The 461,373-nt window shown below is 38.1% G+C and carries 398 protein-coding genes and 2 tRNA genes (2 of these 400 cut by a window edge); 227 read left to right on the forward strand and 173 right to left on the reverse strand.

Features of this window, described 5'->3' with window-relative positions:
• The 8 genes from OQZ33_RS00735 to OQZ33_RS00770 all read left to right on the forward strand — a co-directional run.
• On the forward strand, positions 1–619 hold the final stretch of the coding sequence (locus tag OQZ33_RS00735) for a sensor histidine kinase (protein ID WP_265797139.1). The gene continues 1,334 nt to the left of window position 1, outside the view; the window shows 619 of its 1,953 coding nt (coding positions 1,335–1,953); its start codon lies off the left edge, out of view; its stop codon occupies positions 617–619.
• A gap of 147 nt (positions 620–766) precedes the next feature.
• Positions 767–2,692, forward strand: coding sequence for a WG repeat-containing protein (locus tag OQZ33_RS00740; protein WP_265797140.1), 1,926 nt, complete (start codon positions 767–769; stop codon positions 2,690–2,692).
• A 12-nt stretch (positions 2,693–2,704) separates the two neighbouring features.
• Positions 2,705–3,448: a hypothetical protein gene (locus OQZ33_RS00745; RefSeq protein WP_265797141.1), complete on the forward strand. Its 744-nt coding sequence runs from the start codon at positions 2,705–2,707 to the stop codon at positions 3,446–3,448.
• 31 nt (positions 3,449–3,479) lie between these two features.
• Positions 3,480–4,289, forward strand: coding sequence for a hypothetical protein (locus OQZ33_RS00750; RefSeq protein ID WP_265797142.1), 810 nt, complete (start codon positions 3,480–3,482; stop codon positions 4,287–4,289).
• 307 nt (positions 4,290–4,596) lie between these two features.
• On the forward strand, positions 4,597–5,268 hold the full coding sequence (locus tag OQZ33_RS00755) for a SanA/YdcF family protein (protein ID WP_265797143.1): 672 nt from the start codon (positions 4,597–4,599) through the stop codon (positions 5,266–5,268).
• 437 nt (positions 5,269–5,705) lie between these two features.
• Complete coding sequence (locus OQZ33_RS00760; RefSeq protein ID WP_265797144.1) at positions 5,706–6,077, forward strand: hypothetical protein; 372 nt, start codon at positions 5,706–5,708, stop codon at positions 6,075–6,077.
• Positions 6,078–6,149: 72 nt separating this feature from the next.
• Positions 6,150–6,719 (forward strand): Crp/Fnr family transcriptional regulator, encoded by a 570-nt coding sequence (locus OQZ33_RS00765; protein WP_265797145.1) that lies wholly within the window; start codon positions 6,150–6,152, stop codon positions 6,717–6,719.
• Positions 6,720–6,801: 82 nt separating this feature from the next.
• On the forward strand, positions 6,802–7,482 hold the full coding sequence (locus OQZ33_RS00770; protein ID WP_416338735.1) for a type 1 glutamine amidotransferase domain-containing protein: 681 nt from the start codon (positions 6,802–6,804) through the stop codon (positions 7,480–7,482).
• Positions 7,483–7,541: 59 nt separating this feature from the next.
• On the opposite strand, the gene OQZ33_RS00775 is transcribed toward OQZ33_RS00770, so the two are convergent.
• Positions 7,542–7,799 (reverse strand): hypothetical protein, encoded by a 258-nt coding sequence (locus OQZ33_RS00775; RefSeq protein ID WP_265797147.1) that lies wholly within the window; start codon positions 7,797–7,799, stop codon positions 7,542–7,544.
• A 279-nt stretch (positions 7,800–8,078) separates the two neighbouring features.
• Between OQZ33_RS00775 and OQZ33_RS00780 the strand changes: the two genes are divergently transcribed.
• On the forward strand, positions 8,079–8,426 hold the full coding sequence (locus OQZ33_RS00780; protein ID WP_265797148.1) for a hypothetical protein: 348 nt from the start codon (positions 8,079–8,081) through the stop codon (positions 8,424–8,426).
• A gap of 79 nt (positions 8,427–8,505) precedes the next feature.
• Positions 8,506–9,888 (forward strand): MBL fold metallo-hydrolase, encoded by a 1,383-nt coding sequence (locus tag OQZ33_RS00785; RefSeq protein WP_265797149.1) that lies wholly within the window; start codon positions 8,506–8,508, stop codon positions 9,886–9,888.
• Positions 9,889–9,933: 45 nt separating this feature from the next.
• Here OQZ33_RS00785 and OQZ33_RS00790 read toward each other — a convergent pair whose 3' ends face one another.
• Positions 9,934–11,181, reverse strand: coding sequence for a glutamate-5-semialdehyde dehydrogenase (locus OQZ33_RS00790; RefSeq protein ID WP_265797150.1), 1,248 nt, complete (start codon positions 11,179–11,181; stop codon positions 9,934–9,936).
• A gap of 119 nt (positions 11,182–11,300) precedes the next feature.
• On the reverse strand, positions 11,301–12,380 hold the full coding sequence (proB, locus tag OQZ33_RS00795) for a glutamate 5-kinase (protein WP_265797151.1): 1,080 nt from the start codon (positions 12,378–12,380) through the stop codon (positions 11,301–11,303).
• A gap of 418 nt (positions 12,381–12,798) precedes the next feature.
• On the opposite strand from proB, the gene OQZ33_RS00800 reads away from it, so the two are divergent.
• The 4 genes from OQZ33_RS00800 to def all read left to right on the forward strand — a co-directional run bounded on the left by OQZ33_RS00800 (position 12,799) and on the right by def (position 17,410).
• Positions 12,799–14,877, forward strand: a complete 2,079-nt coding sequence (locus OQZ33_RS00800) for a S9 family peptidase (protein ID WP_265797152.1) — start codon at positions 12,799–12,801, stop codon at positions 14,875–14,877.
• Between the two features lie 103 nt (positions 14,878–14,980).
• On the forward strand, positions 14,981–15,433 hold the full coding sequence (locus tag OQZ33_RS00805; protein ID WP_265797153.1) for a hypothetical protein: 453 nt from the start codon (positions 14,981–14,983) through the stop codon (positions 15,431–15,433).
• Positions 15,434–15,459: 26 nt separating this feature from the next.
• The gene (locus OQZ33_RS00810; RefSeq protein ID WP_265797154.1) at positions 15,460–16,692 is read left to right on the forward strand and encodes a M16 family metallopeptidase; all 1,233 of its coding nucleotides are present in this window, start codon (positions 15,460–15,462) and stop codon (positions 16,690–16,692) included.
• 157 nt (positions 16,693–16,849) lie between these two features.
• Positions 16,850–17,410: a peptide deformylase gene (def, locus tag OQZ33_RS00815; protein ID WP_265797155.1), complete on the forward strand. Its 561-nt coding sequence runs from the start codon at positions 16,850–16,852 to the stop codon at positions 17,408–17,410.
• Positions 17,411–17,512: 102 nt separating this feature from the next.
• Here the strand turns inward: def and OQZ33_RS00820 are convergent, their stop codons facing one another.
• Genes OQZ33_RS00820 through OQZ33_RS00830 form a run of 3 tightly spaced genes read right to left on the reverse strand, consistent with a single transcriptional unit; the run spans position 17,513 to position 19,560 of the window.
• Positions 17,513–18,151: a hypothetical protein gene (locus tag OQZ33_RS00820; protein WP_265797156.1), complete on the reverse strand. Its 639-nt coding sequence runs from the start codon at positions 18,149–18,151 to the stop codon at positions 17,513–17,515.
• Between the two features lie 52 nt (positions 18,152–18,203).
• Positions 18,204–18,449 carry a NifU family protein gene (locus OQZ33_RS00825; protein ID WP_056850550.1) on the reverse strand — a complete coding sequence of 82 codons (246 nt, stop codon included), beginning with the start codon at positions 18,447–18,449 and terminating at the stop codon, positions 18,204–18,206.
• A 34-nt stretch (positions 18,450–18,483) separates the two neighbouring features.
• Positions 18,484–19,560, reverse strand: coding sequence for an Mrp/NBP35 family ATP-binding protein (locus OQZ33_RS00830; protein WP_265797157.1), 1,077 nt, complete (start codon positions 19,558–19,560; stop codon positions 18,484–18,486).
• Positions 19,561–19,691: 131 nt separating this feature from the next.
• Here OQZ33_RS00830 and OQZ33_RS00835 point away from each other — a divergent pair, with 131 nt between their 5' ends.
• From OQZ33_RS00835 to OQZ33_RS00845, 3 genes are all read left to right on the forward strand, one after another.
• Positions 19,692–21,839 carry a transglycosylase domain-containing protein gene (locus OQZ33_RS00835; protein WP_265797158.1) on the forward strand — a complete coding sequence of 716 codons (2,148 nt, stop codon included), beginning with the start codon at positions 19,692–19,694 and terminating at the stop codon, positions 21,837–21,839.
• Between the two features lie 128 nt (positions 21,840–21,967).
• Positions 21,968–22,510, forward strand: a complete 543-nt coding sequence (hpt, locus tag OQZ33_RS00840) for a hypoxanthine phosphoribosyltransferase (protein ID WP_265797159.1) — start codon at positions 21,968–21,970, stop codon at positions 22,508–22,510.
• 54 nt (positions 22,511–22,564) lie between these two features.
• Positions 22,565–23,224: a phosphatidylserine decarboxylase family protein gene (locus OQZ33_RS00845; protein ID WP_265797160.1), complete on the forward strand. Its 660-nt coding sequence runs from the start codon at positions 22,565–22,567 to the stop codon at positions 23,222–23,224.
• Between the two features lie 87 nt (positions 23,225–23,311).
• Here the strand turns inward: OQZ33_RS00845 and OQZ33_RS00850 are convergent, their stop codons facing one another.
• From OQZ33_RS00850 to OQZ33_RS00875, 6 genes are all read right to left on the reverse strand, one after another.
• The gene (locus OQZ33_RS00850) at positions 23,312–24,484 is read right to left on the reverse strand and encodes a mechanosensitive ion channel family protein (protein WP_265797161.1); all 1,173 of its coding nucleotides are present in this window, start codon (positions 24,482–24,484) and stop codon (positions 23,312–23,314) included.
• 72 nt (positions 24,485–24,556) lie between these two features.
• Positions 24,557–24,904, reverse strand: coding sequence for a 50S ribosomal protein L19 (rplS, locus tag OQZ33_RS00855; RefSeq protein WP_056850556.1), 348 nt, complete (start codon positions 24,902–24,904; stop codon positions 24,557–24,559).
• A gap of 137 nt (positions 24,905–25,041) precedes the next feature.
• Positions 25,042–25,716, reverse strand: a complete 675-nt coding sequence (trmD, locus tag OQZ33_RS00860) for a tRNA (guanosine(37)-N1)-methyltransferase TrmD (protein WP_056850557.1) — start codon at positions 25,714–25,716, stop codon at positions 25,042–25,044.
• A 175-nt stretch (positions 25,717–25,891) separates the two neighbouring features.
• Positions 25,892–26,506: a hypothetical protein gene (locus OQZ33_RS00865; RefSeq protein WP_265797162.1), complete on the reverse strand. Its 615-nt coding sequence runs from the start codon at positions 26,504–26,506 to the stop codon at positions 25,892–25,894.
• 42 nt (positions 26,507–26,548) lie between these two features.
• On the reverse strand, positions 26,549–27,076 hold the full coding sequence (gene rimM, locus OQZ33_RS00870) for a ribosome maturation factor RimM (protein WP_265797163.1): 528 nt from the start codon (positions 27,074–27,076) through the stop codon (positions 26,549–26,551).
• Between the two features lie 207 nt (positions 27,077–27,283).
• Positions 27,284–27,838, reverse strand: a complete 555-nt coding sequence (locus tag OQZ33_RS00875) for a 30S ribosomal protein S16 (RefSeq protein ID WP_265797164.1) — start codon at positions 27,836–27,838, stop codon at positions 27,284–27,286.
• Positions 27,839–27,981: 143 nt separating this feature from the next.
• Here OQZ33_RS00875 and OQZ33_RS00880 point away from each other — a divergent pair, with 143 nt between their 5' ends.
• Positions 27,982–28,503: a 5' nucleotidase, NT5C type gene (locus OQZ33_RS00880; protein WP_265797165.1), complete on the forward strand. Its 522-nt coding sequence runs from the start codon at positions 27,982–27,984 to the stop codon at positions 28,501–28,503.
• 203 nt (positions 28,504–28,706) lie between these two features.
• On the opposite strand, the gene OQZ33_RS00885 is transcribed toward OQZ33_RS00880, so the two are convergent.
• Positions 28,707–31,796 (reverse strand): VIT domain-containing protein, encoded by a 3,090-nt coding sequence (locus OQZ33_RS00885; protein ID WP_265797166.1) that lies wholly within the window; start codon positions 31,794–31,796, stop codon positions 28,707–28,709.
• 256 nt (positions 31,797–32,052) lie between these two features.
• On the opposite strand from OQZ33_RS00885, the gene OQZ33_RS00890 reads away from it, so the two are divergent.
• Entirely contained in the window at positions 32,053–32,376 is a 324-nt protein-coding gene (locus tag OQZ33_RS00890) for a heavy metal-binding domain-containing protein (RefSeq protein WP_265797167.1), read from the forward strand.
• 81 nt (positions 32,377–32,457) lie between these two features.
• On the opposite strand, the gene pfkA is transcribed toward OQZ33_RS00890, so the two are convergent.
• From pfkA to OQZ33_RS00910, 4 genes are all read right to left on the reverse strand, one after another.
• On the reverse strand, positions 32,458–33,441 hold the full coding sequence (gene pfkA, locus OQZ33_RS00895) for a 6-phosphofructokinase (protein ID WP_265797168.1): 984 nt from the start codon (positions 33,439–33,441) through the stop codon (positions 32,458–32,460).
• Positions 33,438–35,129: a protein-disulfide reductase DsbD family protein gene (locus OQZ33_RS00900; RefSeq protein WP_265797169.1), complete on the reverse strand. Its 1,692-nt coding sequence runs from the start codon at positions 35,127–35,129 to the stop codon at positions 33,438–33,440. The genes pfkA and OQZ33_RS00900 overlap by 4 nt, the downstream gene beginning before the upstream one ends.
• Positions 35,130–35,271: 142 nt before the next feature.
• Entirely contained in the window at positions 35,272–35,721 is a 450-nt protein-coding gene (locus tag OQZ33_RS00905; protein WP_265797170.1) for a protein-disulfide reductase DsbD domain-containing protein, read from the reverse strand.
• A gap of 7 nt (positions 35,722–35,728) precedes the next feature.
• Positions 35,729–36,505 carry a biotin--[acetyl-CoA-carboxylase] ligase gene (locus tag OQZ33_RS00910; RefSeq protein ID WP_265797171.1) on the reverse strand — a complete coding sequence of 259 codons (777 nt, stop codon included), beginning with the start codon at positions 36,503–36,505 and terminating at the stop codon, positions 35,729–35,731.
• A 44-nt stretch (positions 36,506–36,549) separates the two neighbouring features.
• Here OQZ33_RS00910 and rsfS point away from each other — a divergent pair, with 44 nt between their 5' ends.
• From rsfS to OQZ33_RS00930, 4 genes are all read left to right on the forward strand, one after another.
• Positions 36,550–36,924 carry a ribosome silencing factor gene (rsfS, locus tag OQZ33_RS00915; RefSeq protein ID WP_056850566.1) on the forward strand — a complete coding sequence of 125 codons (375 nt, stop codon included), beginning with the start codon at positions 36,550–36,552 and terminating at the stop codon, positions 36,922–36,924.
• Between the two features lie 27 nt (positions 36,925–36,951).
• Positions 36,952–39,057: an ATP-dependent zinc metalloprotease FtsH gene (ftsH, locus tag OQZ33_RS00920; protein WP_265797172.1), complete on the forward strand. Its 2,106-nt coding sequence runs from the start codon at positions 36,952–36,954 to the stop codon at positions 39,055–39,057.
• A gap of 155 nt (positions 39,058–39,212) precedes the next feature.
• The gene (locus OQZ33_RS00925; RefSeq protein ID WP_265797173.1) at positions 39,213–39,857 is read left to right on the forward strand and encodes a LutC/YkgG family protein; all 645 of its coding nucleotides are present in this window, start codon (positions 39,213–39,215) and stop codon (positions 39,855–39,857) included.
• A 71-nt stretch (positions 39,858–39,928) separates the two neighbouring features.
• Positions 39,929–41,008 (forward strand): 3-oxoacyl-ACP synthase III family protein, encoded by a 1,080-nt coding sequence (locus tag OQZ33_RS00930; RefSeq protein ID WP_265797174.1) that lies wholly within the window; start codon positions 39,929–39,931, stop codon positions 41,006–41,008.
• Here the strand turns inward: OQZ33_RS00930 and OQZ33_RS00935 are convergent.
• The 5 genes from OQZ33_RS00935 to OQZ33_RS00955 form a co-directional block, all read right to left on the reverse strand.
• Positions 41,005–42,489: a tetratricopeptide repeat protein gene (locus OQZ33_RS00935; RefSeq protein WP_265797175.1), complete on the reverse strand. Its 1,485-nt coding sequence runs from the start codon at positions 42,487–42,489 to the stop codon at positions 41,005–41,007. The genes OQZ33_RS00930 and OQZ33_RS00935 overlap by 4 nt on opposite strands.
• A 153-nt stretch (positions 42,490–42,642) precedes the next feature.
• Positions 42,643–43,386 carry a zinc ribbon domain-containing protein gene (locus tag OQZ33_RS00940; protein WP_056850571.1) on the reverse strand — a complete coding sequence of 248 codons (744 nt, stop codon included), beginning with the start codon at positions 43,384–43,386 and terminating at the stop codon, positions 42,643–42,645.
• Positions 43,386–44,483 carry a Nif3-like dinuclear metal center hexameric protein gene (locus tag OQZ33_RS00945; protein ID WP_265797176.1) on the reverse strand — a complete coding sequence of 366 codons (1,098 nt, stop codon included), beginning with the start codon at positions 44,481–44,483 and terminating at the stop codon, positions 43,386–43,388. Before OQZ33_RS00945 ends, OQZ33_RS00940 begins: the two co-directional genes overlap by 1 nt.
• 392 nt (positions 44,484–44,875) lie before the next feature.
• Positions 44,876–45,247 (reverse strand): TM2 domain-containing protein, encoded by a 372-nt coding sequence (locus tag OQZ33_RS00950; protein WP_265797177.1) that lies wholly within the window; start codon positions 45,245–45,247, stop codon positions 44,876–44,878.
• Positions 45,248–45,252: 5 nt separating this feature from the next.
• Positions 45,253–45,555, reverse strand: coding sequence for a DUF2752 domain-containing protein (locus tag OQZ33_RS00955; RefSeq protein ID WP_265797178.1), 303 nt, complete (start codon positions 45,553–45,555; stop codon positions 45,253–45,255).
• Positions 45,556–45,738: 183 nt separating this feature from the next.
• Between OQZ33_RS00955 and mfd the strand changes: the two genes are divergently transcribed.
• Positions 45,739–49,077, forward strand: a complete 3,339-nt coding sequence (gene mfd / locus OQZ33_RS00960; protein WP_265797179.1) for a transcription-repair coupling factor — start codon at positions 45,739–45,741, stop codon at positions 49,075–49,077.
• A 161-nt stretch (positions 49,078–49,238) separates the two neighbouring features.
• Positions 49,239–49,457, forward strand: a complete 219-nt coding sequence (locus OQZ33_RS00965) for a DUF3820 family protein (RefSeq protein ID WP_265797180.1) — start codon at positions 49,239–49,241, stop codon at positions 49,455–49,457.
• A 131-nt stretch (positions 49,458–49,588) separates the two neighbouring features.
• Here the strand turns inward: OQZ33_RS00965 and OQZ33_RS00970 are convergent, their stop codons facing one another.
• Positions 49,589–50,305: a DsbA family oxidoreductase gene (locus OQZ33_RS00970; protein ID WP_265797181.1), complete on the reverse strand. Its 717-nt coding sequence runs from the start codon at positions 50,303–50,305 to the stop codon at positions 49,589–49,591.
• Between the two features lie 340 nt (positions 50,306–50,645).
• Between OQZ33_RS00970 and OQZ33_RS00975 the strand changes: the two genes are divergently transcribed.
• Entirely contained in the window at positions 50,646–50,876 is a 231-nt protein-coding gene (locus OQZ33_RS00975; RefSeq protein WP_265797182.1) for a hypothetical protein, read from the forward strand.
• A gap of 69 nt (positions 50,877–50,945) precedes the next feature.
• On the forward strand, positions 50,946–51,038 hold the full coding sequence (locus tag OQZ33_RS00980; protein WP_416338737.1) for an IS3 family transposase: 93 nt from the start codon (positions 50,946–50,948) through the stop codon (positions 51,036–51,038).
• A 61-nt stretch (positions 51,039–51,099) separates the two neighbouring features.
• Here the strand turns inward: OQZ33_RS00980 and OQZ33_RS00985 are convergent, their stop codons facing one another.
• Positions 51,100–53,790 carry a M14 metallopeptidase family protein gene (locus tag OQZ33_RS00985; RefSeq protein ID WP_265797183.1) on the reverse strand — a complete coding sequence of 897 codons (2,691 nt, stop codon included), beginning with the start codon at positions 53,788–53,790 and terminating at the stop codon, positions 51,100–51,102.
• A gap of 127 nt (positions 53,791–53,917) precedes the next feature.
• Here OQZ33_RS00985 and OQZ33_RS00990 point away from each other — a divergent pair, with 127 nt between their 5' ends.
• Together OQZ33_RS00990 and OQZ33_RS00995 are read left to right on the forward strand one after the other, a co-directional pair.
• Positions 53,918–54,304: an acyl-CoA thioesterase gene (locus OQZ33_RS00990; protein WP_265797184.1), complete on the forward strand. Its 387-nt coding sequence runs from the start codon at positions 53,918–53,920 to the stop codon at positions 54,302–54,304.
• Between the two features lie 43 nt (positions 54,305–54,347).
• Positions 54,348–55,007: a class I SAM-dependent methyltransferase gene (locus OQZ33_RS00995; RefSeq protein WP_265797185.1), complete on the forward strand. Its 660-nt coding sequence runs from the start codon at positions 54,348–54,350 to the stop codon at positions 55,005–55,007.
• Between the two features lie 278 nt (positions 55,008–55,285).
• Here the strand turns inward: OQZ33_RS00995 and OQZ33_RS01000 are convergent, their stop codons facing one another.
• Genes OQZ33_RS01000 through OQZ33_RS01010 form a run of 3 tightly spaced genes read right to left on the reverse strand, consistent with a single transcriptional unit; the run spans position 55,286 to position 57,257 of the window.
• On the reverse strand, positions 55,286–56,095 hold the full coding sequence (locus tag OQZ33_RS01000) for a phosphatidate cytidylyltransferase (protein ID WP_265797186.1): 810 nt from the start codon (positions 56,093–56,095) through the stop codon (positions 55,286–55,288).
• 48 nt (positions 56,096–56,143) lie between these two features.
• Positions 56,144–56,350, reverse strand: coding sequence for a DUF2007 domain-containing protein (locus OQZ33_RS01005; protein ID WP_056850599.1), 207 nt, complete (start codon positions 56,348–56,350; stop codon positions 56,144–56,146).
• Positions 56,331–57,257, reverse strand: a complete 927-nt coding sequence (locus tag OQZ33_RS01010; protein WP_265797187.1) for a CPBP family intramembrane glutamic endopeptidase — start codon at positions 57,255–57,257, stop codon at positions 56,331–56,333. Before OQZ33_RS01010 ends, OQZ33_RS01005 begins: the two co-directional genes overlap by 20 nt.
• Positions 57,258–57,302: 45 nt before the next feature.
• On the opposite strand from OQZ33_RS01010, the gene dusB reads away from it, so the two are divergent.
• On the forward strand, positions 57,303–58,310 hold the full coding sequence (gene dusB / locus OQZ33_RS01015; RefSeq protein ID WP_265797188.1) for a tRNA dihydrouridine synthase DusB: 1,008 nt from the start codon (positions 57,303–57,305) through the stop codon (positions 58,308–58,310).
• A gap of 34 nt (positions 58,311–58,344) precedes the next feature.
• Positions 58,345–58,731 (forward strand): Co2+/Mg2+ efflux protein ApaG, encoded by a 387-nt coding sequence (gene apaG / locus OQZ33_RS01020; RefSeq protein WP_056850602.1) that lies wholly within the window; start codon positions 58,345–58,347, stop codon positions 58,729–58,731.
• Between the two features lie 246 nt (positions 58,732–58,977).
• Here apaG and OQZ33_RS01025 read toward each other — a convergent pair whose 3' ends face one another.
• The gene (locus tag OQZ33_RS01025) at positions 58,978–59,673 is read right to left on the reverse strand and encodes a zinc metallopeptidase (protein WP_056850603.1); all 696 of its coding nucleotides are present in this window, start codon (positions 59,671–59,673) and stop codon (positions 58,978–58,980) included.
• A gap of 85 nt (positions 59,674–59,758) precedes the next feature.
• Between OQZ33_RS01025 and OQZ33_RS01030 the strand changes: the two genes are divergently transcribed.
• Entirely contained in the window at positions 59,759–60,898 is a 1,140-nt protein-coding gene (locus OQZ33_RS01030; protein ID WP_265797189.1) for an NAD(P)/FAD-dependent oxidoreductase, read from the forward strand.
• On the opposite strand, the gene OQZ33_RS01035 is transcribed toward OQZ33_RS01030, so the two are convergent.
• Together OQZ33_RS01035 and purU are read right to left on the reverse strand one after the other, a co-directional pair.
• Positions 60,895–61,734 carry a hypothetical protein gene (locus tag OQZ33_RS01035; protein WP_265797190.1) on the reverse strand — a complete coding sequence of 280 codons (840 nt, stop codon included), beginning with the start codon at positions 61,732–61,734 and terminating at the stop codon, positions 60,895–60,897. The genes OQZ33_RS01030 and OQZ33_RS01035 overlap by 4 nt on opposite strands.
• Before the next feature lie 17 nt (positions 61,735–61,751).
• A complete protein-coding gene (gene purU, locus OQZ33_RS01040) occupies positions 61,752–62,591 on the reverse strand; it encodes a formyltetrahydrofolate deformylase (protein WP_265797191.1) in 840 nt (279 codons plus the stop codon).
• A gap of 222 nt (positions 62,592–62,813) precedes the next feature.
• Between purU and OQZ33_RS01045 the strand changes: the two genes are divergently transcribed.
• Entirely contained in the window at positions 62,814–64,190 is a 1,377-nt protein-coding gene (locus tag OQZ33_RS01045; protein WP_265797563.1) for a DNA recombination protein RmuC, read from the forward strand.
• A gap of 43 nt (positions 64,191–64,233) precedes the next feature.
• On the opposite strand, the gene OQZ33_RS01050 is transcribed toward OQZ33_RS01045, so the two are convergent.
• The 7 genes from OQZ33_RS01050 to nadA form a co-directional block, all read right to left on the reverse strand.
• Complete coding sequence (locus OQZ33_RS01050; RefSeq protein WP_265797192.1) at positions 64,234–64,974, reverse strand: trypsin-like serine protease; 741 nt, start codon at positions 64,972–64,974, stop codon at positions 64,234–64,236.
• A 145-nt stretch (positions 64,975–65,119) separates the two neighbouring features.
• Positions 65,120–65,407, reverse strand: a complete 288-nt coding sequence (locus OQZ33_RS01055; protein ID WP_265797193.1) for a PDDEXK nuclease domain-containing protein — start codon at positions 65,405–65,407, stop codon at positions 65,120–65,122.
• 35 nt (positions 65,408–65,442) lie between these two features.
• Positions 65,443–65,568, reverse strand: coding sequence for a hypothetical protein (locus tag OQZ33_RS01060; RefSeq protein WP_265797194.1), 126 nt, complete (start codon positions 65,566–65,568; stop codon positions 65,443–65,445).
• Between the two features lie 63 nt (positions 65,569–65,631).
• Positions 65,632–65,991, reverse strand: coding sequence for a DUF1016 N-terminal domain-containing protein (locus OQZ33_RS01065; RefSeq protein WP_265797195.1), 360 nt, complete (start codon positions 65,989–65,991; stop codon positions 65,632–65,634).
• A 52-nt stretch (positions 65,992–66,043) separates the two neighbouring features.
• Positions 66,044–67,084, reverse strand: a complete 1,041-nt coding sequence (thiL, locus tag OQZ33_RS01070) for a thiamine-phosphate kinase (RefSeq protein ID WP_265797196.1) — start codon at positions 67,082–67,084, stop codon at positions 66,044–66,046.
• 119 nt (positions 67,085–67,203) lie between these two features.
• On the reverse strand, positions 67,204–68,442 hold the full coding sequence (locus OQZ33_RS01075; RefSeq protein WP_265797197.1) for a dicarboxylate/amino acid:cation symporter: 1,239 nt from the start codon (positions 68,440–68,442) through the stop codon (positions 67,204–67,206).
• An 80-nt stretch (positions 68,443–68,522) separates the two neighbouring features.
• A complete protein-coding gene (nadA, locus tag OQZ33_RS01080; protein ID WP_416338738.1) occupies positions 68,523–69,563 on the reverse strand; it encodes a quinolinate synthase NadA in 1,041 nt (346 codons plus the stop codon).
• 407 nt (positions 69,564–69,970) lie between these two features.
• On the opposite strand from nadA, the gene nadB reads away from it, so the two are divergent.
• Together nadB and OQZ33_RS01090 are read left to right on the forward strand one after the other, a co-directional pair.
• Complete coding sequence (nadB, locus tag OQZ33_RS01085) at positions 69,971–71,557, forward strand: L-aspartate oxidase (RefSeq protein ID WP_265797199.1); 1,587 nt, start codon at positions 69,971–69,973, stop codon at positions 71,555–71,557.
• A 100-nt stretch (positions 71,558–71,657) separates the two neighbouring features.
• Positions 71,658–72,173, forward strand: a complete 516-nt coding sequence (locus OQZ33_RS01090) for a gamma carbonic anhydrase family protein (protein ID WP_265797200.1) — start codon at positions 71,658–71,660, stop codon at positions 72,171–72,173.
• Here OQZ33_RS01090 and OQZ33_RS01095 read toward each other — a convergent pair whose 3' ends face one another.
• The 3 genes from OQZ33_RS01095 to OQZ33_RS01105 form a co-directional block, all read right to left on the reverse strand.
• Positions 72,174–73,817, reverse strand: coding sequence for an Ig-like domain-containing protein (locus OQZ33_RS01095; protein WP_265797201.1), 1,644 nt, complete (start codon positions 73,815–73,817; stop codon positions 72,174–72,176).
• Between the two features lie 122 nt (positions 73,818–73,939).
• Positions 73,940–75,802 (reverse strand): tRNA uridine-5-carboxymethylaminomethyl(34) synthesis enzyme MnmG, encoded by a 1,863-nt coding sequence (mnmG, locus tag OQZ33_RS01100; RefSeq protein ID WP_265797202.1) that lies wholly within the window; start codon positions 75,800–75,802, stop codon positions 73,940–73,942.
• 158 nt (positions 75,803–75,960) lie between these two features.
• Positions 75,961–77,823 carry an ABC-F family ATP-binding cassette domain-containing protein gene (locus tag OQZ33_RS01105; protein ID WP_265797203.1) on the reverse strand — a complete coding sequence of 621 codons (1,863 nt, stop codon included), beginning with the start codon at positions 77,821–77,823 and terminating at the stop codon, positions 75,961–75,963.
• Between the two features lie 672 nt (positions 77,824–78,495).
• Between OQZ33_RS01105 and OQZ33_RS01110 the strand changes: the two genes are divergently transcribed.
• Together OQZ33_RS01110 and OQZ33_RS01115 are read left to right on the forward strand one after the other, a co-directional pair.
• Positions 78,496–78,654, forward strand: coding sequence for a hypothetical protein (locus OQZ33_RS01110; RefSeq protein ID WP_265797204.1), 159 nt, complete (start codon positions 78,496–78,498; stop codon positions 78,652–78,654).
• A gap of 89 nt (positions 78,655–78,743) precedes the next feature.
• Entirely contained in the window at positions 78,744–79,010 is a 267-nt protein-coding gene (locus OQZ33_RS01115; RefSeq protein WP_265797205.1) for a hypothetical protein, read from the forward strand.
• Here the strand turns inward: OQZ33_RS01115 and ybeY are convergent.
• Entirely contained in the window at positions 78,978–79,415 is a 438-nt protein-coding gene (gene ybeY / locus OQZ33_RS01120; protein WP_265797206.1) for an rRNA maturation RNase YbeY, read from the reverse strand. The two genes, OQZ33_RS01115 and ybeY, sit on opposite strands and share 33 nt — an antisense overlap.
• A gap of 144 nt (positions 79,416–79,559) precedes the next feature.
• A complete protein-coding gene (locus OQZ33_RS01125; RefSeq protein WP_265797207.1) occupies positions 79,560–82,928 on the reverse strand; it encodes a DUF4175 family protein in 3,369 nt (1,122 codons plus the stop codon).
• Positions 82,929–83,411: 483 nt separating this feature from the next.
• Here OQZ33_RS01125 and OQZ33_RS01130 point away from each other — a divergent pair, with 483 nt between their 5' ends.
• Positions 83,412–84,914 carry a glycerophosphodiester phosphodiesterase family protein gene (locus OQZ33_RS01130; RefSeq protein WP_265797208.1) on the forward strand — a complete coding sequence of 501 codons (1,503 nt, stop codon included), beginning with the start codon at positions 83,412–83,414 and terminating at the stop codon, positions 84,912–84,914.
• Positions 84,915–85,035: 121 nt separating this feature from the next.
• A complete protein-coding gene (locus OQZ33_RS01135; protein WP_265797209.1) occupies positions 85,036–87,405 on the forward strand; it encodes a phosphocholine-specific phospholipase C in 2,370 nt (789 codons plus the stop codon).
• Between the two features lie 164 nt (positions 87,406–87,569).
• Here the strand turns inward: OQZ33_RS01135 and OQZ33_RS01140 are convergent, their stop codons facing one another.
• The 3 genes from OQZ33_RS01140 to OQZ33_RS01150 form a co-directional block, all read right to left on the reverse strand.
• Positions 87,570–88,133, reverse strand: a complete 564-nt coding sequence (locus OQZ33_RS01140) for a DUF2911 domain-containing protein (RefSeq protein ID WP_265797210.1) — start codon at positions 88,131–88,133, stop codon at positions 87,570–87,572.
• A gap of 56 nt (positions 88,134–88,189) precedes the next feature.
• Positions 88,190–88,375, reverse strand: a complete 186-nt coding sequence (locus tag OQZ33_RS01145; RefSeq protein ID WP_056850620.1) for a hypothetical protein — start codon at positions 88,373–88,375, stop codon at positions 88,190–88,192.
• 74 nt (positions 88,376–88,449) lie between these two features.
• Positions 88,450–90,945: a glycoside hydrolase family 9 protein gene (locus OQZ33_RS01150; protein ID WP_265797211.1), complete on the reverse strand. Its 2,496-nt coding sequence runs from the start codon at positions 90,943–90,945 to the stop codon at positions 88,450–88,452.
• 110 nt (positions 90,946–91,055) lie between these two features.
• On the opposite strand from OQZ33_RS01150, the gene OQZ33_RS01155 reads away from it, so the two are divergent.
• The 5 genes from OQZ33_RS01155 (at position 91,056) to OQZ33_RS01175 (ending at position 98,447) form a co-directional block, all read left to right on the forward strand.
• Positions 91,056–91,682, forward strand: a complete 627-nt coding sequence (locus OQZ33_RS01155) for a TetR/AcrR family transcriptional regulator (protein ID WP_265797212.1) — start codon at positions 91,056–91,058, stop codon at positions 91,680–91,682.
• Entirely contained in the window at positions 91,679–92,998 is a 1,320-nt protein-coding gene (locus OQZ33_RS01160; RefSeq protein ID WP_265797213.1) for a TolC family protein, read from the forward strand. Before OQZ33_RS01155 ends, OQZ33_RS01160 begins: the two co-directional genes overlap by 4 nt.
• 8 nt (positions 92,999–93,006) lie before the next feature.
• Positions 93,007–94,044, forward strand: a complete 1,038-nt coding sequence (locus OQZ33_RS01165) for an HlyD family secretion protein (RefSeq protein ID WP_265797214.1) — start codon at positions 93,007–93,009, stop codon at positions 94,042–94,044.
• Positions 94,045–94,051: 7 nt separating this feature from the next.
• Positions 94,052–95,599 carry a DHA2 family efflux MFS transporter permease subunit gene (locus OQZ33_RS01170; protein WP_265797215.1) on the forward strand — a complete coding sequence of 516 codons (1,548 nt, stop codon included), beginning with the start codon at positions 94,052–94,054 and terminating at the stop codon, positions 95,597–95,599.
• 262 nt (positions 95,600–95,861) lie between these two features.
• A complete protein-coding gene (locus OQZ33_RS01175) occupies positions 95,862–98,447 on the forward strand; it encodes a phosphoenolpyruvate carboxylase (RefSeq protein ID WP_265797216.1) in 2,586 nt (861 codons plus the stop codon).
• A gap of 384 nt (positions 98,448–98,831) precedes the next feature.
• Here OQZ33_RS01175 and OQZ33_RS01180 read toward each other — a convergent pair whose 3' ends face one another.
• The 5 genes from OQZ33_RS01180 to OQZ33_RS01200 form a co-directional block, all read right to left on the reverse strand.
• The gene (locus OQZ33_RS01180) at positions 98,832–99,080 is read right to left on the reverse strand and encodes a DUF6952 family protein (RefSeq protein WP_265797217.1); all 249 of its coding nucleotides are present in this window, start codon (positions 99,078–99,080) and stop codon (positions 98,832–98,834) included.
• On the reverse strand, positions 99,080–99,388 hold the full coding sequence (locus tag OQZ33_RS01185; protein ID WP_265797218.1) for a thioredoxin family protein: 309 nt from the start codon (positions 99,386–99,388) through the stop codon (positions 99,080–99,082). Before OQZ33_RS01185 ends, OQZ33_RS01180 begins: the two co-directional genes overlap by 1 nt.
• Before the next feature lie 14 nt (positions 99,389–99,402).
• Entirely contained in the window at positions 99,403–100,035 is a 633-nt protein-coding gene (locus OQZ33_RS01190) for a peroxiredoxin (protein ID WP_025141704.1), read from the reverse strand.
• A 532-nt stretch (positions 100,036–100,567) separates the two neighbouring features.
• The gene (locus tag OQZ33_RS01195) at positions 100,568–102,955 is read right to left on the reverse strand and encodes a prolyl oligopeptidase family serine peptidase (RefSeq protein WP_265797219.1); all 2,388 of its coding nucleotides are present in this window, start codon (positions 102,953–102,955) and stop codon (positions 100,568–100,570) included.
• Positions 102,956–103,227: 272 nt separating this feature from the next.
• Positions 103,228–104,415 (reverse strand): hypothetical protein, encoded by a 1,188-nt coding sequence (locus OQZ33_RS01200; RefSeq protein ID WP_265797220.1) that lies wholly within the window; start codon positions 104,413–104,415, stop codon positions 103,228–103,230.
• Positions 104,416–104,623: 208 nt separating this feature from the next.
• Between OQZ33_RS01200 and OQZ33_RS01205 the strand changes: the two genes are divergently transcribed.
• Positions 104,624–105,151 (forward strand): YfiT family bacillithiol transferase, encoded by a 528-nt coding sequence (locus OQZ33_RS01205; protein ID WP_265797221.1) that lies wholly within the window; start codon positions 104,624–104,626, stop codon positions 105,149–105,151.
• A gap of 173 nt (positions 105,152–105,324) precedes the next feature.
• Here the strand turns inward: OQZ33_RS01205 and ygiD are convergent, their stop codons facing one another.
• The 5 genes from ygiD to OQZ33_RS01230 form a co-directional block, all read right to left on the reverse strand.
• Complete coding sequence (ygiD, locus tag OQZ33_RS01210; RefSeq protein ID WP_265797222.1) at positions 105,325–106,149, reverse strand: 4,5-DOPA dioxygenase extradiol; 825 nt, start codon at positions 106,147–106,149, stop codon at positions 105,325–105,327.
• 280 nt (positions 106,150–106,429) lie between these two features.
• The gene (locus OQZ33_RS01215) at positions 106,430–106,933 is read right to left on the reverse strand and encodes a DUF3347 domain-containing protein (protein WP_265797223.1); all 504 of its coding nucleotides are present in this window, start codon (positions 106,931–106,933) and stop codon (positions 106,430–106,432) included.
• 84 nt (positions 106,934–107,017) lie between these two features.
• Positions 107,018–107,833 (reverse strand): hypothetical protein, encoded by an 816-nt coding sequence (locus OQZ33_RS01220; RefSeq protein ID WP_265797224.1) that lies wholly within the window; start codon positions 107,831–107,833, stop codon positions 107,018–107,020.
• A gap of 1 nt (position 107,834) precedes the next feature.
• Positions 107,835–108,371, reverse strand: coding sequence for a heavy-metal-associated domain-containing protein (locus OQZ33_RS01225; protein WP_056850635.1), 537 nt, complete (start codon positions 108,369–108,371; stop codon positions 107,835–107,837).
• Positions 108,372–108,501: 130 nt separating this feature from the next.
• A complete protein-coding gene (locus OQZ33_RS01230; RefSeq protein WP_265797225.1) occupies positions 108,502–108,906 on the reverse strand; it encodes an HYC_CC_PP family protein in 405 nt (134 codons plus the stop codon).
• Positions 108,907–108,999: 93 nt separating this feature from the next.
• Here OQZ33_RS01230 and OQZ33_RS01235 point away from each other — a divergent pair, with 93 nt between their 5' ends.
• Complete coding sequence (locus OQZ33_RS01235; RefSeq protein WP_265797226.1) at positions 109,000–109,728, forward strand: peptidylprolyl isomerase; 729 nt, start codon at positions 109,000–109,002, stop codon at positions 109,726–109,728.
• Positions 109,728–110,495: an exodeoxyribonuclease III gene (locus OQZ33_RS01240; RefSeq protein ID WP_265797227.1), complete on the forward strand. Its 768-nt coding sequence runs from the start codon at positions 109,728–109,730 to the stop codon at positions 110,493–110,495. Before OQZ33_RS01235 ends, OQZ33_RS01240 begins: the two co-directional genes overlap by 1 nt.
• A 369-nt stretch (positions 110,496–110,864) precedes the next feature.
• Here the strand turns inward: OQZ33_RS01240 and OQZ33_RS01245 are convergent, their stop codons facing one another.
• From OQZ33_RS01245 to efp (OQZ33_RS01260), 4 genes are all read right to left on the reverse strand, one after another.
• A complete protein-coding gene (locus OQZ33_RS01245; RefSeq protein ID WP_265797228.1) occupies positions 110,865–111,023 on the reverse strand; it encodes a hypothetical protein in 159 nt (52 codons plus the stop codon).
• A gap of 9 nt (positions 111,024–111,032) precedes the next feature.
• Positions 111,033–111,593 carry a 5-formyltetrahydrofolate cyclo-ligase gene (locus OQZ33_RS01250; protein ID WP_265797229.1) on the reverse strand — a complete coding sequence of 187 codons (561 nt, stop codon included), beginning with the start codon at positions 111,591–111,593 and terminating at the stop codon, positions 111,033–111,035.
• A 433-nt stretch (positions 111,594–112,026) separates the two neighbouring features.
• Positions 112,027–112,587: an elongation factor P gene (gene efp / locus OQZ33_RS01255; protein WP_056850640.1), complete on the reverse strand. Its 561-nt coding sequence runs from the start codon at positions 112,585–112,587 to the stop codon at positions 112,027–112,029.
• 128 nt (positions 112,588–112,715) lie between these two features.
• On the reverse strand, positions 112,716–113,276 hold the full coding sequence (gene efp, locus OQZ33_RS01260) for an elongation factor P (protein WP_265797230.1): 561 nt from the start codon (positions 113,274–113,276) through the stop codon (positions 112,716–112,718).
• Between the two features lie 307 nt (positions 113,277–113,583).
• Between efp (OQZ33_RS01260) and OQZ33_RS01265 the strand changes: the two genes are divergently transcribed.
• Positions 113,584–113,751 (forward strand): hypothetical protein, encoded by a 168-nt coding sequence (locus tag OQZ33_RS01265; RefSeq protein WP_265797231.1) that lies wholly within the window; start codon positions 113,584–113,586, stop codon positions 113,749–113,751.
• Positions 113,752–113,804: 53 nt separating this feature from the next.
• Here the strand turns inward: OQZ33_RS01265 and OQZ33_RS01270 are convergent, their stop codons facing one another.
• The 6 genes from OQZ33_RS01270 to OQZ33_RS01295 form a co-directional block, all read right to left on the reverse strand.
• Positions 113,805–114,419 carry an ABC transporter ATP-binding protein gene (locus tag OQZ33_RS01270; protein WP_265797232.1) on the reverse strand — a complete coding sequence of 205 codons (615 nt, stop codon included), beginning with the start codon at positions 114,417–114,419 and terminating at the stop codon, positions 113,805–113,807.
• A gap of 20 nt (positions 114,420–114,439) precedes the next feature.
• Positions 114,440–114,901, reverse strand: a complete 462-nt coding sequence (locus OQZ33_RS01275) for a GNAT family N-acetyltransferase (RefSeq protein ID WP_265797233.1) — start codon at positions 114,899–114,901, stop codon at positions 114,440–114,442.
• 38 nt (positions 114,902–114,939) lie between these two features.
• Entirely contained in the window at positions 114,940–115,725 is a 786-nt protein-coding gene (gene lpxA / locus OQZ33_RS01280; protein WP_029274294.1) for an acyl-ACP--UDP-N-acetylglucosamine O-acyltransferase, read from the reverse strand.
• Positions 115,725–117,137, reverse strand: a complete 1,413-nt coding sequence (locus tag OQZ33_RS01285) for a bifunctional UDP-3-O-[3-hydroxymyristoyl] N-acetylglucosamine deacetylase/3-hydroxyacyl-ACP dehydratase (protein ID WP_265797234.1) — start codon at positions 117,135–117,137, stop codon at positions 115,725–115,727. The genes lpxA and OQZ33_RS01285 overlap by 1 nt, the downstream gene beginning before the upstream one ends.
• Positions 117,127–118,203 (reverse strand): UDP-3-O-(3-hydroxymyristoyl)glucosamine N-acyltransferase, encoded by a 1,077-nt coding sequence (gene lpxD / locus OQZ33_RS01290; RefSeq protein WP_265797235.1) that lies wholly within the window; start codon positions 118,201–118,203, stop codon positions 117,127–117,129. Before lpxD ends, OQZ33_RS01285 begins: the two co-directional genes overlap by 11 nt.
• Before the next feature lie 122 nt (positions 118,204–118,325).
• Positions 118,326–119,549, reverse strand: a complete 1,224-nt coding sequence (locus OQZ33_RS01295; RefSeq protein WP_265797236.1) for an HD domain-containing protein — start codon at positions 119,547–119,549, stop codon at positions 118,326–118,328.
• Between the two features lie 111 nt (positions 119,550–119,660).
• Here OQZ33_RS01295 and OQZ33_RS01300 point away from each other — a divergent pair, with 111 nt between their 5' ends.
• The 4 genes from OQZ33_RS01300 (at position 119,661) to OQZ33_RS01315 (ending at position 123,732) form a co-directional block, all read left to right on the forward strand.
• Positions 119,661–121,214, forward strand: coding sequence for a PglZ domain-containing protein (locus OQZ33_RS01300; RefSeq protein WP_265797237.1), 1,554 nt, complete (start codon positions 119,661–119,663; stop codon positions 121,212–121,214).
• Positions 121,215–121,289: 75 nt separating this feature from the next.
• Entirely contained in the window at positions 121,290–121,706 is a 417-nt protein-coding gene (tsaE, locus tag OQZ33_RS01305) for a tRNA (adenosine(37)-N6)-threonylcarbamoyltransferase complex ATPase subunit type 1 TsaE (RefSeq protein WP_265797238.1), read from the forward strand.
• A 72-nt stretch (positions 121,707–121,778) separates the two neighbouring features.
• The gene (locus tag OQZ33_RS01310) at positions 121,779–123,005 is read left to right on the forward strand and encodes an alanine dehydrogenase (protein WP_265797239.1); all 1,227 of its coding nucleotides are present in this window, start codon (positions 121,779–121,781) and stop codon (positions 123,003–123,005) included.
• Between the two features lie 49 nt (positions 123,006–123,054).
• Positions 123,055–123,732, forward strand: coding sequence for a M15 family metallopeptidase (locus tag OQZ33_RS01315; protein ID WP_265797240.1), 678 nt, complete (start codon positions 123,055–123,057; stop codon positions 123,730–123,732).
• Positions 123,733–123,829: 97 nt separating this feature from the next.
• On the opposite strand, the gene OQZ33_RS01320 is transcribed toward OQZ33_RS01315, so the two are convergent.
• The 4 genes from OQZ33_RS01320 to OQZ33_RS01335 all read right to left on the reverse strand — a co-directional run bounded on the left by OQZ33_RS01320 (position 123,830) and on the right by OQZ33_RS01335 (position 127,856).
• Positions 123,830–124,330, reverse strand: a complete 501-nt coding sequence (locus OQZ33_RS01320) for a phosphoglycerate mutase family protein (protein WP_265797241.1) — start codon at positions 124,328–124,330, stop codon at positions 123,830–123,832.
• A 53-nt stretch (positions 124,331–124,383) separates the two neighbouring features.
• The gene (locus OQZ33_RS01325) at positions 124,384–125,427 is read right to left on the reverse strand and encodes an aminotransferase class I/II-fold pyridoxal phosphate-dependent enzyme (RefSeq protein WP_265797242.1); all 1,044 of its coding nucleotides are present in this window, start codon (positions 125,425–125,427) and stop codon (positions 124,384–124,386) included.
• A 3-nt stretch (positions 125,428–125,430) separates the two neighbouring features.
• Positions 125,431–126,465, reverse strand: a complete 1,035-nt coding sequence (locus OQZ33_RS01330; RefSeq protein WP_265797243.1) for a glycosyl hydrolase family 18 protein — start codon at positions 126,463–126,465, stop codon at positions 125,431–125,433.
• A gap of 62 nt (positions 126,466–126,527) precedes the next feature.
• The gene (locus OQZ33_RS01335; protein ID WP_265797244.1) at positions 126,528–127,856 is read right to left on the reverse strand and encodes a D-alanyl-D-alanine carboxypeptidase/D-alanyl-D-alanine-endopeptidase; all 1,329 of its coding nucleotides are present in this window, start codon (positions 127,854–127,856) and stop codon (positions 126,528–126,530) included.
• A 51-nt stretch (positions 127,857–127,907) separates the two neighbouring features.
• Here OQZ33_RS01335 and OQZ33_RS01340 point away from each other — a divergent pair, with 51 nt between their 5' ends.
• The 6 genes from OQZ33_RS01340 to OQZ33_RS01365 all read left to right on the forward strand — a co-directional run bounded on the left by OQZ33_RS01340 (position 127,908) and on the right by OQZ33_RS01365 (position 134,643).
• The gene (locus tag OQZ33_RS01340; protein ID WP_265797245.1) at positions 127,908–129,155 is read left to right on the forward strand and encodes an aspartyl protease family protein; all 1,248 of its coding nucleotides are present in this window, start codon (positions 127,908–127,910) and stop codon (positions 129,153–129,155) included.
• A gap of 93 nt (positions 129,156–129,248) precedes the next feature.
• The gene (locus OQZ33_RS01345) at positions 129,249–131,759 is read left to right on the forward strand and encodes a zinc-dependent metalloprotease (RefSeq protein ID WP_265797246.1); all 2,511 of its coding nucleotides are present in this window, start codon (positions 129,249–129,251) and stop codon (positions 131,757–131,759) included.
• Between the two features lie 156 nt (positions 131,760–131,915).
• The gene (locus OQZ33_RS01350; protein WP_265797247.1) at positions 131,916–132,782 is read left to right on the forward strand and encodes a phosphodiester glycosidase family protein; all 867 of its coding nucleotides are present in this window, start codon (positions 131,916–131,918) and stop codon (positions 132,780–132,782) included.
• 100 nt (positions 132,783–132,882) lie between these two features.
• On the forward strand, positions 132,883–133,725 hold the full coding sequence (locus OQZ33_RS01355; RefSeq protein WP_265797248.1) for a hypothetical protein: 843 nt from the start codon (positions 132,883–132,885) through the stop codon (positions 133,723–133,725).
• A 104-nt stretch (positions 133,726–133,829) separates the two neighbouring features.
• Positions 133,830–134,021, forward strand: a complete 192-nt coding sequence (locus OQZ33_RS01360) for a cold-shock protein (RefSeq protein ID WP_025141747.1) — start codon at positions 133,830–133,832, stop codon at positions 134,019–134,021.
• Between the two features lie 94 nt (positions 134,022–134,115).
• Positions 134,116–134,643 carry an RBBP9/YdeN family alpha/beta hydrolase gene (locus tag OQZ33_RS01365; RefSeq protein WP_265797249.1) on the forward strand — a complete coding sequence of 176 codons (528 nt, stop codon included), beginning with the start codon at positions 134,116–134,118 and terminating at the stop codon, positions 134,641–134,643.
• 74 nt (positions 134,644–134,717) lie between these two features.
• On the opposite strand, the gene OQZ33_RS01370 is transcribed toward OQZ33_RS01365, so the two are convergent.
• The 4 genes from OQZ33_RS01370 to OQZ33_RS01385 form a co-directional block, all read right to left on the reverse strand.
• Positions 134,718–135,200 (reverse strand): hypothetical protein, encoded by a 483-nt coding sequence (locus OQZ33_RS01370; RefSeq protein WP_265797250.1) that lies wholly within the window; start codon positions 135,198–135,200, stop codon positions 134,718–134,720.
• Positions 135,197–135,778 carry an RNA polymerase sigma factor gene (locus OQZ33_RS01375; protein WP_265797251.1) on the reverse strand — a complete coding sequence of 194 codons (582 nt, stop codon included), beginning with the start codon at positions 135,776–135,778 and terminating at the stop codon, positions 135,197–135,199. The genes OQZ33_RS01370 and OQZ33_RS01375 overlap by 4 nt, the downstream gene beginning before the upstream one ends.
• Positions 135,779–136,104: 326 nt before the next feature.
• Entirely contained in the window at positions 136,105–136,425 is a 321-nt protein-coding gene (locus tag OQZ33_RS01380) for a DMT family transporter (protein WP_056850663.1), read from the reverse strand.
• Between the two features lie 72 nt (positions 136,426–136,497).
• Positions 136,498–137,064 carry a Crp/Fnr family transcriptional regulator gene (locus OQZ33_RS01385; protein WP_265797252.1) on the reverse strand — a complete coding sequence of 189 codons (567 nt, stop codon included), beginning with the start codon at positions 137,062–137,064 and terminating at the stop codon, positions 136,498–136,500.
• 135 nt (positions 137,065–137,199) lie between these two features.
• On the opposite strand from OQZ33_RS01385, the gene OQZ33_RS01390 reads away from it, so the two are divergent.
• Positions 137,200–137,565 carry a DUF6249 domain-containing protein gene (locus OQZ33_RS01390; RefSeq protein WP_265797253.1) on the forward strand — a complete coding sequence of 122 codons (366 nt, stop codon included), beginning with the start codon at positions 137,200–137,202 and terminating at the stop codon, positions 137,563–137,565.
• 259 nt (positions 137,566–137,824) lie between these two features.
• Here the strand turns inward: OQZ33_RS01390 and OQZ33_RS01395 are convergent, their stop codons facing one another.
• The 3 genes from OQZ33_RS01395 to OQZ33_RS01405 are packed head-to-tail and all read right to left on the reverse strand — an operon-like array spanning position 137,825 to position 139,932.
• A complete protein-coding gene (locus OQZ33_RS01395) occupies positions 137,825–138,250 on the reverse strand; it encodes a hotdog fold thioesterase (RefSeq protein ID WP_265797254.1) in 426 nt (141 codons plus the stop codon).
• A complete protein-coding gene (locus tag OQZ33_RS01400) occupies positions 138,237–138,746 on the reverse strand; it encodes a DinB family protein (RefSeq protein WP_265797255.1) in 510 nt (169 codons plus the stop codon). The genes OQZ33_RS01395 and OQZ33_RS01400 overlap by 14 nt, the downstream gene beginning before the upstream one ends.
• Complete coding sequence (locus OQZ33_RS01405) at positions 138,727–139,932, reverse strand: sensor histidine kinase (protein WP_265797256.1); 1,206 nt, start codon at positions 139,930–139,932, stop codon at positions 138,727–138,729. Before OQZ33_RS01405 ends, OQZ33_RS01400 begins: the two co-directional genes overlap by 20 nt.
• A 136-nt stretch (positions 139,933–140,068) precedes the next feature.
• Between OQZ33_RS01405 and gltX the strand changes: the two genes are divergently transcribed.
• From gltX to OQZ33_RS01445, 8 genes are all read left to right on the forward strand, one after another.
• Positions 140,069–141,577: a glutamate--tRNA ligase gene (gene gltX / locus OQZ33_RS01410; RefSeq protein WP_265797257.1), complete on the forward strand. Its 1,509-nt coding sequence runs from the start codon at positions 140,069–140,071 to the stop codon at positions 141,575–141,577.
• 150 nt (positions 141,578–141,727) lie between these two features.
• Complete coding sequence (locus OQZ33_RS01415) at positions 141,728–142,564, forward strand: neutral zinc metallopeptidase (protein WP_265797258.1); 837 nt, start codon at positions 141,728–141,730, stop codon at positions 142,562–142,564.
• 262 nt (positions 142,565–142,826) lie between these two features.
• Positions 142,827–143,960 (forward strand): hybrid sensor histidine kinase/response regulator, encoded by a 1,134-nt coding sequence (locus OQZ33_RS01420; RefSeq protein WP_265797259.1) that lies wholly within the window; start codon positions 142,827–142,829, stop codon positions 143,958–143,960.
• Between the two features lie 18 nt (positions 143,961–143,978).
• Positions 143,979–147,560 (forward strand): response regulator, encoded by a 3,582-nt coding sequence (locus OQZ33_RS01425; RefSeq protein ID WP_265797260.1) that lies wholly within the window; start codon positions 143,979–143,981, stop codon positions 147,558–147,560.
• Positions 147,561–147,577: 17 nt separating this feature from the next.
• Entirely contained in the window at positions 147,578–147,949 is a 372-nt protein-coding gene (locus tag OQZ33_RS01430; RefSeq protein ID WP_265797261.1) for a response regulator, read from the forward strand.
• The gene (locus OQZ33_RS01435; RefSeq protein ID WP_265797262.1) at positions 147,950–148,768 is read left to right on the forward strand and encodes a CheR family methyltransferase; all 819 of its coding nucleotides are present in this window, start codon (positions 147,950–147,952) and stop codon (positions 148,766–148,768) included.
• Complete coding sequence (locus OQZ33_RS01440) at positions 148,753–149,337, forward strand: chemotaxis protein CheB (protein ID WP_265797263.1); 585 nt, start codon at positions 148,753–148,755, stop codon at positions 149,335–149,337. Before OQZ33_RS01435 ends, OQZ33_RS01440 begins: the two co-directional genes overlap by 16 nt.
• A 26-nt stretch (positions 149,338–149,363) precedes the next feature.
• Positions 149,364–149,729: a response regulator gene (locus OQZ33_RS01445; protein WP_265797264.1), complete on the forward strand. Its 366-nt coding sequence runs from the start codon at positions 149,364–149,366 to the stop codon at positions 149,727–149,729.
• Here OQZ33_RS01445 and OQZ33_RS01450 read toward each other — a convergent pair.
• The 4 genes from OQZ33_RS01450 to OQZ33_RS01465 all read right to left on the reverse strand — a co-directional run bounded on the left by OQZ33_RS01450 (position 149,726) and on the right by OQZ33_RS01465 (position 154,984).
• Positions 149,726–150,685, reverse strand: coding sequence for a DUF3137 domain-containing protein (locus tag OQZ33_RS01450; RefSeq protein ID WP_265797265.1), 960 nt, complete (start codon positions 150,683–150,685; stop codon positions 149,726–149,728). The genes OQZ33_RS01445 and OQZ33_RS01450 overlap by 4 nt on opposite strands.
• Complete coding sequence (locus OQZ33_RS01455) at positions 150,685–151,239, reverse strand: LemA family protein (protein WP_265797266.1); 555 nt, start codon at positions 151,237–151,239, stop codon at positions 150,685–150,687. The genes OQZ33_RS01450 and OQZ33_RS01455 overlap by 1 nt, the downstream gene beginning before the upstream one ends.
• A 59-nt stretch (positions 151,240–151,298) precedes the next feature.
• Entirely contained in the window at positions 151,299–153,134 is a 1,836-nt protein-coding gene (locus tag OQZ33_RS01460) for a hypothetical protein (RefSeq protein WP_265797267.1), read from the reverse strand.
• A gap of 62 nt (positions 153,135–153,196) precedes the next feature.
• The gene (locus tag OQZ33_RS01465; RefSeq protein WP_265797268.1) at positions 153,197–154,984 is read right to left on the reverse strand and encodes a hypothetical protein; all 1,788 of its coding nucleotides are present in this window, start codon (positions 154,982–154,984) and stop codon (positions 153,197–153,199) included.
• A gap of 361 nt (positions 154,985–155,345) precedes the next feature.
• Here OQZ33_RS01465 and OQZ33_RS01470 point away from each other — a divergent pair, with 361 nt between their 5' ends.
• Together OQZ33_RS01470 and OQZ33_RS01475 are read left to right on the forward strand one after the other, a co-directional pair.
• Positions 155,346–155,987, forward strand: a complete 642-nt coding sequence (locus tag OQZ33_RS01470) for a DUF47 domain-containing protein (RefSeq protein ID WP_010599217.1) — start codon at positions 155,346–155,348, stop codon at positions 155,985–155,987.
• A gap of 12 nt (positions 155,988–155,999) precedes the next feature.
• Positions 156,000–157,010, forward strand: a complete 1,011-nt coding sequence (locus OQZ33_RS01475) for an inorganic phosphate transporter (protein ID WP_056850681.1) — start codon at positions 156,000–156,002, stop codon at positions 157,008–157,010.
• A gap of 209 nt (positions 157,011–157,219) precedes the next feature.
• On the opposite strand, the gene OQZ33_RS01480 is transcribed toward OQZ33_RS01475, so the two are convergent.
• Both OQZ33_RS01480 and OQZ33_RS01485 read right to left on the reverse strand, forming a co-directional pair.
• The gene (locus tag OQZ33_RS01480; RefSeq protein ID WP_265797269.1) at positions 157,220–158,509 is read right to left on the reverse strand and encodes a carboxypeptidase-like regulatory domain-containing protein; all 1,290 of its coding nucleotides are present in this window, start codon (positions 158,507–158,509) and stop codon (positions 157,220–157,222) included.
• Complete coding sequence (locus OQZ33_RS01485; protein ID WP_265797270.1) at positions 158,502–159,080, reverse strand: RNA polymerase sigma factor; 579 nt, start codon at positions 159,078–159,080, stop codon at positions 158,502–158,504. Before OQZ33_RS01485 ends, OQZ33_RS01480 begins: the two co-directional genes overlap by 8 nt.
• Positions 159,081–159,606: 526 nt before the next feature.
• On the opposite strand from OQZ33_RS01485, the gene OQZ33_RS01490 reads away from it, so the two are divergent.
• Both OQZ33_RS01490 and OQZ33_RS01495 read left to right on the forward strand, forming a co-directional pair.
• Positions 159,607–160,842, forward strand: coding sequence for a DEAD/DEAH box helicase (locus OQZ33_RS01490; RefSeq protein ID WP_265797271.1), 1,236 nt, complete (start codon positions 159,607–159,609; stop codon positions 160,840–160,842).
• A 66-nt stretch (positions 160,843–160,908) separates the two neighbouring features.
• Positions 160,909–161,820 (forward strand): AEC family transporter, encoded by a 912-nt coding sequence (locus OQZ33_RS01495; RefSeq protein ID WP_265797272.1) that lies wholly within the window; start codon positions 160,909–160,911, stop codon positions 161,818–161,820.
• Between the two features lie 200 nt (positions 161,821–162,020).
• On the opposite strand, the gene OQZ33_RS01500 is transcribed toward OQZ33_RS01495, so the two are convergent.
• Positions 162,021–163,448 carry an L-serine ammonia-lyase gene (locus tag OQZ33_RS01500; protein ID WP_265797273.1) on the reverse strand — a complete coding sequence of 476 codons (1,428 nt, stop codon included), beginning with the start codon at positions 163,446–163,448 and terminating at the stop codon, positions 162,021–162,023.
• A gap of 121 nt (positions 163,449–163,569) precedes the next feature.
• On the opposite strand from OQZ33_RS01500, the gene OQZ33_RS01505 reads away from it, so the two are divergent.
• On the forward strand, positions 163,570–164,571 hold the full coding sequence (locus tag OQZ33_RS01505) for an energy transducer TonB (RefSeq protein WP_265797274.1): 1,002 nt from the start codon (positions 163,570–163,572) through the stop codon (positions 164,569–164,571).
• Here the strand turns inward: OQZ33_RS01505 and OQZ33_RS01510 are convergent.
• The 25 genes from OQZ33_RS01510 to OQZ33_RS01630 all read right to left on the reverse strand — a co-directional run bounded on the left by OQZ33_RS01510 (position 164,568) and on the right by OQZ33_RS01630 (position 192,399).
• Positions 164,568–165,227 carry an MgtC/SapB family protein gene (locus OQZ33_RS01510; protein ID WP_265797275.1) on the reverse strand — a complete coding sequence of 220 codons (660 nt, stop codon included), beginning with the start codon at positions 165,225–165,227 and terminating at the stop codon, positions 164,568–164,570. The genes OQZ33_RS01505 and OQZ33_RS01510 overlap by 4 nt on opposite strands.
• Positions 165,228–165,250: 23 nt before the next feature.
• Entirely contained in the window at positions 165,251–166,273 is a 1,023-nt protein-coding gene (locus OQZ33_RS01515) for a PorP/SprF family type IX secretion system membrane protein (RefSeq protein WP_265797276.1), read from the reverse strand.
• Positions 166,270–172,185: a PKD domain-containing protein gene (locus tag OQZ33_RS01520; RefSeq protein ID WP_265797277.1), complete on the reverse strand. Its 5,916-nt coding sequence runs from the start codon at positions 172,183–172,185 to the stop codon at positions 166,270–166,272. The genes OQZ33_RS01515 and OQZ33_RS01520 overlap by 4 nt, the downstream gene beginning before the upstream one ends.
• A 304-nt stretch (positions 172,186–172,489) precedes the next feature.
• Positions 172,490–174,124 (reverse strand): chaperonin GroEL, encoded by a 1,635-nt coding sequence (groL, locus tag OQZ33_RS01525; protein ID WP_265797278.1) that lies wholly within the window; start codon positions 174,122–174,124, stop codon positions 172,490–172,492.
• 91 nt (positions 174,125–174,215) lie between these two features.
• A complete protein-coding gene (locus OQZ33_RS01530; RefSeq protein WP_056850692.1) occupies positions 174,216–174,506 on the reverse strand; it encodes a co-chaperone GroES in 291 nt (96 codons plus the stop codon).
• A gap of 344 nt (positions 174,507–174,850) precedes the next feature.
• Entirely contained in the window at positions 174,851–176,227 is a 1,377-nt protein-coding gene (locus OQZ33_RS01535; protein ID WP_265797279.1) for a phosphatase PAP2 family protein, read from the reverse strand.
• 206 nt (positions 176,228–176,433) lie between these two features.
• Positions 176,434–177,369 carry a TolB family protein gene (locus OQZ33_RS01540; RefSeq protein WP_265797280.1) on the reverse strand — a complete coding sequence of 312 codons (936 nt, stop codon included), beginning with the start codon at positions 177,367–177,369 and terminating at the stop codon, positions 176,434–176,436.
• 86 nt (positions 177,370–177,455) lie between these two features.
• Positions 177,456–178,217 (reverse strand): DUF4197 domain-containing protein, encoded by a 762-nt coding sequence (locus tag OQZ33_RS01545; RefSeq protein ID WP_265797281.1) that lies wholly within the window; start codon positions 178,215–178,217, stop codon positions 177,456–177,458.
• A 176-nt stretch (positions 178,218–178,393) separates the two neighbouring features.
• Positions 178,394–178,831 carry an Hsp20/alpha crystallin family protein gene (locus tag OQZ33_RS01550; protein ID WP_265797282.1) on the reverse strand — a complete coding sequence of 146 codons (438 nt, stop codon included), beginning with the start codon at positions 178,829–178,831 and terminating at the stop codon, positions 178,394–178,396.
• A gap of 20 nt (positions 178,832–178,851) precedes the next feature.
• The gene (locus OQZ33_RS01555; protein ID WP_265797283.1) at positions 178,852–179,235 is read right to left on the reverse strand and encodes a hypothetical protein; all 384 of its coding nucleotides are present in this window, start codon (positions 179,233–179,235) and stop codon (positions 178,852–178,854) included.
• A gap of 4 nt (positions 179,236–179,239) precedes the next feature.
• The gene (locus OQZ33_RS01560; RefSeq protein WP_265797284.1) at positions 179,240–179,464 is read right to left on the reverse strand and encodes a hypothetical protein; all 225 of its coding nucleotides are present in this window, start codon (positions 179,462–179,464) and stop codon (positions 179,240–179,242) included.
• A gap of 3 nt (positions 179,465–179,467) precedes the next feature.
• Entirely contained in the window at positions 179,468–179,734 is a 267-nt protein-coding gene (locus tag OQZ33_RS01565; RefSeq protein WP_265797285.1) for a hypothetical protein, read from the reverse strand.
• A gap of 211 nt (positions 179,735–179,945) precedes the next feature.
• Positions 179,946–180,290 carry a hypothetical protein gene (locus tag OQZ33_RS01570; RefSeq protein ID WP_265797286.1) on the reverse strand — a complete coding sequence of 115 codons (345 nt, stop codon included), beginning with the start codon at positions 180,288–180,290 and terminating at the stop codon, positions 179,946–179,948.
• An 11-nt stretch (positions 180,291–180,301) separates the two neighbouring features.
• Positions 180,302–180,853: an RNA polymerase sigma factor gene (locus OQZ33_RS01575; RefSeq protein WP_265797287.1), complete on the reverse strand. Its 552-nt coding sequence runs from the start codon at positions 180,851–180,853 to the stop codon at positions 180,302–180,304.
• 137 nt (positions 180,854–180,990) lie between these two features.
• Positions 180,991–181,347, reverse strand: a complete 357-nt coding sequence (gene secG, locus OQZ33_RS01580) for a preprotein translocase subunit SecG (protein ID WP_265797288.1) — start codon at positions 181,345–181,347, stop codon at positions 180,991–180,993.
• A 14-nt stretch (positions 181,348–181,361) separates the two neighbouring features.
• Complete coding sequence (locus OQZ33_RS01585) at positions 181,362–182,396, reverse strand: hypothetical protein (protein WP_265797289.1); 1,035 nt, start codon at positions 182,394–182,396, stop codon at positions 181,362–181,364.
• Between the two features lie 71 nt (positions 182,397–182,467).
• Positions 182,468–182,974, reverse strand: a complete 507-nt coding sequence (locus tag OQZ33_RS01590) for an LptE family protein (protein ID WP_265797290.1) — start codon at positions 182,972–182,974, stop codon at positions 182,468–182,470.
• A gap of 31 nt (positions 182,975–183,005) precedes the next feature.
• Positions 183,006–184,259 carry a sigma 54-interacting transcriptional regulator gene (locus OQZ33_RS01595; protein ID WP_265797291.1) on the reverse strand — a complete coding sequence of 418 codons (1,254 nt, stop codon included), beginning with the start codon at positions 184,257–184,259 and terminating at the stop codon, positions 183,006–183,008.
• A gap of 177 nt (positions 184,260–184,436) precedes the next feature.
• Positions 184,437–185,852: a tRNA (N6-isopentenyl adenosine(37)-C2)-methylthiotransferase MiaB gene (miaB, locus tag OQZ33_RS01600; RefSeq protein WP_265797292.1), complete on the reverse strand. Its 1,416-nt coding sequence runs from the start codon at positions 185,850–185,852 to the stop codon at positions 184,437–184,439.
• Positions 185,853–185,991: 139 nt separating this feature from the next.
• On the reverse strand, positions 185,992–187,017 hold the full coding sequence (locus tag OQZ33_RS01605) for a sensor histidine kinase (protein WP_056850708.1): 1,026 nt from the start codon (positions 187,015–187,017) through the stop codon (positions 185,992–185,994).
• A gap of 34 nt (positions 187,018–187,051) precedes the next feature.
• The gene (locus tag OQZ33_RS01610) at positions 187,052–187,816 is read right to left on the reverse strand and encodes a TIGR03915 family putative DNA repair protein (RefSeq protein WP_265797293.1); all 765 of its coding nucleotides are present in this window, start codon (positions 187,814–187,816) and stop codon (positions 187,052–187,054) included.
• On the reverse strand, positions 187,816–189,075 hold the full coding sequence (locus OQZ33_RS01615) for a putative DNA modification/repair radical SAM protein (RefSeq protein ID WP_265797294.1): 1,260 nt from the start codon (positions 189,073–189,075) through the stop codon (positions 187,816–187,818). The genes OQZ33_RS01610 and OQZ33_RS01615 overlap by 1 nt, the downstream gene beginning before the upstream one ends.
• 686 nt (positions 189,076–189,761) lie before the next feature.
• Complete coding sequence (locus OQZ33_RS01620; RefSeq protein WP_265797295.1) at positions 189,762–190,406, reverse strand: HD domain-containing protein; 645 nt, start codon at positions 190,404–190,406, stop codon at positions 189,762–189,764.
• 70 nt (positions 190,407–190,476) lie between these two features.
• Positions 190,477–190,758 (reverse strand): helix-turn-helix domain-containing protein, encoded by a 282-nt coding sequence (locus OQZ33_RS01625; protein ID WP_265797296.1) that lies wholly within the window; start codon positions 190,756–190,758, stop codon positions 190,477–190,479.
• Positions 190,759–191,208: 450 nt separating this feature from the next.
• Positions 191,209–192,399, reverse strand: coding sequence for a THUMP domain-containing class I SAM-dependent RNA methyltransferase (locus OQZ33_RS01630; protein ID WP_265797564.1), 1,191 nt, complete (start codon positions 192,397–192,399; stop codon positions 191,209–191,211).
• A 71-nt stretch (positions 192,400–192,470) separates the two neighbouring features.
• Here OQZ33_RS01630 and OQZ33_RS01635 point away from each other — a divergent pair, with 71 nt between their 5' ends.
• The 3 genes from OQZ33_RS01635 to OQZ33_RS01645 all read left to right on the forward strand — a co-directional run bounded on the left by OQZ33_RS01635 (position 192,471) and on the right by OQZ33_RS01645 (position 195,733).
• A complete protein-coding gene (locus OQZ33_RS01635) occupies positions 192,471–192,839 on the forward strand; it encodes a DUF3127 domain-containing protein (RefSeq protein ID WP_116168680.1) in 369 nt (122 codons plus the stop codon).
• Positions 192,840–193,056: 217 nt separating this feature from the next.
• Entirely contained in the window at positions 193,057–194,886 is a 1,830-nt protein-coding gene (locus OQZ33_RS01640) for a sensor histidine kinase (RefSeq protein WP_265797297.1), read from the forward strand.
• A gap of 151 nt (positions 194,887–195,037) precedes the next feature.
• Positions 195,038–195,733, forward strand: coding sequence for a response regulator transcription factor (locus OQZ33_RS01645; protein ID WP_265797298.1), 696 nt, complete (start codon positions 195,038–195,040; stop codon positions 195,731–195,733).
• A gap of 186 nt (positions 195,734–195,919) precedes the next feature.
• On the opposite strand, the gene OQZ33_RS01650 is transcribed toward OQZ33_RS01645, so the two are convergent.
• The gene (locus tag OQZ33_RS01650; protein ID WP_265797299.1) at positions 195,920–196,765 is read right to left on the reverse strand and encodes a menaquinone biosynthesis family protein; all 846 of its coding nucleotides are present in this window, start codon (positions 196,763–196,765) and stop codon (positions 195,920–195,922) included.
• A gap of 41 nt (positions 196,766–196,806) precedes the next feature.
• A complete protein-coding gene (gene mqnB / locus OQZ33_RS01655) occupies positions 196,807–197,433 on the reverse strand; it encodes a futalosine hydrolase (RefSeq protein WP_265797300.1) in 627 nt (208 codons plus the stop codon).
• A 102-nt stretch (positions 197,434–197,535) separates the two neighbouring features.
• Here mqnB and OQZ33_RS01660 point away from each other — a divergent pair, with 102 nt between their 5' ends.
• From OQZ33_RS01660 to OQZ33_RS01675, 4 genes are all read left to right on the forward strand, one after another.
• On the forward strand, positions 197,536–197,946 hold the full coding sequence (locus OQZ33_RS01660) for a 6-pyruvoyl trahydropterin synthase family protein (RefSeq protein WP_265797301.1): 411 nt from the start codon (positions 197,536–197,538) through the stop codon (positions 197,944–197,946).
• A 14-nt stretch (positions 197,947–197,960) separates the two neighbouring features.
• A complete protein-coding gene (gene folE / locus OQZ33_RS01665) occupies positions 197,961–198,596 on the forward strand; it encodes a GTP cyclohydrolase I FolE (protein WP_265797302.1) in 636 nt (211 codons plus the stop codon).
• An 86-nt stretch (positions 198,597–198,682) separates the two neighbouring features.
• Positions 198,683–199,564 (forward strand): ACP S-malonyltransferase, encoded by an 882-nt coding sequence (fabD, locus tag OQZ33_RS01670; protein ID WP_265797303.1) that lies wholly within the window; start codon positions 198,683–198,685, stop codon positions 199,562–199,564.
• A gap of 90 nt (positions 199,565–199,654) precedes the next feature.
• A complete protein-coding gene (locus OQZ33_RS01675) occupies positions 199,655–203,383 on the forward strand; it encodes a sensor histidine kinase (protein ID WP_265797304.1) in 3,729 nt (1,242 codons plus the stop codon).
• A 13-nt stretch (positions 203,384–203,396) separates the two neighbouring features.
• Here OQZ33_RS01675 and OQZ33_RS01680 read toward each other — a convergent pair whose 3' ends face one another.
• Positions 203,397–204,299, reverse strand: a complete 903-nt coding sequence (locus OQZ33_RS01680) for a hypothetical protein (RefSeq protein WP_265797305.1) — start codon at positions 204,297–204,299, stop codon at positions 203,397–203,399.
• 207 nt (positions 204,300–204,506) lie between these two features.
• On the opposite strand from OQZ33_RS01680, the gene OQZ33_RS01685 reads away from it, so the two are divergent.
• The 7 genes from OQZ33_RS01685 to OQZ33_RS01715 all read left to right on the forward strand — a co-directional run bounded on the left by OQZ33_RS01685 (position 204,507) and on the right by OQZ33_RS01715 (position 215,021).
• Positions 204,507–206,051 (forward strand): glycoside hydrolase family 10 protein, encoded by a 1,545-nt coding sequence (locus OQZ33_RS01685; protein WP_265797306.1) that lies wholly within the window; start codon positions 204,507–204,509, stop codon positions 206,049–206,051.
• 118 nt (positions 206,052–206,169) lie between these two features.
• A complete protein-coding gene (locus tag OQZ33_RS01690; protein ID WP_265797307.1) occupies positions 206,170–207,201 on the forward strand; it encodes a LacI family DNA-binding transcriptional regulator in 1,032 nt (343 codons plus the stop codon).
• Between the two features lie 72 nt (positions 207,202–207,273).
• Positions 207,274–208,398 carry an endo-1,4-beta-xylanase gene (locus OQZ33_RS01695; protein ID WP_265797308.1) on the forward strand — a complete coding sequence of 375 codons (1,125 nt, stop codon included), beginning with the start codon at positions 207,274–207,276 and terminating at the stop codon, positions 208,396–208,398.
• Between the two features lies 1 nt (position 208,399).
• Positions 208,400–211,264 carry a glycosyl hydrolase 115 family protein gene (locus OQZ33_RS01700; protein WP_265797309.1) on the forward strand — a complete coding sequence of 955 codons (2,865 nt, stop codon included), beginning with the start codon at positions 208,400–208,402 and terminating at the stop codon, positions 211,262–211,264.
• 25 nt (positions 211,265–211,289) lie between these two features.
• Complete coding sequence (locus OQZ33_RS01705) at positions 211,290–212,390, forward strand: glycoside hydrolase family 43 protein (protein WP_265797310.1); 1,101 nt, start codon at positions 211,290–211,292, stop codon at positions 212,388–212,390.
• 376 nt (positions 212,391–212,766) lie between these two features.
• Positions 212,767–213,927, forward strand: a complete 1,161-nt coding sequence (locus OQZ33_RS01710; protein WP_265797311.1) for an acyltransferase family protein — start codon at positions 212,767–212,769, stop codon at positions 213,925–213,927.
• 71 nt (positions 213,928–213,998) lie between these two features.
• Complete coding sequence (locus OQZ33_RS01715; protein ID WP_265797312.1) at positions 213,999–215,021, forward strand: LacI family DNA-binding transcriptional regulator; 1,023 nt, start codon at positions 213,999–214,001, stop codon at positions 215,019–215,021.
• A 1-nt stretch (position 215,022) separates the two neighbouring features.
• Here the strand turns inward: OQZ33_RS01715 and uxuA are convergent, their stop codons facing one another.
• Entirely contained in the window at positions 215,023–216,192 is a 1,170-nt protein-coding gene (gene uxuA, locus OQZ33_RS01720; RefSeq protein ID WP_265797313.1) for a mannonate dehydratase, read from the reverse strand.
• A 249-nt stretch (positions 216,193–216,441) separates the two neighbouring features.
• Between uxuA and OQZ33_RS01725 the strand changes: the two genes are divergently transcribed.
• Genes OQZ33_RS01725 through OQZ33_RS01735 form a run of 3 tightly spaced genes read left to right on the forward strand, consistent with a single transcriptional unit; the run spans position 216,442 to position 223,040 of the window.
• Positions 216,442–219,525, forward strand: a complete 3,084-nt coding sequence (locus OQZ33_RS01725; RefSeq protein ID WP_265797314.1) for a SusC/RagA family TonB-linked outer membrane protein — start codon at positions 216,442–216,444, stop codon at positions 219,523–219,525.
• Between the two features lie 27 nt (positions 219,526–219,552).
• The gene (locus tag OQZ33_RS01730) at positions 219,553–221,361 is read left to right on the forward strand and encodes a RagB/SusD family nutrient uptake outer membrane protein (RefSeq protein WP_265797315.1); all 1,809 of its coding nucleotides are present in this window, start codon (positions 219,553–219,555) and stop codon (positions 221,359–221,361) included.
• Between the two features lie 23 nt (positions 221,362–221,384).
• Positions 221,385–223,040: an endo-1,4-beta-xylanase gene (locus tag OQZ33_RS01735; protein WP_265797316.1), complete on the forward strand. Its 1,656-nt coding sequence runs from the start codon at positions 221,385–221,387 to the stop codon at positions 223,038–223,040.
• A gap of 58 nt (positions 223,041–223,098) precedes the next feature.
• Here OQZ33_RS01735 and OQZ33_RS01740 read toward each other — a convergent pair whose 3' ends face one another.
• Positions 223,099–225,018 (reverse strand): sialate O-acetylesterase, encoded by a 1,920-nt coding sequence (locus OQZ33_RS01740; protein WP_265797317.1) that lies wholly within the window; start codon positions 225,016–225,018, stop codon positions 223,099–223,101.
• The gene (locus OQZ33_RS01745; protein ID WP_265797318.1) at positions 225,018–226,634 is read right to left on the reverse strand and encodes a DUF5597 domain-containing protein; all 1,617 of its coding nucleotides are present in this window, start codon (positions 226,632–226,634) and stop codon (positions 225,018–225,020) included. The genes OQZ33_RS01740 and OQZ33_RS01745 overlap by 1 nt, the downstream gene beginning before the upstream one ends.
• Before the next feature lie 135 nt (positions 226,635–226,769).
• Between OQZ33_RS01745 and OQZ33_RS01750 the strand changes: the two genes are divergently transcribed.
• Positions 226,770–228,410 (forward strand): glycoside hydrolase family 43 protein, encoded by a 1,641-nt coding sequence (locus OQZ33_RS01750; RefSeq protein ID WP_265797319.1) that lies wholly within the window; start codon positions 226,770–226,772, stop codon positions 228,408–228,410.
• A gap of 185 nt (positions 228,411–228,595) precedes the next feature.
• On the opposite strand, the gene nagB is transcribed toward OQZ33_RS01750, so the two are convergent.
• The gene (gene nagB, locus OQZ33_RS01755; RefSeq protein ID WP_265797320.1) at positions 228,596–230,521 is read right to left on the reverse strand and encodes a glucosamine-6-phosphate deaminase; all 1,926 of its coding nucleotides are present in this window, start codon (positions 230,519–230,521) and stop codon (positions 228,596–228,598) included.
• Positions 230,522–230,660: 139 nt separating this feature from the next.
• Between nagB and OQZ33_RS01760 the strand changes: the two genes are divergently transcribed.
• The 3 genes from OQZ33_RS01760 (at position 230,661) to OQZ33_RS01770 (ending at position 236,408) form a co-directional block, all read left to right on the forward strand.
• Positions 230,661–231,857, forward strand: coding sequence for an anhydro-N-acetylmuramic acid kinase (locus OQZ33_RS01760; RefSeq protein ID WP_265797321.1), 1,197 nt, complete (start codon positions 230,661–230,663; stop codon positions 231,855–231,857).
• Between the two features lie 85 nt (positions 231,858–231,942).
• Positions 231,943–235,092, forward strand: coding sequence for a SusC/RagA family TonB-linked outer membrane protein (locus OQZ33_RS01765; RefSeq protein WP_265797322.1), 3,150 nt, complete (start codon positions 231,943–231,945; stop codon positions 235,090–235,092).
• Between the two features lie 17 nt (positions 235,093–235,109).
• Complete coding sequence (locus OQZ33_RS01770; RefSeq protein ID WP_265797323.1) at positions 235,110–236,408, forward strand: RagB/SusD family nutrient uptake outer membrane protein; 1,299 nt, start codon at positions 235,110–235,112, stop codon at positions 236,406–236,408.
• A 203-nt stretch (positions 236,409–236,611) separates the two neighbouring features.
• On the opposite strand, the gene OQZ33_RS01775 is transcribed toward OQZ33_RS01770, so the two are convergent.
• Positions 236,612–237,358 carry a DeoR/GlpR family DNA-binding transcription regulator gene (locus OQZ33_RS01775; RefSeq protein ID WP_265797324.1) on the reverse strand — a complete coding sequence of 249 codons (747 nt, stop codon included), beginning with the start codon at positions 237,356–237,358 and terminating at the stop codon, positions 236,612–236,614.
• A 234-nt stretch (positions 237,359–237,592) separates the two neighbouring features.
• Here OQZ33_RS01775 and OQZ33_RS01780 point away from each other — a divergent pair, with 234 nt between their 5' ends.
• The 5 genes from OQZ33_RS01780 to OQZ33_RS01800 all read left to right on the forward strand — a co-directional run bounded on the left by OQZ33_RS01780 (position 237,593) and on the right by OQZ33_RS01800 (position 248,693).
• Positions 237,593–240,676, forward strand: a complete 3,084-nt coding sequence (locus OQZ33_RS01780; protein ID WP_265797325.1) for a SusC/RagA family TonB-linked outer membrane protein — start codon at positions 237,593–237,595, stop codon at positions 240,674–240,676.
• 8 nt (positions 240,677–240,684) lie between these two features.
• Entirely contained in the window at positions 240,685–242,295 is a 1,611-nt protein-coding gene (locus OQZ33_RS01785; protein ID WP_265797326.1) for a SusD/RagB family nutrient-binding outer membrane lipoprotein, read from the forward strand.
• 23 nt (positions 242,296–242,318) lie between these two features.
• Entirely contained in the window at positions 242,319–243,116 is a 798-nt protein-coding gene (locus tag OQZ33_RS01790) for a DUF4397 domain-containing protein (protein ID WP_265797327.1), read from the forward strand.
• Positions 243,117–243,370: 254 nt separating this feature from the next.
• Positions 243,371–246,838, forward strand: coding sequence for a SusC/RagA family TonB-linked outer membrane protein (locus OQZ33_RS01795; protein WP_265797328.1), 3,468 nt, complete (start codon positions 243,371–243,373; stop codon positions 246,836–246,838).
• Positions 246,839–246,848: 10 nt separating this feature from the next.
• On the forward strand, positions 246,849–248,693 hold the full coding sequence (locus OQZ33_RS01800; protein WP_265797329.1) for a RagB/SusD family nutrient uptake outer membrane protein: 1,845 nt from the start codon (positions 246,849–246,851) through the stop codon (positions 248,691–248,693).
• A 77-nt stretch (positions 248,694–248,770) separates the two neighbouring features.
• Here the strand turns inward: OQZ33_RS01800 and OQZ33_RS01805 are convergent, their stop codons facing one another.
• Positions 248,771–250,606 carry a PQQ-binding-like beta-propeller repeat protein gene (locus tag OQZ33_RS01805; RefSeq protein WP_265797330.1) on the reverse strand — a complete coding sequence of 612 codons (1,836 nt, stop codon included), beginning with the start codon at positions 250,604–250,606 and terminating at the stop codon, positions 248,771–248,773.
• Positions 250,607–250,767: 161 nt separating this feature from the next.
• A complete protein-coding gene (locus OQZ33_RS01810; RefSeq protein WP_265797331.1) occupies positions 250,768–251,370 on the reverse strand; it encodes a porin family protein in 603 nt (200 codons plus the stop codon).
• A gap of 105 nt (positions 251,371–251,475) precedes the next feature.
• On the opposite strand from OQZ33_RS01810, the gene OQZ33_RS01815 reads away from it, so the two are divergent.
• The 7 genes from OQZ33_RS01815 to OQZ33_RS01845 all read left to right on the forward strand — a co-directional run bounded on the left by OQZ33_RS01815 (position 251,476) and on the right by OQZ33_RS01845 (position 265,249).
• On the forward strand, positions 251,476–251,757 hold the full coding sequence (locus tag OQZ33_RS01815; RefSeq protein WP_265797332.1) for a hypothetical protein: 282 nt from the start codon (positions 251,476–251,478) through the stop codon (positions 251,755–251,757).
• 137 nt (positions 251,758–251,894) lie between these two features.
• The gene (locus tag OQZ33_RS01820; RefSeq protein ID WP_265797333.1) at positions 251,895–253,586 is read left to right on the forward strand and encodes a S41 family peptidase; all 1,692 of its coding nucleotides are present in this window, start codon (positions 251,895–251,897) and stop codon (positions 253,584–253,586) included.
• Between the two features lie 34 nt (positions 253,587–253,620).
• Positions 253,621–254,946: an alpha-L-fucosidase gene (locus OQZ33_RS01825; RefSeq protein ID WP_265797334.1), complete on the forward strand. Its 1,326-nt coding sequence runs from the start codon at positions 253,621–253,623 to the stop codon at positions 254,944–254,946.
• 161 nt (positions 254,947–255,107) lie between these two features.
• Complete coding sequence (locus OQZ33_RS01830; protein WP_265797335.1) at positions 255,108–257,366, forward strand: GH92 family glycosyl hydrolase; 2,259 nt, start codon at positions 255,108–255,110, stop codon at positions 257,364–257,366.
• Positions 257,367–257,565: 199 nt separating this feature from the next.
• The gene (locus OQZ33_RS01835) at positions 257,566–260,166 is read left to right on the forward strand and encodes a glycoside hydrolase family 2 protein (protein WP_265797336.1); all 2,601 of its coding nucleotides are present in this window, start codon (positions 257,566–257,568) and stop codon (positions 260,164–260,166) included.
• A gap of 391 nt (positions 260,167–260,557) precedes the next feature.
• Complete coding sequence (locus OQZ33_RS01840) at positions 260,558–263,743, forward strand: SusC/RagA family TonB-linked outer membrane protein (protein WP_265797337.1); 3,186 nt, start codon at positions 260,558–260,560, stop codon at positions 263,741–263,743.
• Between the two features lie 18 nt (positions 263,744–263,761).
• A complete protein-coding gene (locus OQZ33_RS01845) occupies positions 263,762–265,249 on the forward strand; it encodes a RagB/SusD family nutrient uptake outer membrane protein (RefSeq protein WP_265797338.1) in 1,488 nt (495 codons plus the stop codon).
• A 168-nt stretch (positions 265,250–265,417) separates the two neighbouring features.
• On the opposite strand, the gene OQZ33_RS01850 is transcribed toward OQZ33_RS01845, so the two are convergent.
• A complete protein-coding gene (locus OQZ33_RS01850; protein WP_265797339.1) occupies positions 265,418–265,744 on the reverse strand; it encodes a 2Fe-2S iron-sulfur cluster-binding protein in 327 nt (108 codons plus the stop codon).
• 69 nt (positions 265,745–265,813) lie between these two features.
• On the reverse strand, positions 265,814–266,824 hold the full coding sequence (locus tag OQZ33_RS01855; RefSeq protein WP_056850743.1) for an NAD(P)/FAD-dependent oxidoreductase: 1,011 nt from the start codon (positions 266,822–266,824) through the stop codon (positions 265,814–265,816).
• Positions 266,825–267,055: 231 nt separating this feature from the next.
• Here OQZ33_RS01855 and OQZ33_RS01860 point away from each other — a divergent pair, with 231 nt between their 5' ends.
• Positions 267,056–267,739 carry a hypothetical protein gene (locus OQZ33_RS01860; RefSeq protein WP_265797340.1) on the forward strand — a complete coding sequence of 228 codons (684 nt, stop codon included), beginning with the start codon at positions 267,056–267,058 and terminating at the stop codon, positions 267,737–267,739.
• Positions 267,740–267,784: 45 nt separating this feature from the next.
• On the opposite strand, the gene OQZ33_RS01865 is transcribed toward OQZ33_RS01860, so the two are convergent.
• A complete protein-coding gene (locus OQZ33_RS01865) occupies positions 267,785–269,824 on the reverse strand; it encodes a prolyl oligopeptidase family serine peptidase (protein WP_265797341.1) in 2,040 nt (679 codons plus the stop codon).
• Positions 269,825–270,072: 248 nt separating this feature from the next.
• Here OQZ33_RS01865 and OQZ33_RS01870 point away from each other — a divergent pair, with 248 nt between their 5' ends.
• From OQZ33_RS01870 to OQZ33_RS01895, 6 genes are all read left to right on the forward strand, one after another.
• Complete coding sequence (locus OQZ33_RS01870; RefSeq protein WP_265797342.1) at positions 270,073–270,813, forward strand: UDP-2,3-diacylglucosamine diphosphatase; 741 nt, start codon at positions 270,073–270,075, stop codon at positions 270,811–270,813.
• A gap of 462 nt (positions 270,814–271,275) precedes the next feature.
• Entirely contained in the window at positions 271,276–272,424 is a 1,149-nt protein-coding gene (locus OQZ33_RS01875; protein WP_265797343.1) for an IS1634 family transposase, read from the forward strand.
• A 6-nt stretch (positions 272,425–272,430) separates the two neighbouring features.
• Complete coding sequence (locus OQZ33_RS01880; protein WP_265797344.1) at positions 272,431–272,823, forward strand: transposase; 393 nt, start codon at positions 272,431–272,433, stop codon at positions 272,821–272,823.
• 325 nt (positions 272,824–273,148) lie between these two features.
• A complete protein-coding gene (gene prfA, locus OQZ33_RS01885) occupies positions 273,149–274,222 on the forward strand; it encodes a peptide chain release factor 1 (protein ID WP_265797345.1) in 1,074 nt (357 codons plus the stop codon).
• A gap of 103 nt (positions 274,223–274,325) precedes the next feature.
• Positions 274,326–274,399, forward strand: a tRNA-Asp gene (locus OQZ33_RS01890).
• 197 nt (positions 274,400–274,596) lie between these two features.
• Positions 274,597–274,670, forward strand: a tRNA-Asp gene (locus tag OQZ33_RS01895).
• Between the two features lie 69 nt (positions 274,671–274,739).
• On the opposite strand, the gene infC is transcribed toward OQZ33_RS01895, so the two are convergent.
• The 4 genes from infC to OQZ33_RS01915 form a co-directional block, all read right to left on the reverse strand.
• Positions 274,740–275,309, reverse strand: a complete 570-nt coding sequence (gene infC, locus OQZ33_RS01900; protein WP_056850750.1) for a translation initiation factor IF-3 — start codon at positions 275,307–275,309, stop codon at positions 274,740–274,742.
• Between the two features lie 124 nt (positions 275,310–275,433).
• Positions 275,434–275,739 (reverse strand): hypothetical protein, encoded by a 306-nt coding sequence (locus tag OQZ33_RS01905; RefSeq protein ID WP_265797346.1) that lies wholly within the window; start codon positions 275,737–275,739, stop codon positions 275,434–275,436.
• A 154-nt stretch (positions 275,740–275,893) separates the two neighbouring features.
• Complete coding sequence (locus OQZ33_RS01910) at positions 275,894–276,748, reverse strand: EamA family transporter (RefSeq protein ID WP_265797347.1); 855 nt, start codon at positions 276,746–276,748, stop codon at positions 275,894–275,896.
• A gap of 128 nt (positions 276,749–276,876) precedes the next feature.
• Positions 276,877–277,224, reverse strand: coding sequence for a hypothetical protein (locus tag OQZ33_RS01915; protein WP_265797348.1), 348 nt, complete (start codon positions 277,222–277,224; stop codon positions 276,877–276,879).
• A gap of 119 nt (positions 277,225–277,343) precedes the next feature.
• Between OQZ33_RS01915 and OQZ33_RS01920 the strand changes: the two genes are divergently transcribed.
• Together OQZ33_RS01920 and OQZ33_RS01925 are read left to right on the forward strand one after the other, a co-directional pair.
• Complete coding sequence (locus tag OQZ33_RS01920; protein ID WP_265797349.1) at positions 277,344–277,874, forward strand: superoxide dismutase family protein; 531 nt, start codon at positions 277,344–277,346, stop codon at positions 277,872–277,874.
• Positions 277,875–277,967: 93 nt separating this feature from the next.
• Positions 277,968–278,498 (forward strand): ExbD/TolR family protein, encoded by a 531-nt coding sequence (locus tag OQZ33_RS01925; protein ID WP_265797350.1) that lies wholly within the window; start codon positions 277,968–277,970, stop codon positions 278,496–278,498.
• A gap of 67 nt (positions 278,499–278,565) precedes the next feature.
• On the opposite strand, the gene metK is transcribed toward OQZ33_RS01925, so the two are convergent.
• Positions 278,566–279,852 carry a methionine adenosyltransferase gene (metK, locus tag OQZ33_RS01930; protein WP_265797351.1) on the reverse strand — a complete coding sequence of 429 codons (1,287 nt, stop codon included), beginning with the start codon at positions 279,850–279,852 and terminating at the stop codon, positions 278,566–278,568.
• A gap of 225 nt (positions 279,853–280,077) precedes the next feature.
• Between metK and OQZ33_RS01935 the strand changes: the two genes are divergently transcribed.
• From OQZ33_RS01935 to OQZ33_RS02080, 30 genes are all read left to right on the forward strand, one after another.
• On the forward strand, positions 280,078–280,959 hold the full coding sequence (locus tag OQZ33_RS01935; protein WP_265797352.1) for a diacylglycerol/lipid kinase family protein: 882 nt from the start codon (positions 280,078–280,080) through the stop codon (positions 280,957–280,959).
• A 37-nt stretch (positions 280,960–280,996) separates the two neighbouring features.
• A complete protein-coding gene (locus OQZ33_RS01940) occupies positions 280,997–281,347 on the forward strand; it encodes a translation initiation factor (protein WP_265797353.1) in 351 nt (116 codons plus the stop codon).
• Positions 281,348–281,648: 301 nt separating this feature from the next.
• On the forward strand, positions 281,649–283,244 hold the full coding sequence (gene pckA, locus OQZ33_RS01945; RefSeq protein WP_265797354.1) for a phosphoenolpyruvate carboxykinase (ATP): 1,596 nt from the start codon (positions 281,649–281,651) through the stop codon (positions 283,242–283,244).
• 297 nt (positions 283,245–283,541) lie between these two features.
• On the forward strand, positions 283,542–284,372 hold the full coding sequence (locus tag OQZ33_RS01950; protein ID WP_265797355.1) for a MotA/TolQ/ExbB proton channel family protein: 831 nt from the start codon (positions 283,542–283,544) through the stop codon (positions 284,370–284,372).
• A gap of 74 nt (positions 284,373–284,446) precedes the next feature.
• The gene (locus OQZ33_RS01955) at positions 284,447–285,061 is read left to right on the forward strand and encodes a biopolymer transporter ExbD (protein ID WP_265797356.1); all 615 of its coding nucleotides are present in this window, start codon (positions 284,447–284,449) and stop codon (positions 285,059–285,061) included.
• A 3-nt stretch (positions 285,062–285,064) separates the two neighbouring features.
• Positions 285,065–285,571, forward strand: coding sequence for an ExbD/TolR family protein (locus OQZ33_RS01960; RefSeq protein ID WP_056850765.1), 507 nt, complete (start codon positions 285,065–285,067; stop codon positions 285,569–285,571).
• An 18-nt stretch (positions 285,572–285,589) separates the two neighbouring features.
• Positions 285,590–286,411: an energy transducer TonB gene (locus OQZ33_RS01965; protein ID WP_265797357.1), complete on the forward strand. Its 822-nt coding sequence runs from the start codon at positions 285,590–285,592 to the stop codon at positions 286,409–286,411.
• A gap of 7 nt (positions 286,412–286,418) precedes the next feature.
• Positions 286,419–286,646, forward strand: a complete 228-nt coding sequence (locus OQZ33_RS01970; protein WP_265797358.1) for a hypothetical protein — start codon at positions 286,419–286,421, stop codon at positions 286,644–286,646.
• Between the two features lie 5 nt (positions 286,647–286,651).
• Positions 286,652–287,554, forward strand: coding sequence for a PstS family phosphate ABC transporter substrate-binding protein (locus OQZ33_RS01975; RefSeq protein WP_265797359.1), 903 nt, complete (start codon positions 286,652–286,654; stop codon positions 287,552–287,554).
• A 115-nt stretch (positions 287,555–287,669) separates the two neighbouring features.
• Positions 287,670–289,391 carry a tetratricopeptide repeat protein gene (locus OQZ33_RS01980; protein ID WP_265797360.1) on the forward strand — a complete coding sequence of 574 codons (1,722 nt, stop codon included), beginning with the start codon at positions 287,670–287,672 and terminating at the stop codon, positions 289,389–289,391.
• An 82-nt stretch (positions 289,392–289,473) separates the two neighbouring features.
• On the forward strand, positions 289,474–289,845 hold the full coding sequence (locus OQZ33_RS01985) for an NADH-quinone oxidoreductase subunit A (RefSeq protein ID WP_265797361.1): 372 nt from the start codon (positions 289,474–289,476) through the stop codon (positions 289,843–289,845).
• 223 nt (positions 289,846–290,068) lie between these two features.
• Positions 290,069–290,611 (forward strand): NADH-quinone oxidoreductase subunit B, encoded by a 543-nt coding sequence (locus tag OQZ33_RS01990; RefSeq protein WP_039472971.1) that lies wholly within the window; start codon positions 290,069–290,071, stop codon positions 290,609–290,611.
• Positions 290,611–291,111: an NADH-quinone oxidoreductase subunit C gene (locus OQZ33_RS01995; protein WP_265797362.1), complete on the forward strand. Its 501-nt coding sequence runs from the start codon at positions 290,611–290,613 to the stop codon at positions 291,109–291,111. The genes OQZ33_RS01990 and OQZ33_RS01995 overlap by 1 nt, the downstream gene beginning before the upstream one ends.
• 5 nt (positions 291,112–291,116) lie before the next feature.
• On the forward strand, positions 291,117–292,331 hold the full coding sequence (locus OQZ33_RS02000; RefSeq protein ID WP_265797363.1) for an NADH-quinone oxidoreductase subunit D: 1,215 nt from the start codon (positions 291,117–291,119) through the stop codon (positions 292,329–292,331).
• Positions 292,324–292,836, forward strand: a complete 513-nt coding sequence (nuoE, locus tag OQZ33_RS02005; RefSeq protein WP_265797364.1) for a complex I 24 kDa subunit family protein — start codon at positions 292,324–292,326, stop codon at positions 292,834–292,836. Before OQZ33_RS02000 ends, nuoE begins: the two co-directional genes overlap by 8 nt.
• A gap of 81 nt (positions 292,837–292,917) precedes the next feature.
• Positions 292,918–294,285: an NADH-quinone oxidoreductase subunit NuoF gene (gene nuoF / locus OQZ33_RS02010; protein WP_265797365.1), complete on the forward strand. Its 1,368-nt coding sequence runs from the start codon at positions 292,918–292,920 to the stop codon at positions 294,283–294,285.
• Positions 294,286–294,452: 167 nt separating this feature from the next.
• Positions 294,453–295,463 (forward strand): 2Fe-2S iron-sulfur cluster-binding protein, encoded by a 1,011-nt coding sequence (locus OQZ33_RS02015; RefSeq protein WP_265797366.1) that lies wholly within the window; start codon positions 294,453–294,455, stop codon positions 295,461–295,463.
• Positions 295,463–296,500 carry an NADH-quinone oxidoreductase subunit NuoH gene (gene nuoH, locus OQZ33_RS02020; RefSeq protein ID WP_265797367.1) on the forward strand — a complete coding sequence of 346 codons (1,038 nt, stop codon included), beginning with the start codon at positions 295,463–295,465 and terminating at the stop codon, positions 296,498–296,500. The genes OQZ33_RS02015 and nuoH overlap by 1 nt, the downstream gene beginning before the upstream one ends.
• Positions 296,501–296,502: 2 nt before the next feature.
• Positions 296,503–297,006 (forward strand): NuoI/complex I 23 kDa subunit family protein, encoded by a 504-nt coding sequence (locus tag OQZ33_RS02025; RefSeq protein WP_010601899.1) that lies wholly within the window; start codon positions 296,503–296,505, stop codon positions 297,004–297,006.
• Positions 297,007–297,116: 110 nt separating this feature from the next.
• Positions 297,117–297,620, forward strand: coding sequence for an NADH-quinone oxidoreductase subunit J (locus tag OQZ33_RS02030; protein WP_056850777.1), 504 nt, complete (start codon positions 297,117–297,119; stop codon positions 297,618–297,620).
• Positions 297,620–297,949, forward strand: coding sequence for an NADH-quinone oxidoreductase subunit NuoK (nuoK, locus tag OQZ33_RS02035; protein ID WP_010601897.1), 330 nt, complete (start codon positions 297,620–297,622; stop codon positions 297,947–297,949). The genes OQZ33_RS02030 and nuoK overlap by 1 nt, the downstream gene beginning before the upstream one ends.
• A 13-nt stretch (positions 297,950–297,962) precedes the next feature.
• Positions 297,963–299,864, forward strand: coding sequence for an NADH-quinone oxidoreductase subunit L (gene nuoL, locus OQZ33_RS02040; RefSeq protein ID WP_322974999.1), 1,902 nt, complete (start codon positions 297,963–297,965; stop codon positions 299,862–299,864).
• A 20-nt stretch (positions 299,865–299,884) separates the two neighbouring features.
• Entirely contained in the window at positions 299,885–301,366 is a 1,482-nt protein-coding gene (locus OQZ33_RS02045; RefSeq protein ID WP_265797368.1) for a complex I subunit 4 family protein, read from the forward strand.
• 3 nt (positions 301,367–301,369) lie between these two features.
• Complete coding sequence (locus OQZ33_RS02050) at positions 301,370–302,743, forward strand: NADH-quinone oxidoreductase subunit N (RefSeq protein WP_265797369.1); 1,374 nt, start codon at positions 301,370–301,372, stop codon at positions 302,741–302,743.
• Between the two features lie 48 nt (positions 302,744–302,791).
• Positions 302,792–303,442 carry a DedA family protein gene (locus OQZ33_RS02055; RefSeq protein WP_265797371.1) on the forward strand — a complete coding sequence of 217 codons (651 nt, stop codon included), beginning with the start codon at positions 302,792–302,794 and terminating at the stop codon, positions 303,440–303,442.
• Between the two features lie 7 nt (positions 303,443–303,449).
• A complete protein-coding gene (locus OQZ33_RS02060; RefSeq protein WP_265797372.1) occupies positions 303,450–304,001 on the forward strand; it encodes an inorganic diphosphatase in 552 nt (183 codons plus the stop codon).
• Positions 304,001–305,425 (forward strand): hemolysin family protein, encoded by a 1,425-nt coding sequence (locus OQZ33_RS02065; RefSeq protein WP_265797373.1) that lies wholly within the window; start codon positions 304,001–304,003, stop codon positions 305,423–305,425. Before OQZ33_RS02060 ends, OQZ33_RS02065 begins: the two co-directional genes overlap by 1 nt.
• 8 nt (positions 305,426–305,433) lie before the next feature.
• Entirely contained in the window at positions 305,434–306,138 is a 705-nt protein-coding gene (locus OQZ33_RS02070) for a 16S rRNA (uracil(1498)-N(3))-methyltransferase (RefSeq protein WP_265797374.1), read from the forward strand.
• Positions 306,135–306,854, forward strand: a complete 720-nt coding sequence (locus tag OQZ33_RS02075; protein WP_265797375.1) for a DUF4159 domain-containing protein — start codon at positions 306,135–306,137, stop codon at positions 306,852–306,854. The genes OQZ33_RS02070 and OQZ33_RS02075 overlap by 4 nt, the downstream gene beginning before the upstream one ends.
• A 4-nt stretch (positions 306,855–306,858) precedes the next feature.
• Positions 306,859–307,359, forward strand: a complete 501-nt coding sequence (locus OQZ33_RS02080; RefSeq protein WP_265797376.1) for an acetyl-CoA carboxylase biotin carboxyl carrier protein subunit — start codon at positions 306,859–306,861, stop codon at positions 307,357–307,359.
• A 57-nt stretch (positions 307,360–307,416) separates the two neighbouring features.
• Here OQZ33_RS02080 and OQZ33_RS02085 read toward each other — a convergent pair whose 3' ends face one another.
• A complete protein-coding gene (locus OQZ33_RS02085) occupies positions 307,417–309,093 on the reverse strand; it encodes an SUMF1/EgtB/PvdO family nonheme iron enzyme (protein ID WP_265797377.1) in 1,677 nt (558 codons plus the stop codon).
• Positions 309,094–309,956: 863 nt separating this feature from the next.
• Between OQZ33_RS02085 and porV the strand changes: the two genes are divergently transcribed.
• Positions 309,957–311,144 (forward strand): type IX secretion system outer membrane channel protein PorV, encoded by a 1,188-nt coding sequence (gene porV / locus OQZ33_RS02090; protein WP_265797378.1) that lies wholly within the window; start codon positions 309,957–309,959, stop codon positions 311,142–311,144.
• A gap of 49 nt (positions 311,145–311,193) precedes the next feature.
• Positions 311,194–311,673, forward strand: a complete 480-nt coding sequence (gene ispF, locus OQZ33_RS02095; protein ID WP_265797379.1) for a 2-C-methyl-D-erythritol 2,4-cyclodiphosphate synthase — start codon at positions 311,194–311,196, stop codon at positions 311,671–311,673.
• Positions 311,674–312,312: 639 nt separating this feature from the next.
• Here ispF and OQZ33_RS02100 read toward each other — a convergent pair.
• From OQZ33_RS02100 to OQZ33_RS02145, 10 genes are all read right to left on the reverse strand, one after another.
• A complete protein-coding gene (locus OQZ33_RS02100) occupies positions 312,313–315,717 on the reverse strand; it encodes a glycosyltransferase (RefSeq protein WP_265797380.1) in 3,405 nt (1,134 codons plus the stop codon).
• A 235-nt stretch (positions 315,718–315,952) separates the two neighbouring features.
• Complete coding sequence (locus OQZ33_RS02105) at positions 315,953–316,822, reverse strand: pirin family protein (RefSeq protein WP_265797381.1); 870 nt, start codon at positions 316,820–316,822, stop codon at positions 315,953–315,955.
• Between the two features lie 67 nt (positions 316,823–316,889).
• Positions 316,890–317,420 carry a YceI family protein gene (locus tag OQZ33_RS02110; protein WP_265797382.1) on the reverse strand — a complete coding sequence of 177 codons (531 nt, stop codon included), beginning with the start codon at positions 317,418–317,420 and terminating at the stop codon, positions 316,890–316,892.
• A gap of 195 nt (positions 317,421–317,615) precedes the next feature.
• Complete coding sequence (locus OQZ33_RS02115; RefSeq protein ID WP_265797383.1) at positions 317,616–318,206, reverse strand: Crp/Fnr family transcriptional regulator; 591 nt, start codon at positions 318,204–318,206, stop codon at positions 317,616–317,618.
• 11 nt (positions 318,207–318,217) lie between these two features.
• Positions 318,218–318,376, reverse strand: coding sequence for a FeoB-associated Cys-rich membrane protein (locus tag OQZ33_RS02120; RefSeq protein ID WP_082455068.1), 159 nt, complete (start codon positions 318,374–318,376; stop codon positions 318,218–318,220).
• 53 nt (positions 318,377–318,429) lie between these two features.
• Positions 318,430–319,617, reverse strand: a complete 1,188-nt coding sequence (locus tag OQZ33_RS02125) for a hypothetical protein (RefSeq protein WP_265797384.1) — start codon at positions 319,615–319,617, stop codon at positions 318,430–318,432.
• A 122-nt stretch (positions 319,618–319,739) separates the two neighbouring features.
• On the reverse strand, positions 319,740–320,567 hold the full coding sequence (locus tag OQZ33_RS02130; RefSeq protein ID WP_265797385.1) for a type 1 glutamine amidotransferase: 828 nt from the start codon (positions 320,565–320,567) through the stop codon (positions 319,740–319,742).
• Between the two features lie 7 nt (positions 320,568–320,574).
• The gene (locus OQZ33_RS02135) at positions 320,575–321,675 is read right to left on the reverse strand and encodes a carboxylate-amine ligase (RefSeq protein WP_056850795.1); all 1,101 of its coding nucleotides are present in this window, start codon (positions 321,673–321,675) and stop codon (positions 320,575–320,577) included.
• Positions 321,676–321,704: 29 nt separating this feature from the next.
• Complete coding sequence (locus OQZ33_RS02140) at positions 321,705–322,808, reverse strand: hypothetical protein (protein WP_265797386.1); 1,104 nt, start codon at positions 322,806–322,808, stop codon at positions 321,705–321,707.
• 78 nt (positions 322,809–322,886) lie between these two features.
• On the reverse strand, positions 322,887–323,594 hold the full coding sequence (locus OQZ33_RS02145; protein ID WP_265797388.1) for an esterase family protein: 708 nt from the start codon (positions 323,592–323,594) through the stop codon (positions 322,887–322,889).
• A 168-nt stretch (positions 323,595–323,762) separates the two neighbouring features.
• Between OQZ33_RS02145 and OQZ33_RS02150 the strand changes: the two genes are divergently transcribed.
• Positions 323,763–324,572, forward strand: coding sequence for an alpha/beta hydrolase (locus OQZ33_RS02150; RefSeq protein ID WP_265797389.1), 810 nt, complete (start codon positions 323,763–323,765; stop codon positions 324,570–324,572).
• Positions 324,573–324,576: 4 nt separating this feature from the next.
• Here the strand turns inward: OQZ33_RS02150 and OQZ33_RS02155 are convergent, their stop codons facing one another.
• Positions 324,577–325,254, reverse strand: coding sequence for a TIGR02117 family protein (locus OQZ33_RS02155; RefSeq protein ID WP_265797390.1), 678 nt, complete (start codon positions 325,252–325,254; stop codon positions 324,577–324,579).
• 117 nt (positions 325,255–325,371) lie between these two features.
• Here OQZ33_RS02155 and OQZ33_RS02160 point away from each other — a divergent pair, with 117 nt between their 5' ends.
• From OQZ33_RS02160 to OQZ33_RS02185, 6 genes are all read left to right on the forward strand, one after another.
• Positions 325,372–325,821: a VOC family protein gene (locus OQZ33_RS02160; protein WP_265797391.1), complete on the forward strand. Its 450-nt coding sequence runs from the start codon at positions 325,372–325,374 to the stop codon at positions 325,819–325,821.
• Between the two features lie 255 nt (positions 325,822–326,076).
• Entirely contained in the window at positions 326,077–327,873 is a 1,797-nt protein-coding gene (gene typA / locus OQZ33_RS02165; RefSeq protein WP_056850801.1) for a translational GTPase TypA, read from the forward strand.
• Positions 327,874–328,183: 310 nt separating this feature from the next.
• Entirely contained in the window at positions 328,184–329,173 is a 990-nt protein-coding gene (locus OQZ33_RS02170) for a lysophospholipid acyltransferase family protein (protein ID WP_265797392.1), read from the forward strand.
• Positions 329,174–329,252: 79 nt separating this feature from the next.
• On the forward strand, positions 329,253–330,170 hold the full coding sequence (locus OQZ33_RS02175) for a lysophospholipid acyltransferase family protein (protein WP_265797393.1): 918 nt from the start codon (positions 329,253–329,255) through the stop codon (positions 330,168–330,170).
• A 31-nt stretch (positions 330,171–330,201) separates the two neighbouring features.
• Complete coding sequence (locus OQZ33_RS02180) at positions 330,202–331,386, forward strand: serine hydrolase domain-containing protein (RefSeq protein ID WP_265797394.1); 1,185 nt, start codon at positions 330,202–330,204, stop codon at positions 331,384–331,386.
• A 126-nt stretch (positions 331,387–331,512) separates the two neighbouring features.
• On the forward strand, positions 331,513–332,556 hold the full coding sequence (locus tag OQZ33_RS02185; protein ID WP_265797395.1) for a hypothetical protein: 1,044 nt from the start codon (positions 331,513–331,515) through the stop codon (positions 332,554–332,556).
• Between the two features lie 63 nt (positions 332,557–332,619).
• Here the strand turns inward: OQZ33_RS02185 and OQZ33_RS02190 are convergent, their stop codons facing one another.
• From OQZ33_RS02190 to OQZ33_RS02210, 5 genes are all read right to left on the reverse strand, one after another.
• The gene (locus OQZ33_RS02190; RefSeq protein WP_265797396.1) at positions 332,620–333,180 is read right to left on the reverse strand and encodes a type 1 glutamine amidotransferase domain-containing protein; all 561 of its coding nucleotides are present in this window, start codon (positions 333,178–333,180) and stop codon (positions 332,620–332,622) included.
• Between the two features lie 71 nt (positions 333,181–333,251).
• Positions 333,252–333,944 carry a hypothetical protein gene (locus OQZ33_RS02195; protein WP_265797397.1) on the reverse strand — a complete coding sequence of 231 codons (693 nt, stop codon included), beginning with the start codon at positions 333,942–333,944 and terminating at the stop codon, positions 333,252–333,254.
• A gap of 3 nt (positions 333,945–333,947) precedes the next feature.
• Positions 333,948–334,694, reverse strand: a complete 747-nt coding sequence (locus tag OQZ33_RS02200) for a glycosyltransferase family 2 protein (RefSeq protein ID WP_265797398.1) — start codon at positions 334,692–334,694, stop codon at positions 333,948–333,950.
• Positions 334,695–334,696: 2 nt separating this feature from the next.
• On the reverse strand, positions 334,697–335,788 hold the full coding sequence (locus tag OQZ33_RS02205; RefSeq protein WP_265797399.1) for a PDDEXK nuclease domain-containing protein: 1,092 nt from the start codon (positions 335,786–335,788) through the stop codon (positions 334,697–334,699).
• A gap of 1 nt (position 335,789) precedes the next feature.
• Positions 335,790–337,070 (reverse strand): glycosyltransferase, encoded by a 1,281-nt coding sequence (locus OQZ33_RS02210; protein ID WP_265797400.1) that lies wholly within the window; start codon positions 337,068–337,070, stop codon positions 335,790–335,792.
• 74 nt (positions 337,071–337,144) lie between these two features.
• Here OQZ33_RS02210 and OQZ33_RS02215 point away from each other — a divergent pair, with 74 nt between their 5' ends.
• Together OQZ33_RS02215 and OQZ33_RS02220 are read left to right on the forward strand one after the other, a co-directional pair.
• A complete protein-coding gene (locus OQZ33_RS02215; RefSeq protein ID WP_265797401.1) occupies positions 337,145–340,333 on the forward strand; it encodes a S41 family peptidase in 3,189 nt (1,062 codons plus the stop codon).
• A gap of 138 nt (positions 340,334–340,471) precedes the next feature.
• Positions 340,472–341,224: a class I SAM-dependent methyltransferase gene (locus tag OQZ33_RS02220; protein WP_265797402.1), complete on the forward strand. Its 753-nt coding sequence runs from the start codon at positions 340,472–340,474 to the stop codon at positions 341,222–341,224.
• Here the strand turns inward: OQZ33_RS02220 and OQZ33_RS02225 are convergent.
• The 10 genes from OQZ33_RS02225 to upp form a co-directional block, all read right to left on the reverse strand.
• On the reverse strand, positions 341,219–342,670 hold the full coding sequence (locus OQZ33_RS02225) for an alpha-L-fucosidase (protein WP_265797403.1): 1,452 nt from the start codon (positions 342,668–342,670) through the stop codon (positions 341,219–341,221). The genes OQZ33_RS02220 and OQZ33_RS02225 overlap by 6 nt on opposite strands.
• 42 nt (positions 342,671–342,712) lie before the next feature.
• Positions 342,713–343,627 (reverse strand): glycosyltransferase, encoded by a 915-nt coding sequence (locus OQZ33_RS02230; protein WP_265797404.1) that lies wholly within the window; start codon positions 343,625–343,627, stop codon positions 342,713–342,715.
• A 110-nt stretch (positions 343,628–343,737) separates the two neighbouring features.
• Positions 343,738–344,499, reverse strand: coding sequence for a class I SAM-dependent methyltransferase (locus OQZ33_RS02235; RefSeq protein ID WP_265797405.1), 762 nt, complete (start codon positions 344,497–344,499; stop codon positions 343,738–343,740).
• 11 nt (positions 344,500–344,510) lie between these two features.
• The gene (locus OQZ33_RS02240; protein ID WP_265797406.1) at positions 344,511–345,158 is read right to left on the reverse strand and encodes an FkbM family methyltransferase; all 648 of its coding nucleotides are present in this window, start codon (positions 345,156–345,158) and stop codon (positions 344,511–344,513) included.
• Positions 345,155–346,474 (reverse strand): flippase, encoded by a 1,320-nt coding sequence (locus tag OQZ33_RS02245; RefSeq protein WP_265797408.1) that lies wholly within the window; start codon positions 346,472–346,474, stop codon positions 345,155–345,157. Before OQZ33_RS02245 ends, OQZ33_RS02240 begins: the two co-directional genes overlap by 4 nt.
• Positions 346,475–346,570: 96 nt before the next feature.
• Positions 346,571–347,203, reverse strand: a complete 633-nt coding sequence (locus OQZ33_RS02250; RefSeq protein ID WP_265797409.1) for a hypothetical protein — start codon at positions 347,201–347,203, stop codon at positions 346,571–346,573.
• A gap of 37 nt (positions 347,204–347,240) precedes the next feature.
• Entirely contained in the window at positions 347,241–347,759 is a 519-nt protein-coding gene (locus tag OQZ33_RS02255) for a DUF1569 domain-containing protein (protein WP_265797410.1), read from the reverse strand.
• 21 nt (positions 347,760–347,780) lie between these two features.
• The gene (locus OQZ33_RS02260) at positions 347,781–348,470 is read right to left on the reverse strand and encodes a YjjG family noncanonical pyrimidine nucleotidase (RefSeq protein WP_265797411.1); all 690 of its coding nucleotides are present in this window, start codon (positions 348,468–348,470) and stop codon (positions 347,781–347,783) included.
• Positions 348,471–348,497: 27 nt separating this feature from the next.
• Positions 348,498–348,824 (reverse strand): low molecular weight protein tyrosine phosphatase family protein, encoded by a 327-nt coding sequence (locus OQZ33_RS02265; protein ID WP_265797412.1) that lies wholly within the window; start codon positions 348,822–348,824, stop codon positions 348,498–348,500.
• 41 nt (positions 348,825–348,865) lie between these two features.
• Positions 348,866–349,513 carry a uracil phosphoribosyltransferase gene (gene upp, locus OQZ33_RS02270; protein ID WP_265797413.1) on the reverse strand — a complete coding sequence of 216 codons (648 nt, stop codon included), beginning with the start codon at positions 349,511–349,513 and terminating at the stop codon, positions 348,866–348,868.
• A gap of 187 nt (positions 349,514–349,700) precedes the next feature.
• On the opposite strand from upp, the gene OQZ33_RS02275 reads away from it, so the two are divergent.
• On the forward strand, positions 349,701–349,961 hold the full coding sequence (locus OQZ33_RS02275; RefSeq protein ID WP_265797414.1) for a hypothetical protein: 261 nt from the start codon (positions 349,701–349,703) through the stop codon (positions 349,959–349,961).
• A complete protein-coding gene (locus OQZ33_RS02280; protein WP_265797415.1) occupies positions 349,873–351,633 on the forward strand; it encodes a glycoside hydrolase family 172 protein in 1,761 nt (586 codons plus the stop codon). The genes OQZ33_RS02275 and OQZ33_RS02280 overlap by 89 nt, the downstream gene beginning before the upstream one ends.
• An 8-nt stretch (positions 351,634–351,641) precedes the next feature.
• On the opposite strand, the gene OQZ33_RS02285 is transcribed toward OQZ33_RS02280, so the two are convergent.
• A complete protein-coding gene (locus OQZ33_RS02285) occupies positions 351,642–352,898 on the reverse strand; it encodes a DUF7033 domain-containing protein (RefSeq protein ID WP_265797416.1) in 1,257 nt (418 codons plus the stop codon).
• Between the two features lie 133 nt (positions 352,899–353,031).
• Positions 353,032–353,538, reverse strand: a complete 507-nt coding sequence (locus OQZ33_RS02290) for a DUF6702 family protein (RefSeq protein ID WP_265797417.1) — start codon at positions 353,536–353,538, stop codon at positions 353,032–353,034.
• A 241-nt stretch (positions 353,539–353,779) separates the two neighbouring features.
• Here OQZ33_RS02290 and OQZ33_RS02295 point away from each other — a divergent pair, with 241 nt between their 5' ends.
• From OQZ33_RS02295 to OQZ33_RS02315, 5 genes are all read left to right on the forward strand, one after another.
• Complete coding sequence (locus OQZ33_RS02295; protein ID WP_265797418.1) at positions 353,780–354,364, forward strand: HupE/UreJ family protein; 585 nt, start codon at positions 353,780–353,782, stop codon at positions 354,362–354,364.
• Positions 354,365–354,378: 14 nt separating this feature from the next.
• Positions 354,379–356,751, forward strand: coding sequence for a M1 family metallopeptidase (locus tag OQZ33_RS02300; protein ID WP_265797420.1), 2,373 nt, complete (start codon positions 354,379–354,381; stop codon positions 356,749–356,751).
• 340 nt (positions 356,752–357,091) lie between these two features.
• Positions 357,092–359,134: an excinuclease ABC subunit UvrB gene (uvrB, locus tag OQZ33_RS02305; protein WP_265797421.1), complete on the forward strand. Its 2,043-nt coding sequence runs from the start codon at positions 357,092–357,094 to the stop codon at positions 359,132–359,134.
• A gap of 54 nt (positions 359,135–359,188) precedes the next feature.
• Positions 359,189–359,386: a YwbE family protein gene (locus OQZ33_RS02310; protein WP_265797422.1), complete on the forward strand. Its 198-nt coding sequence runs from the start codon at positions 359,189–359,191 to the stop codon at positions 359,384–359,386.
• 114 nt (positions 359,387–359,500) lie between these two features.
• Positions 359,501–359,758, forward strand: coding sequence for a DUF4834 family protein (locus tag OQZ33_RS02315; protein WP_056850827.1), 258 nt, complete (start codon positions 359,501–359,503; stop codon positions 359,756–359,758).
• A gap of 111 nt (positions 359,759–359,869) precedes the next feature.
• Here OQZ33_RS02315 and OQZ33_RS02320 read toward each other — a convergent pair whose 3' ends face one another.
• From OQZ33_RS02320 to OQZ33_RS02340, 5 genes are all read right to left on the reverse strand, one after another.
• Positions 359,870–360,307, reverse strand: coding sequence for an SRPBCC family protein (locus OQZ33_RS02320; protein ID WP_265797423.1), 438 nt, complete (start codon positions 360,305–360,307; stop codon positions 359,870–359,872).
• A gap of 107 nt (positions 360,308–360,414) precedes the next feature.
• Positions 360,415–361,341, reverse strand: coding sequence for a TIGR01777 family oxidoreductase (locus OQZ33_RS02325; RefSeq protein WP_265797424.1), 927 nt, complete (start codon positions 361,339–361,341; stop codon positions 360,415–360,417).
• 5 nt (positions 361,342–361,346) lie between these two features.
• Complete coding sequence (locus OQZ33_RS02330) at positions 361,347–362,162, reverse strand: DUF393 domain-containing protein (protein ID WP_265797425.1); 816 nt, start codon at positions 362,160–362,162, stop codon at positions 361,347–361,349.
• Between the two features lie 103 nt (positions 362,163–362,265).
• Positions 362,266–362,772, reverse strand: a complete 507-nt coding sequence (locus OQZ33_RS02335) for a GbsR/MarR family transcriptional regulator (RefSeq protein WP_265797426.1) — start codon at positions 362,770–362,772, stop codon at positions 362,266–362,268.
• 65 nt (positions 362,773–362,837) lie between these two features.
• Positions 362,838–363,920, reverse strand: a complete 1,083-nt coding sequence (locus OQZ33_RS02340) for an alginate lyase family protein (RefSeq protein WP_265797427.1) — start codon at positions 363,918–363,920, stop codon at positions 362,838–362,840.
• Positions 363,921–364,049: 129 nt separating this feature from the next.
• Between OQZ33_RS02340 and OQZ33_RS02345 the strand changes: the two genes are divergently transcribed.
• From OQZ33_RS02345 to OQZ33_RS02520, 36 genes are all read left to right on the forward strand, one after another.
• Positions 364,050–366,560 carry a YfhO family protein gene (locus tag OQZ33_RS02345; protein ID WP_265797428.1) on the forward strand — a complete coding sequence of 837 codons (2,511 nt, stop codon included), beginning with the start codon at positions 364,050–364,052 and terminating at the stop codon, positions 366,558–366,560.
• Between the two features lie 458 nt (positions 366,561–367,018).
• Positions 367,019–367,873: a UDP-2,3-diacylglucosamine diphosphatase gene (locus OQZ33_RS02350; protein WP_265797429.1), complete on the forward strand. Its 855-nt coding sequence runs from the start codon at positions 367,019–367,021 to the stop codon at positions 367,871–367,873.
• Positions 367,874–367,893: 20 nt separating this feature from the next.
• Positions 367,894–368,883 carry a glycosyltransferase family protein gene (locus OQZ33_RS02355; RefSeq protein ID WP_265797430.1) on the forward strand — a complete coding sequence of 330 codons (990 nt, stop codon included), beginning with the start codon at positions 367,894–367,896 and terminating at the stop codon, positions 368,881–368,883.
• Positions 368,884–369,027: 144 nt separating this feature from the next.
• Entirely contained in the window at positions 369,028–370,008 is a 981-nt protein-coding gene (locus OQZ33_RS02360) for a DUF6427 family protein (RefSeq protein WP_265797431.1), read from the forward strand.
• Between the two features lie 144 nt (positions 370,009–370,152).
• Positions 370,153–370,887, forward strand: coding sequence for a type III pantothenate kinase (locus OQZ33_RS02365; protein ID WP_265797432.1), 735 nt, complete (start codon positions 370,153–370,155; stop codon positions 370,885–370,887).
• 1 nt (position 370,888) lies between these two features.
• Positions 370,889–372,181, forward strand: a complete 1,293-nt coding sequence (locus OQZ33_RS02370; RefSeq protein ID WP_265797433.1) for a hypothetical protein — start codon at positions 370,889–370,891, stop codon at positions 372,179–372,181.
• The gene (locus tag OQZ33_RS02375; RefSeq protein WP_265797434.1) at positions 372,181–372,753 is read left to right on the forward strand and encodes a hypothetical protein; all 573 of its coding nucleotides are present in this window, start codon (positions 372,181–372,183) and stop codon (positions 372,751–372,753) included. The genes OQZ33_RS02370 and OQZ33_RS02375 overlap by 1 nt, the downstream gene beginning before the upstream one ends.
• A 245-nt stretch (positions 372,754–372,998) precedes the next feature.
• The gene (locus OQZ33_RS02380; RefSeq protein WP_322975000.1) at positions 372,999–375,077 is read left to right on the forward strand and encodes a peptidylprolyl isomerase; all 2,079 of its coding nucleotides are present in this window, start codon (positions 372,999–373,001) and stop codon (positions 375,075–375,077) included.
• A gap of 66 nt (positions 375,078–375,143) precedes the next feature.
• Complete coding sequence (locus tag OQZ33_RS02385) at positions 375,144–375,659, forward strand: DUF2480 family protein (protein ID WP_265797436.1); 516 nt, start codon at positions 375,144–375,146, stop codon at positions 375,657–375,659.
• A gap of 87 nt (positions 375,660–375,746) precedes the next feature.
• A complete protein-coding gene (locus OQZ33_RS02390; RefSeq protein ID WP_265797437.1) occupies positions 375,747–376,520 on the forward strand; it encodes a DUF3108 domain-containing protein in 774 nt (257 codons plus the stop codon).
• Positions 376,521–376,522: 2 nt separating this feature from the next.
• Positions 376,523–377,086 (forward strand): DUF3109 family protein, encoded by a 564-nt coding sequence (locus tag OQZ33_RS02395; protein WP_265797566.1) that lies wholly within the window; start codon positions 376,523–376,525, stop codon positions 377,084–377,086.
• A 166-nt stretch (positions 377,087–377,252) separates the two neighbouring features.
• Positions 377,253–378,305, forward strand: a complete 1,053-nt coding sequence (gene rfbB, locus OQZ33_RS02400; RefSeq protein WP_265797438.1) for a dTDP-glucose 4,6-dehydratase — start codon at positions 377,253–377,255, stop codon at positions 378,303–378,305.
• Positions 378,305–378,853, forward strand: coding sequence for a dTDP-4-dehydrorhamnose 3,5-epimerase (gene rfbC / locus OQZ33_RS02405; RefSeq protein ID WP_265797439.1), 549 nt, complete (start codon positions 378,305–378,307; stop codon positions 378,851–378,853). The genes rfbB and rfbC overlap by 1 nt, the downstream gene beginning before the upstream one ends.
• Positions 378,846–379,709: a dTDP-4-dehydrorhamnose reductase gene (rfbD, locus tag OQZ33_RS02410; protein ID WP_265797440.1), complete on the forward strand. Its 864-nt coding sequence runs from the start codon at positions 378,846–378,848 to the stop codon at positions 379,707–379,709. Before rfbC ends, rfbD begins: the two co-directional genes overlap by 8 nt.
• A 20-nt stretch (positions 379,710–379,729) precedes the next feature.
• A complete protein-coding gene (rfbA, locus tag OQZ33_RS02415; RefSeq protein WP_265797441.1) occupies positions 379,730–380,596 on the forward strand; it encodes a glucose-1-phosphate thymidylyltransferase RfbA in 867 nt (288 codons plus the stop codon).
• A 211-nt stretch (positions 380,597–380,807) separates the two neighbouring features.
• Positions 380,808–382,088, forward strand: coding sequence for a nucleotide sugar dehydrogenase (locus OQZ33_RS02420; protein ID WP_265797442.1), 1,281 nt, complete (start codon positions 380,808–380,810; stop codon positions 382,086–382,088).
• 428 nt (positions 382,089–382,516) lie between these two features.
• Positions 382,517–384,988, forward strand: a complete 2,472-nt coding sequence (locus OQZ33_RS02425) for an SLBB domain-containing protein (protein WP_265797443.1) — start codon at positions 382,517–382,519, stop codon at positions 384,986–384,988.
• Positions 384,989–385,138: 150 nt separating this feature from the next.
• Positions 385,139–386,254: a Wzz/FepE/Etk N-terminal domain-containing protein gene (locus tag OQZ33_RS02430; protein ID WP_265797444.1), complete on the forward strand. Its 1,116-nt coding sequence runs from the start codon at positions 385,139–385,141 to the stop codon at positions 386,252–386,254.
• An 80-nt stretch (positions 386,255–386,334) separates the two neighbouring features.
• Positions 386,335–387,699 carry a lipopolysaccharide biosynthesis protein gene (locus OQZ33_RS02435; protein WP_265797445.1) on the forward strand — a complete coding sequence of 455 codons (1,365 nt, stop codon included), beginning with the start codon at positions 386,335–386,337 and terminating at the stop codon, positions 387,697–387,699.
• 5 nt (positions 387,700–387,704) lie between these two features.
• Positions 387,705–388,424 (forward strand): hypothetical protein, encoded by a 720-nt coding sequence (locus OQZ33_RS02440; protein WP_265797446.1) that lies wholly within the window; start codon positions 387,705–387,707, stop codon positions 388,422–388,424.
• 5 nt (positions 388,425–388,429) lie between these two features.
• Positions 388,430–389,308 carry a glycosyltransferase family 2 protein gene (locus tag OQZ33_RS02445; protein ID WP_265797447.1) on the forward strand — a complete coding sequence of 293 codons (879 nt, stop codon included), beginning with the start codon at positions 388,430–388,432 and terminating at the stop codon, positions 389,306–389,308.
• Positions 389,309–389,516: 208 nt separating this feature from the next.
• Positions 389,517–389,870 carry an acyltransferase gene (locus tag OQZ33_RS02450; RefSeq protein ID WP_265797448.1) on the forward strand — a complete coding sequence of 118 codons (354 nt, stop codon included), beginning with the start codon at positions 389,517–389,519 and terminating at the stop codon, positions 389,868–389,870.
• Position 389,871: 1 nt separating this feature from the next.
• Positions 389,872–391,080 (forward strand): hypothetical protein, encoded by a 1,209-nt coding sequence (locus tag OQZ33_RS02455; protein WP_265797449.1) that lies wholly within the window; start codon positions 389,872–389,874, stop codon positions 391,078–391,080.
• A gap of 95 nt (positions 391,081–391,175) precedes the next feature.
• Positions 391,176–392,231 (forward strand): EpsG family protein, encoded by a 1,056-nt coding sequence (locus OQZ33_RS02460; protein ID WP_265797450.1) that lies wholly within the window; start codon positions 391,176–391,178, stop codon positions 392,229–392,231.
• On the forward strand, positions 392,231–393,136 hold the full coding sequence (locus tag OQZ33_RS02465; RefSeq protein ID WP_265797451.1) for a glycosyltransferase family 2 protein: 906 nt from the start codon (positions 392,231–392,233) through the stop codon (positions 393,134–393,136). The genes OQZ33_RS02460 and OQZ33_RS02465 overlap by 1 nt, the downstream gene beginning before the upstream one ends.
• A 169-nt stretch (positions 393,137–393,305) precedes the next feature.
• Positions 393,306–394,502 carry a right-handed parallel beta-helix repeat-containing protein gene (locus tag OQZ33_RS02470; protein ID WP_265797452.1) on the forward strand — a complete coding sequence of 399 codons (1,197 nt, stop codon included), beginning with the start codon at positions 393,306–393,308 and terminating at the stop codon, positions 394,500–394,502.
• Between the two features lie 290 nt (positions 394,503–394,792).
• Complete coding sequence (locus OQZ33_RS02475) at positions 394,793–395,887, forward strand: glycosyltransferase (protein WP_265797453.1); 1,095 nt, start codon at positions 394,793–394,795, stop codon at positions 395,885–395,887.
• Positions 395,880–397,046, forward strand: coding sequence for a glycosyltransferase family 4 protein (locus tag OQZ33_RS02480; RefSeq protein ID WP_265797454.1), 1,167 nt, complete (start codon positions 395,880–395,882; stop codon positions 397,044–397,046). The genes OQZ33_RS02475 and OQZ33_RS02480 overlap by 8 nt, the downstream gene beginning before the upstream one ends.
• Positions 397,039–397,644 carry a sugar transferase gene (locus OQZ33_RS02485; protein WP_265797455.1) on the forward strand — a complete coding sequence of 202 codons (606 nt, stop codon included), beginning with the start codon at positions 397,039–397,041 and terminating at the stop codon, positions 397,642–397,644. Before OQZ33_RS02480 ends, OQZ33_RS02485 begins: the two co-directional genes overlap by 8 nt.
• 9 nt (positions 397,645–397,653) lie before the next feature.
• The gene (locus OQZ33_RS02490) at positions 397,654–398,247 is read left to right on the forward strand and encodes an acetyltransferase (RefSeq protein WP_265797456.1); all 594 of its coding nucleotides are present in this window, start codon (positions 397,654–397,656) and stop codon (positions 398,245–398,247) included.
• Positions 398,248–399,384: a DegT/DnrJ/EryC1/StrS family aminotransferase gene (locus OQZ33_RS02495; RefSeq protein WP_265797457.1), complete on the forward strand. Its 1,137-nt coding sequence runs from the start codon at positions 398,248–398,250 to the stop codon at positions 399,382–399,384. It begins immediately after the preceding gene.
• Between the two features lie 112 nt (positions 399,385–399,496).
• A complete protein-coding gene (locus OQZ33_RS02500; protein ID WP_265797458.1) occupies positions 399,497–401,437 on the forward strand; it encodes a polysaccharide biosynthesis protein in 1,941 nt (646 codons plus the stop codon).
• A 6-nt stretch (positions 401,438–401,443) separates the two neighbouring features.
• Positions 401,444–403,057 (forward strand): gliding motility protein RemB, encoded by a 1,614-nt coding sequence (locus tag OQZ33_RS02505; protein ID WP_265797459.1) that lies wholly within the window; start codon positions 401,444–401,446, stop codon positions 403,055–403,057.
• A gap of 729 nt (positions 403,058–403,786) precedes the next feature.
• The gene (locus OQZ33_RS02510; RefSeq protein WP_265797460.1) at positions 403,787–404,170 is read left to right on the forward strand and encodes a response regulator; all 384 of its coding nucleotides are present in this window, start codon (positions 403,787–403,789) and stop codon (positions 404,168–404,170) included.
• Complete coding sequence (locus OQZ33_RS02515) at positions 404,157–405,242, forward strand: sugar transferase (protein ID WP_265797461.1); 1,086 nt, start codon at positions 404,157–404,159, stop codon at positions 405,240–405,242. The genes OQZ33_RS02510 and OQZ33_RS02515 overlap by 14 nt, the downstream gene beginning before the upstream one ends.
• A gap of 521 nt (positions 405,243–405,763) precedes the next feature.
• The gene (locus OQZ33_RS02520; protein WP_265797462.1) at positions 405,764–407,569 is read left to right on the forward strand and encodes a gliding motility-associated C-terminal domain-containing protein; all 1,806 of its coding nucleotides are present in this window, start codon (positions 405,764–405,766) and stop codon (positions 407,567–407,569) included.
• A 346-nt stretch (positions 407,570–407,915) separates the two neighbouring features.
• Here the strand turns inward: OQZ33_RS02520 and OQZ33_RS02525 are convergent, their stop codons facing one another.
• The 4 genes from OQZ33_RS02525 to OQZ33_RS02540 all read right to left on the reverse strand — a co-directional run bounded on the left by OQZ33_RS02525 (position 407,916) and on the right by OQZ33_RS02540 (position 415,521).
• Complete coding sequence (locus tag OQZ33_RS02525; protein ID WP_265797463.1) at positions 407,916–409,868, reverse strand: OmpA family protein; 1,953 nt, start codon at positions 409,866–409,868, stop codon at positions 407,916–407,918.
• Between the two features lie 186 nt (positions 409,869–410,054).
• Positions 410,055–410,975: a type IX secretion system membrane protein PorP/SprF gene (locus tag OQZ33_RS02530; protein WP_265797465.1), complete on the reverse strand. Its 921-nt coding sequence runs from the start codon at positions 410,973–410,975 to the stop codon at positions 410,055–410,057.
• A gap of 1 nt (position 410,976) precedes the next feature.
• Positions 410,977–414,588, reverse strand: a complete 3,612-nt coding sequence (locus OQZ33_RS02535) for an Ig-like domain-containing protein (RefSeq protein WP_265797466.1) — start codon at positions 414,586–414,588, stop codon at positions 410,977–410,979.
• Positions 414,589–414,882: 294 nt separating this feature from the next.
• Complete coding sequence (locus tag OQZ33_RS02540; protein WP_322975002.1) at positions 414,883–415,521, reverse strand: acyltransferase; 639 nt, start codon at positions 415,519–415,521, stop codon at positions 414,883–414,885.
• An 85-nt stretch (positions 415,522–415,606) separates the two neighbouring features.
• On the opposite strand from OQZ33_RS02540, the gene OQZ33_RS02545 reads away from it, so the two are divergent.
• The 6 genes from OQZ33_RS02545 (at position 415,607) to OQZ33_RS02570 (ending at position 423,585) form a co-directional block, all read left to right on the forward strand.
• On the forward strand, positions 415,607–416,308 hold the full coding sequence (locus tag OQZ33_RS02545; RefSeq protein ID WP_265797467.1) for a TolC family protein: 702 nt from the start codon (positions 415,607–415,609) through the stop codon (positions 416,306–416,308).
• Positions 416,308–418,464, forward strand: coding sequence for an exopolysaccharide transport family protein (locus tag OQZ33_RS02550; RefSeq protein WP_265797468.1), 2,157 nt, complete (start codon positions 416,308–416,310; stop codon positions 418,462–418,464). Before OQZ33_RS02545 ends, OQZ33_RS02550 begins: the two co-directional genes overlap by 1 nt.
• Before the next feature lie 7 nt (positions 418,465–418,471).
• Positions 418,472–419,653, forward strand: a complete 1,182-nt coding sequence (locus OQZ33_RS02555) for a glycosyltransferase (protein ID WP_265797469.1) — start codon at positions 418,472–418,474, stop codon at positions 419,651–419,653.
• Between the two features lie 3 nt (positions 419,654–419,656).
• Entirely contained in the window at positions 419,657–421,087 is a 1,431-nt protein-coding gene (locus OQZ33_RS02560; RefSeq protein WP_265797470.1) for an O-antigen ligase family protein, read from the forward strand.
• A gap of 88 nt (positions 421,088–421,175) precedes the next feature.
• Positions 421,176–422,342, forward strand: coding sequence for an acyltransferase family protein (locus OQZ33_RS02565; RefSeq protein ID WP_265797471.1), 1,167 nt, complete (start codon positions 421,176–421,178; stop codon positions 422,340–422,342).
• A gap of 16 nt (positions 422,343–422,358) precedes the next feature.
• Positions 422,359–423,585 carry a glycosyltransferase gene (locus OQZ33_RS02570; RefSeq protein WP_265797472.1) on the forward strand — a complete coding sequence of 409 codons (1,227 nt, stop codon included), beginning with the start codon at positions 422,359–422,361 and terminating at the stop codon, positions 423,583–423,585.
• A gap of 83 nt (positions 423,586–423,668) precedes the next feature.
• Here the strand turns inward: OQZ33_RS02570 and galE are convergent, their stop codons facing one another.
• The 6 genes from galE to OQZ33_RS02600 all read right to left on the reverse strand — a co-directional run bounded on the left by galE (position 423,669) and on the right by OQZ33_RS02600 (position 430,086).
• Entirely contained in the window at positions 423,669–424,691 is a 1,023-nt protein-coding gene (galE, locus tag OQZ33_RS02575) for a UDP-glucose 4-epimerase GalE (protein ID WP_265797473.1), read from the reverse strand.
• Between the two features lies 1 nt (position 424,692).
• A complete protein-coding gene (locus tag OQZ33_RS02580) occupies positions 424,693–425,682 on the reverse strand; it encodes a UDP-glucuronic acid decarboxylase family protein (RefSeq protein WP_265797474.1) in 990 nt (329 codons plus the stop codon).
• Between the two features lie 102 nt (positions 425,683–425,784).
• On the reverse strand, positions 425,785–426,993 hold the full coding sequence (locus tag OQZ33_RS02585; protein WP_265797475.1) for a glycosyltransferase: 1,209 nt from the start codon (positions 426,991–426,993) through the stop codon (positions 425,785–425,787).
• A complete protein-coding gene (locus OQZ33_RS02590) occupies positions 426,990–427,802 on the reverse strand; it encodes an alpha-1,2-fucosyltransferase (protein ID WP_265797476.1) in 813 nt (270 codons plus the stop codon). Before OQZ33_RS02590 ends, OQZ33_RS02585 begins: the two co-directional genes overlap by 4 nt.
• A gap of 1 nt (position 427,803) precedes the next feature.
• Positions 427,804–429,135: a flippase gene (locus OQZ33_RS02595; RefSeq protein WP_265797477.1), complete on the reverse strand. Its 1,332-nt coding sequence runs from the start codon at positions 429,133–429,135 to the stop codon at positions 427,804–427,806.
• 3 nt (positions 429,136–429,138) lie between these two features.
• Complete coding sequence (locus tag OQZ33_RS02600) at positions 429,139–430,086, reverse strand: hypothetical protein (protein WP_265797478.1); 948 nt, start codon at positions 430,084–430,086, stop codon at positions 429,139–429,141.
• 73 nt (positions 430,087–430,159) lie between these two features.
• Between OQZ33_RS02600 and OQZ33_RS02605 the strand changes: the two genes are divergently transcribed.
• Positions 430,160–430,966 carry a glycosyltransferase family 2 protein gene (locus tag OQZ33_RS02605; protein WP_265797479.1) on the forward strand — a complete coding sequence of 269 codons (807 nt, stop codon included), beginning with the start codon at positions 430,160–430,162 and terminating at the stop codon, positions 430,964–430,966.
• A gap of 163 nt (positions 430,967–431,129) precedes the next feature.
• Positions 431,130–431,927 (forward strand): glycosyltransferase family 2 protein, encoded by a 798-nt coding sequence (locus tag OQZ33_RS02610; protein ID WP_265797480.1) that lies wholly within the window; start codon positions 431,130–431,132, stop codon positions 431,925–431,927.
• Here OQZ33_RS02610 and OQZ33_RS02615 read toward each other — a convergent pair.
• The gene (locus tag OQZ33_RS02615) at positions 431,924–432,919 is read right to left on the reverse strand and encodes a hypothetical protein (protein WP_265797481.1); all 996 of its coding nucleotides are present in this window, start codon (positions 432,917–432,919) and stop codon (positions 431,924–431,926) included. The two genes, OQZ33_RS02610 and OQZ33_RS02615, sit on opposite strands and share 4 nt — an antisense overlap.
• A 137-nt stretch (positions 432,920–433,056) precedes the next feature.
• On the opposite strand from OQZ33_RS02615, the gene OQZ33_RS02620 reads away from it, so the two are divergent.
• The 21 genes from OQZ33_RS02620 to OQZ33_RS02720 all read left to right on the forward strand — a co-directional run bounded on the left by OQZ33_RS02620 (position 433,057) and on the right by OQZ33_RS02720 (position 459,072).
• Positions 433,057–433,845, forward strand: coding sequence for a glycosyltransferase (locus OQZ33_RS02620; RefSeq protein WP_265797482.1), 789 nt, complete (start codon positions 433,057–433,059; stop codon positions 433,843–433,845).
• Positions 433,846–434,364: 519 nt separating this feature from the next.
• On the forward strand, positions 434,365–435,309 hold the full coding sequence (locus OQZ33_RS02625; RefSeq protein ID WP_265797483.1) for a glycosyltransferase family 2 protein: 945 nt from the start codon (positions 434,365–434,367) through the stop codon (positions 435,307–435,309).
• 79 nt (positions 435,310–435,388) lie between these two features.
• Entirely contained in the window at positions 435,389–436,480 is a 1,092-nt protein-coding gene (locus tag OQZ33_RS02630) for a glycosyltransferase family 2 protein (protein ID WP_265797484.1), read from the forward strand.
• Between the two features lie 1,096 nt (positions 436,481–437,576).
• Entirely contained in the window at positions 437,577–439,160 is a 1,584-nt protein-coding gene (locus OQZ33_RS02635; protein ID WP_265797485.1) for a capsule assembly Wzi family protein, read from the forward strand.
• A 5-nt stretch (positions 439,161–439,165) separates the two neighbouring features.
• Entirely contained in the window at positions 439,166–440,809 is a 1,644-nt protein-coding gene (locus OQZ33_RS02640) for a capsule assembly Wzi family protein (protein WP_265797486.1), read from the forward strand.
• A gap of 216 nt (positions 440,810–441,025) precedes the next feature.
• On the forward strand, positions 441,026–441,754 hold the full coding sequence (locus OQZ33_RS02645; RefSeq protein ID WP_265797487.1) for a tyrosine-protein phosphatase: 729 nt from the start codon (positions 441,026–441,028) through the stop codon (positions 441,752–441,754).
• 109 nt (positions 441,755–441,863) lie between these two features.
• On the forward strand, positions 441,864–442,649 hold the full coding sequence (locus OQZ33_RS02650) for a polysaccharide biosynthesis/export family protein (RefSeq protein ID WP_265797488.1): 786 nt from the start codon (positions 441,864–441,866) through the stop codon (positions 442,647–442,649).
• Positions 442,650–442,654: 5 nt separating this feature from the next.
• Complete coding sequence (locus OQZ33_RS02655) at positions 442,655–445,015, forward strand: GumC family protein (RefSeq protein ID WP_265797489.1); 2,361 nt, start codon at positions 442,655–442,657, stop codon at positions 445,013–445,015.
• A 36-nt stretch (positions 445,016–445,051) separates the two neighbouring features.
• On the forward strand, positions 445,052–446,572 hold the full coding sequence (locus OQZ33_RS02660) for an oligosaccharide flippase family protein (RefSeq protein WP_265797490.1): 1,521 nt from the start codon (positions 445,052–445,054) through the stop codon (positions 446,570–446,572).
• A complete protein-coding gene (locus OQZ33_RS02665; RefSeq protein ID WP_265797491.1) occupies positions 446,569–447,714 on the forward strand; it encodes a polysaccharide pyruvyl transferase family protein in 1,146 nt (381 codons plus the stop codon). The genes OQZ33_RS02660 and OQZ33_RS02665 overlap by 4 nt, the downstream gene beginning before the upstream one ends.
• Before the next feature lies 1 nt (position 447,715).
• The gene (locus tag OQZ33_RS02670) at positions 447,716–448,858 is read left to right on the forward strand and encodes a hypothetical protein (protein ID WP_265797492.1); all 1,143 of its coding nucleotides are present in this window, start codon (positions 447,716–447,718) and stop codon (positions 448,856–448,858) included.
• Entirely contained in the window at positions 448,855–449,547 is a 693-nt protein-coding gene (locus tag OQZ33_RS02675; RefSeq protein ID WP_265797493.1) for a CatB-related O-acetyltransferase, read from the forward strand. Before OQZ33_RS02670 ends, OQZ33_RS02675 begins: the two co-directional genes overlap by 4 nt.
• Positions 449,538–450,794 carry a hypothetical protein gene (locus OQZ33_RS02680; RefSeq protein ID WP_265797494.1) on the forward strand — a complete coding sequence of 419 codons (1,257 nt, stop codon included), beginning with the start codon at positions 449,538–449,540 and terminating at the stop codon, positions 450,792–450,794. The genes OQZ33_RS02675 and OQZ33_RS02680 overlap by 10 nt, the downstream gene beginning before the upstream one ends.
• Before the next feature lie 5 nt (positions 450,795–450,799).
• A complete protein-coding gene (locus OQZ33_RS02685) occupies positions 450,800–451,573 on the forward strand; it encodes a glycosyltransferase family 2 protein (RefSeq protein WP_265797495.1) in 774 nt (257 codons plus the stop codon).
• Between the two features lie 17 nt (positions 451,574–451,590).
• A complete protein-coding gene (locus tag OQZ33_RS02690; RefSeq protein WP_265797496.1) occupies positions 451,591–452,631 on the forward strand; it encodes a glycosyltransferase in 1,041 nt (346 codons plus the stop codon).
• 95 nt (positions 452,632–452,726) lie between these two features.
• Positions 452,727–453,875: a glycosyltransferase gene (locus OQZ33_RS02695; RefSeq protein ID WP_265797497.1), complete on the forward strand. Its 1,149-nt coding sequence runs from the start codon at positions 452,727–452,729 to the stop codon at positions 453,873–453,875.
• A 14-nt stretch (positions 453,876–453,889) separates the two neighbouring features.
• Positions 453,890–455,032 carry a polysaccharide pyruvyl transferase family protein gene (locus tag OQZ33_RS02700; RefSeq protein ID WP_265797498.1) on the forward strand — a complete coding sequence of 381 codons (1,143 nt, stop codon included), beginning with the start codon at positions 453,890–453,892 and terminating at the stop codon, positions 455,030–455,032.
• A gap of 16 nt (positions 455,033–455,048) precedes the next feature.
• The gene (locus tag OQZ33_RS02705) at positions 455,049–456,449 is read left to right on the forward strand and encodes a Coenzyme F420 hydrogenase/dehydrogenase, beta subunit C-terminal domain (RefSeq protein WP_265797499.1); all 1,401 of its coding nucleotides are present in this window, start codon (positions 455,049–455,051) and stop codon (positions 456,447–456,449) included.
• 18 nt (positions 456,450–456,467) lie between these two features.
• Positions 456,468–457,034: a putative colanic acid biosynthesis acetyltransferase gene (locus tag OQZ33_RS02710; RefSeq protein WP_265797500.1), complete on the forward strand. Its 567-nt coding sequence runs from the start codon at positions 456,468–456,470 to the stop codon at positions 457,032–457,034.
• On the forward strand, positions 457,031–457,858 hold the full coding sequence (locus OQZ33_RS02715; protein WP_265797501.1) for a glycosyltransferase family 2 protein: 828 nt from the start codon (positions 457,031–457,033) through the stop codon (positions 457,856–457,858). The genes OQZ33_RS02710 and OQZ33_RS02715 overlap by 4 nt, the downstream gene beginning before the upstream one ends.
• On the forward strand, positions 457,858–459,072 hold the full coding sequence (locus OQZ33_RS02720; protein ID WP_265797502.1) for a WcaI family glycosyltransferase: 1,215 nt from the start codon (positions 457,858–457,860) through the stop codon (positions 459,070–459,072). The genes OQZ33_RS02715 and OQZ33_RS02720 overlap by 1 nt, the downstream gene beginning before the upstream one ends.
• Before the next feature lie 544 nt (positions 459,073–459,616).
• On the opposite strand, the gene OQZ33_RS02725 is transcribed toward OQZ33_RS02720, so the two are convergent.
• Entirely contained in the window at positions 459,617–460,696 is a 1,080-nt protein-coding gene (locus tag OQZ33_RS02725; RefSeq protein WP_265797503.1) for a mannose-1-phosphate guanylyltransferase, read from the reverse strand.
• Between the two features lie 4 nt (positions 460,697–460,700).
• On the reverse strand, positions 460,701–461,373 hold the 3' portion of the coding sequence (gene fcl / locus OQZ33_RS02730; protein ID WP_265797504.1) for a GDP-L-fucose synthase. It continues 260 nt past the right edge of the window; the window shows 673 of its 933 coding nt (coding positions 261–933); its start codon lies off the right edge, out of view; its stop codon occupies positions 460,701–460,703.

The raw sequence follows: 461,373 nt of genomic DNA on the forward strand, positions 1-461,373 counted from the left end.
GCAGCAACAATTACTAAGGACGCAAATGGAACCTCATTTTATTTTCAATACCTTATCTGCATTGCAAAGTTTTATTCGGTTGGATGAAAAGGATGAAGCGATTAAATACCTCAATCAATTTAGCAGGCTATTGCGAAGTAGCCTTGAGTTGAGTCGTGAGAAGTTAGTTCCTCTTAATCAGGAAATAGAAACACTGGAAAATTATTTGAGTTTACAACGGATGCGCTATAGTAACATTTTCAATTTCGAGATCAATATTCCGGCAAATGAAGATTTGGAAATGATTATGCTTCCGCCAATGCTGATACAACCTTTTGTAGAAAATTCAATTTTACATGGCATTAATTTGAACGATAAAGATGGCTTTGTAAATGTGAATTTTTCCATTGCTGACCAAAATTTAACCGTCACCATCACCGATAGCGGTAAAACTATTAGTGAAAACAAACCTCAGAATCATCAATCACTTTCAGGTATCATTAGCAAAGAAAGATTGCAGCTTTTAGGCAAGGAACGCAATCAAAATGCCGGAATTACTCAAAACAAAACAACCACTGGCGGCACAGTTGTATCCTTAAACATTCCGATTAGCCAAAATGAATCTATGGGTAAATATTAATTCTGCAAAACAGTAATAGCATCCATGTTTGTTAGATAATTTCATATCTACTGCGAATAATAATTCAAACCCTACGAATGATAATCATCTGGATATTTAAAGTAATTCCTGTTTATATTTAAGTGGAATACCGTTTATAACCCTTAGATGAAGATAAATCTCTTACTGTTTTTTGCATTTTTTTTATGCGCCTGTAATGGCCAAAAGGTACCGCAAAGCGAATCGGCAAAAAAGTTCGTTGCCAAATTACATGCCATGAACTTTGATGAGTTAAAACATCAATTAAAAGCAGATACTGCCGAACTTAACCAACTTATCAAAACGGCAACATTCGAAACACAATTAACTTCACATATCTCACCTGGTCAAAAATCAAAAGCAGAAAAACCTGTAGCCGAATTTTCAATAAACACTGATACTGAAAAAGTTGCGCAGCTATTTAATGATTATTGCAAACAACTATTTTTTAATCAAGATTTTAGCGATGATGCCCAAGCGGAATTTGAATTCGAAAGTCGCTACAACTTAACCGAAGATAATCATCTTTTAGAACAAAAAGATAGTCTGTTTAAGCCCTATACTTCAACTATAGCTATAGGAGAAAAAGCATACTATTTTAATGGAAAAAGTATCCCTAAAAAGCAAATTGGCTTGAAACGGGTTGATAGCATCGAAACAGATATCAGCTTAAAAATACCATTGGAATTTGAGAAATTTAAATTTTCAAAATCAGATAAAAATTTCGTTTTTCAAGATGAAAATATTATTGTGGAGCGTGTTAAAAGTAATGTCGCTGAGTTAAAAATTCCATCAATATTGTACAGTAATATTATCGGATATCAAGCCTTCAACGCTCAAAATATTCGGATGAATACCAGTGCCTTTAGTTCCAACCCAATCCTTGAAATAAAGGCTGAGGTAAAAAACGGTTTAAATGATTTGTTGGATATTTTTACCAAGGTACTTAAAGAGGGTAATGAGAGGAAAGCCAAAGAGGTGCTCAATAATATCAATCAAAATCATTTGGATGCAAGAACCGACATGATCGAGTTTAAGAGTTTCATCACCAATCTATCTCAAAACAAAGCAATGGGCGATATTGATTTATATAAAAAGATTGCAAGGATCGGCCGAAAGGTGATTGAGCCTGCATATCAATTTGTGATTCTTGAATTTCCCGATGACATCAAAACCATAGAAATATTTGTGGCGACCAAATACCGTGACCTCAAAAATAAAAAGATGGTAATATTCAATAATCATCGTCGCGACACAAAATTTTTCGATACGGCAAACCCCAATATCGTTTACACGGCTTTTATAGCAGGAGAAGGGCGCAAATACGGCATATCTAATCGAAATGGAGATAAAATAATCGAAGCTCGATATGAACAACTCCAACAGTTAAGCAATACTTATTTCCTAATCGATGAGAAATTATTCTGGCTAAATGTCAACGATAAAAAAATGGTCTCTTTACCGCAGTTTCAGGGTTTTGATCAAACACTAAAACCTGGTTACGATGTTTTTGAAAAAACAATTGGAGATAGAACAGCCTACGGCGTGGTGCTTAATCGAGAGAAGGTAATTTTGCCTTTTGAATATTCACGATTTGATAAGCATGACAGGCTCATCATTGCCCACAAACATACTGGAGAAGATGAACTATATAACCTCAATCTAAAAAAACTGCCAAACAAAGGCATAAAACAAATTACTGCAATTGATGAGTTTATTGCATCTGATCTAAAATATCCTAAACTTTTTGTGGCTGAAGATGGAAATAATAAAAAGGCTTTAGTTAACGAAGATATCCAGATATTAACCCCTTTTAAATACGAATTTATTGATCCTTTTTTTGAAATAAGCGGATATTATGTAGCTGGAATAAGAACTGCAGATGGCAGTAATTACCTCTACGGAATAATAGATAATAATGGTAAAGAAGTGGTGCCATTTATATTTTGCAACATTGATGATGAACCCGATAAAAATGGAAAATTTAGGTTCTGTTTAAAGGATAAATACCAATCGATGGATTTTAAATTATTTTTAAAGAATTATGGATATTAAAGTATGCTAAAGATGAAAGCACTAAGTTTTATCACCTTGTTAGTTTGTTCTTTTGGCAACCTTTTCGCACAAGAAACCCAAGCCGATGATAGTATTTTGCTGCCTAAGGTATTACAGCAATTGGGCCTAAAGACTGAAGATATTAACACGCAATTATATGCAGAGAAAGTTTTACCAAATGCTAAAACACAAGCGGCAGTGGTAGTTGCCAAATACCGAAAAAATGAACCCGACGGCTACGGTAATTTCTATGCAGAATATGATGTTTATGTGTTAATTGTTAACAATACAACGGGCAAAATCTTGTATAAATATTTCGAAGAAGAAGCCCTTATATCTGATGCCATTCGGCTAACGAGCATCAATGTAGATACAGGAATTTTCACTTTGAACAGCGAAACCCGTGCTTTCGGCATTGAGGCACATTATTCGGGCAGCAGCCAACCAAACCCACACCATCATACCGATTTGTCGCTATTTATCAAAAACAATAAGTCGTTAAAAAAAGTGCTTAACAATTTTACTACACAAACATTTGGTGGGGAGTGGGATATGAAGTGTGTAGGAGAATTTGAGGAAGTGAACTCCACAATTATTATCGACAACAAGAATAAAAGCAAAAACTTTAATGGCTTAATCGTTAAGGATAAGATTACCAAAACCATAGGCAAGGTAGTTAATGACGAATGCGAAGAGAAAAAAACCGTTTCAATTAAGACAAGGAAACTGAAATACGATGGAATGGAATATAAATAGGCTATTTAAAACAGAAGGGAAAATTTAAGAAATGAAACGATTTTTTAAAGGATGCCTCATAGCAGTTGGTGTATTGGTATTATTAGCAGCTATATTTGTTGGATTAGTTTGGTGGTCTATGCAGCGTAGTAAGGCAAATGCAGAAAGCGATGCCGAAGCGCTATCAAAAGCTTGTGATACGGCTAAATACATCACCGAAAATCCACAACTAACATTCTTAAAATTTACGCCAAAAGAGCTTCAAACCCTACGGTTTCAAATTTTAAGAGACGGCAAAATAACCAACGATACTTCGGTTAAAACAGCATTTAAAGACAAGGAAAATTTGAAGATCAACTTTCCATACAAAAAGTTCCTAAAAACGGATACCATTATTTTAACGCTGCAAAACCAGCTTAAATACTACGTGTCTGGTTATGGCCATTACGCCTACCTACACTACGGAATGTTTGGCTATGTAGGCTCAAGCGATTGCCGTTTTTCCGAAAATTGTGTGATAAACAATGTGGCATCAACTGGAATAATAGATAAATTTGATGGTTGGGTAGATCCAGAAAAATCAAAGCATATTCGTACGATTCAACCTGTCGCAGCAGAATATGAAGCGTTCGCTGCCAGGTGCAAAATTAAGTTAAAAGAGGCTGAACAGATCTTCATTAACAATCGAAAAAACGAACACCTTTACTCCATGTTTTCATATGGAATTGAAGTTGGGCCAGAAGCTAACTATTATATTTTTGGCGAAGAAAGGGAATCTAAAAGAGATCACATTGATATTGTTAAAATTAACACCGAAACAGGCAAGATTAAGAGATATACAAATTATCCGTTCGATAAATGAAAAATCAAATCTCCAAATATCTTCTCATAAGGTTGCTGTTTTTAGCAGTTGGGCTTTGGCTTGTGTATCATTTCGCTTTTTACTTACTGCCAAAAAATATTCAGGAAGATCAGTTTTCTTTTGTTGGTGAATTAGACTTAATCGTTGGTTTGAGCCTTGCATTTACCTTGTTTTTCAGTGCTTTCATTTTTTTCGAATACCTAAAATTTAACAAAAGCCAAAAGGTAAAATTAAAAAAATCTGCTTTGGTGATGCTATTTATCGGAGTCGTGCTTGTTTTGGTATTACTTTTTTTATCCTTTAAATTATGATGAGGCGGCTCAAAATTAAAATCATTATAAAGTTGATATTAATTGCTATTCTAATCGGAATTGTGTTTGTCTTTGCCTCTAGTTATTTAGTGAAAAATAAAACCGAAAATAAAATTTACTCGGACTTAAATGCTACTCCCAAAACGAAAGTGGCCATTATTTTTGGTGCCGGCGTACGCAATAACAAACCTAGCAAGTATTTAAAAGATAGGCTGGATGCCGGCATTTCTTTATACAAGAATAATAAAGTTGATAAAATTTTGCTCTCAGGTGATAATGGCAGAGATGAATATGATGAACTAACGGTAATGAAATTATATTGCTACGAAAATGGTGTTGATACCAATAAAATTTACATCGATTATGCGGGTTTTGATAGCTACTCAACGATGTATCGAGCCAAGCATATTTTTAAGGTGGATACAGCAGTTTTAGTTACTCAGCAATATCATTTAAATCGTTGCATCTACATCGGGGATGAACTCGGTGTAAAATGTTATGGTTTTAGTGCCAATACAGGGATTTATAGGGGCTATAAATATTATGCCTTCAGAGAAAACCTTTCCATTGCTAAAGCTACATTGGATGTGTTGCGCCACCGAAAACCCAGGTATTTAGGACAAATTGTTGATATTAACGGGAAACCAAATTATACAAAAGATAAATGATGAGGTCCCTAATTTTCGTTTGACTTCTTTGGAACAATTTGGAGACGTAAAATTTAAATGCGAGGATATGAGATACCCAACAACAGTAGAAATTGCTGCCAAAAAATACCTGCACTTACTGAGCGAGCGTTAATATCAAATCCTTTAGATATGCGGAGGCTTATCCTGAAAGATGTATACTATCTTAGATTCTAGATCCTTATGTTTTATTTTCGTGAACACCAACTTTCCCACAAGTTGAATTTCTTTGGAAGAACCAATTAAAACTCTTTTAATCAGCATTTTACAGTTAAAATTTTTTAGATGAAAATTGCTCTTTACGCTGTTTTTTGATTAGCCTTTTAACATTTTGGCACAACCCTTGTAAACCAGCTGTTACATTTTACTAATCGAATTTGTTGTCTACCGCAGCAAATTCAAACTTGAAAAACATAATTATGAAAAAGACAGTTCAAATTTTCAGTATGCTTTTAATAGCATTAACAGTGATGGTTTCGTGTAAAAAGGATACCGATCCGGCAGATAGAGATTTTTTTGTAGGTACCTATAGAGGAACCGTTACTTACAGTAAAGGCGATACACGGATCACCAGCACAGATGGCAAAGTTACCGTTACTAAAGTTGATGATACCTACAGCTTCTTCTTTGGCAACAATATTCCTGATATCACTGGAGTTAAATTCCAGGAGCAGGGCAATACCTACATTAGTGTGGGTACGGGGGTGATAGGTATCACAATAGATGCCAGCACTTTGACCATCGGCGTGGCCAATTCGAATGGCAACTGGACGGCAAACGCGACCAGATAATTGCAGAAAGAATAAAAATCCTGGTTAAGTCCAGGATTTTTTTTGCCCTTTGTTTTTAACTAGCTTTACCAAATGAGTGTTGAGTTAAGAAAACATATTGAAGAGATCGTAACCCTTAACGATCAGGAATTTGAAATCATCAACAGCCATTTTAAATCCAAAAGCTTAAAAAAACACCAGTATTTAATTCAGGAAGACGAGGCTGTTAAAAACATCTATTTTGTTGTAAAAGGACTGCTCAAAGCAACCTACACCGACATCAACGGCAAAGAATATATCATTCAATTTGCTATGGAAAACTGGTGGATTTCTGACTTCCAGGCATTTTATAATAATGTGAAATCAATCACCAACATCAGCTGTTTAGAGAACGTAGAATTACTCTCCGTTACCAAAGAAAACCTTGAACATATTTGCAGCGAAAGCCATAAGATGGAGCATTTTTTCAGGGTAAAAAACAGCTCTGGCTATGTCGCTTTGCAACAACGAATTTTATCACTGCTCACTACCAGTCCAAAAGAAAGATTCGAACAATTTACAAATCAATATCCGCAGCTCTTACAACGAGTTTCTAAAACGATCATCGCCGCTTATCTGGGTATTTCCCGAGAAACGTTAAGCAGACTTTCAGGCAAATTGTGATTTAACGCACATTAAATTTGTGATTCTGGTCCTTTAACGGGCTTAAGCATTCAACTAAATTTGTTATACAATTAAATAATAGATGATGAACAAGAAAGTTTTATTCGTGCTTACGAGTCACGACGAATTAGGAAATACAGGTTTAAAAACAGGTTTTTGGTCGGAAGAATTAGCCGCTCCTTATTACGCTTTAACAGATAAAAATGTTGAGGTAATATTGGCATCTGTAAAAGGAGGTCAACCGCCTATCGATCCTAAAAGCGAAGATCCATCTTTTCAAACCGATACTACCAGAAGAATGGATAAAGACAATGTTCTTTTAGAAAAATTGAAAAATACAAGCTCCTTGGCGGAAGTAAAAATGGAAGATTATGATGCTGTATTTTATCCGGGTGGCCATGGTCCGTTATGGGATTTAGCAGAAAGCGGTGTCTCTCAAAAGTTAATTATTGATTTTTATGACGCCAAAAAACCTATTGCCTTTGTGTGCCACGCACCAGGCGTTTTAAAAGACGTAAAAATAAACGGAGAATATTTGGTGAAAGGGAAAAACGTTACCGGTTTTACCAACACTGAAGAAGAAGCCGTTCAACTTACCTATGTGGTACCTTTTTTAGTAGAAGATGTACTTAAAAGAAATGGTGGGCTTTACACAAAAATCGACGACTGGAACCCCTATGCGGTGGTGGATGGATTGCTTATTACAGGACAAAATCCAGCTTCATCTGAAAAAGTTGCAGAAGAACTGCTGAAACTAATCTAATGAGTTAAACTGCAAGATGCAAGGAGTTTGAATGCCACATGCGTCTTGCAGTTTGCTACTTAAACGATAAAAGCATCATCGTCTTCATCTTCTTCGGGCACATATTTCTCAATAGCCTGCCCAATTGCGTTTACTTCTTCATCTTCCTCAAAAATTGGAAGCTCGGTTTTATAGTCCATTTTTAACCAAATCGATGAAGTATCTTTCTGAATCTGAATGTACTCTTTGCCATCTTTAAAAATGGTATATGAATCATTTCCCTCAGGAAAAACAGAATAATTTGTCGTTCCTATTTCTATATCAAATGGTTCTTGCATTGTTGATGTTTTTTCTGCAAAGATAATGGTTTAAAAGGTTTTTTGTTTAGGATTCGGAAATGAGTGGTCCAGTTTTATAGTAGCTTTCAGCCCCGCTTTTCCTGCCTGACCGGCAGGCGACAGTAACGCCAGCCCCTGATTTCAGCATCCCTCTTTCTTTTTTTACGGTATGCTTGCTTGTTGCACGGGTTTTCTATCATGGCTACAGCGAAAGGCGGGACAGGTTCAACGAAAAGCTACTGCTATTGCTTTCCAAAAAAATTAATATTAACTTAAATTATGAATTTCACTAAAGCGGAAAATAAGGTGGCAAGAGCTCTTTTTGAAGTTGCTCTTCAAAGAGAATTTGCGAAAGGAATGAATGAATTTTCTACCATATTGCAAAAATGGAAGAGCCAGCGGCCAGAAGATAACCGAGAAAGTTATTATGCGATTTTTTCCTCTGTAAAAGATTTTGATAAACATATTGCACGAAGATATGATGGGCTGAAAAATTCAATGTTTTACAATACAATTATCGGCTTGCTAGTTGATGAAGTTATAAATGCTCAAGATTTAATAGGCTTTACTCAAGAGCGTCAGAATGAATTACTTTCCATTTCAAAACAACACATAGGTTTCCGCTAACCAAAAAATTACTTCCTATTGTTTAAAAATCGCATCAATTGTACTACTTTACACCAAACAATTACGGAGAGAATAGAAGATGAAGTTAACGTTTTGGGGCGCTGCACAACAAGTTACAGGAAGCATGCACCTGCTTGAGGTTGGGCATTATAAAATACTGATAGATTGCGGTTTAGATTATGAAAAGGAAACTTATCAGGAAGACAACCAACAATTCCCTTTCGATCCGGCTGATATCAACCTGGTTATTTTAACCCATGCTCACATCGATCATTCCGGCAATTTGCCCACTCTAGTACGCCTTGGTTTTGATGGCCAGGTGCTTTGTACACCACCAACAGCAGATTTAGCTTCCATTTTATTATTCGACTCTGTTGAGCTTTTTTTAAGAAAACAAATTCGGAAGCCCCGCACCAAAAGGGGCAATTTTAGCGGACCAAAACCTTTGTACCTGCATAAACATGTAATGGATACGATTGACCGTTTTGTAACCATTGCATTTAACAAACCATTTAAAGTAAATGGAGATATCAGTTTATCTTTTATTCCCGTTGGCCATTTGTTGGGCGCTGCGGCAGCAGTTTTAACCATAAATGATAACGGGGAAGAGAAAAGAATTGCCTTTTCTGGTGACATCGGTCGAGATAATTATCCCGTTCTGGTAAAGCCCGAGCCCATCCCCGAAGTTGATTATTTTGTTTGCGAATCTACTTATGGCGGTCGTTACCACACGAAAGACCAAACATTGGAAGAGCGATTGGTAAAGGAGATTGAAGAGGCGTGTATTAAAACGCCGGGGCGATTAATTATTCCTGCCTTTAGCATCGGCAGAACGCAATCGCTGGTTTTCGCTTTGAATCAAATATTCACAAAAAAACTGTTACCTCCTGTGCAAATTTTTGTGGATAGCCCAATGGCTATCCAGGCTACGGATGTTTATCGGAAACACCATAATCTAGTTAACAAGGAGGCAAAAGATTTTTATAAAACCATGGGTGATGAATTTGAATTTGAGCATTTGGCTTATGTTCAAAACATGAAAGAAAGCAAGGATGTTTCGAATTATTTCGATCCTTGCATCATCATTTCGTCGGCTGGGATGTTGGAGGGCGGGCGTATTCAAGATCACCTTTACTATAATATTCAGAACTATTATTGTACCATTCTTTTTATTGGCTACTGCGCCAAAGGAACGCTTGGCTATAAACTTTTAAGTGGTGCGCCGATCGTTAGAATTAAAGACCGCGAAATGATGGTTTATGCTACCATCCGCCAAACCGATTTATTGAGCGGCCACGGAGATCACGATGATTTAGTGCGAACGGTAAAGCAAACCGGCCATCCAAAACAGGTTTTTCTGGTACACGGCGAAGATACAAGTTTAAAAACCCTGGCGGCTACTTTGCTGGAAGATGGTTTTAATGTGGTTGCACCGGAAAGGGGAGAAGTTTTTGAAATTTAGAAGCCCTGCCAGATCCTCCCCTCTGGGAGAATTGGGTGGCGCTTTTTATCTCCTCACTTGCCCATCACCACGAACCACCCATTTATAACTCATTAATTCTTCTAAGCCCATTGGTCCACGCGCATGGAGTTTTTGGGTGCTGATGCCAATTTCGGCGCCCAAACCAAATTGCGCACCATCTGTAAACCCTGTTGAAGCGTTGGCATAAACGGCAGCCGCATCTACTTCGTTTAAAAATCTAGTGATGTTTTCGGCATCTTCAGAGATAATCGCTTCGCTGTGTTTTGAACTATTATCGGAAATGTGATTTAAGGCCGCATCAAAATCATCAACCGTTTTAACTGCCATTTTTAAAGACAGAAACTCCGTTCCAAAATGTTCTTCGGTGGCTTGGTTTAGAAGTGCTTCAGGATAGTTAGATTTAAGGATTTTATAGCTTTGCTCATCGGCAAAAATTTCCACTTGCCCATCGGCCAAAGGGGATAAAAGAACGGGTAAATCTGCTAGTCTGTTTTTGTTGATTAACACACAATCTAACGAATTGCAAACGCTAACCCGCCTTGTTTTAGCATTGAAAATGATGGCTTTGCCTTTATCCAAATCGCCCGATTCATCAAAGTAGGTATGCACAATCCCTGCGCCAGTTTCTATAACTGGAATTTTGCTGTTTTCACGAACATAATTAATCAGCGACTGGCTTCCACGAGGAATTAATACATCAACAAAACCTCTGGCGTTAAGCAAAGCTTCGGTTGAGGTTCGTTCAGCGGGCAGTAAGGTTAACACATCAATGCTTATTTCATGCTTAGCTAAAACGCTATGAATTATTTTAACAATGGCTAAATTGGAAAACTCAGCATCACTCCCTCCTTTTAAAACTGCTACGTTACCCGTTTTAAAGCAAAGCGAAAATACATCTGCGGTAACGTTCGGCCGAGCCTCGTAAATTACGCCGACCACGCCAAGTGCAACCCGAACTTTTTGAATTTGAAGCTTATTTTCTAATGTCTTATCTGAAAGAATTTCACCCAAGGGACTTGCCAATGCGACAACATTTCTAATATCATTGGCGATATCTGCGATGCGCTGATCAGTCAACTTAAGTCTGTCGTATTTAGGATCTTCTGCAGGCATTCTCGCCAAATCTTTTGCATTTTCGGCAATTATTTCAACCGTATTTAAGATCAATGCCTCAGCTAAATCCGCCAACACTAGATTAATGATGTCTTTGCTTAAACCCACCATTGTGCGGGTTGCGTGTTTTGCCTTTTCGAAGTGATGTTTATAATCCATTTTTGTAATATCAAGTATCAAGCTACTGTTGCATGCTTTAGTTTTAACACCAGGGATGCAACATTTTTATAGAGAGAAAGAACTTTGCTTTGTGTAATTGCATCAAATTACCCTTCAGCTTAAATAGCTGAATAAAAGTAATCGTAATGCACCAGCGGCTTTTGTTTTTTCTGTCCGATTCTTTCTTTCGCCTTATCCGAACCGTATTCTGCAATCCCTAAACCAATGAGCTGATTTTGTTCATCGATAATTTTAATAATGTCACCCTTTAAAAAATCGGTTTGTATCTCTAGAATCCCAACGGGCAACAAACTTGTAGCCTTGCCTGAGGTTAACACAGTTTTTGCGCCATCATTTAATTTAACCACTCCTTTTGCAGCAGTTTCAGAATGTGCAATCCATTTTTTCTTTCCTGATTTTGTCTTCTCCGGCACAAATCGGGTATGTACAACTTCATTGTTAAGTAGGCCTGTTAAAACATGATCCATTGTTCCGTTTGCAATGTGAACCGCAATACCAAGTTTCGCCACTTTTTGTGCCATGGTCGATTTTGTAACCATTCCGCCCCGGCCAAACTGCGACTTGCCAGTTTGAATAAACGAAGCCAAATTTGAAACAGAACCAGAAATTTCTTCTATCACTTCTGATCCTTCAAGTTTCGGGTCGCCATTATAAATTCCATTTACATTCGAAAGAATAATCAAGGCATCGGCATTTAGCATTGAAGCAATTAAACCTGCCAGTTCATCATTATCAGTAAACATAAGTTCGGTAACCGAAACCACATCGTTCTCATTTACAACAGGAATTACTTCATTTTGCAGCAAAATTTGCAGGCAGTTTTTCATGTTGAGGTAATGTGCCCTATCTCTAAAATCTTCTTTGGTTACTAAAACCTGGGCGCATTTTATTTTATGCGGGCCGAAGAAATTAGCGTAGGTATTGATTAGTTTTACCTGGCCGATTGCCGCTAAAAGTTGGCGAGTAGTAACGGCGTCTTGCTTTTCTGAAACCTTAATTAAACTTCTGCCGGAAGCCACTGCACCCGATGAAACCAGAATAACTTCGATCCCTTGTTGTTTTATCTCGGCCAATTGGTTTACCAAATGCTGAATTCGAGATTCATCAGGTAAGCCATTCGCCTGCGTGATGACATTGGAACCTACTTTAACAATAATTTTTTTGTACCCTAATTTCATTAGTCCCTCCCAACCCTCCCCAGGAGGGAGGGCATTCTAGAAAATTGATGTGGCAATTTAACATCTATTTTTTTTAATTGGAATGAATATTAAGATCAGGTCAGATTTTTGCGAAAATGATAATAGTTGGGTGGATTTTAACCACAGATGCACGCAGATAAACACAGATTTTGGTTTTTAAACTGCTTTTATCTCTGTGTGTCCTTTTTATCTGTGGTTAATTAATCTAACCAAAGAGCGGATGGCGGGACTACATTCCTCCATGAAAAACCAGACCGTTCTTTTCCAGATCAAAATCTAACCTAAAAAATCGTTAAATTGCATCAACCTGAACCAAACCAAAATGATGAAACGTATTTTACCCGGCATGCTTATGTTGAGTACAGTTGTAGCATGCAACAATCCCAAACAAATAGAAATGAAACCTATAAAATGGCCTGATGCCAAACCGCCTATTGCAGAGATTATTCCACATAAAAGAGTTATTCATGGCGATACTGTGGTAGATAATTACTACTGGATGATTGATTATTTTAAAAAAGGACCAGACAGTACAAAGGTTGTTGATTATTTGAAGGCCGAGAATGCTTACCTGGAAACCATGATGAAGGGTTCCGAAAAGTTTCAGGCTGATTTGTTTAAAGAAATGAAGGGTAGGATCAAGGAAAAAGACGAATCAGTTCCGGTTTTTAGGAATGGATATTTCTACTATACGCGGACTGAAGATGGTCAGCAGTATTATAAATATTGCAGGAAAAAGGGAAGTTTAAGCGCAGCAGAAGAGGTTTTACTGGATGTTGATGCATTGGCAAAAGGACACTCATATTATAGCGCAACTGGTTTTAGTGTAAGTCCAGATAATAAACTGCTGGCTTTTGGGGTAGATAAGGTTTCGCGTAGGCAATACACCATTCAGGTTAAAAACCTCGAAACCGGAGAAATTTATAAGGATGCAATTGCAAATACCGAAGGTGGGGTAGCCTGGGCTAATGATAATAAAACATTGTTTTATACTTCGAAAAATGCGGTTACGTTGCTGAGCGAAAAAATTAAAAAACATGTGCTTGGAACGGATGCAAAGGATGATGTGGTGGTTTATGATGAAAAAGACAATACCAATTATATCGGCGTAGGCAAATCGAAAAACGGTCGGTATATTATGATTTCATCTGCAGGAACACTCACCAATGAATTTAGAATGATTGATGCTGATCATCCAGAGGCCGCATTTAAAATTTTCTCGCCACGATCTAAAGACGTTTTATATGACGTTCTGCCTGTTGATGATAAGTTCTACATCATTACCAACTGGAATGCAAAGAATTTTCGCTTGATGGAATGCGATTTAGATAAGACCGAAAAAGAAAACTGGAAAGAAGTGATTCCAAACCGGAAAGATGTTTTGTTGGAATATGGTGATGAATTTAAGGATTTCTTAGTGCTATCTGAACGCAAAAATGGTTTAACCGAAATGCATGTTTTGAAGACAGACGGCAAAGATTATTATATCAAATTTGACGAGCCAGTTTATGCGGCAGGCATTGGATCGAACCCCGAGTATACTGGCAAAACGCTTCGATACAACTACACTTCTTTAACTACGCCGAGTTCTGTTTATGATTACGATTTGCAGAAAAAAAACAAAAAGTTAATGAAGCAACAGGAAGTTATGGGGGGCTACGATCCGAAAAATTATGTTACCGAACGTTTGTTTGCCAAGGCTAAAGACGGAACCAAAATTCCTATTGCCATCGTATACAAGAAAGGCTTTGATAAAAACGGGAAAGCGCCATTGCTACTTTATTCTTATGGCTCTTATGGTTCAAGTACCGAGGCATCGTTTTCTTCCCAGCGTTTAAGTTTGCTTGATCGTGGTTTCGCGTTTGCCATTGCAAATATTCGTGGCGGACAGGAAATGGGGCGCCAATGGTATGAGGATGGCAAATTGATGAAAAAGAAAAATACTTTTACTGATTTTATTGCTGCCGGAGAATACCTGGTAGAACAAAACTATACATCGAAAGCGCATTTGTATGCCAATGGTGGTAGTGCTGGTGGGTTGTTAATGGGGGCAGTTGTGAACCTGGCTCCAGATTTATGGAATGGTGTTATTGCAGATGTTCCTTTTGTTGATGTGGTAAATACCATGCTTGATGAAAGCATTCCATTAACCACAAACGAGTTTGATGAGTGGGGAAATCCAAAGAAAAAGGAAGCTTACGATTACATGAAAAGCTACTCGCCGTATGAAAACGTAGAGAAAAAAGCCTACCCGAATATGCTTGTTACCACGGGTTTACACGATAGCCAGGTACAATATTTTGAGCCTGCGAAATGGGTAGCCAAGCTTCGGGCAAATAAAACGGATAAAAACGTTCTGTTGCTAAAAACCAATATGGAATTTGGCCATGGAGGCGCATCAGGTCGTTTCGATTACTTGAAAGATGTAGCCTTGAGATGGACATTTTTATTTGCGCTGGAGGGTATAACTAAATAATTTCAGTTTCGTTGTCATTCTGAGCTTGTCGAAGAACATTCCTATCGTGTTTCGACAAGCTCAACATGACAATCTATTTAATCCGACATATTATAAATCCATAATGAACACCAAACTAAAAACACTCCAAATTATTCACCTTGCCTTATGCAGCGGCGTTTTGCTTTTCGCTTTAGTAACTATTTTTTTAAATCGCGAAATCATGTTTTTTGATGCCAACCCGGCGACTACCGCACCATTCAACCCGATTTTTCCAATTATGGGGCTGATCACAATTTCGGCGAGCATTTTTTTCTTTAAAAACCTAATTGTTAAAATTGATAAAACGGAAACAGCAGAAACAAAAATCAATTTGTACCAAAGTGCCTTTATCATTAGCGCTGCACTTTTAGAAGGGGGGGCACTTTTTAATGTTGTCGGCTTCTTCATTACGCACAATTCATTTTTCCTCTTGTTCGCCGCTGCAAATTTTATTTTTCTGGCATTAAAGCATCCTACTAGAGATAAATTGATTTCTGCTTTACAATTGCAATATCCAGATACCGAGGCTTTGTAATCAAATAGCCGTATCTTTGCCTGCCAATGGAATACAATGTTCATACTTTACCGAACGGCATCCGCTTGTTGCATGTGCCCTCGGCGTCTACTATATCTCATGCCTGCATCATTATCAATACCGGTTCTCGTGATGAGCCCGAAGGAAAAGCAGGTTTGGCCCATTTTATCGAACATTTAATTTTTAAGCGAACGGAAAAACGTAGTACAAATCAGATCTTAAACCGTTTAGAGAGTGTGGGCGCAGATTTAAATGCCTATACCACAAAAGAATATACCTGCATCCATGCTTCGTTTTTAAATCCTTATTTAGATCGCACCCTTGACCTTTTTAACGATATTATTTTCCATTCTACTTTCCCTGAGGAAGAAATGGACAAAGAAAAAAGCGTAATCCTTGATGAAATTGCTTCTTATCTAGATCAACCCGAAGAAGCCATTAATGATGATTTTGAAGACATGCTTTTTGCTGGAAATGCTTTGGGTAATAACATCCTGGGCACTGTAGAAAGCGTAAGCAATTTTACCCGTGAGGATGTGATCAATTTCCGCAAAGCGAATTATCGAACCAATGAAATTGTAGTAGCTGTTTTGGGAGATTACAGTTTTAATAGCGTAGTAAAAAAGGGCACAAAACATTTTAGTGATGTAGAAGAAAACTCCCCTTCGCTAAACCGAAAAAAACCTGCTGTTTTAAATTCAACTTCGACCGACATTTATAAGCCTATTATGCAATCGCATTGTATTGTCGGCGGGCAAACGTATTCCACTCACCACAAAAATAAGGCAGGTTTAATGTTACTGAATAATTATTTCGGGGGCAACGGAATGAGTTCGGTGTTGAATCTTCAAATCAGAGAAAAATACGGCATTGCCTATACCATCGAATCTAATTTTTCGCCGCTAAGCGATACCGGAATTTTTTCGATCTATTTCGGTACGGATAAAGAAAAACACACGAAGGCATTGACTTTAATTTTTAAAGAGATGAAAAAGTTAAAGGATCACCCTTTGAATGAGTTGCAGTTACAAAAAGCAAAAAATAAGTTTATCGGTCAGATTGCTTTAAGTGAAGAGAACAGGATCGGATTAATTATTTCAATGGCAAAAAGCCTGATTGATCATGACAGAATCGATTCGTTGGCGCAGGTTTTTGAGAGAATTAATAAAGTGAGCACGACAGAAATGGCTCAAATTGTAGATGAGGTTTTCCTACCAGAGCAATTGAATATTTTTACATTCAGTCCGATACTGGAATAATTGCTATTTTTGTAGAAATTAACCGCAACGCTTGTGGTTGACCTGGCAGTTCGTCATTGCGAGGCACGAAGCAGTAGTAAACTATCGCGATTAAGCATGGTGCATTAAGATTGCTTCGTGCCTCGCAATGACGGCCGACAAGAAAATATATTACACAATGAAATTACCAATAGTAGCTTACGGAGATCCTGTTTTAAAAAAAGTGGGAACCGATATTGATGAAAATTACCCTGAATTAAAAGAGTTGATTGCAAACATGTTTGATACCATGTACTTTGCAAATGGCGTTGGTTTGGCGGCACCGCAAATTGGCTTACCCATTCGTTTATTTATAGTCGATACCGGGGAAGAGGAAGATGGAACGCCAGGCTATAAAAGAGTATTTATCAATGCCCGAATTGTAGAAGAAACCGGTGAACCCTGGAGCTTTAATGAAGGTTGTTTAAGCATTCCGGATATTCGGGAAAACATTATGCGCAAACCCAACATCAAAGTGAATTATTTTGATGAAAACTGGGTAGAACATACTGAAGATGTTGATGGCTTACCTGCTCGGGTAATTCAACATGAGTACGACCATATTGAGGGTAAACTCTTCACCGATAAGGTTAGCATTTTGCGTAAAACAATGCTAAAGAGTAAGTTAGATGCCATTTCAAAAGGAAACATCAAAACGGATTATAAAATGAAGTTTCCGAATAAAAGTAAAAAACGATAGGTTTTTACGGGAAGATTTTGGAGGGAAAACGGAAACGTTGTCCCTTTTTTTGTGTCCATGGCTAACTCAGGCATCCAAGACTTCTGACTCAGGACTGAAGACTCAATTCTCATTTCTCTTCTTATCCCCATCGAATATCTGTTGCATCAGCTTACCCCATGCAAAAGGATTTAACAAAGGGTTGGTTTGCACCATGTTCTTGTTAATCATCCTATCAAAATTATAACGATAATTCTGGCTTCCAATTTCCTGTCCATCACGCGGTAGCGTTTGAATTAAGCCATTGATCGATGATCTGGAGAGATTTTTCTTCGCTATCGCCATATCATCATCCGCTAATTTCATTGAAAGGAACTCCCGGGTAAACTCTTCTGTAGTAGCCCATGGGAAAACCCTTACCGAAGGCAAATCGATTACATTGGCTTTCAGCTTAACCATAATGGTGTATTTACTGTCGGGTGTTCCGGTTGGTATAACTGTTGAGAATTTTTTATAACCTATGGCCGTAAAAAGAATGGTATCACCCGGATTTACAATAAAAGTAAAATAACCTCTGTAATCGGCTGCTACACGTTTACCATTTGCAGACAGATTGGTGATGGTAACGTAAGGAATTACGTTTGTACTATCGATATCAGTAATGATCCCAGAAAATTGTATAAGTTTTTCTTCTACTGATCTTTTTTGTGAAAAAGCAGCGGTAGAAAAAAGAAGGCAAATTAGGGCAATACAATATCTCATTAAGACAAAAGTAATTTTAAAAATAAAACTTCCTTGTTAAATATTGTTAAAGCTAAACTTGCTCTGCCATGTTAACGGCCACTACTGAAGTAATTTGAGGTACGGCTTTCATAATTGCCTGTTCAATGCCCGATTTCATAGTCATGAAACTCATCGGACAAGAACCGCAGCTGCCTAAAAGTTTAAGCTTTACCATTCCTTCTGATGTAATTTCTTCAACAGAAACATCCCCTCCATCAGCCTTCAAATAGGGTCTGATAGTTTCTAATGCCTGTTCTACTTGCTCTGTTAAATTCATTATGTGTATTTTAAAATATAAAAATAGTAATTTTTTAGCAATTAGCCATTTGTGCATTATTAATGGATATCTGCTGTGCAATCTTGCTTGCAATATCTCCAAAGATAACATCCAAAAGCGGATTTTGGTTTAGCGCTACCGGCTTACCATTGTCTCCAGCCTCAGCAATGCTCTGTATTATCGGAATTTCACCCAAAAATGGAACATCAAATCGCTCTGCTAAAATAGTTCCCCCGCCTTTTCCAAAAATGTAATATTTGTTGTCAGGCAATTCTGCTGGCGTAAAGTACGACATGTTTTCTACCACACCTAAAATCGGGATATTAATTCCAGGCATACGGAACATGGCCAAACCTTTATGGGTATCGGCCAAGGCTACTTGTTGCGGGGTAGTCACCACCACGGCTCCAGAAATGGGGAAGCTTTGGGTAATGGTGATGTGAATATCGCCTGTGCCCGGTGGAAGATCGACAATTAGATAATCCAGCTCACCCCAATTGGTGTCGTTAAATAATTGCTTCACCGCGTTAGAAGCCATTGGCCCACGCCACGGCACGGGCTGACCAGGATCTGCAAAAAAGCCAAGCGATAACAATTTTATCCCATACTTTTCAATTGGGATAATTTTAGTTTTCCCATCAGCGGTTTCTTCTGCGCCGGGTTTGGCATCAACCAAATCAAACATGGTAGGTACAGAAGGCCCATAAATATCGGCATCTATTAAACCCACTTTTGCACCATCCTTCGCCAAGGTCACAGCTAAATTACTCGATACGGTAGATTTGCCAACACCACCTTTTCCAGATGAAACCAAAATGATGTTCTTAATGTTATCTAGTGAAGATGAGTTTGTTGGTTGAGTTACCCTGGAAGTTACATTGATATTTACTTCAGCATCTGCAGATACAAAGTGCTTGACTGCATTTGTACAGGCATTTTTCAGCATGTCCTTCATCGGGCAAGCAGGCGTAGTAAGCTCTAATGTAAAGTTTACCTGGTTGTTATCTATTTGTAAATCCTTAATCATGTTTAAGGTCACTAAATCTTTCTTAAGATCGGGATCCTCTACATTTTTTAAAGCATCTAAAACTTGTTGCGGGCTAATCGGCATCGTATTAATTTAGATTCAAAATTAACAAAACATAGCCACAAATACTTTTATTTAGGGTATTAAACTGTAATTTTAACACGAAATAAACATTTAATTGTTACGTTTAAGCAATTAACCATTTTAACGACTATATGCGCATACCGAAAATTAAAATCCCTAAAAAATATTTAAAAATTGGAGCGTGGGTTTTAGGTGTTTTTTTAATTGCTTTCCTTGCTATCGGTGCTTACGCTTATAGTAAAAGGGAGGCGCTTCTGAAAAAAATGGTGGCCAAAGCCATTGCAAAAGCCCATAAAGATTATGGTTTAGAGGTGAAAATCGGATCTGCAGGCTTTGCAGGGATGAGCACCGTAAAAATGACCAACATTTCGGTGGTTCCGAAAGATAGAGACACGCTTTCCAATATCGGTGAATTGAGTGTTGGCGTAAAGTTATTTCCATTGATTTTTGGAAACGTTAAGCTTGCTGAAGTAGAACTAAGCGATGGTTTTGTAAATGTGGTATTCAAAGATTCGACCAGCAATATCGATTTCATCCTCAAAAGAAAGAAAAAAGACAGTACCGAGAATAAAGGGAAGGCCAACTTACCCGAAATTGCCAATAATTTATTGAATCAGGTTTTGTATAAAATTCCTGATGATATGGACATGAAAAATATGGTTTTCAAGTTCAATGACCACGATACGGCAAAATTGAGTTTTGCTACCACAGCGACAATAGATGACGGCGATTTAAAATCTACTATTAATGTAAATGAAGGTGAATCTACCTGGCACGTCGACGGACTTGTAAACCCAGGTAGTAAGCGCTTAAAGTTTATAGCTTATGCTGATGGAAAAAAACTGGAATTGCCTTATTTAAATAATAAGCTCCATGCAAAAGTAAGTTTCGATACGCTTGAAACCGAGCTTAAAGATGCAGGATACAGTGGCGATAATTACAAAATATCGGGTGCATGGTCGGTCAAAAATATGTTGCTTAACCAGGCAAGGATAGCGAGTAATGACATTATTGTTCAAAGTGCAAAACTTGATGCCGATGTTTTAGTTGGACCAAATTTTGTTGCTTTGGACAGTTCATCCACTGCTTATCTTAAAAATGCCCAAATTCATCCATACGTTAAATACACGCTGGGTACAAACAAAATTTACGAGCTTAAAATAAATGCCGAAGAACAAGATGCACAGGCGATTTTAGATGGTTTTCCGCAAGGTTTATTTGAATCGTTAGATGGTTTGAAAGTGGAAGGAAAAGTAAAATATAATCTTAATTTCTATCTGGATACCAAAGTGCCAGACAGTGTAAAATTCAGCTCTACCTTAACTCCAGTAAATTTCAAGATATTAAAATGGGGAAAAACCAACCTTCAAAAAATTAATGCTCCATTTATCTATACGCCATATGAGTATGGAAAACCGATGCGAGATATCACCATTGGCCCATCAAACCCAAATTTTACTCCTTTAAGCGCAATTTCTAAGAATTTCATCAACGCGGTTTTAACTGCCGAAGATCCATCATTTTATACCCACAATGGTTTTGTGGAAGAATCAATTAGAAAATCGATAGCAGTAAATTACAAGGAGAAGAAGTTTAAACGGGGCGGCAGCACGATCAGTATGCAGCTGGTTAAAAATATCTACCTAAGTCGCCAGAAAACTTTAGCCCGCAAAGCGGAAGAAATATTAATTGTCTGGCTCATTGAACACAATCGTTTAGTGAGCAAACAGCGAATGCTGGAGGTATATTTTAATATTATGGAGCTTGGTCAAAACATCTATGGCATAGGCGAAGCTTCGAGGTATTATTTCGGAAAGCAGCCAGCAGATTTAACCATTGGTGATGGTTTGTTCCTGGCCAGTATTGTTCCAAAACCTAAAGCATCAATGTACAAGTTTATGGCCGATGGAAGTTTAAAACCTTATATGTTCAACTACTTCAGGTTTATGGGAAACATTATGGCGAGAAGAGGTTTAACTCCCGGAGATACGTCGGGTTATGGTTTTTATAATGTTCGTTTGCGTGAAGGTTTACGCCGTTATCTGGCACCAGACACTGTAGAAATTGACACCAGTGCTTTTGAAGATGACGAAGAGGGAATGCCGCCTGTAATTATGCAGGACAAAAACAAAAATTTATTCGACAGGATTTTTGGAGGCGGAAACAAAAAAGATACCGTAACCGCTAAACCTTCCGATACTACAAAAACTAAAAAACAGCTTAGACAAGAGCGAAGAGAACAACGGCGAAGGGAAAAGGAGCAGGAAGAAGGCGGGTAGTCAGTCGTCAGTTTGAGATTTACAATTCAGGTTTTATCTCTTAAGAAACAATAATTGTATATCGAAGCCTATCAAACACTCAACATTAAAAAAAATCCAACATCTCAACATTTCAACAAACAATATAAATGCACAAAATAAAGGTAGACGATAAAGAATTCGAGATTTTTTTAGAGAACGACAACCTGAATAAAAGGATTCGTCTGCTGGGCATCCAGATTAATTTGGATTATGAAGGAAAATGTCCACTTTTTATTGGCGTACTGAATGGAAGTTTTCTTTTTATGGCTGATCTGATCAAAGAGATTGATGTGCCTTGTGAAGTCGCATTCATGCGTGTGGCTTCGTACGAAGGAACTTCAAGTAGTGGAAAAGTTAAAGAACTTATCGGCTTACCTGATGATATAGAAGGCAGAGACATCATCATTGTAGAAGACATTGTTGATACCGGATTAACCATTAACCACATCATTAAAACGTTAAAAGAGAAAAATCCGGCTTCGGTTAGAGTTAGTTCGCTCCTGGTAAAACCCAGCGCTTTGCAATACGATGTGGAAGAGTTAGCCTACGTTGGCTTTGAAATACCAAATGAATTTGTGGTTGGCTATGGCTTAGATTACAATGGCCTGGGCAGAAACTTAAACGATATTTACAGGGCGACTGAAGGATAATTTTTCGGACTGATTAATTTATTTTTCGCACCTTTGTGCAATAATTTTAACGGAATGACCATACACAAAGAAGGCTATACCACCATAGCAATAACTATTTTACTTATTTTCTTGATCAACGCTGTTGTGGATTATAGATATTACGACATGACCTGGTTGCGTTGGTTCATTTATATCTTCTCGGCCTCGTTATTCATCATTGTACTACAGTTTTTCCGTAATCCCAGCCGCAGTTTTTCTGCTGGAGAAGACATGGTAATTTGCCCAGCAGATGGTAAAGTAGTTGTAATTGAAGAAACAGAAGAAGGTGAATATTTTAAAGACAAGCGCTTACAGGTTTCTATATTTATGTCGCCGGTAAACGTTCACATCAACCGTAATCCAATTTCTGGTGTAGTTAAATTTTTCAAATATCACCCTGGAAAATATTTAGCAGCGTGGAATCCGAAATCATCTACCGAAAATGAGCGTACCACCACTGTAGTTGAACATGCAAATGGAACCCCTGTATTGTTCCGCCAAATTGCAGGTGCTTTAGCCCGTAGAATTGTATGGTATGTTAAAGAAGGAGATCAGGTAAAACAAACCGAACAATTCGGGTTTATTAAATTCGGCTCAAGAGTAGACGTTTTTTTACCTGTTGGAACAAAAGTAAACGTAGAGCTTAATCAGGTTGTAAAAGGAGGAATTACTACTCTGGCAACTTTAAGTTAAGCACCATTATACCGCATTAAAAAGCCGATTTGGGATTTTCCAAATCGGCTTTTCTTTTTACCAGATATTTTAATTGGATTTCAGCCTTTAGTCAGTTGCATCATTTCCAACTTCCTTTTCATGATCATTATTAATCGGTCTGTCGCTAATTAAGCGTTGCGTTGGATAGGCAAAACCAGATTTATTTCGCATGACGATATCCATAATTTCAAGATTTATTTCCTGCCTGATTCTTAAAAATTCATTGAAATCAAGGTTGGTAATGAAATAATTAACTTCAATATTTAAAGCTGAATCACCAAAGCTTTTAAAAGATGCATGTACATCAACCGTTCCTGGCCTTTGGTTGATATATGCCTTGATTTCTGATATAATATTCTTAACAGATTCTGCCGTTGTTTCGTATGTTAATCCAATTATAAAATTCACCTTTCTCGAATCACGTAACGAAAGGTTTTCCAATACCCCATCAATCATACCGCGGTTAGGTATAGTGGCCATCGTTTTTTCGGCCGTACGTATTCTGGTGCTTCTGAAGCCCACTCTCTCTACAGTACCTTCAACACCATCAACCTTAACCAAATCGCCAACCACAAAAGGCTTATCTAAAAAGATGGTAAAAGAACCAATCAAATTTTCCAAACTTTCCTTAGCAGCCAGTGCAATAGCAATACCACCGATACCTAAACCCGTAATCAGCGTTAATACATTCACCTCGAAAACAAAGCCCAGCAAAGTAAAAAAGCCTATAAAAATCACCAACGTTTTAAAAAGTTCCTTAAGAAACGGAACCAGTTGATCATCCGATTTATTATGGGTTAGTGAGGCTTTAAATAATAAAACATGACTGATGAAATCGATAATCCTCAAGATGATCCAGAAGACTGACAGGATAATCATGAAAAGAAAAATTCTGTCTATACAATCGCCTATGCTTACTGGAATGGCTTCTTTCGTTTTGCCCACCAATTTGCTGTAATGGAAAATGGCCAGCTCTAGTGGGTGTTTAAGCTGATTTATGGACAGATACAGTGTAGCGAGCAGGATGAAGGTTTCGATCGGCTTCACCAGCAGGGAAACAAAAGCTGCATCATGCGATTGTTGAGAGAAACTTCTGAACAATCTAAACAAAAGTTTGCTCAACAGTTTGGAAAATATGCGCTTGAAAATCAAACCGAACAAAAGTATTCCCCCGAAAAGGCAATAGGCTTTTACGGTGTTGCCCCAAAAAACCTGTTCGAAAAATGCAGAATCTAACATAATAAATAAAGGTATAAACAAAAAAACCTCCACGAAATTAATCGTGAAGGCTATATCTTATAATAAAGAATATTATTTTCTCAAAGATTTGATACGAGCAGCTTTACCAGTTAAAGCACGTAAGTAGAATAATTTCGCTCTACGAACTTTACCATAGCTATTTACCTCTATCTTCTCGATGTTTGGAGAATTAACAGGGAAAATACGCTCAACACCAATACTGTTACTAATTTTACGAACTGTGAAAGTTTCGTTAGCACCTGCACTGTTGCGTTGAATTACAACACCTTGGTAAATTTGAATACGTTCTTTATTACCTTCGCGAATTTTATAGTGTACGCTCACTGTATCGCCAGACTTGAACGCAGGAAAATCTTTTTTCGCGATGGCCTGCTCTTCAACAAATTTTACTAAATCCATGATTTTAAGCTATTAAATCGATATTTCAACCCGTGAAATTCGGATTGCAATATTAGGGATTTTTTTCCAATTATAAAAACTAATTTTATTTTTTCCACAATCTTTTAGAAATCCACATTGTTGCGTGTTAAATGCTTCTATTCCAAAAGATCAGGCCGGCGGGTTTTAGTACGCTCCAATGCCTGTTCATGCCTCCATTCATTCACTTTTGCTTCATGTCCACTCAATAAAACATCAGGCACTTTATGGCCTCTCCAATCAGCCGGCCGGGTGTAAACAGGTGCATCCAGCAGCTCTCCCTGAAAGCTATCAGAAAGGGCAGAAGTTTCATCATTCAAAACACCGGGAATTAACCGCACCACGGCATCAACTACAATCGCCGCAGGCAATTCTCCGCCACTTAACACATAATCGCCTACGGAGATCTCACGGGTAACAAAAATATCGCGAATACGTTGATCTATTCCCTTATAGTGGCCACAGAGAATAATGATGTTCTTTTTAATGGAAAGCTCATTGGCTGTGCTTTGGTTTAGCGTAACCCCATCCGGACTCATGAAAATGATCTCGTCATATTCCCTTTCTGCTTGAAGCTTTTCGATACAGGCCGCAAAGGGCTCAATACTCATTACCATCCCGCTTCCTCCGCCGTATTGATAGTCATCTACACTCTTTTGTTTGTTAGTCGCATAATCACGAAGATTATGAACCACAATTTCCGCAATACCTTTTTTTTGAGCACGCTGCAAAATGGAATGTGCAAAAGGGCTTTCTAACAAAGCCGGAAGAACCGTTATAATATCAAAACGCATGGAGCAAAGGTAAGAATAGTTTGGCGTTTGGCGATAAGCGTTGTGTTGTCATGGCTTAACAAAAACACATCGCCAGTATCATAATCACCATTTTCTATAAAAATTCTGCTAATCGTAATTTACTAATCCGCTATTCCATAAAACTAATCCAGTTGATATTTTGGAGAAAGAGGAATCAAATCGTCCATTGATCGTGAATTACTGCTACCAGATAATAGGCTTGCTCGTGCTTTTTGAAAACGAAACGAAGGCTATTCCAATCAAGCCCTTTATATTTTTCGCCATTTCCTTTAAAATAGTATTCAGTAAAATGGAGCTGCGGATAACTTTCCTTTAAATTGTTGATCGTATTGCCCTGTCCGATAAACTCATCGTAGCTTTTCCGATCTGCATTTAAATAGTCTTCATTGTAAACAAACCTTTCGATATAGGGCTTAACCTTCATCTTTATTGCCTCGCCACTACCATCAAAGTGACCCCAGGTGAGCGTCCAGTTTTTATCGATGGCTTCCAAAAAATCTTTGGCTAAAACATGTTTGTGTGTAGGATCGATGAACCCATAGGGAGAAAAACGAACGCCATCAATGGGGTGAAAGCAATACGCAAATGCTTGGTAGTTCTTTTCTTTTAAAGCTTTAAGCGCTTTAACAGCAACAGCATTAATAGAATCCTGCTGGGATTTTTGCGTGATAACTTCAGCTCCTGCTGACTTATTTTCAGGCTTTTTGGTTTGATTACAGCTTGCGAAAATTAGCAGCATCAAAAAAAAAATGAATAAACCTTTCATCATTGTTAAACGGAAAATACACGAAAAAGGTTTATCTGAGAGATATTAATTCTCCAGATAAATATCAAGTAAGCCTTCCGGCAAATCCAGGGTCAAAATCTTTTCCTCATCATCTATCTCCACAATGAAATCTTCATTGAGCGGAAAAAGAATTTCAGTTTGCTGGTATAAAACGGTGGCAATAAATTGTTGTGGGTATTCATTTACCTCGAGAATTTCACCAAGTTCGCCAAGGCTTTTGTCAACTGCGGTAAAACCCTTAAGGTCTGTATAGAAGAATTCGTTCTCGTCACGTTCTGGCATTAGGTTTAATGGCAGATAGAGCTTTTTCTTTAACAATGGTTGCGCCTTATCGATATGATCAACGTCATCGAAATTAAAGTAACCCGTTTTATTTGCCTGAAGCTTCGCATCGGCCACGAAGTAGGGCACGAGCTTTCCATTCATATCTGCAAACATCACATCAAATGCGAGCTGCTCGTATTCATCAAATTCAAAAAAGATTTGAACTTCACCTTTTAAACCCCTTGTTTTTGTAACGTAACCTACGTAAAATGCTTCTTCGTGTTTCATAACCACAAACCTAATTTATAATCGTCATTGAGACCCTGTTCTCATCAGAGGAAAACCGCCTACTGCAAGCCGGCAATCTCAGTCACACAATCATCCAAAATGAGATTGCTTCGTTTCTCGCAATGACGATATCGAATAGAAAATCGCTTATATAAAAATAGCGTTCCGAAACTCGAAACGCTATTTCTTTGAACAAAACAATTACAATTATTCTGCTCCTTCTTCTTTAGTAGCTTCTGCTGCAGGAGCTTCTTCAGTTGCCTCAGCAGCTGGAGTTTCTTCTTCAACAACTTCTTCTGCAACTGGTGCATTTTTAGCTGCGATTGCTGCTGCTCTGTCTTCTTTTTTCTTAGCTTCTGCCGCTAATGCTGCTTTACGCACATCTGCTTTAGAAGTAGCTAAACCTTCTGTTTTACCAGAGATTTTACCAGCTTTAGCATCAACCCAAGCAGCGAATTTTTCGTCAGCTTGTTCTTGTGTTAAAGCACCTTTTTTAACACCACCTTCTAAGTGTTTTTTGTATAAAACGCCTTTGTAAGATAGAATAGCACGAGCTGTATCAGTTGGTTGTGCACCACTGTTAACCCAAGCTAAAGTTTTTTCGAAGTTAATTTCGATAGTAGCAGGGTTGGTGTTTGGGTTGTATGAACCTAAACGCTCAATAAATTTACCATCACGTGGAGAGCGAGAATCTGCTACCACAACGTGGAAAAAAGGTTTTCCTTTTTTACCGAATCTTTGCAATCTGATTTTAGTTGCCATTTCTTTTCGTATTTATGTATTCAACATAGTTCCCGGAGCTACATGCTGCGGGGCTGCAAAGATAAAAAAATTCCGCAAATTAAAAACATAGTTTAATTAGTTTATTTTCAGGACATTTGGGCAAAAATATTTGCAGATACAACATGAAAAGGATTGCCATTGATATGGATGAGGTAATTGCCGATCCAATTAAGAAATTTATTCAACTTTACAACCGCGATTATAATGTTCCATTGGATTTAAAAATTGATGCCGGCAATGAGATTTACCACCATGTGCCGAAAGATGTGGAACGAAAATGGTTTGAATACATCAACGAACCGGGTTTTTTCCGCGACCTGGAAGTTATTCCAGACAGCCAAAGGGTACTTAAAGCGCTGCAGGAAAAGTACGATGTATTTATTGTTTCTGCCGCAATGGAATTTCCAAATTGCTTAAAAGATAAATACGATTGGCTCACGGATCATTTCCCTTTTATCGACTGGCAACATATTATTTTCTGCGGACAAAAAATTGTGAGTACCGATATTATGATTGACGATAGGATTAAAAATTTTGTGAATTTTCCTGGCAGGCCGTTGTTATTTACCTCTCCACATAATTTATTAGTTACCGAATATGAACGCGTAAATACCTGGGAAGAAGTTGCGGGCTTATTACTTTAATATTTGAAAGTTAAACGGTCATCACGACAATAGCACAGCGAAGCGGAGAGACCTTTATTCATTCTCTGTCCAAAGATTTCTCCACCGCGTTCGAAATGAAGAAAGCTGAAAAACCATATAAGAAAAATATAAGAAAACATAAGACAATCAGGCTTATATGAATCTTAAATGCCTTATATGATCAATTGTACTGTAATGCTATTTTAAAAATTAAACTCCCCAACAAGGTTGCCATTTCGATTATCGGCGGCCATTGGTAGCACAATTACTTTTCTCTGCTGCTTGCCTGTGGCATAACGGGTGTAAATCTCCGCGGTTACGGTTGTAGGTCCGCTGATGTTGATCTGCCTATCGCCATAATAATTAACTTCTATTTTATATTTCCCTTTTATAGCCTTTTTGATCATAAACTGCTCTGGCCCATATCCTGATGTAAAATCGTTACTAATTCTGCCGCCAATTTTTGTCCGGTTGTTTCCGTAATAACCCTTTTCTCCAGTTGGATCTGTTAGCCACAAATCGATATCGGTATCGTTTTTATTCCAATTTAACACCACCCGAACATCAACTGGCAACGCCGAAATTAAACGCTTGTCTATTTTTCTAATATTTAATTTATCTCCGTGTTTGCTGATCAGGTTATTGATTTCAGAAATGATTATTTCCTCAATGCCCTGGTCGCGATCGGCTATTTGTGAATTATAACTTTGCGTTAAAACTTTATAAAAATTATCCAATGCCATTTGATATTGACCAGCATCGGACAAAGCCAATGCGTAATCCCGGTAGCTTTGTGCATCCATCGGGCGCCATTGCAAAACTTTACTGGTAATAAAAATTTCTTCCTGATAATTGCCGGTTTGCTTCAATTTGTAGGCAAGGGTTTTATACAAATCAGCATTTTCCAGATCCAGATCGGCAATGCTGCTTAAAATTGTTAAAGCCCTAACGCTGTCTTTTTGCTGGTAAAACCAGTTGGCTACATCGAAATAAAACATAGGCGTGGTGATATAATCTGGGCGCATTTTCAAATAAGATTGATAAGCGCTATCTGGATTGCCAATCAATTTTTTCATGTAATCCTTGTCACTTTTAAATTCTGGGATAACGATAGCCGGCTGTGTTTCTACCACCCTAGCCGCACTGTTAGTTACACTTATTCCAGCAATCCGACCGTGTAAAGCTGAGCTCGTATTAATGGCTTGAGATCTGACTATTGTAGTTGCACTCGCCGTTTCCATTCGCTTGTATTGTGGTGCATTGCCCACTATCACAACTTCCCGTAAAGCCTGACGATCAGCTGTCTCGGCTTCCCGTTGTACCGCAACTGGAGGCGGCATTCTTACCGCATCAACCCGTGGTGGCGCTGCTTGACTAGCTTGTGGAGTAGAACGCGGAACTTGGCTTGGAGCAACTGCAACACGCGGGGCGACAACAACATTCCCTCCTGGCGCTCCATGGGCTATTCTGTTCTCAGGCGTGGGATATTGCTCGTTTTGTTTTGCCGGTTCTTTGTCATAGAAATCGGTATTCCACCAAGCCTTTAAATCTTTTGTCATCACTACCGCAGCGTTTAACAAATTTGTTTTGCGTTCCTGAATATCAATTATACGTTGTTTTAAAACGGCATCGTAAGCCTGACGCAATTCTGCAGGTGGTGCAATGTCGTAACGTAAATAATCATCTAAATTTTCTAACACAATTAAGCTGGTATTTCGTGTTACAATACCAAATTGTTTGCTTAATAAGCTAATGTCGTATTTGTTCGCCTCATATTGAATGTCCATTTCGGCAATTTTCTTTTGTGCCCAAACGCGGCTCACATCTATACTACTTAAAGCATGTTCCGTTGCATTTAAACGAACTAGTTGCTCTGCAACCACTGTATTTCCATAGCCAAATTGCAATATAAATTCGGTGTTTAAACCGTTCAAAATCCCGGCTATAGATAAATGCCCGTTTACATTTACATGCATTGATGGATAAGTCTGGCGAATATCGGTTGCATTTCTAATTCCTAAAAACTGCAGATTATCCTGGTTTAATTGTTTAAATGCATCTGTTACAGTTGTTGCGTTTAAATTGATAAATTGCCCACCGGTTTTTAAACTAATGTATTTTAAGGTGCTGTAGTCTGCTTTCAAAGCACTATTGATACTATGAACAGGTCTATTTAATGCAATGGTATTTTTCCCGAAAGTGGATAAACCGTCGGTGAAAAGAAGATATTCCTCCGCAGGAAGCAATCTCGAGTTCACTGCGCTGAAGTTTGTCCCGCCGTCATAAACCAGGCTTTCGAGTTTTGCCTTTAAGGCAAACCAGTTACCATTCACAATGACATATGAGCCTTCCTTTTTAAATTCGCTGTTAAGCAAGCCCAATTGAAGCGTTAAATTTTGCTTTTGGGCGATTATTAAACCTAAAAGCTCAATCTCTTTTTTAGTATCCCGCTGTAATCCGCTCAAAGAAACATCCCAAACCAAACCAATTTGATTTGCCCATTGCTTCGACCTGCTTTCTACCTTTGGAAAAACGTTTACCAAAAAATAATATCCATTTGACGCTTTTTGCATTTGCACTTCAGGCAAATCATTTCGTTTTGGAAGATTAATGGTTAAGCCGCTTTTAGGTTGATAGTTTGTTTTTTTAATTTCGCCCACATAAGTATTGCCATTTGCCTGCATGTCGAAATTGCCATCGGGCTGTTCGCTAAGTTCTGGTTTGAGTACACTTTCAAAAACTGTAGTTTTAAGAGAGAAATCTTCAATCTTTTCATTATAATCGAGAGGTAGATGATATTTGAGTGAGGCTCCTTTTTTAAAACTCAGCTCTTCCTCATAACCTACGATGATTGTTCTACTTCCTTTGGCTGGCAATGGGTAAATTCTGGTTCGGAAGTTATTTCCTTCTACTTTTTCTAATAAACCAGGATCTACACGTGTCCTTTCAATACTCTCGAAAACCTCCGTTGCCTTTGCTTTTTCAACCGGAACGGCTTCACGCATTTTGCCATTAATATCTAATGCGTAGCGGCTAACCGTAACGCCTTCAGGCATTGGAAAGGTAAGTTCTCCTTCTAATATTCTGTTGCTATTGTTATGGAAAGTCATGGTCATTACCGTGGTGGAAATGTTTCCCGTAATCTGTACATCGATATTGAGTTTGCTCATTTTTACAGCAGATTTTTCAGCATCGCTATTGGATTGTTGAACCTTTAAAACAGGCATTTGTGCTTTTACAAAAATGGCAATGAAGAATAGAGGGACGATGAGTAGTTGTTTAGATATTTGCATGACCTTGATTTTTAATAGTGATGCAGAATATTTCGCTATTACATAAATTTATTTTTTGGGCCTCATGCCGGCGCTGCGAAAATAGGAGCAGAAACCCGCGTGAAATAAACCAGATTGAGCATAAATACTTTTAATTTTTCAATTAAAAGATTGAAGTGAAAGTGGGACTGCAGCAACCAAAAGGATGCAGGCCATACTTTTTCAGAAAAATGTAACAATTAAATAAAATTTGCTTCTAATTATAAAAACTGAAACTATGTTATTAACCACAACGCCTTCGGTTGAGGGCAGAAAAATAGTAAAATATGTTGGTCTGGTTACTGGAGAGACCATTATCGGTGCAAATATTTTTAAAGATTTATTTGCCGGGATAACAGATATTGTAGGTGGCAGATCGAGCTCTTACGAACGGGTTTTGAGAGAAGGAAAAGACACGGCTTTGAATGAAATGCAGCAATATGCAGCTGCTTTAGGAGCAAATGCAATAGTTGGAATTGATTTGGATTATGAAACGGTGGGTAGCGGCGGTAGCATGCTTATGGTTAGCGCCAATGGCACTGCGGTTATTTTAGAGGATTAAAATATTGCTTATGGCGAAAACTAAGCAAAAAAAGAAAGTCTTTCCGGTGCGGGAAAGACTTTTCTATTTTATTCAAAATTTTTAGAAAGATAAAATATCAATCAATTTTAGCCATTTAGAGCTTACTTTTTCTGCATCGATATGCTTAATGGCATGATTGAAAGGGGTAAAGGTAATTTCCCGGTTAACCTGACCGGCCATTACGCGGTTTTCACCATTAATTAAACCTTCTACCGCAGCAACCCCCAATTGACTCGCCAATACGCGATCCATACAGGTGGGTTTTCCGCCCCGTTGAATGTGCCCCAAAACAGAAACTTTGGTGTCATAATGCGGATATTTTTCCTGCAAAATTTCACCTACTTTAAATGCGCCTCCGGTATCATCGCCTTCTGCAACAATGATAATTTTCGATGCTTTATCTTTTCTGCTATGTTCTAACTTATGCAAAATGTCGTCTGCGTTCATGTTCGCTTCAGGAATCATAATCGCCTCTGCACCTACACCGATACCGCTTCGTAAAGCAATCAGACCAGAGTCGCGGCCCATTACTTCGACAATAAAAAGTCTGTCGTGAGATTCTGCAGTGTCTCTAATTTTGTCAACCGCATCAATAACGGTGTTAATCGCAGAATCATAACCAATGGTAAAATCGGTACCAGCAAGATCGTTATCTATTGTTCCTGGCAGGCCAATGATCGGAAAATCGAACTCCTGTGCGAAAATATTTGCTCCCGTAAAGGTTCCATCTCCACCAATCACAATCAGGGCATCTATATTTTTTTCTTTTAAATTATTGTAGGCAATCTGTCGGCCTTCTTTGGTTCTAAAAGCCTCACTTCTGGCGGTTTTTAAAATCGTTCCGCCACGCTGAATGATGTTCGCAACAGATTTCCGCTCCATGGCGATGAAATCATTGTTAATTAAACCTTCGTAGCCACGTATGAAGCCAGTTACTTGAATATCATAATAAATTGAGGCCCTAACTACGGCCCTAATGGCAGCGTTCATGCCTGGCGAATCTCCGCCAGAGGTTAAAACGCCAATGTTCTTTATCTTTTTCATTTATTCTTCGCTTTGAAAGCTGCCTTTCCTCTATCTAAAAATTCAATGTAATTTTCAGGATTATAATCTGCCCCTTGGGGTGGTACCAAAACATTTCCGTCTCCATCAACAATTACGTACTGCGGCTGCGAATTGCTATTAAATGTTGCCGCCTGAAAATCGCTCCATTTTTTACCAATGGTATTGATTTTTTTCTTGCTGAAGGTAGAAATGTAATGCTCTTCTACCGGCAGTTCTGTTTTATCATCAACAACGAGTTCTGCCATTACAAAGTCGTTTTTAAGCCTTTTTGCAACTTCTTCGTTCGACCATACATTGTTTTCCATTTTGCGGCAATTTACACAATTCCATCCGGTAAAATCGATTAAAACCGGCTTGCCCAATTCTTTAGAGGCCTGCTTTGCTTGTTCAAAATCGTAATAAGGATCGAAACCCTTGGGCGTTAGGCGATGAAATAACTCGGCCCATTTTTTTTCTTTTATGGATGTTTTTGATACCGATGCAGGCTGTGCTGCTGTTAAATTATTCAAATCAAAATCCTGTGTTGCAGTTGGAGGTAAAAAAGCACTTATTGATTTTAATGGGGCGCCCCACATACCTGGGATTAAATAAACTACCCAAGCAAACACTATAATGGCCAAAAATGTACGTGGTACCGATAAATAAGGTAGGTCGCTATCATGCGAAAATTTGATTTTACCTAAAAGATAAATCCCCATCAAAGCGAATATTGCAATCCAGATGGCTAAAAAAACTTCTCTATCTAATAAATTCCAATGATAAGCCAAATCAACATTTGACAGGAATTTGAAGGCGAAAGCAAGTTCAATAAAACCTAAAACAACTTTTACACTATTTAACCAGCCACCAGATTTTGGTAGCGATTTTAATAATGAAGGAAACAAAGCAAACAAGGCAAACGGAATAGCTAGAGCTAAAGAAAAACCGAACATACCAATGGCAGGGCCTAAGCGATCACCTTTTGAAGCGGCATCAACTAATAAAGTGCCAATTAATGGACCAGTGCAAGAAAATGAAACCAAGGCTAAGCTGAAAGCCATAAAAAATATTCCAACCAAGCCCCCCTTGTCTGATTTCGCATCCATTTTATTCACAAATCCGCTTGGCAATGTAATTTCAAACGCACCCAAAAACGAAGCCCCAAAAGCTACCAACATTAAAAAGAAAAACGCATTAAAGATGCCATTGGTAGAAAGTGCATTTAAAGCATCCGAACCAAAAATAATAGTTACCAGCATGCCTAAAGCAACGTAAATACCAATAATAGAAAGGCCGTAAATTATAGCGTTTGCCACCCCCTTGCCTTTACTGCCAGCTTTTTTTGTAAAAAAACTAACTGTTAACGGAAGCATTGGGAAAATACATGGCATTAAAATGGCAGCAAAACCAAATATTAACCCTTGAATAAAAGTACCCCATAACGTTAATTTTCCAGTATTATCACTTTTAACTGGTGCAGCTACTGAAGTTTTAACCGAATCTTTTTTAACGGTATCCGCAACAATTTTATTTGCTGCGCTATCCTGTGCAGAGCCTACCTCTGTAAAAACGATATCGTCGGGTGGAGCCATGCTCGTAGTATCTTGTGTTACGGCAGCGTAACTTTTAACAGCAGGTAACGCCAGAAACGTTAATGCTATTAATAACAATAAAAAAACCTTTTTCATTTGTGTGTTTTGTGTTTGAGGCGTGAAATTAAGAATAATTTCATAAAGACATCCTGCTAATACCGAATGGACCTCAGATTTTACTTTAAAAAGAAACAGTCCCGAAAAATTCGGGACTGCTAGGTAATGCTTTTAATATCAATTATTTAACCGGGATACTAAACTCAACTTCTTCCGGCGGCAGGCATTGTCTATCGTTACAAACCATAAACTCTACTTTGCCTTTAACAGTTGTTGCGGCTTTATTCAATTTAACTTTTTGCGTGAAGATTACCGATTTCTCAAAGTAACTTACATTCATTTTAAATGTGTCTTCGTATTTCGTAATGGCTTTTGGCTCAGCAGTTTTACCCACTAATGAGAAATCTTTCGAAGGTGAGAAAGCAAAAGTTGTTTTTACCGGACCTCCGTCTTTAACATTTTGAGAGTAGATGTGCCATCTATCATCAATTGTTGCTTTTAAATATAAAACGGCTTCAGTTTTATTAACTTTTTTCGCTGCATAAGACCAGGTAACTGGCTTTTCGATTTGAGCAAATGCCGCAACAACAGTAAACAATACCATTGATAACGCCAGTGTGATTTTTTTCATTGTGTGTTTATTTTGTGTGTGTGAATTCAATTTGTTTAAAGTTAAAAGATTTTTGATAATTATCTACCTTCATTATTAATCGCCCCTCATCTTCAACTCCTATAATCTCACCTTCAAAAACCCGTCCATCTTTTTTATAATATGCCGGTTTATTTATGGCGTATAACTTTTCGAGGTATCGATTTTTAAGGCTTTCAAATTTTCCTGATTTCAAAACTAGGTAGTATTTCTCCATAAAGGCGAATAATTTCTCCATAATTACTTCCAGCTGAAACTCTTTTCGTAAAATCTGAATGACAGAGGTTGCACGCTGCGCTATTTCTTCGGGAAAATCGGTTTGGTTGATATTTAAACCAATGCCAATAACGGATGATTTTATGATTGTTCCTGTCAGTGCGTTTTCTATTAAAACGCCACCTAGTTTCTTATCTAAATAGTACATATCATTGGGCCATTTTATACTTATTCCGCTCGTGATAAAATATGATAAAGTTTCACTAATGGCCAAACTAACCGCCATATTGAGATAAAACTGTTTATCAAGAGGCAAGAATGATGGTTTAAGATAGATACTTAAACTGATGTTTTTACCGGCCTGCGTTTGCCAAACGCTGTTCTGTTGCCCTCTACCAGCGAATTGATTATCTGCCATAATTACAGTTCCTTCGGGTAATGGCTCGGATTTTGACACCAGTTCTTTTAAAAAGTTATTCGTAGAATCAACCTCTTTTAATTTGATTAAATTTTGACCAACAAATAGTGTCGAAAAAGTGTTATTTTGCAAGGGTTGAATTTATAATATTGTAATTCCAAAATTAAAGCATTTTAATGGTAAAAAAGAAAATAGTAGCCCTTTCTACATACCTTTCTGAGTTAGCCGTTCATGGCATTCAAGAGAAAAAAGGAGAAGATATAGTGCGGTTAGATCTAAAAAATATTCATACATCTGTAGCAGATTATTTTATAATAACGAGTGCAAATTCCAGTACTCAGGTGAAAGCAATTGCCGATAGTGTAGAAAAAGAAATCTATAAAGCGACTCAAACCGACCCTAGACATAAGGAAGGTTTCGAATCTGCAGACTGGATTATTCTTGATTATTTTGATGTGGTTGTGCACATTTTTAAAACTGAAAAACGCCATTTTTATGGCATAGAAGAATTGTGGGGAGATGCTGAGAGTACAAATTACAAAAGCGCATAACCTCTGGAACCATTTTGAAAAAGAAAAATGAACGATAATCAAAATACAAACGAAAACAAAAAACTGGGAAAAAGAATTCCAAATATCCCGAAAAAGCCGCAGAAGGGACCAAAGTTTAATATTTTTTGGGTTTATGCTGCAATTATTGTTGCCATCATAGCTGCTCAGGTCTTATTTTCTGGAGATGGCGGTAAGAAAGTTGATTATCCAGAATTCGAAAGCAAAATGCTTTTGACTGGAGACGTTGAAAAATTGGTCGCTTATAAAAGCGAAGATTTAGTTAAAGTGGAGGTTTATATTAAAAAATCTGCTTTAGATAAACCAGAATACGAGAAATACAAGAGTACAAGTAAGTTTTCTACTGCCAATAATGGCCCGATTGTATACTTCAATGCCGGTACAATGGATGGCTTGGATAAGCAGTTGGCAGAGTCGCAAAAAAACCTTCCTGCTGATCAACCCAGAATTTTGGCTGAAAAAGATAGCCGTAGTAATCCATTCTTAGGTTTGTTAGTGAACATTGGTTTGCCATTGCTTTTATTAATCGGCTTCTGGATTTTTATGATGCGTAGAATGGGCGGCGGCGGTGCCGGTGGCGGTCAGATTTTCAGCATCGGTAAATCAAAAGCAACACTTTTTGATAAAGAAAGTCAGGTTAACATTACGTTTAATGATGTTGCGGGCTTAGAAGAAGCAAAACAAGAGGTAATGGAGATTGTAGATTTCCTTAAAAACCCTAAAAAATATACCAACCTGGGAGGTAAAATTCCAAAAGGTGCATTGCTTGTTGGTTCACCAGGTACTGGTAAAACTTTGTTGGCTAAAGCTGTTGCCGGTGAAGCACAAGTTCCATTCTTCTCTTTATCAGGTTCTGATTTCGTGGAGATGTTTGTAGGGGTAGGTGCATCACGTGTGAGGGACTTGTTTAAGCAGGCAAAAGACAAAGCGCCATGTATCATCTTTATTGATGAGGTGGATGCAATTGGCCGTGCCCGTGGAAAAAATAGCGTAATGGGTGGAAACGATGAGCGTGAAAACACATTAAATCAATTATTGGTGGAGATGGATGGTTTCGGAACGGACTCAGGTATTATCATTTTAGCGGCAACAAACCGTCCTGATGTATTGGACTCCGCTTTATTGCGTCCAGGTCGTTTCGATAGACAAATTTCTATTGATAAACCAGATTTAGTAGGACGTGAGCATATTTTTAATGTTCACTTGAAGCCTATTAAAACAGCGCAGGAAGTTGATGCTAAAAAACTATCTGCTCAAACCCCAGGTTTTGCGGGTGCAGAAATTGCCAATGTTTGTAACGAAGCTGCATTAATCGCGGCACGTAGAAACAAAGAGCAGGTTGATATGCAAGATTTCCAAGATGCAATTGACCGTGTAATTGGTGGTTTAGAGAAAAAAAACAAAATCATTTCGCCAGAAGAAAAACGAATCGTTGCTTATCATGAGGCTGGTCACGCTATTGCAGGTTGGTTCCTGGAACACGCAGATCCATTGGTTAAAGTTTCTATTGTTCCTCGTGGGGTTGCAGCATTGGGTTATGCTCAATACCTACCAAAAGAACAGTTTTTATATACAACCGAGCAATTAATCGACGGAATGTGTATGACAATGGGCGGACGTGTTGCCGAAGACATTACTTTCGGTAAAATTTCGACCGGCGCCCAAAACGATTTGGAGCGCATTACCAAACTTTCTTATGCCATGGTGAGTATTTATGGTATGAACGAAGCGGTAGGTAATGTTTCGTTTCACGATCCGCAGAACGAATACAATTTTAACAAACCTTATTCTGAAAAAACATCTGAATTAATCGATGTTGAAGTTCGTAAACTGATTGGCGATGTGTATATCAAAACCAAACAATTGTTGTTGGATAAACAGGATGGTTTAGAAAAATTAGCTCAAAAATTATTGGAAAAAGAAATCTTATTCCAGGCAGATTTGGAAGAAATTTTAGGTAAACGTCCTTTTGATACCAGAACCACATACGATGAATTCGTGAATGGAACAGGAGATCAAACTCCGGCAGCAGAAGGATTGATCCACGATGGCGTTAGCGATACGGATATCAATAAAGAAGTATCTGGCTTAAATCCCGCTTCGGAGAAAGAGTAAGTAGATATGCTGAATTGCATATAAAGACAATTATACATAAGTTTGAAACCTTGAACCTTAAAAGTTCAGGGTTTCATTTGTTTAGATACATTGATTAACAAATCAAATACGACATTCAACTTGTTTCGTATCTTAACAAAAGCAAGTACAAAAAAATGAAGGATAATACCACCGCAAAAGAACAGATACTAAAAAAGATAAGGAAAGCGCTTTTGGAGAAGCGTGAAAATCCCTATCCTAATGCGGAGGAAAGTCCTCTTTACAAAAAAAACACCCAAGAACTTGAGGTACTATTTGCCGAGCAGTTGACTGCTATTTCAGGAAATTTTATCTTTTGTGAAGATGGCATCGATTTTTTTGAAAACATGCTTCAATTGGCAGATAAGTTTAAATGGCGCAAAATTTATTGCTGGGAACCTGAGCTTCAAGAGTTTTTGGCTAAATATGAATTTCCTTTTTACCAGACAGATAAAGATTTTGAACAGGCTGAAGTGGGCATCACATTGTGCGAGGCATTGGTTGCCAGAAACGGCAGCGTAATGGTTACCAATCAAAGTGCAGCCGGCAGAAGGCTAAGCATTTTCCCGCATCATCACATTGTAATTGCCAGAACGAGTCAGCTGGTTTTAGATTTGAAAGATGCCTTCCTGCTCCTTAAAAACAAATACGGAAATCAAATTCCATCGATGATCAGCAACATTACCGGACCAAGCAGGACGGCTGATATTGAGAAAACATTGGTTTTAGGTGCACACGGTCCAAAGGAACTTTTTGTTTTCTTGATTGACGATTTTAGTTAAAAAATTTCTATTTCTTATTTATTAACCATATTTTTATACTACATACCGTTTTAGTATGCGGTATTATAATTATGAGCAAAGTAATAAATACGGTTATCGCCGGCACTGGAAGTTATATTCCTGAAAATATTATATCTGGTAACGAATTCCTAAATTCAACTTTTTTTGAGAATGGGAATCGACTAGAAAAGGAGAATTCCGAAATTATACACAAGTTTTCTGAAATTACCGAAATTGTAGAACGACGATATGCTTGTCCGGACCAATTGAATAATCATATTGGCGCTAAAGCAGCTGAAAAAGCAATCGAAGATGCTGGTATTGATAAAGAAACATTAGATTATATCATCTTCTGTCATAATTTTGGAGACATCCCCTTGGGAAGTAATCGTACAGATGTTTTACCTTCACTGGCAGCAAAAGTTAAGCAACAGTTGGGCATTTTAAATCCCGATTGTGTGGCTTATGATATCATCTTTGGTTGCCCAGGTTGGGTTCAGGGTTCAATCCAGGCAGATTACTACATTAAGAGTGGTGACGCTAAAAGGGTGATGGTGATTGGAGCCGAAACCTTAAGCCGAATTATTGATCCGCATGACCGCGATAGCATGATATTTTCTGATGGAGCAGGAGCAGTAATTTATGAGGCAAAAGAAGAAGACTCGGAGCAGAAAGGGATTTTAGCCCACAAAACTGAAACCCACGCGGTAAATTATGGGAATTTACTCATTATGGGTAAAGGTTCACACCCTGAAGAAACCAATGGCAACTATTATCTTAAAATGAATGGCCGTAAGCTCTATGAGTTTGCCGTGGTACAAGTACCTCAGGTAATTAAAAAAGCACTCGATAAGGCCGAACTAAGTGTAGAAGACGTTAATATCGTATTCGTTCACCAGGCTAATGGTAAAATGGATACGGCCATTATGAAGAGATTATTTAAACTTTACGGTAAAGATACTGTTCCAGAAAACCTGGTACCGATGACGATCTCCTGGCTGGGTAATAGTTCGGTTGCAACAGTACCAACTTTATTAGATCTGGTATTGAAAGAACAAGTTAAAGATTACAAAGTGAAGCCTGGTGATGTAGCCGTTTTTGCTTCGGTTGGCGCTGGAATGCACATCAACGCCTTTGTTTACCGTTTCTAATTAAGCCTTTTCAAACCCGCTTTAGCCTGGCTTTCAATACTGCTTTCATATTCATGATTTTTCATGGAAATAGCATTATTGAAAGCCTCTTTTGCTTTTGCAAAGTTCTTGCGCTTTTCATAAACTTTGCCCATTTGTAAAGCAGCATTTGCAGCAAAATAATATTTTGAATTTTTACCCAGGTTGATTGTGGCCTGATAAGCATTTAAGGCATCTTCGTCTTTTCCTAAATCATCATAAATTCTGCCCAAACGGTAGTTAAATTCTGTTTTATCCTTATCCGAAGAAAAATCCGCAGTTTTTTTGTCGCCTAAAAGTTGTAATGCCTTAGTTAAATAGCCGCCATCAAATAACAACCTTGCTTTTAACAAATCAATGGATGGTTGTGGAGATGACGCTTCATTTTTTGCTTGCTTATCTTTCTCATTATAGGCGTAACCGTTGTTAATAGCTTTAGCCGCAAACCCGGAGTAACCATTTTTATCACCTTTTAATAACGCAATCCAGCCTAAATGCAAGTAAGTATCTTTGATATAATTTACACCCTTATTACTGCTTAAAAAGTGATTGAAATAGGTAGCTGCAGACAGATCTAGCTTATTTAAGTGTGCTAAACCTTCTAAATAATCCAAATAGGGAAAGGGTTGGTAAAGCGAGCCCTCCGGTTTTTTTGCGAGAATGGCAATCGCTTCATCATTGTGTGCGTTCTTGATGCAAACATAGCTTCGTAAATAGCTTTTTAATAGGCTTGTATCCGCTATCCGATCCGTGTATTTCATTGTCTTTGAATAGGCCAAACTGCTATGGGCAACATCAGTTAATACATAAGCATAGTAAAAAACCACTTCTTCATAAAACGGTTCATAAGATGACTTTGGCAAATTATCAGCCAGCTTTTCGAACATACTTAAGCCCGTTTGAAGATTTCCTTTTATTCCAAAAGTTGATAAAGTACTTTTTAGTGCACCATCGGGAAGATTTCCCAGAACAGCATTAATTAAGCCTAAACCTTTCATGTTCAGGTGGAAGTTGGGAAATTTTTTGCTATTATCCTGCAGCAATCCGTTGGCTTTTTTTATTTCCATGGCGGCGTTGAAATACTCCCCAAAGCGACCGCGAATTAAAGCCCATTGTAAATTGATTTCAGCCTGTGCGTATAAATAGTACGGGGAGCTTTTATCATCATCACTTATTTGGTCCAGCCTTGATGATTTATTTCCTTTTAAACGATCGAAATCTGCCTTGCTTTCGGATGTTAAAATAGTAAAATAATCAACATAGTTTTCCAAAAGGGGAGTGATGGAATTATTTGGATGTTGCTTTTTTTCTGTAGAGATATAAGCTCTTGCATTGCCCAGCTTAAGCTCAAATATACTTTTATAGGCATTTAAGCAATTGGCATTAAAATCGAAATTGGCGAAGAGCGAAAGTGGAAAAACCAGTAAAGTTAGTAGGGTAAGTAAGCGCAAAAATTTAATCATTTGGGATAGTCTTGTTATTATTGCACAGCAAAGTAATTTTCAATTGAAAACAAATATTTAAGTTAACGCATAAATATCATTCTTGTTTTGTGTAGAAACAAAAAACGTCCTGATTTTCATCAAGACGTTCTTTAAAATTTTTTTGAGAAAAAATTAAGCTTCTGCTACTTCGTGAGTTAAAGCCTCATCAACCAAAATACGGCCACAGTGTTCGCAAACGATGATTTTTTTACGCTGACGAATATCCAATTGACGTTGAGGTGGAATCTGGTTAAAACAACCTGAACAAGAATCACGATCGATCGTTACAACAGCCAAACCGTTAATAGCGTTTTTGCGCAAACGTTTATAAGCGATTAATAATCTCTCATCAATAGTTGGCTCTGCTTTATCAGCTTTCTTTTGTAAATCTTGCTCTTCCTTTTCAGTTTCAGCAGTAATTACATCTAACTCGCCTTTTTTAATATCCAAATCTTTCTTTCTACCTTCTAATTCAGCTTTAGCAGCTTCATAGATTTCGGTTTTAGAAGTGATTTCGAAACCATGCTCTTTAATTTTCTTTTCAGAAACCTGAATGTCTAATCCCTGAATCTCAATTTCTTTAGTTAAAGCATCGTATTCACGGTTGTTTTTAACTTCTTTTAATTGAGTATCATATCTTTTGATTGCTGCCTGAGCATCTTTGATTGTATTTTTACGGTTTACGATCGAATCCTCAAGATCATCAAGTTCACCTTTGATTTTTGAGATTCTAGTTTCTAATCCTAAAACATCATCTTCTAAATCGGCAACTTCCATTGGCAACTCACCACGTACCTGGCGAATTTTATCAATTTTGGTGTGGATATTTTGTAATTCGTATAAAGCCTTTAGCTTTTGTTCTACGGTTTGTTCCATTAAAACAAGTAATTTATGGGGTTTGTATTTTGCTCCGTTAAACGGATTGCAAAGTTAGTAAATTTTTTCTGAATAATTTCAAGCAATAAATTAGATGTAAATTGTTCAGTTTCAAAGTGTCCGATGTCGGCGATGATGATTTTTTCTTCCGCATCAAAAAACTCATGATACTTAAAATCTGCACTAATAAAAGCATCTGCTCCTGCGGCAATTGCATCTTTAAGCAAAAAACTACCTGAACCTCCACAAACAGCCACTTTTTTTATCCTTTTTGTAATCACACCAGTATGCCTTACCACTTTGGCCTGCATTCTATCTTTTACCAGGTGTAAAAAATCATAAGCATCCATATCGTATTCCAGCCAGCCCATCATCCCCGATCCTACCAGTTGATGTTTATTTTCCAGTTTATAAATATCGTAAGCTACTTCTTCATAAGGATGGTTTTCAAACAAGGCCACCAAAATTTTCCGTTCTGCCTGGGTAGGATAAACCATTTCAATCCGTATTTCAGATTCTCTATGGCGAACACCTTTTTCACCAACAAAAGGATCAGAATCTTCATTGCCTTTGAAAGTGCCAAAACCTTCAGCATTGAAACTGCACTCGCTATAGTTGCCGATATTGCCTGCGCCAGCATAAAATAAAGCCGAACGGAGTTGCTCTGCTTGCGCTTGAGGACAATAGGTAACCAGTTTTTTCAATAAGCCTGGTTTTGGAACCAATACTTTTGTACCCGTTAGACCTAACCGTTCGCAGATTTTGGCATTTACGCCAGTATGAACACTATCCAGATTAGTATGTATGGCGTACAAAGCAATATTGTTTTTTATGGCTTTCAGCACTACGCGTTCTACATAGTTTTTACCATTGAGTTTTTTTAGTCCTTTAAATACGATGGGGTGATGCGTGATAATGAGGTTACAGCCAGTAGAAATGGCTTCATCAACAACTGATTCTATACAATCTAAAGCAACCAATGCCGCCCTGATTTCCATTTTCGGATCGCCAACAATTAAACCGGAATTATCATAGTCTTCCTGATAATGCAATGGCGCAATGCTTTCCAGATAATTCGTTAATTCTGATAATCTCATGGTATAAAGATATATATTTTGAGGTTTTTGTCTGACGAGAATTATCATAAAAACCACTTTTATTAGAAACCATCCGCAACCCCTCCTTGAAAATAAGGAAGGGAGTTGGATAGTGGGAAAAACTTTGAATGGAGGGATATTATAGTTTTACTGGGTTAAAAATACATACAGCAATTTAAATAATCCTTTATACTGTCTAATCCCCTACTTTTTTAGTTGGGACAGGGGTGATAAACCGAACCAAAGCAGTACAAATTTTTTCCACCTAAACCCGATAGCAACGAAAAGCCCGCAAACCCGATTCTTTATCGGGTGCGGGCTTGGAGTGCATAGCGGGACTAACCTAAAAAAAGTTTCTGTCCTTGCTTTTCAAATGATTGATATTTTACTAATTATTGAAATCCACCACCCATTCTTACCATTTGCAAACTTTCAAAAACTGCTTTCTGGTTGTATTCAAAAGCCAAACTTTTGTGGTTGATCACGTCAACTATGGTTCCGATCATACATAACCCGCCAGTGAAAAAGTATAAAATACCCATTCCAATCTGGCCAATTACAAATCGGTGTATTCCGGCGAAGCCAAGGAACCCGATTAAGGCTAGCAATAAAATTTCTGACGGCTGTTTTCTGCGGCTACCATAAATCATTAAGAAATTACGGAGTTGCTGCTCGTTTAAACCTGTTGTTGCTTGTTGTAAGTAAGCATATTCTTCTGGCGTTATACCTGGTAACGACATTAAAGGTGATTGATATATATCCATGGTTTCTATGTATTAGTGGTTTGAATTTTAAATTTGTTTCTATTTTTTATTAATGTATAAACTCTAAAAAGTATAATCAAAAGCGCTGGAAAGCCAAACCAATGTTGGGAAAAGCTTTCGGTAAACTGGCCATGAAAAATATGGCTTATCGACCTTCCTAAACCGCATCCCGGACACCAACCTGTGTAGCCTAAATTAGCCACCGGACAAAGTGTAAAGTGATGCTCATGACCATTAGCTGTTGCCAATAACACTAAAGCTGTCAGCCAGAACACAAGCTCCACTGGAAAGTTTTTAATGTGTTTCATGCTTTCAATTTATATATTTTAGAGGATTTGAGCCGTGCTTTGTTACAGGGATAGCCGTTTATTCGACCAACCGTAAATATATCCCGACGAATTACGATCAACACCCGAAGAATAACGAACAAACTTAAAAAACCTTTAATAAAGTTTGCGGTTAAATATAAAAGATAAGCTTATTTTTGTGCCTTGAACATTCGTGATTTAATAACCCGTTACAAAAACGACGAGAGGGTAACTGAATTTACCAAAGCGTTAAACTCCACTAAAAACCCAAAGATACAATTGAAGGGATTGGTGGGTTCTGCCGATGCTATTGTAGCACTTTCCTCTTATTTTCTACTCCATAAACCTTTACTTTTTGTACTTCCAGATAGGGAAGAAGCAGCCTATTTTCAATCAGATTTGGAAAGTGTTTTAGATAAACAGGTTCTGCTTTTTCCATCTTCCTACCGCAAATCATTTGATTTTACGCAGGTTGATACCGCAAATGTACTGGCCAGGGCAGAAGTTTTAAATGAGCTTAACCACGATTCGGAATATGGTAATATTGTGGTTTCCTACCCCGAAGCGATTGCAGAAAAGGTAATTGATCGCTCTGCGTTGGAAAAAAACACCTTAGAAATTAGCCTCGGCGCTAAACTGGGTATCGATTTTATCAATGAATTTTTAATTGATTATGATTTCGATAGACGGGATTTCGTTTACGAGCCTGGGCAGTTTTCTATTCGTGGCGGTATTGTAGATATATTTTCTTTCTCTTCTGATTTGCCTTACCGCATTGAGTTTTTTGGTGATGAAGTAGAAAGCATCAGAAGTTTTGAAATTGAAAGTCAGCTTTCGGTAGCCGATGTAAAAACGCTTACGATTGTACCCAATGTACAAGCCAAGTTCTTAACCGAAAGTAACATCAGCATTCTCGATTATATTGATCAGGATACGCAGCTTTGGTTTAAAGATGTAGAGTTTACCCTTGATATTGTTAAAGCAGGCTACAAAAAGGCTGTAGAATTGTGGAAAGCACTTTCTCTTGACGATAAGAATAAAAATCCGGATTGGATTGATCCGAAATTTGCTTTCAGCGACGAGAAATTACTAGGTGACCATTTACATGATTTTCCTTTAGTTGAATTTGGAAAGCAATTCTTTTATAAAACCGACGATCGTTTCGAATTTGAAACCAAACCGCAGCCATCGTTCAATAAAGATTTTAATCTCTTAATTCACAATCTAAAAGAAAATGAAAAAGAGGGAATTGTAAATTTTATTTTTACGGATTCGCCGAAACAAATTGAACGTTTATATGCCATTTTGGAAGATATAGATAAGACGGCCAAGTTTACGCCCATCAACAGCATGTTGCGTGAAGGTTTTGTTGATCCAAAAATTCAGACTGCTTTTTATACCGACCACCAGATATTTGATCGTTACTACAAATACAAGCTGAAGAAAGGTTATCAAAAAAGTCAGGCGATTACGCTGAAAGATCTTCGTGAATTAAAATCCGGAGATTATGTCACCCACATTGATCATGGTATTGGGAAATATGCCGGATTGGAAAAGGTAGAAGTAAACGGCAAAACGCAGGAAATGATCCGCCTGATTTATGCCGATAATGATTTGCTTTATGTAAACATCAACTCTCTAAATCGCATTGCGAAATATAGTGGTAAAGAAAGCGGCGTACCGAAAATGAATAAACTGGGTACCGACGCCTGGGATAAACTCAAAAAAACCACAAAAAAAAAAGTTAAAGACATTGCCCGTGATTTGATTAAGCTTTACGCTTTACGCAAAACACAAGCAGGAACGGCGTTTTCTCCTGATGGCTATTTGCAGACCGAACTCGAAGCATCTTTCATTTATGAAGATACTCCAGATCAGCTGAAAGCAACGCAGGATGTGAAAAGAGATATGGAAGCACCACACCCAATGGATCGTTTGGTTTGTGGTGATGTGGGTTTTGGTAAAACGGAAATCGCTGTTCGTGCCGCTTTTAAAGCCGTTGCTGAAGGAAAACAGGCGGCGATTCTGGTTCCAACTACCATTTTAGCTTTACAGCATTTCAAAACATTCTCCTCTCGTTTAAAAGATTTCCCGGTTACGGTAGATTATATCAATCGCTTTAAAACCAACAAGCAGATAAAAGATACTTTGGCTGAAGCAGCTGCCGGAAAAGTTGATATATTAATCGGTACTCACCGTTTGTTGAGTAAAGATGTAAAGTTCAAAGATCTGGGCATCATGATTATTGACGAAGAACAGAAGTTTGGCGTAACGGCAAAAGAAAGGCTCAAAGCTGTTCGTGTAAATGTAGATACGTTAACGCTTACCGCGACACCGATTCCAAGGACGTTGCATTTCTCTTTGATGGGTGCCCGGGATTTATCAATCATCAGTACGCCACCGCCAAATCGCCAACCAGTAAGTACTGAATTGCACGTTTTTAACGATAAACTGATCCAGGAAGCTGTTCAATTTGAATTGGATCGCGGCGGACAGGTTTTCTTCATCCACAACCGTGTGAATGATTTAATGCAATTGGGTGGATTGATTCAGAAATTGGTTCCTAAAGCCCGCATCGGGATTGCGCATGGCCAGTTAGATGGTGATCAGCTAGAGGATGTGATGCTTGATTTTATTAATGGCGAAAAGGATGTTTTGGTGGCTACCACCATTATTGAAGCTGGTTTGGATATTCCGAATGCGAATACAATCATCATCAATCACGCACATATGTTCGGCCTGAGCGATTTACACCAAATGCGTGGTCGAGTAGGGCGGAGCAATAAAAAGGCTTTCTGTTATTTATTGTCGCCACCACTTTCTACCTTAACCTCAGAAGCTAGAAAACGCTTAAGTGCTATCGAAGAATTTTCTGATTTAGGAAGCGGTTTCAATGTGGCGATGCGGGATTTAGACATCCGCGGAAGCGGGAATTTATTGGGAGCAGAGCAAAGTGGTTTTATCGCTGAAATTGGTTTCGAAATGTACCACAAAATTCTAGATGAGGCTATTCAAGAATTGAAAGAAGCAGAATTTAAAGGTTTATTCGAGAATGAACCTGCAAGGGCTTTCGTAGGCTTTACACAGGTTGATACCGATTTGGAACTTTACATTCCAGATGCCTATATCACCAACATCACCGAACGTTATAATTTATATACTGAACTTTCTAAACTGGAAAATGAAACCGAACTGGCTGTTTTTGAGAAACATTTAGCCGATCGCTTCGGTCCAGTTCCGCCACAGGTTAAAACAATGTTAAGTGTGGTCAGATTGCAGTGGTTAGGCAAAAAGTTGGGTTTTGAAAAGATTAGCTTTAAGAAAAATAGTTTACGCGGTTATTTCCTGAGCGATAAACAATCTGCTTATTTCGATTCAAATACTTTTACCAAGATTTTAACTTTCGCTCAAAATCATCCCCGGATGTGCAATTTAAAGGAGGTTAAAAACACCTTGCGCATCGCTTTTGATAATGTGACTACTGTTGAAGAGGCTATTCAAACTTTAACGCTGATTGATTAGCTAAGTACAGATTTGTTTATTACGGTTTGTAAAGACTACAGACCGAGGCGCATAATTATTAAATGCAGCACAGACTTTAGCCGTGGTCTGTGCCCTCACAGACCACCCATTGCTTTTTTCTTGTATCTACAACTTAGATACTTGCTTAAATAATATAATTAATGGACCCAACCTTACTACTCGATTTAGTGAAAATGCAAATGCCTTATGGAAAGTATAAGGGCTATTTGATTTGTAATATCCCTGAAAGCTATTTGCTTTGGTATAAAGATAAAGGTTTCCCGAAGGGTAAATTGGGCGATTTAATGGCTACCATGTTTGAGATCCGCGTTAATGGATTGGAATATTTGTTAACGCCATTGAAAAATCAGCATAGGTAAAAATGCTGAAATTGATTCAGGATTAATAAAAGGTAATTTTTAATATTCGATTTTTCAAAACAGTTCCCGCAGATTAAGATGATTTACGCAGAGAAAAATGTGCGCTCTTAACGTAATCTGCAGGAAACAGCTTAAATTTCACAACCATTTTCATCACAAATGGCATCATCATTTTTATTTAAAGAAGTTAAAGTTGATTTTGGCTGGTTTGCTTTCCACTCTGTAAAGCTTTGCATTAACGCATCAGTAAAAGCTTGTACAGGTTGTGCTCCAGAAACGCCATACTTTCTATCCATTACAAAATAGGGAACACCTCGAATTCCTAGATTCTGACTTTCGTAAATGTCATAACGAACAGCCTCAGCAAACTGATCTCCGCTTAAAACTTCTTCAGCCTCTACTCGATTTAAACCAATTTCTACAGCAAGATCAATCAAAACATCATTGTCACCAATATTGCGGCTGTTTACGAAATGTGCTTCAAAGAGCTTTTCTTCTGCTAAATCTTGTAAATTATGCTCCGCAGCTAAATGAATTAAACGGTGTGCGTTAAAAGTATTTGCTGGTATGTTGGTGTCGAAATCGATTTTTAAACCAGCATTTGAGGCCATATCTACCACTTGTTGCGTCATTTGTTTGGCTTGTTCAATAGGCATGCCCTTGCTTCGGCTCAGGTAATCGTAAATGGTCTCATTATTGGTATTATGGTAATCGGGATTAAGCTGATAGCTTTTCCAATTTACCTCAATTTCCTCTTTAAAAGGCAGTTTTTCAATTGCTTGTTCAAAATGACGCTTACCAATATAGCAAAACGGACACATTACATCCGACCAGATTTCTACTTTCATGATGTAAAAATAAATCCTAAGCAGCTAAGGATCGTTGTTCTAAAGTAAAAAGATCAAACTATATTAACAGTGAAGATTATATAAAATTTTATATGTTTGAGTTACCAAACAAATATTTCACAATGAAAAAATTAATTTTAATGCTCTTGGTTTCGAGCGCCTGCTTTACCGCGAAGGCTCAATTTTAAGGTTGAAAGCAAGTTTTTGAAAGCCCAAAAACTTAACACAGAAAAGGCTAAACACAAACTGGCGGCCATTTTACCTTTTAGTATAAAAATTTCTTACAAGAAACAACCGAAAGGTTTTAGTGCCGAAGCAAATCGCGATCAGGAATGAAACAATGTACAAATCTATCCAATCCAGCATGTACACATTCTTGTTACGAAAATCAACGAATTCTACGGTTGAATTTCAAGACCCGGATAAAACAAATATTCTCCTGGAAAAAGCAGGTGTTGCAGATAAGCTGGATGAAATTGCTAAAGTTTTAGGTGTTGATGCCTTTTTAAGAGGAAAATTTGAAACAGAACAACCAAAAGTGAAGCATTTGCAGTGTTATTTGTTGGCTTAGGGGGCAAACCCGGAACTATTCTATCTTAAGAAGTACAGTGAAATCAATGAACTTAAACAGGATATAAAAATTTACATCGAATACTATAATAACGATCGAATAAAACTCAATCTAAAAGGAATGAGCCCGATAAAATATCGAGCTCATCCCATTAACAATTAATTTCTAATTTCGTCCAACTTTTGGGGTGCACTTCACCTTGAAGTTGGCGCTCTTTTTTGCCTTATTTATACAATTGGTTAAATATCATTTTAAAAGTTCCGTGGGTTTGCGCCCTAAAAGCAATCTCTGGCCCAAAAGCATATAATTTACCTTTGCCAAAATTTGCTTCGAAAGCAGTTACACCATCTTGCAAATAAGCTTGTCCCCAGGCCCAGCCACTGCGTAAAGGCGCAGCAGATTCAAACCACATTAAAGGTTTAATTTTTCCTGCAGTAATTGCATCGCCGGTTAATTTAAAAACAGGACTGTTATCAAAATAGATATCAGCTTGCTTTTCCATTCCCCAAACGGCGGGTTGTTTGGTATCGACAGCAACATTTAAAACACTACCTGGCACATAATATTTTTCTGCAGGTAACCTTTTTTCCTCTCCGTTTACAATTTCCATCATCGCATTGCGTACAGGAAGTTTTAAGTGATAAGCTAAATTTGTACTGCTACCAATCGTTACAATATTTCCCCCATCTTCTAAAAATTTCTTCAGCTGTGGAATGGATTTATCTGTTGATATTCTACCCAATCGGTTTCTAAACCCTTCGGGAATATCTTCGGCTTTTGGTCCAAAGTTTCTTGAGCCAAAACCACCCGCCTGAACGGCAGGAATGGCGCCGCCAACAAAAATAATCACATCATATTTCGACTTCAAATTCCCGGCATCAATATCTTGAGGATAAATAACTGTGGCGTTATAATGATACTGCTCCATAATAAAACGCATCCAACCAGAAGCCATAGAACCACCATAAGTATCCCAAAGAGCAATTCTTGCGGCAGAAACTTTAGATTTATCTTTAGGAACCGTACCCGTTTTTATTTTAACATTGGCTTTTTCTAGTATTGATTTGCCGGCAGAAGCAACATAAAAATCACCATTTTCATTCGATCGGTAAACTTCTACTTTGTTCTTCAATAAATCGTTAACTGCTGTATAAGAATCGTTCTGTGCGGCACTTAAAACATAATTAGAACCTGCAATTTTATTCTCTGGAACCAATAAGTTTCCATAAGGATTTGTCTCAAACGGTCCGTTGAAATCATCCTGAATGCGGTCGAATTTCACGTCCATTAAATAAGCCAAAGTCCAGCCCGCAGCATCATAAGGAGGAATAGGTGCTCCGCCTTCGTATTTAAAGTCATTCGGGTGATCTTGTGGCTCGAACATATCCAGAACGTGTGGCCGGAATGCTTGATCCGTTTTAACCACATAACTTCCTGCCGGATATTTTTTGTTTGCTACCGTAAACGGAGCGGTAGCCTTATGCACCACTATTCCCGTTCTGATCAATGCATTTAAAAACTTGATGGCAGAATTGAAATCCGGTTGATCTGCCGATAAAATATAACCACGGGGATCTCGATTTACCGGTGCATTCATCACCGTATCAAAATACTTTACGTTCATTGCTCTTCTGGCGCCAAACTCACTATCACCCATATCAGCAGCGCCTGAGCCTCCTTTTTTCGCAGCCGCGTTAATGGCTTCAATTTTCTTTGGAGAGAAAGACCAGGTATCTTTTTTACCTCTATCAATAGAGTTTTTTCCCATTTGATAAATGTTAAACAACAACTCATCAGCATGGCGCTGTGCGTAGTTCAAAACCGCATAATTTAAGGATACAGAGTAATCGATCGAATTTTTGAAATACCATTTGCGTGGGGTAACCGGATTTGGTGAATCGCTATTTGGCAACAACCGCGAGGGTACCAACGGAATTTCTGATGGAGTAGGGCTGCCCACAATTTCCGTAAGTAGACCGATCATGTTATGAAAATAGGTGGTTGTTCTTAATCCGCCATTATACCAGGTAGAAAATACCGAACCCCCTCTTTGGGTATATCCTGGCTTTGCCTCAACATTCAATCTGGTGTGCATCGCGGCACCAACAGCATCTAAACTGGTTAATAGTGTGGGGTCGAAAACATAGTTAAACGGATCGCGATAAGGCGGGCCTGCAACCACCGTTCCTGCCGGACCAGCCTGATGGTGGTTGTACATGATTTGAGGAATCCACTCTACAAAAAGCTGGCGACCCATATTTTGGGTTTCTTTCAGGTTCAACATAAAAAAGTCGCGGTTATTATCATGCCCGGCGTACTTTTCATATAAGGTAGGCCAACCCGAAAGCACTCGTTTTTTAGGGTCTTTTTCTCGCATATACCAATTAGCAACCAGCTCTTGCCCATCGGGATTGGCGTGGGTAAATAAAATAATCACATTATCCAAAATCTTCATTGTTTCCGGATCTGTTTTTGAAGCAAATTCATAGGCAGTCTGAATTAACTGGTGTGCGCCTACGGTTTCATTGGCGTGTAAGCCTCCATCAATCCAAACTACTGCTTTACCTTCTTGCGACAAAGCTTTTGCCTGCGCAGTCGAAAGCTCTGCATGAGCCAATTGTTGCGAAATTTCTTTGTATCTGGCTAATCTTTCAAGGTTGGCAGGCGATGAAACAATTAACATGTATTGCGATCTTCCTTCCTCAGTTTTTCCAATATCTACAAGTTTCACCCGCTTGGATGTTTCTGCAAGCTTTTTGAAATAAGCTTCAGTTTGCGTGTAATTGGCCAGTTGATAATCATCGCCGATAGTGAAGCCAAAATGAGATTTTGGTGTAGGAACATCTTGTGCCAAAGCACTACTACTCAATATCAAAAAGGCAAAACAGAACTTTTTAAAGTAAAATTTAGTCATAGTTAAGGTTGTTTGTTGGATGATCAAATATAATGTAGAAACTTATCGGTTTTTTGCATGCTCTAAATTTGTTACAAGCTAGGCTTTTCGAAGATGCTTAACTAAATTTGCCGATAAAATCATCATCATGACCTTAGAAGAAAGAATTCAGAATTCGACAACCAGTATTTTTAAAGCTGTTTTTCCAAATACAACTAACCATTACGATACTTTATTCGGCGGAACCGCCATGCACATGATGGATGAGGTGGCTTTTATTACGGCTACGCGTTTTAGCAGGCAAATTATGGTAACCGTTAGCACCGATAGAATTGATTTTAAAAAACCCATTCCAGCAGGAACTATTGTGGAACTGATTGGCAAAGTAAGCCATGTGGGCAATACCAGTTTAAAGGTTAATGTGGAAATTTACATCGAGCAAATGTATGCCGAAGGCAGAGCGCTTGCAGTTCATGGCGATTTTACTTTTGTTGCCATCGATGAAAATAAAAAGCCAATCCAAGTGATCAAGTAGTTGTTAGCGTTTATTTCGGGTCAATCATTTTAGCTATGATTTTATGTCACATCAACCTTCTGAAGAGGAATTAAGAAATATCGCCAGGCAATTGCGTCAGCCTGAAGGCGATCACGGTATAAGAACCGGAGAAATGATGAATGTGAGCAATATTGGGATGACTAATTCTGCTATTGAGGCTTTAAATCTATGCGACGAAGAAACCGTACTGGAAATTGGCCATGGAAATGGAGGGCACATCGCAAGTTTACTTAGCAAAGCGCTGGATTTAAAATATGTTGGCGCCGACATTTCAGAAACCATCGTTACTGAAGCGAAGAGAATCAATACTGGTTTTATTGGTCAGGTAGATTTTAAATTAACAGATGGCATTAGTTTGCCCTTTTCAGACGCCCAATTCGACAAAATTTTTTCGGTAAACACTATTTATTTTTGGGGAAATCCTGGCGCTTACCTTTTGGAAATAAAGCGTGTATTAAAACCTGGCGGAAGCTTGGTTTTAAGTTTCGCTGATAAAAGTTTCATGGAAAAACTCCCTTTTACTAAATATGGTTTTACCCTTTACGATTTAGATGCGATTATTGATTTGTTGCAAGAAGCTGGATTTAACGATGGCGAATCGATTAGAAAAACAGAGCAAATAAAAAGTAGTGCGGGGTTTATGGTAGAACGAGATTATTATGTGGTTTCGGCAAGTAGATAGAACACGCTACGACTAACTGAGGAGTAAGTTTTCGTTGAATAAGCAGTATTGTGGTATCGGATAGTTTATTATTGACGACACAACATTAAAAAACAGCACCATTTTGGCGAACTAGCCCCTGGTGAAGCGATACCCTGCAGCAAGGAGGGCACCGACGATGCGAAGCGTATTAGCGAACCCGGGAAGTAGTTAAGTGATGTGTACAACCCTTGCGCTACAAAAAAATTGAATTTATTTAGTCGAATTCGATTTTTCGATCGGATAATTACCGAAAATACCTATGACAAAATTAGATACAGGTAAGCGTACACCACAGGAGCCGCCAGTAACAAACCATCAAAACGATCGAGTAGGCCACCATGGCCAGGCAATAAGCCGCCGCTGTCTTTTGTATCCAAACTACGTTTCAACATCGACTCTACCAAATCGCCCAATGTGCCAAAACAGGCAATAAGCACCGCCATTCCTGCCCAAACCCAGGCTTGGTTTTCCTTAAAAATAAACGATAATCCAAATGAAACTAAAACGCTGGTGAACATCCCTCCAAAAAAGCCTTCCCAACTTTTCTTTGGCGAGTGGCGCTCAAAAAGTTTACGCTTGCCATACTTTACGCCAAAAAGATAAGCGCCCGTATCATTAGCCCACAGCATCAATAAAAAAGCAAGCGGTAAATGGAAGTTATATTCATTCCAATCTCTTAAAAAGCCTAGGGCATGGAAAAAGCAAAATGGAATGGTTACATATACAAAGCCGACAAATGTATAGGAAATATTGGCAAAAGGAATTTTGTTTTTCTTATACAATTCGGTAATAAAAACCGAAAAAATCAAAGGGATACAAAGCAGTAAATATTTAACGTCATACTGCAGGTAATGCAAGCCAGCAGCCATCAAAAAGATAAGTGCCCCGGCTACCAAACCTATGTTACGGTGCGGCCGGATGCCTGAATTTTTGATCAATTTGTAAAACTCAAAAAGCGATAAAATGCTTAATACGAGATAAAATATAGTAAAAGCGTAGCTCCCCAAAAAAATGGAGCCCAGCATCACAATGGTAAAAAAGAAAGCGGTTATTGCCCTGGTTTTCATATTGAAAAAGGTAAGTGGGAAAATGAAGTCTGGAAAATCGAAAACCTATTATTCAATTTCATTTTCAACAATGTATTCTATGGCTTTATCGAAATCTGATTTATTAACCAGAACATTTATTTCGCCAATGTTGTAAGCCGATAATTGCTTATTCATAGTAACCGCAGGAATTCCAGCTTCTGTTAAACCCTGCTTTAAAACCTCTGCAGCAAATGGGTTGCTGGTGGTGTATACTTTAATCCAATTTTCGCTCACGATCTGCGCTATCTTTAAAAAATTTAAACAAAGCTATGGTAATTATTGCACTAATTAAATAGCCATACCATGGAAAACCAATTGGCTCATCTGCTTTATTTAAAGGCATGTTATGTTTCTGCATGTAGAATGCCGCACAAACGGCATAGGCATTATTAATAAAATGAGCAAACATGGCGTACCAAAGGCTTCCGCTGTAAAAATATAAGTAACCAAAACCAGCGCCTAAAAGCATACGTGGTATAAAGCCGTAAAACTGAACGTGGATGGCACTGAATATAATTGCAGTAAGCCAAATGGCTAAATGAGGGCTATTGAAGGCTTTCGTTAGCGACCGTTGCACGCCACCACGAAACATAAGCTCTTCGCCAATTGCTGGTAAAATGGCAATCATAATCAAGTTTATAATAAAATCGAAGTTGCTGCGAACCGTAATGAGCTGAATGGTAATTTTCATTGCCGCGTCCTCCTTTTCTTTCATCCATTGCTCTACGGCCTTTAAATAATCTGGCAATACCATTTTCTGGTTAATCAGTACCGTCCACTCCATAAACGGCATGCTCACGATCATAATCATTAAAACCAGAAAAATTAATAAAGTTTGAGGCTTTTTAAAGCTGTAAAACTGGCTAACTTTTCTGCCTTCAGTAAGCGCCAAGGCGATAGGGGGTAAAATAAATGTGCCTATCGAACTCAGAATTTGAATGATTTTAAATTCGGTAATAAATTTTGGATCGCCTGATAAAAGTAGCTCCAAATTGCTAACCATCCCTAAACCATTAATTATTAAAATAATTACGATAGCCAAAAGACCGAACACAAAACCACCGAGCAAAGCGTAAAATAAAAGTAAAAGTAGTTGTAAGAAAGGATTGATTCCCTCCTTGTTAGGTTTTACAAAAATCATTATTTGTACCTTTGTGTGTTTTTATAAATTGTTTGAAGATAAAGAATGTCTGTAAAGATAGGAAATATAGATTTAGGTGAGTTCCCGTTGTTGCTTGCCCCGATGGAAGATGTGAGCGATCCGCCGTTCCGTTACGTTTGTAAACAGAATGGGGCCGATTTAATGTACACCGAGTTTATTTCATCTGAAGGGTTGATTCGCGACGCAGCGAAAAGTCTTCAAAAGCTAGACATTTTTGAATACGAAAGACCGATAGGCATCCAGATTTTTGGGGGCGATATCGAGCATATGCGTGAAGCATCTGAAATTGCATCTGCTGCCGGACCAGATTTGGTCGATATTAACTACGGCTGCCCGGTGAAAAACGTAGTTTGTAAAGGTGCTGGTTCTAGTTTACTTCGTGATATTGATAAAATGGTAAAAATGACAGAAGCAGTTGTTAAAGCTTCACATTTGCCCGTAACAGTAAAAACCCGATTAGGTTGGGATGATGATAGTAAAAACGTTTATGAAGTAGCAGAAAGACTTCAGGATGTTGGCATTCAAGCCTTAACAATTCACGGCAGAACAAGGGCGCAGTTATACAAGGGTGAAGCTGATTGGAGTTTAATCCGAGAAATTAAGCGCAACCCCCGTATTAAAATCCCCATTTTCGGAAATGGCGACGTCGATAGTCCGGAAAAAGCTGCCAACTGGCGCATGGAATATGAGGTTGATGGCATTATGATTGGAAGGGCGGCAATAGGCTACCCTTGGATTTTTAGAGAGGTGAAGCACTTCTTTAAAACCGGTGAACATTTACCCGGACCAACTATTGAAGAGCGCATAAATGTTTGCCGCACCCATTTGGATAAATCGTTGGAATGGAAGGGACCTAAAACTGGTATTTTCGAAATGCGGAGACATTATGCCAACTACTTTAAAGGCCTACCAGATTTTAAGCCATACAGAATGCGTTTAGTGGCAGAGCCAGATATCAATAACATTTATAGCATTTTGGAAGAAGTGGCAGAAAAATTTGCCAGCTACGATGCTACAAAAGTAATGGCTTGATTTTTGAATTGATTTTTATACATTCGTCACGATCATGGTTACTGCAATTACAGATGGGGTTAAAGTTTCAGTTGAAACTGTTTACCAACCAGAATATTCAAATCCGGTTAATGAGCATTTTATGTTTGCTTATCGCGTAGAGATTTCTAATCTTTCTGATTATGCTGTGCAGTTGATGCGCCGTCAATGGTTTATTTTTGATTCTAACAGTAGCCGCAGAGAAGTTGAAGGCGAAGGTGTTGTAGGTTTACAACCCATTATCCAACCTGGTGAAACACATGTGTATGTTTCTGGCTGTAATCTTAAAACTGACATGGGCAGTATGAGAGGTGCCTATTTAATGAAACGGCTAATGGATGAAGCTGAATTTGAGGTTGATATTCCGCAGTTTCAATTGGTGGCACCATATAAATTGAATTAATCGATTAATTTTTTAGGGTGTCAAGAAGGTAATCATTTTCCCCGCTGATCACGCAAATAAATATCGCAGATTTAGGATGATTTTATTTTTTGATTGATACATAATCTCCATAAAAATATCTTCGATTCTTAGCTGTTTTAATCTGCGGGAGATTAATTTTCGATGTGAATCCTCACAATCATTTTAAAAAAAAGCGGTCAGGAAAATCCTGAACCGCTTTCTTATTGTTCTTCGTAGGTAAGTATTTTAATCTCTGCCTCTTCCAAATAGCATCGATGCGTAGTAAAGCAAGTTTGCCAATGCACCAACCGCAGCTACTACATAGGTCATTGCAGCCCACCAAAGTGCATCTTTAGCCTGGCTATTTTCTTCTTGCGTTTGCATTACGCCCGGGTTATTTTTTAACCAGGCCAAGGCTCTGTTGCTGGCATCAAATTCTACTGGTAAAGTGATGATGCTAAAGATGGTAACCAAAGCTAGACCGACTACACCGATAGCCAAAACAATTGGCGTTACGGCAAATACCAATAACATCACTCCAATAAGCAAAACCCATTGCAACAGATTTGACGAAATGCTCACTACAGGCACCATTGTGCTTCGAAGATTAAGCCATGAGTACGACTTTGCATGTTGTACCGCATGCCCACATTCATGCGCAGCAACTGCCGCTGCCGCTACACTTCTACTGTAATATACATCTGTACTTAAATTTACGGTTCTATCTGTTGGATTGTAATGATCTGTTAATTGTCCTTCTGTGCTCATCACTTTCACATCGTATATTCCGTTATCATGTAGCATTCTTTCTGCTACCTCTTTGCCCGATAAACCTGAGCTGAGTTGCATTTCTGCATATCGAGAAAACTTGTTTCTGAAACGCCACTGTACAAACATGCTCAGCAATAATACCGGGATGATTATTACTAAATAAACTCCCATTTCTTTTCTGTATGTTTTTCAATTTGCAGTATATCAAAAAGCGTTCCCATAATATTTGCAATACATTTTATAGTACATTTATGGTATGGCAGATAACTTTTCTTATTGGGAGCAAAGCAGCTTTTTTAACTATGATGCGATTATAATTGGTAGCGGAATCGTTGGCTTAAATGCAGCCATTCACCTAAAAAAATCATCTCCAGATTTGAATATTGCCGTTTTAGACCGGGGATTTTTACCTTCGGGTGCCAGTACTAAAAATGCTGGTTTTGCATGTTTTGGAAGCGTTTCCGAACTGATTGAACAAGAAAAAACAAGTACCACAGAAGGCCTTCAACATATTATAGAAAAACGCTGGAAGGGATTACTGAAAATGCGTTCGTTATTGGGCGATAATGTAATTGATTACAGGCCCTTGGGCGGCTTCGAATTATTTAAAAGCACTGACTATGAGTTGGTCAATAGCTGTGTATCAAAAATTGAACATTTTAACATTTTGATAGGCGACATTGTAGGAAAGAACGCATTTTCGCTAAGTAATAATAAAATCGATGTATTTGGCCTTGAAGGAATAAGTAACCTCATATCAAACCAATATGAAGCGCAAATTGATACCGGCAAGATGATGGTTGGCTTAATAAAATATGCACAGGCTTTGGGTATTATGATTTTTAATAACTGCAGTGTAAATGCTGTTCAACAAGAAAGCAATGGTAATGTTCTTATTACACCTCATGGTAGTTTCCGTTGTAAAAAGCTGATTGTTGCCACTAATGCATTTATCAAATCATTAATACCAACAGTTAATTTGTTACCCGGACGCGGACAGGTTTTAGTAACTAAACCTATTGCAGGCCTTAAAATAAATGGAACTTTTCATTATGATAAAGGATACTATTATTTCAGAAATATTGGCGATCGTGTTTTGCTGGGTGGTGGAAGAAATATAGACTTCAAGAGGGAAGAAACCACGGCATTTGGCGAAACGAAGGTTGTTCAAAACGCTTTGGAAGAATTGCTAAAAACCGTTATTTTACCCCATCAACATTTTGAAGTCGATTTAAGGTGGAGCGGGATAATGGCTTTTGGCGAACAGCTTGAACCGTTAATTAAACAGGAAACCGAAAATATTTTCTATGCAACAAGGTGTAATGGGATGGGCATCGCCATCGGATCGCAAACCGGAGAAGATGTCGCAGAATTGCTGCTTCAATCTGGGACTTAATTTAAGGAGCTAGTCATTTTTTCTACTCTTTCCGTATAACTGTCATTCGGAACAATCCATCTAAAAACTTCATTTTTCCACTGCTGGAGCTTTTCCTTATTTAAAAGTTTATAATATTTAAAAGCAATATTATAGGCCATATCCGCCTTCGCCGTTTCATCTATACATTCCTTTATCGCATAGTAATACATTTCTTCAGCCTGTTTTAATTCGTTTGCATTGGTTTGTTTAAATACCAAAGATTTATATAATTCACAATTGGTTTGTCTGGCTTCAGACACATCTGCAAGGGCTTCGCCTAGATAAAAACTAGCCAGGAGTTCACGTTTTTTGCCATTATAAGCATAGTAGAATTCTCTATCTAAACCTGGGTACTTTTTATCTTTGCTTTTTACCATTTTTAAAAATTTCAAAGCTTTTTCTGCATTGCCCCACTTGTTGTATGTATGTCCCCACCTAAATAAGCGATCTATATTTTGATCATCGGTTCTATAAAACTTCAACCAATCCGGTACCGGTGTAATTGCCAATTCTTTATATCTATCTTTTGGGATTTCTGCTGCCATCACCTTGTTTGGTGCTATCCTAACCTTAAGCTTATCAACATTTATTTTTATGTAATTTGATGCAGAATTAATGGAAAATGCACCATCCAGATTGAATGTTAATCCAGCTGAATTATCCATATAAACATAACCGTAATAATATTGCAAAGAGTCAATTTGGATAGCGATCCATTTGTCTTCACAATCAACCAAAAACTTATCGAATTTGAGATCAGTTTGAGCCTTCGCTCCAAATGAACAGAGCATAAGGAGGCAAAATAATAGTTTCATAATAGGAATTTCGTGTGCTATTTAAAGATAACAGTTTTATTGCCACTTACAAAAACACGATCTTCAAAAATCAACTCAAGGGATTCCAATAGCACCTTTTTCTCTATTTCTTTTCCGGCCCGTACTATTTCTTTTACACCAAAGTTATGGTCGATATGGGTAGTGTGCTGCGTAATAATTGGTCCTTCGTCAAGGTTATCAGTTACGAAATGAGCGGTTGCACCAATAATTTTCACGCCTCGCTCAAAGGCTTGCCGATAGGGATTCGCACCAATAAAAGCGGGTAAAAATGAATGATGTATGTTAATCACTCTGCCGGCATAGTCCTTAACAAAATCGGCAGAAAGAATTCGCATAAATTTGGCTAAAACCAGATAATCTAAATCAAACCGATTTAAAACCTCTTTTATTTCTGCTTCAAATTGTGCCTTCTCCTTTCCAACATGATCAACAAAGAAATATGGAATACCTAGTTTTTCACTAAAATCGCGAAGCGATTCATAGTTGCCAATGACACATTTAACATTAGCTCCCAGTGTTTTAAACTGATTTTTGATCAGGATTTCGGCCAGACAATGGTATTCCTTTGTCACCAAAACAGCAATCTGCTTTTCTTGCTGAGCAATCACATTTACTTCGGCATCGTTGGGCAACGTTTCCAATAGTTTTTGCTCCAGTTGATTCTTGTTATCGATGTTTCCGGTACATGCTATTCGGGTAAAAAAAGCTTTATTGCCTTCATCCACAAATTCCCTCATCGCAACAATATTGAGCTGTTGACTGGCTAAAACACGAGTAATATTGGTAACTAAACCAACTTGATCGGGGCAGGAGATGAGAATTGTTAATTCGTTCATTGAATGTATATAAAGTTCAATGATAAGAAATTTGATTTGCAGATGGGTAGAATAAATTGCAATTGCAGCTATCTTTAATAAAAAGGTGAACCGCAGATTCACAAATTAGATAGTTTACTAATTCTTTCTACACTGTCTGGCCAAAAATTTAGCAGGTACAAAAAGCAAACTATTTTGGTAAATCTCTTTTTAATGCCGATTTTTACTAAAATTTTTATCATGATGGAATACGCTGCAATTGGCCTTCTCGTTATTATTTTACTGGTTTTGGTATTACTTTTCTTTAAAAAACCGCAACAATCTGTTGCACTAATTTCGATAGAAGATTTTGAGAAAACCAAAGGGGAAAACGATTCACTAAAAATTGCACTGGCAAGAGTTGAGGAAAGGGTTGCTAACTTATCTACGGAAAAAGAGCACATCACGATATTGCTGCAACAAGAGCAACAACGTTTAATAGACGAGCTTCAGGCTGAACGCGATCGCCTGGCTGATGCCAATCGTGAATTGGAAAGTACACGCTCGTTTTATCTTGCAGAAAAAGAAAAATTAGCCGAACAGAAATTAAGCTACGAACAATCTCAGGAAAAATTAAATAAAGATTTTGAATTGATTGCAAATAAAATTTTGGAGGAAAAATCTACTCGGTTTGTAGAACAGAACAGAACAAACCTCGATTTGATTTTAAATCCGTTAAAAGAGAATATCAAGGCTTTTGAGGATAAAGTAGAAAAGGTTTACAAGGCAGAATCTGATGAACGGAATATTTTGAAAGGGGTAATTTCTGAATTACAGATCCAAAGTAAAATGATTCAGGAAGATGCTAACAACCTTACAAAAGCGCTAAAAGGCGACAGTAAAAAACAAGGAAATTGGGGAGAAGTTATTTTAGAAAAAGTTTTAGAGCGTTCTGGTTTGGTTCGAGATCAGGAATATCGCATTCAGGCCTCGCTAGTATCCGCCGAAGGCGGTCGATTTCAGCCAGATGTGGTAATTGATTTACCAGACGATAAACATCTTGTGGTCGACGCTAAGGTAAGTTTAGTAGCTTATGAGCGCTCCGTGTCAGCAGAAACAGAAGAAGAACGTGAGGGCTATGTAAAAGCTCATCTGGCCTCCATAAAAAATCATATTCAAGAATTATCTGCAAAAAACTATCAGGATTTATATAAAATCAATTCTCCAGACTTCGTTTTATTGTTTGTGCCGATAGAATCATCATTTAGTATTGCTGTCCAAAAAGATGCAGAGCTGTTTAACTTTGCCTGGGATAGGCGAGTGGTTATCGTAAGTCCATCAACTTTATTGGCCACTTTGCGCACCATTGCCAGCATGTGGAAACAGGAAAGGCAAAATAGAAATGTGTTTGAAATCGCTGAGCAAGCAGGCTTTCTTTATGAAAAATTTGTTGGCTTTCTTAAGGATATGGAAGATATCGGAAGGCATATCGGATCGACACAAAAGGCTTATGATGGCGCTTTCAATAAACTAAAAGAGGGTTCGGGAAATATGATTTCTAAAATTGAAAACCTTAAAAAATTAGGTGCCAAGGTGAAAAATAACAAACAGATTGATAAGAAGTATTTGGACGGAGAGTAGGTTTATCGGTGGTGTGATACTAGCCGATAGGATAATATTCCAATTATTTATTAATCTCCAATTTATCTAAAAACGACTTTAATCCATTGACAGAACTCGGGGAAAAATAAGTCTTTTTAGAATCCGGGTCAGCGGTTCTACCAGATACAATCCCAACAACCTTTGCATTTTCATCAATTACAGGTGCCCCACTTAAACCCCCAAATAGTTCTGGAACAATAACGTCTTTTAATAAAATTCGTTTGCCAACTGTTTTAAAATATTCGAATTCGTAAACTCGCTGCAAACCGCTTTCCATTTTTCTAGTCCAACCCACCACGTAAAGTTTTTCTCCCTCATTAAGTGGTGTATCTCTAATTTCAAGCACTTTAACTCTAGTCTGGTTTTGCTTGATTGAAAAGACTAACCAATCATCTTCATAAGATGCCTTTTCAGCTATTGATTCGTTCTTGTTTTCATTCAACAATTTATCAACCACAACATTTGCTGATGGTTTGTTTAAATTAAATAGCATCCAGTTTTTGATGCCATTATCGAATGAGATGCCTTTCATTTCATCAGACTTTATGAATTTGATTAAATGTTTTGCTGTAACTGCAAAGGTATCTTGATTGAATTTGAGTAAAAATCCGCAACCGAATTTCGTTTGATTGAATTTACTATCGAAGAAATCTATTTTATTGACCAAAGCAATATCTTCGAACTTTTTTGATGAAGTTGCTTCCTGTCCATAGCAGCTTGAAACAATTATAAATATTGCTACAGTTAGGATGATTGATTTCATTATTTTACTTATTAAAGCGTTCCAACATTATGCTTTCAACTCATGAATATTATTGGGTTTTGAAACCATTTACTCTTCAATAAGTTGTTTTAATTTCTCTTTACTCGGTAAAACTGTAGAGTATTTACTTGCAAAAATTTGTTCATTATTTTCTGGCAATGTAAAATTGTACAACGGCCTCGCTCTTATCCTGACAAAGTATTATTCCGATGGTTTTATTTTCTTCAGATAGTTTAACTTCTCTATCATAATAATTTACATACATCTGCATTTGTCCAATATCCTGATGTTTTAACTCCCCAATTTTTAAATCGATGAGTACAAAACATTTCAAAATTCGATTATAAAAAACCAAATCTATTTTAAAGTGCTTCTCTTCAAAAGATATTCTATTCTGCCTGGCAACAAACGTAAAGCCGGTTCCAAGCTCCAAAAGAAAGTGCTCCAGTTTATCAGTTAGCTTTTGTTCTAATTCATTTTAGAATAGCTTTTTTCATCTGGCAAACCTAGAAACTCTAAAATGTATGGATCTTTAATGGCATCTTTTGGCTTTTCTAATATTTGCCCTTTCGTTGATAATTCAAAATATTTCATCTTGATTTCTACTTAATGATAAGCGGGTATATAGGGCTGCATCATACTGTCTTTGTAGTTCTCTTAAACTCCAATTATTTTAGATGATTCTACTATTTCATAAAAATTTATTTCCTTTTCATCATCAATTCTCATGAGCTTCAGATAGTGAGACCAGCTTAATTTGAATTTGTCAGACACTGTCTGACCTTTTGCATACTTGATATAAAAACTCCTCATTTGTTTAATAGTGGTTTCAGAAAAACCTTTACCAAAATCCTGAGTGAGTTTATTTGAAAGAATCACTAATAACTTTTTTCCATAATCTGCCCTATCTTTCCCGTTTTGTTCGTCCTCAACAATCATCCTACCAATTTCATAATACGTTAAAACCATTGTTTGGTTAACTGTATTAACAATTTTATTGCGAGCTTTATTTAGCAAATCTGCAATACGCTCAATAAAATTTAGTGGGATAAATTGCTATTCATAGCATTTATTTATTAAAAGCATTCCAGCCTTGTGCTTTCAATTCATGAACATTATTGGATTTTGAAACCATTTTACATCCGGAATTTTTGTCAGTAACGTGACCAATAACAGTAATATCTACGTCGTGTTTTAGTTTCTTATAATCTTCCTGGCTGATTGTAAACAATAACTCATAATCTTCACCACCACTCAAAGCGCAAACGGTTGGATCAATACCTAATTCACGAGCTGTTTCATAAGTCATTGGATCTAATGGAATTTTCTCCTCATAAATGGTAATTCCCTTATCAGATTGTTCAGCAAGATGAAGAATTTCAGAAGCCAGGCCGTCAGAAACATCGATCATCGATGTGGGTTTAATATCCATATCTTCCAAAAGCGCCACAATATCCATTCGAGCTTCAGGTTTCAACTGTCGTTCGATGATATAATCCTTTCCTTCCAAATCCGGTTGAATTTGTGGATTCTCCAAATAAATCAGCTTCTCTCTCTCTAAAATCTGAAGACCAACATAAGCGCCGCCCAAATCGCCTGAAACACAGAGTAAATCATTTTCCTGAGCGCCATTTCTGTAGGTAACTTTATCTGCATCAGCGTAACCTATACTCGTAATGCTAATCACCAACCCTTGCTTACTGGATGAAGTATCACCACCGATCAAATCGATATTAAACTTGTTGCAAGCCAATTCAATTCCTTTATAAATTTCTTCTACAGCCTCCAGAGGAAATTTGCTCGATAATCCTAATGAAACGGTGATCTGACTTGCCTTACCGTTCATGGCATAAATATCACTCAAATTAACCTGAACGGCTTTGTAACCCAGATGCATCAAAGGCACATAAGCCAAATCGAAATGAATTCCTTCCAAAAGCAAATCGGTAGAAACCAAGATTTGTTTGCCTTTCGCATCCAAAACAGCAGCATCATCACCCACACCTTTAACTGAGTAATCGTTTCTAATTTTAAAATTAGTTGTTAAGTGCTTGATTAAACCAAACTCTCCTAATTCATTAATATCTGTACGCTCTTTATTTTCAAACATATGTTGTAGCAAGGGGCTTTGCCCCCCATTTTTTTTTAAAATTAACTGTCATTCAGAGAAACCAAAGATCAGCTGGTTAAAAGCAAAAGCTTTCATCGTTTGTAGATATCCTCCCTGCGTCATGATGAGAAACCCTTACTTTCCATCCAATTCTTTCCTTCTGTAAACCTGGCAATCAGCATCGCGGCAACATTATCTCCAGTCGCATTTAGAAGTGTCGCCATTGGATCTACCAAAGTTCCTATAATCATCGCTGGAGGTAAAGCTTCTGGTGGCAATTGATAAGCTGAAATCATTAATAACTCTCCAATATAACCCCCATTGGGAATTCCACCTTCTACAATACTCACTAAAACGGTGATGCCCAATGCCAAAATGATGGTATCTACATGAACCAAATCCTTTCCAAAAATAGCAAATACTACTGCGATTTTAATTATAGAACTAATGCTAGAGCCATCCTTATGTAACGTTGAACCCAATGGAATAGTCACATTTGTGATGTAAGCCGGAACACCCATTTTACTTGTTCCTTCTAAGTTCGCCGGGATTGTTGCAATGCTGCTACAGGTTCCAATAGAAGTTAAGGACGGTACAATGTTATTTTTCCAGAATACTTTTATTGCTTTAAAACCACCCGCAATAAAGGCATATAACGTAAAAAATACAATGAAATAGAATGCCCCGACTCCATAGTATAATCCCAATGCTTTAGCATAAGTACCAAAAAGCTGCGGTCCGAACACACCAACCTGATAAGCAAAATAGGCACCCAAACCGATCGGCCCAAGTTTCATAATTAAGATGATGAGTTTTTTCATCACTTCATTACCCGACACCAAAAAGTTTTTAAATCCATCACCTTCTTTTCCCGAGTATAGGGTAGAAAATCCTACTAAAACGGAAAAAATAATCAGCGCCAGCATATTTTTTCTACTGCCAATCTCGTAAAATTCTCCAACGGTTAAGAGCTGTGTCATTTGCTCTCCGAACGATTGAATTTTTTCGGGTTCAGTTGGAATTGGGTTATTTCCCAACGCCTGGTGAATAGGAAAAACCCATGTGGCGGCCAGAGTTAGAATTGCTGCAATAAGAATAGTTGATAAAAAAACCAATACCATAATGGTTAGTAGTTTTCCCAACTTTTTTGTTCGATCTATGTTTGCAATGGCCGAAGAGACTGCAAAAAATACCAATGGAATAACGGCAGTAAATAACAAATTCAAAAATATATCACCCAGGGGTTTTATACTTTCAACCTTTTTTCCAAAAATTAGCCCGATGATGCTTCCAGCAGTAATCCCTGCGAGTAGCCAAAGCAAGCCTGAGTAATTCTTTAAGATATTAGTTGTTTTCATTCTTATCATTTATCTGTCATTGCGAGTTACGAATCAATCTCACTAAATAGAATGCTTCGTACCTGGTAATGACGATTTTTTTAGAGCCCCAGCTCTGCCGAAATATCTAACATTCTTTGAATAGGTCTACGTGCCTGCTCAATAATATGCCCTGGTACAGTCACTTCTGGCGAACTATTTTTAAGACATAAATATAGTTTTTCTAAAGTATTTCTCTTCATGTAAGGACAATCATTGCAAGCGCAACTGTTATTTGGTGGCGCTGGAATAAATGTTTTATCAGGACAAGCTTTTTCCATTTGGTGGATAATTCCACTTTCTGTAGCTACGATAAATTCTGTTGCTGGATTGGATATGGCATACTTCAAAAGCCCAGTGGTAGAACCAATATAATCGGCCATTTGTAAAACGGCTTCTTCGCATTCCGGATGTGCGATAAACTTTGCGTTAGGATGGCGTTCTTTAAGCTTCGTAATTTTTTCTTTCGAAAAAATCTCATGTACCATACAGGCGCCATTCCAAAGCACCAAATCTCTACCGGTCTTTTTGGCAACCCAAGCACCTAAATTCCTATCGGGACCAAAAATTATTTTTTGATCTTTCGGTAAACTTTCTACAATTTGAACAGCGTTTGTAGAGGTACAAACAATATCGCTCAAGGCTTTTAATTCAGCTGTGCAATTCACATAAGTGATGACCAAATGATCAGGATATTTTTCCTTAAATTTTCTAAACAAATGTGGTGGACAGCTATCAGCCAAAGAACAGCCTGCTTTTACATCTGGTAATAGAACTTTTTTTGTGGGAGATAGAATTTTGGCAGTTTCGGCCATAAAGTGTACTCCTGCAAAAACAATTACCTCAGCATCTGTTTTTGCTGCTTCCTGAGATAAGCCTAAACTATCACCAATATAATCTGCAATATCTTGTATATCAGGTTCTTGGTAATAGTGCGCTAGTATAATAGCATTCTTTTCCTTCTTCAGTTTTTCGATTTCAATAAATAGGTCGAGCGTAGGGTCAATTTCTTCTTCTACGTAACCTTTTTTGTTTATTTCTTCTAAGACATCTATGTTCATTTTTAAATTTTCCTTTTTTGAATTTTGACGTTGGTCAAAGATAAAGCTTTCCACGTCTCAATAATTAATAAGTTATTTTAAATAAATAAATCTTGTTTGTTTATTAGTGTGTTGGTAACGTTGGTAAGTTTATTAAAAACGTTCTTCAATGTAAGTTGTTAATCGTTTACTAACATTTAGATTACATTTTTGTAATATGATGAGATTGATTTTCAGCACTATCGAAAAACCGGTTAATTTTTCTCCATAGTGGAATGTTAATTGTTTATAAGTGTGTGAAAAGTTAATTACTTGTACAAAGGTGCTTAAAAATTGAGTAAAAGATTGTGGCAAATTGTCTTTTTAGAGTAGCTTTAAACATTCAAATTTATTTGTTAGTCTTATTTCTACATAAAGCTAACAGTTGTTCTATAGTTATCAACAACGTTGATAAAGTAAATGTTTTTTAGATGAGAAAAGTAGATTTTCTGGTAATTGGTTCAGGGATAGCGGGTTTAAGTTTTGCACTTAAGGCGGCCAAATTTGGTAAGGTTTTAATTGTTACCAAATCAAATGAAGATGAATCAAATACAAAATATGCGCAAGGTGGTGTCGCAGTTGTTGTTGATAAAGATGATTCTTTCGACAAACATATACACGATACCTTGATTGCCGGCGACGGTTTATGCGATGAAAAAATTGTGGAAATCGTTGTAAAAGAGGGGCCTCAACGTATTCAGGAGATTATTGACTATGGTATAAATTTCGATAAGGATAACTCAGGTTTCTATGATTTGGCCAAAGAAGGGGGCCACTCCGAACACCGTGTTCTACACTATAAAGACATCACCGGATATGAAATTGAACGGGTACTCCTAAAAGAAATTCATGAGAATCCGAACATAGAGATATTAACACATTACTTTGCACTAGAGTTGATCACTCAGCATCACCTGGGTGAGTTTGTTGATAAACGTACTGAAGATATTAACTGTTATGGGATATATGCCTTTAACACAGAGCTTAACGATGTGGAAAAGATTGTTGCAAACGTTACAGTTATGGCTTCGGGCGGTGCCGGGCATGTCTATTCTGCCACAACAAACCCTGTAATTGCCACAGGTGATGGTATGGCGATGGTTTACCGAGCAAAGGGAAAAGTAAGGAATATGGAGTTTATTCAGTTCCACCCAACTGCTTTGTACCATCCCGGAGAGTATCCTTCCTTCCTAATTTCTGAAGCCGTTCGTGGTTTTGGAGGTGTTCTCCGCCGTAAAAATGGTGAAGAATTTATGCATGAATATGATGAGCGTAAATCATTAGCACCTCGTGATATTGTTGCTAGGGCAGTTGATAATGAAATGAAAAAATCTGGTGATGAATTTGTTTATCTAGACATCACGATGCGGAAGAAGGCAGATATTTTAAAACACTTTCCCAATATATATGCCAAGTGTTTATCTATTGGTATTGATATGACAAAGGATTATATACCAGTCACGCCGGCATCCCATTATATGTGCGGAGGAATTTTAGTTGATGAATACGGAAGATCTTCTATCAATAACCTTTACGCCTGTGGTGAGGTTTCTTCCACTGGTTTGCATGGTGCTAATCGGTTGGCTTCTAACTCGTTACTGGAGGCAACTGTTTTTGCACATCGAATTTATCAGGATGCCGTTGAAAACTTCAAAAATAATGTAATTCCTGAAAATATTCCAGAATGGGATTCTCAAGGGGTTACACAAAGCAATGAAGACGTTCTAGTGACCCACAATTTAAGAGAGTTGCAGAAAGTAATGGGTGATTATGTTGGTATAGTTCGTTCTGATTTTCGTTTAGAAAGGGCACACCGGAGACTATTTTTAATTTATCAGGAAACCGAAGAGTTCTATAAAAAGAACAAGGTTTCGGTGAAGCTTTGCGAACTGAGGAATGTAATTCAGACAGCTTATTTAGTCATAAAATCAGCCATGAAGCGTAAAGAAAGCAGAGGTTTGCATTTTACAACTGATTACCCTGAGCACGCTAAAGAGTTAATTGATACTGTGTTTTAAACTGATACTGCCTGCTTGCTAATCGACTTCAGCAACAAAAGCGAAAATAAATGATGATTTAAAAGACCCGAAGTAAATTGCGGGTTACCAATATAGAAACATGCCATTAATACTTCCAGTAAAAGATAAATATCCTGAAATAGGAAAAGATAATTTCATCGCTGAAAACGCTACAATTGTGGGCGATGTCACCATAGGGAACAATTGTTCGGTTTGGTTTAATGCGGTGATTAGAGGCGATGTAAACGCTATTACGATTGGAAATGAATCCAATATACAAGATGGCGCTGTAATTCATGCTACGTACTTAAAAGCTTCTACACACATTGGAAATCGCGTATCTGTTGGTCACAATGCAATCGTTCATGGTTGTACAGTTCAAGATCATGTTTTGGTAGGTATGGGTGCAATTGTAATGGATCATGCCATTATTGAAGAGTATTGTATCATCGCTGCTGGATCAGTGGTGTTGGAGAATACGGTCTGTGAAACAGGTTATTTGTACGCTGGCACCCCAGCAAAAAAAATAAAGCCCATTACTGATGAGCAAAGGGCTTTATTAAATAAGTTACCAGATAATTATATCATGTATTCCAGCTGGTTTACAAATCTATAATTAATCTTTCGGTGGGGCTGGGATAGCTAAGGGATCTTCTCTTTCCCAATTCGGTTTAAGATCCAGAAGTGCTTTAAGGTACCACACTTTCTCTGGTTGAGTACCTCCTTTTACATCTCCAGTATCCCAGATTGCGTTTCTATTTTCGTCATAAATTACTCGAATCATGTATTTTCCGGCGGGATAATTTGCGAAACGAAGCTTCGTATTTCCTTTTATCGGAAATGATTTGATCAGATCCTTTTTCTCTGTCAAAAATTGAACGATATAGTTTTTACTTGAATCTGGTACAGTTACATTATATATTAATGTGGTATAATTATCTGTTGGATCTAGCTTAAAGGTTTTATTGATTTCCTTATTTTTTGCATTAAAAATCGCTGTGAAAGCTCCTGCAGCATATTTTATATCATAGGTTCGTTTTTGTTTCCAGGGATATCTGATGTAGTATTTCAAGAAATCGGTACTATCTTTTATCAGTTGAAAAGTTGTTCTTTTAACAGAATCTTCTAATAAAGTAATCTTAGAAGCATCTGCTGCTGTTATTGGGAAAGGAAAAGTTAAGGTGTAAGTTTGGTAGGGATTAAGTTTACCACCACTTGCGTTATCATTAATGTTTACATCGCGAACGTAATTATCCTTTTTTCCTTTGCTAAAATTAAGTGTTTGTAAAACCTTGCCTTCATCTTGAATGGCTACTTTAACAGAGTCGAAGCCCAGGTCAGTAAGCCATACTTTGGCGGTATCATTAGTTTTATTAAAGTGAACAAATTTACCCACATCTACTTTCGGAGGATCCGTAACGGTGATTTTCGGTTCTTTAAGTTGTTTGTTTGTTGTAATGGTGATAATGCCATCGTTAGCAAGTTTACGATCTGTAACACGAAAATCTGTCGCCAGCTCTTTGAACACCTGCAGATTTATATTATCCAGGTTCTTATCAATCGTGATTGGATCTTTCAAGAAGCCAACTTCATCAGATACCTGCTGATATATTTTATCTCCACCACCACTGCCTTCTTTAAGTGCATAAATTTTATACTGACCAGCTCTTAGATTGTTAAGCTTATAATTTCCGGAACTATCAGTCAAGGTATATATTGATGGCCTTTTCTTTCCAAACAGGGTGTCACGTGCTAATGGTAAGATGAAAACAGTAACGTCTTTCTCAAATTCATCGTTTAGCGAGCTTTTCACATTTCCACTCACAGATAAGGAATCAATTTCATTTCCCGTAGAAAACACATAAGATAAATTTTTTACCACATTACTCTCATTGATATCGGCAACTGCCTTTCCAAAATTTAGGGTGTATGTAGTATTTTTCTCTAATGTATCCTGAAGTTCAATTTCCAGCCGCTTGGAACGAATTTTTAAAATAGGCGCTCGTTCCTGCTCTGGTGAAATACTAAATTCTTTCGATTCATCCACAAGCTTAAAATATTCATCAAACTCAATTGTAATTTTTTTTGCGTTAAAATTACGGGTTTGATTTTTCGGCGTCATAGTTAAAATTTTAGGTGGAGTTGAGTCTTTCGGTCCTCCCTGTGGGGTTTGCATACTTGCACAACCCATGAATAGGAGCGAGATAATAACAACTGCTGAAATTTTTTTGTTAAAATACTGAGCTTTTAAATTTGGCATATTTTAAACGTTATGACGAATTTTTGATGTTTTTGGAAATCTGATATTAAAAAAAGTTTTTACGCTCTTATATCGCTTTATTTTAAGTCGATATATTTTTTAAATAAATTATTGATAATCAATTACTTACCAATGTAGACCATTAATACAGAGATATCTGATGGTGATACACCAGAAATTCTTGATGCCTGGCCTAAAGTACGTGGTTTTATTTTGAATAACTTTTCACGGGCTTCTTTTGAGATGGAAACAATTTTATTGTAGTCGAAATCAGGTTTGATTTCCTTATCTTCCATTTTCAACATTTTGGCTACTATCTCATTTTCTTTTTCAAAATAACTCTCATATTTAATTTTGATTTCCGCTTGCTCTATTGTTTCATTATCTAAATCTTTGGTGGCTTCAGCCAATGGTTTACTTACTTTTATAAGATCTTGTAAGCCCACATGTGGACGCCCAGCTAAACTATGAATTTTTACATTTTGATTTAAGATACTCGAACCTAAGCCTTCTAACATAGGATTAGCATCAGCCATTTCTATGCCCTGACTTCTGGTGAATTTGACCAAGGTTTCTGCTGCTTCGACTTTACGTTTAACTTTTTCTAAACGTTCATCAGATATAAGACCTAACTCATGTCCGATAGGAGATAAGCGAATGTCAGCATTATCTTGTCTCAACAATAAACGATGTTCCGCTCTAGAGGTAAACATTCGATAAGGTTCGTCAGTTCCTTTGGTTACTAAATCATCAATTAAAACCCCAATATAACTGTCTGATCTTTTCATAATCAGCTCATGCTTGTCATTAATTTTTTGATGCGCATTGATACCAGCCATGAAGCCCTGGCAAGCTGCTTCTTCATACCCTGTGGTTCCATTAATTTGACCAGCTAGGAATAAATTATTTATTAACTTAGTTTCTAGGGTAAGTGATAATTGGGTAGGAGGGAAGAAATCGTATTCGATAGCATAGCCAGGTCTGAACATTTTTGCATTTTCAAAACCTGGAATTAATCGAAGAGCTCTTTGCTGTACATCTTCTGGAAGAGAAGTTGAAAAACCATTTACGTAAATTTCGCAGGTGTTCCATCCTTCAGGCTCTACAAAAATTTGGTGTCGGTCGCGTTCTGCAAAACGGTTAATTTTGTCTTCAATGGAAGGACAGTACCTTGGGCCTAAACCTTTAATTCTACCCGTAAACATTGGCGATTTTTCGAATCCTTCTTTCAGAGTTTCGTGCACATCCCCATTAGTATAAGTAATCCAGCAGCAACGTTGATCTGTTGAAACTTCAGTATCTGTGAAAGAAAACTTACCGGGATTTTCGTCGCCCCACTGTTCTTCCATTTTGGTATAGTCTAAACTTCGGCCATCCACCCGTGGAGGAGTACCTGTTTTCATTCTACCAGCTTCCATTCCGAGTTCCACTAATTGTTCTGTAATTCCAGTTGATGCTCTTTCTGCTGTTCTGCCTCCACCAAATTTCTTTTCACCGATATGCATCACACCATTTAAGAAAGTGCCGTTAGTAAGTACTACTGCTATACTTTCGATCTCCATTCCCAAAGATGTTTTTACTCCATAGATTGTATTATCTTTAACTAACAAACCAACAACACTGTCTTGCCATAAATCGACGTTGGGAGTTCTTTCTAACGCTAAGCGCCATTCCTCAGCAAAGCGCATTCTGTCAATTTGTGCTCTCGGACTCCACATCGCAGGGCCTTTTGACTTGTTTAACATTCTAAATTGAATGGTTGATTTATCAGATATAATTCCTGAATAGCCACCCATCGCATCTACCTCGCGAACAATCTGTCCTTTCGCTACACCACCCATTGCTGGGTTACAACTCATCTGGGCTATGGTACCCATATTCATTGTGATCAATAGAACTGATGAGCCTAAGTTGGCGGCAGCGGCAGCAGCTTCGCATCCTGCATGTCCAGCACCAACAACAATCAAATCGTATTTTGAAAACATTTTCTCTTTCTATTATGTTCCACGTGGAACAATTGTGTTATTTATTTGGTATGTAACCTATTAAAGCATTCTGAAGATTTGTAAATAAACTTGTATTAGTTGCGGGTTAAATGTTCCACGTGAAACGTATCAATGGAATAACTAACTAATTTCCTTATTTATTCTGATAATTCTAACCATCGCATTGTATAATCATCCTGCTTAATCTTTAACTTTTCAATCTCATCCGAAATTTCTTGAATCTTCACATAATCGGAAGCAGCAACTTTTAGTAAACTTTGAGATAATTTAGCTATCTTTTGTTCGGTATCTGTCATTCCCTTTTCGCATTCATTAAGTTCCTTTTGTTCTTTAAAACTTAATTTTTTTGCGCTTTTTATTGGAGCTTCAGCAGCTATAGGAGTGAAAGTTTTTTTGGCTTCGGCTTTAACTTTCGGTTGTTCTAAACTTAAACGGTACTCAGAATAATTACCATTATATATTTTTACTACTCCTTCACCTTCCATGATAAATAGCTGATCACTCATCTTGTCTAGTAAGTATCTATCATGAGAAACTAGCATTAAAATGCCAGGGAAGTTTTCTAGAAATTCTTCCAGTACATTTAACGTATCAATATCCAGGTCGTTTGTTGGCTCATCCAAAATTAAGAAGTTAGGATTTTGCATTAGAACCTTCATCAAATTCAAGCGCTTCTTCTCGCCACCACTTAATTTTTCCACCATGCCATGTTGTTTCTTAGGCGGGAAAAGAAAAAGTGTTAGTAGGGCAGAAGCAGTAATTACCGATCCATCAGCCATCTTAATATACTCGGCGTCTGATTTCACAATATCAATTACCCTCTCTTTTGGATCGAAAGTTAAACCGCCTTGTTTGTAATAACCAAAAACTGTCGTTTCACCAGTGTCAACTGTTCCTGCGTCTGGTGCTAGTTGGCTAGTAATAATATTTAATAGAGTAGATTTGCCAGTACCGTTTTTACCTGCCAAACCAATTCGATCTCCTTTTTTGAAAGTGTAGCTAAAATCATTAATAATTGGACGACCATCGAAAGACTTTGCTATGTGACCGATCTCAATAATTTTACCACCCTGACGAGACATTTTCATTTGGAGGTTAATAGTCTGATTATCAGACTTCTTCCTGGTTTTTTCCTCCAGATCGTAAAAAGCATTGATCCTGGCGTTAGATTTCGTTGCACGAGCCTGTGGCATGCGCCTCATCCACTCTAATTCTTTCTTTAATAGCTGCTGGTTCTTATGTTGAACAGTGGCATCAAGCGCTTCTCTTTCTGATTTCTTTTCCAGATAGTAAGCATAATTTCCATTATAATTAAAAATCTTTCCTCGATCTAATTCAACTATAGTATTACAAACATTGTCTAAAAAGTATCGATCGTGTGTAACCAGGAGGATGGTTTTTTGCCCTGTTGTTAGCAGTTTTTCTAACCATTCAATCGTATCGATGTCCAAATGATTGGTAGGCTCATCCAATACTAAAATTTCCGGATCTTCAATTAATAGCTTTGCTAAAGCTAAACGTTTCTTTTGTCCTCCAGAAAGTGTAGCTATCTTTTGTTGAAGATGAGTAATCCCCATTCTATTCAAAATGGTTTTTATTTCATGTTCATATTCCCAGGCATTGTGTTCGCTCAGTTCTTCATACAAACGATTAAGCGTTTTCTCATCGGGATTTGGATCCTCAATTAATTCCTCATACTCCTTGATCAGCTGTTGCTGTTTATTCTCCAAAGAAAATATATGGTCACTTATAGAGAAACCTTCAGTAAATTGTGGTTCTTGATCCAAAAAGCCGATTTTAACTGCTTTATTTTTAACAATCTTACCTTCAAGCGGAGGGAATCTTTCAGCTAATAGTTTTAAAAGCGTACTCTTACCAGCGCCGTTAATTCCAACCAACGCTACCCGCTGCCCAGAGTTGATACCAAGTGTTAAATTTTTAAATAGCCATTCATCATGATAACCATGACCTAAGCCTTCTGCCGCAATTAGTGTGCTCAATTTTTTTGTATTTCGGTTTTATAAAGGAAAATTAGTGCAAAAGTAAGGATAAAATATTTGGTAGATTGTATAGATGTTTTAAAGCGGCTAAGTATCGATCAAAAATGGCAAAATATTGATATGTAATTAGCTGGAGAATTGCAAACTAATTAAATCAGAGATCATAACAGGGTATTGCTAAAGGAAATTCAAAAACGAAAACAGCGACTGGAATCGCTCCGCCGCTGCTTCAATCATTAACTAAAACTAAACTTTATCTTTTGAACGGATTAATCCTTATCTTATATTTTGTATTCAACAGCCTGAGCTGTTATTTTAATATAAGACCGTATTATGATTGTATTGTTGCAGCTGAATAGCCAGAAATATACCAGCATGGGTAATTTATCGACCAACACTGTTAACTATCAGACGAACAGAACCAAAATTATTTGAAATGGTTGCTGTCAAGAAAAGGAGAGCATGATCATGGTTCTTTTATGAGCTAACAGTAGGTGTTTATTTTTATTCTAATTTTCGGTAATTGTACAAACCAAAAACTATTATGAACCGATCATCGAAATTTATAAAGCCCGAAGAGCTTTTAAGAGTTTATTTTACATAATAATTAATGAAAGTAACAGCCTTAGAATACTATATTTTGTAAAAAATGGCGCCCAAGTATTTGCCACAATGGATAACATTCAAGGAAGAAAGGCACATCTAGTAAATTTAAAAAATAATACGCTAACTTTCGATGCTGAAGACGGGAATAAAGTTTACAAGTTTGTGCTTAGTAAATCCGTTGTTGGCCAGATTATAAAGCTGAAATCATCGAATATAGAAACCTAAGCCTTGATACGGCATATCTTCAACATGCTCAAGTTGATAAAATTTACACTGCTACAAAGTTTGAAGATAGAGCATACCAAATGATGGACATGGTAGATCTACCCCAACCCACAAAATGTTTGGTATTTAATGGTGTTAAATGGTCGTGGACAATATTTCCGTATCTAACAGAAGATGCAAGTTCGGGCTATTACAAGGTTACATCAAGAGCCTGGAAAGGTAAATCATGGGGCGTGGATTGTATAGGAGTTAGCATCAATAAATATGAAGTAAACCCTGCCAAAATCCTGGTACAAAAAGTGATTCTCCTTTGGTATTTTTATTTACAGAAAATTGAAATCTACTCTGAAACTTAAATATTCATTTTCTTTTTGCGTCATTAGAGTTTTTGCTGCTTTACCCTTGTCTTTGTAGCCCAGTAAGTGCAAAGTTCCATGGATCATGATGCGGCAAACTTCATCAAATTCTGTTATTTTGAAAGTTTTTGCATTTTCTTTTACACGTTCAATGCTGATGAAAATATCACTGACAATCAACTTTTCCTCATCAGAGTTGTCGAAAGTAATAATATCAGTGTAAGTGTCGTGATTTAAATACTGTTGATTAATACCCAGCAAATATTCATCGCTGCAGAAAATGAAATTGAGTTCTTGTAATCTAAAGCCCTCCTTTTCAATCGTTGCTTTAATCCATTTCTTAACCTTAAGTTTTTGAGGAAGATTGTAAGTAACCGATTCTGTAAAAAATGAAATTGCAGGCATGTGGATATGTTTAAAGCCGCAAATTTAAGAAATAAAAATTAGGGATGAGTAGGCGTTATGCATGAGGTCCTCATATGGAATTCATTTCAGGGTCTTTCTACATTTCGATACTGAAATGAATTCAACATGAGGAATTGATTTATCCTACCTCACCATATTCAAAGATTTTAAATATTCGGCGATTTTATTTTTATAATAATAATTCAAACTGGGAGGCAATTTCTGTAACATATCGTTTCCATTTTGTTGTTGCTTTTTAAAGTCATCTATCATTTTTTGGTAAGATGGTGGAAATTCCTTCGCTGCTTTACTCTCTCGTTTTGAATCCTCTTCCTGGTCGCGTTCTGCTTTTTCTGCCTCCAAAAGCTTGGTTAACAACTCTTTCTGTCGATTTAAGGTTTCTTGCTGTAAACGCTTATTCACCAAGTCGCTTTCTGTTTGTTTCATTTCTTTAATGGCCTCATTAAGGTTGCCCATTTTGCCCGAACCGTTTTTATTTTCTTCACGGTTGATTTTTTCCAAAGCCTGGCGAATCATTTGCTGTTGCTGTGCCATTTTTCCAAACTCCTGACTCATTTCTCCTTTGCCCACCTTGCCTTGGTTGCCACCAGATTTCTGCATCTGCTCACGAGCCTTTTGCATACTTTTATTCAGCTGCTCCTGCATTTGTGAGAGCTGCTTCATACCTTGTTTCTGTTTTTTGCCACTTCCAGGCTTAGCGTTTTTTTGCATGTTTTGCAATTGATTCAAAGCCTCACTCAACATCAAACTCAAATTATTAATTGATGTCATGGTAAACTGCTGATAGCGATTGGCCTCTGGCGTTCTTCGCTCGCCAAGACTTTCCAAACTTTTATCGAGATTGAAATTAATCTTATTCATCTCCTCGTTCACCGTTGATTCAATTTGAGGAACACGTTTACTCAGAGCGTACAAACTATCGGCAATCGTTTTAAGGTTATCTTTAATATTGCGTTGCTTTTGAACGTTCCCAATATAGGATGGATCAGCTGAAGTGGTTTTTTTTAACGTTAACATCACCTTTTCCTGCTCAAAAGAAGTATTCAGCAAGTTTTCAAGGAGCTTACGTAACTCTTTCGCATTCAGGTTGTTTTCCATTTCCTCACCTTGCTGCTGCATTTCTCCCATTTTTTTCGAAAGTTTTTCCATCTGCTCACCAGCTTTTTCTTGCTTTTGACTAGCGCCTTTCGAATCTTTTTTATCTAGCGCATCCTTACTATCTTGTTGATCTTTTTCAATATCCTGCAGCTCCTTTTCAGGGTTTTCGAAGGGATTAGGTTTTTCTAACGACTTATTTTTTTCTTCCAGTTTCTTCAAATCATCCTTTAAATCTTTCATTTCCTTATTCAAGGCATCCTGCTTTTGTTTAAGCGATTCGTTATTCTGCTTTTTATCAGCCGTTTCCTTGCTCAGTGCCGTTTGCTCTTTAGCCAATGCATTTAAGCGATCGATGTCGTTTTGCAAGTTTTGCTCAAATTCCAGCTGTTTGTAAAGTTCTAAAATTCTATCGAGTTCATTTTTGAGTGTTTTATTATCCAATTGCATCTTTGAAAGTTCATTTTGCGTTTGGTCTTTATTTTTCTCATTCATCAGGTTTTGAAGCTTCTGTAGAAGTTCCTTTGTTTTTTCATCCAATACATGATCAAACAAATCCTTAATCTGGTTCTGCTTCTCTAAAAGCTCTTGCGTTTGTAATTGGTCTTCCTGCTGCTGAATATTTTTGTCATTTTGCTCCTTTATCTGTTTTACTGCCTCATCCAGTTGTTTTTGTTTATCCAGCAAAGCCTCAATTTGCTTTTTATCCTCAAATGAGATCTGCTTTCTATCGATTAAACTTTCGGCAACTTTTTTACTCTCTTTTTCAATGGTATTGGCTAAACGAATAGCCGATTGTATTTTTTGCTTAAGCGCCTGGCTGTTAGCGCTTACTTGCTCAGCAGTTTCTTTTTTTGTAGGCTGCTTAAATGTTTTAATTTCTGAACGGGTAATTTTTGAGCCATTAACACCATCATTATCAGCGACTTCAAAATAGTATTCTATTTCTTGGCCAGGCTTTGCCAATGCCGCTTTTAAATCCCAGAAGAAGAAAAATCTATTTGCAGTTATGTTGGTTTTGATGGGAATATTTTTGCTGACGGTACTAATTACCTTATTGTTTTCCCTAATGTTATACTTAAAACTCAATCTGCTAAAACCATAGTCATCCGTAATCTGTCCACTGAAATAGATGGCTTTGTTGCTAATTGAATCGGGCTTTTCCTCAACCTGAATAGCTGGAGATTGGTCTTTAATTACTATAATTTGATGCGATAAAGAATCGGTAAGTGTTACAAAATTATTTTTTGGGCTAATTCTATATTTTGAATTATTGCGGATCGTGGCATTATAGGCTGATTCATCATCATCATCAACCTTCAACACAATTTGCTTACCATTTAGTGTAAATAGTAGCGAGTTGCTTTGGCCAGTTTTGAAACTCCAGGTAACACGAGTCCCTTCGGGTAGAAGGATGTCGCCAACGTTAACAATCACTTCCGGTTTTTTGCCTAAGTAAGATGGATAATTTAAAGTTGCCGATGCATTCAATAACTCCGGACGAGGCTTAACGCTCACAGTGAAAACTGAAGAACTAAATCCGCCGCCCTTGAAAATCAGTTTTTTATCACTCTGAATATTTTTGATGCTGTAACTAAACTGGCTGATGGTTTCTTTAACCAATTTATAGGTGTTTTTTCCGTCTTCTACATAAACTTCGGCTGGCAATTCATCACCAGCCAATTTCAAATTTATCGTTACATCATCGCCCTGCGTAACAGTTAGATTTTTGTTAAGAACAGCGAAGCTAAAAGGTGCTTTGGGAGCGATGAATTTATCATATTTAAAGAAACTATTAGTTCCCTCGCGAAGAATGGCAGGTGCAATTAGGGCAATTAATAGAATAATAGAAAGCGGAATGAACAGGTATTTCAAGTATTTCCGATTATCGTTTATCCGAACGGCGGTATAAAATGGCACGGGTTTCAGGTCCAGAATTTTCTGATCGATGCTCGCCATAATTAATTGATTATTTTCTGGCAAATTTTCAGAAAGTTTATGAAGTTGTAAAGTATTTAAAAGCTTATCCTTAATATCGGAAAAGTGGTTTCCAATAATTACCGCAGCTTCATCGAAAGACAGATGTTTGCCTAATTTCAACATCGAGAGCAGAGGTTTTATAATCAGAAAACCTATCAATAGTAAGCCCAATAACAAGTAAGCGAAGAAAATAAAAGTTTTTAAGCCTGCCGTTGGGTTTAGATAATATAGACTTAAGAAAACAAGCAAATATAAGCCGAGTAATATTGCGGCTGCATAAATGGTACCACGTAAAATCTTGTTTAAATAAAATTTACGGATAAACTCATCTATCTTCCTCAACAAATCGTTGTAATTATTGCTTACCATATCAACGTAAATGTAAAAATTGTTCGCATCAATTAAAAGAAACCCCATTAAGGTAACGCGTTTATTTCAAATTGTTTATTTGAAAGATAGAATAAAGGTTTGGAAAACAATGTTTAGTGTTTCATAGAGGTTTTCAGTCCCCCTTTTTGCTGCTCCCGGTGAAAAATCGGGATTCGCGACAATCGGGTTTATTTAACAAAGGTTGGTGCTTTTGGCGTACCAACCACTCAAACCCCTCCTAATTTAGGAGTGGAGTAGTACCGGCGTGGGCAAATTTTGCATCTATCATTGGCTTTATGGGTCAACCCACCAACTTAAATATTGATTTCAATGTGCAACAAGCATAGATCAACTCCCTTCCTTATTTCGAGGAGGGGCAAAGAGTATTTTTCATTGCCGGTTGGCTTCAGCCAACGGCCACAATTAATCTAAAAATATTTATCTTGGATAATTAATACAAAGGTTACATAGATTTTAAACTGCTATTCTAATAAAAATCTACTTTTGATTTTTTGTACAATCACCCCAAATATGAAACGAGCACTTATTTTAACAAGCATGGTATTTATTTTTACCACCTCTTTTGCCCAAAAATTTAACTGGAATAAAAATCAGGTGATCGCACATCGCGGCGCATGGAAAAAAAATAAATTTCCTGAAAACTCCATCGCATCCCTGAATGAAGCGGTAAGGTTAGGTTGTTATGGTTCGGAATTCGATGTATGGATGACCGCCGATAAAGTGCTTGTTGTAAATCACGATGCTGAATTTCAGGGCTTGACCATTGAGAAGGTTAAATACGAAGAATTGTTAACCAAAACCATGAGCAACGGCGAAAAAATTCCAACATTAGAAGCTTACCTTAAAGAAGGCAAGAAACAAAAAACAACCAAATTGATTTTAGAGATAAAACCTTCTCTGATTAGCAAAGAACGTGGTATTGAGCTTACAAATGCCTGCATCGATATGGTTAAAAAAGTTGGGGTTTTAGCGTGGACAGAATATATTAGTTTCGACTATGATTATTGCAAACGGATTCTGGAGGTTCTTCCAAAAGCAAAAGTTGCTTACCTGAGGGGAGAGATTAGCGCTGAACAAATGAAAGCAGACAAACTTACTGGCGTTGATTACCATTATAGCATCTATCAAAAAGATGGCTGGATAGAAAATGCACATAAATTAGGCTTGACAGTAAATGCCTGGACAGTAAACACTGCGCCAGAAATGCAATGGTTATTAGCGCACAATGTTGATTATATAACTACGAACGAGCCAGAATTGACTTTTGAAGAAATAAAAAAAGCACCTGCTACATTGGGGTGGAAGTTAAAATGGGCAGATGAATTTGATGACAAAGGCTTGCCGCTAAGTAATAATTGGGGTTATGATGTTGGTGGAAAGGGCTGGGGAAATAACGAGCTTCAATACTACACTGAAGCTGATACTGCTAACGCCAAAAATGTTAAAGGAAGTTTGAATATCACTGCAGTTAAAGCTGTTAAAGAAAGCAATAAATACACATCTGCCAGGTTGGTGAGTAAAAACAAATTTGATTTCAGATATGGCAGGGTAGAAGTGCGGGCAATGTTGCCAAAAGGAAGGGGTTTGTGGCCGGCGATTTGGGCACTTCCTACAGATTGGAGATACGGCGGTTGGCCGAAAAGCGGTGAAATAGACATTATGGAACATGTAGGTTATGAGCCCGATAGTGTTTATGGAACTGTACACACTGAGAAATTTAATCACGTACTTAAAACCCAGGTAGGCAAAGGCGTAAAGATAAATCCTTACAACACTTACCATATTTATGCTGTAGAATGGTTTAAAGATAGAATTGAATTTTTTGTAGATGATCAGAAATATTTAACCTTCAAAAATACAGGTAAAGGCCCTGCCGATTGGCCATTTGATCAAAACTTTCATGTGATTTTGAATTTAGCTGTAGGTGGAAACTGGGGAGGAAAAAATGGGGTTGATGATGCTATTTTTCCAGCAACCATGAAAGTGGATTATGTGAGGGTTTACCAGAAGTAGAGTTTTAAGTAATAATCACACGCATTCCCCTCACAAGTTTTTTGCAACAATAAAAAGACATTACCAGCAGAACCGCAACTTATTTATAATTTGAAAGGATCAAAATGATATCGTATAATTTATGGACTCCCGTAGAGAATTTTTAAAAAAGGCGGCGCTTTTCACTGGGGCTACGGGTATGGCTAATGCATTTCCCAGCTCGGTATTAAAGGCTATGGCAATAAATGCCGAACCTGGTAGTACTTTTTACGATGCCGAGCACATCGTGTTTTTGATGCAGGAAAACCGTTCCTTCGACCACATGTTTGGTAAAATGAAAGGGGTACGCGGCTTTAATGATCCTCATCCACACATCCAGCCCGATGGTAATAAAGTCTGGCTGCAAAAGGACGGTCAGGGTTATACTTATGCGCCGTTTCATGTAGATATCAATAAAACAAAAATTACCTGGCAAGGCGGTTTACCTCACTCCTGGAACGATCAGGTTGCAGCCCGAAACGGAGGACGTTATGATAAGTGGTTTCCTGTTAAATCGGCGATGACATTATCGTATTACGATAGAGATGATATCCCTTTTTACTATGCTTTGGCTGACGCATTTACCGTTTGCGATCAACATTTTTGTTCATCCTTAACAGGAACAACGCCCAATAGACTATTTTTTTTTACAGGAACAGTTAGGGGAGAAAAGAGTGCCAATCGTGTGGCCATAGTAAATAATGACCAGGCGGAATCGCAGAACAATGTGTTTGTCGATTGGCCAACCTTTCAGGAAACTTTAGAAGATAATGGTGTTGATTGGCGTATCTATCAAAATGAACTTTGGACTTCAAAACTTCCGGAAGGTGAGGTTGATGATTGGTTGGGCAACTATGGCGATAATCCTGTAGAATATATAAAAAGGCACAATGTTAAGCTTTCTGCTTATTTCAGAAAAAATGGCGATAAGACAGTTACACCAGCATTAACTCCCGAAGAAGTACAAGCTAAATATGCTAAATTATCTCAGCGGGATAAAAACCTGATTGATAAGGCTTTCCAAACAAATATTAGCGAGAAAGATTATTTAGCTTTAGCGCCATTCACATTCACTAACGATGAAGGAGAATCTGAAACGATAAATATTCCGAAAGGCGATATTTTTCATCAGTTTAGAAAAGATGTTGATAGCGGAAAACTTCCGGCAGTTTCTTGGTTGGTGGCACCTCAGCGTTTCTCCGACCATACGAGTTCGCCGCTTTATGGCACCTGGTATGTTAGTGAAGCGCTGGATATTTTAACCAAAAACCCTGAAGTGTGGAAGAAAACCATTTTCGTTTTAACCTATGATGAAAATGATGGTTATTTTGATCATCAACCCCCATTCGTTGTGCCGAACCCAGATGACAAGTCAAGCGGAAAGGTATCTGAAGGGATAAATTATGCAACGGATTTTGAGGGAAGAAAAGGCAGTCCGATTGGCTTGGGTTACCGTGTACCCATGGTTATTGCCTCACCCTGGAGCAAAGGCGGGTTTGTAAATTCGCAGGTCTTTGATCATACCTCTTCCTTAATGTTTATGGAGAAGTGGTTAAGTAAAAAGATAGGAAAAAACATCAAAAGTAATAACATTAGCGATTGGAGACGAAACATTTGTGGCGACTTAACGTCGGCTTTTCGGCCATATAATGGAGAGGAAATTAAATCGCCAGAACCATTAAATCGCGAAACCGTAGTCGCAAATATTGGTAATGCAAAAAATAAACCGGCACAGGTTGGCCCAACTGCTTTAAACAATAATGAGGTTGCGAAAATTAACAAGTTCGAATCTTTTTCAAGCCAAACTTCTACACATGCGCCAAAGCAAGAACAGGGAACAAAACCTGCTTGCGCCTTACCTTATCAAATAAATGCAGACGCTTCTTTTGTAAACAGTGAGGTAGAGCTCACTTTCCAATCTGCAAAACCGCTTTTTGGAAATGAAACCGAACCTGTTGGTGTACCTTTTACTATGATTACTACAGAAAGTTTCAAGGGCGTTAAAGGCAAAGTTTGGGCTTACGCCGTTAAAGCTGGAGATAAATTATCAGAAAAAATTAATGTTGAAGACTTTGATAATGGTATTTACGATTTCCGAATTACTGGTCCGAATGGTTTTTACAGGCACTTTAGAGGGAATAAACAAAATCCGCAAATATTCATAACGGCAATGTCTGAACAAATTGGACTGGTGAGCAAAAAGTTAACTGGTAATTTGATTTTTACTATCGAAAACAGAAGTTCAAGCGCCATAAACATTCAAATTCTAGATAACAAATATAAATCTGCCACCAGAACTGTTTTGCTTAAGCCAAAAGCCACCACCAATTTGCTATCAAACGTTTCAAAAAATGGTGATTGGTACGATTTCAGTATCATAAACGCAGGTAATTCAATTTTTAAACATCGTTATGCAGGGAAAATAGAAACCGGGGAAATTACGACAAGTGATCCTTATATGGGTAATGCGTAAAAACTGCGCCCATTTATGATCGATGGTTTTGGAAAGGAATTATATTCATTTTGTTTAGATGTGGGGCAATCTGTTTATCAAAAAGATGAAATGTTTAAAGTTTCGTTCGGATTAAAAATAGCCCCCGATTTTAGTCGGGGCTTTACTATTTATAAATTTTTATTCTAAAACGTTATTGGCAGCTCTGCCTGGGTTTTATCCCAGCCGATAATTAGATTTGCGCCACCATCCTTTGCAACAAAAGTTAACGAAAAGTACTCTATTGGTTTTGCTAATGCTCTAACAGGTACATTTGTCCTCACAACATCCTTGGTTTGATCATAAGAAAAAGCGCCCCATTTATCTGTTTGGCTATTTACAATGATTGTCCAGCTGTCTTTATTTGGAATGGCAAATAAACTATACGTGCCAGCTTTTATTTTTTTTCCTCCAATGGTTACTTTTTTGAAAAACTGAACTTCGGTATTTTCATTAGCACCGAAACGCCAAACCTTTCCATACTGCTCTAAAACACCAAAAATATCACGACCTTTTCGCTGCGGCCGTGAATAAACAATTTTGATGACCGGCTTTGTGGCATCCTTCGCTTTTGGAGCATTTAAAGGAAAGTAAACTATATCTGCCGGACTCGGATCTGCCGCCGGAAACCTAACCTCATTTGAGGAGGTTTCTTGAGCTTTTACTCCGAAGCAGAAAAGAGCGAAAACAACAATGAATATTCTTTTCATTTGCTGTATGAGTTATTAATGTTTAAAAAAGGGATGTTAAACTAATTCGGGATGGATTAGTATTTTCTGCCTTTTACTATCGCATTTAAAAATAAGCCTGCAGTTAACAAACCCAAAACGCCCCCTAATAATGCGAAAATATAATTCTGCGTAATTACAGCTCCAGTTAAAATCCCGAAGAATAAACCTAAAGCATAATATAACCAGTTGAAATTATTGCTGCTGTTTTCTTGTACACTCATGTTTTTTGTTATTTGGAGGCAAAGTTAATATTTATTTTAAAATTTGGTTCTTCAATGATTATCAATATTCATAATTAATTGTCAATTCTACTTAACTGGTAACCATCTTTTTTCAAATAGCGTATTAAGTCGGGCAGGCGGTCGTAAAACTTATCCTTTCTTTTGGTATCAGTGCCAATGTGTAACAACAAATAAAATCCGTTTAAGCCATTGGCCTTTTGTTCTTTGAAGTTGGTAATGGATTTATAGATCTCGTCTGTTGTACGATAACTGGTGCCCATTTCAGGAAAGGTGTAATCTGCATTAGATCGGGTTCCTGGTGTAAAGTTGATAAGCTGCAAGCCTTTTAAATGGGTCCAGCTGGCTATCTTTTCGTTGTACCACTCATATGGAGGCAGAAAGTAGGATGCATCACTTTTCTTAATTCCAAAACTGGTCATCGCTGCGTAATTCGCATCCAAATCTTCATCAAATTGTTTTTGGGTAACAAGCAGGCTATCGCGATTTTTCCAGTCGCAGTAAAGCAAATGTTTGTCCGAATGTGCTCCCAGATAATGCCCGGCCGACTTTAATCTTTTTATAAGTAATTTAAACTTGGGGTTTCTATAAAAATTTCCGGTCAGAAAGAACGATGCTTTTATATTTTCATCCTTCAGCGTTTGGAGTATTTTCTCTCCGCCATCAGCAAATTCATCACCTGTAAACATCAGCGAAATCTTTTTCATAGTCGAATCTCCGCGAATATTGGCACCTAAGCTGTAGGTTTTGTTGCTGGCTGTTTTCGCCTGAGTTTCTTTTGCCGCCATCAGGTAAATTAACGAAGCCGTACCATCCATGGTGGGTTCGTTGGTACTGTAATCACCATAATCATCGTGATAAACAGCTAAGTCGCTTTGAAATTCGGCGTATTCATCAGCCTCTGATAATTTGATGCCAATTAAACTATTGTAGATGTTGGTGTAAACCGGGCCGTCAACTAAACCTCCGTCGGTGGGATAATTTTTTAAATGGGTAAATGCCGAATGTGGGTCGGCAGGGGTATCATCCCAGTTGGGCAAACCATAAACCATGCTTGTTCCCCATGGATTACAACCAAAAATCCAGTCGAAGTTAGCTTGCTCTAATGCGGTAAACTGATTATCTCCCGTTAATTCTTCATACCATTTACATTGCATGGCAAAGGCCACGGTTAAATTATTGCTACACCAGATAAAAGGGACGCCACGATAAAAGGCATTTGTTTTTGCCCGAGCCCAAACTTGCTCGATCCCTTCCTTATAATAGCGTTCAATTTTCTGTCTTTCTGCTCCGGTGAGTTGTTTCGCAAGTTCATAATGACCGAGGTTGATGAATGGGTAATATTGATAATGTGCTGCGGTATCTTTAGCTAACCAGGGTGTTACTTTTTCCTGGTCGGCGTAAGCCATCGCCGACTTAGATGCTTTTAAATCTGTCTCTGCAAAGCCAACTGAAGCCATAGCCAGTTCCATATCGTCAACCCAATTGTCTTCCGCATAAATATAGGGCGATTTAACAGATGCAGTTTGCGTAACGCCCGGTTTCTGCAGTGCGAAACTCAATGCAGAGTTCCCTTTCCTGGCAAGCAGAACCGAGTATTTCTGATCGGTACTATTAAATAATTTTGCACCTAAATTAAAAGCGCTGGCGAACTTTGCTGCGGTAGAACTTGTTCCCGTTGTGGCATTCAAAAATTTGCCACGTTGCTGCGGTTTACCGTTGATGAAATATAGCGGTCGTTCGAAGCCCTTTCCGTATTGGCTATCTTCTTTCGGAATTCTCATCGAAATATGGTCACGGTCATCGGCCAACTGGTTAAACATCACGTTTTCCTTCGGATGCATTTTTAAAAGCCAATCCAATCCCCATTTTGCTTCGTCCAAAACATCGGCCTTGCCGTTTTTTCCGTCTAAACCGTTTGCTTGTTTTTCATCCGTAAAAACAGCAGGAAAATCCCGATAGGCCATCAGTAAATGATAAGTGGCATTGGCCGAAGTGGTGGAATATTGGAGATAATCACTCGCATCATGCCAGCCGCCAGAAGCATCGAAATGGGTACTATCTTTTATTCCAGCTTTAGCGCCGTATAGCGAAAAACCATCATGGGTATGGCAGCTATCTTTTAAATAAGGATTAAAACCACTCCTTTGCTGGCGCATGTAACGAAGACAGAAATCGGCCGCACCTTTGTAAACATCATCGTTAATAATAACCAGCGGCGATAAAACACCATCGGCCTTGATGTAAAATCTCCCTGATTTATTAAAGCCAGAAAAATTAATTCGTGCAGTTTGTTTGAAAGGGCCATAGGCGCCGAATGGTTTAACGTTGAGCGAGGTGTAAACAACCTTTTTAGTTTTTTCCTCGATCAACTCAAACAAGGCAGGAGTTTGATCGGATTTACTAGCCCAAACCGCCACCTTTGATCCATTTACCGGATAACCAAGCAGGTTAATCCTGATCCAGTTTTGCTCCCGATTTTTATCCCGAAAGGAGAATAATGAAAGAATACATAAGAGCACTAACATTAATAGAGAAGCCTTTTTCATCATAGCAAAATTTTTATAGCCTTAAAATTAGGCTTTTATCAAGATAATGTAAAAGAAGTAGTATTTGATTTGGAAGTTAATCAAACGATTGATTAATTTTGTGCCATCAAAAGATGAAGACAGAAAAAGTAGATAAAAAACAAGCCATTTTAGATGCAGCCGAAAAACTGTTTTGCGAAACAGGATATGAGGGCACGTCAACCAGGCAGATTTCAAAGGAATCTGGAGCCAACATGGCAATGATCAATTATTATTTCGGGTCGAAAGAAGGAGTTTTTATAGAAATAATGAATAATCGCATTGAGGGTTTCGCTTCTCAATTAAAGATTATTAATGAAGATAAAATATCGTCCTTAGAAAAATTGCACAAAGTGATTGAAGGTTATGCAAACCGGATATTTTCGAACATTGCATTTCACAAAATGATGCACAGAGAGCTTTCCCTTACTCAACGGCCAGATATGTATGATAAGATTAAAAATGCGATGAGTAGAAATATGTCGCTTCTGGACAGGATTATTATAGATGGAATTGAAGACGGAAGCTTCGGCAATGTTGATGTGAGGATGATTATTGCCACCATTATGGGGACCTTAACAAATGTTGTAATTGCTCCACATAAAATTTCTAACGATAAAGCGATCGACTTATCTAATCCAAAAGAGAACAAAATTATTAAAGAGCGAGTAGTCGCCCATTTGCAAAACCTTGTAACAGTTTATTTAACATCAAAAAAATGATACCCAAATCGATTAGATTAATGCTTGCGGCATCATTAATTCCTGCAGCCTTATTTGCTCAAAGCTCAAAGGAGTTAACCATCAATCAAGCTATTGAACTTGGCATTGCCAATAGTAAAAACCTAAAACTTTCCCAAAACAAAATAGACCAGGCGGTGGCGCAATTGGAAGTGGTAAAAGACAATGTTCTTCCAACGGCCAATGCCAGCTTTATGTATAATCATGCCGAAATACCAACGCATACTTTTAGTTTAGGCGAAGGTGCAACTGCCTTTAATTTACCCCGCAGAGCCGATGCGTTTGTAGGTACTGCAGCCGTACAGGAGCTGGTTTATGGAGGAGGAAAGTTAAAATACGCAAAAGAATCGACCAAATTATTAGCAGATGTTGCCCGTTTGGATGCCGATAAAAGCAAAGAGGAGATTACTTATGCGGTAATTAACACGTACTATAACCTGTACAAAATTGAGCAAAGCAAAAAGGTGGTTCAACAAAATTTAGAATCAATTGCAGCACAAATTAAACAGGCACAACGGTTCTTTGAGCAGGGCATTGTGACTAAAAACGATGTATTGCGATTTCAGTTGCAACAGGCTAACGTAACCCTTACGCAAATGGACATAGAAAGCAATCGCAAAGTAATTAACTATAATCTCGATATTTTGTTAGGCTTGCCCGAAGATACCGAAGTTAAAATTGTAGATCCGTCAGCAGGTTTGAAAACAGCAAGTTCGCTGGCCGATTACATAAATCTGGCCATGGCAAATCGCCAGGAGTTAAAACAACTTGATGTTCAGAATAAAGTTGCTGACTATAACATCAAAACCATTAAAGCCAATACTTTACCAACCGTTGGCGTAGGTGCGAATTTGTATTATATCAATCCGAGTGGCAGTTTTATCCCTCCGGTAAATCAATATTTGTTACCAGTAACAGTGGGCGCAACCGTTTCATGGAATATTGGTAGCCTATGGACAAACAGAAATAAAGTGAGTGAAGCTAAAATTCAACAGAGCGAAATTTCTATCCAGAAAGATATTCTATCGGACAATGTAAAAACCGACATCAATAAAAACTTTCAAAACTATCAGGTAGCAATGAACAAGATCCAGGTGTTGGAAACTTCTATTGCTCAGGCTACTGAGAACGATAAGTTATTGGCTTCGAAATACAAAAACAATGTGGCTTCAGTTACCGATAGAATTGATGCTGAAACTTTACTATATCAGGCAAAAATAAACTTAGAAATAGCAAAAGCCGACGCTGGTTTGGCTTACTACACCTTATTAAAATCAACAGGAAAAATAACGCAATAAATACAGCAATGACAACTGAGAAGAAAAAAAAGAATTTAGTAGTACCTATTATTTTAGGTGTTTTATTAGTTATAGGTATCATATTTGGTATCAAAGAATGGACTTATTTTAGCAAACATGTAGATACCGACGATGCCCAAATTGACGGAGATATCAGTCCTGTTGTTGCCCGTGTAGGGGGTTATGTAAAGGATATCAATTTTGAAGAAAATACTCATGTTACAGAAGGGCAAATTCTGGTGAAACTTGATGATGCCGATTATAAAGTAAAATTAGAACAGGCACAAGCTGGTCAGAAAGGCGCTAACGCTGGGGTAGGTGTAGCTCAATCGCAAATTATCGCGACACAAGCAAATACAAGTACTGCAAAAGCAAATGTTGATGCAGCGAAAGTGAAATTGAACTTAGCAAACAAAGACTTTGCCCGTTACGCAAATTTGGTAAAAGACGGTTCAATTACGCAGCAGGCATTTGATCAGGCTAAAGCGACTCAAGAATCTGCTCAGGCAGCTTATCGTGCGGCTGTAGATCAATATCAGGCTGCGGTTAAACAGGTTGGAACTACTCAATCTCAATTAGCGGTGAGCAGCAATGTAATTAGTCAACGCCAAAGCGATATTGATTTTGCAAAACTACAACTATCATATACTGATATTAAAGCACCCGCAAGCGGCATAGTGTCTAAAAAGAATGTTCAAAAAGGACAACTGATTCAGCCAGGGCAGTCGTTATTTTCTGTCGTAAACGATGGAAGTATTTATGTAACGGCAAACTTTAAGGAAACACAGTTGGAGAAAATTAAAACAGGATCAAAAGTTGAGATTGAGGTGGATGCTTATCCAGATGAGAAAATTGAAGGGGAGGTCTATAATTTTTCACCAATTACTGGCGCAAAAGGTTCGTTATTGCCTCCTGATAATGCTACAGGTAACTTCGTAAAAGTTGTTCAGCGTATTCCGGTAAAAATTAAAATTCATCCATCAAAAGAAATGTTAGCTAAACTACGCCCTGGAATGAGCGTTAAAGCTTCGGTTTCTACTAATTAATATCAAAATGGCCGAAGTAGGTTTAAAAAAATGGATTATCACATTTACAGTGATCACCGCTTCTTTACTGGAGCTGATTGATACAACCATTGTGAATGTGGCCATCCCACAAATACAGGGAAACCTGGGCGCTACCCTGGAGGATATCGCCTGGCTATCTACTGGTTACGCCGTTGCGAATGTAATCATCCTGCCGATGTCGGGTTGGTTGGGAAGTCGTTTCGGGCGTAAAAATTATTTCTTAACCTCGATTATTGTTTTTACACTCGTCTCATTTTTGTGCGGTAATGCCACATCATTAAATGAGCTAATTTTATTTAGGATTTTACAGGGTGTAGCCGGGGGAGGTTTAATCTCAACGGCACAAGCTATTCTGATAGAAACATGGCCTCGCGAAGATGTGGGTATTGCAACCGCCTTGTTTGGTTTAGGAGCTGTTGTTGGCCCAACCGTTGGCCCAACCATTGGGGGTTATATTTTGGAAATTGCCGATTGGCCTTGGATTTTCTACGTTAATATTCCCGTCGGGATACTCGCGGCCTACTGTACCTACACGTTTATTCGAGAAACGCCTAAAGATGGACAGGGTAAACCTGTTGACTGGTGGGGAATTGCCTTACTGGCCATAGCGGTAGGTAGTTTACAAACCGTATTGGAAAAAGGCGAGAGTGAGGATTGGTTTTCTACTCCATACATTACAGCATTAGCGGTAGTATCGGTTTTTGGGTTATTATTATTCATCTGGCGGGAAACTGCCACCGATCACCCCATTGTGAATCTTCGGATTATGAAAAAGCGAAGTTTCTCCATCGGGATGTTCACATCCTTTATTTTAGGATTTGGATTATATGGTTCTGTTTTCGTATTCCCGGTTTTCGCCCAAAACTTGTTAGGGTTTACCCCTTTACAAACCGGAAAGCTTTTCATTGCTGGGGGTATTTGTACCATTGCTATGATGCCTTTTATTGGTATTATGCTCAAAAAGGGTGTGCCAGCACAATTTATGGCAACTGGAGGAATGTTTTTATTCTTCGTTTTCTGTTGGATGTTAAGCAATTCTACACTGGCATCAGGAACAGGAGATTTTTTCTGGCCACTGGTAATCAGAGGATTTGGTATGGCATTGTTATTCGTTCCATTAACTACACTGGCGATGCAGGATTTATCTGGCGCTGAAATTGGACAAGGATCTGGTTTGAATAACATGAGCAGGCAATTGGGAGGATCATTCGGTATTGCGGCATTAACAACATTAATTCACGTTCGTTCAGGTTTTCACAGAAGTAGTTTACTGGCCAACATTAACGAATACAACCCCGCATTTATTCAAAAATTGAATGCCCTAACAAGTGGTTTTATGGCCAAAGGTTCATCCTTTATTGATGCTAAACTTATGGCAATGAAAGCAATTGAAGGAACTGTTATTAAGCAAACCATGTTGCTCACTTATAATGATGCTTATTGGGTGGCAGGATTAATTATGTTGTTCTCGATCCCACTTTTATATCTGCAAAAATTTAAGAAAAACGCAAATATTGTTACTGATGCACACTAAAGTTGGCAAAAAATTAGCGTAAAAAATATCAGAAAACAAAAACAGCCGGTGTATTTTATTACATCGGCTGTTTTAACCCAAAAAATTAACAATCAATGCAATGCCCTTAAACATTGCAAATGTTCTTATGTAGCCACATAGTAGCCAAATAAGATTCTAAAATTAAAAATTATTCTATAATTATCCAAATTGTAAGCCCTAGAATTTTAATACCTTATGCATTTTTTGTAGTATTACCGTATACAAAACTATTGTTTAAGCTATGCCAAAACTTCGTTTAACAACACAACGAGAATCAATTTTTAATAATGAGGTTATCTCAAAATTCGAACTCTTTAATAGTCTGTTTTTAACCCTTCCGTTTTATAAAATAAAGGATACCGGAACATTATTGCCCCTGTTTTTTAAGAGTTGCGAAGAAGGGATTGGAAGCGGCCAAAAACCAGCTCAAATTATCGAAGAATTTTTTGCCAAGTTTACAAGTTATATAGATAGGAAAGACATTATTGATTTACTATTCCGCTTCATTCAATACATAGAGCGCCAGGTTGTGCTTTTTGATGCTGTTGAAGACGCCTCATTTACGAAGTTAAACACTACAGATGAGCAAAGTACACTCGCTTTTATTTTAAAAAAGAATGCAGATAACAAGCCCATGTTGGCTAAAATTGAAAAACTTATCGATGAGTTATCACTACGTTTGGTTTTAACGGCTCACCCCACTCAGTTTTATCCTGGAAATGTTCTGGCAATTATTACTGATTTAACCAAGGCCATTCGCGATAACGATATTACGGCGATGAATTCTTTGCTGCAACAACTCGGTAAGACACCATTTTTTAATAAAAAATCGCCGACTCCGGTTGATGAAGCTTTAAATCTTGCCTGGTTTCTAGAGAATACTTTTTACTTCGCTGCTGCAAATATTCAGGAGGAAATCGATCAAAATTTAGATGAATATAATCTTGAAACAAAGAAGATTTTGGAGCTAGGTTTCTGGCCAGGGGGCGACAGAGATGGTAATCCAAACATCCATGCTGATACTACGCTGGAGGTTTCCAAGATGTTGCGACAAATCCTGTTCCGCTGTTATTATCGTGATTTTAGAGTAATTAAACGCCGCATTACCTTTAGGGGTGTTGAAGAAAATATTTCGAAATTACATGATGTGCTTTATCAGAATGCTTTTGATCAGAGCTGCGAACTGCATGATATTTCTGATGAGTTACGCGAAAACCTAAATAAAATTAAGGATACCCTCTTAAAAGAGCATGAAGGTTTATTTGTTGATTTAGTTAACGATTTAATCCGCAAAATTGATTTGTATGGCAATTATTTTGCTTCATTAGACATTCGCCAGGATAGCAGGGTGTTAAGAAGTGTTCATGCTTATTGTCGTCAAAATAAACCAATATCATCTTTATTCCCTGAAGATTACGATCAATTATCAGAAGCCGAAAAACTGAAGTTAATTTCTTTTAAAGAAGCCAAGCCTGTTTATGCTAGTGAAGGAGATGCTTTGATTGAAGATACCATTCAAACCATCAAAGAAATTAAGGGCATCCAGAGGCGCAATGGCGAAAAGGCTTGCCATCGATTTATTATTAGTAATTGTCAGCAAGCCAGCGACATTTTACAATTGATTGAGCTTTTCCTTTGGAATGGCTGGAGCAAAGATAACTTGACCATTGATTTTGTACCGCTTTTTGAGACTGTAAATGATTTGAAAGGTGCTGCGGTTATTATGGATACGCTGTATAGCAACCCGTTTTACAAAGCGCATTTGGGTAGCCGTGGAAATAAGCAAGACATTATGCTGGGCTATTCAGACAGTACCAAAGATGGTGGTTATCTAATGGCAAATTGGTCAATTTTTAATGGTAAAACCTCACTTTCTGAGGTTTCCAAAAAACATAATATTCAGCTGGCATTCTTCGATGGTCGCGGCGGTCCGCCTTCTCGTGGTGGAGGTAAAACACACCGTTTTTACGCTTCAATGGGGAAAGAAATTGCCAATAAAAACATACAGTTAACCGTTCAAGGCCAAACCATCAGTTCGCAGTATGGTTCAATTGAAAGCGCGGAATTTAATATCGAGCAATTAATTAATGCGGGTATTTCTTCTGGATTAAAAGAGAAACACAACGTTTTGTTAGACTCTGATAATAAAGCCTTACTTGATGAAATGGCCGATGATGGATACAAGGCATTCGTCGATCTACGCGAGCATCCTCTTTTTGTGAGTTATCTCGAAAAACTTTCTCCGTTGAAACTGCTTTCGCAAGCAAATATTAGCAGCCGACCAGTTAAAAGAAACGGTGGCGGGGAAATGAAACTGGAAGATTTAAGGGCAATTAGCTTTGTCACCGCATGGAGTATGCTGAAGCAAAATGTTCCTGGTTTTTACGGAATGGGAACGGCTATGAAAAACCAGGAGAAAGCTGGCAATTGGAGCAAAGTAGTTAAGGTTTACGAAGATTCTGATTATCTAAAGACCATTGTGGATAACTGCATGATGAGCATGAGCAAATCAGACTTTGTGATTACGGCTCATTTAGCTAATGATAAAACTTTTGGCGCTTTCTGGACTCAGCTACATGATGAATTCCAATTAACCAAAGAGATGCTTTTGAAATTATCAGGCCAAGAAACTTTAATGGCAAATTATCCAGTGGATAAAAAATCTATCGCTACCCGCGAAAAGATTATATTACCATTGGTTTTAATTCAACATTTCGCTTTGGAGAAACTGCAGCATGATCAAAATGAAAAGGATCAAACAGCTTTAGAAAAACTAGCGGTTAGAACGGTTTTTGGTATTGTAAATGCAGGTAGGAATTTGGCCTAAGAGATTTTGCCGCAGATTAGCTTAACACATAAGGCATTCAAGGAAATATAAGTTTTAGCTACCGAGGTCTGTGTTTTTCACAGACCTTTTTTTGCACTTGTCATTCTGAACGCAGTGAAGAATCCCCTCCCTAGTTGCAGAAAAGGAACGTTCAGAAATCATCCAAAATATGGTATTTTTTAGGCACAAGATTCTTCGTGTAACTCAGATTGATAATATGAATGGTCGTCACCCTGAATTCATTTCAGTATCTTAATGACAAGGCGGCCTAGCAGAAAAGATGCTGAAATAGATTCAGTATGACTGCTATCAACAAAGAAGATCACAAAAAACCCCTTGCGTTTCGCAAAGGGGTTGATATTTTAAAGCGCCTGATAAAGAAAATTATCTATCAATCGAGCCCATTACTTTCTGCCCGAAAGCGTTAAGTGCATCTTTTTCAGCCGCACCATCGTTTACCATCTGGTGCACCTCAAGTGCACCACAAATATTGGTAATCATTTCGCCAGCAACATCAACTTCATGCTCGCTAACCCCTCTAAACTCACAGAAAGCCTCTAAAACTTCCAAAGTCGTCTCCAATTGAGCAGGAGTGGTATTTTGAAATAATTGTCTTATAACCGGAATTTTCATTACTTAATCTTATTAAAAAGTTCAATTAAACCTTCCGCCTTGTTGGTTTGTACCTGATCTACCAAATTACCGCCTTCGAAAGCTGCAAACGTTGGTAAATTATCAACGTTTGCAAATTTGCGTGAGTTTGGAAGTTTTTCGGCATCAACAATTAAGAAAGCTACATCTTCATTTTCAGCAGCCAGCTTTTTAAACTTCGGTTTCATGATTCTGCAGTTTCCGCACCAAGATGCAGCATACTGAACCATAACTTTCGGGTTATCGGCCAAATACTGTTGAAGATTATCTTCTGTTAATTCTAAAAACATAACGTTTTATTTAATTAGTTAGCAGCTAAATATTCAGCAACGCCAGTTCTGTTTGCGTTCATTGCTTCTTTTCCTTCTTCCCAGTTTGCAGGACAAACTTCGCCGTGTTTTTGAACGTGCGCATAAGCATCAATTAAACGCAAATATTCTTTCACGTTTCTGCCAAGAGGCATATCGTTAACACTTTCGTGGAAAACTTTACCAGTTTCGTCGATTAAGTAAGTTGCTCTGAAAGACACATTTGAACCAGAGAATGATTCATTTCCTTCTTCATCGTAGTTAACTTCTTGATCTAAAATATCTAAAATTCCAGATAATTGTCTGTGTGTATCAGCTAAAATCGGGTATGTAACACCTTCAATACCACCGTTATCTTTCGGTGTATTCAACCATGCGAAGTGAACTTCGTTAGTATCGCAAGATGCACCAATTACAATTGTATTTCTTTTTTCAAACTCAGGTAAAGCAGCTTGGAAAGCATGTAATTCTGTAGGGCAAACAAAAGTAAAATCTTTTGGATACCAGAATAATAACACTTTGCTATTCTTATTTACAGCCTCTTCAAATACATTGATTTTCAAGTCATCACCCATGTCTGACATTGCATCAATACTAACACTCGGAAATTTTTTACCTACTATTGCCATAATTTTTGTCTTTAATTTTATAGCGCAAAGGTACGGCGAAAACAAGTCCAAATCAACCCGGATATAGTAATTGTTGATTGTATTTATTGATGACGATATAGTCAAAAACTATAATGATTAAAATATATATAATTTTTGATATTTGGCTTTGATTTTGTCGTCATTGCGAGGTACGAAGCAATTTTAAAGCACTGGGTTAACCGCGATTGTAGTAGGATTGCTTGGTACCTCAGCATGTAAGCCTATTCGGTTGCTGCTTATTAAAAGAATTTTCGCATCTATCAGGTTGGCTAATAGAAACCCGCAGGTCTTGAGATTAAATTAATGTAGGTTGCCAAGTTTACCATCCTCTTACCCCTCCTAAAAAAGGAGGGAAGTTGTTACTCTTAGGCAGATTTTCCTTAAAATTTTAGTTCAGTAGGTTAAACCTACCGCTAATAACTTAGGCAGCAATTTTTATCATGCAAAATCCAACTCCCCTCCTTATTTTTATTGGGGGGGAATGGGGGTGGTTTATTTAATAGTTCTAACCCTATTCCTTCAATGTATCTTCATACAATTTGAATATCCTTTTATATTCATCCGTCCAGCTGCTTGGCTCTATGAAGCCATGGTCTTCAACTGGATAAACAGCCAGTTCCCAATTATTTTTTCCGAGTTCGATGAAGCGCTGTGTAATCCTAACAATATCCTGGAAATGAACATTCACATCAACCATTCCATGCGCCATTAATAAATTGCCTTTCAATTTATCAGCAAAATAAATCGGCGAGCTTTGTTTGTAGGCAATCGGGTCGTTAAAAGGTTCGTTTAAAATATTGGAAGTGTAACCATGATTGTAATGCGCCCAGTCGGTAACCGAACGCAAAGCAGCGCCGCTGGCAAAAACGTTCGGTTCATTAAACATCGCCATTAGCGTAATAAAGCCGCCGTAAGAACCACCATATAAACCCACATGTTTAGGATTAACACCATAATTTTCTACCAGAAACTTAACACCATCAACCTGGTCTGTTAAATCTTTTCCACCCATGTGGCGGTAAATACCTGTTCTGTGATCGCGACCGTAACCTGAACTTGCAGTGTAATCAATGTCGATTACCGTGTAGCCATTGTCGGCCAGCAAATTGTTGAACATAAACTCCCTGAAATAGGTACTCCAACCAAAGTGCACATTTTGTAAATAACCAGCTCCATGAACGAAAACCACTGCCGGGTGGTTTGGATGCGGATGATCAGATTTATAAACTCTTGCGTAAACCTCAGCACCGTAGCGGTTTTTAAACGAAACCATATCGGGTTCACGCCATTTATATGAGTTAAATTCTTTCGTGGTAGACTCCGTAACTTTTACTGCTTTTGCCCCAATTTTGTTTGGTTGAATATATAGCTCGCCTGGTTTATTTAGATAAGAATAATTGATGGCAAGATACTTTTCATCGGGCGACAGTGTGATATCATTTAAACCTTTCATGGTTGTAATTTGAACCAGCTCACCACCGTTTACACCAATTCTAAAGAAATTTGTAATGCCTGGATGTTCCTTATTTGCTTTAAAATAAAAGCTTCGTTTGTCTTCTGCTAACTGAACCGATTGAACTTCCCATTTACCAGAAGTGAGTTGCTTTTTAGCGCCGGTTGAAATATCTGCAACATATAAGTGTGAATAACCGGTGGCCTCGCTTTGATAATAAAAATGGTTGTTATCTACCCAACCCGTGCTTCCTTGAAAAAAACCGCTAATGCCGGGGCCACCAATCCATGCCTCATCATGCTGACGATCTATTAAATTGAATTTGCCTGTCGAAGCATCTAAGTTTAAAATCCAGCGGTCCTTATTATCTGTAGAAGTTGCTACCATAACTGCAGCACTTCCATTCTCATTCCACAATGGGCCGAAAAAATTCACTACCCTATCATTATTTTTCTTCTTTAAAGAATCCAGTACTTTTGGATAATCCTTATAAAAATCAGGAATATCTTTAATCCCTGGAATGGTAGCGGTTTGAATGGCATATACTGAATCCCTTTGCGTATCGTAAATAAATCCTTGGGATACACTTTCATTTTCGCCAACTTTGGTTCTGCCGGGAATATCTTCCGTATAGCCAGATGCCGTTACATAATTTGGTATTACGGTATTGTGGTTATTTTGAGCCGGAGCCGTTAATTTGTAGGTTACAAAACGACCATTAGGGCTAATGACGACATTGTTTAAAAACCGATCATCAGTGTAAAGCGGTTTTAAAGCTTTTGTATCGCCAGATTGTCCGCTGAAGCGACTTCTGCCTCCACGACCTGTACCACCACGAGTTTCTGCATTTCTTTTTTTAATGATATCGAACAGCTCTGTTTGCTGAGCCTTAAGCCAACCATCTTGTTCGGTAGCAGGCTTGGAACTTATTTTTCCAGAAGCTTTACCCTTAACGAAATTGGTTATTTGCTTAGTCCCAGCTGTATTCAAATCAAGCTGAAATAAATTCTCACCTAATTGGTAAACTACATCTCCGTTGCTTAAAAAAACAGGGCTGCTTTCCCTCTCCAGGGTATTGGTTAACCGATTTTCTTTCTTTGTTTTAAAATTTTGAAGATAAATATCACCGCTCTTTTCTACCAACCCCAACGATTTATCTTTGTTGTAAACATAATTTACGTTGAGTAATTTTTCATCTTCCTGATTAACGGCTTTAATTGGGTTTGAATTCGAAGTTGATATTTTATATAATGCCTCTTTTGCATTGTTTTCAGGATTCCAGTTAAAGTATAAAGTTTTGCTATCTGCCGTCCAGCGGAAATTTGTAGGCGAACTTCCCATCCATTTTGGGTCTCGCATAATTTTTTCTACCGTTAATGGACCTATTTGTTGTGCGAAAGTGTACTCACTTGAGCAGATCAATAAGAAAAGTATATATTTTTTCATGAATTTTTGTTTGGATGCTGCAATTTAGACAATGCCCGAGCTAATGTGCCAAGGAAATGGAAATGTTACAACGCTTCACCGTATTAATTGAGTGTTGATTGCAAAGACTTTTAACCCACTTGTTTTTCCTTAGCGTCCATCAAATCCCTCTCTGAAAAGTGACGGGATAGTATTGTTCTATATTTCATTACTTCCGCTGATAGGGGAGGAAAAAACTGGCTAAATTTTTTGAAATAATTTTGTTTAATAATCTGCGAATCTGCGGCCAGTTTTTATCGCATTACCCGCCCAGTTCTATCCACGTTCACATCATCAAAAGGCTTTAAAAATTCGTTGATGATCACTGAAAATTCTCGTCGTGTTAAAACCTTTTTCAAATCGTATTCGGAAGAAAATTTATAAGTCTTGTTCCACTTCTTCTCAATTTCATTTCTGGTTGCAACAACGGCTTTATTCCCAACATAACAGACCATTGAAATGGTGTTATCTAGATTGATTGGAATGTTTTGATGATCATCAAACCAGATTTGAGCTTTGTAGTAGTAATTTTTTAGAGGTTGCTTTATTTCATTGTAGTTAACTGCCTTTTCGGGTTTAAAATAAACCTTCCCATTTTCTATATCCGCTTTTAAAATTCCGGTAATGCCCACTTTTTGAATCGCCAGCCAATTTGAATCAACGATTTTAACATCCTCAAAAGGCATTAACGACAATTTGTAAGCTAATAATTTCCCTTGAATGCTTTTTAAGTTTGATAAGCTAGTTTTGGTTTTATAAAATGCTGCATACGCTGCGGCGGCACCAGCCGCCTGTCCGATTTCAAAATTATCAGTTTTGATGTATAAAATATTTTCCTGGTTTGGAATCAGCAAATTATAAAGCGAAAGATAATTAGATGTTCCATTTATGCCAGCAATTGTTGTACGATATAAGTTTTCAGCATAATTAATAGTATTTGCTTCTGCTGGTTTTAAAGTTTCTATTTTTAAAGCTGGAAGTATCTTTTCAATCTGATCAGTTACAACCAATACCTTTGCTTTAATACTTTTTTCTTTGGTCAATTTAGCTTCCCAACCATTTCCAGAACGTTTAATATGATAGTATGGCGTATTGTTGATAACATCAAGAAGTTTAGCGCTATCAGCCCAATTTTTAATTACTGCGTTTACAATTTGATTGGTCATTTCGGGTAATGAAACACTATCGGCAAGTTTTAAAGACTTTCTGGCTCTCTTTTCGAACGCCCTCACAACGCCATTTTGAGGTAAACTTTTAAGACCACTTAGTTTGAAACCATCACGCTGTGTTAAAACAATTGCATTTACACCCGATTCGGCAGCTTGAACGCCTGCGGCAAAAGCAGCATTTGAATTACCTAAAACAAGCACGTCTGTTTTAATGGTTTGAGCATGAATAACCAAGGGAACTAAAAATGCGAAGGCAAAAAACAACTTCTTCATTGGTGGTGTCTAAAATTAATTGCAATATGCTTTAAATGAATGAATTTTTAATGAAATGAATTGATTTTAAGTAAATTTAAACACAAAGACAATGCATAAGATATCTATATGCCATATAGTTCAATAACTTACATTTTCTTACCTTCCTAAATGGTAAATTTCTAAACATTTTTACAAAAATTCATTGAAAAAGGCATAATTTGCTTTTATGGATTTAGAACAACTTAAATACCCAATCGGGCAGTTTAATATGCCTGAAGTTTTTGACGATAGGCAGACTAAAATCTGGATAGCTGAGATCGAGGCTTTGCCAGAAAAAATCAAAAATGCAACTGAAAATCTAAGCAAAAAGCAACTAAACCAGGCTTATCGCCCCGAAGGGTGGACATTAAGGCAAGTTGTTCATCACCTTCCGGATAGCCACATGAATGCCTACATTCGTTTCAAACAAACTATCACAGAAGATATGCCAATCATCAGGCCTTATTATGAAGAACGTTGGGCAGAGTGTGAAGAAGCAAAAAATGGCGATATTGAGATGTCCATTATTCTTTTGGAAGGTTTGCATCAGCGCTGGGTGGCTTTTTTAAAAACGCTAAAGTTGGAAGATTATCAACGAAAATACATTCACCCAGAACATGGAAAAGAATTTACCTTGGCCAATATGTTGGGTAATTATGCGTGGCATGGAAAACATCATTTAGCACATATTACAAATACCATATCTCAAACTTAACCTCGTAATCCTCTTCGATAAATGTCCATCAGCATTAGCATCCCATATCGCTATGCATGCGTGTAATAATAGAACTGTATAGAATTTAAAGCAGCATTTTAATTTGCCTTCTGAAGGTGGTGAAGAAGTTTTCAATCTTCCTAAGATGCTTTCAATATCAACATGACAGCAGTTTATCCCACTAAAACAGAGGTCATGGTTAATGAACCACCAACTGCTTTATCGTTAAAGAAAGACACCTCTTCTTTATCATTTTTCAATCCTAAATTATAAATCAAGGGCAAATAATGCTCTGGCGTAGGAATAGCCAACATGGCCTTGGTGCCTAAGTTACTGTAATTGATGAGCGGTTGGTGATCGCCATTTGCTATAAGATTTTTGAATTTGTCATTCATCTCATTTGCCCAATCGTATCCGCCTCCATTAATCATTTCCCAACTTATCATGCGGAGATTATGCACCATGTTTCCGCTGCCGATCACCAAAACGCCCTTCTTGCGTAGCGCATACATTTCTTTAGCGATTTCATAATGTTGCTCTGGAGATTTTGTATAATCGATACTCAATTGAAGAACTGGAATGTTGGCTTCGGGATACATGTGTTTTACAACGGTCCAGGTGCCATGATCCAAACCCCAATCGTGGTCTAAGCCAATAGGTGTAGAATGAACTAAAGTTGGAATTTCAGTGGCCAGTTTAGCATCGCCCGGTGCAGGATATTGAACATCGAAAAGTGCTTGCGGAAATCCCCCAAAATCATGAATGGTTGAAGGAAAATCCATCGCGGTAACAAAAGTACCATGGGTATACCAATGTGCAGAAACCACCACGACCGCTTTTGGTACCGGAATATTTTTTGCAAGGTCTGCCCAGCTTTGGCTAAACTCATTGTTTTCAATGCCGTTCATCGGCGAGCCATGTCCAATAAAAATCGTTGGCATTAAATCGGTTTGTGGCAAACGTTGGGTAAAGCTTCTAAATTGTGATAATGTTGACATGATGTTAAAATTATCTTTAAAGTTACTTTATTCCATCTTCCGACAGCTTGATGTATGTTAGGAAAAAGGGTTAGCTAACTATTTTCATTTTTATCCGTTAAGTTAAATTGTAGACAATCAAAAGCGAGGCGCTTGATAAGCGACTGTGGTTTATGGCGGCCGAACGGTCTAAGCGAGAGATAAAAATTCCTATTTAAAAAGTAAAAGCCGGGCTTTTTGAGCTCGGCTTTTACTTTGATTTTTTAAAGGTTGCACATCATGTTTACGATGTGCAGTTTCACTAATTTGATTTTATCGTTTCAGAAACGTCGCCACATTCAAACATCATGCTTCCATAATACGGGTTTTCAATGTTTTCTTTTTCATTTAACCAGCTTGCTTTCGCCATTGGGCAGTGTTGAACGTAAACCCTAGCATTGTTAAACTTGATGTTACGTACGGTTTTAATCATCGCTGAAGAAATTCCTTCAAAAGATTTTCTTTGTGCTTTGATATCTTTTCCTGCAGCCAATTCAGTTGCTTTTGCTTTAATTATTTTTGCCTGTTCCATCCACAGTGTGTGTTGTGTGGCTGGCAAATCTTTGTGCGGGATAGCCTCAACTTTGGCTGATAATGCTTTCACTTTTTCTGCTGCTACATCTTTCTTATCGGTTGCTAGCGCATTCTTCACATCGTAATAAGCCGTTAACACTTGGTTAAAAGCAGCATCAGTTTTACTTTGTGCGAAAGTTAATTTCGTTGTTGCAATGGCAATAATAGCCATCATGATCATTATTTTTTTCATCTTGAGTATATTGTTTTGTTTGCGCTGAAGCTTGTATAATCAACAAAATTAATTTTAGTTGCTTACTTGACGTTCAACTTTAATTTATTTTAAAGCATTAAAAAAGTTAAATTCTGCTCTCAGCAGATACATGTTTTTGGTATATCTATTGGCCATATTTCCTGTCGCCTGAAAGCGGTAGCCCAAGTCGATCCTGGTTGTGCTATTCAAAATAACCTGAAAGGCAGGGGCCAAATCCAAATACGATTCGCCTGAGTTTGGATCTGTCTTTCCCAATATTTCAAAATACAAATTAAAATTAGGTTGCTTGTAGTCTTTGTACACGAAAGGCAAAACCAGATATCCGGAAGATAAACTATAAGAAAGCATCTGGTCAGGTTGTGGCGTATTCAGTCTTAGCACCTTATCGTTTTTTTCAAAAGCGTTTGAATAACCTAATGTTGCTGAAATTGCCAGTTTATGCAACAGTTGCGTAAATATTAACCCCGCTTGCCATCCACTATTATCCCCTTCTAAATTAATATCCCTGCTAAATCCCGGCCTTTTGCTTGTACTTATTCTACCAAACGCAGCAGCCCTGAAATGACTTTGGCTTTCGTCAATTGATAAAAAACGATATTTGGCATATAAACTTCCACCCTCCACACGAAAACGGCCGTCGAAATCTGACAGAAAACCTTGTGCATGCATCATCAGGTTTTTGTTGAAACCAAACATGACTTCTGGAATAGTTCTGCTCATAAAACCAGGATTGTTAAACATGCCCTCATTGGTAATACGAACACCAATTGATTTGGTGGGCATATTGCTTGCTGGCTCCGTGAAAACGTATAACTCCTGACTAAAAGCCACACCAGCGGCGCCAATCAAAATCAGCGCCGTTAAAAAAATCCTTCTCATTTTAAGAAAGAACCAGATGATAAACACGCATTTTTTTACCATTTACAACAGCAGTTCCGTTTGCATACGCATCAGAATTTACGGTAGCCGACTGTTTTTTAAATGCAGAACCTGAAATGAAATTCTTATCAATAACCGAGGCTTTTACCGTTCCGTTTAAAGTTTTGTTTTTGGCGTTTACAAAACGATAAACATTACCATCAACAATTGCCTGACCTTTATCATCTATTTTTACCTGATTAAAAGTGAAATCCGCGGTTAAACCACCAACTGAAAAGCCCGCATCCTGTACTTTTTTGCGCACCATATCTAAGTTGATATCAGCGCCTTTCTTGAAATTTAAAACGAAGATGTTTTTGTTTAAATCTGGTTTAACAGAGTTGATGAAACCCAAAGTTTCTAAAGATTTTTGAGTGGCGTTGGAACACATTGAACAGGTTAAACCAGTTACCTGTAAATCGGCTGTTGATATTTGTTGTGCCGAAACCTGTGCGGCGAAGATTAGCATAATAATGCTGAATAATTTTATTGTTTTCATGATTTTTGGAATTAGAATGTTTAATTACTCGTCATTTCGAGTGAGTGATCCACGACGGAGAAATCTAATTCATATAGATCTCTCTCAGTCCGTTACACTTCTTTCGAGGTAACAGACATGAAGAATAATCCTAATTCCTAAAAATGCAATTGAAAACATGCAAAGCAACGCCTAAAGAAAGCGGAGGTGCTTTATTGCTGATTTTGCTAAAATATGCGGGGGTGATATTTGAAAGAAATTCTAAAACCGGCGGATGTAGAAACAGTTGAATAGAAAATAACTTTGGCATTTGTGTTTGTGCCTCAGTTTGGTGACTATCCTTAACTTTAACAGTTAACTGCGTGTTTTTGCAACAGCCATCATCCTTAATTTTTTCAGCAGGAATATCTGCACAAAACTTACAAGAAATTTCATTGCTAAACAGCTTAACATTCTCTAGTTTGCCGCCGCAAAAATGCAAACTTAAAGCCAAACCCATAACACTAACCGCATAGAATACGGCCAAAGAAAGTGCTATTTTTTGTTTTAACTTCATTTGTACAAAGATATGGCAAAAAAAATTGAATAATGCCACTCATTATTTATTGAAATTCATTTTTTAGTTTAATTTAGCCTCAAACATAAATAAATGAAGAAATTATTATTATTCGTTTGCGCTTTTTCGATGTTTTCGGCCTTTGCTGCGAAGCCTAAAAATCAATATATCAGAATAAAAACGGAGTTTGGAGAATGCATTGTAAAACTTTATAATGAAACCCCTTTACATCGGGAAAACTTTCTGAAACTTGCAAAAGATGGTTATTACAACGGAACGTTATTTCACAGAGTGATAAAGGATTTCATGATTCAGGGTGGTGACCCGGATTCGAGAAATGCTAAACCGGACTCTTTGCTTGGAGAAGGCGGCCCGAAATATACCATTCCAGCCGAATTCAGCGACAGTTTATTTCATAAGAAAGGCGTTCTGGCTGCGGCAAGAGAAGGCGATATGGTTAATCCTAAAAAAGAATCTAGCGGAAGTCAGTTTTATTTAGTGCAAGGCAAGGTTTTTACTGATGAGCAGTTGAATTCTCTCGAAGAAAAACGATTGAAGTTTAAAATACCAGAATATCAGCGGCAGGTTTATAAAACCATCGGCGGTACACCGCATTTAGATAGAAATTATACCGTTTATGGCGAAATTGTGGTCGGCTTAGATATGGTTGATAAAATCGCTATGCTACAAACTGATAAAAATAATCGCCCTAAACAAGATGTTAAAATGGATATTAGCATTTTGAAAAAGAGGGAAGCGAAGAAATTGGAAAAACAGCTGTTGCAGGATTCTTTGAAAGATAGAATGATAACAAAACATTGATGAAAATCATCTCCTATAACGTTAACGGAATTCGAGCGGCAAGCACCAAAAACTTTTTCGGCTGGTTGCAGGCTACTAATGCTGATATGGTTTGCCTGCAGGAAGTGAAAGCATTGCCTGTACAAATTCCAGAAATTATAGCTTTAATTGAGCAACTCGGTTACCATCACTATTGGTATCCAGCTGAAAAAAAAGGATATAGTGGTGTCGCGATTCTAACTAAAATAAAGCCCAATCATGTTGAATACGGATGTGGAGAAGAATGGATTGATAAAGAAGGTCGAGTTATAAGAGCTGATTTTGATGATTTTTCCCTCATGAGTTTGTACATGCCGTCAGGTTCGAGCGGCGACGAACGGCAAGTAAAAAAATACGAGTTCATGCACTTTTTTGATGGATACATTGGCGAATTGCGGAACGAAATACCTAATTTAATTGTAAGTGGGGATTATAACATTTGCCATACTTCCATTGATATTCATAATCCAAAGTCGAATGCCAATTCATCAGGATTTTTGCCCGAAGAACGTGAATGGATGCAGTTATTTCTCGAAAATGGTTTCATAGATACTTTCCGTCATTTTAATAAAGATCCACACCATTACACCTGGTGGAGCTATCGTGCGGGTTCGAGAGGGAAGAACCTGGGTTGGCGCATCGATTATCACCTGGCCACAAAGTCTCTCGAAAGTAGGCTGAAAAATGTGAGGATTTTGCCTGATGCCATCCACTCTGATCACTGCCCTGTTTTATTGGAATTGGAATAAATCTGTCGGTAACAAGTCAGGATTTTAATTCGCTTAACTCATCACAGCTTGAAGAACAGGTAACCAACTCCTTAAATATCTAGCGGAATCGCTTTTAGAGGGAGAAGATGTTTTTATACTCGGTCAATTTGAAATTTAAGGAACCATGTTTGTCAATTTTCGAGAAATTTGTTTCCGCGAAAATCAGCGTAATATGCAGAAGCCTAAAAGGCAATAAACCATCTGCCTACTATAAATCTATCTTGAGTGGAAATCATTCCCCGCAGATTCGGGGGTTTAAGCAGACTTTATGCTGGTAAGAATAGCTAAGTAAAAGGTTAATCGACCGAAGAGGACAAATGATTGACCAAGATTTAAATAGAAAAATTCCTATAAATGCTCTTCCTCGTATTTCTCGCCAGCTTTCAACATCAGCTCAATTTGCTTTAAATCCTCAGCGGTAAGCTCTTCTTTTTCCTGCAATTCAAATACCGCAATCATGTTCTCTTCATACTGTTTTTCGGTTTTGATAACGATTTCCTGTGCCATGATTAAAGCTTAAAATTTGATAGTTTCTGTTGGTATGATGCAAAAATCTAAAGCGATGTCATGTTCATTCACATCATCGATTTTATCAATCGCAGGCGACAAAGATAGCCCTATTTTTTGAGCATTTATATTTTGGAGAAAACGGTCGTAAAAGCCTTTGCCGTAACCTACGCGATAACCCCGCCTATCAAAAGCCAGCAATGGGATTAAAACCATATCTATTTCACCATTATGGATGATGCCTTTTTGAGGTTCTAAAATATTGTACAAATTTTTCTGTAAATCGTCCACACCCAGGTATTCGTGATTGGTCATTAAAGCAGTTTCAAAATCAGCCTTCGGAACAATGATTTTGATTTGGGGATGTTGTTCTGCCAGCCATTCGATGAGCAAGAAAGTATTTGGTTCTTTTTTTTCGATGATGGGTAAAAATATATGTAGCGTTTTCACTGCGCTAAAATCCAGCTTAATGAATTGATTTAGCAATCCAGTATTTAGCGATTCATATTCCATATCGCGAATCGCTAATCTATCTTTCAAAGCTTGTTTTCTGATTTCGGATTTTAACATGGCTTTACGTTTAGACAAATATAACAATTAGAAATAGCGCTAGTTTCTGCGCTTAGCAACGGAACATAGTTGTGCTGGCTATATTTCTAAACCCTTTGCCTGCGGCAGGCAGGCGATAGTAGTCGAAATACTTTTTTATGGCAGCAACGCTGAATATGCTGTCATGCTTAGGCACGAAGCATCTGCAGCCGATGAAACAGATCCTTTGTGCCTACCATTGACGTTTTTAACTTTTCGTATTTGCGAAATCGATTTTCTCGATTGAAGCAATCTCATTTGTTGTCTGATTTTATTAAAGGAGATTGCTTCGTGCCTCGCAATGACGGCCGTTCTTAATAAAATTCTCAGAGTAAATCTGCGGTTCCGTAACAAAAATTTTTAACAAAAAAGCCCTTGAAAATAAATCCAAGGGCTCGTTTTAAGATTTTATAATCTATTTTACACGTTCTACATACTCACCTGTACGCGTATCAACTTTAATTTTATCGCCTTGGTTTACGAACATAGGCACTTTAACCTCCACGCCATTTTCAAGTGTTGCCGCTTTTAATGCGTTGGTAGAAGTATCGCCTTTAACTGCTGGTTCAGAATAGGTAATTTCAAACTCAGCAAAGTTTGGCAACTGACCCATAATCGCTTCGTCGCTTTCCATTGAAACGATAACACTCATGCCTTCCTTTAAAAATTTGATTGCAGAACCAAAGAGCGTTTTCTCTACATTGTATTGCTCGTAAGTGTTATTGTCCATTACTACCAGATAATCGCCATCTTCGTAAAGATATTGATAATCGCTAGTTTCCACACGGCAAATTTCAACAGCCTCGTCTGTACCCATACGAGCCTCAACAATTCTGCCCGATTTAATATTACGGAATTTACCGGTGTAAAAAGCGCCGCCTTTACCTGGTGTACGGTGATTCCATTCGTCAACAGTAACTAACTCGCCATTTACACGTAAGATGTTACCGTTTTTAATTTCTGATGCTTTAGCCATATGATGTGATCCTAATTGGATTTATATTTCAGTTTTTTGTGTCGGCAAAGGTAAAATTATTTTAGTAAAAACCTATAAAGGATTAAGGGATAAGGCTTAAGGTTTAGGGAAATTTCGAGCTCAAATTTTTACTTCACCCGCTCCATGTAATCGCCTGTTTTGGTGTCTACTTTTACTTTATCACCCTGGTTAATGAACAATGGAACCCTTATTTCGGCGCCAGTTTCTACAGTGGCATATTTCTGAGCACTTGTAGAAGTGTCACCTTTAACGGCCGGCTCTGTGTAGGTGATTTCCAGCTCTACATTGTTCGGTAATTGCGCAACAATCGGCTCGTCACTTTCAAAAGCAATGGTTACATTCATGCCTTCTTTCAAAAATTTAATTGAGCTTCCGAAAAGTAATTTTGGGATGTTATACTGCTCAAAAGTGTTGTTATCCATTACCACAAGATAATCGCCATCTTCATATAAATACTGATAATCATTGGTTTCAACACGGCAGATGGTCACTTCTTCATCGGTACGGAAACGGTATTCAACAATTTTTCCTGTTTTTACATTGCGCATCCTGGCTTGATAGAATGCCCTCAAATTGCCTGGCGTACGATGAATATATTCTTCTACGCTCACTAACTCTCCGTTAAAACGAAGCACGTTTCCGCTTTTTACTTCTGATGCTTTTGACATTTTTGTAATGTGTTATCTTTAAAAATTTTTGAACATCAAAGTTAAAAAAATCAATTTTGATTTGGAAAGTTCCAAGGGAATTCCTTTCGAGCAAAACCTCTGATTACGGGATTGCTTTCCCGCATTTTCTTTAATATTTTTGTGAAAATAGAGGTATTGTCGGGCAATCGGGTTTAGATAAAGCGGGCTTGGGCAAGGAACAAGATCTTTTTTCTATACTTTACGGAAAAAGAAAAACCTTCGTATAAAAGAAATGCCTTTGGGAACCACTCCAAAGGCATAATCAACCTAAACCTCAAACTAAACTATGAAAAAATTTTTTCGCTTTTTAAAGCTGTATATCTTGTTTCCGTATTACGGAGAATATGATCGTTTTCCTGGGAGAGATAAATTAAAATTTCTTTCTCTTTTTGGTGGTGCAAAGGTAAGAAGTATTCATCAATTACAAAATATTTTTATTAAAATTAATTTATAATACAAAGTGATGACAAAAGAAGTGTTTTCTTCTAAATGAGTTTTGGGTGTAAACTATTTAAAATCAGCTATTTGAATCTGTTCTGTACAGAAATCGTATTCTTGAATTTGGTTTGAACCGATTATTGTCAACCTGCGTTTTGTAAAGTTTTCAATTAATTCTCGGTACCAGGTTATCCCCTGAACGTCTAAATTACTCGTGGGTTCATCCAAAAATAATATTGGTGAGTTAGAACAGCAGGCCAAAGCCAGTTTAGTTCTTTGTTTCATTCCCGATGAGAAGTACTTAATTTCTTTGTTAGCCGATTTCTCTAGACCCAAAATGGAAATCAAAGATTTAGCATCAACTCCGGCTGCGAAATTCTTGAACTTGAAATGGAAATCAATTATTTCTTTCAAAGTAAAAGTTTCTACCAGTTCTAAATAAGGAGCAGCTAAACTGATGTGTGTGTAAATATCCTCTATGGCAATTTCTTTATCATCCGAAAACGAGAGTGTTCCCTCCGATGGTGTTAAACTTCCAGTTAAAACACTCAATAAAGTAGATTTCCCTGAACCATTGGGACCTAAAATAGCATAACTGTTGCCAGTGCTGAATTCGGTGCTGAGATTTCTAAAAATCCATTCTTTATTAAACCTTCTGCCAACATGATTTAAAACGATCTTCATTAAAGGTTTTGTGATTAGGATTAAACGTTCAGCAATTTGGCCATGCAAACACTATTGTCTACACCAATATACTGACCATAGTTTGGTGTAACCTCGTAGCCACTTTTCTGGTATAAAGCAATGGCTTCTGGTTGCTTTTTGCCTGTTTCTAAAACCGCTTGACTAAAGCCTAATTCGGCAGCCCAATTTTCCAGTTCAGATAAAACTGTGGCTGCAATACCTTGTTTTCTATAACTAGGATGAACAAACATGCGTTTAACTTCGGCTGCTGCTGTAGAGAAGGGTTTTATTGCGCCACAAGCAATAGGAATTTCTTTTTGATAGGCAACAACAACTTCTTTAATCGCATCTAATTTATTAAATTGAGCATAAAAGGCATGTTCACCACCATCTTTAATGGCTAAATCTTTATCTAACAAAATAACCAGTTCTCGAAAATCAGCGTTGTCTGAATGGGTTCTGATTAGCGTCAAATTGCTCATGAATAATTGCTTTAAGCTTTGGTCTTTCTGCTGTAGCCTTAGCTGCCCATTCCGAAACCTTTCATCACACCACGGTTAGAATTGCGAATGAAATCTACAATTTCATCACGAATTTCCGTTGGTTTGAATTCGGCCTCGATCATGTCTAGAGCCTTGGTTACGTTATTGTGTTTTACAAAAAGAACACGGTAAATTTCCTGAATCTCATCAATCTGTTCGTTGGTAAAACCCCTTCTGCGCAAGCCAACGGAATTAATACCAGCATAAGAAAGTGGCTCACGGGCAGCCTTAACATACGGAGGAACATCTTTACGAACCAAGGATCCGCCAGTCACAAATGCGTAAGAACCAACCTTAACAAATTGGTGAATAGCCACCAAGCCAGCAAGAACAACATTGTTTCCAATGGTAATGTGCCCGGCAAGAGTGGTGCTGTTAGAGAAAATACAATTGTTGCCTACCTCACAATCATGTGCGATGTGGGAATAAGCCTGGATTAAACAGTTGCTGCCAATTGTTGTTTTCCATTTATCTTTTGTTCCCCGGTTTATCGTTACGCACTCACGAATGGTGGTATTATCACCAATTTCGGCAGTAGTAACCTCGCCGGCGAATTTCAAATCCTGAGGCTCTCCAGAAATTACTGCTCCTGGGAAAATTCGGCAGTTTTTGCCAATACGAGCACCGTCCATAATCGTTACGTTCGAGCCAATCCAGGTTCCTTCTCCAATGACAACGTCTTTATGTATCACTACAAAAGGTTCAATTACCACATTTTCGGCAATTTTGGCTTGAGGATGTATGTATGCTAAAGGTTGTATCATTATTGGGTTGGTTCTGCTTGTTTAACTTTTGAAATTTGAGCCATCATCTCGGCTTCTACAACGATTTTTTCCCCAACCATGCCAACACCTTTCATCTGAGCAATACCTCTTCTGATGGGTTCCAGCAAGTCGCAGCGGAAAACTATCGTGTCGCCTGGAAGAACCTGAGCTCTAAAACGAACGTTATCGATTTTTAAAAAATAGGTAAGGTAATTACTTGGATCTGGAACGGTACTTAAAACTAAAATGCCACCCACTTGTGCCATCGCCTCGATTTGAATTACACCAGGAAATACCGGTGCGCCAGGGAAATGCCCTTTAAAAAACTCTTCATTCATGGTTACGTTTTTAACACCCACAACATGGTTTTTAGAAAGCTCCAGAATTTTATCTACAAATAAAAACGGCTGCCGATGAGGCAAAATTTCCATAATCTGTACCACATCATACAACGGCTTAGCACTTGGATCGTACACTTTCTGAATTTTTTTGTTTTTTTCCTTTTTAATAGCGGCTTTTATCTTTTTAGCAAAAGCTACGTTAGCGGCATGGCCCGGACGAGCTGCCATAATATGACCTTTTAAGTGCATACCAACCAAAGCTAAATCGCCAATCATATCCAATAATTTATGACGAGCAGGCTCGTTTTGATAGCGTAACTCCATATTGTTTAAAATACCTTGTGGAGCCACATCAATATCGGCACGGTTAAAAAGTTTAGCTAAATGGCTTAACTCGTCCTTAGTAACTTCTTTGTCAACAATAACTATGGCGTTATTTAAATCTCCTCCCTTAATCAAGTTATGAGAAAGCTGATATTCTAACTCATGTAAGAAACAAAAAGTACGGCAAGAAGCAATTTCTTTTTTAAACTCGGCAATGGTGTTGATGCCAGCATGTTGGCTGCCCAAAACCGGCGAGTTATAGTCAATCATACAAGTAAAGCGGTAGTCATCTAAAGGCATAGCCACGATTTCAACTTTTCTGTCTTCTTCTGTATAAGTGATGTTATGAGGAATGGTAAAATATTCACGATCGGCATTTTGTTCAACTAACCCAACTTGTTCCAATAAATCAATAAACTGGATGGAACTGCCATCCATAATCGGGGTTTCCGGACCATCAAGCTTAATTAGAATGTTGTCTAAGTCCATCCCTACAAGCGAGGCCATTACATGTTCAACTGTACTGACGCTTGCACCATTTTGTGTAATAGTTGTTCCACGAGAAGTATCGGTTACATTATCTGCATCAGCATCAATAATCGGTTGTCCATCTAAATCAATACGTTGAAATTTAAAGCCATGATTTTCAGGCGCAGGGCAAAAAGTAAGGGTAACATTAGCGCCTGTGTGTAAACCGACACCTGCAGCTGATATTTCTTGTTTAATCGTCTTTTGTCTAACGTTCATTGTGTATTGTATTCTTTTCCAATTCGGCGGTGAGCCTTTCCAATTCTTTTTCTAAAGCGTTTATTCTTTTTTCTACATCTGGTAGATGTTTAAAAATTACCGAGGCACGCATCCAGTTACGCAGGGGTTGCGCCGGACTACCATGCCATTGTTTATTTTCTTCAGTGATGTTGAAATTAATCCCGGCCTGTGCACCAATTTGAGTGCCTTTAGCTAAAGTTAAATGCCCTGCAATACCAACCTGGCCGCCAACAACACTGTTAGGACCGATTTTCGTGCTTCCAGATATACCAGATTGCGCTGCCAAAACGGTGTTTTCCCCAATTTCCACATTGTGGGCAATCTGAATCAGGTTGTCGATTTTTGCGCCTTTTTTTACAATAGTCGAACCCATTGTAGCGCGATCTACAGTTGTATTTGCACCGATTTCGACATCATCTTCTATAATAACATTTCCAATTTGAGGAATCTTATTGTACGTTCCATCTTTCTGCGGAGCAAATCCAAAACCATCACTTCCGATTACGGTATTGGAATGAATGATTACCCGATTGCCAACAATGGAGTTGTGATAAATTTTTACACCTGGAAAAAAAATGCTGTTTTCGCCAACTTTGGAATTTGCTCCAACAAATGTTTGTGCATTTAACCTGCTGCCATCGCCTATTACCACATTTTCGGCAACATAGGCAAAGGCATCAATAAAAACATTTTTGCCAATTTTAGCCGATGGATGCACGAAAGCTAACTTATCAATACCAGATTGGGCCGCTTGTGCGTTTACCGCTTCGTTGTATTTATCCAATAAAACAGTAAATGAACTATATGGATTATCAACACGAATTAATGTGCTTGTATAGGGTTGTGTAGGGGCGAAATCCTTTGAAACGATAACTACAGACGCCTGCGTAGAATACAGGAAGTTTTCATACTTCGGGTTAGAAAGAAAAGACAAGGAGCCTTCTTTACCATCTTCTATTTTGGAAAGTTCGGTAACGGCTGCATCGGGGTTACCATCGATGGAACCGTTTAAAAACTCGCTTATCTGCTTTGCAGTAAATTGCATCGTACAAAGGTATATGTTAAATTGATATGAACAAAAAAACCTATCAAGGTTAAACCGTGTATATTTTACACAATAGTAAGACTTAAAACGGCAGTAAAAGTTAAATATTTTGTTAATTAATCTTAAATCCCCCTTGGGTAGCAGAGAATATATTTCTCTACTGTTTTCTGCAAGGATTCCAGGTTCGATAAATCCGAAGCTTTGGCAATATCAACAATATCGTTATTTTTCATTAAAATTTTGATGTTTCCAACCCCGGCATTGTAAGCCCGGTTTTGTATCGCATCGGTAAACACAAAATATCTGGCTTCTTCAGGCTTAATTCCAAGTAAAGCAACGGTAGCGTCTTTTAAGAAATTAACCCGATCTACAGGTGCCCTTTCATTGCTCATTTCTACTTTATATAAATTTCTTGAGGTAAGCATCTGGCAAAGAGTTGATAGTATTTTATCAGGATGTTTTACCCAAACCTTCACTGCGGCGTATATATCCTGATCATCCAGATTGGTGAAGTGCTCCAGATTTTCGTGCTGCGAAAAGAAGTTGTTTTCGCTGATATCATGATCGAAAAAATACTTTAATGAAGGCGCTGCAAATAAATCTTCGCCTGCGGACGATAGTTCCTTTGCCCTTTCCAGTAATTTCACCAGAATCATCTCCCCAGCGATAACCGTTTTGTGCAAATAAACCTGCCAATACATTAAACGGCGGGCGATAAGAAATTTTTCAATTGAATAGATTCCTTTTTCTTCGATCACTAAATCATCATCAAATACATTAAACATTTTGATAATCCGATCGAAACTGATTACCCCTTCACTTACTCCAGTAAAAAAGCTATCGCGGTTTAGGTAATCCATCCTATCTAAATCCAGCTGCCCAGAAATCAATTGATGAAGAAATCTTTTCGGGTAGGTGCCATTAAATACTTCAATTGCATGAGTTAGTTTGCCACTAAAATGATCATTCAAATCATACATCAGCTTTGCTGAAATATCTTCGTGTTTAATGCCTGTAACCAGCGAGTGTTCTAGGGCATGCGAAAATGGACCGTGGCCAATATCGTGTAGTAAAATAGCCAGTATAGCCGCTTCTTCTTCTCCCTCGGTTATAGTATTGCCCTTACTTCTTAAAACTTCGATAGCCAAACCCATGAGGTGCATGGCGCCTAAAGCGTGATGAAAACGGGTATGTAAAGCACCTGGATATACCAAATGCGTCATTCCAAGTTGTTTTATATAACGTAAACGCTGGAAATAGGGATGCGAAATGACATCGTAAACCAGTTCTGAGGGAATGTTGATGAAACCGTAAACCGGATCGTTTATTATTTTCTTCTTATTCAATCGTTAAAAATAGTTAAATAGATAGATACGGTACAAAAATTGCTATTTTTATTTATAGATTGATTTACCCGCCAAAATAAAAAGGCAATACATACCTATTTTTACAAAAACATGCAAGAAACTAAAATATTGTGGGCCGATGACGAAATTGACCTATTAAAACCACATATACTTTTATTAAATGATAAAGGTTACGCAGTAACCACTTTTACCAACGGTAACGATGCCCTCGAAGCTTTCGGAAAAACCCATTTCGACCTTGTTTTTTTAGATGAAAATATGCCTGGAATGAGTGGCATTGAAACCCTGTCTGCCATCAAAAATCTTAATCCGGATGTGCCTGTTGTACTCATCACCAAAAGTGAAGAAGAAAACCTTATGGAGGATGCGATTGGAAGTAAAATCGACGATTATCTAATCAAACCGGTAAACCCGAAACAGGTTTTATTAACGATTAAAAAGTTGATTGATAACAAACGTTTGGTAAGCGAGAAAACATCAATGGCTTACCAACAGGATTTTCGCCGTTTGGGGATGACCCTTGGCGACAGATTGAATTATGAAGAATGGGTAGATGTCTACAAAAAAATAGTTTTCTGGGAACTGGAACTGGAGAAGCTGGACGACCCACAAATGCATGAGATTTTAACCATGCAGAAACAGGAAGCGAATACACAGTTCACCAAATTTATTGAAGAAAATTATCTCAACTGGATTAAGAACAAGGACCAGGCGCCTTTGCTTTCTAACGAATTGTTGAAGAAAAAAGCTTTCCCACATATTAATGATACCACGCCGGTATTTTTTATTCTGATCGATAATTTGCGTTATGATCAATGGAAAATTATTAACCCCTTAATTTCTGAATATTTTAGAATTGACGAGGAAGATATGTACACTAGCATTTTGCCAACAGCAACCCAATATGCCCGTAATTCGATTTTTTCAGGTTTAATGCCTTTGGATATGGAAAAGCGGTTTCCACAGCTTTGGCAAAATGATGATGATGAGGGCGGAAAAAATATGCATGAAGAGGCTTTCCTGGCCGACAACATCAAGCGTAGCTTAAGAAAAGATTGCAAATTCAGTTATAATAAGATTTTAACATTTGAGCAAGGGAAAGATTTGGTTGAGCAAACCAATAACCTGCTTCAGAATGATTTCAATGCAATTGTTTTCAATTTTGTTGATATGCTAAGTCATGCCCGTACCGACATGCAGATGATCCGTGAATTAGCAAACGACGATGCGGCTTACCGTTCGCTAACGTTATCCTGGTTTGAGCATTCTCCGCTTTGGGATTTATTAAAGAAAATTTCGCAGAAACAAGTTAAAGTGATCATCACCACCGATCATGGAACTATTCGTGTTAAAAAACCGGTTAAGGTTATTGGCGACAGGGCGACGAACACAAATTTAAGGTACAAACAAGGCAGAAACCTGAATTTTAATGCTAAAGAGGTTTTTCTGATTAAAAACCCTCATGATGCATTATTGCCAAAAATCAATATCAGCAGTAGTTATATTTTTGCCCGTGAAGATAGCTATTTCGTTTATCCAAATAACTACAACCAGTTTGTAAATTACTACAATGAAACATTTCAGCATGGAGGAATTTCGTTGGAAGAAATGATTATTCCGGTGGTAACCTATTCGCCAAGATAATATCTAAACCCTAAAGCGGAATAAGAAGGCAAAAGCAATGCATTTATGTATTACTTTTGCCTTTATTAATTTAAAATGGAGATAGCAATTAACGGTTTATCAGATTTGCCTCAGGTAGCGCAACAACTTTTAGAATTTTCTAAGGGGGAAAAGATTTTCATTTTCGATGGGGAAATGGGCGCAGGCAAAACCACTTTTATTAAAATTTTTTGCAAAACATTAGGCGTACAGGATGTGGTTTCGAGCCCAACTTATTCTATCGTAAATGAATACGAAAGTCCTAACGGTTCGGTATTTCATTTTGATTTTTACCGCATCAAAGATATTCAGGAAGCATACGATTTAGGCTACGAAGAGTACTTTTATGGTGGAGGCATTTGTTTGATTGAATGGCCTGAAAGAGTAGCCGAGTTATTGCCAGCTCATCTTGTAAAAGTTGAGATAGCTATTGTCGATGAGTATCGGAGAGTATTCAGTTTCAGTAAGGTATAACATTTAGTTTTCCAATAATTAATAGATTTTCCGTACCTTGAACAACCTAAAACTAACATATTTTTAAGCAGCATGGCTACAGGATTACGCGAAGGAATGGCCGATATCGCTCGTCAGGGTTTATTGCAAACACAGGAGGCGACACTAGAAACCAGAAACAGGAAAAATAGCCTGAACATCGGAATACCAAAAGAAATTTCTTTTCAGGAAAATCGAATTGCGCTAACACCACTTTCGGTTGCGCTGTTGGTTAACAATGGCCATAGGGTAATATTAGAAAGTGGCGCAGGAACAGCTGCAAATTTTTCTGATTCAGAATATGCTGAGCAAGGTGCAAAAATCGCTTATGATAAAAAAGAGGTTTTCGATTCGGATATCCTGGTGAAAATTGCACCACCGATGCTGGAAGAAATTGAAATGATGCACAAAGGGCAGACCTTGATTTCTTCACTGCAAACCGGAACTTTAAAGCAAGATTATATGAAAGCATTAATGCAGAAAAAGATCAATGCTTTGTGTTTTGAAAACCTGCGTGATGAAGGGAATGTGTTGAGCGTGGTGCGGGCCATGAGTGAAATTGTAGGCTCTACGTCCATTTTAATTGCTGCGGAATATTTAAGTAATGTTACGGGGGGAAAAGGGTTGATGTTGGGTGGTTTTACAGGGGTTCCGCCGACAGAAATTGTAATTTTAGGCGCTGGAACGGTAGGAGAATATGCCGCAAGAACAGCATTAGCACTTGGTGCTGAAGTAAAGGTTTTTGATAGCTCGATTTATCGGTTGCGCCGTTTACAAAATAATTTAGGGAGTCGTGTTTTCACCTCGGTAATGCAGCCGATTGTTTTAAATAAAGCCATTGTAACTTGCGATGTAGTCATTGGTGCCATCCGTGCCAGTCATGGCAGAAGTCCTTGTGTGGTGATGGAAGAAACGGTTGCTAAAATGAAACCACATTCGGTGGTGATTGATATTAGCATTGATCAGGGCGGTTGTTTTGAAACTTCGGAAGTAACTAACCACACCAATCCAATTTTTAGAAAGTATGATGTGATTCATTATTGCGTTCCGAATATCGCATCCCGTGTTCCGAGAACTGCATCTTACGCATTGACGAATATTTTTGCTCCAATTTTACTGGATATTGGTGAGTTTGGAGGATTGATGAATATGGTTTGGAATAACCCAGGAATTCGCGAAGCACTTTACATTTATCAGGGAAATTGTACCAATAAAGATCTGGCCGATATGTTTAATTTGCCATTTAAAGATTTAGAGTTGCTCGTGGTTTCAAATCAGTAATTATATACTTTTGCCTCGCAATGACGGCCTAAGTGCAATATCCATTAACATGAAAATCAAACTCCTCTTTTTATTTCTGATCTTTTCATTTTCTACTTTCGCTCAAAACAGTTCGCCATCAAAACTGACTGTTGTAAGTTCGTACAACCAATACCTGGCATCTGTAAAAACCAATCCGAATAATGAATTGATAGAAATTAAAAAAGCAATCCCTAACATTAAGTTAGATATTCGTTACGCTACGAAGAATAATTTTATGAAACAGGTGATGTACAAACAGGCGAGGGCCTTTGCCCGAAAACCGGTTGTAGAATCGCTAAAAAAAATCCAGAGGGAATTAAATAAAAAAGGTTACGGAATAAAGATTTTCGACGGTTATCGCCCTTACGACATAACTGTTGAGTTTTATAAAAAGGCCAGCGATAAAAACTTTGTGGCTAACCCTGCGAAAGGTTCAAAACACAACAGAGGTTGTGCTGTAGATTTGACACTAATTAACCTAAAAACAGGAAAGGAATTGGCAATGGCGACCCCTTACGATAGTTTTTCAGCAGCAGCTGCAGCCAACTATGAACCGGTTTCAGCAGAAGTTAAAAAGAACCGCGATTTGTTAATCTCCACAATGAAGAAATATGAATTAAATGTGTTAGATAACGAATGGTGGCATTATGATTTTTCTGGCTGGCAACAATATGATTTGATGGATATTCCGTTTGAGAAACTATAGCAAGGCTCTAGTTCATTAGCCATTTGTGCGATTACCATTCCTAACTTGTTTAGAAAGTTTGTAAACAAGCTCTCAACTCCAAACCGACAACTCCCTACTACAGATGATGCGGTCTTCCGTACTGATCTTTTTTCACCTTGGCTTTGTCATCTTTCACCGTCAATCGAAAAATATAATCGTAATCGTCATCAGTAAGCATTTCCATTGGTCGTTTTCCACCAAAAGCTTCAATAATTCCTAAAACGGTATTCGAGTGGGCGGCAATAATTACCGTTTTACCGCTATAGTTTTTTTTAACGGAGTCTACCAATGATTTCGGATCAGTGTAATTAATAACCTTCGGGATAATTAACGAATCTAATGTTTGATGTGTTCTTTTATATGCTGTGCTGTATCCTACGTCAAACTTCACATTCTTCAAAAAAGTAGCTAAGTCACCGGCTCTAATTCGGCCTTCATCCGAAAGGTTTGGATCTTTGTCTTCAGGGTTCGATTTGTCTTTTTCAGCATGGCGAACTACCCAAACTTCGGTATTTTGCGCTAAAACAGCAGTTGACACTAGCAGACATAGGGAGAAGAAAAAAATCAATCGTTTCATTTTATAAAGATTAGAAAATTTATTGGCTTGTGCCATACTTGTCTTAGTTAGACTTAAACCAGGCCTCTTATTAAAGTTTCGATATCCTCCGGCTCATGCCAGCTACTCAGCACAATCCTGTTTATGGAGTCACTATCTGCGTTTGGATAAGGAAAAGAAGAGATCAGAATTTTTTTTAATAACAAATCATCGCTCAGCGTAGGGTAATTGAGAAAGTAAGCAGGAAAATCCTGCTCAAACTTCCAGGTTGGATTTAATGAATTTCTAAAACGAGAGATGTTATTCTGAAGCTTCTTCCATGCATGACGATAAATTTCTTGGGCATGGATAAATGCATAAATTCCAGCTGCGGCAGGGGGAGAGGCGCCAACAAATATATTGCAGCTTTTAAGTTGCCTGACTATTTTTTTGTCGCCGAGCACTATTCCTGCGTCTACCCCAAGGGCTTTTGCCATAGATGCAACAACCACGCAAGTTAAGTTTTTAAGTTTCGGTAAGTTAGCAAAGGCGCCTGAGCCATTGTTGTTTACCCCAATTCCATGAGAATCATCAACAATCAGTATTATATTTTTATCAGATGAGATTTCTTTCAGGAAGTCGAAATCATAAATTTCAGGGAAAAGATTGTTCATCGAATTGCTAATCAGCACCCAGTTTTGCTGCTCAGCCTTATTAATTAATGCAACAACCTCAGTTTTCCATTCCAAAAAAGACGACGACAACACCTCTGGCGATTCGTTTAACCACAACGCAGGATGAGTTAAAGGCGCATAAACGACATTCCCAAATGTGGCTAAAGTTTTAACGGTAAGTTGTGCTGCCAAATAACCGCTGGATGTAATTAAGGCATCTTCAGCACAAAATCGCCGGGCAGCTTCACATTCCCCTACTTCATAAATGCCCAATTGAATATTATTACTCCGGCTGGTGCCGTTATTCAAACCGAATTTCTTAATGCCTTCGATATATAAATCAATAAAGTCCTGATTTTGTGGAATGCCGAGATAAGCCGTTCCGCCGAAATAAAGATAGGATTCTCCATCAATGGTAATTTTATTAGAGAATGGCCCCTTAACCGATCTGAAATTGGTATTCATTTATTAATTGTAATTTCTGCCCAATTCATCATTGGCTGCTCTAATAATTGATTTGTTGCCGTTGTCATCATGATAGAATTCCCAAAACATTATGCCATTGGCAGTTTCTTTTGCGAGTTTGGCTTTTTTCTTCGTAGTCATTAGGCCATTATAATAATACTGAACATTATCAATTGTAGCATAATCCAAATTAACATCAGCATTGGCAGCTACAAAATCCCGGTAAGCTTTTGAAGCATTTGAGGCATTTTTTCCATAGGCAGGAATTCCTAAAACTGCCTTTTCTTTTGGCATACCACGTGTACCCATCCAATAATTTAAGCTGGCCACCGCCATGTTGTAAGAAGCATGTTGAATGGGTTCATTCTTGTCCCAACCGACGCCATCATAGACCATGATGTTGAAGAAATCAACAGTAGGAAAAACCTCGTTTTTTAATCCATCGCGGATGCTGCCGGCATAAACTCCGGGAGTTATGGCAGCACTTAAAAACTTGTGATATTTGTGCAGCGAATCAGAAAGTTCTTTCATCAATAACACATAATTATCTGCAGATCCATCTGCGGTACTTGGATATTCCCAATCCATATCTACGCCATCAAGGTTATTGGTTCGGGCAAAGGCTAGAACGTTCTTTACAAAAAGCTTTCTCGCTGTTACTGAAGTAGCCATTTCAATGAAAATGCTGCGGGTGCCCGAAACTGAAATGCCTGTTTTAACACCATTTGCTTTTGCTTTCTGCATTACCGCCGAAAATCGTGAGGCTTGTTCCAAAGTGGCTAAAGATCCATCCGTATTTGGATTTAGGAAAGCATAAAATAAATGCGTAATCATTTTATATTTTGCATCAGCAATTCCATTTGGATCGCGATAGCTTGGAAAATAGGCTACAACTTTAAAACTGTTGTCAGCAATATAAGGTGTTGTAGGGACAGTCGGGTCTATCGGTGTAGGCGGTTCAACAACACCCTCACTTTTTTTGCAGGAGCTAATTCCAAGCAACAATGCGACGCCTAGCAATAAGTAGATTTTTCTCATAGGATTAGCGGTTTATTAAGGCTTATATATTCTGCACCAATTTAATTTTCTTAGGCTTTGGATTAAAAGTTTTCATGGATATAAGTCATTATTCTGACCATTTCTGCCCTTACTTCGCTAGTAGGATTAATAAAATTATTATTCATAAAAGAATAGATATACGTTTTACCTTTTTTAGTGAGCACATAACCACTTTGATTGTGAACGCCACCTAATGATCCGGTTTTGCCATAAACAAAAGGCTGATCAGTTTTAGGATAGGCATTTCTGAGTGTTCCGCTTTTTCCTCCAGCCGGGAGCATATCAAAAAGTTTTTCTCTGTTATTTACCAGGTGATAAATGGAATCGAGTAAATAAATATTATCTCGTGGGGTAAATAAATTCTGACGGGACAGGCCAGATCCATCAGCCCATTTTACCTTATCTGGCAAAAAAGATAAATAGTTTTTAGTGATATGCTGAATGGCTTTTGTGGTGCTTAAAGTGTCGCTAATTTGATTGGAGCAAACCAATAATAAATGTTCGGCAATAAAATTATCGCTTGGTAACATCATGTGCTTTAAAACGGAATCGCGTTTGGCGCCTGGAAGTGTTTTTGCATTTGCAGGGATTTTCATTTTTACAACGCCAACACTTTTATGTAGTGTATCCGAAAGTACCTCCACGGTTGTTTGAACGCTGGTTTTGTAAGGGTTTTGCTGATTGTAATTGGGCTTCACCTCAACTAAAGGATAGCGGAAATGGTTGGTTAAAAAATCTCTGGTTACCTGGAAGCCGCCGGTGGTTTTGCTCGAATCTACCTCGAAGCAATGTGCAAAAACCTTTGGCGAAATATTGATTTTACCGGGAGATTGATAGGTGGAAGTAACCATATTATCCATTATAGGCATTTCTGTAATTTCGGGTTGATAATAATAATCGTAGTCATCCCAACTCCAGCCATCGCCAAAAAAAGTCCCGGAATATCTACCAGGTGCAAAAAATAGTTTTTTATTCGATGCTTGAAGGAAATTGTATGCCGATTTATCTTTAACAGCAAATTGCAGAAACGATGGGTCGCCGGTGCCCCAGAAAATTAAGGAGTCGTTACGTTCAATGTATTTCAAAGCCGGCATTTGCTCTGGCAACATTTTTAAACTGGCAAAAAAAGTATAAAGCTTGGTATTAGATGCTGGCGAGAAGTATTTATCTGCGTCTTTCTCATAAATCATCTTTTTATCGTCCATGTTATAAAGCGCAAAGCCCACTTGGTACGGCTTTATCACCGTCGAATTTTTGAATTCTTTAGCTACTTTTTTGGCAACCATTTTATTGGTAGAGCAACTGGAAATTACCAATACACACGCAAGAGAAAGTGTAAGGAGCTGAGAATGGATTTTATAAATAGGCATGCTGAAAGTTTAGAAATGATAATTACCAACTAATTTATTAAATTTAATTTAATGTTAACCAAATATGCTTCTGTTATCTATTTTGATATCCGCAAATTCGCCATTTGTGTTGCATTTATTTTTTTCGGTTTGCATTCAAAGGCGCAAGAATTTACCTTTCCTGGAAATAAGCAAAAGCAATCTATTCAGTTTAAGTGCATCAGAAACTTGATGATCATTCCAGTTTTTGTAAATGAAAAAGGACCCTATAATTTCGTGCTAGATACCGGTGTAGGGCCAATGATCATCACCGACCCATCAATTATTGATACTTTAAATTTTGGTCTAATGCGAAAAATTAAATTATCGGGCTTGGGGTTGGAAACGGTTGACGCCTATGTATCGCAAAATAGCACGGCTAAAATAGGAAGCGCCAAAGTTAATCATATCCCCACAGCTATACTTAAAGAAGATTTGTTCAATCTATCTGGTCATTTAGGGATTAAAATTTACGGTTTAATTGGCTTTAGTTTCTTCAATAGTTTTATTGTTGATATTCGTTATAGCGAGAATAGAATCATATTTAGCGATGTAAGCAGGAAGATAAAATATAGAGGCACCAGGGTGCCGATATTTATTGAGAACTTAAAGCCTTATGTGGATGTTCAACTGGACATTCCTGATAAGGGAAAAGTAAGTACGCGGTTACTGATGGATACCGGGGCCAGTCATGCTTTATCAATGGAAATGTTAAACGGAGGTGCTTTCCCGCTGCCGGAGAAAACTATTAAGGCGAATTTAGGGATGAGCCTGAGCGGACAAATAAAGGGTTATATGGGTAGGATTAGCACTTTTTATTTGGGGGGTCATATTTTTAATGATGTAGTATCGGGTTTCCCGGATTTTGAATCCATTTCAAAAAAGATTGACTTAACTTTTCGCAATGGAAACCTAGGTGCTGAAATGCTACGGAAATTCGATGTACAGCTAAATTACCAGGATAAGTTTATGTACCTGAAACCAAATAGCCTGGCTAGAGTTCCTTTCCAGCATGACATGGTGGGCATGGTAATTTATCTGGATCAGGCAGAGTATAAGAGGGTGATTGTTGGCGAAATTGATGAAGGGTCGCCAGCCGAAAAAGCAGGATTATGCCCGTACGATGAAATTATTGGCGTAAATTTCAAATCCATCAATGCCTATACTTTAAACGATCTGACGGAGATGTTCAAATCTAAAGCCGATAAAACAGTCATATTAGAGGTTTATCGCGACAGCAAAGTTTTCTTTAAAGTGGTCAGGCTTGAAAAAAGGATTTAACCTATTAGTAATTTTATAGTTACACAATATTAATCAGGTAACAAGGCTATAACTTCGGGCTCTTATTATCATAAAGATCTTATAAACATATAAATGAAGAAACAAGTGAAAGTACTGGCATTAGCTGGTATTATGGTGCTTGGTTTAGCTGGTATTGATTCAGCACAAGCACAAAAAAAACCGAAAAAGGGCACAACTAGCCCTGCAACCCCGGCAGCAGCTGCTGCGGCACCCAAAAAAGAAGGAATTAAACCCTACTCAGAGGTCATTACATCAAAAGCCAGAACCACTAACGGATTATTCAAAACACACAAAGTGGATGATAAATGGTATTTCGAAATACCAGATTCAATTATCAACCGTGAAATGCTGGTAGTTACGCGATTGGCAAAAGCGCCTGTGGGTATTAAAGTAGGCAACCAGCAATACGGTGGTGAAGAATTAAACGAGCAGGTTTGGAAATGGGAACGTAGAGGGAAACAGGTTTACATCCGCGTACCAAGTTATGCTACAAAGGCAGATTCGACTAGCGATATGTACGAGTCGGTGCAAAACTCTAATTTGGCGCAGATTCTTGCAAGCTTCGAAATCAAGGCATACAATAAAGATACTACGGGTATCGTAATCGATGTAACTGACTTTTATAACGGCGATATTATGGCGATTGGTGCTACCGATCAAATCCGCAAAGCTTACAAAGTGATTACTTATGATGCCACTCGTTCTTATATCGATACCGTAAAAACCTTTCCGATAAATATCGAAGTTAAAACGGCTAAAACTTATCGTGCTGCAGAATCTCCAACTGATAACAGCAACGGAGCGGTAACTTTCGAATTTAATACTTCGATGTTATTGTTGCCGAAAATCCCTGTGAAAGCTAGAATTATGGATAGTCGGGTGGGCTACTTCGGTCAATCTCAAATTGACTACGGTACCGATGCACAAAAGGCAGAACGTACGGCTTACATTCACCGTTGGAATTTGGTTCCAAAAGATACAGCGGCTTATAAAAGAGGCGAATTGGTGGAGCCTGTTAAACCCATCATCATTTATATCGATCCGGCTACGCCGAAAAAATGGGTTCCATTTTTAATTCAGGGAATTAACGATTGGCAAGTGGCTTTTGAAGCGGCAGGTTTCAAAAACGCTATTTTTGGTAAACAAGCGCCTACACCTCAAGAAGATCCGCAGTTTAGTGTAGAAGACTCGCGGTATTCGGTAGTCCGTTACTTTGCTTCTGATATTCCAAACGCATACGGACCGCATGTAAGCGATCCGCGTACGGGCCAAATTTTAGAAACACACATTGGTTGGTATCACAACGTGATGAGTTTATTACGCAACTGGTACTTCGTTCAAACGGCAGCCATTAACCCTGAAGTTCGTAAAGCTAAGTTTTCTGATGCGCAAATGGGAGAATTAATCCGCTTCGTTTCGTCGCACGAAATTGGCCATACACTAGGTTTGCCACATAACTTCGGTTCTAGTTACGCTTACCCGGTAGATTCGTTACGTTCGAAAGCGTTTACCGATAAACATGGAACAGCACCTTCTATTATGGATTATGCCCGTTTCAATTATATTGCTCAACCTGGAGATGGTGTAACCAAAATGCATCCACAAATTGGTGAATATGATAAATGGTCAATTAAATGGGGTTACTCCTGGATTCCAGGAAACAAAACTGCCCAGCAGGAAAAGGAAATCTTAAACCAATGGACTTTAAAAAATGCGGGTAACCCGCTTTATTTTTATGGTAGACAAGGTACATCGCTAGATCCTCGTTTGCAAAGCGAAGATTTGGGTGATAATGCGATGAAAGCAAGTACTTATGGCATTGCAAACTTAAAACGCATTCTTCCAAACGTAGAAAAATGGACCTACCAAAAAGGTAAAGACTACAGCGATTTGAAAGAAATCTATACTGAAATTGTTGGTCAATATAACCGCTACATGGGCCACGTACTTACCAATGTTGGTGGGATGAGCGAAAACTTTAAAACCTATGATCAAACTGGTCCGGTCTATAGTTACTTATCAAAAGCAAAACAAAAAGAAGCTGTTTCATTTTTTAATCAACAATTGTTTACTACCCCGCTTTGGTTAATTAACAATGATCAATTGAGTAAATTTGATAACGGTACACTTTTAAATAGAATCAAAGCAGTGCAGGCCAACACTTTGGTTAATCTTTTAGCGGCACCACGAATTGCCCGTTTATTAGATAACGAAACTAAAAACGGCACTGCAAAAGCTTACACCTTGCCTGAGTTATTTAAGGATATTAAAACTTCTGTTTTCGCCGCAGGCAGACCAGATGCGTTTAAACGTAATCTACAAAGAGCATATGTAGATCGTTTAGGCTATTTAATGACAACTGAATCGGAATTGCCTGCAGGTTTCCCAGTTGAAGCTGCTGCAAGTTATGGGTTAACGCCAATCAATGTGAGTTTATCAGATATTCGACCTTTAGTGAGAGCAGAATTAAAAGCTTTACAGGCTACAACAAAAGCCCGTTCGGTAGCTGGAGATGCTATTGCAAAGGCGCATTACGATGATCTGACTGTTCGAATTAAAGATATTTTAGATCCGAAGAAATAAATAGATGGGTTGGAGTGTTAAAATGTTTAAAAGTTGGAAGGTTTCAAGCCGATCATCTGAACACTTAATTATTCAAACCATTCCTAAATTTAAAAACGGAGTAAGCCCATTAAGGTTTACTCCCTTTTTTTTAATTTTATAGCAAATCCTAAATCCATGCTTAAAAAATTATTTTCTCTCATCCTGATCACATCGATTGCATTTTTTACTTACGCACAAAATGTAGATTCGGCAACAGTTGTTAAAACCAAATGGCAAAGAACACGTGTTGCCAAACAGGTTCGATTGTTTCGTCATCATTTTGATCAAAAAAACCTCTTTGCAGCAAATGAAAATATTTCATTTCTCGAGATTAAAAATACAGGAAGAAAAGCCGTTTTTGCTTTAGGTGCTGAAGAAAGGGAATTAATTACCACCAGTAATTTTGGTATTCGTGATACCGCGATTGCAGCTGTGAACGGAAATTTTTTCGATGTGAAAAACGGAGGTTCAGTAGATTTTGTTAAAGTGAAGGGTAACATTATCAATACCAATCGTTTGGATAAAGAAGGGAATAGGGCAAGGCATCAGCAAGCAGCTGTGGTGATTGATAACGGGAAAATTTCAATTAAAAAATGGGATGGAACAGCAGACTGGGAAACAAAATTAATGGAACAAAACATCATGCTCAACGGACCGTTATTAACTTACAATGATGTTGATGAGCTTTTAGATACGACCTCGTTTACCCGTCTGCGCCACCCACGTACCTGTTTGGGTGTTAAGCCGAACGGAAGAATAATTTTGTTAACAGTAGATGGGCGTAACGAAAAATCGGCCGGCATGAGTTTGCATGAGTTAGGTAAACTGATGAAATGGTTGGGCTGCGAAAGTGCCATCAATTTTGATGGTGGAGGATCTACAACTTTATGGGTAGCTGGAATGCCTGATAGCGGTGTGATAAATTATCCAACTGATAATAAGAAGTGGGACCATGAAGGCCAGCGTAAGGTAGCCAACGTGGTTTTAGTAAAAAAGAAATAGTTATTTTAGCCTTTACATGATTAAAAATACGATACAAGTCTTTTTTTTAATATTGTTACTCTCTGCTTGTAGCAATAAAAACAAAAAAAATGATGCCAGCTTGAGGGATTTTGAATTTGCGCCCGTAAAGGGAATTCGTTATGAGGAAGTAAAACGCCGTTTTAGTAATGGGTTATCGTTTAATGAGCAAGGATTTATGCAAAAACCTTCCTGGATTATTGAGGTAGTTTCTGAAGATACGATGTCGGCCTGGAGCCCGCAAAAACAGCGTATGCAAAACTTTTACCTGCAATACGATCATGGCAATGTGTACAACTTCGCAGAAGAATTTTTCAAAGTAAAACACATCAGTAAAGATAGTTTGGTATTCCAACGCGTGCAGGTAGATGGAAAGGAAATAGCTGATGATATTCGATCGGATGTAAACATGACTTTTTATGCGCAGAATTACATCAAAAATAAGCTTAAAACCACCCCGGAAATTCTGCAACGACCTACAAAGGCAGATACAATTTATATCGAAAAAAGAGCTGCAGAAGTAAACCGCACCGATACAACTGCATTCGCGGCTACAGAGCCGGTTCAGTTTCTGCCCAAAAGTAAAATCGTTAAAGTAGAAAAGTTTAGCAGCGTGGATAAATTACAAAAGAGGACTTCTGCTTATGATTATATTTTTCCGAGATATCGGATAGAGGTCAATCGGGCTTATAAGGATTTTGCTTATGAGTGTTTGGCAGTGGTGGATTATACCGGAACACTAAAAATTTTGTCGGTAAACGGGGTGCTACCCGAAGCTGCAGAACCTAAGAAAAGAATGATGCAGGGCGTGGCAGATATCTACATCAGAAATCTGTTTGATGTGGCTCCGGGAACAACGCTTGGAATTCCGCACAATAGCGAAATTACGGTGATGATTGTTGGGAAGGCAATTAAAAAGCCTTAGTAATCTGCTGTTTACAAAATTTTAACGTTAAAAAAATGTTAAAATTTATTTTGATTTTAAAAATTAAAACTTACCTTGCAGACTTAATTTTAATATTTAATACAATGCAAGAAGGCACAGTAAAATTCTTCAATGTAACTAAAGGTTTTGGCTTTATCGTACCTGCGAATGGCGATAGCGAAATTTTTGTTCATTCAACAGGTCTTATCGACGAAATCCGTGAAAACGACAAAGTACAGTACGAAGTTGCTAACGGTAAAAAAGGCTTAAATGCCGTTAATGTGAAAGTAATTTAATTAACTATCATATTTACATTGAAGCCCTGATTGCATAAATCGGGGCTTTTTTTTATTTTGAAAATTTAGGATTTCTCTCTGACTAATCTCCATTATGACGAATTACTTCAATATCCCTGGTTTGGGCAATTCTGGCCCTGACCACTGGCAAACACATTTCGAAAATTCGGGCAATAATTTTTGTCGGATTAACCAGGAAGAATGGGATGCGCCGGCTTCAAAAGACTGGATTGAAAAAATTGAATCAACGCTATCAGAATACGATTTATCTACAGTGATTTTGATCGGACATAGCCTCGGTTGTACTGCCATTGCCAATTGGGCCAAGAAATATAAAAAAGTAATTAAAGGAGCTTTGCTGGTTGCGCCGAGCGATCTTGAGGCACCACGCTACAATTTCCCAACGGTAGGTTTCGATCGTGTTCCGGTAGATAAAATAAATTTCAAAACCATTGTGGTGGCCAGTTCAAATGATGAATGGGTAAGCCTGGAAAGGGCTCAGTTTTTTGCGGCGCATTGGGCAAGCGAATTTATCAATATCGGAGAAGCGGGTCATATCAATGCGGTTTCTGGCTTTGGCGAATGGCCCGAAGGACTAGAAATTTTGAAAAGATTAGCCTAACGGAGCTCTCGCAGATTTATACAGATCCAGCCAGCATATTGCTGCGTAGAACATTCGATTTCTGCGAAGCAGATTTATTTATGAGTCATCTTTTTCCTCAACAAATAATCCATAAAAATCAACCCGATAACTAAATCAGCAAAGAGAAAAATATAAAGTACTGTTGGACTGATGTACTTCTCCCAGTTAAAATCAGCATTTAATTTCAAGTCGAAGTCAGTAGTTTTAAAATCTAGGTTAAAAAGGGCATAGCCAAAAAGCGCCACCAAAGATAAAATAAAGAAACCCCCAATGCCGTAAATAATACGGGTGTTCACTTTCGTTTTTAAGGCAACCGGAGCCGGCGCTAAGGATATACTTTCGATCACATTTCTGGTAAACGACATCGAAGGTTCGTCAAGCTCAATTTTACCAAAAGCTATATTCAAACTTAATAATTCTTCATATTGAAGTTTGATTTCGGCACTTGTTCTAATTTTTTCTTCGATCGATTTAGCTTCGGTAGCATCCAAATTCCCATCAATGTAATCCCAAAGCTGTTGTTCTATTGTGTTCATAGTAACTCCTTTACTTCATCATGTAACAAATATTGTAATTTTTCTTTTAGCCTTTGCCTCGCCCGATGCAATTTCACTTTGATTGTATTGGCCTCCATATGTAAAGCTTCGCCAATCTCCTCCAGACTTTGTTCTCCCTGGTAAAACATCGTTATAATTGCCGCGTCATCCGGCAACAGCAACTGTATGGCCTGGTTCAAAAATTTATGACTGTCTTGCTTTTCGTATCCATTTGAATTGAAGCTCGAGATATGGTTTTCCAATTGCAAAAAGGTTTCTTCATCGTTAATCGAAGAAGTGTCCAATCGCTTTTTGCGCAAGAAAGTCATGGCTGTTGTATAAGTAATGGTGTACAGCCAGGTGCTAAATTTTGCCGTTTGTTTAAAGGTTCCTAGTGCTTTATAGGCTTTAATAAAACAATCCTGGGCAATTTCTTCTGCATCTTCCCTGTTTTTTGCAAATCGTAAAGCAAGCGTAAACACAAATCGTTGATGCCGTTTTACCAACAAAGCATATTGAGCGGAATCTCCGTTCAACACATTTTGAATCAGCACCAAATCTGTAAGTGTTTGTTCCATATTTGAATGTAAGACTACATTCATGATGGCGAGGTTACAGAGATTAGAAAAAGTTATGAGTTATCAGTTGCCAGTTACCGGTTATGTGTTACGGGTTGCAAGTTGGGCGCAGTGGCTATCATTTATAAAAGTCTTTTCACACAGCCTTGTAACTTTTAACATTCAAACCTCAACGCATAGCCACCCAACTATGTATCCAGCCCCTTAACATTCAACTCTCAACGCCTAACGACCCAGGTATACACCCAGCCTTTTAACTTTTAACATTCAACTTTGAACGCATAACCACCCAGCCCGGTAACCTTTAACAGGTAACCCGTACCCACTTAGTGCGATGCAAAAAACTTCAACCCTGCGATAGATCCAATTAAGGTACAAATGAAGAATATCCGCCAGAAGGTTGCAGGCTCATTGAAATAAATAATGCCGATAAGTACCGTTCCAACAGCGCCAATTCCGGTCCAAACTGCATACGCCGTACCCATAGGCAGCGTTTGAGTGGCTTTATTAAGTAAAACAAAACTTAAAGTTATACAAACGAAAAAAGCGATACTCCATTTAATATTCGAGAAATTATTCGAGAGCTTTAAGCAGGTAGTAAAGCCAACTTCGAAAAGGCCGGCAATAATTAAAATGATCCAGTTCATAACGTAATGATTGTTTCGGCAAAAGTACAATACCTTGCTTCGTCTACATTTTACAAATGTTAAAAAATAGATTTATTTGCAGGCCGATCTAATTCTGCTTAAGGTAACCTGCGTTACGCCTAAATAAGAAGCAATATGTTTCAAGGCTACTCTTTTAATCAGATTTGGAGATTGAACAATAAAATCCCGATATCTTTCTTTGGCATCTTTAAACGACCGGTCGATTAATCTATTCTCAGTAGCAATTAATTCTCTTTCAGCAATTTTTCTACCCCAATTAGCAAGCGCTAAATGTTGGTTATAAAGCTCAAATAAATCGTGGAGATGAATTTGATATAAAACCGAATCCTCTAAAAGTTCGATATTTTCATAGCCAGGTTTATTGTTAATGTAACTATTATACGAAAGCAACACATCACCAGCTTGCCCAAACCAGAAAGTGATTTGTTGGTTTTCCCCATCAGAATATGCTCTGGCAATTCCAGTTTCTAAAATGTAAAAATAAGGTTCAACTTTTTCTGCGTGGATTAAAATAGTGCCTTTTTTATGATTGACTACCTTGAAATAATTAGCCAGCAAGGATAAAGCATCATCGCCTAGTACACTAAATAATTTGATATTTTTTAATTTCTCTTGCAAATCGTGAAGTAATTAAATAAAGCTATAATTTTTTTTGGGCAAGCCTGTAACCTGATTAAAATTTATGTAGTCATAATGCACAGAACACGGTTCAGTAAAAGATAAATAAATTATTAACATTTAAAATACAACACCATGCTAGGTATATTAGTTCCAATTTCACTTTTTTTAGGCGCATTCGCGATGATATTCGGAATCCGCTATTTATCAAACAAAGAAAAAATGGCCATGATCGAAAGAGGAATCGATCCAGGCGTACAACGGGCCACCCCAAAACCATTTTTGAGTTTAAAATTTGGTTTGCTTTTTATGGGTTTAGGTGTAGGATTATTAGTTGCTTTATTTACCGTTAGAGGCGTTTTCGGCAGCGATATGACAAATGGTGAAATCAGCCAGTCGGTGGCCATTTATTTTGGCTGCATCGGAATCTTCGGCGGCTTAGGTTTAATCATTTCATACGTCATCGAGAAGAAATGGTTAGATCAGGAAGCTTCTAAGTAATTTATTGCTAAAAGTTTTTCTCCCGCAGATACGCTGAATTTTGCAGATTTTGTTCTGCGTGAATCTGTGAGATCAGCGGGAGCTTTTTTTTGGCAGCAATATCTTAAGCCATATTTTTTTCTCCCGCAGATTACACGGGTTTTCGTAGATTTTTCTTGAAATAATCCACGACAAATTATTATCAATCTGTTTATAGCAAACATAAATTGCATCTTTTGCAAACGTTTCGCCTAATAATTACCTACAGGAAACTGATTAACTAAGTCGGTTTATTTATTACCGCAACAGTGAGTCTGCTGATACAGCTCATTTTACCGCGATCGTTAAAAAGCTTAATATCCCAAATATGGGTTTTGGCACCAATATGAATGGGCGTACACATACCTTTAACCAAACCGCTTTTTAAAGGGCGCAAGTGATTTGCATTTACCTCTAACCCCACGGCAACGTACTTTTCAGGATCAATAAGCATGTAAGATGCGATACTTCCTAATGTTTCTGCCAAAACAACCGATGCTCCACCATGTAAAATTCCTGCAGGCTGGTGTGTGCGTTCATCAACAGGCATCGTCCCCTCGATAAAATCATCACCAATTTTGGTAAATTCGATACCCAACAATGCACCAATATGGTTTTTTGGTCGGCCATTCAGTTCCTCAACGGTAAAATCTCTAAACCACTTCATAACGTTCTGCTAAAACTCCAACATGATGAATAATATGACCGGCAGCTATAAATAAGATCGATTTTACACTGATTTCTCTGGTTGAGGCAATTCCCTTTCTGTTCAATTCTGTATCGTTTAAGCTTTTGAAAAAGTAAAGGTTCGCTTTTCTTAAAGCAGAAAACTCTTCGATCATGTCTTCATAGTTGCGTTCATCGAAGCGGGCATTTGCTACGTATTCATCTTCGTCAAAACCCGGTAATTGCTGCGCTTCATTTCTGGCGAAAGCGGTCATCCGGTAAACAAAAATCCTTTCGCAATCTATAATATGGCCAAGCATTTCTTTTACCGTCCACTTGCCATCGGCGTAAGCAAAATTTTCGTTGTTTTTATTTCTTTCGAACAAAGCTGGTATGGTGAAAACCTGTTCTTCTAAAACGTCAATAATATCGCCATTCACTTTGCTGATATAGGTTTCGCCCCAGGCAGGGTATTCGTTAGGTTGTGGTCGGTTCATATCTTAAACTGCTTTTTAAAATAATTCTGAAGGTTGTTCCTTTGCCGAGCTCAGATTCTTTTACAAAAATTTCGCCGCTATGGTAATTCTCAACAATCCTTTTAGTAAGTGATAAACCAAGTCCCCAGCCACGTTTACGAGTGGTATAACCCGGTTGGAAAACGGCATCAAATTTCGACCGTGGAATACCTTTTCCACTATCCGTAACATCGATAAAAACCTGTTCTTTTGCCAGGTTCTCGATTATATTTACCGAAATCGATCCTTCATTTTCAATGGCATTAGCTGCATTTTTCAAGAGGTTTTCAATCACCCAATCAAACAGTGGCACATTCAATAAGGCTCTTACCTGTTCGTCGCCGGTAATACTAAATTTCACTTTATCGGATGTCCTGACTTTGAAATACCTGATAAAGTCGCTGATTACGATGTAAACAGTATGATCCTCCAGTATAGGTTTCGATCCAATCTTAGAGAAACGGTCGGTAATAATTTCCAGTCGTTTGATATCATTTTCCATCTCAGCAATGAGCGGGTCGTCTTCTGCATCAAATTTGGATTTCATTAATTCGACCCATGCCATGAGCGAGGATATGGGGGTGCCGAGCTGGTGAGCAGTTTCCTTTGCTAAGCCTACCCAAACATGATCTTGCTCGTCTTTTCGGGCAGAGCTAAAGGCGGTATAAGCGGTTAACAGGAAAAGAAAAATTACACCCATTTGGATGTAAGGGAAATATCGAAGCTGTGTGAGGATAAATGAATCTTTGTAGTAAACCAACTTTTTGTCTCCAAAAATATTCATGGTCTCTGGCTTATGCTGACGTTTCATTTGAGCCAATTGTCTTACAAAATATAAACTATCGTAAACCAGTTTATCATTACCAGGATAAAAGGTTTTGGTGCTATCAAGTCCGAAATAAGCAGAGATAAAATCAGCAGAATCGGCTACGATCACAGGTAATTTATTATTGTTTCTTACGCTTTCCACAACAACTCTAAAGTCATCATTATCCATGAGTAACATTGACCGCTCAGTAACCTTCACCCAAAGTTGAAACTGATTTGCTTCCTCACGTTCCATTTTTTTCACAAAAGAATCGGTGTAAAACACTGAAGCAATGCCGATTAGAATGGCAAATATGAGGAGGAAAAACTTCCAGCGGCGTTTCTTTTGATAAGGGTTCATGCTTTAGATGGGCAAATTACAATAACAAAACGAAAAATTCGCAAAAACTGTATCTTTGTACCGTCATGCGTTTTGCGTATGGCGATAAGCGTTTGAACCGCTAATCGCTTAACGCCAACCGCTCAACAAGCCAATGATGGATAAGAAAGTTAGAGTTAGATTTGCCCCAAGCCCAACCGGAGGACTGCATTTAGGCGGTGTACGTACGGCGTTGTTTAATTATTTGTTCGCAAAAAAGAATCATGGAACCTTCGTGCTTCGGGTAGAAGATACCGATCAGAATCGTTTTGTAGAAGGTGCAGAACAGTATATCGTTGATTGTTTAAACTGGTGTGGCATTGCTCCAGATGAAAGTCCGCAGAATCCTGGAGTTTATGGACCTTACCGCCAGAGCGAGCGCAAACCAAGCTATAGAAAGTTTGCCGAACAATTAATTAGCGATGGCTATGCCTATTACGCCTTTGATACTCCTGAAGAACTGGAGGCGAAACGGAAAGAGCTTCTAAACTTCCAATATGGGCAGGCTACCCGGATGCAAATGCGCAATTCATTAACCTTAACCATTAGTGAGGTTGAAGATCTATTGGCTTCAAAAACGCCTCATGTGATTAGACTAAAGGTGCCTGAAGATGAAATTGTTCATTTTAATGATTTAATTCGGGGTGATGTAAGTTTTGAAACTTCATTGGTTGATGATAAAGTTTTATTAAAAGCAGATGGTATGCCGACGTATCATTTGGCGGTTGTGGTAGATGATAAAGCGATGGAAATTTCTCACGCTTTTCGTGGCGAAGAATGGTTACCATCGGCACCAATTCATATTTTGCTGTGGAAATATTTAGGTTGGGAAGCTGATATGCCAGCTTGGGCCCATTTACCTTTAATCCTTAAGCCAGATGGACATGGAAAATTAAGCAAACGCGATGGCGACCGTTTAGGTTTCCCGGTGTATGCTATGAACTGGACGGACCCTAAAACTGGCGATGTAACCAAAGGTTTTAAAGAGATGGGTTTCCTGCCAGAGGCTTTCGTTAATATGCTGGCTTTATTAGGCTGGAATGACGGCACAGATCAGGAGCTTTTCTCGTTAAAAGAATTGGAAGAAAAATTTTCGATAGAGAGAATAAGTAAAGCAGGAGCGAAGTTCGATTTCGAAAAGGCCAAATGGTACAATCACGAATGGATCAAGCAGTCGCCTGTGGCCAGTTTACAGTTACCAGTTAAAGCTGAGCTGCAAAAAGCGGGCATTGAAGTTCAGGATGATCATTTTTTAAATACGATTATCGATTTAATTAAAGATCGTTGTACACTGTTGCCTGATTTTGTGGCGCAAAGCGGATATTTTTTTGCTGCCCCGAGCCAATACGATGAGCAAGCAGTTAAACCAAAATGGACTCCAGAAAAAGCTGAATTCTTTAATGCTTTTGCAGAAAAACTGGCTTTAACTGATGCTGCTAGTGAAGAAGTAGCTTTTAAAGCATTGGCTGAAGAAAAAGGTTTTAAGCCTGGCGAACTGATGTTGCCATTCCGTGTAATGTTGGTTGGTGGTAAGTTTGGTCCTGGTGTTTTTGATATTGCTGTACTGTTGGGTGTAGAAGAAACTAAGGCTAGAATTGCAAAAGCAATTGCAGTGTTTAGTAACTAGATTAAAAGATACGATGTGTAAGCCAGGGAGAAATTTCTGGCTTTTTTATTCCATCAAAACCTAAAAGAATAAATCAGGAAAATAATTTCTACTTTAGTCTAACAATTAACTATGGTTTAAGGTTATTCATAAAATCAAAAATTTAAAAATATGCAGTGGTTCGGAAAAGGTAGCAGCAACATGGAAGATGGTAGAAGCGGAGGTGGTGGTAAAACCATTCTTGGCGGAGGTATCGGTATCGTTGTAGTTATACTCGGTTTAATTTTCGGGAAGGACTTAAGTGGTGTAGTGAGCCAGCTTCCAACTTCACAAGGTACAGAAGAAGTTAAGCAAGGCGTTCCGGCAAATGATCCACAGGCGGTTTTCGTTTCTGGCGTGTTAGAATCTACCGAGCAGGTATGGGATAAAGAATTTCAGGCCATGGGAAAACAATACGAATATCCAAAGCTGAGGTTGTTTAGAGATGGTGTGCAAACTGCATGTGGAAATGCAAGTTCGAACGTGGGTCCGTTTTACTGCCCCGGCGATCAGAAAGTGTACATCGATTTATCATTTTATGATGATTTAAAAAACCGTTTTGGTGCTGCTGGCGATTTCGCTCAAGCTTATGTAATTGCACATGAGGTTGGCCATCACGTTCAAAATTTGCTGGGCATTTCTGCAAAGCTTGATGAAGCCCGCGGTCAGGTTAGCGAGAAAGAATATAACCGTTTATCAGTAAAATTAGAATTACAGGCCGATTTCTTTGCTGGATTATGGGCACATCATGCTCAAAACCTTAAAGATTTTAAGCTGGAAGAAGGTGATATTGAAGAAGCCCTTACAGCAGCAAATGCTATCGGCGACGATAAATTACAGAAGCAAGCCACTGGAGATGTTCAGCCAGATTCTTTTACTCATGGTACTTCACAACAACGTATGTTTTGGTTTAAAAAAGGTTTCGAAACAGGCGATTTTAACCAGGGCGATACTTTTAATCAGCTCTAGAGGTTATTGATAAAGGAAAGTTTAATAGCTGAAATTATTGGCCCACCTAAACCTGATCATAATAAAAAGATCCCGGTTTTTTCAACCGGGACTTGAAATGGAGAGCAGGAATAAGTGTTAATTGTAGTAGTTTAAAACCTTTTCGAAAAAAAATTTTAAAAACCCAAAACCTTTTTAAAACTTTGTTGTTTGTCCCTAGTTAAGGAGATGCTGTCTCCAAACCAAACATAATTATCCTAGCTTCCTATTTGTTTTAATAAAGATGATCCTTATAGTTGATGACAGACCAGAAAACCTCATTTCGTTACAGAAAGTACTACAGGCTCATAATTTTGAGGTAGACACGGCATCATCTGGAGAGGAAGCGTTAAAAAAGGTTTTAAAAAATAATTATGTGCTCATCATTCTGGATGTTCAAATGCCAGATATGGACGGTTTTGAAGTCGCCGAAGCCATTTCGGGATTTAGCAAGGCAAAAGACACTGCAATCATTTTTCTATCGGCAGTAAACACCGAACTTAAATTTATAACCAAAGGATATTTAAGTGGGGGATTAGATTATATCATCAAGCCTGTTGATATCAATATCCTTTTACTTAAAATAAAGACTTTTTACCGCATTTATGAGCAAAGTAGAAAGCTCAATGAGGTTCAAGAAGAGTTATTAAAAGAGATAGAATTTAGAAAACAGGCCGAACAGAAAAAGGACGAATTTATCAGTATTGCCAGCCATGAGTTGAAAACCCCACTCACAAGCGTGAAAGGTTATATCCAACTATTGCAACGGAGCTTGAATAAGGACAACAAAGAAATGGCTCAAAACCACTTGGAAAAAGCCAGTGTTCAGCTTGAAAAACTTAACGAATTGATCGTTGATTTATTGGATATTTCGAAGATTGAAAGTGGCAAGATGAAGTTTAATATGCAAACCTTCTGTGCCGATAACATGGTTAACAATGCCATTGAAATGTTGCAACAATCTAATCCTGATTTTAAAATTACCAAGCTTGGCCAAACCAGCGAAAATATTTTTGGCGATGAAATGCGGTTGGAACAGGTAGTCATCAATTTTATAACCAACGCCATTAAATACGCGCCAGGTACTAACCAGGTAAACGTAACTATCAATATTAGCGACGGGAAGCTTTACCTGGCAGTTAAAGATTTTGGAATAGGCATTTCCAGTGAGCAGCAGGACAAAATATTTGATAAATTTTACCGGGTTGAAGAAAATAGCCATCGGTTTAACGGCTTAGGTATTGGTCTGTACATTTGTGCAGAAATAATTAAACGTCATGGCGGTACTATTGGGGTAAATAGCGTGCCAGATGAAGGCTCCGAGTTCTATTTCATTATTCCAATAACAGAAGAAGAAATTCTGCAAAATCAAATCTAATCATCTCCAAATTATAGAATGAAAACTACCCTTAAAAATAATTTACGTTTAGGTCTGGGCTTATCGCTTATTATTCTTTTTATCAGTTCTTTGGCTTCCTATGTAAGCATCAGCAACCTGATAAAAAGTACGGAGTTGGTGAAACATAGCGATCAGGTAATATTGGATGCTGAAAACATTATCTCTTACCTAAAAGATGCTGAAACTGGGCAAAGAGGATATTTACTTACAGGGAATAAGGTTTTTTTAACACCTTATTATGGTGCCAGCGATTCTGCAGCGGCGATACTGAAAAAGGTAGAGAAAGCAACTGAAGATAACCCTTTACAGCAGAAAAATGTTGCCGGACTTCGCAATATTTTAACTAAAAGAATGGGGATTATTAAATCCACTATTGAGATTAAGGAGCTTGGTGGAGCGGTAGATCCAACGGTATTGTTTCAAGGAAAAGTATACATGGATGAGGCACGGGAAACTGTGAACGCCATGGTTAAAGAAGAACGCAGATTACTAGAGGAACGCACTGTAGAACTCAATAAACTCACTTCTTACACTCCTATTTTAATTTTGATAGCCGCTGCCTTGGCCATTTTAATTACTTTATTTTTCTATAGAAAAGTATCAGTTGATTTTGATGAGCGAGTAAAGTTGCAGGAAGAAATTGAAAGCAAAAAGTACGAAATGGAGAAACGTATTGCAGCTATCAAAGAAATTGCATCCCAAATATCAAACGGCAATTATGGTGTTAAGCTTGATAGCCAAAGCCAGGATGATATTGGAGAACTCTCCGAATCGCTAAATACCATGTCCTCATCGCTGAAAAAATCGTTCGATACGCTCGCAGAAAATGAATGGTTGCAAACTGGTGTAGCTAACTTAAATGTTAAAATGGTTGGTGAAAAGGATGTTTTTCATTTGGCTGATGATATTATTGAGTTATTGGCTACTTACACTAAAAGCCAAATCGGTGCAATTTATTTGTTCAAAGATGATGGTTATCTTCATCTAAAAGGAAAATACGCTTTAGAAGGACAAAACCTTAAAGAAGTTTTAGAGCTTGGACAAGGGTTGATCGGACAAGCTGTAAAATCGGGCAAAAGCATTTTGTTGGAAGATGTACCACAAAGTGAATTAACCATTACACACGCGACAGGAAATATTAAACCCGCACAATTGTTGGTGTTGCCTATTATTAGAAATGGAATTTCAATAGGTGGATTAGAGTTGGGTACCATTACAGCATTTAGCAATTTGCAACTGCAATTTTTAAACTCAGTACTTTCGGATATAGGTACTGCATTATTGGGTGCTCAAAACAGACAAAAATTACAGCAATTGTTAGAAGAAACCCAGGCTCAATCTGAAGAGTTGCAAGTTCAGCACGGGGAGTTGGAAGGTATGAATGCTGAATTGGAAGCACAGGCACAGAAGCTTCAGGCATCAGAAGAGGAACTTAGGGTACAACAAGAAGAATTGCTCCAAAGCAACCAGGAATTAGAAGAACGGAGCAGTTTACTGGAAGAGAAAAATGAACTGATTGAAGAGAGGAATGTAGAAATTCAGCAAAAGGCCGAGGCTTTAGAATTGAGCACAAGGTATAAATCGGAGTTTTTGGCAAATATGTCCCATGAATTGCGTACGCCATTAAACTCCATTCTATTATTGTCGAGATTAATGGCAGAAAATGATGCCATGGACAAAGAGCATCAGGAATATGCTTCTGTAATCCAAAGCTCAGGACAAGGTTTATTGAGTTTGATAGATGAAATTTTAGATCTTTCAAAAATCGAGGCCGGAAAAATGGAGCTCGACCGTTCAAATGTGAAGATTGAGGAAATTGCACAGAACATGCAATCACTGTTTAATCCGTTAGCAAAAGATAAAGCTTTAGAACTTGTTATTGAAAGGGCTAGCAATCTACCCGAATTTTTCAATACCGATAAAATGCGTTTGGAGCAGATTTTAAAGAATTTATTATCAAACGCAATAAAGTTTACTTCAATAGGTTCGGTTAAATTTAATATAGAAAAAGATGAACATTTAAACGCACTTATTTTTAAGGTTAAAGATACTGGTGTGGGCATAGCGCCTGAAAAGCAAGGGATGGTGTTTGAAGCCTTTCAGCAAGCCGATGGTTCTACCCGACGTAAGTTTGGAGGCACGGGTTTGGGTTTATCCATTAGTCGCGAACTGGCTAAGCTTCTGGGTGGTTACATTGAATTGAAAAGTAAGGAAAACGAAGGAAGTGAATTCATTTTGGTTTTACCTATTGATAAGAACAAGGGCTTTGAAGCTTTAAAAGATCAGTGGAAAAAACCTGTTACAGTTTTGCCAGAACTACCGAAAATTCAGCATCTAACGGTAAGTAATATTCCACAGGAAATTGAGGACGATCGGAATAATATTACGCCTGAAGATAAGGTGATTTTAATTGTTGAAGACGATACGCCGTTCGCTAAAACCCTGCTTGATTTTACCCGGAAGCGAAACTATAAAGGATTAGTGGCCGTACGTGGTGATGTTGGAATTGAAATGGCAAAAGCGTATAAGCCACAAGCTATTTTATTGGATATTCAACTGCCAGTTAAAGATGGTTGGCAAGTAATGGAAGAGTTAAAATCCGACCCGACAACGAGGCCTATACCCGTGCATATTATGTCCTCACTGCAGGTTAAAAAGGAAAGTTTGTTAAAAGGTGCAGTCGATTTTATTAACAAGCCCTTCGCTTTCGAGCACATGCAAGAGATATTTTCTAAGCTGGAGAATGCATTAAGCAGACATCCAAAGAAAGTGTTAATTGTGGAAGAAAATGAACAACATGCCAAAGCACTAAGCTACTTTTTAAGCAATTTTAGTATCCAAACGGAAATTGTTAACCAGGTGAGCGAGGGAGTTTCTGCCTTGCACAAATCAGATGTAAACTGCGTGATTTTGGATATGGGCATCCCTGATAAACATGCCTATGATACACTGGAAGTGGTAAAGAAAACACCTGGATTGGAAAATTTACCCATCATCATTTTTACGGGCAAAAACTTATCTAAGGGTGAAGAAAATCGGATCAAGCAATATGCCGATTCGATCGTGGTGAAAACGGCACATTCTTACCAAAGAATTTTAGATGAAGCAGGATTATTTTTGCACTTGGTGGAAGAAAAAAGTCGCGAAAAAACGAAAACACCAAAAGCATTTACCGAACTTCAGGATGTACTAAAAGACAAAACGGTGTTGGTTGCTGATGATGATGTGAGGAACATTTTCTCTTTAACAAAAGTACTGGAGCAACATCAAATGAAAGTTTTGGCGGCGATAGATGGTAAAGAAGCCTTAAAGCTGCTTCAGGAAAACCCGAAAGTAGATGTCGTTTTAATGGATATGATGATGCCTGAGTTAGACGGTTACGAAACTACAACGGCCATTCGGCAAGATATAAAATACCGTAATCTGCCAATTTTAGCGGTTACCGCGAAAGCCATGATGGGCGATAGAGAAAAATGTATTGCTGCGGGTGCTTCAGACTATATAAGCAAACCTGTAGATATGGATCAGTTAGTATCTCTTTTACGAGTTTGGTTATACGAAAATCATCACAAAGCTTAAACCTTTTTAAATAAAATATGCCTCAGAAATTAATTCTCATTATTGATGATGATAATAGAAACATTTTCGCTTTAAAAGCTGTTTTAAAGGCCAAAGGTTTCGATTGTCTCTCTGCCACAAGTGCCCAGGAAGGTTTTTCCATTATGGAAGAAAACGAAAAGGTCGCTGTTGTATTAATGGACATGATGATGCCAGAAATGGATGGTTATCAGGCCATTTCTGTGATCAAAAAATCAGATAAAATGCAAAATATACCTGTTTTAGCGGTTACCGCACAGGCAATGGTAGGCGACAAAGAGAGGTGCCTGGCTGCTGGTGCAGCTGGCTACATATCTAAACCTATAAACGTAGACGAATTATTAACCCAAATAGAAAAAGTAACGCAATAAGTGATCAGCGAGGCGATAGATAATGAACAAATTGATGCATTATTAAGCGATGTATTGGAAGTTCATGGCTACGATTTTTTGGAGTATTCTCATGCCTCTATCAAGCGTAGAATAACCAGATTGTATACCCTTGACAACTTTGTAAGCTTCGCCGAGTTTAGGTATGCGGTTAAAAGTGATAAGCAATATTTCAAACGTTTTTTAGAGGAGATTACTGTAAATGTAACTGAAATGTTCCGTGATCCAGGCTTTTACAGATCGCTGAGACATGATGTGTTACCTGTGTTAGGCACGTATCCGTTCATTAGAATCTGGGTAGCGGGCTGTTCCACAGGAGAGGAAGCTTATTCGCTGGCAATCTTACTTAAAGAATTAAATTTGTTGCAGAAGTCACTGATCTATGCTACCGATATCAATCCTTCAGTTTTAGAAAAGGCCAAAAAAGGCATGTTTCCATTGAATTATTTGAAGGGATACTCGGAGAATTATTTGGCTTCTGATGGCACCAAAGATTTTTCATCGTACTATACCGCAAATTATTCTTTGGCAAAGTTTGATGAATCTTTAAGCAGTAAAATGATTTTTTCTACACATAATCTGGTATCTGATCATTCGTTTAATGAATTTCAGCTTATTTTGTGTAGAAACGTACTGATTTATTTTGATAAGGAATTGCAGCATAAAGTGTTTCAACTTTTTGATAATAGTTTAGAAAAGCTGGGGTATTTGGCTTTGGGCAGTAAAGAGAGTTTAGATTTTTGGCCCAAGGCAAAAGAGTATAAACGCGTTAAACTAGAAAAAATATGGCGCAAACTATAGCAGAGGAAAAGTGCAGTGCTTTGGTTATTGGTGGATCTGCAGGCAGTTTAGATGTGTTATTGGAAATTTTTCCTGATTTGAAAAGTAATTTGAGTTTTCCTATTATTTTGGTCACACACCGAAAATCGGGGAACGACTCACTGCTAACGGATTTATTGAAAAGCCGAACCCATTTGATTGTAAATGAGGCGGAAGAAAAGCAGCCAATTTTGAGAGGGAACGTATACATTACGCCTGGCGATTATCATCTGTTAATTGAAGAAGACATTACGATTTCTTTAGATTATTCAGAAAAAGTGAACTATTCACGACCATCGATTGACGTTACTTTTCAATCGGCAGCTGAAGTTTTCAAAGATGAACTGGTATGCATTTTATTGTCAGGATCAAACGCTGATGGGGTAGAAGGATTAAAGATAGTTGAAAAATGGGGTGGAAGAGTGATTATCCAAAATCCGGATACCGCTATAATGCCGTATATGCCACAGCAAGCTTTAAATGAGATAAAAACAGCTCTTGTTTTAAATAGTTTTGAGATGGCTGCGTTTATAAACAAACTAAATAATTAAAATTAACTGCCTTTAGGAGATAACTTATGGCTGATGCAAAAAAAGTGTTCGTGTTTGATGATAACAGAGATATTTTAGATCTCTGTACTTTCATTTTGGAAGATGCGGGCTATGAAATTAAAACTTCCGAAACGGCAAATGATATTGAAAACCAGGTAGCTTCCTATATGCCAGATATTATTTTCATGGACAATTGGCTTCCCGATTTAGGCGGTATACAGGCAACTAAGGCCATCAAGAATAATCCTGATTTGAAACACATTCCTGTGATTTATTTTTCGGCAAATAACGATATCTCAGCCTTGGCTGATGAAGCGGGTGCAGATAGCTATCTCTCCAAACCTTTTGATATTGAAGCTTTAGAAGGGATTGTAAAAAAATATTTGAGTTAATTTTTACCCCATATTCTCGTATTCAAATCAAGCTCTTTTACAATATCATACATGAATTTGATAGTAGAGATATCTTCATTTAGTAAATCCGGATTAAGCAAAGATTTAAAGATGGGCGCCTCAAAATAGTTTCGATCCAAGGGGAAACCGATGTATATTCTAGATTGAATAAACGACAGCGAGATGGAGTATTTGGAATTATGATTCAGTCTGAGAATGCGTTCCATCATTGCTGGTGTTAACAAATAACGAGATTCAACCTGATCGGTGCCGTAGGTAATAAATGTTTTGTCGAAATCTACATTTTCTAGTTTGATCACATCCTTATCACTAAAAGAAAATAAATTTGTAGAAAACCATGCGCTGATTGCACTACCAAAACCTTTAGGCCGAACGATGGTTGAGCCATTAAAGTTTTTGTTAAAATCGGCTACAAAAATGATTCCTTTAAATATATCATGCCATTCTGTTTTTCTTCCGTTTTTGGTTTGTGTAACGGTTTTGTATTCAGCATGAACTTCCGCAAAGTAAAAGGCGGTTTTCTCCGCTCTTCCACTTACTAAATCTTCAGTCTTGTATCGATCGGGTTCAGTTGTAAAAAGCTGAGAATGGATAAACTCATGTGCTACAATTCCATTTTGAGGAGCAATAGTCAGGCTCGAATCCAGAAACCGAAGTGCTTCACTAATTACATCACGTTTATAGGTATGTTTATAAGCCTGTAATTCATCATTAATTTTAAAAAGTACAATTCCACCGTAAATAACCGGAGCCAAACCCGCGATTATCGATGGCATGGGAAAGCCTAAAACCGAGCCAATTATGCCTAATAAAATGCCACCTCCGATGAAATAGTAACCTTTTTTTTGGGTGGAAGCAATTTTTTTGCGCTCCACTTCCATGGTAGCCAAAATGTTTTGAAGGGCTACATTTCCTGCTAAACTAGAAAATTGCATTAATTGTTAAATAAATCTTTTGCGCTGATATTTTTTCGTTCTTCCACAGCAGTTTCAAGCACCGGAACTGGATGGAAGTTTAACATTCCGGCAAATAAACTTCCTGGAAACATCATAATGGAATTATTGTAATCAGTAACAGCAGCATTATAAGATCTTCTGGCAGCAGCAATTTGTTCTTCACTTTCCGCCCAGGTACTTTGAAGATTAATAAAGTTGGTATTAGCCTTCAGATCAGGATAATTTTCTACATTAACCATCAATCCTTTCACGCTTGTACTTAGCTGACTGTCAATTTGTGCTTTTTCAGCATCGCTGATATTACCGGCAGAAGCCCGAGTCCTAAGTTCTACAATTTTAGAAAGGGTTTCCGACTCGTAATTGGTGTATTGCTTTACCACCTCTACTAGGTTGGGAATCAGGTCAAATCGTTTTTTAAGCATTACATCGATTGCTGAAAAAGCATTAGTAACCTGATTCTTTTTACCGATTAGTGAGTTGTAAAAGAAAATGCCGATAATGATTAAGATAACGAGAATAATTGCGATAATCATGATTTAGTTTTTTGGGTTTAGATATTTAAAGATATAAAAAGGTTCGACATTTTTTCTATTTAGCGCTTTTCCTTTTTAGCGGCTTCCTTTTCCCGTTTTTGCCTTCGTTGTAACCTTTTTTGTTTTCTAATGCGATGATTTTCTCGCATTTCGTTAAAATTTTTAATATGTTTTTTAATTTCCTGTTGCTTTTCTTCGGTAATTCCAACGCTGTTTTTAATGCCTAAAAAAAGGCTTTTCCAAATCATGTTAAAAAATGAAGTGTTTTCTACCCTTTCATAATCTACTTTCGCTGGGGTAAATTTCCCATTCCTATCCGGGTTTTCTGAGTTGATAACCAACGCATTGGCTAAAATAGAAAGCAGCCCACGGGTAACCAAATGATCTTTAGAGGGATCGTTTTTCATTAGCGCTACTGATAAGTCATAGTAGTAGAAATTAACATTGCCCTTTGCGCCATCATTATTGGCTTTGAAATTAAAGTTAAGCTTATCTACAATTCCTCTATTGATGCGCACAAGTCCTAAAGGTTTCGTTATTTGGTTTAAAACTCTGGCATTAAAGGTCCGTAGTTGCCCTTTATACGTAAATGCCCCGTCTTTGGCAATCAGATCGAAGTTGAAAGCCAAATCAAGTTCTCCCTGGCCGAGCAAATAAGTTTTTAGCTTCACTTCCATGTTCGGGTTTATCGCTTTTATTCTATCGAGATTAGTTACATTTTTAAAAGTTCCCGCTGTTTTCTCGAATGAAATTTTACCTCGCTGCTGGCTCTCCGCATTATAAATCGCATAACTTACATCAACATCTTTTAAGTTAATTTTTTGAACAAGTACAGGGACACCCATTGATTGCAACAATTGATGAGGAAACCTTCCTACTTGTTTCTGAACGCTATCTGCAGGGTTTCGGTTGCTCCCCATGCTATTATCGTTAAAAACTGAAACAAAGCCATTTGCTATATTCATTTCGTTGGCTCTGAATTCCTGTTTACTGATGTATATGGGTAAGTCGATTCCTTTGATTGAAATATTGCTCATTTCTACATGAAACCGATCTTTAGAATAGCCTGCAACTTTCCCAAACTTCATTTCATCATGAAGCGGTTTAACCTCAAATCTATTTATCCTTAAACTTCCAGTCGATGCTTTAAAATCAAGTTGGTTCAGTTTGATATGATACATCTGATCAGGAGTGGGATATGTATAATCTTTTAGGTTGATGATTACATCCTTAAGCAGGTAAAAGCGATCAGGATCTTCTGCGGAGGTTGAATCGACCAACAAATCTTTAAGCGTAATATTCAAATCATCAATAATAAAAGGTACTGAATTTGGTATATTCTTATTGACATATTTAAAGCTAGCATCTCTGAAAAGAATGTTATCGATACGAAACTCCTTTAGGTTTTGCGAAATCATCCCATAAGGAGATTTTATAGGTCTGGGTGGCCGGTTCTCATTAAATTCAAATTGACGATTCATCATACTAACCTCGGGTTTATCGAAAATCACCTCTTCGAGTTGGAGCTTCTGATGCCGATAAAGTGTAATAGGATGGAAATGTTTAACCTGAAGTTTTTTGAGGGTAACGGTGTAAAGATTGTTAGGCGCCCTTTTTAAAGTGATCAGTTGGTTGAAACGGTTGGTGTCAGGCGTAATTTTTACATTGTAAAGGGTAGCACTACCAGTTAAAATATTGGTGGTAACTTTAGAAAAACTAATGGTATAAAGGCTATCTGTTGATTTATATAAAAGTGTTTTGATGCGGCTGGAAAGTAGCGGCTGCGATTTCACATTTAAAAACCAGGCTAATCCTGCAAGTAGGATAAGGATAATCAGTAATATTGCGGCAATCCATTTTAAAAGCTTATATCTGTTTGATTTTGTATCAGGCATTTAACGAAAGGACTTGTTTTCATAGCAATATACATTTATAATCGTATTGTAAAAAATGTTGCCTAATTTTTCTCCCTTCTGGCTTTCCGTGCTTCTTTTCGATCTGCTCTTTTTTGTTCTCTTATCTTCTTTGCGATTACTTTTTGCTGTTGAACAGGGTTTTTTTCAGGCACAATACCTACACCAACAATATCTTTTATACCCACAAATAGGGTTTTCCACATCAAATTGAAAAACGATCCCGAATTAATTCGCCTTGTACTTATGTTAGCGGTTCGTGCAGGGTCGCCCTTACTTGGGTTCTCATCTTTAACTAGAATAGTATTGGCTAGAAACGATAATAATCCTTTTTGCTTTGTGCCTTCGCCGTCAATATTATCAGAAAGTAATTTAACTTTTAAATTGTTATACAACATGGTCATCGAGCCAGAGGCCGATCGTAGGTTTCCATTTGCTTTAAATGTTATATTTTGGATATTTCCGCTTTCCACCTCAATTAAACCTAAGTTTTTTGATAATGAATTGAGATTTTTCAAATCGAATTTTCCCAGGCTACCGCTATAGCTGAATGCCCCATTATCAGCTGTGAGATTAAAATCAATTTTTACATTCAATTTTCCTGTGCCCATTAACATGGTATTCAAATCAGCAATTGCATGATTTTTTTTAACTAAACGTAAACTATCATTGGTAACGTTGTATATATTTCCCTTCAAAGATGTAAATTCAACTGAACCTGTTTTTTTACTTGCAGGGTTATACTCTGAATAGTTAACATCTACATTTCTTAGTTTTACAGTGTCGATAATGATTGGAATGTTTAACCGCTTCAAAGCCAGATGTGGATAGTTCTTTCCTTTATCCAGGCCTGGGAGAGGTGGTGATTCTCTGCTCATGAATACAGCAACATTGGCGGGCCCGATTTTAATGGAATTTGCTTCAATTTTTTGATCAGTATTCAGTTTTATAAAATCTATTCCGTTAAATTCTATGTTGCTAAAACTTAAGTCATACCGATCCTTTTGAACCTTGTATTTTCTTGAAAATTCCAGTTCAGGATAAAGCGGCTTCAATGTAAATCCTTTAATACTAAGTTTTTTTGATGAATAAGAGCCACTAATCGTATCGATTTTCATGGTGTACATCCTATCCTTTGTATTGGATTTATAGCCGGCAACATGAAACGAAATATCTTTCGTATAATAAAATCTGGAAGTGTCTTTTCCGGATAATGAATCTAAAAGGAAATCTTTAACCGTAACGTCGAGGTGTTTAACGCTGTTTTTTGCTTTAATAGAAGTGCTCTTGTTGATATAATCGAAATCGGCATCTATAATTTTAATAGATTTTATAGCTGCGGATTTAAAGTTTTTTGAAATCTGGTCGTAAAGTGATTTTTGAACCTTACTGGTATCTATTTTTTTAGGAACCTTATTAAAAGTTACATTGATGGACGGCCGATCGAGTAGGATTTGGTTAATGTTCAATCGTTTTTTGAAATAGGCAGTCAAAATGCTCACCCTTGTGATTTGAAGTTTTTTAAGCTTTATTTCGAAGGTATGAGCAGGGGCTAATCTTTGTTGTTTTAAGGAATCGTAAACCGACGAGTCTGCTTTAAGCGTTACATCGCGAAGGGCCAAACTTCCGGTAATTACGTTTAAGTTAATACTTTTGAAATCTATTTTATAAAGATGACTAGATGCATTATAAACCCCTTCTTTAATTTTTTCGGTTAAAATTGGCTTCCAGCGGGCACTAATAAACATTGCCCCAAAGGCTAAAATGAGGATTAATCCACCAGCAATACTACCTATCCAAATCCAAAGGTTGTTCCTGTTTTTAGCTGTCATTTTTTTGGTTTATCGCTATAGAACAGTTGATTCCTAGAAAGGTTTGTTTTACTGCGTTTTCTGATTGCACAAACCCTTGTTAATAAACCCTATTAACGCGTAAATACTTTTTAATTGTAGTAATTTTTGGAGTTCCCAATGGCTTTCATTATGAAAAAGATTGTAGCATAAAGCGGGCTGGCGTTACCGAAGAGATACAACGAGTGCTTTACCAAATGACAACGAGCAACGTTTCCGCTAACATCATCACTTATAATTACTTAGTGTAGGGCTTCAATAAGGAATAATTCCTTAATATAATTAGTGAATTAACATTAACTTAACATTGGGCTTGTAGCTTTGCAACATATTAGAAATTAACATGAACAATATTTTTAAGTTCTTTACACCTCAAGACAGAAAATTTCATCCTCTTTTTGAGCAAGCTGGTAGCAATGCATTAAAAATTGCTGAAGCATTATTAGAGATGGTCAGTACTGCTGATGCTGAAAGCAGGAAAACAATTTTTAAGGAAATTGAACGCTTAGAGCATGTAGGAGACGATATTACGCATTCAATTTTTCTTGAATTGAGCAGGAACTTTATCACACCCTTTGATAGGGAAGATATTCACCAGTTGGCTACAGCTGTTGATGACGTTGCCGATTATATTTACGGTACAGCTAATCGGATGCAAATGTATAATATGAATACCATTAGCGAGCCAATTGTTAAAATTGCAGAACTTTTAGTAGAAATGTGTACTGATATTGATAAAGCAATTAAAGAGTTACGCAGTTTCAAAAACATACGTGTAATTGCTGATGCTTGTATCCGTATTAATAGCGGCGAAAACCAGGCAGATTATGTATTTACACTGGCGGTTGCCCGTTTATTTGAATACGAAACCAATGCAATTGAATTAATTAAACAAAAAGAGGTTTTACAAACGATAGAAAAAGCGACAGATAAGTGTGAGGATGTAGCAAATGTGCTGGAAACTATCTTAGTTAAAAACGCTTAATAATAAACAAACATGGTAACTACCTTATTGGTTGTTGTTGTAATTCTGGCTATTGCTTTCGATTACATTAACGGTTTTCACGATGCCGCTAATTCGATTGCAACAGTTGTTTCTACAAAAGTTCTTACGCCTTTTCAGGCGGTTTTATGGGCTGCGCTTTTTAATTTTGCAGCTTACTTTTATTTTACCGATCATAAGGTTGCCAACACGGTTGCCAAGACAGTAATTGAAAATTATATTACCTTAGAGGTAATTCTGGCTGGTTTAGTGGCCGCTATTATATGGAATTTGTTAACATGGTGGTACGGTATTCCCTCGAGTTCCTCGCATACACTAATTGGTGGCTTTGCTGGCGCCGGTATGACACATGCTTTGCTTATCGGCGCTAGTCCGATGGATGCAGTGAACATGGGTTATGTAATTAAAATTGTATCCTTCATTGTACTTGCTCCAATTATTGGTTTGGTCATTTCAGTAGTATTAACCCTAATTATCATTAATATTTGTCGCTATGCTAAGCCTTCAACGGCGGAGAAGTGGTTTAAACGTCTGCAGTTATTATCATCTGCTGCTTTAAGTTTCTTTCATGGCGGTAACGATGCACAAAAGGTAATGGGTATTATTGCCACTGCATTAATCGCTGCTAAAGTGATTCCTGATTTTGATTCAATGCCAGCTTGGGTACCAATTGCTTGTTATTCGGCAATTTCACTAGGGACCATGAGTGGTGGCTGGAAAATTGTTAAAACAATGGGGTCAAAAATTACCAAAGTGACAGCATTGGAAGGTGTCGCCGCTGAAGGTGCAGGTGCCATTACCTTGGGTATTACTGAGCATTTTGGTATCCCGGTTTCTACAACGCATACCATTACAGGTTCAATTGTAGGTGTTGGAGTGGTAAAAAGTGTATCTGCTGTTCGTTGGGGTGTAACCATTAACCTCATTTGGGCCTGGGTGTTAACCATTCCGGTTTCAGCAACTTTAGCCGCCCTTATTTACGGAGCGATTTATTATTTCAAATAGACAAATTAAAAGACATTTTGAAAAGACTAAAGCACTTTGCTTTGGTCTTTTTTTAACAATCTTTTGAAGAAAAGTTCGTTAAATAGCTAAGATAAACTTTTGCGCTACAATCTTATTTGCGGCTTGCCAGAAACCATATTGATTATGGTCATATATAGCTTTTACGCTTTCAATATTTTACCTAAGTGTATATCACTCCATACCGGCCATTAAAACCTTATACTCATTTCTACCATGTCGCTGCCGTTTTTAGGTAAAACCCAATCTGGTCCGGTTTGAATGAGTCGCTTTGCCTCTGTATCAGCTTTAGGAGTTAATGACTTAATAACTTTAACATTTGTAGGACGACCGTTTTTCTTAACCTTAAAACTTACAATCACAAATTGTTCAGGACCTTTTGCGTTGTAAAGTCTGTTATTCGTTTCTAAATATTGGTTATAGTTGATTATCGATACAGGAACAGGTTTAGTGATTTCCGTTAATGTCTTTCCATCCAAATTTTGTTCTGCTTTCAACATAATTTTGGGTGCAGGAATATTTTCCTTTTTACGACCGTTTGAACCCATTATGGCAGCAATTTCATTAATTGATTTATCTCCTGTCATCGCGTTTCTAATCGCATTCGGGTCGTTCACATTGGTAATTGGCCGTTCTCTAAAACCAATAGCATTAATTATCAAATCTTTGTCTTTTGGAATGCTATCTGCCGGCAGGGCAAAATAACCTTTAGCATCTGTAGCTGTTACCCTATTTGATCCAGTAAGCTTAACCACAGCGCCTTCAATGGGTTTACCATTGCTTTGGTCGATTACGTTGCCACTAAAAACAACATGGTTGGCGCCCAGTTTTGGTGCCGTTGCAATGGCCACTTCGCTCGTAGCATAAGCCTGCTTTGCCTTGCTCACTGCTGGTGCAACCTCTGTTTTTTCTCTAGCTAAACCCATTACCGCTTTCTTCTGCTCGGCTATTAAAGCTGGCTCATCGTTAGCACTAACACGCGTTTTTTTAGTGTTTTTTGCTAAATCGCCTGTTTTAGCATCCACGATTGCTTTATCAATTAAAGCTGATCTGGTATTGGCAGTATTTGAATCATTTTTAGCGGCTTTTGTTGTAGCAAGAGTTGTAGTATCCAAATTAACAATAACGCCGTTTTCTTTCCTGGCTGCAGTTTCAGCATTTTTACGGCTGGTTTCCCGCATAAAAAACAAAATGCTCACAGCAATAAAAGCTACAGTAGCTGTTGCTGCAATACTTAAACGATGTGTAGTTATGCCCCACATTTTACGTTTAGCGGGTTTCTCCGAAATTCTATCGTAAAGTTGTTTTTGTAAAATAGATAGCGTTTGCTTGCGTTTTGGCGATTGTTTCAAGCCTTCCAAAGCTTCGGCTACGAAAGGATCTTCCAATGCCTGGCGCTCTACAAAGTGCATCGCCTTAGCATCAAGTTTACCATCCAGGTACTCTTCCAGAACATCAATATCTAACCAGTCGTTATTCACTACTATTTTTTTCTATACAAATTTTTAAATTCCGCTTTCCATTCTGGATGCAGCTTTTCACCTTTAACATGTCGTAGCCTGTTATCTCAGATACCTCCTTATAACATTTCTCTTGCAAGTAAAATAAATCTACGCTTTTCCGCTGTTCTTCGGGCAAAGTTTCCATGCACTTTTCCATTATAGTAAGCTGCGTTTCTTTTGTGTCGTCAATATCCAGATGCACAAATTCGCTGTTTTCCACAAAAGTATCATCAATAGATACATTATTTTGCTTCGAAGATTTCCTCAACGCCATTAAACAATGGTTTCGGGTTAATACGTGAAGCCAGCTTTTAAAATTCTGTACTTCATGTATTTTTAGCTTTTTTACCAATTCTTCGAAAATCTGCATCACGGCATCTTTGCTCAGCTCTTCATCTTTAAAATAATTGAGGCAAACCCCGAAAACCAGGTGCATATATTTATTGTATAGCGTACCCAACGCATCTAAATCGCCAGTACTTTTATACTCAGCAATTAAATCTGCATCATCCTTCTGGTTAATACCAGCTATGTTTTTTATAAACTTCAAAAAATGGGGTAGCTATTTAAATATCTTTCAAGTATAAAAAATATTTTTCAGTAAGGGCGGCAATAAGGTGAAATGGTTTTCAGTTTATCGTTCATCATCTTTTTTTTGAAGCGCAAAGACAAAGCCGCTGTTAAAGTTTGTTCCCGTTTTCCGCTCTTACGTTTCGCTCGTCATGCTTCCTTCGCTGCAGGGTAACCGCTTCAACCAGGGCAATTAATAAAATTCGGTGCTTTTTTAAAGGTTTTCTGGCCTTGGTGTAGCATTAGCATTTCACCTTTTATGTAGTAACCGGTGTATTTAAACCCCTGCCTGCTGGCAAGCGACCGAAGTGGCAGCCCGGAGCTTTTTGGAGAGGGCTACAACAAAGGGCGGGACTACTGTAGCCAAGAGCTTTAAAACAATCACTTTCAAATCAATTAGAGGATGAAAAAACAGACGACTTAGTTTTTAAAAGTCTAAGCGGCATTGGCGTTTGCTATTCGTTTTAATTTGAGGTACTTTTGCTAAAATACATAAACACAATAGATTGAATTTTAACGACTTTAAGTTTAACCCCGATTTACATGAAGGCCTAATGGCTATGGGGTATAAAAGCGCTACCCCAATACAACAACAAGCAATCCCGGTCATTTTGGCCGATCATGATCTGATTGCTTGCGCGCAAACGGGCACCGGAAAAACCGCTAGTTACCTTTTACCGGTAATGGATAAAATTGCCCGTGCTAAAGACAGGCACAATAACACACTCATTTTAGCGCCAACAAGAGAGCTTGCCCAACAAATAGATTTACAGGTAGAAGCTTTGGCTTACTTTACCAACATCAGTTCGCTGGCGGTTTATGGTGGTGGCGATGGCATTGCCTATGAACAACAAAAACGCTCGATGCGTGAAGGCGTGGATATTATTATTGCCACACCAGGCAGGTTAATGGCACACTTATCATCAGGTTTATTGAAGTTGGAACATTTGCAGCATTTAATTTTAGATGAGGCAGATAGAATGCTTGATATGGGCTTCTATGATGATATCATGCGTATTGTAAGCTACTTGCCGCAGAAAAGACAAACGCTTCTTTTTTCGGCCACCATGGCGCCAAAAATCAGAAAAATGGCGGGCAGCATCTTAAATAATCCTCAGCAGATTACAATTTCCATCGCTAAACCAGCAGAGGGCATTGATCAGCAAGCTTATAACATTCACGATCAGCAGAAGCAAGCTTTATTAACCGATCTTTTTAAAGACGGTACTTACAAAAGCAGCATTATTTTCGCTTCAACTAAAGAGAAGGTTAAAGCTCTATACAAGGCATTTAAAGGTCTGGGTATCAAGGCTGCCGCTTTTCACTCTGATTTAACGCAAACAGAGCGGGAAGATATTTTACTGGCTTTCAAAAATAAAAGACTACCAATTCTGATTGGTACCGATGTTTTATCTCGTGGTATTGATGTAGAAGGAATTGATTTGGTAATTAATTACGATGTTCCTGGCGATCCGGCAGATTATGTTCACCGAATTGGAAGAACGGCAAGAGCGGCAACCAAGGGCACTGCCATAACTTTAGTTAACAGTAGAGATAAGCGTAAATTTGATAATATCGAAAAATTGATTGAAAAGGAAGTTCCGCGAATGCCATTACCGGAACACATTTCAACAATGGAGATTACACATGTGGAAGAAAAGCGCCCCCAACACCCAAGAAATAATGCGAAGAAAAAGGTTTGGAATAAGAAAAAGCCTAAGCCCAGCAATCCTGCTATATAAAATATCACGAACGCCATTTAGACAAAACTATTTGGCGTTTTCTTTTATCAGTATATTTGCGCTAATATGGCAAATTTCATTCTAATCGGCTTATGTATTATCGCAGGTATTCTTTTTAGGAAAAGTAGAACACTACCGAAAGATGCGCATAAGGGCATTAATGCGTGGATTATCTATATTGCATTACCCGCAGTTTCTTTCAAATACCTGCCGCACATTGTGTGGACAAAAGATTTGTTGTTTCCGGCGTTGGCACCGATTTGTGTTTGGCTTCTTGGATGGATATTTATCACCTTCTACGCCAAATTTACCCACGTTAGCCGGGCAACTTCTGGTGGTTTAAAATTGGTGAGTTCGTTAAGCAATACCTCATTTATTGGCTTTCCGTTAATTATTGCCTACTTCAGCGAAAAGGAACTGGCAATCGCTATTATTTGCGATCAGATTACTTTTACTTTATTATCAACCATTGGAATAATTGTAGCCATTCGTTCATCGCAGAAACAGAAATTAAGTGCAAAATTGGTTATTAAAAAAGTACTTACTTTCCCGCCATTGATTAGTTGTGTATTGGCATTAATTTTACCCCTTTATCTAAACCTATCATCTTTAGATACTTTATTCGATAAACTAGCCGGAACTGTTGGTCCGCTAGCATTATTTTCAATAGGCCTGCAGCTGAAATTTGGTGGTTGGTTTAGCGAAATTAAACACATCAGCTTCGCATTGTTATATAAGTTGATATTTGCACCGCTTTTTGTTCTAGTTATAGCTATGCTATTGGGAATGAATGGGATGATCACAAAGATTACAATCTTTGAAATGGCCATGCCAACCTTACTGACAGCCGGCGTTGTAGCTGATCAATATAACTTAAATCCTAAAGTTTCTAATCTGGTCGTCGGTATGGGGATACTGCTGTCGTTTGTTACTACAGGCATTTGGTGGATGGTACTTAAATATTCGGGATTCGTTTAGGTAACCGCAAAGAGAACGCAATTTTTTTTTGTATTTAAGAAAATATAAACTGGAAACAGGTTAAGACCACAAAGCTTAAATAGAATTTATCCGTAAATATTAGAACGCAGGTTTAAATTTCTGTCCGATAAAGCCATCTCTTCCCGGAAAGGGAACGCTCCTAATTGGCCGACACATAGACTTTGACAGGGTGAAGCCAATTAACACTCAGGCAAACTAATTGGAATATTGGTAGCCAGGCCACCATCTGATGTTTCTTTGTATTTTGCATTCATATCAAGAGCAGTTTCCCACATGGTATTTACCACCGCATCTAAACTCACCTTCGCCTTATCGGGGTTACTTTGCAACGCTAGCTGACTCGCTGTAATGGCCTTAATGGCACCCATCGTATTTCTTTCAATACAGGGAATCTGAACCAAACCACCAATCGGATCACAGGTTAAGCCCAAATGATGTTCCATCGCAATTTCAGCAGCCATTAAAACCTGTCGCTGAGAACCGCCTAAACACTCTGTAAGTGCTGCTGCTGCCATTGCCGACGAAACCCCAATTTCTGCCTGGCAACCACCCATGGCTGCAGAAATGGTAGCGCCTTTCTTGAAAATGCTTCCTATTTCAGATGCGCAGGCAATGAATCGGATAATTTTCTCTTCCGAGTAACCGTCGCAAAAGGTGATGAAATATTGTAAAACTGCAGGGATAACACCAGCTGCCCCATTTGTTGGTGCAGTTACTACTCTTCCGAATGATGCGTTCTCTTCGTTTACCGCCAAAGCAAAGCAGCTTACCCAATCCAAAATATAGTTGAAGCCGTTACCACCTTTTTTGATGGCTTCTAACCAGGAGTTATAGTCTGTATATTCGGCTTTGCCGATTAATCGTTTGTTCAATGGGAATGCTCTTCGGGCAACATCTAATCCGCCCGGTAAAAAACCTGTAGTGTGGCAGCCACGATAAATACAATCTCTCATTACCGCAAAGTGCTGAAGAATGCCCGCTTTGGTGGCCGCTTCTGGTCGCCAGGCCAGTTCATTTTCCATTACAATTTCGCTCACTTTTAGTCCGGTTGATAAACACCAATGCAAAAGTTCTTTCGCTTTTTCTACAGGAAAGGGTAAATCGACCTGAGGTTTTTGACTATTGTCTTCTCCTTCTTTTACCACAAACCCCCCACCAATGGAATAGTAGGTTTCGGAAAAAGCCTTGCCATTTTTTAAAAACGCCTGAAAGGTAACCGCATTAGGGTGAAAGGGTAGGCTTTCTGCGAAAAGGAACAATAAATCATTGTCGTAATCAAAATCAATTATGGCTTGGAAAGCAAGATTAAGTTTTTTTCCCTTCTGGATATTTTCAAAGGTTGGTGTAACGGCATCAACATCAAAAGTTACCGGATCTGCGCCGGTTAAACCAAGTAAAATGGCTACATCAGTTCCATGACCTTTGCCTGTTTTGGCAAGAGAACCATAAAGTAATATCTTTACCATTTCCACATCATCGAGTAAATCTTGTTGGGTAAGCGATGAGGTAAATTGTTGAGCAGCTCTCCAAGGACCAAGTGTATGGGAACTCGATGGGCCAATGCCTATTTTAAAAATATCGAAAACTGAAATCTGTTCCTTAATCATGAAGATAGTGAGTTATACAAAGCTATGATTTGTTTTTATTAAAATATCTCCTGAGTCGTTTTGATGACAAAAATAAAGTGATATTTTTCTTTTTTTTGCTAATTCTGCATAGCTTTAAGCGATGAAATTACGCTTATTGATATTATTCATATCGGCATTTGCCTTTTTTGCTCAAGCTCAAGTAAAAAAAAATATTTACTACTTAACAGAAGCCGGAAAAGAAGTGGGTACCAGGCAGGAGGCCGATTTTATAAGAGTAATAGAGGAGCCTGATTCGGGTGATAACCGATTTAAACTTTTGGAATTTTTTCAAAATGGGAAACGAAAATCACAGGGTTATGTCAACGCATTTGAGCCGAGGCTTGTTTATCAAGGTGCGGTTCTGAGCTTCGATAGTTTGGGTAATAGAACACAAATGATGAATTATGAAAACGGGGTTCTTGCAGGGATATCTATTTTTTATCATCCTAACGGGAAAGAGAAGCGGAGGGCAGAATATATTCAAATGAACCCCGGTACTGACCAGATGATTGGAATTAGCTCATCATTAAATCAATTTGTTCTTAATACAAATTCTAGAATAATCTACGATGCAGACTCTACAGGTCATGTAAATATTTCGGAGGGAAATGGCCATTTAAAAGAAACAACAAAATCAGGAGATGACGAACTTTTTCAAGAAGGTGATTATATAAATGGATTTAAACACGGTGTTTGGTCAGGCAGATATGCTAAAAAAGGCGATACTTTTATCGAGAAATTTGAAAGCGGGAAGCTGATCTCTGGCGAAACGATCATAGAAACTGTAAATTATCCCTATACGGCAGCGATGGAAGCGCCCGAATTTCCTGGTGGGCAAACCGCATGGAATAAATATCTGGGCTCTGCAACCAGATATCCATCTGATGCGCAAAAAAATGGCGTTCGCGGAGCTGTAATGTTAAGTTTCGTAGTTAATAAAAAAGGAGATTTAGTGGAAATCAAGATTGATAAATCAGTTTATCCTTCCATTGACGAGGAGGCCAGGAGAGTTTTAAGTTCATCCCCGAGATGGAAACCGGGTAAACAGAGGGGTGTTCCGGTGCGGGTAAAGTATAACCAGCGAATGAATTTTAACTTTTAGAAGTCGAACTCAATAATGTCTTCATCCTTTAACATTTTCTCTACAAATTTCCGATGGTTTTTTGGCGTGCCAGTGGCAGTCCAATTCCCGGTTATGATATTATTTGCTAACTGATGTTTCCCCCGCTGGGGCTTTAGTTTATTTTCTCTAAAAACTTCCTCATAACTTTCTAAATCGCCCTGTGTATGTTGTTTTTTAACAATGCGATAAATCCTTTTTGTAAACCTCCGGTCTCCAATTTCTTCCAAAAAAGGAAAAATAATTAAAGCTAATAGTACAACGCCTGTTACGCCAATGGCCTGTTCATAATACCCACCACCAATAGCCATTCCAATGGCAGCAACGATCCAGATAATGCAAGCCGTGGTTAATCCTTTAACCCGATTTTCCTCCTTAAAAATCACGCCAGCACCAAGAAAACCAATACCAGTAACAATATTGGAGGCAATTCTGTCCTGACTTGTAGGCCCGATTTTTACGGACAATATGGTGAATAGAGTGGCGCCTAAGCCAATCATCATCATCGTTTTTAGACCAGCAGATTTGCTTCTGTATTCGCGTTCTGCACCAATTAAGCCACATAATAATGTTGCCAATAAAAATTTATTAACCTCACTTTGTGTAATAAAATGGCTATTATCTAGAATGTCGTTCATTGCTTTGAATTAACAAAGCCAAATTAATAAAAATCGTAGCATCTTAAGCCATTTGCTCGCCCACCATTTGAACTATTTTGAAAATATTTTTCGTAACCTAAACCAATTTCGGATGTTCCTCCAGTGTTGGAATAATTAATTTTCGAAGAAGTAGCATCGTGACTAATACCAACCCTGAATTTTTCACCATTGGTTCTTCGGTTAAAAATGTCAAAGATTACCGATAATACAATTGCATCGTTTCCGCCAGCATTGCTTCCACCACGGTACCAGATACCAGCGTTTATGCCTGCATATTTGTATTGCATCCCTGCGCTATATGAAGTGATATTTTGCTGTTTGTAGACAACTATAGAAGGGATAAGATAACTTCCATCTCTGTCGTACTGATCTGGAATTAGAGTCAGTTTGTAACTCATATTTCCGGAAATCCGCATTGGCAGCTTAGCCTGGAAGCCCGATAGAGATTCATCGGGACGATTGATGTGATGGGCCGCCACACCAAGCATAAATTTTCCATAAACCAAATTGGTTCCAGCGTTGGCATCCAGGTAAAAGCGGCTATCAATACTCGGCTTTTCTGCACCTGAAATACTGCCCGGTATGTAACCAGTCCCAATACCGATTTGATCGCCAAAAACTAATTTGTCCCAGTTTAGTTTCTGGTTGGTTATTCCGGCCTGCAAGCCAAACGAAAGTGTAAAATCATCACCATTTATGATGTATGAATAACTGGCTGCTACATTGTTTTTAACCAAATATGCTGTTCCTTCTGTACTTCTATTGAAGATTAGTCCCACGCCACTGTTTATCCTTTCCAAGTTCAAATCGCCAGAGGCGCTGATGTAAGAATAATCGCTGGCCAACCCTGACCATTGATTCCGGTACAAGGCATTAAACCGAATATCTCCTTCAAACTGACCGGTGAGGGCAGGATTAAGGTAAATTGGTGAATTGTAAAACTGTGAATAAATATGATCTTGAGCCATCATCAAGAGTGGCAATAGCAAAGTAAATGTCAATAGCAGTATCTTTCTCCCCATCATCTTATTAAATATATTACGCCTGTCTTTCGTGGTGGAGCAGAATCATAAGTCATTCCTTTCCAATCACCTCCATTAATAAATTTTACATCTATCTTCCAATAATAAACACCTTGTGGCTGGTCTTGTCCTTTGAATGTACCATCCCATCCCTCTGCTGGCGCGCCATCATCCAATTTTGTTGTTTCCCAGATCAATTGTCCCCACTTGTTGAATACACTCATTTTCCATTCTTGAATGCCCTGGCCTTTTGCCTTAAAAGTTTTAATTTCGTTTTTGGCACTTGCAGGCATGAATGAATTGGGCAAATTTAAGTTCCCCGGTACGCCTATAATCCTTACCGATTGTGTTGTGGTAGCCGAACAGCCTTCTTTATTTAAAACTTTCAGCGTAACCGAATACAAACCATCATTTGCATAGGTGTGATTTGGATTTCTCAGCGTTGATCTCGATCCATCACCAAAAAGCCATTCCCAGCTAACAGCGTCATTACTAACGTCTTTAAATCCAAAAGTGAAATTGGGAATGGATAATTCATTGCCAGGGCTAACAGTAAATGCTGCAACTAAAGGAGCTGCCACTTTGATATATCCAGGAATGCTTACTGTATTTTTACAGCCCAGAATGTTTGTTGCCGTAAGGGTTATGGTGAAGGTTTTCCCCGAACCGGTAAAAGTATGCGTTGGCTCAACGGTAGTCGAAGTAGTGCCATCGCCAAAATCCCAAACATAACCAACCCCATCTTGACTGATATTTTTAAACTTTACAATTACACTATCACATCCACTAGTCTTGTCTGCCGTAAAACTGACAATTGGCTGTTCTAAAATCTCAATTTCTTCTGTGGTCGAGACATTGGAACATCCGTTGGAAGCGTGAAGTGTAATGGTATATTTGCCAGGTTTGGTAAAAGTGTGAGAAACAACTTCTGGAGCAGAGTAGGTAATTGCGGTGCTCCCATCGGCGAAGTCGTAAACAAATGAAGTAGCTCCTGATGTATTGTTGTAAAAGTCTACCTTAAATGGTGCACACCCCTTGAGTTGGTTGCTATTTACCACCAATTCTGGAACAATAGAATTTGGTGAAACCCTTATGGTGTATTGAGATTCAGTTGATCCACATTCATTCCTAGCAATCATTTTGACTATGTAATCTTTAATTACAAGTGTATTATAAGTATGCGAAACATTGGCTTTATCGGTGGTAGTTAGCGTCTCTCCATCCCCAAAATCAAATGTATAGCTTGTGGAATTACCGAGTGTTGTATTGCTAAAAGTTACTTTGAATGGTGAGCACCCTACCGTTTTATCTGGCGAGAAGGTAGCGACTGGTTTGGCTTTTACCAAAACCTCCGAAGTTTTGATGGTTATGCCGCAAGGTGTAGTGGAGGTTAGTGTAATGATGTAAGTGAGGTCTTTCCCTGCTGGGTCAGGTTGGAAAGTTACTGCTGCAGGCTGAGCTAAATCTGAAGTGTTGCCATTCCCAAAATCCCATTTAAAAGTAGCCGCCGTTAGTGAAGTAGAGGTGTTGGTAAAGGAAACATTTAACGGTCCACAGCCACTTGTTATATTCTGCGTAAATGATGCAGTAACATCTTCCCTGGTTGTAAAAATATGTGTAATCTCATCATTATTACAGCCGTTATTACTGGTTACTGCAAGCTTGATAGTTACGGTCTCGTTTTGATTTAAAATGGTATAACCGGGGAAAGTGGACCCTGTACCAATTTGTGCTCCATTTGCAAACCAGGTGTAAATAGCATTTCGATCTGGATACAAACCTGCTGATACATTGTTGTTTGTAAGTTTAAATGGTGCACAGCCTTTATCTTCATTAAAAATAATTTCTGCTTTGGCAGGAAGATTTACGGTTAGCTTTATTGCGCTACTGACATTAATTGAACAAGAACCGCTAGTCACCACTCTCCGGTAATAAATGGTTACTGTTGGTGAAGGAGGTGTAAAATTTATGGTATTTGCTTCAAGTACATCACTCCAGTCTGTTCCATTTAAACTAGACTGCCATTGATAATTAAAATCCCCATCGCCTCCAGTTGGTATAGATCCACTTAATGGAGCTGCTGCTGAACCTATACACACTTGTTGATCTGCGGAGATGGTATTATTTGCCAAATCAGGCAATACATTTATTTTTAATACATTACTTACCGAAGTGCAAATGGTGCTATTAACCAATCTTCTATAAAACAAGGAAGCGGCCGGACTAGCTATTAAATTTTTATCGATTGATGAAGGAATATTTACCCATGTGCTTCCATCAGTGCTGCTTTGCCATTGATAATCAAAACTTCCTGAACCTCCCGTTGGAACATCCCCGGAGATTGTAATCTGCTGGCCAGAACAAATTATTGCCTCGGTGTTATTAATATTATTTGAAATAGGGGAGAAGTAAGTTATTGTAACCTCTGATGAGGATGGCGCGCAGCCGGTAAACCCGGTGATGGTCCACATGAATTTATAAACTTCGCCAGGCATTAATCCGGTTACATTGGTGTTAAATAAAGTAGGGTCTGCTATCGTTACTCCTGTTTGATTAGATATGAGTGTCCATAAGCCATTATTGGGAGCTGGATTATTTCCACTTAATGTTATTCCATTTCCACTACATAAACTTTGATTAATGCCTGCGTTTGCGGTAATTGTTAAAGCGTTGATTTTTATTATAGAAACGGATGAAATGGCTTCTGTGCAACTTCCACTTTTAACAATAGCTCGGTATTGTGTAGTTACCTCCAAATTCGAATAAACCAATGGATTTACAGTAGAGTTTATGGCCGACCAATTTTGGCCATGATCAATAGAACGTTCCCATCTTATGATACTGCCAACCTGGTTAGACAAAGAGATATTCCCTCCGTTCGTACCAGCACAAAAAGTATTGCTGCCAGAGGTATTTCCGCCAACACTCTCCGGACTAACGGTTATTTGCACCTCGTCACTTGATGTTGAACACGTATTATCGCTAATCGTCCACCTTAAAACATATGTATTACCGGCCTGCAGGCCTGAAAGTTCAGTATTGTATTTGGTATCATCCTCGAAAGAAATTATCGTAGGGGCAGCTACAATTGTCCATTTCCCTAAACCAACTACAGGAGCGTTGGCTTTGAGTGTATAGCTGTTCAAATTACAAAGGGCCTCATCGGCACCAGCATTTGCCAATGTTGCACTCGGATTAACGGTGATGGTAATTGTAGCAGGGACCCCTGTACAATCACCTGCTGAGACTGGGGTTATGGTGTAAGTTACTGTAGCAGGCGTTGTACCTGAATTCGTTAAAATATCATTTATTAACGTGTTAGATGATGCGATGGTTTGGTTGGTATTTCCCGTGATTTCTCCACTAATAATGCTGCTGTAAACGTATTTTACATTGCTCATTAGCGAAGATAAACTTATAGCCGCACTGGTTTTATTGCAGATATTAAGGCTTGGAGCGGTAGCGGTTATCAAGGGACTCGGATTTACAGTCACTTTAAATATAAAGGGGGTGCCAACACAGCCATCAAGAGTTGGGGTGATCACATAGGTAACAGTTGCATCGGTATTCAAATCAGTATTGATCAAAACATCATCGATCTTTCCACTTCCACTTGCTGAAAAGCCAGTTACACTTGAACTTCCACTTGCTGTCCAGTTAAAAACTGTTCCGGCAGCTGCGGAAGTTGGGATGTAATCCACATTCTTGCCTGTACAGATTGATTTGCTTGCTGGACTTGTAATATCAATATTTGGCTTGATAACGAGTAGTATATCATCATCAATCTGATCACATGGGGGAGCCAAAGGGGTTGTTACCCTAAGGCGCAGGGCTACACTCCCATTAGCTCTTTCACTAGCCGTTGGCATATATACTGCATTTAGTGTATTTCTATCCGGAGTAAAAGCACCATCTCCACCAATCCAGGTTTGCGATGTTGTGGTTCCGGTAATGTTTGCTGCTAAAGTGAAGCTTGGATCGTTGAAACAAATACTTTGATCAATACCAGCGCTAATTGACGGAGCAGTAGCGAATGTAAGTTTTTGGGTTTTGGTAATGGTTCCACAGTTATTTTTCTGCGTTACGCTAATAGTGTATTCATCATAGTTATCGAATTTAATTGATGGATATTTTGTATTGGCGGAGGTTCCATTTACAAAGCTATAAGTTCCGGTTCCGGCAGCAGTCACAGTCCAGGTATAAGTGTCAGCTTCATCGAGCAGTGTTCCTTCAAGTAGGGTTTTTGTGGCGCCAACTGTTACCGGATTAAAATCGTAAGTGGCGAGATTGCAAAGTATAATATCTGGAGATAAGGTAACAGTCGGAAATTTGTTAACCACAACAGTTTGTGGTGTAGATGAAACCAGACCGCAAGATGGCGTTGTTATGTTTAGCGTAATGTTATAAATACCGGCAGTATCGAACAGGAATTCTGGCTCTTTGCTTTGTGAATCTGTGCCATTAATAAAGGTCACCGCTGGCGATACTATCCAAGAGTAGGTATTGGCTGGGTTACATATACTATCGACCAAGGATTTATCCGTAACTTTTATAGATCCACCTGAACATATTATATTGGTAGGTAGAATAAAATCTGGTTTTGGAGGATCTTGTATACAAATTATTTTTTCTAAAGGTTCTGCCTGACAAGCTCCGGAACTGTTCGACTCCAGTCTGATGGTGTGTTGACCATGTGTCAGAAATTTCGTAATAAAATTATAAGACCGGGGTTTGTTTGCCTCCACAGGAACCCCATCAACATACCAATTATAGGTTAGTATGTTTTCTGTACAGCCTGAGGAATTAGTGTTCGGATTTTCTCCTGAGCTCGAGGTATTGATAAAAGTAATATCGGTGTTGGTACAGCCGGGGTTGGTGAAGCTGAAACTATTTACAGGCTGCGCTACAACCTTTGCTGATGATGAAACGGGTGTTCCCAGATCGCCGCAAAATACATTCGAAACTTTTATGGTTACATCAAAAGCATTAAAAATAGTCCCTGCGCTTGATACGGAAGTGCTACCGCATGATGACCGGAGATAATTATGTTTCACCTTACCCTGTAAAGCGGCAATATCGCAGAAAGTGTAAACGGATGTCGAATTATCACCCCAGGTGATGGTGTATTTGTCGCCCGGAAAATTGTTCTGTATTCCGCCAGGTGAGGTATAATCTACACTAAACTCTAAAGCGCCCAACGGCAAACAAACGAGGTTATTGCCAGAGCTACCAAAGGCTGTGACTGTTTTATTATTTATTAAAAAATATGCTTTGGTGGCCAGTGTTCCGTCTGAATTAACAGCTTTCGTCAATATAGTATAATGCGCCTGGTCGGCGGTAAACTGTTGCAGCTTTGAGGTAAAATTTAATCCGGTAACAGTTCCCGTTAGCTCATTGGTAACAGTTGCTGTAACAACTGATGCAGCAGTAGATTCATTCGAAAAAATAAAAGGATTATTGATGGTACTGGTGCAAGTGCCAAATGTTTCGGTATCGTTTGGATTCAGATAAGTCGATATTAACCTCGCTTCTGTTGCTACTCCAAGTTTGATTTCAAAAGCTGCTGATTCGGTACTAATAATATCAGGTTCAGTAGATTTAATCCTTAACTTATACCCTGTGCCCGGGAGGATGTCTGTGGTGGGGATTATGCCATTTACGTAAGTGCTGTAAAAGCCAGTATAGCTTCCAATTAATTTTTCAGCTTCAAAGTTTCCATTTTCGTCAGATAGATACAGCTGAAAAACATTGTTTTGCCCAAAGCAATTCGCTGGCAATTTAAATATTGCAGCAATAGTGCTTCCAGGTGTATATGGTCCTGGATTTACTGGCCCAATAGTGATTTGAGCGAATGATGTTTTACTACCAAATAATAACCCTAAAATAAGGGCATATAAAAGCCATTTCCTTTTCAAACAGGTCTACATTAAGAAATCGATAACACGGGAGGAATGATTTAGTTGCGGTAATCAGTGTCTGGACTGACTGTCATACTTACATTTGTGTAATAAGTAATGCTACGCTTTTATAAATATTCAAGTACAAAATAGGTAAATTCTGAGTTACACTCCCAAATATTTACACCAACCGCTTCCGATAGGGTGACTTGTAGAAATAAAAATGGCTTTTTAACGTCTTTGGGGCATAAAAAAGCCCTCAAGGTTTATAAACCTGGAGGGCATATTTTTACACGAAAAGTTTCGTGAGGAGGGTTTAAGACTACATCATGCCGCCCATGCCACCACCACCCATAGGAGGCATTGGAGCACCGCCCTCTTCAGGTTCGTCTGCCAATACCACTTCGGTTGTTAATAGCATTGCCGCGATAGATGCTGCATTTTCCAATGCTACGCGAGAAACTTTGGTTGGATCGATAACACCAGCACCAATTAAGTTTTCGTAAACATCAGTGCGGGCATTGTAGCCATAATCTGCTGTTCCTTCTTTAACTTTTTGTACAACGATAGAACCTTCGATACCAGCATTTTCGCAAATCTGACGTAATGGCTCTTCAATAGCACGACGGATAATCTGAATACCAGTATTTTCATCCTCGTTTGATCCTTTTAAATCAGCAATTGATGCTACTGCGCGAATAAAAGCAACACCACCACCTGCAACAATACCCTCTTCTACAGCCGCGCGGGTTGCATGTAAAGCATCATCAACACGGTCTTTCTTCTCCTTCATCTCAACTTCACTTGCCGCACCAACGTAAAGAACAGCAACACCGCCCGCTAATTTAGCCAAACGCTCTTGCAATTTTTCTTTATCGTAATCAGATGTAGTGGTTTCAATTTGAGCTTTGATCTGGCTTACGCGCGATTTAATATCTTCAGAGTTCCCAGCACCATTAATCACAGTAGTATTATCTTTATCAACTACCACTTTTTCAGCAGAACCTAAGTAAGTTAAATCAGCATTTTCTAATTTGTAACCTCTTTCTTCTGAAACAACGATGCCGCCAGTTAAAATCGCGATGTCTTCTAACATTGCTTTTCTTCTATCGCCAAAACCTGGAGCTTTAACTGCTACAACTTTTAACGAACCACGGATTTTGTTAACTACTAAGGTAGCTAAAGCTTCACCATCTAAATCTTCGGAAATGATAACCAATGGTTTACCAGTTTGAACAGTTTTTTCCAAAACAGGCAACAATTCTTTCATGTTGCTAATTTTTTTGTCGTAGATTAAAATGTAAGGATTATCTAATTCAGCTTCCATTTTATCTGCATTGGTAACAAAGTATGGAGATAAATACCCTCTATCAAATTGCATACCTTCTACTGTCTTAACTTCAGTTTCAGTACCTTTTGCTTCTTCAACGGTAATAACACCATCTTTACCAACTTTACCCATTGCCTCAGCAATCAGTGCGCCGATCACCTCATCATTATTAGCTGAGATAGATGCAACTTGTTTGATTTTGTTATTGTCTTCACCAACAGTTTGAGATTGCTCTCTTAAGTTAGCCACAACAGCAGCAACAGCTTTATCTATACCGCGTTTCAAATCCATTGGATTTGCACCAGCGGCAACGTTTTTAATACCAGTAGTGATGATTGCCTGAGCTAAAACAGTAGCAGTAGTTGTTCCGTCACCAGCAATATCAGCTGTTTTAGAGGCTACTTCTTTAACCATTTGAGCGCCCATATTTTCAACCGCATCTTTCAATTCGATTTCTTTAGCAACCGTAACACCATCTTTAGTGATCGCTGGAGAACCGAATTTTTTATCGATAATTACGTTACGGCCTTTAGGTCCTAACGTTACTTTCACTGCATTTGCTAGAATATCAACGCCTCTTTTCAGGGCATCACGAGCTTCTACGTTATATTTTACTTGTTTTGACATTTGATTTAAGATTTTAGAATTACGATTTACGATTTACGATCTATTAAATCGCATTTACTTATGACTTTTAACTTTCTACTTTTAACTTAAATTACCCTACTACAGCGTAGATATCGGTTTCACGCATGATTAAATAGTCTTTACCTTCGTAAGGAAGCTCAGTACCGCCGTATTTACCATAGATAACAACATCTCCAACTTTTACAGTTGCTTTTTTACCTTCAGCATCTTCTTCAGAAACAGATACTACAGTTCCTTTTGATGGTTTTTCTTTAGCGGTATCAGGGATATACAAACCCGATGCAGTTTTCTCTTCTGCGGCAGCTGGTTCTACAATTACTCTGTTCGAACTGCCAGCAATTGGTTTAAGGTTTAACGCCATAACTTTTATTATTTTTTATTTTGATTTGAGTTTTTTAACTACGCATACAATTAACACTTTTTATGCCAAGTGGCTGTCAGGGACAAATTTTCACTCGTCCTGTCAAAATATAAACAAATTGAGAATATTTGGTGTCAGCTTGGCAGGACGAAATTGGTGTTAATTGTCAAATCAAGTGATAGGCTTTCATCATGGTGAGGTTAAGGCAATCTTGATGCGATCTGTTTATAATGAGAGTTGCAGGATGCCTTCGTGCTCATAATTATGGAAATGCGCTTGGAATGCAGGGTCCTGATATTAGAACTTGATGAATTGAGCTTAAAAAACACTTATTTGAGCGATCTTTACCACAAATAAGCGGTCAAGCCCAAACCAAAAGTAATGTGGTTAAACTTTACTTTCTCCATACCTTGGTTTTTGAAGGTGTAATTACCGGACGAATTTATTTGATCGATTATAGCGACTGTAAAGTCATTATCGGAGTCAAAATAGCTGAGGTAAGCTTTTACACCAAGGTTTCTCTTTATCTGTTTTTGTATCCCTAAACCCGCAGACCAGCTGAAGGCAGATTCGGGCTTGTAGCGAAAGTATGGCAACTCTTTTCCCAGAAATAAATCTTGATATCCTTCTTTGATGTTTAAAATTACTTCACCTTGTGCACCTGCCGACGTGCCTGCATTCAGTTTTCCGGTGATAAACCAGTTTTTAGCCAAGGGAATACTAAAGTAAGGACCGACATGGATATATCGAATGCCCATTGGTTGGGTATAGAAGCCATCACTCACAGTTTGTATATCAGGATCTTCAAAATCCAGTTGGTCATCATTCATTGGGAAGCTAGAGAAAGCAAACTCTCCACCAATACCTACATTTTTAGAGAAAAACCATGCGCCTTCCAAACCAAAATTAAATCCGGTTTTAGCAAAGAGGTCACTGTTTTTATCTGTTAAATCTTTGCTTAACGCTTCGGCATAACCCAAACGGAGCTCAATAAAGCTAGGCTTTAAATTCACCGGAACCGGATTATTGTTAAGCTTAATATGCTCGCCATGTTCTTTAAAAATTTTATCGGCAATAACATAGCCCACCTCTGTCGATAAAACTCCAATACCTGCTCCGGCCAAAACATCCGAAATCCAATGGCGATTATTTAGTTCTCTGCCGACAGCTGTAGCCGTTGCTGCGGTATAAGCACCAACGCTGTACAAAGGCGAACGAAATTGGCCATATTCCTTATGCAGAAAAGTGGCATTCATAAAAGAGTTTGCAGTATGGCCCGAAGGGAAGGAATTTCTGGTGCTTCCATCTGGTCGCTCTACTTTAGCCGTGTATTTTACGGTATTTACTACCGATGCCATAATTACAGCTGAAAAAGCATAGGATACTAACGCCCTCCCCATTTTATGCTTTCCCTTTACACCAGCTCCATTTAAGGCAAAAACTGTAGCCAAAGGTGCATATTGAAGATAATCATCATAGTGATAACGGAAAGTTGGTAAATAACGGTTTCGAAATTCACGCACATCTTTTCTAATTCCCCAGGTAGCTGCGCTGCCTGCAAGCAGTAGTGCCGGAACAGCAGAAATACGAACCGCCTTCGATTTAAAAAAATTGTCTTTTACAATGCTACTATCTAAAACTTCTATTTGCTGAGCAACGGCATGTTGGGTTAAAACAAGAAGGAGTACTGTAGTTAAAACTTTTGAGTAGCGTTTTTTCATTTTAGTAAGCTGAACTGGGAATCTCTAAATTAAAGATACAGATTTTGCAACTTAATGGAATACGTCTCGCTTTTTTACTAAGTTTGGGGGGCTTTTTTTAAGGTAAAACTTGCTAAATCGTCAAGAGAAACCTATTTCAAACTGGCTAAGTCGGCGGCCCCTCATCCTTTTAAAGCTGCGCAGATTAGTTATAAAAAATCCAGAGGCTACTTTAATGCTCCTGTTGGATTCGAACCCTTATCTACTATAGTTTTGATGTTTCCCTTCAGATCCGAAAAGTAGATTTTGCTTTGGATATACGGCTTTTCTCTGCCGCTATAAAAAATCCTGTCATCTGCAGTTACGAAAATATAGGGAACATTAACTCCTTTTGGCAAAAGTCGCTCGACCTTTTTGCTGGAAATATCCAGGATGTAAGCAGCTTCGCTTGGTCCAGTTGAGCCATCAGGAGCGTCGGAATTGCCTGCGTTGAAAATGAGTTTTTTGACATCTTTTGAATAGAAGAATCGGTTACTGCTGGAAATTGAAAAATCCTTGCCAATCATATCAGCAATCGCCCTGGAATCAACTAATTTTCCATCAACACTAAACGTATAAAGGTTTTTTAAATCATGTGCCACCAACTCCTTTTCGTTTTTCCATGTTGGTGAATAGAGGTTTATTGCCGAAGCACTGTCCAACATCACATAACCCGTATTGTCTGCTTTAATTACACCAACTTTCCAAAGGTTTTTACTGCTAAAAATGTTAAAAGCAATTGCATTTCCATTCGGCGACCACATGGCTTGGTAGTAATTGATACTGTTAACCTGCAACTTCGATTGACTTTTGTTTTCTAAGTCGGCAATCCAAATCGTCCTCTTGCCTGTTGTGTCATTCACTGTGTAAGCTAGCTTGTTTCCATCTGGTGAAATAGCTGGGTCCGTAGCGCCTCCGAAGGAGATTTGTTTCATGGTATCGATACTCGTGGCTACAATTTTTTCTCCATCCTGGTAAGCCAGAGCAAAATTCTTATTGCTCAGAGAAATGCTATCCAACATAGCTGTTGATTCCGATTCTTCATTTTTATTTGAGGTGCATGACGCAAAACTAGCGAGGCAAAGGATAATTATGGTTGCAAAACGTGATTCAAATCTTATCATATACAATTTTACGAATTGTTTTAAACAAAGCAGGCCCGAGTTTTTTCAAAACCCGGACCTGCTGTCTTTTATGATTTTATTTAGACCTAAATCTTCTTTTTATCAGCGTATCCAAACACCTTTTGTAGTAAAGTTGTGCTACGTGAGCTTAAATTACCTCTTATTTTAAGTTCTTCTTTAGCAACTTCAATAAATAAACCATCAATCGCTTTTTGGGTAACGTATTCTGTGAGGTTTGTATTTACCGGTTTTACTAAAGGAAGTCGGTTATATTGCGAGGTTAAATCAGAATAGTATTTAGTGGCATTAACCTTGTTTAAGCTCGTGGTTACTATCGGACTAAATTTTTGCATCAATTGTGCCGTGGTCACACGTTTAAAGTAAGTGGTCGCCGCGTCGTTGTTTCCTAATAAAATATTAGTAGCATCTGCCAATGTCATTTGTTTTATTGCAGATATAAAAATTGGTTTGGCTTCAATAGCAGCATCTTCAGCAGCACGATTTAAACTGGTGATTACGTTATCGCAAAGTTTGTTCAGGCCAATTCCTCGCAAGGTTTTCTCGACCTTTTTTGCTTCGGGAGGCATTAGAATTTTTACCGCTAAATTTCCTAAGAAACCATCTTTCGCCGATAGTCTATCGGCACCTGCAGAAACGCCAATTTGCAAAGCTTCTTTGATGCCCTGGCCAATTTCAAACGTACTCGGTGTGCCAGTTGCGCTTGTTGTGTTCGCTGGTTTTTCGGTAATGATTTTAAAAATGTCGCTTAATTTAATCTGTGCTTTGGCGTTAAAATTGGAAAATAATATTAATGTTAGGGATGCAGTTAAAATATTGATTCTTTTCATCGTCTGTGTTTGGCTTTTTAAAGCAAAATGGCTGCCACGAATTTTAGCAGCTTAATTGTTGCGGAGATAAAGGTCTGATCCTAGGATTAATTTTAAATTCATCAAAGTAAAATCGAAAAAAAATAAACCCCGATTGTAAAAACAATCAGGGTCTTTGAAATTATAATAGACGAAACTTAATTTACTGCGATATCTTTTGCAGGCACATTCGTTTCGGGATTTTTAGGCAGAATAATTGTCAAAATACCATCGGCATATTTCGCTGTTATCTGATCAACGAGAGCTTTTCCATTTAAAGCAAATGCTCTTTCAAAAGCACCATTGCTAAATTCTCTTCTGCTGAAGTTTTTTTCGCTTTCTGCCGGTCCTTCGTTCGGGGCGTAAGAAATGGTTAAAACATCGTTTTTGGTTAATACTTTCAGGTATTCTTTTTCCAGGGCAGGAGCAAAAACGTAGATAGTGAACTTATCATCAGTTTCTTCAATGTTCGCTGGCACACGTCGGGTACCATTCCGAAACATCTCGTGTGCATGGTGGTGTCTACCAAATCTTGCGCCTCTTGTTCCGCAACTGTTATTTATTTTGCCTGTATGGCATCTATTTTCGTTGTACATGTTATTAAAATTAATTTTTATTAACTCGAGATCATTTGCTGGGTTCTCGAAATACCCAGTAATTGTGTAATGATGTTGGCATAAGGATAGGATGGAGAAAAAACGGCGTAATCGAATTTTAATCCACGTATCTGCACCACGATGTCATCAATAAACTTCATTGGCTCAAGCAACGCACTTATCAAACCAGATTTAGGTTTTTCATCTTCCGAATTTGTTCTGAAGATATTTAACTCCTCATTATAGGCTTTAAAATCTGCTCCAATATTTTCAATTGGCGACCTAAATTCCTGAGCACCGAAAAAAGTAACTTTTTCTCCTTTGGTAATCAACTCGCTTGCAAAACCTAAAATAGGATTAACATCATTTTGAGAAGGACTGCTTAAAACTAAAACCTGCGACATCTGCTTACTGATTTAAACTATCAATTGGAGTAATCACGCTATCAACTGCTTTCCGGTTGTGATGGCCAGAACCGTGGTTTTTGCGGTGTGATTCGCAATCGTTTTCCCGGTAATTCCTGTTCTTGAAATCTAACCGATCCGGATATCCGTTTTGAATGGCCAACACATTCAAGCTGTAAAAGGTTGCACCTGCTACAACCATGGCTAATAATATTCTAAATGCTTTCATGGCTTAGTAATTGATATTGATGTGATTTGTTGGGCCGTTTCCTTGAATGTTTGGTTTGTACCATTGATTATCAATGGGTACAATTGGCGAGTAATTTGAATTGAACTCTTCGAATCGATCTGCGAGGTGACGACGACGGCGACCGAAAATCATTTTGAAGAACAGACCGATAACGATCAATCCCAATATAAACTTGAATATGAAGGGCACGAAAAATACGGCTGCGCCAAGTAAAATTCCGAATGCTATAGCTTTAAATATTTGTTTCATTTTTTGATTATTTAATAGGGTAGACGGTGGTGATTTATTTTTACTTTAAATAATTTGAAAAAATTTATTTCATGCCATGATTGGTATTGGCTTGTCTAAACAACATTTGAGAAGGTCGTTAATAATGAATTGGAAAGCTCCTCGCTGAATAGCATCCCTTTGGGACAAAGAGGTTGAAACAAAAAAATCCAGCTTTTCAGCTGGATTAAAATTATTCTTTATTTCGATGCCCCCATCCTCCGCAACGGCGGCGGTATTCTTCTTTAAACCTGGCCCTTTCTTCCTCATTCATGCTATCCCACTTCGAGCGCATTTCTCTGGCTTTTTCGCGAAAACGGTTGTTGCTACCACCCTTATTAAAATTGCCAAACAACAAGCGGCAAAGGACCAGTAAACCCAATGCCTGCCAGAAATTTAATTTACCGGCATGTACCACTTCTGGTAAAATCCAGTTCCATAAAAACATTACAACATAGCCTAAGGCCGCTGCAATTAGCGCTACAACAGGGATAAAGAAAAAAAATTTCTTGCCTTTACTAAACTTTCTATTTCTCATTTCCTATTCAATTAATAGTTAATAAATTCTTGATATAAATTTTGCAAACGGCTACGCAAATGTTTCACTGCATAACCCTTTCTTGATATTAAAGTCTTAATGTTTTCGCCGGTTTCGTCGGCCATTTCTTGAAAAGTGCGTTCTTCCAATTCATTCTGGATAAAAACATAACGCTGGTTTTCCGGTAATTCCTTGAGCGCCAGAAATAGCTGATCCCAGAAAAGCTTTTTCAAGCCTTCCTGCTCAGGAGAATAGGCATCGGACAATAAAATTTCCTTAAAATTGATTTCCCCATCCTCCCCTTCGAAAGTAAAATCTTCCAAATGATCTTCTTTCTGCTTTCGGTATTTATCCGTGATCTTGTTTCGGGCAACGCGATAAAGCCAACCACTAATTTGCTCTATGGCACCAGCTTCTGGCTGATTGCTTAACTGGTACCAAACATCCTGCAAAATATCTTCCGCGTCCTCATCGGTATTCACCCGCCCGCGGATGAAACTGAATAAGCGTTTCCCATAGTTGGAAACCGTAGAAATAATATTTAAAGATTCGTTTGTTGGCAAAATTATGGGGGTTATAAACCAGTAAACGGATGAGTTTGCATATTACTTTAAATTACGCTCATTTTTTTAAAAAAAAATTAACTCAAAAAAAAAGCTTTCCCTTTTGAGGAAAGCTTTTTGAAATATTATAGTCTAAACTATTTTTTAGTCGTGTCAGTTGTAGCTGGTTTTGCCGGAGCAGTGTTGTTTAATGATCCACCAAGTGGAGATGGAGCTGGTGTTTTATCCAAACGCTCTTGAATAGCAGAGTTTCCTACAGCTGTAGCGCCACCGCCATTTTTAGTAATTGTAGTAATGCCTAAGGTTAAAATCACAATGGCAGCTAGTAAAACCCACGACCCTTTTTCTAAAACATCGCCCGTACGTTGAACCCCAAACATGTTGCTTGTGCCACCGCCCGTTGCTAAACCACCACCTTTAGGGTTTTGTATTAATACAAATAAGCCTAAAGCTATACACACAACAATTAATAAAATGATTAAAAAGGTTACCATGGTAATATTATATTTTAAAATTTCTTTTCTATAGATTGGATAAGGTCGGCAAAGTAACGGCTTTTTTCTGGATATTTCAAACTTAATTTTTTATAAGTATCTATGGCTTTGTGATAAAGCATTTGCTCGATGTAAATTTTCGCCAAAGTTTCCGAAACGAGGTCGTAGTGATCTTCTGCGCTCTTTTTTGCCTTGTTTTCGTTATCGATTTGTTCTGGCTTCGGTGGTTTAATAGTAGGGTCTTCCTTCAAAAACTTCTCGATAATTTCAGCGCCTTTGGCATCTTTAACTTCTGGGGTAGGGTATTCTGCTAAATGATCTGCTACTTCGAAAGGAGTTTGAATATGGAAGATGTGCTCCACATATTGCTGCTGAAATTCTGCTCTTTCCTGCTGCTGGTTAGTTTGCTGCTGTTTGTGAGCTAAATTTGGCCGAGGTTGCGCATAAGGCTGAAATATCTGTTCGTGCTCTTTTCTTGTTTTGGCCAACCACCACAAAAATGTGTAAGGAAGTTGATCATCATCGTATTTAGAAACACGGTGAATTTCCGGTTCATCGGGAGTGACGGTTTCGATTTGTGGCGGCTCAGGAACAACATCTGTACTTAGTTTCTGTTCAAAAGCAAAGAAGTCCGTTGCAGCTACGCTTTCAATAAAGTTATTTTCATCTGCAGGCAAGTCCAATAAATGGCTATCGATTCCAGGCAAATTTTTTGGCGTTTCTATTTCCGAAGGTGGAACAATCTCAGTTGCTGCTGTATTTTCATCTTTAATCTCTTCAGAAATTAATTCTTCTTCAACAATTTCTTTCCCGATGATCTCTTCTTCCGCTTCGGCAATGGGTACTATATTCAAGATATGAAATAAGGTATGCCCCTTAGTATACAAAGCTGCTTTAGGAACAAACGATGCCTCTGCCTTGGCCAGTAACAAGTGGATGGGTTGTGCATAGGGAAACTGCGCTGCCATTTCTTTCAACATCGGCACATGCGCTAATCCAACCTTTCCGGGTTGAGCAAGTAAATCTGCCAGTAGTTGTTTGTTATCCATTGTTGAGGTTTGTCGCTAAGTTAAAAAATGTAAGCGGTTTTTAAGAAAAGATTACGCTGTGAATTGGATATTTACCACTGCGCAAAAGCCCTGTTAAAAATATCTTCGGTAAGTTGTTTGTTAATTTGATCAAGTGCATTTGGTAAAGCAGCTTGAATGGAAGCCCCATTTAAAGGAAAATCGAAGAATTTAGTAAAGCTTTCTTCAAAACTTTCTTTTTCCTTCCCAGCTACGTTATTTACGTATTTCACGGACACCGTTACGGTTAATCGGTTAGCGCCTGCAGTTGGTGTAGAACTAGATTGCAATGCAACGGGCTTAATATCGTAACCTGTGATTCGTCCTTCAAAAATAGCATCAGCTTCGGTAGTGGAAACACTCAGGTTTGTTTGGTTCCGAATTCTTGTTTTTAGCGCTTCAGTTAGCTGATTATTTAGATTTGGAACAACAAGTGGCGCATTATTTTCAAAAGTACGCACAATAACCGTTTTTAAACCTTCGGTTGATGCACCACTAAACTTATAGGTGCATGAGCTTAAAGCAGCAATGAGTAGGAAGGCAAATATTTTGATTGTCATTAAATTGAAGATTTAGGTTGTTGCAAGCTTTTTATAAGTTCAACTCTTTAATTTTTCTGTATAAGGTTCTCTCTGATATGCCTAACTCTTGAGCGGCGAACTTGCGTTTGCCTTTATGTTTTTTCAACGCTTTCTTGATCAAATCAGATTCTTTATCAATTAGTGATAAGGATTCTTCAACTTCTTCGGCTTCGTGGGCAAAATAATCGCCGTTATTATTGTTGTTACTGCCGTTGTTATTGTTGCTTTGGGTAGGCTGTTGGATAGTAAAGCCATGTTCCTGTCCGGATGGGAGCTCCACATCTCTGTAAAGTTGGTTGATGTACTGCGGATTATCAGCTAAAACGGTTGCCGTATTGCCACCATGCTGGATAATTTCAGCCACTAACTTTTTAAGTTCAACCATATCTTTTTTCATATCGAAAAGCACTTTATACAGAATATCTCTTTCTGTAAAATCTTCTTTCGATTGAGAATTGATCGCCATTGGTAAATTGCTTCCGGCCTCATTTGGAATATAGTTTAAAATGGCTTGTCCGGTTACATTTCTATCCTTCTCTAGAACGCAAATTTGTTCTGCAATATTTTTCAGCTGGCGAACATTTCCTGGCCAACTGTAATTGGTTAAAATCTGTACAGCTTCAGGCTCTAAATGTAAGGCTGGACTGCGGTATTTATCACTAAAATCGGCAGCGAACTTTCTAAATAAAAGATAAATATCTTCTTTACGCTCTTGCAGCGCAGGAATACGTAAAGGAACTGTGTTTAAACGGTAGTATAAATCCTCACGGAATTTGCCGTTTTTTACACGATTGTAAACATCAACGTTGGTAGCGGCAATAATTCGAACATCCGTTTTTTGTACTTTCGATGAACCTACACGAAGGTATTCACCACTTTCTAAAATTCTTAATAAGCGGGCTTGAGTACCCAGTGGCAATTCAGCAACTTCATCCAAAAAAATGGTTCCGCCGTTGGCTACTTCAAAGTAACCTTTGCGGGCCTCGTGTGCTCCGGTGAACGATCCTTTCTCATGTCCAAAAAGTTCTGAATCGATGGTGCCTTCCGGAATGGCACCACAGTTTACGGCAATGAATGCGCCGTGTTTGCGGGCGCTCATTTGATGGATAATTTGCGAAAAAACCTCTTTACCGCTTCCACTTTCGCCAGTAATCAATACCGACATATCCGTTGGTGCTACCTGGCTTGCAATATCTATAGCACGATTAAGCAAAGGTGAATTACCAATAATGCCAAAACGTTGTTTAATATTTTGTGTATCCATTCTTTAAGGTTGAAAGTTAAAGGTTAAAAGCTGATAGTCCTTATTCGCATAACAACGCTTTGAAACCTCACTATAATCAATAACTTTTTTATTTTGTATAGGTTTGAATCAGTACCAGCAATTTAGTTAATGGTTGTCGTGCAGACACATAACCCGCAACTAGTAATAGGCGATTAACTAAACTACTCTTCCAATCAGCGTAGCTGAAGTACATCTTTCGATATAAACGTTTGCATATTGCCCAGGTGTAATACCTTCAACAGCTGGAAAAATAGCCATTGCACCGCTATCTCCGCGTCCGCAATAATCCAAGTCAGATTTTTTTGAAGTTCCTTCGATCAAAACCCGGATCGTTTTTCCCACCCATGCCTGTAAACGCATTAATGAGTGCGCCTGTTGTTTGGCTAAAATTTCTGCTAACCTGCGTTTTTTTACTTCTTCCGGAATATCGTCTTCTAGCTTACGGGCAGCTAAAGTTCCTGGGCGTTCAGAGTAGGTAAAGTTATAAGCAAAGTCATACTCCACATAATCCATCATGCTTAATGTTTCCTGATGCTCTTCTTCCGTTTCTGTACAGAAACCCGCAATGATATCGGTGGAAATTGCACAGCCTGGAATAATTTTTTTTATCGCATCGATACGATTGATATACCATTCGCGGGTGTAGGTTCTATTCATCAATTCTAACACACGTGTATTACCCGATTGAACAGGCAAGTGTATGTAATTGCAAATGTTATCGTATTTGGCAATAGTGTATAGAACTTCGTCGGTAATATCTTTTGGGTGAGAAGTAGAAAACCGAACCCTTAAGTCAGGATTTACCAGAGCGGTTTGTTCTAAAAGTTGAGCAAAGTTCACAGTTTCAGTCCCATCCTCTGAAGTCCAGGTGTAAGAATCTACGTTTTGACCTAGAAGTGTTACCTCGCGATAGCCAGCCTCAAATAATGATTTTGCTTCTTCGATAATGGAGTGTGCATCGCGGCTACGTTCGCGGCCACGGGTAAAAGGCACAACACAAAACGAACACATATTGTTACAACCTCGGGTAATGGAAATAAAGGCAGTTATTCCATTGCTATTCAGGCGCACCGGACTAATATCTGCATACGTTTCCTCCCGAGATAAAAGTACATTAACAGCTTTGTGGCCACTTTCTACCTGCTCAATTAAATTTGGCAAATCACGGTAAGCATCTGGCCCAACCACTACATCTACCAAACGCTCCTCTTCTAAAAATTTAGATTTTAAACGCTCGGCCATGCAGCCCAAAACACCAACAATTAATTTAGGATTGCGGCGTTTTTCTACCCCAAACTGCGAAAGACGATTTCTAACTCTGGTCTCTGCGTTTTCACGAATAGAACATGTATTTATAAAAATAACGTCAGCTTGATGATAATCTCCAGTGGTTTCAAATCCGGTTTCTGAAAGAATGGAAGCAACAATTTCGCTATCAGCGAAGTTCATGGCACAACCATAGCTCTCAATGTATAATTTGCGTGCGTCGGCTTTTACAGGAACATCTAAAATTAGTGCTTCTCCTTGTCTTGCTTCGTCATGCGTTTTATCTGGTATTTGTAAATCGATCATTCTTTAAAAAGATTTTGGGGATTGCAAAAATACACAAATATATTTAAAAGTGACAAATTGGCACGTTTAGTTTGAATGTTTACAAAAGAATTGGAAATGGTTATTCGAGCTTAGCGTATAATAATTTAGGACTCAATTCTTATCCAATTTTTTGGAGGGTGAAAGCGAAAGTAGTTCCTATTCCTGGAGTGCTTCTTACCGAAATGGTTTGCTGATGAGCTTCCAGAATGTGTTTTACAATGGCCAGGCCTAAACCCGTTCCTCCAACTTCTCTAGCCCTGTGGGTGTCGATTCTATAAAAACGCTCAAAAAGACGAAGGAGGTGTTTTTCCTCTATTCCAATGCCATTATCAGTTACTTCTATCAAGAACTGATCATGCAGTTCGAATATTTTGATGGCTGTTTCCCCGTTTTCTACGCCATATTTAATGCTGTTTACAATGAGATTGATCAGCACTTGCCTGATTTTCTCTCTATCAGCATTTACAAGAGTAACGGCGGTATATTTATCTTTGAAAAACAATTTAATATGTTTGGCTTTTGCCCGGTCATCGAGATTTTCCATCACCTCCTTCGCCAGGGTAACAAAATCAAATTTTTGATAATTTATTGGTGACTCACCTGTTTCGAGCTTGGAAATGGCATCTAAATCATTGATGAGGTAACTCAAACGTTCCACATTATTTTCAGCTTTTTTCAGGAATTTAACAGCCATGTCGGGATCGTCAACGATGCAATCTTGCAGCGTTTCGATGTATCCTTGGATGGCAAAAAGTGGCGTCTTAAACTCGTGAGAAACGTTTGATAAAAATTCGCGGCGAAATTGTTCCTGTTTTTTAAGTAGATCAATTTCCCTTTTTTTAGCCCCTGCCCATTCCTTAACTTCCTGTTCTACATCGTTAATTGGATCAGAGCTTACATATTCGCCAAGTGCATCTTTTAAATCTTTACCCAGTTTTAAGTTATGAATGAGTTTATAGATGAGTTTGATTTTATTGTAAATGTATTTCTCCAGTAAATAGTAAAAAACCAGGAAGCTGGAGAGAAATGAAACGCCGAAAGATATTCCGAAATAATACCAGCTACGCTCAAAATAGAAGTTAACCATCCCGATGGAAAGCGCCACAGCAAGCGCAGTAATTAAAACCAGCACACTTAATTTCATGGTGCAATTTAAAGCTTTTTATGTTAAAGGAATGTTAACCCAATTGCTTTTCAGTTAAATATTTCCAATATCTTTTCGGTACATGTTTAACATGAAGTTTTGTGTTTTTTCGGGCTACAATATTGGCGCTTTTAAAGTAATCTTTCCAAAGAAGGGAGTAAAGCTCTTCCTTTTCATCCATCAATATGGCCGATGGGTTTTTCTTATTTGCTTCTGTTGTAAAATCGATTGTGATTTCTTCAACTGTGTTTAAGTCATAATGAAGGCCATATTTTCTTTTTAGATCGTAAATAATCCATTGCTGATCGGCATATCTATTTTTAAAATGGTTATTAATTAGTGGAAGCACATTAAAATCTGGATCAATGGAGGCGTAAAACATGCCATCGCCAGTTTTTTGAAAGCGAATAAAAGCTTCCATTCTGTGCTTCTCCCGTTCTACGCTTTTGGCATATTTAGATAGTGCCATTACATGCTCGTTACCATAATTCGTTTCGGCGCCATCCTGATTTTGAAATATATAAATAGTGAATTGAAACAGGTGTTGATAGGCCTCAGGAATTTCTGATAAATAACTGCAATAGAAATTACGCAACCAGGTTTTTTTCATTTTTTTCTGAAGTCCATCCCAAACGCGATCTGCTTTCTCGGCATTGGTATCTATAACCATTACTTCTGTAAAAGCCTCTGGTTGAAAAATCTCCATAGATTTTAACGAAACGAAGCCTGGCTTTCGTTCAAACCATTCAAAAACAGCAGTTAAAAGTCCAGGCAAGGATCCATCGAAAACGTAAATCATTAAAATAAAATCAATTGATTGCTATCGGTTTTTAAATATTTGCTCTGACTTTCGGCTAAGATAAAGGCTTTAATTTGTGTGCCCTGATAATCTTTTATTTGATAAGGCGTATCTACACAGGTGATAAAATGCTTCGCTCGGTTATAGGCCACGCCCATCTTTTTAAGCTGATCGATCCTCAATTTTCCAAACTTCCTTGCTTGTACTATTTTCTGAGCCGACATGACACCGATGCCAGGAATGCGCAAAATCATTTTATAGTCCGCTTTGTTGATGTCAACGGGGAAATGCTGCATATTTCTGATGGCCCAGCTGAGTTTAGGGTCGATGTCAATATCCAGATTTGGATTGGCATCATTTAGAATTTCCTGTACTTTGAAACCATAAAATCGCATCAGCCAATCAGTCTGATACAACCTGTTTTCTCTTAAAAGTGGAGGTTGAGTGCCAAGTACAGGCATCCGGGTATCATCACTAATGGGTACATAACCAGAATAATAAACCCTTTTTAGCGAAAAATTTTTATAAAATGTATTGGCGGTATACATAATATCTTTGTCGCTTTCAGGCGTTGCTCCAATTACCATTTGAGTACTTTGTCCTGCCGGAACAAATTTTGGAACATGTTTGATTAATTTTTTATCGGCAGAAAATTGAGCAATGTTTTTCTGTACAAAATCCAAAGGCTTAATCACATCGGCATGGCTTTTCTCTGGAGCTAAAAGTTTTAAACCGGCCTCAGTGGGCATTTCAAGGTTTATACTCATCCGATCTGCATATAAACCTGCTTCTTTAATTAGCTCATCGCTCGCACCCGGAATAGTTTTCAAGTGAATGTAACCATTGTACTTTTGCTCTAGCCGTAGTTTCTTGCAAACCAAAAGCAAACGTTCCATCGTAAAATCTGCATTTTTGAAAATCCCTGAGCTTAAAAACAGACCCTCAATATAATTGCGGCGATAAAAATTCATGGTCAGCTCCACTACTTCATCTACAGTAAATGCAGCACGTTTTACATCGTTACTTTTCCGCGATACACAAAAAAGACAATCGTAAATGCAGTGGTTGGTTAACAATATTTTGAGTAACGAAACGCATCTGCCATCTTCCGTATAGGTATGGCATATGCCTGAGGAATGACTATCGCCTAGTCCTTTATTATTATTTTTTCTGGTGCCACCACTAGATGAACAAGACACATCATATTTAGCAGCATCAGCAAGAATATTTAACTTTTCACGAATACGATCGAATGACATAGTAAATGTTTTGCTAACAAATATAGCTTTAAAAACTAAAAATATTAGTATAAAAATTACTCTTTTAAAGAATATTGGTTTCTCCGCAAGATCAAGGAAATCTTTGCTAATTTGGCTTTGGTGATGAGTGTAGAGCTTATTTTATTTTCCTGATAAGAAAGAGTATTTTGGAAAAATCCTCTGCCTCATTTTCCTTCATACTAAAATTTACTTTAAACTAGGTGGCAGTAAAAATTGAATCATAAGAGTGATTTCCCATTTTGAATACTAAATTTTTTCTTCAATGGATAAAATGTTTTCCCATAGAGCAAAAATTTCTTTGCTATAAAATAAACGGTTTTCTGTAATCTCGAACTTTAATTCTTGTTGATCAAGTTTTACGGTACAGGGAACAAAAATTTGTGTTTTTATTACCCACCGCAAACAAAAATCATGATTAATAAGAAAGTGGTGATCAGCATAGAAATAAGCCAAAAAGAGGTGTTAATTAGCAAATGGTAGAGCATCATAAACATTAATAGGGCGCCGATTGTGGGTACGCCAGCAAGTGTAGTGACGAGCACGCTGCTCTTATGATAGTGAAGATGAAAGACATTCATTAGATATACTTGAGCTAAGTGATCGCACAATGTCTTTCTATCCAATACCGAAATAGGAGTAATTTGATGGTATTTACTATCAAAAGCCTAGTTGCCTTCCCACTCGCTGTAAAAATGCGCTAAGTAAAGTAGCATAAACTCGTGGCGTTCCTCTGCAATAGTCTTCCCCGCTGCGGTATTCATCAAATCTTTTAACAACAGCAGTTTCTCGTAAAAATGATTAATGGTAGGCGCCGTTGTATTTTTATAGGTTTCTTTTGATAAATGTTGTTCAGGTTTGATAGCAGGATCATAAAGTACGCGATTTTTAAAGCCCCCGTAAGTAAACGCTCTCGCTATTCCTATGGCTCCGATTGCATCTAATCTATCAGCATCCTGAACAATCTGCATTTCTTTAGACGTAAATACATTCTGGTCAAAACTATTCTTGAACGACATATTTTCAATAATCAATTTTACATGATCAATAATAGCCTGGTCGACATGAATAGATTGCAGAAATACCGCAGCCATTTCTGGTCCCAGCGTTTCATCTCCACCGTTAAATTTTGGATCTGCGATATCGTGAAGGAGTGCTGAAAAAGCTACAACTAACTCATCGCCATTTTCTTTTCTGTTGATGTTTTGGGCAGTTTTATAAACTCGTTCTATATGGAACCAATCGTGCCCAGCTTCGGCATTGGCTAATGTTTGCTTGACAAAATCTATGGTTTTTTGAATGGATGAATGCATAAAAAGAAATTTCTCAAAGATATTGGAAATTTATGCAGACCAGCAGAAATGATTTCAACAGCGGAAGTTTTTAACTTACCGCTGTTGTTCTGCTTTCATCTTCAGCAATAATTTTTATCAAATCATTGTGATTTAAAGTAAGTAAGTAAGTAACCTCAACTTCTAAAATTGTAGAAATCTGAAATAACCGATCAACAGTCAATTTACTATAACCCAGCTCAATTTTACTGTAGGCATTTTGAGAAATTTTTAATTTTGCTGCCAAATAATCCTGAGTGTAATCTCTGTATTCTCTAATTTTTCTGATATTCCCAGCAACATTCTTTGTCTTTAAAGCTAATACATCTTCCATAAAAAGGGATAATTTTTAATGTTTGAATTATTTACGAAATTCTGAACGGCTTAGATTTTATAGGAATTATTCTTCTTCAAATAATTGAATACGCAAACGTCAAGAAACATTACTATGTACTAACAAGCCAATAACTTAAAAGTTTAACGAATTCTGGTTTGCCGTTGATGGACGGCACGATGAGCAAGAGTGTGGTAGTTAGCTGTGATTGTCTATTGACATCGCCCAAGGATAATAAAACAGTTGGCGAACACCTCAAATGAGGTAGGCATAAATAGGTTAGACCATTGCAAAATCAAGCATTAAATTTAAGGAAGCAGATGTAGAATCAATGAAATTTCATAGAATTTACACCAGCCTTTGGGATAAAAGTCCCATTGATCAATATAGAAAGGATGGAAGGAGCCTTGCAATTAACAAATAGCTTACCAGGCTCCAATAAATATTGCATTAATTTGCCTCTTCGGTTTGAATTAAGGGTGCTCTTCGTGATCCATCATACAACTCATATTCAAGCATTCTGCAGTCTAATTTTCCATTATAAAATTCGATTTTCCGAGAAGCTTTTAATCCGATTTTTTTAGCCAAATCTGGATTTCCAGTGAAAATATAACCTGAATAACCTTTGCATTTGGTTTTCATAAAGTCGCCCATGCGTTTATAGGTTAATTCCAATTTGCTGTGAACACCCAAACGTTCGCCATATTCAGGGTTGAAAACGACCACGCCTTGTCCGCCTTCGGGCACCGGAGTAAGCTCGAAATCACAAACTTCAAATTCGATTAAAGTATCAACACCGGCTGTCTGGGCATTTCTACGCGTAACCTCAATGGCATCTTCCGAAATATCAGAAGCAACAATTTTTAAATCAATATTTTTAATTACCTGATCTTTCAAAATTCTTCTTTCAGTGAAAAATTCCTGTTCATCATAGCCTAAAATGTGCATGAAGCCATAATTCATCCGGTATAAGCCGGGAGCACGGTTTGTTGCTATTAATGCAGCTTCGATAGCCAGTGTTCCTGAACCACACATCGGGTTAATGAAAGGCGATTTTCTATCCCATTTGGTAGCATAAATTGCTCCAGAAGCTAGTGCTTCAAGCATTGGCGCTTTCCCCGGAATTTTACGGTAACCGTGTTTGGCCAAGGTTTCGCCAGAAGTGTCCATAAAAACATCGGCATCAGCATCTTTCCAGTACAAATGCACTACTGCTTTATTGGCATCAGAGCCAGAGTTAGGGCGAATGCCTTTTTTCTCTTTCATGCGATCGACAATCGCATCTTTAACTTTCAGATTGGCAAATAATGGTGTAGTAATATTTGGATTATCCACATTGGAGGTTACCGAGAAATATCCTGCAAAATCGATTAATTCTTCCCATTCAATATTCTTAATTTCGTTATAAAGGTCATCAGGTGTAATGGCCTTAAAGCTTTTAATCGCATATAAAATCTGACTGGCGCAACGCAAGTTTAAATTTAGCTTGATACACTCTGTAAGGGTGATATTTAGCTCAAGACCGGTTGGAAAGGCTCTTTCTATTTTATAACCTAGTGCCGTAACTTCATCTTGTAAATAAGGAGAAAGGCGCTTATTGCAGGTAATAATTACCTTGCTTTTATTGTGGAAAACTTGCATCATAATATATGCGAAGTTATCAATAAAATTATAGAGATTTGATTCTTTAAGGTACAATATTAGTATTAGTTATGGAAATTAAAGGAAAAGTACACGAAGTAGGTGCAACGCAGCAGGTAAGTGAAACGTTTAAAAAACGTGATTTAATAGTAGAATACGCAGAAAATCCAACATACCCAGAATATATCCGTTTTGAGGCTTTACAAGATAAAACTGCATTATTAGATACATTTAAAGCGGGTGATGAGGTTGAGGTTTTCTTTAATTTACGTGGCCGCCCTTGGACAGATAAAACAGGGAAAACGTCATATTTTAACAGTTTAGTGATTTGGAGAATCAATGCGATTGCAGCAGGCGCTCCGGCAGCAGCTACTCCAGCTTATGCAGCTCCGGTTGATGTGAGCAATACACCAGGTGAAGATGATGATTTGCCTTTCTAAATAAAGAATCTTTTTAAGCAAACAATTTTGAACCATGCCGAGGCTTTTGTCTCGGCATTTTTTTTCCCCCACCTTTGCTTAAATCTTCATTTACAATCAGATAAGTCATGTTAAAATATGTTAAAAACATGCTGTTAACTTAGCTATTCAGTATTTTTGCTTCTGGTTTTAGGTTATATTGTAGTGCCTGAAAATAACTCGGCACAAAATCACATCAATGAAAAAAAGGAGTTTTTGGTTTATTACTGTGTTGATGACGTTGGCTTTGCTCGGCGTTTTTGTGATGCAGTTGTATTACATCAAGGAAGCCTATAACTTAAAATCTCAACTGTTTGACGAACAGGTAAATCAAACTTTAGCTACTGTAGTTAAAAAGGTAGAACGACTAAATGTTGCCAATCACATCAACAGGAAAGACGCCGAAAACAAATTAAAGCGTATTCAGGATGCTCGACAAAGAGCACTCGATATTAAAGATTTAAGGCAGCAATATGTTCAGGAATCAGAATTGAGATTTGCCGAACGCGAAAATTTAATCGAAAATTATCTCAATCAACAGGATACTCTAATAAGAATGTCATTTCGGGCACCTAATGTAATTTCTGAACGAGAATTTCTTTCTATATCATCGCAAAATGGTAAAAGCCTTGATTTGCAAATGGATGCAATTGTGGATATGCGTAGCTTGGTTTTAAAAAGTTATAATATGCGTACAAAACCTTATGCCCCAGCGCCTAAAACATTTGAATTTAAAAGTTTGCAAAGCCTGCCGGATACATTAAGATATTTGGTGTACGATCCTATAAATGCCAAACCATTAACCGTTAGTTTGCCAAAAATTCCTGAAGATTTAGAAAAGAAATTTAAACGTGAGGATGAAATTGCCAGGAAAAAACTCGAAGTAAAAATTGCTGCTTTGGGTAAAGATACTTTGCCTTATTCTAGAATGAGTTTAGTAGAAGATGTTTCCAAAGAGCTGGAAGAATCGAATATTCCGATTTATAAACGGATAAACTTCGAGGCGCTAGGCGATGTTTTAAAAGAAGAATTGTTAACACATAATATCACTCAAAAACCTTATTATAAAGTTTCGCTGGCCAAAAAAGATTCGGTTTTGTTTATCGAAGCCTCGAATGCCAAGGGAGAGTTTTTGCCCGAAAACACCTATAAAACGCCTCTGTTTGGAAACGATTTATTCCGCGATCCTGGTACATTGATCGTCACTTTCCCCAATAAAAATTCGGCAATTTTAGCCAACTTGAGTTTTACCCTGGCTACATCTGTGGGCTTATTACTGGTGCTGGTTTTTATTTTCTCTTATACGCTCTATGCCATTTTAAAGCAGAAGAAAATTTCTGAAATGAAAACTGACTTCATCAATAACATGACGCATGAATTTAAAACTCCGGTTGCAACCATTATGATCGCAAGCGAGGCACTAAAAGATCCGGAAGTTACTGAAGATAAAAGTCGGTTGAAACGCCTGGCTAATATTATTTACGATGAAAACGTTCGTTTGGGCAGCCATATTGAACGCGTTTTGAGTATCGCACGGCTAGAAAAAGGGGAGCTGAAAATGGAGAACACAGAGGTTGATATGAACGACTTGATTGTAATTGTTCTGGACAGTATGAGTCTTCAATTGCAAAAAAGAAATGCGATTTTGAATATCCACACGGATGCTGAAAAATCTGCCGTTTTTGGCGATGAACTTCATTTATCAAATGTGCTTTATAACCTAATTGATAACGCGAATAAGTATAGCTCCGAAACACCAGAAATTACAATCACAACAAGAAATACCAATAATAAACTGATCATAGAAATTGCTGACAAAGGCATCGGGATGACCAAAGAACAATCTAAACGAATCTTTGATCAGTTTTACAGGGTGCCAACTGGTAACTTGCATGATGTTAAGGGATTTGGTCTTGGCTTAAATTATGTTCAGGATATTATAAAACAGGTTAATGGCAGCATCAAAGTGAATAGCGAAAAAGATAAAGGAACAAAGTTTGAAATATCGTTACCTTTATATCAAAGCTAACATCGGCGAATAAACATCATTGGTCGATACGTTGTATAAATGCGTTTAAAATTGAGTTATTATAGCAGACAACTTAGCAATTAAACCGTTGTACAAGTGCAGAATCAAACATTTACGGTAGAATGCTACCCGCGTCAATAAAATAACGAAAATGAAAAAAATACTTCTGGTAGAGGACGATCCAAATTTAGGTTTATTGCTACAAGATTATTTGCAGCTAAAGGGCAAATTTGATGTGGTGCTTTGTATAGACGGAGAAGAAGGTTTGCGGGCTTTTAATAAACAAAACTTCGACCTGTGTATTTTAGATGTGATGATGCCTAAGAAAGATGGATTTACTTTGGGTAAAGATATTCGCAAAGTGAATGCTCAAGTGCCAATCATTTTTGCAACGGCAAAAACCATGCTGGAAGATAAATCTGCCGCTTACGATTTAGGCGGCGATGATTATATCACCAAACCCTTTCGTATAGAAGAACTATTACTGCGTATTAATGCGATGTTTAAACGAATATCGAGCAAGAGCGATGGGGCAGAAGAAGCACCTGAAACACAGTTTAATATTGGAAGCTATATTTTCGATTATACTACTCAAATCATTACAAACGGCGATCAGCAGCAAAAACTTTCTACCAAAGAAGCAGAGTTACTCCGTTTGCTTTGCTTGAAAAAAAATACAGTTTTAACCAGAGAAGAAGCATTATTGAGCATTTGGCACGACGATAACTACTTCAATGGACGCAGTATGGATGTTTTTTTGAGCAAACTACGTAAATACCTTAGAGGAGATTCGAGCGTTGAAATTATTAACGTTCATGGCAAGGGCTATAAATTGCTGGTGAGTTAAATAGAACGTTCAAAGGTTGGACTGTTGTAATATTGAGCTGTTTTGGTCGCTGAAATGAATTCGACCTATCGGTTGGTGTCGCACCAACCGATATCTATGCAGAAGATCATTTAGTTTTATTGCCCAATTTTCAAGGGTCGGTGTGGATACCGACCACTAGCATAAAATTGCTTCGAAAGAGCGCTGCTACAGATACAAATTTTCTTGAATTGGGGGAATGATGTTTCTTTCTTGTGCTAATTTAAACAAGGTATCAACCGCTTTTCTGCCTTCTTCACCCAAATTTATGCTGTATTTGTTTACGTAAAGCTCAATGTGTTTGTACATCACGGCTTCATCCATAGCTTGCGCATGTTCTCGGATAAAATCGATGCCCGATTTAGGATGGGCAAATGCAAATTCTACCGATTGACGAATCAAGCGGTTGACCTTAAGCTGAACCTCTCTATCCAGATTTCTGTTAATTACAATGCCACCCAAAGGGATAGCACAACCTGTTAGTTTTTCCCAATAATCACCCAAATCAACAGTTTTATTCAGGCCTTTATCTTGGTAGGTAAATCTGTTTTCATGGATAATCAAACCCAGATCTATTTGGTCTTCCAGCAAAGCTGATTCAATTTCAGAGAATACCATTTCCTGCTTATTTTGCAATTGCGGATAGGCAATTCCAAGCAAGAAGTTCGCAGTGGTGTACTTTCCAGGAATTCCAATTCTTAACTCCGAACTCGGAATTTGGAAACGGGAATCATTTTCATCGAAAGGATTCTTACTAATTAAAAGCGGTCCAACGCCAAAGCCCAAAGCGCTTCCGGCATCCAATAAAGCATATTGGTTAGCCACATAAGCAAAAGCGTGAAAACTTAATTTAGTGATGTCGAGCTGTCCTTTCAACGCCTTCTGGTTAAGCGTTTCCACATCATCATAGGTTACTTCAAATTCTAAACCTTCGGTATCAATTTTATGGTGAATTAGCGCATCGAAGATAAATGTGTCGTTTGGGCAGGGCGAAAAACCAAGTGTAAGCTTCATGTTTTCAAAATTAACTACTGCAGAAAACTAATCCGTCATAATCAGTTCATTTCTGATATAAAAGAAATAAGCCAATCATTTAAGTTTTTAATAGCTAAACCCATTTTCCAGTTGTCTTTGTTTCGGGGTTCTACATAATTTGATACACTTCTCACTTGCAAACAATCAATACTCTCTTGTTTACAGGCATAGAAAACTGCCGCACCCTCCATGCTTTCGGTGGTTGGATTAAGCCTCCTTTTGAGGTTTTTAATGCTTTTTTCATTTCCAGTAACACAGTTTACAGTAATTCCGGTTATGGGTGGTAAATCAATATTTTTTTTATACCTTGATTTAAAATGATTTTCGCCGAAACCAAGGTCGGTGATTGTTAGAAACTCATCGCCATTTTCAGCTCCAAGTTCAGCGAAAACGTCTTCGGTCACATTTAAAATACTCCCCAACTTCACACTCCGATCAAAACAGCCAGCAATGCCCACATTTAAAACCAAACGGTATTTGTTGGAATTTAAAAACTGTCCTAAAGAATAAGCGGTAGCAACCATTCCAACTCCCGTTATCAATAAATCGAAGTTTTTACTTTCGATAAAATCCCCTTCGGGCAAATTGAAATGCTGATAAAAAAATGTAACCTCGGCTTTGGTAGCGGCCACAACTAGAGTTTTCATAAGGTAAATTTAAGGGATTCTTTTCATTAAAATGTCTTTCTTTAAGCTTTGGCCCTTTGGCTTAAAGCTTTATCAGTATATTTGACCCTTTATTTTATTGTAATGATTTATATAACGAGAAAAGCATCATTTAATGCAGCACATAAACTTGCCAGACCCGATTGGAATGATGATAAAAATGCCGAAGTCTATGGCAAATGTGCCAACCCAAATTGGCATGGTCATAACTATTGGTTATATGTAACGGTTAAGGGCGAAGTAAATCCAGAAACGGGTTTTCTTGTTGATTTGAAGTGGCTTAAGGATGTAATGAATATTTATGTAGTTGATAAAGTTGACCATAAAAACTTAAATCTTGACGTAGATTTTATGAAAGGGAAGCTGGCCTCTACAGAAAATTTAGCTATCGAAATTTGGAAGCAATTGGAAGCACCGATTGCAGAAAGCGGAGCGATTTTACATTGTGTAAAAATTTACGAAACCGAAAATAATTTTGTTGAATACTTTGGTTAAAACCACCGAAATTAATGAGCACTAAAAACGTATTAAAAGAGGAATCGATTGATGGCTATGTAAAAATAGACCGTTATAACGACGAGAAAATCGAAGCTGTTGCTACCCATTACAAAGATATTCTTGGTCAATTAGGTGAAAACCCGGAGCGTGAAGGTTTGTTAAAAACGCCTGAACGAGTGGCTAAAGCACTGCAGTACTTAACTCATGGTTATGATTTGAAGCCGGATGAAATTTTAAAATCGGCAATGTTTGAAGAAGATTATAGCCAAATGGTTGTGGTTAAAGATATTGAAGTATATTCAATGTGCGAACACCACATGTTGCCATTCTTTGGAAAAGCACACATTGCTTACATTCCAAACGGACATATTGTTGGGTTAAGCAAAATCCCCAGAGTGGTTGATGCTTTTGCCCGCCGTTTACAAGTTCAGGAGCGTTTAACGAACGAAATTAGAGATTGCATTCAAAATACTTTAAACCCGAAGGGCGTTGCAGTTGTAATTGAATGTAAACACCTTTGCATGGCCATGCGTGGCGTACAAAAACAAAATTCAGTTACCACCACATCAGCTTTTACCGGTAGTTTTTTAAGCAATGATAAAACCAGGGCTGAATTTTTAAGATTAATTACGGCAAGTTTGGATTAAAAAGTATCGAGTAGAAAGTACCTGGTATCAAGATAAGGCACTATAAATACGCTAATCGCCAGGCGCTTAATATCAAACGAATCATTATGAAAGCATATATTTTTCCTGGACAAGGAGCACAATTTGTAGGCATGGGTAAAGACCTTTATGAAAACCCACAGGCTGCAGCATTATTTGAAAAAGCAAATGAAATTATCGGTTTCCGCATCAGCGATATCATGTTCGGCGGAACAGATGAGGAATTGAAACAAACCAATGTAACCCAGCCGGCAATTTTCTTACACTCTGCTATTTTGGCAAAGGTTTTAGGTGATGATTTCAAACCTGATATGGTTGCTGGTCATTCTTTAGGCGAATTTTCATCATTGGTAGCTGCCAATGCTTTGAGTTTTGAAGACGGCCTGAAATTGGTTATTGCCCGTGCAAACGCCATGCAAAAAGCTTGTGAAGCCCAACCTTCCACTATGGCAGCTATTTTAGGCCTAGCTGATGATGTAGTAGAAAGAATTTGTGCTGAAGTTGATGCAGTAGTGGTTCCGGCAAATTATAACTGCCCGGGCCAGTTGGTTATTTCGGGTAGCATTGAAGGAATTGATTTAGCCTGTGCTAAATTAACAGAAGCGGGAGCAAAAAGAGCCTTAAAGTTAAATGTAGGTGGTGCTTTTCACTCGCCGTTAATGGAGCCAGCCAAAATTGAATTGCAGGCAGCAATTGAGGCTACAGCTATCTCGGCGCCAATATGTCCAGTTTATCAAAACGTAGATGCCAAACCTTATACTGATCCAGCCCAAATAAAAGAAAATTTAATTAAACAATTAACGGGTGCGGTACGTTGGACTCAAACTGTTGAGAATATGCTGGCTGATGGTGCAACTGAATTTGTAGAAGTTGGGCCAGGTAGTGTTTTGCAAGGTTTAGTTAAAAAAGTTAGTCGTGAGATACAAACCAGTAGTGCTGCTATTGCTTAAAACCTTTATACTATAAATTATTTTCAGCGCCATAAACAAACCGTTTATGGCGCTGTTTTTTGTCAATATTTAATATCTTTATCAAAATCGATGAAATTGAGCTTTGGTGTAAAAATTAGATTTCTACTGCTGGTTTTAGGTTGCTGCCTCATTGCAACGTCTATTTCATTAAGCAGATTTACTACCAAAAGTGATTTGCTGGAACGCGATGCCAACGAAGTCCAACAGAACTTATCGGTAAAAGAAAGAGACGTTGCTGCATTTTTGGCAAATAAAGCAGAGGTCGCTAAAGCAAAACGGTTCCATGTAAATCCAAATGATGCCATAGATTTTTTAAATACTTATCGAGAGATAAAAGGGATTAACCTCCTTACTTTTAAAAATAATCAATTAAATTTCTGGAGTACCTACCGCGTTACCGATATTGATCCCCGGACGATAAAAGAAGGAAGTTCTGTGCTGTTTTTTTCCAATGGATGGTACGAGGTAATTAAGAGTACGCAAGGTAATTTTAGTTTGGTTTTCCTTATTTCGATACAATCTCAATATCCATTTAAAGAAACACAGTATTTTCGAAATGATTTAGATCCGCTGTTATCTAATTCAAAATTACTTACACTGGCATCATTTACTGATAAAGAAGTTTACAGCATCAAAAGTATTGATAATAAGTTTTTGTTCGGACTGAAGGTGAAATCTGGATACATAGAAGACTATTATTCTGTTACTCAGTTGTGGCTTTTTGTTGCAGGATTGGTAAGCATTTGCATGTTTTTCAATTCATTAAGCTCCCTAATTGCAAGACGAGGACATATTTTTTGGGGTACCTTATTCCTGATGATATTCTTTTTAACATTTAGGCTTTCGGATTTGTATTATGGATGGTTTAATCACCGGTTTCCACTCGATCTTTTCGATCCAAGGATATATTCAGAAAGTTTCTTCATGCCATCACTGGGCGATTTTTTATTGAATGTAATTACGCTTACCTGGTTACTGCTCTTTATGTATAACCACAAAGAGCAATATAAATTTGCCAAATGGATCAGAGAAAGCAAAATTTTAGGCATTATTATTCATATTCTGTTCTTGGCGTTTATTGCCGCCATAGCCTATTTTAGTGACGAGGTTTTTTTTGGATTGATTTACAATTCAAAAATCAATTTCGAAATTATCAATATCTTAAAGCTAAGTGGCTCTAGCTGGGTGAGTATTGTAATCCTATGCCTTGTTTGGTTTCAGATTTACTTAATCACCATCATTTGCGTAACAGTCAGCAAGCAACTAGATGTAAGCAATAGGGAAAGATTAATCATCTTTTTAACCGGTTTTGCAATTGTTTTCTTCTATAAACTAACAACAGATTTTACTGCTTTTTTTATTGTTTTTGCACTTATCCTTTTAATTGTTTGTAGAAGTATTTATATCGAAAAGGCAAAGTTTTCTATAGGCTTGTTCGCCATAGTATTTTTTTGCCTTGCCTTTAATAGTTCTATTAAATACATTAAGTACAAAGATATTACCGAACGCAGCCTTCGCGAGCCGCTTGCCCGGAAGGTACAATCATCAGAAGATCCAAATGCGATTGTAGCTTTGGGCAGTTTGGAGGGGAATTTATTAAATGATCAATTTTTGGTTACATATTTTGCTGAAAGCGGAAGATCGAACTATGCAGTATTAAAAAACCACCTTAAAAATTATCTGGATGGTTATTTAAGCCGCTACGATTATCAGATTTATCCTTACGATAAAAGCGGAGTCGATATCAGCAACCCTAACGGGCAGCGTTTTAAGAAATATAAAGGGCTGGTAGAATCTGGCTCAGTTAAAATCGAGGGTTCGAATTATTTCTACCAGGTTAATAACACCTTTGGCTATCAGGACTACTTTGGCATCATATCGGTGGTGAACAAGGGGAGTTTATTGGGAAACTTAGTTATCGAACTCCGCTCAAAACCATACAATTACAACAATAGATTACCCGATTTGCTCGGAGATCAAAAACTGGTGAGAGATGAGGATTTCAAAGGATACTCCATTGCGTTATACAGTAATAACCGCTTATTAAATCAATCCGGGAATTATACTTATCCATTGGATGGCAATATTTTCAATGGCAAAAAGGATAATTTTATTACGAGCAATGATAATAAATTGAATTATAGCCATCTAATTTATAAGCCTACTGAAAGCAAAATGGTTGTAATAAGTAAGCAGAAGGTGAGCTATGTAGAGCGATTGGCGGCCTTATCCTTCTTTTTTTTAGTATTTATTATTTTCTCATTGGTATTGTATGGCTTAATCTGGTTAATTAAAAATCTGGATGATGAACGTGTAGGTTGGTTCAGTATCAATAGATCTTTGATGATTAATGCCAATAAAATTCTTTACAAAACACGTATTCAGGTTTCTATCGTGCTATCGGTGGTGGCTACTTTACTAATTGTGGGTTGGGTAACATATTATTACATGAATAATGAGTACCGTGGGCAACAAACCATTTCTATAAAAGATAAAATCAGAAAGGTACAGCAGAATTATGAGAAACAGGTTTTTAGCAGGGGTATAGTGGAAGATGAAGATGCGGTTGCTGATTTTGTAAATTTTGCTGATGTGAACAATGTTGATCTTAATTTATACAGTACGCAAGGAAACCTGCTCATGACTACCTATCCTAAACTTTATAACCTAAAAGTAATAGGACGAAAAATGGGGCCTCTAGCTTATACCTACCTGGATAAATTAAAACGATCTGAATATATCAATCCCCGTGAAAAAATTGGTAACTTAACCTATGCCGCAGCCTATGCGCCTATTAGAAATGCACAGAACAAAACAATTGCTTATATCGGTTTGCCAAACTATTCCAACGAAGAGGAGTATTCAGACAAAATAGCGCTGTTTGTAAGTAATCTTATAAATATTTATGCCTTGGTTTTTGTGGCTGTTGGAGTTTTAGCAGTGTTTTTAGCAAACCAGATTACCAGTCCATTAACGTTTATTCAAGAGAGTATTAGTAGAACCCGGATTGGGCAAGGTAATGAACCCATTGTTTGGCGTAGGCACGATGAAATTGGCTCTCTAATAAAAGAATATAATGGAATGATTGCCGCACTTGAGGCTAGTGCAGCTAAATTGGCCCGATCGGAAAGGGAAAGCGCATGGCGGGAAATGGCCAAACAGGTAGCCCATGAAATTAAAAACCCACTTACACCTTTAAAACTGGGTGTTCAATTGCTTGAAAAATCATGGAAGGAGAATGATCCGAATTTTGAGCATAAGTTTAATAAATTCAGCAAATCTTTCATTGAGCAAATAGATAGCCTATCTAAAATTGCATCAGAGTTTTCCAATTTTGCTAGAATGCCAGATACCAATTTAGAGAAATTGGATGTAATGCCGGTAATAGAGCAGGCTCGTCAGGTATATAAAAACAGCGATAACGTAGAAATAAACGTGCTGAACAAATCGGAAAATAGTATCCGGATTCTTGCAGATCATGATCAATTATTAAGAACGTTTAATAATCTTTTCAAAAATGCAATTGAGGCCATTGATGATGAATCTCACTGTTGCATTACAGCGGTGCTTTACCATGATGATGAATACGCCTATATTGAAATTAAGGATAATGGAAAAGGAATTCCAGCGGTGTTACACGATAAAATCTTTGTGCCTAACTTTACTACGAAAACCTCGGGAACCGGCTTAGGCTTGGCGTTTGTAAAGCAAGCGGTAGAAAATGCAGGCGGAACCATTAGTTTTACCTCTGTGATTAATGTAGGAACCACATTTTATCTAGCATTTCCGCTGGCTTAGAACTGTTAGGATATTAACGCAGATCTACCTGGGCTTTACCCATCGTATTGCCATCAGCATATAAAATTACGGTGTAAATCCCTTTGATAAAAGGTTTTGGATTAGCCCAATCTATCACATAAGTGCTATCATCATTATTATAATTGATATAGATAGAGTGGCTGAACTGCATTTCTTGACCATCGGCTTCAAACCTATTGCCTTCGTCGGCAAGTAAATTTCCCGCTGGATCGAAAACCCGTAAATAGATGTTGTGGTGACCTTTTTCTGCCAACTCGTTGGCAATAATGTTAAAGCGAACGCTTAGTTTTTCGGCAGTTGATGATTTGGTAACCTCAACCTTTTTGCCACTTGATTTTGTTCTGAAAGCTACAATATCAGCACTTTGAAGTTTTAATGCAGCTGCGGTTTTAACTTTTGCATTCAGGTTAGCGTTTTCGCTTTCTAAACCCGAAGCTTTATTGCTCATGTTTTTGAGCGTATTCTCTAAACTATCACGGCTGTTTTTGAGGAAAATATTGTCTTTTTGAAGCTGGATAACCTGATCATTATAGTTTTTTACAAAAGTTTTTAGCTCGTTGATTTGGTTATTGGCTTTGTCTAATTCGCCTTGAGTAATTTCTCCTTTCTCTAAGGCCACCTTTAGTTCGGCAATTTTTTCTCTAGCCAACTTTTGTTCTTCAACCAGTTTTTCATTTAAATCCAGATTTAGCGCCTCAACTTTATCAAGCTCAACCTCGATTTTTTCTACTTCTAATCTCAACTTATCCTTCTCAGTACTCACGGTAACAAATCGTTCGCTCTGCTGTCGATCTTTAAAAAACAGGTAAGCATTTGTTCCAATAAGTGCAGCTATAACTATGACCAGGAAGTAAATTTTGTTTCTATCGCCTTTATTAATCTTTTGTGGTTCCATTTTTTAATAATGCTGTATCTTCTTAAATTAATATACTTTTGTTATTCCATAGGTAAATGGAGTACACAATTAATTTTAGCAGGGCGCAAATTATAATTTTTAATAAAAATTATAAGAGATTTTAAAAAAAATCGTTTAATTGCTAATGTTTGTTTGTATTAAAATTAGCACAAGTACGCATCCTGAATCAAAAACAAGACAAGAATAATGCTTAAAAACTTCCTATACGCACTTTTATATTTAACCGTATTACCTTATATATTAAATGCTCAACCTTTAACAAAAATTGCACCAAAAAGAGAGTTTAGAGGTGTTTGGGTAGCTACAGTAACCAATATCGATTGGCCTTCCCGTCCCGGATTAACCATTGATCAGCAGAAGCAAGAGCTGATTGGTATTCTAGAAAGACACAAAAGTCAAGGCATGAATGCCATCATTTTGCAGGTGAGGCCCGCTGGCGATGCGTTTTATGCTAAATCGCGTGAGCCTTGGAGCCAATGGTTAATGGGAAAGCAAGGTTTAGCGCCCGCACCTGGTTACGATCCCTTGGCTTTCGCGATAAAAGAAGCGCATTTTCGGGGTATGGAATTACATGCCTGGTTTAATCCTTATCGTGCAAGTATGAGCAGCAGTACTGTTTTTCACGAAGATCATGCATTTCGGAAACATCCAGAATGGTTTTTCATCTATGGAGGGAAAAAACAATTTGATCCAGGCATTCCAGAGGTTAGAGAATATATTGTGCAGGTAATATTAGATGTTGTCAAAGGATATGATGTTGATGGAATTCATTTTGATGACTATTTCTATCCTTACAAAATTGAGGGGCAAACGATTAATGATGCTGCAACTTTTAGCAAGTATCCAAACAATTTTACTGATGTTAGAGATTGGCGTAGAAATAACGTCGATCAGCTGATTAAACAATTAGATGATAGCATTCACCATTACAAAAGTTGGGTAAAATTTGGTGTCAGTCCTTTCGGAATTTGGCGTAATAAATATGAAGATCCTGAAGGCTCGGCAACAAGTGGTTTATCCAATTATGCAGAGCTTTTTGCTGATAGTAGAAAATGGGTTAAAGAAGGGTGGGTAGATTATATCAATCCGCAAATCTATTTTACTTTTACCAGAAGAGTTGCTCCGTTCGGTACCTTGCTCGATTGGTGGAGCAATAATAGTTATGGTAGGCATGTCTACATCGGTCAGGGAGCGTATTTGGTAAACTCCAGAGCAGAAGCAGCTTGGAAAAATTTGACTGAAATCCCTCGGCAGATACGATATATCAGAGAGCATAACCGCATCCAGGGAAGCGTGTTTTTCAGTTCAAAATCATTAAGTACTGTGGCAAGATCGGTAGGTGATTCTTTGAAAAATGATTTTTATAAATATCCGGCCTTGCCTCCGCAAATGCCATGGTTGGATGAAACCCCTCCAAATGAACCACAATCGTTAACAGCTGATGCCCATAAAGATGGCGTACATTTAAAATGGCAAAATCCACTCAAAGCGAAAGATGGAGAAACGGCCTCGGGCTATGTGATTTATCGCTTTGCTGAAGGCGAGAAAATAGGAGTGTTGGATCCAAAAAATATTCTCAAAATCAGCTTTGAAGATTATCTAACATTTGTTGATACCTCTGCCGAAACAGGTAAAAGATATAGTTATCTGGTTACAGCACTTGATCGGTTAAAAAATGAAAGCGAACCAAGTGGCCCGGTAGGTGTAGAAATACCGTTGGCTAAGGAATAATATCCTAAAACAGCGGAACAGAAATATTTTATATTTTTATGCAACCGATTGCAATTTCTTTGCAAATTAATCCTAACTTTAGTCATGCAAATATAACATAGATTGTGTTGGCGTATTTATGCAAGAAAAAGAAATAACCATTTATGATTTAGCAGAGCGATTAAATATCTCTGCGACGACGGTGAGCAGGGGCTTGCAGGATCATCCGGCGATTAATAAAAAAACAAAAAAGAGAATATCTAATCTGGCTGCTGAATTAGGTTATCGTTCCAATAAGTTTGCCGTAAATCTCCGTAAGCAAAAAACTAACACTATTGGAGTAATTGTGCCCCGGTTAAACAGTTTGTTCATGTCATCTGTCCTTTCTGGTATTGAAAGGGTGGCAAACAATGCAGGCTATAATTTAATTATCAGTCAGTCTTTTGAACAGCAGGCTAAAGAAAAAACTAATGCGAATACCATGTTCAATAGTAGGGTAGATGCGCTTATTGTTTCCTTGGCTGCAGATACGATAGATTTCAGTCATTTCGATACTTTTACGAAAAAGAACATTCCTATCATATTTTTTGATCGGGTGGAGGAAAGTATTCAGGCTACCAAAGTGTTAATCGATAATTTTAAAGCGGGATATAATGCTACAGAACACCTGATCAAGCAGGGCTGCAAACAGATTTTACACCTTACAGGCAATATCGCCAGAAATGTATACCACGACAGGTTTGCGGGCTATCAAAAAGCTTTATCTGATTACCACATCGAGTATGACCCAAATTTATTTATCTCTACTGATTTAACTGAACAAGCGATTCAGAATGTGTTAACAAATGATATTTTGAAACGGGACAAATTCCCTGATGGATTATTTATTACAAATGATTCTTCTGCAGCTTTTGCGCTCACCATTTTTAAGGAAGCAGGCTTGCGTATTCCAGACGATATAGCCATCGTGGGTTTTAACAACGATTTGATATCAAAGGTAACAGAGCCAGCAATTACCACCATAAATTATCCGGGTGCAGAAATGGGCGAAAACATCGCTAAAATTATGTTAAACCATTTATCCGGAGAGAGTGATTTAAGCTTTACCGATACGGTTTTGCTCAATACAGAACTGATTATCCGAGGATCATCATTGAAAAATCGAAATTAAGGTACCAGTGCAATAAAAGCAGGCTGCCGTTCTGCTTTAAAATTAAACGGCAAAGCATTAACCAGATATCGTATGGGCAAGGATTATAAATTCTGGAAATTTATGGGCGCATTATGGATTTGCTCCTCTGTAGTGCTGTACATCAATTCCTGCAGCGCTCAAATTCCAGCAAATCGTGACCAAACATCACGCGGACTTAAAGATTTTTATCAAAAATATTTTTCTATTGGTGTAGCAGTGTCATCGAAAAATCTTAGTGGCGATGAGGCGAAACTAATCAAAAAACAATTTAATAGCATTACGGCAGAGAATGCCATGAAAATGAGTTCTTTGCAACCTAGAGAAGGCCAGTTTTATTGGATCGAAGCCGATTCCATCATCAATTTTGGGCTGAACAATAACATTAAAATCCGCGGACATAACTTATGCTGGCACGAGCAAACACCAGATTGGATTTTTCAAGATAAAGATGGCAAAGAAGTAAGTAAAGTTGTGTTGTTGCAACGATTAAAAGAACATATAACAACTGTTGTTAATCGATATAAAGGCAAAGTATATGCCTGGGATGTGGTCAATGAAGCAATTGACGACAATCCATCACACTATTTAAGGGATTCGAAGTGGTACAAAATCTGCGGCGAAGATTTTATTGCTAAAGCATTCGAATTTGCGCATGCTGCAGATCCAGATGCTAAACTTTACTACAATGATTACAATACCGAGCGACCAGAGAAGCGCGACCGGATTTATAGATTGCTTAAAGATTTAAAAGAAAAGGGCATTCCTATAGATGGAATTGGCCTGCAGGCACATTGGTCGTTGCAGGAACCTACAGAAAAACAGCTTACAGCAGCAATTGAAAAATATTCATCACTGGGATTGAAAATTCAGTTTACCGAGGTTGATATGTCTATTTATCCATGGGAAAAAGAAAGAAGGGAACGTAAATCTGGAGAATCAGATCAATTTACCTTAGCGCTCCAGCGAAAACAGGCTGCGCAATATGCCATGGTTTTCAAGGTATTCCGGAAATTTAAGGCTGCAATTACCAATGTCACTTTCTGGAATATATCCGATCGATACACTTGGCTGGATGAGTATCCGGTTAAGGGGCGGAAAAATTATCCGCTACTTTTCGATACAAACCTGGAACCCAAAAAAGCGTACTGGGAAGTGATCAATTTTAAAAATAAATAACATGAAGAAACTTGTCCTCCTTATTGTATCGTTAGCTTTCACGACTATCTCCTTAGCTGCAGGTACCGACCCTTTTATTTTTAAAAAGTATACCCCCGGAAGCTTTTCTATTGCCAATAGCGGTATGGTGTCATCTATATTAGTGAGCAGAAACGATTGGCCGGGTGTTACCAGAGCAGCAAGAGATCTTCAAAACGACCTACACAAAGTCACAGGAATTAATCCAGTTTTTTCTACCGATAAAGCCACTGGCATTACAATTATTATCGGGACTATTGGCAAAAACACAATTGTTGATGAGCTCATCAGAAACAACAAAATTAATGTTGCTGGTATCGCTGGAAACTGGGAAAGTACATTGATTGAAGTGGTTAAAAATCCAGTCCCTGGCGTAGATTCTGCTTTGGTTATTGCTGGCAGCGACAAACGCGGAACCATTTATGGCATTTACGAACTGTGTAGCCAAATCGGTGTTTCGCCATGGTATTATTGGGCAGATGTTCCTGTACAAAGAAGTAATAGCTTATTTGCTATCTCGGGCAGGCATATAATTTCATCGCCGGCGGTGAAATACAGAGGTATTTTCTTAAATGATGAGGCGCCAGCTTTATCTGGTTGGAGCAGGAAAGAATTTGGAGGCTTCAACAGTAAGTTTTATGCCAAAGTGTTTGAGCTTATTCTCAGGTTAAAGGGCAATTATTTGTGGCCTGCCATGTGGGGCAGTGCTTTTAATGATGATGATAAAATGAATCCGGTTTTGGCCGATGAATATGGCGTGGTTATCGGAACATCACACCACGAGCCTTTAACCCGAGCCCACGATGAGTGGAAAAGATATCAGGGAGGCAAGTGGAATTACGACCAAAATCCAGCACAACTCAGGGAGTTTTGGGAAAGTGGCTTAAAACGGGTGGCCGATAAAGAGCAACTCATTACGGTTGGTATGCGTGGAGATGGGGATGAGCCGATGACAGAGGGAACAGCTACCGCTTTGCTTGAGAAAATAGTGAAAGATCAAAGAGATATTATTGAAAAAGTAACCCGAAAACCTGCTTCGGAAACACCACAGCTCTGGGCGCTTTACAAAGAGGTTCAAGCCTACTATGATAAAGGAATGCGTGTTCCTGATGATATTACGCTGCTGCTCTGCGATGACAATTGGGGCAACATCAGGAAACTCCCAAAGCTAAATGAAGCACCTAGGAAAGGTGGCTACGGTATTTATTATCACTTTGATTATGTGGGTGATCCGCGAAATTACAAATGGATTAATACCAACCCTATTCAAAAAGTTTGGGAACAAATGAATTTAGCTTACGAGTATAATGCCAACCAAATTTGGATAGTTAACGTAGGCGATTTAAAGCCGATGGAATTTCCTATTTCGTTCTTTTTGGATTATGCCTGGGCGCCTGATGCTATTCCATCAGAGAAATTAAAACAATATACAATCGACTGGTCTGCAAAGCAATTCGGCGAAACTTATTCTGCCGAAATTGCCGATATACTCGATTTTTATTCCAAATATAACGGGCGCATAAAACCAGAGTTGTTAACGGATAGCATATACAGCTTAAACAATTACAACGAATTTGAAAATGTAGTTTCTGATTACAAAAGGTTGGAGCAAAAGGCAAAATTTATATACGGTCAAATTTCTGCTGATCAAAAAGATGCCTACTACCAATTGGTGATGCATCCGGTAGAGGCAAGCGCCAATCTTTATGATTTATACTATCATGTGGCTAGAAATAAACTATATGCCAAACAAGGTCGATCGGCTACAAATGATATGAGTGAAAAAGTTGCAGAATTGTATAAACGCGACGAGGAAATATCCAATTATTACAATAAGATAATGGCCGGCGGGAAGTGGGATCACATGATGGATCAAACCCACATTGGATACACTAATTGGCAACAACCAGAAAAAAATTCCATTCCAAACACCATGGTTTTGACATCAACCGGAGATTTGAGCAAAGCTGAATCGGGATTGGCAATTGAGGGTAGCGATGCCTATTGGAGTAAAAATCAAAAAGTGAATATTGCGCTACCAACCTTTAATTACAGTAATCACCAACATTATATTGAATTGTTTAACAAAGCAAAAGGGAGCTTTAGTTATCAGATAAAAGCGCCATCTTATATCCTGGTACAGGAGCCGAAAGGAGAAATAACTACTGAAAAGCGAATTTTGCTGAGTATCGACTGGGCAAAAGCTCCAAAAGGAAAATCGCAAAACAACATTACAGTTTCGACAAGCGATGGTACTAAGTTAAACGTTCCAATTTATTTGGATCATACGCTTTCAGCCGATCAAAAATTTGTTGGCTTCATCGCTCAAAATGGCTACATTTCTATGGAAGCACCGAATTATACAAGAGCGGTAAACAGTAGACCAATTTTTTGGAAAACCTTGGCAAATTATGGCAAAACTTTGGGTGGTATGATTACAGTTCCTGTAACTTCGGCAATTCAGAAAGTTGATATTTCTACTCCCCGTTTGGAGTATGATATTTACTTAGATCAGACAGGAACTTTCACTCTGAACAGCTTTATTTCTCCAACCATTGATTTTACAAATTCAGAAGGTTTAAAATTCGCGATTTCTATTGATGATGACGTGCCGGTTGTTGTCAATATTAGTGCTGATTATAAAACTGAAACCGCTTGGCGAAAATCGGTTGCGGATAATATAAAAATTTTTAAAACTCCTGTAACTATAAGCAAACCAGGCAGCCACACGATTAAATATTGGATGGTAACTCCAGCTGTGGTATTGCAAAAGATGGTGCTGGATTTGGGTGGTTTAAAACCGAGTTTCCTGGGGCCCCCAGAAACTTTTAGAAGCGAAATAAATTAATCCAACCTTTTTATAAATTGAAAATATGATGAAGAATTTTAAAAAAATGCCTGGCCTGGCATTAATTATGGCAATAGCAGCCACAAGTTCTTGCCAGCAAACCAACAAAACAGCAAGTAAAGCAACTGCTGATACCTCCAAAAAAACAATGTATTTGTCACAGCCTTTAATTAGTGAAATATACACAGCCGATCCATCAGCGCATCTGTTTAATGGTAAAATTTATATTTATCCATCTCACGATATAGAGGCAGGAACTCCTGAAAATGATAATGGAGATCATTTTGACATGAAAGATTACCACATTTTAAGCATGGACAGCATTAATGGTAAGGTAACCGATAATGGAATTGCCTTGAGCATTAAAGATATTCCTTGGGCTGGTCGTCAACTCTGGGCACCTGATGCTGCGCTCAAGAACGGAACTTACTATTTATACTTTCCTGTAAAGGATAAAAGCGATGTGTTTCGAATCGGTGTAGCAACATCTAAAAATCCTGTAGGTCCGTTTAAAGCGGAAGCGAAGCCAATTGAAGGGAGTTATAGCATCGATCCGGCAATTTTTACAGATACAGATGGCTCTACCTATATGTACTTCGGTGGAATTTGGGGTGGACAACTGCAGCGTTGGAATAATGGAAAGTATGATGCAAATGGTTCAAAAACTGATTCGCAAAAAGAGAATGAGCCATCACTAAACGCAAAAATTGCTAAGTTGACCAACAATATGCTTTCATTCGATGGCAGTCCAAAAGATGTGGTTGTTTTGGATGAAAATAATAAGCCCTTACTAACTAAAGATCACGATAGAAGGTTTTTTGAAGGTGCTTGGATGCACAAATACAATGGAAAATATTACTTTACCTATTCAACAGGAGATACACATTTTCTGGCATCAGCCATTGGTGATACACCTTACGGGCCATTCAAATATCAAGGTACTTTTATGAATCCCGTAGAAGGCTGGACAACTCATCATTCCATTATCGAAATAAAAGGCAAATGGTATATTTTCTATCACGATACGCAGCTTTCTGGAAAAACACATTTAAGAAATGTTAAGGTTACCGAGTTAACGCATAAAGCAGATGGTACAATTGCATTGATTGAGCCGATAAAAAAGTAATGCTGATCAACTAACCAAGTCTCAAAGGTTAATAGTTTGAAAGGGGCGGTGGATTTTGAAATCTGAATTTTGGAATAATTTGGAGACTGGCCAAGTTTTTCCCAGCACGCAAATGCCAACTCAGCTCCGCAAATTTAACTAACTTACCGATTATCAAAGGCTGAGATTGTGAAGGAATTTTATTGATTTTAAAGAGGTGTCTTTGGGATTTTACTCCGCTAGTCGGGATTCGCCATACCTTCTTGATAAGCCTTTTAGTGAGACGGAAAAGACTCACCACCTCAGCGATGCGAAGCCTAATTAAACGTCGTTCATCAATTATTTCACTATCTTAAAACAAAGCCTTAATTTAGTTAGCGTAAATTGAACCTGAATCATGACCGAACCCAAACGACGCCTGCTATCACTCGACTTTTTTAGAGGATTAACCGTAGCCGCCATGATATTGGTTAATAATCCAGGTAATTGGGGACATATTTATGAACCGTTGGAACATTCGCAATGGAATGGCTGTACACCTACCGATTTAATTTTCCCTTTTTTCTTGTGGATTGTTGGTGTCTCTATTGCATTTGCCATGAGCGCTAGTAAAGCCGATCCGTCGACTCATGGAAAAACGATTGTTAAAGCCATTAAACGCGGTCTAATCCTCTACTTTTTAGGTTTTTTCCTAGCGATTTTTGGTAAACTTATGGCGGTAATAATCGATGGAAAAAGTTTAATTGAAGCCTTTCAAACTGTTAGACTATTGGGTGTTTTGCAGCGTATAGGAGTTGTTTTCATCATTGGCAGTATTATTTTCCTAAAATTTTCAACTAAAAGTTTATTCAGAATATTCACAATTATACTTGCTGTTTATTGGGCATTAATGACTTTTATCCCGGTGCCAGGAGTAGGTTATCCCAATTTGGAAAAAGAAACTAATTTAGCGGCGTGGATTGATAGAGGCATTTTAACGGAATCCCATATCTGGGCGGCAGCAAAAACTTGGGATCCGGAAGGTGTATTAAGTACTTTGCCTGCAATTGGGACTTGCCTATTTGGTGTTTTAGTTGGTGTGTGGATGCGTCGAAAAGATGTAGATAATCCAACAAAAGTAGCTTGGTTGTTTACCACAGGGATTGGTGCAGTAATCTTGGGGCTGCTTTGGGATCTTCAGTTTCCGATAAATAAAGCTTTGTGGACAAGCTCCTACGTGCTTTATGCGGGGGGCTTGGCTTCCTTGGGTCTCGCACTTTGCTATTGGCTCATCGACGTTCAGGGCTATAAAAAAATTGCCACTCCTTTTGTCGTTTATGGGGTTAACGCAATAACTGTTTTCTTTTTAGCCGGATTAATGCCGAGGGTTTTAAATTTAGTAAAAATTACAAATGCTGATGGTTCCAAAACGGCTTTTTTAGAAAAATTTTACAACACATTTTATACGCCATATTTTACGCCTGTAAATGCATCGTTGGCTTGGGCAATAAGTTACGTACTGGGTTTTTACGTGCTGCTCTACATCATGTATAGAAAGAATGTAATCATTAAGGTATAATTACTAAATTGCCAGAACAATCGATTGAACTTATCTTGTCAATTTACAGGTTATAAATTATCCGATCAAAATTGAAGAAAAAAACGACCATATACGATATAGCGAAAGCGCTTAACATCACCGTCTCTACCGTTTCGAGAGCGCTAAGTGGTTTCCCTGCAATAAGCGATGCAACAAAAAGAGCTGTCGTAGAAACGGCTAAAAAACTAAATTACAGTCCAAATAAGCTGGCTTCTGCACTCAAATCCGGCAAAACGCATATTATTGGTGTTATTGTACCGAGCGTCCAGGCTCATTTTTTTGCATCTATTATTCATCGTATCGAAGATGGTCTAAAAGATAGCGGCTATCGTGTAATTATTTATCAATCGAATGAATCTGTAGAGAATGAAATAAACGGCGTTCGCACTTTGTTGGAAGCTCAAGTAGATGGCATTATGGCTTCTATGTCACTAGAAACAGAAGATATTTCTCATTTTGCAGAAATTGTTAAACAGAATAAACCACTCATTCTGTTCGATAGGGTTCATGAAGATTTAGCGGTACCCACTATTACGCTTGATGATTTTAGAGCAGGTTATGTGGCCACGCAACATTTAATAGATAAAGGATATAAAAAAATTGCATTCGTAACCACTGTTCATCAGATTAAGATTTTTGATGATAGGTTAAAAGGTTACAAGGCTGCTTTGGTAGATAATAATTTGCCTGTCCTTGATGGACATATTATTTTCGGTGGGTTATCGATTAAAGATGGGAGGTTTGGAGCAGGCAAGTTGATGCGCTGTAAAGATCGGCCTGATGCAATTGTTGCCGGAGATGACTTTACCGCTTTGGGCGTAATTAAAAAGCTTAAGGAAATTGATGAAACGCCACCAGAAATTGGGGTAATCGGTTTTGCAAACGAAGCGTTTTCGGCTTACATTACACCTAATTTGTCTACCATTGATCAACATCCTGCTAAAATTGGCAAAGAGTGCGCAAAGATGTTTTTGAAAATGGTAAATCAGGAAGATCCTTACAAGATTATTGAGCACATTGTACTTGATCCGACTGTTGTAGAAAGGCAATCGACAGATAAAAAGGTAGATTAGTCTACTCAAATAAGCTTTTTCGAATACCCATCTCCAACCCTCGAAGTTCAGCCAGGCCCTTTAATCGACCGATTGCAGAATAACCCGGGTAAGGATTTTTAACAAGATCGTCCATCATTTGATGTCCATGGTCTGGTCGCATCGGAATATCTCGATTCTCAGCTTGCATTAATTCAATAATTTCCTTTACTACCGAGTACATGTCGGCGTTTCCTTCTAAGTGGTTAGCTTCGTAAAAATTGCCTTCTTCATCTCGATGTGTACTTCTTAGGTGTAGAAAATGAATTCTCGATCCCAGTCTCTGAATCATACCAGGTAGATCGTTATCCGGTCTGGCGCCAAAAGAACCCGTACAAAAACATAAACCGTTTGATTTTGCAGGTACACTGTCTATTATATATTGTGCATCACTTTCAGTGCTCATAATTCGTGGCAAGCCTAAAATAGGGTAGGGTGGGTCATCGGGATGGATGGCCAGCTGCATACTTTGCCCATCGGCTATAGGTGTAATCTCTGATAAAAATTTCACCAAATTTTCTTTCAAACCTGCCGCTGTAATTCCCTTGAAGCCCTCTAGCAAAGCAAGCACTTGTTGGGGGGTGAACTGATCATTGCTGCCGGGTAAACCTTGCAGGCAATTATCTGTTAACGTTTTGCGATCCTCTTCATTTAAATGATTAAAATAAGCTGTTGCCTTTTCTATTTCTTCCGGTAAGTAATCTGTAGCTGCATTTGGTCTTTGAAGCAAAAACAAGTCAAATGCTATAAAGGCCGTTTTTTCAAAGCGAAGCGCTAAGGCGCCTGTTTCGGTTGTGTATTTCAAATTGGTTCGCATCCAATCCAAAACGGGCATAAAATTGTACGTTATAACCTTCACGCCGCACATAGCTAGGTTTGTCAAGCTTGTTTTATAATTATTTATCCAAGTTTGGTAATCTCCCGCTCGTTTTTTAATGTCTTCATGTACTGGCAAGCTTTCTACTACACTCCAAACCATGCCGTGGTCTTCGATTTCTTTTTTTCTTTTTTCAATTTCTGCAGTTGGCCAAATTTCGCCTACAGGAATGTGGTGTAAAGCTGTAACTACCCCGCCGCAGCCCGCTTGTTTGATATCGGTTAAAGTTACAATATCGCTTGGTCCGTACCAGCGCATGGTTTGAATCATTTTCATTTTTCGCAGTTTATATGTATAGTTTATGCAATCGGTACACAATAAAAATACAGCGTTTTTTATTGTTTAAGATACAATAAAAATAAATTTAAAAATTTTTATGCAATCGGTTGCAAATTTATTTTTTAATTTCTACATTTATCATAACCAAATATCCCTAAGTCTTGAATACCAAAATTCTAACCCGGTAAATTGAGCTAAGATTATTTAAAGTGGCAGCTAATAACTGTTAATTAAACTAAACCGTTTATGAGAAAACCTAGACAAAAAATCTTTTTGCAGCTTATGGTTATGCTAATACTTTTATTAGGCTTAACCCCAACATTGCTTTTCGCCCAACAAAATTTAAAGGGCAAAGTAGTGGATGAAAAAAATCTTCCTTTGCCTGGTGCAGGGGTCAAACTAAAAATTTCTGGAAAATCGACCGTTGCTGGTGACGATGGAAGTTTTACCATCAATGCGCCGGAAAACGAAACAGCATTGATTGTTTCTTTTATTGGCTATCCATCACAAGAGATTGAAATTAAAAGTGGTGTTTCAGTTTATAATATCACCCTTACGCCAGATTCTAAAAACCTCAACGAGGTAGTGGTAATTGGTTACGGTACACAAAAGCGTAGAGATGTAACCGGCTCGGTGGTTTCTTTAAGTGGATCTGCCATTAAAGAAGTTCCCGTAGCCAACATCCAACAAGCATTGCAGGGGAGAATGGCGGGGGTTGAGGTACAGTCGGTTGGTACACGTCCGGGTGCAGGCGCACAAATTAGGATTCGTGGAGAAAGATCAATCAATGCTTCAAATGATCCGCTTTTCGTTGTGGATGGTATACCTTACGGAGGAACCTTAAATGACATCAATCCTGATGACATTGCCAGTTTAGATGTATTGAAAGATGCTTCTGCAACCGCCATTTATGGTTCTCGTGGGGCAAATGGTGTGGTTTTAATTACCACTAAACGAGGTATTGCTGGCGATACCAGAGTTTCATTTAACACTTATTATGGTATTAGCAAAATCACGAATAAGTATAATGTTTACGATGCCGATCAATATAGAGCGCTTCGCGATTACTCCATTTTTAATCAAGATTATTTGGCCGATGAGAAACAAGGTATTGCAACTGGTAGAAATACCGATTGGCAAGATTTGTTGTACAAAGATGGCTTCATGACTGATAATAATCTAAGTATTTCTGGCGGTAGCGAACAAAGCCAGTTTTCAGTTGGGGGAGGTTATTTTAAACAAACATCGGCATTGCCTAGTCAAGATTTTACTCGTGCTTCACTGAAAGCCACAGGCGATTTCAAAGCAGGTAAATATGTGAAAATAGGATTCAATAATTTAACCAATTACAGCATTACCAATGGTTCGCAATTTGGTTTGAATGTATTTCCGCTGCTTTCTCTAAGTCCGTTAAGTTCTCCATACAATCCTGATGGATCGGTGAATATCAAGCCTGCAGGAAACTTGGATGATTTAAACACCACTTATAATCCATTAATGTTGTTAACAAACGATAATCAATGGGTGGATCGTGTTCGCCGTTTCCGTACTTTTAATAGCATTTACGGGGAAGTCCAAATTTTGGACGGGTTTAAATACAGGTTAAATGCTGGTTTGGATTTCAACCAAGAAGAAGGTGCTCAGTTTAGAGGAACAAACAGTTATTTCAGGCCAGGTCTAGGAAATACAGCCTCAGTTAATAATGGCACTGGAACAAAATATTCGTTAGATAATTTATTAACCTACGAAAAAACGTTCGCAAAAAAACACCGTGTCTCGGTAACGGCGTTATTTGGATTCGAGCGTGAGCAATATCACAATACTTCAGTGAGTAAGGATTCAATCACTGCTGATTTTGTACAATTCTACAATCTTGGTCAATCCTCGGTGGGTCCGGTAGCCGTATTGGGCGGGAGTGAATCATCGGCCACTTTAATTTCGATGATGTTGAGAGCGAACTATGTTTATAATGATCGATACATGATTACCGTTACCGGTCGTAGAGATGGCTCATCCCGCCTAGGTAACGGCAATAAATGGAAACAATATCCGGCAGTTTCGGCAGGGTGGAGCATTAGCAACGAGGATTTTATGAAAGATTTCAAGGTAATTTCTAACTTAAAACTTCGTGCAGGTTTTGGTATCACGTCCAATCAGGCGGTACCAGCTTATAGTACTTTAGGCGGTGTGGCTTCGAATGGAGTTCGATATAATTATGGCCCTTCATCACAAATAGGTTATTATGTATCGCGTATTGTCGATCCTAATTTGGATTGGGAATACACCCGTACCACTAACATTGGTTTAGATTTCGGGATTTTAAACAACCGCATAACGGGTAGCATTGATTATTATACTGCAAAAACAGACAAGTTACTATACGGCGTTCCACTTCCTCCAACATCAGGAATTTCAGAAAACTATTTAACCAATATTGGTAATGTAGAAAATAAAGGTTTAGAGGTTGCCCTATCCAGTCAAAACTTTAAAACTGAAAGTGGTTTTTCCTGGGGAACGGATTTGAATTTCTATTTCAATAGGAATAAGTTAATCGCTTTAAATGGAAATATCACTCAGGTAACGAATGCACAACTATTTGTTGGTGAACCATTGACTGCAATTTTCGATTACAATAAAATTGGTATCTGGCAAACAGATGAGGCTGCTGAGGCTGCGAGATATGGTTTTGTGCCGGGACAATTAAAATTGGAAGATTACAATCGCGATGGCAAATTAACGGTCGATGATAAACATGTAATCGGAAATGCTCAAGCAAAAATTCAAGGGGGTATCACTAACCGTTTTAATTTTAAAGGGTTTGATTTTTCATTCGTGGTTTACGCCCGCTTCGGTGGAACATTGATTAGTCAGGTACACCAGCCATTGGCAGGTTATTTAACCATAAACGATGGCCGTAGAAACCAGTTGGCTGTTGATTATTGGACACCAACCAATCCAACTAACGTCTTCCCTTCACCAAATGTATCTGGTGGACAAATTACAACAGCGCTTACTAGCGATGCAGGATCAACTTTAGGTTATTACGATGCAAGCTTTGTAAAAATGAGAAGTATAAATCTTGGGTATTCTTTCACCAACAACATCGCGAGGAAATTAGGTGCTCAAAAAATTAAGGTTTATGTAACCGCACAAAACCCTTTCATTATCTACTCGCCTTATGTTAAAGCTGGTGGTATGGATCCAGAGGCCACTGGAACGGGTAATCAAGGAGTTTCAAACCCTGGAAACATTTCAAACAGGGCTTTAACAATTGGTGCGGCAATACCACCAACAAGAACGTTTTTGGCAGGCTTAAATGTTACTTTTTAAATCTCCTCACTACTTAGATTGATAAAAATGAAAATAAGATATTATATACAAGCCATTCTCCTCTCAACTATAATTATGTTTGGAGGATGTAAGAAAGCACTTGAAGAACGCCCTTACACAGCATTTACTACAGATTATTTTAAAAGTCCAGAGGGTTTACAGGCAGCTATCAATTCTGTTTATGCAGGTATGCGTTACGATTATGGCCCAATTGGAGCTGTTTTATTAGCAAATATGGGTACCGACGAATGGACTTTTGGGGACCAGGGAAACTCTGGACAAACCCTTGAGTTAGGCACCTACCAAATTCCGCCAACCAATGGATCAATTCTAACCCCATGGAATAGAAACTACTCGAATATTAACTTGTGTAACGCAATTTTGCAATTTGCACCGCAGGTAACCATGAGCGATGCCGCAAGAAATGTAATCATGGCCGAAGCCCGTTACTTGCGAGCACATTATTACATGTTATTAGTGATTCAATTTGGCGCTGTGCCATTGGATTTAGGTTCTGGTGATCTGGTTTTTACTGATGTAGCATATTATGGCTTCAACCGTATTCCATTTAACGATGTCTTGAAAAAGAATTATCAGGCGATGATTAATGACCTGACTTTTGCTAGTCAGAACCTCCCGGTTACACGCCCAACAAATGCTTTTAAACTTTCGCAATCTGCAGCTTTACATTTGTTATCAAAAATCTATTTGTACCGCGGATATTCTGATGCTAAAGAATCCTCAGATTTTGCCAATGCTTATAAAACAGCAATGGAATTAATCAACAATAAGGCGAAATACGGAACTGATTTACTGCAAGATTATAGTCAAGTGCATAAACAAGGCAATGACTACAACAGAGAAATTTTATATTCTGTTGAGCGTTTGCCATTAAACAATGCAAATAATGAGGTGGCAAATCCAGGTAGCGATTTCGCCGATAAAGTAAACTTATCAAATAACTTGTTTAACTGCAATTATCAAAATGCGGTTACTGTAGGTGGAGTTTCATTAATTGATGATCGGCCATTGCAATATGGCCGCCCATTAAGGCAATTGGCACCAACGGCGAATGTATTTAATCGTGTTTTTGCTGATAAGGGAAATGATAGCCGCTACGATGCAACCTTCAGAACAATGTGGAGGGTAGCAACCTTGCGAACTGGTGCAGAATTGGAGACCTTTAAAACCAGATTGGCTGGTGTAGGTTTCGCCATTGGCGATACGGCAATCTATCTGGCGCCCAGTGATGCCAGAGCGGCGCAATTGAAAGCGCTAGGTAAAAAGTATAAAGTTTTAGGTCCATCGGAATACTGGTCGAACCAAAACAAAACCAACCAATTGTATCCAAATTTGAAAAAATACGACGATAGTGTGCGTAACAACTTTCAAGATGTTTCTGGTAGGCCATACATCGTAGCGAAACTTTCGGAGGTTTACTTAATCGCTGCCGAAGCTGCCCTTCAGGATGGTCGTGCAGGTGATGCGGTTCCTTTAATTAACACTTTGAGAGAAAGAGCTGCTTTCCGATCGTGGTTTAGTGCTGGTGAGTTGGCAACGAGAAAGGCAGCAATGACCATTACTGTAGCCCAGGTTAATTTAGATTTTATTTTGGATGAACGTACAAGAGAATTGTGTGGAGAAGGTTTAAGATGGGCAGATTTGGCTGTACGTAAAAAATTGGTTGAGCGTGTTAAAGCTTACAACCCTGATGGTGCACCGAATGTGAAAGACTTCCACAATTTGCGTCCGATTCCTCAAAGTCAAATCAACAGTGTTGTAGATCCGGGTGGAGATTCGAATAGAAACAAATACCAAAACCCGGGATACTACTAGTCAAATAATCAAAGGAAATTAACATGAGAAAGAAATTAATTATACCTGGCTTACTGTTATTGACAGTAGTTGGGATGTATTCTTGCAAGAAAGATATATATAAAGGAGCAGATAGCTTGGCCGATGTACAATTCACTGATAGTGCAGCTGTACTAAAATCGCTGGTGTCTTTCCCATTGGGAATGGCTGCAGAGTACCCGCTTTCGTCAACCAACAACAGTTATTGGGCTGTTGTAAAACGCGAAGCAGGTTGGATTACATTTGGCAATGAATTGAAAAATGATGCCGTAGTGAAAGCGGATGGAAGTTACGATTTTACAAGGGCTGATAACTTTTATAATCTTGCCACAACAGCAGGAATTAAAGTTTTTGGCCATACCTTGGTTTGGCACTCGCAGCAACGAGCATCTTATTACAATGGGTTAATCGGTGGTGGCGGAAGTGGTTCTGGGCCGACAAATTTGGTTGTAAATCCTGGTTTTGAAAGTACAGCAGTCGGCACGACGGCCGAACCTGCAGATGGTTGGCAGGTTTTAAATGGTGCCGGGCAATTTGTAAGCACCGGCAGTAATGTAAATGCTGGTGCAAAAGCACTTCAGGTTAATGTGCCTGCTGGCGGACAAAACTATAATACACAGATAGCCACAAAAGCGCAAATTCCAGTTACAGCTGGTAAAACTTATACCATTTCTTACTACATAAAAGGTGCTGCGGCACAAAATATTCAATTCGAAATTCGTCCATATTTAGGGGCTGCTGCGGGTTCGGTAAATTACCAAGGAGGAAAACCTGTAACAACTGCTTATTCAAAAGTTACTTATGATTATGCTATTCCAGTTGGTGTAACCGCAATACAGTTGGCGTTTGATTTAGGCGGTACTCAGAATACCCTTTATATCGATGATGTAAGCATCACCGATGCTTCAATTGTTGCACCTCCATCGGGCGGTGCCTTAACTGTACTTGTAGATAACGCGATGAAGAATCACATTCAAACAGTAGTTTCTCACTATGTGGGGAAAATTACGGCCTGGGATGTAATTAACGAACCGTTTAGTGACGCGGCGGAATTGAGAAATAATTCAAATACGCCCTCGACTGGAAGAACTGATGTATTTGTTTGGCAAAATTATTTGGGTAGAGATTATGCCGCAAAGGCATTTACTTATGCGAGAGCATCTGATGCTAAGGCAGATTTATACATGAATGATTATAATTTGGAGTCCAGCACCGCTAAACTGGATGCGTTTGTAGCGATGGCTAAAGAATTAAAAGCTGCGAATACTGGAATTACAGGTGTAGGTACACAAATGCATTGCAACATCAACACATCATACAATATGATTAACGACATGTTTCAAAAATTGGCAGCAACTGGATTAAAGGTGAGAATTTCAGAACTCGACATCAGGTTGAATCCTTCAGAAAAGGTGGGTAATGTAGGTTCCTCAACTGCACTTCAAAACCTTCAGGCAGCAATGTACAATTACGTGGTAAAAGCTTATTTAAAATATGTTCCGGAAGCGCAACGCGGCGGAATAACCGTTTGGGGTGTTGCAGATACTGATAGTTGGATTACTACCAGCTTAGCTAAAAATGATGCACCACTTTTATTCAATGCTACTTATGGAAAAAAACCTGCTTTCTCGGGTTTTGCCAAAGGATTGAAAGGACAATAAACTAAATATGTAGTAATTAAGCCATTCCGGTGAACAGGAATGGCTTTTCTTTTTTAATTTATTTTATGCGGACCTCAAATGGAGAAGCTGGCAATCCTTCTATATTATATAAGTTGGCCCCTTCGGGATTATCTGCCCAAGCATAACGTACAAACATGGGTTTGGTGACTTCTTTGTTAAAAACAATCAGTTGATTTCCCTTAATCTCAGCATCAGCCCAGATAAATTTTTGGTCAGCGCCCGCGATGGCGAAGTATTTAAGTTTTGTAGCTCCTTTTGCCACGAGCCCTTTACCAATATTTTCAAATGTTAAAATGAGTTTGCCATTTTCCGCCTTTATCGTTTTTAACGTAGGACCGGAATGTACGGTTTTCTTATCGCCATAAATGAGATTTACAGCTTGTAATGCCAATCGTTTGCCAACATCTTTTTTATTCAAAGGGTGAATGTCGTTCCATTCTCCCAAATCAATTGCAACGGCCATCGCAGTATTATTTTCTGATGATAAACGGCGTTGTTCTTCTCTCAGTTCCGCCCAATTGCTTTCCGTCGGGTTCTCCTTTGCCTCCATAAAATTGGGCAATTGAACATACAAAAATGGAAGATTTTGGTTATGGAATGTTGCTCTCCAATCCGAAATTAAGCTTTTCATTAAAGCGTAATATGCTTTCGGATCATAAGTATTCGCTTCACCTTGATACCATACAGCGGCTTTTATCTTTAGGTTTGCCAAAGGTGCAATCATGGCATTATATAAGCCTACGGGTTTCCAGCGCACAAAAGTTTGTGAGGGTGAAGGTTTCGATGCTACTCCTAACTTATATTTCCACTTACCGGTTAAATTAACAGTATCGTTTCCTGCTAGCAATAAATACTCTTTATCCATTACAAAACCACCGTTTCCTGAATTATTTACAATACGGACGGTAATGGTGTTCTTCCCCGCTTTTAAAATTCCACTATTAAAGAGATATCTTCTTGGTGGATATTGATAACTGGTGGCTCCAACAAATTTTCCGTTAATAAATACCGAGTCGGCATCAACTATTCTTCCCAGCAACAATTTCGATGATTTGCCCACCATATTTTGGGGGATAGTGACCTCTTTTTTAAACCAAACAATACCATTAACTTTTCCCATTGGCTCATTTGCCCAATAACCAGGGATATTCATTTCTGACCAATCCTTATCATTGATGTTGTTTCGCCAGTTGTTTTTCAATCCTTCATCGCCGTTATTTAATTGGGTATACCAAGCTTTAGATGCCGCCTGATCTGAAGATTCAATTCGTTTAATGAGCTGATCGTCTTGAAATTCCAGTAGTTCTTTTTCTAGTTGGGGAAAGTTTTTAATGGCGCTTTCGCTAATCCAAGATTGTGCCGGAGAACCGCCCAATGCAGCATTAATAATTCCAACCGGGACTTTGTTTTTTTTATAGATATCTAAAGCAAAAAAATAGGCTACACCCGAAAAGTCAAGTAGGGTCGTAGGATTGGCTGTGTGCCAAGACCCAGCTGAAAAATCTTTCCGTTTTGCCTTAAAGTCATATTCATCGGGTACTAAAAACTGCCTAATATTAGAGTTGTTGCTGTTGGCTATTTCATTCGGATATTGGTCTACTAATCTGCCCATCGGCAGTTCCATGTTGGATTGTCCGCTAAATAAAAAAACATCACCAAATAAAATGTCTTTCAATATAATTTTATTACTTGCCGAAAACACCATTTGATACGGTCCACCAGCCTTTTGTGGTGGAAGTTTAATGCTCCAATTGCCATTTTGATCGGCTTTGCCTAAATAAGGCTTGCCCTTAAACTGCAATGTGACCGATTCGTTTGCCGCAGCCCAACCCCAAATTTTTGTGCTATCATTGCGCTGCAGAACCATCCCGTCGCTAAGCAGTCTTGGAAGCTTAATTTGTGCGTAACAGATTGAATTACTCAAAAAGATAATTGGAATTATAAACCACTTTTTCATTATTGATAGGAGTAAAGTTTAATTTTTTGGATACTGTAATCGCCTTCAGCAATTCTTAAATGTCTGCCTTGATGGTTTTGATCTCCATTTAACCTCAAGCCTGGAATCCACTTTCCATTTTCAAAAACACCTTCGTCTATCTGGGCAATGCCGGCTCTAAAGTTATCTTTTAGGGGTTTAAATGTGGCCACTATTCCAGTTCCTGCAATGATAAATTCATCAGGAGCCAATTGGATAATCAATCCGCCTGTAATTGGCCAATTTTCATCTTTTGCTTTACCCGACCAACCCAGATTTAAATCATGAGAAAAGAGAAAGATGTAGTCGCCCAAACGAATTTCCTGTTTAGAATTGGCTTTGTCGAACAAGATACCATTGATGGTTTTTTTACCCTGATGCTGTAAAATAAGCGGACTTAATTGATCTAGTAATTTATATGCAGAACCAATGTCGGCATTCATTTTTTCATCCCCGTTCTCAATAGAAAATGGAGAAAAGCCCATGGAATTGTAATGGCCAATGGCATAAAATGCTTTTGCGCCAACGCCTTGTTCAAAACGAATTTCTGGGATAAATAGCGTGTTTTCACCACGAACATATAAATCATTCCAATATTTAAAGTCTGGATTATAAAAATCTGGAGAAAACATGTCGATGCTTGGTGCGCCTGCTTTCCAAATATCCATAATATGAGGTAGCGGACCAGCGCTTGGATATTCTCCCGGTTTGGCTTCTTTTTTATAGTTTAATGCTGCATTTAAATACATTGGTAAGTTATATTTTGCTTTTCCAGCTCTGGTTAACTTATTGATGAAGTCCGCATAGTTCCAGGCCATAAAAATCTCCTCGGTAGCCAAATTCTTGCCAAATACATCTTCCCAGTTACCGATAGTCTTCGATCCATTCTTTGTCCAAGCCGCACTAAACTCTGGTATTAAATTATTTTTATTTTTTTTTAAATAATCCGCTAATTTCACCGGAATGGGTTTTTTGAAGGCTGCATTCGCCAATATGCTATGGTCTCTGGCGTCCGGCAACATGCCAATTTCATTTTCCACCTGTATCATAATTACAGTCTGGTCGCTACTATCGATTTTCTTTATGAACGATGTGAGCGCCTCGAAAGCTTTGATGTCCGCATTTAAACTGTTATCAGAAAATGGACTTAATATTTCTTGCCCTATTCCGTTTTTATCTGTTGCTCTGGGAAACCTTTTCTGATCTTTTTTTACCCAAACGGGGGCATAACAAGACATACTATTCTTCCAGGCCCCGAACCATAAGAATATTAATTTCAGATCATTCTTTCTGGCATTAGCAATTAAGTCATTAACCAAATCAAAATTAAATTTTCCTTCTTCGGGCTCAATTAATTCCCAATATACAGGCGCCAAAATTGTATTTGCATTTAAGCTTTTAACTTTTCTCCAAATGGGCTTCATGTAATCGGTATTGGATGAACTTGAGTTGCCTAGCTCGCCGCCTAAAATTAGGTATGGTTTATCTCGAACATAGAGTTGCTTGATGTCTCCTTGTTGTTTCAAGTAGGGCTGAGCAAATAAACTTAATGTAGAAGAAGTTAATAGCGTAAACAATAACATGCGAGTCTTTCTCATAAATATTTTAATGGTTAGAATGATTTTCATCAAAATGGAAGCACTAAAATAAGAAAAAAAATAGTTTCTGCAATCGGTTGCATTTATAGGTTTGATTTTTTACCTTTCAATATTCAACCAAATAATTACTATAAAATGAGAAAGCTTCTTCTAGTTTTTTTCTGCTCAATTGCAATCGCTGGTTCAGCACAAATAAAATTCACCAATCCGATCCTTGCTGGCTTCTACCCAGATCCAAGTGTAACAAAGGTTGGCGCCGATTACTATTTGGTTAACTCTACGTTTTCCTACTTCCCTGGTATTCCTGTTTTTCATAGTAAGGATTTAAAAAACTGGCAGCAGATCGGAAATGTCATCGACCGGCCAAGTCAGATGAATTTTTTGGGTGATGGTGTATCCAGAGGACTATTCGCTCCATCAATAAATTTCCATAAGGGGTTGTATTATGTGACCTGTACCCTCATCGATCGAAAGGGAAATTTTGTAGTTACCTCTAAAAATCCTGCCGGGCCTTGGAGTGATCCGGTTTGGTTACCGGAGGTTAAGGGTATCGATCCATCTTTATTCTTTGATCAAAATAGGGCATACATCGTTTACAATAGTGATGCGCCAGATAATAAACCATTATACAGCGGACATAGGACCATTCGCGTTTATGAATTTGATCCCATTAACTTGAGGGTTATAGGAGAGGAAAGCCAATTGGTGAATGGGGGAGTGGATATTAGCAAAAAACCGGTTTGGATTGAAGGGCCTCATATTTTCAGGCGTGGTGATTGGTATTATTTATGTGCTGCCGAAGGCGGAACTTCAGTTAATCATTCGCAAGTTATTTTAAGAAGTAAATCGGCTACTGGACCATACGTCGCTTACAAAAATAACCCCATTCTTACACAAAGAAACCTTGATCCGAACCGGAATAACCCCATTACCTCTGCTGGCCATGCCGAGCTTGTCGAAGGACCGGATGGAAAAACTTATGCCGTATTTTTAGCTGTTCGTCCCTACGAAGGCGATTTTTACAATACCGGTAGGGAAACTTTTATTGCGCCAGTAAAGTGGGTAAATGAATGGCCGATAATCAATCCTGAAAGTAAGGAGATTAAATACAGTTACTCAGCAGATTTTAAGGAGGTAAAGAATAAATACGCAAGGCCTCAGAGTGGTAATTTTTCATATCGGATTAAATTTAAAGATAAATTTGATCCTGCTTTGCTTTTCTTAAGAACTTTAGATAATTCTTGGTATAGGCTCAATCAATCAGGGCTGACGATGAATTTACTTTCAGAGACGGTAATGGGAAATGGTAACCCAGCATTTATTGGCAAACGCCAGCAACATTTAAAATGCGAAGCTAGTACAGAATTGATTTTTAATGCTAAAACCGATAATGAAAAAGCAGGAATAACGATATTTCAAAGCGAATACAACTTTTATTATTTGTGTAAATCTATATCGAATGGACAACCGGTTTTACAATTATACAAAGGAAATAGAGATTCAAAATCGATGGATTTACTTGCTGAAACTAATTTTGCCGGCGTGAACGTTTATCTTAAAATAGAAGCAGATAAGGATAAATATAACTTCTATTATACCACTAAAGCAAATGATTGGAAACTCCTTCAGGCCAATGTTGATGGTAAGTTTTTAAGTACAAAAGTGGCAGGTGGTTTTGTGGGTTCATTGTTTGGGCTGTATGCAACTTCCTCTGGTACTCCTTCCATTAATAGCGCCAACTTCAAATGGTTGGATTATCGTGGAAATGATCTGTAATTGGCTCACGAAGTTTTGTTTGCCTTTCATTTTGTATGGAAACTTCGTCAGCTCCTCAGTTAAAATCTGAAAACGCAATTTGAAAAACTGTCAGGTCTTTCTGTGTTCCTGGACATTGAGACTTCACCGGTCAGTAAACCAAAATCCTCACTTTTTCAAGTGAGGATTTATATTATAAAATTCTGCTAGTCAATAAACTTCCACCTTACAAAAGCTTCCATCGCTTCGTATTCTGCCAAGCCTAGTTCATCATAAGCTTTTGCCGTTTCACGGTTTCTGTCTTCTGCACGTTGCCAAAATTCTCTTGCATCGTCGCCAGGAAAAACAGCCCTATCTTTCTGACTTTGGTGTTTAAATATTGCATTTCTTTTGCGTTCCAACTCCTGCGGAGAAATAGGCACAGCCATTTCAATCTCATGGGTTTCAAATTCATGCCAGGCACCACGATACATCCATAACCAACAATCTTGTGCCCACGCTTCTGTTTTGCGAAGACGTGTCAATGCAGCTAAAATAATATTAAAACACACGATATGTGTTCCGTGAGGATCTTCAAAATCTCCGGCTGCAAAAACCTGTTGTGGTTTTACTTTCTGTAGGAGGTCAATTGTCAAATCGATGTCAGCATCGGTAACCGGATTTTTTTGATTTTTACCACTTTCATAAAAAGGTAGCGCCTGAAAATGAATATGGTCATCTTCCAATCCGCAATAACGAGCACCAGCTATCGCCTCACCTTTTCTAATCAAACCTTTAACGGTTTGTATTTCTGGGGTATCAACCTGGTTAGGTTTCTTCTGATCGATAAAGGTTCTCATCTTATTGTATAATTCCGTTAGATATGAATTATCCATACCCATCTTTTCTGTAAAATCTACATTAAATTCTACAAAACGAAGGGCATCATCGTCCCAAACCGCAGTATTGCCAGAGGTCTGGTAAGCCACATGAACATCATGTTTTTGATCCACCAAACGAATAAAGGTTCCGCCCATTGAAATTACATCATCATCTGGGTGCGGAGAGAAAATAATCACCCGTTTTTTAGCTGGTTCTGCTCTTTCCGGACGTTGAGAATCATCCGCATTTGGCTTTCCACCTGGCCAGCCAGTAATGGTGTGCTGTAACTTGTTAAAAATATGGATGTTGATATTGTAAACCGGCCCTTTTTCAGTCGCCAATTGCGCCATACCATTATTGTTGTAATCGTCTTCAGTTAATTTTAAAACCGGTTTCTTCAATGTATTGGCCAGCCAAATCACTGCTTTACGAATCAAGTCTTCTGTCCAAACGCAATCTTTAACCAACCATGGGGTATCAAAACGGGTCAGTTCTGCTGCCGCCGGAGTATCTAAAATAAATTCAACATGCTCTGAAAGCTGAAGGTAAGTCGCCGGAACATCACCAGAGATTTCACCTTCTACCGCTTTTTTAATAATAGAAGCTTTTTTGCGGCTCCAGGCCATTAAGATAATTTCTCTGGCTTTAAAAATAGTACCAATCCCCATGGTAATGGCTTTGGTAGGTACAAACGTTTTTCCACCGAAATCCCGAGCGGCATCACGACGGGTTAAATCATCAAGAGTAACCAAGCGTGTGCCGGAATTTGGTGCCGAACCAGGCTCATTGAAACCAATGTGACCCGTACGACCAATACCCAAAATCTGGATATCCAGTCCACCAAGATCTCCGATTTTTTTTTCGTAATCTAAACAAAATGCAGGAATATCTTCCAAAGGAAGCGTTCCGTCAGGGATGTGAACATTGCTTTTATCAATGTCGATATGATCGAAAAGATTTTCGTTCATAAAAGTAACATAACTCTGTGCGGCGGTAGGCTGCATTGGATAGTATTCATCCAGGTTGAAAGTTATTACGTTTTTAAAACTTAAACCCTCTTCTTTGTGCAGCCTAACCAGTTCGGCATAAACTGCAATGGGGGTAACACCTGTTGCTAAGCCCAGTACTGCAGGTGCGTTGTTTGCTTGTTTTGATTTAATGAGGTTGGCAATTCTGTGCGCCACATTAATGGAAGCAATTTTTGGATTTTCGAACACGCTCACAGGGAGTTTCTCGAAACGTGTCTCCTCCAGTAGATTTAATCTAGCCATTTTATTTATGGTTTTTAATGTACGGAGCAGTAAATATAGAGAGTTATGCCCAATTTCTAACAAAGGTTATTTACTTTTATTGCAAGTATTTCCTTAAAATTCGATTAAGGCTATAAACAAACGTTTGATCAAAATTATCATGAACATCCAAATTCAAAATCTTTATCACAAGGCGCAAAAAGACCAGCGTTTAATTATCGGGTTAATGAGCGGGACATCAATGGATGGTTTGGATATTGCATTATGTGTGGTAAAGGGAAGTGGCCCCGAAACGGATATTAACATACTTGAATTTAAAACCGGAGAATATTCTGACGATTTCAGAGCAAAGATTAAAGCCATTTTTTCTAAAAAGCAAGTGGATTTAGAGTTGGTGTGTTTGATGAATGAGCACATTGCCAATACACATGCCGAGCTGATTAATCAGGCTTTGAAAGAATGGGGCTATACAAATGATCAAATTGATTTTATTGCCAGCCATGGGCAAACCATTTTTCATGCGCCCAAATCTCTTCATCAACTTGTAGATTATCCAAATGGAACACTTCAGATTGGAGATGGCGATCACATTGCTGTAAAAACAGGAATCATTACTTTATCTGATTTTAGGCAAAAACATTTAGCCGCTGGAGGTGAAGGTGCACCCTTAGCAGTTTATGGTGACTATCTAATTTTTTCGAAGTGGGGAGAAGATCGGGTGATGCTCAATATTGGAGGTATCGCTAACTTTACTTATTTGCCTGGAAATCTAAATGCATCAGAAATTTTTTCAACTGATGTTGGTCCGGGGAATACCCTGATGGATCAATTTATGCAACACTACTACAATCAGTTTTACGATAACAATGGTGCTGTTGCGAAATCGGGTAAGTTAAATGAAGCCTTGTTGAAGGAATTATTAAAATGCGACTTTTTTGAGTTGGATTTTCCAAAAACTACAGGTCCTGAACTGTTTAATCTGGATTACTTACAGGCAGCGCAAAAACAGTCTTCAACATTGGACTTAGCAACTGAAGAGGTGATGACCACATTATGCCATTTCTCGGCAGAAACCATTTCGAATGCTGTGAAACGATGCTTTGGCAACGAGCCTAATGCACAAATTTTCATGAGCGGTGGAGGGATGCATAATCCACTTTTGGTAGAACTGTTAAGAGAAAAGCTCCCTCATTGTAATTTCTTCACCACTGATGACTTAAACATTAATCCCGATGCAAAGGAGGCTGTTTTATTTGCTGTATTAGCCAATGAAACGATATGTGGTTCGCCCATAAATTTCGGCGATAGAAAAGGTGTACCTTCTATTTGCATGGGGAAAATAAGTTTGCCGGAATAAACTTTTTGCCTCCAAGAAAATTTGCATTTTCAACAATTTCGTTACATTTGCTCAAACCCTAACTTAACTACAAAACCAATATTTTATGGAAAAAAGTTACCTCAAATGGTCAACAAGATTTTTTGCAATTTTGTTGATCCCATTTCTGCTGCTTTTGTTTACAGAAATGGCACAGGCACAGACTAAACGCTATACCATCAGCGGTAAAGTTACCGATGCCGCCAACAATGACCCGATTCCGGGTGTTGTTGTGAAAATCTTAAACACAAATTTAGCAACGAGTACCAACGCCAACGGTGGCTATTCATTTTCTGTTGATTTAGCTGCGGGAACTGCCCAAATTCAATTCTCGTTCGTGGGCTACAAAAGTAAAATCCAACCGGTAGGCCTAGCCACAGGCGATCAGGTTCAGGTAAACGCGACCTTAAGTGCTGATGCAGTTGGATTGGATGAGGTGATTGTTACGGGAACATCAGCTGGTACTACTCGGAAGGAACTTGGAAGTTATGTAAGTACGGTTAAGGGTGATGATTTGAATAAAGCACCAAGCGGAAATGTACTTTCTTCTCTTCAGGGAAAAACTGCAGGCGCCCAGATTAGCCAGAATTCTGGTGACCCGGCGGGCGGCATGTCAGTGCGCCTGAGGGGAATAAGTTCAGTAAATTCATCTTCTGAACCATTATATATTATTGATGGAGTAATTGTAAATAATTCGACTACTCGGGTTACCAATACCTCAGCAAATTACGATGGTGGTAATTTTGTAGGCAGCGTTGGCCAGAATAGAATGGTTGATATTAATCCTGCTGACATTGATCGCATTGAGGTTTTAAATGGTGCTGCAGCTGCCGCTATTTATGGATCTCGTGCAAACTCTGGTGTAATTCAGATTTTTACCAAAAAAGGTGCAAGTGGTAAAACCCAGGTAAGCTTTAATACCAGTTTGACCATTAGCGAGTTGAGAAAACAAGTTGAAGTAAATCAATCGCCTACTAAATTTGGTGGTTCGGTAAACTCATTTACGCAAGACGTTATTCAAACGGCAATTGTTCCTCCTGCTACCACAGCCGCATTGCTTACCAATACTACTGCAGTTAACAGATATAATTATCAGGATTATATTTTCCAAACCGGTTACGGAACTGATAATACGGTTTCGATAAGTGGTGGTAATGACAACACAAAATTTTATACCTCTGCCAGTTATTTTACCAACCAGGGAATTATTAAAAATACCGATTTTACACGTTACAATTTAAGGGCAAATGTAGACCAGAGAATAACAGATTGGGCTTCCTTGAGCGTGGGTATGAACTATATCCGCAGTGCAGCAAACGAAAAACCAGATGGAAACTCATTTTTTTCTCCAATGAATTCGGTTACTATTATTGGTAATTTTCACGATATATTTGCCAGAGATGCAAACGGAAACTTATTGGCTGTAGGAGAACGGGGCAGAGTTAATCCCGTATCAGTGATAGAGGATATTAAGCAACGGCAGCAAACCAATAGAATTATCGCCAGTGCAAATCTAAAATTGAATCCGGTTAAAAATTTAACATTAAATTTCTTAATCGGAGCTGATAATTCTGGTGCAAATGGATCAACTTATATTCCGCCTTTTGCTTATAATGTTAATCCAGATTTCTTTGGGGGTGGCGCCGGACTGGATGGTACTTTAAACGGATACGCCAGTTCTGCAAGTAACGCTGCCTTTCAGTTTAATAATGAAATCAATGCAAATTATCAGGCCAAAATATCTGATCTGATAACCTCTACAACACAATTAGGCTACTCATTTCAGTATGAACAAACCCGTTATCAATTACTTAACGGTCGCGGTTTAGCACCTTTAATCGAAACCGTAAATGCTGCTGCTACCCAGTTGCCAAGTGTTGATGGCCGGACGCAACTTTCTGTAACTGGTGGTTACCTGCAACAAACATTTAAATATAAAGATCATTTCTTCTTAACGGGCGCAGTAAGGGTAGATCAATCTACTGTATTTGGAGCCGATAATAGAACACAGACTTATTTTAAAGGAAACGCCAGTTACGTTTTATCATCAGCTGACTATTGGAAAGATCTAGGCGTTTCATCGTGGTGGGATACTTTTAAAATCAGAGCTGCCTATGGCGAATCTGGTAACTTAACTGGAATTGGCGCTTACGATCGAATCAATGCTTATTCTACACAATCATTTTTAGGGAGAGCCTCACTGTTCTCTAGTGCGCAATTGGCAAATGAAAATGTGAAACCAGAACGTCAACGCGAACTCGAATTAGGTACCGACATGTCGTTTTTCAAAAACAGGTTAGGCATTCAGTTTAACTGGTATAATAAAAAAGTCAGCGATTTGCTAATAGCAAGTGTTACTGCTCCAACTATCGGTTTCTCGAGCTTTTTAGATAATATTGGCTCATTAAGAAATAAAGGCATTGAGTTGGTTTTAAGCGGAACTCCTCTTAAAGCAAAGGACTTTAGCTGGAACACATCAATCGTGTTCAACAGAAATAGAAATGAAGCTTTGGATGTTGGTGGTTTAAGATTGTTTAGTACTAATCCAGGCGCTCCCGTGGCCATCATTAATGGAGAGGCAATTGGTGTTTTTTACGGAACATTTTTTGCCCGCAAACCGGATGGTAGTTTGTTAACAAATGCTGCTGGAATTCCATTACTTGAGCGAGGCATCCAAACATCGGCAACCACATTTACACCGCAACGTGATGCAAATGGTTTGCCAACCGGAACAACGCTAAGGAAGGTTTTAGGAGATCCAAACCCAGATTATACTGCTTCTTTCGTGAATGATTTCACTTACAAAAGATTTAATCTTCATGTTCAGTTAGATGCTGTTCAAGGAGGTGATGTTTGGAATGCAGATTGGAGAACCCGCCAAGGTGTTGGTAATGGAAAGGTAGCCGAAGCAGAACAATTAGGTCAACTGCCTAGGGGCTATGTTGCAGGAGTTTATGCTACAGAAGAATGGAGAATTGATGACGGATCTTTTGTTAAGCTTAGAGAAATTTCACTGAGCTACAACATTGGGAAAGTGAAGTATTTAAGAGATTTAACCGTTACGTTAAGCGGAAGAAATCTGATTTCATGGGACAATTATAAAGGATATGATCCAGAATTAAATTCAGGTGGCCAGTCGACGATATTAAGAAATATCGATTTTGGAGCTGTTCCAATTCCAAGAACCTTTAGTTTAGGTTTACAAGTTAAATTTTAATCGTTAAAGGAAATTTTATGAAAAATTTAAGAAATAACACCTCAAAATATATTACCTGTTTCGCTTTCTCGTGCATGTTGTTTTCGGCATCATGTACGAAAGAATATTTAGACCCATCAAGAGCTAAAACCGATGTTGCATTAACAACTCAACAAGGACTGACAGCCGTTTCTATAGGCTTACAGCGTGTTTACACTTTGGGCAGAACTGGCGTAATGTTCAATTCTATTGCAGCAAACGGCTTTGTAACCAATGAGTTTTCACTGCTCAATTCAGGAAATATTCCAGAGTTGCAGCTAAGTACTGGTGGTAATGCGGTAGATGGAACCAACACCATTTTATTTAATCTTTGGACAAGCGCCAACAAGATTATCTATGATGCAGATTTAGTTATTGCTAACGCCGGTAATCTTGGAGATAAGGGTTACGCATCAGGATTAATTGCTTATTCAAGTATTTTTAAGGCTCTTGCCATTGGTAATATGGCGCAGTATTGGGAAAAAATCCCGGATGGAACAGGTAAGAATGTTCAGTTTATCACTAGAGCTGCAGGATTTACAAAAGCAATTGGCGTTTTAGATAATGCGCTAAGCGTTATTGCAGCAAACCCAATTTCTGCAGGTTTTAATAGCAATGTACCTCCTGCTGTTAATATTGTGAATACTTTACATGCACTAAAAGCAAGATATGCGCTGTTCTCGGGTAATTATCCATTGGCGTTAACCGAAGCTAACGCAGTAGATTTGACAAAATCATCTGCTTTTGCATTCGATCCAGCCTCACCAAACATTTTATTTTCTATTATTTCTTCCAACAATGTTTTTCAGCCGTTAAATGTTAACTTGGGCTTAACTGGCGCTAACGTACCAGATGCGGGAGATAAGAGAATTCTATTCTATACATTCTTTACAGGAACACCAACTGCAACAATTCGTATGGGCGGCTTTGCCACGGCAACTTCGACAGCGTTTCCAATTTATTTACCTGGGGAAATCATTTTGATCAAAGCTGAAGCTTTTGCAAGACAGCCAGATTTAGCTAACGCATTAATTGAGTTGAATAAAGTGGTTACCAAAACATCAGATTTATTTGGTGTTACGGCAGCTCTGCCGGCATTAAGTGGCACTTATACTCAGCAGCAATTGCTTGATTTAATTTACAAACATCGGTCAATTGAGTTATTTGCTTCTGGCTTAAAGCTAGAAGACATGAGAAGATTTAATCAGCCACTGGCAGATCGGAAAAGGAATTTTTTCCCTTATCCTTTCCAGGAGCGAGATAATAATCCCAATACTCCAGCAGACCCCACCTTCTAAACAAAGGAGGCTTTCTCAAAAGTCTCTTTTTCACAAGAGACACAAAATAAAATTTTTATCAAATCTTTAATAATACCAAAAGGGCAATTTTCGATTTCAAAATTGCCCTTTTTATCTTCGTTTTCTGGCTATTATTGGTGTTTAGCCAAATCAAATTCCGAAACGACTATCTCGTTTTTACCTTTGATACAGCCTCTTTTTTGTTATAATATATTTAAATCTTTTGTTCGATAGTTTGCCAAAGCTTCGTTTTGGTGATCTAATTCTGTTATTAAATAGCTGATGCTTTCAATCGGGCAAACCCGTAGCCTCAAAGAGATATCCAGCTTTTCAGATATACACAGCACCGCAGTTTTTTTGGAACAGGCAATCATCGCCTTTTTTAATTGATTAATTTCCCAGTAAGTATCTGTCAAGCCATCTTCCGGGTGGATAGCACTGGTGCCCATCACACATAAATCAGCTTTGATTTCAGAAAGCTGTGTAATTACTTGTCCACCATAGGTAATCTGCGAATTTTTAGAAAACAAGCCGCCGATGAGTATCACTTCCAGGTTATCGTATTTTGCCAATTCGACAGCCACCAAAGGGCTAATGGTAAAAAAAGTTCCTGCGATATTTTGTGGAAGTTGTTTTACCAGTTCTAAAATAGTGGTCCCACCACCAGTTAAAACCACCATCCCATCTTTAAAAAGTGAGGTCGCTTTTTTCGCAATTACTATTTTTATGTCCCTGGCATAAACCGTACTATCATCGAAAGAACTGTGGTATGATTTAGACAATGCACCTCCATGAACTTTAAAAAGCAAGTCTTCATCTGCCAATTCTTGTAAATCTCTTCTTATGGTATCTTCCGATACATTAAGTAATTGAACCAAATCAGAAGTGAGTACACGATTGTGTAAATTGATTTGGCGCATAATAAAATCATGGCGTTCTTTTTTGAGCATATTGATGTTTGGTTTGTACTAAAGTAAAAATACTTTTCAATAATTTGCGTGTTTATGCGTTTTTAAGCAATTATATATCGTAATAGTTGCATGAAAATCTTTGTTATTTTGTTTTTTTATTAAAAAACAATCAGCATATTTACATAACTATTGCTAAACATGCGTTAATCTGCATGTTTGGATAAGCCGGAAAACAAACAACTACAACCTTTTTAAACTTCTTACTAACTAATTATGATGAAAAAACTACTTTTTAGTTTTATCGGTATGGTTATGCTGCTTGCGCAAGTATTTGCGCAACAAGCCACCATTACTGGTAAGGTCACATCAAGTGACGGACCCATTCCTGGTGCATCAATTCGTGTAAAAGGAACCTCAATTGTATCGCAAAGCAATAGTGATGGAAACTTTACTATAAAAGCACTGAAAACAGATGTACTTACTTTTTCTTACATTGGTTATAAAACCGTTGAAAGAACTGTAGGTAATAATACAACAATCAATGTTTCCATGCAAGCTGATGCCAGTAACCTAAATGAGGTGGTAGTTACAGCCTATGGGATTGATCGTGATGTAAAATCTTTAGGTTATTCAACCCCAAAAGTATCAGGTGATGAGGCTGCTGCCACTCAAAGAAATGACTTTTTTGGTTCACTACAAGGTCGTGTTCCAGGGTTGTCCATTAACAGTACAAATGGAAATCCAGGTTCTTCCGCTCAAATTGTTCTAAGGGGTTTTGTATCTATAAGTGGAGACAATAATGCCTTGATCGTTGTGGATGGTGTTCCTATAAATAACAGCACACTTAATCAAACAAGGGAGCTTGTTTCTGGTGCGGCGAACAGAGATCAGGATTATTCCAACCGAGGAATGGACATCAACCCGAATGACATTGAAAGCTATGTGATTATGAAAGGTCCTGAAGCTACAGCATTGTATGGTAGTGCTGGTGCAAGTGGTGCAATTTTAATCACAACAAAAAAAGGAAAGGCCGGTAGAGGAAGCATTAACTACAATAATTCTTTTAGGGTAGAGGAATTAAATAAGTTCCCTGAAATTCAAACCAAGTACAATACAGGCCTCTCAAACGGCGTTTACAACATTGGTACGTCTAACTTTTTTGGTCCCGCATTTTTGCCAACTACTCCTCTTTATGATAATATGCACAACTTCTTTGAGACTGGATTTACTCAAAAGCACAATTTATCATTTGAAGGCGGTACAGATAAATTCTCTTATCGCTGGTCTAACGAGTATACCGATTCAAAGGGAACGATTCCGACAACCAGTTATACAAGGATTTCTTCGCGGGTTACCGCAGTGGGGACTATTTCACCCATATTAAAGCTAACTACAACTTTTAATTATATCAATTCGAAGAATGATAAGGCCAACAAGGGGGCGAATGGTTCTTTGCTTCAATTAATGCGTTTTAGTTCGGCCTACAATGTCCGTGATTATCAGGATGCAAATGGAAACCGAATTTTACACCATGCCAGTATCTATGCAGAGTTTGATAACCCTCTTTGGGATGTGGTTAAAAATGTGAATAATGATAAGGACAATCGTTTTATTGCCAACACCAATATTGAGCTGACCCCTACAAAATGGCTTAGGATTAATGGGATTATTGGAGCCGATATCGCCAATACAAAAGGGCTTTCGGTATACCATGCACAATCTTATAGAGGTTCTGGATCTGCTGCAACCCCGACAGGTGGAACAGTTATGACATATGATAAACTTGCAAAGGTTTTTAGTGGATCATTAACGGCGTCAGCCAAACATAAGTTCGGAGATTTTAACAATACTTATGTTATTGGTACATCATTTTACGATTTTAATGCCGTTACAGATTCGCAGCGTGGAACAAACATGTATGACCCCAACTTTTACAGTATAAACAATACTTTACCCACCACCCAGCGAACCCTTACTTACGTCAATCGGTATCGTACGGTAGGCGCCTTTGCCCAAGCTATTTTAGGGTATAAAACCCTGTTATATTTAACCTTATCAGGAAGAGTTGACGGGGCTTCTAGATTAATGCCGAACAATCCATATTTCGCATATCCATCGGCTAGTTTGGCTTTTAATTTTACAGATATCGAAAAAGTGAAAGAAAATCTACCATGGATGGATAGCGGGAAGCTGAGAGCATCCTTCGCATTAACTGGTAAAGAGCCTTGGAGAGAATATTCGACAGGTACAAATTATGAAGCCAAAAGAACTACAGGAGGTGGCTATGCTTACTCATACTACGGAGGTAATCCAAACTTAAAGCCGGAAGTATCTCAAAATTTCGAGATTGGTACTGAAATGCAATTTTTAAAAAACAGGATCGGTTTAGACTTTAACTTTTATAATCTCTTGAGTAAAGACCAGATCATTAACCCCCGTTTAAGTTATGGAACCGGGTTTGTACTTGAAATGATGAATGGAGGTACGGTTCGAAATCGTGGTATTGAGGTGCAATTAACTGGTACGCCAATTAAAGGCAAAGATTTCAGCTGGAATACAACTTTCAACTTTACGCGGAACCGTGGTGTAGTATTGTCATTAGCAAATGAACTTCCTGAGCTTTATGAATCAGATACCTGGGTTATCGGTGAAATCAGAAGTGCAGTGCACCCGGGATATAGTACCGGAGCGATTAGCGGAACTAGGTTCGATAGAAATAATAATGGAGACATTTTAATTAATGTTTCATCTGGGCTACCGACAAGTTCTGATACACAATATTATCCTATTGGCGATAGAAATCCTAAATTCACATTAGGTTTTGTTAACAGGTTTAGTTACAAAAGCTTTAATCTTTCTTTTTTGTGGGATTTAAGATATGGTGGTGATGTTGTCAATGGTACAGAATATGCCTCTTATATAAAAGGAATAAGTGTTAAAACCCTTGATCGGGAATTACCGAGAGTAATTACCGGAGTTTTAGCGGATGGCTTGCAAAATACAGCAAACCCAACGCCAAACACAATTGCGGTAACACCTTATTATAATTCGAACTATTATTCGTTAAATGTTTCGCCAGAAATGTTTGTAGAAAGAAACATTAAAACACTTAGACTGAGAGACGTTACCTTAGGTTATGATTTTCCTCCATCATTGGTTAAGCGCATTAAATTTATTCAGAGTTTTGGCGCATTCTTAACTGTTACTGATTCGGTTTTGCTTACAAATTACTCTGGTGGAGATCCTGAGAGTAATGCAAATTCACCAGGCGTTGGTGGTATCGGCGGTTTCGGAATTGATTATGGTAATGTTGGAAAGCCAATCGGTTTCAACATTGGATTTAGGGTTAAATTATAGTGAACGACATGAAGAAATTATTTAAATTATATATTGCTGCGGCAGTATTATTGCTGATGGGGAGTTGTAAAAAATATTTGGATATTAATACTAATCCGGCTGTTCCTCAAACAAGTAAAGCGGAGCTATTGCTTCCACCCATTCTTTTCCAAATGACAAACGGAACATCACAAGATTATCGTTTTATCTGGAAAATTACACAAAACCTAATTGGCTCATCGACAGATGATGGCGCTTTGGCTTTTGAAAAACACACCTTTGTACGATCAAGTGATAATGGAGGGGTTATCTGGAGAATGACTTATGTTGATCTTGGAATAAATCTGGAAAACCTCATTAACGATGCGGTAACCAATCAAAAATATGAATATGCGGCAATTGGTTATGCCATTAAAGCTTGGGCATATCAACAAACAACAGATTTATATGGCCCAATTATCCTTGATGAGGCTTTTACCCCAGGATTGCTAAAGTTTCCTTATAAGGATCAACCAGATGTTTATGCAAAAGTGAGGTATTACTGCGAACAATCAATCAAATATTCCAATATGAAAAGCCCGCTAAATTATTCCACTCAATTGGCAAGTATTACGGGCGATGGTATTTACAAGGGCGATATGGCTAAATGGCGGAAGTTTGTATATGCAATTTATGCTTTACAATACAGTCACCTAGTAAACAAGCCTGAATTTAAAACCCAATATGCTGACAGCGTAGTGAAGTATACCAACCTTTCTTTTGCGAATGAGTCTGAATCGGCTACAGTTTACTTTTCTGCCGCCAGTACGGATGATACCAATCCATTCGGACCAACTTTAGGTTACATAAATACAGCAGGTACTACATCAACTTATTATGGTCGAATATCAACAACTATCTTAAATTATTTAGCGGGAGGAGTAAGAGGTACGCCGACTACAAATCCAACCAGCTCTGTTGATCCAAGATTGAGCAGGATGTTACCTGCAAGTACAGCCACAGCCACACTAGGACGTTATATTGCTGGTGTTCCAACGCAAGGGAGTAGTACGTCCGGCTTGCCAATAGTATTCGGATCTATTCCTGCTGGAGCAATAACATACAATGGCAAGTATATTTATGCTGATGCAGCAAGATATCCATTGATGACTTATTCACAATTACAGTTTACCAAAGCTGAAGCACTATTGTGGCAGGGAAAAGCAGCTGAAGCCTATACTGCATATAGAGCTGGTATTTCAGGTCACATGGATTTTTGTAACACTTATGGGAGGGCTTCAAAAGCGCCGGATCCTGTAATAACAACAGCAGAAATTGATGCTTATTTAGCATCATCAGAGGTTGCTCAAAGCGCTGCAACACTCACCATTGCTGACATAATGGGTCAAAAGTATATCGCCCAATGGGGATGGGCAGGTTTAGAACAATGGTCCGATATCAGAAAATATCACTACGATCCATTAGTCTTTAAGCAATTTTATCAGATTCCAACAGCCGATCTTGCGCTAGGAGGAAAATATGCTTACCGGTTCAGGCCACGCTACAATTCGGAATATGTATGGAATCCTGAAGAGTTGGCTAAGTGGGGTGGTTTAGACATAGATTATATGACTAAGGAAACTTGGTTCAGTCAGCCGTAAATTTTACATTTAAGATTATTAACATGAAGATATTTTCTAATTTATTCGCAGCACTAACCATCCTTATAGCAATATCTGGATGTACCAAAAATGTTTTGGATTATGGCGAAGTTGAAAAACTGAACAGTGATCAAGCTTTATTAAAAGTAAACTATGCCTCTTATTATTATAACAATAGGGCGATAGCGATAAAAATAAATGATAAACGTGTGAGTAGTGTCATCACTGCTCGTACTCCGTTTCCTGGTGGAGGTTATAATACTGGTGGTAGTTCAACTGCCGATTTTTTAGCTGTAACTCCAGGAAACTTAAAGATTTCTATTATTTTACCTAAAAAGAAAGATGATGGAACAGATTCTCTTGTACTTTATTCTACTTCTTTTCAAATTCAGCCGGGTAAAAACTATGTGGCTCATATTACAGATACCGCTGAGACAACCAAAAGCGTTTTAACGGAAGAAAATTTTGTAAGGCCTGACACTGCCTATTGCAAATACAGATTTATCAATTTAATGCCTAATGTGCCTTCCGTTGATTTATATTATGGCACTAGTGCCACAGATAATACAAAGGATTCTCTTTTAGCTGGAAATGTAAGTTATTTAAATATAACCAATGAAATCAGGCTAAGGTCTGCCCAATCTAAGACATGGAAAGTTAGGCCCGCTGGAGCAGCGATTACTACTGCTACCGTGTTAGCGAACTACACAAGTGCGAGCACCTTTCTAAATCAGCGGGTTTACACGATTTTTGCAAGCGGTTATAGCGGAATAGCGGCTGCGCCACGAAGGCCATACGTGTCATTCTTTTTGATTAGATAGTCTAATTGCGCTATTGGTATTATAAAGGCCAACCTCTCCGGGTTGGCCTTTATGGTTTAACTCAAATTGATATTCTCAAGTTGTTTAAAACTGGGTGCGTTTGCGCTTTTTTGCGTTTTTGTGCAGGGTACAGAAATATTGATAACTAAAATTTGTGTATTTCAAAAAATATTTCGTGATATTTACTTCAATATTGCCGTTTTGTGCAGTATTAAAAAAGCTAATCATTCAAACAATATTCTAAACTTACGTTTATGAGAAAAAGGTTACTATTAATTTTTCTTGGTACGTTTTTGTTGCTGGCTCATGCCATAGCGCAGCAGATAACTGTTACCGGTAAGGTCACATCGGAAGATGGACCGATACCTGGAGTTTCTATTCGGGTTAAAGGAGGCTCTTCAGTTGCACAAACTAATGCCGATGGAAGCTATTCTATCAAAGCAGCGAGTGGTGATATTCTAGTTTTTTCTTACATTGGATATGTCACTGCCGAAAAACCAGTTGGCACAAGCACCACCGTAAATGTAAGCTTAAAAACAGATGCACAGGGCTTGGACGATGTGGTGGTAGTTGGTTACGGAACCCAACGCAAAGGTAACTTAACCGGCGCCGTATCTACCATTGATGTTAAAAAGACCTTGGAAGGGAGACCAATAGCTGATGTTGGAAGAGCATTACAAGGGGCAGCCTCTGGCCTAAGCGTGGTGGTTCCAAGCGGCGAAATTGGATCTGATCCGGTAATTAAAATTCGTGGACAACTGGCATCTTTCGCAGGTGGTAGTTCGCCATTGATTTTGGTGGACAATGTGGAGATTCCGAGTATTCAATTGGTTAATCCCAACGATATTGCATCGATTACCATTTTGAAGGATGCTGCGGCTGCATCGATTTATGGTGCTAAGGCTGCGTTTGGTGTGGTATTGATTACTACAAAACAAGGTTCAGGAAGCGATAAACCCTCTATCAATTATTCAAATAACTTCTCTTTCCAAAATGTATGGAAGGATCTAAAAATGGCTGATGTTAATGGTTTGAAATATACAGTCGATGCTTCTGAACGTGTTGGCGTTACTACGCCAACCGGGGCATTCTATTATGTGGATAGAGCAAGTTATGAAAAAGCTGTAGCCTGGAAAGAAAAATATGGCAGCACTATAGGGCCTGATGATCCTACTGTCTTTGGCAGAGATTGGTATGTTCAGGGTGCAAATCAAAAAATGGGTGTAAGAACTTATGATCCATACGATTACATGATTAAGGAATGGGCGCCTACTCAGCAACACAACCTATCTGTTGGTGGAACCACCGGAAAAACCTCGTATAATTTAGGTTTAGCCTTATTGGATCAAAGCGGGATGTTGAAACCTGCGAAGGAAGACCGCTTTACCAGATATAATGCTTCGTTGAAAATTTCGAGTGAAATTAATAAGTATTTAACCATTCGTGGAGGTGCATTATATTCACGGAGAAATAAACAATATGCCTACGCGACTAACTCTACAACCGCCGATCCATGGTTATATCTTTACCGTTGGAGCTCATTGTATCCCTTAGGAAAAGATGAAAATGGCGATATGATTCGTAGTCCGGAAAGTGAAGTTGCGGCTGCAAACACGGCAAACATTTTACTCAATTACGCTAACGTAAATTTGGGAACAACGGTAAACATCATGAAAAACTGGAAGGTTGATTTTGATTACACCTTCACCAATCAAAACGAAGATTGGAAGCGACCAGGAACCAGATTTACGGCCAGAAATTCATGGGTGGCACCGAAAGCTCGTTTAGATGCAAATGGTGCACCGGTTTATGTGAATGATATGGGGCAGGTGGTATCTAGCACTACAGCTGGCGCTATTGCAGCTTATGATTTATCGCTTGATATGTACACCACACCAGGTTCAAGTCCGGATCATTTTGCCAGAACAGCAACAAACTTTTTCATGCATACCATTAATGCATTTACTACTTATAATTGGAACATCAAAGAAGATCACGACTTTAAATTTATTTTAGGTTTGAACCGTGTGGCCTCAACTACCGAATCGCAATTCGGAATGATCACCAATCTTGCTGATATCATCAATCCGCAGTTTAAATTTGGTACAGGTGTACAAACGGTTATTCCGTCATCAAACATCATGGGTACTATTCCAGGAGGAGTAAGCATTCCAGGTTCTGACAAAAGATGGGAGGCACAGCTAGGTTATTTCGGTCGCGTGAATTACGCCTTCAAAAATAAATACCTAATTGAAGGTAACCTCCGTTATGATGGTTCCTCGAAATTCCCAACAGATTTACAGTGGAGATGGTTTCCATCATTCTCTGCAGGTTGGGTAGCGAGTGAAGAGAGTTTCATGTCGTGGACTAAGCCTGTTTTGGACCAATTGAAATTCAGAGGTTCATGGGGGTCTATTGGCGATCAAACTGTTCCTAATGGCTTGTATATTGCAACAATGCCTAGCGGACAATCAACTTGGATTGGGGCAAATGGTGCAAAAGTAAATTTTGTGGGTACCCCTGCTGCGGTAGCTGCAGATATTCAATGGCAAGATATTGTCACTACAAACATCGGTGTCGACGCTACTTTATTGAAAAATAAAATGAATGTTTCATTTGATGTTTTTCAAAGAAATACGAATAATATGATTGTGCCTGCAGAGGGGATTCCGTTAACGTTTGGGGCAGGCGCACCACAAGGAAACTACGGCTCATTACAAACCAGAGGTTGGGAGTTAACGGTTGACTTTAACCATAGATTCAAGAATGGTTTGGGCATTAACTTCAGAGGAAATATTTCTGATGCCAAAACAAGATTAACAGCTTATGGCTCGGGTACACAGGTTACAGGTAACTATAACGGTAAGGATATTGGTGAAATTTGGGGTTATCGCACAGATAGATTATATCAGTTAAGTGATTTTGAACTGGATGGTGCTGGAAAACCAATCCTAATTACTTTAACCGCTGCCGAAAGCAAACTGAATGCTGGGAAACAAACTTATAAATTGAAAGCTGGGCCTAATGGTGAAAAGCCCGTTTATCAACCTTTCTTGCAAAATTCTGCCAACTTCCGTTTTGGTCCCGGTGATGTAAAGTTTCAGGATGTTAACGGCGATGGTGAAATCAGCAATGGCGACGGAACTTTAGCTAATCATGGCGATTTGGAAGTAATCGGAAACTCAAATCCAAGTTACGAATACGGGTTTAGATTAGGTGCCGATTTTAAAGGTGTTGACATCAGTGCTTTCTTCCAGGGTGTGGGCAGCCGTAAAATTTGGGGAGCAGGCTTTTTGGCTATTCCAGGTTTCAACTCTGCTGATGGTGCAATGCCAGAAGCAATTGCAGGTAATTATTGGACGCCACAAACACCTGATGCTTTCTATCCAGCTGCCTATAACAATGCGGCAAGCAGTACAACAAACAACATGCAGGTTCAAGATCGATACTTGTTAAATATGGCTTACATCAGGCTTAAAAATTTAACGGTAGGTTATACCTTCCCACAGTTGTTAACTAAAAGGGTGGGTATAAGTTCACTTAGAGTGTACACAGCATTAGAAAATTTCTTTACCTGGGATCATTTAGGTGATTTACCGATCGATCCGGAAAGTATAAGTGGGTATTCCGTTTGGGATCAGTCTAACTATAATGGCGGTCGTACAGGAACAGGAATTCCAGCTTTCAAGAGTGTTTCTTTTGGTTTACAGTTAACATTTTAAAATGATGAAGATGAAATATTTCAAATATATATATGGCCTGCCTCTTTTGGCAAGTCTATTAATTACTTCTTGCAAAAAAGATGTTTTGGATCGTCCACCATTAACAGATTATGTCGATGGCCAATTCTGGCGGGGTGAGGATGATATTCGGATGTATGCAAATGCTTACTATCCAAATTATTTTAATGGCTATAATTCTGGGTTTGGGGTAGATTATACTCCTGTTAGAGGGTATACTTTTTCTGATGATGTAACAGGGAAAAACGTTCAAACCAATTTTGAAAGCAGTGTACCAACCAGCAGAGGATCAACTCTTGAATCGGCAGATTGGTTAGGTACTTATGCTGGTCCCACCTGGGATTTTGCCTGGGTCCGCAAGTCAAATGTAATGATCAATAGATTGGACAATGTGGCTAAACCTAAAATTTCTACCGAGGCTTATAACCATTGGTCGGCTGTGGCAAGGTTTTTTAGAGGTTTTGAATACAGTCGATTGGTAAGCGTGTTTGGCGATGTTCCATATTTTGATAAAGAAGTTTCGGATACGGATTTAGCTACTTTATATAAAGATAGAGATGCTAGAGGAGTTGTGATGGATAAAGTATACGATGACTTTAAATTTGTGATGGCCAACATGCGTGAAAATGATGGTGCACAATACTTGAACAAGTATATCGCCGCGGCATTTATCTCTAGATTTATGCTCTTTGAAGGAACTTATGAACACTATCACGGTTTAGATGCTGCAAGAGCTAAAAAATATCTTGAATTTGCAGTAGAAGCTGGAGATTATGTAATCAATAGCAATAAATACAATTTTACCCGCGATTTCAAATCTATTTTCTCAAGTGATAATCTGGCCGGTCATCCAGAGGTGCTATTGTACAGGACTTATGATGCCGCTTTGGCGGTAACCCATAGTATTGGCTCATATCAAAATGGAACAGAAGTCGTTGGTGTAGATGCGAACCTGGTTTTAGTTAAATCTTTTTTGTTAAATGATGGTAAGGTTTGGCAAAATTCTGCTGTTACTGGGGCAGATTCATTTACCATTGCCGATTTGGTAAAAACCAGAGATCCACGATTTGAAGCGTCATTTTATGATAAAGCACTCATTCCCTCGGCCACTTTGTTGTATGGCTTTAAGTTCGCTTCAAGAGATGCACTTACTTATATTGGTAAAACGTATCCGGCAGCTTGGGGAAGTAATACCAATACCAGCGATGCGCCAGTAATCCGTTTGGCAGAAGTGGTGTTAAATTGGGTTGAGGCAAAGGCTGTTTTGGCACAGTATTATGGGGCGGCGGCAGTTACTCAGGCAGATTTAAATAAATCGGTAAATGCGATTAGAAACCGTCCGTTAGATGCTGCTGCAATTGCAAAAGGCATTTTGAAAACGGCTCCGCTTACCATTGGCGCTCTACCCGTAGATCCTGCCCGCGATACTGATGTTCCGGATTTGATATGGGAAATTCGTAGAGAAAGACGCATGGAATTTGTTTTCGAGCATACCAGGCTATTAGATTTAAAACGCTGGAAGAAATTGAATAACATGAACTTTAGTACGAATCCAGATTATTTCTTAGGACCATGGGTAAATGTACAAACAGAGGCACCAGCCTATTTAACTTCAGCGAATGCAACAGCCGGGAATGTTAAAGTAAAAAAAGCCGACGGTTCAATTGTAACTTACAATGGAACAAACGCTGCGGCAATGGTGGGTTATTGGATGGTAACCAATGCAACAAACCGAAATGCATTTACCGACAGAGCTTATTTGGCGCCAGTTGGTCAGGCACAAATTATTCAATATCAAGAAAAGGGTTATAAACTTACCCAAACCACAGGTTGGTAACTAGGTAATAATAATCAGCAATAAAAAAGGGAGCCTTTGCAATTGGCTCCCCTTTTTGTTGATTAAAAATTTAAGTATTACTTCTTGGCATTTATCCAAACCACTTTTCCATCCATAGTACTCATCACAAGATTTTTTCCGTCAACTACATTTACGGTATTAATCATCGAGTTATCAATTTTATGTGCCCATGTTGTCGATTGCTTTTTTGGATCAATAGCATAAACAACACCGTTTTTGGTTCCAAAAAATACATTGCCGTCTTTCTCAATTAACATAGAAGGTACATGCTCATAACCGAAGCCTGCATTATATCGCCAAAGCACACCAGGATCTTGAGGCTGAGCCTTATACGCCACAATTTCATCCTGCATTGTTTTGCCGTAAATAATCGTGCTATCAGTGGATAGACCAATTGATTCACGAACGGTGGCTTCTTTATTCCTCCAAAGCGTAGTGCCATTATTCACATCAATTGCTGTCAAATATCTATCTGGAGCAGAAATATACACAATACCCCTTGCCGCTACGGGGGTAACCATTGCCGGAGAAAACATTCTGTTGCCCTGGCCATTGTTCCATTTCCAAAGTAAACTGCCTGAATTGATGTCAAGCGCATATAAATGCCTTCCCCATGAACCAAAAATTATTTTACCTTGATAGATAAGTGGCTTACCCACTATTGTGCCTTCAACTTCTTTAAATGCCCAAATTTCTTTGCCGGTTTTAGCTTCTAAGGCCCTGAAAGTATTATCACTACCTCCAAGATAAATATTTTTGCCACTAACAACAGGCGATCCTAAAATTGAGTTTGGAGTTTCTTTTTTCCAAACCTCTTTGCCTGTTTTTTCATTTAGGGCATAAATGCTTCCATCGCCGGATCCGAAAATCACTAAGTTTTCAACAACTACAGGCGAAGAATAAATGGCGCCCTTGCTATGAAAAGTCCATTCTTTTTTTCCGGTCTTTCTATTTAGTGCCTCTACCAAGCCCAAACTATTCCCAAAAATAACCCGGCTGGGGGAGCATGCAGGGGTATTTACCACATTGGCATTCGAATGATAAGACCACAATTCTTTCGTATCCGCATATTTATTGTTGATGGCAAAATCTGGCCTTTCGTATTTCTTTTGGTCATCCTGAAACGTTTTCAATGCTATTTTTCTCCAAGCCGGAGTAATGAGCTGAGTCGGCTTTTTAGTTTGAAAGAAAACACTATCCTTGGTCATTCTCACAATGTTATAACCACCAATGCTATCTTTCGCCCTTAAGTTCGAGCGACCCATGGTCGCTTCTATACCTTCAAAATTATAGGGTTTATTGTTATGACCATGGCCGCAAATGGCATACTGAATGTTGTATTTTTTTAAACGATCGGTTGCTTCGTACCAATTATCCAAGCTGTTGTCTAGCGGATAATGATTGGCAAAAACAATGGGCATGTTTTTAGGAGTTGCTTTTAATACACTATCCAGCCAAACAGTCGCATCTCTTGGAATGTGCCCATCGCTCATTCTTACATAAGGGCCAGACGCACAAGCGATAAAACGATATCCATTATGATCGAAAGTGAATTTATCATTCCCAAATTCTTTTATAAATCTTACTCCACCAGATTCTGACCAACCTGTATCATGGTTGCCAGGAATAATATGGTATGGCTTTTTTAGGCCTGATAGGATTTGTTTTGCTAAACTTAATTCATTATTGGTGCCCATTTCGGTAATGTCGCCAGTAACCATAATAAAGTCTATGTCAGATAATTCATTGATATCGGCCACCGTTCGACGAAGATCTTCTTCTCCTGTTGATGATCCGACATGTGTGTCAGTCACAAATGCGTATTTGAAGTCTTGGGCCTGAAGTCCAAAAGACATCAGCAGCGCAAATAATAAAAAGATGGGGGTCTTCATTGTTGTTAGTTTAAAATGCAGATATAAAAATCGTTTTTTTTTAAGCTAACTAAGTGCTGTAATGCCAATTTTACAGAGGTCCGGATAGGGGAAAGCTTACCGGAGGCTTAATCTTTGAAATAGTTAAAGTGCCGGAAAAATTATTCCGGCGCTTATGTCAATTACAATATCTTAAAGCCCAAACTTAACTGAAATAAGTTAGGCTTTTGAGTATACTTTTCACTTTTACTAATGTTTGATAGGCCCGCTTCATAACGTAGATCCACAGAAATTGACCCTACATCTACCCCTGCACCAGCTTGGATTCCAATAGCTTGATTTTTGTAATTGTCAAAATCTGTAGCTTGATCGTAGGCACTGCTAAAGCTAGAATTTTCATCCAGAACAAATGATACCACTGGTCCGGCCATCAATCTGAAATTTAGGTTCTTTGCACCGAATTTCGTTCCCAGTAAAACAGGAATATCCAAGGTGGTGAATTTTACTTTACCTTCTGCAGCAACCTCGGTATTGTTATTATTGGTAAAGCTGATAAACTTATTGCCTTTGCTGCCAATGTAGGCTTCTGGTTGTACATAAAAACTTGCACCACCAATACGTGCCCATGCACCAATTTGATAACCTAATCGGTTTTCTTCGCTAGCGAAATCGGCATTGAGTTTAGCCAGGTTTACACCCGCTTTGATACCTAAATTAAAGGTTTGTGCCTGAGATGTTACCCAGCCAGCGGTTAGGAAAACAATAGAAAGGATGATTCTTTTCATTTTTTTGAGTGTTTAAATGTTTGCGTGTTTAATCAATTGGATTTTATAATCCGCAGTTCAGCACAATTATCGTGCAAAACACTCCTATTAACTTTGTTTTTTGTAATGCCATCACAAAAAAATGGCGATGTGAGCAAATATTTTTTACTTTTGCATCAAATAAAATCTGCTATGGCTAATTTTCAACTTACTTCTGAAACTGCTTTTAAAGTAAAAACTAAATTTTTAAGGAAATACCGCGATCTAGCGAACGAACCTTTAGAGTTTACCCCTGGTAAAGAAGATCAATTGATTGAAGATTTAATGCGCTTGGTAAAACGTGACCGGACGTATATCGAATTTACCATTCAGAAAGCATTAGCGGATACTAAAGGCAACAGACTTTAAGTTACTATCCGTTTTTCGCTTTTCTGCCTAAAGCACTTCCAGATATCTATTTTTAATGTTTAGGCGTTTTCGTACATTTACCTTTATAAAATACAATCATCCATCAGCTTGCTGTTTTGGATTCCAGAATTTAAGGTATGAAGAAACTAAAATATTATGTTTTAGCAGCAGGCTTGACTTTGGCTGTTTTCTCTTTTTCGTTTAGGGAAGATTTATTTCTGGTATCTAAAAACCTAGACATTTTCGCGTCACTTTACAAAGAAATCAATATCAATTATGTCGATGAAACCAATGCGCCTCAGTTAATGAAGACAGGGATTGATGCGATGTTGGAAACCCTCGATCCTTACACAGAATATGTTCCCGAATCGGAAATTGAAGATTATAAACTAAAATATATCAGTACCCAATACGGAGGAATAGGCGCAGCAACGGTACTGATCGATGGAAAACTTTTTGTAAACGATGTCAGTGAGGGCTATCCGGCTAACAAGGGCGATGTTAAACCTGGAGACCAAATATTAAAAATAAATGGGATCCAGATTAAAGGTAAAGATCGTGCACAAATTAGTCAGTTGTTACGTGGGCCAAAAGGTACACCTGTTGATTTAACGTTGATGAGAGACGGTAAAGAGATTGCCAGGAAATTAAATCGTGATGAAATTAAGCAACCCAACGTATCCTACTCGGGCATGGTTGGCGATGGCATTGGGTACATCAGATTGGATAAATTCTTAGAAAATTCTGGTCAGGAAGTAAAGGATGCTTTGGTTAACCTTAACAAAGAAAACCCCAAAGGCATTGTTTTGGACTTGAGAAATAATGGCGGTGGTATTTTGCAGGAGGCTGTTAAAATTGTAAACCTATTTGTAGATAAAGATCAGTTGGTGGTGATTCAAAAAGGCAAAAATGCCGAAAAAACCATCACCTATAAGACGCAGATGCTACCTGTGTCTCCCTCAGTTCCTTTGGTTGTGTTGGTAAATGGAAATTCTGCGTCGGCTTCCGAAATTGTGGCCGGTTCGCTACAGGATTTAGATCGGGCGATTGTAGTTGGCCAACGTAGTTACGGCAAAGGTTTGGTGCAGCAAACATTTAATCTTCCATATAACAGTTTGGTAAAAGTTACCGTAGCCAAGTATTACACACCCTCGGGCAGATGTATTCAAAAACTCGATTACACCCACAAGGATATCAATGGACTTGCTGAGCGATTTGCCGATTCTACAATCGCTATGTATCAAACGAAAGCTGGCAGAAATGTTTATAGCGGGAATGGTGTTTACCCAGATTTGGTAGTCAATGCAGATAAACTTAGTCCGGTTACTATTACCATGATTAACAAAAGTTTATTCTTTAACTATGCTAATATCTTTTCAAAAAAAACTACAAAGTTGGAATCAGCTAAAACTTTCCAGGTTTCAGATGCAGATTACGCTGCATTTGTAAGCACCTTGGCTGATAAAGATCTCGCCTATCAAAGTAAAACAGAAAGACTGTTATTGGACTTACGTGCGGAGGCAGAAAAAGAAAATAAATCAGTAGAAGTGAAAGCCGATTTAGAAAATTTGAAATATAAGCTTACCTCATCTAAAAAGAATGATCTGGCTACACATAAGTCGGAAATTAAAAGGGTTTTAGAAGCGCAAATTATAAGCAGATATTTTTACGAGAAAGGTAGAATAGAGCAGAGTTTCCAATACGATAAAGAACTTGCAGCAGCGAAAACCTTGTTTGCCAATCAAACTCGAATGTTGGCAATTTTGAAGGGCGATGGCAATTACAAAGTAATTGGTAAGCCAGTTAAGGAAGTAACAGGCATAGATTAAATCATCCTTTCGGAAACCAAATTTAACCTCAGTTATGAAAAAATTATGCCTGATCATTACATTAATTGTAAATGGATTACTTGCTGGTGCGCAAAATTATGTGCCTGCTCCATCCAATATCGAAGCACGTAAGTGGTTTGCTGATGCTCGCTTCGGACTTTTTATTCATTGGGGTCCTTTTAGCATCCCAGGCAGTGGCGAGTGGGTAATGAACGAGCGAAAAGTTACCGTGGAAAACTACACCCGTTTGGGGAAATTCTTCAATCCCATCGATTTCGATGCGCAAAAATGGGTTGCTACGGCTAAAAATGCCGGAATGAAGTATATCACCTTAATCACCAGACACCATGATGGTTTTAGCATGTGGGATACCAAATATTCGGATTTCAATATCATGAACACCCCTTACAAGAAGGATATTGTGAAGATGATGGCAGATGAGTGTAGAAAGCAAGGTATTAAACTTTTTCTTTACTATTCCATATTGGATTGGCGTCGAGAGGATTATCCGCATGAAACGGGCAGAACCGGCCAGTTTAGCGGTAGAAAAGGACATGGGAATTACGCAAGTTATCTTCAGTTTATGAAAAGCCAGCTTACCGAATTGCTCACCAACTATGGCCAAATTGGCGGTATTTGGTTTGATGGTCATTGGGATCAAACCGCTCCGGAAGGGGAGAAAGACCGAACTTCTAGACTCGATTGGAAGTATGAAGAGATTTATGGTTTGATTCACAAGCTTCAGCCTCAATGCATGATCGGTAATAACCACCACCTTTCTCCCTTACCAGGAGAGGATTTCCAAATGTTTGAACAAGATTTACCCGGAGAGAATAAATCTGGATTAAGCTTTCAGGAAGCAAGTGTGCAAATGCCTTTGGAGGCTTGCCAGACCATAAACGGTTCGTGGGGGTTTAGCTTAACCGATACATCTTATAAAAGTGAAACCAGACTTATTCAAACCCTGGTAAAGGCAGCAGCTTTAGGTGCTAACTTATTGTTAAATATAGGCCCTATGCCAAATGGAGAAATCCAACCAGAGTTTACTGATCGATTAAATAGTATGGGCGATTGGTTAAAAATATATGGAGAAAGTATTTATGGTACCAACGCAGGTTATTTAAAACCGCAAGATTGGGGATGCATTACGCAAAAAAGCGATAAGCTATATATTCATATTTTTAAAGCTCAGCCTGAAATTTTGCTGAACGGTTTCCCATTCAAGAAAATACAAAAAGCTTATTATTTGAAAAATAAGAGAGTGGTAAATGCAGCGTTAAAAAACGGTTCGCTACATATTCCTATTTATGGGAATATCAACAAGAATGATGAGGTAATTGTGCTAGAAATCAAGAAATAGACATTGTTGGATTACTGAAAAATATTTAGTCATTGACAACCTTCGTCAGTAAAAGAAGCAGGATTAATTGAGTAAACGTGATCAACTTTTCCCGAATAATTCTCTAAGTCCGTTTATAATTTATTAATTTGTAAATCGATTTAGCTTATCCTATTTAGACTATGAAAATTTTTAGTGCAAAATTAATCTTTTTTGCTGCGTCCATATTATTCACAAATGGAATCAGCGCCCAGCAAAATTCAAAACTAACCCAGTTTGTAGACCCCATTATTGGTTCTGCAAAACACGGGCATGTATTTGTTGGCGCAAATGTTCCTTTCGGAGCGGTGCAACTTGGTCCAAACAATATTATGGAAGGCTGGGATTGGTGCAGCGGCTATAATTACGTAAGCAATACCATCACTGGTTTTTCGCATACACACTTAAGTGGAACCGGTATTGGCGATTTAGGCGACATTTCAATTATGCCCGTAACCGGAGCAACTACTTTAGAAAAAGGTAAAAAGGGAGAAGAAGATAAAGGCTACCTTTCTACGTTTTCGCACCAAAATGAATATGCCAAAGCAGGTTATTACAGTGTTTTACTCGATAAGTACAAAATCAAAGCAGAATTAACGGCTACTGAACGTGTAGGTTTTCATCAATACACCTTCCCGAAAAATGCCCCAAGGCCACATGTTATGATCGATTTGGTGGAAGGTATTGGTTGGGATGCACCAACAAATGCATCTTTTAAACAAATCGACGCCAATACCATTGTCGGGAATAGAAATTCTAAAGGCTGGGCAAATGATCAGCGCTTATATTTCGTCATCAAGTTTTCTCAACCCTTAAAAAGCTTTGATATTTATGAAGATAATCAGCTGAAAGAAAGCAAAGATAATGATGGCAAAAAGCTCAAAGCAGTAGCCAGATTCGCATCAATTAACAATAATAAGCTTCAAATAAAAGTTGCCTTATCTCCGGTAAGCATCGAAAATGCCATCTTAAACCTTTCAACAGAATTGCCAGGATGGGATTTTGCATCCACAACGAAGAAAGCTGATGGGAAATGGGAAAAGGAATTGTCGAAGGTTAAAATCAATGCTTCTGCCAATACAAAAAAAATATTCTATACCGCTTTATTTCATACCATGACGGCACCTTCACTTTTTAACGATGTGAACAACGATTATTTGGGCACCGACAAGAAAGTATATAAACAGGCAAATTTCACCAACTACACTACTTTTTCACTTTGGGATACTTACAGGGCAGCGCATCCATTATATACTATCTTGCATCAGGATCGGGTGAGTGATGTGGTGAATACCATGTTGGCGATTTATAAGGAGCAGGGCAAACTTCCGGTTTGGCATTTAATGGGCAACGAAACCAATACCATGGTGGGCTATCACGCTGTTCCGGTTATAGTAGACGCTTATTTAAAAGGCTACCGCGGTTTTGATGCAAATCTTGCTTATCAAGCAGTAAAACAATCTGCTATGCAAAAAACGGAAGGCATCGATTACATTCAGCAACTTAAGTACATTCCAGCCGATAAGGTTAATGAATCTGTTGCGAAAGCCCTGGAGTATGCAATCGACGATTACTGTATAGCCATGTTCGCAAAGGCGCTGAATAAAACTGAGGATTATCAATATTTTAGCAAAAGAGCACAGCTTTACAGACAATATTTTGATCAGGATGTTCAGTTTATGCGTGGTAAAATGGCTGATGGCAAATGGCGTATGCCTTTTAGTCCGGTTAAAGCCAAACACCGTGAAGATGATTATACAGAGGGTAATGCCTGGCAATATACCTGGTTAGTTCCCCAGGATGTGGAGGGTTTGATCAATCTTTTTGGTGGCGATAAACCTTTTGTAAATAAGCTCGATTCCTTATTTATCGTTCCTGCCGATTTAGGTGAAAACAGCTCACCTGATATCTCTGGTTTGATAGGCAATTATGCTCAGGGAAATGAGCCCGGTCACCACATTCCTTATTTATATGCTTATGCTGGTCAGCCCTGGAAAACAGCCGAATTGATTCGCAAAATCGATAAAGATTTCTTTACTGCGAAGCCGGATGGTTTGTGTGGAAACGAAGATGTAGGTCAAATGAGCGCCTGGTATGTTTTTTCTGCGCTTGGTTTTTATCCTGTAAATCCCGCCAATGGAACCTATGTTTTCGGTACGCCTTTAATTAATTCGGCAAGCATTAAGTTGGAAGGAAATAAAAACTTCGACATTAAAGTGCTAGGAAACTCTGTGGCAAATAAGTACATAGAACGCATTTTAATTAACGGCAAGCCTTATAATAAATCGTTTATTGAGCATAAAACCATTGTAAATGGCGGTTCAATGGAAATTTACATGGGCAGTACCCCATCAAAATTATGGGGCATTAATGCTGCAGATCGACCAGTTTCAGGTAAATAGCGATTTGGACATTTACGGGAGATCGTTTTGGCCAGGGTAGCCCTGCTTTTCTTCCGATCTTTTTGGTGAAAGTATGCAGATAATTAAAATCAACCTGAACAAAAAGGATTTCCATACCGTCAGGTTTATAATTAGCGTTTGGGATTACTTAGGCCACCTCAACAAAAATTAATTTATACTACATTTAAAAAACTCATTTATGAGGAAATTATTCTTCTCGCTTCTATTTTTAGCTGCTTTAAACACCCAGGCTCAACGTTATGAGCTTAATTCTGGCTGGCTTTGTGCCAATATTAAAGATGCTAATGCGACCGGAAACCAAATTTCCAGTTCGAACTTCGTGCTAAATAACTGGTTACCCGCTACAGTTCCGGGGACGGTTTTAACCACTTTGCTCAACAACAAAATGGTTCCTGATCCATTTTACGGAATGAACAATGAGAAAATTGCCGACATCTATAAAACGGGGAACGAGCATTATACCTATTGGTTTGTGAAGGACTTTGATGAAAAAGCTATCGGCAACGAACAGGTATGGATACAATTTCGTGGGATAAATTATAAAGCTGATTTTTTTCTCAATGGGAAGAAGATCAATGCGAAAACGCATGAAGGCATGCATATTCGTGCGAACTACAATATCACAAAATTTCTTTCTGTCACCGGCAAAAACCGCTTGGCCGTAATCGTTTATCCACCAGATTTTCCCGGCAATCCAAACGGCGGGCAAGGTGGCGACGGAACAATTGCGAAAGGATTAACCACGCAATATACGGCGGGCTGGGATTGGATTCAGCCTACCCGTGATCGAAACACAGGCATTTGGGATAAGGTAATCATCGAAAAAACAAGATCCATCAACTTAAAAAACCCTCACATAGTTACGCTGGTTCCTGGCAAAAGAGTACCGAATGCCAAGCAACAACCAGCCACTATCAAAGTTTCGATTGAGGTCGAAAACCCAACAGCTAAAGCCGTTGCAGGTATCTTGCAATATCAGATTGCTGGAAAAACGGTTAGTAAAACCGTATCTATCGCTGCGAATAAAAATGCAGAAATAACATTTGCAGATTTAGCTTTGGAAAACCCTAAGCTTTGGTGGCCTAGTGGTTATGGAAAGCAGGACTTATATCCTGTAAACATCAAGTTTTTAAGTGCGAGCCAGGTTTTGGATCAGGAAAATTTACAGGTTGGCATCCGCCAGATCAATAATATCTGGAATGAGCGTACACAAAGTATGGGCGCTTATGTGAACGGCCAAAAGATTTTCATCAAAGGCGGTAACTGGATCATCTCCGATGCGATGCTGCGTTTCTCCGATGCCCGTTATGATGCTGAAGTTCGTTACCACAAGGATATGAACCTAAACCTGATCAGGATTTGGGGCGGTGCCATTTTAGAAAGACCTGAGTTTTATAACGCCTGTGATAAGTATGGCTTACTCGTTTTTCAGGATTTTTGGTTCAGTGGCGACTGCAATGGCCGTTGGGTTGATCCCTTAAAAAAAGAAGATCAATGGACGAGGAGGAATTATCCAGACAATCATCCATTGGTTTTAACAGCGATTGAAGATCAGGTAAAAATGATTCGCAATCATGCTTCACTTGCTTTCTGGTGCGGCGGAAATGAAATTACGCCTCCAGAGGACATTCTAAATCCGATTAAAAATGATATTCTGCCACGATTGGATGGAACACGGAGGTTTTTCGATTTCTCGAATAGTGATGAGATGTCCTACAATTCGATCGGTGGTAATGGCGATGGGCCTTACGGTATTCAAGATCCAAAAAGCTTTTGGGCGGAAAAAACATTTCCCTACAACTCCGAAGTGGGTTCAGTCGGCGTAGGAGATTACGAATCACTGGAGCGTTTTATCCCGAAAGAAAATAGGGTTGCACCACAATTTAAAAGCAAACCTGATTCGGTTTGGGATTATCATAAATACATTGGTTACGATCAATATATTAATCCTTACGGTAAAGCTAAAGATGTAAAGGATTTTGCAATGAAGGCACAGCTCGTTAACTATGATCAATATCGTGCTTTGATGGAAGGCTTCTCTAACAAAATGTGGGATTGGTACACGGGTTCTATTATCTGGAAAACACAAAACCCATGGACGGCCCTTCGTGGTCAAATGTACGATTACTACCTCGACCCAAATGCCTGCCTTTATGGTTTGCGCAAAGGAAGTGAGCCACTTCATATCATGATGAACCCCCTTGACAGCATGGTAACGGTAGTGAATAACGGCTTTACAGATCGTAATAATTTAATGGTTCAGGCCAAGGTGTATGATATGGACGGAAAGGATTATTTCTATTCGCAGGTTTTCAACTCCATTGGTGCATCTTCCGTTCGTCGATTTTTTCCAATAAATGATTTCCTGAAGAAACTTGACCAAAAGGATGGCGTTTTTGTCTCACTCAAACTGTTGAATGAAAAGCAGGAAATTTTAAGTGAAAATATTTACTGGCTGGCCGATAAGGATGGGAATTATAAGGGCTTGCAAAATTTAAAACCAGCGGCTTTAAAGGTGACTGCGCTCAAAAAATCCGATGAGAAGGTGGAGGTAACATTGACTAATCCCGGAGGCAATCCGGTGGCTTTTTTCAACCGTGTTGCGTTGATCAATAGCCAAACAGGCAAGCGGATTTTGCCAGCTTTTTATGATGATAACTACGTGAGTATATTGCCTGGAGAAAGCAGGTTGATAACAGTGGAATATAACGGAGACCAAAAAACTGCTATTGAGGTTTACGGCTGGAATGTAGAGAGACAAAAAGTAACTGTTCAGTAATACTTGGTTCTATCCTTAGTTTATTAACTTCAATGGTCTGAATAATCGAAAATTAATCTGTGATTTTTGTATTCTGTTATTAAAACCTTCTTTTTATAAGGAATTTAATTGGAATTGTTAGACTATATATAAACTTTGCTCACGGTATATCGGTTTTAGCTAAGTTTTTTATAACTAAGTAATATTTTAAATGTTATTTATAATATTGCGTCGATAAAAATTAACTAAAAAGTTAGTGTTAATATTATTTTAACCATAAGATAATATTAATGTCATAAATTCTACAGGTCGTCAGATTTACCGCAATTTCCGGATTAATATTTGAAATTATTTTTCATATCCCCTAAATTAGTTGGCTTAAACTAATAAATCAAACAACTAATTTAAATTCATGAAAAAACTTTTACAAAGTTTGTTCGTGCTTTTGTTTTTTGCATCTAATGCAATGGCTCAAGATCGAACAATTACTGGGACAGTAACATCAAGTGAAGACGGTCTCCCAATTCCAGGAGCGTCCGTAAAAATCAAAGAGACAACAGGTTCAGGAACGTTAACAGGTAACGATGGTAAATATTCCATTCGCGTTAGCCAGAGTGCAAAAACACTTGTCATCTCTTCTCTTGGTTTTTTAACACGTGAAGTAGCGATTAGCGGAACAACCGTTAACTTAGCATTAACAACCGATACCAAATCATTGGATGAAGTATTAATTGTTGGTTATGGTACCGCTAAAAAGGAAACTTTTACTGGTTCAACTGCTCAAATCAACGCTGGTGAGTTCGAAAAAAGACCGCTTACAAACGTACTTAGTGCAGTTGTAGGCGCTGCTCCTGGTATTCAAACCAATCTTGCAGGTGGTGCACCAGGCTCTTCTGCCGCAATTCGCGTAAGAGGATTTGGTTCTATCTCTGCCTCAAACTCTGCTTTAATTGTAGTTGATGGAGTGGTTTATGATGGTGGTATGTCAAACATTAATCCGGACGATGTTGAAAATGTATCTATTTTAAAGGATGCTTCGACAACTGCGCTATATGGCTCAAGAGCAGCTAACGGAGTAGTAATGATTACAACAAAAAAAGGTAAGAAGAATTCTGATAATTTAACTTTTAAGGCATCAGTTGGATGGTTGGATCGGGGTTTACCAGAATATGAGCGTGTTGATGCCAATACGTACTATCCATTAATGTGGGAAGTGCAAAGAAATACTTTACAATATGGTTCTTTAGCCATTCCTCGTAATATCGCGGGCCAGATTGCTGCTGGTACATTAAGTAGTTATAATGGTGCAAATTACACTGGTGTTAAATCACTGTTAGGTTACAATCCTTACAATGTTGCTGATAACCAAATTGTATCCGCCGATGGTATTTTGAATCCTAATGCGTCATTGTTATATGGTGATGACTTAGATTGGGCTGATGCAGCTAGTCAAGGTGGCAAGAAAAGACAAAATTATAACATGACTTACTCAGGTGGTAATGAAAAATCTGATTTTTTTGCTTCAGTTGGTTACACAAATGAAGAAGGATTTCTTATAAAATCTGGATTAAAAAGATACAACGGTCGTGTGGCTGTGAATTCAAATCCAGTAAAATGGTTTAAAACGGGGTTAAATTTGAGTGGGACTTACAGTAAATCATTAACAGATAATGTTGGTGATGGCGGATCTTCAGTGGTTAATCCTTTTTATATTTCCCGTTATATTGGCCCAATCTATCCGGTATACCTTCACAATGCTACAACTGGTGATTATGTATTGGATGCCAATGGACAACGTCAGTTTGATTTTGGTAACGGCCGTCCGTTCTCTCAAGGTCGCCACACTATTTTTGAAAATATAAATGATTCGCAGAGATCAGTAAGAGGCGTTATCAATGCTAGGACTTATGCAACCGTTAATATCACCAAAGATTTAAAAGCGACTACTAATGTAAGTTTCGATTTGCAGGATATTCACGAGCGCTTATATGATAACCCGATTGTAGGTGATGGAGCTCCAGCAGGTAGGGCTTATCAATATTTATACCGTACAACCAATATTACCTTTAACCAATTATTAGAATATAATAAGCAATTCGGTAAACATAACGTTAATGCCCTTGCAGGACATGAAACTTTCACGCGTAAGTATAATGAACTTTCAGGTAGCAGAAGTGGACAAAGTTTTGATGGAATCACAGAACTATCAAACTTTGCAACTGTTTTAGGTACAAGTTCTTTTGAGGATAATTATGCTCTTGAAAGTTATTTAGGTCGTATTAATTACGATTTTGATGGAAAATATTTATTAAGTGCTAACTTTCGTAGAGATGGTAATTCGAGATTTTCATCAGCGGTACGTTGGAATAATTTCTATGGTATAAGCGCAGGCTGGAATATCCACAAAGAGGCTTTCTTTAATGCTAAATGGGTAGACCAACTAAAGCTAAGATCTTCATATGGAGAATTGGGTAATGATGCTGGGATCGATTATTACGCTTACAAAGCTTTATATAATTTAGGCAATAATAACCAGGCTGAATCCGGATCTAGACAAGCTAGGTTATCAAATCCAACTTTAACCTGGGAGACTGCAAAAAACTTGGATGTAGCTTTGGAATTTGGCTTGTTTAAAAACAGATTAACAGGTACTGTCGAGTATTTTAACAGAATTACCGATGGTTTAATTTTTGATGTACCCCAACCATTATCAAACGGAGGATCAACTACAAGTCCGTATTATTTCGCTATTCCTACTAACATTGGAAGTTTGTATAACAGAGGTTGGGAAGCGCAGATTACCGGAGAGGTTGTTCGCAATAAAGATTTCAAATATACAGCAACCATTAATTTAACCAAATTCAAAAATCAAATCACTAAAATGCCAGACAACCAACCATTGATTCAGTCGTCAACTGGTTTTAAAGCTTATAGTGTTGGCCACTCGATTTATGATTTTTATTTAAGAGAATTCTACGGTGTTGATTCGCAGACTGGTGAGGCATTGTACAGAACTAATAGCCTAACAACGAATGCAAAGATTGTGAATGGAACTGACACGGTAACAAAAGTAATTGGAGAAGCAAATTATAGATACTCAGATAATTCTTCAATTCCTGATTTGTATGGATCAATGACAAACACTTTTACCTATAAAAACCTAAGCTTAAGTTTCTTGTTTACCTTCCAATTCGGTGGTAGAGTTTATGATAGCGCATATCAGTCGCTAATGCACGGTGGTAATTACGGTACGGCTATGCATGTTGATGCGTTGAACCGTTGGCAGAATCCTGGTGATGCGACTGATGTTCCAAGATTTGATAACAACCGCATTGCAGATTTTACAGGGGCGAGTACGAGATGGTTGACTAATGCTAGCTATTTACAACTGAATAATATCACGCTAAACTATCAATTCCCTGCACGTTGGTTAGGAGAGATTAAAGCTAAGTCGGCGAACGTATTTGTAACTGGAGAAAACTTAGCGTTATTCTCACACCGTAAAGGGATGGGCGTATCAAGTACTTTCACAGGAATAGTAGGGAACAATTACTATTTCAGTAAAGTTGTTTCAGTAGGTGTTAACATAGGCTTTTAATTCATTGTATAAAACATTATGAAAAAAATTATAAGTAAAGTGATGATTGTGGGTGCTTTGTTAACCACACTCAGTTCCTGTGAAAAGGGATTTTTAGAAACTAACCCAACAGATCAAGTTTCTACGGACGTACTTTTTAGTACTACAAAAAATGCCTGGACGGCAGTTAATGGTATCCATAGATTAATGTATAACCAAATTTTCGGTGCGCAAGCACAAGGTGGGCAGAGTGGAAATATGCTTTACATGGATATCTTGGGTGAGGATATGGTGTTTAATATCGCTTCTAGTACCTGGCTTCTAAGTGAAGGTAAATGGATATCACACCGTAACCCAAACAGCGGCATGTTGTTTTATAATTACCAGTTTTATTATGTAATTATAAGTAATGCAAACATGATTATCGCAAATATTGATAATGCAGAAGGTAGTGCTGCTGATAAAGCAGCTATAAAAGCAGAGGCACTAACTTACCGTGGGTGGGCATATTACCAAATGGTTCAATTATTTGGAGAGCGTTATGTTGCTGGTCAGGCAAATAGCGGTTTGGCTGTACCATTAGTATTAACGCCAGCTAACGAAAAAACGCCAAGAAGTACTGTTGCACAAGTGTACGCACAAGCTAATAAAGATATTGACGATGCTATTGGTTTATTTGCAGGCTACACAAGAACAAATAAATCTCATTTCAATATTGATGTGGCAAAAGGTATTAAAGCGAGAATAGCGCTGACGCAACAAAACTGGGCTGATGCAGTAAAATTTGCTAAAGAGGCTAGAACTGGTTATACTTTAATGAATAATACAGCTTATCAGGCAGGTTTTAACGATTACAGCAACACCGAGTGGATGTGGGCGTCACGAATAACTTCTGATCAAACAAATTATTTTTATTCGTTTTTTGCGTATATGTCTGCGAATTATAACTCTACAGTAATTAGAACCAGTCCAAAATCGATCAATTCATCATTATATAACTGGATTCCTGATACTGATGTGCGTAAAAAACTTTGGGATCCAACTGGAACAAACACCGCGGAGTTCCCAATTCCAACTTCAGCATCAAGTCGTTACAGATACATGAGCCGAAAATTTAAAGTTGCTGACGTTTCTTTAAGTATTGGTGACGTTCCATATATGCGTGCTGCTGAGATGTATTTAATTGAAGCCGAAGCTGAAGCGAGAAGAGGAAATGATGTTTTAGCTGCCCAGGCATTGTTGCCTTTGGCTGTTAACCGTAATCCTTCTTACACACTGTCAACAAATACAGGCGCAGCCTTAATTACTGAGATTATGAATCAAAGAAGAGTAGAGCTTTGGGGAGAAGGATTTAGATTCTACGATTTGAAACGTACAAATTCAGCTTTAGATAGAACTGGTGCTAATCATAACGTATCTTATGCTAATGTTTTAACCATTCCAGCTGGTGATAAGCAATGGCAATTTTTGATTCCTCAAGACGAAATTAACATTGGAAATGGTGTTGTAACACAAAATCCATTATAGTTTACACGCCCCAATACAAAAACAAAGGAGCTGTTTCGTACATATATATGAAATAGCTCCTTCTTCAGAGATCAATTCCTGCATTCGGGCTCTTTAAATGAATCCACTCATAACAACAAAGGGCGATGTTTTTCAACATCGCCCTTTACTTTTATCTATCTTATAAACTTAACTTACTCCGTGTAATTTCACTTTTAGGCCATCCATATTGTTGTTTAACTGTAGCTGGCAAGCTAAACGAGAGTTGGGTAACAAATCAGGCAAGGTATCTAACATTGCATATTCATCATCACTCATTTCGTTTAATTTCTCTTCGCCTTCTAACACATCAACGCAACAAGTGGCACACAAAGCCATCCCGCCGCAGGTAGCTAAAATATCGTATTCTGATGCTTTCAAAAATTCCATCAAACTCAAGCCCATATCGGTTGGTGCCTCGTGAAGGGTAACAGAACCATCCGGTTCTTGCATGTATATCGTAATGTTGTTTTCCATTTTTCTGCTCGCTTATTAGCGCAAACTTACTTAAAATAGTTTTTTATTGAAACAATATTAACGCAAAGCCTAAAATTCTGAAACTCCGTTTACGGTGGTATATTTCATCGTGTATTTTACACCCGGATTCATATACGAATAAGCACTGTGACTCATTAAAGCGGCCTCGTGGAAACCACAAAGTATTAATTTTAACTTATTAGCGTAAGTATTGATATCGCCAATGGCATAGATACCGGGAATGTTTGTAGAATAATCATCGGTATTAACCTCGATAGCACTTTTGCTGATGTTTAAGTTCCAGGCTTCAATTGGGCCTAATTTTGGACTTAAACCAAACAAAGGAATCAAATGATCTGCTTCTACAACCGTTTTTTCCATGGTACGGTTCTGTACAATTTCTACTTGCTCTAACTTATCTGATCCGTGAACAGCTTGTAAATTACTGTTTAAAATCAGGTTAATTTTTCCGCTTTCGGCCAATGCCATCACTTTAGCAACAGAATCTGGAGCACCACGGAAGCTCTCACTTCTATGCACCAACGTTAATTCAGAACAAACTTCGGCAAGGTAAATCGTCCAATCCAAAGCAGAGTCGCCACCGCCAGCAATAACCATTTTCTGATCACGGTATTTTTCGGGATCAAGAATCATATAGTTAACACCTTTACCGTTTTCAAAATTTTCGAGGTTTTCAACAGCAGGTTTACGTGGCTCAAAACAACCTAATCCGCCAGCAATAACCACCACTTTAGCTTCGATAACGGTTCCCATGTTCGTGGTTAAAACGAAATCAGCTTCGCCACGTTTTTCCAATCCTTCAATACGTTCACCTAAGGTAAAAGTTGGATGAAAAGGCTTTGCCTGCTCCATCAAATTATCAATAAGCTCTTGCGCCAATACCGAAGGATAACCTGGAATATCGTAAATTGGTTTCTTTGGGTAAATTTCAGAAAGCTGACCACCAACCTGAGGAAGGTAATCAATTAAATGGCAACGCATTTTTAATAAACCGGCTTCAAAAATGGCAAATAAACCAACCGGACCAGCGCCAATTACGGCTATATCAGTAGAGATCATTCAAAAAAATTTGATGCAAAGTTACAAAATAAACTTTTATCAATTTCTCTATTTAGAAATATTCTAGATAATTCTGTAATCTTATCTTATTCAGTATTTTATATGCTTTGAAGTGATTAAATTAAAAAGATAAGAGTTTTAGTCGTTCCAAAGCGAATTATAATTGGTCTATAGATTTAATAGAGTTAACTAATTTTTATATTTTGAGATTAATTTATATGTTAGCCAAAAATGGTATCTTCAATAGCGATGGACTTGGGAATTCTTCTGCCAATTTTAGGACTGCTGTTTGTGGTTTGGGCGATAACCTTTATCGTTTATAGTGAAACATGGCAACTCCCAACTGCGTTTATGCCTGTAGGTTTAGGCGCCTATATTTACCTGGAGCATCATCCATGGAATTGGCTAATGCTTTTGCCCTTGCTTTCCGCTCTCGTTTTTAATGTTAGTGCTGTATTGAGTAAGCCGAAATTTAGAGGTTGGGTAAGTTATTTGAATTACATCCTCCTTTTGCCCATAGTCATTTTATACCTTTTTAACTTCCGCTCCCTCTTTAAAGATGATAGCCTTTTAAGAACTATTTTCGCTGGTCTGGGAATCCTTGCCTTGTTAATTTACGTCTCAAAATTTTGGCTATCGGATGTTATTCTACTTTTGATTAATCAACTCTACACAAAAGAAAGTAGGAATTTCGAAACAACTATTGCAAATCGGTTCATAAAGGGTGTCGGTAAAACGAGAACTTTCCATGTAACAATAGGTGGTTTGGGCACTGTTGAAACTTCAGGATTTTTCTATTTATATGTCGGCCTTAAAAATATAACACCTTATGATAAGGTGAGGTTAAAATTAAAAACAGGGTGTTTAGGCACTGAGTTTATTTCTGGTTTTCCCAGGCTTATATCAAGAACTTAAATAACGTGAAGAATTTTCAGAAGTACTGATCAGGTTAAAATATCCTCACCACTCCATTCCCAGGTTTTGAAATACAAAACTCCACACATCAGCAGCTTCCTCAATCATTTTTGTAGTCGGTTTCCCCGCGCCGTGGCCGGCATTGGTATCCACTCTGATCAATATTGGATTCTCTCCTTGGTATTTTTCCTGAAGCGTAGCTGCAAACTTAAATGAATGTGCAGGTACCACACGGTCATCATGATCTGCAGTTGTAATCAATGTTGCCGGATAATTTACGCCAGCCTTAATATTATGCAATGGCGAATATCTGATCAGATAATCAAAGTCTTCTTTTTCTTCGCTGCTGCCATACTCAACCACCCAACCCCAGCCAACGGTAAATTTATGGTAGCGTAACATATCTAAAACGCCTACGGCTGGTAATGCAACTTTAAAAAGTTCCGGCCTTTGAGTCATGCAGGCCCCAACCAGTAAGCCTCCGTTTGATCCACCTGAGATGGCAATTTTAGATGGATTGGTATAATTTTCCTCAATCAAAAATTCGGCTGCCGCAATAAAATCGTCAAAGACATTTTGTTTCTTCTCCATCATTCCGCCTTTATGCCAGGCTTCGCCATACTCGCTTCCGCCGCGTAAACTCGGCTGAACATAAATTCCGCCCTTTTCCAGAAATAGCATTCTTGATAAACTAAATCCTGGTGTTAGGCTCACCTGAAAGCCTCCATAAGCATACAGGAAAACAGGACTATCGCCATTTAATTTAATTCCTTTTTTATGAACGATGAACATCGGTACTTTAGTTCCATCTTTTGAAGAATAAAATACTTGTTTGGTTTCATAGTTGTCGGTGTTAAAATTTAGGTCAGGTTTTCTGTATAGTGAGGAGGTTGCCTTTGCGATGTCATAGCGATAGATAGTGCCAGGCGTGGTGAAATTTGAGAAGGTGTAAAAGAACTCTTTATCCTCCTTGTAAGCGCCGAAACCGGTGGCGGTACCAATGTCCGGCAAGTCAACTTCCCTAATTTTTTTTCCTGCTAAATCATATTGAACAATGTTTGTACTGGCATCTTTGAGATACGACGCCCACAAAAAGCCCCCTCCCGTATCTACGCTTTCCAGTGCGAGGTTTGATTCGGGAATGATGGTTTCCCAATGGGCTGGAGCATTGTTTTCCGGATCTACGAGCACTACGCATTTATTTTCTGCATCCAGATCAGTATTCAATAAAAGCTTGTCGCCAACACTGTCTATAATACTATAGTTGTTTTCATAACCTTTAACCAAAAGAGAAACTTTGCCGTTAGGTATCCTCAAATCTTGATAATGTAAAGCATTACCAGATGTTCCGGCACTTGCATAAATAACTAAGAAGCGCTCATCTTCTGTAACAAAAGCTCCAAAATATAGGTTGGGATTGGTTTCATCCTCAAAAACAAGTTGATCATCCTCTTGTGAATCGCCTAATTTGTGATAGTAGATTTTTTGAAATTTATTGGCGGCAGATAAATCCGAACCATTTTCAGGCTTATCGAATTTACTGTAATAGAAACCATCACCTCTCCAGGCCGCACCAGAAAATTTTGTCCATTGCAGCTCGTCTGCTAATTCCTTTTTTGAAGCAATTTCTATGACGTGAATACTGTTCCAATCAGATCCAGCTTTAGCAACGGAATAAGCAACATATTGTTTGTTATGAGAAAAACCGATTAGAGAAACAGCTGAGGTACCATCAGCAGTTAACTTATTGGGGTCTAAAAAAACTTCCTCTTCTCCGTCGAGACCTTTTTTAATATACCAGATACTTTGGTTCTGAAGCCCGTTGTTTTTGGTAAAAAAGTAATAATCACCAACCTTAAACGGAGCACCATCTTTAGGGTAGTTCCAAATTTCGGTCAGCTTTTTTTTAATCTCATCGCGGTAAGGAATTTGAGACAAATATTGTTGCGTCACTTTATTTTCAGCGCTTACCCATGCTGCAGTTTCAGCTGATGTATCATTCTCCAGCCAACGATAGGGGTCGGCAACTTCGGTTCCGAAATAATGATCAACTGTACTGTCTTTTTTTGTTGCGGGATATTTCATTGAGGTCATTTTTTTTCAGCCTTGCAAGCTAACGAGACTACTGCAAATAAGCCAAATACAAATTGCTTTTTCATCTCGAAATGGATTTATTTACTATTATATGTTTTTCCTTTCGAGATGATTGCACAGATGCTTAGAATACACAGATTTTTTCTCTTATGTGATTTTTTGCATTCGAACTTTGGCCTGCATACTATGGACTCCAAACTTTTTCCTTCGGACTTTTTCCACTACCTTTGAAGCCTTACATGAGCAAGAACATTTATTTCGCTTCTGACTTTCATTTAGGTACGCCGAGTTACAGCGAAAGCCGTGCCCGTGAAAATCGCATTGTAAATTGGCTGAATTTTATTGAGCCAACCTGCAGCGAATTGTTTTTAATGGGTGACATTTTCGATTTTTGGTTTGAATATTCTAAGGTTATCCCTAAGGGATTTATCCGTTTGCAAGGTAAGTTGGCCACAATGGCCGATTCTGGAATTAAAATCTATTTTTTTAAAGGCAACCACGATATGTGGGTTCGCGATTATTTTAGCCAGGAACTTGGCATGGAAATCATTGGCGATGAGAAAATTATTGAACGCAATGGTAAGAAGTTTTACCTCCATCATGGCGATGGGTTAGGACCAGGCGATCATAAATATAAATTCTTGCGTAAAATATTCAGAAGTAAACTTTGCCAGTGGTTATTCGCTCGTTTACATCCTAACTTTGGAATTGGTATTGCAAACGCCTGGAGTCAGGGAAGTAGGGCAGCTCAAACTGAAGAAGAGGTTTTTTTAGGTGAAGATAAAGAATGGCTGGCCATTTATGCCAAAGAGCAGTTAAAAAAAGAGCATTTCGATTTTTTTATTTTTGGTCATCGGCATTTGCCCTTGGATATTCATTTAGGTAGTGGAAGCCGCTACGTAAATCTTGGTGAGTGGCTCAATTACAATTCCTACGCAGTTTTTGACGGGGTAGAATTAAAACTGGATTATTACAGATAAAATTTACAGTCTTGTTTTATATTGCGTATCAGAAAGATTTATTAAGTTTTGGAAAGCAAAATCCGCAGAATTTATAGCGTCCCTCTGGCTTTTCATTATAGTTCCGATTAGAAGAGAATCGATAGTTGCCATTTCAATCCGGGTTAATTGATTCTGCACTTGTTGCTATTTAAGAAACGTAAAGGTCAAAAAAGGTAATTACCCTCGTTTCCAAACTTGATAGAAGTGTAAAGCCACCACTTCTCTCGGTGCTTGAACGTTAGCGGGACTGCTGACCGACATATTTACAGAACCATCCCAAATCCTTTAAAACTGTATCAGCCTGTTCCAAACAAATTCAGCTTTTTTCCTGACTTTGTCGCTATTTCTTCAGTCAATTCATAAATAATTGATTCATTGCTATTTACAAAAAACGCATCACCAATTTGGGTGACGCAAAGCGATTAAGCGCTATATTTATGAATGTTTGTCCGAAAGAAAAAGAATCGTTCTGGCACTACCAGCATCGTTGTAGCGGTAAAGATCCAGGGTAAATTTAAGGAAGTTAAGACCATCGGTGTATCAAGGGATAATTTGGAGATTGACCGCTTCTATAATGAAGCTAAGGTTTGGGCAGATAATCAGGTGAAAGGAGAAGATTTATTTAGGCGGCATACTCAGGATACTGAGGAAGCATATGTTACCAATCTGTTCCTCTCAAATATAGAAAATATCCTTCATAATGGTGCTCAGCTCATATTAAATAGAGTCTATGAATCTATAGGATTTGATACTATAGATGATTATATCTTGAGACAACTGGTTATCTCAAGATTAACTCAACCGATGAGTAAATCCGCAACCATTGAATATCTAAAATCACATTTTGATGAGGATCTTCAGCTCGGTAAAATTTACCGATATATGGACAAGCTCTATAATACCCAGCAGGAATCTATTCAAAAAATCAGCGTTGAGCATACCAGAAAGATTCTTGGAGGTAAGATCGGTTTAATGTTCTATGATGTAACCACACTATATTTTGAATCAGATTACGGGGATGGTTTCAGAGAACCCGGCTTCTCCAAAGATGGTAAGCATAGTCAACCACAGATAGTTTTAGGGTTGTTAGTTAGTCAGGATGGCTATCCATTATCATATTCGATGTTCAATGGAACGCAATACGAAGGGCATACAATGATTCCGATTGTAGATGATTTTGTAAGGCGTTTCAAACTGGATGATTTTGTATTGGTCGCTGATTCTGGTCTTATAAATAAGAAGAATATAGATTTTCTAAAGGCACATGGATATAAATATATCATAGGTGCCAGGATAAAAAATGCAAATAAGGTTCAAAAAGATTGGATACTTTCCCAGCAGAAGATCGAAGGTGGTTTTAATGAGACCACCGTTGGACAAGGTAGATTGATAGTGGGTTATTCGGAAAAGCGTGCAAAAAAAGATGCTTATAACAGGATCAAGGGAATTAGTCGACTGGAAAAAGCTTTTAGGGCAGGCACCATTTCTAAGGAAAATATAAATAAGCGTGGCTATAACAAGTTCCTGGTGATATCAAAAGATGTACAGGTGAGCATTGACAAAAGCAATGTTGAGGAGGATGCAAAATAGGATGGATTGAAAGGATACATCACCAATACGGACCTTCCTGCAGCAGAGGTATATGATCAATATAGCAGTTTATGGCAGGTAGAAAGAGCTTTCAGAATTACCAAAGGGACGGTTGAAATGAGACCGATGTTCCATTTCACATCTAAACGAATAGAAGCCCATGTATGCATCTGTTTTGTTGCTTATAAAGTCTACAAAGAACTTGAACGCATATTAAATGAAAATCACTATAAAATAAGTGTGGATAAAGTCTTGGAAATCGCTAAAACCATTACTACGCTAAAAATAAAATTGCCTCAAAGTGGGAGAACCATCAACAAAACAATGATTATTACTGAAAGGCAAAAGGAAATTGAGTTGTTATTTTCAGACGACTTTTGGAAAACTCAATTTGGGTGACGCATTGGCGAAGTCAGGAGAAGAGAATCGATAGTTGCCATTTCAATCCGGGTTAATTGATTCTGCACTTGTTGCTATTTAAGAAACGTAAAGGTCAAAAAAGGTAATTACCCTCGTTTCCAAACTTGATAGAAGTGTAAAGCCACCACTTCTCTCGGTGCTTGAACGTTAGCGGGACTGCTGACCGACATATTTACAGAACCATCCCAAATCCTTTAAAACTGTATCAGCCTGTTCCAAACAAATTCAGCTTTTTTGTTTATTTTTGCATTTCCTAAATTTTTGGCGAATACCAAACTAGGAGCATTTCAATTCGAATAATACTATGTTAGATAAGTTAGAAGCCATAAAACTACGTTGGGAAGATGTAGAAGAATCGTTGAGTAATCCGGATGTGATTCAGGATATGAAACGTTTTGCGGCTTTAAATAAAGAATATAAAGACTTGGGCAAAATTGTAGATGAGTATAAAATCTACAAAAATGTAATGAGTAATATTGATGCCAACAAGGAAATTTTAGCGGTTGAAAAAGACCCTGAAATGCGTGAAATGGCTAAAGAGGAGCTCGATTTGTTGTTGAAACAACAAGAAGAAATGGAAAGCAATATCCGTTTGATGTTGATTCCTAAAGATCCGGAAGATGCTAAAAATGCAGTTTTTGAAATTCGAGGTGGAACAGGTGGCGATGAGGCAGCTTTATTTGCTGGTGATTTGTACCGTATGTATACCCGCTTTTTTGAAACTAAAGGATGGAAAGTAGAAACGGTTGATGTAACTGAAGGAACCGCTGGCGGTTATAAAGAGGTGATTTTGAAAGTGAGTGGTGATGATGTTTATGGTCAGCTAAAGTATGAGAGTGGTGTACACCGCGTTCAACGGGTGCCAGATACTGAAACGCAGGGACGTGTGCATACTTCCGCCGCTTCTGTAGCTGTTTTGCCGGAGGCTGAAGAAATTGATCTTTACATTAACCCAGCTGATATTGAGCTGCAAACTTCTCGTTCAGGTGGTGCTGGTGGACAAAATGTAAACAAAGTAGAAACCAAAGTGCAGTTAACACACAAGCCTTCGGGCATTGTAGTAGTTTGCCAGCAAGAGCGTTCTCAGTTAGGTAATCGGGTGATTGCTATGGAGATGTTGCGTAGTAAGTTGTACGACATCGAATTGCAGAAAAAGAATGGTGATATTGCTGCTAAACGTAAAACGATGGTTTCTACAGGAGACCGTTCTGCCAAGATTAGAACTTATAACTACCCTCAGGGGCGTGTAACCGAACACCGTATTGGCTTAACCATGTATAATCTACCGGCCATTATGGATGGAGATATTCAAGAAATTATCGATGCGTTACAGTTTGCTGAAAATGCTGAGAAAATGCAGGAAGGTGCTGGAAACTAGGCAATTAAAATTATTTTAAAATAAAATTTGCAAATAAAGATATAGTCTCTATATTTGCAACCTCGAAAGAGGAAAGAGGTTCTGACTTTAAAGAAGAGCAAAAGGAGTGGTAGTTCAGCTGGTTAGAATGCCTGCCTGTCACGCAGGAGGTCGCGGGTTCGAGTCCCGTCCATTCCGCAACAAAAGCCTTAACTTGAAAAAAGTTGAGGCTTTTTTGTTTTTTGAATGAAGAAAATGAAAATATACCAAATGAGATTCAGCAGGTTACAGATTTGATCTGCAAAATTTTGTTTAAAATAGCGATTAAGTAAATATAGTGCCTATATTTGCATTCCCGAAAGGGAGAGAGGTTCTAACTTTAAAGAGGAACAAAAGGAGTGGTAGTTCAGCTGGTTAGAATGCCTGCCTGTCACGCAGGAGGTCGCGGGTTCGAGTCCCGTCCATTCCGCAAAAAGAGCCTTAACTTGGAAAAGTTAAGGCTTTCTTGTTTCTAAGGTATTAAAGATGAGCGAACTATTTATTTCTTCCCAGCTTTTGGAGCTAGTGTTAAGAACATTCTCTTGCCCTCTAACTTTGGTAACAATTCTACTTTTCCAACATCTTCAAGTCCCTGGGCAAATTTTAGTAATAATATTTCACCTTGATCTTTATAAACAATTGATCTACCTTTAAAATGAACAAAGGCCCGAACCTTTTCGCCGCTTTCTAGAAACGAAATGGCATGCTTCAGTTTAAACTGAAAATCATGGTCATCTGTATTAGGACCGAATCTGATATCTTTTATAATGGTCTGTTTTGCTTTGGCCTTGATTTCTTTTTGCTTTTTCTTTTGTTCGTAAAGAAACTTGCTATAATCAATAATGCGACAAACTGGTGGACTGGCGTTTGGTGATATTTCAACCAAATCTAGATCCTGGTCTTTAGCTAATGCTAAAGCTGTTTCCAATGGATAAATATTTGTTTCAACATTTTCTCCGGTCAACCTCACTTCAGGCGAAGTGATGTATTGGTTAATTTTGTGTTCTGCTTCTTTTTTTCTGAAGGGCAAGCGTGGCCCCCTATAAAATCCTGCTTTTTTTAATGCCAAATTTGAAAATTTTTAGTTTAAAATTAATTATTTTGAGTTCCCATTTTAAGGATCTTTTTTAAGATACGATAATTTGAAAGCAAAAACGATTTCGAGCTTAATGATGACGTTGGAGCGACTTTAATTATAAGAGATTTGTAGCCGTGTCGGTTTGATTCGAGGGTTGGCTTTCCATTCTTAAAGCTTCGTAAGTAATAATGACAAAGCCAGATAGTAGTAAAACCAAAGCGATATATCGAATCGCTTTTTCCATTTTTTTAGTATTAACCATTCTATCCGAACAGGTAAATTCTGCTAAGCCTGCAACTTGTTTTCTTTGATCCTTACGTTTAATCGCAATGATAAATAATGCGGTTCCGAAAATGAATAATACGATACCGATAAGCAGAGGCATCGTAATAAAATGATATGCTTCTTGTGTGTTAATCATACATAATAGACACACCTTGATAGAAAAAGTTTAAATTTTATAGCAAATCTTATATTTAAAGGAGAGATCTAAGACTATTTAGCATACTCAAATCCATCAACATTTATCGACTTTGTTAAGTTTATGAATGGTAATTTTTAATTCGCAGGGTAATTTATATTTCCAGCGTTTTTTTTGCGGTAAGTGAAGATCCCGCTGTAGCAATAACAACACAGGCAACAGCGGCACATTCTACCACCGTGAGGTATTCTTGCAAAAAGACAAAAGCTGCAAGCGAAGCCATTGCTGGCTCCAAACTCATAAGTATACTAAAAGTTCTCGGAGGTAATTGTTTCAGGGCAGTAATTTCAAGCGTAAAAGGTATAGCGCTTGAAAGTAAAGCAAGCGCAGCGCCCAGCGCTAATAATTTAGGGTTGAGGTGATTTAGACCTCCTCCCGCAAATCCAAACGGCAGGATGAGAATAGTTGCGAATAACATGCCTACCGCTACAGCTTCACCGCCTTTCATTATCTTTGAAATTCTACCACCCAATAAGATATAAGCAGCCCAGAAAGCGCCTGCAAGTAGTGCCAGTAATACGCCAATTAAATCTAATCCTTTATCAGTCCAAGGTGCAATCAGCGCAATCCCCGCTGCCGCTAAGATTACCCAGATAAAATCGACAGCTTTTTTGGAGCTAAATATTGCTACAACCAGTGGGCCAACAAACTCTAGTGTAACGCCAAGGCCAATAGGAATGCGCTCTATGGCAAAGTAAAATATCATATTCATTGCGCCAAGAGAAAGGCCATATAAAATTACATATTTCCATTGCTTAGCGTTAAGTTCGCTCAGTTTGGGACGGAAAGCAACAAGTAAAATGATGGCAGATAGGCCTATTCTTAACGAAGCAGTTGCAGCAGCTCCGATCTCCGGGAAAAGACCTTTTGCTATCGCCGCACCACATTGAACACTAACGATGGCAGATAAAACTGCAGGAATCGGTGGAATGATAAATTTGCTTTTCATCAGAAATGATAAATAAGCGGCAAAAATACATATAATGGAAAGAGGAAGCACATAATGCTTAAGGCATATTAATAAAAAAGCACGAATGATGTCATTCGTGCTCAATCAAGTAATTTCAATAAGTTCTTTTAACAGAATAGCTCTTGTTCATCCCGGTTTTCAGTCGGAATTTTCTTAAGAAAATCATCAAAACCTGAACCTATATTATCCGAATAAATACCATAAGCATCTAAAATATATCCAATATTTTTATCCTTATCTTCTACTAAATAAAGTACGGAGTTGTCTCCAGGATCGGAGTCCCCCTCAAATCTATAAGTTTTAACTATTGTCAAATCTTCTGGTTTATAAATCTTGCTAAGCGATTTGCTTTGCATTTTACCATGATCAGACATCTTTAACTCATTATCTTTTCCTTTCAGCCTCAACTTTTCTAAAATTTGACTCAAAGTATTCATCGCAATTGGCCGTTCCATAATTCTATGATTTTATACTTGTTAAACATGTGGCTTCTTAAATGGTTTTAATGTGTTCAGTTTTTTAATCAAACCAAATGATTGCCAATCTGTTTCATATGAAAACTAAATTTAAAAGTATGAAAAAATATTTCTTAGGATTAGCGATTGCTAGTATTGCATTATTAAGTGCTTGTGGTCAGAAAGAAAGCAAACTTGCTACAGCAAGCTTAGCAGAAACTGCAGATCCGTCAAAAAGTATCGGCAAAGCTACCTTTTATGGGTTAAGTGATGGAAAAATTAAAATGGATTTAGAGTTAAAATTTGCTTCAAGAGCAGATAGTAACGTTGCTGTACATTTTCATGAGCATGGAGATTGTGGCGATATGGGAGAAAACACTCACGGGCACTGGAATCCAACGAAGGAAAACCACGGCAAGTGGGATTCTGGAGCATTCCATAGTGGTGATATAGGCAATATAAAATTGGATTCGAAAGGCGAAGCAAAAATTTCCATTACTACCGATCGCTGGAGTGTGCAAGATGGCGATGTTAAAAATATTATAGGAAGAGGTATTATTGTTCATGGAGGAACAGACGATTATAAAACACAGCCTACAGGTAATTCTGGCCCGCGGGTCGGTTGTGGTGTAATCGAAGCTGTTAGGTAATACACTTCACCAATTCTTTACAGCGATTAATTTTTAATCGCTTTTTTTATGCAATCTCTATTCAGTTGGCATCATCATTAAAATCCAAAACTTATGGCAACTTTAAACGAAACTACAAATGGCAAGCCTGCTAAAGGAAGAGCCCAAAAAGCAGCACCAGGAGTCGATTTAACGGCGATGGTCGATCTGATGTTCTTGCTAACCACATTTTTTATGTTAACCACGTCGCTGGGTACCTTGAATGCTGCAGATGTAGCCAAACCAGATGAGTGTGCTGGCTGTACAATGGATTATCCTGCTTCACGAACGATGACGGTTTTACTTGGCAAAAACAACCAGGCGGTAAGCTATCTGGGCACAGCTGATGCATCAATAATGACAATTTCGTCTATTGATGATCTTCAGAAAGAAATAGTAGGAAATAAACTTAAAGTGGCAAAAGTGCATGCAGATGATCCATCAAAATACATGATTGTGATCATCAAACCAACTAAAACTGCTAAATTTCAAGATTTTGTTGATGCGATTGACGAAATGAAGATCGCAGATATTAAGTCTTATAGTATTGACGATAAAAATATATTAAAACAAGAAACAGATTTTTTAAAATCGAAAGGTTTATAGTAACTCTCAAAGCAAAAAAGCTTCCCGTCTATGATTACGTGAAGCTTTTTTTTATATTTCTGTTGAATTAAATGCCGAATGCCGCTTTAACCTGATCTACATAATCCAATTTCTCCCAAGTAAACAGTTCAACACTAACGGTTTTTTCTTCACCGTAAGGGTTTTTAAAAGTTTTACTTACAGTTTCCGGGGTTCTGCCCATGTGCCCGTAAGCAGCTGTTTCACTATAAATCGGGTTTCTTAATTTTAAACGTTGTTCAATGAAATAAGGACGCATATCAAAAATTTCTTCCACTTTCTTGCTTATTTCGCCGTCAGTTAGGCCAACTTTTGCAGTCCCGTAAGTTACTACGTTAATTGAAGTTGGTTTTGCAACACCGATAGCGTAAGAAACCTGAACCAACACCTCATCGCATAAGCCAGCAGCAACAAGATTTTTTGCAATATGACGAGTAGCATAAGCAGCACTTCTATCTACCTTACTTGGATCTTTGCCAGAGAAAGCGCCACCACCGTGAGCACCTTTACCACCATAAGTATCTACAATAATTTTTCGGCCAGTCAAACCCGTATCACCGTGTGGACCGCCAATTACAAATACTCCGGTCGGATTGATGTGGTAAGTGATGTCATCATTAAACAAATGAGCGTACTGCGGATATTTTGCTTTGATTCGCGGAATTAAAATGGAAACCAAATCACTTTTAATTTTGGTCAACATTTCTTCGTTGGCAGCGTCTTTATCTGCTTTGGATTCAGAATTAGGCTTCACAAAATCGTCATGCTGTGTAGAAATTACAATGGCGTCGATACGCTGAGGTTGGTTATCGTCAGAATATTCTAACGTTACCTGCGATTTTGCATCTGGACGTAAATAGCTGATTTCAGAATTCTCTCTTCTTAAATTGGCTAATTCTCTCAATAAAGCGTGAGACAAATCAAGTGCCAATGGCATGTAGTTTTCAGTTTCGTTTGTAGCATAACCAAACATCATTCCCTGGTCGCCTGCACCCTGCTCTTCTTTACTGCTTCTGTCTACCCCTTGGTTAATATCTTGCGATTGTTCGTGAATGGCAGATAAAATACCGCATGAGTTAGCCTCGAACATGTATTCGCTTTTTGTATAACCAATTCTTTTGATTACATCACGGGCAATCTGTTGAACATCTAAATAGGTTTTTGATTTGACCTCTCCAGCTAAAATTACTTGTCCGGTAGTTACTAAAGTTTCACAAGCTACTTTAGATTCTGCGTCAAATGCTAAGAAATTATCAATTAGTGCATCCGAAATTTGATCGGCAATTTTATCTGGATGGCCTTCAGATACAGACTCTGATGTAAATAAATACGACATTTATTAAATATTATTAGTGAAATGTAAACAAAATAAATAATTGCCAAAACCCCTTGAAAACAGGTTTGTTATGATTGGAAGGAGGCATTAGCAATTTTTTTAAGTGGTTGCAATCCGGTCCCGATGATCGGGATAGCAAATCAATCCACTTTTAATGCCTGCAAAATTAGCATATTTTCTTTATTTCAAAAATTATAGATTATTTTGTACGCTCATTCTTACACTTTGCACACAAAGAACAATATACTTTTCATTATTAATCCTATTTCCGGTGGAAAGGGAAAGCTGCGTATTCCTGATTTTATCGATAAGTATCTTGATAAAGAAAAGTTTAATGCAAATTTCGTATTCACAGAATATGTAGGCCATGCTTCGGAACTGGCAGATGAGGCCGCCACGAAAAATTTCGATGTGATTGTTGCCGCTGGCGGCGATGGTACCATTAATGAAGTGGCCACCAAAGTTTTAAAACATAATATTACATTAGGGGTTCTGCCGCTAGGTTCTGGAAATGGTTTGGCCCGTTTTCTAAATATTCCTAAAAACCTGCGCCACGCAATACTAGCTATAAATGCATTTAAGGTTGATAGAATAGATACTGCTGAATTCAATAACAAATGTTTCTTTAATTTAGCTGGTATGGGTTTTGACGCACATTTGAGCTCAGCTTTTTCAAGAGATAAAAAACGTGGTCTTGCAGGATATGTTAAGCTAGGGTTTCAAGAGGTCTTCAACTATAAGCCCGAACAATATCTACTTGATATTGATGGCAAGGAATATAGAAGAAAAGCCTTTGCCGTTAGTATCGCAAATTCTTCGCAATATGGCAACGATGTTTACATATCGCCCAACGCATCAGTAAAGGACGGTTTGCTCGATGTTTGCATTATTAAGCCTTTTTCTATCTTGAAACTACCTATGTTAAGTTACATCATGTTAAAAGGTATGGCAGAAACTTCTGATATGATTGAAATTATACGCGGAAAAAACATCAAAATTACAAGAGAACATGCGGGACCGGTTCATGTTGATGGCGAACCATTGCAGATGAGCGCCGATATTAAAGTGAGTATAAACCCACTTTCTTTAAAAGTTATAGTTCCTTAGCTTTACAAAACCTTCCATTACTTTCTACCTTTGTATAATGAAACCAAAAAAAAATAGCCTGAGTGATCTTGGTGGAATTATGTATTCTACAAATCCGGAATTCGAATATGAAGAGGAAGTAGACGATACAGTAACCTCACCAAATAACCAGCAAGATTTACGGGTAATGCTCGATAAGAAAAATAGGGGAGGAAAGGCAGTAACGCTTGTCACCGGTTTTAGAGGTAAAACAGAAGATCTAGAGGTTTTAGGAAAAATGCTAAAAACCAAATGTGGTGTCGGTGGATCTGTAAAAGATGGTGAAATTATGATTCAGGGCGACGTGCGAGATAAGATAATGGTTATTCTTCAAAAAGACGGTTACAAGGTGAAAAAAGCTGGGGGATAATTTAGTAGTAAACCTTAGCTTCTAAAACTGGAACATAACATCATTGGAAGGCTCCGTCGATCCATCCTCTTGAACGCTGTTTCTTCCAGCGAAGAAAATCTGAGTTATTATTTCTTTATACGGGCCTGCATCTTAGTGTATTTTTTTCATTTTTTTAAGGCTTTAAAATGGTATTTAAAATACTGTAAGTAAGATAGTTGTGCAATAGTGTAATTGCTACAATATGTAAATAATTACTTAAAAATACTAGTTTGTTTCATCAATTACTCTTTACCTTTGCCTCACTAACTAACTTATTGTTATGAGCAAAAAGAAACTGCATGCGCCAGATTTAAGCTATTTAAATTTAGGCGAAAACAATGCCGTAAAGTACCAATTATCTCCAATGGAATTAATTGATGAAGCCTTATTAAATAAAGAGGGCGAATTAGCATCATCTGGCGCATTAGCTGTTGATACTGGCAAGTTTACCGGTCGTTCTCCCAAAGACAGATTTATCGTGAACGACGATATTACTGAAAGCACTGTTTGGTGGGGTGAGGTAAATATCAAAATTAGTCCGGCAAATTTTGATCAATTGTTTGCCAAAATCACAAGCTATCTGATAGATAAAAAAATCTACGTTCGTGATGCTTCCGCATGTGCCGACCCTGATTACTCCATTTCTATTAGGGTAGTGACAGAAACCGCTTATCAAAATCTTTTTGCAAACAACCTTTTTCTTAGACCAGAAATTGATGATTTAGGATCTACGCCCGAATGGACAATTATTGCAGCGCCGGGCTTTTTAGCAGATCCAATGTCAGACGGCACGCGGCAAGAAAATTTCTCCATTATCAATTTCACTAAGAAGATAATTTTAATTGGCGGAAGTGGATATACTGGAGAAATTAAAAAAGGAATTTTCTCTGTTTTAAACTTCATCCTTCCAATCTATAGAAATACACTTTCAATGCATTGTTCGGCAAATGTGGGTAATGATGGCGATACTGCAATATTCTTTGGTCTTTCCGGAACGGGTAAAACGACTTTATCGGCTGATCCTGAGAGAGGATTGATAGGCGATGATGAGCATGGATGGGGAAATGATTCTGTTTTTAACTTTGAAGGAGGTTGTTATGCTAAATGTGTAGATTTAACAGAAGAGAAAGAACCACAAATATATAAAGCAATAAAATTCGGGGCACTTTTAGAAAACATTAATTTCTTCAATAATACTAAAGAGGTAGATTTTTCAAATATTCAAAAAACAGAAAATACGAGGGTAGCTTATCCGATTGATTTTATTGACAATGCGATTGTACCATCAATTGCTTCTGTTCCTAAAAACATATTTTTCTTGACAGCTGATGCTTTTGGCGTGCTGCCACCAATCTCGAGGTTGAATGTTGAGCAGGCCATGTTTCATTTTATGAGCGGCTACACAGCTAAGGTGGCAGGAACCGAGGCGGGTATTAACGAGCCCCAACTCACCTTTTCAGCTTGTTTTGGCAAGGCTTTTCTTCCATTGCATCCTTCAAAATATGCGGCGTTATTGGGTGAAAAAATGAAAGCCCATAAAGTAAATGTTTGGCTAGTGAACACGGGTTGGAGTGGCGGTCCGTATGGCGTTGGAAAGCGAATGAAATTAAGTTATACCAGAGCAATGATTTCTGCTGCTTTGAACGGAAATTTAGATCACCACCACTACAAAATGCACCATGTTTTTAAATTAATGATTCCTTTACATTGCCCTAACGTTCCCGATGAAATATTAGATCCATCGAAAACCTGGAGCAGCCAGGAAGAATACTTTTTGAAAGCTTATGAACTGGCAAATGCTTTTGCCGATAATTTTAAACAGTTTGAACAACCCAAAGTGTCAAAACTACACCAAGAAGAGTTAAAAGCGTGCTAATTTGTACTTAAAATACATTTTTTGGGCGAAAAATTTGCAATTAGGTTTTTTTTTAGTTTTTATTGTGAAAGAATTGCCTCTAGCTGGGGCAATTCTTTTGTTATACGCCTAGGTGGTTACCGTAAACTAAATGTTAAGTAACGATTTAATTGTTTATTGATTTATTAATTTGTAATTTAAAATCAATTTATAAATTTGTTTTTCGCAACAAAACCAGATAACAATCGTTGTGTGTAGTACAAAAGTAAAAACAGCTAAAAATTAAAAACAAGAACTAAAACTAAAAATTAAAAAAAAATGGCAAACGCACCAAAACCAACAACTGTTAAAAAAGAGAGCTCTTCAAGTGCTTCAAATGTTTTTGCAACATTAGTAATTCCAATTTGTATTGTAATCGGCTTTATCATTTGGAGATTTGTATTAGGAGATCCATCAAACTTTATCGACAATAACAACGAAAATTTACCATTACCAAACAACTATCCTGGTACAGCTTATAAAGGTGGTCCGATCGTAGCTATCCTAATCGGTTTATTATTAACTACAATCGTTTTCTCAATCGAACGTTTAATCGTTATTGGAAAAGCAAGTGGTAAATCAAGCTTAGATACTTTTATCATCAAAGTAAAAGGTTTCTTAAACGCTGGTAACATCGAAGCGGCAAAAGCAGAATGTGATAAACAACAAGGATCTGTTGCTAACGTAATCAAATCTGGTTTGAAAAAATATAGCGAAGTTGAAGCTGACACTAACTTAGATGTTGAGCAATCAATTGTTGCCATCCAAAAAGAAGTTGAAGAAGCTACAGCTTTAGAAATGCCTATGTTAGAGCAAAATTTAACTATTATTGCTACTTTGGTATCTATCGGTACTTTGATCGGTTTATTAGGTACAGTAACAGGTATGATCCGTGCATTCGCAGGTTTAGCTAACTCTGGTGCTCCAGATCAATCAGCATTAGCAGTAGGTATCTCTGAGGCACTAATTAACACAATGACTGGTATCGGTGTATCTACATTAGCAATTATCATGTACAACATATTAACTTCTAAAATTGATAAGTTGACGTATGCAATTGATGAGGCTGGTTTCAGCATCGTTCAAACTTACGCTAGCTCGCATAAATAATATTTTGAAAATATTTTTACCGGCTTTATGGAAAACCGGAAAAAAGATCATCATTATTAAAAAGTAAAAATATTATGCCTAGAATTAAAGTTAAAAGAACCAGTACAGTAACAGATATGACCGCCATGTGCGACGTAGCTGCACTGTTACTTACGTTCTTCATATTAACTGCTACGGCGAAACAACCTGAACCATTAGCGGTATCCACCCCTTCATCAACGTATGAATTTAAGGTGCCCGTTGAGAACAATGCAATTTTAACCATTGGTCAGGGTAAGGTTTTTTTCGAGGTTGCAGGTCAGAAAGTTAAGGCTAGAACCTTAGAGTTGATTGGACAGCAGTACAACATTACATTTTCTCCTGAAGAAATTAAAAAGTTTTCTTTAGTTGCATCATTCGGTGTTCCTGTATCAAGTCTAAAATCGTTTCTTGCACTTGATGGAGGTGAGCGTATGAAGCCGGGAGTACAAACTGGTATTCCAACAGATTCAACTGATAACCAGTTAAACTCGTGGGTACTACAAGCCCGTACTGCAACTGCAGAGGTTAATTCTCAACCAATGCGTGTAAGTATCAAAGGAGATTCAAAAGAAGAATATCCGGTAGTTAAAAAAATTGTGGATGTATTGCAGAAGCAAAAAGTAAACAAATTCTTATTGGTTACAAACGCTGAAGCTAGAAGAAAATAAGAAATGGCAGAATTAAACACAGGCGGGAAGAAAGCCACGCCAAGAGTCGATATGACGCCGATGGTAGATTTGATGTTCCTTTTGGTGACATTCTTTATCTTAACAACTTCAATTTCTACGCCACAGGCAATGGATATTGTGAAGCCAGATAAAGATGATAACAACAAGGACAATAGATTGGAACTGAAAGCTTCTAAAACCATGACTATTTTATTAGGTAAAAACGATAAGGTAGCTTGGTATATGGGAGAGGCTGGTGCAACAGCTCCAACTTTTGAAAATTTATCACAAGTTGAAAAATCGATCATCGACAACAGAAAAACAGCAGATGCATCTGGTGTAAAAGGAGAATTTGTGGTATTGGTTAAACCAACCAGCGGTTCTAACTTCAAAAACTTTGTTGATATCATGGATGAATTAGAAATATTGAAGGTAAAAGTTCGTCAGATTGATGATGACAATATCTTGGATAACGAAAAAGAAGCTATGAAAGCTCAAGGTATTTTATAATTTGTTAAATCAGTAACCATGTCAAAGTTAGATATTTTAAGAAGTCAGTGGATTGAAGTGGTTTTTGAAGGTAAAAACAAAAACTACGGCGCTTACCAGTTGCGTAAAACCAACGGGTCCAATACCACTAGGGCATTGATTATTGGTTCAATAGTATTTCTTGCATTCTTCTTCGCTCCTAAAATCTATGGCCTTATCAAAGGTTCAATAGATACCGAAGAGAAAGTTGAAAAAGCAAAAGAGGTAATTATTGCTCCACCGCCCCCAGTAAACCCAGAAACACCACCACCGCCACCGGTAGAGCCACCGCCACCAAAAGTGGATCAGGTAAAAATGCCACCTCCAATCGTAAAGCCAGATGAGCAGGTACGTGATGAGGAACCACCAACGGTTGAGAAATTAAAAGAAGCTGATCCAGGTCAGCGTGATATCAAAGGTGATCCAACTGCTGATATCGTGATTGCCGAACCAGTAGGTGAGGGTCCAAAAAGAGAAGCTGCTGTTGCTGTTGATGATAACAAAGTTTATGACTTCGTTAGTATCGAGAAACAACCAGAATTCCCGGGAGGTATTTCTAAGTTTTACGGTTATTTAAGTAAAGCTATTAAGTACCCACCAATGGCGCAGGAAAACAACGTTCAGGGTAAAGTATTTTTATCTTTCGTTGTGGAAAAGGATGGTAAGTTAACTGATATTACAGTTACCCGTGGTTTGGGTAGCGGTACTGATGAAGAAGCTATCCGCGTACTAAAGGCAAGTCCACGTTGGAACCCAGGTATTCAAAATGGTAAGCCTGTAAGGGTAAAATACAACATCAACGTTAACTTTACATTGAACTAATTAGTAAATGTTAAATTTTGATATTTTTAAGCAAAAATCGCCTAAACAGCGGTTTTTGCTCATTTTAGGCCTAGTCACCTTCGTGCTTTATGTAGTGATGGGTCTAGCGTTTATCTTATGGGAGCCCCTGGCCATCAGGTTTAATTTAATTCCAGCCTGGGGAAGAATAGCCATTGGTATCTTTTTAATCTTTTATGCTTTCATCAGGCTTTTAAGTTTGGGGAGACGAGAATAAGACACATGAAAAACATTCTTTATCTATTTATTGTACTGGGTTTACTTTCTTGTAAGAGAAAAGATAAACCCGCCGAAGTGAAGGAAACACGTACAAGCGGTACATTAAGAATTCTGGTAGACGAAAGTATAAGCCCGATTATAAAGGAGCAGATCAATATTTTTAATTTGGATTATCCAGATGCAAAATTTAAGCTAACCGTAAAACCAGAGGAGAAAATAATCCCTGCATTTCTAAACGATAGTGTTCGGGTAATTGTGATGCCGAGGTTACTCACTAAAGCGGAAGAAAAATACTATACACAGCGAGGAATAAGAATTAATTCTACAAGATTTGCAGTTGACGGAATAGCATTAATTACAAATAAAGACAATATTGATAGCACAATTACCGTTAAAGAAGTTGTTGATATTTTACAAGGTAAGGGTTCTGGAAAAAAATTGGTCTTTGATAACGCTTATTCAAGTACCTTTCAATACCTTAAGCAATTGGCTAATATAAGTCAGTTTCCAGCTCAAGGTGTTTACTCAAAAGATTCTAGCGCTGAGGTGATTAAACTTATTGCAGAAGACAAGACTTTTATCGGTATTTTAGGCGTTGATTGGGTTTCCGATAAGAATACACAATTATCAGAATATCTATCCAAAGTAAAAATGCTAGGCGTTAAAAACCTTAAAGGTAAGCCAGGTGACGATAAGTTTTATCAACCCACTCAGGATAATCTTATTAATGGTGTTTATCCATTCTTAAGAAATGTGAACATAATAGATTGCGAGGGAAGAGATGGTTTAGGCACAGGATTTGCAACATGGTTAAGAAGTCAGAGAGGTCAATTGATTGTACTTAAATCAGGACTAGGTCCGCACAAGTTAATGCCAAGACAAATTAATTTGACAAACGGAAAATAAACTAATAAATTGAACCACGAAGTTGTAAAAACACTTCATTTAACTAAAATGGAATATCCGATGTATAAGACGTTTAACAAGCTTATATATCACTATTAAAAAACAATAAAGAACTATGAAAATTTCAAAGAAAGCAATAACCTTAAATCTAGGTTTGGTGTTGATGGGTTCTGCAGTTTTTGCTCAAAATTTAAATGACGCGAAAAAAGCCATTGACGCTGAACAGTACCAAAAAGCATCATCTATGTTAAAATCATTGGTGAGCTCGCAAGCATCAAACGGTGAAAATTATTATAATCTCGGTTTGGTTTACTTGAAAACTGGTTACATAGATTCGGCTCGTGCGGTATTTACCAAGGGTGTTACAGCAGATCCAAAAAATAATTTAAACTTAATTGGTTTGGGCGAAGCAGATATGTTGTCAAACAATCCGTCTTCTGCAAAAACTAATTTTGATAAAGCCGTTGCCTTAGATCCAAAAGATTACAAAACTTATCTGTATATCGGTAAAGCGTATTTAGCTCAAGATAAACCGAGTGATGACGTATCTAAACCTGATTATACTAACGCATTGGCTAATATTAACAAAGCCGATGAATTGGATTCGAAAGATAAAGATGCTGAGATCTTTTTAGCGCAAGGTGATGCGTATGCATTGCAGAAAAAGAATTCAGAAGCATTAGGTCCATACTTCCGTGTAAATGATATAGATCCGACCAACCGTAGAGCAAAAACTCAGATTGGTAAAATGTATAAAGAATCGAGAGCATTTCCAGAAGGTGAAAAAGAATTACAAGATGTAATCGCGGCTGATCCAAATTATGGTCCTGCCTACCGTGAACTAGGCGAGCTTTACTTACAGTGGAGTAGCTTTGGTACCGATCAGGAAAAAGCAAAAAAAGGAATTGAGAACTATAAAAAATACATGGATTTAACCGATAAATCTTTGGAATCTCAATTGCGTTACGCTCAGTTCTTGTTTTATGCTAAAGATTATCCTACTTTAGAACAAGTAGCGTCATCTATTCAGGCGCCTGCAGGAAGTGCAAAGGCAGCTGTTGTTGATAGAATGAAAGGTTGGGCGGCTTATGAAAATAAGAACTATCCTGCAGCCTTAACTAGCATGACTTCTTTCTTTGCAAAGGAAAAAGACACAACCAAAATTTTAGCCAACGATTACCTTTACCTAGGTAAAGCACAGCTACAAGCTGGACAAGATAGTTTAGCTTTAAACAATATTATCAAGGCAACAAGAGTAGATTCTGCTAACGCTGATGCCCTGTCGGAAGCTGCTGCTGCATTATATAAAGCAAAAAAATATGCTAAATCGGCTGACGTTTACGAATTAGCTGCTAAATATAATCCAAATGGAAAAGGGTCTCTTTATAACTATTTATATATCGGTATAAACAGGTTCTTAGAATCCTATTATTTGAAAAAAGATAAAAAGCCACTGAATATTGAAGGTTTAGTTAGAGCTGATACGGCTTTAGGTCAACTATCTAAAGCTTCACCTGATTTTGCTTTAGCATATTTTTACAGAGCTAGGATCAATGACTATATCGATCAAACCAAAAATGGCGAAGCGACAAAAGGTTTGATGATTCCTTATTATGAAAAATATGTTACGTTAGTTAAGCCAGAAGAACAAGCTTCGGCGAAAAACAACTTAATTGAATCATACAGATTATTAGGTGCATGGTATGCTGATAAAGACAAACCAAAGGCAATTGATTATCTTAATAAGTGCTTAGCATTGGATCCTGCAGATACATACGCAAGTGCGAAATTAAAGGAGTTAAGTGGAGCTGCGGCACCAAAAGGAAAAGGTAAGTAATTAACAAGTTAGATAATTTAGAAAAGGCAGAGTTTGGTTACTCTGCCTTTTTCTTTTACTTTTGCATCAGAAAATAATGATTATGCAAGCGCAAAGTACCTCAATAGATTTTTTACCGATAATATTTCAGGTAATCGTAGCCCTGGGTTTCGTTGTTACCACTCTAGTGGCTACACACTTTTTAGGACCAAAACGTAAAACACTCGATAAATTAGAAACATTTGAAGCAGGTGTAAAATCTGTTGGTAATGCTCGTCAGCCGTTTTCAATTAAATATTTTGTGGTGGCAATATTATTTGTGCTTTTTGATATTGAAGTTATCTTTATGTATCCTTGGGCAGTAAATTTTAGAGCATTAAAAATGGATGGCATGATTGAGATGTTCATCTTTATGGGAACCTTATTGTTGGGTTTCATCTATGTGATCAAAAAGAAAGTATTAGATTGGAACTAAAAGGCTAAAAGGTATTGTTGACAAGTAGCATAGTTGTCGGTTTAAAGGGGTTTAAAATGAAAATTACCAGCTGCAAACTGGATGTGTATCATGCACACTAACTAATAGGAGTTTTAGCTATTTAGAAAGGTTCTAAATCGAGTTAAGCTAGTTTAATTGCCTTTAAAATATTGTAAATTTGTTGCTCATTCTGCAAAGGGATGAGCATTTTTTGTTTATAAACATGAGTGAAATTAATATAGTTGATGCGCCTCCAGGAACCGAGGGACCTGGATACTTTGCCACTTCGTTAGATAAAGTGATAGGTTTGGCTCGTTCAAATTCATTATGGCCTCTACCGTTCGCTACTTCTTGTTGCGGAATTGAGTTTATGGCAACCATGGGTTCTCACTACGATTTAGGTCGTTTCGGTGCAGAACGTTTGAGTTTTTCTCCTCGTCAAGCCGATGTTTTAATGGTCATGGGGACTATCGCTAAAAAGATGGCGCCGGTGTTAAAGCAAGTTTATATCCAAATGGCGGAGCCGCGTTGGGTAATGGCAGTTGGAGCTTGTGCAAGTAGTGGAGGTATTTTCGATACTTATTCTGTTTTGCAAGGTATTGATGAAGTAATCCCTGTGGATGTTTACGTTCCGGGTTGCCCACCAAGACCAGAAGCTATTTTAGACGGTTTCCAACGCATTCAGGATTTAGTAAAAAATGAATCTGGCAGAAGAAGAAATTCTGATTATTACAAAGAACTTTTAGGTCAATACGGCATTAAGTAATGGAAGAAACGACGTTGAATAACACCATCCACGTTAAGCTAACTGAAAAGTTTGGTGAAAAAGTTACCGCCGTTTCTGAGCCTTATGGTTTATTAACCTTCGTAACCTACAAAGATGTAATCGTAAATGTACTTTCACATCTTAAAGAGGAGTTAAAATTTAATTTCCTTACTGATATTACAGCGGTTCATTATCCTGGTAAAGACCATGGTATTGCTGTTGTATATCATCTGCATAACATGGTAGAGAAAGTGCGGATTAGAATTAAAGTTTTCATTTCTGAGCAAAATCCTACCATACCAACGGCGACAACAATTTGGAAAGGTGCGAACTGGATGGAGAGAGAAACCTACGATTTCTTCGGGGTTAAGTTTGAAGGTCATCCCGATTTACGCCGTATTTTGAATATGGATGATTTAGGTGTGCATCCAATGTTGAAGCAATATCCATTGGAAGACCCGAACCGAGTTGATAAAAAAGATGAATTTTTTGGAAGGTAATTTATATGAATCATAACCATCCGGTATATACAGATAACGACCCGCAAAGTGAGCTGGTAACCTTAAACTTAGGTCCAACGCACCCTGCAACACATGGGGTTTTTCAAAATGTTTTGCAGTTAGACGGCGAGCGTATTGTAAGCGGCGTTTCTACAATTGGGTATATCCACCGTGCTTTCGAAAAGATTGCCGAGCATCGCCCTTTCTATCAAATTACACCATTAACCGACCGTTTAAATTATTGCTCATCGCCTATTAACAATATGGGTTGGCACATGACGGTTGAAAAGTTGTTAAATATCCAGATGCCTAAACGTGTAGATTATCTTCGCGTAATTGTGATGGAGCTTTCGCGTATTGCCGATCACATTATCTGTAACACGATTATCGGTCAGGATACTGGAGCAACAACTACTTTCCTTTACCTGTTCCAGTTCCGTGAGCATATTTACGAAATTTTTGAGGAAGTATGCGGCGCCCGCTTGACAACAAACATTGGCCGTATTGGTGGTTTTGAAAGAGATTTCAATGAAGTGGCCTTTGCGAAGATTAATAAATTTTTAAAAGAGTTTCCGGTTGCTTTGAAAGAGTTTGAAAATCTTTTAACCCGTAACCGGATTTTCATTGATAGAACAGCTGGTGTTGCGGAAGTAACTCAAGAGGCTGCTTTGGAGTATAGCTGGACTGGCCCACTTTTACGTGCAACGGGTATAGATTATGATGTTCGTGTAAGCGACCCATATTCTTCGTATCAGGACTTCGATTTTGAAGTTCCGGTTGGAACGAGTGGTGATATTTATGACAGATATTTGGTTCGTAACGAAGAAATGTGGCAAAGTTTGCGAATTATTGAACAAGCCATTGTGAAGTTGAAAACAGAGCCAAAAGGTATTTTTCATGCCGATGTTCCTGAATTTTATCTTCCTCCAAAACAAGAAGTTTATAACAATATGGAAGCATTAATTTATCACTTCAAAATTGTGATGGGAGAAATTGATGCACCAAAAGCAGAAGTTTATCATGCTGTAGAAGGTGGAAATGGTGAATTAGGTTTCTATTTAATTAATGATGGAGGTCGTACACCATATCGTTTACACTTCCGCAGGCCAAGTTTTATAAATTACCAGATGTTTGCACCAATGAGCGAAGGCATGTTATTGTCTGACGCCATTATCAACATGAGTAGTATGAATATTATTGCAGGAGAATTAGATGCTTAAAGTAGAAGAACAAACACCTGTAGTGTTCTCATCAGAATTGCTTGCCAAATTTGATGATGTTAAAAGTCGTTATCCTGTGGGTAAGGAAAAATCAGCTTTGCTGCCATTATTACATTTAGTACAAGCAGAATTTCTTTGGGTTCCTACATCTGCGATGGATCAAGTTGCTGAGTATTTAGATATTCAACCCATTGAAGTTTACGAGGTAGCAACTTTTTACACCATGTATTTCTTAAAACCTCAGGGAAAATATGCTTTAGAGGTTTGCCGTACTGGTCCTTGTTGCTTAGTTGGTGCAGAAAAAATATTAGACCACTTAGAAAATAAGTTAGGTGTTAAAGAAGGGGAAGTTACAGCAGATGGTTTATTCAGCTTTAGAGGAGTTGAATGTTTAGCCGCCTGTGGTTTTGGTCCGGTACTACAAATTAGCCCGGAATACACTTTCTACGAAAACTTAACTACTGAAAGTGTAGATAAACTGATTGAAGATTTGAAAAATAAATAAGATTTGAGAAACTAGATATGAGATATGAGAATTGGCAATTTGTCTAACATCTCAAGTCTCACATCTCACATCTAAAAAATAATGAGTCGCAAATTATTACTTGAGCATATAAACGTACCTGGCATCAATACACTTGAGGTCTATCGCCAAAAAGGCGGGTACCGTGCTGTGGAAAAAGCCCTTAAAACTTTAACCCCTGAAGAGATTGTTGAAGAAGTTAAGAAATCAGGCTTACGCGGTCGTGGTGGTGCGGGTTTCCCAACGGGAATGAAATGGAGCTTTTTGGCTAAACCAGAAGGTGTTGCCCGTTATTTGGTTTGCAACGCTGATGAGTCTGAGCCAGGAACTTTCAAAGACCGTTATTTAATGACCTATATTCCTCATGCTTTAATTGAGGGAATGATTGTATCTAGTTTTGCTTTGGGTGCAAAGGTTTCATACATCTACGTTCGTGGAGAAATGATGCCTCAAATCCGGATTTTGGAAAAGGCAATTGCAGAAGCAAAAGCTGCTGGATGGCTAGGTAAAAACATTTTAGGAACAGGTTACGATTTAGAATTATATGTTCAGCCGGGTGGTGGTGCTTACATTTGCGGTGAAGAAACTGCATTGTTAGAATCACTTGAAGGAAAAAGAGGTAATCCAAGAATTAAACCGCCATTCCCAGCTATTGCAGGTTTGTATGGTTGTCCAACGGTAGTAAATAACGTAGAGTCGATTGCAGCAGTTGTCCCTATCATAAATGATGGTGGTGATGAATATGCAAAAATAGGTATCGGTAGAAGTACAGGTACGAAATTGATATCAGCGTCTGGAAATTTAGTAAAACCTGGTGTTTATGAAATCGAGTTAGGCTTACCAGTTGAAGAATTTATTTATTCTGATGAATATTGTGGTGGTATTGCCAATGGCAAGAAGTTAAAAGCAACGGTTGCAGGTGGTTCATCCGTTCCGGTCTTACCTGCTAATTTAACTTTGAAGTTGGCTAATGGGGAACCTCGTTTAATGAGTTACGAATCATTATCAGAGGGCGGATTTGCTACAGGAACGATGATGGGTTCGGGCGGTTTTATCGCTTTCGATGAAGACCAATGTATTGTCCGCAATACCTGGAATTTCTCTCGTTTCTATCATCACGAAAGTTGCGGACAATGTTCGCCTTGCCGTGAAGGTACTGGATGGATGGAAAAAGTATTGCACAAAATTGAGCATGGCCATGGTTCAATGGATGATGTAGATTTACTTTGGGATATTCAACGTAAAATTGAAGGGAATACTATTTGTCCATTAGGGGATGCGGCAGCCTGGCCAGTGGCAAGTGCCATCCGCCATTTCAGAGACGAGTTTGAATGGCACATTAAAGAACCCGTGAAGAGTCAGCAGCAAAATTATGGTTTAGCAAGCTACGCTACGCCGATAGAAAAGGCTCCGGTAACGGAAGAAAAGTAGACATACCAGGGGGAGAGCAATTGGTTCTTAAATTAGCGCGAGATCCTAAGCCCTACGTCGTTGCGAGGAACGAAGCAATCCTAATGCAATGAGTATAAAATAAGAAAGATTGCTTCATGCCTCGCAATGACGGCATAAAAGCAAAAAAATAAAGATTATCATTAACCATGAGTGAAAAAGTTAAGGTTACGATAGACGGGATAACAGTAGAGGTTGATAACGGAACCACTATCCTGAATGCTGCAAGGCAAATTGGGGGTGATATTGTTCCGCCAGCAATGTGCTATTATTCCAAGTTAGAAGGCAGTGGTGGTAAATGCCGTACCTGTATTGTTAAGGTAACAAAAGGTTCAGAAAAAGACCCGCGGCCAATGCCTAAATTGGTTGCATCTTGCCGTACAACAGTAATGGATGGTATGGAAGTGCTGAATATTACTTCACCAGAAGTTTTAGAAGCACGTGCAGGTGTGGTCGAAATTTTATTGATTAACCATCCTTTAGATTGCCCGGTTTGCGATCAGGCTGGAGAATGTGATTTACAAAATTTAGGTTACGAGCACGGATTGCAGAAAACACGTTATGAATTTGAGCGTCGTACTTTCGAACGTATCGATATTGGCGATAAAATCCAGTTGCACATGAATCGTTGTATTCTGTGCTACCGTTGTGTTTTTACTGCTGATCAAATTACAAACAAACGTGTTCATGGGATTTTAAACCGTGGCGACCATTCTGAAATTTCAACTTATATTCAACAAGCAGTTGATAATGATTTCTCAGGAAACGTGATTGATGTTTGCCCTGTAGGTGCTTTAACCGATAAAACCTTCCGTTTTAAAAACCGTGTTTGGTTTACTAAACCGGTTGATGCGCATCGCGATTGCGACCATGAAAAGTGCAATGGTAAAGTAACACTTTGGTACAAGGGAGAAGACGTTTTACGTGTTACTGCCCGTAAAGACCAATTTGGCGAAGTAGAAGAGTTTATCTGTAATACTTGCCGTTTCGATAAAAAAGCAACATCAGATTGGGTTATTGAACAACCTACTCACATTGATGATACTTCGGTAATTGCATCAAACCATTACGAAACCTTGAAACCTTTGCATGTTATTCAGCCAAATCAGGCTTTGCAAGCAGCAAATGAAATTGAATTACATAAAACAGTTAAATACTAATGGATACAGGTTTTATCATTGAAAAATTTATTCTGGTTGCCGTAATTTTCGGTATCAGTTTGGTAATTGCCATGTATTCTACCTATGCAGAGCGTAAGGTGGCTGCTTATCTTCAAGATCGTTTAGGTCCGGATAGAGCTGGTCCTTTTGGTATTTTACAACCTTTAGCCGATGGTGTGAAGATGTTTATGAAGGAAGAAATTATTCCAACCACATCAAACAAATGGTTATTTATTGTTGGGCCGGGTTTGGCTTTACTCTGTGCCTGTATTGGTACAGCGGTGATTCCTTGGGGTAGCCCGATGGAAATTGGTGGCAAAATTGTTCCGCTTCAGGTTGCTGATATCAACGTAGGTGTTTTATACATTTTCGGCGTGGTTTCTTTGGGCGTTTATGGCGTAATGATTGGCGGCTGGGCATCAAACAACAAATATTCTCTGTTAAGTGCTATTCGTGCCGCGTCACAAAATATCAGTTACGAAATTGCAATGGGGCTATCTATCATCGCTTTGCTTTTGATGACAAACACTTTAAGTCTTAAAGAAATTGTTGATCAGCAACATGGCTGGCATTGGAATGTGTTATATCAACCACTGGGGTTTTTGATCTTCATGGTTTGTTCTTTTGCTGAAACCAACCGTGCGCCTTTCGATTTGCCTGAGTGCGAAACTGAGCTAATTGGTGGTTATCATACCGAATATTCATCGATGAAGTTAGGTTTTTACCTTTTTGCCGAGTACATCAACATGTTTGTTTCATCGGCAGTAATGGCAACTTTATATTTCGGTGGTTACAACTACCCGGGAATGGATTACATGGCAACATTGCTTGGACCTACCTGGGCCCCACTATTTGGGGTTGGGATCTTATTTGTGAAAATAGTTTTCTTCATCTTTTTCTTTATGTGGGTACGGTGGACAATCCCTCGTTTCCGTTACGATCAATTGATGAATTTAGGTTGGAAAGGTTTAATACCTTTAGCCATTGCCAACATTATAATAACTGGGGTTGTGATTGCGATTATAGAGAAGTTTTAATTATGGAATCATTAAGTAACAAGAAAAAAGTACTGGAACAGAAGCCTTTAAGCTTCATGGAGCGTATGTACCTGCCTGCAATTGCAAAGGGAATGGGCATAACCATCAGCCACTTATTCAAAAAAGAGGCCACAGTAAGATATCCGGAAGTAGAACGTGAATTTTCTGCCAACTTTAGGGGGATGCACTCCCTTAAGCGTGATGAAAATGGAAAAGAACGTTGTACAGCTTGCGGTTTATGTGCTTTGTCTTGCCCTGCGGAAGCAATTACCATGATTGCTGCAGAGCGCAAGCCAGAAGAAAAACACTTATACCGAGAGGAAAAATATGCAGCGACTTATGAAATTAACATGTTGCGTTGCATTTTCTGTGGGTTATGTGAAGAGGCTTGTCCGAAAGAGGCAATTTATTTAGACGGACCAATTGTACCAGCTGATTATTTACGTAAGGATTTTATTTACGGAAAAGATAAATTGGTTGAGGCTCCGTTAGAGATGAAAAAATAATAAGACCAGTCCGTCATTGCGAGGAACGAAGCAATCCTAAAGCAATGGCAATAAAAATGAGATTGCTTCGTGCCTCGTAATGACGAGGAGTACAAACAAATAACAAATTAATGAGTACACAAGTATTCTATTTCGTAGCCACATTAAGTATAATCTTTTCGCTGATGGTGATTTTTGCAAAAAATCCAATTCATAGCGTTTTATACTTAATCCTTACCTTTTTTACCTTCACGGTACATTATGTACTGTTGAACGCACAATTTTTGGCAGTTGTAAACTTCATCGTTTACATGGGGGCCATCATGGTATTATTCTTATTTGTACTGATGCTCCTCAACCTGAACAAGGAAACCGAGCCTGTGAAATCACCATTGATTAAAATTGTAGGTGTAATTGCAGGATGTTGCCTTGTGGTAACCTTGGTTGGGTCTTTTAAAGCAGCAACAATTAACAGTCCCTTAATTTTAAAAAATCAAGGATTAGGTTTGGTAGAGAATTTGGGAAAAGAGCTTTTCGGTCCATTCTTGTTGCCATTTGAATTATCATCTCTGTTACTATTGGCAGCAATGGTTGGAGCAGTTTTATTATCTAAAAGAGATGAGGTAGAGGCATAATGGAAAATTTAACTACACAAATGGCAGGCGTTCCACTAAATCACTACATCTATTTATGTGCAATTATTTTCACAATTGGTGTAATTGGCGTATTAACCCGTAGAAACGCAATCGTAATTTTCATGTCCGTTGAGTTGATGTTAAATGCAGTTAACCTGCTTTTAACAGCTTTCTCTGTACATAGCAATGACCCCTCAGGACAGGTTTTCGTATTCTTTATTATGGCGCTTGCCGCGGCAGAAGTTGCAGTTGGTTTAGCAATTATCGTAATGGTTTACAGAAATACAAAATCGATAGATATTAATGTTTTAAATCGCCTTAAGTGGTAAATATATATTAAGAATGACAATAGAACAATTGATTTGGTTAGTTCCTTTACTCCCTTTTTTAGGATTTGTAATCAACGGACTGGGCAGAAAATCTTTATCTAAAGGACTTGTTGGTATCATTGGAAGTGGTGTAATATTAGCTTCTTTCATCATCAGCATAGTTATTTTCTTTAGTTTACAAGGCGATACACAAAAATCTCACGAAGTATTTTTATTCGATTGGATCACCGCAGGTACGCTGCATATTCCATTATCATTTCTGGTTGACCCATTGAGTTCGATCATGCTTTTGATCATTACGGGAATTGGATTCTTAATCCATTTATATTCTACCAGCTACATGCATGATGATGAAGGATTCGGAAAATTCTTTTCTTATCTGAACCTGTTTGTGTTCTTCATGCTTTTATTGGTATTGGGTTCAAACTATATCGTGATGTTTATCGGTTGGGAAGGTGTAGGCTTATGTTCATACCTGTTAATCGGTTTCTGGTATACAAACAGCGCTTATGCCTCAGCAGCTAAAAAGGCTTTCGTAATGAACCGTATTGGTGATTTGGGCTTTTTGTTAGGGGTATTCTTAATCTTTACTACTTTCGGAAGTGTGGAATTTGCTAAAGTTTTTCCTCAGGCAGCTAATATGTTACCTGGACAAAATACTTTGTTTTTAATTACAATTCTATTGTTTGTTGGTGCGTGTGGTAAATCAGCTCAGTTGCCATTATTCACGTGGTTACCAGATGCAATGGCAGGCCCAACGCCTGTTTCAGCCTTAATTCACGCAGCAACGATGGTAACAGCAGGTATCTACATGATTGCCCGCTCCAGCGTATTGTTCGATTTAGCACCGCTTACACAAAACATCGTTGCCGTTGTAGGTATAACAACTGCTTTAGTTGCCGCAATTATTGCGTTAACACAAACCGATATCAAAAAAGTATTGGCTTATTCAACGGTATCTCAATTGGGATATATGTTTTTAGGCTTGGGCGTTGGCGCTTATACAGGTTCATTCTTCCATGTATTAACCCACGCATTTTTCAAAGCATTATTATTCTTAGGCGCTGGTTCGGTTATTCATGCCATGCACCACGAGCAAGATATGCGCCACATGGGCGGATTAAGGAAGAAACTTCCGGTTACCTTTTTAACGATGATGATTGGTACCATCGCAATTGCAGGCTTACCACCGTTTTCAGGGTTTTTCTCTAAAGACGAAATTTTAGCAAATGCCTACCAGGCAAGCCCAATTCTTTGGGGAGTTGGTGTGTTAACCGCATTCTTAACTTCCTTTTACATGTTCAGAATGATGTTTTTAACCTTTTCTGGAAAATACAGAGGTACACATCACGAAGAAAGTCATGTACATGAGTCGCCAAAAGCGATGACTATTCCTTTAATCATCCTGGCAATATTAGCTGCAATAGGTGGAGCGATTAATATTCCTCACGTTTTCGGTGGAAACGAATGGTTGGCACATTGGTTAAGCGGTGCCGGCGTTGCACAACACGGATTGGAATTAAGTCATTCAACGGAATTTACCTTAATGGGTGTTTCAGTTGTTGCTGCGATCATCGCTTTGCTTTTCGCTTACATCAGATACGTTAAAGGTGCTCGTGTTCCTGTGGCTGATGAGGCACCACGCTCTGCTTTGGCAAAATTATCTTATAATAAATTTTATTTAGATGAGATTTACGATTTTATCATCACCAAACCGTTAGATGCTTTCTCTAGATTTTTCTACAGAATTATCGACACAAAATTTATCGATGGGATTGTGAATGGATTAGGCTGGAGTACAAACGAGGCGAGTAAGGGAGTTCGTTTATTACAAAGTGGAAACGTGGGTTTCTATATATTTATGATGGTAGCTGGTATCATCGCATTGCTTGCTTATACATTTTATTACATATAAAAAGGGTTCAAAAATAAATAATGGAACAACTTTTACTACTTATATTTCTTCCGCTTGCGGGTGCTATCATTACGGCATTTGCGGGTAAGTCTGCTAAAATAGTCTCGACGGTAATTTCAGTCGCTTCTTTAGGCTTGGCCTTGTTCATCGCCTGTAACTTTATTCCAAATGCAAGTACGCAGTTTGAAGCGAACCTGCCATGGATTTCAGATTTAGGCATTCGTTTTCATGCAGGTATCGATGGGATCAGCATGTTGGTGGTATTGCTTACCAATTTGTTAATTCCGATTATCATTTTATCTAGTTACAGACATGACTATAAAAACCCAGCTGCTTTTTATGCATTGATTTTATTCATGCAGAGTGGTTTATTATTGGTTTTTACTGCTATGGATGCTTTCTTATTCTACATTGGGTGGGAGGCTGCATTAATTCCAATTTACTTTATCTGCGCATTCTGGGGTGGAAAAGATAGAGTTCGAATTAACATGAAATTCTTCGTTTACACGATTGCTGGTTCATTGTTTATGTTGATGGGGATTATTTATTTGTATTTGCAAAATCCTGCTCACAACTTCGATATTCAGGCATTTTACGCTTTAAACCTGGATCGTGCACAACAAGGCTGGATTTTCTGGGCGTTCTTTATTGCTTTCGCGATTAAGATGCCAATTTTCCCTTTTCACACTTGGCAGCCAGATACTTACACAGTTGCTCCTACACAAGGGACCATGTTGTTATCTGGTATCATGCTAAAAATGGGTATTTATGGTGTAATCAGATGGTTATTACCAATTGTACCCACAGGCGTTCAGGATTGGTCTGGCCTGGTGATGGTTTTATCTATTATCGGTATCGTTTATGCCTCACTTATTGCCTTTACGCAGAAAGATGCTAAACGTTTGGTGGCTTATTCGTCTATTGCTCACGTTGGTTTAATTGCTGCAGGCATATTTGCATCCTTTAATCTCGGAGGCCTTGGTGAACAAGGGATGCAAGGAGCCATGGTGCAAATGTTAAGTCACGGAATTAACGTGGTAGGTTTATTTTTCGTTTTAGATATTATCTTTTCTCGCACCAAAACCAATAAAATCGAAGAATTGGGTGGTATTGCTAAATCAGCACCACAACTGGCGATTGTTTTCTTAATCATCGTTTTAGGTACAGTTGCCTTACCAGGAACAAATGGTTTTATTGGGGAGTTCTTACTGTTGATGGGCGTTTATAGCTACGGCATTTGGGCGGCTGCAATTGCAGGATTAACCATCATTTTCGGAGCAGTTTATATGTTGCGTATGTACCAAAATGTAATGCTTGGAAAAACAAAAGAATTAACCATCACGTTTACCGACATTCAAGGGACTGAGAAATTGGTTCTTTATATTATCTGTGCTTTAATTATTTTTTTCGGTGTTTACCCGAAACCATTATTGCACTTAACAGAGGCATCTGTACAACATTTATTAGAACAGGTAAATCAAAAATTAACATCAGTAAAATAAGCAATGAATATTATTATAACCATTAGTATAACCGCTTTTATTGTGCTTTATGCAGGTTTGTTTAAAGCAAAGAAAGCATTATTGCCGCTTACCGTTGTTGGCTTACTTACTGCATTAGGCTTTACTGCTGCTGCATGGGATGGCAATGCTGTTCACTTCGGAATGATGCAAACTGATAATTTCGCTTTGGCATTTTCCGGTGTTTGTATTGTAGGCACATTATTGATTTTCTTATTAACGCAAAACTATTTTCACGCTAAAAGCGATAACATAGCAGAATATTACACCTTAATTCTTTTCGCGCTTGCGGGGATGATTATGATGGTGTCGTACAAAAATATGGCTATGTTATTTGTTGGTTTGGAAATCATGTCGGTAAGTTTATATATCCTTGCGGGTATTCGTAAAAAGGATTTTGCATCAAACGAAGCTTCATTGAAATATTTCTTAATGGGTGCTTTTTCAACAGGTTTCTTGTTGTTTGGGATCACATTAATTTACGGAGCCACCGGCTCATTCGATTTAGATAGAATTCAAGCTTACTTAGTTGATAATAGCAAAGCAGTTTCTCCAATCTTTTATCCAGGGGTTATTTTGATGATGATTGGCTTGTGCTTTAAAGTAGGAGCGGCACCTTTCCACTTCTGGACTCCGGACGTTTACGAAGGTTCGCCAACTTTGATCACTACGTTTATGAGTACAGTGGTTAAAACGGCTGGTTTTGCAGCTTTTTTAAGATTGTTTGCCGATGCTTTTGCACCGCTTCACGATTTCTGGGTTGCGCCACTTATCGTGATTGTTTGTATAACCTTGTTCATTGGTAACGTTACTGCATTATTCCAAAAGAATTTCAAACGAATGTTGGCCTATTCAAGTATCTCTCATGCAGGATACTTGTTATTCTCTTTGATTGTAATTGGTCCGCACTCGCAAAACAATGTTTTGGTTTATGCCGCTGCCTATACTTTTGCATCAATTATCGCTTTTGCGGTATTAATATTAGTGAAACAAAAAACCGGTAGCGATAGCTTTGAAAGTTTCAATGGCTTAGGTAAGAAAAATCCTTTAGTGGCCTTATCGCTCACGGTTGCCATGTTATCATTAGCAGGTATTCCTTTAACCGCTGGTTTTATCGGGAAATATTTAATGTTTCTTAATGTTATGGGCGAATACAAGATGCTATTGGTTGCTTTCGCTATATTAAATGCATTGGTAGGTTTTTATTACTATTTCAAGGTTATTGTGGCCGTATGGTTTAAAGATGGCGCTGAAACCGAGCTTTCTACACCTGCACAATACAAGATTGTTTTAGCTGTCTCAGTGGCGATTACGCTAATTTTGGGTATTTATCCTTCAATCGTCTTAAACCTGATATAGGTATGCACTTGTTAGATAATTATTTGTAGTTTTACGAATAATTGAAATATGCAGGATTTCTGGAACCACCTACAACATTTAATTGACCCCGAGAAATTATTGAGGGAGGGCGGTTTCTATCTTGTAGTATTTGTCATCTTTGCAGAAACTGGCCTATTCTTTGGTTTCTTCCTTCCTGGCGATTATTTACTGTTTCTTGCAGGAATGTTCGTAGCAACTGGAAAACTTGATGTTAACATTGCAGTCCTTTTAGCAGGCTTATGTGTAGCCGCAATTTCTGGGAATTTCACGGGTTATTGGTTTGGGCGGAGAACTGGTCCACTACTGTATACCAGAAAAGACAGTTTCTTTTTCAAAAAGAAATATTTAAAAGCAGCAGAAGAATATTATAACAAACAAGGTGCCTTCGCACTGATCATGGGCAGATTTGTTCCAATTGTAAGAACTTTTGCACCGATTTTTGCTGGAGTAGTAAAATTAGACTTTAAAAAGTTTGCTTTCTATAATATTGTTGGTGGAATTTTATGGATCTGCTCGCTCACTTTGTTAGGCTACTTTTTAGGTAAAAGATTTGAAAAAGAGATAAACGATTACTTATTATATATTATTATTGGCTTCATCGTTATTACAACTATACCTTTATTGATTACCTTTGTAAAAAGTAAAGTTAAAATCCCGGAAGGGGAAAAAAAGATTTAAATTAAAAATGGCAAAAGACGATCATCACGCATGGCATAGCGTATCTCCTGGTAAGAACGTTCCAGAAATTGTAAACGCAATCATTGAAATTCCTAAAGGCTCAAAGGCTAAGTATGAAATAGATAAAGAATCCGGACTAATCAAGTTAGACAGGGTTCTTTTTTCATCAGTAATGTATCCAGCTAACTATGGCTTTATCCCACAAACTTATTGCGATGATAAAGATCCATTAGATATTCTTGTACTTTGTTCTGTTGATGTTTACCCAATGACATTAATTGAAGCTAAAGTTGTTGGCGTAATGCACATGGTTGATAATGGAGAGCAAGACGATAAAATTATTGCGGTTGCAGCACATGATATGTCCGTTAATTACATTAACGATCTGGATGAATTGCCACCACATCAAATGAAAGAAATTGTTCGTTTCTTTCAAGATTATAAAGCACTGGAAGATAAAAATGTTACTATCGAACATTTATTAGGTGTTCGCTATGCTCATAAAGTAATTAAGGAAAGTATAGAACTTTACAACACAACATTTAGAGAATTAGCATAATGGATTTACCCACGGCCTGCTTGTTTTTAAATTTAGAGTTAAGTGCAATATTGCCCACCAATACCATTTTGGTTGCTTTAGAAGAGCCTGATACTGCATCTGTAGGTTGGAGGTTGTTTCTAGCATTATTTTTAGTTTTACTAAACGGATTCTTTGTTGCAGCAGAATTTGCAATTGTAAAAGTCCGAGCATCTCAAATTGAAATAAAAGCAAAAACAGGTAGCCGGGTTGGTAAAATGGCCAAAACGATCCTCCATAATTTGGATGGTTATTTAGCGGCCACGCAGCTAGGTATAACGCTTGCATCACTTGGCTTAGGTTGGGTTGGTGAAGGCGTTATGCATACTATTTTCAAAAATCTTTTCGATAGCCTCGAATGGGGGTTTAGTGACGCCACTATTCATACCGCATCAACAATTGTAGCTTTTTCGCTAATTACTGTAATGCACATCGTATTTGGTGAGTTAGCACCGAAATCATTTGCAATACAAAGACCGGTAGCCACTACTTTGTTTGTTTCTGTTCCACTCCAAATTTTTTACGTGGTTTTCAAACCATTCATTTGGACTTTAAACAGCCTGGCAGCAGTGATTTTGAAGCCATTCGGTATTGATACTTCTGCGGGCCACGAATCCTTACACAGTACAGAAGAACTTCAATACTTGTTAGATCAGGGAAAGGAAAGTGGTGCATTGGATAACAATGAGCACGAACTTATTAAAAATGTATTCGATTTTAATGAGCGCGTAGTAAAGAATATTATGGTTCCGCGTACCAAGATTTCAGGTATCGAATTATCTTCGTCGAAAGAAGAGGTAATCGATAAAATCATTGCTGAGGGCTATTCTCGCCTCCCAGTTTATGATGAGATAATGGATAAAATTGTCGGAATTATTCACGCCAAGGATATTTTGCCATTAGTTGCTTCTGGTAACCAACATTGGACGCTGAATGATATTATTCGCAAACCTTACTTCGTCACTGAAACAAAAAAAATTAACGATTTAATGAGCGAACTGCAAAGCAACCGCATCCAAATCTCCATTGTTTTAGATGAGTTTGGTGGTACGGCAGGGATGGTTACGCTAGAGGATATTGTGGAAGAATTGGTAGGCGAAATTCAGGATGAATATGATGAAGAAAAGCCTTTAGTTGAAAAAGTATCGGATAACGAATTTATTGTAAATGCCTTTGCAACAGTTTATGATGTGAATGAGCATTTACCACATGATTTGCCAGAGGATGAAGATTTTGATACAGTTGGTGGTCTAGTTTCTCATGTTTTTGAACGGATTCCAGAGGTTGGAGAAAGCAATGAATCTTATGGTTATCTGTTTACCATCTTAAAGAAAACAGAACAAAACATTGAAACTATTAAGCTCGAATTGGTAATAAATAAAGAAGATCAGGTTGATAATCATTAAATTCAACAATGCATATTTTTTATACGCCAGATATTACCCAGGATACCTATACGCTTAACGAAGAGGAAAGTAAACATTGCGTTAGGGTATTACGTTTATCAGTTGGGGCTGTAGTAAACTTAGTTGATGGTAGAGGGGGTTTTTACACCGCTGAAATCATTTCAGATAACCCCAAAAAGGTAGGTCTATCCATCCTTAAGGTAGAAACCGAATTTCATAAAAGAAATCACTATTTGCACCTTGCGGTCGCACCTACAAAAAATATAGACCGAATGGAATGGTTTTTAGAGAAAGCAACGGAAATCGGAATAGATGAAGTAACCCCGATCATTACCGATCGATCTGAACGACGTGTTGTTAAAGGAGATCGATTAAGCAAAGTTATTACTTCTGCAGTGAAACAATCCATCAAAGCCTACCATCCAACACTAAATGAAGCAATTTCCTTTAATGCTTTCCTTAACCTTCCTTTTGAAGGGAGTAAACTAATAGCGCATTGCATTGATGAAGAGAACAAGAAATACATCTCTGACCTCGTTGTCCCGCATCACAAATATTTAATTCTTATTGGTCCAGAAGGAGATTTCAGCCCCGAAGAAGTGAGTTTAGCTTTGAACAAAGGTTATAAACCATTAACTTTAGGAGATAACAGGTTGCGCACCGAAACCGCTGCATTATCTGTTTGTTTTGAAATCAATTATCTTAACCGATGAAAAGAGTTGAAATTTATAAATTGAAAATCATAGGTTTATTATCATTAAAACGGTTACTCTCGTGTTCGTTTATCTTTATTCTTTGCTCATTAATCTTTGTTCTTACTTCTTTTAATGTTCCTTCTTACCGAATGGGCAAGCTGAAGTATAGTGGTGGCGGAGATTGGTATGCAGACAGGACTGCACTTCCAAATTTAATTTCATTTTGTAATTCCAGTTTAAAGACTAATTTTTATCCTGAAGAAAGTATTGTCGAAGTAGGTTCGAAAGAACTATTCAATTACCCGTTTGTCTATATGACAGGCCATGGTAACGTGGTTTTTAGTGATCAGGATGTTAAAAATTTGAGGCAGTATTTAACAGGAGGAGGTTTTCTGCATATTGATGATAATTATGGGTTGGATAAATTTATCAGGCCTCAAATGAAAAAAGTTTTTCCAGAACTGAATTTCGTAGAGTTACCTTCCAATCATGCCATTTACAACCAAAAATTCAAATTTCCGGGTGGGTTGCCCAAGATTCATGAGCATGATAATAAGCGGCCACAAGGTTTTGCCTTGATATACAAAGGGAAAGTGGTTTGCTACTACACCTTTGAGTGCGATTTAGGTAATGGTTGGGAAGATTTTGGTACATATCCCGAGGATAGCCGGGAAACTCGCGATAAGGCGCTTAAAATGGGCGCTAATTTAGTTCAGTATGCTCTAACGCAATAATTTTATGTATAAAGTAAAAGTTAATGATCAGCTTCATTATGATATTCGAATCAACCATAACGGGGTTAAATTAAACGGAGAAAACATTTCTTTGGATTCCATTAAGTTGAGCAACAATTCTTCGCATCTGCTTTATAAAAATAAATCATATAATGCGGAGGTCATATCAGTTGATAGCAGTAATAAAACCTGTGCAATAAAAGTTAATAGAGCAATCTATCAAATTAAGGTTGAAGACCAATTTGATCAGTTGCTGAAACAAATGGGCATGGACAATCTTGCCGGAACTAAAATTTCGGAGGTTAAGGCGCCAATGCCAGGTTTGGTATTAAATGTAATGGTAGAAGAAAATGTAGAAGTTAAAAAGGGTGACAGCCTATTGGTTTTGGAGGCCATGAAGATGGAAAATATATTGAAATCTTCAGCTGAGGGGATTGTTAAAAAGGTGCTAATTAATAAAGGTGATAAGGTAGAGAAGAATCAGGTACTTATTCAATTTAAATGATACAAGAATTATAAGGTAACAAAAAACTCCCAATTCGTTAGAGTTGGGAGTTTTTTGTTACTTGCCTTTACTTACCCGGTATGGTCTGGGAGGAGGCGTTTTAAAACTTCTTTTTCCTGAGGTGCTAATTTCTGGAGCACCTAACATGGTCATGGCGCAACGGAATCCTATTTCTGCTGATGATTCATCTTGTGATAAGAAACGTCTGGTTGCTGGATTTAACCAATAAGCCATATCGTTCCATGAACCGCCTTTATAAACCCTGGATTTATCATTTATCAACGTTACCCCTTCTTCATTCAAAAGAAGATTCTCTTTATCTCTATAACCTCTCTGATCGGCCTGGTAAGTTGTAGCTGCAGTTGTGCTCTGCGGATCAGTTGATTTTGAAATTGAATCGATACGTTTTGCCTGCGCTTGTTTTTCTGCCCAGGTTTGTTTTCTTCCTGAATATGCATTCTCTTTTATCGGATTACCATATTTATCCAAGGCAATTTTTCCAGTTTGCGCATTATCCAGCTTCTTGTTCTCGAAATAGTTACCACGATAAGGATTAAAAGCATCTGCATCAGTGAATGTACCAGTTCTGTAAACATCATTTACCCACTCATTCACATTTCCAGCCATGTTATATAAACCGAAATCGTTAGGGGTATATTGAATTACCGGAACTGTTAAATCTCCTTTATCATTCAATGATCCGCCAACACCCATGTAATCACCAGGTGCTCTTTTGAAGTTGGCTTGTATCATACCTCTAGTTTTCTTGGCTGCAGAACTCACTCCTAGTCCATTCCAAGGATAAATTTTATTCTGATTGATGTTTTCGTATTCAGTATTGCCGATTAATCCCAATGCAGCATATTCCCACTCTGCCTCTGTAGGCAAGCGGTAAGGCTGCATAATTACACCATCTTCTAATGTGGCAGTTCTTCTTGGTTGATTATTGCCCCTGCCACCTGCTGTAGCGCCTGCTGTCCCCGTAGCAGCACCGGATTTAGTATTATAATCTATTGGTGCATTTCTACCTTTATCGTCGTACTGTCCGTTAAGGTAAGCATCAGTGTTAAATGGTTTATCTGGTCTAGGGGTTGCTGCTGTTGCTGCTCCATTCTTCCCCGTATTTCCACCAGCCAAAGTTTTATAATCTGTTAAAATACCTTTTTCCCGTAAAATAAACTCATTGGCCCGAGAGGTCCTCCATTGGCAATAACGCGAAGCTTGCTCCCATGAAACTCCAACTACTGGATAGTCGCGGTAGGCCGGGTGACGTAAATAATTATCTACATAAGGCTCGTTATATGATAAAGCACTACGCCAAACTAAAGTATCGGGCAGCTCATTGTAGTAAAACTCTTGATCTTCCGGAAAGTTATATCTAATCCAATGCAGGTATTCCAACCAATCGGTATTAGAGACTTCAGTTTCGTCCATGTAAAACGAAGGGACTGTTACCTGTCTTTTGTAGTTATAAATATTCGGTTCAATACCAGGAACTTCAATAGCACTTCCACCTACGACTAAAACCCCACCTTCAATGGGAATTAATCCAGGTCCCGGGGCTCTTTTATACTGAGTAGCCACAGCAAAAGCGCCCGATTGATTCGTTTTGCTTTTCCGATCTGCGTAGGGAACACCTGTTTTGCTAGAACTGTTTCCTCCCTTGGAGCTACAAGCACTTAGCAATGCCGCTAATGACAAACAAGTAAAAGAATAAAGTATAAGTTTTTTCATAAAGTACAGGGGACGATCGCCAAATGACGATTCAACTGATAAAATTAAGCAATTTTAGTGGATATATAAATATTGTGGCAATAAAATACCGATTATATTTTTATCCCATAACGTATTATTTTATGAGGTATTGTGCCTTTTAAATTTTTGATTGATTTATTTGATATTCAATTGCAGGTAAGGTTTAATGATTTCATTCGTTTATTGAGAGGCTACATGCGCAAACCTATATTATGATAGGGATTAACCCATGTTTAAGAAAATTTCCATAATAATTATTATTGTGATTCTACTTACCTCTGCCGCTGCCATTCCAACATTGTTTAAAAGAGATTGATGCCAAACTAAAATCAATAATAAATATCATAAAGCCCAAGTTAGATTTTAAAGACCTGGATTTAAGTTTGGACACTCTTTCCCAACTTGGGGTTAAACGCCCACGATCTGTCGATAATCGCGGCGACAGCTTTGCGAAAGATACACCTGCAAATGTTAAACAAATGCAATAAATGTTAGTTTTTTAAGTATAATTAAGGGTGGAACCTATTGAAAGAACCGTAGATCTTAATGAAGCCACTATTTATGCCATGATTTTAAAAAGTAGGAAAATGAATTGGGATATCATTTGCTGATAAATCAATAACCTTTTTAAAAAAAAAAGAATAAATAATAAACACGCAAATGCCTAGTTAATCAATAGTTATGACTTCTGTGGTTTCACGAAACTGTAAAAATCGCAGCTGAAGCGATTAAATAATCGCATATTTCGTAATTTGGTAAAATATAATTTTTAGTTCTGCGTTATCAAACCAATCTCCAGAATAACAATGTCCCGAAAATCTAAAATTACGTACCTTTAAAGAATGAATTTCAAGTATCTCATTAAACTTGCTTTTTCTGCACTCTCTTTGACCTTGATATTTGGTAAAACAAATGCTCAGGTGGCTATAGGTACAACTCAAACGAATGGCAGCGAATCGAACAATATTGTAACAGCCGTTCCTTTTTTATTAATTACACCCGATGCTCGTTCAGGCGCAATGGGTGATGCGGGTGTTGCCGTTGCAGGCGATGTAAATTCGGCAAGTATAAATGCTTCTAAACTGGCATTCATCGATAAACCGTACGGGTTTTCAGTTTCCTATAGTCCGTGGCTGAAAAGTTTGGTGCCTGATATTAACCTGGCTTATTTAAGTGGTTTTTACAAACTTGATGATCGAAATACGATCGGTGCTTCCCTACGTTATTTTTCTTTAGGCTCGATTCAGTTAACAGATGTTAATCAGCAAGATTTAGGTACTGCAAATCCTAACGAACTGGCATTTGATATTTCGTTCGCTAGAAGCTTTGGCGAGGAATTTTCTTTAGGCTCATCCGTTAGATATATTTATTCAAATTTAGCTTCTGGTCAGTTATCATCATCCGGTCAGGTACGTGGGGGTACATCAGTAGCAGTAGATGTTTCTGGCTTATATAAAACAGCTACAACCATGTTCGGAAAGCAGGCTGTGCTGTCTGCGGGTGCTAATATTTCAAACATTGGTACTAAAATGAGTTATTCTGATGGGGGCGAGAATTTTTTCTTGCCTACTAATTTTAAATTGGGTGGTGCCTCCACTATTGTTGTTGATGATTACAGCACCTTCACCTTAGCCCTTGATTTTAATAAGTTGTTGGTACCAACCCAACCTATTTACGATTCGAACGGTAATATTATTAGTGGTAGAAACCCAAACCGCTCCGTTCCTGCCGGTATTTTTGGTTCATTCTCCGATGCACCGGGTGGTTTCAGCGAAGAACTCAGAGAGGTTGGAATATCAACGGGTTTAGAGTATTGGTACAACCAACAATTTGCTTTGCGGGCAGGATATAATTATCAAAGCCCCTCAAAAGGCGATAGTAGATATTTTACTTTGGGTTTAGGTTTGAAATACAACGTTTTCAATATAGATTTCTCGTATTTGTTAGCAAACACACAAACAAGTCCATTGGCAAACACGCTCCGTTTCGGCCTTTTGTTTAACTTTGGCGATAAGAAGATCATCAGATAAGATTTTCAGGAATTTTGCCGACAATTAGTTAAACACTTAATCATTTACAATGAAAATTAAAGTAGGCTTTGGCTTCGATGTACATCAACTAAAAGATCAGCACCCTTTTGTAGTTGGTGGTGTAACATTAGATCATCATAAAGGTGCTTTTGGCCATTCGGATGCCGATGTTTTGCTTCACGCCATTTGCGATGCTTTATTAGGTGCTGCCAACCTTGGTGATATTGGTTTTCATTTTAAAAATACCGATGATCGCTGGAAGGGGATAAGCAGTATTATCCTACTAAAAGAAACAGTTAAATTATTAGCCGATAAAGGCTGGCAAGTGGGAAACATTGATTCCATGCTTTGTTTGGAGGCTCCAAAAATTAATCCTCACATACCCGCCATGCAAGAAAATATTGCCAAGGCTATTGGGATTAGTACAGAAGATATTTCGATTAAAGCGACCACAAATGAAACAATGGGTTTTGTGGGTAGGGAAGAAGGCGTTGTGGCCTATGCCGTTTGTTTAATCGAGAAAGTATAAATTCAAATAAATATTTTGAAGCGCAAAGCCAGTTCAAAACACAAAATTTGTTCCCGTTTTGCGCTTTTACGCCTGCCTGCGGTAGGCAGGCTTCGCTCGTCATGCTTCCTCGCTGCCGGGTAATGCTTCAAACTGGGGCTAAAAAGCAGCAATAGTATTCATTTCCAAGGGTTGCAAGGCGCCAACACTTTATTGCAAAAGTTCTGGCTAACCTAGTTGCTGAGCGATGGTTTCCTAATTGATCTATCAAATAAAACGAATTGCCGCTTTGATTAATTCAAATGAAGATCATGAAACGTTCCGAGGGAACGAAATTGAAAAATATAATCTTTCGTCTACCCAGGATCCGTCCCTACGGAACTGACAACCATTTCTTCTAGCATTTGGCATGAAAGGTGCTGAAATAAATTCAGCAAAACGAACAGTGTTATTAGGTTGTGAGCTCAGATGTAGCACAGATATGGCACCTATTCTATAATCTTTATCACAAAGAACTAATTTCAGGGTTATAATCATGGGTAATATTTTTTGCGGATACCAAACTACGAAATCCGGCTCGTGTTGAAATTCGTTCCGTAGGAACGTTTTATGAAGACAATAAAATCAATTGGAAATTTATCAAATTGATTGTTCATTGCATCAAGCAACAGCTTCCTTCACATTTCCTGTTCGTTTTAGCGTTCCCCAGGATTCCAGCTCTCCTTTAATGGCTTTTCTTATTGATTTAAAAAGAACCAGGTACATCAGCTGCCGCCAAAAAAATCGTTGAGGAACAAGGTAAATCAGGTTTTTTAGCTTCTCTTTTTCCATTTTAAATGCAATGGCTGCAAAAATTATATCAACAAAAATGAAGATCAAATAATAAAACAATACTTGACCAAAACCATTGTGTAGGCTTAAAATTCCGGAGAAACCTGTTAACGTTAAATTGTTAATGGTGCTTAAAGAAAACAGGCCACTTACCAATGAAATCAGCATAAACAAATCTGCCAGAGGGGAAAACAGGGGCAGAATGATTTGATAGATTAGAATATTAGGCATGCCTATCATTCCGAAATAGCCATATTTTCTATTTAATAGTGTTTTGCGATTTTTCCAAAAACTTTGCATCACCCCAAAGCTCCAACGAAAACGTTGCTTTAAAAGCATATTTACAGTTTCTGGTGCTTCGGTATAAGCTATGGCTAAATCACAGTTTTTCACTTTATGCCCTGCTCTTAAAATCCGCATCGTTAAATCGCAGTCTTCAGCAAGCGTATCGATGGTGAAACCACCAACCTCCAACACTACCGCTTTTCTAAATGCTCCAATAGCACCAGGCACAACTGTTATCGTATTCAATAAATCGAAGGCTCTGCGATCCATGTTTTGCGACGTGATATACTCTATCGATTGCCATCTGGTGATGAGGTTTCGCGTATTTCCAACCTTAACCGTGCCGGCAACAGCAGCAATGTCTTCCCCATAGAAATAACGCATCAGTTCTGTTACTGCATTTGCTTTCAGTTGCGTGTCGGCATCAATACAAATGATAAACTCAGCATTGGCTCTGGCAATTCCATAATTCAGCGCAGAAGCTTTGCCGCCATTTTCTTTTTTAAAAACTTTAACCTGGGCATGTTTGCCGAAGCGGGTATTGATAACCTGGAAGGTGTTGTCTTTCGATCCATCATCCACAAAAATCAATTCGAAATTCGGATAATCAATTTTCAGCAGACTTTGGATGGTTTGTACAGCCGTGATCTCCTCATTGTAAGCCGGAATAATAATACTTACCATTTGGTTAGGATTTTGAACAAGCTCCGCCGCATTTATTTTAGCCAGTTTACGTTGTTTAATTGCCAGGTAGGCAATAAAAATCGTCCTTAAAATGGCCAAAACAATAGCTACTGAAAATATGGCGTTCAAGATGATATTTCCGTAATAAAAGAAGTTTATGAAAAAATAATCTCCCGATCCGGTAAATCCGCTATTGGCTTCAGAATTTACAGCAGGCATCAGCTCTGTTCTTTTTTTGCCCATTAAATCGCCAACAGTGATGAAAGTATAACCCTGAGATTTGAAAAATCTGATAATTCGTGGCAAGGCTGCAACGGTTGCTTCGCGGTTCCCGCCAGCATCATGTAAAAGCAGGATGTTTCCGTTATCTTTTTGTTTTACCACCTCGTTGAAGATCTGATCTGCTGTTTTGCCAGGCTCCCAATCTTCAGGGTCGATATACTCACCAATGTTTATGTAGTTTTCTTTACGACTTTGCGCCACAGGCAAAATTTCTGATATATTTTGCGGCTCGGCATCTGCATTGAAAGGTGCACGAAATAAAATGGTGCTATGGCCAGTAACGGCCTCAATCAATCTTCTTGTGGCATTAAGCTCAAATTTTACCCTTCGAGGGCCAATGGCTGACATATCAGGATGAAAAAAGGTATGGTTTCCGATTTCATAACCTTCATCATATTCTCTCCTCAACAATTCCATGTTTTTTTCGGCCATGATGCCTACAACAAAGAAACAACCGGGCACTTTTTCTTGCTTTAAAATTTGAAGAACCTGTGGCGTGTAAACCGGATCAGGACCATCATCGAATGTAAGCGCAATTTTTTTGTCGGCTTCTCCAAACCGTTTAATCACATATTTTTCTGGCAAGCGAATGTACTTTTGGTTTGCGATGCTGAAATCAGTTTTATCAAGCGTAAACTGAACGGCACCAGGTTTGGGCGTAGAAACCAAATCCAATATTTCTCCGTCGCCAATGTAAGAGACGCCAGTCATGTTCAAAGTGGACATCTTGCGTAGATCAAATGGCTTTTTCTCTAAAGCACTCAAGCTCAAGTCTTCAGAAATGAAAGACCATAACCTTTTATCTTCTGATCCTAAACGCCACAAGGCAATACCTGCGATTCCCCAATCATCAGCTTTGCGTATGATGTTAAAATACGTAGCCGCATCTGTAAAATATACATCATGTTGAATGCCGCTTCCATCTTTAAAACTGTAATTCAAATTTGCGGAGGAAGGATTGTAGGTTACTGTACTTTTGTAATTGACAGCAGAAGTGATCGCTTCTTCATAGGTTACAGATTTGCCAACGCTATTTTTTGGCCAGTCATAACCATAACAAGCCAATGCTAATATTACTTTATCCGCATCAACTTTAGTGCAAATATTATCAAGCTTTTCTTCTACCCATTCCTGGTTTGATACATCGCCGGAATTGCTTAAATCTGTATGCTGATCATAAGCCATAATCACAATGTAATCATTGTATTTCTGCAAAATATCGGGTTGATAATCATCATTTTCAGGAGAAATATCTTGAGATACAATGAGTTTTTTTGCATGAAACTGATTGTACAGATTTTTCATAAAGGAATTGAAACTATTGCTGTTTTCAAGATTCAATTCTTCAAAATCAACATTTATTCCTTTGTATCCATATTTTTGAACGATAGAGATTAAGTTAGAAATCAACTTTTGTTGAGCAGGTAGATCATTCAATAATCGTTTTACAGCATTGCCATCCCAATGGTCTTTATTAAAGTTAGAAAGCACGGCAATTGCTGATTTTTTACTGTCGTGAATAACTTTCAGTGCGGCAGTGTCGGCCTTGTCAACAATAGAATCGCCATTTAGGAAAAAAGATTCTGTAGCAACCATATCCAGATGGCCAATATTTCGCTTAAGGTCTGATATGGATTCGTTTTTTGTACCTGCCCAACTCACATAAAAAGCCATGTTAATGCGTTTGTGGTTGCCACGTTTATGAAGCGCTCTATTCTCCCGGTCCTTTTTTATTTTTTGCAGCTTCGTTTTCGCTATAGAGAAAGCTTTGTATCGTTGCGATTTTTTTAATTTATCTAGCTGCCTAGCCGTAAGCGGCGTATTGGTATTGATAAAAGGCAATTTTGGCGCCTGAACCGACGATAAAGTAAACGCAACGCACACAATTGCGATGATGAAAACTAAAAAAAACGATCGACTAACCCAGGTAAAAGTATTCCAGCGTCTTTTGTTCTCAGTTTGAAATATTTGTTTTCCGGACATTTTTCTTCTGATTTAATAATCAAATGTCACTAACGAATATGAAGATTGTATGAAAATGATTTGGAGAGCAATGCCTGCAACATTTCTTAATGTTCCTCCTGCTACGCTATATTCCCGATGAAGAAAGGACCGGGGAGATACCGCTTTAATCAGGGCTAAGTACTTAGGTAGGTACAAAAAAAAGCCGGCAATTTTTATAAAAAAGCCGGCTCAAAATATAAATTATAAACCTGTATTATTCTTCTAAATAACCAAATCTGCCTTGGTTGTAGTCTGAAATTGCCTGAGTAATCTCAGCCTCCGTGTTCATCAAGAATGGACCATATTGAACAATTGGCTCATCAATTGGTTCACCGCTTAAAATCAATACAACGGAATTTTCAAGCGCTTCAATTTTAATTTCTTCTCCTTCATTTTTGAAGTAGATGAAATTATCGGCAGAAACGATTTCATTATTATCTACCTGAATTGAACCCTCAATCACCATAAATCCGGTGTTGAAGTTTGCCTGAAAACTAAATTCGGCTTTTCCGCCTTTGTTTAACCTTGCATTGTACAATTCTATAGGTGTGAAAGTACTGGCGTTGCCCTTAATTCCATGATAGCTTCCTGCAATGATTTCAATTTTTCCCCCATCATCGCTTAGATGATAATGGGCCATTTTACTTTGCTGAATAGCCTGATATTTTGGCTTATTCATTTTGAATTTTGCCGGAAGATTAACCCAAAGTTGGACCATTTGAAAAGGGCCGCCCGCTAAGCTGTAGTTCTCTTCGTGATATTCTTTATGAAGAATTCCACTTGCTGCCGTCATCCATTGCACATCTCCGGGATAAATAACGCCGCTATGGCCCGAACTGTCATGATGAGCAACTGCTCCATGGTAAGCAATAGTAACTGTTTCAAAACCACGATGCGGATGTATGCCAACGCCCCGAGGTTCTTTCCTGGCAGAGAATTCAATTTTAGAGCCATAATCCATTAAGAAAAAAGGACTCATATCAATTTCATAACCGCCCGGGAAAAAATTATGCACTCTAAATCCATCTCCAACCATGTGTGGTGCAGGTGCTTTTAGAATATTGGCTATTTGTTTAGTTTCCATACTTGGAGATTTTGTTTAGCGTTTGGAGGTAAGCGATTTGAACGCTTAACACCAAACGCCTATACACTTAAGCTTGTTTTACAAACTGCAATTCTCCAAGAAGGCGTACTTCTTCACTCACCATAACGCCCCCCGTTTCCAGTGCAGCATTCCAGGTTAAACCGAAATCAGAACGGTTGATTTTTCCGCTCAAGGTAAAACCAGCCTTAGTATTTCCCCATGGGTCAGTTGCAATACCTCCAAATTCAGCAGTTAATTTTACAGGTTTAGTTTCACCTTTAATGGTTAAGTCGCCTTTAACAATATAATCGCCGCCATCTTTCTCTACTGAAGTAGATTGAAATTCGATGTGTGCAAACTTTTCAGCATCAAAGAAATCGCCACTTTTTAAGTGGTTATCACGATCTGTATTTCCTGTATCTAACGAATCAATATCGCCTTTAAAAGAGATTTCGCTGTTTTCAAATTCGTCGCCCTCTGAAGTTAATTCAGCTGAGAAAGATTTTAAGCTACCTGTAACGGTAGTAATCATTAAGTGTTTTACTTTAAATTGTAATTCACTGTGTGTTGGATCTAATGTCCATTTAGTAGTTGCCATATCGTTTTGTTTTTTGAGGTGTTTAATATTTACACTACAAAATTACAGCAAGGGCGTGAAATAGAAATTGATGTATGTTAATTAAATGAGTGAATTAGAGAAACATAGATTTATTCGAACGGATTATGGAGTGATTGAATTAAGAATATTTACAATTTTGGCATTCTCTCATTTAAAACTCAACACTCAAAATTTCTATGATGGCCTGAAGTGTTTATTGGCCAGTTCTTTTCTTACACGGCTTAAAGATTCTGGAGTAATTCCCAGGTAGGATGCAATCATCCATTGGGGAACGCGGAGCGTAAGGTTTGGATAAAGTTTTATAAAATCAAGGTAACGTTCTTCAGCGGGTGCACTTAAAAGCATATTAATCCTTTTTTGCATAAACCGGATAGAATTATTGAGCAATCTTGTGTGCATGGGCTGCAAACAAGGAACTTGTATAGCGGCTTGTTCCATAAAGTCGTTTGGCATTATCACTACCTCTGTCGCTTCAATGGCATCTATAAAAAAAACAGATGCTTCATTGTTCATGCTATTGCGATCGGATATCAACCAGTTTTCGGGTGCAAATTGAAGAATGTGCTCTTTGCCTTTTGCATCGATGGAGTAAGCACGAAGCAGACCTTTACAAACAAAAAAGCCGTGTTTCGTGATGTCGCCGGTGTATTGAACGATTTCGCTTTTTTCGAATTTTTTTATTTTTAAACCAGTAGAAATACTGTCGAATTGTTCATCAGTTATTTGAATTTTTTCTTTGAGGTAATTTTTAAACTGATCAATCATAACGGCTGAAATTACTTTTTCGCAGGCTTAATGTCAGAAAAATCTACGCCACACTTGCAATTACCACCACATCCATCTTTTTTAACCTGTAAAGATTTATAAACCAAACGGCCAACATACACCAATGCAACCGCAAAAAGTAGAAAGACTAAAATCGTTTGAGTATTCATAAAACAAATATAAGCTGATTTTGCTATTTCGAACTCAGGTTAATGTAAAAAGGTTATTCTTCCATAAGACCAACTGTTCCGCCAACCCAGTCAAAATCTTTATTGTAACGAACACCAATCATTTTTCCCTTGCTTAACCGGCCTAAATTCGTGCAAAGCTGGGGTTCGCCACCATCAGGCCACAAATACATCATTCTAATTTCGGCCTTTACACCGCCATCCGGCGATTGAACTACGGGTTCGTAAGTAACTTTTCTTTGTAAGATCCAATTTTCTGGATCAGAGATCTTATTAATATCAGCTTTGGTAACATCTATAATCACCCCCATACCCGCAAAAGAGAAAAGTGGCTTTAGAACATAATTTTCCAGGTCAGTTGGTATTGCAGAAAGCTCATTTAAAAAACGGGTTTCAGGAACAAACTCGCTTTTTAAAAATGGCATGGTATACTTGCTTATTCTGTAAAACCAGTTTGGGTGCGTCACCCACTCTATGTCGAGCTCTTCCCTCGGGTCGAAACTGTTTTTAAAAATTTCGGTATTGCCAGCTACTTCATCGAATATTAACCTGTTATAAATCCGTTTCAATTGGATTTGCTGACCATTTTCTTCGTAAAATAATTGTTTACCGTTTTTCTTGATATCCTCTAAAGCCAGGATTTTAATACCGAGCATTTTTTGAGTTACGAAAAAATCAATAGCTGTTTTTTGGTTTGGAGCATCTACATCCATCAAAGCAACTTCATGCGGTTGATGTTTGCCTATAATTACTTCTTTAAAAAGGTTAATGTATTTTTCTTCGTCAAAACCATTTAAGAAATGATTCACGGAGTGATCAATGTCAAAACACTTTCTAAAGGTGTTTGCCAAATGAATCTGAAAGCCATAAAGCGAAGGGAAGCCTTGCATTTCGATTAACATGGGGGTTAATTCGCCAGCTTCATTTTTACAGATTCCGAAATCAAAAGTTAAAAAATGAGGCTGTTTGTTCTCATTCGGAACATTCCAATCTGCAGGAATCGATTTTTGTGTTAACGCCTTAAAGTTCGGCTGTTTTATGAGATTAATGATTTCTTCACCTGCCGCAATCAGCTTTTCTTTTAGCGCTCTGGGTACAAAAATTGGCGTTTCGGCAACTCGAAAGGGAATTTGGAAATAGTTGCTTTCCAGATCCGTAATGAATTTTTTGTATTTTTCTTCGGTAAACTGTTCGTTATATTTTCGGCGTTGAGCTGGTATCATAATGTTATTCTTTTAATAATATCATCATTGCGAGGTACTAAGCAATCTATTTAGAAGAGAGGTTGCCTCGTACCTCGAAATGACCACAGATTACCTGTCTTAGCCCCGTTAGGGGTTCGGAGCTACGCCTCCTGCAGATTCCCAATCGCTTTTTTTAGGAAATTAGGAAGGATAATGCTTTGGGTTAATACAATTCTGGCAGGATCATCAAGGCTGTTAAGCATGTCCAAATATTTCGGCTCACCATGTAGATCGATGATCGCTTTCTTCTTTTCATCTTGTAGCAAGTACATTTTCATTCCAACAGGGTCTGCCTCAGGGTGAAATTGAGTACCGATAATTTCATCAGAAAAGCGGATTGACATCATGCATCTTTCCAAATCTACGTGTTTACGTTCTTTCTCTATGGCCAGCAGTTTAGCACCTTTAGCCTCAAAAGCAGCGAAATCTGGCTCTATTACCTGCCAATCTCTACTGTCGACTGAGAAAAAAGGATTCGTGATGCCACTGAAAATTTCATCTTGTTCGCCATCTTCAGTTAAAGTAATGGGGAAAATTCCGAAAGCATTCGATCGCCTTTCCGTTACATTTCCTAAGCAGAACTTCCTACAAGCCAGTTGGAAAGAATGACAAATTAAAAAAGCATATTTTTTCTGTTCGTCGTTCGATGCGTTAAAAGCTTCAATATGATCTAATAGGTTAAAAAAATCGTTTTCCCATTTTTCACCCTTACTTTCAATTGGGCTACCCGGACCACCGCTCGATATGTAGGCATCGTATCCAATACCTGGTATTTCACCTTTCTGTCTTAAATCGAAAATATCAAAAGAAAGGTTAATGTTGTTGTCGTTTCTGAATCGGGATAAAATTTCCTGAATACCCCGCATACCTTGATTAGGTGCGCCGTTATTCATGTCAATAACGGCGACCTTTAACTCTCTTTTATCCATTTTAAAATTACTTTGCGCCTATAAGTGTTTGAGTAGTAATATAGTCTACCACCGATTCAAAGTTACCGGTTTGTTGGTAAACTGCCAACTGTCTGTCTGCACCTGTGCCATGCTCAAGTATTTTATGAACGTATTCCAAATCGTTTCTGCAACCTAAATCGTCCACCACATCATCAACAAAATCAAGTAACTCAAGCACGAGGTTGCGGCAGTTTACCTCCATTTCTTTACCAAAGTCGATTAAATTTCCGTCGATTCCATAACGGGCAGCACGCCATTTGTTTTCGTTAATTAAGGCTCTGGAATAGCTGATAAATTCCATGTTTTGCAAACGAAGTTTATACAGTTTGGCACATAAAGCCTGAAATAATGCCGTAAAAGCCATTGTTTCATCAATCAACATCGGACAATCGCAAATGCGAAATTCAACTGTATCAAAGAAAGGATGTACGCGGATGTCCCACCAAATTTTCTTGGCGTTATCCATGCAATTGGTTTTAATCAGGAGCTTTACGTAGTTATCATAATCTTCAATGCTATTGAAAATATCAGGAATACCTGTTCGTGGAAACTTATCAAAGATCTTCGTTCTAAAAGATTTGTAGCCTGTATTCCTAGATTCCCAAAAAGGAGAATTTGTTGACAGAGCAAATACGTGAGGCAGGAAATACCTGACCTGATTTGCAATATGAATAGCGAGCTCGCGAGATTGAAAACCGACGTGAACGTGTAAGCCAAAAATTAGATTGGAGCGAGCTGCTTCCTGCAGCTCATTTACAATTTCATTATAACGAGGATGTTCTGTGATTAATTGTTTTTCCCAGTGGGAAAATGGGTGAGTACCAGCTGCGCCGATTCTTAAACCCTGCTCGCCGGCAAGCTGAGAAACCGTGTATCTCAATTGAGAAATTTCTTTACGGGCTTCTTCCGTTGTTTTGCAAATGCCTGTTCCAACCTCGACCACAGCCTGGTGCATTTCTGCCTTAACCTGGTCTTTATGTATTTTTTGGGCGGCTTCTACGATTTTTTGGTCATGCGAGGTAAGTTCCCTGGTAACGGGATCAACTACCATGTATTCTTCCTCTATGCCCAGCGTAAATTCGTTCATCCTAGTAATATTTGGTTATATAATCCCGGTTATTTTATTGGTTTTTTCTTAGCCACAGGTTTTGCTTCGGTTTTAGGCTCAGCTTTTGGTTTGGCAGGCGCTTTTTCAGCTTTTACTTTCTCTATTTTTGCTGCCGGTGCCTCTGCTTTTGGCACCACAGGTTTAGCAGCTGCTTTTGCCATTAATGGTTTTCCAGCAACAGAAGTTTTAATGTATTCGCCCCAGGTTAAATTATCCTGACCAGGTTTTTGCGCTTTTGCTCTTTCGATTGCATAATTAGCAGTGGTTTCTACTACCCAATCAAAGTTTTCCTGTCCAACACTTTTGATGTCAGCATCAGGTGCTGGGTTGCAAAAATCGATAGCGATAGGCACACCATCACGTACCGCAAATTCTACTGTATTAAAATCGTAACCTAAATATTGGCACAATTTCAATGTGTATTCTTCTACGGTTTTTAACAATTTTGGATCTGGTTTTTTTCCATCAACAGCATATCGCAAATGTTGTGGGTTGCGAGGTTCGTACTGCATGATGCGAACATGTTTTCCGCCGATGCAATAACATCTGAAATACTCATCGAAAATGATTTCTTCTTGCAAAAGCATCACCAATTGCTCAGTTCCACTGTGTTTATCAAAGAAATCTTCTTTATCATGTAATTTATAAACATCTCTCCATCCGCCTCCATCATATGGTTTCATGTATGCCGGGAAACCTACGTAATCGAAAATCGCATCCCAGTTTAAAGGCATCGTTAGGTTTGAGAAAGATTCGCCAGTTGTCCCGGTAGGGTGTTGACGTGATGGAATCAAAGCTGTTTTAGGAACCGGAACTCCGATTTGTTCAGCCAATGCGTTATTGAAGAATTTCTCGTCGGCACTCCACCAGAATGGATTATTAATTACTGCGGTACCGGTAATGGCTGCGTTTTTTAACGAAGCCCTATAAAAAGGAACATCCTGGGAAATGCGGTCGATAATTACTGCATAATCCAGCGGAGTATTTTGCAGTATTTTTTCTATTTTAACAGGTTCGGCACTAATGCCGTTTTCTGCTTTTTGGTTAATTCTCTCTACAACGGCTTCAGGAAAAGAGCGTTCCTGGCCAAATAAAATCCCTATTTTTTTCATTGGTACTTTTTATGTTTAGGTGTATAATCAGTATAACTGATTAATTGTTTTTATCGCTAAATTGTTTGACTGCCGCAGTTATAATTGCGCAATATAATTGGGAAACATTTCTCTCCAAATTGGCCAGTCATGGTCGGCATTCTGGCGGATATCAAGCCAATGATTGATGCCTTTCTGTGCAAGTATGCCCGATAACCTTTCGTTGTCTGGCCGGCACATATCTCTATCCGTAGTACCTAAAACAATTTTCATGTAATGAAGTTCAGGATTGCTGTTGTTCATCAAATTATCAACCGGATTGTTGAAATAAACATCATCATTATAAAATCCGTCTAATTGGCCACTGATATCAAATGCGCCACTCATGCTAAACATGTGGCTCACCAGCCAGGGATGTCTGAAAGCAAAATTGGCCGCATGGTATCCACCAAAACTACAGCCAGCAGTAATGATCTTGCTGTGCCCGGTTTCATGTCTGGCTAAAGGTGCAACTTCCTCCAGTAGATACTTGTCGTACCAAATGTGATTTTTTACTCTGTCTGCAGGATGGATGCTTTTGTTGTACCAGCTTAATTTATCAATGCCATCAGGACAATAGATCTTAATTTTTCCTTCATTGATAAAACCCTCAACAGAATCTATCAATTTGAAGTCTTTGTTTTCGAAATATCGCCCCATACTTGTTGGGAACAGTAGAATAGGGATACCACTGTGACCAAAGATGAGCATGTCGATTTCAGCACTTAAATTTGGGCTGTACCACTTTTTATGTTCTTCTTTAATCATATATAAAATTGAATGTTTTAAGATAGAAATTTAATTCAACAAAAAGAATGTAATCGTTTTAAAATAAAGGATTTTGTAAAAATTGGCCGCCTTTAATTGATAGTTTATCAAGATTTGTACCTTTGTACTTTTATCAAACTGTGTCAATCGATTGGGGGTTAGAATATCATGTACACAACAATTTTATCAGTAAAAGTTAATACCAGTAGTTTTAAGATACCATCTGCTTTTTTGAAGCGGGAGGTTGAAATAGATATATATGCACCTGAAGGCATTTTGGGCAATGAGAAAATAGAACTCCTTTTGCTAAACGATGGGCAAGATGTAGCCAAGATGGAATTCAGTAGAATTTTGCAAGAAGCACATCACAATAAAAGAAATCATAGGTTAATTGTTGTTGCCATTAAGGCATCTACCGAACGATTAATGGAGTATGGAGTTGCAGGCGTTCCTGATTTTAAAGGCCGCGGAGCCAAAGCGGATTTGTATACCGACTTTGTGATTAAGGAGCTTTTGCCTTTTGTGAAAAAGAAAATTGCCATGCCTATTACCGGAAGAGTTGGTTTTGCCGGTTTTTCTTTAGGTGGTTTGTCAGCTTTTGATATTGCGTGGAATAACCCATCGGTTTTTGATGTAATAGGTGTTTTTTCGGGAGCTTTTTGGTGGAGAAAGAAAGATTTGACCGAAGGCTATACAGATGCAGATCGAATAATGCACTCACTTATTGATTCTACATCTACAAAACCTGATATGAAATTCTGGTTAATGACTGGAACTGAAGATGAAAAAGCAGATCGGAACAAAAACTTAATCATCGATTCTATTGATGATACCATTGATGTAGTAAAATCTCTTTTAAGGAAAGGTTATAAGCGGCCTGAAAATATATTTTACTATGAAAAAGTTGGCGGCAAACATGATGTTGCTACCTGGGAAAGCGTGATGCGTGCCTTTTTAGACTGGGCTTTTGAAGTTTAATAAGCTACTGATATTTATTGAGAATTGGGGTGTCGAAAATTGTCCATAGGCAGGCCTTTTGGTCGCAGCTTTTTAATGCGCTATTCGCCCAGGTGTTGCAGGTTTTAAAAATGCTATAACTGCCTTTCGCTTTATAAAAAGCGTCGGTCTCATCATAGTGGATTTCCGGACCAATGTTTATGAAGTTCCCCTTGTCATCGGTAAGGAAGCTAGCAGTAATGTAGTTGATTAACTGCTGATACTGTTTGTTGCTGATGATAATCTTTTTACAATGCTGATCCTCAACAGGAGTATGATAGTAGCTGGTATGCATTGCTGAAGTACTTAAGCCTGTAATTGCACGCAAGCCGGTGCTCAGTTTAAGATCTGAAAATTCAGGGGTTTCCAGATAAAACTTTTCATCGCCCCAGCCAAAAGAGAGGTAATTGTAGGTGCTGTCTGCATGCACAGTGTGATTGTATTTAATTTCTTTCGTCCAATCTCTTAGCAAATGCGTTGCTGGTACGGCAATATCAGTATGAATTCCATTGCTTATGATATAGATGGCAATGCCATTGCTTGGTACCGACTTCCCGTTTACCGTAATCCGCGAGAGTATAAAAGCAGCAAGGAAATAAAAGGCTATAAGCGATAGAAATACCACTGTTAGCCTTGCTGCGTAGGTTAAAAATCTTTTGTTCATTACTGTTAATGCCAGAAATCATTCTTCGGTAACCCATAATTCTTATATCGATATTTCTTATAGGCACATCAACAAAGGTGATTTTCAATAGCTTTTATAAAGCCATACCTTCAACACATGATTAAAGGACTATTTGAGACGCATATTTATGTAGAAAACTTAGAAATATCTATCGATTTCTACAGTAATGTTTTAGGACTCACTCAATGCCATTACGAGCCAGAGCGCAAAATTGCTTTTTTCTGGGTAGGTAAACCCAAAGAAGCGATGTTGGGCATTTGGGAAAAACCAAAAGAAGAAATTGACATCCGTCATTTTGCATTCACATGTGATGTTGATGATGTACTGGAAAAATCGGTACATTTTTTAAAAACGAGAGGATTGCAGCCTTATAATTTCCTTAAGTCTAACGATAGCCAACCGATGGTTTTTGCATGGATGCCCGCTATCGCGGTTTATTTCAATGATCCTGATGGCCATGCTTTGGAATTTATTGCGATTTTAAAAGGTGATGCTAAACCGGAATTAGGGGTGATTTCTTTTACAGAATGGTTGAGCGCTCAGTAAGGCTGATTGTACTTTCCTTTAAAAACATCAATAGTTTGAATAGGGTTGCGATTTAAACCCAATGGCAACGGCGCTCCGGATTTTGATGAGGACTATAGTGTACAGCGGGCTGATGCAAACCTAAGTGCTACATCATTGGCTTTTCTATTTAGAGATGAGATAATTACAACATTATCATAGCATTAAATAGTGGCTCGTATAGTAGATTTCCCATTTTTAAACACTATCTTTGCGCCAAATTTATAGGCGCATTTTATGCAAAAGATTAGAAATATAGCTATTATAGCTCACGTTGACCACGGTAAAACCACTTTGGTTGATAAAATTTTACACTCTTGTTCTGTTTTTCGTGATAACGAACAAAAAGGAGAATTGATATTAGATAACAACGATTTAGAGCGTGAACGTGGGATCACTATCGTATCTAAAAACGTATCAGTACAATATAAAGACGTAAAAATTAACATTATCGATACACCTGGTCACGCGGATTTCGGCGGTGAGGTAGAGCGTGTATTAAAAATGGCTGATGGTGTACTTTTACTTTGCGATGCTTTTGAAGGTGCAATGCCTCAAACGCGTTTCGTCACGCAAAAGGCTTTGGCGTTAGGTTTAAAACCAATCGTGGTGGTAAACAAAGTGGATAAAGAAAACTGTCGCCCGGAAGAGGTTTATGAGCAAATTTTCGAATTGTTCTTTAACCTTGAGGCAACTGAAGATCAATTAGATTTTCCGGTAATTTATGGTTCATCTAAACAAGGATGGATGAGTACTGACTGGCAGAAACCAACTACAGATATTTTCGCATTGTTAGATGCAGTTGTGGCTAACATTCCACCTGCACCGATTAACGATGGAACTTTACAAATGCAAATTACTTCGTTAGATTATTCGTCTTTCGTAGGTCGTATTGCAATCGGTCGTGTTCACCGTGGGACTATTAAAGAAAACCAACCAGTTACTTTAATTAAACGTGATGGCAAAATTGTTAAAACAAGAGTTAAAGAACTTTATACTTTCGAAGGTTTAGGAAAAATCCGTACTCAGGAAGTTAGTTCTGGTGATATTTGTGCAGTTGTAGGTATTGATGGTTTTGATATTGGTGACACAATCGCTGATTTCGAGGCGCCAGAGCAATTACCAGTAATTAGCATTGATGAGCCAACAATGAACATGTTGTTCACCATCAATAACTCTCCTTTCTTCGGTAAAGAAGGTAAATTAGTTACTTCTCAACGTATCAAAGATCGTTTGATGAAAGAAATGGAGAAAAACTTGGCATTAAAAGTTGTTGAAACTGAAGGTGCTGATTCATGGTTAGTTTATGGTCGTGGTATTCTTCACTTATCTGTATTAATCGAAACGATGCGTCGTGAAGGTTATGAATTACAGGTTGGTCAGCCACAGGTTATCGTTAAAGAAATTGATGGTAAAAAACATGAGCCGGTTGAGACATTAATTGTTGATGTTCCTGGTGATGTTGCTGGTAAAGTAATCGAATTGGTAACTCAGCGTAAAGGTGAATTGTTAATTATGGAGCCAAAAGGCGATTTACAACACTTAGAATTCGAAATCCCGTCTCGTGGTATTATCGGTTTACGTAACAACGTATTAACGGCTACTGCTGGTGAGGCGATTATGGCACACCGTTTCAAAGCTTACGAGCCTTGGAAAGGTGCAATTCCAGGTCGTTTGAATGGAGTATTAATCTCTATGGATAAGGGTACAACTACCGCTTATTCTATTGATAAATTACAGGATAGAGGTCGTTTCTTTGTAGATCCAGGAACTGATATTTACGAAGGACAGATTTTGGGTGAGCACATTCGCGATAACGATTTGGTGATCAACATCGTTAAAGGAAAAGCATTAACCAATATGCGTGCTTCTGGTACAGATGATAATGCTCGTATTGCACCTGCGATTAAATTCTCTTTAGAAGAATCTATGGAGTATATCCAGGCTGATGAGTACATCGAAGTTACGCCGCAAAGCATGCGTTTGCGTAAAATCCTCCTAACAGAGCAACAACGTAAAAATAACGGTAGATAGTTCGCTAACGCTATTATAAAATCAAAAGCCTCGATGTAAATCGGGGCTTTTTAATTTTGAGGGGTTTTTGTTGTTCAACATGGAGGTAAGGATTCAAACCATTGCTCTTGGTTTCCCTTTCCTCGAGGAGCGGGATGACTACGATTTTGCGAAAGCACAAACTTAAAGAGAGTGAGTTTTTTGATTTAAGAAAACCTAAGCTGATACTCATAAGATTTCCTATCAGGAAATCCTCATAAATTAATCAATCGATTGATTTTCTGTCAGCTATTTTTCATAAAACTTTTAAGAATAAAAAACTAACATTTCCATGGCAGATGGATTTCATTGTCCTTTTAATTTTGCTGGCATTACCAAACTAATCAATCCCTTTATGATTAATAAGAGCCTATCCTTTCTGGGGATATTTTTATTAAACGCACTTTCTCTTTTACCACTATTTCTACTGTATAGATTAGCTGATGCTTTTTATGTATTGATTTTTTACGTTGTTAAGTATCGTAGAAAAGTGGTGAATGAGAATTTATACAATGCTTTCCCAGAAAAAAGCGCATTGGAACTTAAAGCCATAGAAAAGAAATATTACAAGTTTTTATCCTCGCTATTTATTGAGATCATCAAAATGAAAAGCATCTCAAAGAAGGAGCTTAGTAAACGGGTAAAATTTAAAAATGCTGATTTAGTCGAGGCTTACCTTCAGAATAATGAAAGCGTACTGTTTTGCTCGTCGCACTATGGCAATTATGAATGGGTGTGTATGGCAATCGGTTTAAATTTTTCGGGTCAACACTATCCCATTTACAAGCCGCTAAGCAGCGGAAGTTTCGACCGTTGGTTTTTAACCATGCGAAGTAGATTTGGTAATAAAATGGTAGCCATGCGTCAAACTTTGAGAGCCATTCAGGCTAGTAAAAATTCAGCCAGTATGTTCACTTTTGGAAGTGATCAAGCGCCCGCAAAAGACGAATCAATCTATTGGACCCACTTTTTACATCAAGAAACTTCTGTTCAGTTGGGCATAGAAAAAATTGCCAAGAAAACAAATAGACCAGTATTTTATTTAAAAATCAACTATTTGAAAAGAGGCTACTACGAAGTGGATTGTGTTCCTATCTGCTTACATCCCAATAAAACTAAAGAATTTGAAATCACAGAAATGCATACTCGTGTACTGGAAGAAATGATCGAGGAAGAGCCGGCTTATTGGTTGTGGAGCCACCGTAGATGGAAATATAAACCACAGCCTAAGCCAGTTAGTTTATTAGAGAATGAGGGAGGCATTTCTGCTAGTTTGGCTTAGGCTTTCAATGAGAATGACAAACACATAAATCTTTTTGAGTTTTTATCGTGTTTTCAGTTTTTGAATTAATTAATCTGATATGATTAAAAAGGGCATTTCCCATTTGGGAATATTTTTTTTAGGCGTATTATCGTTGCTGCCATTACCCATCTTGTATACACTAGCTGATATGAGCTATGTGCTAATTTACCGCGTTTTCGGTTACCGTAAAAAAGTAGTTAGAACTAACTTAACCCGTGCCTTTCCAGATAAAACATTAATCGAAATCCAGCATATTGAGAAACGTTTTTTCAAATACCTGTCTACACTTATTTTCGAAATTGTTAAGATGGGTAGTATTTCGAAAAAAGAGATCGAAAAACGATTCATTTTCAGAAATAAGAAAGTCGTACAAGCCTATCTTGATCGAGGCGAAAGCATTCTAGTATGTTCAGCACATTATGGTAATTGGGAGTGGGGCACTTTAGGAATAGGTTTAAATTTCTATGCAGATCATTATCCTATTTACAAGCCTTTAAGCAACAAAACCTTCGATAAGTGGTTTAAAAAAGTGCGTAGTCAATTTGGAAATAAGTTAGTACCAATGCGCCAAACCATGCGGGCGCTTGCAGCCAGCAAAGGTACCGCCAGTATCTTCAGTTTTGGAAATGACCAAGCGCCATCAAAAGATGAATCGCATTATTGGACAAGCTTTTTGCACCAGCAAGCCTCTATTCAGCTTGGTATCGAAAAAATTGCGCGGAAGACCAATCAACCAATTTTTTATTTCAAGGTTAGGGTTTTAAAACGGGGCTATTATGAGGTAGATTGTGTGCCGCTTTGCTTAAATCCAGCAACGACAAAAGAATTCGAAATTACAGAATTACACACCCGTTTTCTGGAAGAAATTATCCGGGAGGAGCCTGCTCATTGGCTATGGAGTCACCGCCGGTGGAAATATAAACCAAAAAAGAAAGCGGCTAGTTTTTCACATAAAGAATATCGGCAACAAGCATAATCTTTTATATTTGTCTCTGGAATCTATATTGATGAAAATCTTCAAAAGGGCATTATTTTACTTCTTCCTTACTGTACTTCTTATTTTCGCAGGTTTATTTATCTGGCATCCATATTTAATGCGGGTTTTGTGGTATCGTACGCCCGATGCCAATACTTACAAGGCTTTTCCACAAGAAATCGTACATAAAAGCGATTCGGTGTTTCGTTTCTTTTCTGCTTCGAAAATGAGAAATGATCTTGATACTTTGAAAGTTCGTGATGGCAATAAACAGTTTGTTTCTTTTGCTGATTATTTCCAGAATGGGAAATTAAAAGCCTTTATCGTCATTCGGAATGATAGCATTCTCTATCAGAAATATGCTGCGGGTTATAGTGAAAGCACTTTAACTTCTATATTTTCTGGCGCTAAAAGTATGGTTTCTGTTTTGCTTGGTGTGGCTTTGGCCAATGGCGATATCAAAAGTTTAAACGATAAGGTTACCGATTATCTTCCGGAGTTAAAATCCAATCAGGCATTTGATCATATCACCGTTAAAAACCTATTGCATATGAAATCGGGATTGGAGTTTCAGGATGCATTTGGTGGTGTTCTGAAAGCATTTTTTTCTGACGAAGCCAAATATTATTATACCCACGATATGAAAGCTGAACTGATGAAAGTGAAGCTGGTAAATAAACCTGGTACCGTTTGGAAATACAAAAGTATTGACCCCATGTTATTGGGCTGGATTTTGGAAAGGGCAACGGGTAAATCTGTAGCTCAGTTTTTTGAAGAAAATATCTGGCGAAAAATAGGAGCTGAATACGATGCCTCTTTCGGATTAGATCACATTAACGGTTTAGCCAACACTGCAAGCAGATTTCAGGTTACCGCTATCGATTTAGCTAAAATTGGTCGACTGTACCTTAACTACGGAAAATATAATAATAGTCAGATTCTTCCAGAAGAATGGGTGAAACAATCCATTAGTATAGGCGCTGAGCAACCGGCATCGGCAAAAGGCTGGCAGAAATCTGCTCATCATTATTTGTGGTGGGTTCCGCAAACGGGCGAAAATGGAGATTATGCGGCTGAAGGGATGTTGGGGCAGCGACTTTATATCGATCCTAAAACGAATACCATTATTGTTCAGTTTGCTGCGGGTGGTGCTGGCGATTATCCATATCGGAAAATAAGCAGGTATTTAGCTGGATTGACTTTCAGTTACCCTTAGAATTATTTAACCGCAAAGGGTACAATGTTTTTCGCAAAGAAACACGAGGTTTGCATATAGCTCTGCGTTATCTGCGCTTGCTTTAAATTCTTTGCGTTTAATTTTAAAATCCTACATTGCTTTTCAATGGAAAACGAAGACGTAAAAATCCTGAAAAAGAAACCGATTTTTCCGGTTACGCATGCATTGCAAAAGTACCTTCGTACTTATCAGCGTGAAGCTAAATTGCCTATTGGCTACAATGATTTGATGCAGTTTAATGAGGCTTTTCCGTTAATGGATAAATTTGGTAAAGACTCCCTTTGGGAGGGACCGATTTATGCTCAAGATCTTATCGAAACCTTGCATAACGGTTTAAAAGAGATATATGCCAACCTCAAAGCTTCTGGAAATCTTCGTATCGTTGAACATAAATACATTGATAAGATTGAGTACTGCACTTTTGGCAACACACATCCTTTCCGGATCAGGATCGTTAATCGCTTAAATGACGTTTACGATTATTTTTATATTAAAAAAGCAGATGCTTCGCGAATTTATGGTCTTGAAATGGAGGAAATTCTTTCTCCAAACCAGGTGAATTATTTAGTTGATGGCGATACTCTGGTAGAGGAGCACATTGCAGGCATCCCCGGTGATGTTTTTACCAAAGGACAATTATATACCCCGGAATTCAATCCGACGCGAATTGCAAAAGAATTTGTAAAATTTAATGAGCGTTGTTTAATTATGCTGCTGGGCGATATGCGGGCGTACAATTTTGTAGTTCAAATTACTCCTGACTTTGATGATATTCAATTTCGCATTCGGGCAATCGACTTTGACCAGCAATTTTACGAAGGAAATCTGAAGGTTTACCTGCCGCAGTTTTTTAAGGAAAATTTGCCTTATGTTAAAATGAGTATGGAGCAGCTGACCGAAAAAACCGTACTTCAATATCAGCAGGAAGAACGTTCTTCCATTGTACACCGCGTACGCAGTGAGCGTCACCGGTTAACCGATTTGCGTGATGTTTCGAACAAGGAAGAGTTAACTACGCCAGAAAATATTGCCATTTTGAAACAAAGCATGAGCGAATATTTTAAGGACACGAACTATTTAAGGTGCAAAAACATGACGGATATTATTGAATTGAATATCAAAAATATCATCCGGCAGGTTAAGTTATAAATAAAACGGTTGACAAATTGCCAACCGTTTTTTGAGTGAATCTAGAAAGAGCGTCCAAAACATTTAGGCGTGTTGCCCTTCGTGTACGCCTTCGGCAAATTCCTCTACAATTTTATCGTTGAATGCAGGCAAATCTTTCGGGGTTCTACTGGTCACCAAACCTTGGTCTACAACCACTTCCTCGTCGCTCCAAAGTGCTCCAGCGTTTATTAAATCCTGCGAAATATTTTTAACTGATGTTAATTTTCTGCCTTCCACAACATCAGCATTAATTAATGTTTGTGGACCATGGCAGATGGCTGCAACAGGTTTTCCAGCTGCAAAAAATGATTTCACGAAAGCAATTGCATCTTCATTTACACGCAATTCATCTGGATTAATTACACCACCTGGTAAAAGCAGGCCATTGTAATCATCAGCATTTGCCTCCGAGATCGTTTTATCTACATCGACTTCTATCGACCAGTGATCCTGATCCCATGCTTTAATTTTTCCACTTTTAGAGGAGATGATGTGAACGGTTGCCCCCTCTTCTTTTAACCTTTTTACTGGCTCGGTTAATTCAACTTCTTCAAATCCGCTTTCTGAAAGTACAGCTATTGTGCGGTTACTTAATTGTCCCATAATCTTTCTGTTTTTAATAGGTGATGTATTAAATACAGCTTTATGGGAATTTTTGTTTTTTGAATTTATGATTAACCTTTAATTTCTAAGGTTGTTACGGCATCCAAATCGTGATAGAAAAATACTTCATAAATAACTCGGCTAACGATTGTTTTTATAAAAATCGAATCTTTAAATTGCACTAAAGGATATTTGTACCGAAGGTATTTCTTAGATTTATTTTTCCTGAATCCAATCTGCTTTAAATTGACAATCTCTGATTTATCTACGCTAAGATAATCACGAAGCTTCGAAAATGGAGTTAACTTTATCCTTAAATAACTATTTTTAATAGAGAAATCCAAATAGAGATTTGCCGATTCTTTTAAGCGGAAAGTGAAACCTTTGACCCGTTTTTCAACCAGGTCGAAAATGACATCGTCAAATTCTTGTCCATCATTAAAATATTTAGGTTTGTGTTTATGTAACTTGTCGAGTTTTTTATCAATTTGTGCAAGCATAAATATCCTATAGTCATTAGATTCACTTAGATCGGCTTGTGTTAAGAAAAATTCGATTTGACTACTTAGTCTCTTTTTTTCATCCGCCAGTGGGTCTATTAATGATTTTAGTAATCTTGTTTGATTTTCGATTTTAAAAAGAACCTTAGAATGTAACCCAGCAGACTTATAATCATAATCAATAAGATCTTCCTTAATTAATGAATCTAGTAATGCTTTTTCCTCTTCATAATAATTGAGGAGCTCTTTAAGTTCTTCATTCATATGCTAATCATTCGTTCTTCTATGCTTAAGAAAATAAAAAGCCAAATTACCTGCAATAATCAAGTGATTAAAAATATTTGGGATTAACCCATAATATTTGGTGAAGATCTTAAACCGCTCTTTCAAGCTTTCACGGTGTTTCTTCTTACTCATTCCGCCAACCAAATATTTGGCCACATAGCGATGAACATTCACAATGCTTGAAGCTTTTTTGGCAGCCTTAATAATCCAATCGATATCTGAACTGTATTTGTAAGCTAAATCATAGGGGGCTATAATGTTCCGGCGAATATAAATAGCCTGATGGCTGATGTTCATTCCATATTTAAAGCTCGTCCAGTCGAATTTTTCCGGTGCCTCATGCCTTCGTCGTCCCAGGCTTTCCCAATTATCATTATACATTTCCGTTTCACCATAATAAATATCAGCACCTATGGCCGAAGCAAAAACATCCTCTACAGTTTGCTCATCATATATTTGATCGCCCGAATTCATAAACAAAACATAATCTCCTGTAGCCAAGGCCAGTCCTTTATTCATCGCATCATAAATCCCTTTGTCAGGTTCAGAAACGATTTTGGAAATATTGCTTTTGTATTTTTCAATAATTGCTAATGTGCCGTCTGTAGATTTACCATCGATAATAATGTATTCTATTTGTGTATAGGTTTGATTAAGCACAGAGTTGATTGTTCGCTCAATATCCCGGACATTATTGTATACGATGGTGATGACAGTTAGTTTTGGCATTGTTAGTCCATTAATTTTTTAAGGGTTTCAACATCTGGCAAAACGCCTTTGTATGCTGCCGGTAAAACATGACTGGTTTTATAGGTAGAAACACCCATTGCCTTATTAAAATCTCTAAAAGAAAACTCTACAATCTTATTTTTCTTTTCTTTACAGAGAATAATTCCAATTGATGGTTGTTCGTGAGGTTGCTTTACATATTCATCTAAAGCTGATAAATAAAAATTCATTTTGCCCATATATTCTGGCTTAAATTTGCCGGTTTTCAGCTCAAAGACCACCAAACATTGTAAACGCCGATTAAAAAATAGAAGGTCTAAAAAGTATTCTTCATCTTCTATAATTAACCGATATTGATTGCCAATAAAAGCAAAGTCTGATCCCAATGACATTAAGAATTTCTTGATATTTTGAACGATTTCGCTTTCTAAAACCCGTTCATCTTTCTCATCATTATCTTCGATATTAATGAAATCTAATAGGTACTCATCTTTAAATGATTGCAAGGCTTTTTGCCTAGCTTCATCATTGGTAATTGTTTTTAAGAAATTATTGGGTAAGCTGCCAGTTTTTTGAAAAGTTTGGTTGTTTAAATGATTTTTCAATGTGCTTAGACTCCAAAATTCTGAGGCTGTTTTTTGAATATAAAAGATTCTCTCCTCTATTTTTTGAGTGCCTTGTATGATTTCTAAATGGTGTGAAAAACTTAGCCCAAAAAATGATTTTTCTAATTGGGCCGACACTGTTGGTCTAAATTTAATCTCCTCTAAATCAATAATTTGTAATTTGGCCGACACTGTCGGTCTAATTACAGTTTGTTCTTGCCACGACTCAAAAAAGAGTCTCATTCGTTTCATGTTGGTTGCGGAAAAACCTCTTAAACCTGGCAACTCAACTTGTAAATCAGCTGATAGATTTTCGATAACTTTTGCACCCCATTTTTCCTCTTCAATTTTTTGGGAAATAAATTTACCTACCGCAAAATAAAGGGATAGAAGTTCTTTATTAACAAGAGCCGCTGCCCTGTAACGACTCTGCAGAATTGCCGATTTCAAGGCCTTAATATTATCAAGATGGCTTTCAGCGAGTTCCATATTATTTCGGCTGTAAATTGATCAGGGTTTCATACAAGTGAATGTGTTCAGCTGCAATTACCTCTTCAGAGAAATCAGATAATATGCTTAACCTTGCAGCCTTTTGTATCTCTTCTTTATTTGGGCGATGATACAACCACTCGATGCCATTGGCTAAATCTTCTGCATTTTCATATTCGGCCAGGTATCCGTTTTGCATGTGCTTTACCATATCTGGGATGCCGCCTGTAGTAAAAGCGATTACTGGCGTGGCACAGGCCAAACTTTCCATCACCGTATTGGGTAAATTATCTTCCAAAGATGGCGTGATGAAAGCATCAGCGGCTGAATAACATTTGGCCAAATGATCATCTTTATTAATGGTGCCAAGGAAAGTCGTTTTGAATGGGAACTCAGGCATTTCTGCGTTCTCCTTATTTCCAAAAATAACAAGTTCGATATTTGATTTTTGAATGCCTGTGCGCCGGGATAAAATTTCGAGCCCCTCGATTAAATAAGGCGTTCCTTTATGTTTGTCGTTTTTTGAGGGCATAAAACCACTCATTAATACAAATTTATCAGGGTTAATTTTCAATATTTTTTTTGCCTCCGATTTTACATAAGGCTTGAACACATTCGTTTCGATGGTGTTCGGTATCACTGAAGTTTTCCGGGTACCCAACAAGCTGCTAAACTTTACAGATTTTGCCATCCAGTTGCTGGGCGCTATAATATGGAAGTTTAATTCGCCGTAAGCTTTCTGTTTGCGCAACCAGGTTTTATGAGAGATATCATTATCGCCACTTATCTTCAAAATAGGGCAGTTTCCGCATTGCTGATGAAAATTTTCACAGCCATACCTTACATGGCAACCGCCTGTAAAAGCATTGCTGTCGTGAAAAGTCCAAACGATTGGTTTTTCCAATTCATCAAGCTCTGCTAAAAACTTAGGCGTAAGAAAACCGTGGTTTATCCAATGCAAATGAATAATATCTGCATTTTTAACATCAGGATGGTTTTTAATAGATTTACCAAACCACTGCAAACTAAAAGGGGTTTTAACCGATTTACTTAACCATTTTGCATAATATCTCTCTGATAAGATGTTATAAACGGCCATCGCTTTCTGAATCGGTGTTTTGCTGAAGGTATCAATTTTTGGATTCTGCCCAAACTTATAGTAAACCAAAACCTTTGAATCAATTCCGCTGGCTTTTAGTGCATCGCTTAAGCGTAAACAGGCTCTGCCAGCTCCGCCATTCCCGTCATAAGTATTTAGGTGTACAACTTTCAAATCAATCAAAAATACATTTTATTGTTTACGAATGTAAAATCTGTTGTGTAATTTCATCCAACCAAAGCCAAACTAACAAAATCATGATCAAATCCCTATTAAAATCGCTCACAGCAATGGCGTTTTTGTTGCCTTGTCATTCATTTGCTCAAAATCAAACGTATTTTGCATCTTATCCAGCTTTAACGCCCGATGCGCAAACCATAGTATTCAGTTATGATGGCGACATTTGGAAAGTGCCGGTAAAAGGTGGGGTTGCCGACCGGATTACAGCCATGCAAGGAGAGGAGATCAATCCAAAAGTTTCTCCTGATGGGAAATGGCTGGCATTTTCTTCCAACCAATTTGGAAATAATGATGTTTATTTGATGCCAATAAATGGGGGCGAGATTAAACAAATTACCTTTAATGATGCATCTGATGAAGTGGATAACTGGAGTTGGGATTCAAAAACAATCTACTTCACTTCAGGTAGATACAATTCTTTTTCCAGCTATAAGGTTGGTATTAATGGCGGTACGGCAACACGTTTATTCAATAACTATTTCAATACTACGCACCATATTGCAGAGTCGCCTACGGGAGAATTGTTTTTTAATGATACCTGGGAAAGTATGCGATTTCCTAACCGCAAGCATTATAAAGGCGCTTACAATCCTGATATTCAATCTTACAATCCTAAAACCAAAACTTATAAGCGCTATACCGATTACATCGGAAAAGATTTTTGGACCAGCATTGATCGGACAGGCAACGTATTTTTCGTATCTGATGAAGGTAATGAAGAATATAATCTTTACACCTTTATTGGCGGACAGAAAACAGGCTTAACAAAATTCGAAACTTCTATTAAGCGTCCATTTGTTGCTGCAAACGGAACGATTGTAGTCTTTGAGAAAGATTATCAGCTCTACACCTATGATGTTGCTGCTAAGAAAACAGAAAAAGTAAGCATCAGTACATCAAGAAATCAGGTATTGAGTAAAGAGCAAGAATATGATGTGCGGGCAAACATTTCTGCTTTTGATGCCTCAACAGATGGAAAAAAAATCGCCTTTATTTCTCGCGGTGAAGTTTTTGTAAGTGATGTTGATGGCAAGTTCGTTAGGAAAATTACCAATAGCGGCGAAAGGGCTATGGAATGTAAGTGGCTTGCTGATAATAAAACTATTCTTTTTAGTCAAACAGCAAATGGTTTTCAAAACTGGTTTACCATTACCGGCGATGGAAAAGGGACGATTAAACAACTTACAAAAGATAAAGCGAACAATAGAGATATCACCCTAAATAAAGCCAAAACGATGGCGGTTTACTTAAGTGGGAGAAACGAGTTGAGGTTAATGGACTTGAAAACTTTTGATAGCAAAACCCTTGTAACCGATGAGTTTTGGGCTTTTCAAAATTCAGCGCCAAGTTTTTCTCCAAATGATGAATATCTTTTATTTACCGTCTATCGAAATTTTGAGCAGGATATCGTAGTTCATCACTTAAAAAACAATAAGACAATCAACCTCACCAATACTGGCGTAACAGAAACCGGCCCGTCATGGTCGCCAGATGGCAAATACATTTTCTTCACCAGTGCCCGCACAAAACCCTCTTATCCAACAGGAATGTCGAATGCGCACATTTACCGAATGGCTTTGAACAATTACGATGAGCCTTACCGTTCGGATAAATTTGATGATTTATTTAAGGAAACCAAACCTGCCGAGGTTAAGCCAGCAATTGTTGAAACGAAAACCAAAAAAGGAAAGGCAGATACCGCTAAAAAGAAAACTGAAGTAAAGCCAACGCCTAAACCCGCGGCTGTGATTACCATCAATACGCAAGATATTTTGGACAGAATTGAACTGGTTGGTCCTGCTTTTGGAGGTCAGTTTGGTACAGATGCTTATGCTAAGGGCGATAAAACCTACGTTTTTTATTCATCGAATCATGAGGGTGGCGCACCTGGTATTTACAGAACAACTATTGAACCTTTTGAAGCGAATAAAACGGAAAAAGTTGCAGATGGGGGTGATTATTCAATGGTTCAAGCCGGAGATAAGTTTTTTGTGCTTTCCAGAGGCGTGATCAATAAATATACTTTAGAAGGGAATAAGCTTGATAAGATCGATCATGGCTATAAATTTACAAGGAACCTAAATGCTGAATTTAACCAGATGTTTTACGAAACCTGGGTGGGTTTGGATGAAAATTTCTATGATGAAAAATTTCATGGTGTGGATTGGGAGAAGATGAAAAACCGTTATGCGGCCTATCTTCCCTATGTAAATAACCGCAGCGATTTAAGGATTTTACTGAACGATATGCTCGGAGAATTGAATTCATCGCACATGGGCTTTAACAGTGCAGGTGCCGAGGAGAGAAAGAATTTAACTTATACCACTAACGAAACCGGGATTATTTTCGACAATGACAACCCTTTGAAAGTAGAGCGGGTTGCAGCAAAAAGCAATGCTGCACGTACAGGAACCAATATTTTACCAGGAGATATTTTAACAGAGGTAAATGGCGTTAAGGTGGATGAAAATATTGATCGAGATTACTACTTCAGCAAGCCATCATTAGATAAAGAGATGACTTTGACCTTTGATAGAAAAGGCAAACAGATTTATGTAAACATCCATCCTGAAAGTGCCGGAATTTTACGTGGGAATCTTTACGATGAGTGGATCTCGAACAACCGTAAGAATGTAGATAAATGGGGGAATAATCGCATTGCCTATTCTTATATGAAAAATATGGGAGGTGGTGAATTGGAAACTTTCCTTTTGGATATGGTCGCTCAGGAAGAAAACAAAGATGCCATCATTTTAGATTTACGTTATAATACAGGGGGGAATGTGCATGATGAAGTGTTGAAGTTTCTTTCTCAACGTCCGTATTTGCAGTGGAAGTACCGCGGTGGTAAATTGGCACCGCAAAGTAACTTCGGTCCGGCAGCAAAACCTATTGTACTGCTGATAAATGAACAATCGCTAAGCGATGCAGAAATGACTGCTGCTGGCTTCAAGCAATTGAAATTGGGTAAAATCATTGGAACCGAAACCTACCGTTGGATTATTTTTACTTCAGCTAAAAGTTTGGTCGATGGATCATCTTACCGTTTACCTTCATGGGGATGTTATACGATGGATGGCAAGAACCTCGAAAGCGAAGGTGTTAAGCCAGATATCTTCGTAAAAAACACCTTCGAAGATCGATTGGCTGACAAAGATCCGCAGTTGGAAAAAGCTGTTGCGGAGATTTTGAAAGATTTGAAGTAAGCTAGCTGTGAGTTACTGGATTGTTTTTTGGTTTAAATACCTTGGCAATTAAACGGTCCAGTACCTCACATTTTATTAATTTACCTTTCCAATCACTTTTCTTTTCCGTTTCTTTGGCCTTTGGAATTATTTTAAAATATGGCGAATTTATTAACCGACAGAAATTTTTGGGTAAATTATTGGGAAAGTAAAAAAGGACTTGCAGTCCAAATTCCAGCAAATTATGTATTCCATCGCCAGCTCGGAGAAATTGTTGCTCAAAATAATGTTAAAACAGCTATTGAACTTGGCGGGTTTCCAGGTTATTATGCCGTTTTTTTGAAGAAATATCTTAAGCTGGAGGTAACGCTGTTGGATTATTTTATTCATCCGCCAGTGGTAGTCGATTTGTTGGAAAAAAATGGCTTGAAAGAAAAAGATATTCATATTATAGAAACCGACTTATTCAATTATCACCCAGATCAGCAATATGATTTAGTTTTAAGTTGTGGTTTAATTGAGCATTTTAACGATACTGCTGATATTATAAACCGCCATATTGCCTTCGTAAAGCCAGGTGGAACACTTTTCATCACTCTTCCAAACTTTAAAGCGGTAAATGGCTGGTTCCAAAAAAACTTCGATAAAGAAAATTACGATAAACATAACATCGATAGCATGAACCCTGAATTTCTAAAATCCATTTGCGAAAAAGCAGGGATGAACGAAGTTAAATCAGGCTACTTTGGCAGGTTTAGTGTTTGGCTAGAAAACGAAAGTCAGAAATCTGCCGGAGTTAAGCTTTTCAAAAAAGCTGTATGGTTAACTGGTAAAGTTTTTACTAAAATTATTCCTTTTGAAAGCCAGGCCTTATCGCCCTACATTATTTTGCAGGCAAAAAAGCCTTTATAAACTTTTTTTATACAATCCGATTTCGCTCAAGGTAATACAAACCGGAGATTGAGTAATGTTGATTTTTACTTTGTTTGTGGTTACAGGCTGATCAAATTTGATTAACCTTTTCGCGCCAATACTGGTTCCATCATAAATCTTTTTCCAGCTGTTATTCTCCAATATCTCAATATTATAAGCTTCTACTCTTTGCCCAAGCGGGATATATTCTCGCAGACTTACAATATCAAATGTTTTAAGCGATTTCAAATTAATCTCCAAACTTGCAGTATGGGTATTGTCTGTTGTGGCCCAATAAGTTTCCTTATTATTATCAATCAACTTATTTACGAGATAATCTTTTCCCCGCGTATTATTGGCCGTTATGCTTGCATTTTTGGCAAAGTTATTCGCAAACGTGTTTTTAACCATTTCCCCAAACGTTTTTAGTGCTAACACATCATCATCGTGTAGCTGCCCCCGTGTGTCTGGCGCTAAGCCTAAATCCAAGCCGGCGCCTCGTCCCACGCTTTTTAGATACAGGTCGAAAAGCATTTCAGGAGTTTTTGGTTTTTCGGTAGGATGATAGAACCAGCCTTTTCGCAAAGGAACATCACATTCTGCAGGCATCCAAAATTTGCCGTTTCTTATTCCCTCCGGACTCTCAGGATAATTTGCCTGACCAGGTACTGCAACATTTTTTCCTTTCGGTGGCATGGGCGTAAAAGTAGCCCAACTGGTCTCCGCGGCATGCCCATCTTCGTTTCCCACCCACCTGATGTCAAGTCCGATATCACTAAAGATATTGGCCATAGGTTGCATTTTTCTGGTAATCGCCCAGGTGTTTGCCCAGTCATAATAGGTCGTGTTATCAATAGACCTTTTTTCTCGGGCTCCGCCATAATAACCATCACCACCATTTGCTCCGTCGTGCCAGCTCATAAATAATTCTCCGTAGTTGCCGTATAATTCTTTAAGCTGCGCTTGATAGATTGCTAAATATTTATCGGTGCCATAAAGCGGATTATTCCTGTCCCAGGGCGAGCAATAAATGCCGAATTTTAAGCGAGCTTTTCTTACCGCCTGCTCCACTTCTCTTACCAGATCTCCCTTTCCATTTCGAAACGGACTTTTAGTAATATTATAATTTGTTGTTTTGGTGGGCCATAATGCAAAACCATCGTGGTGCTTAGCTACCAGAATAATTCCTTTTAGTCCACCTGCTTTAGCTGCGGCAACAATTTGTTCAGCGTCGAAATTAGCCGGATTAAAGGTTTTTGGGTTCGCATCACCAAACCCCCATTCTTTATTCTCAAAGGTAGTAGGTGTGAAATGAATTAAGCCATACACCTCTACATCATGCCAGCCAAGCTGCCTTTTTGAAGGAAGGGCGCCATAAGGTTCTGGCGCATGTTGAGCATAGGTAGTTATTGAAAGGAATAGTAAAAGCAGGGATGTTATTCTCATATTATTAGCTTCGGGAAGCCAAATTACTAAGAATAAATCTGATTATTTAGTAAAATATTGCGCTAACTTTTCTCTTACAAAACGTTTCACCCTCAAAACCATATTTCCTTTTCTGGTAGATAGAAAGCTTTTGATGATTTGATAGGCTTTCTTATCTTCTTCTATTACCTCTGGAAATTCAGTAATGGGTTTTGGGTTGATTACCACGTTATAAATATCGTTGATTCCAGAGTGTACACCGGTTCCGTCATGCCCAATATTATTCACCAGAGACTGGGATGGGTTTAGTGTTAAGCCGCCTTTCAAAAATATCGAGGCATACCAGCGAATGGCCCAACTGTTGTTTTTGCCTTTTTTGAATTCGAGCATCTGCTTCCAGAAATTCATTTTATTTTCTATGGAAAAGGCCGATTTTTTCTTCTTATCAAATTGTTTGATTAGCGTTTCAATGTTCGGCTCGAAATTCTTCCATGCTCTTCCCCAGGTCGCCCATCCCCAGCTGGTGGCGGCTCTGTAAAAAAATGACTGTGGTAAGCCCTCTGCTTTCAATGGATACATGTAAGCGCCGATATGCATTACCTTTACTTCATCGCGATAGCGATTTAGCGCATCGTTAAAATAGCTTAAAGTATGTGGTGAGGTAACCAAATCATCTTCCAGAACAATTGCCTGATCATAATCCTTGATCAGTTTGGTTACCCCCTCTATAACAGAGTTTGCTAAACCAGCATTTTCTTTCCGCTCAAATACTTTTACAGATTTAAAACCATCAACTTTATTGATAATGGCTCTTACTTCTGCAACATTTTCTTCGTCGTTTGATGTTTTTGCTCCATCAGAAAAAATAAATAACCTACTCTCTCTCGCCAGATTATTTTTCTGCAGAAATTTTATTGTTCGTTCGGTATGTTGCGGACGATTGTAAACAAAAAGGGCTATAGGGGCGAGGTTTTGCATTGATTTATTTTTTCATCATCTATCCGATACGTCCTGCTGAATTTATTTCAGCATCGCTATTTTAAGATCCTGAAATAAATTCCGGATGACGAGCTCATGAGGTTTACTAATTAGAAAATATGCAGATTAGAATCTGATTTCTGCGTTAAAACGGTATAGGCGTTTGCAAATTGTTCTTGTTTTTTTCTTCCCAGCAAATTCCCTAAAGTTTTTTTAATCTTGTACTCCAGTTCGATTTTTAAATTTTTTGTAAAGGTTTTAGGCGCTTTCCTATTGATAAATTCATTAAATTTTACAGTTTCTGGCGCAGTCATCGAAACCTTATCTTCCAGAATTTCCAATCCCTCGCTTTGCAATAAAAACCTCAATGAGGTTGGCGTGTACATATTAATGTGTCCATAATCCAAAAAGTGTTTCATGCGGTTATCTACACCAAAACGGTAATCTTTTGGTACTTCTACTACAATATACTTCGCTACCCGTTTTAGTTCGCGAAGAAGGATGCGCTCATGTTCCACATGCTCCAAAACGTGTGCGAGAATAATTAAATCGAAGCTATCATCTTCGTAGGGAATTTTGTACCCATCGAAAGTCCGCGCTTCCTTTAAACGAGATAATTTTCTATCCTTAATGATATCGACACCACTTTGAGCAATTTCCAAGGCATAAAGCTCCGGCGCGAAGTTCCAATCATTTAGAAAATGTAAGATACTCCCATCGCCAGCACCAACCTCCAAAACCTTTTTCGGCCTGATTCCTTCACAAACATCAACAATGTTTTTTGCCTTATATTTAGCACCAAGCATGCGCCAGGCTACATCACTATTGGTATAAAAATTATCGTAGGCTGTTTTAACTTCTTCGCTTAACATAACATTGGGGATTAAATGCCCAGACAGTTGTCGGTTTTATAAAAAACCGATGTTGCTTTTTCATAGAAAAATCCCGGAGAAATTCCACTGAAACTAAGTTCCTTAAAGCCTTGTTCTTTTAAAAAAGTACGTGCATCATCATAAAATTCACGTTCGCTATCATCTAAAACAATCACGCCCGTTGGGTTTAGAGCCTCTAAGCTGTATCTGCAGCATCGTACGCGGTCGCGACCATCAACAATAATGATATCGAATTTTTTACCTAACAACGCTGCCTTTTTTGCGTATTCTCCATCGCGTTGGAGCTCGCAAAAGATCATTTCTGCGTTTGCCGGACTTGTTCCTTTTACCTTATCAAACCAGCCTTTATCATGCTCAACAGAGGTGACAGATCCGGCTTTCTCTGCGTAGAAAATTGTAGAATTTCCAGAACCATATTCGAAAATATGTTGAGATTTATTGAGCCGTTCGTTAATAAAATCGATAAAAGAATAAGTTACCCACGGAAGGGCTTTGCCGTTCCCATCAACCGCTTGTTTTTTATCAAAGGCCGTGAACCAGCCAATGCTGTTCAAATAACCTTTATGTCCGTATGATAATAATGCTTTTAGCCTGTTAGGTTTTGCAATTAATGTAGAAAGTGCTTTTAAAGTGCTCAACGTTTTAATATTTTTTGAAATGCTGTGATCAAAAATAACGATTTTAACATCATTATTCCTTGCTGACGGGTTTTAGGGATAAGTAAAAGATAAAATGCGGAGCTTGCGCATGCAATTAATGTTGCAATAGATGCACCAACGCCTGCATACAGCGGGATTAGCCAGAAATTAAGAAGTATATTTATTATTGCACCAACTGCAGTTCGGTAAAAGGAGATTTTGGTAAATCCTTCAGCAAGAAGAAATTGTGAGCTGGCACTACCTAAGAAAACAAACACGCCTGACCAGATATGGATGGGCAACATATTTTCTGCTTCTGCAAAGCGATTGTCATAAATAATATCGATAATGATAGTGGAGCTGAAGGTGATTATTAGTGCCACAGGTAAGCTGATTGCCACTAGTAAATCATACAAGTTTTGCAGTCTTTTAATATATCGGGCATGATCGGTTTTCCTGGCATGAATTAATGCGGGAAAAACTGAGGTTACAATCGCAACCGGAATGAAATACCAGGCTTCGCTAATTTTTGCTACAGCACCATATATCCCGACGGCGGCACTTCCTTCACTTTTTAACATCACCAGATCGATCTTCATGTAAATAGAAACCATTACCGCCGATAGTATTAACGGTGCTGATTGTTTCAATAAGGATTTCGCCCGTTCTTTTTTAAAATGCCATTTAAAGATGCTAAATCCTTTGGAATGATACCTGATCGTTAGCCCTAATGCCAGGATAAAACCATCGAAAACGAGTGCCCAGGCAAACCAAATCACCGGCACCTTTAAATACACGAGGATAATTTTGAAAACAGCAGAAGCGATTACACAAATATTTTGGACCTGAACAACATATTTTGATTGCACCTGCGATTGAAAATAAGAGTCGATTACGTTGAAAGATTTAAAAAAAGCTGCAAATGAAAGCAACGCCACTACATACGTTAAGGGTTCTCCGGGCTTATCGGAAAGATGATGGAACAATAAATATAAGCCTATTGAAACAGGGATCAAGAGTAAATTAACTGTTAACCTTAATAATAATGAAGTTCCCAGTATTTCATCTTTTTTGGTTGGGTCATTTATAATTTCCCGAATCACGAAGGTGTCCAATCCTAACGCTCCAATTGCAGCCGCAATTGCAGTAAAAGCATCAGCAAAGCTTAAATCTCCAAATGAACTCGGCCCCAGAAATCTGGTGACCACAAAGCCAACAATCATACTCAGGATGCGGCCAAACATCAACCACCCTGTATTTTTTAAATACTTATTAAATGCTTCTTCATCAAAACCTTTTAGGGCTGGTAATTTCATTGGCGCAAAGATGTAAAAAAATGTGCGTTAATCAACTGAATGGTGCACCACTGCAATATCGCATCAGTGGTCTGCTTCACCATGTTTTTGATTAGTTTAGCCCCCGGTCTGGTTTTCAGCAGTTTTTACAGTTGCTGGCGCAATAGTAGTTGGAGGTGTGGTCACTGTCGTTGCCGGCTGAACCCCTTCAGAAGTCAATGGTGCACCAACTGCAATATCACATCGGTGGTTTGGTTGGCCATGGGGAGGATTCATTCCTTTGGCCGCTTTGGTATTTACAGTTTGGGAAACCACTGGTTTGCCCGTAGGTGATTGTGCTGCTTGAACTGGTTTCGAATCTAATGGCGCACCAACGGCAATATCGCATCTGTGCCCTGGTTCACCATGTTTAGGATTTAAGTTTTTTCCACTGCTGGTTTCCGTAGATGTTGCTGGTAGGTTAACTGCAATGGGCTGTGTTTGCGCGGCGGGTTTTTGAGCTGGTGTAGTTGCGGCTTGATTCAACGGCGCACCTTCTGCCAAATCACAGGTATGGCCTGGCTCGCCATGTTTAGGATTAAATATTAATGTTTTGCCTATGGTCTGCGCTTTAGTCGTGTTAGTGTTAGTGCCTTTCCGCAATCCTTCCAGCCCGCCAGGAGTAGAAATAACTGCGTTTTTATCTTCTTTTTTTTCGCTATTGCACGAAGATAAAATCGTTAAAGCAAAGAAATAAAATAAGTGTTTCATAAACCTCATCCGTTTAATCAAATATGAGCAATTATTTTTATCGTTTAAAACTCTCCTCAATTCTAACCAACTGTTTTAAATGGTGCTTGAGATGAATTTCAATAAAACGAAGCCATTGTTTTGCGTTTAAATATCCTAAACGGGGATGTTTGGTTTTGATCGTTCTATCGGCTGTTGCAACTAGCGGGTAAATTTTCGTTAGCGATTCCTCAAATTCCAGAATGAAGTCTAAAGCTTCGGCTTTAGTTATTTTTTTTACTCGGGCTATCAACCGCTTAGGTACTTTATATTTTTGCGACGGAGGGAAGGCGCCAAGAAATAAAATAACCTTAACTGCAAAATGAGTCGCTTCCTTTTCACCTTTGCCTTGGGCACTATTCTCTAAGGCAATTAGCGATAATAAGCTGGCATCGAATATATGTGAATACACTTCGCTATAACTCCAACCATTTATGGGTGGGGTTACCTGAAAAACTTCTTCATCATAATGTGATAGCTTGTTTTTGTAAGCATTCACAATTTTATGTATCGATGTATTCACTTTCGAGCTTGTCATTTAATAAAGATAAAATAACAATTAGAAAAGCAGCATTAATTCTTTCAAATGAGTAATTTGTTTGGCTACATCGGCAGGTTTTTCCTTTTCTAAAGGATTGAAGAAAATAGCTTCGATACCAAAATTTAATGCACCATAAACATCTGCTTCCAAACTATCTCCGATCATGATGCTCTCTGCCTTTGTTGCTTTGGCTTTATCCAGTGCATATTCAAAAATTTGTGGGTTTGGTTTATTAACGCCCACATCTTCAGAAATAATTACGTTTTCGAAATAAGGATTTAAGTTGGATAAATTCATTTTGGTCAATGTCGTTTCCTTAAATCCATTTGAAATAATATGCAAAGAGTATTTTTGCTGTAAATAAGCCAAAACTTCTTCAGCAGCCTCAAAGAGATTCGTCTTGGTTGGAGAAATACTGACGTAATCATCTTCAAATTGGTTCGGTACCGAATCGGGGTGAATACCTAATTGAATAAAGGTTTTGCTGAAACGTTCTGCCCGTAAAAATTCTTTGGTAATTTTTCCAAGGTGATAATCTGCCCAAAGCTGATGGTTGTTCTCCGTATATTTTAAAATGAAATCGGAGCACGATTGTAAGCCCAGTTCCTGTAATTTATGGGTATGGTAGAGTTCGTTCAGGGTTTCTTCGGCATTCCGATCAAAATCCCAGATGGTATGATCGAGGTCGAAAAAGATATGTTTTTTCATTAAAATATTTTTACAAAAGTAGATCATCTATGTTAATAATAGATAGTCTTGCGTTTTAGTGCGTAATTCTTCAATTAAGTGCTCATCCATGTACTGATAATCATCTGGAATATCCAGAGTGATAATCCGCTTGTTTACAATCTCCTCATTAAACTTTTCCGCTATTATTTGTTTATGTTTTTTTTCCATTACGAAGATGAGATCTGCCCACGATATATGGCGTGGGTTTAATTTGATCCGGGCAGATGGTGCAGTGCCTGCAGAGCGAATCTGGTGTTGACTGTGGTTTTTAAAAATTGTCTCAGCCGTTGCACTTCGCCACTTATTTCTACTGCAAACAAAAAGAACGTTCATTTTTTTATCTCTGTTACTTTTTTACAAGATCCACATCTTGATCATACTTTCTCTCCGTAAGCCAAATCTCCGGCATCGCCTAGGCCTGGAACAATGTAAGATTTGCTGGTCATTTCCTCGTCAATGGCACCCAGCCAAAGTTTAGCCTTTGGTAGATTGGCTTTTACGTGAATTACGCCCTCGGTACTGGCAATAGCGGCTACAATGTGTAGCTCGGCAATTTGATATCTATTCATTAATTCTTTACAGCACATCACCATGCTTTGTCCGGTGGCCAGCATAGGGTCGGCCATAATTAATATTTTGCCATCCAGATCCGGGCTAGAGATATAATCCATTTGGATCACGAAGTCGCCGCTTTTTTTAACTTTTCTATAAGCAGAAATGAAGCAACATTCCGATTTATCAAAGATGTTTAATAGCCCTTGCTGCAAGGGTAAGCCCGCCCTTAAAATGGTAGCCAGAACAGGTTGTTGCTCCAAAACTTCGCATTGCGAAACCCCTAAAGGCGTCGTAACATCTTTAGTCACATATTTCATTGATTTACTAATTTCATAGGCGAAGAACTCTCCAATACGTTCGAGGTTTTTTCTAAAACGCATCGAATCTTTTTGAATATTTTCATCACGAAGTTCGGAGATGAACGTGTTTGCTATGGATTTCGTCTTGCTTAAATCGAAAGTTGTCATTTTGCAGGTTTTGGGTAAGGGTATGGCTAATTTATTGTTTTTGATTGGTAAATGGGTAACATCTTTATGGCTAATGAGTAAACTGGCATTTTATATTGCTTAGCCAGAGAATAATTTTTAATTTAGTTATCGTATCACTAAAACGTATTAGTGTAGTGCTAACCAAATATTTTCTTAACCTCAGTCTATGAATTTAGCTAAGCTTTGTAAAATTTTTACCCTTACTTTTATAATTCTATTTTCCGTTCGCGTTTTTGCCCAGCGAAAAATCATCAACATTCAATCTGAGCTTGGAGCGATAATTAATCTTTCTGATCTGCCTCAATATACCGATGCGGTGGTAAAGCAATTTTCATCTTATGATACAACAGGGAATAACGATGATGGTTTTAGCGGGAAGTATTCCTTTATTAGAAAAACTGCAGACGGAAGTTCAGGTTGTTTTTGAAGATAAAGGTGCGGGGGTCATCAATCGGATCTGGACACCAACGCCCACTAATGATACGCTCGATTTTTATTTTGACGGAGGTAAAAAGCCGTCTTATTCAATCCGGTTTGCAGACCTGTTTTCTGGCAAAGTTTCGCCCTTTAATCTTCCCCTGTGTGGCAACCAGATTGGAGGCTATTTTTGCTACTTTCCAATTCCATACAAAAATGGATGTAAGGTAGTTTTTAGAGGGAAGAAACTTGAGTTTTATCAAATCCAGTACCGCAATTTCGGTAAGGCAGCTGTTGTTAAAACATTTAATCCAGCTTTATCTGCTGATGAGAAAACGGCTTTGGAGAAAATTTCTAAAACTTGGGCAGATATCAGAGGGCAGACTCTTTCTGTAGCAAACGCCCAAGCATTTGCAGTGGACAAAGTCCTGAATCCAGGTGAGAGCACTACGTTATTAAAAGTAGATAAACCGGGGCGCTTTGTTGGTTTCGAAATGGAAAATGCCCAACAGTTTGAAGGATTGAGCAAACTTATCGATATTAAAATCACCTGGGATGATGAAAGCCAGCCTGCAGTTTATATGCCACTGGCGGACTTTTTTGGCTATGCTTTTGGTCGCGTATCTATGCAAAGTCTGTTAGCAGGCACTGCCAAAAACATCAACTACAATTATTTTCCTATGCCTTTTGATAAAAATGCGAAGCTGGAAGTAATCTACCGGAGAGCCACCTCGACTGAAAGGGAAGAACCGCTAAGAATCAAGGCAAAATGGTATTATGCGCCCATTCCGCGCAACTCAAACACGGAAGGGAAACTTTACACTCATTGGAACCACGATAAGAATGCAGCAATGGGTAAACCACATGTTTTTTTGCAGGGAGAGGGTAGAGGACATTACGTAGCCACGATTTTGCAGGCGCAAGGTTTAAATCCAGGAATGACGCTATTTTTTGAAGGAGACGATTATACCTCGATTGATGGGAAAATGACCCTGCATGGAACTGGTTCTGAGGATTATTTCAATGGAGGTTGGTATGCTTTGCTCGATCGTTGGGACCGGAAAATGAGCCTGCCACTACATGGTTCGCTGGATTATTCCTTGCCCTTCAGCCGAACAGGTGGCTACCGCCTGTTTTTAACAGATAAAATGCCCTTCAAAAAAAGTATTCTTCACACCATTGAACATGGTCCGGAGCAAAATAATAAGCCCGTCGACTATACATCGGTAGCATTTTATTATGCCGAAAAAGCCATTTCCAAATCAGCTAAACCCACTAATGAAAATACCTTGGTTTATCTTCCGGATACGATGATGGTGTATCCACAATTGATGAACTTTAGTTTTAACGGACAAGCCACTATCAATGGAAATAATTTTATTTCTACAACTGGGGCACAGATCAGAATTGATTTACAGGAAATTCCCGATGGGAAATATGAACTTTTTGCCGATGTTGAAATTGCTCCCGATGGTGCGGAGATTACTTTCTGGCAACGGCAAACACAGGTAAGCCAACCCATTTCCTTTTACAACAGCCAAAAAGAAACCAAAAAGAAAATGTTTTTATGCGATGTTGAAATCAGTGAATTTCAAAATACCCTAACGCTTCATTTCAAAAACGATAAAGAGCGAAACAGGCTAAATATTGACAGACTGATTTTAGTAAAAACAAAAAATTAATGCCTTGCTTAGCTGTTCATTTCATGAAAAGCAGCTTGCAGTTTTTTATATTTCAAATGATTTGAAATATGAGGTAATTCCCAGTTGCTTACAAACTGGCCATTAACGAATTTTACCGCATCGATATATTCTTTTAGTGTTTTGTTAATATTATCAAAGCTCATATCTACTAAAGCCGAGTCGTTTAGACAATAAGACTTAACCAATAGGGCTGTCACCTTTTCCAGCTGCAGATCATACCAGTTAAATGGTGTACAAGTTCCTGCCCTAAAACCCGAAATGTCCGGATAACCCATGGAATAATCTGTGGTAATGCCAGAATTAAGTAGGTTAAGGTAGCACATCGGGAATTTTAAAGTTTCGAGTTGCTGACTGCTTAAATTGATTTGATGGGGTAAAATCTTTTTTAGCTTAGATATGCCATTTTTAATTTCATCTATTTTTTCCTTATCACTTGCACAAGGTAGTAATAAGCCAACGCTTTTGTTAGTTAGCATTTGGGAGACTTCATTTGCCTGAATGTATTCAATCGCTACTTTTGGAAAGCTTATAAAAAATACGGGGTTGATTTTTTTCTTCTCAATTGTTTTTTCAAGCGCAGTTAAAGCCGTTTCATTGTTAATACCAAGGCCTGTTAATTGATCCAATTTTGAACTTAAATAACTGTTGTCTTTGCTGAATACAGTGCTAAATATAAACCGGGTCTTCCCTAAAAAACCCTCAGGGGCATTTGGTATAATGCTAAAGTTTATACAAGGCTGGCTACTAAAATTTTTATCTAAGAAATTTATCGTGGGATGTTTTGTGCGGATAAAATTTTTAATTAGCAGTGCCCATTCATCGATAATGGGTCGGTCTAAAATCTTCCATTTATATTGGTAGCTATTTACTGACTTAAATTCCTCACCGGTTTTTTGCTGATGAAGATATTCCTCATATCTGGTTACAATAAAAAAAGATGCAGCGAAAACATCAAAAGGAAGTGTAGAACTTTCTACCGGAAATGGCACCTGGTATTCCCCAAAAGTGGTTGTTTTAATATTTAGTTCATTGACCTTGTTGGAGAAAAGAATGGAAGTGCTTTTAAAAAAAATCTCGTCTCCCAATGGTTGTTCTCCATAACTGATTTTAACGTGTTGGCTCTGTAAAAAATATTGACTGTTTCCGGTGAATTCTATTTCGCCTTTGAGTATTTCCTTAAAGATAAAATTGAAAATGTATTTTATCCGGGGGGTTAAAACAGATGAGAAGATGATTAAATGCATAACTTATTTTAACAGCGCAATGTTTAAACTAAGGTTATAAATAATTCTTCCCGCGGGTATGATTTTGATGTTAACGGGATGCTAAAAATAGTGGATTTTAACAGAAATTTAATATTTTAATACAAAATTACCCTCAAAAGTTTGTCGTAAACTTTTTGTCTGGATACAAAATCTTGGTGCTTTTTCTGGTTTTGCCTTTCACAATATGAACGATACTCATCTGATCATCAAACAAATCGTATAAGATAATATTGCTGACTTCTACGGACTTAAAAGTGTTAACTTTTTCTGCTTCCAGGTAGATGTTGGTGGCTTCATGGTCGATTTCAAAGCCTAGATAACGCATGTTAATCTGCTTTCCATTGGCCTTAATTTGCAGGTGGGAAATGATGTATTTTTCAATTACCTCATCCATTTTACCTTTAATTAAAGGGTTAGCTAAGTCTATTTTCTGCTTGTAGTTTTTGGCCAATATTGATTCAAAATCATCAGTAAAAATTCTGCAGCTTACCTCAATCGCTTTTTCCTGCTGATTGTAGTTTAACTCAGTTGTGCTTACATGTAATGGATGTTTCACATTAAGGGCAAGGCAAACGTAACCGCATATAAGAATGGCAAAAAAGAATTTTATCTTACTCATGATTGAATCAATGAAATGCGAATTTACAAATTTATCACTACGATGTTGTGATTCAATGTGGGACTTGATCCTCTCCCTTCGAAATTTTATCAAAATGGACATCTATTCCTCTATTAACCCCGATGTCGGTAACATTTTAGGTAAACTTATCCGTTGTTTTTTGAAAAAGACAGCTTTTTAGAATTATTACCTTAATTTTAAGCTTTAAAACTATCACATCTCGTAGGTTATCTAGTTATTCATGCCGTTACAAGATTTTATTTTCTACTTTAAACTAGGTTGGAGCCATATCATCAGTGCGGATGCTTTGGATCACCAGCTGTTTATATTGGCACTGGTTGCAATTTACAGCTACACTAATCTAAAGCAGGTATTGATTTTGGTAACCGCATTTACAATAGGGCATTCTCTAACTTTACTTTTGAGTGTGCTCGATATCATTCGTTTTGATAGCAAATGGGTGGAATTTTTAATTCCCTGCACTATTGTCATCACTGCTGTGAGTAACTTATCTAGAAAGAACTTTTCCTTAAAATCGATCAAGATAAATTATTTTTTGGCGTTGGGTTTTGGTTTGGTACATGGGATGGGTTTTGCAAACTCCATCAGAATGATGCTTGCGAAAGACCAAAATCTAGGCTGGGGCTTGTTCGGCTTTAATGTTGGTTTAGAAGCAGGGCAGGTTTTCATGGTTTTGATAATCTTATTGATTACATTTATTATTTTTAATTACACCAGAATTAGGCGCTTCAGCTGGGTTTTGTTTATTTCGGCAGCCGTGTTTAGCCTGGCTTTAAAAATGGCTATAGAAAGAATACCCTTTTAGCATTAGAAAAGATCATGAATAAATTGTTTACATTAACAGGCCTGCTTCTTATTTCTGGTAGCGCGGCTATGGCTCAAAACATTCAGAACAATCCTGGTAGCAACCATGGAAATAAGTTTGAGCAGTTGGGCACTATTTTGCCTACCCCAAATGAGCAGCGTACAGCAAGTGGTGCGCCGGGCGTAAAGTATTGGCAACAAAGGGCCGATTATAACATTAAGTGCGAATTGGATGAAAAGAATCTGATGTTAACGGGTTCTGAAACCATTACCTATACCAATAATTCTCCAGATCCTTTAACTTATATTTGGTTGCAGCTGGATGAAAACGAACACAGTACCTCGAAAAGTGCAAATTACCAGGATGCAACGAAAATGCCAGCCGGAGGAACTACGCAAACACTTGATCAGTTGAGTGCCAAGGGCGATAATGGCAACGGGATCAACATTACCAAATTGACAGATGCAACAGGGAAGACTTTGAAATACACGGTGAATAAAACCATGATGAGGGTTGATTTGCCTGTAGCCTTGAAAACCGGACAGAAGTATATTTTCAATATCAATTGGAATTATAAAATCACCGATAGGATGAGCGTTGGCGGCAGAGGTGGGTATGAATTTTTCCCGGCAGATGGAAATTATCTTTTCACCATGACCCAGTGGTATCCTCGTTTATGTGTGTACAGCGATTTTCAGGGTTGGCAAAACCACCAGTTTACAGGTAGAGGTGAGTTTGCCTTAACTTTTGGCGATTTTAAAGTACAAATGACCGTTCCTGCCGATCACCTAGTTGGATCAACTGGTGAATGTATCAACTACAGCGCAGTGTTAACTCCAACCCAGTTAAGCAGATACAACACCGCCAAAACAGCTACAGCTCCGGTAGAAATCCAAACTTTAGCTGAAGCAAAAGCTGCTGAAGCTAAAAAATCCACTGCGAAGAAAACCTGGGTATTCAATGCCAACAACGTTCGTGATTTCGCATGGACTTCCTCCCGGAAATTTGTTTGGGATGCGATGCCGCAAAAAATTGAGGCCAACAACAATACCGTGATGTGCATGAGTTTTTATGGTAAGGAAGCTTATAATTTATACAGTAAGTTTTCAACCAGAGCTGTAGCGCACACTATTAAAACTTATTCTGATTTTACCATCCCATATCCTTACCCGGTAGCACAAAGTATTGAAGCTGCGAACGGAATGGAATATCCGATGATATGTTTCAATTATGGCCGTACCGATGCAGATGGAACGTATAGCGAAAGCACCAAAAATGGGATGCTGGGCGTAATTATCCACGAGGTTGGGCATAACTTTTTCCCAATGATTGTAAACAGTGATGAGCGCCAGTGGACCTGGATGGATGAAGGTTTAAATTCATTTGTTGAATACTTAACGGAAGAACTTTGGGATAATAAATTTCCGAGCAAAAAAGGCCCGGCTTATACCATTGTTGATTACATGAAATTGCCGAAAGATGAATTGGAACCAATTATGACTAACTCTGAAAATATTGTTCGCTTTGGTCCAAATGCTTACTCAAAGCCGGCAACAGGTTTAAATATCCTTCGCGAAACCATTATGGGAAGAGAGTTATTTGACTATGCTTTCAAAGAATATTCCAGAAGATGGGCATTTAAACATCCTGAACCTGCCGATTTGTTTCGTACAATGGAAGATGCCAGCGGCGAAGATTTAGACTGGTTTTGGAGAGGTTGGTTTTACGGAACAGATCCTTGCGACATCTCTTTGGATAGCGTGAAATTTGCGAAAGCTGATTTTCCAAAAGAGGTGCCTGCGGCAAGATCCAGAATGGTTAAAGTAGATAAACCTGCTTTAAACGCTTTCGAAGATATTTCCAAAATCAGAAACCGTGAGGATAAGAAAATTAATTTTTACGTTGATAAAAACACAGGCGCACAAGATTTCTATTATAAATATGATAGGGGTATGGTTACAGTTGATACGACTGCAACAACAAAACAAGAGATGGCAATGCCTTACGAAGTGGTCCCGGAAGCAGATCAGGCCAAGTACGCCAATAAATTTTTGTACGAACTGAGTTTTAGCAATAAGGGCGGTTTAGTTATGCCCATTATTGTAGAATTCACGTACAAAGATGGAACCAAGGAAATTGATCGTATTCCTGCCCAAATCTGGAGACACAATGAGTTGAAGACATCTAAGTTTTATGTTAAGGATAAAGAAGTAGCTTCAATTTTAGTTGATCCATTACGTGAAACAGCCGATATTGATACAAGTAATAACGCTTGGGGCGGCAAAGCAAAAGAAAGTAAATTCAGAGCATTTAAAATGAAAGCTGCAACTGCGGTTAGAGGCCAGTCGGTTGGCTCAAACCCAATGAAAGTGGCAGGAAGTAAATAGATATTTTACTGTTTTGATTAAAAATCCTCGTTGAATAATTTCAGCGAGGATTTTTTTTACCTAGTAAATCAAAAGTTCAACTTTCGATTTACTAGGTTGATGCTGATTTAAACTCGATGAGGTAGGGTTAATAAATTATTAAATAAAAAGTCAATGCTGTTAAATCGTTTTGAACTACGGTTGGAATCTCTTCATTTTATTCCAACTATTTCTAACCTTTCTGCCTGTTTCCTGTTTACCCTTTAATTCCTAATCCCCCTTACTTTTTTTAGGTTTTACACGAGGAAGAGAGATCATCAAAATTGCTTATCACACCAATTTTGACTAAATTTGGTTAACAATGAAATTTAACATTACTTCAGAATATAAACCTACCGGAGATCAGCCAAATGCAATTAAGCAATTAGTTGATGGTGTAAACGCCAACGAACATTATCAAACATTATTAGGTGTTACAGGCTCCGGAAAAACATTTACCATAGCCAACGTAATTGAGCAAACCCAAAAGCCAACGCTAATCTTAAGTCATAACAAAACTTTGGCAGCGCAGCTTTATGGCGAGTTCAAGAATTTTTTTCCTGAGAACTCGGTTAATTATTTCGTTTCCTATTACGATTACTATCAGCCAGAGGCTTTTATCGCTTCGAGCAATACCTATATTGAAAAAGACTTAAGCATTAATGAAGAGATTGAAAAACTCCGTTTGCGCACTACATCGTCTTTAATGAGCGGTCGAAGAGATATTATTGTGGTTTCTTCTATTTCCTGCATTTACGGTATGGGAAACCCCGAAGACTTTTCCCGGATGGTTTTCCGCTTTGGCGTAGGTTTAAGGATTTCGAGAAATGCTTTTTTACATAGTTTGGTAGAAATTTTATATTCTCGCACCACAACCGAGTTCAAACGGGGAACTTTTAGGGTTAAAGGTGATACCGTAGATATTTACCCGGCATATTTGGATCATGCCTATCGCATTTCTTTTTTCGGCGATGATATTGAAGAACTTTCTGCTATTGATCCGGTATCGGGTAAAACATTGGAAAAGTTGGAAGATATGGCCATTTACCCGGCCAACCTCTTCGTTACACCAAAAGATCGGTTCAATCAATCCATCTGGGGAATACAGGAAGAGCTGGAAATCCGCAAGAACCAGTTGATCGCCGACAGGCATTTGTTAGAAGCCAAAAGATTGGAAGAACGCACCAACTTCGATATCGAAATGATGAAGGAGTTGGGTTATTGCTCAGGAATTGAAAACTATTCACGTTTCTTCGATGGTCGCCAGCCTGGAATGCGCCCTTTCTGCCTGTTAGATTATTTTCCAGATGATTATCTGATGGTAATTGATGAAAGTCACGTTACGGTGCCGCAGATCAGGGCCATGTATGGTGGCGACAGATCTCGGAAATTATCCCTTGTGGAGTATGGATTTCGTTTGCCAGCTGCGCTGGATAACAGACCGCTAAATTTTAACGAGTTCGAGGCTTTGGCACCGCAAACTATATACGTAAGCGCAACGCCTGCGGAATATGAATTGGAGAAATCGGAAGGTGTGGTGGTAGAGCAAGTGATTCGTCCGACGGGTTTACTCGATCCGGTGATCGAAATCAGGCCTGCAATTAATCAGGTAGATGATTTGCTGGATGAAATCGACTTAACCATAAAAGATGGTGGACGCATTTTGGTAACAACTTTAACCAAACGCATGGCCGAAGAATTGACCAAATATCTGGATCGTTTAAACATTAAAACAAGGTACATCCACTCAGAGATAAAAACTTTAGAAAGGGTAGAAATTCTTCGTGGTTTACGTTTAGGGGAATTTGATGTTTTAGTGGGAATTAACTTGCTGCGTGAAGGACTTGATTTACCGGAGGTAACTTTGGTAGCCATTTTGGATGCAGATAAAGAAGGCTTTTTACGGTCAGAGAAATCACTCATTCAAACCATTGGACGTGCCGCCCGTAACGATCGGGGCAGGGTAATTATGTATGCAGACGGAATTACCGAGAGCATGGAAAAAACAATTTCTGAAACCAACCGCCGTCGCGATATTCAAATTGCTTACAATCTCGAGCATGGCATTACCCCTAAAACAGTTGGTAAATCTCGCGAAGCAATTTTAGAGCAGACCTCAGTACTTGATTTCTCTCAAGAAGCCAGTGATAATAAAGCAAGAGCTTATGTAGAAAATGCAGAAATCAGCATTGCGGCCGATCCAATTGTACAATATATGGGTAAAGCTGAGTTGCAAAAAGCGATAGATAATACGAAAAAGGACATGCAGAAAGCCGCAAAAGATATGGACTTTTTACAGGCTGCAAAATTGCGTGATGAAATGTTTGCCCTGGAAAAAATGTATAACGAAAAGTTTGCTAAGTAACGTTTTTACTTCCATTTTGCTAAAAATCGAAATTTATTCAGAATTTTGAAGCAAATGAACGGTCAGAACAGAAAAGATATTTACCCAGGTTTAGAAGTTGGCATCATCCTAAAAAAAGATCAACGATCAGGAAATATTACTTATGGGGTGGTTCAAACACTACTTACCTCAGCGGCTTTTCACTCACGCGGAATCAAAGTGAGGTTGGAAGATGGGCAGGTTGGCAGAGTGGCAGAAATCGTAGAAGAATAAAATTTTCTTTCATATTTTCGCCTTTTATTTTGTAATGGGAATGCAATTAAAGAATTAAGAAGTAACAAAATAAATTTTGGTACGTCTATATTTGTAACAACACTAAATTAAAGAATGGCATTTATTAAATTTATATTCATCGCAATATTAGTTCTTTGGATCATCAGAATGTTGATTCGATTGATATTGCCGATGCTGTTTAATAACCTGGCCAGCAAAATGCAACAACAAGCAAGCGGACAGGGGCAGCAGCAACAACAGCGAAGATCGAAACCGGAAGGGGCAATTTCTATAGATTATATGCCGCCTAAACCCGATCAAAGTAAAACGGATAAACTCGGCGACTTTGTAGATTACGAAGAAGTTAAATAGTATTCAAGTCCTGATGAAAATCAGGACTTTTTTTAGCTTTACCTACAACGATGTATTCCTTCAAAAGATAGACTAGTTACTGGTGGCTTATTACAGTTCCAGTCTATCCCTTTAATCTATGCTTAGGTCTTGAAATAGCCCATTCTCCGCTGCAGCTTTGATCATCAAATTCCTCTTCCTCAGTAAATCGACCATATATTCTTTTAGAAACAACTGCTCTACAATCAACCCGAAAATTCCGGCAGGAGCATTAAATTCAAAAATATCGGTCATTTCTGTCACGTCCTGTATTGATGTGAACAAATGTTGATGGTGTAGCTTTTTAAATGGACCTTTTATCATTTCATCAATAAAGCAAACGGGGCTTTCCATAGTGTTGACTTTGCTAGTCATGGTGAAATTTATCCCAAAGTTTCTTGCTTTCCAGGTAACGGTCTCATGTAGGTCAATCAATCCCGATTTTCGGCCAGCAATCGCTTCTTCTTTTGAAAACTTCATGGAGTGTACATGAAGATCAATGCTTCTGGCCAAATCGAAACATCTTTGCATCGGCGCCGCTATTAAGGTTTTTAGTATGACGGTAGGCATCTTCTTTTTACTCCCATTTTTATTTTTGGCTTGGATTTATTTGAATCTTAATTACCCGTGGAGCGTATTTAAATTCTTAAACTCACAATATCATGTACAGCATCTTCAATTTTTCGATACTGAAATTCAAATCCATTATCAAGTAATACAGCTGGTTTAACCCACCTGCTTTTTAAAATTAATTCGGTTTCGGTGCCAATAATTGCTGCACCAATGCTCAGTAACCAGGCAGGCGTTGGTAAACCAAACGGAATTCCATAGGTTTTTCTAATGGTTTTCATTAGCATGTTATTTGTGACGGCATCTGGAGAAGTGCAATTCACTACGCCGTTAATGGCTTCGTTTTTAAGTAACCATTGGATACTGTGAATTGCATCTTGTTCATGTACCCAATTCACAAACTGATGACCATCACCTTGTTTGCCGCCCAAACCAAGTTTTACCAGGTTAAGCAATCTTGGAAATGCGCCGTCGCTGCGGCCTAATACAATTCCCATTCTTAGCGCTATCTTTCTTGTTCGAGGGGTTTCTGTTTCGAAGAAACAACTTTCCCAGGCTTTACATACATCAATAGAAAAACCGTAGCCAATTTCTCCTGTATACTCATCCTGTGGGCGATCTTCGGCATGGCGATAGATAGTAGCGGAGGTAATATTGATCCAGAGCTTAGGTGGATTTAGCAAACTCGGTATTACATTACTCAACAAACGGGTAGGAATAACCCTTGAATTTATTATTTCCTGCTGATTTTGTTTAGTGTACCTGCAGTTGACGTTCTTCCCGCACAGGTTTACCAATAAATCAGCATCCTCAATAGCCTTGGTCCATTCACTTTCGGTTTTCCCATCCCATAAAATTGTTCTTACATTTCCATTTTGCGCTTTTTGTTTTCTACTCAAAATAATCACTTCGTTTGCTAAGCTACTAAAGTGCTTGGCTAACAAGCCCCCCAAATATCCATTTCCACCAGCTAATACTATTTTATTGTAAATCATGACGGCTATAAGTTAAAAATTAAACCCAAAATAATTAGGCGATAAACTGCCCAGGTAACACTCATTATCCAACCCAGTTGCAAAAGTTTACTTCTTCGAATATGTTCTAAAAACATTAAACCCGCTACAAATAAAAAGTATAAAACATACAATGCCGGATGGACATTAAAAAGCTGATGGGCAAGCAAACCTAAACTTAACAGAAGTGAGCCGGCAAAAGAGATCGTCATCATATTGCCTAAATAATCCCAAAGCTTCTCTTTGCGATAAAAACTAATAATTATCCCCTGAAACAATATTTGTCCGCCACAAATAAAATACTCCCTATAAGCACTTCCCAGTGGAACATAATTGCTTAATAAATGTGCATAAGCAGTTAAAATGTATGCCGTTACAAACCAGGTCAATAGGAGGTAAGCAATACGATAGTGAAGTTTAAAGGAGGGTTGAACGCTATTGAATTTGGTATTTGCAGGAATAATGACTTTTCTGTTGTAGGAAACCAAAGCGTAAAGCTTAGCCATAATGAAAAGGAATGGTCCAAATGCAAATAGCGGCTTAAATACCGGCATGGCGTGTCCAATGATTTTAAATAAACTAGTTATACCATAAGTTACTTCGCCATTTTCCGTATTAACCAATGCAATTTCATTGGCTGCCCGTTGCCTGTCAACCAGCGGACAAACATGTGCCGGCATATGCTGATAGGCTACTCTTCCGTTTAATTCCAACATACCAGCTTTAACAAATCCCTTGGTATAGAGGTGGCACATTGGGCATTCTTCATCAAATAAAATGAGGTGGTTGTTTAGTGCTTTCATTGTTCTATATTTTAAACTTTCAGTAAAAAATGAAAGATTGGATTAAAAAATAAAGCCACTTGGGCTTTAAGCTCCTCCACTTCATGGAGGGTGGGAGTTGGGACTATTTAAAAACCTTTAAAACAGATCCCCAGAACCAGCTTTCTTCAGCTTTTAGCATGGTTTCCAATGTTTTATCTACATTTGCGGCAAGCTTATTAATATCTGTAATTGACTTTTTAAACGTTTTATATTCCGGATCTTTATCATCACCCTGAACAGATGAAAGCTCATTTAATACTTTCAGTACAGGCTCTAATTCTCTCTTTTTTCTCTCCTTAGCTACTTGCCTGGCAATGTTCCAAACATCTTTATCTGCAAAAAAATATTCCTTTCGTTCGCCGGCTTTATGCTGCTTTTCAATCAATCCCCATCCAATTAAATCCCTCAAGGTCATATTTGCATTTCCCCTAGAGATACTCAAAGTTTCCATAATCTCTTCTGTAGTTAATGCTTCAGGAGAGATTAGTAATAAAGCATGCACCTGGGCCATTGTACGGTTAATGCCCCATTCAGATCCCAACTTACCCCATGCTTCAATGAATTTTAATTTTGCTGCTGCTAATTCCATAAACAAATATAACAACATTTTTAAAGTTTCAAAAATTATTGAAAGTTTATTTTTTCTGAAAGCTGTTATTTGGATTCTCTTTTAATTTGGTCTATCAGTTGCTGGAAACTAGCATTCTCATCTAAGGTATTTAGCAAATCGGTTTGACCTCGATCAAAATAGACAGAGAGGCGCAAAACCGGCAAGGCAAGCTTAGGCTCAAATAAGGTGCCGGGGGCAAAGCCCGGTTCATTGTTTTTCGCTCTATCCCGATCGAACTTAACCGTTGTATGCACATATTCCTCATGCTGCTTTTCGCCTTTCATATACGGAATTAACCAATCGACACTTCTCTGTATCGACGAGCCGGCGCCAGATTGATAGGTGTAAAAATTTTCGCCTTTTGCCCGATCAATCATAATGGCTAGCTCGAGCATCGGTTCCAGGTCATAAATATGATAGTGCATGGCATCACGTTCTTTAAAATCTAAACTGGTACCGTCAGCATACAAATTGATATTGATATGCTGCTTTAATTTTTCAATTGTCCAGTCGATCAATCCCTTGTCGTTTAGGGCATAGCCGATTTCACCCACAACCTTTAATCGGTGTGCATTCCAGTTATTGATAGCCGTGCCTCTTCCGGTTTGCATTCGCTTGCTGTTGATCTCTGCCAGAGCGGTTTCCTTTAGCCATTTTTCGATTAGTGACTTGTCTTTACCGCCGATCAAATTTCTGATTAAATCATAGGCTTCAACCGCTTTATCCAAATTGGTATCATCTATTGGGTTACCATTTGGCTGGTTGATTTTTGCCCATGCGATTAACAAGGACAAAGATTTATCTAAATATTGTTTATTTCCAGTAAGCCGATATTGCAGAGCAAGCGTATACATTTTATTCATATCGGCCAATGCTTGCTGAGTTTTTATCTTTTTAGGGTTTCCTTTCAATAGACCTTCAGTCCTGATCGTATCAATTGGATTCGGTTGATCGAAAAGAAAAGAAGAAGCCAGTTTTTCAAAACTACGGTAAAGCTTTTTATTCTTCTCCGTTGATGAATTTTCCAACTTCAAAGTTGATATCTCCTTTTGATTAAGGCTGACAATTTGTGTAAAACCTGAAAATGAAGCCACTAAAATCAGTACTGTAATCACAAACTTTCTCATAATAAAAGGGTTGAAATATAAATTGATAATACAAAACTAAATTTTTATTCCACTCACATTTAATTAATTCCTTTTTTATCCCGCCCAAATTTTTATTTTTGACGTTCGTTTAAACTTAAACAAACCTTAATGAATAACTGGTTTAATAAAAATGGCATCCACCTCGCCATTATAGCATTTTTTGTAGTCATTACCTTTGCCTACTTCAGTCCTGTTTTGCAGGGAAAAGCGCCACAACAAGGCGATGTTTTGCAGGCAAAAGCCATGCAGAAAGAAATTATGGATGTGAAGGCTGCAACTGGAAAAGGTCCGCTTTGGACTAACCAGATGTTTGGAGGGATGCCGGCTTATCAAATATGGGTTCAATACCCGTTAAATATCACTACTTACGGCATCGATGTAATTAAAGGTGTATTTCCTGATCCTGTGGGTACAGTGATTTTATATTTGTTGGGCGCTTATTTACTCTTCTGCGTTCTCAAAATTAATCCCTGGCTTGCTGCCGCAGGAGCGATTGCATTCGCATTTACTTCCTATAACTTTATCATAATTGCAGCCGGGCACAGTAATAAAGCTTTGGCCATCGGTTTCTTTGCGCCAATCTTAGCCTCAATCATCCTGGTTTTAAGGGGAAGATATTTAGTTGGGGCGAGTTTATTGGCGCTATTCATGGCATTGGAAATCCGTTCCAACCATATCCAAATGACGTATTATCTTTTTATAGCCTTGTTTATTCTGGCTTGCATTGAATTATATCACGCCTATAAAGCCAAACAATTGCCCACTTTTGGTAAATCAATTGGCTGGGCAGCTGCGGGAATTATCTTAGCAGTTATGGTTAACGCAGGTACGCTTTGGACGACTTATGAATATGGTAAAGAAACCATTCGTGGAAAATCAAATTTAACGACCGATAAATCGGAGCCAGCAAACGGTTTAGACAAAGAATATGCTTACCAATGGAGCCAGGGTGTGGGCGAGAGTTTCACCTTTTTAATCCCTAATCTATATGGCGGCGCCAGCGGAGGACAATTAAATCCTGAGGGTAAATTTATAAAGATCTTGCAAGATGGAACGGTATCAAATGTTTTAGGTCCAATATATGGTCAGGATACCGAGAAAGCATTAAATGCAATAGCTCAAAATGCAGGTTCAAATTATTGGGGTGATAAACCGGGTACTTCTGGTCCCTATTATTTTGGAGCGATTATTTGCTTCCTTTTTGTATTTGGCTTGTTTATTGTAAAACACCGTTGGAAATGGTGGATATTGGGAACCAGTTTTTTGTTGTTATTCCTTTCGTTTGGGCAAAATCTTCCATTAATTTCTGATCTTTTCTTTGATTACCTGCCTGGCTATAACAAATTCAGAGCAGTAGAGTCTATCTTGGCTGTTGTAGGATTATTGGTTCCGCTGTTGGCCATACTGGCAATTAAAGAAGCACAAGATGGAAAGTATGACCAAAAATATCTGGTTCAGCGCCTTACCTGGTCTGCAGGCATTACCGGTGGTTTTGCACTTTTGGTTGCAATAGCCCCGACTGTATTTTTCAGCTTCACCAGCTCAACCCAAGCACAATTAACAACCTGGTTAAATCAGATCACACAAAATAATAGTTCACTTACTGCTCAAATATTGGCAGCGGTAAAAGAAGACCGCGTGAGCCTGGCCCGCGCTGATGCTTTACGTACTTTGCTTTTCATCGCTATTGGCTTTGGCTTAACCTGGGCATTTATCACTAAAAAGATGAACATGCAACTGGCGTTTGGCTTGTTGGCAGTAGTTATCCTGGTTGATTTATGGCAGGTTGATCGCCGCTATTTAAACAATCAAAACTTTGTGGCTAAATCAGATCTCGAGAATCATTATCAACCACGTGATGTAGACAACTTTATTTCTGCTGATAAGGACCCAAATTTCAGGGTTTTTGATTTATCGCTGGGCGATCCATTTAAAAGTGCTGAAACCTCGTTTTTCCATAAAACTGTTGGAGGTTTCCACTCCGCCAGGTTAAAACGGTTTCAGGAACTGGTTGATCATCAGTTAACGAAAAGCATCAATCAAGATGTTTTGGATATGTTGAATACTAAATACATCATCACCCAGGATCCGCAAAACGGATCGTATAAGATGCAGCGTAATGCTACGGCTGCGGGTAATGCATGGTTTGTACAGAGTGTTCAATATGCTAAAAATGCCGATGAAGAGATGAAAGCCATCAGCAGCTTCGATGCAAAAAAAGAGGCGATTGTTGATGAACAGTATAAATCGTTAATCGATACCAAACGTTTGGGTACAGGTGTAGAAGGTTTTATTAAATTGACTAATTATACACCTGATCACTTAACTTATGAATACTCTTCAGCGAAAGATGTGATTGCCGTTTTCTCTGAGATTTACTACAACAAAGGCTGGAAAATGTATATCGATGAGGTTCAAAAGCCTTATTTCAGGGCGGATTACATTCTGAGAGCTGCCCAACTTGAAGCTGGAAATCATAAACTGGAATTTATCTTTCACCCAACTTCTTACTATCTAGGAGAAAATATTTCATTGGCAGGATCAATTTTATTGCTTGCTGGTTTGGGCTTCGGGTTTTACTCAGAAAATAAGAACAAAAAGAAGGCAGTTAAAGGCTAACGGATTATTTATAATTCGATTAACTGAATTAAAGCCTGTTTAAAGCAGGCGCTCAAAAGACAGAAAGTCATCTGATGAATATAAGCGCAAGGCTTTGTTCATTAGGTGACTTTTATGTTTTTTGAAGACTTATCCCCCCAAGGTATCGCCTCTTTTATTTTTTAGCAATACTATTTATGCAATCTTGACTGCACTTTTTGCATCCTTTATCATTTCGAAGAAAAATTTAACAGTCTGGTAACATTTGCTTGATAAACAGTATCTTACATTTGTAATGTAAAATCAGATGATATGCTAGAGTCATTCTTCGCCGTTTGCTTGTTAATTATTGTACTTTATTTCTTTAGTCCTTTTGAGGTTAAACTTGATGAGGAAGAAGAGTGGTAAAATAGTCTTCAATATTTTTAAACTGCTTAATTCAGGCGGTAATAAATTCTTCTCCCCTAAATTTTCCCGTTATGGATAAAAGAACCATTGATGTAGTCGTCATTTCCGATGTACATTTGGGCACCTACGGCTGTCATGCTAAAGAGCTTCTCAAATATTTGAAGAGCATTAAACCTAAAACCCTCATCCTAAACGGCGACATCATCGATATCTGGCAGTTTAGTAAAAGCTATTGGCCCGAATCGCATATGAAGGTGATCCGAAAACTGATGAAATTTGTATCTGAAGGTGTTCAGGTGTATTATTTAACCGGAAATCACGATGAAATGCTAAGGAAGTTTGATGGGATGGATGTGGGAAGCTTTCACCTTCAGAATAAATTAATTTTAGAGATTGATGGTAAGAAAGCCTGGTTTTTCCATGGAGATGTTTTCGATGTAACGATGCAACATTCCAAATGGTTGGCGAAGATGGGGGCTGTTGGATATGATACACTGATTTTGATCAACAGCTTCGTAAATTGGATCCTCACCGCTTTTGGCCGTGAGAAAATGAGTTTCTCTAAGAAGATTAAAGCCAAGTTTAAAGATGCTGTGAAGTTCATTAATAGCTTTGAACAAACTGCTGCCGAATTAGCCATCGAGAAAGGATACAATTATGTGGTATGTGGACATATCCATCAGGCAGAAAAAAGAAATATCACAACTGAAGATGGCGGGGTAACGTATCTGAACAGTGGCGACTGGGTAGAAAGTTTAACTGCGTTGGAGTATCAAGATCAAAACTGGAGCATTTTTAAATACAATCATCTAGATTTTATCAAAGAAGAATTGGATGAGGGGATCTTATCAGATGCAGAAGATTTAAAAAGTAAACTTGATGTAAACATACTTTTACAACATATTAAATATGAAATTGCTCAATAATTTTAGATATTCGGGCATAAATGAAAATACTTTACGCAATTCAGGGAACAGGAAACGGTCACATTAGCAGGGCGAGGGAAATTATTCCATTGCTTCAAAAATATGGCGAACTCGATATTTTAGTGAGCGGTACACAGGCAGATGTTAAGCTCAGTCAGCCGGTGAAATATCAATTACATGGCTTCAGTTTCATTTTTGGAAAAAAAGGTGGTGTAGATCATTTTGCTACCTGGTTAAGCATGAATCTTTTTCGTTTTAGGAAAGACATGAAACAATTGCCGTTGAAAGAGTATGATCTGATTGTGAACGACTTCGAGCCGGTAAGTGCCTGGGCTTGTAAGTTGCAAGGAATTGACTGTGTTTCGCTTAGTCACCAGGCGGCCTTTAAATCGAAGAAAGTACCGCGGCCAAGAACGCTTGATTGGGGAAAGTTAATCTTGAGTCGTTATGCGCCAACTAAGTATCACATTGGATTTCACTTCGATCGATACGATACCTTTATTCACACCCCGGTAATCAGGGCTGAAATTAGGGCAATGAGAAGCGAGAACCTTGGCCATTATACCGTCTACTTGCCAGCGGTTGATGATAAAAGGTTGGTTAAGTTATTGTCACAAATTCCCCAGGTGAAATGGGAAGTTTTCTCTAAACACAGCAAGGAAGCTTACACTCATGAAAACGTTTCTGTACAGCCCGTAAACAATGAAAAGTTTAATAAGAGTCTGGCTACTTGCGAAGGTTTATTTACCGGTGGAGGTTTCGAGGGACCAGCGGAGGCGCTTTATTTAAAGAAAAAATTACTGGTAGCCCCCATGCGTTTTCAGTTTGAGCAACAATGCAATGCCTATGCGCTCAAACAATTTGGATTGCCTGTAATCTGGGGAAGTACAAGAAATTGGTTGCCCATTGTTAAAGATTGGGTCAATAATCCACAGAAGCATGAATTCAATTTCCCTGATGAAACGGAAAAAATTATTGATGATATGGTGAAAAAATATGCAAGGGTGTAGTTTTTAGCCTGGAGTTGGTAGTGTCTAAGTCCCAGTCGGACTAAACTTTGCTTCTTGTTCCTTATTCATTGTTCCCTGCTCTTTCACGCTTGCTCTTTGTCCTTTCAGCTTTTTATCTTTACTTTGCCTACTCTTTAAAAAGGCATGATTAATCAGTTTCGACAGTTAAATCCTATTAACCTCTTGTTTCTATTGGCTTACACATTTTTTATGCGTATTGCCATTTTTTATGAGACGCCAAGTCAGCTGAATTTCGATTTTTTGGAGCCTTTTGCCAGATTGTTGATCAACATTGATGTAGATAATGCATTTTCCGCTTCTGCTAACATTTTTTTTGCTGCGGCAATCGTTTTCTCGCAGGCCTTGATCTTCAACAGTGTTATCAATAACCACAATTTGTTGGCTAAACCAAGTTTTTTGCCGGCATTAATGTACATCACCGGCATGAGCTTATTCATGCCATTCATGATTTTAAGTCCTGCGTTGATCAGTAATTTTTTATTGATCTGGGTAATTGATAAGTTTTTAAAATTGGGCAAGAGCGCAAACTCTATCACCACCGTTTTCGATATCGGAATGATTATTGGCGTTGGAACATTGATCTATTTTCCCTTCATGGCCATGTTACTGATGATTTTTTTAGCGCTTTTGCTTTTTAGATCTTTTGATTGGCGGGAGTGGATTGCCGGCCTTGTTGGATTTATCACCGTGTTTTTCTTCCTTGCTGTATTTTATTACTGGCGGGATAACCTATCCTCTTTTTACCAGATTTGGAAACCTTTGGGCAATAAGTTTCCTTCTGTTTTTCAGGTGAACTATAACGATTATCTGGTGCTTATTCCGGTCGCTATCATTATCGTTCTGGCATCTCTGCAACTGCGTGAAAACTTTTTCAGAAGTTTTATCAGTACACGTAAAGGATTTCAATTGCTCTTTTTTATGTTCATTGTGGCAGGTGCCAGTTTCTATTTAAAACCAAACTTCCGGATCTGGCATTTTCTGCTCTGCGTACCTCCTGGATCAGTATTGCTGGCTTACTATTTTAGCAATGCGAAAAAGCGTTGGTTTTACGAAACGCTCTTTGTTTTATTTGTCCTATCCATACAATACTTTCTTTTTGTTTAACCTTTTTTAACAAAATACTAGATCAAAACTTAACAAAGATTGATAGCTTTGTGGCAGGATTTTGCGATTAATGCTTTTTGGATTGTATTCCCTTGATTAAGATAAGTATTGTATCAAACAAAATTTTCGTGTTAAAATACATACATGCATAGTTTAAGCATTGATATAGGTAATTCATCGGCGAAGGTGGCTGTTTTTGCAGGAAAAGAAATCGTTCATCATCAACGGTTAGCGAAGCTGGGTATTTTAGATCTTGGTCAACTAATCGACAAGTTTTCGCCTAAGAAGTCAATCATCAGCAGTGTAAATCAGGAGATTGGAGCGCTGGAGGAATATCTAAAAAAGCACACTCTTTACGTTCGGTTTTCTGCATCATTAACTAAGGGCGTTACTAATAAATATGAAACGCCGATAACCCTTGGCTTAGATAGATGGGCAGGAATTTTAGGCGCAAATAGTTTATTTGCCAAAAATGCTTGCCTGGTGGTTGATGCCGGAACCTGTATCACTTATGATCTGCTCACCAGCAAAAAAGAATATTTTGGCGGAAGTATAAGCCCCGGGATAACCATGCGTTTTAAAGCTGTACATGAGTATACGGGCAGGTTACCTCTGATTGAATGGAGTGCAGCCGAATCCATACCGGCAGGTAAGGATACGCAATCGGCCATAAAAAATGGTGTTTTGCAAGGAATTATAAATGAAATTGAAGGCTTTATTGCCTTAAACAACATAAAAGAAAGTGCTTTAAAGGTGATTATAACAGGTGGTGATGCTAATTTTTTGTATAAGCAATTACAAAACAGCATCTTTGCGCCTCAAATTATACAAGATCCCTATATCGTATTAAAAGGATTAAATGAAGCTATTGCAGATTAAAATGTACAAAAGAATCAATTATATTGCAGCCATACTCGTTCTAGTTTGTGGTTTAAGTGCTCAAGCGCAGGTTACCACTTCATCTCCGTATTCAAGATATGGACTTGGAAATATCAAGGGTTCATTGTTGCCACAGTTAAGGGCAATGGGTGGTATTTCTACTGCAGTAAATTCCATTACAGGATTTAATAACATTAACATGCAAAATCCTGCATCGTATTCGGCCATTACTTTAACTACTATCGATGTAGGAATGAGTGCCGGCTTAACCAGCTTAACCCGTAACAACCTAAGTGAAACCAGTTTCAATGCTACTTTCAGCCACCTGGCATTCGCCATTCCGGTAAGTAGAAGATCAGCATTGAGTTTTGGAATTCTTCCTTATTCTGATTTAGGTTATTCATACAGAAATACCGTGAAAATTGATACCACAAGCGTAGATCAACTTTATGAGGGTGAGGGCGGTTTGTCAAAAGCCTATATCGGTTATGGGTATCGTATTGGAGATCACTTAAGAATTGGAGCCAATGCGGAGTACATTTTTGGTAATCTTCAAACAACCAGAGCAACTGAATATGCGCTTGCAGGAGCAATTAATGCAAAACTCCAAAATAAAAATAGCGTAGGTGGCTTAAATGTTTCATATGGTATTCAATATGATTTTAATGTTGGCAAAAGAACATCAGTAACCTTGGGCTACTCAGGAAGTAACTCTGGTAAATTAAATTCTAACCAAACATTTTTTGCTACCCAATACACCAGAGATGCTGCTGGTAATGAAAGTACTGCACTTGATACTTTAAATTCGGTAGATAACGGGAAATCAAACTTGACTTTACCATTAACGCACAATTTCGGTATTTCCATTAAACAAAGTGATAAATGGTTAATTGGTGCCGACTTTAGAATGAGCAAATGGGCTGCAACCAGTATCAACAATGTAAATTCTGGCTTACAGGATAGCTGGGGTGCATCACTGGGTGGCCAGTGGACGCCAGATGCAACCTCATATAATAGTTATATGAAACGTATTGATTATCGTTTAGGCGTAAATTACGATAAAACCTACATTCAAATTAACAATCAGGATATTAAACAAATGGGCGCTTCGTTAGGATTTGGGTTTCCATTGCCGAGTGCAAACGCAGGTTCGGCGTTCTACAAAATTAACTTCACAACAGAAGTTGGTCAGCGGGGAACGGTAAGCAATAACCTTGTAAAAGAAAAATTCATTAACTTTCATTTAGGATTTACACTTAACGATACCTGGTTCCGTAGATACAGAGTTGATTAATGAAACCGCAAACTTTTTTCTTTGGTTTTATGCTGGGGTTGCCATTTTTTTTGGCTTCCTGTGGAGATGACGACCTGAAAAAAGCAAATCCCGTTGCCATCAACAAAATTACGTTTTCCAGAGATAGAACTCTTGGGGTTGAAGTGGTGTACAGCGACTCAGCCCGGGTAAAAGCCAAAGGAAATGCGCCAATCATGGACAAGGTTACCCCATCTGAAGGTGCAATTTATCAGGAAATGCCCAAAGGGGTAAATATCGACTTTTTCAATCCAAACGGAACCATTGATGGAAACCTGATTTGTGATTACGCCATTCGCAAGGATCAGGATAAAAAGACGGAGTTCAGAAAAAACGTAGTCGTTAAAAATAGCAAGGGCGATACCTTTTCTTCCCAAGAGTTGATTTGGGACGAAATCAAGAAAATTTTCTATTCTACACAACGCGTTTATGTGAAGGGCGCCGACGGTAGCGAAGGCAATGGTATCAACTTTGAAGCTCCTCAAGATTTCAGTACCTATTCAATGGAAACTGGAAGTGGCGATTTAAATATGAAAGAAGGCATAGCGCCCTAAATCATGATTGAATTTTCAACGAGAGAATGATCGTTTGTCAATGGATTAATCTGCATTGCCCCATCCTGACTTTCGTTAGTTCTGTCATTAAATCCCTCACTCATTCTACAATTTTAACGGTTCTATTTGCTTAAAAATTAAACACTTGATAAATAAAATTTTGTGTTTCCTTTTTTAAGGCAAATTTGTATCTTGCGCCCTCTTAAAAAAAACTAAATAAATTTATAAAGTACAATATGGGATTAATGACATTTTTGCGTAACCGTGCTGGCTATATCTTAGTCTTCGCTATCGGTTTTGCAATTGTTGCATTTTTAGTAGGCGATGCAATTAACGTGGGTAAGCCTTTTTGGTCGGCAAATCAAAAAGTAGTGGGTACGGTTGATGGGAATGATATCAGTATTGATGATTTTCAACCAAAGGTAGATCAGAGTTTAAATCAATACAAACAACAATTCGGCGGAAGTTTAAATCCTCAAATGACGGCTATGGCTGTTGATCAGGCCTGGAATGCTGAACTGGCGGGCGTATTATTGAACAAAGAATATGAGCGTTTGGGTTTAACGGTTTCTGAAGATGAGTTGTTTGACTTATTGCAAGGCCAAAATCCTAGCCCAATCATAAAACAATATTTTTCAAATCCTCAAACAGGTCAAATCGATCGTGCTACTTTGATGAATTTCTTAAAATCAAAAGATGCACAGGCTTTGCAGCAATCAAACATGTTGCAGCAGCAAATTAAAGAACAGTCTTTACAGGCTAAATATTCTAACTTAATCCGTAATTCTGTTTATGTAACATCATTGGAAGCTACAGATGAATATACCAACCGCAACAAACTGGCTAACTTTAAATATGTGGGTTTGGATTACAGCACCATTGCTGATGCTTCGGTGAAATTGACTGACGCGGATTACTCTGCTTATTACGATGAGAACAAAGCTCGTTTTAATAATCCACAGGAATCTCGTTCATTTGATTATGTGTCTTTCAGCATCCGCCCAACTGCAGCAGATTCTGCAGCAGTAAAAGCACAGGTTGAAAAAATTGCAGCTGATTTCAGGACATCGAAAAATGATTCACTTTTCGCCGCAATCAACTCTGATGTTAAGGTGCCTTACAGTTATCTATCGAAAGGTAAACTGGGTGATGCAGCTTTAGATTCAGCGGTATTTGCTTTGCCAGCTGGAAGTTATTACGGCCCGGCATTAACTGGAAATTCTTATAAATTAGTAAAAGTGATTGATACCCGTTTCTCTCCAGATTCGGTTAAAGTAAAACACATTTTAATTGATCCGGCAAAAGTTGGTGGTGAAGACAAAGCGATTAAATTAGCTGATTCCTTAAAAGGCTTAATTGCCAAAGGCGGCAACTTCGCCGAGTTAGCCAAGACCTATAGTGTTGATGGTTCGAAAGATCAAGGGGGTTCTTTACCTGCTTTTACCCGTGGACAAATGGTGGCGGAGTTTGAGAATGCTGCATTCGATGGTAAGGCTGGCGATCTGAAAGTGGTTAAATCACAGTTCGGTTACCACATCATGAGCATTGAAAGACAGATGGGTAATTCGAAAGTGGCCAAGTTGGCTTATATTGAGAAAACTTTAGGCGCAAGTAGCAAAACCCAGCAAGCGGCTTACAAAGCAGCAAGCAATTTTTTAAACGATGTCAAAGGCAAAGATTTTGCTAAATATGCACAAGAGAAAGGTCTGAAAGTAGCAGTTGCCGATAAAATCAGTGCAACTCAGGGTTTCGCCGCTGGTTTAGATAATCCACGTAAATTAATTCAAGATGCTTATGCTGCAGATAAAGGTGATGTTTTGCCTGAAATTTACACCATGACCAATGAATATGTGGTGGCTCGTTTAACCGCTGTTAACCCTAAAGGTATTCTTCCATTAGAGGCAGTTAAAAAAGAAATCCAGCCTCTAGTTTTAAATGAAGTTAAAGCTAAAATGCTTAAAGATAAATTGAATGCTGCTGGTAAAGCAAGTTTAGATCAAATTGCATCTAAAGTTGGTGCCCCGGTTAATCCAGTTCAAAATATTGTTTTCGCAAATCCTGTTATTCCAGGTGTTGCTCAAGAAAATAAATTGGTGGGTAGTGTATTTGGTGCTCAGCCAGGTAAAGTTTCTACTCCAGTAGCTGGCGAGCGTGGTGTTTATGTTTTCGTTGTGGATGGATTTACTAATCCAGCGCCGATTGCAAACATGTTTAAACAAAAGGAAAGTATGCTTTTAAGCTTAGGACAACGTTCTGGCCAGGCTGCTTTCCAGGCTTTAATTGATCAAGCTACTATAAAAGACAATCGTGTGAAATTCTATTAATTAGAAATTCCGTAAATTTGCAACCGTCCCCGCTATAAGTGGGGATGGTTTTTTTATTTAAAAGCTATGGAAATTCAAGAAAATATCGTCAACAAAGTAGCTGGTAGCGGTTTAATTACTTTAAATCTGGAAGATTTTTATCATAAAGGAGAAAGAGTGATTTATGATATCAAGGATAATCTTTTTCATGGATTGATGCTAAGGGAGAAGGATTTCAGGGCATTTATTAAGGAACATGATTGGTCCCAATATCAAGATAAGAATGTAGGGATCATCTGTTCGGCAGATGCCATAGTACCTACTTGGGCATATATGCTTTTAGCCAACAAGCTTCAGCCTTATGCCAATGAGGTGGTTTTTGGTGGTTTGGAAACGCTGGATGCGGTATTGTTTACTAAAGCACTGGCCAAAATTAACCCACAAGAGTATGCGAATGAACGTGTAGTGGTTAAAGGTTGCGGAGATATTGATGTTCCGGTTTCTGCCTATGTAGAAATAACGAATTTGCTTACCCCTGTGGTGAAGAGTATCATGTTCGGAGAGCCATGTTCAACAGTTCCTGTATACAAAAGGAAAGATTAAAGTTTGGTTTGCTTTTTGCATATATTTCGTATAGTTTACAAACGTTTTAATCGCTGCAGACTACACACATATGAAACACACAAGCAAATGAAAAAGATAATGCTAATGCTGACGATGGTACTTGGTAGCTTAATGCTCCAGGGACAGGAGCTGCCGTTGAAAAAGGACCCTGTTTTTCAAAACGGCGAAATCTTGCAGTATAGATTGCGCTACGGTTTTATAACCGCCGCCGAGGCGACCATAAAGGTAACCAATTCAGATTTAGTATTTGACAATAAGCCTACTTATAAGCTTACGGTTGATGCGCAGACTTCAGGTACTTTTGATGTCTTTTATAAGATAAGGGATCACTATGATTCCTACATAGATAAAAAGGATTTGCTACCGTATTTTTATCAAGAAAACATCAGGGAAGCGAGTTACAAAAGGCAGGACAAAGCCAGGTTTAATCAGGAGGCCAGAAAGGTTGTTTCCAATAGGGGGACGTTTACTACCCCAACCACTCAGACATTTGATCTGGTATCTGCCTATTATTTTGCAAGAAGCCTTGACATCACAAAGCTTAAAACGGGTGATAGCTTCAAACTCAATTATTTTCTCCAGGACGAAGTATCCGCATTGGAGATTGAGTATGTGGGAAAAGAGACCATAAAAACCAAGTTAGGGAATATTCGGTGTTTAAAATTCAGCCCTTCGATCAAACCCGGTCGCATCTTTAAAAAGGACAGCCGTTTGTATCTATGGGTGACTGATGATGGAAACCGGGTGCCTGTGAAAGCGCAGGTGGAGATATTGGTTGGAGCTGTCACGATGGAATTGAAATCAGCCGCAGGGCTAAAATATGCGTTAGCAAAAGAATAATGATGATAGAAGTGGAACAAGTGCTGGTGCACGAAGATATTTTAAAGGAAAACTTTGTGTGTAACCTAAGCAAATGTAAAGGGATTTGTTGTGTGGAGGGAGATTCGGGTGCTCCCTTAGATCACGAGGAGACAGCTGTTCTTTCGGAGATTTATCCCAAAATTAAGCATTTGTTAAATGAAAAAGGTATAAAAGCAATTGAAGAACAAGGCGTCTATGTAGTGGATGAGGACGGAGATCTCACCACACCATGCGTGGATAAAAATAAGGAATGTGCTTATGTTTTATTTGAAGGCGGCATCACAAAATGTGCAATTGAAAAAGCCTATGAACAGGGACTAGTGGAATGGCAAAAGCCTATATCCTGTCACCTGTATCCGATCCGGATTACAAAATATCCTGAATTTGAAGTATTGAATTATGATCGTTGGCATATTTGTCACGATGCTTGTACCTTTGGAAGGGAACTGAAAGTTCCTGTATATAGTTTTCTCAAAGGCCCACTTATCCGTAAATATGGTGCAGAGTGGTATCAGGAACTTGAGAACGCCGTAACCTCCCTTTAATTTATCAGGCATTATCATTATAGTCTTAATTAAAACCGTAGCGGCGACCGAAATTCGAGGCCAAAAAATCGGCTGCTTTTATGGTTCTGCTGTTTGTGTCTTTTATGGTTAAGCTTGGTTATTTACAATAACAATCCTATTTTAGCGCAAGAAATCCAATTACATTGTGAAAAAAATATTAATTACCGGTGGGGCAGGCTTTATTGGCTCTCACGTAGTTCGCCGATTCGTTAACACTTATCCAGACTATGAAATTGTAAACTTAGACGCATTGACCTACGCTGGCAATTTAGCGAATCTTGGTGATATTCAAGACAAGGACAATTACCGTTTTGTTAAAATGGACATTACGGATGCCCCAGCGATAAGTGAGTTGTTTGAGCAGGAGGATTTTGATGCAGTTATACACCTTGCGGCTGAGAGTCATGTGGATCGTTCGATTGCGGACCCTACTGCATTTGTGATGACCAATGTAATAGGGACAGTTAATCTTTTAAACGCTGCGCGCGAGAACTGGAAAGGGAGTTATGATAAAAAGCGGTTTTATCATGTGAGTACAGATGAGGTTTACGGGGCACTGGGTGAGGAAGGTATGTTTACCGAAACCACTTCATATGACCCACATAGCCCTTACTCTGCATCAAAGGCAAGCTCTGATCATTTCGTGAGGGCTTACCATGACACCTATGGAATGGATTGCGTGATCTCTAACTGTTCTAACAATTATGGATCGCATCATTTTCCTGAAAAATTAATTCCTCTAGCCATTAACAATATCAAGAATAATAAACCTGTTCCCGTTTATGGGAAAGGTGAAAACGTTAGGGACTGGTTATGGGTTGAGGATCATGCACGTGCGATTGATGTAATTTTCCACCAGTCGAAAACGGGTGATACTTACAATATTGGTGGACATAATGAATGGAAAAATATTGATCTGATTCATCTTTTATGTGAAATTATGGACCAAAAACTTGGTAGAGCAGCAGGTGAGTCGGCTAAGCTGATTACTTATGTGACCGATCGGGCCGGTCATGATTTGCGCTACGCAATTGATTCAAGTAAATTGCAAAAACAGTTGGACTGGGTGCCGAGTTTACAATTCGAGGAAGGCCTGGCCAAAACAGTGGACTGGTATCTCCAGAATGAAGAATGGTTAAATAATGTGACCTCTGGGAATTATCAATCTTATTACCAGAAGCAGTACGAAAATAAATAATGGAAATTCAACAGACAGGAATAAAAGACTGCTTAATTATAAAACCGAGAGTTTTTGAGGACGCCAGAGGTTATTTTTTTGAAAGTTTCAATAAGGAAATATTTGAAGAAAAGACCGGGCTTTCTGGCGCATTCGTTCAGGATAATCAATCTTACTCTTCTTATGGAGTCATCCGGGGACTACATGCTCAGACGGGTGCCTTTGCGCAGGCGAAGCTTGTTAGAGTGACAAAAGGAGAGGTTTTGGATGTTGCCGTTGATGCGCGCCCCGGCTCACCAACCTATGGGCAACATGTGGCGGTAAGATTAAGTGCAGAAAATAAATTACAGCTTTATATTCCAAGAGGCTTTGTGCATGGGTTTTCCGTATTGAGTGAAACAGCTGAGTTTTTGTATAAATGCGATAACTATTTTAACAAGTCTTCCGAAACGGGTGTGATTTACAACGATACTGATTTGAGTATTGATTGGCAAATTCCAACTGATCAGGTATCCGTATCAGATAAAGACCTATTATTGAAACCTTTCGTTGAATTAATCCATGGGTAAAATATTAATCATTGGCGCTGGTGGCCAACTCGGCCAATGTCTGAAGGCAGTCGCCATTTCTAGAGGTATCATAGATATTGTTCTCCCACCAGAAACAGAAGCTAATATTTTAGATCCCGCTGGACTTGGCGCATTATTGCAAAAAGAGAAACCAGCCTTCGTCATCAATTGTGCTGCTTATACTGCAGTAGATAAAGCCGAAGATGAAGTGGAGCTGGCAAAAGCTGTCAATGAAACAGGTGCCGCTAATTTAGCGCTCGCGTGTGCATCGAATGATGCAATATTAATACATGTTTCTACTGACTTTGTATTTGAAGGTAATATTGTTAGATTATTAAATGAAACGGACGAGGCTTTGCCGATCAACGTTTATGGGAAAACCAAACTGGATGGTGAAAATGCGGTGGTTGCTTTATTAAATGAGCATTTCATCATTCGTACAAGTTGGTTATATTCAGAGTATGCAAACAACTTCGTCAAGACGATGCTGAAATTAGGCTCGGAAAGAGAGGAATTGGGCGTTATTGCCGATCAGGTCGGTACGCCAACTTATGCTATAGACCTGGCCAATGCAATTTTTGATATTATAGATTCAAGATCTGCTGCTTATGGAGTCTATCACTTTAGTAATGAGGGAGTGACCTCGTGGTACGATTTCGCAAAGGCAATTTTCGAAATCAGCGAAACAAGGGTGAAAGTCAATCCCATTCCAGGATCCGCATATCCAACTAAGGCAATGAGGCCTGCCTTTTCAGTGATGGATAAATCCAAAATCAAAAAAACATTTAATTTAGATATTCCATATTGGAGGGACAGCTTAGAAGAGTGTATATTTAAAATAAAAAGTGACCGTTAATTAATCTCAATAAAAATCTTATGAAAGGCATAATATTAGCTGGGGGTAGTGGTACCCGCTTGCATCCTTTGACACTTGCATGTAGTAAACAAATGATGCCTGTTTATGATAAGCCGATGATTTATTATCCGCTGTCAACGCTGATGTTAGCAGGGATAAAAGAAATCCTGATTATTTCAACACCTCACGACTTACCAAACTTCCAAAAATTATTGGGTGACGGCGTCACGCTTGGGTGCAAGTTCAGTTATGCCGTGCAGCCGGAGCCTAACGGGCTTGCTCAAGCATTTGTTATTGGCGAGGAATTCATCGGAAAGGACAAAGTAGCTTTGGTCTTAGGGGATAACATTTTCCATGGAGACGGCATAGCGAAGTTATTACAGGCAAGCTCTGACCCGGATGGAGGAGTGGTATTTGCCTATCAGGTCTCAGACCCAGAACGTTATGGAGTAGTCGAGTTCGATAAGAATAAAAAAGCAATTTCTATCGAGGAAAAGCCTACTGAACCGAAATCCGATTATGCTGTTCCGGGATTGTATTTCTATGACAATGAGGTAGTTGAGATTGCGAAAAATATCAAACCCTCTCCACGTGGAGAGTACGAAATTACTGATGTCAATCGGGTTTATTTAGAACGTGGCAGATTAAAAGTTGGAGTGCTTAGTCGGGGCACCGCCTGGCTGGATACGGGAACATTTACCTCCCTTATGCAAGCAGGACAATTTGTTCAGATTATTGAGGAACGTCAGGGACTAAAGATTGGATGTATTGAAGAGATAGCTTATCGAATGGGATTTATCACAGCAGAGCAATTGAGAGACATAGCTACCCCTCTGGTGAAAAGTGGATATGGGAGTTATCTTCTTAAACAAATCAATAATATTTAGATCCCCAGGAAAAAAATTCATTCACTTATCTCGTTTTCATCTTAAAATTGGAACCACAAGAGATTTTGAAATCCGATAAAAGCAATGCCAGATTGGAGCCATCTAGCACAATATGGATGTCTAATTCGGGCTAAATCTCATTTTAAGGCTGTCTCCCTGATCGTTAGATGATTGGTACCTGCTTATATTTATGCCCGATCAGTAAAAAATCATGACTAGAAAAAAAAATCTTGCTATAATTGGTTTGGGTTATGTGGGCCTTCCCTTGGCCATCGAGTTTGCCAAGAAATATAAAGTCATTGGGTATGACACCAACCCAGTTCGAGTTGATGCCTTAAAAAATCTTCTTGATCATACCAATGAAGCAAATATAGATGATCTTCGTTTAGTCTTGAAATCGGATGGAGCCTTTGGACTAACCCTGGGGCATGAATTGAACGATATTAAAGATGCCGAAATTTATATTGTGACCGTTCCTACCCCTATCGATTATTTTAAGCAACCGGACCTGGAGCCACTACTTTCTGCTAGTGCTATGCTTGGAAAGGTGTTGAAGCGTGGGGATGTGGTGATCTATGAGTCGACGGTCTATCCTGGATGCACAGAGGAGGACTGCGTTCCAGTTCTGGAAAGGGTTTCTGGTTTAAAGTACAATCAGGATTTTTTCTGCGGTTATTCACCTGAAAGGATCAATCCTGGAGACAAAGTAAATACGCTCACCAAGATTAAGAAAGTCACTTCTGGATCGACATCAACTATTGCCAGTGAAATAAATAGATTATATTCATCAATCATAACTGCTGGAACACATCTGGCACCGAGCATAAAAGTTGCGGAAGCTTCCAAGGCAATAGAAAATGCCCAGCGCGATGTAAATATATCATTCGTTAATGAGCTCGCACTTATATTTGACAGAATGGGAATAGATACTTCGGATGTGCTGGCTGCGGCGTCAACCAAATGGAATTTTTTGAACTATAAGCCAGGCCTTGTAGGTGGCCACTGTATCGGGGTCGATCCTTACTACCTTGCACACAAATCCGAAGCGTTGGGTTATAAGCCAGAGGTTATTCTTTCCGGGAGACGTGTAAATGATGATATGGGTAACTTTATCGCAAATAAGGTTATAAAAATGATTGTGGCAAAAGACAAAATTGTCATTGGTGCAAGAGTGCTTATTTTAGGTTTTGCCTTTAAGGAAAACTGTCCAGATACCAGAAATACAAGGGTTATTGATATTTACCGAGAATTACAAGCTTTTGGTATAAATGTTGAAGTTTGCGATCCATGGGCTGATGCTGAAGCAGTGAGTAAAGAATATTCAATCGATCTGATCGGCAAAGACGACTTTAAATCTTACAATGCGGTCATTCTTGCTGTTTCGCATCAGGTATTTTTGGAAATAGATTTTAAACTTTTTAAAAATTCTGGCGCTATCATTTTTGACACCAAGTCATTTATTCCCAGGGATTTGGTAGATGCAAGGCTTTGATCGACGTTCTTTTTGCAGCTCGGCTGAGATTTTGGACAGTGTTGATGCTTCCTTTTATCTAATAAATTGGTTAAATCCGGTTTATCATTTCGCACCGTAATTCTTATCGTGAATTTGTCAAAGTGAATCTCGATTACACTTTATAAATGATATATGCGGCAGTTTCTTCACATAATAAATTAATGTATATTTGCAAGCTCAGAATCTATGAATGAATTTATGAAGCTTACCCTAATTACAAATTCTGCTGATCAGACCGGCGCTTATTTGAAAGGGTTTTTATCAAAAGTGTGGCATCCTGTTCACAGAGATAAAAAAACGTTTCTCTATTTTTTATACCAAGAAAATGGATCATTTTTAAGTCTTATTAGCTAAACGCAATGCTAACTATCGGCATAATTTCGAACAACCGAATATCTCGGATATCTATGAAACAAAATATAAAATTTTTCCTATCTGCTCTTTTTCTATTGCTTAGTTTTAACATATCTGGCTATGCACAAAACTACGCAGATGTAAAAGTTGATGAGCTTTCGGATGCTCAGATTCTTCAAATGATCAAAAAAGCAGAATCTGTTGGGTACTCCGAGGCACAGCTTGGTCAACTGGCTGCAGCTCAGGGAATGAAGCCTGAGGAAATTCAAAAACTTCGCTTAAGAGTAGAAAAGGTTCGCAAGCAGGGTGCGACTTCTTCCGTTGCAAAAGAAGGTGAATCGGTAGCTAACGGTAGAGAATTAAGTGAAACAACAGATGGTGGAGAGATTAATAACGAAAAAAGGGAAACTGATGAAGAAGTAGGTCCAAAAATTTTCGGAACGGAGTTATTTCGAAATGGAAGTATCACCTTTGAACCAAATTTAAGAATAGCCACTCCAAAGGGTTATGTTATTGGTCCAGACGATCGCCTCTTAATTGATCTAAATGGCGACAACGAAGCTAGCTACAATTTGCCGGTAACCCCTGATGGCATTATATCCTTGCAATATGTGGGCAGAATTCCAGTAGCGGGTTTGACAGTTGAGCAGGCCACTTCCAAAATCCGTTCAGCACTCTCGTCAACATATCCATCATTGCGTTCGGGGAGAACAACTGTAGCGGTAAATCTAGGTAACATCAGAAGCATTAAAATTACAATGACCGGGCAATTGGTGAAGCCTGGCACCTATACGCTATCTTCTTTATCCACAGTATACAACGCCTTGTATGCTTCGGGAGGTCCGGCGCAGAACGGCTCGTTTCGTAATATTCAATTAATCAGGAACAATAGAGTCATCGCAACCATTGATGTTTATGATTTCCTTTTGAAGGGGATCCAACAAGATAACATTCGTTTGCAAGACCAAGATGTAATCAATGTACCTGTTTACGAAAAAAGAGTAGAGATTACCGGGGAAGTCAAACGCGCTGCACTATTTGAGATGGCGAAATATGAAACATTGCAAGACCTCATTAATTTCGCTGGAGGTTTCACAACACAATCCTACACAGCTAAAATAAAGGCTTTCCAAAATACGGACAAAGATCGAAGGATTTCTGATATATCGGCTTCGGAATTTGGAACCTATCAACCAAAAAATGGAGATAAATTTGTTGTTGAAGCAATTTTGGATCGTTTTGCAAACCGAGTTGAAATTACTGGATCAGTTTTTAGACCAGGTGTTTACGAACTTGAAAGTGGTTTAACAGTACGTGCTTTAATCAATAAGTCAGATGGGTTGACTGAGGATGCATTCTTGAATCGGGGTTACATTAACCGATTAAACCCGGATAATACTCAATCATTGATTTCCTTTGATGTGGCTAAAATCATTGCAGGTTCTCAAAAAGACATTTTTTTGCAACGCGAAGATAAGGTGACAATCTCCTCCCTATTTGATTTACGGGATGAGTATAACGTGACTATTCAAGGCGAAGTCAGGTCGCCAGGTACATTTGAATATGCGGATAATATGAGTTTGGAATCTGTGATTCAACTTGCAGGGGGATTTAAGGTTGGTGCTTCACCTAACCGGATTGAGATATCCAGAAGAATTAGAGATAGTGATGCTAAATCCACCTCTGCTCGTACTGCAGAACTTTTTATTGTAAATGTAGATAAGGATCTAAAATTTAAAGGGAATTCTTTCAAACTGAAGCCTTTTGACATTATTAGTATTCGAAATTCTGAGGGCTATACTGTTCAAAAGCAAGTAAAATTAGAGGGAGAAGTATTGTATCCGGGGATATATACCATTATCAGAAAGGATGAACGCATATCTGAATTGATTAAAAGAGCTGGGGGACTCACTCCAGCAGCCTACGCAGATGGTGCGTCACTAAAAAGGCCTGGTGCAGAGAAAGTAAACCCTTCAGATAAGAATGTGATTAATAATCAGGATGAAGACAATAAAAAGTTTTTAAACTTAAAAAGAGCCCAGGAAAGAGGGGTGAAGGATACAATCGCGCCGGATGTGGAACAGAAATTGATTCAAAGCGACCTGGTAGGAATCAATTTGGTTAGGATCTTAAAAGATACGATGTCCAGATATGATTTAATTGTAGAAGATGGCGATGTCATAAGAGTTCCCAGAACCTTGCAAACCATTAAAGTAACCGGAGAAATTTTAAATCCCAATAGTATTGTTTACTCCTCAGGAAAGGGTTTGAAGCAGTATATTAATGAAGCAGGAGGGTTCACTACAAATGCTAGAAAATCTGGAGTTTACGTAAAATATGCAAATGGAGCAGCCGCTGCTGTAAGCAATTTTCTGTTTTTTACGAACTATCCTAGAATCAAGCCTGGAGCTGAGATTCTAGTGCCTAAACGGGCCGATAGAGAAAAGATGAATGCACAAACTTGGATAGGAATTGGAACGGCAGTCGCTTCATTAGGTGCAATCTTGGTAAGTTTGCTTAGGTAACTCAAAAATTAAGGCGCATCCTAATTTTTTTCTATTGGCCGCCGCCGAGAAGTTTAAAATGAGGTAAACCAAGAATTCAATAAGCGTGTTAAGGCATAAATCCTTGGATACTTAAGGATATTATATGCTTAAAGATAATAATGATCAGAAATGATAAAAGAAGGTCAACAACATCATAGAAAAGTGAACAGTGAGATTTCCTTTAGAGAAATTGTGATTAGGATCCGGGAATGGTGGCGTTATTTGTTATCAAAATGGATAACTATTATTGCCTTTGCACTTTTGGGAGGGGCTATTGGTTTTTGGTACGTTGGCACTAAAAAGCCAGTATATACGGCGACCACTACATTTGTATTAGAAGATGAAAAGAGTGGGAGCGGTTTAGGCAGTCTTGCTGGTCTAGCGGCTATAGCGTCCGTTGATCTTGGCGTGGGAGGAGGTGGAATATTCCAGGGGGATAATATATATGAGTTATATAAGTCTCGTAAAATGGTGGTGCAAACCTTACTTTCCGAAATTCAAGTTAAGGGTAAGAAACAGTTGCTGGTTGAACGCTATATTGATTTCAATGGTCTTAGAAAGAATTGGGTCGAAAGGCCGGATCTTAAGAGCCTCAGCTTTAAGATTGATAGTGTAATAGAGGGAACGCCAGCATTAAAATCAAATCGATTACGTGACAGTGTTCTAACGAGTATTGTCTCTGATATTACCAAAAATGCACTCATTGTAGGTAAGCCGGATAAAAAACTAAGCATCGTGAGAGTGGACGTTAGTTCGAGGGATGAAATGTTTGCGAAGGAATTTAACGAGAAAATAGTTAAAAACGTAAATAATTTCTACCTGCAGACCAAAACTAAAAAATCCCTTCAAAATGTGAAAATTATGCAGCGTAAAACTGATTCAGTTCGCGCGGTAATGAATGGAGATATCTATACAGCGGTAGCTGTTGCCGATGCCACACCTAACTTAAATCCTACCAGGCAAGTTCAGCGAATTGCGCCCGCTCAAAAGGCTCAGTTCTCCGCTGAAGCGAATAAAGCTATCTTAAGTGCATTGGTTCAGAATCTAGAGATGTCAAAGGTTTCACTAATGAAAGAAACCCCATTGTTACAGGTTATCGACGAACCCTTTTACCCATTGCCAATTACGAGATCATCAAAATTACTAGCAATAGTTGCTGGATGTTTTGTATTTGGTTTGCTCGCGGTATTGGTTTTAATATTTAAAAAGGTGTTTGATGATCTTAACCTTAATGGCGGCAAGTAATTGTCGCCCGGAAAGGTCTGGCCCGGAAATAAAAATTTTCTAGCGACCGGACAATAAAAATAATCTTCTCAACCATATTTATGATATATTCTAAAGCATCAAATTATATTAAGGCATTCTTTGGACAGGGTGATGCCCGGACGCTTATTGTTAAAAAAAATGTTGCTTTATCATTTTTGTTTAAGGGTGGAAGTATTCTCATCAGCTTGGTTCTAGTGCCTTTAACGATAAATTATATTAGCCCAATACAATATGGCATCTGGCTTACTTTAAGTTCACTGATCGGATGGTTCGGGTTTTTCGACATTGGTTTGGGAAATGGATTAAGGAACAAACTATCCGAGGCAATTTCTAAAGGAGATACGTTTTTAGCCAAGTCATACGTCAGTACAACATATGCATTTATGTGCATCATCAGTTTATGCCTGCTGGTTACCTTTTTTATAGCAAATTTTTTTCTGGACTGGTCTAAAATACTTAACGCACCAAGTTCCATGGTGAGTGAGCTTAGTGTGGTTGCTCTTGTCTTTTTCCTTTTGTTCTCGATACAATTTGTTGTGCAACTGATAAATATAGTATGTTTTGCCAATCAGAATACAATGATGACCTCGTTAATCGGATTCTTGGGTAGTTTGTTAGGCCTGACGATAATCTATATTCTCACCCGAACCGTTGAGGGACGACTATTATACCTGTGCCTGGCAATCGGGGTGACTCCTATTCTCATATATATAATTTTCAGCTTAGTATTGTTTAATACCACCTATAAGGAGTTTGCCCCCAATTTTAGGTTTGCAAAAGCCAAGTATGTGAAGGACATCATTGGACTTGGATTTAAGTTTTTTATTATTCAACTTGGACTGATTTTTTTCTACAATGCGGATAATATTATTATCGCCCAAACAATGGGTCCTACGGGAGTAACGCCATATAATATCGCTTATAAGTATTTTACAGTAATTACCATGATATCCGGTATAATAATGACCCCACTCTGGCCGGCGTTTACACAGGCAAATATCAAGGGCGACACCGTATGGATAAAAAAAATGATTAAAAAAATGCAGAAAATTTGCCTTTTTGTGTTTTTGTTAAGTATGGTGATGCTTGTTGTATCTCCCATTGTCTATAACCTTTGGATCGGCGATAAGGTGCATATACCATGGATGCTCTCATTAGTATTGGCAATATACACCTCTTTAAATACTTATCGGACTGTTTATTGCTATTATGCAAATGCTGTCGGTAAGATTAATGTACAATTGATTATTGTGCTGACTGCAGGGGTACTTAACATTCCGCTAGGAATATTTCTTGGTAAGCTTTATGGTGCAGTTGGCGTCATTCTGGCCACCACGATTTTATGTTTCATTTGTGGAATAATTGAAATTATTCAATATCGAAAACTGATTTCTTATACTGCTAAGGGAATCTGGAATAAATAGAAATAATGGGAAAATTAATTTTTTTGACTGGTTGCATAAACCCCGATGGCATGTCTTTTACCAAGCTGCAAAATCCTGCAGTGAGAAAACAACAATATATCGATGCTATTAATTTTTATCTGAATGAAACCGACACACCAATTTTGTTTGTGGAAAATTCAGGAACCGATATATCAAAGGAATTTGACTTACTGAATCTCCAGGGCAGACTTGAGCTATTGACATTTGATGGTAATAATTTTAATAAGAATCTTGGAAAGGGGTTTGGAGAAATGCAAATCCTAAAATATGCTATTACACATTCTACTTTATATAGCAGTTGCGAACATATTCTCAAGATAACTGGTAGATATAAGGTACTCAATATAAATTCTTTTTTGACAGAAACAACCTTTCTGGATAGCGAGTTAATAAAACTGGATATCATTCGATCCTTAACCATTTGTGAATCCAAATTTTGGATTTGTAAAAAAGAATTTTTGTCTTTATTTCTCTTGGACTATCATGACAAATTAAATGATTCGGAAGGCTATTATTTTGAACATGCACTCCTGCATGCTACCTTTGACTCGATAAAAAAGGGTTTCAGATATGGGACATTGGTTGAATATCCACGATTTTCTGGAGTATTTGGCACTGATAACACTAAGTTTAATGATTCTTACCTGGTTTGGGCGAAGCAAAACCTTCGATTTAAGCTTAAAAATCATCTATTAAAGAATTGAATTACATGAATATTGCTATCGTCATACCCGTATATAATAGAATGTCCATCACAATTGCTGGACTAAATAATATTCAGGCCGCAATTGATTATTACATGATCAACTCTGTTGAAAAATATCAGTTGTTTTTTGAGATAGTGGTAGTTGATGATGGGTCTACAGATGGTACAAGTTCCTTTATACGGGAAAATTTCCCAAATATTAAGTTAATTAACGGAGATGGCAATCTGTGGTGGAGCGGGTCTGTAAACCTGGGCGCCCGATATGCAATAGAGACATTAAAATCTAGCCACATATTATTATGGAATGATGATACTATCTGTGCTGAGGATTACTTTCTGCAACTTTCCGAGGCTTTGGCTCAACGGCCTGAACTTGTAAATAATATATTGGTTTCGAAAATTTTCTGGATGGACAGGAAAGACGTTTTATTTAACTTTGGTTGCTATTTCGACCCCGCAAATGGAAGAAAAACATTAATTGGGCTCAATAGCCATGATAATTTCGATACAATATTACCGGTTGATTGGTCTGGAGGTATGGGAACGTTTATTCCATCCCCCGTATTAGAGGAATTGAACTTTTTGGATAGTAAGAACTTCCCGCAGTATGATGGGGATATCGATTTCTTTCTCCGTGCTAAAAAACAAGGGATTCAGGCATATGCGCTTCCCAAACTAAAAATTTATAATAATCCAGAAACTACGGGGATACATTATCAACAGAAACTGAAAGACCTGCCAAAGATTATCACCTCAAACCGATCTCTGCATAACCTTCGAAAAAACCTTAAATTCACTAAAAGGCATTCCAATACATTACGGAGCTGGGCGGCACTGTTGCGTGGATATGTGTCAATGATTGTACGATTAAAAGTAAGATAATATCCACACACCTAAACCACCTCGAATGTTACTGCACTTCAGATTATATATATACAATTGTTTTCTAAATAAAATCCCTATCAATTTTATCAGGATGTTTTTTGTCCGACTATATATGAAGGTCGGCAAGAGATCCTATGTAGCTATGAACGTAAGGATATTAAATTTGTCATCAAACAAGGACCAAATAACAATCGGTGATAATTGTATGATAAATCCTGGGGTTGTTCTGGATGGAAGGATCGGAAAAATTATCATAGGCAACAATGTGGATATTGCTCGTGATGTATACATCTATACCGCACAGCATGACCCTCATTCAGATTTCCATTCCATTAAGTCCGGTGACGTCGTAATTGAGGATTATGTATGGATTGCCTCGAGGGTAACTGTTCTCCCTAATATCCGTTTAGAATATGGCTGTGTTATTGCCTGCGGGGCGGTCGTAACTAAAGATATAGAGAAATTATCGATAGCAGGTGGTATTCCAGCAAAAAAAATAGGAGAGCGTAGATCTGGGCTAAAGTATACTATTGATTATCACCCACCATTTTATACCTAGCATGATTTATATTTTAGAAGCTTTTGTTGAAGATTATTTGCATGTTTTAGCAAATGTTAATATTATCAAGATATTTAATAATATCCATCCTGAGCAGCCGATCTTTTTCAGTTCTCCTAAGAAACACAACGATAATGTTAGGAAATACTTCACCCATGCTCCTTCAAATATCCGGTTTGATCCGTTTGAAAATTTAACCGTTGACACGGGAAATATCTTTAAGCGCACATGGCTTATACTATCCCGATTTTTTAGAGATATACGTGTACTTCTCACCACTTTTAGAAGAGCGAAGGCAAATGATATTATAGTAATTACACATATCTATTTTACCTCTTTGGTACTTATTAAAATTATCAAAAAATTCTACCCAAGAAAAGCAACGTATCTCGTTATTCACGGCGATGTAGAATATGTTTTCTATCCAAAAGGAATGCAGCAGAAATTAGTGGGCTTCTTTCATAAACTGATGTTTAAATTTAGTTGTAAGAATTTTCACTATATATTTTTAACGCCGGTTTCCAAACAGATATTGGTATCGGCGAAGCTTATAAAAGAAAATGAGGGTTTCGCTATCGAATTACCGACCTTTGCTACTGAAGATTTGGTTCAGATTCAAAACACAAGGTCGCAATCGGAGATAATAAAAATAGGTCATATTGGTTCAGCCGGTACACGTAAAAATGTACATTATATGTTCAAGGTTGCTCAAGAATTAGAAAATTTGATAAAAAATGGACTGATTCAGCTCATTAATGTGGGTGTGCTAGAGGGAACAATTAAACCTTTTTTAAGCCCTTTAGTGATTGATTATGTTGATGGGAAGATCAATAAGCCACTCTCTAGAGAGCAATATGACGTGCAAATTTCAAGATTAGATTATGCTGTGTTTTTCTATGGACAAACAGATTTCATCTTAAGAAGCAGTGCAGCCTTTTTTGATGCTATTTTTTTTGAAAAACCAATGATTGTTTTGAAAAATCCATTCTTTATCGAAGTGTTTGATCGAGCCGGAGCGATTGGCTATATCTGTGAAGATCTAGATGATATGGTATCTCTTATTACTGATCTTATTAAAAGTAAAGCGAATCATGAGTCTCGGTATTTAACGTTTGTTGAAAATATTAGGAAATACAAGTCTAGTTTAAGGATTGAAAATATTTCTGATAAGCTGGGTAGGGATTTTAAGCAGCAGATAAATAGTAATTAAACTGGCTTGACATTTATATATACTGTCTTAGCTGACTTATATTGTATTTGTTACAAATTGCGTTCAATAGTCATTAGTAATCAGGGAATCAAAAATTGGCAATATATTATTTAGTATTTCTCCTATCCTTCATTTTGTGTGTTTTGGATTATCGTTCAGATGATATTCTGAAGCGGTCAATATATTTTGTATTTTGTGCTATTTTAGTAATTCTACCTGGATTACGTGGGATAGGCGTGGATAACGATAGCTCAAATTATTTGGATATATTTCAACTTTCGGGCAACTACACATTTAAGGATATTTTAACTGGAAATTATTGGGAGAACATAGAGCGCGGGTACATGATTCTGAATAAAATAGTGTTTGTCTTAGGAGGCACGATTAAGACTGTATTCTTTTTAATTGCTATGTTGACCGGCATACTTAATTATTCTTTATTCTATAAAAAAAACAAATTCGCTTTTACATCGGTTCTTTTCTATCTGGCTTTTTTCTATTTGTACCGTGATTTTACTCAAATCAGGTATGGGCTAAGCTGCGCACTAGGATTTTGGGCAATAAATTATTTACTCAAGAAAAAATACCTATTGTTCTCACTGGTTGTTACGGTTTCTTTCTTCATTCATAGTACTGCTATTCTATGGGTTATCATATTACCTATCTGTTTCTATGTAAAGAATAAGATGTTCTATTTTATTTTACCTTTCTTTTGTACCATTGGCTTATTTTTCAATCCTTTTCCACTATTACTCTCTTTAGGAGGCGTTCCAGAACACATGGCGATCTACCTTGCCGAAGAAGGGGGCGGTGGCTTTATGGTTACAGTATTTGGATTTGTGATCATGGGGATGTATATATTATTCCAGAAATACTTTATTGATCTGGATGAGGACAATGCTTTCTATTTTAGGTTCTTTGCTCTGGGAGTTGGGTTGAACTTGTTATTTATTCAATCTGCAATATTTCAGCGATTTACTTATCTATTGTTTCAATTTGGTGTCCTACTCTTACCTTCATTGTTATTAGCATTGCAGAAAGGTAAACACAGGTACAATTTTGTTTTTTTACACTTTGCCCTTGCCTGTTTTTTGTTGTATTATGCGTTTAAATTAATTGCGCCAGGCATCATTCGCCCATATTCCTACTAATGAATAAGAAAATTGACATCCTTTTGGGGACTTATAATGGAGGTAAGTATTTGGAAAACCAAATTCTCTCCATACTGGCACAGACTCATAAAAACTGGTCACTGATCATTCATGATGACGGATCCACAGACGAAACTTCAGTGATAATTAAAAAATACCAAACAATTGATAGTAGAATTGTGCTTATATCTGATGACATTAGGTTCAAAAGTGCAGCGATGAATTTTATTCATTTGTTGAAGTTTGTAGAGTCAGAGTATATTGCATTTTGCGATCAGGACGATATTTGGTTTGAAAGCAAATTGGAGATTTTATTGGGTCGTATGAAGGAGAAGGATTATCCTTTAGCGGTATATTGCAATTCATATGGGTATAATGGCAAAAATATTACAACAGATCAGGTTACTCTATATCATAGAACTTCTCTGAGGGATTCTCTATTTTTAAACGGTGGTGTACAAGGATGTTGTCTGCTGTTTAACAGGAGATTATTTGAAATGATAATTGATTTGCCTAATTATATTTGCATGCATGATCATTATTTAACAATAGCGTCGATTGTTTTTGGAAAGCTCGAATACGTAGATCTCAGTCTAATGTTATATAGACAGCATAGCAATAATGTAACTGGTAATATCCCGACTTCTTACTTGCAGCGAGTTAAAACTTTTTTTAACTTTTCCAATCCCGTAATCGATAAAAATCATTATCTCGCAAATGTATCCTTTTATGAACGCTTCCGCAACGAGCTAACACAAGAACAAAAAGAATTGTTCAATGCGTATATTGCATTCCCGGAGAAAAGTTTATTCAATAAAATATTAGTCATTATTAAATTTAAATTTAAAATAGGCAACTCCATGTTGCCGTTATTGCTTAAGGTCTTAATTAGAAAAGCTATTTAGATTGCTAAATTATCTTTTGTTATATTATCGTGTTAATCATTCTAGACTTGGACTTTTTCGTTACATTATGTTAAAACTCAATATCAAAATAACAAAATTTGCCCTACATTTTCTACTATTGTTCCTCTTCCTATTTTCCCTTCAATGCCGAGCGGATATGGTTTATAATGTGAAGAACTTCGGAGCGATTGGAGATGGAAAAATCGATGACATTTTAGCTTTCGAGAGATGCTTTGCAGCAGCGCTAAAAAATACAAAGTCTAGAGTTGTAATTCCTTATGGGAAATACAAGATCTCCAGAACTCTGATGATTGATTTCTTAAAGCAGGAAATTGAAGTGGTTGGCCTGATGAATGCATTAAATCACGTACCAGAAATTGTTCTAAATAAAAATGAAACCGTGATGCATGTCAAGGGATGGTTATTTGATGTATCTAAAGGTGTTTTCAAAATCTCTAATCTTAGTTTGAAAGCGAACAATCCTGCTTACAGTTCATCCCATCCGAGAATTAATAATAATCGATGGTCGGCTGGGCTATTGATAACTGATAAAAGTGATGTTTTTATTTCTAATATTAAAGTAAGTAATGTTTATGGTACGGGAATTTATGTGGCAACCACAGTGCAGGAGCAGATACTGCGGTCAGCTAGATTTAAATATCTTGAAATTTCTAATTGTAGTGTAGAAAATGTCTGGGGATATAATCCATCCCTTGATAATTATGGTGACGGTATTTACGTCTCAAATGTAGCGTCGGGATCAATTACTAAAAACACAATTTTCAACAACGTTTCAATTACTAAACAGTTGGGCAGGGCCGGGATTGTGCTTGAGTATATGGATGAGGGGATTCGTCTGTCGGGAAATAGTGTTCTTGGTGGATATGATAGAGCGCTTCATATCGAAAAGACATATGGAGGGCATAATATTGTCAACAACAAATTTTTGGGAAGCGATATGTCATTAATAGTTTATGAGCCAGTAATATCCAATGACTTCAAAATCATAAATTTTGAGAAGAATGTTTTTTCAAACAAAAACATGGATAAAAAACTGCAGTTTAATAAAGTTTATGGTAAAGATTCTTATGGCGATAGGTCTTTGTTGAATTTGCTGACAAGTGGAAAGTCAATCGGAAAAAAGATTGTTTTCAATAATAATGAAATAACCGTCGATGAGCGGTTCGTCTATGAATCCAACGCGATAGTCAATAACAGATCGGTTTCTACAAAATTCAGCAATAATCAATATAAAATTATAAACAACATCGGCAAGAGAAAGCTGGGTATATATAACTACTCTAATACCAATATGTTAAATGATTTGCTTTTAGATGGCATTCAAATCTTTAACTTTGATCAGTAATTTAACTTTGAAAGTTACTCAAAGTTTTTTGACAAAAGTAGTGTGAGACAAAGCCTCGGTTTAAAAGGTTTGGAAGATTATAATTGTAGATGATGAAAAGTCTTGTTGATTTATCCTAAATCCAAAGAGCAAGAAATTAAACAGATTGCAAGTGCTATGATTTCAAAATTCGGTTATGAATATATCTAGTTTGCATAGTACCTTTAACATTTTTGAATGCATCCTTCGGAATACATGCATGATATTGATCATTACCTCATAAGACACAAGCAACAAATACAAGTAAGTACATGAAAGTTCTCCATATCATAAATAGCCTTAATACCGGTGGTGCTGAAAAACTGGCAATGGAAACTTTGCCTTTATTTAATAAAATTGGCATAACAGCAGATATAGCTCTTTTAGATGGTAGAGATTATCCATTTAAAAAGGAATTAATAGCACAAAACTGTTGTAAAGTAATTCTACTCTCCAAAAAAAATATATCTGTCTATAATCCTGTATTTATTTACAGAATTATGCGTATGCTTTCAGCATATGATTTAGTACATGTGCACCTTTTTCCAGCTCAATATTATGTTGCGTTGGCAAAGATCATATCCTTTTCAAAGACTAAGTTGGTCTTTACCGAGCACAATACCAGTAATCGACGTATGGAACATCCGAGTCTAGGTATCATCGAACGTTTTATATATAGGCAATATAGTAATATAATTTGTATTACCAGCAAGGTTAAAGGTGTATTGGTTAGGAAGATAGGGTTGTCAGAAAATCAATTATCGGTTATTGAAAATGGCATTAATCTAAAAAGGATTCAAGATGCAACTTCATTGAGAAGAACGGAATTTTCTTTTTCGGAGGATGACTGTCTGTTGATAATGGTTGCTGCTTTTAGAAAACAGAAGGACCAGGATACAATCTTTAGAGCTTTAAAAAAACTTCCCACAAATTACCGACTTATTTTGGCTGGCGATGGGGAGAGAAAACAGGACCTTTTAAATTTAAGTAAACAATTAGGGCTTGAGAATAGAATCCACTTTTTAGGGGTCAGATCTGATATTCCTGAGTTGATAAAGATGTGCGATATTTCGATTCTTAGTTCTCATTGGGAGGGATTTGGTCTTGCGGCGGCAGAGTCGATGGCCGCTTCCATTCCAGTCATAGCATCTGATGTAGAAGGTTTGGCTGACATTGTTCGCGGAGGTGGTCTATTGTTCAAAAAAGGTGATGATGAAGACCTTTGTAGGATTATCATTGAGCTCTCGAGAGATTCTGTACTTTACAACAGCACTTCATTAAATGGCGTACTAAGAAGTAAAAGGTATGATATTCAAATTTTAGTAGATAAGACCGTTGATTTATATAGAAAGATCTTAAATGATTAAAATAATACGTACTGCGACTATAGCCTTATCACTTGATATTCTGCTGAAGGGACAACTGAAATATTTGAATGGCCATTTTGAAACTATCGCCCTATCGGGTGAAAGTGAACATTTGATGTCCGTGAAGGTTCGGGAAGGAGTAAGGACAATAAATGTTTCAATGGAAAGAAAGATATCTCCGGTTAAGGATTTGATATCACTGTATAAATTAACGAAAATTTTTATTCGGGAGCGTCCTTTGATTGTTCATTCTATCACACCAAAGGCTGGCTTGTTAACGATGCTCGCTGGTAAAATTGCAGGGGTTCCCATCAGAATGCACATGTTTACCGGGCTGATCTTTCCAACAAAGCAAGGATTTGTTAAGAAACTCCTGATCGTAATGGACAAGTTATTATGCTGGGCTGCCACAAACATTTATCCGGAGGGTGAAGGGGTAAAGAATGACCTGGTAAATTTCAATGTGACCAAAAAGCCTTTAAAAGTGCTGGCAAACGGAAATGTAAACGGGATTGATCTTCAGTATTTTTCCTTAGATAATATTGCACAACAAGAGCGGTCAGAGCTGCGCAGGGAACTGGAAATCTTGGATTCGGATTTTGTATTTGTTTTCGTAGGCAGATTAGTTGGCGATAAGGGGATTAACGAACTAATCAAAGCCTTTTCGGAACTACAGATCCCTTGCGCTAAGTTATTGCTCGTTGGACCCTTCGAAGATCATTTGGATCCATTAAATCCTGAAACGATCCAGCAAATCAATGTAAACAGGAATATAATCTCCGTAGGATTTCAATCAGATATCAGACCGTATTTAGCCATTTCACATGTATTGGCATTTCCGAGCTATCGAGAAGGTTTCCCAAATGTAGTTTTACAGGCTGGTGCTATGGGGCTCCCTTCCATCGTCACCAACATCAATGGGTCTAATGAAATCATAGCAGAGGGGGTTAACGGAACCATCATACCAGTTCAGAACTATGGCATGCTTATGGATGCGATGTACAAAATGGCAACCGATCAAATATATTTTGAGAAACTGGCAGTGCACGCTAGAGAGATTATTGCATCCAAATATGAGCAATCTTTAGTTTGGAATGCTTTTTTAACGGAGTATAATACACTTATTGCTTCAATAGGAAAGGAGAAGAAACATGTATAATGCCTTTTTTAAGCGACTTATTGATCTTTGCATCGCATTTTTAGCTATACTATTGTTATCGCCAATAATTCTTGTCGTTACCGTCGGATTATATTTTGCCAATCACGGGAAGCCATTTTTTTTTCAGTTGCGTCCCGGAAAAAATGAGAAGTTATTCAAAATTGTTAAATTCAAAACAATGAACGATAGAACTAATGAACAGGGGCAGTTATTACCTGATGTAGACCGTTTAACTAGTCTAGGCGCTTTTGTTCGAAAAACCTCAATTGATGAAATTCCGCAGCTATTTAACATACTCAAAGGTGATATGTCCCTAGTGGGCCCTCGGCCCTTGCTGCCTCAATATTTGCCCTTGTATAGCGAGAAACAAAAGCGTCGCCATTTAGTTCGGCCCGGGATTACGGGATGGGCCCAAATTAATGGTCGTAATTCCATTTCTTGGAATAAGAAATTTGAACTTGATGTCTGGTATGTAGATAACCTGTCTTTTCAAACCGACCTTAAGGTGTTTTTTACTACCTTTAACAAGGTTTTTAAGCGCGAGGGAATCAATCAAAAAGGGCAGGCAACTGCTGAGTTTTTTAACGGAAATAATTAGTTTAAAGTCATGTATTTATTCGGTGCGAGTGGTCATGGTCAGGTAGTTTTGGAAATCGCTGAGGACAAGGGACATCTGGTCGAGGCTTTTATAGATATGGATTTAAATAAAAAGGAGCTGTTAAATATCCCAGTTTTACATGAAATTCCAAAGCAAATGATTAATGTGATAATTGCGATCGGAAACAATACGATCAGAAAACGAATTGTCATCAGTAATAAAACATTCCGTTATCCAACCCTGGTTCACTCAAGGGCAAATATCTCACATCGAACAGAGCTTGGTAGTGGAACAGTGGTGATGGCCGGTGCAACAATTAATTCAAACGTTAACATTGGCGAACAGTGTATTATAAATACAAATGCTTCGGTAGACCATGATTGTCTTCTCGGTGATTTTGTTCACATATCACCACAGGTTGGATTAGCGGGTAATGTATCGGTCGGTGAAGGCACTCACGTTGGAATTGGCGCTACAGTAATACAAAATATCAAAATTGGAAAATGGGTTACTATTGGGGCTGGTGCGGTTATCATCCATGATGTGCCGGACTTTGCTGTTGTGGTAGGTAATCCAGGAAAAATTATTAAATACAGAAATTAGATGAATAATAAAATTTGGCTTTCATCCCCTCATATGGGCGGTAGCGAGAAAAAGTTTGTGGATGAGGCTTTTGATACCAACTGGGTAGCACCGTTAGGTCCGAATGTTGACGGATTTGAAAATGATCTTTGCAAATTTACTGGTTCAGGTTATGCTGCGGCATTGAGTTCTGGAACCAGTGCCATCCATTTGGCTCTGATCATGTTGGGCGTTCAACCGGGCGATGAAATTATATGCCAATCCATGACTTTTGCAGCCAGTGCGAACCCGATAGCGTATGTCGGGGCCACTCCAATATTCGTTGACAGCGAAAAAGACACGTGGAACATCTGCCCTGATTTATTGAGAGAATGTATAAAGGATCGCATTAAAAAAGGAAAAAAACCAAAAGCTATCATTCCTGTCCACTTATATGGGATGCCTGCGAAAATGGATGAGATTGTTGCCATTTCACTAGAATATGAAATTCCAATCATTGAGGACGCTGCTGAAGCACTAGGATCCAATATCAATGGCAAAATGATGGGAACGTTCGGCTTTTTTGGGGTATTATCTTTCAACGGAAATAAGATCATCACAACTTCTGGAGGCGGGGCTTTAATTTCTGACTCAAACGAGCATATTTGTGAAGCGAGATTTTTAGCCACACAGGCGCGAGATAACGCAAACCATTATGAGCACAGTGTTATAGGCTATAATTACAGAATGAGTAATATATGTGCAGGCATTGGTCGCGGTCAAATGGAGGTTTTGCAGACGCGCGTAGATCAACGCAGGGCTAATTATGATTTCTATAGGGAATCCCTCGCGGAGATTGGCGAGATTTCATTTTTGCAGGAGCCGAATGGGTATTACTCGAACAGATGGTTGACAACTATTCGTGTGAGCACTGGGGAGGATACCAATATTGATAAAGAAGATATTTACCATGCTCTCCATGCTGAAAATATCGAATGTCGTCCACTTTGGAAACCAATGCACTTACAACCAGTGTTCAAAAATGCCCCTTTTTATGGCTCCGGATTTTGTGATGAATTATTCAAAACTGGATTATGCCTCCCTTCAGGTTCGAATCTATCTTCGGAAGATCTTGAAAAAGTTGTACATTTTATCAAAGCACCTTTTCTAAAACATTAGAACAGATGCTGGCAATTATTAACGGATTCGGTAATTAGATTGGCAATCTGGAATACATGGTATTATTATTGTTGTAAAAGCTTAAATTTGACTGATTTTAATACCGCACATTTTGTTTACTCAATTTAACATTGTTCCACGATGGGTCATTTTCTTGTTGGATCTGATCATATCCAGCCTTTCCTTGATTTTCGCTTATTCATTGCGATATAATCTGGATCTTACTGCTGTTGATATTTCTGAAATGGCGCGAAATCTTTTGGTACTTGGAATAATTAATGTTGCGGTTTTTTTTCATATAAAAACTTTTACAGGAATTATTCGATATACCAGTGCACAGGACTCTTTTCGTATTTTAATCGCTGTAGTTATCGCCAATGGGACGTTTTTCGTATTAAACCTTATCGCAATTACGTTTTTTAAGTTCCCCCTGATTTCGTTTGCAATTTTGATTACCAATGGGCTAAGCAGTTTTTTGCTTTTAATGACTTATCGGGTACTTATAAAATATTTTTTCCTATATATTAAAAATCTGAACCTGGAAAATCAAAAAGTGATTATCTATGGCGCAGGAGAGGCAGGTCTTGCCACAAAGAGAACCTTTGATCATGATGGCAGTGTCAATAAAAATATAATTGCTTTTGTGGACGATGATCCCCGGAAAATTGGGAAAACTATCGACGGAATAAAGATTTTGGATGCAAAATTATTAAGCTCATTGATAAACAAGCATGAATTGGATGAAATCATTTTTGCATCCTATTCGATTCCACCTGACAAAAAAGATGAAATTGTAGATTTATGTTTGGAAAATGATATTAAAGTTCTCAATATTCCTCCACTGAACGTGTGGATCAATGGTCAATTGAAACCTTCACAAATCCAGAAATTAAATATAGAAGATCTACTTAATCGAAAACCTATTAAGATTAATATCGAGGGTATCGGGGCGATGCTTAATAATAAGAGGATATTAATTACCGGAGCTGCAGGTTCAATCGGGAGTGAGATTGTCAGGCAGCTCTCTAAATTTGACGTGGCCCTTATCATCCTTTGCGATCAGTCAGAAACGGCCCTTCACGAGCTTTATCTCGAATTAGAAGAAAGCAATAGCAATAAGAATTTCCATGCTTTTGTTGGTGATGTTCGCGATGATCAACGCATGGATAAGCTGTTTGAAACCTACAGACCTCACTATGTTTATCACGCAGCTGCTTACAAACACGTGCCATTAATGGAAGATAATCCGGCTGAGGCGATAAAAGCAAATGTTCTTGGGACTAAAACTATTGCTGATAAGTCGGTTAAGTTTGGGGTGCAAAAATTTGTTATGATTTCCACGGATAAAGCAGTTAATCCCACTAACATTATGGGTGCATCCAAGCGAATTGCGGAGATTTATGTACAGTCATTAAATAAATCTTTAAGTACTGACGGTTTTATTTTTAGCAACGGCTTGCAATATATCAATGAACTAAACGTTAAGCCGATTACGAAATTTATCACTACAAGATTTGGAAATGTCTTAGGTTCAAACGGATCTGTGATTCCCAGGTTTAGGCATCAAATTGAAAAGGGAGGACCTTTAACAGTGACCCATCCCGAAATAACCCGATATTTTATGACAATTCCGGAAGCCTGTCGATTAGTATTGGAAGCAGGTTGCATGGGACAAGGTGGAGAAATCTTTGTATTTGATATGGGCAGGTCCGTCAAAATTGTGGAGTTGGCAAAAAAAATGATTCGTTTAGCTGGTTTGGAACCCAACGTGGACATCATTATTGAATATTCCGGACTAAGACCTGGTGAAAAATTATATGAGGAATTACTAAACGACAATGAAAATACATTGCCTACCCATCATGAGAAAATCATGATTGGAAAGGTGAGAGAATATGTTTTCGAAGAGGTTGAAAAAAAGATTCATGAATTAATAGCCTCAGCTAAATCTGACAATGACCGGAAAGTGGTGATGTATATGAAAAAACTGGTTCCTGAATTTAAAAGTAAAAACTCAATTTTTGAGGAGCTCGATAAAATCATAAATGAATAAGTGTTAATGAAGAAAAATCTACTCTTGGCTGTGATAGCCGTTTTAGCTTTGGGTGTACAGGCACAAGAGGTTACACCAAACCGTATTATTCCATATGATTATCAGTTTTATCAAAAACTGAATCCTGCAGTTTACGATCGTGAAACAAAATTCCATTCTGCTATCAAAGGATTTTATAGTGATGAGAATGTATTACAGGCCCGCTATGATTCACTGATGAATATGGGCACTGATAGTCTGAATAGGAGAAGTTGGATTCACCGCAAATTATTTCAGGAGCATCTTTTAGAATTTAAAAGCGAAGATTACAATATTTATGCTGATTTTTTACCTGATTTTCAAATCGGAAAAGATATTGTCGGTAATCGTTCCACGTGGTTGAATACAAGAGGATTTCAGGTAGGTGGAAACGTTGGTAAGCAGTTCTCATTCTATCTGAATGGTTTTGAAAATCAGGGAAAGTTTGCTAATTATATTAACAATTATATCGTTGCCAATCAGGTAGTGCCCGGTCAAGGGTACGGAAAGTTGGGTGCCGATACCCAAGACTGGTCCTATGTTTCGGCTTTGATTTCCTATACTCCAAGCAAGTATTTAAATTTTGCTCTAGGTTACGATAAGAATTTTATAGGAGATGGATACCGGTCGATGTTACTATCTGATGTTTCATCGAACTATACATTTTTTAGAACTCGGGCGACCTTAGGAAGTGTTCAGTACCAGACTATATTTGCATATATGCTTGATCCTGGTGCGCCAAAGCTATCCAGTGAGAGAAAATTGGGTGATAGGGGTAAATGGATGGCTGCTCATTATGTTGATTGGAATGCTACAAAGCGTTTCTCAGTCGGTTTTTTTCAGGCGGTGACCTGGGCTGATGCGGAGATAGAAGGGAAGAGGGGGTTTGACTTCAATTATATTCATCCGTTTGTTTTTCTTCGTCCAATCGAGAGTACCAATACAAACTCACCCGATAAAATGCGCCTAGGTTTAAATCTTAAATATGAGGTTCTAGATAAGACAGCCCTCTATGGTCAGTTTATGCTAGATGAATTCACGGCGAAAGAGTTTTTTGCGGGAAATGGCTATTGGGCTAATAAATTTGCCATTCAGTTTGGATTAAGAGGTTCTGACCTTTTCAAGGTTTCAGGATTAAATTATTTGGCAGAATTCAATACAGCTAGACCCTATACTTATGCTCATTTCGACCGCATTTCGAATTATGCCAATTATAATCAATCACTTGCCCATCCTAAGGGTGCAAATTTTAGGGAATTCTTGGGGATTGTGAATTATAGTTATAGGCGATTAGACTTTCAGGCGCAAGCTTTATACGCTAGGTATGGCTTGGATCCTGAAGGTTTGAATTATGGTGGAGATATATTTAAAGGTTATGAAACCCGCTCAATTGATTATGGTAGTCACATTGGACAGGGGATCGGAACCGATCTTTACTATATGAAAGGTCAAGTGTCATATTTGTTAAATCCTAAATATAACCTTCGTCTTGAAGTTGCTGGAACTTACAGGAATGAAAGCAATTTGTCGGGCGCCAATAAAACAGGTCTATTGACAATTGGTTTGAGGAGCTCCTTTAGAAACATTTATCATGATTTTTAATTTACTGGAAATTGTGATCCTGCTCATGACATAGACTGGTTTGATAGATTTCGGCTTGAGACAGGTTTTGTGTTTTCGTTAAGAGCTCAAAAAGAGAATCATTCCTAAAGAATAGTGCGATCTTGGGCTATTACTCCAGGTTAATTTCGAAACCATAATTCTATTAAGACAAGTGTTGGGATATTTGCGCTAATCACTAGTAAACGCTTGTTTGGTAGATTAAATAGTTTACCGCAGGCAAGCCAACCTAAGATTGACTTAATCAGTTGGCTTTTAAATCATTTAAGAAATCAATAGGTGGGTGCAGTTGCCTCTCTATACAGGCATCTATTGTGGAGACAAAAATCGGGGTAATGGTCTCCGTTCTACATATGATAAGATAAGGAGATAAAAATGGTGTTGCCTCTATTAACGTTGATAATTATGGACGCGATGATTGACTGCCATATATTTACATGCAACGATGGCTTTAATAGTGAATCATAATCTCTAAATAGATCCCTTAAGATATTCAGATATTCTCTACTTAATGCAATTACTTAATTAGTGATAATTGCACATTTTCCGGTACCGGGATATACCCTCCTTGTCGCTAATCTATCATCAGTCTCAACAATGCATTAAACATCTGATAAAAACGTATTGACATATATCAAATTTAGGCGTTTAAAAAACCTTTTGTATTTTTAATTCTACGAATTAAGGTTATTTTTGAATATAAAAATTACTATGAGGGTTAAAGAAATACTTGTAATAGATGGAGAAATCCATATGCTCAACCTGTTACAGATTTTATTAAAAGATAAATATCAAATACATCTTAAAAGTGGGGCTTTAGAAGCGTTGCAATGGTTGCAGCAAGGTAATCTTCCTGATTTAATCATTACCGAATACGAAATGCCCCATATGAATGGTTTGGAGCTCATTAACAATCTCCACATCAGTGGTCTTTATAGTAACGTGCCTGTTATTATTCTTTCTGCAATGCAGGATGTTGATCTTCATTTAAAAATGTCAGCACGATCCGTTGCTGCCTGTGTGTCCAAGCCATTTAATCCAGAGGTTTTAGATATGGCGATTACTGGTGTTTTCAGTAAATATGAATTCAACTAGTACGCCGATTTCCGTAAATAACAGAGAAACGATACGGGTTGTTTACGCCGGTACAGGTCTTTCTAATTTGATCATTCCTTTTCTTAACGATTATTTTCAGATTAAGTCTGTAAGAGGGATAGCGGAATTGGATGATTACATATACCGGCAAACCCTTATTACATTGCCCGATGCAATTCTGGTTGAAGTTGACGATGTTCAGGCTTGTCAAGCTTTTGTTGAGAGGCTTAAAAGAAATACGCTCCTCAGCCAGATTATCATTATATTCTTGTCAAAATTGCCAAATGATGGCCTATCAAATGTGGCTAGGTACCTATATGTCCATGATCACTATTCAGCACCTGTGCCTGTGGAGAATTTACGGGACCGAATATTGTTTTTAATTAAATTCCGATCTATTCAACCCCGTCTTAGCCAGTCTGCAATCCAAATTCAGTCATCAACCAGAAATTTTCCTCTCAAAAAACGAATGTTTGATCTAACGGTATGCATTTTTGTCTTTTTGCTAATGGCACCAATCTTTGCTCTCATTGCTCTTGCTATATTCATTGAGTCAGATGGACCGATAATTTATAGGAGCAAACGTGTCGGGGCGAGGTACAAAATCTTTGATTTTTTCAAGTTCCGCTCGATGCACCATCACAGCAATGTGGAGTTGAAGAGTCTTTCCGACTCCAATCAATACAAAATAATTGATGGTGAGAATCCAATTTTCAATAAAATTCAGAATGACCCGCGAGTGACTCATGTTGGAAGATTTATACGAAAGTACAGCTTGGATGAATTGCCTCAATTGTTTAATGTAATCCGCGGAGATATGTCTTTGGTAGGCAATAGACCACTTCCACTCTATGAAGCTGTTTGTCTGACCTCAGATGAGTGGGCAGTGCGTTTTTTGGCCCCCGCTGGATTGACTGGTCTTTGGCAGGTGAGCAGGCGCGGTAAAAAAAGTATGTCTGAGAGAGAACGTAAAAAACTTGATAACTTTTATGCAAAAAACTACTCTTTGCGTTTAGATATAAAAATCATCTTATCTACCCTACCAGCAATGGTTCAAAAGGGAAATGTATAACTGATTAGCTCAGCTAATTGAAAGTTTCCAATACAAATTAATCCTAGGTAAATAAGGGTTCAAATGGGATCAGATATCGTCCAGAAGGCTGATGATAATAATTTTATAGGGGAATTTTGTTGCGGTTAAGTTTATCTATAGTATTTCTAGATTTCGCATCAATTTAATAAACTTTCTGTTATGGCTAATGCTGTAGATGCCGGATCATATTGTCGTTCTAAAAGGCTTCCATTTAATAAGCGTTGTTCAAGATAAGAAAATATTTGGAAAACTTGGTTGAGGGGTAAATAGCCTTATTAAGTTGTTGATTACTAATTTTATATGAATCTATCTGTTTACGAGAGAGCTTCGATCGCTAAATTAAGTATATATAAGAATTAACTGAAAGTATTTTGTGGCATCTTTTTTGAGATTTGTCTCCACCGATGCAATATCCAACTAAACTATCCCTAATACTGCTTTTAGTATTTTGCAGCTTAACAAGCTTTGGGCAGGAATGTAATGGATCACTGGGGGAGGCGATGATTAATCTAGATTTTGACCGTGGCCAGCCTTTATTCGGTCCCTCAATTGGAAATGCCACGACATATGAGTTTGTTTCTGCGGAACCAAAGGACGGCGAATACACCATAGCTAAGAATACAATCGGAATGTATCCTGACAATGGATGGCATCAGATTTCCAATCATACCCCAAATGACCCTAATGGATACATGATGATTGTTAATTCTTCTATCAACCCAGGTATTGTATTTCAAAAAACGCTATCGCCATTATGCGCAGGGACCACCTATGTGTTTGAGGCCTGGGTAGTGAATTTGATAAATTATCCGGGGATAAGGCCGAACTTAAATTTCCAAATCGAAACAAAAACCGGTCAAATTCTCAAGGTATACAATTCGGGAGAGATACCTGATAGTCAAGTGCCCGAGTGGCTAAGGTTTGCTACAACATTCACCGTCGGTAATGAAACAGATCTGGTACTAAAGATTATTAATTTAGGAGTTGGAGGAATTGGAAATGACTTGGCTTTTGATGATATCAGCATTCGGGCCTGTGGGCCAATTATTACTCAAAAGATAGACAGTTTAGAGGGGTTAAATGAGGACCTGTGCGAAGGTGAAAGTGCTAGTTATCGATTAGAAGCCAGTGTCTCAGCGGATTTTTATGCCAACCCTAGGTATCAATGGCAATCCAATACCGGTGCGGGCTGGAACGATATAGTCGGTGAACGTAGCATGGTCTTCACTGCAGTGTTTAATAATGCACGGGCGGGAACTTATCAATATAGATTACTTACAGCCGATGAAAGCAATATAAATTCTCCTTCTTGTAGGGTGAGCTCATCTGTCTTTACCATCAGGGTAAACGGTGAAGCAATTGCCGAAAATTCTGGGCCAGTGTGTGTTGGTGGAACCATTCAGTTAAGTGCGCGTAATGCCGCATCCTATAGTTGGACTGGTCCAAACTTCTCCTCACAGGACCAGAACCCCATTCTTTTAAATGCCAGTAAAGATATGAGTGGAGATTACATCTTAACCGTAACTACCAACGGCTGTACGACCAGTGATACAACTACTGTTTCTGTTTTGGATCAGGTAAAGGCGCTTACAGACATCACAGATGCTACAATCTGTGAAGGGGATTCCTTAAGGCTAAGTGCATCTGGAGGGATCAGTTATGAGTGGATTCCCAGCGACGGCCTATCCAATCCCAAATCGCCAAATCCGACTGTTTCCCCAAAAGAAAATACGGTATATCGGGTATTGGTTTCTAATGGGGCCTGTTTTGATTATGCAGATATCAATATCACAGTTATTAAAACCCCTATCGTTAATGCCGGAATAGATATAAAAATACTTGAGGGACAATCAACAAGGCTAAACGGGAAAGTAACTGGAGATTACGAGAGGATTTACTGGACGCCGACAGACCATTTGGATGATCCTTCAAGCTTGAACCCTACAGCTACACCTCCAACCAGCATAAGGTACACCCTAACTGCAGTGCCCAGGCTGGGCTGCAAAATCGCGAGTGATGAGGTTTTTATTAAGGTTTCCCCAAATATTATCATCCCGAATTCCTTTTCACCAAATGGGGATGGAATAAATGATATGTGGGTAGTCCCGGATACCTATGCCTCCTCGCAGTCCTTTATTAAAATTGTCAACCGAAACGGGCAAATGGTTTTTCAGAGCAATGGCTCATTTAAACCCTGGGATGGAAAATTTCATGGCAGAGATCTTCCATCAGCAGTATATTATTATAGTGTTTACCTCAGTGATGAATTCGAAACATTTAGTGGTTGGATTAATTTGATTAGATAACTGCCTAATCGGTATTATCATGAATATTTAAAATCGAACTATATCAGTTAGGAAATAATGTTTTTTTCACGAGATAACGCTTTATCTTCGAATCATTGCCGATCAATTTAACTCAATAAAAGACGCCCTTAGGTTTATCGCTGATAAATAATCAGCGATAAAATCTTTTTTGCTAGTCAACGCTCATCTCAAATTGTAAGGGTTGATTGGCAATCCCTCAGATAAAACCCATTATATCTTTGAATAATAACGCCCCGATCTCCTGATTAGAAGATCACAGTGTTTTCTTCCCGATGATATGATGCAGGAAGGACTTTCCATAGCAGTGGTATTTACATTATAGTTGCTATTGATCAGCACAATTTTGCTGTGTAATGTTCACTCCTTGAAGTATGACGTCAAACTCCGTTCTTCTATTAAGTTGCTGATCTTCTTCTGAGCAATTAATTCCGTCATAGCACCGGTTTACCAAGCGAGTTTTTCCATAATATTCTACCCTGATCCGATCAGCCCTGATTCCCCTTGCAATTAAAAATGCCTTCGCTGACTCACCTCTTCTAAGAGAGAGACTTCTATTATATTGCTCTGAAGCCCGGCTATCACAGTGGCTTGATGTAATAACCCTGATATCAGGATATTTACGCATTAAAGTAGCAAGTTCCTCTAAAGCTGGTTTGGCATCTCCTCTAATTTCTGATCGGTCAAGATCATAATAGATATTTTTTACGGCATAAACTTTTTTTAGCGAATCACAGTGATTAAGTATGTATTGCTGCGCATTTTCTGTTTTATCGAGTTGAATGTTCAGATTAATCACCGAATCTTTTTGAATGCCTACTGAGCTTGCGAAGTGGATGCCGTTAACGTAGCTCAGCTTCTGTGCGGTGACTTCGTAGTCTGTTTCCAGGGGTAAATCTCTTTTGTATCTGCCTTTATTATCGGTACGAATGGTATCAATCCCATCAAGGTGTCGCATTAGCAGTCTACTGCCCGCCAGCGGAATACGAGTTCGTGCATCTGTCACTATTCCTTGTAGCGTGATTTTGTAGCTCGACCTTTTGAACTGATAGATATCATCGTTTCCTCTTCTGTTAGAACTGAAATAGCCTATTTTATCATCAGGAGTTATAATAAGTCCAAAGTCATCAGTTGGAGAGTTTATGCCATTGCCCATATTTACTGGCTTGTTAGAAGGCTTCATATCTTTGAGTTCCACGTAAAAAAGATCCAATCCACCAAATCCTGCCAGCCCTGTTGAGGAAAAATATAGGTTCCCAGATTTATCAAGATAGGGAAACATTTCATTCCCTTCGGTATTGATTTCCTTCCCAAGATTGATAGGTTTAGTCCAATCTCCCTGCCCGGATCTAACGCAATAATAAAGATCAGTTCCACCAAATCCCCCTGGTCGATCAGATGAAAACACAAGGATATTTCCATCTGCGCTTATTGCTGGATGTCCGGTAGAGAAGTCATCTCCATTGTATGGAAATTCTCTCACTAAATTCAAATTCGGTCCATAAACAGTAAATAGCTTAAGTTTCACAATCCCGTCAGCACTTTTAGCAGTCCTGCCATTGTTATAATTGTTTCTGGTGTAAATTATAGCTCCGTCAGGAAAAACGGCTGCAGAAGCATTATGATATTTGTTTTCCAATCTTCCCCCAAGTTTTTTTACAAATTTTTCTTGGCCTTCCAGTAAACCAAGTGTATCCCGCTCGATACTACTGCGATAAGCGGACAAAATCCGACTATCGTTACTTGTTTGTTCGGTATCATCATCATTGTATTTTATTTTTTGAGAATGGGGAGAATTCTTGCTATTGATGAAGCTATCCGGGTTTATTACTTTAATTGATTTGATTTCAGGTACATAATAAAGTTGGGTGAAAGGGGTATTGTCCCATCTAAATATATGTTTGGTTAGCGTTGAGGATTGCCGGTTACTACTGAAAAGAAGCCCCTGTTTGTAAAAAGTTGGGCTGTATTCGGCAGCCTGACTATTGATGTTCAAAAAGCCGATCGACCAGTTAGCCGAGTTTTTAACCAAATTTTTTAAGTTCGTTGAAGTAAATGCCGCTGCACGTCTATCTCCTGGAGATAGTGCAAGAAATCTCCTATACCATTTTTCTGACTGTTCGTATTGCTCGTTATTGGCAAGACTTTCAGCATAATACAAAGCCCATTCATTCTTAATATTTTTCCTGGAGATAAGCCAGCTGTAGCTTTTAAGCGCTCCTGGATAATTTCTTGTCTTTCTATAGCTAGTCGCAAGCATCTCCTGGGCTTCCACATTCATAGAGTCCTTGGATAAAAGTTTTTGAAGCTTCACAATCGCAGAAGTATACTCTAAAGCTTCAAAGTTTTTCCTTGCACCGATAAGAAGTTGTTGGGAATTAGTTTCCTGCCCTTGCAAACTGGAAAAAAAGCAGCATAATAATAAAAGGCAAAAAAGATGCGTTAATTTTTTTTTATAAAGCATAGTCTAAAAAAATCTTGGTGATATTATTTTGTTTCGCTCAAACCCAAACTCGTATCTAAGCATAATTTCATGGCTGCCGGAGTTAAAATTCCGAAGTTGGGTAGTACTCCTGTCGTAGCTATATCCAAAACGCAGTTGAGGAGTTGCTTGAACTTCCAGAAGGGCAGCAATGTCAGCACTCGAGCGATATCCAGCGCCAATGGCTAATACATCTTTGATCCATAAACTTGCATTCAGGTCTGCCTCAATAGGTGCACCTTTAACCCCTTTAATTAGAAATGAAGGTTTGAGCTTAAAATCCGATGATAAGGGAAAAACATACCCCGCAGTAAGGAATAGATGTGGTACCTGGCTAGCCTGTAGCGCATCACCATTGCCGCTATTATTCAGCTTATTTGTTAATAAATCCTGCGCGGAAAGGCCAAGATAAAATTTATCTGAATTATAGTACACCCCTGTACCTACATTGAAAAGCACTTTACTTGCATCATTTACAAAAGCAGGATCAAAACTTTGGTTACCACCTAAAGATATAGAACTATACCGTGCATTGAAGTGACTCATGCTTGTTTGTATGCCAAAGGCTAAACTCCCTTTCTCTAAACGGATCCGGTAAGCGAGCGCGGCAGAGCCTCCTGTAGTTTGTGTAACACCTAATTTATCACTGAAAACCTGGAAACCTATCCCTAATCTTTTATTCATAATGGGAGCATCTACCGTCAATGTTCCTGTCCTTGGAGCTCCATCAATGCCTGTCCATTGATTTCTGTACAGTGCAGTGGCGGAAATGACATTACGGCTTCCAGCATAAGCTGGGTTAATGGCAAGGGTGTTGAACATGTATTGGGTATACATCGCATCCTGCTGTGCCCAGCTCATCGTAGAAAAAATGGAAAGAATGACTAATATTATATATTTTTTCATGTTATCGGTTGATTGTGATATAGCCAACTCGCTTGTCGGCACCGTCTAGTGTTATTATGTAGTAATATGTGCCTGCTGGAACTTCATCCCCAACGTGAATGCCTTCGGTAGTCCGTCCATTCCAATCATTTTGATATGAACTGGACCTGTAGATCAGATTGCCCCAGCGGTTGAATACATCTAGGTTTATTCTCTTGCCAGCAGTATTTGCTATTACAAAATAATCATTGATTCCATCATTGTTGGGAGAGAAACCTCCTGGTACAAATAAGTCATCTTTTTTCAGATTGATACTGGTAGGGATCGCCGGAGACACATCCCCGATAGTTAATGGATCAGGCTTCAATCCATCAGTCGATTGGTCTGAAATCCTGCTATTATCCGCAGCTGAATTCCCTTCTGCGACTGCGGTGTTGTTGAAAATCCCATCAGTTTTATCCAGCATGACCCTGATCTGTAACTCAACAGTTCCGGAGGACAACTTTGCCAAGGTATTACCAGATCTCAAGAGGTTTTTATCAGAGCTCCCATTGTAGTTGGTGTTTATCAGTAACCCACCTGTAGCATTTATTCTTTCGATCACCACGGAGTTTCCTTTAAATGTTGCAGAGAGGTCATCTATTAAACTTAAGTCGCTTATTCCCACATCCCCTAAATTTGATAGCAGGAATGCGTAAATGAGGTTGAAGCTACCGTCTGTATTTTTTACGGGTTGGCCTACCACGCGTTTCGCCAGGCCAATTTTGGCTGGGGCATATACGGAGATATTAACTTTTCCTGGCGTCGAGCTATTGCCATCCTTATCTATAATGACATAGACAAATTCATCCGGTCCTGAATATCCTGGATTGGGTGTATAAATCGGTTTTCCAGTGACAGGGTCAAATGTTATTGTTCCATGTTGAGGCGGGGTGATGATGTTAATTTTGCCACCTGAAGGAATGGGTATATCGATCGTTTTTGGTCCGGCAACAGGCGTCTCGATGCTAACATTAGGCGCAACGACCACTACCCGGTCCCTTACCGTTACGAGTACCTGTATCACATCAGAACTTATCCCGTCCGAAGTTCTAAGGATATAGGTGAACGCATCTTGTCCTGAGAATCCTGCATTTGGAATGTATCGAATAATGCCGGTACTTGGGTCGGTTGCCACCGTGCCGTTACTTGGGTTGGTGGTCCAAACGATGCCTGTATTGTCCCTGCTTAAATCATTATCCTTCACCGGAATCGCAACAGCTACATTAAAAGGGGTTGAATAGGTGTCATTCGAACCCACAGGTTTTACCGACACCACAACAGTTATTGGATCCGACGACAATCCGTCAGCGGTTTGCAGAATATAGGTAAAATTATCCTTGCCGGAGAAACCATCTTTAGGAGTATATAATGGGAGCCCGTTTGGTTGAATGGTTACAGTGCCATTCAAGGTTACATTTTGTATCGTGATCGCTGTGCCATTTTTTGAAAGGTCGTTATCTTTCACTGGTATGGATACAGGAGTATTGGCTAAGGTTGTAATGGTATCCTGTAAACCAATTGGCTTTACATTAACAACTACGTTTACCGGATCTGACTGTAGGCCATCCTTGTTTTGTAAGATGTAGGTGAAATTGTCCTTCCCGCTAAATCCCGGATTGGGTTGATAGTTTACTGATCCGTCACTGTTTAAGGTGATTGTACCATTACCCGGGTCCGTCTTTTTTATTACCACTGCGCCGATTCTTCCAGGATCGTTATCTAAAACATTTATCACTACCGGCTGATTGGAAGAGGTATTGGCCACATCGGGAACGCCAACTGGTTTAATGTTGACAGCTATGGTTACAATAGCGGTATTAGATTCTGCTCCGTAGTTATCCTTTACGGTATAAACAAATGAGTCATTACCACTGTAATTGGCAGTTGGGCGGTAATTTACAATTCCTGTCAAAGGATCTATAACCAGGGTTCCATGCATGGGCTGGCCTTTAATGACTATGCTGGCAGGGTTGATTGTGAAATTTCCATCAGCATCCCTATCATTTGCCAATATGGAGATGGGCACACTGGTATCTTTATTGGTCGTGACACTATCATTTACTGCTAGGGGTATATGGTTGACAATGAGCTGCACTTCATCAAATAAAGTACACCCCCCCGGGGAGGTTAATTCCCATTTAAATACATATGTTCCGCCAACAAGATTGGTAACAGTGGCATCTGGTTGCGTGAAATTTGAAATAGTGACGGTAGTTGGACCCGAAACCTGACTCCATTTTCCTGAATTGTTACCAGGATTATTGCCCCTCAGTACATAATTCGTCCCAGCAGTGGAAATGTTTATGGTTTGGTCCTGCCCAGCATCAGCTTGAACGGGCGCTGATACGTAATTAAGGGTTATGCTAGCCTGATTGGAGGTGATGCCGAATGAATCAGCAATCGTATAACTTGCGTTCACCGGTCCGGTAAAGCTTGGCTCTGGTATAAACTGTAAAATACCCTGGGAGTTCATTGTAAAAGATCCTTTACCCGCAACAGTATAACTTTTCTGTATTCCAATGACATTAGGATCTAAATCAATTGATCCCCGATTAAGCGTAGATCCCTCATTTTTGGTCGTGTCGTTGAGCGTCAAATCAATTAGCGCCTCTTTCCCCTGGCACAAAGTCAGCTGATCATTCTTTGCAACAGGTGGCGTGAGTCCCCTGTCTGTATGTGGTTGTATCGTAATTTGCCTGATTTCATGAAAATTGGTTTGAAAACCAGTTGAAGAGGCAAAACCATACCTTAAGTTAGCAGGTGCGATTTCTGCGTAATAATAGTTGTCTATTACTTTAGTTGTCACCGGGGATGAGCCGCCTCGGGTAATATTTACGGTGATATTATACCCACCATTTGGATTTGGAGCAAGTTCCATGTTTACCCGCCTGTAACCATTATTAGTGGAATCCGGTTGACGCTGACCACCATCGCCTACTAAGGGAAACCCAAGATTACTGGTTTGTTGAGAGGTGAGGTAGCTGTAATTGCCTGCGGTTAATCCCGCTCCATTTCCCTTACCCCTTAAGGTCACAGATCCTGGCTTAAATCCGCTACCACCTTGCCTGCCTTCCGTTGGATTGGAAAAATTTCCGTATTCATCAAGTCCAATCGCTAAATAACCGTTACTCACACCAGGGGAAATTGGGGTGGTGGTAGTAATTTGGGCATAGCCCAGGGAGCCACCGAAGCCTCCAATAACAAAAGGGCTAGCATTGGCATCAAAAAGAAAAAGGCTGATCCCGTCGGCTCCATTTCCTCCATAGATGTAATATTCAAAATTAATAGACAGTCCGTTAACTGATGGAAAGTTCGTGGTATTAACCACGTAACCCTTTTGATTCTGTATATTACTGGTAAGTCTTAGGTAGCCGTTTCCGTTAGGATCAATCGGGGTTCCCAAATGGGAACTTGTACTTACATCATAAGAACTACCTCCGGCAGTTAAGAAAGCGGAAGGCGAACCTCCGAATATGATGCCTTGAGCGGTGGAATTTCGAAAACTTTCCACATAAGGAAACTGTGCATCGCAGGTTTGGCTTAAATGCAAACATAATGCGATGAGCAGCGAGATGCGTAACAATTTTATCATAAAGTTTGTTTAGCGTTTTATAAGCTATAATTTGCAAAGTTAAGATCTCGCAATCAATATATTGCCTGCGTGAATTGATTTTTTGATTTTTCTCAAACTAATTCACAATATTTAGGAATATTATTCGTTTTAGCCATTTTTTACATCCAGTTATCTTCTGATTACTCTAGTCGATTTTCAGTGTTCAAAGCCGATTTGCCTTGCAACTGTGAGCCCTGCAGCTAAAACGGCAGGTATCTGGATGGGGTCTTCTACAGTCGTCGTTTCCGTTGCTCAACTGATAATTGACAAAATTTAATTGCCTTCAACCGTTTTATTCATTCTTATCCATTTTTTCTCCGCGGCATTATATTGTTTGATGACCTTTGCGGGATTCCCCGCGGCGACACTAAATGAAGGGATATCTTTTGTGACTACTGAACCCGCGGCGATAACGACATGTTCCCCTATAGTTACACCGGAAGTTATAACGACATTTGCTGCAATCCAACATCCATCATTGATTATGATTGGAGCAGTTTTTACCGGTTGCTTGGATATAGATAGGTTTATATTTTCATATTCATGGTTTAAACCACTGATAACAACATTCTGAGCGAGGATAACCTCATTTCCGATTTGGACAGGACCAATGATGACATTACTCATGCCGATGAGTGTTTCCTTTCCAATCTTCACATCTCCTACGCCGTTATTAATCGTACAGAAATCCTCGATCACAGAACTTTCCCCCAGTTCGAATGCATTAAAGGGAAGTACATCCATCCTGGTCCTTGTTCTTATGCGGCTTTTCTTTCCTCTTTTATGAAAAAAAGGATTGATAAAAAGGCTCACCCATAACCGCGGACGGGCCTCACCGGAGGGAATCAGAATCCAATGGATAATTTTTTTTAGTCTTTGATTTTGTTTTACTACTTTTAAGAGTGATTTCATTGCTTGATTGAAGATCTAATTGCAAATACAATATTAGCATTATTTAAATCATAAGCATATATTTGGCCCTTTACAAGAATCTTTTATGATTAAAAACCAGTTTAAGCTCCTGCTGGTGCTGATGATATGTGCTTTTTTTAAACCAAATAGCGTTCTCGCTCAGGAAAGTATTTTAACAGAGGTGTCCTATCTATACATGGAAAAGTTAGTGGCCGCTGCCAAAGCAAACTACCCTAGGGTGAATATATTGAGCAATCAGGTCAATATCGCCAAAAGTGATTTGAGCGGAACCAAACTATCCTGGTTTGAGCCCTTCTCATTTCAGTATGTAGCACGTTCCAATCAAGGTACAGCAAATACAATAGTGGATGTACAGACTGCGGATCTGCTTACCGGATATCAATTTGGTATCTCTATTAATCCAGGATCTCTTTTAACCAAACCCAGTCAAATTAAAAAAGCGAAAGAACAGGTCAAGATTGCGCAGTTCACGGAAAACGAATACTACCTGCAGCTGGAAGCACAGGTAAAAACCAGATATATTACGCTATTGCAATACCAGAAATCACTGGCCCCGGTAAACGACATGCTAGTCAGTGCCCAAGGCAATTTTGAGAGCGCTAAGCTGAAATATCAGAAAGCTGAAATTACTTTTGCTGACTATAATGCCGCCTCGAATGCATTGAATGATGCCCTGCAGGCTAAGCTTCAAATGGAGGCAAATTATCTTAATGCCAAAATATCTTTGGAAGAATTGACAGTCAAAAAGCTAGAAGAGATAAAATAATGACTGAAGGATACAAATTTTTTAAATTGATCAGACGTTACCGCCTAGCGTTGATCATTATTCCAATTATTACCGGACTTATCACGGCTTTTTTTGTCCGTAATTTAAAAAGCTCATACCTTTCCCAGGCACAGATTTCGACTGGTCTGGTGAATGAAACACAACAACAGGCAATGATCGTGGAGGCTATCCAGGGTGAGCAGGTGCGCCAGCAGTTCAGCAATTTAATGGAAATGTTCCGGATGAAGCGGGTGCTCAACCAGGTGTCTTATCAGTTGATTATCCATGACCTGTCCGCTCCAAAACCTTTTAAGCCCAAAAGTGATCTTGTAGAAACCCTTAACCAAGGGGCCATTACCCATGCTCTTGCGGTATACCGGGACAGATATGCCAAGAGGCTTGAACTTGATGTTTCTATACCTGATGAAGAAGGTTTAGCTCGGGTAATCAGTTCGATGAACTATGATGCTGACGCTTTAAAAGGCAAACTGTCTGTATACCGGTTGGGAGAAAGTGATTTCATCAATGTCCAGTATGAGGCAGAAGGACCCGAGTTAGCTGCTTTTGTTGTAAATACTGTCTCTGAGGAATTTATCAAAAGCTATGTTTCTCAAACCAAATCAGGTCAGAATAAGGTAAATAGCCTGCTGCGGGAGATGCTTACTGAAAAATCCGATTCGCTGGCCACAAGAATGGCTCGTCTTAAGGATTATAAAATCAGAAACAAAGTGCTTAACCTCACTGAGCAATCCAGTCAGTTATACTCGCTGATCTTACAATACGATACTAAAAAACAAGAAGCCATCGAAAAAACTGCATCTTATGCAGGAGCGTTAAATGAAATAGATGCCAAGTTTAATCCATCCGAACGCAGCTATATTGAGTCAAGGCTATCAAAGGTTAATCAGGGATTAGTGGAGACCAAATCCGAGCTAAACAGTCTTTATGAATTATACCTCAAAAATGATTTAGACCAAAAATACAAAGACAGCTACGACTCACTGCGAAACAAGCTAAGTGAACAAATCAGTAAATCTTCGGATCAATATATCAACAATCCACTAAACGCCAAGCAAGAGCTCATCAATCAAAAAATCAATCTAGAGATCCAAATGGATCTTTCCAGGTACGGAATCAATTCTCTTGAAAATAAACTGAATTCTTTAAATAAGGAATTCGGAAATCTTGTTCCGCAGGAAGCAGAAGTACAGACCCTGGAGATGAATGTGGATATCGCCAGTAAAGAATACCTGGATATTTTAAATAAATACAACCAAAGTAGTCTGGAATCCAGTATTGAATCGCGAATGAACATCGTCCAGCGTGGCGTGGGCGGATTAGCCCAGCCTTCCAAAAAACTATTACTGATCGTGCTCAGTGTGATAGTGAGTGAAATTCTGTGTCTCTCGGTGCTGTTCATCTTGTTCATCACCAATTCAAGTATTTCAGATCCCAAGACACTGGCAAAATCGACAGGAGTACCTGTGCTTGGTACCGTATATAGAAGGGGAGAAGACAGTGGGAAGCTACCAGACCTTTGGGATTCAGGCGATAAATTTCCTTCCTTTGCACAGGGATTGCGATCGATACGTTATGAACTGGAAGCGGTCATAGATGATAATCTGATTGTGATAACCAGTTTGAGAAACGGGGACGGGAAAACTTTTGTTTCAAAAGGTATCGCAGTAGCATGGGCCAAGACAAACCGGAAAGTCTTGATCATTGATGGTAATTTCGAACATCCTGATTTAGGCAAAGAAGACCGTAGCGAAATATTTGTGGAAGATTTTTTATCAGGCAAGGTATCGCTAGAGAACCTGAGCGCTTTTGAGGGGATTTCGATACTGAAAAACCGAGGTTTCGAACGCTCTTTACTCGAGATTGCTTCTGCTGAAAAAATCGCAGCGCAATTGGAAGTGGCTAAAGACATATTCAGCTTAGTCATTGTCGATCTGCCATCGGTAAGTTCTAGCAGTTTAAGCAGGGAGTGGATCTCCTTTTCCAGCAATATTATCCCTGTATTCAATGGTGGATCCACCATAAGTGAAGAAGAGAAGTCGTATGTTGAACTGTTAAAGGAAAATGGCCTGTTAAAAGGATGGATCATGAACCGGAAAGAGCCAGATTCAAAGGAGATGGAGTTTTTTAAAGTTTGATAGCGTTATGGTTTTGCATGTTGTGGCGATTTGGGTATTAAATATTGTAGCAGGATTTATCGGCTTCTATCTCATTCACCCCATGCTGTTGCTTTTTTTAAGGGCTATCAAAGCAAAAAAGAAACAGTCCTATCCCCATAACACCTTTCTGCCTGATTATGGTATAATTGTAACGGCCTTTGAGGAAGTAGGTATGATCCCAACAGCAGTAGAATCTCTGCTGGCAATGAATTATGAGCGCTTACAAATCTATATTGTTGCTGATAACTGCAAACCCACTGCTGCGCTGCATTTTTCGGATCCTCGTGTAACGGTTCTTTATCCTGAAACGGTATTGGCCAGTAACGTGGCCTCACATAGATTTGCCATCGATCATTTTGAAAGAAACCATGATCTAATACTCATCATGGACAGCGATAACCTGGCCGACGCAGACTTGATACAAAACCTGAATAATCTATTTTCAGCGGGCTTCCAGGCTGTTCAGGGGATTAGGTTGGCAAAAAACCTGGACACGACTATCGCCCGGCTTGATGCGGCCCGGGACATTTATTATCACTATTTTGACGGAGAGGTCATGTTTGATTTGGGATCCTCGGCAACACTTTCTGGCTCGGGAATGGCATTTTCCGCCTCATTATATAAAAGGATGCTAGCTGGCATTAATATGCAGGGCGCAGGCTTTGATAAAGTTCTTCAGGCTGCTCTGGTCAGCGAAGGATACCGTATTGCTTTTGCCAAAGATGCCCAGGTTTATGACCAAAAGACCGCACACACCACCCAGCTGGTAAATCAACGGGCCCGTTGGATAGCAACATGGTTCAAATACTTCAGTTATGGATTTAAAATATTGGTTTTGGGCATAGCGAAGTTTAATTTCAACCAAGTCATATTTGGTATAACTTTGCTTAGGCCACCATTATTTATTTTTTTATCTGCTTCAGTTTTGCTGATCATTGTTAATCTATTCATCAGCACTACAGTATCATTACTATTAGCTGGGGCTCTTGTGATTTATCTGATCAGCTTTTTTATTCCGATTTTAAAAAAATCAACCGACCCACGTATCTTAAGTGCGCTTCTATACATCCCAGTATTCGTTTTTTATCAGTTCATATCATTGGGCAAATCTATTTTTTCTCAAAAGGCCAATGTTGCAACCAAACACAATATTGAAGACAAAACATAAGTGATGCGCTATACAATTTCACCAGCTACCAAAAGAACGCTTACAATCTTGCTGATTGTATTTTCTTTTTCATTGTTTTCGGCGGTCTTGACCATCTCGTATGAATACTTTGCCATATTCTTTATCTTGCTCTCGGTGGGCGCCGTGGTATTTGCGATGGCCCTTTTTTCCAATCCCCGGGTAGGCTTTTTTGTCTACCTCGCCTATTGTTTCATCATTGCTGGGCTACTGAAAAACACGGGTTTACCCTTTGGACCGCTGATGGAGATTTTGCTCGGGGTCACCTGGCTTTCCCTACTATATAACCATAAAAAGGTAGAGTGGAAGCACCTGAAAAATGACCATGTCATTATCGCTGCTATATGGTTTGGTGTTAATTTATTTGAACTGGTGAATCCGGAAGGGGCAAGTTTGTTAGGGTGGCTTAATGAGGTCCGTTTCACTTCGTTTAACTGGTTGCTGATCGCGCCTATTGGTTTTTTGCTTTTCAGGGGCCGAAAGGATATGGATCTTTTCTTTACCATTATTTTCATCTTATCCTTCTTGGGAACCCTTTATGGCATGAAGCAATACCATATTGGGGTTTCGGCCGGAGAACAAATGTGGCTGGATAATGGTGGTGCAACCACCCATATAAATTTTGGAATCCTGCGTGTGTTTTCTTTTTATACTGATGCAGGGCAATTCGGCGCATCTCAGGCTGCAATGGCCGCCATTTCCTTTATACTCGCCTTAGGTCCGTTTAAAAGATGGAAAAGAATACTATTAGTTATCGTTGGGATGTTTTTTGTTTATGGAATGCTAATATCGGGAACCAGGGGAGCCTTATTCGCACTTGTGGTAGCCGTCATTTTTGCAATGATCCTAAGTAAAAACTTCAAAATACTGCTGATAGGCTTGGTATTTGGTATTGGATTTTATAGTTTTTTGAAGTATACCACGATAGGGAATGCAAACTATCTTCTGGTTAGGCTGCGGACCGCCTTAGATCCAGACAATGATTCATTAAATGCAAGACTGATCAATCAAGCCACCTTAAAAACCCTAATGGCAAACAAGCCATTTGGTGCTGGTGTTGGAAGTATAGGCATTAACGGAATTACCTACAATTCAGATAAATATCTGTCCATGATTCCGCCCGACAGTTATTGGGTTAAAATATGGGTCATGTACGGGGTTGTGGGACTTACGATATGGTTTTCTCTGATTTTATTTATGATTGGCAAGTGCTGCGGGATCGTCTGGAATTTACGGGATCCGGCGCTTCGGGTGAAGTGCCTTGCGTTAACTTCTGGTACAGCTGGAATTTTCTTTTGTAGTTACGGGAATGAAGTGATGAATGGTTTTCCTTCATCTGTAATCATGTATATGTCATGGTCCTTTGTTTTGATCTCGCCGATGTTTGATTCCCCATTAGCACTTAAAGAGAAATAGATATGCCTTTTGAGATAGTCGCACTCCCAGCGTTGTTGTTTTTGGTCCTTGGCTTTATCAGCGGATATAAAAAGAGTAAAAAATAGATATGAATCAATTTATACAGTCAATACCTGCACGCCTTACCCGGGTTACCTCTGGAGGTAAGTTGATTAAAGAGATCGATGGTCTGCGGTTTGTGGCTATTGTTCCGGTTTTAATTCAGCATCTTGCCGAGAGATTTGAAAGAAATACGCCTGTTAGCTTTAATGCACCTATTGAGAGCAACTTGTCCAATTTTTTGGCTCACAGGGGGTTCCTGGGTGTGTATATATTTTTTGTGATCAGTGGCTTTGTTCTTGCCCTGCCGTTTGCATCACACCGGTTGAGGGACAGCCATAAGGTAAATATTGGCACCTATTTCTGGAGAAGGCTAACCAGACTTGAGCCCCCGTATATCATATGGATGACCATCTTCTTTATTGTTTTTATTATCCAGAAAAACCAGTCATTCATGGAGTACCTTCCGCATTATCTGGCCAATATAACCTATACCCATGCCATCATCTACAATACCTGGTCTCCATTCAACCCACCTACTTGGACATTGGAGATCGAGGTTCAATTCTATATTCTTGCACCTGTTCTGGCTTATCTGTTCTTTTTCGTTAAAAACAAGATTTTAAGGCGTTCACTCCATTTACTGCTAATGGCATCGCTAGTGCTCGCCCAACAATATCTTCAATTATATCTTAATCCCTATAGCTTTAGCATATTGGGCCATCTGCATTATTTTCTATTGGGATTTATCCTTGCAGATATTTACCTCACTGACTGGAAGCTTATCTCTAAGAGTACCTGGTATGATCTCCTCGCTTTGATTTCTTTGGCTTCTCTAATTTACTTCTGGAGCTGGAACTATGAGCTCATGAGCAGGATTGCCGTGTTAGTCTCTTTGTTTTTATTTTTTATCTCGGTTTTCAAAGGCGATTATGTCAACCGTTTTATTACCAACAGGTGGATCATGTCTATTGGTGGGATGTGTTACACCATATACCTCATTCATCTCCCGTTTTCTGAATTTTTTATCCGCCTAACCAGGAACCTAGTCTTTACGCAGGACTATACAATCAATTTAATCATACAGTTAGTATTGTTTATACCCGTAACACTTATATTGAGTGGATTTTTCTTTTTGCTATTTGAAAAACCCTTTATGGATAAAGGCTGGCCACAGGTATTCTCCAGAAAGATCTCAGCAATGTTTAAGAATTGATCATAGGAGAGAAAAAATGAAATTAAAAAATACCACTATAGTTATTCTTGGCGCTGCAAAATTCGACGGGATCTATGAATCCACGAGTTTTACAACAGCAAAATTTCTGGCCAAAGAAAATGATGTAATATATGTGGATTACCCATATACTTTTAAAGATTGTTTAAAAGAGAAAGGCACTCCCGGGCATGACCGGCGTAAGGCGCATTTCTCTGAGCACAATATCCAGTTGATAGATACTTCTGTGGAGCGACTCAAAGTAATGATTCCCTCACCTGTACTTTCGTTGAATTTTTTGCCCGAGGGGAAGTTATATAGGTTTTTATTAAAATGGAATGAGCGCCGGATTGCCTCAAAAATCAGCCGCTTGCTGAAGTCAAGAAAGGTATCAGATTTTATTTTCATTAATTCATTTAACTTTCATTATCCGACCATCGCAAGCAGAATAGGCGCAACCTTAAGTGTCTATCAATGCGTAGATCCACTCATTATTGATTATGATAAAAGGCACGGTGAAGTCTCGGAAGTAATTTTGGCTAGAACTTCGGATGTTGTGGTGTGCACGAGTAAACAACTCTACAGAGAAAAGTTATTGCTTAATGACAACACTTTTTTTGTTGCTAATGCAGCGGACCTTAGCCATAGCGCAAAGACTCTCGATGAAAACTTGGCAGTACATTCCGCACTTTACAATATTCCCCATCCCATCATTGGCTATTTTGGGCATATTGAAAGAAGAATGGATTTTCCGTTATTGACCAAGCTGATTAAGTTACATGCCGAAAAAAGCTTTGTATTTGTTGGGCCGGTATCAGAAGAGTTCGTACCTGCGGGTTTTAAAGATCCTAAGAATGTTTTTTTTACAGGCAGACTTGATTATCAGGATATGCCTGCGGTGATCAAAGGATTTGATGTGGCAATCATTCCTTTCAAGGAGGATGATGTGAGCAAGACCATTTTTCCATTGAAGCTTTTCGAATACCTTGGTGCGGGTAAGCCTGTGGTCGCTACTGAATTTAACCTAGACCTAGCTGAATTTACTGGCGATGCTGTAGTTTATGCAAATGATGTAAAAAAGTTTGGCGATGCACTTGATTTTTTTATAGCCCATGATCATGATGATGCGAAGAGAGCAAGACTCAAAATCGCTGCTGAAAATACCTGGGAAGCTCGGATTCAGCAACTTGGATTGCTATTATATGATTTTTATCAACTGAAGCTGACTGCTAAAGTCCTAATTTAATAACTGAATGATAGGGTAGGATTTATCCTATCACTCAGTTATCAATAATAAATTCATTAAGCCAGTTGATGTATTTTGATCAACTAGAATGGATTGATTTTAATGTATTTTTCCCACTCCCAAGCCGATCGCATCATTTCCTTAATATCAAGTTCTGCTTTCCAGGCTAATTCTTCATTAGACTTTTGAACATCACCGTATACCTGCATGACGTCGCCTGCTCTTCTTGGGCCGATCTTGTAATCAAGCTTTTCTCCCGTCACCTCCTCAAATGCAGCAATAATTTCCAATACCGATGTTCCTTTTCCTGTTCCTATATTGAATACTTCGTAATTACGATCAGCCTTTTTCTCTTCCAGGCGTTTGAGCGCCTTAACATGTGCCTTTGCCAGATCAACTACGTGAATATAATCCCTGATAGCGGAGCCATCTGGCGTTTCATAATCATTTCCATAAACCGTAATCGGCCCCCGCTTTCCTATGGCAGACTGAGTGATGAAGGGTATGAGATTAGCGGGAACTCCGTTAGGCAATTCACCGATCAGCGCCGTTTCATGGGCGCCTACGGGATTGAAGTACCGTAGTGCGATTACCCTTAAGTCAGCATTAACTGCAGTGGTTTCACTTAAAATCTCTTCAGCAATCTGTTTGGTATTGCCATATGGAGATTCTGCCTTTTTAACAGGAGCGGACTCTGTTACTGGCAGGTGATCCGGCTGCCCATAGACGGTGCATGATGAGGAGAAAACAAAGTCCATTCTGTTATTGAATGAAACCAAAAGATTGATCAGAGAATAAAAATTATTCTTATAATATTTTAACGGCTTCTCTACCGATTCACCCACTGCTTTGGATGCTGCAAAATGAATAATTCCAGTTATATCTCTATTTTCCTCTGCAAATTGCTGAACTGCATGCTCATCCTGAAGATCCATTTGTACAAACTCAAACCATTTTCCTGAAATGGCATGGAGTTGTGTGAGGATTTTGATATTTGAATTGGAAAGGTTATCCACTATAATTACCTCATAGCCGGCTTTGTCAAGTTCCAATACCGTGTGGGAACCAATATACCCTGTTCCTCCGGTTACTAATATTTTTGCCATATTAACGGTTGTAAGTTGTAAAATCCTTGTGCTCGATCTTCTCCAAGGCCTCTTGTGGTAAAGACTTGAAATACTCGTAGGTAATTTTCAATCCCTCGGCGCGTCCAACTTTAGGCTCCCATTGCAAGATCGCTTTTGCTTTGGTGATATCTGGCCTTCTTTGTTTAGGGTCATCTTGCGGAAGATCCTTGTATACAATTTTTTGTGAAGTTCCGGTAAGCTTAATAATCTCCTCACAAAACTCTTTAATAGTGATCTCATCTGGGTTCCCCACATTAACTGGCTGCGCGTAATCACTCATAAGAAGTCTGTAAATCCCCTCAATCAGATCATCCACATAACAGAATGAACGTGTTTGGCTTCCATCACCAAAAACCGTTAAGTCCTCACCCCTTAGTGCCTGGCCAATAAATGCAGGTAAAACACGTCCGTCATTGAGACGCATTCTTGGGCCATAGGTATTAAAAATCCTAACAATGCGGGTTTCTACATCATGAAAGGTATGGTAGGCCATGGTGATCGCTTCCTGAAAACGTTTGGCTTCATCATAAACCCCTCTGGGTCCAACAGGGTTTACATTTCCCCAATATTCCTCTGGTTGAGGATTGACGTTTGGATCACCGTAGACTTCCGATGTGGAAGCAATCAGCATCCTGGCATTTTTGTTCTTTGCAAGGCCAAGAAGATTATGAGTACCTAAAGATCCTACTTTGAGGGTCTGTATTGGGATTTTAAGATAATCGATCGGGCTCGCTGGTGAGGCAAAATGAAGGATGTAATCCAATTGACCGGGTATGTGAACGAACTTCGAGACATCATGGTTGTAGAACTCGAAATTCTCTAACTTGAAGAGATGTTCAATATTGGCAATGTCGCCAGTAATTAAGTTGTCCATCCCAATCACATGGAAATCTTCCTTTATGAAGCGATCGCATAAGTGTGATCCTAAAAATCCGGCTGCACCGGTTATTAAAACTCTTTTTCTAGCCATTTTTAATATTCTGATTTTTTATTTTTTGAACATTACCCAAGATCCGATATTTTACTGAAAAAATCAGTAATGTTATTGGAGTTGGTAATTTTATTTTTCATATTAGTTATTTCCACATAAAATATTTTCATAAAGCGTTATATGCTTCTCTAGTGGCGCTTCTTTTTTATACCATTCCAAAATGGAGCTCCTCGCATCAGTAATAGGGGCCTCATTATAAGCGGTGATTGCCAATTTAATCTTTTCCACTAACCTATCTGCATCCATGGGATCAAATAGAAAGCCATTTTTCCCCTCAGTGATGTAGTCAATCATTCCGCCGGTTCTTGAGGAAATTAGCGGCGTGTTGCAGAGTAGCGCCTCTGTGCCGGTGAGCCCAAAGGTTTCCTCAGTGGAGGGAATGATAAAATAATCCATTGCAGAATAAACAAGTGAATGAATTCGTTTATCATGTATAGGTTGAAACCTTAAATGTTCCGGATTACCACTATCCCCTTGATTTGATTTAGAGGCACCAAATGATATAATTTTAACCCGTTTTTTTTCCGCTTCAGTTAACTTCCCAATCGCTTTCTGCAGGAGCCAGTATCCCTTTCGGTAGTTGCCCAAATCGTCTGCACCGGTTCCAAGTAGAATTACGTGCTCATTGATATTCAGCGCATTTTTTGCAATTTTTTTATCAATGGGTATGAAATTCACCGTATCGAGTATACAGGGGATTTTGGTGCAACCGACCTCAGGCAAATAGGCCTTAATTTTATCTACAGTTAATTGGCTACTGCCAATAAAATGAACACCTGCTGCTGTGATAGCGCTGTGTTTTTCTTTTTTTAAACTTTCCTCTGCCCTGGAAAAAGACGGGTTGCGGTAAACATCCTGTTCATAATGGAAGCCTCCTAAAATAGGGTTAAGGTCATGTGCTGTCCAGACCATAGGTTTTTTCACCGCCGAGAAAAAGGACGGGATATCTACGAAATCAGAAATCCAGTGCAAGTGAATAATATCCGCCTGACTGACCAAAGGGTGCAAATGCACCTTATAGTGAGAAAATGGGAATGTGAAAGCTTCATAATCGCCATGGAGACCTTTAGTAAGTCTACTGTTCTTATCTAATTTGAGTTTGCTAAGTACCCGGCTGGAAAAACTTCTGGACTGATGTAATTGATAGATCTCTGGCGTGAGGTTTTCTTCTAATGCGAAAAGGCAGAGAATCTTTGAATCCATTCCCTTTTCTAAAAGGGCCTCATGCAGCCTTTTGACCGCGATTCCAGCTCCTCCAGTGATATATGCGGTAATGTGTAGTACTTTCATGATAAAACCTCGCACCAAGTAAACCGATCAGTCATTACCCGCTTAGGGTGTTCTTTACCAATCCGGAACCCTAACCAGTTTTTTGGTCCATATACGGTATTTTTTTTTGCTGAGAGGTATGCTGCCCACCAGGCAAAACTGCTATTGGAGATAATAGCAATATCGGAATGCTGGATAATTTGAAAGTCCGTAATCTCATCATTGTTCGAATAGATATAATTTGGCCGCTCTTTGAAAAATGCCTTTACATATTCGATGTCATCGCTTACAAAGAAAACCGTGTATTGATCAACATCTTCTATGGCATCAAGCCTCCTTTTAAAATACTCGATTGGAAGAGAAATGTCTCTTTTGCCATATTTAAGGTAATCGGTACGCCTGATGTGCACGGTAATGGTTTTATGGTTGGTGAATATTTCACCAAAATCAGCATGGAATCGGTCCGTAAATTCTTTTTTGATTTTGATATTAAAATCGCCTCGAATACGTCTCACAAAAAAATCGGTCTGGAAAAAACCTTTGTAAATCGTCCAGTCTTTAACTTGGACATCCTTGGGAACCTGTATGCTCTCTATGTAATGCTCTTTAAAGGTAAATAATTTAGGTAGTGACCTTGCATAAAGCGAATAGGCCTTTGAAGCTAAAGTGAGACTTTGCAATGTATCCAGATCAAAATACTTTGTCAAATAGCCATGATGGGGATTAACAAAAAAAAAGGTATCTGCTGGATTGTTTGTTTTCAGATACTGAAAGAAAGCATATTGGAATATTTGATTGCCCAATCTCCCGATAAATTTCACTCCGATCATTTTAGTGCTTTTTTAGGATATATTTTCTGATAAATTCCGGATAAAACTTATAGGCATATACAAACGCATTCAGCGGATTAACGCGAAGTTCCTTGTATAGGACAATCTGCGCGATCGTAAATCCAAAGATATTTGCAGCCAAGGTGGCATATGCCGCTCCGATTGTTCCGTAGCGCCTGATTAAAAAATAATTGAGCACTAAAATTACGATTGTATTTACAATAACGATAATGAAAGTAATGCGGGTTTTTCCAATAGAGTCGATAATTACACCAAATTGCCTGCCAAAAGGTCCCAAAACACAGTATAGCAATGTGATATTAAGAATGGGAACAGTGTCCGCATACTTCGCGCCTGCAAGCAAATTGATGATATAGGTATCAAATATATATATAAATACAATTACCGGAATGACCATGGCCAGGATTGTCCCTACTGATTTCTCATATAAATACTTGATTGCCGGCTTTCCTTCTGTTTCAATTCTTTTAGCGCTCTGGGGAAAGACGATCGTTGCAACAGCATTAGTGGGGATATCAATCAGGTTGGTTACCCGGACTGCAATATTAAAAGAACCGGATGCGGCAGGGGATATCATTCCGCTTAGCATCCATTGGTCAATCGTTCCCGAAAGTATAGAACTAAGGGAAGTTGCAAATGCATATTTTCCATAGTTGAATATCTTGGTGATCCATTCTTTGCTGAATACAAAACTAAAGTGAATAAACTTTTTGACGTAAAACCATGAAGTGATGACACTGATGATTACTGCTAGGATCTGAACATAGACCAGGCTCATCAGGCCAATATCTATTTTGAAAAAAAATACAGTGCAAACAAAAAGGCAGGGAACCGCCTGTCTTAGTAATCCGCTTACAAAAATCCCATTGTACTTCAGATGAGCCTGTTCAATGCAGTTGAATAAGGTCAGCACGCCTGAAAATAGGAATACAAAATTATACATGTAAAGCATGGATTCCAGTTGTGGCGCCTTTAATAGCCTTGCAATATAAGGCGCGAATGCATAATTCAAGACTATACAGATCAATGTCATTCCGCCACTGATGACGACTGAAGCGGAAAAGATGCTCGAATGATCTTTAGGGTCTGAGCCTGCCATAAACTTGATGAGTGCGTTCTGGATCAAGCCACTTCGCACGATCTCTAAAATAATGACGGTCTGACCATAGATACCCCAAACACCATAATCGTTTTTGTTAAGCAAACGAACTAAGAGAATAAACATCAACATCCCAAACAGCGTGCTTGAAAAGTTCTGGAGAACGTTGATAATTCCAGACCTGAGCCAGTATTGGTCCTTTTGTTTACTCATTTATTAAAAATGTTTCTTTAAAAAATCCATTGCCTCTTGCTCGGTGCGGGCATGCAATACATTTGCGCCTGATAACTTAGGGTACAGTTTGCTAAAGCAGTGGAAATGATGCTCTCCTCCTTTTTTAGAAAGGATAATATTTGTACCTCCAAAATAACTGGCCAGCGCTCCGGTCCCACCATGTGTGGATAAGAAATGATCGCTATTTGCGTAAACCATCATTTGAAGATGGTTGAAGTTTTTGGCTTTGGCCTTGTTCTCTTTAAAAAGGTTTTCCATTAGAATAACCTTGGGGAATTGTTGCTCGATCCAGTCATATTCATTCAGGTCGTAAATATCGCTGTTGTCATTGGTGATATTCTCAGGCCTGGGTCTATTGTAAATGATCTGGTATTTATCCTGATATTGAAGGAAAATCTTTTCTAAATATTCTATACTCAGAAAGCTCACCGGTGGTCCGTCCCATTCCATATTGTAGCGGTTGGCGACGATCAATATTGGTTTATCGAAAATATAAATATGATTTCTATAGGTTTCCTTCAGTGGTACGGGTATCCATTTGGACATGTTATAATCCTGACTATAGAGAATTCTAGGCGTCTCAAAGTTATAGTTACCTTCAGTTGTTCTTGTAGGGTAAATTTCGGAATGATTTGGCGAAAAAAAGTATAGCTCCTGGGTGTATTTTGCGCCCTCTGTATCAAGCAGGGTTCCATTTTTATGGTGCCAATATGCAAATGGCAACGCAAAGGCTAGATCAGGTGTAAATTCTCCACTGAAGCTGATGCTTTTGTAAGGCTTTTTAATAATGTAATCTTTGATGATATACTTCAATTGCCGAAGCTGGCAGATGTAAGTATCACGATAAAAATAGCGGTAAGCTTTGGGCGCTTTTGGATATCTTATTGTAATAAAGAGACTTAAGAATTTTAGGAGAAGTTTGTTTAACATGCAAAAGTTAAATACGTAGTTAAGGATAAATATAGGGTATATTTTATAACTTTACGGTATAAAAATTGATTTGATGCGACCCCTAAAAATTCCAGCCGCAATATCCAGCATTATTGATAAAAGCTTATCTGAGGAAAAAATGATCGCATCTACGTTGATGGAATACGCCAGGATATCGGGCACTGTGCCTGAAGTAAGTATCGTTATCCCGGCCTATAACGAAGAGCAGAACATTGTTCCCACCTTGTATTCACTATGTTCGAACCTGACGCTACGGTCTGTAGAGATTATCGTGGTGGATAATAATTCGATTGATCGGACAGCTGAACTGGCTAAAGCCTGTGGGATTACCTGTGCGTTTCAACCCATACAGGGCATCACCGTTACCCGGAATTTGGGACTATCTATGGCCAGGGGTAAATATGTGCTGAATGCAGATGCGGACAGTATATATCCCAAGGATTGGATTGAACTTATGGTCAATCCTCTTGAGGATTCATCTGTGGCGCTAACTTATGGAAGGTTTGCACATATTCCCACTACGTCCACAGGACGTTCTTTTTATTTTTTTTATGAATATCTGGCCGAATTCTCGAGGTGGATAAATAAAAAGATTAAAGATGAGGCTGTCAATGTATATGGATTTAACTCGGGATTCAGGCGTCTTCAGGGCTTAGAGGTTGATGGCTTTAATCACCCCGAAGGTACAAATGAGGATGGCTGGCTAGCGGTTAAGCTAAGAAATTCAGGTTTTGGTAGATTAAATCTGGTTAAAGATCCAAAAGCCATGGTGTGGACTACTGACCGTAGAATTCAAATGGACGGTGGTATCCTTACTGGAACAATCAAAAGACTAAAGCGCGTGATCCTGAAAAGATAATATGATTATTTCCATAAGGATACAAAATGGCCTGGCTTTGCAAACTGCATTACCTTTTTAGAATTGCCATAGCACACTAAAAGCCGATGATTTACTATATAGCTAACTGCCAGAACGTTTTTTACTAATTAATAAATAATTATTTCCAAAATCATTAACCAATATGTCAAAAAATAATTTCGAGAATGTTTCTTTGTTGATCACTCATTACAACAGATCATCCTCTTTATTAAGATTACTCAACAAGCTGCAGGAACTGGAAATTGCTTTTGGGGAAATAATTGTTTCTGATGATTGCAGTAAGCCGGATCACCTTGCCAAATTAAGGCAGATGGAAACCGAATATGGTTTTAAATTAGTGACTACGCCCATCAATAGGGGGCTGGGTAATAATATAAACAAAGGGCAGGATTTAGCGAGTAAAGATTACACATTGTATGTACAGGAGGATTTCGTGCCTACAGAATCATTCGCCCAGCATTTCATCGATGCAGTGTCTCTTATGGATAACCATGCGGATTTGGACATTGCCCGCTTTTATGGCTATGTCCGGTATCCCTATAGCAAGCCATTTGAAAAGGGATACCGTTTGATGGATTTCAAGTTCTATTATCCCGGATACTTGAAGTTTTATGTGTATAGCGATCATCCTCATTTGAGGAGGCGTAATTTCTTTGAGAAGTTTGGCCGCTATAAGGAGGGAGTTAATGTGGATTTGAGTGAATACAATATGTGTCTGGCCTTTCTGAAAAATGGTGGAAAGGGCTTTTTTTATCCAGAAATAAGTTCGCTCTTTCTCCAACTCAACAATTCACAGGAGCCTAGTACTGCATCTTTTAGAAAAGATTGGAAACTAAGCCAGAATTGGTTTGTCCGGGCTATGAGAGGAGTATATTTACAATATAAAACCCTGAAATTTCATAAAGACTATTTAAGATACCCTGTTAAAAAGGTAGACTAATCGAACACCGCGTCCAGCCATTTTTCAATGGAATAGTTCTGATGAGCAAATGTTTTGGGCGCTAGAAAATCTTTATCAATATGGATTTTATGTGGATCAAATATTCTGATCTGCTCGGGGTTAAACCCTGGCTCCCGGACAATATATTCATTTGTGGTTAACAGTTTTTTTCCTGCACCCAAGGCATCCAGGGATCGGGTAGTGATTCCGGTTTGTGCAGGATTGGTGTAGTCTATGATGATATTCGCCTGTTTAAATAATCTATAGTATTCCTGTTGATCCAGCTTACTAAAGGAGAGTATACTGGCATCGAGCGCTTTGCCAGATAGTTTTTCTTTTAAAAAATATTTGATACTGATGGCGAGGTGGACTTTGAGTTTAATTCCATGTGTTTTACAGTAACGGATCAATTTTTTTACGAATTCATATCTTACGTGAGAATACCCGCCAACAAAAAAAAGATCAAACTTTGGAATTTCTGTGGAGACTACTTTAAATTCATCAGTATGGAAAGTGGGCAGGTTTTCCAGATGAAGCATTTCCGAGTCCTTGTAGTCAAAGGTTTTGGTCACATCAAACCATGGGATCATGTGGCGATAGTCACATTCCCAGTTATAAATGCTGTCCCACTGATAAAGGATGGTTTTAAGATCAGGTAGTCTTTCTTTTAGGGTTTTTACAAACCATTCTTCCATCTTATAGCCGCCTATTACAAACAAATAGTCGAAAGCGAGCGGTCCAATCTTTCTGATGACTTCCATGTAATGCAGATCCTGGATTTTGTTTGCATAACCTGGGAAGAAGTTTTTGGCAAGTGCGTATTTTAATGAGGTATCCCTCTCGTAAAAAAAGGTTACCTCAGCACCCAAGGATTCCATTTTTTTTTTGATTTCTTCCGTGTAGTGATAAAACTTAACACCAATAAAGAGAATTCGCTTGCCCTTCATTTTTTTCTCAAAAGAGGTTATTTGTTTACTTATCAGCTTCGGCATATTAGAAAAAAGTCCAGGATCCTAAGTTAATTATTCCCAGCATGGATTTATTGAATGTAACAATAGTTTTTTATTGTTAGTTTAGCAATTTATAATCTTGAATATCTTTTGTTGTTAAATATAAGTTAAAAGTTTTGATGAGCACTGGGCACCACTTTAATAATATAGCACTATTAATCACCCACTTTAATAGAAGTACCTCGCTAGAGCGGTTATTGGCATCCTTTGAAAGACAGAATATAACTTTCAGTGAGGTCATTGTTTCAGATGATGCAAGCAATAAGGTGCATTCTCAAAAACTGATCGAGCTTAAACAAAAATATGGGTTCACATTAGTCTCAACACCTGTGAACAAGGGATTAGGGAATAATCTAAATAAAGGGCAATCGGCAGTGAATAGCCCCTACACCCTGTATGTTCAGGAAGACTTTGTGCCCACAGATAAGTTTTTGGGCCATTTCCTAGATGCAGTTTCCATATTGGAAGAAGAGAAAGGTATTGATATCGCCCGCTTTTATGCCTATGCGCCATATCCTTATTTAAAACCCTACAAGAATGGGTTTTCGGAGATGGTCTACAAACCATATTTTCTGGATAAAAATAAGATCTATAATTATAGCGATCATCCACATTTAAGAAGGAACACCTTTTTTGACCGGTTTGGAAAATATACTGAAGGAATCAAGTCAGATAAAACCGAGTACCAAATGTGTTTATCCTTTATTCAAAATAAGGGAAAGGCGATTTTTTTCGACGACTATAAGAGCTTATTCATCCAAGAAAACTCTTCTGCTGAACCAAGTACGGTGCAGAGATCCGATTGGAAACAGAGTAACAATTGGATAATGTCTCTAGTGCGGTTGGTATACAGGCAGATTAAATATAACTATGATCTACACGTCGAGCGAAAGTTCAAGCGGGGGTAATACGCCTGGTTGTATTTTTTTATCGGCCCCTTTGAGCATGCTGATCTTAGGGTACCTTTTAAAGCGCGCTGTCTACAAAAACGCCTACACTGGTACTTAACGCATTTATCGCAATGAGATTTGGGTGGAGAAAAACGCTTTTGAAAAAAAGAGGGCTACAACACTCCTGTTATAACCCTCATAATTAACGCTCTCAATCGTTGGATTGATGTAAGGCTCTCACCCCTCACGATGCAAAGGTATAATAAATATTTAAAAAGAGGTGATCTTAGTGTATTTTATACACTTTGTTTTTAGATGGTCACTTTAACTTAGAAAACAATCACTATCCTAGTGAAGAAGATGCCTATTGAGTTGTTATGATGGCTATTCTTTAGTATTGGCGCGCTTGAGTTTAAAGGATTTTTATGGCTATAAACTTATAGTCATAAAGAATCCAGAATTTATCCAATATTTATGGTTATGTATTAACTTTATAGCGGCAAATTTTGATCATGCCGCAAACAACTATCAAAACAGGTGAGAGAAAATCAGATTATCGACAATAAGCCAAAGACACAAAAACTGGTTTCCATCATTAGTGTGAACTACAACCAACCTTCGGTAACAGAAGCACTTCTCCAATCGATATTTGAAACCAATACCTATCCTGATATTGAAGTTATTATTGTTGATAACGCCAGTAATGAAAATCCAGTTGAAAAATGGAAGATCGACTACCCTGAAGTTGTTTTTATCCGTTCGCAGGTAAATTTGGGTTTTGCAGGCGGTAATAATATAGGTATTAGGGCATCTAAAGGGGATTTTGTATTTTTAGTGAATAATGATACAGAATTTAGTGCTGGGCTGATTCAGACATTGGTTAATACTTTTGATGAATTTCCAGATACCGGAATAGTATGTCCTAAAATCAACTATTTTGATCAAAAAGACCTCATCCAGTATCTAGGATACACCGAGCTGCACCCCATCACGGCAAGAAACAAGTGTATCGGACAATACGAGCTTGATCGGGGGCAATTTGATAACCAAACCTATATCACTGCATTTGCGCACGGGGCCGCAATGCTTGTTTCCAGAAAGGCGATAGTTGATGTAGGTCTGATGGATGAAATTTTCTTTCTTTATTATGAGGAATTTGATTGGTGTTTGCGTTTTCAGCATGCCCGATATCAAATCAGGGTAAACAGCAATGTGGTAATCTTTCATAAGGAATCTATATCAGTAGGGTCTGACAGTTCCCTGAAAAATTACTATATGACCAGAAATCGAATTTTATTGATGAGAAGACACGCCAGCTTCCTTCAACTCGTTTTGTTTTATCTATATTTCACCTTTTTAGTTTTCCCCCGAAATATTATTCAGTATGCGCTGAAAAGGCGCTTTGACAAAATACGGGCTACACTTAAGGCTATCGCTTGGAATTTCAGCAACAGTAGTAATATCATGCCTCCTCATCTCTAATTATATGGACTTTATCCTGATTTTTTCTCTCATCATTGTTTTTTATACCTATATCGGGTATGGTATATTAATCTATTTTATGGTGAAATTTAAACGAATATTTTTCAAACAGCCTATCATAGAATATGCTTACGAAGAATTGCCTAGCTGCACCTTGATCGTGGCGGCTTATAACGAGGAGGGTTTCATCGAAGAAAAAATTAAGGATACATTAAAGCTAAGTTATCCGCCCGATAAGTTGAAGCTGATATTTGTCACAGACGGCTCAACCGATCGAACGCCGTTTATTGTCTCCCAATCTCCGCAGATCACCTTGTTGCATTCTGCTGAAAGAAATGGCAAAATTGCTGCTGTGCATCGTGCAATGGAACATGTCAAAAGCTCGGTTGTGGTATTTACAGATGCAAACACTTACCTTCATCAGGATTCCCTTATTGAGCTTTGTAAACACTTTGCAGACGATAGTGTTGGCGGAGTGGCCGGTGAGAAAAAAATCTTTTCTGATGCCCATGCTGACGCCACTGCAGGAGAGGGGATTTATTGGAAATACGAATCAAAATTAAAAGCTTGGGACGCTGAGCTTTACACGGTTGTCGGCGCTGCGGGAGAGCTTTTCAGTATCCGTACCGCTTTGTATTCGCCTGTTCCAAAGGAGAGCATACTGGATGACTTTATGATATCAATGGGGATTGCAGAAAGGGGTTTCAAAATCAAGTATGAGCCAAAGGCCTTTGCCCAAGAAACATCATCAGTGAATATAAAGGAGGAACTTAAGCGTAAGATCCGAATAGCGGCAGGAGGGTTTCAATCGATTATATGGTTAAAATCCATCTTAGTTCCTTTCAAAAATCCAGTGCTTACTTTTCAGTATGTGAGTCACCGGGTGCTAAGGTGGACACTTACTCCTCTGGCATTAATTGTTGCTTTCTTTAGTAATTTATATGTGTTATTTATAATAAACGAAGATTTTTATATTATACTTTTTATCCTCCAATGTTTATTCTATCTATCAGCACTTATGGGCATGTGGATGGAAAGAAAACAGGTCAGACTAAAGGTGTTATTTGTGCCTTATTATTTTTGTCTGATGAACTATGCGATCATTGCGGGGGGGCTACGGTACTTTAGGGGACATCAATCGGCAATCTGGGAGAAATCTGCCAGAAAATAAAGGCCTTCATCTGTCAATAGAATGTTTAAGCATCGCCTATAAGAACTAATTTATATCAATCAGAATCGGTTTGAAAAATGGAAGATGTGATGCCGTTTCCAGCTCGGTGAATGTGAATATTATGTTATATTATAGTTAAATTTAGTGTTCTGTTTTTTCTACACCCGGCTAGATTTCTGGATTTAATTTGGACAAAACTTCTTATTATCTTTCGAAAGGGCAAGATTTTCGCCGAAAGTTTAATATCTGGGATATCATTAACACTCATAGTCACGCCTTTCTAATTAGGTTTTAATATCCCACATTATATTTAAATGAAAACAAAACTTAAGGGAGTGATGTTGTTCATTGGCTCAATTTTTGTTTTGTTGGTGGGAATGATTTTTTTGACCAAATATTTATGAGCTATCAGGATTACAGTTGCAGGAAGTGTGGAACCTCATTTCACTATCAGGTTCCTCGGCCAAGACTATTCAAAATCTTTTTTGGCATTTTGCCTATTAGGATTTATTGGTGCCCGAAATGTGTGACTAACCGATACGTGTGGACCTCAACAAAAGAGGTTTAATTTGCTGTTTTGGCTCAATGGAGATATACAAGATTCGATTTCATTCAATTCGTTGAGAAAACTTGCTTTATTGCCCATTAATTCCTTTAACCACCTGTTATAGTAGCTTAAAATGTTTCTCATTTACAGCTCCCCGTATAATTACATTTACTGCAATTAGAAAAGGTGATGGACTCATCGGTGAATAGTGGTAACTAGATTTTTTGAGCAAGAGATCAAATGGGAACTCCATCTCATATTCCTTTCAAAATTTCACCTTTTCTCATTTATTAAGGACAAAGGATAGGAATTTATAGGTTTTACTGCTAAATATCCGAAGATTCTGAGAATATATCTTTGCCTCACTAAATAGAAAGCGTATTATTATCTTAACTCACTTCTTTAGGTTGATTTTGATTGATTCCGGTTTGCAGGGTAGTGCATGAGTAAAGTTAACAGCTAATAATTTGTATATTTGTTTAATATCGTTGATCAGATTAATCCCATCATTACCCATTATAAGGATCATTTTTATACAGTCAAAAATAAATGAAGAATTATTTTAAAGCTAAGTCAAGGCTGTGGAAATTGTACCTTTTGGCGGGTATGCTTTCTATCTCCGTTTTTCAGCAGGAAGTTCAGGCGCAAACGCTAAGTCTTGATCTTTTAGGAAATATAGAGAGTTACTATCGGAGAAAACAATTATCAGGAGATGATACAAGTGGTCTTTCATTTCTCATTAAGCCCATTAGTCTCCAATCAAATAATGAATTCAATAGATTGCTTCTTCAAAACAGCACAGGCAAAGTTTCGCTTTACCTTCTTCCTTTAACCGTTCAGCAGCAATACAATTCGCATCATCCCTACGGTATGAATGATAATGCAATGATTCAGTCAAAGGGCTACCAGGCAATTATTTCAGCAGGGGTATATTTCAAAGCCGGCCCATTGAGCATTCAATTGCGACCCGATTTTGTTTATGCGGCCAACAAAAATTTTGATCAGCTCGAAAAAGTTGATAACCATATATATTATGCCTATCCAGAACTGGTTTATAACAGAATAGATTTGCCATCCAGATTTAGTGATGGAACTTACCAGCAGGCGAGCTGGGGTCAAAGTAGTATAAGGCTTAATTTCGATCCTGTTTCTTTTGGCTTATCTAACGAAAACCTATGGTGGGGTCCGGGAAGAAAAAACTCGCTGCTCATGAGCAATAATGCTCCAGGGTTTAAGCACCTTACTTTAAATACAACCAGGCCAGTAGATGTCAAAATTGGTAAGGTGGAAGCTCAGGTGATTGCGGGGAGGTTGGAAAATTCCGGTGTGGCTATTCCTTCTCCGGAGACTCCTTCGAAGTTTTTAGTTAAACCGGACAATTGGCGTTCCATAGCAGGCATTGTGTTCACCTATCAACCTAAATGGGTGCCGGGATTATATCTGGGATTTGACAGGACTGCAGTAGCCTACCAAAGTGCGGCGGATAGCGCTATCATTTTTTCCTCCTGGTTTGGCCGTTTTCTATTGCCCGAAAGCCATGCAGAGGTATATTTTCAGATTGGGAAAAATCGGCATACCCCTGTTGATGGACAGGGTAGACTTTCTTCGACCGCTTATATAGCTGGTTTTAGTAAACTCGTGCCCTTACGGGCCGAGGATCAATATATACAGGTAGATGTGGAATTCACTCAATTGGAAAGATCGAGATCCAGAGGCGTCAAAGATAAACCTGCATGGTATACTGATGTGGCAATAATGCATGGTTATACCAATGATGGACAGGTGATTGGGGCAGGTGTAGGTCCTGGTGGTAGTATGCAGAGTCTGGACTTGAGTTGGGTGAAGGGCGTTAAGCAGATTGGCCTTGGGTTCGAAAGGATCGCCAATAATAATGATTTTTTTTACAGTGCTGGAAAACCGGTTGCTGATCCCAGAAGACACTGGGTTGACCTTGCGCTAAAAGGAAATTTTAGCTGGAATTTCAATAGGTTAATTGTTAACGCGGAATTTGCAGTCGTCAAATCACTCAATTATCAATGGCAATATGTAGATGATGGGAGCTTCTACTGGGATGTACCCAAAATTGATGTCGCAAATTTTCATTCAAAGATTGGTTTAATGTATAGCTTTTAACGTATATGATTAAGAATTACATTTTTAGTGGGCTAAGGGCAAAAGCATTTTTCTGTTTATTATTATCGGCTTTGGGTTTAGGCGTATCTGCTCAAACCCTACCAATTGGAGGGCAAATGCGTGGAATTGAAGATTTTATGCGCAGGAAACAATTGTTGGGTATGGATAGTTCCCGCACTTCATATATGTTAAGGCCGTTGCAGCTGGATAACAGTATTTTTGCTAGCGATAGTATAGGTGATGGAGTTTCTAAGTCAACCTTTAGAAAAGAGCTTTTTCTTTCTTCTAATGGCCAAATTGCAGCATATTTACTTCCAGTTTCTTGGGTTAATCAATACAATACCAGTCATCCTTTCGGGAGTAACGATGGGTCAATGATTCCTTCCCGTGGGTTCCAAACTCAGCTTTCGACGGGAGTATTTGCTAAGTTAGGACCATTAAGCATACAACTTCGGCCAGAATTTGTGTATGCGCAGAATAGAGACTACAGAACTTTGAGCGAGTCAGGAAGAAGCTACAATGGATTTTATAACAGGATTGATTTGCCCGAAAGATATGGTAACGGCAGTTATACCAAAGTAAATTGGGGTCAAAGCAGTGTGCGTTTAACCTTTGATCCAATCTCTTTTGGTCTTTCTAACGAAAACATCTGGTGGGGACCCGGAATTCATAACTCTTTATTAATGAGTGATAATGCTGCTGGATTCAAGCACCTCACCTTGAATACTTCAAGGCCAGCAAAGACACCGATCGGTTCATTTGAAGGTCAGCTGATTGCTGGCAGGCTTGACCCCTCTGGGTATGAATTAAGAGGTGCTGATTATCGTGCAAAGTCACAAAACTGGCGGTATCTAAATGCTATTATGCTGACCTATCAGCCAAAATGGGTCCCTAATCTTTACCTCGGAGTGGACCGGTCTTTTTATGTGTACCGTGAGGATATGGAAAGAAGTTTTAAAGGTTATTTTCCTATATTTTCTGCAACACTCAAAAAAGGCATCACTGTCGTAAATGAAACAGAAACCATCGTCGAGGAGGGAATAAATCAAGATCAATACATCTCAGCCTATGCGCGCTGGGTACTTCCTGAATCGAAAGCAGAAATTTACTTCCAGTTCGGGCGAAATGATTTTTCATATAATTTACGGGATTTAATGCTTGAACCGGAGAGTTCGCGCGCTTATACGGCAGGTTTTCGAAAGTTAGTTTCTCTCCCTAAAAAGGATACTTACCTGCAAATCGGGGTAGAGCTGACGCAGATGCAGGGCTCCAATACATATCCGGTTCGTGCCCAGCCAAATTGGTACCTGCACTATGTTGCTGCTGGTTATACCAATAAAGGAGAAATTATCGGTGCGGCAGTCGGGCCGGAGGGAAACCAGCAGACTTTTGAGTTAAGCTGGGTTCGGGGTCTAAAAAAGATAGGTCTGCGTTTCGATCACCTGAACCACAATGTAGAGTTGGCCAACGTATCGGATGGTGAAAAGGAATACTGGAGAGATTTCATTTTTGGAGGTCAGTATGACTGGAACTATAAGAAATTCATATTCAATTCTCAACTAAATTATATATATTCCCGAAACTATCAGTATTTGAATGAAATGACCAATAATTTTTCATTAAGATTAAGTGCAATTTATAGTTTCTAGAAATTTATATACGAGATTTTAATTGGATTTTTTTTTAAATTCCGTTTTTGTTGTTAAATATTTGTTACTGCATCGTTAATCTTGTGTTTTTATCTGAATTATAGCATAAAGTTGTGTAAAACATATTTATTTTTCCTATTTTAGTGCCAAGTTTAGTTATTGTAATTTATACACTAACGACGCGTAATTACGCCTATGCTCGGGCAAAATCATTTAATGATGTTTTCTATATTTAAGAAGAAACCAGAAAAAGTTACAGATCTAAGCTGGCTAGGGGTTGACATGCATTCGCATTTGCTTCCAGGGATTGACGATGGTGCAAAAAGCGTTGAAGAATCTGTATCATATATTAAAGCTTTACACGATCTTGGTTTGCATAAACTAATATGTACCCCTCATATTTTTCAAGAGCTATATCCAAATAGTAATCAAACTATAATGCCAGCACTGCAGTTAGTTAAGAATGCGCTTGTATCTGCGAATATAACTATTGAACTTGAGGCTGCTGCAGAATATATGGTTGATGATCGCTTCGAAATCAGCGAATCGATGATGTGTCTTCCTGATAACCATCTCCTGATAGAGATGTCATATCTCAACGAAACTCCTAATATTGAGCAGGTAATTTTTGACCTACAAATTAAAGGTTATAAGATAATTTTGGCGCATCCGGAAAGGTATAATTTTTATCATCACGCAACTGAGCGTTATACCCGTTTTATGGACATGGGTTGTGTTTTTCAGTTAAATCTACTTTCTATTACCGGTTATTATGGAAAGCCCGTAAAGACGATGGCTGAGTATTTACTGGCGAAAAATATGTATGACCTTGCTGGTACTGATCTACACCATGATCAACACTTAAAGGCACTTCAAAGAGCGGTACAGTCGGGACATTTATTTGATCGTCTGGGGGGGTACAATTTTAAAAATCAACAGCTATAAATAGGAATGAATCCCATTTACTTTGAGTGCCTTAAAAAAATAACTACTTTTGCTTTAGTTAGCGCTTAAAATACCTTATGTCCCACCAAACTAAATCAAAATCAGTCAAATGAATAAATCTCTATCCTTTTGCTTAAAAAGTTTTCTCCTTTTTTATATTGTAGCAGCTTTTTTAGGTTGTTCAGGTGTCAAAAACATCGCTTATTTCCAAAATTTAGGTACAGTTGATTCTCTAAACAATATTTCATTAGCTAGTTTCAAAGAGCCAACTATACAGGCAGATGATATTTTAGCGATTTCTGTATTTACCATTGATCCTCTTACAGGAATGCAAATTAATCAACTTGCGACTCAGTCAGTGCAAGATTTGAGTGGAAGTAACGCCGTCAATGGATTTCTCGTTGATAAAAATGGTGAGATCGAACTCTCAATTATTGGTAAAGTGAAATTATTAGGTTTAACTACATTCAAAGCTCGCGATCTAATCCGTGAGAAGGCTTCAGTAGATTATAAAAACGCTAATGTTCAGGTTCGCTTCGCAAACTTTAAGGTTAATGTTATTGGAGAAGTAGTGAAGCCGGCTATTTATATAATTCCAAATGAAAAAGTTACTGTTTTAGATGCCATTGGTCTAGCAGGAGACCTAACTTTGTACGGTAAAAGGGAAAACGTTTTGGTGATCCGTGAAAAAGATGGTAAAAAGGAATATGCTCGTTTAAATTTATATGATACTAATATATTCTCAAGTCCTTATTATTATCTAAAACAGAATGATATAGTCTATGTGGAGCCACACAAATCCAAAACTGCCGCTTTAAACGCTCCAACAAGGACAAGTATTGGGTTGATCTTGTCAGCAGTTTCCGTTTTGGTATTAGCAATTACTAGATTATAATAAATATGGAGAACTTACAACAGTCTCAAGAAGAAGAAGCAACAATTGATTTTAAGCGTATTTTTAGTCGTTTAGTTGCAGCATGGCCTTGGTTTTTGTTGAGTATTTGTATTACTGTGCCAGTTGCTTGGGTTTATCTACAATACCAAACGCCTCAATACAATATTCATGCTCGTTTGTTAGTAAATGATGATAAAAAAGGTTCCAGTAGTGGAACAAGTGAAGGTCTAGTAGATTTAGGTGGTCTTTTGGGAGCAAAAAATTCAATTGATAATGAGGTTGAGGTTTTAAAAACTGGGGATCTTTTGGCCAAAGTAGTCAAAGAAATGAAACTAAACATCAAATATTATAAAAAAGGAAATATACGTGACGTTGAGTTTTATAATCCCCCTTTTAAAATAACTTTTTTAAAGGAGGCGGATACACTTAAAGCAACTAACTTCACATTAGTTCAACTTAAAAATGGCAAGTTATCGTTGAAAACTGATTTTTTGGATACATTGGTTTCATATAATACTCCGGTCTATGTTAGGAACCTTGGGGTTTTTAAGATTTATAGTAATGGACGCGCGTTAGAAAAAGATGCAGAGTACTGCTTTTCTGTTAGAACTATCGACTCAGAAGTAGCTAGCTTGAAAAGTAACATAATGGTTGCTGCAACAAACAAGCAGGTTACGATTATTGACTTAAGCATGAAACATGCAATCCCACAGAAAGGTGAGGACATAATTAACAAATTAATAGAAAAATATATTCAAGGAAATATTGAAGATAAAAACATAATTGCAGATAGCACTATCAAATTTATCAAAAACAGATTAGCTTACATAGGCGGGGAATTGGGTGGTTTAGAAGGTAACATCCAAGGGTTTAAAGAAAGAAACAATTTGGTAGAAATGAGCGAGCAGAGCAAACTATTAGTTCAAAATACAGCTCAATATATTAATGAAATTTCACAAGTTGAGACCCAGTTAGATATTGTACGTAGTTTAAAAGAATATCTGACAGACGATAGTAGAAACAAAAGGGTACTGCCAAGTTCTACTTTATTAACCGATGCGGTTTTTAATGGGTTGATAGAACGCTATAATATGTTATTGTTAGAGCGAGATAAAAAATTGATTAGTTTAACCGAGACAAATCCTCAGATTGTAAGTTTAGATCAGCAAATTATGGCTTTGCGAATAGATTTACTATCCAACCTCGAAAATATTCAAAGAAATTTAGGGATTAGTAGGAATGGTTTGCGTAAGCAAATGAATACAGTTGAAGGTGATATGCAACAGGTACCGAAAGTGGAGCGTAACTACTTGGATTTGGCTAGGCAACAGCAGATAAAACAACAGCTGTACCTATATTTGATGCAAAAGAATGAAGAAACAGAAATTTCTAAAACAGCTAATCTCTCAAACGCAAAAATTATAGATTCTCCTAAGTCAGAAATTTATCCTTTTAGCCCAAAAAAAGGTATAATTATGTTAGTAGGAGGTATTATCGGGCTTTTTATACCTGCTGTTATTTTATACCTGAAAGAATTATTAAATAATAGGGTCGAAACTAAGGAAGATATATCTAAGATCACTGACGTACCTATTATTGGAGAAATTAGTCATAATCAACAAGGCGATAATTTAATTATTGCAGCTAATTCTAGATCTCCAATTGCCGAACAGTTTAGAGCTATGCGAACAAATCTAACATTTCTCTTAAAGGAAAGCGGTAGTAGAGTGCTGTTGGTTACTTCCAGCATGAGTGGTGAAGGTAAATCATTTGTAGCAATCAATCTTGCTAACGTGTTAGCAATCTCGAATAAAAAGGTATTATTGATGGAGTTGGATTTGAGAAAACCTGGTTTATCAATCAAATTAGGTGTGCTCAACGATATCGGATTTACGAATTATATTATCAACGATACGTTAACCGCTGAGGAAATAGTAAAGCCTTTAGAGGTTCATAAAAATCTATTTTTAGTGAGTTCGGGACCAATACCGCCTAATCCGGCTGAAATGTTATTAAGTGAACGCACTTCAGAATTAATGGAAGAGTTTAAAAAGGATTACGATTATATTATCATTGATGCGCCTCCCATTGGTTTAGTTACTGATGCCCAATTACTTGCGGACCATGCTAATTTAACACTATACTTAGTTAGACAAAAATACACATTTAAGGATCAATTAAACATCGTTCAAAATCTTCATAAAAATAAAAAAATGAGTAAAATGGGTATTGTTGTAAATGACATACAGGCTTCTGCTGGATATGGCTACGGTTATGGTTATGGTTACGGTTATGGTTACGGAGTATATGGAAGTAGTGATAGTAAAGTAAAAAAATCTCTCATAGATAGGCTTTTAAATAAATAGTCAGTTATGGCTTCTAGATACATCAATTGCTAAATAATGGGTAATAATAAGCTTTCTGTTAGGCGTAATATAATTTCCAATATTATCCTATTTTTATTAAATAGTGTAATCGGCATCTGGATGCCTCCATTTTTAATTGCTAGGTTAGGCGTAGGTGCTTATGGATTAATACCCTTAGCAACTTCATTAATCGGATATGTTTCAATAATAACAGTCGCTATCAACGGATCATTATCGCGGTTTCTATCTATTGATGTAAACAGTAAAGACTATGAGCAGGCAAATCGAACTTTTAATACAGCATCAACATCTTTAGGGTTAATGTTCTTAGTCCTACTGCCAATTGTAGTTATGTTTTCATTACAAGTCTCCAGATTTATCTCGGTTCCATCAGAATTAGGGTATGGTGTAAATATATTGTTTTTATGTGCTGGTGCCTCATTCACTTTATCATCGTTCTCGTCAATTTTTAATACATCAGGATATATCGCTAATCGTTTAGACCTGGTAAATAGGGTTTCAGTTATTAGTACTTATGTCAGGGTTGCTTTGGTTCTTATCATATTTCTATTAATAAATGTTAGCCTTGAAGGTTATGGTATATCATTATTAGTCGCTAGCATAACGTCAAGCTGTTATAGTTACTATATTTTCAAAAAATATACTCCTTTTATTAAGATTGACATCAAATTATTCGATATCAAAATACTTAAAAGCCTAATGTCAATGGGCTGGTGGTTGATGATAATTCAACTTGGAAGTATCCTTTTTCTTCAGATAGACCTAATAGTAATAAATAAATTATTGGGGGCTGATTCCGCTGGTAAGTATAGTGTATTATTGCAGTGGAGTAATATGATCCGTATGTTATCACTGATGTTATCGGGAGCATTGGGTCCATTAATACTTAACCTATATGCCAAAAAGCATACAGATCAAATGATTAAGCTTACCAAATTATCAAATAAACTTCTCACCTTATTCATTACATGTATTGTGCTTACCCTCTGCATATTTTCTAAATACCTGCTTAATTTGTGGGTTGGCCCAGAGTTTTCAAATATGAGTTATTTATTTATTCTAATGCTTTTACCCCTTCCACTCAATTTGGGAGTATTACCACTCTTTCTTTTGAACCGGGCATATAATAGAGTACGCCTGCCTGGGATTGTGACATGTTGTATGGGAGTTGCGAATTTCCTAATTGCTTTGTTCTTTGTTAAATATACTAATTTAGGGATGTATGGAGTTGCAGCTGCCAGCGGCATTGTCTTAACTCTGAAAAACTTTATCTTCATGCCTATTTATACTGCAAAGACGATTGGTATAAAATATACTTCTTTTTATGGTGCCTCTATTAGTTCTTTTCTACTTGTAATGCTAGGAGCAATTATTGGATTTGCGTATTGGACTTATTTTGATGCATTTACTTGGGTTTCATTGATTTTTAATGGAGCAATAATATTTTCAATATTCGTCGGGGTCTCTTATCTTTTGTTAATAAAAGACGAAAGAAAAATCTTATTTGATACAATAATAAATAGAAAACAAAAATGATGAACGTTATTTTCTATAATCCCACCACTCAATATGAAAATACGGGAGACCTTCTAATAAATAAATCACTCGTCAATCTTTTGAGGAGGCATGGTCAATTAATTGTCAATGATAATAATAAGCCTGCATGGTTTCTCCAGCAACTTTTAAATGAGAGTGATGCTAAATTTTCAGAGAAGTCTAAGGGAGATGGATTGAATTTTCTTGCAAAGGTTTTACTTAAAAATGTTTTTAGAACGAGTAAGGAGAAAAGAAAGTATTATGTTGTTTTTGTTCCTGGCCATTTTGCTCGTAAGGGGATTAGAAATGCAGCTGGTCCCGTAAAAATGTTATTAAAAATGATCTTGTTAAGATCGCTGGGTTGCAAATTTATACGGGTCGGTTTTTCAATTGGTGATTATGATATACCTAATGCATTCGTAGAGTCTTTAATCACAAGATGCTATACTACATACGCCGTTAGGGATCAACAATCTATTCTAAAGGCAAAATCATATTTTTTCAAGACACCGGAGTACTTCCCAGATTTGGCATGGGCTTATGACCATTCCTCTATAGGAACTACGATAGAAACTAAAAACCAAAATCAATTAAAATATGCTATATTTAGTTTTCGAGCAAACGGTATAGGACTTAACTTTGAAACGGAATTCTATTCAGAATTAATAAGTCATTTATCTTCCCTACTAAAACACCAACTATTTAGAAATTACCGGATCATTTTTGCTTACCAAGTGGATGCAGATAGAATTGCTAATCGTAAACTCGCCGATGAATTATCAAATATGTATTCTAATGTAGAATTTCACAATGAAAAACTGGGCCTTGACACGGCGTATGACCTATATGGGAATGCCGATTTTGTAATTACAAATAGGTTACATGTATTATTACTGGCAATGAAAGCAAATACCTTATCTTTTGCTTTAATTAACGAACACATTAATGCGAAGATTTTCAATATATTGAAAGACAATAATCTCGTCAAAATGGTTTTGAATATTAAGGGCATTACTTCGGAAAACCATGATAATATCCAATCTTGCCTATTAAAAACTGATGAAATATTGGAGGAAATCCAGATATCGATGGATCGAAACAAGGAAGAAATTGAGAGGAAGATAAATATGATCTTTGAATAATATGAGCCCAGCAATAGTAATAGTAACCTATAATAGGCCTGAATCACTTATCAGAATCTTAGAAAGTATTGAGAATGCATTCTACGAAATCGATAGTATACCGTTGATAATAAGCATTGATCATCAGGATTCTTCACTTCATCAAGATGTGATCCAAATTGCAGAATCCTTTCACTGGGCATATGGTGACAAGAAAGTGATACAACATAGTTCAAATATAGGACTGAGAAATCATGTCCTATATTGCGGATCTTTAACTGAAAAATATAAAGCAATTATTTTGTTAGAAGACGATGTTGTACTTAGCAAGTATTATTACAGTTATGCACGTCAGGCGCTTGGTTTTTATGAATATGACGAAAACATCGCTGGGATATCCCTATATAATCATTTGATCAACGTCAACTGTAACAGACCTTTTTATCCCGACTGTGGTGATGGTGATATTTATTTGTTACAATTCGCGCAATCATGGGGCCAATGTTGGACTGAAAGTATGTGGGGTGGTTTTTACAATTGGTATACAAATAACTTAGAATTTGAGAGCAATGCTAATTTTCCGGCGTTTGTTTATAACTGGCCGCAAACCTCTTGGTTAAAGTATTTTGTGAAATATCTGGTTGAATTTAATAAATTTTTTGTTTACCCATCAATTTCATTATCGACAAATTTTAATGATGCTGGCACTCATATCAAAGTAAAGAATACGTTATTCCAGGTTCCATTAGAAACTGGAAATAAAAAATACAGATTCTTAGATTCTGAAAATCAAGCTACAAAGTATGATGTTTTTTTTGAACGTATTAATTTAGACTTAGGCTTACCGAACAATGATGTATGTATAGATATTTATGGGTTAAAGCCAATTACTCCAAATCAAAGATATTTGCTAACAAGTAAGGAGTATCCTTTCTATTTGCTGCGTAGCTTCGGCCTATATATGAGGCCACATGAATTAAATATCACTTTTAAGGTAAAAGGACGAAATATTTTCTTGTATGATACTTCGAAGGTGATAGATCATCCCAAAAAAGTAAAAAAAGATAAAAATATAGAGCTTCTCTATGATAATAGAGTATTAGGGATAAATAGGGTTAAGAGACTCTTGCTAACTATGATTGCAAATAAAATTTTTAAAAGATGATAGCATTAATCTATAAAAGTATTAAAAGCTTTTTCTATCAATTAAAATTTAAGAATAAAAATGTCAGATTTTTGAGTGGTAATATTATTACCAAAGACTGCGTATTTGAGGGTTACAATTCTATTGGTAACAATAATTACCTAGCTAGGGTCGACTTTGGTTTTGGCTCGTATCTTTCGGAAGATAATAAATTAGTTAATGTTAAAATTGGTAAGTTTTGTTCACTTGGGTCTCATATTCGAAATACTCGTGGCCGACATCCTTCTGAGGTTTTTGTTTCTACTCACCCAGCTTTTTTTTCTCCTGGGAAAGTTGCTGGATTTACATTTTCAGATAAACAATATTTTACGGAACATATATACAATGAAGATGGTTTCTATGCTACAATTGGTAATGATGTTTGGATTGGGGACAACGTAACTATTCAGGAGGGTATTGTTATTGGTGATGGTGCAATAATTGGAACTAACTCTCTGGTAACAAAAAATGTGGAGCCATATTCAATTAATTTTGGTGTTCCATGTAGAAAAATTAAATACAGATTTGAGCTGAACGAAATAAAGTTGTTAATTGAATCTAGGTGGTGGGATAGAGATCTTGAGTGGTTGATGGAAAATCAATTTTCTTTTACAGATATAAATATATTTAAGGAACTACCAAAGAATAAAAAACAAAATCATTGGGAATAAATAGAGAAAAGATTGAGGTATTTTTATTTGTCTTCTTAGGGGGGGTAACGTTCAATTTCGGCGGTTCTTTGTCTTTGTCAGAAATTTATCTATTATTAATCTCTCCATTCCTTTTAAGAAAGATAAAGCTTAATAATAATCGTGAACTTAAGTCCATATTGATAATTTATGCTTGCTATATTATTTGCCAAATATTAAGTGAGTTAGTAAACCAAAATCAATTGGATAACTCTCTTAAAGGATTTGCTGTTACAATTGTGTCACTATTATCCTTCCTATATCTTTACCAGACATTAAGTAAAGATATGTATTTGATTATAATAGCTTTAGGAGCTTTGGTGTGTCGTAATGTTTTCTTTGCAAATTCATTGTCTGAAGACTCAGAGATGTCTTTCTTTAAATTTTATATAGTGCCTATCATAAGCAATATGGTGTTGATTTGCTCATACTATCTCCTTGTCAACCGGAATAAGTTGTTAAACTTTTACGTATTTTTTTTAGTTGGTGTTTTCTTCATGTTAATGGACGCAAGGTCAGCCGGTTTAACACTTATACTAGTTGGAATAATAACGCAATATGGTAGAAATCTGAAAAAACGGTTGATTTTCGCCCCAATTTTATTATTATTCATTTATGGTATTTATTGCGTGTATGTAAATAAGGTACTTTCTAGGGAGTTCGGCGGAGACCATAGCTATGAGCAGCTCGCTAGAATTAATAATCCTTATAATCCTTTTGCACTTCTTGCCACAGGGAGGTCTGAAACATTTGTGGCTCTTGAAGCTATCAAAGATGAATTTTTTTTTGGTCATGGAACATGGGCAAAAGATGTTACAGGTAAATATCATTTGATGGTACTAATGATGCATGATAACGATACAGATGGTAGGGTTGAAAGGGTTCTTCAAGAGGGAGTTTACTCTGTTATACCTGCTCATTCCGTCATTTTAGGCGCTGGAGTTTATAATGGTATTTTTGCATTATTTTTTATGCTTATTTTAATCGTTTACTTCATCCGTTTAGGCGTTAAATCAATAGACTATACATCTCCTTTCATTTCAATACTAATTAGAACTTTAATAGGAGTTATCTGGACCGCTCTTTTTTCCCCAATTACAAGTTTTAAAGGGTCATTGCCATTATTCTTTGCAATAATTTTGGTGACTTATAGAAGACAAAAAAAACAAAAATCTGTAGCTTCATTCGACACTTCAAATCTTTCCATAACAAGTTATAATCATGGCTAATTAATATGAAAATATCAGTAGTAACAATCAGTTATAATCAAGCTCCTTTTTTAAGAGATGCGATCGAATCGGTTTTAGGACAGAATTATGAAGATTTGGAATATATAATTATTGACGCTGGAAGCAACGACGATTCAAGAAAGATTATTTGTGAATATGAAGAAAAGTTATCACATATAATTTTTGAGCCAGATAAAGGCCCTGCCGATGGACTAAATAAAGGTTTAGCTCTTTGTACCGGTGATATATTCTGCTATTTGAATGCTGATGATAGGTTTTCCGCAGGTGCTTTTTTGTTTGTTGAGCAATTTTTTCGAACTAATAATAATGTCGACGTTTTGTTAGGCTCTACTGCCATAATTGATGTAAATGGAAAAAGAAAGTGGAGACGTAGGATACCCTCAGATTTTAATGCCACGAAGTATTTAGAGGGTACAACACTTGCCTTACAGCAGGCGACATTCATCAGACACAAAGTGTTAAAGGATGTTGTTAAATTTAACGTTGATAATTTTACTTGCTGGGATGGCGAACTATTAGTAGACACTCTTATAAATGGAGCTAGGTTTACATCTTCTAACAAGGTTTTGGGCGAATTTAGGATATACCCTGGTTCAATCACTGGATCTGGCACAAACAAGGAACGCTATTTGGGAGATAGAAAGAGAATTAGTAATAAGCTTTTTAACGCAGGCTATCGTTTAGGTAAAAACTTTCGGTTACGGAGGTTACTAATAAGGCTCAATCTCATACGAGTAATTAAAGAATTTATATATTAATAGATAAAAGATAAAATATGAAAATACTAATTCTTTGGTCAGGCTTATCAGATTATGCTATCTCATGTTATAGAGAGCTATCGTTGAGAAGTGGTGTTGAATTACATTTAGTTTATCAGCCTGTAAAGTCTTCGGCACCTTTTGATCCTTTTGATCTTACCTTTTGCAAGTCAGCAAAAATTGATAATAATAAAGAAAAAAAGCAATTAATAGCAGACTGTGTGGCGCTCAAACCTGATGCAATCTTAATGGCTTCCTGGAATTATAATCATTATATGGAAATCTCGAAATTGTGTAAAGCAAATGGTACTTACGTACTATCAACATTTGATGGACAATGGTTGGGTACAATTAAACAGCGGATTGGTATTGCCACTTCAAAGATTTTCTTAAAACCAAGAATTGATAATTTTATGGTTCCGGGAGATCGCCAATCGCATTTCGCTCGTCTTTTGGGCTATAATAATCCATTAAATGGGTTGTATTGTGCAAATACATCAAGATTCAAAGATTTTCCTAAGAATAGACCTAAAAAATTCCTATTCATTGGTCGTTTGGTTGAGATTAAAGGCGTAAAAGAATTATTAGAAGCCTATTCGATTTATAGGAAATCTTGTTCAAATCCATGGAATCTAATTGTAGCAGGCGTCGGTCCGCTTAAAGAAGCATTTGTAGACCAGGAAGGTGTAGAATTAAGGGGTTTCGTACAGCCTAGTGAACTTTCTAGCTTATTTTATGAAGCAAGCTGCTTTGTCCTTCCAAGTCTAAAAGAACCTTGGGGTCTTGTAGTTCATGAAGCAGCAATTGCTGGCTCAGTTATCATATGTTCTCATAAAGTTGGCGCATCTACGTGGTTTGTTAGGGATGGTCAAAACGGTCACTTGATAAATCCCGATGTCTTGTCTATTTTAAGCGCATTAAAGAGAGTATCCAAGCTAAGTTCTGAAAAAATTGAGGAAATGGGAGTAATAAGTAAAAGTTTAGGTGAACTATGGACAATAGAAAAATGGGCAGATTATGTATTAGACAATTTATCAATTCAAGGTTCAAATGTTTAAAATTAGAAATATTTCTTCTATGATAAGTTTTTTAAACATAGATCACATTTATATCGAATTATTATTACCCTTTGAGTCGTTTTAAAGCTTATAAAATGAGAGTACTCCATACCATACCAGGTTTAAGGTTAACCGCTGGTGGGCCACCTCTAAGTGTTTCTTTGACGGTTCTTGGACTAAGAGAGCTGTCAATAGATGCTCAGATTTTGACTTATGATGTAATTTCATCTGGTCAAAAGAATATTATACAAGGTAACTTTGTCTATCTTTTGCCATCGCCCAAAGAAAGACGATTTGTATATTCTCTGCACTTTAAAGTGTGGTTAAAGAAACACCAATGTTATGATTTGTACCATGCGCAAGGGGTATGGCAATATCCCACATTTGCGACTGCAAAATTTGCCCGCGAGGTGGATAAGCCTTATATCATTACACCAAGAGGCATGTTATATCCTCAAATCTTTAAGAATAATCCCGTTGCAAAAAGTTTGCTTTGGAATTTAAGTCTTAAAAAAGATTTACAAAAGGCCGCTTGTGTGCATGTAACATGCATAGAAGAAATGGAGCATCTACGTGAAAGAGGTATCACTTCACCAATTGCAGTAGTGCCTAATCCAGTGGATGCAGCGCAGTTAATAGGTAAAAAGATTGTAAAAAAGGACGCGGTATTTAGGGTTGGCTATTTGGGTAGGATTGATCCAAGAAAAAATATAGATCGGTTAATATTAGCATGGGGAGCATTGGGAGATCAGGTAAAAGATGGTGAATTGCTAATTATCGGTGATGGAGAGCCGGCGCACGTCGCATTTCTAAAGTCAGAAGTAGTACGTTTGCAATTGAACAATGTAAAGTTTACCGGCTTTTTAAGTGGCCAAGCTAAAGAAGCTGCCATAACCTCACTATCTTACTTAGCGGTACCTAGCGATTTTGAGAATTTCGGAATGATTGTGGCCGAAGCGTTAATGTATGAAGTGCCAGTGATAGCTTCAAAGGGTACTCCTTGGCAAGAGTTAATTAGCCACAATTGTGGTTGGTGGATAGCTAATGATACAGAGACCATCAAAGCCACGCTAGTAGCCAGCAAGCTGGTTAGCGAAACTATGAGACAACAAATGGGAAAAAACGGAAAAAATTTAATTTTGCAACATTACGCTCAAGATGTAATTGCTTCTAAAATGAAAGTGCTTTATGAATGGCTACTTCAAAAAACAACAAAACCTAACTTTGTTTATCTTAATAAGTAAGGAACTCAAATAAAATGAAAAAAATAGGGATCATAACAATATTAAATGTTAATAATTACGGTGCAGAATTGCAGGCCTTTGCTTTGCACCACAAACTTAAATTATTAGGTTACCAGAATGAAATCATCAACTACTTATTCTACAAGAACCCTAAATATCGGAATGAGCTTAAGGCAAAGCCTCTTTTTAAACAGACTCCGATCAGCAAATTGAAAGAATTTGTGCTAAAATGGATTGATAAATATAGCATATTTACTAATCCAGGTATCGCGAAAGTAAGGGCAAAACGATTTAGCGAGTTTCATGGCATGTACACCAAGACATCAAAAGTATACCATAGCTATTCGGAGCTTTATGATGCAACTCACGACTATGATACTTTTATTGTTGGGAGTGACCAAGTCTGGAATCCAAACAACCACACAAACCTTGAGCCTTATTACCTCACTTTTGCCCCGGAAAAGGCTAAAAAGATATCTTATGCCTCGAGTTTCGGTGTAGGTTCGATCAGTAAAGCATATCATCAGACATATAAGGGCTTATTTAATAATCTGGATTTCATCTCAACACGAGAAGTCGATGGAGTCAAGCTAATTAAGGATATTACGGGCAAAGATGCGATTCATGTAGTAGATCCGACACTTTTGTTGACTAAACAAGAATGGGAAACGATTTTAGTTCCCTATGAGAGTTCTGAGCCTTATATTTTGATGTTTGTATTTAAAAATTCGAAATACGTGTTAGACCTAGCTCTGCATTTGCAAAAGCAAACTGGATATAAGATTATCCGTGTTTGTAAAAATGAAATGAGAGTAGAGCCAGATTCTAAAATTATCAATATCAGGGATATGGGACCAAGAGAGTTTTTGGGACTTTATCAAAAAGCGGCTATCGTGCTTACCACCTCATTTCATGGGTCTATATTTTCTTTGATTTTTGAAAAACCATTCTATACAATTACCCCAGGTAGCAAAAATAATAATAGTCGTCAGCAAAGCTTATTAACAATGGTGGGACTTGAAGATAGATTGATCGAAGAAGGAGCGCCATTTCCAGATATAAGAGATATGGAGATTAGCTACGAAAAGGTGAAGTCAATTTTAGAACACAAAAGAGTGGACTCTATTCAGTTTTTACAAGAAGCAATTAATAAATAATCAAATGGGAAGTAAAATGGCAAAAATAGATAACCTAAAAAATGTTGTAAATGGGGGCTATTGCGTTGGATGTGGTGCCTGTTCATTTGTTTCGGGCGCTCCCGTTAAAATTAATGATTATGGAGAGTATTATCCTGATCTGTCTGATTTAAAGGATGTTAGCGATGGTGGTATTGTAAAGCAGATGGAATTTGTTTGCCCGTCGTTAAATCCTAAGTTTAATGAAGACGTATTAGCTGCAACCTTTCTTAACAATTGTGATAATGCAAGTCGAAATATTGGACCTTATCAAGATGTTTATGCTGGATACGTTAGAGAAGGTGAATATAGGAATAACGGTACATCTGGTGGTTTTGGTACGTGGGTGGGTGCAGAGCTGTTCCAGCAGGGAATGATTGATGGCGTAATTCACATCAAAGAGTTTAAGAGAGCTACTGCATTAGATCCTTTTTTTAAGTATGGAATTAGTAATAGCCTGGAAGAGATAACAAAAGGAGCAAGAACCAAGTATCATGTAGTTGAAGTTTCTGAAGTTCTGCAAATGATTAAAGAGAAACCGGGGAAGTATTTGTTTATAGGTTTGCCATGCATGGTTAAAGCTATAAGGCGCATACAGCTAATAGATCCATTGATTAAAGAATCTATAGCTTATACGGCTGCATTAGTTTGTGGGCACCTGAAAAGCATAAATTGGACACTTTCATTAGGTTGGGCTAAGGGAATCGAACCATCAAAAGCCGTAAGATTTAAATATCGTACCAAAGCTGATGATATTCCAGCCAGGGCCTATGTATTTACTGCATATGCAGATGATTATGAAATTCGAGAAGACTCTGGAAATGTGGTTGGTGGCAAATTCAATCAAGGCTCTTTAATGCTGCCGGCATGTAATTTTTGCGACGATGTGGTAGGTGAAACTGCAGATTTAACCATTGGGGATGCTTGGTTGCCACAGTTTGAGATCGATTCAAATGGAACAAATTTATTAATTGTTAGGAATTCACAAATAAATCAACTCATAACAAATGCATTCGAAAGAGACAGAATTTATCTGGAACCTTTAACTGAAAAGGACGCAGTGAGCGCACAGTCCGGTGGCTTTAGGCAGAGGCGTGAAGGCCTATCGTATCGGCTAAGAATGGTAGATAAGAAAAAACTTTGGCGTCCTATAAAAAGGGTACAAGCTGGAGAGTTTTTGATGCCACCACTTAGAAAATTGATTTATGCGATGAGATTTAGTGTTACTGTAAAATCAAGAGAAGACTTTAAAATCGCGTTGTCAAGAGACGATTATGGCTATTATAAAAAAAGAATGCAGGCACAACTAAAGATCCTAAGGTTACTTGAAATATCAAGTTCAGCCTCAAGAATAATAAAAAGAAAAATTTCTTACTTCAAATTGAAGAAAGGTAGATAACGACTCCAAGTAGATGTAATGAAAGATATTAATGTTAACATGACAGAGGTACGACATAATTTCTCGTTGAAAAATAAATTGGGCAGAATAATATGGACGTTTGCTAGTTTTTTATTTTTCAAGCCGTTCGTTCCTAGGCCATTCAGGAAGTGGAGGATATTTGTCTTGAGATGCTTTGGAGCGAAAATCGGCTGGACAAGTACTATTCATTCTTCAGTTATAATATGGGCACCTTGGAATCTTGTAGTTGGAGAATTTACAGCGATAGGCCCAGGTGTAGACTGTTATAATCAAGGAAAAATTACCATAGGATCTAATGCTACGGTTTCGCAAAAAGCATATCTTTGTGCGTCATCCCACGATTTTAACGACCCAATACACTCATTAGTTCTTAGACCTATTGAGATTAAAGATAGGGTGTGGATCGCAGCAGATGCTTTCATTGGCCCCGGTGTTATTGTCGAAATAGGAGCCGTTGTTGGCGCCAGAGCCGCAGTGTTCAAAAATGTGATGCCTTGGACAGTTGTCGGGGGTAATCCTGCGATTTATCTTAAAGAAAGAAAAATAATATCCAAACTCAAATGATATCAGTAGTAATTCTTACCAAAAATGAAGAGCAAGATTTACCTGGATGTTTAGCTTCGGTTAATTGGAGTGATGATGTACACGTGTTCGACTCGTTTAGTAATGATAAAACTGTAGCTATCGCAACCCAAGCTGGTGCGATTGTTACTCAAAGAGTTTTCGATGGTTATGCGAGACAAAGGAATGCGGCTTTGTCGCTTCCTTTTAAAAATGAATGGCTTTTCATATTAGATGCCGACGAAAGGATCCCAATTGCTCTGTTTAACGAAATTAATAATATCCTACAAACCACAGCAGCTGATGTAGATGGCTTTAGGATCAGGCGCCGTGATTTTTTAAATGAAACCTGGTTAAAACATGCGCAAATTTCCCCCTTTTATATTCGTTTGGTTAGAAGAGGCAAAGCTGTGTATCATCGAGAGGTTAACGAGGTAATTGAGGTACCAGGTAGGATAAACGAGATTAAAGGTTATTTTGATCATTATCCCTTTTCTAAAGGCTATCGCCATTGGCTAGACAAGCATAATGTTTATTCTACAATGGAAGCACAACGCTGGATAGATGAACATACTAGTGGGATTGAATTTTCTCTTAAAACAGCTTTGTTTGGTAAAGATTTCTCAGAGAAAAGATACCATCAAAAAGGACTTTTTTACAAAATACCTGGCAGATACATTATCAAATGGTTTTATATGGTAATATGGCGGAGAGCATTTTTAGATGGGAAGGCTGGATTTACTTACGCTACCCTGCAATCCGTTTACGAGTATTTTATCATCCTAAAAACTAAAGAGATGTTGCATAAAACTAATTTAATAAAATAATGAGGGTTTTAGTTTTAGGTATAAATTGTTTCCCTGAATTGACTGGAATAGGCAAGTATAGTGGTGAAATGGTTAACTGGCTTGCTGCTCATGACCACCATACTACCATGGTAACTACTTTCCCATATTATCCATATTGGGAAGTTCAGCCACCATATAAGGGGAATTTTTATAAAAAAGATATTTCTCATGGAGGGAACCTTATTATCTATCGCTGCCCGATGTATATTCCAAAAGTACCATCTGGTTTTAAGAGATTGCTTCATGAAGCTACTTTTGTCATGAGCTCTTGGTTAGTAGTATTTCGGTTGCTATTTAAGAAAAAATATGATATTATATTCACTATTGCTCCACCTTTTCACTTGGGGTTTTTAGCTCTTTTTTATCGGTTTTTTAAGGGCGGTAAAATCATATATCATATTCAGGATTTGCAGGTTGATGCATCGAAGGAGTTAAAAATGCTGCCATCCGTCCTGTTCCCTGCATTATTTGCGTTGGAGCGCTTGATCTTAAAGAACGTCGACTACGTAAGCACTATTTCGGATGGGATGATTAAACGAGTTAAGGATAAGGTCAATAAAAAAATATTGTTTTTTCCGAATTGGGTAGACACTGTTAATTTTTCTCCTCTACCTCATAGAGATTTACTAAAGCCTGAATGGGGTTTTAACGTCAACCAAAAGATCATCTTATATTCAGGTAGTATAGGCGAAAAACAAGGCTTAGATTCGCTTATACGAATCGCCAAAACGCTCAGAAGTAATCCTCACATTCAGTTTGTTATTTGTGGCACAGGTCCATATAAAGAGAAGTTAATAAGTATGGCAGCTGCAGATGAATTGACTAATGTGCATTTTTTGCCTCTGCAGCGAGATGCTGTTTTCAATAAGTTTTTAAATATGGCAGATGTACATCTTGTGTTGCAAAAAAAAGATGCAAGTGATCTTGTAATGCCATCTAAGTTGACAACAATATTGTCTGTCGGTGGACTAGCGCTGGTAACAGCCAATGTCGGCACGACTCTGTGTGATGTAGTTAGAGAGAACGAAATGGGTGTTGTTATAGAACCTGAGAATGAACCGTTACTTGCACAAACTATTTTATCCATCACAGAAAGTGACATGAACTCTTCGAGGTTAAATGCTCGAGCTTATGCCGAAAGATACCTTAATAAGAAAAACATATTAGCCAAGATTTTAGCTGATATAAGTTAAAAATGTTTCCTCAAAATTTTCTTTAGAGTTTGTCCTGTAATCTTATGATTATTAAAACAGAGTGAATAGTCATGTAGTTGCTTAAACTATAGTACTGTACATTTTACTGCATTTTGGTATTGCACCATTGTCTAGACTGTGAATATTAGGTAGACAAATAATTTGTTAGGTGCTGAGAAATTGACTAAAATACCTGACATATTTTACTACCCATAAATCACGTTAAGAAATAGCTTGTTTTAAGTTTCTTAATATTAAAGATAGTCTTCATCAGCTAACTAAAATTAATTTTATGCCCAACGCTATTATGTCTAGGAGTTCTATATCTCCGCTAGAAACTAATATGCGAATTTCGCATATTCTTGATTCAAATTAGGTAAAGAATTTGATTTGTATTTATGGATTATCTTATAATATCTATATCAAAAATGCGAATAGTAACTCAAATATTATAAGATAATCCATAATAAGTTAGAAGAACATTACGATCAAATTTTACTATGACGGTTAATAACTTTAAAACCAAATGATTCTTTAGAATTTATCAAATAAAATCATCTCCATATAACTGGTTCATTTGTTTAACAACCTCCTTAATCTGTTGTTCTTCAGCCTTTGGATAGATCAACAGCGCATTACCTTCATCAACAACTATAAAGTTTTCTAATCCCCTAATTACAGCTAACTTATGGTTGCTTATATGAATTATGCTGTTAGTCGTTGCGCTAACATCAATCTGTCGACCTGCTATAACGTTTTGTTGTTTATCTTTTGGTGCGGCTTCATAAAGTGATGCCCACGTACCTAAATCCGACCAACCAAATTCTGCTGGAATAGTATAAACATTTGTCGCCTGTTCCATAATTGCATAGTCTATCGAAATGTTGGGAGATTTAGGGTAGTTGACTTCGATAAAGTTAACTTCTGCCGCAGTATTGTATGTTCCCACCCCCTGCTCAAACAAATTATGAATTTCTGATGAGTATTCTGACAATGCACTTAAAATTGAGCCGACCTTCCAGATAAAAATACCTGCATTCCATACATAGTTGCCTTCCTCTATAAATTTCTGGGCATTTTCCAGATTAGGTTTTTCCTTAAATTGGATAACCTTATGTACTCCATCCTGGTCTCCAATCTCATATTTAATATAACCGTAACCCGTATCCGGCCTAACCGGAGTAATCCCCAGCGTTACCAGAGCTTCATTTTGTTCAGTATATTTCAGCGCCTGGTTTATTTTCTCAATGAAGATGTCCTCATACAAAATAAAATGATCAGATGGAGCTACAACAATGTTTGCATTGGGATTTAGTGCATTCAGTTTAAACGAAGCATATGCTATACATGGAGCGGTATTGTTTCTACTTGGCTCACATATCAGCTGCGATGAGCTAATACCCTGAAGTTGTTGCAAAATGATTTCTTCGTATTGGCTGTTTGTTACGATAAAGATATTTTCCTTCGGACATAGCTTCAAGAACCGTTCGTAGGTTAGCTGTAAAAGTGATTTGCCAATGCCCAAAATGTCCAAAAACTGTTTAGGGAAATGGTTGCGGCTTTTTGGCCAGAAACGACTGCCGACGCCTCCGGCCATTATCAATACATAGTTGTTTGAATTCATGAAACTAGTTCCAGTTTAGATCTTTTACTTCGTTATAGACTTTCCTAATTCCTTCCTCTAAAGAAACCTTTGCTTTCCAACCTTGAGCATTCAGTTTCCCAACATCCATTAATTTTCGAGGAGTGCCATCAGGCTTGGAAGTATCGGTAACTATCTCCCCTTCAAAACCAACTATTTTAACTACCAATTGTGCCAATTCTAATATAGAAACATCTTCCCCAACGCCTATGTTGACCAACCCTGGTTCATTATAACTTTCCATCAGATAAAAGCACGCCTCTGCCAAATCATCCACATATAGAAATTCCCTTTTGGGAGCCCCGGTTCCCCAAATCGTTACTGTTGTTTCCCCATTATTTTTTGCTGTAATTACTTTTCTAATCAGTGCAGGTAAAACGTGGGAATTGTTTAGATCGTAATTGTCATTTGGACCATATAGATTAGTAGGCATTACTGAAATGTAATTGCACCCGTATTGAGAGCGATATGCATCGCATAATTTAATTCCTGCAATCTTTGCGATGGCATAGGGCTCATTAGTAGGTTCCAGCTCGCCGGTTAGTAAGTACTCTTCCTTAAGTGGCTGAGGCGCCAGCTTAGGGTAAATACATGACGACCCCAAGAACATTAATTTGGAAACATTGTGTAAGTAAGCAGAGTGAATCACATTGTTTTGA

This window comes from Pedobacter sp. MC2016-05, assembly GCF_026239735.1.
Classification (GTDB): domain Bacteria; phylum Bacteroidota; class Bacteroidia; order Sphingobacteriales; family Sphingobacteriaceae; genus Pedobacter.

Bases quoted from the DNA above. Each gene is read 5' to 3' on its own strand.
- OQZ33_RS00740 (WP_265797140.1), top strand. From the start codon at position 767: ATGAAGATAAATCTCTTACTGTTTTTTGCATTTTTTTTATGCGCCTGT.
- OQZ33_RS00745 (WP_265797141.1), top strand. From the start codon at position 2,705: ATGAAAGCACTAAGTTTTATCACCTTGTTAGTTTGTTCTTTTGGCAAC.
- OQZ33_RS00750 (WP_265797142.1), top strand. From the start codon at position 3,480: ATGAAACGATTTTTTAAAGGATGCCTCATAGCAGTTGGTGTATTGGTA.
- OQZ33_RS00755 (WP_265797143.1), top strand. From the start codon at position 4,597: ATGATGAGGCGGCTCAAAATTAAAATCATTATAAAGTTGATATTAATT.
- OQZ33_RS00760 (WP_265797144.1), top strand. From the start codon at position 5,706: ATGAAAAAGACAGTTCAAATTTTCAGTATGCTTTTAATAGCATTAACA.
- OQZ33_RS00765 (WP_265797145.1), top strand. From the start codon at position 6,150: ATGAGTGTTGAGTTAAGAAAACATATTGAAGAGATCGTAACCCTTAAC.
- OQZ33_RS00770 (WP_416338735.1), top strand. From the start codon at position 6,802: ATGATGAACAAGAAAGTTTTATTCGTGCTTACGAGTCACGACGAATTA.
- OQZ33_RS00775 (WP_265797147.1), bottom strand. From the start codon at position 7,799: ATGCAAGAACCATTTGATATAGAAATAGGAACGACAAATTATTCTGTT.
- OQZ33_RS00780 (WP_265797148.1), top strand. From the start codon at position 8,079: ATGAATTTCACTAAAGCGGAAAATAAGGTGGCAAGAGCTCTTTTTGAA.
- OQZ33_RS00785 (WP_265797149.1), top strand. From the start codon at position 8,506: ATGAAGTTAACGTTTTGGGGCGCTGCACAACAAGTTACAGGAAGCATG.
- OQZ33_RS00790 (WP_265797150.1), bottom strand. From the start codon at position 11,181: ATGGATTATAAACATCACTTCGAAAAGGCAAAACACGCAACCCGCACA.
- proB (WP_265797151.1), bottom strand. From the start codon at position 12,380: ATGAAATTAGGGTACAAAAAAATTATTGTTAAAGTAGGTTCCAATGTC.
- OQZ33_RS00800 (WP_265797152.1), top strand. From the start codon at position 12,799: ATGAAACCTATAAAATGGCCTGATGCCAAACCGCCTATTGCAGAGATT.
- OQZ33_RS00805 (WP_265797153.1), top strand. From the start codon at position 14,981: ATGAACACCAAACTAAAAACACTCCAAATTATTCACCTTGCCTTATGC.
- OQZ33_RS00810 (WP_265797154.1), top strand. From the start codon at position 15,460: ATGGAATACAATGTTCATACTTTACCGAACGGCATCCGCTTGTTGCAT.
- def (WP_265797155.1), top strand. From the start codon at position 16,850: ATGAAATTACCAATAGTAGCTTACGGAGATCCTGTTTTAAAAAAAGTG.
- OQZ33_RS00820 (WP_265797156.1), bottom strand. From the start codon at position 18,151: ATGAGATATTGTATTGCCCTAATTTGCCTTCTTTTTTCTACCGCTGCT.
- OQZ33_RS00825 (WP_056850550.1), bottom strand. From the start codon at position 18,449: ATGAATTTAACAGAGCAAGTAGAACAGGCATTAGAAACTATCAGACCC.
- OQZ33_RS00830 (WP_265797157.1), bottom strand. From the start codon at position 19,560: ATGCCGATTAGCCCGCAACAAGTTTTAGATGCTTTAAAAAATGTAGAG.
- OQZ33_RS00835 (WP_265797158.1), top strand. From the start codon at position 19,692: ATGCGCATACCGAAAATTAAAATCCCTAAAAAATATTTAAAAATTGGA.
- hpt (WP_265797159.1), top strand. From the start codon at position 21,968: ATGCACAAAATAAAGGTAGACGATAAAGAATTCGAGATTTTTTTAGAG.
- OQZ33_RS00845 (WP_265797160.1), top strand. From the start codon at position 22,565: ATGACCATACACAAAGAAGGCTATACCACCATAGCAATAACTATTTTA.
- OQZ33_RS00850 (WP_265797161.1), bottom strand. From the start codon at position 24,484: ATGTTAGATTCTGCATTTTTCGAACAGGTTTTTTGGGGCAACACCGTA.
- rplS (WP_056850556.1), bottom strand. From the start codon at position 24,904: ATGGATTTAGTAAAATTTGTTGAAGAGCAGGCCATCGCGAAAAAAGAT.
- trmD (WP_056850557.1), bottom strand. From the start codon at position 25,716: ATGCGTTTTGATATTATAACGGTTCTTCCGGCTTTGTTAGAAAGCCCT.
- OQZ33_RS00865 (WP_265797162.1), bottom strand. From the start codon at position 26,506: ATGATGAAAGGTTTATTCATTTTTTTTTTGATGCTGCTAATTTTCGCA.
- rimM (WP_265797163.1), bottom strand. From the start codon at position 27,076: ATGAAACACGAAGAAGCATTTTACGTAGGTTACGTTACAAAAACAAGG.
- OQZ33_RS00875 (WP_265797164.1), bottom strand. From the start codon at position 27,838: ATGGCAACTAAAATCAGATTGCAAAGATTCGGTAAAAAAGGAAAACCT.
- OQZ33_RS00880 (WP_265797165.1), top strand. From the start codon at position 27,982: ATGAAAAGGATTGCCATTGATATGGATGAGGTAATTGCCGATCCAATT.
- OQZ33_RS00885 (WP_265797166.1), bottom strand. From the start codon at position 31,796: ATGCAAATATCTAAACAACTACTCATCGTCCCTCTATTCTTCATTGCC.
- OQZ33_RS00890 (WP_265797167.1), top strand. From the start codon at position 32,053: ATGTTATTAACCACAACGCCTTCGGTTGAGGGCAGAAAAATAGTAAAA.
- pfkA (WP_265797168.1), bottom strand. From the start codon at position 33,441: ATGAAAAAGATAAAGAACATTGGCGTTTTAACCTCTGGCGGAGATTCG.
- OQZ33_RS00900 (WP_265797169.1), bottom strand. From the start codon at position 35,129: ATGAAAAAGGTTTTTTTATTGTTATTAATAGCATTAACGTTTCTGGCG.
- OQZ33_RS00905 (WP_265797170.1), bottom strand. From the start codon at position 35,721: ATGAAAAAAATCACACTGGCGTTATCAATGGTATTGTTTACTGTTGTT.
- rsfS (WP_056850566.1), top strand. From the start codon at position 36,550: ATGGTAAAAAAGAAAATAGTAGCCCTTTCTACATACCTTTCTGAGTTA.
- ftsH (WP_265797172.1), top strand. From the start codon at position 36,952: ATGAACGATAATCAAAATACAAACGAAAACAAAAAACTGGGAAAAAGA.
- OQZ33_RS00925 (WP_265797173.1), top strand. From the start codon at position 39,213: ATGAAGGATAATACCACCGCAAAAGAACAGATACTAAAAAAGATAAGG.
- OQZ33_RS00930 (WP_265797174.1), top strand. From the start codon at position 39,929: ATGAGCAAAGTAATAAATACGGTTATCGCCGGCACTGGAAGTTATATT.
- OQZ33_RS00935 (WP_265797175.1), bottom strand. From the start codon at position 42,489: ATGATTAAATTTTTGCGCTTACTTACCCTACTAACTTTACTGGTTTTT.
- OQZ33_RS00940 (WP_056850571.1), bottom strand. From the start codon at position 43,386: ATGGAACAAACCGTAGAACAAAAGCTAAAGGCTTTATACGAATTACAA.
- OQZ33_RS00945 (WP_265797176.1), bottom strand. From the start codon at position 44,483: ATGAGATTATCAGAATTAACGAATTATCTGGAAAGCATTGCGCCATTG.
- OQZ33_RS00950 (WP_265797177.1), bottom strand. From the start codon at position 45,247: ATGGATATATATCAATCACCTTTAATGTCGTTACCAGGTATAACGCCA.
- OQZ33_RS00955 (WP_265797178.1), bottom strand. From the start codon at position 45,555: ATGAAACACATTAAAAACTTTCCAGTGGAGCTTGTGTTCTGGCTGACA.
- OQZ33_RS00965 (WP_265797180.1), top strand. From the start codon at position 49,239: ATGGACCCAACCTTACTACTCGATTTAGTGAAAATGCAAATGCCTTAT.
- OQZ33_RS00970 (WP_265797181.1), bottom strand. From the start codon at position 50,305: ATGAAAGTAGAAATCTGGTCGGATGTAATGTGTCCGTTTTGCTATATT.
- OQZ33_RS00975 (WP_265797182.1), top strand. From the start codon at position 50,646: ATGTACAAATCTATCCAATCCAGCATGTACACATTCTTGTTACGAAAA.
- OQZ33_RS00985 (WP_265797183.1), bottom strand. From the start codon at position 53,790: ATGACTAAATTTTACTTTAAAAAGTTCTGTTTTGCCTTTTTGATATTG.
- OQZ33_RS00990 (WP_265797184.1), top strand. From the start codon at position 53,918: ATGACCTTAGAAGAAAGAATTCAGAATTCGACAACCAGTATTTTTAAA.
- OQZ33_RS00995 (WP_265797185.1), top strand. From the start codon at position 54,348: ATGTCACATCAACCTTCTGAAGAGGAATTAAGAAATATCGCCAGGCAA.
- OQZ33_RS01000 (WP_265797186.1), bottom strand. From the start codon at position 56,095: ATGAAAACCAGGGCAATAACCGCTTTCTTTTTTACCATTGTGATGCTG.
- OQZ33_RS01010 (WP_265797187.1), bottom strand. From the start codon at position 57,257: ATGATTTTTGTAAAACCTAACAAGGAGGGAATCAATCCTTTCTTACAA.
- dusB (WP_265797188.1), top strand. From the start codon at position 57,303: ATGTCTGTAAAGATAGGAAATATAGATTTAGGTGAGTTCCCGTTGTTG.
- apaG (WP_056850602.1), top strand. From the start codon at position 58,345: ATGGTTACTGCAATTACAGATGGGGTTAAAGTTTCAGTTGAAACTGTT.
- OQZ33_RS01025 (WP_056850603.1), bottom strand. From the start codon at position 59,673: ATGGGAGTTTATTTAGTAATAATCATCCCGGTATTATTGCTGAGCATG.
- OQZ33_RS01030 (WP_265797189.1), top strand. From the start codon at position 59,759: ATGGCAGATAACTTTTCTTATTGGGAGCAAAGCAGCTTTTTTAACTAT.
- OQZ33_RS01035 (WP_265797190.1), bottom strand. From the start codon at position 61,734: ATGAAACTATTATTTTGCCTCCTTATGCTCTGTTCATTTGGAGCGAAG.
- purU (WP_265797191.1), bottom strand. From the start codon at position 62,591: ATGAACGAATTAACAATTCTCATCTCCTGCCCCGATCAAGTTGGTTTA.
- OQZ33_RS01045 (WP_265797563.1), top strand. From the start codon at position 62,814: ATGGAATACGCTGCAATTGGCCTTCTCGTTATTATTTTACTGGTTTTG.
- OQZ33_RS01050 (WP_265797192.1), bottom strand. From the start codon at position 64,974: ATGAAATCAATCATCCTAACTGTAGCAATATTTATAATTGTTTCAAGC.
- OQZ33_RS01060 (WP_265797194.1), bottom strand. From the start codon at position 65,568: ATGAAATATTTTGAATTATCAACGAAAGGGCAAATATTAGAAAAGCCA.
- thiL (WP_265797196.1), bottom strand. From the start codon at position 67,084: ATGTTTGAAAATAAAGAGCGTACAGATATTAATGAATTAGGAGAGTTT.
- OQZ33_RS01075 (WP_265797197.1), bottom strand. From the start codon at position 68,442: ATGAAAACAACTAATATCTTAAAGAATTACTCAGGCTTGCTTTGGCTA.
- nadB (WP_265797199.1), top strand. From the start codon at position 69,971: ATGAGAAAAGTAGATTTTCTGGTAATTGGTTCAGGGATAGCGGGTTTA.
- OQZ33_RS01090 (WP_265797200.1), top strand. From the start codon at position 71,658: ATGCCATTAATACTTCCAGTAAAAGATAAATATCCTGAAATAGGAAAA.
- OQZ33_RS01095 (WP_265797201.1), bottom strand. From the start codon at position 73,817: ATGCCAAATTTAAAAGCTCAGTATTTTAACAAAAAAATTTCAGCAGTT.
- mnmG (WP_265797202.1), bottom strand. From the start codon at position 75,802: ATGTTTTCAAAATACGATTTGATTGTTGTTGGTGCTGGACATGCAGGA.
- OQZ33_RS01110 (WP_265797204.1), top strand. From the start codon at position 78,496: ATGGATAACATTCAAGGAAGAAAGGCACATCTAGTAAATTTAAAAAAT.
- OQZ33_RS01115 (WP_265797205.1), top strand. From the start codon at position 78,744: ATGGTAGATCTACCCCAACCCACAAAATGTTTGGTATTTAATGGTGTT.
- ybeY (WP_265797206.1), bottom strand. From the start codon at position 79,415: ATGCCTGCAATTTCATTTTTTACAGAATCGGTTACTTACAATCTTCCT.
- OQZ33_RS01125 (WP_265797207.1), bottom strand. From the start codon at position 82,928: ATGGGGTTTCTTTTAATTGATGCGAACAATTTTTACATTTACGTTGAT.
- OQZ33_RS01130 (WP_265797208.1), top strand. From the start codon at position 83,412: ATGAAACGAGCACTTATTTTAACAAGCATGGTATTTATTTTTACCACC.
- OQZ33_RS01135 (WP_265797209.1), top strand. From the start codon at position 85,036: ATGGACTCCCGTAGAGAATTTTTAAAAAAGGCGGCGCTTTTCACTGGG.
- OQZ33_RS01140 (WP_265797210.1), bottom strand. From the start codon at position 88,133: ATGAAAAGAATATTCATTGTTGTTTTCGCTCTTTTCTGCTTCGGAGTA.
- OQZ33_RS01145 (WP_056850620.1), bottom strand. From the start codon at position 88,375: ATGAGTGTACAAGAAAACAGCAGCAATAATTTCAACTGGTTATATTAT.
- OQZ33_RS01150 (WP_265797211.1), bottom strand. From the start codon at position 90,945: ATGATGAAAAAGGCTTCTCTATTAATGTTAGTGCTCTTATGTATTCTT.
- OQZ33_RS01155 (WP_265797212.1), top strand. From the start codon at position 91,056: ATGAAGACAGAAAAAGTAGATAAAAAACAAGCCATTTTAGATGCAGCC.
- OQZ33_RS01160 (WP_265797213.1), top strand. From the start codon at position 91,679: ATGATACCCAAATCGATTAGATTAATGCTTGCGGCATCATTAATTCCT.
- OQZ33_RS01165 (WP_265797214.1), top strand. From the start codon at position 93,007: ATGACAACTGAGAAGAAAAAAAAGAATTTAGTAGTACCTATTATTTTA.
- OQZ33_RS01170 (WP_265797215.1), top strand. From the start codon at position 94,052: ATGGCCGAAGTAGGTTTAAAAAAATGGATTATCACATTTACAGTGATC.
- OQZ33_RS01175 (WP_265797216.1), top strand. From the start codon at position 95,862: ATGCCAAAACTTCGTTTAACAACACAACGAGAATCAATTTTTAATAAT.
- OQZ33_RS01180 (WP_265797217.1), bottom strand. From the start codon at position 99,080: ATGAAAATTCCGGTTATAAGACAATTATTTCAAAATACCACTCCTGCT.
- OQZ33_RS01185 (WP_265797218.1), bottom strand. From the start codon at position 99,388: ATGTTTTTAGAATTAACAGAAGATAATCTTCAACAGTATTTGGCCGAT.
- OQZ33_RS01190 (WP_025141704.1), bottom strand. From the start codon at position 100,035: ATGGCAATAGTAGGTAAAAAATTTCCGAGTGTTAGTATTGATGCAATG.
- OQZ33_RS01195 (WP_265797219.1), bottom strand. From the start codon at position 102,955: ATGAAAAAATATATACTTTTCTTATTGATCTGCTCAAGTGAGTACACT.
- OQZ33_RS01200 (WP_265797220.1), bottom strand. From the start codon at position 104,415: ATGAAGAAGTTGTTTTTTGCCTTCGCATTTTTAGTTCCCTTGGTTATT.
- OQZ33_RS01205 (WP_265797221.1), top strand. From the start codon at position 104,624: ATGGATTTAGAACAACTTAAATACCCAATCGGGCAGTTTAATATGCCT.
- ygiD (WP_265797222.1), bottom strand. From the start codon at position 106,149: ATGTCAACATTATCACAATTTAGAAGCTTTACCCAACGTTTGCCACAA.
- OQZ33_RS01215 (WP_265797223.1), bottom strand. From the start codon at position 106,933: ATGAAAAAAATAATGATCATGATGGCTATTATTGCCATTGCAACAACG.
- OQZ33_RS01220 (WP_265797224.1), bottom strand. From the start codon at position 107,833: ATGAGAAGGATTTTTTTAACGGCGCTGATTTTGATTGGCGCCGCTGGT.
- OQZ33_RS01225 (WP_056850635.1), bottom strand. From the start codon at position 108,371: ATGAAAACAATAAAATTATTCAGCATTATTATGCTAATCTTCGCCGCA.
- OQZ33_RS01230 (WP_265797225.1), bottom strand. From the start codon at position 108,906: ATGAAGTTAAAACAAAAAATAGCACTTTCTTTGGCCGTATTCTATGCG.
- OQZ33_RS01235 (WP_265797226.1), top strand. From the start codon at position 109,000: ATGAAGAAATTATTATTATTCGTTTGCGCTTTTTCGATGTTTTCGGCC.
- OQZ33_RS01240 (WP_265797227.1), top strand. From the start codon at position 109,728: ATGAAAATCATCTCCTATAACGTTAACGGAATTCGAGCGGCAAGCACC.
- OQZ33_RS01245 (WP_265797228.1), bottom strand. From the start codon at position 111,023: ATGGCACAGGAAATCGTTATCAAAACCGAAAAACAGTATGAAGAGAAC.
- OQZ33_RS01250 (WP_265797229.1), bottom strand. From the start codon at position 111,593: ATGTTAAAATCCGAAATCAGAAAACAAGCTTTGAAAGATAGATTAGCG.
- efp (WP_056850640.1), bottom strand. From the start codon at position 112,587: ATGGCTAAAGCATCAGAAATTAAAAACGGTAACATCTTACGTGTAAAT.
- efp (WP_265797230.1), bottom strand. From the start codon at position 113,276: ATGTCAAAAGCATCAGAAGTAAAAAGCGGAAACGTGCTTCGTTTTAAC.
- OQZ33_RS01265 (WP_265797231.1), top strand. From the start codon at position 113,584: ATGAAAAAATTTTTTCGCTTTTTAAAGCTGTATATCTTGTTTCCGTAT.
- OQZ33_RS01270 (WP_265797232.1), bottom strand. From the start codon at position 114,419: ATGAAGATCGTTTTAAATCATGTTGGCAGAAGGTTTAATAAAGAATGG.
- OQZ33_RS01275 (WP_265797233.1), bottom strand. From the start codon at position 114,901: ATGAGCAATTTGACGCTAATCAGAACCCATTCAGACAACGCTGATTTT.
- lpxA (WP_029274294.1), bottom strand. From the start codon at position 115,725: ATGATACAACCTTTAGCATACATACATCCTCAAGCCAAAATTGCCGAA.
- OQZ33_RS01285 (WP_265797234.1), bottom strand. From the start codon at position 117,137: ATGAACGTTAGACAAAAGACGATTAAACAAGAAATATCAGCTGCAGGT.
- lpxD (WP_265797235.1), bottom strand. From the start codon at position 118,203: ATGCAATTTACTGCAAAGCAGATAAGCGAGTTTTTAAACGGTTCCATC.
- OQZ33_RS01300 (WP_265797237.1), top strand. From the start codon at position 119,661: ATGCAAGAAACTAAAATATTGTGGGCCGATGACGAAATTGACCTATTA.
- tsaE (WP_265797238.1), top strand. From the start codon at position 121,290: ATGGAGATAGCAATTAACGGTTTATCAGATTTGCCTCAGGTAGCGCAA.
- OQZ33_RS01310 (WP_265797239.1), top strand. From the start codon at position 121,779: ATGGCTACAGGATTACGCGAAGGAATGGCCGATATCGCTCGTCAGGGT.
- OQZ33_RS01315 (WP_265797240.1), top strand. From the start codon at position 123,055: ATGAAAATCAAACTCCTCTTTTTATTTCTGATCTTTTCATTTTCTACT.
- OQZ33_RS01320 (WP_265797241.1), bottom strand. From the start codon at position 124,330: ATGAAACGATTGATTTTTTTCTTCTCCCTATGTCTGCTAGTGTCAACT.
- OQZ33_RS01325 (WP_265797242.1), bottom strand. From the start codon at position 125,427: ATGAATACCAATTTCAGATCGGTTAAGGGGCCATTCTCTAATAAAATT.
- OQZ33_RS01330 (WP_265797243.1), bottom strand. From the start codon at position 126,465: ATGAGAAAAATCTACTTATTGCTAGGCGTCGCATTGTTGCTTGGAATT.
- OQZ33_RS01335 (WP_265797244.1), bottom strand. From the start codon at position 127,856: ATGCCTATTTATAAAATCCATTCTCAGCTCCTTACACTTTCTCTTGCG.
- OQZ33_RS01340 (WP_265797245.1), top strand. From the start codon at position 127,908: ATGTTAACCAAATATGCTTCTGTTATCTATTTTGATATCCGCAAATTC.
- OQZ33_RS01345 (WP_265797246.1), top strand. From the start codon at position 129,249: ATGAAGAAACAAGTGAAAGTACTGGCATTAGCTGGTATTATGGTGCTT.
- OQZ33_RS01350 (WP_265797247.1), top strand. From the start codon at position 131,916: ATGCTTAAAAAATTATTTTCTCTCATCCTGATCACATCGATTGCATTT.
- OQZ33_RS01360 (WP_025141747.1), top strand. From the start codon at position 133,830: ATGCAAGAAGGCACAGTAAAATTCTTCAATGTAACTAAAGGTTTTGGC.
- OQZ33_RS01365 (WP_265797249.1), top strand. From the start codon at position 134,116: ATGACGAATTACTTCAATATCCCTGGTTTGGGCAATTCTGGCCCTGAC.
- OQZ33_RS01370 (WP_265797250.1), bottom strand. From the start codon at position 135,200: ATGAACACAATAGAACAACAGCTTTGGGATTACATTGATGGGAATTTG.
- OQZ33_RS01375 (WP_265797251.1), bottom strand. From the start codon at position 135,778: ATGGAACAAACACTTACAGATTTGGTGCTGATTCAAAATGTGTTGAAC.
- OQZ33_RS01380 (WP_056850663.1), bottom strand. From the start codon at position 136,425: ATGAACTGGATCATTTTAATTATTGCCGGCCTTTTCGAAGTTGGCTTT.
- OQZ33_RS01390 (WP_265797253.1), top strand. From the start codon at position 137,200: ATGCTAGGTATATTAGTTCCAATTTCACTTTTTTTAGGCGCATTCGCG.
- OQZ33_RS01395 (WP_265797254.1), bottom strand. From the start codon at position 138,250: ATGAAGTGGTTTAGAGATTTTACCGTTGAGGAACTGAATGGCCGACCA.
- OQZ33_RS01400 (WP_265797255.1), bottom strand. From the start codon at position 138,746: ATGAACCGACCACAACCTAACGAATACCCTGCCTGGGGCGAAACCTAT.
- OQZ33_RS01405 (WP_265797256.1), bottom strand. From the start codon at position 139,932: ATGAACCCTTATCAAAAGAAACGCCGCTGGAAGTTTTTCCTCCTCATA.
- gltX (WP_265797257.1), top strand. From the start codon at position 140,069: ATGGATAAGAAAGTTAGAGTTAGATTTGCCCCAAGCCCAACCGGAGGA.
- OQZ33_RS01415 (WP_265797258.1), top strand. From the start codon at position 141,728: ATGCAGTGGTTCGGAAAAGGTAGCAGCAACATGGAAGATGGTAGAAGC.
- OQZ33_RS01420 (WP_265797259.1), top strand. From the start codon at position 142,827: ATGATCCTTATAGTTGATGACAGACCAGAAAACCTCATTTCGTTACAG.
- OQZ33_RS01425 (WP_265797260.1), top strand. From the start codon at position 143,979: ATGAAAACTACCCTTAAAAATAATTTACGTTTAGGTCTGGGCTTATCG.
- OQZ33_RS01430 (WP_265797261.1), top strand. From the start codon at position 147,578: ATGCCTCAGAAATTAATTCTCATTATTGATGATGATAATAGAAACATT.
- OQZ33_RS01440 (WP_265797263.1), top strand. From the start codon at position 148,753: ATGGCGCAAACTATAGCAGAGGAAAAGTGCAGTGCTTTGGTTATTGGT.
- OQZ33_RS01445 (WP_265797264.1), top strand. From the start codon at position 149,364: ATGGCTGATGCAAAAAAAGTGTTCGTGTTTGATGATAACAGAGATATT.
- OQZ33_RS01450 (WP_265797265.1), bottom strand. From the start codon at position 150,685: ATGCAATTTTCTAGTTTAGCAGGAAATGTAGCCCTTCAAAACATTTTG.
- OQZ33_RS01455 (WP_265797266.1), bottom strand. From the start codon at position 151,239: ATGATTATCGCAATTATTCTCGTTATCTTAATCATTATCGGCATTTTC.
- OQZ33_RS01460 (WP_265797267.1), bottom strand. From the start codon at position 153,134: ATGCCTGATACAAAATCAAACAGATATAAGCTTTTAAAATGGATTGCC.
- OQZ33_RS01465 (WP_265797268.1), bottom strand. From the start codon at position 154,984: ATGACAGCTAAAAACAGGAACAACCTTTGGATTTGGATAGGTAGTATT.
- OQZ33_RS01470 (WP_010599217.1), top strand. From the start codon at position 155,346: ATGAACAATATTTTTAAGTTCTTTACACCTCAAGACAGAAAATTTCAT.
- OQZ33_RS01475 (WP_056850681.1), top strand. From the start codon at position 156,000: ATGGTAACTACCTTATTGGTTGTTGTTGTAATTCTGGCTATTGCTTTC.
- OQZ33_RS01495 (WP_265797272.1), top strand. From the start codon at position 160,909: ATGGCAAATTTCATTCTAATCGGCTTATGTATTATCGCAGGTATTCTT.
- OQZ33_RS01500 (WP_265797273.1), bottom strand. From the start codon at position 163,448: ATGATTAAGGAACAGATTTCAGTTTTCGATATTTTTAAAATAGGCATT.
- OQZ33_RS01505 (WP_265797274.1), top strand. From the start codon at position 163,570: ATGAAATTACGCTTATTGATATTATTCATATCGGCATTTGCCTTTTTT.
- OQZ33_RS01510 (WP_265797275.1), bottom strand. From the start codon at position 165,227: ATGAACGACATTCTAGATAATAGCCATTTTATTACACAAAGTGAGGTT.
- OQZ33_RS01515 (WP_265797276.1), bottom strand. From the start codon at position 166,273: ATGATGGGGAGAAAGATACTGCTATTGACATTTACTTTGCTATTGCCA.
- groL (WP_265797278.1), bottom strand. From the start codon at position 174,124: ATGTCAAAACAAGTAAAATATAACGTAGAAGCTCGTGATGCCCTGAAA.
- OQZ33_RS01530 (WP_056850692.1), bottom strand. From the start codon at position 174,506: ATGGCGTTAAACCTTAAACCAATTGCTGGCAGTTCGAACAGAGTAATT.
- OQZ33_RS01535 (WP_265797279.1), bottom strand. From the start codon at position 176,227: ATGAAAAAACGCTACTCAAAAGTTTTAACTACAGTACTCCTTCTTGTT.
- OQZ33_RS01540 (WP_265797280.1), bottom strand. From the start codon at position 177,369: ATGATAAGATTTGAATCACGTTTTGCAACCATAATTATCCTTTGCCTC.
- OQZ33_RS01545 (WP_265797281.1), bottom strand. From the start codon at position 178,217: ATGAAAAGAATCAATATTTTAACTGCATCCCTAACATTAATATTATTT.
- OQZ33_RS01550 (WP_265797282.1), bottom strand. From the start codon at position 178,831: ATGTACAACGAAAATAGATGCCATACAGGCAAAATAAATAACAGTTGC.
- OQZ33_RS01555 (WP_265797283.1), bottom strand. From the start codon at position 179,235: ATGTCGCAGGTTTTAGTTTTAAGCAGTCCTTCTCAAAATGATGTTAAT.
- OQZ33_RS01560 (WP_265797284.1), bottom strand. From the start codon at position 179,464: ATGAAAGCATTTAGAATATTATTAGCCATGGTTGTAGCAGGTGCAACC.
- OQZ33_RS01565 (WP_265797285.1), bottom strand. From the start codon at position 179,734: ATGAAACAAATATTTAAAGCTATAGCATTCGGAATTTTACTTGGCGCA.
- OQZ33_RS01570 (WP_265797286.1), bottom strand. From the start codon at position 180,290: ATGAGAAATAGAAAGTTTAGTAAAGGCAAGAAATTTTTTTTCTTTATC.
- secG (WP_265797288.1), bottom strand. From the start codon at position 181,347: ATGGTAACCTTTTTAATCATTTTATTAATTGTTGTGTGTATAGCTTTA.
- OQZ33_RS01585 (WP_265797289.1), bottom strand. From the start codon at position 182,396: ATGGATAACAAACAACTACTGGCAGATTTACTTGCTCAACCCGGAAAG.
- OQZ33_RS01590 (WP_265797290.1), bottom strand. From the start codon at position 182,974: ATGACAATCAAAATATTTGCCTTCCTACTCATTGCTGCTTTAAGCTCA.
- OQZ33_RS01595 (WP_265797291.1), bottom strand. From the start codon at position 184,259: ATGGATACACAAAATATTAAACAACGTTTTGGCATTATTGGTAATTCA.
- miaB (WP_265797292.1), bottom strand. From the start codon at position 185,852: ATGATCGATTTACAAATACCAGATAAAACGCATGACGAAGCAAGACAA.
- OQZ33_RS01605 (WP_056850708.1), bottom strand. From the start codon at position 187,017: ATGAAATTAAGTGTGCTGGTTTTAATTACTGCGCTTGCTGTGGCGCTT.
- OQZ33_RS01610 (WP_265797293.1), bottom strand. From the start codon at position 187,816: ATGATTTACGTTTTCGATGGATCCTTGCCTGGACTTTTAACTGCTGTT.
- OQZ33_RS01615 (WP_265797294.1), bottom strand. From the start codon at position 189,075: ATGTCATTCGATCGTATTCGTGAAAAGTTAAATATTCTTGCTGATGCT.
- OQZ33_RS01620 (WP_265797295.1), bottom strand. From the start codon at position 190,406: ATGCATTCATCCATTCAAAAAACCATAGATTTTGTCAAGCAAACATTA.
- OQZ33_RS01625 (WP_265797296.1), bottom strand. From the start codon at position 190,758: ATGGAAGATGTATTAGCTTTAAAGACAAAGAATGTTGCTGGGAATATC.
- OQZ33_RS01630 (WP_265797564.1), bottom strand. From the start codon at position 192,399: ATGCAAGTTTTCCACAATAAAAGCAAGGTAATTATTACCTGCAATAAG.
- OQZ33_RS01635 (WP_116168680.1), top strand. From the start codon at position 192,471: ATGGAAATTAAAGGAAAAGTACACGAAGTAGGTGCAACGCAGCAGGTA.
- OQZ33_RS01640 (WP_265797297.1), top strand. From the start codon at position 193,057: ATGAAAAAAAGGAGTTTTTGGTTTATTACTGTGTTGATGACGTTGGCT.
- OQZ33_RS01645 (WP_265797298.1), top strand. From the start codon at position 195,038: ATGAAAAAAATACTTCTGGTAGAGGACGATCCAAATTTAGGTTTATTG.
- OQZ33_RS01650 (WP_265797299.1), bottom strand. From the start codon at position 196,765: ATGAAGCTTACACTTGGTTTTTCGCCCTGCCCAAACGACACATTTATC.
- mqnB (WP_265797300.1), bottom strand. From the start codon at position 197,433: ATGAAAACTCTAGTTGTGGCCGCTACCAAAGCCGAGGTTACATTTTTT.
- OQZ33_RS01660 (WP_265797301.1), top strand. From the start codon at position 197,536: ATGATTTATATAACGAGAAAAGCATCATTTAATGCAGCACATAAACTT.
- folE (WP_265797302.1), top strand. From the start codon at position 197,961: ATGAGCACTAAAAACGTATTAAAAGAGGAATCGATTGATGGCTATGTA.
- fabD (WP_265797303.1), top strand. From the start codon at position 198,683: ATGAAAGCATATATTTTTCCTGGACAAGGAGCACAATTTGTAGGCATG.
- OQZ33_RS01675 (WP_265797304.1), top strand. From the start codon at position 199,655: ATGAAATTGAGCTTTGGTGTAAAAATTAGATTTCTACTGCTGGTTTTA.
- OQZ33_RS01680 (WP_265797305.1), bottom strand. From the start codon at position 204,299: ATGGAACCACAAAAGATTAATAAAGGCGATAGAAACAAAATTTACTTC.
- OQZ33_RS01685 (WP_265797306.1), top strand. From the start codon at position 204,507: ATGCTTAAAAACTTCCTATACGCACTTTTATATTTAACCGTATTACCT.
- OQZ33_RS01690 (WP_265797307.1), top strand. From the start codon at position 206,170: ATGCAAGAAAAAGAAATAACCATTTATGATTTAGCAGAGCGATTAAAT.
- OQZ33_RS01695 (WP_265797308.1), top strand. From the start codon at position 207,274: ATGGGCAAGGATTATAAATTCTGGAAATTTATGGGCGCATTATGGATT.
- OQZ33_RS01700 (WP_265797309.1), top strand. From the start codon at position 208,400: ATGAAGAAACTTGTCCTCCTTATTGTATCGTTAGCTTTCACGACTATC.
- OQZ33_RS01705 (WP_265797310.1), top strand. From the start codon at position 211,290: ATGATGAAGAATTTTAAAAAAATGCCTGGCCTGGCATTAATTATGGCA.
- OQZ33_RS01710 (WP_265797311.1), top strand. From the start codon at position 212,767: ATGACCGAACCCAAACGACGCCTGCTATCACTCGACTTTTTTAGAGGA.
- uxuA (WP_265797313.1), bottom strand. From the start codon at position 216,192: ATGAAAATGATTCAAACCATGCGCTGGTACGGACCAAGCGATATTGTA.
- OQZ33_RS01725 (WP_265797314.1), top strand. From the start codon at position 216,442: ATGAGAAAACCTAGACAAAAAATCTTTTTGCAGCTTATGGTTATGCTA.
- OQZ33_RS01730 (WP_265797315.1), top strand. From the start codon at position 219,553: ATGAAAATAAGATATTATATACAAGCCATTCTCCTCTCAACTATAATT.
- OQZ33_RS01735 (WP_265797316.1), top strand. From the start codon at position 221,385: ATGAGAAAGAAATTAATTATACCTGGCTTACTGTTATTGACAGTAGTT.
- OQZ33_RS01740 (WP_265797317.1), bottom strand. From the start codon at position 225,018: ATGAAAAAGTGGTTTATAATTCCAATTATCTTTTTGAGTAATTCAATC.
- OQZ33_RS01745 (WP_265797318.1), bottom strand. From the start codon at position 226,634: ATGAGAAAGACTCGCATGTTATTGTTTACGCTATTAACTTCTTCTACA.
- OQZ33_RS01750 (WP_265797319.1), top strand. From the start codon at position 226,770: ATGAGAAAGCTTCTTCTAGTTTTTTTCTGCTCAATTGCAATCGCTGGT.
- nagB (WP_265797320.1), bottom strand. From the start codon at position 230,521: ATGGCTAGATTAAATCTACTGGAGGAGACACGTTTCGAGAAACTCCCT.
- OQZ33_RS01760 (WP_265797321.1), top strand. From the start codon at position 230,661: ATGAACATCCAAATTCAAAATCTTTATCACAAGGCGCAAAAAGACCAG.
- OQZ33_RS01765 (WP_265797322.1), top strand. From the start codon at position 231,943: ATGGAAAAAAGTTACCTCAAATGGTCAACAAGATTTTTTGCAATTTTG.
- OQZ33_RS01770 (WP_265797323.1), top strand. From the start codon at position 235,110: ATGAAAAATTTAAGAAATAACACCTCAAAATATATTACCTGTTTCGCT.
- OQZ33_RS01775 (WP_265797324.1), bottom strand. From the start codon at position 237,358: ATGCTCAAAAAAGAACGCCATGATTTTATTATGCGCCAAATCAATTTA.
- OQZ33_RS01780 (WP_265797325.1), top strand. From the start codon at position 237,593: ATGATGAAAAAACTACTTTTTAGTTTTATCGGTATGGTTATGCTGCTT.
- OQZ33_RS01785 (WP_265797326.1), top strand. From the start codon at position 240,685: ATGAAGAAATTATTTAAATTATATATTGCTGCGGCAGTATTATTGCTG.
- OQZ33_RS01790 (WP_265797327.1), top strand. From the start codon at position 242,319: ATGAAGATATTTTCTAATTTATTCGCAGCACTAACCATCCTTATAGCA.
- OQZ33_RS01795 (WP_265797328.1), top strand. From the start codon at position 243,371: ATGAGAAAAAGGTTACTATTAATTTTTCTTGGTACGTTTTTGTTGCTG.
- OQZ33_RS01800 (WP_265797329.1), top strand. From the start codon at position 246,849: ATGAAATATTTCAAATATATATATGGCCTGCCTCTTTTGGCAAGTCTA.
- OQZ33_RS01805 (WP_265797330.1), bottom strand. From the start codon at position 250,606: ATGAAGACCCCCATCTTTTTATTATTTGCGCTGCTGATGTCTTTTGGA.
- OQZ33_RS01810 (WP_265797331.1), bottom strand. From the start codon at position 251,370: ATGAAAAGAATCATCCTTTCTATTGTTTTCCTAACCGCTGGCTGGGTA.
- OQZ33_RS01815 (WP_265797332.1), top strand. From the start codon at position 251,476: ATGCCATCACAAAAAAATGGCGATGTGAGCAAATATTTTTTACTTTTG.
- OQZ33_RS01820 (WP_265797333.1), top strand. From the start codon at position 251,895: ATGAAGAAACTAAAATATTATGTTTTAGCAGCAGGCTTGACTTTGGCT.
- OQZ33_RS01825 (WP_265797334.1), top strand. From the start codon at position 253,621: ATGAAAAAATTATGCCTGATCATTACATTAATTGTAAATGGATTACTT.
- OQZ33_RS01830 (WP_265797335.1), top strand. From the start codon at position 255,108: ATGAAAATTTTTAGTGCAAAATTAATCTTTTTTGCTGCGTCCATATTA.
- OQZ33_RS01835 (WP_265797336.1), top strand. From the start codon at position 257,566: ATGAGGAAATTATTCTTCTCGCTTCTATTTTTAGCTGCTTTAAACACC.
- OQZ33_RS01840 (WP_265797337.1), top strand. From the start codon at position 260,558: ATGAAAAAACTTTTACAAAGTTTGTTCGTGCTTTTGTTTTTTGCATCT.
- OQZ33_RS01845 (WP_265797338.1), top strand. From the start codon at position 263,762: ATGAAAAAAATTATAAGTAAAGTGATGATTGTGGGTGCTTTGTTAACC.
- OQZ33_RS01850 (WP_265797339.1), bottom strand. From the start codon at position 265,744: ATGGAAAACAACATTACGATATACATGCAAGAACCGGATGGTTCTGTT.
- OQZ33_RS01855 (WP_056850743.1), bottom strand. From the start codon at position 266,824: ATGATCTCTACTGATATAGCCGTAATTGGCGCTGGTCCGGTTGGTTTA.
- OQZ33_RS01860 (WP_265797340.1), top strand. From the start codon at position 267,056: ATGGTATCTTCAATAGCGATGGACTTGGGAATTCTTCTGCCAATTTTA.
- OQZ33_RS01865 (WP_265797341.1), bottom strand. From the start codon at position 269,824: ATGAAATATCCCGCAACAAAAAAAGACAGTACAGTTGATCATTATTTC.
- OQZ33_RS01870 (WP_265797342.1), top strand. From the start codon at position 270,073: ATGAGCAAGAACATTTATTTCGCTTCTGACTTTCATTTAGGTACGCCG.
- OQZ33_RS01875 (WP_265797343.1), top strand. From the start codon at position 271,276: ATGTTTGTCCGAAAGAAAAAGAATCGTTCTGGCACTACCAGCATCGTT.
- prfA (WP_265797345.1), top strand. From the start codon at position 273,149: ATGTTAGATAAGTTAGAAGCCATAAAACTACGTTGGGAAGATGTAGAA.
- OQZ33_RS01905 (WP_265797346.1), bottom strand. From the start codon at position 275,739: ATGATTAACACACAAGAAGCATATCATTTTATTACGATGCCTCTGCTT.
- OQZ33_RS01910 (WP_265797347.1), bottom strand. From the start codon at position 276,748: ATGAAAAGCAAATTTATCATTCCACCGATTCCTGCAGTTTTATCTGCC.
- OQZ33_RS01915 (WP_265797348.1), bottom strand. From the start codon at position 277,224: ATGGAACGGCCAATTGCGATGAATACTTTGAGTCAAATTTTAGAAAAG.
- OQZ33_RS01920 (WP_265797349.1), top strand. From the start codon at position 277,344: ATGAAAAAATATTTCTTAGGATTAGCGATTGCTAGTATTGCATTATTA.
- OQZ33_RS01925 (WP_265797350.1), top strand. From the start codon at position 277,968: ATGGCAACTTTAAACGAAACTACAAATGGCAAGCCTGCTAAAGGAAGA.
- metK (WP_265797351.1), bottom strand. From the start codon at position 279,852: ATGTCGTATTTATTTACATCAGAGTCTGTATCTGAAGGCCATCCAGAT.
- OQZ33_RS01940 (WP_265797353.1), top strand. From the start codon at position 280,997: ATGAAACCAAAAAAAAATAGCCTGAGTGATCTTGGTGGAATTATGTAT.
- pckA (WP_265797354.1), top strand. From the start codon at position 281,649: ATGAGCAAAAAGAAACTGCATGCGCCAGATTTAAGCTATTTAAATTTA.
- OQZ33_RS01950 (WP_265797355.1), top strand. From the start codon at position 283,542: ATGGCAAACGCACCAAAACCAACAACTGTTAAAAAAGAGAGCTCTTCA.
- OQZ33_RS01955 (WP_265797356.1), top strand. From the start codon at position 284,447: ATGCCTAGAATTAAAGTTAAAAGAACCAGTACAGTAACAGATATGACC.
- OQZ33_RS01960 (WP_056850765.1), top strand. From the start codon at position 285,065: ATGGCAGAATTAAACACAGGCGGGAAGAAAGCCACGCCAAGAGTCGAT.
- OQZ33_RS01965 (WP_265797357.1), top strand. From the start codon at position 285,590: ATGTCAAAGTTAGATATTTTAAGAAGTCAGTGGATTGAAGTGGTTTTT.
- OQZ33_RS01970 (WP_265797358.1), top strand. From the start codon at position 286,419: ATGTTAAATTTTGATATTTTTAAGCAAAAATCGCCTAAACAGCGGTTT.
- OQZ33_RS01975 (WP_265797359.1), top strand. From the start codon at position 286,652: ATGAAAAACATTCTTTATCTATTTATTGTACTGGGTTTACTTTCTTGT.
- OQZ33_RS01980 (WP_265797360.1), top strand. From the start codon at position 287,670: ATGAAAATTTCAAAGAAAGCAATAACCTTAAATCTAGGTTTGGTGTTG.
- OQZ33_RS01985 (WP_265797361.1), top strand. From the start codon at position 289,474: ATGCAAGCGCAAAGTACCTCAATAGATTTTTTACCGATAATATTTCAG.
- OQZ33_RS01990 (WP_039472971.1), top strand. From the start codon at position 290,069: ATGAGTGAAATTAATATAGTTGATGCGCCTCCAGGAACCGAGGGACCT.
- OQZ33_RS01995 (WP_265797362.1), top strand. From the start codon at position 290,611: ATGGAAGAAACGACGTTGAATAACACCATCCACGTTAAGCTAACTGAA.
- OQZ33_RS02000 (WP_265797363.1), top strand. From the start codon at position 291,117: ATGAATCATAACCATCCGGTATATACAGATAACGACCCGCAAAGTGAG.
- nuoE (WP_265797364.1), top strand. From the start codon at position 292,324: ATGCTTAAAGTAGAAGAACAAACACCTGTAGTGTTCTCATCAGAATTG.
- nuoF (WP_265797365.1), top strand. From the start codon at position 292,918: ATGAGTCGCAAATTATTACTTGAGCATATAAACGTACCTGGCATCAAT.
- OQZ33_RS02015 (WP_265797366.1), top strand. From the start codon at position 294,453: ATGAGTGAAAAAGTTAAGGTTACGATAGACGGGATAACAGTAGAGGTT.
- nuoH (WP_265797367.1), top strand. From the start codon at position 295,463: ATGGATACAGGTTTTATCATTGAAAAATTTATTCTGGTTGCCGTAATT.
- OQZ33_RS02025 (WP_010601899.1), top strand. From the start codon at position 296,503: ATGGAATCATTAAGTAACAAGAAAAAAGTACTGGAACAGAAGCCTTTA.
- OQZ33_RS02030 (WP_056850777.1), top strand. From the start codon at position 297,117: ATGAGTACACAAGTATTCTATTTCGTAGCCACATTAAGTATAATCTTT.
- nuoK (WP_010601897.1), top strand. From the start codon at position 297,620: ATGGAAAATTTAACTACACAAATGGCAGGCGTTCCACTAAATCACTAC.
- nuoL (WP_322974999.1), top strand. From the start codon at position 297,963: ATGACAATAGAACAATTGATTTGGTTAGTTCCTTTACTCCCTTTTTTA.
- OQZ33_RS02045 (WP_265797368.1), top strand. From the start codon at position 299,885: ATGGAACAACTTTTACTACTTATATTTCTTCCGCTTGCGGGTGCTATC.
- OQZ33_RS02050 (WP_265797369.1), top strand. From the start codon at position 301,370: ATGAATATTATTATAACCATTAGTATAACCGCTTTTATTGTGCTTTAT.
- OQZ33_RS02055 (WP_265797371.1), top strand. From the start codon at position 302,792: ATGCAGGATTTCTGGAACCACCTACAACATTTAATTGACCCCGAGAAA.
- OQZ33_RS02060 (WP_265797372.1), top strand. From the start codon at position 303,450: ATGGCAAAAGACGATCATCACGCATGGCATAGCGTATCTCCTGGTAAG.
- OQZ33_RS02065 (WP_265797373.1), top strand. From the start codon at position 304,001: ATGGATTTACCCACGGCCTGCTTGTTTTTAAATTTAGAGTTAAGTGCA.
- OQZ33_RS02070 (WP_265797374.1), top strand. From the start codon at position 305,434: ATGCATATTTTTTATACGCCAGATATTACCCAGGATACCTATACGCTT.
- OQZ33_RS02075 (WP_265797375.1), top strand. From the start codon at position 306,135: ATGAAAAGAGTTGAAATTTATAAATTGAAAATCATAGGTTTATTATCA.
- OQZ33_RS02080 (WP_265797376.1), top strand. From the start codon at position 306,859: ATGTATAAAGTAAAAGTTAATGATCAGCTTCATTATGATATTCGAATC.
- OQZ33_RS02085 (WP_265797377.1), bottom strand. From the start codon at position 309,093: ATGAAAAAACTTATACTTTATTCTTTTACTTGTTTGTCATTAGCGGCA.
- porV (WP_265797378.1), top strand. From the start codon at position 309,957: ATGAATTTCAAGTATCTCATTAAACTTGCTTTTTCTGCACTCTCTTTG.
- ispF (WP_265797379.1), top strand. From the start codon at position 311,194: ATGAAAATTAAAGTAGGCTTTGGCTTCGATGTACATCAACTAAAAGAT.
- OQZ33_RS02100 (WP_265797380.1), bottom strand. From the start codon at position 315,717: ATGTCCGGAAAACAAATATTTCAAACTGAGAACAAAAGACGCTGGAAT.
- OQZ33_RS02105 (WP_265797381.1), bottom strand. From the start codon at position 316,822: ATGGAAACTAAACAAATAGCCAATATTCTAAAAGCACCTGCACCACAC.
- OQZ33_RS02110 (WP_265797382.1), bottom strand. From the start codon at position 317,420: ATGGCAACTACTAAATGGACATTAGATCCAACACACAGTGAATTACAA.
- OQZ33_RS02115 (WP_265797383.1), bottom strand. From the start codon at position 318,206: ATGATTGATCAGTTTAAAAATTACCTCAAAGAAAAAATTCAAATAACT.
- OQZ33_RS02120 (WP_082455068.1), bottom strand. From the start codon at position 318,376: ATGAATACTCAAACGATTTTAGTCTTTCTACTTTTTGCGGTTGCATTG.
- OQZ33_RS02125 (WP_265797384.1), bottom strand. From the start codon at position 319,617: ATGATACCAGCTCAACGCCGAAAATATAACGAACAGTTTACCGAAGAA.
- OQZ33_RS02130 (WP_265797385.1), bottom strand. From the start codon at position 320,567: ATGGATAAAAGAGAGTTAAAGGTCGCCGTTATTGACATGAATAACGGC.
- OQZ33_RS02135 (WP_056850795.1), bottom strand. From the start codon at position 321,675: ATGAACGAATTTACGCTGGGCATAGAGGAAGAATACATGGTAGTTGAT.
- OQZ33_RS02140 (WP_265797386.1), bottom strand. From the start codon at position 322,808: ATGAAAAAAATAGGGATTTTATTTGGCCAGGAACGCTCTTTTCCTGAA.
- OQZ33_RS02145 (WP_265797388.1), bottom strand. From the start codon at position 323,594: ATGATTAAAGAAGAACATAAAAAGTGGTACAGCCCAAATTTAAGTGCT.
- OQZ33_RS02150 (WP_265797389.1), top strand. From the start codon at position 323,763: ATGTACACAACAATTTTATCAGTAAAAGTTAATACCAGTAGTTTTAAG.
- OQZ33_RS02155 (WP_265797390.1), bottom strand. From the start codon at position 325,254: ATGAACAAAAGATTTTTAACCTACGCAGCAAGGCTAACAGTGGTATTT.
- OQZ33_RS02160 (WP_265797391.1), top strand. From the start codon at position 325,372: ATGATTAAAGGACTATTTGAGACGCATATTTATGTAGAAAACTTAGAA.
- typA (WP_056850801.1), top strand. From the start codon at position 326,077: ATGCAAAAGATTAGAAATATAGCTATTATAGCTCACGTTGACCACGGT.
- OQZ33_RS02170 (WP_265797392.1), top strand. From the start codon at position 328,184: ATGGCAGATGGATTTCATTGTCCTTTTAATTTTGCTGGCATTACCAAA.
- OQZ33_RS02175 (WP_265797393.1), top strand. From the start codon at position 329,253: ATGATTAAAAAGGGCATTTCCCATTTGGGAATATTTTTTTTAGGCGTA.
- OQZ33_RS02180 (WP_265797394.1), top strand. From the start codon at position 330,202: ATGAAAATCTTCAAAAGGGCATTATTTTACTTCTTCCTTACTGTACTT.
- OQZ33_RS02185 (WP_265797395.1), top strand. From the start codon at position 331,513: ATGGAAAACGAAGACGTAAAAATCCTGAAAAAGAAACCGATTTTTCCG.
- OQZ33_RS02190 (WP_265797396.1), bottom strand. From the start codon at position 333,180: ATGGGACAATTAAGTAACCGCACAATAGCTGTACTTTCAGAAAGCGGA.
- OQZ33_RS02195 (WP_265797397.1), bottom strand. From the start codon at position 333,944: ATGAATGAAGAACTTAAAGAGCTCCTCAATTATTATGAAGAGGAAAAA.
- OQZ33_RS02200 (WP_265797398.1), bottom strand. From the start codon at position 334,694: ATGCCAAAACTAACTGTCATCACCATCGTATACAATAATGTCCGGGAT.
- OQZ33_RS02205 (WP_265797399.1), bottom strand. From the start codon at position 335,788: ATGGAACTCGCTGAAAGCCATCTTGATAATATTAAGGCCTTGAAATCG.
- OQZ33_RS02215 (WP_265797401.1), top strand. From the start codon at position 337,145: ATGATCAAATCCCTATTAAAATCGCTCACAGCAATGGCGTTTTTGTTG.
- OQZ33_RS02220 (WP_265797402.1), top strand. From the start codon at position 340,472: ATGGCGAATTTATTAACCGACAGAAATTTTTGGGTAAATTATTGGGAA.
- OQZ33_RS02225 (WP_265797403.1), bottom strand. From the start codon at position 342,670: ATGAGAATAACATCCCTGCTTTTACTATTCCTTTCAATAACTACCTAT.
- OQZ33_RS02230 (WP_265797404.1), bottom strand. From the start codon at position 343,627: ATGCAAAACCTCGCCCCTATAGCCCTTTTTGTTTACAATCGTCCGCAA.
- OQZ33_RS02235 (WP_265797405.1), bottom strand. From the start codon at position 344,499: ATGTTAAGCGAAGAAGTTAAAACAGCCTACGATAATTTTTATACCAAT.
- OQZ33_RS02245 (WP_265797408.1), bottom strand. From the start codon at position 346,474: ATGAAATTACCAGCCCTAAAAGGTTTTGATGAAGAAGCATTTAATAAG.
- OQZ33_RS02250 (WP_265797409.1), bottom strand. From the start codon at position 347,203: ATGAAACACTTATTTTATTTCTTTGCTTTAACGATTTTATCTTCGTGC.
- OQZ33_RS02255 (WP_265797410.1), bottom strand. From the start codon at position 347,759: ATGACAAGCTCGAAAGTGAATACATCGATACATAAAATTGTGAATGCT.
- OQZ33_RS02260 (WP_265797411.1), bottom strand. From the start codon at position 348,470: ATGAAAAAACATATCTTTTTCGACCTCGATCATACCATCTGGGATTTT.
- OQZ33_RS02265 (WP_265797412.1), bottom strand. From the start codon at position 348,824: ATGAACGTTCTTTTTGTTTGCAGTAGAAATAAGTGGCGAAGTGCAACG.
- upp (WP_265797413.1), bottom strand. From the start codon at position 349,513: ATGACAACTTTCGATTTAAGCAAGACGAAATCCATAGCAAACACGTTC.
- OQZ33_RS02275 (WP_265797414.1), top strand. From the start codon at position 349,701: ATGAATTTAGCTAAGCTTTGTAAAATTTTTACCCTTACTTTTATAATT.
- OQZ33_RS02280 (WP_265797415.1), top strand. From the start codon at position 349,873: ATGATACAACAGGGAATAACGATGATGGTTTTAGCGGGAAGTATTCCT.
- OQZ33_RS02285 (WP_265797416.1), bottom strand. From the start codon at position 352,898: ATGCATTTAATCATCTTCTCATCTGTTTTAACCCCCCGGATAAAATAC.
- OQZ33_RS02290 (WP_265797417.1), bottom strand. From the start codon at position 353,538: ATGAGTAAGATAAAATTCTTTTTTGCCATTCTTATATGCGGTTACGTT.
- OQZ33_RS02295 (WP_265797418.1), top strand. From the start codon at position 353,780: ATGCCGTTACAAGATTTTATTTTCTACTTTAAACTAGGTTGGAGCCAT.
- OQZ33_RS02300 (WP_265797420.1), top strand. From the start codon at position 354,379: ATGAATAAATTGTTTACATTAACAGGCCTGCTTCTTATTTCTGGTAGC.
- uvrB (WP_265797421.1), top strand. From the start codon at position 357,092: ATGAAATTTAACATTACTTCAGAATATAAACCTACCGGAGATCAGCCA.
- OQZ33_RS02310 (WP_265797422.1), top strand. From the start codon at position 359,189: ATGAACGGTCAGAACAGAAAAGATATTTACCCAGGTTTAGAAGTTGGC.
- OQZ33_RS02315 (WP_056850827.1), top strand. From the start codon at position 359,501: ATGGCATTTATTAAATTTATATTCATCGCAATATTAGTTCTTTGGATC.
- OQZ33_RS02320 (WP_265797423.1), bottom strand. From the start codon at position 360,307: ATGCAAAGATGTTTCGATTTGGCCAGAAGCATTGATCTTCATGTACAC.
- OQZ33_RS02325 (WP_265797424.1), bottom strand. From the start codon at position 361,341: ATGATTTACAATAAAATAGTATTAGCTGGTGGAAATGGATATTTGGGG.
- OQZ33_RS02330 (WP_265797425.1), bottom strand. From the start codon at position 362,162: ATGAAAGCACTAAACAACCACCTCATTTTATTTGATGAAGAATGCCCA.
- OQZ33_RS02335 (WP_265797426.1), bottom strand. From the start codon at position 362,772: ATGGAATTAGCAGCAGCAAAATTAAAATTCATTGAAGCATGGGGTAAG.
- OQZ33_RS02340 (WP_265797427.1), bottom strand. From the start codon at position 363,920: ATGAGAAAGTTTGTGATTACAGTACTGATTTTAGTGGCTTCATTTTCA.
- OQZ33_RS02345 (WP_265797428.1), top strand. From the start codon at position 364,050: ATGAATAACTGGTTTAATAAAAATGGCATCCACCTCGCCATTATAGCA.
- OQZ33_RS02350 (WP_265797429.1), top strand. From the start codon at position 367,019: ATGGATAAAAGAACCATTGATGTAGTCGTCATTTCCGATGTACATTTG.
- OQZ33_RS02355 (WP_265797430.1), top strand. From the start codon at position 367,894: ATGAAAATACTTTACGCAATTCAGGGAACAGGAAACGGTCACATTAGC.
- OQZ33_RS02360 (WP_265797431.1), top strand. From the start codon at position 369,028: ATGATTAATCAGTTTCGACAGTTAAATCCTATTAACCTCTTGTTTCTA.
- OQZ33_RS02365 (WP_265797432.1), top strand. From the start codon at position 370,153: ATGCATAGTTTAAGCATTGATATAGGTAATTCATCGGCGAAGGTGGCT.
- OQZ33_RS02370 (WP_265797433.1), top strand. From the start codon at position 370,889: ATGTACAAAAGAATCAATTATATTGCAGCCATACTCGTTCTAGTTTGT.
- OQZ33_RS02375 (WP_265797434.1), top strand. From the start codon at position 372,181: ATGAAACCGCAAACTTTTTTCTTTGGTTTTATGCTGGGGTTGCCATTT.
- OQZ33_RS02380 (WP_322975000.1), top strand. From the start codon at position 372,999: ATGACATTTTTGCGTAACCGTGCTGGCTATATCTTAGTCTTCGCTATC.
- OQZ33_RS02385 (WP_265797436.1), top strand. From the start codon at position 375,144: ATGGAAATTCAAGAAAATATCGTCAACAAAGTAGCTGGTAGCGGTTTA.
- OQZ33_RS02390 (WP_265797437.1), top strand. From the start codon at position 375,747: ATGAAAAAGATAATGCTAATGCTGACGATGGTACTTGGTAGCTTAATG.
- OQZ33_RS02395 (WP_265797566.1), top strand. From the start codon at position 376,523: ATGATAGAAGTGGAACAAGTGCTGGTGCACGAAGATATTTTAAAGGAA.
- rfbC (WP_265797439.1), top strand. From the start codon at position 378,305: ATGGAAATTCAACAGACAGGAATAAAAGACTGCTTAATTATAAAACCG.
- rfbD (WP_265797440.1), top strand. From the start codon at position 378,846: ATGGGTAAAATATTAATCATTGGCGCTGGTGGCCAACTCGGCCAATGT.
- rfbA (WP_265797441.1), top strand. From the start codon at position 379,730: ATGAAAGGCATAATATTAGCTGGGGGTAGTGGTACCCGCTTGCATCCT.
- OQZ33_RS02420 (WP_265797442.1), top strand. From the start codon at position 380,808: ATGACTAGAAAAAAAAATCTTGCTATAATTGGTTTGGGTTATGTGGGC.
- OQZ33_RS02425 (WP_265797443.1), top strand. From the start codon at position 382,517: ATGAAACAAAATATAAAATTTTTCCTATCTGCTCTTTTTCTATTGCTT.
- OQZ33_RS02430 (WP_265797444.1), top strand. From the start codon at position 385,139: ATGATAAAAGAAGGTCAACAACATCATAGAAAAGTGAACAGTGAGATT.
- OQZ33_RS02435 (WP_265797445.1), top strand. From the start codon at position 386,335: ATGATATATTCTAAAGCATCAAATTATATTAAGGCATTCTTTGGACAG.
- OQZ33_RS02440 (WP_265797446.1), top strand. From the start codon at position 387,705: ATGGGAAAATTAATTTTTTTGACTGGTTGCATAAACCCCGATGGCATG.
- OQZ33_RS02445 (WP_265797447.1), top strand. From the start codon at position 388,430: ATGAATATTGCTATCGTCATACCCGTATATAATAGAATGTCCATCACA.
- OQZ33_RS02450 (WP_265797448.1), top strand. From the start codon at position 389,517: ATGATAAATCCTGGGGTTGTTCTGGATGGAAGGATCGGAAAAATTATC.
- OQZ33_RS02455 (WP_265797449.1), top strand. From the start codon at position 389,872: ATGATTTATATTTTAGAAGCTTTTGTTGAAGATTATTTGCATGTTTTA.
- OQZ33_RS02465 (WP_265797451.1), top strand. From the start codon at position 392,231: ATGAATAAGAAAATTGACATCCTTTTGGGGACTTATAATGGAGGTAAG.
- OQZ33_RS02475 (WP_265797453.1), top strand. From the start codon at position 394,793: ATGAAAGTTCTCCATATCATAAATAGCCTTAATACCGGTGGTGCTGAA.
- OQZ33_RS02480 (WP_265797454.1), top strand. From the start codon at position 395,880: ATGATTAAAATAATACGTACTGCGACTATAGCCTTATCACTTGATATT.
- OQZ33_RS02485 (WP_265797455.1), top strand. From the start codon at position 397,039: ATGTATAATGCCTTTTTTAAGCGACTTATTGATCTTTGCATCGCATTT.
- OQZ33_RS02490 (WP_265797456.1), top strand. From the start codon at position 397,654: ATGTATTTATTCGGTGCGAGTGGTCATGGTCAGGTAGTTTTGGAAATC.
- OQZ33_RS02495 (WP_265797457.1), top strand. From the start codon at position 398,248: ATGAATAATAAAATTTGGCTTTCATCCCCTCATATGGGCGGTAGCGAG.
- OQZ33_RS02505 (WP_265797459.1), top strand. From the start codon at position 401,444: ATGAAGAAAAATCTACTCTTGGCTGTGATAGCCGTTTTAGCTTTGGGT.
- OQZ33_RS02510 (WP_265797460.1), top strand. From the start codon at position 403,787: ATGAGGGTTAAAGAAATACTTGTAATAGATGGAGAAATCCATATGCTC.
- OQZ33_RS02515 (WP_265797461.1), top strand. From the start codon at position 404,157: ATGAATTCAACTAGTACGCCGATTTCCGTAAATAACAGAGAAACGATA.
- OQZ33_RS02520 (WP_265797462.1), top strand. From the start codon at position 405,764: ATGATTAATCTAGATTTTGACCGTGGCCAGCCTTTATTCGGTCCCTCA.
- OQZ33_RS02525 (WP_265797463.1), bottom strand. From the start codon at position 409,868: ATGAATGTGGAAGCCCAGGAGATGCTTGCGACTAGCTATAGAAAGACA.
- OQZ33_RS02530 (WP_265797465.1), bottom strand. From the start codon at position 410,975: ATGAAAAAATATATAATATTAGTCATTCTTTCCATTTTTTCTACGATG.
- OQZ33_RS02535 (WP_265797466.1), bottom strand. From the start codon at position 414,588: ATGATAAAATTGTTACGCATCTCGCTGCTCATCGCATTATGTTTGCAT.
- OQZ33_RS02540 (WP_322975002.1), bottom strand. From the start codon at position 415,521: ATGAAATCACTCTTAAAAGTAGTAAAACAAAATCAAAGACTAAAAAAA.
- OQZ33_RS02545 (WP_265797467.1), top strand. From the start codon at position 415,607: ATGATTAAAAACCAGTTTAAGCTCCTGCTGGTGCTGATGATATGTGCT.
- OQZ33_RS02550 (WP_265797468.1), top strand. From the start codon at position 416,308: ATGACTGAAGGATACAAATTTTTTAAATTGATCAGACGTTACCGCCTA.
- OQZ33_RS02555 (WP_265797469.1), top strand. From the start codon at position 418,472: ATGGTTTTGCATGTTGTGGCGATTTGGGTATTAAATATTGTAGCAGGA.
- OQZ33_RS02560 (WP_265797470.1), top strand. From the start codon at position 419,657: ATGCGCTATACAATTTCACCAGCTACCAAAAGAACGCTTACAATCTTG.
- OQZ33_RS02565 (WP_265797471.1), top strand. From the start codon at position 421,176: ATGAATCAATTTATACAGTCAATACCTGCACGCCTTACCCGGGTTACC.
- OQZ33_RS02570 (WP_265797472.1), top strand. From the start codon at position 422,359: ATGAAATTAAAAAATACCACTATAGTTATTCTTGGCGCTGCAAAATTC.
- galE (WP_265797473.1), bottom strand. From the start codon at position 424,691: ATGGCAAAAATATTAGTAACCGGAGGAACAGGGTATATTGGTTCCCAC.
- OQZ33_RS02580 (WP_265797474.1), bottom strand. From the start codon at position 425,682: ATGGCTAGAAAAAGAGTTTTAATAACCGGTGCAGCCGGATTTTTAGGA.
- OQZ33_RS02585 (WP_265797475.1), bottom strand. From the start codon at position 426,993: ATGAAAGTACTACACATTACCGCATATATCACTGGAGGAGCTGGAATC.
- OQZ33_RS02590 (WP_265797476.1), bottom strand. From the start codon at position 427,802: ATGATCGGAGTGAAATTTATCGGGAGATTGGGCAATCAAATATTCCAA.
- OQZ33_RS02595 (WP_265797477.1), bottom strand. From the start codon at position 429,135: ATGAGTAAACAAAAGGACCAATACTGGCTCAGGTCTGGAATTATCAAC.
- OQZ33_RS02600 (WP_265797478.1), bottom strand. From the start codon at position 430,086: ATGTTAAACAAACTTCTCCTAAAATTCTTAAGTCTCTTTATTACAATA.
- OQZ33_RS02605 (WP_265797479.1), top strand. From the start codon at position 430,160: ATGCGACCCCTAAAAATTCCAGCCGCAATATCCAGCATTATTGATAAA.
- OQZ33_RS02610 (WP_265797480.1), top strand. From the start codon at position 431,130: ATGTCAAAAAATAATTTCGAGAATGTTTCTTTGTTGATCACTCATTAC.
- OQZ33_RS02615 (WP_265797481.1), bottom strand. From the start codon at position 432,919: ATGCCGAAGCTGATAAGTAAACAAATAACCTCTTTTGAGAAAAAAATG.
- OQZ33_RS02620 (WP_265797482.1), top strand. From the start codon at position 433,057: ATGAGCACTGGGCACCACTTTAATAATATAGCACTATTAATCACCCAC.
- OQZ33_RS02630 (WP_265797484.1), top strand. From the start codon at position 435,389: ATGGTGAAATTTAAACGAATATTTTTCAAACAGCCTATCATAGAATAT.
- OQZ33_RS02635 (WP_265797485.1), top strand. From the start codon at position 437,577: ATGAAGAATTATTTTAAAGCTAAGTCAAGGCTGTGGAAATTGTACCTT.
- OQZ33_RS02640 (WP_265797486.1), top strand. From the start codon at position 439,166: ATGATTAAGAATTACATTTTTAGTGGGCTAAGGGCAAAAGCATTTTTC.
- OQZ33_RS02645 (WP_265797487.1), top strand. From the start codon at position 441,026: ATGATGTTTTCTATATTTAAGAAGAAACCAGAAAAAGTTACAGATCTA.
- OQZ33_RS02650 (WP_265797488.1), top strand. From the start codon at position 441,864: ATGAATAAATCTCTATCCTTTTGCTTAAAAAGTTTTCTCCTTTTTTAT.
- OQZ33_RS02655 (WP_265797489.1), top strand. From the start codon at position 442,655: ATGGAGAACTTACAACAGTCTCAAGAAGAAGAAGCAACAATTGATTTT.
- OQZ33_RS02660 (WP_265797490.1), top strand. From the start codon at position 445,052: ATGGGTAATAATAAGCTTTCTGTTAGGCGTAATATAATTTCCAATATT.
- OQZ33_RS02665 (WP_265797491.1), top strand. From the start codon at position 446,569: ATGATGAACGTTATTTTCTATAATCCCACCACTCAATATGAAAATACG.
- OQZ33_RS02670 (WP_265797492.1), top strand. From the start codon at position 447,716: ATGAGCCCAGCAATAGTAATAGTAACCTATAATAGGCCTGAATCACTT.
- OQZ33_RS02675 (WP_265797493.1), top strand. From the start codon at position 448,855: ATGATAGCATTAATCTATAAAAGTATTAAAAGCTTTTTCTATCAATTA.
- OQZ33_RS02685 (WP_265797495.1), top strand. From the start codon at position 450,800: ATGAAAATATCAGTAGTAACAATCAGTTATAATCAAGCTCCTTTTTTA.
- OQZ33_RS02690 (WP_265797496.1), top strand. From the start codon at position 451,591: ATGAAAATACTAATTCTTTGGTCAGGCTTATCAGATTATGCTATCTCA.
- OQZ33_RS02695 (WP_265797497.1), top strand. From the start codon at position 452,727: ATGAGAGTACTCCATACCATACCAGGTTTAAGGTTAACCGCTGGTGGG.
- OQZ33_RS02700 (WP_265797498.1), top strand. From the start codon at position 453,890: ATGAAAAAAATAGGGATCATAACAATATTAAATGTTAATAATTACGGT.
- OQZ33_RS02705 (WP_265797499.1), top strand. From the start codon at position 455,049: ATGGCAAAAATAGATAACCTAAAAAATGTTGTAAATGGGGGCTATTGC.
- OQZ33_RS02710 (WP_265797500.1), top strand. From the start codon at position 456,468: ATGAAAGATATTAATGTTAACATGACAGAGGTACGACATAATTTCTCG.
- OQZ33_RS02715 (WP_265797501.1), top strand. From the start codon at position 457,031: ATGATATCAGTAGTAATTCTTACCAAAAATGAAGAGCAAGATTTACCT.
- OQZ33_RS02720 (WP_265797502.1), top strand. From the start codon at position 457,858: ATGAGGGTTTTAGTTTTAGGTATAAATTGTTTCCCTGAATTGACTGGA.
- OQZ33_RS02725 (WP_265797503.1), bottom strand. From the start codon at position 460,696: ATGAATTCAAACAACTATGTATTGATAATGGCCGGAGGCGTCGGCAGT.